Below are 461,373 nucleotides of genomic sequence, written 5' to 3'. Positions count from 1 at the left end.
TTTCAGTAAACGGTGGAATTGTCTATCACCCATCCGAATATTTTAACCTGAAATTCAATTACGCCAGAGTTTCAAGATCTCCAAATATCGCAGAGCTTTTTGCAGACGGGCTTCACCATTCTGCAGCGATCATTGAGAGAGGAAATATGAGAATGAAGAGTGAAACCGGAAATCAGTTTAATTTAGTGGCAGACATAAAAGCAAATGTCCTAAAAGGATTGAACATTTCTGTAAACCCCTATTTTTTTTATACTCAGAATTTCATCAATCAGATTCCCACTGGTTATCTGAATACACAATGGGGAGGAGCTTTTGTAGAATATAGTTATCAGCAGATCAATGCAAAAATGTATGGACTGGATATCGATGCTCAGCTTAAAATTACAGATAATCTGACTTATAAAGGAAGCGGTTCTTATGTATATGGTCAGGATACTACTCATGATGTACCGCTTATTCTTATGATGCCTCCGAACTTTAACAATTCATTGGAATTCAATAAAAAAGAATGGAAAAACTTCTATTTCACCGTAAGTAACAATACATATCTGAAACAGACGAGATTTCCTGTTTATAACGTTCCGATCAGATTATTTGACTCAGACGGAAATCCTTACAATGAAGAAGTGGATATTTCTACACCTCCAAACGGATATTCCCTTTGGAACCTTCAGACAGGGGTAAATCTGTCTAAAAATTTCGGAATGGATTTCTCAGTTCGAAATGTATTCAATACGTCTTACAGAGATTATCTGAACAGACTTCGTTTCTTTTCCAACGAAATGGGAAGAAACTTCATTTTAACTCTTAAATATCAATTTTAATTATTTAAAATCAAAAACATGAAAAATATTTTTAAAAATACAACACTTATCTTAGGACTTTTATTCTTAGCTGTTTCTTTAAGCTTAACATCGTGTAACAGAAGCGATGATGAAGCAGATGACCTTCCTCAGGAAGAATTGTCAGATGTCCTTTTAAGAGTAACAGATCAGGCTGACCCTAATAATCCTATTGTTTATGATTATCAGGTGAACAGTACTACTAATCCTAATGTTAAACTGATCAACGGACATACTTATAATGTAGAAGTTATTTTCAAAAACGGAGATGAAGATGCTACTCAGGAAATTAAAGACGCAAAGGATGAACATTTCCTTGTATATAATTTTCCTAACTCTGATATCACTTTAACCCGTACAGATGACGAAAAATCAACCAGAGATGATGGAAACCGTGTTGGGTTGAAAACAAAATGGGTAGTCAATACTGCGGTAAAAAATGCTTCTGCACCTAGTCAGCTGGTTCTTACATTGTTCCATGAGCCGGTAACGGTTTCTGAAGCTTCTGCCGTAAGCGGAAACGGAGTGATTTACGGAACTCATACAGGAGGAGAAACTGATGCACAGGCTAACTATAATATTGTTAATTAATATACCTTTAATCTTGTTTGGGCCACCGGAATTCTCCGGTGGTTTTTTATTTAACAATATTTGGCTTTATTAGTTGATTTTAAATGGGCTTTTTTCATAAAAAATTCCTATTTTTGCAACCTAAAATTTTAATCAATAATGAAGGTTACCGCACAAAACCATGATGACGTAAGTGCATTGCTTACAGTAACATTGGAAAAATCTGACTACAAAGAAAAAGTAGAGAAGCAGTTGATTAATTATGCTAAAAATGCGCAAGTTCCTGGATTCAGAAAAGGGAAAGTGCCTTTGAGTATGGTTAAAAAACAATATGAAGCAGGTATTGCATTTGAAGAAATCAACAGACAAGTTTCTGATGCTTTAAACAACTATGTTAATGAAAACAAATTAAGATTAGTTGGTCAGCCTGTTCCTCAGCCAGTAAACGAATTAAATTACAACGCTGATCAAATAGAAGTTGCTTTCGAAGTAGGATATGAGCCTGAATTCACTATAGATTTAGCTAAATATGAAGCTCCTCATTACAAAGTAGAAGCTTCTGATAAAGAAATCAGTAAGAGCATTGAAAACATGCAGAAGCGTTTCGCTGAGCAGGTTCCTCAAGATAAAATCACTAAAGATTCTTACATTGCTTTAGAAGTTTCTCAGGTTGTGGAAGAAGATGCTGAAGGAGAGCACCACCACCATCCAAAAAACCTTACTATTACTGCTGAAAACAAAGAAGCTTTCAAATTGGTAAAAGGTTTGAAAATGGAAGGTTCTGTAAAAGTAACGAAAGAAACTCTTGCAGGTGACGAAGAATTAGCTAAAGAATTAGGATTCAGCAAAGAAGAAGTTGAGCACCTACACCACAATGAAGTAGAAGTTAAAGTAAAAGATTTCTATTCATTAAGCTTAGCTGAACTTAACCAGGATCTATTCGACAAAGTATACGGAGAAGGAAACATTAAGTCTGAAGATGAGCTTAAAGATAAAGTGAAAACTGAATTAGACGAGTATTTCCAACAGAATGCTGATGTTCACTTCGTGAATAAAGTATTAGAGCAAGTAACAGAGAAAGAAGAAGTAAAACTACCTGAATCTTTCCTTGTGAAGTGGTTATTATTCTCTAACCAGAATATCCAGTCTGAAGAACAGGCTAAAGAAATTCTTGAAGCTGAGAAAAACCAATTGAAATATCAGATCATCGAAGGTAAATTGATGACTGAGAACGAAATCAACCTTGACTATGCTGATGTATTAGCTCAGGCTGAGCAGTTAGTGAAAAACCAATTGGCAATCTACGGAATCCACCACTTAGGGGATGAAGAAATCCAGAAATATGCTGTTGAAATGTTGAAAGACCAAGAGCAGGTAAGACAAATTTCTTCTGAAGTAGCAATGGCTAAATTGAAAGATGTAATTCTTGAAAAAGCTAGCAAAAAAGAAACTAAAATTTCTCACGACGAATTTTTAGAAGAGCTTAAGAAATAATTATATCCAGATATAAATATTTGAAAACCGTCAATTTTTTGGCGGTTTTTTTTATTATATATCCCACCTGAAAATCATTAATCATTAATCAATTATCAATCATTACTAATTGCTCATTATTTATTTGTATGTCCGCCAATATTCCTATATTTACTCTTTAAACTTTATTATAAATATGAAAAAGATCATCATTCCGTTTTTCTGCGCTGTACTTTTCTCAGTGCCTGCAGCAGCTCAGAAAAAAGGGGCTGCATCTGCTAAAACAGAAGCCGTACAATCAAAACTTACACCTAAAGAGGTTATTGATAATTATTTCAAAGCGTTAGGTGGAAAAGATAAACTGGACGCTGTAAAATCTACCATTACTGATAACACAGTGGCTGTACAGGGAATGGAAATCCAAATGACAACTAAGAAATTAGGAAATAAATTCAAATCTGTACAATCTTTCATGGGGAAAGAAATGGTACAGCTTTTTGATGGTGAAAAAGGATATTTTGATCAGATGGGAACCAAAACAGATATTCCTGCTGACAAAATTGCTGAACTTAAAAAAGGAAAGCCAATGGATGCTTTAGCATTTGATGCTTCTAATTTCCAGGCTGTATCTACAGAAAAACTTGACGGAAAAGATTATAATGTATTGTCTTCAGACAAAGGTAAATTCTATTTCGATGCCGGAACAGGACTTTTATATAAAACAGATGCCGGAGAAGGTAAAGCAACCATTAAAAGCTATATGGCGGTAGACGGAATACAGTTCCCTGCTGAAGTAGAAGCTGAAGGTGGAGGTCAGAAAATGACAATTAAAACCACAAAAGTGGTTATTAACTCCGGAGTTTCGGATGCTGATTTTAAATAAGAAAATACTTTTTAAGTAATCAAAACCGGGGATTCCCGGTTTTTTTTATGGTAGAAAATATGAACCGAATGCTGATAAGTTTTCTTAATATGCTATTGCAGCGTTTCAGAAACTGAATTTTTCAATCAAAACAATTAGGCTGTTGTATTTTATATCGGTTTTTTGGGTTTAAAAGAAGTATATATGGATCTGTTAACCGTAATTTCAAGAAAAATGAATCAGATGAGCTTATTTTTAATTAGTCTATTTTAAATAATTAATGAATGTTTTTAATTAAAAATCATTTTAAGCAATATAAAAGAAACAATTTATTTTCATTTTGTAATATTTAATTTTTTTAACTTCAATTTAACCCTGTGGTAAAAGGCTGATTGCATAGAGAATCGATATTTTTGAGGGTCAAAAATAATGTAGATGAAAAAAATATTATCTTCGTTTTCAGCCATCTTCCTGATGTCTCTAAATGTCTGTGGACAAAACATCCCTGTGGATCCGTCCTTAAGAATCGGTACTCTTTCCAACGGGATGAAGTATTACATCAAAAAAAATGTTTTACGTGAGAAAAAAGTAGAATTCCGTCTGGCAATCAATGCAGGATCTATTCTTGAAGACGAAAATCAAAGGGGACTGGCTCACTTTATGGAGCACATGAACTTCAACGGAACCAAAAATTTTCCGGATAATAAATTAGTCGACTTTTTACAATCTATCGGAGTAAAATTCGGACAGCACCTTAATGCTTATACCGGTTTTGACGAAACAGTTTATATGCTTCCAGTCCCATTAGATAAACCGGGAAATCTGGATGCCGGACTGAAAGTACTGGAAGACTGGGCATTTAATACAACACTTTCTGATGAGCAGATCAATAAAGAAAGAGGAGTCGTATTGGAAGAACTAAGGTTAGGTCTTGGGCCTGATAAGAGAATGATGGATAAATATCTTCCTAAGCTTTTATATAAATCTCAGTATGCAGAAAGACTACCAATCGGTAAAAAAGAAGTACTGGAAAACTTCAAACCCGATCTTATCCGAAAATTCCACCAGGACTGGTACAGACCGAATCTGATGGCAATTGTTGTTGTTGGAGATATCAATGTAGATGAAATAGAGAAAAAGATTAAGAATAACTTCAGTCAATATAAAAATCCTTCAAAACCAAGAGAAAGAAAATCTTTTGATCTTCCGAACCATCAAGAAGCACTGGTAGCTATTGAAACAGATCCTGATGCAACAGGTTCAGGAGTGCAGTTCATTATCAAAGATTCCGAAGTGTACCAACCGGATATAACAGTTCAGCAGTATGATCAAAGTGTCGCAGAAGGCCTTGTGAATATGATGCTCAACAGCAGATTGGCAGAGCTGGTTAACTCTGTAAATCCACCTTTTAGTTATGGTTCTGTTTATCACGGAGGAACTTTTGCAAGAAGTAAAGAAGCATTTCAGGGATCAGCTGCTACAAAAGACGGTGATCAGCTGAATGGGCTAAAAGTTCTTTTGGAAGAAGTGGAAAGAGCCAAAAGATTTGGATTTACCCAATCTGAGCTGGACAGAGCAAAAGATCAGATGCTTTCTTCTTATGAATGGGCTTACAACAACAAAGATAAAAACCAAAGTGGTGAGCTTATCGATGGTTATGTGAACAATTTCCTGAGACAGGAACCAATACCTGGAATTACCTGGGGATATGAACATATTAAAGAAATCCTTCCGACCATAGCACTGGAACAGACCAATAGAATTATCAAAAAGCTGGTAAAAGATGATAGCAGGGTTATAGTTATCACTGGTCCAAAAAAGGATAATATTACAATGCCAACAGAAGGGATGGTTCTGAAAACATTTGATGCCGTAAAAATGGCTGATCTTAAGCCTTATGAAGAAAAAACGAAAACCGAAAGTTTAATAAAGCCTTTTAAATCTGAAGGAAAAATTACTAAAACAGAAGCAGATGCTAAATTAGGAACTACCACATGGACTTTGAGCAACGGTGCTAAGGTCACTTTCAAGAAAACAGACTTTAAAGATGATGAAATTGTTTTTGCAGCAATAGGCCTGGGTGGAGTGTCTGTCATTCCCGATACTGATTACAATAAAACAAAATACGCATTTGATGCTTTGCTTGAAGCTGGACTAGCCGGGCTTTCCAAAACAGATCTTGCACACTATCTCGCAGGGAAACAGGTGAGTGCAAGCGCTTATGTGGGTGGCCTTACAGAAGGTGTTTCCGGAACAAGCTCGAAAAAGGATCTGAAGACCGCGATGGAGTTAATCTATGCTTGTTTTACAGATTTAAACTATAACTCTGAATCATTCAACGCCTACAAAACAAAAAAATCTGCAATGCTGGCGAATGTAGATTCGGATCCGGGATATTATTTTTCTAATGAATATTCCAAATTTATCAATCAGAAAAACCCACGGTTCACCGGCCTCGAACCTACGGAAAAAGATTGGGCAAATACAGATTATAAGAAAGCTTACGATATCTACAAACAAAAATTTGCTAATGCAGGTAATTTCCATTTCTATTTTGTAGGAAATATAGATGAAGTACAGCTTAAAAATGAAGTCCTGCAGTATATTGCTTCACTTCCTGCAACTGGAAAATCATCTACATTTAAAGATACAGGCTACAGACCGGTGAAAGGAGAATATACTAAGGTTTATAAAAAAGGAAAAGAACCGAAGAGCCTTGTAACAATTTCTTACAGTGGAGAAGCTCCTTACAATGAGAAAGAAGTGATGGCACTTTCGGCTCTTGGAGAAGTAGCTACCATTAAAGTTCTTGAAAAACTAAGAGAAGATGAAAGTGGCATTTATGGAGGAGGAGCAAGTGGAAGCTTCAGTAAAATACCATACAGTGCGTATGATTTTAGTGTTAATTTCCCCTGTGGCCCTGAAAATGTAGAAAAGCTTACCAAAAGTGCCATGGCAGAATTACAAAAATTGATAGATAAAGGACCAGAGCAAAAGGATCTTGATAAATACAAAGAAGGAGAATACAACGAATATAAAACAAGTCTTAAAGACAATGGATTCTGGCTGCAGGGTATCGCCCAGAATCAATTAGACGGAAGTGACAAATATGATATCTTAAATTATCAGGATAAAGTAAAAGCACTTACAGTAAAAGATCTTCAGGATGTTGCCAGAAAATACCTTACGAAAGAAAAAAATATAGCAACGTTAATGCCGGAAGATGGTTGGGAAAAGGCTAGAAAAGGGGAAGTTAAAAAAGCAGAAACCTCCAATTAACCTATTTTTTATAAGCTTTAATAAATAAGAAAACCGCAGGTCTCTCTGCGGTTTTTATTATTTCATTCAAATACATATCGGTTAAGAACCATATTCTTTTTTCCATTCTTCAGCAGCTTCGCTCAGAACGGTGTAAAATTCTTCACCATACTTTCTCGTCAGTGGAGTTTTTAAAAACTTATAAACAGGCACCTGAAGCTCTTTTCCAAGGGTACAGGCATCACTGCATACATTCCACTCGTGATAATTCAATGCGGTAAATGCCGAATATTCCGTAACACGGATTGGGTAAAGGTGGCAGGATATAGGTTTCTGCCAGTCCACGGCACCATCTTCGTACGCTTTTTCAATACCACATTTCGTAATTCCTTTTTCATCGAACGTTACATAAGCACATTCGCGGTTCTCCACCATTGGAGTAACATACATTCCGTCGTGCGGATCAGTAGTCCATGTTCCCTGTTCTTCAAGGGCTTTAATTCCTTCCTGAGTAAGGTAAGGTTTTATTTTGTCAAAAATACTGTCCAATATCTCAAGCTCGTTTTTATCCAACGGAGCTCCCACATCTCCTTCCACACAACATGCACCTTTACATTTTGTAAGGTTGCAAACAAATTCTTCGGAAAAAATTTCCTCTGAAATCAATTTATCGTCTATCTGAATCATAATTTTCTAAAATAAATCAAAAACTGTACCTGCTTTAAAGGTCAGTAAACTAATAATAATAACCCATACACTGGCTTCACGCATCCAGTATTTAGGTAAAAATCTCATCATTCTGCTCAGAATAATACTTGAGGGAAATGCCAGAAGAAGCAGATATTCATAGCTTTTATTCATGTATAAAATGATGGAAACAAGCTGTGCCACAGAAAAAACCAATAGGAAAGTGTATTTATACCTGCTTATCGGACTTTTCTTATTATAATTTTTAAAATGGTCATATACTGCATAAATAAGCATCAGAACCACAGGTATCAATGGCAGAAGTTCTGTGTAATCTGTTACCGGTTTCATTCTTCCAAACGGAAAATAATCAATATTCCATGATGTGAACTGAACAAAATACATGACAGAAAAATAGCTGAATGTAATCAAAACAATTCCCAATAGAAACCTGAAAAGGTTCAGGGTGATTTTGGCAGAAGTTGCAATCACGTGGATGATAACAAAAACAGCCATCGGCCATGTTGTAGGGAGAAAAATAAAGTTCAGAGCTACAATAGATCCCACCAATACATAAGACTTCTTCCTGATATCTTCATCTGCACTCGTCAGTAGCAGGATAAGAAAGGAATTGGTAAGCAGAGAAACCGCAATTCCTATATCCAGATTTCCGGGATACAGCCCGAAAATAAAAAAGGTGTATAAAAATAAGGGCAGATGGGTCTGATAATTAAGGGCAACACTGTGAAAACAAAAATATCCCAAAGCAATTCCCAGAAAAGTTATTCCGGCAACTATGGCTTCGTAAGTATTGAAATTCAGTATGTTAAATATTATGACTACTAAAAGAAGAAAACCAATATAAACAGGAATTGAAAAAATATTGCTTTCTTTTGAAAGTAATTTAAACATTTTTTATAAATTTGTACAAAGTTAATTTAAAAAAGGAAAATAATGACGTCTTTCTTTCTATTCTTAAGCAAAGTTTTCAAATGGTCTTTCGGTTTCTTTGATGCTTTCGGTAATGTTTTAAACTGGATTCTATTTATAGTTTGCTGTGTACTATTCACTTATTGGTGCTATGTACTGGTGGTTACACTAGGTGGCGATAAAGATAAAGACTATTATTCTCCAACGGAAGGTAAGCACCCTTACTACGATCCGAATATCTACAAAAAAGAAGGTTAATTAATTGGTTATATAGTAAAAAACCGATCAAACATTATGATTTGATCGGTTTTTTTATTACTAACGATTAAAATTTCTTTTGCTTAGTCGTGAATAGGAAGTACCAGCACAGGAATACTTGAACTTTTTGTAATCCCTTTTGTTAAGCTTCCCACAAATACATCATAGATTCCGCTTCTGCCATGTGATCCCATCACAATATAATCTGCATTTTTTGCCTTTGCATGTTCCAGAATAATATCTTTGGCAAGTCCCTGTTTTAAAAGGTGCTCACAATCGATATCATGACTGATGATTCTTTGCTCAATTTTATTAAGCTGCACCAGCTCTTCTCTGATTTCATTGGCTTCCACTTCAGGAAAATATTGAAATCCCATATCACCAATGGCAAAGCCGATATCTGATGGCGCTACGTGGATCAGGTAAATTCTGCCGTTAAGCTGTTTTGCAAATTTTATGGCACCGTCTACCAATTGGTCTGTCTTGTCCCCAAAATCTACGGGTAATACAATATTTATCATAACCTCTAATTTTGTTACCTAAAGATAGGAAAAATTTGTCAGACTTCATGTTAAAATCTAATAATATTGGATGTTTTTAATCTTAGACTTTTGGGATATTCCGAATTTTTTTTATTTGTAATATAAGAGCTGAAAAAAGTAATAATTTCATTTATGCTTTATAATTGTTTGTCACGTGTCCAGAAATATGAATAATTAATGTAGATTTTGCTTTTTAATTATATAAAAATAGAATAATTTTATTTTAAGCATGTCGTAAGGATTTATTACATTTACTGAATAAAATATACTCATTTGGGTTTTTATCATGTTGTTAATTTAATTAAATGAGTTAAATTTTGAAAATAAACTAATTTATTTTTATTAAATTGTTTTACTGTTGAAATTTTTACAAAAAATGTTTGAAGTTGGTATAAAAGCTTGGCACTACGCAAAAACAGCTTTCAGCACTGAAAAACCAAAATATTTACGTCGACAACAATATAAAAGTTTTATACTATCATTGTGGAATTATAGAACGTCACAGTATTGGTTTTCAATTTTAGATAATGACAGATACAGGGAAATTTTGGTATACAGACCCCGACTTTTTCTAAAACCTTTCAAAGCTTATCTTTCAACCCGGTACGGTATCAGAAGGAAAATCAAAATTATCTGTGATACTTATAACTTTATTTATGCTCATGGTATTGAAAAAGTTATCCAAAAGGACGATTCGGTTATTTGCGAATTTTCTTTAAAAAACAGTTTGCCTGGAAGGCTGGAAATAGGATATGATGACCGCTACAGAAAAGAGGGAGAATTGGTCTTTTCTTTAGTTATTGATCAGCTTCATGGCAAAATAGCTTCGGTTTCCTTTTCAATGGAAAAAAGTGAAAAGAATGAGTGGGTGTGCAGAATCGGCTGCCTGCAGGGGCGGCCAGCTATTAATGGGACCTATGTGACGAAAGAAGCTCAAAAATTCATGTATGGGATAAGACCAAAATCCTTTTTGATAGAGATGCTGCAGGGATTTTGTAAAGAATTTGACGTAAGGTTAATTATGGGGATTGGAGGAAAGTACCAGGCACAGAACAAGAAACATTTTGTTCATCTGCCGTTTATTCATACCATTTGTTTTTCTTATGATGATTTCTGGAAAGAAATTGGCGGAAGAGACCATGGAGGTGGCTGGTATCTATTGCCATTGGAGATTACCAGAAAAAGTATGGGTGAGATCAAATCTGAGAAAAGGTCATCCTATAAAAAAAGATATGCACTTATGGATTATGTGAAAGCAAGTTTGTCTGATTATCTTAAATAAATAGCTTATTTATTTTAAATTCATCTCATGAAAAATGTTAAGGATTTTCTTCTCAGGTTTACAGGGAATTACAAAATTATTTTTACTATATATGTTATAGTAGCTGCTGGTACGGCTTTAATCAATTATTTAAGCGGTCCTCAGTCTTACAACAACTATTTGCTATATAAATATGTATTTGTGCATACGCTGGAGCAGAAAAACCTTTTTCTGCAATATCCCGATATTTTTTTTGACAGTAATCATTACGGGGTCTTTTTCAGTGCTCTGATAGCGCCTTTTGCTATATTGCAGGATGGAGTAGGAATGATAGTCTGGAACATTGCCAATACCATTATATTCCTCTTCGCACTATATAAGCTGCCATTTTCTGATAAAAAGAAATCCTTTTTTGCATGGTTGTGTTTACAGGAATTTATAACTGCTTCCTTGTATTATCAGTTCAATGTTGCGTTAACAGGACTTTTGGTGCTGTCTGCAATTTATATTTATGAAAAAAAAGAAGTGAAATCTGTTACTGCTATTGTAATATTGTTTTTTGTTAAGATTTATGGAGTAGTAGGCCTTACTCAATTTCCTTTTATCAAAAATAAATTAAAGTTTGTCATTTCGGGGCTGGTTGTTGCTGGGATATGTTTTGTGATTCCTATGATTTATTCAAGTCCGGTATTTGTTTTTCAGAGTTATTACGACTGGTTTCATTCTCTTGTTGACAAAAATACAGAGAATCAGATACTGGGAAACAGACAGGATATTTCATTAATGGGGGTTTTCAGAAGAATTTCCGGGGATGCTTCCATTTCTAATCTTGCATTTTTGGCTTTCGGAATGCCACTCTTTGCGGCACCCTATATCAGAATCAGACAATATCAATATTATTCTTTCCGCCTGATGATCCTCGCTTCATCATTATTGTTTTTGGTTTTATTCAGTTCAAGTTCTGAATCACCTACCTATATTATTGCGGTAACAGGAGTGATGATTTGGTTTTTTCTTCAAAAAGAAAGGACTCCTTTCCTGATTGGATTATTGGTTTTCGTTATTATCTTTACCTGCTTTTCAACATCGGATTTGTTTCCGAAATTTATTAAAAAGAATTATATTATCAAATATTCCTTAAAAGCCGTACCATGCATTATTATTTGGTTCAAGGTAATATATGAACTTCTGACCAGGGATTTTAAAAATGATTACAATTTTTAAAAGAATGACTAAGATTTCAATATAATAAAAAAAGCAATAGCTCCCGGAACTATTGCTTTTTGTTTATAACTGATGGTTTTTTACATAATCCTGATATCCAATACTTTTTCCTCTTCAAGGTAAGCTTCCAGAATATCATTTTCATCTACTTTTCCAACCCCTTTTGGAGTTCCTGTGAAAATAAGGTCACCTACTCTTAATGTAAAATACTGAGATGCAAAAGCTATAATATCATCAAAGTTGAACATCATATCTTTTGTATTGCCATCCTGTACCTTCTCTTTATTCTTTAATAACGAAAACTGAAGGTTCTCAAGGCTGAAGCTCTCTTTTTTGAAAAAACTGCTTACCACAGCCGAACCGTCAAAACCTTTGGCAAGCTCCCACGGAAGACCTTTTGATTTCAGTTCACTCTGAAGATCTCTTGCCGTAAAATCTATTCCCAGGCCAATTTCTTCATAATGCTTGTGTGCTGTTTCTTTCTGAATATATTTTCCTCCTTTTGAAATTTTTAGTACCACTTCAAGTTCGTAGTGAATATCATTGGAGAATTCGGGAATGTAAAAATCATTTCCCTTTAAAACGGCTGTATCCGGTTTCATGAAGATAACAGGATTCTCAGGAATTTCATTTCCTAATTCTTTTGCATGCTCACTGTAATTTCTTCCTATGCAGATTATTTTCATAACTTAATTAATTTACTTTACCTTTAAAATATCCTTTACCTTCTTCTATATATTTTTCAGGACCATATCTTCTTTGAACTTTGAGTTCAGTATATCCGAAGATGCTATCTCCTTTTTTATAAGATTCTTTATCCAGAATAAGTTTACTGTCCAAAACTTTATAATATTCTCCTGTGTCCAAAAAATCAAAGAGTTTTACATTGTCAGTATATGAATAGGGAGAGATTTTATATCTGCTTTGAAAAATATCTATCTGAAAACCACCACCGCTGAAACCATCTCCAACAAAAAATGTAACATTTAGCATTGGATTTTCAGTAATAGAACAGCTATAATATGCTGGACTTATACTGTCTGACTTTGTCTTAAAATCATTGGTTTTAATATCTTCACTCTCTGAACCCCAAATACTTGTTTGCTTTTGCTGATCAAAAGATTTAAAAAGAGGTTTCTGGCTTAAACTATGATCAACTTCTACGCTGTTCCATACCAATATGAATTTTCCTATTATGAAAACAAGAAAGCCAAGAATAACAACGAGAAAAATCTTTCCAAATTTTTTGACCATATTAAACCTTAATGCGTAAACTCATTCCCACAATAATAACATTTGAATTTGTGACTCGTCAGGAAAGAAATACCAAAGAAACTGGTAGCACTGTCATCCCTGTAGATGTGGTTGGAACCACATTTCGGGCATACAAAATCAAACTCAGGATCTTCAATGGTATGTTCTACTTCCAGCGAATATTGCTCGTTGTCTTTATAGTCTTGCAGGATCTGCTGTGCTTTTTCCACATCTTCTTCAAACACCTGAAGCTGTATTCCTCCTACCGCCTGTGACAGAAGCCAATCCGACTGGATCAGCTGCTCATTCGCAATGAAACTGTTGATGCCGTTTTCAGCCAGTATCTGCTTGTCCCTGTTAGCTTCAAGGGCAGTTTCATAAAATTTAAAACGAACCAGGTCAGACATATTTAAAATCTACTTGATAATTGAATTTTTGTAAAAACCTTCTTAGTATATAATGGAAAGTCAGCATTCTGAAGCCATCCGAAATATCCTAAGTCTTTTTGGAATACCGCTTTCACGCCCTGTCCTTTATATTTTCCAAAGTTGAAAACCTCTTCCATTTTTTCATTATATCCGATAAATCCTGCAAGATCTGCATTCTTATTATGGAATGTGAATTCACTTAGTGGTGCTATTTCATTCGGGATATCATCATATTTTCCAACCTGGGCATCCAGAACTTCAAATGTTGCCCATACATCAGCTTCTGCAGAGTGTGCATTTTCCAATGTTTTTCCACAGTAGAACTGGTAAGCAGCACTTAAGTTTCTAGGCTCTTTTTTGTGGAAAATAGTCTGTGCATCTACCAGTCTGAATTTACTCAGATCAAAATCCATTCCTACTCTTAAAAGTTCTTCAGCCAAAAGGGGAACATCAAATCTGTTAGAATTAAATCCTCCCAAATCACTGCCGGTAATCATTTCCATTACTTTAGATGCAATGTCTCTGAAAGTAGGCGCGTCTTTTACATCTTCATCATAAATACCGTGGATCTCACTGCTTTCTTTAGGAATAAGCATTTCCGGGTTTACACGCCATGTTTTGCTTTCTCTGGAAGCGTCCGGATTTACTTTTAAAATACAGATTTCAACAATTCTGTCTTTTCCTATGTTGGTTCCTGTGGTTTCCAGGTCAAAAATACAAAGTGGTTTATGGAGTTTTAAATTCATGTTGACTATTAATAAATTGAAACGGGTTTTATTTAAATGAGTTTATTTTAATTGTGCCTGAAAAATAAGAGACACCAATATATAATAAATAACAAGCATTGGAATTCCAATAACATGGAATATCGCAAGAATAGCAATTCCTCCCACCAGTAATACAACTTTAGGGTAATTATCTTTTAATTGTTTTGATTTGAATTTCATCGCCATCATTTTGATCGGGCTGATCAGAAGCCATGAAGTGAGAAGAGTCAGCAGAACCAATAACAATTCATTATCAAACAAAAAGCTGAAAGTTCCGGTTTCTTTAAAGGCATAATAAAGACCAAACAGTAAAACGGTGTTGGTAGGCGTATTCAATCCTTTGAAATAATAGCGTTGTTCTTCATCAAGGTTAAAGATGGCAAGTCTCAGGCAGGAAAATACAGTGACAATTAATCCCAGATATTTGATCTCAAATGGAAAATGAATTCCAAGAAGTTCAGCTCCAAAAGGCTCAAGGGCTTTGTACATCGTCAGTCCCGGGATTACACCAAAGCTTACCATATCAGCAAGAGAATCCAACTGAAGCCCAAGATTAGAGTTTGATTTTAAAGCTCTGGCCACAAAGCCATCGAAAAAATCGAAGATAGAAGAGAGAATAAGACAGATTGCTGTTGTCTGATAATCTCCTGAAATTAAATGTATTGCACCTACACAGCCTGCAAATAAGTTAGCCAGAGTTAAGGCATTGGCCAGATTATTCTTTATAAAATCCATAAGCACAAAATTACAGTTTTTAAAAATTCTAACTCAAAATAATATGAACTAAAAAATGCATTAAAATGATTTTGATGTAAATTTGCTCCATGAAATTTTTAAAAGGATTTAGAAAACAGGAAGTTCTGGCATTGGTTTACAGGATTTTTTTAGCCTATGTTTTTTATCAAATTGCCAGACTTTTATTCTGGTATTTTAATAAAGATCTGATTAAAGTTGACTCGGTTTCTGATTACATAAAGCTGGCTTTCCATGGTACGGCTTTCGATACCACAGCTATTTTGTATGTCAACGCATTATTTATACTCCTGAGTTTATTGCCGCTGGTTATTAATACCAAGAAAATCTTTCAGAAAGTCCTATTCTGGCTGTATTTCATCACCAACGGTATTGCTTATGCCATGAATTTCGGGGATTTTATTTACTATAAATTCGCTCAGGCAAGGCTTACTTCGGCTGTATTTCAGGTGGCTGAACATGAATCCAATGTATCTAAAACACTGATGATCTCTGTGGGAGAACATCCTTTTGTATTGATTTGGTACGTCGTGTTGATGATCTTATGGGTTTTTCTATACAAAAAGGTGAAAGTAGAAGATACAAAACCTGCGAAACTACTTCCTTACTTTATTACATCTATTCTTACTTTGTGTATAACAGCGGTGCTGGTTGTGGGAGGAATCAGAGGAGATTTTAAGCATAGCACGAGACCTATTAATATGGTGGATGCTACTCGTTTTGTAACAAATCCGCTTCAGGGAAACATTGTACTCAATAGTACATTCTCCTTTTTCAGGACTTTAAATACCAATAATTTTAAGGAAGTTCATTTTGTAGATGAAAAATATATTGAAGACTATGTACAGCCTTATAAAGTATATGACAGAAAAGTGGAGAATCGTCCCAATATTGTTATTTTTATTGTAGAATCTTTCGGGAGAGAATATTCAGGAGCTTTCAATAAAGATAAAAAGATCAAAGATTACGTTTCTTACACTCCGTTTATGGATAGTCTGGCTACCCAAAGCCTTATTTTCCCGAATACTTTTGCAAACGGAAGACAGTCTATTCATGGGATGAGCAGTGTATTGGCCGGAATTCCGAGCCTGACGGATGCGTTTACAGGATCTCCTTATTCCAATCAGAAAATTCAGTCTATTGTTTCTGTATGTAATGATCTTGGGTATGATACTTCTTTTTATCATGGTGCCCCAAATGGTTCTATGGGATTTCTTGGATTCGGAAATATCTTAGGATTTAAACATTATTTCGGAAAAACAGAATATAATCATGATGAAGATTTTGACGGAATGTGGGCCATCTGGGATGAGCCTTTCCTTCAGTATTTCGCTAAGAATGTAGGGAAGAAACAACCTTTTATGACTACTGTATTTACCGCATCATCCCATCACCCTTTTAAAATCCCTGAAAAATATAACGGGAAATTTAAAAAAGGAAAAATAGAAATCCATGAGCCGATGCAGTATACGGATTATGCGATCAAACAATATTTTGAGACGGCTAAAAAGCAACCTTGGTACAACAATACCATTTTTGTTTTCACGGGAGACCATACCAATCAGGTTTATTATCCGGAATACGAAAGAGCCATGAACCGTTATGCAGTTCCATTAGTTTTCTATTCTCCGAATCCTGCGTATCAGCTAAAAGGTGTTAGCCAGGAAATCGCACAACAAGCAGATATTTATCCTACACTGGCAGATCTTATCGGGTATAACAAACCTATCCGAAGCTGGGGGAGAAGTTTGGTAAGTGATAAAAAATATCCTTTCATCGTAGTCAACTCGGATGGAAGTACAGATCAGTTTATGATCGGAAATTATATTTACCGCTTTGATGGAAAAGAAATCATCGGAGTCTATGATAAATCTGATCTGAGCCTTGAAAAAAATATCATGAATGAAGTTAAAAATCCTGAAATAGAACAAGGAAAGAAAACGGCAAAGGCCTGGTATCAGGATTATATGGATAGGGTGATTAACAGGAAGCTGTATTAGGCAGAAGACAAAAAATAGAATGGCGAAATAGTCAATAAACTGATTGGCAAATTAATTGTTTTAGTAATTATTGATTTTACTTTTCTTCACCTCTTTATGCTTTGTATAATAAAAATTTTTGTTCGTTGAAAATTAATTTATATTTTTATCAATACGTAGATAAGAATATTGTATAAAATTAAAACTATAAGAAATATGAAAAAAATATTGTTAACGTTCGCACTTTCTTTATGTGGTGTACTTACATTTGCACAGATAGAAGGTAAGTGGAAAACGATAGATGATGAGACAAAACAGGCAAAATCTATTGTTGAAGTATTCAAAAAATCAGACGGAAAATACTATGGAAAAGTTTCTCAGTTGTTGATAAAACCTGCTGATCCAAACTGTACAGTTTGTAAAGATGACAGAAAAGGAAAACCAATTTTAGGATTGGAGATTATCAGAGGACTGAAAAAAGACGGTGATGAGTTCACCGGAGGAACTATTACAGACCCTAAAACAGGAAAAACATACAAATGTACCATTACAAGAAGCGGTGATAAACTGAACGTAAGAGGGTACTTAGGATTATCTTTACTAGGAAGAACCCAGGTTTGGGAGAAAGCTAATTAATATAAGTTTAAATAGAATTTTAGATGACATCTCAGAAATGGGATGTCATTTTTTGTAGATAAAAATTCTGTGAAAATTCTTCGGAACATAAAAAAGGTACAAGAAGGACGTATTTAAGAAGGAAAATTAATTTTAAATACAGTTAATATTATGACTTCTCATGGAAATGAAGACCGTTTTTATGATGTGTATAATAAAAAAACACTATTTTTGTAGTCTAAATTTTTCGAATAAATATGGCAGAATATACTTTTCGTGAGGTAATTGCACAGGCAATGAGCGAGGAAATGCGTAAAGACGAATCCATCTTTTTAATGGGGGAGGAAGTAGCAGAATACAATGGTGCATATAAAGCTTCCAAAGGAATGTTGGATGAGTTTGGTCCTAAAAGAGTAATCGATACCCCAATTGCAGAACTTGGTTTTACAGGAATTGCTGTGGGTGCTGCGATGAATGGTAACAGACCCATCGTAGAGTATATGACATTCAATTTCTCATTGGTAGGAATTGATCAGATTATCAATAATGCTGCAAAAATCCGTCAGATGAGTGGTGGACAATGGAATTGTCCAATCGTTTTCCGTGGTCCTACAGCTTCTGCAGGTCAATTAGGTGCTACTCACTCTCAGGCTTTTGAAAACTGGTTTGCAAACATTCCTGGTCTTAAAGTAGTAGTTCCTTCAAATCCTTACGATGCGAAAGGGTTGTTGAAAACTGCAATTCAGGATAATGATCCGGTTATTTTCATGGAATCTGAGCAGATGTATGGAGATAAAATGGAAATTCCTGAAGAAGAATACTACTTACCGTTAGGAAAAGCAGATATCAAGAGAGAAGGTACAGATGTTACTTTAGTTTCTTTTGGTAAGATCATGAAACTGGCTTTACAGGCTGCTGAAGATATGGCGAAAGAAGGAATCTCTGTAGAAGTTATCGATCTTAGAACAGTTCGTCCTCTAGATTTTGATACTGTTTTAGCTTCCGTTAAGAAAACAAACAGATTGGTTATTTTAGAAGAAGCTTGGCCATTTGCTTCTATTTCTTCTGAAATCACTTATATGGTACAGCAAAAAGCATTTGATTATTTAGATGCTCCTATCAAGAGAATTACGACTCCTGATGCTCCTGCACCTTACTCTGCTGCATTATTTGCAGAATGGTTCCCTAAACTTGAAAAAGTAAAAGAGGAAATCAAAAAAGCGATGTACGTAAAATAGTTATAGAGAAAAACTTCCGAAAGGAAGTTTTTTCATTTATTATATTCATGAAGAAAAATTCTTGACGTCATAAAATTAGTATAAATTTGCGCCTTTAAAATAAATTAAGCTGATATGGCAGAAGTTACAGAAGATGGCTACCACTTCGACATAAAGAAACTTTCCTTCATAGGAGTTTTAGTGTCTCTAGGAATTGTTTTTGGAGATATTGGTACCTCTCCGCTTTACGTAATGAAAGCAATTGTGAATGCAAGATCCCAAGGGAGCAATATGCCTTTCAATGAATACATAGAAGGTGCTCTTTCCTGTATTATCTGGACCCTTACCCTGCAGACCACGATAAAATATGTGATCATTGCTTTGAGAGCAGATAACAAAGGTGAAGGGGGTATCCTTGCTTTGTTTTCACTGGTAAGAAACCTTAAAAAAGGATGGTTGTACCTCATTGCAATCATTGGTGCTGCAGCCCTTATTGCAGACGGAGTCATTACACCATCACTGACGGTAATGTCAGCTATTGAAGGTCTTGAAATTTATAACCCACATACTCCTGTCGTGCCTATCACCATTGGAATACTGATTGCCATTTTTGTGGTGCAGCAGTTTGGAACCAGTTTTATCGGAAAATTTTTTGGTCCTGTAATGGTGGTTTGGTTCCTGGTATTAGGAGGACTGGGAGTAATGCATTTGAGTGAAAATTTTGAGATTTTAAGATCTTTCAACCCTTATTACGCTTATAAACTTATTGCCAACTCTCCAAGTGCTATTGTTATTTTAGGAGCTGTTTTCCTTTGTACAACCGGAGCAGAAGCATTGTATTCTGATTTAGGACACTGTGGCGCAAAAAACATCAGAATAAGCTGGGCATTCGTTAAGATTATGCTTATTCTGAATTATCTTGGACAAGGAGCATGGCTTTTAACCAATTATAACAAACCTGGATTTTCTGTAGTGAATCCTTTCTTTGGAATCATGGAAGAATGGATGATCATCCCGGGAGTAATTTTAGCAACAGCAGCAGCAATTATTGCCAGTCAGGCGTTGATTACCGGTTCTTTCACCATATTTTCAGAAGCAATGTCTCTTAACCTTTGGCCTAATCAGAAAATTGATTATCCTTCCGGAGTAAAAGGACAGATGTATATCCCAAGAATCAACTGGGGACTTCTTATCCTGTGTATCATTGTTGTGCTTCACTTCAGAGAATCAGGAAAAATGGAAGCCGCTTACGGACTTTCCATTACAGTGACCATGCTGATGACAACCGTTCTGTTGGTCTTCTGGCTCCTGAAACACAGAGTAAGCAAAGTCTTGATTCTGGTTTTCGCAATGGTTTATATGGCAATCGAATTAGGTTTCTTCAGTGCCAACATTATCAAATTCATGGAAGGTGGATGGATCACCGTTGTTTTGGCTGGTTCTATCGGAATTTCTATGTATGCATGGTATAACGGAAGACTGATCAAAACAAGATTTATCCAGTTTGTGAAAATAGAAAAATATGTGTCTATTCTTAAAGACATGAAACTGGACGAAACTATTCCGAAATATGCTACCAATCTGGCTTATCTGAGCAGAGCTAAAAGAAATGATGAAGTGGAATCTAAAATTATTTATTCCATCATCAAAAAACAACCGAAAAGAGCAGATCATTACTTCATCCTGAGCATTGTAAACCAGGAAGATCCATATACTTTCAGATATACTGTAGACGAGATCCTTCCGGGAACCGTATATAAAATCAATTTCCTTTTAGGATTTAAAGTAGACCGAAGAATCAACGATTATTTCAATATGGTCCTTAAAGATCTAATGGCAGACGGAACCATTCCTTCAAGAAGCAGCCACCCATCTTTAAGAGCTCATGATATACCACCGGATCTTAAATATGTGATCATAGATAACACCTATATCAACGATATCCTTTTAACTGTTAAACAGAAGATTACTCTTAACATTTACAATTTTGTGAAGTATATCGGAAGTGACGACTTTAAGGCTTGGGGAGTCTCTTCGCATAACGTTGAAGTAGAATCTGCACCGATCACAGAATTAACAGTTTATGATAATAAGATCGAGCAGTCCGGGTATTTCCGTCACAACTCGTAGCCACTCGTATTTAACCATACTATCTATTTAAATAAAATTCAATAAATTTGTAGATAATTTTTTTAATGGATACAATACAAAAAGAAAAGAATATAGCTTTGATCAAGGATGTTTTGAGAAACTACTTATTAGAAAAAGGGTTCAGAAACACACCTGAAAGATATACAATATTGGAAGAGATTTATAATATGGATCATCACTTTAATGTTGATGATCTGTATCTTCTCATGATGCAGAAAAAATATCATGTTTCCAAAGCAACCATTTACAACACGATTGAAATTTTCCTTGATGCAGGTTTAATCCGTAAGCATCAGTTCGGAGAAAAGACATTAACTTCTTCGTCTTATGAAAAGTCTTATTTTGACAAACAGCATGACCACCTGGTGATCTACAAAAAAGACTCTGATAAAGAAATTGAAGAAATTATTGAATTCTGCGACCCAAGAATTCAAGGAATCAAAGAAGCCATCGAAGAAGCATTTGGCGTAAAAATTGATTCTCATTCGCTATATTTCTATGGCACTAAGAATGACTAATTAATGAGAATAGCCCTTTTTCTGTTACTCTTTATTTCTACGCTCAACTTTGCGCAGGATAAAACCCCTGTGAAGAGAGATCCTTATCTGCAGGCTCCTTCACCGGCTCAGCCCAAACAGGTGAGACCTGAAGATAAAGTAAAGATCATCCATGCGGACGAGATCAAGAAAAGTCCTGAAAAATACGACGGGAATCAATACTTTACCGGAAATGTTCAGATAGAACACCAAGGCTCCATTCTTACAGCAGATGAAGTTGTTCTGTATAATGAAGAGAACTTTGTAAAAGCAATAGGTAATACAAGGCTTCAAAATACCGACGGTTCTGTGATCACAGCAGGAGAAATGGAATATGATGCCAATACCCAGAAAGGTGTTGCCAGAAAAAATGTGGTTTTAACAGATCCGAAGCAAACCATTAAAACAGATATTCTGTATTATGACAGGCTGGCTAATCAGGCTTATTTTAACACAGGAGGGACAATTTCTGACGGGCAGAATGTAACCTACGCCAAAGTAGGAACCTATTTTCTCAATACAAGAGTGGTAGATCTTACTGGGAATGTAAAAATTGAAACCCCGCAGTATACTATAGAAGGACCCAACATCAAACAGAATCAGAACACAAAAATTGCTGATTTTCTAGGTCCTACAACCATTACCAGCAAAACCAATCCAAGAAACAGAATCTACACCGAAAAAGGAACTTATAAAATGGATTCCAAGGAGGCTTTTCTAACCAAAAACTCCAGAATCTATTATAATGAGAAAATTCTTACCGGTGATGATATGTACTATAATCAAATCTCAGGATTCGGTAAGGCAATAGGAAATGTAACTCTTGATGATCCTATAGAAAAAAGATATATAAAAGGAGGTTACGGAGAAATTTTTGAGAAAAAAGACTCTGCCATGATGACTAAAAGTCCGTATGCTGTAAAAGTGATGGAAAAAGACTCCATTTATTTCGCTGCAGAAAAAATTATCTCCTATCAAAGACCGGATACACTAGATATCAAAGTGAAGAAAAGCTATCTGAGAGCTTTTAAAAAAGCCCGTATATATAAATCCAATGCACAGGGAAGAGCAGATTCCATTGCTTTCAATGAAACAGACGGAATCATGCATATGTATACCAATCCGATTCTTTGGAGCGGTGAAAAGCAGGTTACCGGAGATAAAGTAGAAGCTTATTTCAATACTAAAACAGAAGATATTGACTCCTTAAAAGTAATCGGAAATGCCTTTGCCATCAGTAAAGTTGACTCACTTACCCTGAAAGATGAGTTCAATCAGGTGAAAGGAAAATTCATGACGGTATACTATGAGAAAAATGCGATTAAAGAAGCAAGAGTCGTTGGAAATGCCCAGTCTATTGTGTATGTTGATGATACTGATCAGGAAACCAAAAAACCGGAAAGAATAGGGATTACATTATCAACCTGCGGAATTATCGGAGCATTGTTTGAAGAAAGAGCACTTCAGATTATTTCATGCAGTATTGGAGCTGCTTCCGATACTTATCCTATGAGTATGATAGAACCTTCGAAAAGAAAATTCCCGGATTTTAACTGGAATACCAAAGACAGAATCAGGAAATGGCAGGATATCCTTGTAGATACTCCAAATAACGAAGAAATACAATATACAGCTGATAGTGAGCTATTCGATAAAGCGCAGAAAGCAATTGACGACGAAAAAGCTAAAGAAGAAGCTAAAAAACCAAAGAGAGTAAGAAAATAGAAAACAAGTAGGTATGAAAAAAATTCTGTTACTGTTATTATTTTTCCCATTGATGTTTTTTTCCCAAGATTTACAACCAGGTGAATTTGTATGGAGTAAAGAACGAAAATTACAGAAAGAGGATTATAAATTGATTACCCATGATGATCGTATTTCAATCAGATCAGCAATCAACTTTTCTTATCAGTTAAGGGGATTTAATGCACTAAGTAATAATTTTAATAAAAAGATTATCAATAAATTTTCCAGCAGTGCTTCATCAATAAATCCTGATTCTCGCAATATTCCGGCTATGATAGAATATCAGCAGGTCAATTTTGATTTAGCCGAAGTATATGCCCGAAAAATGCGTAAAGACCTTCTTATTCATAAAAATACGCTGTGGAAAGGTTTTACTTATGCCAATGAAATGTTTAATAATCTGACAGCTGAATATACAAAAGCTCAGGCCCTGATAGACAATGAAACCAATTATGGCCTCAATACTCAGAAGCTGCAGGACTGGAAACAGAAAATTCAGAATGAACTTGATGAACTTTCTGATTTTGATTACAACAATACATCTAAAATAAAAATAAAAAAAGATTCTAAAGAAGAGAACTGATTTAGACTTTCATAACATATTTATGGAAATGCATAAAGATTTTTTTATATATCAGGCTCAAACCACCAAATTTGCTGCCGGTTTTGAAGTTGAAAAAGCAGTAGGAAGCTACATTTATGGTACAGACGGAAAAAGATATCTTGACTTTGTAGCAGGAGTTTCTGCTAATACTTTGGGACACTCGCACCCTAAAATAGTGGATGCCATTAAAGAGCAGGCCGATAAATATCTTCACGTAATGGTTTACGGAGAATATGCACAGGAAAAACCGATCGCATTATGCAGACTGCTTGCAGAAGCCACTCCGGACCCTCTGGAGGTTACTTACCTTGTGAATAGCGGTGCAGAAGCTATCGATGGAAGCTTAAAACTGGCTAAAAGATATACAGGAAGAGAAGAAATAGTTTCCTTTAAAAATTCTTACCATGGAAATACTCATGGGGCTTTAAGTGTTTCCGGAAATGAAACTCACAAGAGAGAATTCCGTCCTTTACTACCAATGGTGTCTTTCATTGAGTTTAACAATGAAGATGACTTTGATAAAATTACGGAGAAGACTGCTTGTGTTATTCTTGAGACCATTCAGGGAGCAGCAGGCTTTCTGGTTCCAAATAACGACTATCTGATCAAATTAAAAAGAAGATGTGAAGAAGTAGGAGCACTTTTAATTCTGGACGAAATACAGCCCGGATTTGGAAGAACAGGGAAGTTATTCTCTTTTGAACATTTTGGAATTGTTCCGGATATTCTGGTGATGGGAAAAGGAATGGGTGGTGGAGTTCCTGTAGGAGCTTTTATGAGTTCCAGAGAAATTATGGAAACGCTTTCTCACTCACCAAAACTTGGGCATATTACTACTTTTGGAGGAAATCCATTAATTGCAGCATCAAGTTATGCCACATTAAAAGAAGTGTTGGATAGTGGTTTAATGAACGAAGTTGAGGAAAAAGAAAAGTTGTTCAGAGAACTTTTGGTTCATCCTAAAATTAAAAATATCAACGGTAAAGGGTTGATGCTTGCCGTGAACTTAGGAACTCCTGAATATACGCTGGAAGTAGCTAAAAAATGTATGGAAAAAGGGCTGATTGTTTTCTGGCAGCTGTACAGAAATGAATACCTGAGAATCTCTCCGCCGCTTACATTATCTCTGGACGAAATCCGGGAAGGATGCCAGATTATTCTTGATATACTGAATGAAAATTAAAGATAAAATCTCTCTGTAAATGAGAGATTTTTTTATGTTTTGCATGGTAATTTTTAGCTTTAAAACCTGACATCACAGAGATTTAAATCCAGTGATAAATATCATACAGATTCTATAAAAAAGTAATTGTTTTTTTGCGTAATAAAAAAATTAATTTATATATTGCGGGACGATAAAACAAAGATTATATGGCGAAACATAAAGTCCATTACGAATTTCCAATGCACTGTTTATCAGAGATTTTATATGAATATCTGGCGACTGCAGAGGGATTGTCTGAATGGTTTGCGGATGAGGTAACAGAGAAAGGCGATGATTTCTTTTTTAGCTGGGGTGGAGGACCTGCTGAGAAGGCCACTTTGATCAGATATAAGCCTGAAGGTTTCGTGCGTTTCAGATGGGAAGAAGATGAAGGAACAAAAAATTTCTTTGAAATGACTATCACTATCGATGATATTACAGAAGATCTTGCTTTAAATATTACAGATTTCTGTGAAGAAGGTGATGAAGAGGAAAATGCAATGTATTGGGAAAATCTTATCGAAAACCTGAGAATAAAACTAGGTGCGGCATAATACCGGGCTATATGAAATGATAAAACTGATGAACGATTTATCGTTCATTATTTTTTTGTAAATAAATCATATCAAAAATTGGAAAATCAATATTTTACATCAGACGAGTTAAGTGTAAAGAACAGAGCTTTTCTTTGGGGAGACTCAGTAAAAGTATCTTTCTTTGTAAGAAATGGTGGATTGATCATGGACGAAGAATGCTATTTTTTCCTGATGGCTTCCATGAGAAAGATGAGACTGAATATTCCTTTAACTTACACCCTGGAGTTTTTCCAGAACCTTTTTCAAAAAGAAATCATTGAAGGTAAAGGAGTCAAGAACGGAATTATCAATTTCCAGGTGTTCAGAAATAATGATGGAGTGACCTTGGCAAAATCTTCAGTTTCCTATTTTTACGAAGTAACGGAAATGGCGGATGTGCTTGCAGTTCATCAAAGACCTTTGGAATTGGATTTGATTAAAGAAATTAACGTTAATAACAATCTTTTGAGCAATATCAGGGTTCACTGTCCGGAAAATATTTACGGAGTGATCTATGCCCAGGAAAATGACCTTGATGACGTGATTCTTCTGAATCCAAACAAAAGAATAGCGCGCACCACTGCAGGAAATCTTCTCTTTTTGGAAGGTGACGTGATCAAAGTACCCAAACAGACAGAAGGAGCTTACATTTCTCCTTTGATGGAAAACTTTGTTACTTTTTTACATAAAAATAATCTTGCTGATATTCAGGAACACGAGATTATCGCATTTGAATCTCAGAAAGCTGAAGAAATTTTAATGATTTCAGACGAGAAAGGTATATTTTCTGTAGGTAAGATAAGAAACAAGACTTTTGAAACTTCCCGTTTCTCTGAACTGGTAGAAAGCTGGAAGAAAAGTTTTAATTCATAAAAATTGACAAACCCGGTAAACAACAAAGTTCCAGAAGTCCTTTACCGGGTTTTATTCTGAGTAAATCAGAAATTGTTTTTTTATTTAATATTCGTTGATAATCTCAACAAATTTTTGTGCGATTTCTTTCTGCCCTTTTTCACTGGTAATATAATTCCTGTTGTCAGAATTATTGATGAAGCCAAGTTCTACCAATACAGCAGGTGCTTTGGTTTCTCTCAGCATATGAAGATTGCTCTCCGATATTTTTCGGGCATTGAATTTCTTATAGATTTTTCCAGCTAATTCCTTTGAAACATCAGAATTTTGAACGTACACTTCAAATCCGTTGTCAGATCTTTCTTTTTCAGGAGAGCTGTTCACGTGAAGGGAAATAACCATTTCAGGGTTTAGCTTGTTGATCAGATCTGTTCTTTCTGCAAGAGTAGGATAACTGTCTGAATCCCTTGTTAAAATAACTTCATATTGATTCTGGCTTTCATTGATCTTCCGGATTTCCTTAGCAACGCTTAATGCAATATTTTTTTCCAGAATTTCACCATAAGTTGCTCCAAAATCATTTCCGCCATGTCCGGCATCGATGACAATATATTTTTTGTTGATAGGAGTAAATGATAAAAAAGCTGTAGAAAATATTGATAAAGCAAGTAATGTAATACCTTTCATATCAGTGATTTTAGTTTTTCAAAGAACGGAAAAACTTTCTTTAAAATTGGTTAAAAGAATCTTAAAGTTTGTTAATTATCAGAGTAATGCGAAAAATATACTTTTAGTTCAGTGAAATATCTTCTGGCGAATTGGCCCAGAGAAGAAATTCTCCTCCAAGATTCTGCATGATAGATTTCCAGAGTGTCTGATCGTTGGGAAGTGTATAATCAAGATTATAAACATCCACTACAGTCCACATTTTCCTCTGAACTTCACTATCCAGCTGATTAGGAGACCACCCGGAATATCCTGAAAATATTTTGATATGATTAATATCCAGTTCACTGCTTAAAACCGCATTAATAATACGTTCAATATCTTCTGTAAGATAGTATTCATCAGTGATGTCTGTATAGATCTCAGTAACTCTTTTACCTTTTACAATGAAGAATACTTTGTCGTTTTCTACAGGCCCTCCATCATAAACCTCAATTTTAAAGTCAAAAAAATCTTTGAATTTGCTACTCATCTGGCTATTCTTTTTATTCAATATCAAACCAAATGCACCACTTTCATTATGTTCAATAACCAATACTACCGATCTTGAAAAAATATCGCCGGAAATGTCAGGGGTCGAGATTAATATTTTACCTTTGTATGAGTGATTCATACTCAAATTTAATAAAAAATATTTATGGAAAACCTGCACGACAAAAGAAAAGTGTACGAGAAATCCCAACTTATTGAAAGTGAGATAAAACAAAATCCAATTGAGCAGTTCAGAGACTGGTTTTTGGAAGCCAATGAGAGTCCGATGATCTCAGAAGCTAATGCTATGGCGGTTTCTACTGTAGAAGAAGATGGGTGTCCAAGAACAAGAATGGTGCTTCTTAAAGCATATACCCATGAGGGGTTTGTTTTTTATACCAATTATAACAGCAGAAAAGGAAAAGCAATAGAAAGCAATCATAAAGCCTGCCTGCATTTTTTCTGGCCTAATCTTGAAAGGCAGATCATTATCAAGGCTGATCTTGAAAAGGTAGCAGAAAATCTTAGCGATGGTTATTTCCATTCCAGGCCAAAAGGAAGTCAGCTTGGCGCTGTGGTCTCTCCGCAAAGCCAGGAGATTCCTAATAGAGAATTTCTGGAAGATAAGTTAAAAGAGCTGGAAAAGGAGTTTGAACATACGGAAGTGCCAAGACCTGCCAATTGGGGCGGATATCTTGCCAGACCCTATGAAATTGAATTCTGGCAGGGAAGACCCAATCGTCTTCATGACAGGATTATTTATGAGCTTAAAGACCTTGACTGGAAAATTTCAAGATTGGCTCCGTAATGCAAAAATAAGAGGTTAAAAACTAGATGATGCGTTATATTTTAATGCATGTCATGATAGGTTTATCAATAGAAGCGGGCTTTAGCCCGCTTATTTTATTGTGTCTGATAATAGCGGCTTTAGTCAAAACATAATAATTATAAACCAGTTAAACCTTCTTAACGGTTGGATTTCCTATCACAATTTGACATAAAAAAAGCTGTTTCTAAGAAACAGCCTTGAATTTTTGTAATCTGAATGATTATTTTTTCTTAGCACCTGAAACTGCATTTGATAAATCAGCTCCAGCTTTGAATTTAGCAACTTTTTTAGCAGCAATTTTGATTGGTTTTTTAGTTGCAGGGTTAATACCTTGTCTAGCCGCTCTCTCAGCTACTGAGAAAGTACCGAAACCTACTAAAGAAACTTTTCCGTCTTTTTTCTTTAAAGTAGTTGTAACGTTACCAATGAAAGATTCTAAAGCAGCTTTTGCTGCAACTTTAGTGATACCTGCATCTTTTGCGATTGCGTCGATTAATTCAGACTTGTTCATAATTTTTAATATTAAAGTTAGTTCGTAATTATAGCAAATATAGTACTATTTTCTAATTGTGCAATTTTTTTATTAAAACTTGTAAAATTTTTTTGCTTTTCACTGAAATCAGTTAAAATATGATAATTCCACTTTTCACAGAAAATCTACGTTACAGGTTACTAAAATCATGCCAAATGCTTATGTGTATTGACTTTAGCAAAAAGTTAATATTATTTTTCGTATTTATTAAATCCTAAATTGTGTATAAACAATTAATTTTTTTGACCATATGATTGTTAAATCTATAAGTAATTTTTAAATTTCTTATGTTTTGTGAAATTAAACCCCTGTGTTTGTGGGAGTTTTAAAATGATAATAAAGACCTGTTTTATTAATTTTTATTAATAAATTTGCAGCATGTTAATAGAAGTTTTCAAGTCTAAGATTCATAGGGTGAGAGTAACTGCCTCTGACCTTAATTACATAGGGAGTATAACGATCGATGAAGATCTTATAGAAGCTGCCGGTCTGGTAGTGGGAGAAAGAGTCTATATCGTTAATGTGAACAACGGAGAACGCTTTGATACTTACGTGATCAAAGGGAAAAGAAAATCAGGGGAAGTATGTCTGAACGGTCCTGCAGCAAGAAAAGTACAGAAAGATGATATTATCATCATTATTGCTTATGCTCAGATGACTCCGGAGGAAGCAAAAGATTTCCAGCCAAAGATCGTTTTCCCGGATGAAAAAACAAATCTTCTTACGTAGTACATGGAGAAAACATCAAAAAGTCCGGTAAAATCAATACTTACAATAGTAATATCGCTTGCTTTTGCAGGCTTTTTTTTATGGCTTGCCTTAAGAGGTCTGGATTTTAAAGTCATTCAGAAATCACTGGCAAAAGCTAATTATATCTGGGTATTGTTTGCTTCCGTATTTGGTCTTCTGGCTTACTGGTTCAGGGCAATCCGCTGGAATCTGATGCTGGAGCCGATGGGACACAGAATTTCAAACTCCAATGCACTTTGGTCCATTTCATTTGGTTATCTGATGAACCTTACGATTCCCAGAAGTGGTGAAGTAGCAAGAGCAACCGCTTTATATGGGGTGGAAAAAGTACCTGTAGATAAATCTTTTGGAACTATTATTCTGGAAAGAGTAGTAGACCTGATCTGTATGCTTGGTTTCTTAGGACTGACATTATTGTTCAAATATGATGCAATTCTGTCATTCTATAAAAACTCAGGAGTCAATATCAATCCTACTAAAATAATATTCATCCTTTCCATTCTGGTAATAGGAACAGTCTTATTTTTTGTATTTAGAAAGAAACTGGCAGAAGTTCCGTTTTTAGGAAAAGTGGTTAGCTTTATTGACGGGATTTTTAAGGGGATAACTTCCGTCTTTAAATTAAAAGAAAAAGGGAAATTCATTCTTTATACATTAGGAATCTGGATTTGCTATTATTTAGCAGCTTATCTGGTATGCTTTGCCCTTCCTGAAACTTCAGCATTTACCTTTGCAGATGGATTTTTCATTATTGTAGTGGGAACACTGGGAATGATTATTCCTGCCAGCGGAGGAATTGGAGCGTATAACCTTGCCATGAAGTATGGTTTTATGGCTCTTTTCATCTCAGTAGGAAAAAGTGCAGATTTTGGAGGTGAAATGGGACTTACCTATTCCTTTATTTCTTTACCGTTGCAGATTGTGATTATGCTGGTGATGGGATTAATTTCCATTCCCATGTTGGCAAAAGCAAGAAATACTGCTGTTTCAGATAAAGAATTTGAAAATTAATTCAATACATTTTTTATATAATGCAAGGTTCAATTTTTTAATTGGACCTTTTTTTATGAGCATTTTTGTGATTTAAAGAGTTTAAAATTAAGCGGTATGGAACATTTTTTCGTCAATAAATTTGGTCAATTCGTAAATCACTTCTATCTTAATGCAAAAAATAATCATAATATAAAACACTATGGCAATTAATCTACAGAAAGGACAAAAGATCGAGATAGGATTGACGAAAATGACGATTGGATTAGGCTGGGATCCGAATGAAGGAACCGGCTACGATTTTGACCTGGATGCTTCTGCAATCATGATTGATTCTGACAGAAAATTAGTAAGCGAAGAATACTTCGTTTTTTACAATAACCTGAATTCTCCGGATGGAGCACTTACCCATACAGGAGATGATCCGAGTGGTAAAAACAGTGATGGTGACGATGATGAAGCGATCATTATAGACCTTGATAAAGTAGATTCAAGAGTAGAAGAGATCCTTTTTGTGGTCACCATAGAAGACTTTGAAAGAAGAAGACAGAATTTCGGACAGGTAAGAAACTCCTATATCAGAGTAGTAGATAACCATTCCAACCAGGAAATTGCAAAATACGAACTGGATGAGGATTTCTCTATCGAAACAGGAGTAGAGTTCGGAAGACTGTACAAAAGAAACGGAAGCTGGAAATTTGAAGCTTCAGGGATAGGATACAGAGCAGATTTAGGCTTCTTCCTTGAAAAATACTACAAAGGGCAAATCATCAAATAAATCATCAAATACACAAAAACTATAACTATGGCAATTAATTTACAGAAAGGACAAACGATAGATTTAAGAAAGAATGACCGCGGAGAAAGCGTTTATGATCTTTCAAAAGTAACCATCGGTCTAGGATGGGATGTAAGAAAACAAAGCAGTGGATTCTTCGGTAAACTGTTCAGCAAGGAAGCAGAATATGATCTTGATGCTGTAGCCTTTCTTTTGGATGGCAACGGAAAAGTAGCTAATCTTGGAAGAACGGTGCAGACCAATGACGGAAGACAGATAGGCCTTTATCAGGGAGATGTGGTTTTCTTCAATTCTATGCAGCACCCAAGCGGAAATGTATGGCTTACCGGAGATAACAGAACCGGAGCTGGAGATGGCGATGATGAGCAGATCATTGTAAGACTCGATCAGCTGGATCAGAGCTATCAGAAGATTGTGTTCATTGTTACCATTTATCAGGGAAGAACCAATAACCAGCACTTCGGAATGATCGAAAATGCATTTATCCGTGCGGTAGATGCTTCAGGAAAAGAAATTGCAAAATACAGCCTTTCCGGCGATTCAAGCATGAATGGTAAATGTGCAATGGTTTTTGCAGAAGCCTACCGTCACAATGGCGACTGGAAATTCCGCGCTGTAGGAGAGCCTCATAATACAGATAATTTTATCGATATTCTGAGACAGCAATACGCTTATTCGAACTAGATTTTCAATTTTTTTCAACTCATATAAAAGCCGGCTTGGAAGTCTCCGACTCCCTCCGCCGGCTTCAGAATTAATACTTGTCTATAATGAGCAGGAGATTATTAGCTTATTTTTTATTGGATACTTCAGGGTCTATGAACGGAGAACCTATTCAGGCACTGAACAATGGTTTCAACGGTCTTATCAGTATGCTTCGCGCGGATCCGCAGGCGATGGACAGCCTGCATTTAAGTGTCATTACCTTTGATAGAGAGGTTAAGAATATTATACCCTTAACAGATCTGGCAAGTTTTTATCCAATGGAGATTACTTGTCCGGATAGTGGCCCTACGCATACAGGAGCTGCTTTGGAAATGGTTTCTGAACTGGTTCAGAGAGAAATTGTAAAAGAATCTGCCGATGCAAAAGGAGACTGGCAGCCGTTACTGTTTATATTTACGGATGGAAAACCTTCGGATATTCAGAAGTACAGGCAGATGATCCCTGTGATCAGAGGGATGGAATTTGGGGCTATCGTAGGATGTGCAGCAGGCCCGAAAGCAGATGAGCAGTTTTTGAAAGAACTGACCGATCATGTGGTAAAACTGGATACTACAGACGCGATTACTCTTTCTTCCTTTTTCAAATGGGTGAGCTCTTCCATTACACAGGGAGGACAATCTCAGAATACGGGAGAAAATATCACATTACCTCCGCCACCATCGGAGCTTACTATTATTATTTAAAATATTGTCTTTACACCATGAGAAGACTGCCTATTTATTTTTTAGTAGATATCTCCGAATCTATGGTAGGAGAGCCTATTGAGCAGGTACAGGAAGGTATCGCCAATATCATCAGGGAATTAAAAAAAGATCCGTATTCACTGGAAACGGTTTACATTTCTGTGATAGGTTTTGCAGGAGAAGCGGAAGTGATTACTCCCATGCAGGATATTATCAGTTTTTATCCGCCAAAAATCCCAATCGGAAGTGGAACGTCGCTTTCCCAGGGATTAATCAAAGTAATGGATTGTATCGACAAGGATATTGTGAAAACAACGTATGAAAGAAAAGGCGACTGGAAACCTATAGTGTTCCTTTTTACAGACGGAGTTCCCACTGATGATGCCACCAAAGCCATTGAAAGATGGAATACCAAATACAATGGAAAATCTAACACTATTGCCGTTTCTATTGGAGAAAATACCAATTATAAACTTCTCGGTTCTCTGGCAGACCATGTTTTACTGTTCAATAATTCTGATGAGAATTCTTACAAAGAGTTTTTCAAATGGGTAACGGATTCTATTAAAACAACCAGCCAGAGTGTCACAGAAGCAAAAAAAGAAGGAATTAATTTGTCTAAAATTGATTCCATTATTCTGGAGAAAGTAGATCCTGAAATGGAACAGAGATTTCCTGATAATAATTTTGTAGTATTGAATGGAAAATGCCAGGAAACGGAAAAGCTTTATCTGATGAAATTCAAAAAAACATTTGCAGAATCAAGCATACCGGGAATGGCTACAAGATATTACAGACTGGACGGAGCATATAAAATTGATGAAAAAGCCTACTACAGACTTTCTTCCAATCAGAAAACTCATCTTAAAATCAATATCGAAGAACTGGACGGAGGAACTTCATGCCCTCACTGTGCCAATCCCATTGCGCTGGCTACCTGCTCGTGTGGAGGAATTCATTGCCTGAGGGGAGAAGGATACAGTAAATGTCCGTGGTGTGGAACTTCCGATTATTATGGATTTTCCGGAGGTGGATTTGATATTAACAGAACGTTGGGCTAATGATGGGGAAATTTTTCAGGAAATCAAGGGATGAATCCAAACCGAAAACTATGGAACAGGCTCTTATCTTTAAAGAAAAAGAAGAATTCAAAGACGTTCATTGGGTATTGAAAAATGCCAGTGCCAAACAGTTCTATGAGTTCAGTCTGCAGATGCAAGAGTTTCCCAACATCAGGATTCAGAATATCGGAAACCTGGAAGAAACTGGACTTAGTTTTGAAAATGATACTATTTCAGGAATTCCGTTAAAGAATAATATGTACCATCTGGATGTTCGGTTTTATCACACTCATGATCAGAATCAAATTGAAATAAAAAAAATCCAACTGTTTGTCAACGCAGATCCTAAAGACTTGTGGAGAAATATTCCAAGCGATACCAATGCTGCTTTTTATAAATCGGAAGAAGACTCATACAAAGGTTCTTTTTCAGACAAAAAAATTGTTGTAGTTTCCAAAAGAGGACGTTCTCACGCTCATGAAGGTAAATTTCGTGAAGACGATTTTGCCGTAAATACGCTTCCCAACGGCTGGAATATTATTTCTGTTTCAGATGGAGCGGGCTCTGCCTCAGCTGCCAGAGAAGGTTCAAGGCTGGCAACTACAACGATCAACCATTTTTTTAACTCACAGGAGATTTTAAACCAGATTGAAAATAACATCAATGTTTTATATATCAATCAGTTCCCTGATAAAGAACAATTGAAAGCCAAGCAGGATACCATCAATATCTTATCGGAAAGTGTCTTGCATGTTTATCACACATTAGAAAAAAAAGCGGCAGAAAATGCCCTTTCTGTGAATGATCTGCACACTACACTTATTTTTACTTTGCTTAAGAAATTCAGTTTCGGATATGTGATTCTGAGCTTTGGAGTGGGTGACTGTCCGATCAATCTGATTAATACAGACTTTTCTGAAGTAAAATTGTTAAACCGAATGGATGTGGGAGAGTTTGGTGGTGGCACTCGTTTTATCACCATGAAAGAAATTTTTAATGATAAAATGGCTTCCCGTTTCCAAATTACCTGTGTAGAAGATTTTTCCTATCTCGTGCTGATGACAGATGGTATTTATGATCCTAAATTTACTACAGAAAATAAACTGGAAGATGTAGAAAGCTGGAAAGCACTTTTTGAAGACCTTGCCGGAAATAATGATGACCGGACGAAAGCAGATTTTATTAACGATGAAAAAATCGATGAAGAGCTTTTAATTTGGAGCGATTTCTGGAGCAGAGGAAATCATGATGACCGTACATTGGCCATAATCTATTAATACCATGAAAAAAACTATTAAAGTTGTCTCTGTTCTGGATACAGCCAAATCTTATGAATACGTAGATGAAAACCCTATCCGGGGCGGAGTGAAAGATGTTTATTTTTCGCCTGATAAAGACTATGTAGTCGCTTTCTACCGAAATCCGCTGGATGAAGGACAGAAAGAAAGAATCATGAGGATTGTTTCTACCTATCTGCAAAGTATACAGAATGGAAATGCTTCTGAATATTTTCTGAATGAAATATTCAGATGGCCTTATGATATTGTTGAAAGAAATGACTAACGGGAATTGTAGTTCCTGTTTATCACGATAAATTTTATTTTGCCAAAGGCTATATTGGTTCAGATAATATCCAGGGACAGGATAAGGTGGGGAAATGGTTTACCGCTCCCATGTTCAGGAATCAGCAGTATCCGTTGAGACTTGATCAGTCAGAATTGGGAGATTGGCTGAGCTATTTCCAGATTGCTGTCAATATCAGCCGGGGAGTGAAAAAGCTGCATCAGATGGGACTGGCACACTCCGATTTGTCTTATAACAATATTCTGGTAGATCCCGTTACAAAATCTGCCTGTATTATCGATATTGACGGTCTTGTGGTTCCCAAACTCTTTCCACCGGAAGTCATAGGAACCGCCGACTTTATTGCACCCGAAGTTCTGAAAACACAACATTTAAAACTTCAGGATCCGAATAGGCATTTACCCAATCAAAAAACAGATCTGCATGCACTTGCCGTTCTGATTTATATGTATCTTTTGAGAAGACATCCGCTGCGTGGAGGAAAAATCTGGGATCTGGATTCCGAAAAGGACGAAATTTTATCCATGGGAGAAAAAGCTATGTTTATAGAACATCCGGAAAATAATTCCAACCATGTGAAGTCCGATCATCTCAGAAAGTGGGATGCATTCTGGGGAGATCCTCAAAAGATTCCGTACACCGTTACAGGTCCATATATTTCAGAATTGTTCAGAAAAACATTCATTGACGGTTTGCATGATCCTATCAGACGTCCCACGGCCAATGAATGGGAAGCCGCATTATTGAAAACCGTAGATTTGATCCAGCCTTGCCAGAATTCCGGCTGTACAGAAAAATGGTATGTCTTTGATAATACGAGTAATCCTAAATGTCCGTTCTGCGGAACACCTCATCAGGGAACATTACCCGTTTTAGACTTATATTTTAAATTTGATGATGAGGTATGGAAACCGGAAAATCACAGGCTCATGGTTTATCATAATCAGTATCTTTTCAAATGGCATGTTTCCAGGAAAGTGATACGTAACGAAAATCTTACGATACAGGATAAAATGCCGGTAGGATATTTTACGTTCCACCAGGGAAGATGGGTATTGGTCAACCAAAGCTTATCAGGAATGAAGGATGTCACAGAACAGAAAGAAATTCCACCAGGCTCTATGGTAGAACTCATTGATGGTAAAAAAATACTGCTTTCCTCAGAAGAAGGCGGAAGATTGATCTATGTAACGATGGCAAACCAGTAAAGACTAACGGATAATCAAGGCTTGTTTCCGGAGTGTCATTCTGAATGGAATGAAATGTAATGAAGAATCTCACAGATGATTGTGGCCATTTGTGTTAGTCTATTTGTTAGATTTGTGTTTAGATCATTTAAATCAAAAGAAACATTCAACGGCTATACCAAAACTTTTAAAAAAACATTTACTGTCTTTCCGTTTCCATAAAATAAGAATACTGATCCTCGTCCACAATTCTAAATCCAAGACTTTGATAAAGATACTGTGCTTTATTGGTTTTTAAAACACTTAATGAAACCGTTTTTCCAGTTAATGAAGCTTCTTCTAAAATATCTGACAAGATCTTTTTTCCAAGTCCTTTGCCCTGTTGGCTTGGATCAATCTGAAGCTGTAAAACCTCGATATTGGTAAACGTTCTGTCTACTTTTAATAGTCCAATGGGCTGATCATGTAAAAAAATAATATTAGCTTTTTCAAACTGATACAAAACTCTTTGCAGGGTTGTTTCTCTGTCAGTAGAAAGTCCTGAAGTTTCATAGTGCGGATTCATGGTTTTCATTCTGAGATTGAGAAGAAAATCAATGTCAGTTTCATCAGCTTGTTTATAATGCAGGTCAGGATTCATATTCAAAAATTAGAGTTCTTACTTTAATGCAATTTTTAGTCCCATTTCTTCTTTCATGTACAGCAAAACTTCGGCATTTCCTCTGGCGTCGTCTACCGGATTGTGCGTGTGTTCCGTTTTGCGGAGATGTTTCCATTGGGCAAAAGTATCTTTTTCCAGCCCGCAGTACAGATCAGAAAGTCTTCTGGAAGAAAAGCCAAAAGGATTTCTTCCGATAAAATGATGAAAATACCAGCAGATAAACATCCAGTCGAAACCATTATTGTCACTTATGAAAATAGGTCTGCCTTTGGAATGAGTGGTAATCCAGTCTTCAAAGGCCAGCATTACTTTCTCAGGATCATCAAAATTCATTGTTTCTTCCCTGCTGAAACCGGAAACTGCTAAAGCATCTGGGGTGAACTTCTCAGAAACAGGCTTTAATTTTCCATAAAAAGTAGTGTCCAGTTCTTCATTTACGAGTACCGCTCCGAAACAGACCATTGAAAAATCTCCGGGAATCGGACCGTCCGACTCTATGTCAACCATAATGTAGCTCATTGGAAATAGTTTTTAACAGGACGAAGATATTGAAATAAGCTGAGAGATGGAAGATGGAAGCGGAAGGAAAGGAAGCTGGAAGTTATTTTTGTGTAGTAAAGAACTCTTTTGTCTTTTAAATTAAAATACTCTTTTAAAAAATATCCCAATCAAAAACCTCCATAAGTTCATCGTCTTAAAGATCCTCCATTTCCTATCCTCCATCTTCCAGCCTTATACTATCTCAAAAAAGCCCCTTCTCCCAATTTTTATTTTAGTTTGAGGGGTGAGTTGCATTTCTTCATTTGAGTCTGTTATTCTAAGGGTATTGATCTGAACTCCTCCATTCTCTATTAATCTCCTGATCGCCGATTTGCTGAGGTCATTTTTAAGTTGATGACACAGTTCAACGAGAGAGATTCTGTTCCCCGTACTTTTCAGTGAATCAATAGCCACAGGTTCATACACTTTCTCTTCAAAATTTTTATTCTGAAATTGGTTGATAAAAAACTGTTCTGCATTTTCCGCTGAAGCAGGATCGTGGTATTGACTGATAATATTTTTAGCAATCAGCTTCTTGATATTCATTGGATTTTCCCCTTCTTGTATGCTGGAAAGAAGCATCGTTTTTTCTTCCATAGAAAAATCTGTAGTCAGATTGATAAATTCTTCAATCAAAGCATCCGGAATAGACATGGTTTTCCCAAACATTTCATTGGGTTCATCTGTCAGTCCGATAATATTATTCAGGGATTTGCTCATTTTTTCCTTTCCGTCAAGCCCTCTCAGCAATGGCATACACATGACAATCTGAGCAGGCATTTGATGTACTTCCTGAAGCTGTCTTCCCATGGTACAGTTGAAGAGCTGATCCGTGCCACCCATTTCAATATCACACTCTATTTTTACAGAATCAAAACCCTGAAGAATCGGGTAAACCAGTTCATGCATGGCAATAGGTGTATTTTCTGTGAATCTTTTATTAAAATCATTCCGGTGCATCAATTGAGCCACGGTCACTTTTGAAAGCAGTTGGATGACTTCAGAAAAATCAAGAGCATCCAGCCAGTCAGAATTGAAAACAATCTTTGTCTTCTGTACATCAATGACCTTGGAAAGCTGATTGATATAAGTCTGGGCATTATGCTGCACATCTTCAGCACTTAAAGGTTTTCTGGCTTTATTTTTTCCGGTGGGATCGCCAATTCTTGCCGTAAAGCTTCCAACGACAATAATGATATGATGGCCCAGATCCTGAAACTGTTTCAGTTTTTTTAAGACTACAGCGTGTCCCAGATGCAGATCCGGAGCGGTGGGATCAAATCCCAGTTTGATGGAAAGTTTTCTGTTTTCCTTTTCGGCTTGAGCCAGTTTTTCTTCCAAACCGTTTTCAGGCAGGATGATAGCCACATTTTCTTGTAATGGATGAATCATGTATGAATAGTTTTAAAATGAAAAAAGCCCGGACAGGTACTGTCCGGGCTTCTATATAAACGTTAGATTATTTTATTGGATTACAGATATAGAAAGTCTTCCCGAACGATAGCCCGGTGCATAATATTCACTGAAGAATGGAAGACGTAATATACTGTTCAGATGTTTCATTATAAGGTAAATATACAGGAATTTCCTGAAGATCCAATATTTAAACCATTAAGACGCATTGTAGGGTTATAACAAGATTTGTTTTAAAAGAAAAACTTAACCATCCATCAATCTTAATGGCTTAAAATAATGGTTCAAAACAATTTTACTTGCGATTTTTGAAGCTAATTTCATGCCATAAATTCCTTAAAAATAAAATACAAGATAAAGATGCAAAAACTGTATTTTATTATTTTCTTTGTTACCTGATAAGAAGTCTGTAAAATAGGGCTTATTCTCTGTTTTTCTATCGTTGTTTTCATGAAAAAAATTAATGGTTAAGAACATTTTTAGAGTATAAATTTTTAATCTGACCTTTCCAGATTTCCAGATTTTCAGGAGAAGCTTTATCTGCTTTATCAAAAAAGAAATGTCTGATAATTTCAAGCCCGGAATAGATAAAAATACCATTGTCAGAAGTTAAAGTAAGGGCTTTATCCATGCCTGTTTTTTCATATTCTTCATGAGATTTTCCATGGGTATTGATGATAACGGTTTTTTTGCCTTTCAGAAGACCTTTCTGTATGCCCTGGTCATATCGGTAAGCAAAACCATAACTGAACACACGGTCTATATATCCTTTCATCATCGCGGGAAGTCCTGTCCACCAGATAGGATAAATAAAAGTAATTTGTTCTGCCCACGAAATATGATCCTGTTCGGTTTTTACATCATCTGATACTTTTCCCATCCGTTGTCCCTGCATATCATTCAAAGAAAGAACAGGATTGAAACCGATGTCGTAAAGATCTCTCACAATAATATCCTCGTTGTGATATTGAAGGGTTTCAATAACAGTGTTTAGAAGATGATGATTTAAGCTGTTTTCATTAGGATGCGCGTAAATGATTAAATGTCTCATTGTTTTGATTGTTAAGATTAATGAGACAAAATTAGCGGAGTGCTCTTTTTAAAAATTGTAAGAAAACGAAACGGACTATTTAGATTTTGGATTACAGATTTCCTGTTGGAATTTTAAATACTGAGCCGGAGAAATGTTGATAAAATGCTTGAAATCATGGATGAGCTGGCTTTGATCATAATAACCGTATTCATCAATAATGGTAAACCATTTGACCTGATTTTGTTTTTCAGTCTCTTTTTCGATGAGTTGTATTGCTTTTAAAAAACGGTTGTAGCGGGCAAGCTCTTTTAAAGAATAGCCAAACTGTTCTTTTTGTTTCCGTTGGATATTTCTTTCCGTCTGATGGGTTTGCTCTGCAATGACTTTTATGGGATTTAAAAGATCGTTTTCAAAACTGCTCAAAAGCTGGCTGGTGATATCCTGATCCTGGAGATAAGGCTTACAGAATTCAAGAATATGATTCACCTGTTTGGTGACTGAATCTAATCTGGTAAGCTGATGCCAAAGGTCTGTAAAACAGTTTTCTTCCAGCAATTCATCCGGATGTCTTACCGATTGTTCAATGGATATTTTTCCGAAGAATCTGAAAAAAGCATCATCTTTAAAATTAACAACCATAATAGAGCAGCCAGCGGGAAGTGTATATTCAAAGGCTTGTCTTACAGGCCCTAAAACCATACATTTATCAACACTTATGATGGTCTTTTCCCGGGTGGACATCGTGGCATTTTCTCCAAAACAAAATAACAAAATCGTCTGATAAGTGGGTAAAAGCGTTTTGGTAATGGAGGATTCAGAAGTATTTGCAGCAAAGTAAAAATGAGTAAATATGTTTTCAAATTCCTTTGGAACTGAAATTCTATACTCGTTATATTCTGAACGTAATTCCATAATCCTGAAAGTTAAGAGATAAGATGTTTTACCATTTTATAGTTGGTCATAGCAATTCCTTTTACATGAACAGTCTGTTCCTGAACCACATGAAAACCTGTTTTTTCAAAAAAAGGTCTGGCCGTTTTACTGACATCAGCTGTAATTTTTTTTTCATTATTCAGCAAAGCTTCCTTTTCAATGTGACGATAAAGCAAGGTTGCAATTCCTCTATGCTGAAAATCTTTGTGTACAAAGAGCAGATCAATATAATTTCCCTGGTCGAGCGTACAGAAACCTGCTATTTTAGTCTCTGTAACAGCTACAACAACGTATTGATCTTTGATTACCTTCATCCATCTTTCTTCATTCTCGGCACCGGATTTCCAGGCTTCGAGCTGTTGTAGATCATAGTCTTTTTTGCACACCTCATCTATTGTTGCCGTAAACAGCTGCAGCATTGCCGGGAGATCATCGTAAACTCCTTTTCTAAGGATGATATGATTATCTGATGTATTGCTGTTCATAAAGTTTTTGCTGTTCTTTATTGAGAAGTGGGTAGAAAAGATTCATCTGCAGAAGGGTATAATGCTGAATAGCCTCATTCGGATTAAGTTTCAAAATAAGTCTGTTATGGGTAAGCCAGTTGTCGGCAATGATGAAAATCTGCTCAACAAGACCATCTATAATAAAATGAGGTACATCTTTCAAAAATATATTGTTCTTCTGAAGATCTGAAAAGATCAGTTGAAATTCCTCTTTTCTGCTGAAATTAATCCCTTCATAATTGGCTTTGATGTCAGGATTACGATTCAGAATATCTATAAAATTGATAAATATAAAGCGGTAAGAATAAAAAATTTCACAGGTAGAATAGGTAAACTGATAAAGATCTTCCAGACTTTTATTTTCCTTTTTTTTCATCTGGTTCAGTAGCTCATCCATTTCCAGGGTAAGCTCTGAGAATAGGATTGTAATGATGTCTTCAGAATGTTTGAAATGGTAGTGCAGATTTCCTGCACTGATGTGAAGTTCGGCAGCAATATGCCTTGTGGTAATATTGTTGTACCCTTTCTCATTAAATAATTCCAGTGCTTTAGACAGAATTTTATCCTTGGTCTTCATAACCCAAAGATAAGAATATCAGAGTGGATATAAATCATATTTTTAAAATTAGAACAATTGTTCTAATTTGATATCTTTGCAGTATCAAATCTTATGACAATGGAAGGTAAATCAAAATTCAATGATGAGTTGGCAGAAAGTACTGATCAAGAAACCCAAACAGATCCCGGGGAAGTTATATCAAAAATACTGCAGGTTATTCTTGGAGTAATAATGGCTGTTTTGCATATGTGATGAATAAACGAATTTCCTTTTGGTTCCTACTGGGACTGGCAACATGGGGAATTATTATTCTGCTGAGAACAAACAGAATTGTTATTCCCGTTATCAATGACCATTTTACAGATTGTATTACAATTCCCATGTATTGTTATCTGATAGAACATATCATGAATGGAATTCTCGGTTATCAATGGAAACCTGATTTGAAGTTTGTATTGACCTCAGTGCTGTATCTCTCTTTTTTGTTTGAAGTGATCTGTCCCAAACTATCAACTCATTTTACCGGAGATTTTTTTGATGTGCTGGCTTATGTTGCAGGAGGAGTAGGGTACTATCTTTTTGCAGTAAAGCAGATACATAAAAAAACCAGCAGTTCTGCATCGTAAAAGGAGACTGCCGGCTGTGTTATAGTTTTTATCCTGGTTCAATAATTATTTTTACTGCATTTGGAGTAGCAGTTTTCTTTCGGTTATGTATAAAAGACAATTATTGAATGCAAGATGTTACATGGATAGGTGACTATTTTTTAAACTTGTAATTATTGAAATTTTCTTTTGGTATTTTTGTATAGGATTAAAAATATTCACTTCAATGCACGACAAGCTTTTACAATATATGTGTTCTGGTCATGATTTTACCCTGGAAGAAACCGAAGCAGTCAGGAAATATTTTGAGCCTGTAACATTTTCAAAAAATACAATAATAGAAGAGGCCGGGAAAATCCCCGAATACCTTTACTATATCATTGAAGGTTATATTAGACTTTTTTATATGGATGAGAATGGAAATGAAGTGACTACGCATATCAATTGTCCACCGGGATTTTTTACATCTTATTCAGATTTTACCAACCAGACCATTTCTGAAAATACTATAGAATCCATCACTAATTCTGAGCTTTTAAGAATTTCCAAAGAAAACCTGGACCAGCTGATCAGCCAAAGCCAGGCTATGAAAGATTTCAGTATTTCGGTTTTTCAGCAGTCGATTACCTATAACGAAAAACGTTCCAGAGAACTATCTGTTTTGAATGCTGAACAACGATATTTGAAACTGATGAATGATTATCCCGAAATTATTCAGAATGTTCCTATTCAGTATATCGCCTCGTTTTTAGGAATGAAACCGGAAAGTCTAAGCAGAATCCGGAGAAAAATAATTAACTAACAAAAGTCAAGTGGTTCCGGTTTCTGGAAAATGAACTTTGCAAGATTAAAATTTATGCAATGACAAAAAATAATCTAAGCCTTGTTTCAGGAGCCAATGGACATCTGGGAAATAATTTAGTCAGATTCTTACTAAAACAAGGGCTTCCGGTACGGGCAGCTGTAAGAAATACAGAGAACAAAAAACCTTTTGAAGGATTGGATTGTGAGCTGGTGCAAGCCGATATTACTGATAAGACCTCTTTTTTAAAAGCACTTCAGGGAGTAGAAACATTTTACGCGGTAGGGGCTTCTTTTAAATTATGGGCTAAAGATCCTAAAAAAGAAATCTATGACGTGAATATCAAAGGTACCCGAAATACCATCGAAGCAGCGGCAGAAGCAGGTGTAAAAAAAATAGTGTACGTAAGTTCTATTGCAGCACTTAATTATACCCACTTGCCTACAAAAGAAAGTAAAGGTTATAATCCAGATCGTAGAGATATGTATTATAATTCTAAGAATGACGGGGAGAAGTTGGCTTTTGAGCTGGCTTCAAAACTGGGAATAGAACTGGTTTCAGTGATGCCTTCTGCGATGATTGGAAGTAAGGCATTTTTACCATTAAATGTTTCCTACGGAGTTCTCAAATTAATTTTGAATAGAAAAATTCCGGTAGATACTAAAATTACCCTGAACTGGATTGATGTAAAAGATGTTGCGGAAGGATGCTATCTGGCAGCTGAAAAAGGACGCTCCGGTGAAGGTTATATTCTTGCCAATGAAAAATGTATGACAATCACGGATACCACCATTCTTGCCAATACCCTTTATCCGGAGCTGAAACTGAGTATTCCACGTGCCGTTCCCAAAGGGATCCTGTTTACGATTGCTGGTATCATGGAATTGACCGCAAAGCTGAGCAGAAAGCCACCGGTACTTACCCGAAAAGATATTGCAATGTTTTCAGGATTACAGCAGGATTTTGATATTTCCAAAGCCAGAAATGAACTGGGATTCAATCCCAAAAGCCCTGAACAGGCTGTGAGGGAAGCATTAGATTACCTTACGAAAAACCCTGAAATGTTGATAGAGGCGTGAAAAGCCTCTTTTTTTTATTGATTTTCCAGTTTAATAATAGAACCTTTATAAAACTTGGTCAGATCATAGAGATCATTAAAATAGTGCTGAAGATCCGGAATGATGTTGGGATCAAAATCTTTCACCCCGCATTGGTCTTCTGCCAGAAGGTATAAAGACTGGTTATCCGGTTTCAGATATTCACAAAGGATATTATCAGGATGCTGTTTTCTGTTGACCATTTCTGTCAGAAAAATTCCGTAGATCAGAAACTGATTGAAATTTTTAGAATCCACAATATAATTCATGTCCTGTTTCAGCAGTTTTTCATAGTCCGAAAGAATCTGAAGAAAATTCTCAGCATGAACATTTGTTGGAATTTCATAAAAAAGATCTATACCATTGATGAAAAGCTGTGTTTTGGTCTCCTCATGATCTGAAGAATAGACTTTATGAAACCATTGAAAAATAAGCAGAAGTTCTTCCTGTGTAAGTTCTTCTACAGAATCCTTGATTTTTTCTTTAATGGTTTCAAGGGTGTTTTTCGCTTCAGGCTGAAGAAATTTCAGAATATTTTCTTCTTCACGGCTCAACTTATTGTACAAATTAATTTTGGCAATAGTTGGATTGGTCTTGATGAAATAAAGTTCTTCCGCCATAGTTCTTTACCCAGTTGGATTTCAAATGGTTGTTTAAATATACAAAATATGCAGTAATTCTGTTAAAAAAATAATATGCAATAAATGGTATGGCTATTTTACGGTTTCATGCAGTGCAATTCTGTTTCCTTCCGGGTCTTCAAACTCTGCTACAGCAAACCCATATTTTTCGTCAATTCTTTTAGGATAAAGAACCGAACCACCATGGTGAACGGCTTTCTCCAATTTTTGATCACTATTCTCTGTATGTTTTTTGTAATGATCTATATTCTTAAAGTTCCGGACGATGTTCTTCCGAATGAAAAACAGAAAATGATATTGTTTTTTTAGTATTTCTTACATCATCAGATAATAAGGGGAATGCATGCGGGAATTTCTGGTTGAAAATTATTTTTCAGCTGAAATGAGCAACATCATCGGTCTGCGGAGTTCCTCTTTCATCTCCGGAATTTCTTTCAACATCTCTTCGCCTGGTTGAGGTTCAATAACTTCTTTGATTTTAAAACCAGCTTTTAATAATATATTTAAATAAGAAGTTAAAGTACGGTGATATTTGATGACATGTTCACCCAGAAAAGTTGTATTCCTTTTTCCTTCTATAAAATAACGGTCTACCGGCCAGCAGATTTTTTCACCATTTTTATCATATATCCAGTCCTGACCACCTTCTGCAGTGAATACAGGATGTTCTACTGAAAATACAAAAGATCCGCCGGGTGTGAGCCATTTATAAATATTTTGAGCAATACTATCGAAGGATTCTACATAATGTAAGGTGAGAGAACTGAGTATGATATCAAATTTTTCAGCAGGATAATCCACTTCTTCCAGAGCTATTCTTTCATATTGAATTCCAGGCAGACTATTGATTTTCACAGCTTTTGCCAGCATTCTTTCTGAAAGATCAATTCCGGTAACCGTTTTTGCTCCGTTTTCTATAGCGAAACGACAATGCCATCCGAAACCACATCCTAAATCCAGAATGTTTTTTCCATGAAAATCCGGCAGCATATTTTTCAGAGTATGCCATTCTCCGGCTCCTTCCAATCCAATCTGAGAACGGAGCATTTTTTCATACTGGTCAAAAAATGATGGATGGTCGTATTTATTTTCTTTCATAGCTTTCCAAAAAATGTGGTTCTTTAATTAAAATCATTTTGATTTTTTCTGAATGATCCTCTATCCTTGTCAAGGTTCTAACCCTTGACTTATCACAATGATTAAAGAAGTTTGTAGTTTTTTACTATCAATCCTTCAGAGTTTGAAATGTAAATTTACAACAATATCAGATTTCAGAGATTTCTGATCCCAGAAAAATAAAAGCTGAATGTAAAACATCCAGCTTTATATCAATTTTTGATTGAAATATTTTTAATTGGCTTCCGCATACTTTTTGAAATTATCAAGAATTGCCTGCCAGCCTCCTTTCTGCATTTCTTCAGGATTCTGGTTTTCAGGATCAAAAGCTACATGTACATGGGTTTGGCCATTGTTTTCTTTAAAGTCAACATGTACCTGTCTTCCGTCCGGCATGGTATAGGTAAAGTTTTCACCATCTTTTATTTCATTGTAAACGGCTTCAAAGTCGAAACCGAAACTTCCGTCTTTGGCTTCCATTCTCGCTGCATATTTTCCACCTACTTTCATATCATTGGAAGCAGATGGGCATTGCCATGAAGGATCAGCAAAGTTCCATTGAGTGATGTGTTCAGGATGGGTGTAATAATTCCATACTTTTTCTGCATCTGCACTGATGATGGCAGAAACTGTGATTTTGTGGCTCATTTTTATGGGTTTAATGTTAATAATAATTCGTCAAGCTTTTCAAGAGTAGCCATCATTCCCTGTTCCATTCCCATTTCGATAATGGTTTCCAGATCTGCTAAGGATTGATAGGTCACAATAGTTTCTACAAGGGTATTCTCATTTTTATCCGTGAAAGATACTACCCATTCTGCCTGAGGAAGATCTGTATTGATTTCTCCCTTTTCATTGCAAAACGCATCACTTGAAGTATAAGAATCAATTGGATTGATCTTGTGATAGCCAACCCAGCTCCAGTATTCTTTTCCGTCAGGTTCTACCATTGCATAATGCCAGTGTCCACCTTCACGGAATTCCATAGATTTTGTTTTGGTAGTAAATGGTTTGGGGGCGAACCAACGATCAAGAAGGTCACTTTTCGTGTAGCAATCCCAGACCAATTGTCTGTTCGCCATAAACTCACGTCTGATGGTTAAGGTGTTCTTTTCCTTATCTGCAAGGAAATCGAACTGAAGAAGATGTTTCATATTAATATTTTTATAGTTTGGTTGTCGTATTAAACTTTATTTCTGCTGGCTTTTCAAAGTTGCCAGTAACGTGTCAAGCTGTTCGAAACGGCTTTCCCATATCTTTCTGAACTGTTCCAGCCAATGGTCTATTTCTTTCATTTTATCAATTTCTAGAAAGTAATAAATTTCTCTTCCCTGATGATTTTGAGTTACCAATTCACACTCTGTCAGAATTTTCAGATGTTTTGAAACGGCCTGTCTTGTCGTATCAAAATGCTCTGCTATGGCATTGGGCGTCATCGCCTGTACTGCGATCAGTGCAATAATAGCTCTTCGTGTAGGATCTGCTATAGCCTGAAAAATATCTCTTCTCATAGGTGATAATTTTTAAATGAAACTATATGGTTGCAAATATATGTGCAACTTTTCGGTTTCGCAATTTTTTTTGATGAAATTTATAAATCAGAAACTGAAAAACAATAGATAATGTTTATTAATTGATTTTAAATCAGGTGTTTGTGGTAGGCTTGGGTAAGTTTTATCTTTTATTTTCCCGCATGGCTTTGATCAATCGGTCATTTCTTTTGTCTGCTCTTTCATTATTTAAAGAAAGTACAGCCCAGATTGCCGCAGGAAGCCATCCGATCAGAGTGATCTGTAAGATAAGGCAGATAATTCCGGTGAAAACTTTTCCACGGACCATGAAAGATAAGAAGGGAAGTAAGATGGCTAATAACATGATTTTAAGTTTTTAATTAATTTGATTTTACCGGGACTGAGGATCAAAATACGCTTTAAAAGTGAGAGGATCTTCCGTTTTATCCTCTGCTTCTTCTAGATATTCCAAATACTCTTCCTGATGTTTCTCCATATAAACAAGCACAATAGCGAGATTTACAAAAAGATTTTTGTCTTTTGAACCCAAATCTAATGCCGTTTTTAAATACTCCAATGCCTTTTCATTTTCTCCCATATCCGAGTAAATAGCCCCAATATTGATTAAAGCCGAAGTGTTTTCAGGCTCAATCAATAAAATTTCATCTAATTCTTTAACCAACAGATCATTTAAAGTATCCCAATGGTCTTCATTTTCCCATCTTTTAGCCTGAAGTTTTTTTACGTTTTCTAATCTTGTTGTTATCGTACTCATTATTTAAAATTACAGAATGGATGTTTACTATAAGGTGCAAATTTAGCTTTTTACTCTTTAAGTCTATTCAGTATGGCAGCTTTCAGGATTTCAATGTTGATATCTTTCAACGCTTTGAATTTAATACAATATCCTGTTACACTGGCTTTCCCTATTTTATCTCCATATGTTTTGGCTAAATAGGCCTTATCACCGATATTCATAATGTAGATAGAAATTCCTGTGGTATTGGCACTCATTCCAATCTGATAAAAATCTCTGGTTTTTCCATCTGCATACTGCATGGTATATGATCCATATCCGATATTGGGATTGGAAACGGTTTTATTTTCACTGTTTTTACCATCCAGAAACCACAGCTGGCATTCCGGCATGAGCTCCAGAATAATGTTGTGGATTTCCTGCATATCATTACGCTTCAGTTCCGGCTGGCTGTTGATGTAGTCCTGGATTTGTTCTTGGGTGGTCATGGATCAGGAATTGATTTTGAAATTATCGAGCGACTAATTTAAAACAAAAAGAACAGCAATCGCTGTTCTTTATATTGTAATTTCTGATCTATGGGATCAATTCTTTCATTGTTTTCTCTGTTTTCATCAGTTCACCTTGTGGAATCTGATGATGAAGATAGGTGAAAAGCAAATTGGCGACCCAGCTGTTTTCAATCTGATGAATGTAGTAAGAGCAAATCAAACCAAAATCATCCGAAATATAAGCCGGAAGATCTGAAGAACCGGTACTTCTGAATGTGGAAACAAAAATCTCCTTTCGGATATCACTTATTTTGTCTTCCGTTTCCTCATCAAAAGGCTTTTCTTCAATCATCTGGTAAGCTTTCATCCATTCATCAGAAAACTCTGCAGAATCTCTGTTGTCAAGAATTTCATCAATCTTTTCCGGAGTAATATGGTCAAGAGCTGTTTTTAAAGATTGATTAAAAACAGCTTGCAGTATGTTAATTTTTTCTGTCGTCATCACAGTCTGTATTCTATCCAAATGCTCTTTTCAGTAAGCTTTCCACTTTTGGTTCACTGCCTCTGAAATTTTTGTAAAGCTCCATCGGATCTTTCGTTCCCCCTGAAGAAAGCAGTACTTTATATTTGGCTGCAATCTCAGGATTGAAGATTCCGTTTTCTTTGAAATACTGGAATGCATCGGCATCCAGAACTTCCGCCCATTTGTAAGAATAATATCCTGCGGAATATCCTCCCTGGAAAATGTGGGAGAAACTTGGACTCATTGCCGTTTCAGCGTTGGAAGGATAAAGAGTGGTTGCTTTGGTATATTTGTCTTCAAACTCTTTTACGCTTTCGTTCTCCAGTTCTGCCACTTTGGTGTGATAGTTCATATCCAGAAGTCCGAAACCTAGCTGTCTTAAAGTCTGATATCCTTCCATAAAGTTTTTAGACTGCTCAATTTTTTCAATTTTCTCGTCAGGAAGTACTTCTCCGGTTTTATAATGTTTTGCAAACGTTTTTAAGAATTCCGGCTCATAACAGAAGTTTTCCAGAAACTGTGACGGAAGTTCCACAAAATCCCATTTCACAGAAGTTCCGGAAAGAGTAGGATATTGAGTATCTGCCATCATGCCGTGAAGCGCATGTCCAAACTCGTGGAATAGAGTAGTCACCTCCTGGAAAGTCAGTAAGCTAGGGGTATCTTTTGTCGGTTTGCTGAAGTTGCAGACAATTGAAATATGCGGGCGGGAATTTTCACCGTTTTGTTTGTACTGATTTTTGTAGCTGGTCATCCATGCACCCGCTCTTTTCCCTTTTCTTGGAAAATAATCAACGTATAAAAGAGATTTATAAGTTCCGTTCTCTTTTACTTCGTATACTTTTACATCCTCGTGGTATTTTGGAATGTCATTTCTTTCCTCAAAAGTCAGTCCGAAAAGTTTCCCGGCCAGCCCGAATACAGCATCCTGTACCTGGTTTAATGGAAAATAAGGTTTCAGTTCTTCATCATTAAGATCGAATTTTGCCTTACGAAGTTTTTCAGCATAGAATGCATGGTCATAACCTTGCATTTCCTCAATTCCATCTGCTTTTGCTAAAGCTTTTAATTCTTCAATTTCCTGATCTGCGTAAGGTTTTGCTTTGGTCAGAAGTTCATTTAAAAAATCTAAAACTTTTACCGGAGACTTAGCCATTCTCTCTTCCAGAACAAAGTCTGCATAGTTTTTATATCCGATAAGTTCAGCTTTCTGTTGCTTTAAATTTAAAAGTTCCTTAATCAGATTCTGGTTGTCAAATTCTCCACCATCGAAAGACTTTTTACCATTGGCTAAAGCCAGTTCTTTTCTCAGTTCACGGTTTTCAGCATAGGTCATGAATGGAATATAGCTTGGATACTGTAAAGTGACTACCCAGCCTTCAAGATTCCTTTCTTTCGCTTCTTCCGCATATTGATCAATGATCGCCTCAGGAATTCCTGCAAGATCTTCTTTATTAATGATATGTTTAAAATAAGCATTCGTAGAAGCCAGTACATTCTGTCCGAACTGTAAAGATTTTACAGAAAGATCCATGCTGATTTTCTTTAGTTTTTCTTTGTCTTCCTCATTCAATAAGGCTCCGCTTCTTACAAAACCTTTGTAGGTTTCATTCAAAAGCATTTCCTGCTCTTCATTCAGATTATATTTTTCCTTTTCATCATATACTTTTTTGATTTTGTTGAAAAGGGCTTCGTTTTGAGAAATTTTTGAAGAATATTCCGTTAAAATTGGTGAAACCTCCTGTGCAATCTGTTGGATTTCGTCGCTGGTTTCTGCAGAATTTAAGTTGAAAAAAATATTGGAAACCACATCCAGCTGCTCTCCGGAATATGCCAATGCTTCAATGACATTTTCGAAAGTAGGAGTTTCAGGATTGTTGACAATAGCCTCAATTTCTGCTTCAGATTTTTGAATTAACTCTTTAAATGCAGGAAGATAATCTTCATTTTTAATAAGGTTAAACGGTGCTGAATGATATGGTGTGTTAAATTTTTCGGTTAAAATATTCATTTTTTGATCTTTTTATATAAGGTAAATGTAATGATTCATCAGGAATCACAGCTGAAATGCTCAAAAATAATGCCTTACTGGCAAGTTATGACAAAAATACCTTATCTTTAATTAATCTTGTCATATGGAAAGAAGGAGTGATGTAGGAATATTTAATTTTGAGAACAGATTTAAAAGTCATCATTAAAATAAATAACCTTAAATATATAGACTATGAAAACACTCTTAAAAATTATCGGTATCATCATCGTACTGATTCTTATCTATGCTGTCATTGCTGTGCTGGCTTTCAGTAAAGACTATCACTATGAAAAATCTGTTGTCATCAACGCACCTCAGGAAAAAGTATGGACTTATACGGGGAACTTAAAAGGATATAACCAATGGGATCCTTTCTCCAAAGCCGATAAAAATATTGTGATTACCTATTCAGGAGAAGGAGATAAATTAGGAGATTCTTATCACTGGAAGGGTGATAAAAATGTAGGGGAAGGTGAACAATCTATTACCGAACTGATCCCTAATCAGAAAATGGCGACAAAACTTCACTTTATAGAACCTTTTGAAGGAGATGCAAAAGCTAATATTGTGCTGACTCGTGAAGGGAATGGAACCAGAGTAACCTGGATGATAGATAATGAACTGAATAGTATGATGAAGATTATGAAGCCTATGATGGATAATAACATGGATAAAATGTTTGGCCAGGGTCTGGATAATCTTAAGAAATTAGCCGAAAAATAATAAGAAAGCCTTGTAAATTTTGCAGGGCTTTTTCTATGAGAACCTATTATTTGAATAAATCATATTTCTCTTTATTTTGTTATCGTTTTTGTATAAAGTCAAAGAAATATTATTCTAAAAATATTATCTTTATATAAAGAATAGATTGTATGGAGAAGATTGTATTTGAAAAAAGTGATATCAGAGACTTTGTGAAGACCACCATCGCAGAGAAAATTGAGAAGCTTAAAAACTTTATCGAATTTACCATGGAAGCCAGCCGTGACATCAAAAAAACTCCGAAATATGACAGCATGAGAGAAGAAATGCAGGAGGAAATTTATCAGATGCAGCGGCAACTCGGCGCATTGAATGATCTTAAGAGGAATATGGCAAAGGTTCTGAATACAGCTACAGAAAGGGTACAACTCGGTTCACTGGTGATTACCAATAAAGCCAGGTTCTATATTTCTGTGTCGCTGGGAGAGTTCTTTTTTGAGGGCGACAGATTCTACGCTATTTCTCCGGAAAGCCCCATGGCCAGAAAAATGATGGGAATGAGACCCGGAGACGAGTTTACCCTGAATAAAATCCATCAGAAGATTGTAGAGGTATTGTAAATAAGATTCTGCAGTATCATATAGTTATTCATCTTAATAAGATTAACTTCAGATTTATATTTGAAGTTTTATTTTTATTTAGTACCTTGCTATGCAAAATACTATACTATGAAATTTGAACAATTAAGAACAGGCAGAATTAATCAGTGGATCATTATTCACCTTCGTTATCTCGTAGGCTCTGCTTTTTTTCCATCAGGTTTAATAAAGCTTATGGGAGAGAGGTTTACCAGAATTTCAGCTGATAACCCAATCGGATACTTTTTTGAAGCTTTATATCAATCCGGATTTTATTGGAATTTTTTAGGACTGGCACAGGTGGCAGCCGGAATTTTACTGATGACACAGCGCTTTGCAACATTGGGTGCATTGATGTTTCTGGCTATCTTGAGTAATATCTGGGTTATTACCCTCAGCCTTTCCTTTTCGGGGACCTGGATAATCACCTCCTTAATGATGATTGCCGTACTGATATTGGTCATTTGGGATCAACATAAACTGCTTCCTGTTTTTAATTACAATAAAGCAAGTACCGTGAAGGAATATCCTGATCCCGATAACAGATGGATCATTGCCGGGGTAGTATATTCCATAAGTTTTATTGTGTTATTTATGCTAAACCCGGCAAAAGGGGAAGTCTATGAAAAATGGCTGAGTATTCTGATTGCTTTAATCATTGCCGCAACATTTATCTTAAGCAATTATCAGGCGTATAAAAATCGTAAACTGGCTATACATCCTTAACATTTTAAAATGAAGATTGAATTTCATGTTGTAAATTTGCAGGTATGAGTAAAGCAACCATTTTAAAAGAAATTATAGAGGAGAGAAGAAGTATTTTCCCGAAAGATTATACAGACACAGAAATATCTCAGGAAGTTTTGGAAGAGATTGTAAATTCTGCCACGTTTGCTCCCAATCACAAACGTACTAAGCCTTGGCGTTTCAAAATATTCAAAGGAGAAGAAAAAGCACAGCTGGCAGCAGAAATGCAGGCTATCTATAAGACCGTTACTCCAGAACAACTTTTTTTAGAAAAAAAATACAACGATATCGGTTTTAAAATCAATAAAGCCAATGTTGTGGTTTCTATTGTTGTCAACTTCAGCGGTATGGTTCCGGAATGGGAAGAAATAGCAGCGACTTCAATGGCGGTTCAGAATATGTATCTTAGCTGTACAGCAAATAATATCGGGTGTTACTGGAGTTCTCCTAAAATCGTGGACGAGCTGAAAGACTCTCTGACCATTGAGGAAAACCAGAAGTGCCTTGGACTTTTCTATATGGGAACGGTGTAGATGAAGAATATTTACAGAAATTATAATGAAGAAGATCTTCATGCTGCCTATCTTCATATGACTGATCATACTGGTAAAGTCAATGATGAACTGCGGGAAGCCATCAGTCAGCAATTCAATTATGATGAATTTGTAAAAGCAGCAGAATACAGGAAAGTTTTAGTCAAAGAAAAAGGGAGAATCTCATTTGAAGTACACAAAAGGGTACAAAAGGGAGAAAATATAGATGTTATCCTTGAAAATATTTCTTCAGAAATGATTAGCAGCAGCGATTTAAAGATTTTTATTCTGAATAAATTTGATCAGTTTTCAAAAGTCAAAGAAAATGATAAGATAGATGAGAAAATCATTTTTAAAAGTCTTTTAGGGCTTATCATAGCTTCTATAACCGGGAGTCTTTTTTTTAAGGCTGTGCTTACATCTACCGGGCAGTTTTCATTTTTTCTACTGGTGCCTGCGTATATCATCAACTATTTGGTGATCTATGGGATTACAGGAAAAACAAGAGATAATTTTGTTGTTTTTATGGCAGTTTTAATTTCTGTGATTATTTCAACAGTATTCTCTTTTGCACTGATTAGTTAAAAAATAATGAATTTTATAAAACTTTTTACTCAGAGCTCTTTACTTCAAACTTTTTTACTATCTTTGCACTCTTAAATATTTAACTGGGACGAGTTCCCGTAAAATTCAAACATTATGTCAGTAAAAATCAGATTACAAAGACACGGTAAAAAAGGAAAACCTTTTTTCCACATCGTGGTTGCAGATTCTAGAGCTAGAAGAGATGGTAGATTCATCGAAAAACTAGGTACTTACAACCCAATTACTAACCCGGCAACTATCGAATTGAACGTTGATTCTGCTGTAAAGTGGTTAAACAACGGTGCTCAGCCTACTGATACTGCTAGAGCTATTCTATCTTACAAAGGTGCTCTTTACAAAAAACACTTACAAGGTGGTGTAGCTAAAGGTGCTTTTGACGAAGCTGAAGCTGAAAAAAGATTCAATGCTTGGGTAGAAGCTAAAGATGCTAAAGTACAAGGTAAAGTAGAAGGTTTAGCTACTGCTAAAGCTGATGCTAAGAAAGCTGCTTTAGAAGCTGAAGTAAAAGTAAACGAAGCTAGAGTTGCTGCTGCTGCACAAGCTGAAGCTGATGCTAAAGCTGCTGAAGAAGCTGCTAATGCACCTGCTGAAGAAGTTGCTGCTGAAGCTACAGAAGGAGAAGCTCCTGCTGCTGAAACTGAAGAAAACACTGAAGCTTAAGAACAAAACCTGTTATGCGTAAAGAAGATTGCTATTTTTTAGGAAAAATCACACGCAGACATGGACTTGCGGGTAACGTGATCCTTAAATTGGATACCGATCAACCCGAGCTTTACAATAAATTGGAATCAATATTCGTTGAAATCAACGGATTATTGGTTCCATTTTTTATTGAAAAATCATCATGGAGCAAACTGGATGCTCTGAATCTTGCATTCAAAAACTCTTCTGAAGCGATGGTAGATCAGGTATTGGGTAAAAGTGTTTACCTTCCACTTGCTTCACTGCCTAAACTTTCAGGAAAACAATTTTACTACCACGAAATCATCGGATTTGAAATTTTTGACCAGAATGACAACAACTGTGGAGTGATCAGATCAGTAAACGATCAGACAGCACAGGTGTATTTCATTACCAATCTGGATGGAAAAGAAGTGGTAATTCCTATGATCAAAGACTGGATTCTTGCAGTTGACAGGGAAGAAAGAACAATCAAAATGGAACTTCCTGAAGGTCTTATTGATGTATTTCTGGTTCCTTCCAAAAAAGACGAATAGTATTGCAATAAGCAATAAGCAATAAGCTATTCTTTCTCACTTTTCTACATTACTCATTACTGATTATTCATTACTCATTTTTAAGGCGGGTAAAAGATAATCCTGTACTATTTTTTCAGATTGCTGGTGTGCGTAGGGCTTGTTGTAGGCTTGCGCTGTAATTACTATGACAACTGGTATCTGAGTGAAAATAATAATTTTATTTCCCCCATTTCCACTGGATTGGAAAGCTTCATAACTTTTGTTTCCCACAGTATAAACTTTTTTCCAGAATAAATATCCATATCCTTCAAAATCAGGATTGTCTGTGAAGTAATTGGTGAAAGATTTCTGAATCCATTCTTTACTCAATAGGATTTTTCCACTCCATACGCCATTATTTTGATATAATTGCCCGAATTTTGCAAAATCAAGTGCTTTCATGCGAAGTCCTCCTGCCAATGAAGGCTTTTGCTGGGGTGTAAACTGCCATTTGTAATTTGTAATTCCAAGAGGTTGAAACAACTTTTGATCGGCATAATTTTTTAATCCCTGTGGAACAGTTTTATCCAGAATATCTCCGGATACTACTACTCCTGCTGTGAAATAACTCCAATTTTTACCAATGGGATTTTCCGTCATAGGAAGATCCAGAGTAAACTTTACCCAATTTTCAGTAGGGTACATATTTTCTTCATTTCCGGGAGATTCGTAGTTCTCATCGTTTCCGTCAAACCCTGAACTCATTGTCAGTAAACTTTTGATAGTGACATTATCTTTTTGAGGAGAATAGTTTTTAAAGAGCTTCAGGTCATAAAATTCACTCAGTTTCTGGTTTTCACTTTTTAAATATCCTTCTTTAATAGCAATCCCCATTAAAGCTGAAGAAAAAGATTTTCCTACCGATCGTGTGTCCTGCAAAGAGTCTCTTCCGGATCCGTTGAAATATTCTTCCAGAAGAAGCTTTCCTTCTTTTATAATGACAATTCCGGTGATATTTTTGAACCTGTTCTCTGCAATTTTCTTATTCAGAGTTCTGATGCTTTCCATATTGATTCTTTCCTGTGAAATATTCCAACCACTATTGGACTGAATAGGTTGAATGGCGATTTGCTGCTCTGTAGTGTTTTGAGCAGGAACCGTAAGATTGATTTGTCCTTCTGCAATGACTGATCCCGTTTGGATCGTAGAAGTATTGATATAAGGTCTGATTTCAATTTTTAAAATATGATTTCCTGCTGTCAGCGCATCAATTCCGTTATGAGCCATATAAAAACGCATCCATAAATACCTTCCCCAGGAATCTTCATTTTTGCTGCTGAGAAGAGGAATTCGTAAGCTGGTTTTGAATTTTTTATGGTCGGAAGTTCCCGCTCCTGTATTGAGATTTTCCTGATAAATAAGTTTTCCGTCTACATAAAATGAGAACTGATAATTTCCTTTTTTCAGCAGTTCATCCACAGAAAGAAGGGGTTCAAGCTGATGCAGATAATTAACCAGAGAGTTATCAAAGAAGGCATGAATACCAAGATCACCATTTTCCTGAAATATTGCAGAATTAAGAATATCCGAATCTCTCAGATTTTCCGTGGCTATGTTTTGGCTTAGAAAAACAATTTTTCCGGAATATTTTTTCTGAATTGGATTCTCTGTTTTTTCAACATTGATTATATCTTTTTTACTTTGTCCCTGATAGAAATAAAATGTGAAAATAAAGATCAATAATAGGATTGGTTTCATCTTAAAGAAGTATTTAAACAAAAATAATGAACTTCCTTATCACAAAATAGAATGAAATTAACATTGCTATTTTATAATGATCATTTCAAAGCAGTGCTAATTGAAAAGCTTTCTGAATTCTCCTGGTGACTGATTTGTTTTTTGCTTAAAAAGTTTGCTGAAAGACTGCGGATGCTCAAATCCCAGCTCATAAGCAATTTCACTTACGGATAAACTTGTAGTGCTTAATCGTTCTTTGGCAGATTCAATTAATTTATTCTGAATATGCTGTTGTGTATTTTGTTGGGTGTGAAGACGTAAAAGTGTTCCCAGATAATTGGGAGAAATATTCATCTGTTCAGCAATACACTTCACTGATGGAATCCCGTTTTCAAGGAGACTTCCGCTTTCGAAATATTGAGAAAGAATGTCTTCAAATTTGTATAACAATTCATGACTTGATTTTTTTCTGGTGAAAAACTGCCTTTCATAAAAACGGTCAGAGTAAACCAGTAATAATTCAATCTGGGTAATAATCAGTTCCTGTGTGAATCTATCGGTATTGGTCTGATATTCACGTTCAATGTTTTTAAAAATATCAACCAGGATTTTCTCTTCTTTATCAGAGAGGAAAAGAGCTTCTTTTACCTGGTAGCTGAAGAAGTCATACGATTTTATTTTTTTGGTTAATGAAGTATTCCACAGAAAATCGGGATGAATCAACAATAAAAATCCTGTAGGCTCTACTTCTACGTCCGGGTTGATTTCAAGACTTAAATATTGCTGCGGTGAAACAAAACACAGTACTCCTGAATTAAAATCATATTGCTGCTGCCCGTAATTGAATTTTGGTGTGACATTTTTTTTCAAACCAATAGAATAAAAATTCTGAATCCACTTCAGTTCTTCATTTTCTACAACATAACGAACCTTGCTGTAATCGATCAAACTGATCAGCGGATGCTCAGGATTCGGAAGACTGCAGAAAGTATGAAAATCTGATATAGAATTAAAACGAACAGGTTGTTTCATAGAGCGAAGTTAGTTGTTTTTATAAAAAGTATAATACATTTCAAAAAGTCTTCGGCTCAGCTCAGACAGACTTCTCTAAAATTTTATATTTAATCCATGCATATAAATTAAAACATTCAGTATTAGAAATGTCATCCTGAGCGGAGTCGAAGGATATGATTATCATATTAAATTGCAGTAGAAACAGTAAGACTTTCCCATTGCTCAGCGTCTTTCTTTAAAATATCAATTTTGTTATTGAGAAATTCTATGGTTCCTACCCCTAATAATAAATGGACCGGAGGATTTTTCTCTTTACTGATCTGGATCAGAACATCGGCTGCTTTTTCAGGATCATTAGGCTGGTTTCCATTGATTTCGTTAAGGTGCGCCTGTTCCGAATTTCTTGCAGCTTCATAAGCCTGAATAGGATTTGAAGGCGTTTTCACAGAATCTTTGGTTAAGAAATCGGTACGGAAATATCCGGGATAAACAACCGTAGCATGAACTCCGAAGTCTTTTACTTCCTCTGCCAGCGCTTCCGTAAATCCTGCAACGGCAAATTTCGTAGAACAGTAGATTCCCCATCCTGGAAAATTAGCAGAGTATCCACCAACAGAAGAAATATTGAAGATGTTTCCTGATCTTTGCTCACGCAGATAAGGCATGGCATTTCTGATCACATTTAAGGTTCCGAAAACATTCACTGCATAATTTTCTCTTGCCTCTTCATCTGTCAGTTCTTCCAGCGTTCCGATTTGTCCATAGCCTGCATTGTTGACCACCACATCAATGCGTCCGAAATGATGAACTGTTTTTTCAATGGCAGATTTGATGTCATTATTGTCTGTGATGTTGGCGCTAAGCGGAAGAAAATTTTCTGAAGTTTCTCCGATGGTGGAGATCAGGGATTCAACAGTACGGCTAGTAGCTGCAACCTGAAACCCTTCGGATAGTAATTTTTTTACCAGCTCGAATCCTAATCCTTTTGAAGCTCCTGTCACGAACCATACTTTTTTTGTTTCCATTTTTAAATATTTTTTTGTTTAAATGATGGTACAAAGATGGAAACTTACGAAAAGGTAAATGTAGCCGAATCGGGGAATGATGTATCCAAATCGTGAATGGTGTTATTTAACGCGTGTCATTCTGAATGAAATATAATGAAGAATCTCAAACAATTGATGAATAAAAAGATTCCTACCTTTTTAGAAATCGCGGATTGACCGTAGTCTATGACAAAATCCAAACCCCTCTTTAATTTCAAACAACTTTCAATGATTTTTCAGAAGATTTCTGTATTTCAGCGGTGTAATTCCTATATTTTCTTTGAAGCAGCGTGTAAAATGGCTTTGATCTGAAAAACCGCACCCTAATGCAATATCCGTTAAAGAATGGGATGAAGTGAGAAGTTCAAGAGACTTATTGAGTTTTAATTTTCTGAGATATTCACCCAGATTACAGTGGAAATATTTGTGAAAATCTCTGCTGAGATGAATAGGATGGATGTTCAGGGTTTTGGAAAGTTCTTTGAGATTAAGGCTTTCCGTAAAGCTTTCATGTAGAATTTCATTAATCTGTCCTACCCATAAAGGTTTTCTTTCTGTGCTTTCTTTTTGATGGGTCAACTGGCTGAAAAGATGTAGCAATAGTTGATTAAAAGCCAGTTCAAGTGAAATATCATCACCTTTGGTTTCTTTGAACATCTGATAAACCAATAGTTTTAAAGCTGGATCTTTTATGTTAAAACTGCCTTCCACTTTACTTTTCTGAATATCAAACCGGTCAAACCAACTTTGTGAAAGCTCAATATGAAAGCCTCTTGTGAAAATATCCGGTTTAATATTATAATGCGGATCTTCCCAATGATGGTACAATAATGTTCCGGCAGAACAGTCGTAGGCTTCCTTTCTGTTTCCTTCCGTCATATTCCCCTGAAGAAGAAAAGTGAAATAAGCATTTTCATGATAATGCCAGTCTACATAAGAATGAGTATACTCCGTATCGGTGATGGTCAATCCTTCTAAATTGACCCTTTGATTGGTGTCTCCAAAATATTCGCCGTTACGAAGTGTATTCATGATAAATTTTGTTTTAATCGGTCAATCTGTTCATACATTTTATTAAAAAACATTTTCCTTTCTCTGTTTCCTGATTCATTAAGTGATCTGGAGTTATTGATCTGATGCTCAAAATAGCTAAGCGAATCTTCACACGTTATTTTATCATTGGTCATCATATATCCGAACATGCTGAAAGGTACAAAAAAGGAACATTGTTCTTCATTTTTGAATAGAATAGCGTTGTTTAAAATGACTAAATCATTCACATAGATCTGAAAATTACTTTTTTCCAGTGTTTTAATTTCCAGTCCTACCAGTAACTTTTTCAGGTCTTCCAGAATAAGATCTGCATCATTCTTTTTCAATAATCCCATTTCATAATAAAACGAAATTTGTCTCAATGCACTCATAATGGTGGTATCATTCCAGATTTCCGTTACGTTTTGTTTGTCGTAAAGATCTTTCAGCATTTCATTTTTTACAGAATGATATTTCATTGTGAACTCGTCAAAGGGACTTAAAAATTTATCCTGGTTCAACAAATTCATCCAGACATAAAACTTAAAACGGGACAGAACAGAATCTGAAATGGTATAGAAAAAAGGGATGTCTTTTGCGGAATAAAATACTTTGGAATTATTGATATTCTGAAAAACATTCAAAATCTTCAAGGAGTTCTCGAAATAGTTTAAAAGATCTTCGGTCGTTTTTACAGGTTGTGTTCTCTTAACGACTAATTGATTTTCCGTTCCCAGAAACTGATCCAGTGAGATCTGATAGTATTTGGCAAGCTCCAGAGCTTCCTCAAAACTGAACTTGGCTTTCAAAGAAGTCCTTCTGTGAGCCGCATCATAGCTGATATTAAGAATGTTGGCAATCTCGTCATTTAAAGATTTCTCCCCTATTTTTCTTCGGATTTCTTTCAGCAGAGCTTCCTGGTGCATAGTTTTGTGATTTTCACAAATGTAGTGTTTTTTGTAGAACCACTGAGAGTAACTTCCAGCCTCCTTCTTCAGGCTTTCAACCCGTATTTTGTGATTTTCGCAAACACGATGTTTTTTTTAATTTTTTTTCACATTCGGAACTGGAGCTTCTGCGGATAATTTTGAACTGTAATTTTAAAACAACGAGTTATGAAAACACGAATTATATTATTAACAGCAGTTCTTTTAGTCAATAGTCTGGTTTATGCATCAGATAATCTGAAAGTGGATTCTTTGAAACCAAGACTGATTGCAGCTTCACCTTCAAAGACTACCAGAAATGTCAACGGAATTTTATTTAAATATTTTGACGAGGAAGAATATTTTAAGCCTAAAAAAGTAAATGGCTTAGCCATGGGATTCAATTTTGTAGGAATTTTTCTTCCGCCATTAATGCTTTTCAATTTACAACCGCCAGTTAACGATGATTATGTAATTGTTCCCCGCGAAAAGATGAATACCATTAACGGACTTCAGCTGTCGCTTATTAACCTGGAACCCACTGTTACCAATGGTTTGGAGATTAATGTTTCAAGTAATGTCAATACGTATGCAGTGACTAACGGAATGTCTGTTTCTCCGTTTTTTAATCTGCATCATGAGATGAAAGGGGTTTCTGTATCGCCATTGGCGAATATCGGGCAGAAATGCCGGGGAATACAGATCGGTTTGTACAATCAATGTAAGGATTTCCGTGGAATACAGATTGGAGGATGGAATGAGAACGGAAGAAGGAAACTGCCTTTGATCAACTGGAATTTTAAGAAACAGAAAGTAATTAAAAAGTGATTATGAAACCCAAAATCAGATTTAAAAAAGCAACCTCTTCTTTCTACTCGGAATTGCGTAAAGAGGTGGATCTATTGCTGACGGATGAAGTGATGAAAAAGGCCGGAAGATTGATGATCATAAAATTCCTGTTGTATGCTCTGGCCTTTCTGCTTCTTTATGCTAATCTTTTCAATCCTTATATATCAGATAAGAACTGGCTGGTAACTTTGAATTATATTGCTTTAGGACTTACCGGAATATTGCTGGCTTTTAATTGTGCTCATGATTGTGTGCACAATACATTCTCAAAGTATAAACAACTCAACAGGATTATTTACTATATCACTTTTAATTTGCAGGGCGTAAATGCAAGACTGTGGAGGAAGAGGCATATTGCTTCTCATCATGTGTTTCCTAATGTGGATGGCTGTGATGCTGATATCGATGATAATATTTTTTTGCGCCTGTCTGTACATCATCCCAAAAGAAGAATCCATACCTACCAACATGTATATGCTACTGTGCTGTATTGTTTTTACACCTTGCATTGGATTATGATCAAAGATTTTATGTATGTAAGGAAGAAAGACCTGGCTAATCTCAGAAATCAGAAACATTCTATTCTATCTGTAGCAGAAGTTATCCTGCTAAAATTAGCTTACTTCGGCTATATGCTGATGTTGCCAGTGCTTTTTACAGATATTTCGGTCATGACAATTTTCATCTCTTTTATTATCATGCATGTGACCATTTCACTGTTTTTTGTTCTGACCCTGATTATTTCTCATCTGAGTCTTGAAACTGATTTCCCCCAGGCAGATGAAAATGGATATCTGCCATATGATTATTATGAGCATCAGTTAGACGTCTCCTTGGATTATCATCCAACCTGCAGTTTTGCCAACTGGATTTTCGGAGGGTTCAATTCCCATGCGGCGCATCATCTTTTTCCAGGTTTGCCACACACAGTCTATACCATTATTACTCCTGCAATCAAAAAAGCAGCTGCCAGAAACAATTTTCCATACCATGAGAAAAGTATTGTGAATGCCGTGGTTTCACACTATCAATACCTGAAACAATTAAGTAAATAATCAAGCCATGAAAAATTATCAACTAATAGTATTTTTATTCCTGTTTTCAGTACGTATTTTTTCACAAAATACAGCAAATGACACAGTAAATACCCAAACAGAAGAGCCTTTTGATTATAAAAAATATTATGACTGTGATTTCGGAGAAGGAAATGTTTTGATTGTTGTTAAAAAAGGAAAGGAATTTACAGATCTTACAGATTTGAGAAAATCCGGGAAAGGTTTTGCTATTAAAATGGAAGCCATATACAGTATGGAATTTGCGGATGGTCAGAGATATGAATCAAGTGTGGTGAAAACTATTACACAGGATAGTATTTCGATCACGAATTTTTTCAATGAGAATGCTGCAAAGCTTGCAGGGAAGCCTTTTCAATTGATTACTTATCCTCTTTCATCTTTGAAATATATTCGTTTTATTAATGATCGGATGTTATCTCTGTACAGTAAAAAAAATATTCAGAAGGATTTTAATCTTATTGTAAAGAAAATGGATCAGGCTAAAATGTGTCCTGCAGTTCTTCAGTTTAAAGACAGAAATGGTGAAATGAAGGTATGTCATTTTTATCTGACCTCTCAAGGATATGATCTTCTTTATGAGAGCAATGGAAGAGTGTACTATCTGGAAGGTAAAGTAGAATGGAAATGATATTAGAAAAAAGTATAATATTCAGAATGTATTCACTTTTTATTGAATTATTATCCCGAATTTTAATAAAAATATGGATGAATACATGGAAAAAAAGCAAAAGGAGTGGTGGATCTACTGAAGAAAAATAATATTTTTGTAATATAGCTAGGATGAATGATGAAAATAAAATCTTTACTACTGTTTTTGATTATAGGGGTTGTGTTTTATCATGCACAAACCCTGAATATTAGAAAAAATTCTCTGGAAGAACGGACTTATGAGGAATTGGAAAAAGAATTCTACAACAGTCCTGCGGGAGAAATAAACAGTAAAAGTATTGCCGATTATTATCTTAAAAAGGCAAAATCTGAAAAAAACACCACTCAGATTGCGGAAGGATATGTAATGCTTCATTTTGCAGAAGACTTACCCAACGCATTAAAATACTTAGACAGCTTACAGTACATCACAAAAAATTCCAAAGAAAATATTTATCCGGCGAGAATTTATTTGCTAAGAGGAAATTTATACTCTAAGAATGACAATCTTCAATCTGCATTCAATAATTATATCCTCGGACTGAAATATGCAAAAGAAAAAGGAAATAAGAGGCAGATTGCTATGGCCCATATCAGTATTGCCCATCTGAACAATTATATAGGAAAACATGCAGAGACAGCAAAAGTACTGAGACACTATGCTTATGATACAGATTATATGAATGAGGATGAGAAAAATTCTCTCAAACTGAATCTGGCAGATGCTTACATAGAGATCAATAAAATGGATTCTGCTTATGTACTGATAAAAGACGGGTTGCTGGATTCTAAAAAAAATAAAGATGTTTACCGATATCATCAGAATCTTGGGCTGCTTGGATATTATCATCTGCATTCCAGAAATTATCAGAAAGCCATTGATGGCTTATTGGAATGCGAAAAATATTTCTTTACAAATCATAATGGAAGTAAAAGAAACCAGAATTATACACTTTTGTATTTAGGAAAGTCCTATGCCGGACTTCAGGAAAAAGAAAAAGCAGTTGGCTTTTTCAGGAAAATAGATTCTCTGGTTCTTAAAACCAACTATATCTATCCTGAGCTGAGAGATGTATATACTTACCTTATTGATTATTATAAAGAAAACGGTGATAAGGAAAAGCAGCTGTATTATGTAGACCGTTTTTTAAAAGTAGATCAGGTGCTGGATATGCAGTTCAGGTATATTTCCAGAGAGCTTCCGAGAAGATATGATACTCCGGAACTTCAGCAGGAAAAAGAAAGCATAACCAATGAGCTTACGAAAAGAAAAAGTCTTTTCTATATTGTTTTAAGTCTTTTGCTGATTTCACATTTATTATTTATCAACGTTTATTTTAAATATAAAAAATCTGAAAAGAACTACAAGAAGATTGCCCAGGATCTTATTCAATCTGTTAATGAAAATAAAGGCGAAAAAAACAGAGGTCCGGAAATTAAGAATGAAATTTCAGCAGCGCCTGTTCAAACAGTCAGTACAGAAAATGTTGAGGACAAAATATCGAGAACTATTTCTGAAGATATTGCCCAGACTATTTTAAAAGAACTTGAAATATTTGAAAACAATGATCAGTTTTTGAATAAGGGTATCACCTTGGGAAGTCTTGCCAAAAAAATAAAAACAAACTCAAAATATCTGTCAGAAATTATCAATACTTACAAAGGGAAAAACTTTGCAACCTATCTCAATGATCTTCGTATTGATTATGCCATCAGCAGACTGGCCAATGACAAAAAATTCAGATCTTATAAAATTCCTTTTATCGCTGAAGAATTAGGATATAATAATGAACAGGCCTTCACTTTAGCCTTCAAAAAACGAACGGGAACACCACTTTCTATCTACTTGAAAGAAATTGAAAATATGTCTTTGGGTTAATATTAAGTTATTGATATTTAGTTTTTTATTGTTTATAAATTCATGTTTTTAGGTATATAAATTTATGAATCTATAAAGCATTCCCTTGTTTCATTCTTCCACATCCTGCATCTTTGCTTCAGGTAAAAACACAACCATTTATTTTGTATGTGCACAATACAAGATATCAGTTCCAAACTGTTGATCATAAAAAAAACAAGTCGGGAATTGTATCATAAAAACTAATAATGAAGGAGAGGATAAAAACTAATAACCAAGAAAACTAAAAAGTAAATCATGAAGTAATTGTTCAGAATTTAGAGATGTAAAGTGTAGTGATCATTTAAAAATCATTAAACAGTAAATCCGGTTAATCCGCCACACAGTTTAAAAGTATAGTATAGTCTAAAAATGGATGTATAACCCGGTAATTTACCACGAACTTATCACTTAAAAACTAATAACCATTTCAATAAAACTAATTCCATGAAAACTCAGAGTAAAATCATATTTTATTCTTTTTAAAAGTGATAGTGTAAGTGTGTTTATTCCGGAGGTATTCCGGATATTATTGAAGTTCAGGACAATATTGAGTGGAAATGTAACCCTGAAATGCAGAAGATTTTGCAGAAGAAAAAAGGTGAATTTACTGAACGGAGAGTTTAAATACCTGTTAAATGATTTTTAAAGACAGCGCAATCATCAAGTTGCGCTGTTTTTTTGTAACTTTGCAGACATTAATTTTTATATAAAAAATTTATCATCAACAAATGAAAAAGCAAACGATCAAAGAAATCCTAAAGGATTACAAGAAAGTATTACATCATGACATTACAGTTTACGGATGGGTAAGATCCTTCCGTGCTAATCGCTTTATTGCGCTTAATGATGGTTCTACGATTAATAATTTGCAGATAGTTGTTGATTTCGAAAATTTTGATGAGGCTATTCTTAAGAATATCAGTACAGCTTCTTCCCTGAAAGTAGTAGGAGAAGTGGTGGAAAGCCAGGGAGCAGGACAATCTGTGGAAATTATCGCTAAAAAGATCATTATTTTAGGAGATAACTTTACAGAAGAACTTCAGAGTACAATTCTTCAGCCTAAGAAACACAGCCTTGAGAAACTTCGTGAGCAGGCTCACTTAAGATTCAGAACAAACCTTTTCGGAGCGGTGTTCAGAGTGCGTCACGCAGTAAGTTTTGCAGTTCACTCATTCTTCAACCAGAACCAGTTTTTCTATATCAACACACCGGTAATTACAGGTGCAGATGCGGAAGGAGCGGGTGAAATGTTTGGGGTAACCAACTTTGATCTGAACAACATGCCAAAAACTGAGGAAGGTGAAATTGATTTTGCACAGGATTTCTTCGGTAAGAAAACAAACCTTACCGTTTCAGGACAGCTTGAAGGAGAAACTGCAGCAATGGGATTGGGAAGAATTTATACTTTCGGACCTACTTTCCGTGCTGAAAATTCTAACACAACAAGACACCTTGCCGAGTTCTGGATGATTGAGCCGGAAGTAGCATTCAACAACCTTGAAGATAACATCGACCTTGCGGAAGATTTCTTAAAATATGTGATCCAGTATGTATTGGATAACTGCAAAGATGATCTTGAGTTCCTGGACAACCGTTTTGCGGAAGAACAAAAGACAAAACCGGAAAAAGAAAGAGCAAAAGAAGGTCTTATCGAAAAACTTCAGAATGTAGTAGCGAAGCGTTTTAAGCGTGTAAGCTATACGGAAGCGATCGAAATTTTATTGAACTCTAAAGAAAATAAAAAAGGAAAATTTGTTTACCCTGTTGAAAAATGGGGAACAGACCTTCAGTCTGAGCATGAAAGATATCTTGTTGAAAAACACTTTGAAAGCCCGGTAGTATTATTTGACTATCCGAAAGAAATCAAAGCTTTCTATATGAAACTGAACGATGACAACAAAACCGTTGCTGCTATGGATGTCCTTTTCCCTGGTATCGGTGAAATCATCGGAGGATCTGAGAGAGAAGCAAGATTAGATGTTTTAAAACAGAAAATGGTAGATATGCACGTAGATGAGCACGAACTTTGGTGGTATCTTGATACCAGAAAATTCGGTTCTGTACCGCATGCAGGCTTTGGTTTAGGACTTGAAAGATTAGTTCTTTTCGTAACAGGGATGACGAATATCAGAGATGTAATTCCTTTTCCTAGAACACCAAAAAGCGCTGAATTCTAGAACAATAAAAAAAGCCTTAATCACAAGTTAAGGCTTTTTTTATTATTTAATTGTCATGTCCTGAAATAGCGATACAAAAAAAAGAATCGTTATTATGGAAGAAAAACCAAATTATGTAAAACGTACTCAATGCGATTACAGTATGTCATTTAAGCTTGGCGTTGTAAGGGAAATTGAGTCAGGTGAAGTTTCGACTGTTATGGTCTGTCGCAAATATGGCATTCAGTCAAGGAGCACGGTTGTAAACTGGCTCAGAAAATTTGGTAACTTTGATTGGGAAAACCAAACACCATCGAATATGCCAAAATCACCGGAACAAAAAGTCATGGAGCTGGAAGCGAAAGTAAAGCTTTTGGAAAAACAGAAAACACTACTTGAGAAACAATCTTATATAGCCGATAAGAAGGCCATCATCTTCGATATGATGATTGAACTTGCCGAGCAGGAATACCATATTGACATAAGAAAAAACTCACCACCCGAACTATCGAATCTTTCCGGAAACAACAAAAAGAAACCATAAGTTTCGCCTGTCAGTTGTTCGGGGTGGACCGACAGGTTTATTACCGCAATGTTAAACGCAAAAACAGCCGAAGGCAAATGGCACAGGACATTGTCTTTTGGGTAGAGCAATTACGAATGATTCACCCCAAAATGGGTGGCAAAAAACTGTATTTTCTTTTAAGAAACAAGCTTGAGAATCTGAGAATAGGCAGAGATAAATTCTTTGATATATTAAGGGCCAATCATTTGTTGGTCATTCCTAAAAGAAGTTATCATAAGACTACCAATTCGTATCACCGTTTTAAAAAGCACAAAAATCTGATCAAAGAATACAGCATTCAAAAGCCAAATGAGGTATGGGTATCAGACATTACTTACCTGGGAAATAGGGAAAACCCATCGTATTTAAGTCTGATAACCGATGCTTATTCCAGAAAAATTGTCGGTTATGATGTATCAGATTCTCTGGCAACAGAATCTGCTTTGAGAGCCTTGAAAACGGCTTTAAGAAAAGAAAAACCAACAAAGCTTATCCATCATTCAGACAGAGGTTTACAGTATTGCTCTAATGATTATCAAAAGATACTGAACAAAAGTAAGATCCTTTGCAGCATGACCCAGGAATCTGACCCTTATGAGAATGCCATAGCGGAAAGGGTCAACGGAATTTTAAAACAAGAGTATGATATTGATAAATTTAATGTAGATTTGAATACCCAAAAGATTTTGGTTGAACAGGTAGTTAAAATTTATAATGAGCTAAGACCTCACTTATCAAATCATTATTTAACACCTACACAGATGCATCAGCAGCAGGTTCTAATACCAAAATCTTATAAAAAGAAAAGCAGTGCAAATAAAAGTATCTGCACTGCTCAATAAATATTTTTTATTTGTTTAATCCTGTATCAGTTTTTCAGGACGTTACAAATAGTTTATTATATTAGGATAAGTAATGCAAAAATCATGCTAAATGTGTTTTTTATCAAATAAATTTATTAAATTCGTAGAATATGTTATGTTAAAACGCAAATAAGAATATGCTTAAACAACACTTACAACTCAAATTAGGACAGAAGCTGGCCCCTCAGCAGATCCAGTTGATGAAGCTTATTCAACTTCATACTCTTGAATTTGAAGAGGAGCTGGAGAGAGAGTTAGAAGAAAACCCGGCTTTGGAAATTGCAAAAGAGGATTCTAAGGAAGATGATTATTCTTCCCTGGAAGATGCTTATCAGGATGAGGGTACAGAAAGCATTGAAACAGATTTCGACGTCAATGAATATATCTATGACGATGAACCAAGCTATAAAACCGCATCCAGCAACTACTCTCCGGATGATGAGGAATTCGATAACGAGAGTCTTTTAACGGAAGGCCAGTCCTTATATGATTATCTTACAGAACAGATTCACCTGGTGAATATTGGTGATGAAGATCTGAAGATTGCAGAATACCTGATCGGGAATTTAGATACGGACGGATATCTGAGAAGAGAGATCAAATCTATTGTTGATGATCTTGCTTTCTCACAGGGAATTTATACTACTAAAGAAAGAGTAGAGGATATCCTTGAAAATTATGTTCAGAAACTGGATCCGCCAGGAGTAGGAGCAAGAGGTCTGCAGGAATGCCTTTTACTACAGATTGAAAAGAAAGTAAGCTCAGATAAAGCAGTTTCTCTTGCTGCCAATATCTTAAGACATCAGTTTGAAGCTTTAACAAACAAGCATTATAACAAGATCATTCAGAAATATGATATTGAAGAAGACGATCTGAAAGATGCTCTGGATGAGATCTCAAAACTTTCTCCAAAAGTAGGTGGAAACTTTGATACACAGACGATTACCATTAATCAGGAAATTATTCCGGACTTTGTCATTCAGGTGAAAGACGGGCAGGTAATCCCTATGCTGAACAGCAAGAATGCACCTACACTAAGAGTTTCTGAAGAATATAAAGATATTCTGACTACCTATTCCCATGATAAGAACTCGTCGGAACATAAGCAGGCTGCTTTATTTATCAAGCAAAAACTGGATGCAGCAAAATGGTATATTGATGCAATTAATCAGCGCCAGAATACCTTATTACAAACGATTACAGCCATTGTAAAATTTCAGAAGGATTATTTCATCACCGGTGACGAAAAGTCTCTGAAACCAATGATTCTGAAGGATGTTGCAGATATTACAGGTTTTGACATTTCTACCATTTCAAGGGTGGTAAAAAGTAAGTATGCAGATACACCTAATGGGATTGTATATCTTAAAGATCTGTTCTCGGACAGTTTAACAAATGACGATGGAGAAGAAGTTTCTACAAAGGAGATCAAAACCCATCTTCAGGAAGTTATCAGTAAAGAAAATAAGAGAAAACCACTTACAGATGATGCATTAGTAGTCATTCTGAAAGAGCAGGGTTACAATATTGCCAGAAGAACGATTGCAAAATATCGGGAACAGCTCAATATTCCTGTTGCGAGGTTAAGAAAAGAACTTTAACAATATAAAAAAGCATTTCAATTTGAAATGCTTTTTTTATCATAAGTAAAAATGGGATAGCTATTTATCATTTTACCTTTTTAAGTTAATCAGCTCAGTTTTACATTTTACAGCCCCAGCTCCTTCATAGAAATTTCCCGCATTTCAACCTTTCTTATTTTTCCGGAAATAGTCATTGGGAATTCATCTACGAATTTCCAGTATTTTGGAACTTTATAATGGGCAATTCTTCCTTTGCAGTATTCCTGTAGTTCTTCAGCAGTGATGGTAAATCCTTTTCTCACTTTTACCCATGCCATTACTTCTTCTCCGAATTTTTCACTGGGAACACCAATGATCTGGACATCAAGAATGTTGGTATACGTATATAAAAAATCTTCAATTTCCTTAGGTGAGATATTTTCTCCACCACGAATGATCAGATCTTTTATCCTTCCTGAAATGGTAATATAGCCGTCTTTATCCATTACTGCCATATCTCCGGTGTGCATCCAGCGGGCATCATCCAATACTTTCCTGGTGTTTTCAGGATCATTCCAGTACTTTAGCATGACGGAATAGCCTCTGGTACAAAGTTCCCCATGCTCCCCACGTTTTAAAGTTCTGCCACTTTCATCAATGATTTTTATCTCAAGGTGATCCTGAACCGTTCCTACGGTGCTGACCTGTTTTTCCAGCGGTGTTCCTATTAAAGTCTGAGTAGATACAGGTGAAGTTTCTGTCATTCCGTAGCAGATACTCATTTCTTTAATATTCATCAGATTTTCCACTTTTTTCATGATTTCGGGAGGGCATACAGAGCCCGCCATAACACCGGTTCTTAAGCTTGAAAAATCATAGGTGTCAAAATCTTTTACTGCCAGTTCGGCAATAAACATCGTAGGTACTCCATACAAAGAAGTACATTTTTCATCTGAAACAGCTTTTAAAGTAATCTCCGGATCAAAACTGTCATTCGGAATTACCATACAGGCTCCGTGAGCTGTGCAGCACATATTTCCGATGACCATCCCAAAGCAGTGGTAAAAAGGTACAGGAATGCAGACGCGGTCTTTCTCAGTATATTTTAGTCTGATCCCAATAAAATAACCGTTATTGAGAATATTATGATGGGAAAGAGTAACCCCTTTCGGAAAACCGGTAGTTCCGGAAGTATATTGAATATTAACAGGATCATCAAACTCTACATGCTCTTCAAAACTGTGAAGCACTTCATCCGAGATTTCCTGTCCGTTATTCACAAACTCTTCCCAGTTTTCATCAAAGAATATTTCGTGATCAAGGGTTGGGCATACTTCTTTCGCGTATTCAACCATCTCTTTATAATTGCTGGTTTTAAAGCTTAAAGAAGAAAAAATAAAACGAACTTCAGACTGATTGAGGACATAAGTCAGTTCATGAGTTCTATAGGCCGGATTGATATTCACTAAAATAGTTCCTATTCTTGCAGTTGCATACTGCAAAAGTACCCATTCATAGCGGTTAGATGACCAGACTCCGATTCTGTCGCCCGCTTTTGCTCCTAAAAATAATAAAGCTTTTGCAACAGCTGTTGTTTGATTGTAAAATTCCTGATAAGTAGCTCTGTAATCCTGATGAACGCAGACTAATGCTTCCTGATGGGGATATTTTTCGACAGTATTTTTAAGATTGGCTCCGATGGTCTGGCCTAATAATGGAACCTCAGAAGTTCCATACACATAAGATAAGGGCATAGTTTAAGATTTGGTGGAATAAAATTAACAATTATATCCCGAACTATGCCTATGTATATTAATTTTCCTGAGAATCTATTTCTTTAAGTTGTTTTAGATTTTTATCAAGTTTTTTAATAATAGTACCATATACCAGTCTGTAATATAACCAGATCATAGAAATCGCAAGCAATGTACTTACGGCAATTCCCACAATAATAATGGTAAGATTGGAACCACTTGGCTGGATATTCTGAGAATCTAATATGTAAAAGATAAAAGCAACCAATACAAAAGTGAATATCAGCAATAATACAATGCTGATGAGAATGAAAGCATTAACTGTTGTTTTGAACTTAATGATTCTGGTGATAAGTCCCTTCAGATTTTCCTCAATCTTGATTCTTCGGTAATTCTGATAGAATTTTAGTACGAAATATGCCGTGATCAATAAACTTAAGACTTTTATTGCTAAATAAGCATGCCCAAAGTTGTTTTCTACCTCCGGAGCTTCCTGGGCACCTAATCTTTCAAGCATTTTACGGAAGCTGTCTGATTCCTCTTCCGGAAAAAAGTAAAACAGTCCCAGTACTGAAAAGAAAAGTAATTCTACGACGCTGATCCAGAAAATATATTTCACATAGTTACGCGACTTTCTGTTCAACATCTGAAGAATCTCAGTGTTGTCATATTTATGCTGGACAGGTTGTTCCTGCCATGTTTTCTTAAAGCTATCTAAATCAAATTCAGGCATATTTTTCCATCTGTTCTTTAAGGGTTTTCTTTAATCTGTTCATTTTCACACGTGCATTAACTTCAGTGATTCCGAGGTTTTCTGCAATGTCCTTGTAAGGCAGATCGTCAAGATACATCATGACAATGGCTCTTTCTACATTAGGAAGAGTCTTGATTACCGTATACAAAAGGGATACCTGCTGCTGTTTTTCATCGTCATCTTCCACAAAATCCTTGTGGTTGATGTCCAGCTCATTTGTAGGAAGGCTTTTGCTTTTTTTTCTAAAGAGGGTAATGGCTGTATTGAGCGCTACACGGTACATCCATGTGGAAATTTTGGAGTTTCCTTTGAAAGAATCATAACTTCTCCAGAGCTGTAACACGATTTCCTGGAAAAGATCCTCTTCATCTTCCAGAGAATTGGTGTACAGACGCGATACTTTAATAATCAGTCCTTGATTATCTTTGATAAGCTGCGCAAATTCTTTTTCTCTGGAATCCATAGATATATAATGCCACGAAGATAATAATAAAGTAGTAATTGGTGAAAATTATAATTAAAAATCGTAAAACGGTAAAAAAAGGAAAATCGAAGAAGAGCTAAAGGTCCAGGCTTATATTTGAATAATACTTCATATTTTCATCAAAAAACATGGAAAGATATTTTCAATCAATATTGTTTACATGAGGCTAAAAACTCTTTAGTCCTGTTGCTCTTATCTTTTTACCACAAAATTTGTGTACCTTTGCCTCCGCGAGAAAATCGGCTTGTTGATTCTTGTTTCGGCAAGGGTAGGAAAGTCCGGACACCATAGAGCAGCAAAGCGGATAACATCCGTCACCCGTGAGGGTAGGACAAGTGCAACAGAAAGCAAGTACAGTTCGGCTGTAGTGAAACCAGGTAAACTCTTTGCGGTGCAATGGTAAGTATATCGGTTCTTTTCAGCAATGGAAATAGGGGCGGCTCGTCCTGAAAACCGAGGGGTAATCAGCTCAAGTATTGCAGCAATGTAATACGTAGATAAATAACAGGCACTTCTTCGGAAGTACAGAATCCGGCTTATAGATTTTCTCGTGATTTTTTTTAAAGCTGGAATTTAGAGGCTGGAAGAGTGAAATTTTTTAACGTAATGATTTTAAACCTCCATCTTCAAGCCTCTAAATTTTAACCCAATTTATTCATTTTCCAATAGTTTTTTAGATTCCTGTAATTCCTGTCTGTCTTTATCAGAAAGAGTAGGATATTTAAGATTCATTTTCTCCAGAGTATCAATAATGATCTGAATGGCCGCTACTCTTGCAAACCATTTACTGTCTGCAGGAAGCACATACCAGGGTGCATAATCTTTTGAGGTTTCATTGATGGCAGTTTCATACGCCTCCATATACTGGTCGAATAACGCTCTTTCAGGGAGATCTCCTGCTGAGAATTTCCAGTTTTTTTCCTGTTCATCAATTCTGTCCAGAAGCCTTTTTTTCTGTTCGTCCTTAGAGACATGTAAAAAAATCTTCACAACTGTTGTTCCGTTTTGAGAAAGGTGTTTTTCAAAATTACGGATACTTTCATATCTGTTTTCCCAGAATTTAGTATCAAAATCTTTTACGGAAGACCATGTTTTTTCGCTCAGATTATATTCAGGATGTACTTTGCACACCAGAACACTTTCATAATGGGATCGGTTAAAAATTCCTATCATTCCTTTCTGTGGCAGTGCCAGATAATGTCTCCATAAAAAATCATGAGAATATTCTTTGGAGCTTGGTGTTTTAAAACTGGTTACATTACATCCCTGAGGATTCACTCCCCCGAAAACATGCTCTATCATACTGTCTTTTCCTGCTGCATCCATAGCCTGCAATACAACCAGCAAAGACTGGCTTCCGTCAGCATATAATTTTTCCTGCAGTTCACGAAGTTTTTCTTTCTCCTGAATCAGCATTTGCTCTCCCTCTTCTTTAGTGAGCTTTCCATTATAAGACGTTGATGCTTTTTTTATCAAAAATTTTCCGCTTACCTTAAAGTTATCTGAGAAATCGGTGTCCATATTTTTTTTATTTAAAGATAAAAGTAAAAAGATAAAAGTAAAAAGATAAAAGTAAAAAGATAAAAGTAAAAAGATAAAAGTGAAGATGTTATTACAATTCAACAGGGGTGGACCTTTGCCCAGCCATTAAAAAAAAATCCGTCGAAACCTAAATAATAAATTTGATAAACGTCAATACATTTACTGCCATCTATTACCTATCATCTTCCACCTAATCAAACATAAATGTAATAAAAAAACCGCCTCAATGGAGACGGTTCTTTTATTTTTTTGAGTAGAGATTACTTCGCAGCAGCCTTTTTTGCAAGTTTCGCAGCTTTTTTCTCAGCTTTAGCAGCTTCTTTTTGTTCAGCAGGAGTCAATACTTTTGGCTCAGGAGCGTTAGCATCTACGTTACCTTTGATGTAGATTACACTTCTGCTGTTTGCAGGGTCATTAGAGAAAACCTCAATCATTTTGTTGAAAGGGCCAGGGATTGCTGTATTGTATCCAACCTTGATCTTTGCAGACTTTCCAGGCATGATAGGATCTTGGCTGAATTCAGGAGTCGTACATCCACAAGAAGGCTTTACATTTGAAAGAATCAAAGGCTTATCACCTGAATTCGTTACAGTAAAGAATCTTGTACCATCAGCGCTAGGCTTAATAGTTCCGTAATCGAAAGTTGTTTTATCAAATGTAATAGTTTGTGCAGATGCAAGAGCAAATGTCCCGAATAGTGCAATTCCTGCAATTAATTTTTTCATATTCTTGAATGTTAATACGTTTGTTAGATAAATTTTGTGAAACAAAGTTAAAAATTATTTTAATTCATGCTTAAAAATTTTTTTCTTTAGACTATTTTTGCAAATTGCAAGCCAAAGAAATAGAATTTATGCAGATTTCAGAAAAGTACAATCCACAGGAAACAGAACAAAAATGGTACAATTACTGGTTGGAAAACAAATTTTTCCACTCAGAACCTAATGACAAACCACCATATACCATAGTCATTCCTCCACCAAACGTGACGGGGATACTACACATGGGACATATGTTGAACAATACCATTCAAGATGTTCTGGTCCGCCGTGCAAGAATGCGCGGGTTTAATGCTTGTTGGATTCCGGGAACAGATCACGCTTCAATTGCTACTGAAGCTAAAGTTGTTGCTAAACTGAAGTCTGAAGGAGTCAATAAGTCAGATATTACCCGTGAGGAGTTTTTAACCCACGCATGGGACTGGACTAATAAATATGGAGGAACTATCCTTGAGCAGTTGAAAAAACTAGGATGTTCTTGCGACTGGGACAGAACCCGTTTCACCATGGAAGATAAACTTTCTCAACAAGTTATCAAAAGTTTCGTAGACCTTTATAATAAAGGATTGATCTACAGAGGCTATAGAATGGTCAACTGGGATCCGGAAGCGAAAACCAATATCTCTGATGAAGAAGTAATCTTTAAAGAGCAAAACGGAAAATTGTATTTCCTTAAATATAAGATTGAAGGTTCAGAAGAGTTTCTTTCAGTTGCTACTACGCGTCCTGAAACTATTTTTGGGGATACAGCAGTATGTATCAATCCGAATGATGAAAGATATGCACACCTGAAAGGTAAAAATGTAATCGTACCTATCGTTGACAGAGTGATTCCGATTATTGAAGATGAATATGTGGATATTGAATTCGGAACTGGAGCTTTGAAAATTACTCCTGCTCACGATATTAATGACTACGAAATCGGACAGAAACATCAATTAAAAATGATTGATGCGCTGGATGATGACGGAAATCTTAATGAGCATGGTTTACATTACGCAGGGAAAAACAGATTTGACGTAAGAAAGCAGATCGCTAAAGAACTTGAAGAGAAAGATCTTTTGCTGAAAGCTGAAGATTATGTAAATAAAGTAGGAACTTCTGAGAGAACAGGTGCTGTTATTGAACCTAAAGTGTCTGTACAATGGTTCCTTAAAATGTCTGAAATTGCCAAGCCAGCTTTGGATGTAGTAATGGATGACGAGGTTAAGTTCTATCCAGAGAAGTTTAAAAATACCTACAAACACTGGATGGAGAACATCCGTGACTGGAATATTTCCCGTCAGCTGTGGTGGGGACAGCAGATTCCTGCATATTACTATGGAGAAGAAGAGAATGATTTTGTAGTGGCAGAAACTAAAGATGAAGCTTTAGAACTGGCAAAACAAAAAACAGGAAATTCGGATCTGACAGCTGAAAACCTTAGACAGGACGATGATGCATTAGACACATGGTTCTCATCATGGCTATGGCCAATGTCTGTGTTTGACGGATTACTTGATCCTGAAAATAAAGATATCAATTATTATTATCCAACCTCTGATTTGGTTACAGGTCCGGATATTATTTTCTTCTGGGTAGCCAGAATGATTATGGCCGGATTGGAATACAGAAAAGAAGTTCCGTTTAAAAATGTTTATTTTACAGGAATTGTAAGAGATAAGCAGAGAAGAAAGATGTCAAAATCTTTAGGAAATTCTCCGGACCCTCTTGAATTAATGGACAAGTATGGAGCAGATGGAGTACGTGTAGGTATTCTATTGAGTTCCGCAGCGGGTAATGACCTTCTTTTTGATGAAGATTTAATGCTTCAGGGAAGAAACTTCATGACGAAGATCTGGAATGCATTCCGTCTGATCAATATGTGGAATCATGAAGATAAGCCAGCTATTGAAACCGATAACCAGGCAATTGAATGGTTTGAAAACAAGCTTAATAAAACAATTGCTGAAATTAATGATCAATTCGAAAAATTCAGAATTTCTGATGCATTGCATTTGATCTATAAATTAATTTGGGATGATTTTTGCGGTTGGTATCTTGAAGCGATCAAGCCTAACTATGGAGAGGGAATTTCTAAAGAAGTATATAATAAAACCATCTATTTCTTTGAAGAGCTGATGAAGCTGCTTCATCCGTTTATGCCATTCCAATCTGAAGAGATCTGGCAGTTGATTTCTGAAAGAAGCATTGATGAAGCGCTTGTTATTGCTCAGCAGAAGAAGGCGGATAGCTTTAATGAAGAAGTTATTAAAAACTTTGAAATCACAGCTGAATTGATTTCAGGAGTTAGAAACTACCGCCAGACAAAAGGAATATCACCACGAGAAGCAGTTGAGATTTATACCAATGCATCTGAATTTGCCAATGAAGCTGTAGTAAGAAAGCTTGCTAATGTTTCTGAAATCCACTTCGGACAGAAAACAGATAAACCGAGCTTTACATTCCTGGTAGGAGCAACTGAAGTTTCTATTCCTTTAAGTGAAAACTTAGATTTAGGAGAGGAAAAAGCTAAAACTGAGGAAGAACTGAAATATTTGAAGGGATTCCTGGTTTCAGTAGAGAAGAAGCTTTCCAATGAAAAATTTGTTGCGAATGCAAAACCAGAAATCGTAGAAGTAGAGCGTCAAAAGCAAAAAGATGCTCAGGATAAGATTGCGATCCTTGAAGAAAAACTGAAAAGTTTATAAAAATTATCTTATAAATAGGTTAATTTGTCGGAATGTCAGGCTGAGCGGAGTCGAAGCCTTTTTTGAAAGATGAAACAATATTTTGTATATATTTTAAAATGTTCCGATAATTCCTATTATACAGGAGTTACCAATGATATTGAGTTGAGATTCTCTCAACATCAGTCAGGGAAATTTCCTGAAAGCTATACTTATAAAAGAAGACCGGTTGAGCTGGTCTTCTTTTATCTGTTTAATGATATTATTCATGCAATTGCATTTGAAAAACAAGTGAAAGGCTGGAGTCGTAAGAAAAAGGAAGCTATTATAAATGATAATTGGGAGAAATTGAGAGAATTATCTATTTGCCAGAATGATAGTCATTCTGACAATTGTAAAGATAAAAACTCACAAGGCTTCGACTCCGCTCAGCCTGACACAGAAAACAAAGAATAAATACAATGACACATATAGAAAACATACAAAAACTATTCTCGAAAGACTTTGTAGAAAGCCCGTTACTTGAAAGTTTTGAAGTAGGAAAGATTTACCTTTCCAGTGGGAAACTGGTTGCCTGTGATCCCTTGATCACCAATGATATGCTACCTTTTACTACAGAATTTCCAAAAGGAGACTTTTCGGTAATGCTTCATAAAGAAAGAGAAAGTAACTGTGTGGCCTATGCAGAGATTATATTCAGTGATTCTGAAGTTAAAGAATGGAAACTGGCTACCACAGCAGGACAAAAATTAAAAGATCTTGAAGAAGGAGAAGTTTTCGGATATCCTGTAGAAAGCGGGATGGGATGTCTGATGGATGTTGATACCCAAAACAGCCTTAATGAACTGGAACAAAGATTATATCAAAATAAAGGAGGTGACTTTATGGGAATCTATGAAGAATTTTTCCATGACTATTTCTTTGATGAAAACGGGGCAATAGATCAATACGCCTTTCTTAAACCGGCAAAAGAACATCCGGGAACTATCTTTGCTTTTGAAACCGGATATGGAGAAGGATTTTATGCTAGCTATATAGCTTACAACAAGGATCAACAACCCGTGAAAATAATTACTGAATTTATTGAAATAAGTTAATTATAAATTAGTTATTTTTGAGACACAATTTTGTCAGTTATTAATATTAAAGCTAATACAAAACACAATGAATTTCTCATCAGAACAACCTCGTATTATTGTTGTGGGCAGCTCATCGATCGATTTGGTTCTTGAAACCGAAAAACTTCCTTTGCCTAATGAAACCGTCTTAGCTATCAAATCAGATAGTTACTTTGGTGGTAAAGGTGCTAACCAGTCAGTAGGTACGGCCAGGTTGGGTGCAAGTGTATACTTTATAGGATGCGTTGGGATGGATCCTCTTGGACAACAGATCATGAGGAATCTGGTAAGCGAAAATGTAAATGTAGGATTTGTTCATGAAACAGATAAAGAAGCTACAGGAACTGCTTATGTAACAACTTCTCATGGAAATGCTGCTATTGTGGTTGTACCCGCAGCCAACAAGCATCTTAGCAAATCACATATAGACGAAGCCGATAAATATTTTCATACCACCGATCTTGTGCTGGTTCAGCTTGAAGTTTCTATGGATGTTGTAGAACATACTGTTAGAAAAGCTAAGAAATATGGAAAGAAAGTAGGATTATATGCATCTCCGGCAATGAGAGTCAACGAAGAGATTTTGGAAATGGTTGATTTTATTGTGGCTAAAAGTAATGAACTGTATGTTATTTTTGGAGAAGAGAAAAGGGAAGAAGTTCTTAAAAAATATTTCAATAAAGTATTTGTAAGAGATGATACCAATTCTACCATTTATTTTGATGGTACCGAAATGAAATATTACAGAAACGATAAGGACGAAAAAGTATATAAAATGGGAATGGGTGATGCCTTTACATCAGGATTTGCCATTGCATTATGCCACGGGAACTCTATCGAAGAATGTGTGAAATTCGGAAATGAAGTTTCATCAAGAGTTTCAGGGGGTAAAGGATCTCAGACAGGACTTCCGAGAATCTCAGATTTCTTTTCTTAAAGCTATTTACAACATATCAAAAGTTTGAAACTTAACATAAAGATATAAGTAAAATGTCCACTTTTATAGTGGATTTTTTTCTTTTTTATATTATGGAAAAACTAATATTGACCACAGAAGACCATATTAATCTTGTTGCCCATTTATTTAAGCCGGAAAGAGATAATGGTAAACTATTACTGATTAACTCAGCAACAGGGGTAAAGCAGCAGGTCTATTTTTCTTTTGCCAGCTACTTTTGTGAACAGGGATTTACAGTTATTACCTATGATTACAGAGGAATAGGACTTTCCAAGCCGAAAAATATGAGAGGGTTTCAAGGTTCTATGAGGCTTTGGGGCTCAAAAGATTATAAAACGATAACTCAATATATCAAGTCAGCATTTAAAGAATACAAAAAGTATTGTTTAGGCCATTCTGTAGGTGCACTCATTCTGGGAATGAATGAAGATTCCAACATTTTTGAAGAATTTGTTTTTGTAGGAACACAAAATGCTTTTGTAGGAAACCTTAAAGGAAGAACAAAAGTTGAAGCGTATTTAGGTTTTGGAATTGCCCAGCCATTAACAACTTCATTGCTAGGATATTTCCCCGCACATTGGTTTGGATTGGGAGAAAGTCTTCCAAAAAATTGCGCATATGACTGGAGAACCTTAATTTTAAACAAGAAATCAACCAATAAGCTGTTGGAAAAAATTGATGACTTTTCTAAAAATTTAACCCAGAAAGTATTTGTAATCCGGGCTGAAGATGATATATGGCTTACAGAAAAAGGAGTATTAAGTTTATTAAATAATACCTATTCAAATCTCAAACCTACATACAGGCTGGTCGCTGCTTCAGAATCAGATAAAAATGAAATCGGGCATATCAATTTTTTTAGAAGTTACAACAGCAAACTATGGGATATTATTTTAAATGAACTGATAGATAAATGAAAAGTACGATTGACAACACAGTAGCATTTGTAAAAGAAAAATTAGAAGGAGCAGAAGCCGGGCATGACTGGTTCCATATTGAAAGAGTCTGGAAGCTGGCCGCTCAGATAGCAGAAACAGAGGATTGTGACAAAGAAGTAGTAGAATTGTCCGCACTTCTTCACGATATTGCCGATCCTAAATTTCATAACGGAGATGAAACCATTGCTCCCAAAATATCAAGAATCTTTCTTGAAGAACAGAACGTATCTGAAGAAATCATTCAGAAGGTCTTATTTGTCATTGAAAATATTTCGTTCAAGAACAGAGATCAGGCTCCGGTAAATCCACCCATTGAACTCCAGATTGTGCAGGATGCCGATCGTATTGATGCCATAGGCGCCATTGGAATTGCCAGAACATTCAATTTTGGAGGTTTTAAAAATAACCTGATGCATCATCCGGATATGAAACCCAAACTGGGAATGTCAAAAGAAGAATATAAAAAATCTAACGGGACAACTATTAATCATTTCTATGAAAAATTACTGCTTCTGAAAGATATGATGAATACTGAAAAAGGAAAAAAAATGGCCGAAGAAAGACATAATTATATGCTGAATTTCCTCGACCAGTTTTATAAAGAATGGAATGTAGATTAGAAAATGTTATATCCAAGAATTAGCGAAGCATACTTTAGGTTTGCTTCAGCTCCTTTTTCTTCAAAAAGATTCATGCCTGTATTATATCTTGCCTCTATAATGTACTTATTATTGTAATTATATCCTATTCCGAATAGAACACTTTTGAAGGCTTGGGAAGAAGATAGCTTTAATCTATCAAATACATATCCATCATAATCTATTGGAAAATCCTTCGCTGAACTGGTTTTCAGAGTTAGAACGTTAATACCGGCATTAATAAATATTTTTGATTTATCACTAATAAACATATAGTGTCTTATGCTCACAGGAATGTTAATAAATGAATAATTATCCACATGTATATTATACAAATTATCATTTGTTCTTATTGTTGACTTATTACTGTAAAGGGAGAATGTAGGTTCAACTACAACTGACCATTTGTTTCTATTAAAAGGTAATACAAGTTCTGCTTCAACACCTATCCTGAATCCAGTTTTTGAAGGAAGGCCGTCATTACTAAAGGTTTTTGTTATTTCCACTGGTGAGTAAAAATTAAGTCCAGGTCTGATAGCTAAGTTAAACTTTGAATTTCTTTTAATTTTGGAAGGAACTTCTTGGTTGGTAGTTCCTGAAATTTTATTATTATATGTCGAGAAAATTTTCTTCAGGTCATTATTTGTATATTTTGTTTTTAGTGCACTTGTCTGGGCTATATTGTCATCTGAAAATATAGCTTTCAATTGATCAATATATTCCTCATTTGTTGCAATTTGCAGATTGTTTCCGTTAAAAAAGTATTTTTTATAAATCAATGGCTGGATAGAAGTATTTGAATCAGAATCAGAATAAAAATATCTTGTTATATTTTGCCCCTGATAAGAGTATAGATTTTTATTACCTGTTACGATTTCCTTAAGGAATACAGGTCCCTTTTTAAATTCTGGTTCCTTGCTGGAAGAAAGTTCTCCCGTATTATCAGAAGAATAATCAATATTACCGTTGTAGGTAACATATTTTACATCATTATAAATCCCGAATTCTTTAATTGTAGAGGGATTTCCTGTGCTTTCTTCTGATTTTTCATCCGTTTTGTAAATGAAATTGTTCGGGTTGTTTGCCCATCCCTGATTTTTGATAAGTACTTCTTTTTTTACATCATTACTATTAATGATATAACCTTTTTCAAATTTTATCTGAGCGCAGATTAATGCAATACAGAAGGAAAATAGTACCGAGAATGTTTTTTTCATGGTTATCTAAAGTTAAAATATTGGCGCAAATATAGATAAAATAGAGATAAGAAGTATCTTTGTAAAATATGACACTCATTATTTTCATAATATTTTTAGCTTCTGTTCTTTCCTTGGTTCTCTTTAAGGTTAAATCAGGAAGCGTGGCCAGATGGGCAAAGCTGTTTCGTATTGTAACAGTTGTTTTTTCAATTTCTGTATTTACGTACTGGTTTATCAAGAAAAGTGCTGTGGCATTTGTTGATAATTCTGTGGGGCTTCAGGTGGTTAATAAACTTCCACAGGCATTGGATTTTTACTTAATCAAAGTAGATAAAACAGATCAGAATACAACCCTTGAGCCTAAACATATTGGAAAAATACGCCCGGAATATTACAGAATAGAATACCTGAAAATGGATAAGTCTGATGAATACTGGATTGCAGGCTATCTTGGAAAGAAAAACTTAGTCTATTTTTCTCAACATTCTGTACCTAATAAAAATATTGATCAGATTGTAGAAGTACAGAACTACATCAATCAAAGTATGAAGCTGTCTGATGCGGCCAAAAAGCAGGTAGACGCTTATAATTATGAGAATACCAAACTGGGAATCTGGATTACGCTGGACTTTCTGCTTCTGTTTCTCAATCTTGTGCTGCTGATTAGAAAAAATAAATAAAAAAGGTAATGAGTTTCCAATACTCATTACCTTTTTAGTTTCTGTCAAGGATAATCCAGAATCTGCATAATCCGTTCCTTGAATTCTTCAGGACAGGCTTTGATAAGTTTATCCTTATTTTGTTTACTGATTTCTTTAGGCTCAAGCCATTCGCTCTTATTGGAATTCAAACTGTGGCTGTCATATACTCTTTTTATGGTATGATTTTCATAAAAAATATATTCATCACCAAGCCAGTTGCTAGCAATGCTGATTGTACAAATTTCCTTTTCCATAATTTATGTTTTAAAGCATAATGTTTAGTGAAATACATTATACTCTAATATACAAATTTTTTTGTTACAGAGAGGAATGAATCGGGTGTAAGAAATTAACTGAATGTAGCCTATTTAATTTTATCTCAGCAATCCTTTGTGCTAAAAAAGTGTTCCGGTACTTTCTGTTGCCATTTGCGGAATATGAATATCAGTTTTCCATTCTTCATTCATCTTCCTGATAAAATAAGCGGATAATAAAGGAGAAGCTTTTTCAATATTCTGGTGTACGAAGAAATAAAGATTCTGAAGACCTGCTTTTTTCCATTGGGTAAGATGTTTCAACCAATCATCCAGTCTTTCGTAGTCACTTTCAGCATTGGCTCCTACATAGCGGATAAATGCATTAGGGGTAGTAAGTCGCATATGAAGCATATCTCTTCTTCCGGCGGTATCTACAATGATATTGGTGATATTATGGGCTTCAAAAAGTTCACAGGTTGTATTCAGAATTTCTTCATCGGCAAACCATTCCGTATTTCGGAGTTCTATGGCTAATGGAACTTCTTTAGGCCATTCTTTTACGAATTTTTCCAGCCTGTCATAGTCCTTAGGCTTAAAATTATCGTGAAGCTGAAGAAAAGCCATTCCCAGTTTCTCATCAAAATTGATAATAGCAGAAGCAAAATGAGTCACGGGATCCGTCACATCAATCAGCCTTCTGAAATGGGAAACCGTATTGGTGATCTTAGGGAAGAATTTAAAATTTTCCGGAGTTTTTTCTTTCCAGGTTTTTACCTGATCAGGAGTGGGCATTCCATAGAAAGTAGCATTCAATTCGATAGAGTTAAACTGAGTGGCATAATAAGTCAACTCATCCTTAGTTCCTTTAGGATAGAACCCTTTAAGATCCGTTTTATTCCATTTGGCACATCCGATAGAAATATTTTCAAGTCCTTTTGTATTGAGTGCCAGTATTTCTTTCGTTTTAGGGTGGTCTTTAGGTAATGTGAAATCTATTTTTGAAGGATCTTCTACTTGTCCGAATTTCATATCTGTAGTTTTGGTATTAAACAATATACACAAATATAAACCAAAAATATCAGAGGTTCTATAGTTTTCATAGAAAGTAATTCAATAGAAAATGACTGTCGATATTAAAATTTTAAGAAATTAAAACCTCTTGAAATGATTGGAAAATAGTACGGTTTTTACGTTTTCGGTAGTTTCTTAAAAGATTTTCACAATATTTCTATTAAGTTTTTTTTAAGGAAATGTTAAACATTCTGTTACGTAATGTTAATTCTATGTTACCATACTTCATCTTTACTAGGTCTAATTTTACACCAAGTTTATAGCGAATAAAATATGAAGAAAAAAATCATCTGTGCTTTTGCTTTGCTATCGTTTGGATTTGCATTTTCACAGGAAACCAGCTCTAAAATTTTTGGAAGATTAAAGGGAATTTCTTCTGAAGTCACAGTAAAGGTAATACACATTCCTACCAACAGTACCTTTGAAACGAAAAGTAACAGCAAAGGGCAGTTCAGTTTAGATAATCTTCAACCGGGAGGGCCTTACAAAATTGAAATTTCTGACGGATCACAGGTTATCTATGAAAACCCTAATCTGCAGCTTTCTTTAGGAAACAACGACTTACCTGTAGTAGAGGTAGGAAGTAAAGAAAAGACAATTGATGAGGTAAAAATTACATCTAAAAAAGCTACGGCAAAATATGGAGTAGGAATCAGCCAGGCACAGATTTCAGGCCTTCCGAATATCAACCGTGGAATTCAGGATGTTACCAAACTGGTTCCTCAGAGTGCCAACAACTCTTTCAACGGAACCAATTTCCGTTATAATAACGTAACAATTGATGGCTCTATCAACAATGACGCTATTGGCTTTAGTCCTTCATTGGGAGGGCAGACTGGTACATCAGGAATGCCGGGAAGCAGTACCCGTTCCAATTCAATAAGTCTGGATGCTATTCAGGATGTGCAGGTGTATATCGCACCTTACGATGTGAAATTGGGGAATTTTCTTGGAGGAAGTATTAATGCGGTAACCCGAAGTGGAAGTAATGATGTGACAGGTTCAATTTATGCATACGGAAGAAATGCAGCCATTACAGGAAGAAACAGGGTAGGGGATAATTCTAAAATGCCGAGTGATTTTGAAGATTTTATCTATGGAGGAAGAGTAGGATTGCCGGTGGTTAGAGATAAGGTGTTTCTGTTTACCAATCTTGAATATACCAAAAGAAAAGATCCTGTTTTCTATAATGCCAACGATCCGGGAGCACTGGTGAATGAACAGACTGCACAGCAGATTTCAGATTTTGTACGAAATAAATATGGATTCAATGTAGGAAGCTTTAATCAGTATAACAATTTCTCTGAAAGTTCTAAACTTTTCAATAAGTTAGACTGGAAAATTAATGATAAACATACTTTATCCATTAAAAACAATACAGTATTTTCACAGGCATCCAACCTGGAAAGAGACGGAGCAAACTTCAGATTTTCCAGTATGGATTTCGTTCAGAAAAATACAGCATCTACCACTACACTCGAATTGAAAAGTCGTTTTAATGATAAATGGAGCAATAATTTGGTGGTAGGATATTCTTCCATTCATGATTATAGAGATCCTACTTCCGGCAACGCTATGTTTCCACAGGTAGAAATAGCTTACAACGGCGGAACTATTCTTCTTGGAAATGATAGAGAGGCTACGGTTTTCAATATGAAGCAAAAGACTTTCGAAATTACTGATAATCTTACTTATAAAAAAGGAAATCATACTTTCTTATTAGGAACCCATAATGAGCTGTACAATATCAATTACGGTTTTGTGAATGCTTTGAACGGAAGAATTTCCTATAAAAACCTGACTGATTTTTATAATGGAACGCCTGCAAGAATAAGAGGTACCTACCCTTTCAATGGAGAAAGCAGAGAGACCCTTTTTGATAATCCTTATGCACAATATAAAGTAAATCTGCTTTCCATGTATCTTCAGGATGAAATCAACTGGGGAAGAGTGAGACTTTCACCTGGAGTAAGAGTAGATTATACGGATTTACCAAATAAACCACAATTGAGTCCACTGGTAACCAATTCACCTCAGGATCCAAACGCTGGAAATACCTATAATTACACCCCACTAAGCCAGCTTACCAACAATTACCTGAATAAACCGACATTCTCTCCAAGACTTGGGTTTACGATTGATCTTACAGAAAACAGATCTATGGTGCTACGAGGAGGATCAGGGATTTTTGTGGGAAGAATTCCTTTCGCGTGGTTGGGATATGCTTATTATAATGATGGAGTAGGTTTTGGAAGTTATGATTATAATGCACCGACACCAGCACAGCTTGCTACCAACGGAGATCCATTGAATAGTGCTAATTTCCCAAAATGGCAGAACTCTTCAAAAGTACAGGTTGATCTTATTGATAATAATTTTAAAATGCCAAGAGTGTGGAGGAGTTCATTAGCTTTCGATTATACTTTGGCAGGATATAAATTAACCTTAGAAGGAATCTATACAAAAGTACTTTATGATCTAAAATTCCAGCAGGTGAACAAGACGGATAATGTGACGTATTACAGCTATGATACGAACCATGAAATGCCCATCTATACCACAAATATCAACAGTAACTTCTCTAATGCTTATCTTTTATCTAATACAAAAGAAGGATATCGTTATAACCTGACAGCACAGCTTTCAAAATCGTATGATTTCGGATTTAATTTCTTTGTGGCCTATACTTACGGAGATGCTAAAGATATCACCAATGGTATCAGAAACTCGATGGAAAGTAATTGGCAGATGAACCAGTCTCTTACGCCTAATGATCCGAAGCTGACCACCTCCAATTTCGCTATCAAAAACAGAGTGGTAGCCAATCTTGGATATGCCTTTAACATTTCTGATATGAACAGGTTATCCACCAACGTATATTTCAATGCTCAGTCTGGAAATCCTTTTTCCTGGGGATTTGTAAACAGTACAATTGCCAATACGGGACAGGCTGCAGGACTTGCCTATGTTTTTAAAGATGCTGCAGAAGCTACAAAATATATCGTTCCTATCAAAGATGCCGCAGGAAATGTAGTGGTAACTGCTCAGCAGCAGATTGCTGACTACGAAAATTTTGTCAACAGTAATGACTATCTGAAATCCAGACGAGGGAAGTTCACAGAAAGAAACGGCGATGTGACTCCATGGAATATTCAGGCAGATATTAGAATCATGGATGAAATCAGGCTAAGCAAGAAATCCAAAAATAATATACAAATCTCATTAAGTATCATCAATTTTACCAACTTACTAAACAAAGACTGGGGTAAAGTATATTTTGTACCTAATACTTTCAACTCTACAGCAAGTGTGGGACTAACAAAGGTTGGAAATATAGCAACAGGACAACCTTCTGCTGGAGATCCTACGTACAATTTCAAAACACCGGGACTGCCTTATACTATTGATCAGTTTGCATCAAGGTTCCAGGCTCAGCTGGGAGTACGATACAATTTTTAATGACGCTTTTACATTTTACTTCATATAATTCTTTTTCCAAGGTTCGGATTTTCTTTCCGGACCTTTTTTATGAATTGTAAACTAAAAATTATGATTGATAAATGATGCCAACATAAGAAATGTATTTTATTCTTACTAAATCATTTTAAATACACGCAATCATCTGTGAGAATCTGTGGGAAACTAAACTATCAATCAAGGCCTATGAAAACGACAAAAGCACACCTTTCGGTATGCTTTTGTAAATATAGCGTGTTTATTACTTGGTTCTATGCCTCACAGCTTGAACATGATACGAAGTTAACCATCATTTCTTTTGAAACGGATGAACTTCGTTGGTAGTAAAGTGTTTTTACTCCTTTTTTCCAAGCTTCAATATAAAGGTAGTTGACATCTTTTACAGGCATTGTAGAAGGAATCTGAAGATTCAGTGACTGTGCCTGATCAATATATTGCTGTCTCTGTGCTGCCTGAGAGATAATCTCCATTGGAGAGATTTCTTTGAACGTTTTGAATACTGCCTTTTCTTCAGGAGTAAGCTCGTTCAGGTGCTGTACCGATCCGTGGTTCAGCATGATTGTTCTCCATGTTTCTTCGTTATCCAGTCCTTTTTCTTTCAATAGTTGTGCAAGGTATTTATTCTTACGCATAAAGTTTCCTTTCGCAAGACCTGCTTTATAATAGTTGGAAGAGAAAGGCTCAATTCCAGGAGAAGTCTGTCCTAAGATGGCAGAACTTGAAGTGGTAGGAGCAATAGCCATTGTTGTGGTATTTCTCAATCCGTATCCTTTCAATACTTCTGGTTCTCCATAGATGTTGGCAAGTTCTCTTGAAGCCTGCTCAGCCTGTTCTTTGATATGTCTGAATGCTCTTGCATTGAACTGAGTCGCCTCAAAGCTTTCAAACGGAATCATATTTTTCTGTAAATAAGAGTGGTATCCTAAAACGCCTAATCCAAGAGCTCTGTGACGCATCGCGAAGTTTCTTGCTCCCTGTAGGTAATAGTTTCCTTCAGTTTTGTCAATGAACTCTGATAATACAGCATCAAGGAAGTATACTGCCAGTTTTACAGCATCGGTATCTTTCCACTCATCATACAATTCCAGGTTCATGGAAGACAGACAGCAGATGAAAGATTCTTCCATTGTTGATGGAAGCATGATTTCAGAACAAAGGTTACTTGCATTCACTGTCATTCCCAGGTCTTTATAAACCTGAGGTTTATTTCTGTTCACGTTGTCTGTGAAGAAAATATACGGAAGACCTTTTTGCTGGCGGCTTTCCAATACTCTTGCCCAAACTTTACGTTTTTCCATATCACCGTCAATCATATCCTGCATCCAGTAATCCGGTACACATACTCCGGTAAACAGGTTCTGAATCGGGCTGCCGATATCTTTAATGGATAAAAATTCTTCAATATCCCCGTGGTCAATATCTAAGTAAGCAGCAAAAGCACCTCTTCTTACTCCTCCCTGAGAAACCACATCCATAGCCGTATCGAAAAGCTTCATGAATGAAACTGCTCCTGAAGATTTTCCGTTATCTGTTACAGCAGTTCCTCTGTTTCTCAATTCTCCAAAATATCCTGAAGTACCACCTCCGATTTTAGTCTGCATGATGACTTCACCCATTTTATGAGTAATTCCTTCAATGCTGTCCGGAATGTGAACGTTGAAACAGGAGATAGGAAGACCTCTTTCTGTTCCCATATTAGCCCATACAGGAGAAGAGAAGCTGATCCATCCTTTCGTGATCATTTCTTTGAATGCCGGTTGAAGTTCAGGCTTGTATAACCTTTTTGCAGCAGCAGTGGTAATTCTGTCGATAGCTCCGTCTACCGTTTCACCTTTCAACAGATATCCTCTGTTCAGCATTTGCTCAGACTCTTCATTGAGCCACCATATATTTGAATTTTGCTCTTCCATAGATGTTATATTTTCGAATTCCGGAATGAGAGAATCACTCCGGAATTTTGTTTTTTTATAATATTGATTGTAAAATTTCTACTTTGTGGGAACCGTTCAGCCCGCTTTCGTCTCTTAATCTCTGAAATTCTTTAAAAGACGGAACATTCAAAACCTCATGCTGAACTTCTTCATTGATGTAGTTTGAATAATGTACAAAAGTAACACCATCTTCCTTTACAAAAACTTTATATTCAAAGGTGGAAGGATCTAAATTTTTGAAATCTTCCAGAAACTTTTGGATATTCGTTTTATTGTTTGGAACAAATTCGGGGTTTACCGTATAGGTTACTATTACATTAATCATTTCTTTTGTATTTGTGCTTTACTGATGAACAACAATTTCACTTATTAATCAGAAAAGGGTAGTCCTGATACTGACCGCTTTGACGCTCGCTCGTCAATATTAGAACAAGTCGTTTGCTGTAATACTTTTATCGTGTTTTGTATAATCAACAGGTCTTTTAGCAAAGAAATCATCTAATGAATTGGCGAAAACTTCTTCCTCGAACCATACCATTGGTCTGTATTGTTCAGGAGTAATGTTGTATTTTGTTTTCATGTTGATTTTCTTCAAGCTGTCATCCACACGGTATTTCATGAAGTTTAACAGATCTTCTTTAGAAACGTTGTCGATTTCTCCCAGTTCAAAGATCCAGCTAAGAATGTCTCCTTCTCTTGCGATAGACTCATCTACCAAAGTGTAAATGTCTTCGATATCGCTGTCTGTTAACAAGTCAGGCTGCTCCTCACGGATTTTGTTGATCAGGTAGATTCCTGCATTAGCGTGAATCTGCTCATCTACGGAAGTCCATGCAATAATATTGGAAACGTTTTTCATGAATCCTTTGAATCTTGTGAAAGAAAGGATGATGGCAAACTGCGAGAAAAGAGAAACATTTTCTACTAAAATACTGAATAATAGTAAAGCAGAAACATACTCTTTAGGGGTTGCAGAATTAGCGTGTTTTAAAGCATTTCCCAGGAACTCGATTCTTCCTTTTACAGCAGGAATTTCGATAACATTAAGGAATTCGTCATTGTATCCTAATACCTCTAATAAACGGGAATATGCTTCAGAATGACGAAACTCGCATTCTGCAAAAGTAGATCCTAATCCATTGAATTCCGGCTTTGGTAGGTGGTTGTATAAATTCCCCCAGAATGTCTTTACAGACACCTCGATCTGTGCAATGGCTAACAGCGCATTTTTCACAGCATGTTTTTCATGTGGTTCCAACTGCGAATGAAAATCCTGAACATCTGCAGTAAAGTCCACTTCCAAATGTACCCAGAACGATTTGTTGATTGCCTCTACAAATTGAAGAACCTCCGGGTATTCAAATGGCTTATAACTTACTCTTTTATCAAAAATTCCCATATTAAATATCTTTATAATTAAATAATTTAGATCTCTGTGGACAACGTTCAGGAAATACTTAACTTTTTGTTTATCTGCAAGTTGTGGATTAAAGTTATTCACTTCCGCAAATTCATATTTCTTGTAAAGAACTAATAGCAAAGTTCGAAAAAAAGAACTGATTTTGAAAGAGGTAAATACTAATAGGCTGACTTTTAGCCTGAAAAGTTTTCCACATTTACATGAAACTGGCTCGGATAATAGGCTAGACAGCAATCTTGAGGATAAATAGATACAAATACAGAGTTACAGTTAAACAATATTTTGTAAAGTATTATAAATAAAGGTCTATTGTGTTAAACAAAAAAATATTTGAATAAATTTTTATTCTTGTAACAATTTGAAAATATCATCTACTTATTGGGTATAAAACATACATCACTTAATGTTAGTAATTCAGGATTTAAATAAGTCATACGATACAGGGAAAAGCAAACTTCATGTTCTCAAAGGAATTAATCTGAATATTTCTGAAGGGGAGTTTGTTTCTATTATGGGAAGTTCCGGTTCCGGAAAATCCACGCTTCTTAATATTATTGGGATTCTGGATGAAAAAGATTCAGGTATCTATGAATTGGATGGAGTTCCTATCGAACATTTATCTGAAGTAAAAGCTGCGGAATATAGAAGCAGGTTTTTAGGATTTATTTTCCAGTCTTTTAACCTTATCAATTATAAAACGGCTTTAGAAAATGTAGCACTTCCTCTGTACTATCAGAATGTACCGAGAAAAGAGCGAAATCAGAAAGCGATGGAATATCTGGAGAAAGTAGGATTGGCACAATGGGCCAACCACCTTCCGAGTGAACTTTCCGGAGGACAGAAACAAAGAGTCGCTATTGCAAGAGCTTTGATTACAGATCCAAAAGTAGTACTGGCAGATGAGCCTACAGGAGCATTGGATTCCAAAACTACTCATGATATTATGAAACTACTTCAGGATATCAATAATGAGGGGAAAACAATCATCGTTGTAACCCATGAACCTGATGTAGCTGCACAAACTAAAAGAAATGTAGTACTGAAGGACGGGATTATTGAAAGTGATGAGTTTATTAAGCAGATTGTATTATAAGTGAATCGTGAATGGTCAATTTTGCTTTACAAGTGAATTGATAATGAAGAGGGAAAATAATTAATAACACACACGAATGAATATGAGAAAAAATAAAAATGTTTTTAAATCTGAACCATTATAAGCTTGACGTATATCGGTCAGCCAGAGAATTAAGAATAGAATGTTATAAAATTTTATCTAAAATCCCTGATCATGAAAAGTTTAACATAATCGATCAGATACGAAGAGCTTCTACTTCAGTTGTACTAAATATTACTGAAGGATGTTCAAGAAAATCTGAACTGGAAAGAAAGAGGTATTTTGAAATTGCCAGAGGTTCGGTTATTGAGTTGGATTCTTGTTTTGATATCGTTATAGAATGTAATTATATTAAAATAGAGGAATTAACAAAAATTGGAAATTTAATAAAAACAGCATTTATCTTGTTAAGTAAAATGTTAAAAAAAGATTAGAAATGTGAAAATTAGTCAGGTTCGTAACTAAAGTTTTGCGAAGAATAAATTGACAACAAAGTTAATTGACTTCGAAGAAAATTGAGAGCGCAGCTAATTGACTTTTTTACAAAGTAAAAAAATAAAAACTATGTTTGACCTAGATCGTTGGCAGGAAATATTCAGTTCTATCCGGAGCAATGTGCTCAGGACGGTACTTTCAGGGTTTACGGTAGCCCTGGGGCTGTTTATTTTCATCGTACTTTTTGGAATTGGAAAAGGACTTCAGAATGCTTTCTCAGAAGGATTTGCCGGAGATGCTAAGAACCTTATTATTATTTCAACAGGGAAAGCCACTTTAGCGTATAAGGGATTACAGTCTGATAGAAATGTTTCAATGAATAACGCAGACTATGATTTTTTGATAAATGCAGATAAGAAAAAAGCGGGTCCTTCAAGTCCCAGGTATAGCGCCAATTTAATGGTGAAATATGGGAAAGAGAGTGGTCTCTATCAGATCAATGGTGCTGAGCCGGGAGAGCAGGTTATTGAGAATAGAAAAATTATTGATGGTCGTTATCTGACATCTATGGATTTGACAAGGAAATTAAATGTTGCCGTAATCGGAAGAATGGTTCAGCGGGATTTGATCAAAAATGGAAATCCTATTGGAAAAGAGCTGGATATTAATGGAACGATGTACAAGGTGATCGGAGTCTTTTCAGATGATGGAGGAGACCGGGATGAAAGACATATTACAGTGCCTATTACCACTTTACAGCAGATGAAAAAGGGTTCTGACACAGTGAATATAGCTTATATCACCTATAATGATAAGTTGACTCCGGATCAGGCCATAAAATATGGTGATGAGTTACAAGATAAACTGAAAGCCAGAAAAAATGTTTCTCCTGATGATGAAAATGGAGTTCGTGTCTGGAATAACGCCAAAAATATGAATGATACATTTACGTTTATGGCAGTTCTTACCGCTATTGTTGGATTTATTGGTCTGGGAACATTGCTTGCGGGAATTATCGGGATCAGTAATATCATGGTGTATATCGTGAAAGAAAGAACCAAAGAAATCGGAGTACGAAAAGCTATTGGGGCAAAACCAAGTGGAATCGTAGGACTGATTGTTCAGGAAAGCGTTGTGATTACAGTGGTATCCGGACTTGTAGGAGTAGGAGTAGGTGTTTTGACATTAAGCCTTATTGGTGACAGTCTTGAAGAATTTTTCATTAAAAGTCCAAGTGTAGGTTGGGGGGCTATTATTATGGCATTTATTGCCCTGATTTTTTCAGGATTGATTGCTGGATTTGTACCTGCGTACAGAGCTTCAAGAATCAAACCTATTGAAGCATTGAGAACAGAATAATATAAACTAAAAAACAAAAGCAAATTTTTAGTTAAAAGAATGAATGGAATTCATAACTCATATTTATAACTTATAATTCAAAAAGGTGAATATCATATTTAAAAAAGATACTTGGCAGGAAATTTATTATTCATTGAGGAATAATAAACTCCGAACATTTCTTACCATGATTGGCGTAGGATGGGGAATGTTTTTGTATGTAAGCCTTCTTGGAGCCGCAAAAGGGATGGAGAATGGTTTTGATAAATTATTTTCCGGTTTTGCCACCAATTCAATCTTCTTATGGGCACAGAAAACATCCATTCCATATGAGGGATTTCCTAAAGGAAGAGAAGTTCACTTGAACTTAACCGATATGGATATGCTGAAAAGGAAAGTAACAGCCATAGATTATATATCGCCACAAAATGCCAGAGGAAGCTTTACCGGAACACCGGGAGAATCAATGTCAAGAAACGGGAAAAACGGTACTTATTCATTAACGGGAGATTACTCTGTAGGAAATAAAATTTCAGAAAAGAAACTGATCTACGGACGCTATATCAATGATGCCGATGTTTCCGGAAATAAAAATGTAGTAGTTATTGGAGAAGAGATTTATAAAAACTTCTTTGATTCCAAGAAAAAAGAAAATCCAATAGGAAAATCAATCAATATTAAAGGTCTCTTCTTTAATGTCATCGGAGTTTTTCGTGTGAAAAAAGGAGGCGGCTTTGAAAATGATCAGACCGCTTTCATTCCACTTTCCACTTATACGAAAATGTATAATGCAGGAGACCAGATAGACCTGTTTGCGATTGTAAGTAAGCCTAATGCTAACGTTAATTCCGTGGAAGAAGATGTAAAACAGGTTTTAAAAACCAAAAATAAAGTTTCACCTGAAGACACCAATGCTTTCGGAAGTTTCAATCTTGGAAAAGAGTTTAAAAAACTAACCGGTTTTCTTACTGGGATGCAGCTACTGACCATTATTGTTGGTACACTGACGATTCTTGCAGGAGTAATCGCTATCTCCAATATTCTTTTGATTACAGTAAAAGAGAGAACCAAAGAAATCGGAATCAGAAGAGCATTGGGAGCAAAGCCTGCTGAAGTAAGAAATCAGATTTTGCTGGAAAGTGTTGTGATTACACTTTCCTCAGGATTAATAGGTTTTATGTCTGGAATTTTTGTACTCATGATTCTCAATGCGGCTACCCAGGGTCAGGATTCATTTCCTTTTTATAATCCGACAGTTAACTATGGAAACGTATTTGCGGCGATGGCTGTAATGGTGGTTTTAGGATTGATAATCGGGATGATTCCTGCGCAGAGAGCGGTAAAGATCAGACCTATTGAAGCATTAAGAACAGAATAATTAATTTTCACATCATTCAATTTAAAAAAAATAAACTATACATATGAAAAAGAAATTCACCTGGAAAAAAGCCATTTATATAGTCTTGGGGCTTTTATTTGCAGTGGCATTGTTCTCAGGGCTTGGCTATTTTATCAAATCAAACTCCAAAGAAAGTGAGGCTTTCCTTACCCGCAAACCTACTATCCAGAATATGGATGATAAAGTAATGGCTACAGGGAAAATCGTTCCCAAAGAAGAAATTGAAATCAAACCCAATATTGCTGGGATTATCGATAAGATTTTAGTAAAAGAAGGAGATAAAGTAGAAGTAGGACAGCTGATTGCTACCGTAAAAATTGTTCCAAGTATCTCCGAAGTAAACGCTGCTCAGCAGGAAGTTCAGAATGCGCAGATTCAGATCAGCAATGCTCAGATGAATGTAGGGAATATGCAGAAACAGTTTGAAATGCAGGATAAGCTATACAAACAAGGAGTCGCTTCTAAACAGGAGTATCTGAACGCCCAGCAGCAATTGTACTCTCAGCAACAGACTTTAAAAAATGCCCAGCAGCAATTGAATACCGCTCAAAAAAGATTACAGATTGCTAAAACAGGTGCCACTCCTGAACTTAAAGGACAAGGGTTAGCGACTACAGAAATTCGGTCCAAAGCTTCAGGTACTGTACTGGAAGTTCCTGTAAAAGCAGGAAGCCAGGTGATTGAAGCCAATAACTTTAATGCCGGAACTACAATCTGCTCAGTGGCTGATTTAAATGTTTTGATTTTTAAAGGTGAAATTGATGAAGCACAAGCAGGAAAGCTAAGTGAAGGGATGGATATGAACATCGTGATCGGTGCTCTTCAAAATAAAACTTTCCCTGGAAAACTAACGATGATTGCTCCAAAAGGAAAAGATAATGCAGGAACAATTAAATTTCCGGTAGAAGGAAACGTAACTAATCCTAATAATGAGTATATTAGAGCAGGTTTTTCTGCGAATGGTGAAATTGTATTGAGTTCTCAGAAAAATGCATTATTATTGGATGAGTCTTTAGTTCAGTACGAAAAGAAACAAGGAAAAGATGTACCTTTCGTAGAAGCAAAACAAAAAGATGGGAAATTCAAAAAAGTATATGTGAAACTGGGAGCTAGTGACGGGATCAACGTTCAGATTCTTCCGGGATCAAATATCACAAAAGATACCGAAGTGAAAGTTTGGAACCCTTCTGATAAAGACAAAGAAGAGCTTAAAGAAAAAGCAAATAAAAAATAATAAACTACACTATACACTTTTAAACTGTGAATCCCGGAGGAATTTTTTTCGTCCGGGATTCTTTTTTTAGATCAAAACTTTTGCAAGTGTAAATTCCTATATTTGAATTGGATAATCTATGAAAAATGTGCAGATACGCTGGGAAAACCTATAAATCACATTACGTATGCTTCAAATGCAGAAAATCATTTAAACAACAGAATGTATACGATATTATAAAAAGAGTAGAAAAAGAAAAAGTATACCATGAGCCTAATGGGAAGGTAATTCGTAAAGTGGGATATGTTTTCACAAAAAGAGAAACAGAAGAATTACAAAAAATTGTTTCAGAGATTGAAAACAGAACTATAAAATGTCCTGAGTGCAGCAACGTAATGGCTGATCTGGGGAAAGATTTCAAAGCTCCAAAAAAAACAGCAGTCAAAGAATGGAAAATTATAGAAAGTCTTTTAAAAACAGGAAAATGCTTTCATACATGCGGCTGTGATGGAATTGGATATATTCCCAAAAATCCTAATGACTATGAAATGTATTTAAAAACCATCTTGCAGTCTTATCAGGAATCATTGATTTCATGTCAGAATAAATCTATAGAAGAATTCCCGGATAAAAATGAGGAAATTAATTATTGGTCAGACAAGATTCAAAAAGTAAAAACTGAAATTGCTGATAATAAATTCGGAAAGGTGTAACAAAAAGTAATTTTAAAATGTCTTAATTTTAAATTCCAAACTATACCTCCATGAAAAAAGACTATTGGATTCTGTTACTTTTTATCATTGCAAAGTTTGCACTCCAATACTCGCTGATAAGCCCTGAGTATGAACTTCACAGAGATGAATACCTGCATCTTGATCAGGCTAATCACCTTGCCTGGGGATATCTCTCCGTTCCTCCCGTTAATTCCTGGTTGGCCTGGATAATTAAAATGTTGGGAAATTCCATCTTTTGGGTTAAATTCTTTCCAGCGCTGTTCGGAGCTTTGACGATAGTACTGACATGGAAAGTTGTGGAAGAGCTCAATGGAAACCTGTTTGCTAAAGTACTGGCTTCTTTAGGGCTATTATTTTCAGTACTTCTTCGGGTAAATATGTTATTCCAGCCAACCTCTCTGGAGATCTTTCTATGGTTGTTTATTTACTACAGTCTGATTAAATATTTCAATTCCCAACAAGTAAAATGGTTGTATATAGGTGCCATCATTGTCGGAATAGGAATATTAAACAAATACAATATTGCTTTTTCATTGTTAGGGCTTATTCCTGCATTATTGCTGACAGAGCAAAGGAAGATTTTTATGCTGCCTCATGTGTACTGGGCTGCACTTTTAGCTTTGATTATTATTTTTCCCAACCTTCTCTGGCAGTACCAGAACCAGTTCCCGGTTGTTCATCATATGAAAGAACTTTCTGAACGGCAGCTTGTACATGTAGACAGAATGGATTTTATGAAATCCCAGATTTTATTTTTTGCCGGAGTTATTTTTGTGATGATTGCAGGCTGGGGAGCATTGCTGTTATACAAACCTTTTGAAAAATACAGGTTTTTCTTTTGGAGCTATATCTTCACGATCATTCTGTTTTTGTTTTTTAAAGCAAAAGATTACTACGCAATCGGACTCTATCCTGTGTATATTGCTTTTGGTGCTGTTTTTCTCGGAAATTTATTTGAAAAAGGCCGGAAAAGATTTTTGAAGCCGGTTAGCATACTTATTCCAATACTTTTATTTCTGCCTTTGTATAATGTGGCTTTTCCAAATAAAAGTCCTGAATACATCGTGTCCCACCAAAGTCAATACAAAAAATTAGGGTTGCTTCGCTGGGAAGATGGAAAAGATCATCCGCTGCCACAGGATTTTGCTGATATGCAGGGTTGGAAAGAGCTGGCTCAAAAAGTAGATAAAGAATATTCCAGATTGTCAAAAACCGGAAAAACCATGGTACTGTGTGATAATTACGGACAGACCGGAGCTATTAATTATTACTCAAAAGCCGGAGTCGTGGCAGTGTCATTTAATGCAGATTATATCAATTGGATAGATGTAAACAAAAAATATAAAAATGTGATCAGGATTAAAGAGGCATCTGAAGCAGGAAAAGAACTTAAAGAATCCGGTTCCTTTTTTGAAATTGCAACATTAAAAGATTCCATTACCAATCCTTACGCGAGAGAAAGAGGAACTGCAATTTTCAGTTTGCAGGGAGCAAAAGTAAATATCAACAAGAGAATTCAGGATGAAATTATCGAAGTTAAAAATGAATGGAAATAGTTTTCAATAACGTTGGAAATGATGATTTGCAGATAGGATAAAGCTAATAGATAAATATTATTGCAACTTTATTGCGTTAATTGATTTTAGGTTAACTTTGTATTATCAATTATCAATTATCAATTATCAATTATCAATTATCAATTATCAACTAAACTATGGAAAACAAAAACTTTGATGTCATCATAACAGGAGGAAGCTATTCAGGATTATCTGCAGCAATGGCTTTGGGAAGATCATTAAGAAATGTCCTGGTTATCGATAACGGAAAACCTTGCAACAGACAAACTCCACATTCCCATAATTTTGTTACTCATGACGGAAAAACACCTGCGGAAATTGCAAAGCTGGCAAAACAAGATGTAGGAAAGTATGATACCGTACGATTTTATAATGGAACAGTGGTAAAAACTTCGAAAGCAAATGAAGGTTTTGTGATTGAAACTTCAACAGGTGAAAAATTTTACGCTAAAAAATTGATCCTTGCCTCAGGAGTGAAGGATATTATGCCGGATATTCCCGGATTTGCAGAATGTTGGGGAATTTCTGTTATTCATTGCCCATACTGTCATGGCTATGAAGTAAAAAATGAAATTACCGGAATTCTTTCCAACGGAGATATGGCCTACGAGTTTTCAAAACTGATTTTTAATCTGACTAAAAACCTCACTTTATTTACCAATGGAAAAGCCGTTCTTAGTGACGAACAACTTGAAAAACTAAAGAATAATAATATCATCCTTAACGAAGATGAAATCAAAGAAGTAAAACATGAAAATGGTTTCATTCAAAAAATAATTTTTAAAAACGGAAAGGAAGTTCCATTGCAGGCTTTGTATGCGAAAATTCCTTTTGAGCAAAATATCAATGTATCTGATGATCTGGGGTGTGAACTTACAGAACAGGGATTTATTAAAGTGGATATAATGCAGAAAACAACCGTTTCCGGACTTTTTGCCTGTGGAGATACTGTAACCATGATGCGTTCCGTAGCCAATGCAGTTGCCCAAGGGAATTTTGCCGGAGCTATGGTGAATAAAGAACTTTCTGATGATGAATTTTAAAGGCTTTTTGACACATTTAAAAGAACCATAATGTAGGATTTGTGGATATATATATTCATTTTTTAGTGTTTAAAAATCATTTTTTCAATAGAGAAATCTCGACGAAAATTCCGTACATTTGGGGTGAAAATTTCAAAAACTAAAAGTAAAATGGATATTATTTTCGACCTGATTGAAAAGGAAAGACAAAGACAAACCCATGGTTTAGAACTTATTGCATCAGAAAACTTTGTTTCTGAAAACGTGATGAAAGCAATGGGAAGTGTACTGACAAATAAATATGCTGAAGGATATCCCGGAAAAAGATATTACGGAGGATGTGAAGTAGTAGATGAGGTTGAAACTTTAGCGATTAACAGAGCTAAAGAACTTTTTGGAGTAGACTACGTGAATGTTCAGCCGCATTCCGGTTCTCAGGCGAATGCAGCCATTTATCTTGCAGTTTTGAAACCAGGTGACAAAATCATGGGGATGGACCTTTCAATGGGAGGACACCTTACTCACGGTTCTGCAGTGAATTTCTCAGGGATTCAATATAACGTAGTTTCTTACGGTGTTCAGCAGGAAACAGGTCTTATCGATTATGACCAAATGAGAGAAGTGGCATTGAGAGAAAAACCAAAAATGCTTATCGCAGGTTTCTCAGCGTATTCAAGAGATTTAGACTATGCTAAGTTCAGAGAAGTAGCAGACGAAGTTGGAGCAACGCTTTGGGCAGATATTGCTCACCCGGCAGGTCTAGTGGCAAAAGGATTGTTAAACTCTCCATTCGAACACTGTCATGTAGTAACGACTACTACTCACAAAACCCTTAGAGGACCAAGAGGAGGGATGATTATGATGGGGAAAGATTTTGAAAATACTTACGGTCACAAAACCCCAAAAGGAGAAATTAAAATGATGAGCCAGGTGCTGGACGGAGCTGTATTCCCAGGTATTCAGGGTGGTCCTCTTGAGCACGTAATTGCTGGTAAAGCGGTAGCGTTCGGTGAAGCATTGGACGTACAGTTCGAAACTTATGCAAAACAGGTTAAATCTAACGCTCAGGCATTATCAAAAGCAATGATCGACAGAGGTTTTGATATCGTAAGCGGTGGTACAGATAATCACCTGATGTTAGTAGATCTTAGAAATAAAGGAGTAAACGGTAAAGAAACAGAAAAAGCATTAGTACTTGCTGATATTACTTGTAATAAAAATATGGTTCCTTTTGATGATAAATCACCATTTACAACATCTGGTATCAGATTAGGAACTGCTGCTATTACTACCAGAGGACTTAAAGAAAATGATATGGATACTATTGCAGGGTTAATTTCTGAAGTGGTAGATAATATCAAGAATGAAGAAGTTCTTGGATCTGTAAGAAAGAAGGTTAACGAATTAATGGAAGGTAAAGCTCTGTTCAATTACTAACAGACATTCCAATATCATATAAAGAATGGGCAAACTGCTCATTCTTTTTTTATTACAATGGAAAAGAAATCTTATACTTTCGACGAAATTAAACAGAAGCTTGTTAACTATTGTGTTTACCAGGACCGCTGCCATGCGGAAGTGGAACAGAAGATGAGAGAGTTTCTGCTTATTGATGAAGCAAAAGAAGAAATTATTTTATTTCTGCTGAAAGAAAACTTTCTGAACGAAGAAAGATTTACCAGGAGCTATATCCGAGGGAAATTTTACATTAAACACTGGGGAAAGACCAAAATTAAGATCAATCTGAAACAAAAACAGATTTCAGAGAGGTTGATAAGCTCTTGTTTTGATGAGATTGATGACTCAGATTATGAGAAAACCATCAGAAAAATTTTTGATGATTATTATACCAAACAAACTGGCTTGAAAGAATATCAAAAAAAAACCAAAACTATAAAATATTTGATGAGTAAAGGTTTTGAGTATGAGAAAATAATTGATATTTTTGGCTAAATATTAATAAATAAAAAAAAACTTGACGTATGACTTTTAGGAAAAAAAACAATCAGTTCATTGAAAAAGATTGATATATAAAGATTTAATAATTCTTTTAAAGAAAAAACAGCTGAAATAAAAAATTTACATAGATAAATGTCGTAGTCATAAACAGTTTCTATGGTATGATTTTTGTCTGTGGGTTTAGCTGTACCACAATGAAATTGTTAGATTTTATAAATGTAACATCAAATTTATTTTTGATTTCAGCATATTGAAATAAATTTATTTTACTTTTGCATGATTGTATCAAAACTATCTTTGATTGGATAATTAGATATTATACCTTAATTAAATATGAACACCAATATAGACAATGTACAATTCTCTTAGAAAAACAATATTTGGAGGGGATAATGTTGTCAATCTCTCAGACGTAAGATATCTTCCTAGATGGATAATTCTTGTAATAGACATTATTATTCTGGTAATATCTTTATTTCTTTCTACCTACATTATCGCAAAAATTACAAAACAGGAATTCATATATCATGATGATAAAAGCCTAATTTTCGCTTTTATTATTCTGGTGAATGCTGCTTTTATGTATATCTTCAAGACCTATGCCGGGATAATCCGCCATTCCACCTTTATAGATTTATTTAAACTCCTGATCTCCTGCTTTTGCACAATGCTGGCTATCGGAACTGTAAATATCTGCTATTTCTGGATTACAGGAAGCAAATTTATCCTTACTCCTTATCTGATGCTTTATTTCGTAATTTCATTTATGGGATTATTTCTTTTCAGACTTTATGTGAAGGAATTTTTCCATATTGTGAGGGAATACAGAAGAAGCGCACTGAAAAAAAGAATTTTAGTATTGGGAATTGATGAGCAGTCTATTGCCATTGCACGTGCAATTCTTGATAACCCGAGTTTACCTTATCAGGTAGTAGGTTTCTTGACACAAAGAACAGATTCTAAAAGAGCGTCCCTGCTGGGAAAGCCCATTTATGAAAAAGAAAAAATAGAAGAAAATACCAAAGAAGATCTTATTATTGATGGCGTTCTTGTTGTTAAAGAAATGATGGCCAGAGATGAGATGAATTCATGGGTAAATCTATTTTTAGAGAAAGATCTTAACGTCTTTAAAGCGCCATCTGTACAAAAGCTTAGAGACAGTGATCTGGGTGGATCTATCAGAAATCTCCAGATTGAAGATTTATTAAATAGAAAGCCTATCAAAATTCAGAACGAAAAAGTTAAAAGCAGACATTTTGATAAAACAGTATTAGTAACCGGTGGAGCAGGTTCCATTGGAAGTGAGATCGTAAGACAGGTTGCTCTCTTTAATCCTTCATTGATTGTCGTTTTAGATCAGGCAGAAACACCGCTTTATGAAATTGAACTTGAAATGAGAGAGAAATTTCCTCATATTCCTTTCAAATTTGTTTTAGGAGATGTTTCCAATCATCATAGAATGGAATCTCTGTTCCAAACGTACAATTTCTCAATGGTATATCATGCAGCTGCTTATAAGCATGTACCTTTGGTAGAGGAAAATCCTCATGAAGCTATCTTCGTTAATATATTAGGTTCAAAAATTGTTGCGAAACTATCCAGCAAGTATAAAGTAAACAGGTTCGTAATGGTATCTACAGATAAAGCTGTAAATCCAACCAATGTAATGGGAGCTTCAAAACGTGCTGCCGAACTTTTTGTGCAGTCTCTTCAGAATGTAGAAGGAAACGTTACCAAATTTATTACAACAAGATTTGGAAATGTATTAGGATCCAACGGTTCTGTAATTCCTCATTTTAAAAAGCAGATTGAAGCTGGGGGACCGGTAACGATTACCCATCCGGAAATTGTAAGATATTTCATGACTATTCCTGAAGCTTGTGAACTGGTTCTTCAGGCAGGAACAATGGGAGAAGGAGGTGAGATCTTTGTCTTTGATATGGGTGAGCCTGTAAAAATTATTGATCTTGCGAAAAGAATGATAAAGTTATCAGGATTCGAACCTAATATAGATATCAAGATCATCTATACGGGATTGAGACCGGGAGAAAAATTGTATGAAGAACTCCTGAGTGATGATGCGAAAACACTTCCTACTCATAATGACAAAATTATGATTTCTAAAGATCCTTCAATGGGATTTGAAGATATAGATACACTTACCAAGCAAATTACTAAAGCTTCGCTGAGAAGAGATAAGGTGGAAGTTGTAAGGATTCTTAAAACAATAGTGCCGGAATTCCGAAGCAATAATTCAATTTATGAGGCTTTGGATAAATAGGAAAAAATATAAATGTATATTTGCACAATTTAACAAGATAATGAAAGGAAAAATATTAGCATTAGTATTGGTGTCCTCTTTAGCGATTTCCTGCAAAGTGAACCCCAATGCTAAGAATGATTTAAATTACATGCAGAATATAGAACAGGTTGCAATTAACGCATCTGCGAAAAATTCAGCAAATACAATCCAGGTTGGGGATCAGTTGGTTATTCTGATCACTGCAAAAGATATGGATGTTGTAAAACCTTTTAATCAGAATTATTCTTCCTCAGAACTTATCCAGACAAATGCAATGGCCGGCGGAAATACTCCTAATCAGGGATCAACAGTACTTTCAGGACCAACTTATATTGTAGATGCAAATGGAGATATTGACTTTCCTATATTAGGTAAACTGAATACATCGGATAAAAGTCTGACCGCTTTTAAAGACGAACTTAGAGAAAAAATGACGAGGTATGTTATTAACCCAACAATTAATATCAGGCTCTCGAATTTTAAAGTTACAGTACTTGGAGAAGTCAACAGACAAGGAGACTATACCATAGCAAACGGACAGGCAACTGTTTTAAATGCATTAGGAATGGCTGGTGACCTGACGCAATATGGGAAAAGAGAAGATATATTGGTGATCAGAACAGAAAATGGTATTGTTTCTCATGGGCGTATTAATCTTCAGGATGCTAATCTCATTAATTCTCCTTATTACAACCTGAAGCAAGGTGATGCTATTATTGTTTCCTCAAGCAATACCAAAGATGTTTTAGCAAAACAAAATCCCAATACGACTCTTTACCTTACGGCAGCTTCTATTGCTATTACAGCAGTAGCAGTAGTAATCAGTTTATTTAAGAAATAAAAAAATTAATGAACACCCAACAGTCTTCACCATCTTTAGAAGTAGAAAATAGTTCAAGTAATATTGATATTAATGAAATAGTAAAGCCCTATTTAAGAAAATGGCCATGGTTTGCTCTAAGCGCCTTTATTGCTTTAGTAATAGGTTATGTTGCATTGAAATTTATGACTCCCATTTACAATGTACAGACAACAGTACTTGTAAAAGATGCCAAAAACTCCTCGTCTCCTATAAATAATGATTTAGGTGTTTTACCAGATTTTTCGAATTTAGGCGGTCTGAAAACAAACAGTATTGCTAATGAAATCGAGATGTTGCAGTCAAAAAGACTAATGAAAGAAGTAGTCATTAATAAAAACCTTCAGACCGATATTTTTGCAAAGTCTAAACTTAGAAAAATTGAGCTCTATAAAGATACCTCACCGATTGAAGTAAGGGTAATTAATGAAAAACCGGGTGAAATTTCTACTCCTGTTCTTCTAAAAATAGAAGGAGAGAAACTTATAGTAAGTACAGATAAATCTAAAAAAGAAATTGTTACTGGTTATGGTAAGACAATAGGACTTCCCTTTGCCAATATTATCATCACTAAAAACGATAAATATAATCCGGCTGCTTTAAAAGAAGTAAATCTGAATGATCTTGAACTTTATATTTCAACAGTAGATACAAAAGTAGACATGCTGCAAAGTATGCTTGCGGTAAGCTTAGTTAATAAGGATGCTACCGTATTAAAACTGGATATGAGCTATCCACAAATTACAAAAGCGGAAGATGTACTTAATGCTTTGGTTGTAGCATATAACAATGACGCTATTTTAGATAAGAATTCTGAATCTAAAAAGACATTGGACTTTATTGAAGACAGAATTAAAAGACTTACTGGAGAGCTTGGGGATGTAGAAAGTCAAAAAGAAATATTTAAATCCAAAAATAACCTTACCGACCTTGAAACAGAGGCAAAAATAAGCCTGGAAAGTTCTGCCGCTGCAAGAGAAAAACAGCTTGATGTGGATGCACAGCTGGAACTTACTAATGCTTTGATCAGTTTTGTAAATAAACAGGGCCAGTATCAGGCTTTACCTTCCAATGTAGGATTGAAAAACCCTGAAGCTATTGCAGGAATTGCTACTTACAACCAGCTGGTTCTTCAGAGAAACAGGTTTTTAGAGTCTGCAACTGTAGAAAACCCTACAGTGGTAGATATTACCAAACAGATCAACACAATGCACCAGTCTATTGAGCAGAGTTTGCAGAGAAATAAAACAGGTCTTGAGCTGGCAAGAAATGAATATCTTGGTGAGCAGAATAAAGTTTCAGATAAAATATCTAAACTTCCTTCTATTGAAAAAATGTTCAGAAGTATTGAAAGACAGCAGCAGATTAAGGAGAATTTATACTTGTTATTACTTCAAAAGAGAGAAGAAACAGCAATTGCTGAGTCTATTACTGCTCCTAAAGCAAGAATAATAGATAAAGCGTACGCATCAGCAAGCCCTATTGCACCTAACAGAAAGATTGTCCTTATTTCAGCATTGTTTTTGGGACTTTTAATTCCATTTTTGATTATTTATTTATCTACTATTTTCAACAACAAGGTTGTTACAAAACACGATCTTGAAAAGCTGGTGCATGCACCTATTATTGCAGAACTGCCAAGTCTTGAAAAAGGAGATTCTGAGATTGTTAAAATGAATGATATTACTCCTATGGCGGAAGCATTCAGAATTCTTATTACCAATATGAATTTCATGCTTTCAAAAGAGAAAAAAGGAAAAATAGTATTCGTTACTTCGACGGTAAAAGGAGAAGGGAAAACATTCACATCTGTAAACTTGGCTTTAACATTGGCCAATCCTAAGAAAAAAGCAATTATCATAGGGTCTGATATCAGAAACCCCCAGCTCCAGAGATATAATCCTGCCAGAAAAGGACTTGCCGGGCTTACGGAGTATCTTTACAATGACGAGACTAAACTTGAAGACATTATTCATGTATCATCTTTTAATCCTTATCTGGATGTAATCTATTCAGGAATGATTCCACCGAACCCGACAGAATTGCTATCTAACGGCCGTTATGAAATTCTTCTGACGGAATTGAAAGAAAAATATGAATATATTATTCTTGATACTGCACCATTGCTTCTTGTAACAGATACTTTCCTTATTGCCGAACTTTCTGATGTAACCATTTATGTTTCCAGATCTAAATACACAGAAAAGGCATTATTGGAATTTGCCAATCGAAATATTGATCAGAAAAAAATCAGAAATGTAGGATTTGTTCTTAATGATGTAAGCAGAGAAAATTTAGGATACAGTAACAAATACGGTTATGGCTATAACCAGCATACAGAACAATCTTGGTTTCAAAAAATAAAAAATAAATTTAGTTAATGGCAACAACATATAAAATAGCGGTTATAGGCCAGGGTTATGTAGGTCTTCCTTTATCTCTTGAATTTGCAGATCATTATCCTGTCTTTGGATTTGATATCAATACACAGCGTGTTGATCAGCTTAATAACGGAAAGGATATAACGCTTGAAGCTGATGTTGATAAATTAAATAACGGACTGAAAAAATACAGGGAATCTAATGGCTCTTTAGGCTATAAAGCAACTAGTCAGTTATCTGATATTGCCGAAGCTAATGTATTTATTGTAACAGTTCCTACACCTATTGATAAATATAATGCTCCAGATTTGAATCCTTTAATTTCTGCTTCAAAAATGTTAGGAGAAATTATCAAAAAAGGAGATATTGTTATTTATGAATCTACAGTTTTCCCGGGGTGTACAGAAGAAGAATGCGTACCGGTTCTTGAAAAAAATTCAGGATTTAAGTTTAATGAAGACTTTTTTGTAGGCTACTCTCCGGAAAGAATTAATCCGGGAGATAAGGTAAATACGCTTACCAGTGTTAAAAAAGTAACTTCAGGTTCTACAGAAAAGATTGCCGAAGAAGTAGATAATCTATATAAGAAAATCATTACAGCCGGAACTCATAAAGCACCTAGCATTAAAGTTGCAGAAGCTTCAAAAGCTATCGAAAATGCACAGAGAGATGTTAATATTTCTTTTGTTAACGAATTAGCATTAATCTTTGATAGGGTAGGTATCGATACGAATGATGTATTGGAAGCTGCAGGAACAAAATATAATTTTCTTAAGTATAAACCAGGATTGGTGGGAGGACACTGTATCTCTGTAGATCCTTATTATCTTGCACACAAAGCGGAACAGCTGGGATATCACCCAGATGTTATCTTGTCTGGAAGACGTGTAAACGATTCTATTGCAAAGTTTGTTGCAGCTAAAGTAGTGAAACTTCTAATTGCAAAGGGAGGAGTGATCAAGAATTCGAATGCTCTAATTTTAGGAGTTACATTCAAAGAAAACTGTCCGGATGTTAGAAATACTAAAGTCGTAGATATCTACCGAGAACTTGCTGATTATGGAGTAAATGTTGATATTTATGATCCGTGGGCAAGCAAGGAAGAAGTGAAACATGAATATGGAATTGATATTCTGGATGCTCTTCAGGAAGGTAAAAAGTATGATTCTTTAGTGATTGCAGTATCTCATAATGAGTTTCTGGAAATGGATCTGGATCTGCTTAAAAAAGAAAATGCTGTGGTTTTTGATACCAAAGCATGTTTAGACAGAAATCTGGTTGATGCAAGATTATAATAGATCATGAACTATGATATCATAATCATTGGTGCGGGTTTGGTAGGATTGGCTACAGCCTATCAGACTCAACTGAAAAATCCTGATTCTAAGATTCTCATTTTGGAAAAAGAAAATGATGTGGCATTGCACCAATCGGGACATAACAGTGGAGTAATCCATAGCGGGATTTATTATAAACCGGGAAGCCTTAAAGCTAAAAATTGTATTGAAGGCTATAACTCGGTCATTAACTTTGCCGAGAAACATGGCATACAATATGATCTTTGCGGAAAAATAATTGTAGCCACCTCACAGAAAGAATTACCACTTTTAGATAATATTTATAAAAGAGGAGTTGAAAACGGACTTCAGAATTTAAAATATCTTTCCAGAGAAGAATTTCGTGAAATTGAACCCCACTGTGAAGGAATAAGAGCAATCAAAGTACCACAAACCGGAATTATTGATTATCCGGGAATCGCCAAAAAAATAAAAGAACTTTTTGAAGAAGCAGGTGGTGAAGTAAGATTTAATAATGAAGTAAAAAACATTATTGATAAAGGATCTGAAGTTATTGTAAACACTAATATTTCTGAATTTAAGACCCAAAAACTTATTTCCTGTGCAGGATTGTATTCTGATAAGATCACCAAAATGACCAACGAAAAAAATGATGTGGTCATTATTCCTTTCAGGGGAGAATATTTTAAAATCAAAGATGAAAAAAAATATCTGGTAAAACATCTCATTTACCCGGTACCAGACCCTAGTTTTCCATTTCTTGGAGTCCACTTTACCAGAATGATTGATGGTAATATTGAAGCCGGTCCTAATGCAGTGCTGGCTTTCAAAAAAGAAGGATACCATTTTTTCGATTTCAACTTCAATGAAGCTCTGCAGACGATGCTATGGCCGGGATTTAGAAAAATTGTAGCGAAATACGGAAAAACAGGAATGGGGGAAATGCACCGTTCACTATCCAAATCCGCCTTTACAAAAGCCCTTCAGAAACTTTTACCGGAAATACAGGAAAATGACCTTGTGCCAGGAGGTTCAGGAGTACGAGCACAGGCTTGCGACAGAAATGGAGGATTGATTGATGATTTTGATATCGTGAAAAATGGAAATATTATTCACGTTAGAAATGCTCCCTCTCCTGCAGCTACATCTTGCCTTTCGATAGGAAATAAAATCAGTGAACTTATCATAAGTTAAAAACGCACCCCTATACGCACTCAAAAAACTAAAATATGAAAATTCAAATGGTAGATCTTAAAGGTCAGTACCTGAAAATAAAGGAAGATATAGACGCCGGTATCCAGGAATGCATAGACAATACAGCATTCATTAATGGCCCTGCTGTAAAAGAATTTCAATACGATTTCGAAAAATATCTTGGAGTAAAACATGTTATTCCATGTGCCAATGGAACAGATGCTCTTCAAATAGCCATGATGGCCCTTAATCTGCAGCCTGGTGATGAGATAATCTGTCCTGCTTTCACTTACGTAGCAACTGCGGAAGTTATTGGTCTTTTAGGGTTAAAACCTGTAATGGTAGACGTAAACGAAGATACTTTTGATATACAGCTGGAAGGTCTTGAAAAATATCTTACCCCCAATACCAAAGCAATTGTTCCTGTTCATTTATATGGTCAAAGTGCTGATATGGAACAAATTCTTAAATTTGCAGAAAAACACAACCTTTTTGTTATAGAAGATAATGCTCAAGCAATCGGCTCTGATTATACATTTTCTGATGGAACTGTTAAAAAAACAGGAACTATCGGACATATTGGATGTACGTCATTTTTTCCGTCAAAAAATCTGGGATGTTATGGTGATGGAGGTGCTTTGATGACGAATGATGATGAACTGGCTTTCAAAATCAGAATGATTGCCAATCACGGCCAGGAAAAGAAATACTACCACAAAGTTTTAGGTTGTAACTCAAGATTGGATACCATACAGGCTGCTGTATTGAAAGTTAAGCTTAAGAATTTGGATGAGTATTCAGCTTCCAGAAACAGAATGGCGGATTATTATGATGCAAATCTTGCAGGTATATCAGAAATTCAAGCTCCTAAAAGAGCTGCGAATTCTACCCATGTATTTCATCAGTATACCCTTAGAGTGAAAAATGGAAAAAGAGATGGATTACAAAAATATCTGGCAGAAAAGAATATTCCAAGTATGATATATTATCCTTTGCCTCTTTACAAACAGGAAGCTTTTCTTCAATATGCGAAAGAAGGTTTTAGTCTTCCGGTTACAGAGCAGCTTTGCAAAGAAGTGATCTCTCTTCCTATACATACAGAATTTGACCAGGAAGTACTGGATATTATTATTACAGAAATTAAGAATTATTTTAATTAATATAAAGCAGATATGTCGGATTTTTTTGCACACGAAACGGCCGTTATTGACGATGGATGTCAAATAGGAAACGGAACCAAAATTTGGCACTTTTCACATCTTATGACAGGTTGCATTTTGGGCGAAAAATGCAATATTGGACAGAATGTTGTCATTTCACCTAAAGTCGTTTTGGGAAAGAATGTAAAAGTTCAGAATAATGTTTCGATCTATGAAGGAGTAACATGTGATGATGACGTTTTCTTAGGTCCTTCAATGGTTTTTACCAATGTAATCAATCCAAGAAGTGCTGTAAACAGAAAGAATGAATATCTGAAAACACATGTAGGAAAAGGAGCTTCCATAGGAGCTAATGCAACGATTGTTTGTGGCCATAATATTGGTCAGTATGCTTTTATCGGAGCAGGAGCTGTGGTTACAAAAGAAGTTCCGGATTATGCATTGGTAGTGGGAAACCCTGCCAGACAAATGGGATGGATGAGTGAATTTGGGCATAGACTTCAGTTTGACGCAGAAAATATGGCCATTTGTGAAGAAAGTGGAGAAAAATACAAATTAGAAAATAATAAAGTTTCAAAAATTTAAATATGCAAATGAGTGAAAAAATAAAATTTGCAGTAGTGGGCTGCGGGCATATCGGAAAGAGACATGCCGAAATGATCACAAGAAATTCTGAATGTGAGCTTGTAGCTCTAATAGACATAATGGATAAATCTGCTTTAGGAATTGAAAGCTATGATGTTCCTTTTTTTGAGTCATTAGATGAATTTTTGAAATCAGGAATAGAAGTAGATGTTATCAATATCGCTACTCCCAACGGATTCCACTTTGAACAATCTTATAAAGCAATTGATGCCGGAAAGCATATTGTTGTGGAAAAACCAATGACTTTAAACAAGCAAGATGCGGAAAAACTTATTTTTCAGGCTCTGCACAAACACAAACAGGTTTTTGCTGTAATGCAAAACCGATATTCTCCACCTTCTGCCTGGGTAAAAGAGATGGTAGAAAACGGAAAATTAGGTGAAATATACATGGTGCAGCTTAACTGCTACTGGAATCGTGATGACCGATATTACAAACCGGAATCATGGCACGGAAAGAAAAATCTGGATGGTGGAACATTATTTACCCAGTTTTCTCATTTTATAGATATTATGTACTGGTTGTTCGGCGACATTACTAATATACAGGCAAAATTTGCTGATTTTAATCACCAGACTCTTACAGATTTTGAAGACTCAGGATTTATTAGTTTCGATTTCGTAAACGGAGGTATGGGAGCATTAAATTATTCTACTTCCGTATGGAATCAGAATCTTGAAAGTTCTATGATTATCATTGCTGAAAACGGTTCTATTAAAATTGGTGGTCAGTATATGGATAAAGTAGAGTTATGCAATGTGAAAGATTATGTAATGCCGGAACTTCCTCCTACTAATCCCGGAAATGACTATGGCGCATATAAAGGTTCTGCAGCCAACCATCACTATATTATTGAAAATGTAGTGGACGTGTTAAAAGGACGAAATACTATTACAACCAATGCTTTGGAAGGGTTGAAAGTAGTAGATATTATTGAAAGGATTTATCAATTAAAAAAATAATTATGTTGTCAAATTTTGTTCCGCTGGCAAGTCCGGATATTAATGAAACAGATATTAACCGTGTTGTGGGGGTTTTAAAATCAGGAATGCTGGTGCAGGGAGAGAATGTAGGTTTATTAGAAACTTTCTTCTCTGATTATTTGGGAGCAGAATATGCTTCAGCTCTGAGTAACGGAACTTCTACTTTGCACCTGGCATTAATTACATTAGGAATTGGTGCTGGTGATGAAGTCATCGTACCTGCATTCAGTTATGTAGCTACAGCTAATGTAGTGGAACTGGTAGGTGCAAAATGTATTTTTGTGGATATTGATGAGAATACATTTAATATTGATGTCAATAAAATAAAGGAGGCTATTACTCCCAATACAAAGGCTATTATCCCGGTTCATGAGTTTGGTTTAGCCTGCAACATAGAAAGTGTAATGGATATTGCCCGCGAGCATAATCTGTATGTTATTGAAGATGCTGCATGTGCTTTGGGAGCAACTCAGAATAACAAAAAAGTAGGGACATTTGGTGATTTCGGTTCATTCTCATTACATCCACGTAAAAGTATTACCAGCGGTGAAGGAGGAATTCTGACAACGAATAATCTCGGGTATTCAGCTAAGGTAAGAATACTTAGAAATCATGGTATTGAAATGCAGGATGGCAGAATGGAATTTGTAGAAGCAGGATACAACTATAGAATGACGGACTTTCAGGCAGCACTGGCTCACAGCCAGATCCAGAGACTGGATAATATCCTTGCGATGAAACAAACTTTGGCAGAGGTGTATCTATCGGAAATTAATAACCCAAAGATCACATTACCTGTAGTGCCTGAAGGAAGAAACCATACATGGCAGACTTTTCACGTCTTAATCGACGACAGTTTACAGCAAAATGAAGTGCTTGAATTTTTAAGAAGTAATAAAATTGGGGCAAACTACGGAGCTCAATGTATTCCTGCTATGAAATACTATGCAGACAAATACAATCTGGATTATAGAGAAAAGTTCCCGAATGCTTACAGGGCATATTCTAAGGGAATTGCCTTACCATTGTATGAAAAACTGACAGAAGATACAGTCTTCAAAATTTCGCAAATAGTCAACAGAATATAACGATATAACGAATCAAAAAAAATTTATTTAAAATGATAACTAACAAAACGATTTTTATCACCGGAGGTGCAGGATTTATTGCCAATACTCTGATTAAACATTACATAGAGAATAATAAAATTGTGGTGTATGATAACTTTCACAGAGATACATTAAGTTCAAGCGGGTTAGCAAATCACCAGAATTTGACGGTCATCAAAGGAGATGTTTTAGACTTAGCATTTTTAACAGAAAGCATGAAAGGTGCTGACGTTGTTGTTCACGCAGCAGGTATTGCAGGTATTGATACTGTAATCAAAGATCCGGTAAGAACAATGAGCGTAAACATGATCGGAACTGCGAATGCGTTGGAAGCAGCAAAAATAAACGGAATAAAAGACAGATTTATAGACTTCAGTACTTCTGAAATTTTTGGTAGCCACGCTTTCAAAAGTAGAGAAGAAGACACTGCGGTTGCAGGAAGCGTAGGAGAAGCAAGATGGGTATATGCAGTAAGTAAGCTTGCCGGAGAACATTTGGCTCACGCGTATTACAAGCAGCATAAACTTCCGGTGGTTACTGTAAGACCTTTCAACGTATATGGTCCTGGACAAACCGGGGAAGGTGCTTTACAGATTTTCATCAAAAAAGCGCTTAAAAATGAAGATATCTATATCTATGGAGACGGTACGGCAATCAGAGCCTGGTGCTTTGTTGATGATTTTGTAGACTGCCTGATCAGATGTATTGAAGACCCGAAAGCTATCGGAGAAAGCTTCAATTTGGGTAACCAGAGAACGGTTATTACAACATTAGGTTTAGCTGAATCTGTATGCAGAGTACTGAAGAGCAACAGTAAAATCATCTTCAAAGATGCTCTTAGTGCAGACATTGAAATGAGAATCCCTAGTGTAGCAAAATCAAAAGAAATTTTAGGCTTTGAAGCAAAAGTAGATCTTGAAGAAGGTATTTTAAGAACAGCCGAATACTTTAAATCTATTGAAAACTAAAGAAGAAATATTAATATTTCCTTATAGCGGGACTGGTATTGAGGCATTAGACTGTCTGTCTGAAGAGCAGTGTTGTATAGGTTTTATTTCTGATAATCCTTCGATGATCGGAACGGAACAGTATGGCATTAAAATTTATAGCAGAGAGGCATTTCAGGAATTTCCTGAAGCTAAAGTCCTGGCTGTCAATGGCAGTCCTGATTCTTATAAAAAAAGAAAGCAAATAATTGATGGACTTGAAATAAAGACTGACAGATTTACAACACTTATCCATCCTAAAGCTGTTATCGGAAAGAATGTAAAGGTAGGAAAAAACGTCCTTATTATGGCCGGAGTTGTAGCTACTGCAAACGCAGAAATAGGAAATCATATTTGTATTCTCCCTAATACTGTTGTTCATCATGATTCTAAAATCGGGGATTATACCTTGGTTGCAGCGAATAATACTATTTGTGGAGATGTCATCATCGGAGAGAACTGCTATTTAGGAGCTTCTTCAAATTTCAGAAATGGAGTAAAGATAGGCAATGGAAGTCTTATTGGTATAGGAAGCAATGTGGTTGGTAACATTGGAGATAATAAAATGGTAAAAGGTAATCCTGCAAAGGAATATTCTGAGAAATCAGACTAAATAGGAGATTTATGAAACATAAAGTTAGAGCTTTCAAAAATATGCTGTTGATGTCTGCACCGGAGTATATTGCCGGATTTTCAGTTTTTGTTATCCTGATCTCTTTTTCCAAGAAAGCATCTCTAGCAGAAATTGGAGAACTTACATTTGCTAATACTGTGGGGCAGTTGGTTTCCAGTGTTTTAGCTGTTGCCTTGTTAACAACTATGCGGCGTGATTTTGTACTGAAGACAGCACTTAGGGATAAATATGCCATATCTTTATATATCATTAGAATCCTGATTTCATTATCTGTATTTATTATTTCATTTGTACTATTGGAACTAAACCTTTTCAGCGAAATAGTACTGTTAATGATAGTTTCCAGAGGAATCGATTCTTTGTCTGAAACTTATTATTATACATTGCTTTCTAAGGAGGAAATTTTAAAATTTTCAATATTAAAAAGCATGCACTATATAAGCCTTATATCCTTTGTCATTCTTGGGATTTATAAGGGGTTTGATCTCCATCAGATCAGCTATATATTTTTATTCAACAGTATAATCTGGTGTTTGGTCAATTTTATTCTTCTTTTTTTTGAAAAGGGAATTGTTAAAAAAATCATATTTCTTGATACTTATCAGACTGATCTTTTTAAAAGAACATTGCCCCTGTTAATGAGCAGCACCATATACTTATTATCTGCAAGGCTGAATTTATTTATTGTAAAAAAGATATGCAGCCCAGAGGATTTTGGTCTGTTTAGTATAATTATTACTATTCTGGGGATATTTTCTATTTTTACAAGTGCAATCAGTAGTTTTTTGATTAATAAGCAGGTAGAATGGTATAAAGTGTCACTTCAAAGGCTAAAAATAAATTCAATAAAACTTGCAGTTCCATTATTTGCTGCAGGACTTATTATTTTATTGATTTCTTATTTTGTTTCAGACTACATCAATTATCTCTTCAAGAATTTTGATATGAACCACTTGTGGTTATTGAAACTATCTTTAATTTCAATTTTGGTTTATTTCATCCAGATACCTTACAATTACCTATTTACAGTGATGGATAAAAATAAAGTGGCCTTGTATTTTTCAGTATTCATGATTGTTGTTGCAGCATTATTATATTATCCGTTTACGTTTTATTTTGGTCTTACGGGGTCTGTAATTGCTTTTTTGGGATATAATATACTTTGGTGTGGTAGCTTATTTGGTATTTCTATGTATATTATTAACAAACAAATTTTAAAAGGAAATGAATAACATATTGATTGTTTCTAATACACTGTGTTTTGGAGGGGCAGAAAGTTTTTCTGCACAGTTATTCGAAAATTTGGAGCAGCAGTATGATAATCTGCATTATGCTGTTTTTTCATGCAATATGGATTTACTGGAACGTTTCCCTGCTATTGATAGAAAAAAAATACATCAGTTTGATGATTCTGATAGAACCAATACTTTTAAAATGCTTTCAAAGATCTTTAAAGTAAAAAAATACCTTAAGGATCATAATATTGATACAATATACTGTAGCCAGCCTGATTCTGCACTGGTTTTTTGGTTATTAAAAATTTTTAATAAAAAAATTAAAATCATATATATAACCATGCATGTATATGAAAATGCAGATGCCAAAGAAAAATTTATCTGGAAAACTAAACTGCCTAATAGAAGTACGGACATTTTTATCGGGTTGAGTGAATACCTATCTTTACAGCTAAAGCAAAAAAATAAGGTAGATCCTTCGAAAGTAATAATCAACAGGCTCCCTGTAGATATTAATAAATTTAATGTTGCCGATAAAAAAGACAGAGAGCAGTTTAATTTACCTCTAAATAAGAGGATTGTTGGAATATGTTGCAGACTCTATCCTATAAAAAGGGTTGATCTTTTTGTAGAAGCCTTCAGGCATATTGAGGATGAAGATACAATAGGTGTTATCTATGGAGAAGGTCCTGAAAAAGAAAGACTACTGGGTATGATAAAAGATTTTCAATTATCGGATAAAGTCTTTTTGCGACCATTTATAGATAATGTTAATGAAATTATTCCAATGTTTGATCTTTACTTACAAACTGTGGACGGTCCCAACTTAGGACTGGTAACACTTGAAGCTTTCAGTTCAGGAGTCCCAGTCATTATGCTTGCTGATAATGAGGAAGAAAGATTTATGATCCTTGATACCTATTGTAACGAAAATGTAGGTGGAATATCTACTACAGATCCTAAAAATATAGCTTTAAAAGTGTTGGAAATATTAAATATTTCTGAAAAGGATGGAATGCCTGCAAGATGTAGAAAACTGGCAGCAGAAAAATATTCATGGCCCGCATTTCTTTCTATCAATGAGAAAATTCTAAAACAGCTTAGATGACTTTTTTTATAATATTATATATAATATTTCTTACTCTGGTATTTTTCTTTTTTAGGAAGAATTACAGATTTTTTGGGTATGAAAAGTACGATTTTCTTTTACCCATAAATATTATATTGTTTTTTTCGGTATTGGCTACTCCGTATATGTTCTATATAGTGAAGCATCCTGATATTATCTATACACCTGTTGATACTGATAATTTAAATAACTTGCTGTTCAAGTATATTCTTTTGCATGTAGGCTGTATTATTTTTTTTATTGTAGGGACTGTATCTTTTCTGAAAAAAATGTTAAGTTCTTTGATTAGTAAGCTGGATATTATTACGGTGGGACAAAGTAAGAATTTGTTATTTTTATTAAGTATTATATTTTACTTACTTTCTGTTTATAACTTTAAATCCTTACAGCTTGACAATCTTTTTCAAATTTTTATCAATAGAAATGAAAATATAAGTAAACTGGGATATATCTATTTCACTCAACAGATTATCGGATATTATATATTATATCTCTATCTTTTAAGAGACCGGTTAAACTTGGTACAAAAGATCAACCTGGGAGTGTTTTTTATTACCTTCCTGTTATCTTCCCTGCTTACCGGCGGACGTACTCAGATATTGTACATGCTTATATTCTGTTTTATTGTTATACAAATAAAAAGGCCAGCATCTATTAAACAATTCTTTAAGCCCAAGTACATCTTATTGATGGCACTTTTCTTGGGAGTAATGTATATCATCCCAAAATTCAGAGGCACCGCAGCATGGAATAATGAAGGATTGGTATCCGTGATGACAACTAAAGATGAAAACTCTTATCAGTCTTATCAGTTGCTTTCTGATATGAGTGGACTGGATAGGTATTTATTTATCATAGATATGTTTGACAGACATGGCTTCTGGTATGGAGAAGGATATGTAGATGTAGTAAAAATTTTACTGCATCCCATTATAAGAAGCGATGTAAGTAAGCTACCAAAAGGAGATGATGGACTTTACCTGGCAGTAATGTCAAACGAAAAACGGTTTATTGATAAACCTTACCGTGTAGATGATGATTATATGACTTCCTTTCCTGTAGGTAATTATGCAGCCTATATGAACTTTGGAATTATAGGACTGTTATTGGCTTACTTTTTTCTTGGAGGAATTGCTAATACTCTCTATCAGGGATGTAAAAAAGGAAGATTTAAATATATTTATTTTTATACGCTCTTTATTTCGGGATCTGTTGCCTTTTCGAATATTGGTCTTCTTAATATTATTATTAACTCTATTACCCTGGTAATTGTATTTGTTATTATCAGAATTTTTAGCCCGGGTAATATAAAACTACAAAGATGAAATTTGTTTTAATGGGAGTAAAATCCTCCCCTAAAAATATAAGTGGTCAGTCTATATGTTTTGATATGCTTTTGGACGAGTTGAAAAAGCAAATGATTCCGTTCAAGTATATCACAGTAAGCGTAGATACCGACAGTAATTTTCAGAAGATACTGGAATATCTTACAGCGTGCATCAAACTGATTTACTTTTATATAACGACAATAGGTAAGTCAAAGATGATCTACATTGCAGTAGCACAGTCCAGACTGGGCTTTTACAGAGATTTTATGTTTGTCTGGATTTCTGCATTATTCGGAAAGAAAATCGTAGCCCACCTGCATGGAGGCAATTTTAAAACATTCTATCTTGAACAGTCTCCTTTCCTTCAGAAAATAATCAAAAAAACATACGACCAATGTGACTGTATTATTGTTTTGTCCAGAGTATATACTGATCTTTTTGATTTTGTAGATAACTATAAAGAAAAAGTAAAGGTAGTTCCTAATGGAATTCCGGAATTTGATAACGACGAGTCAATAGAAAAAAAATATAATCCGACCAGACCGGTGATCCTGTATCTTTCTAATCTTATTGAGAGTAAAGGCTATTTGGATGTTTTACATTCGTCCCTGATCCTTAAAGAAAAATATAATATTTTTCCGCAGGTTTATTTCTGTGGAAACTTTTTAAGTAACTCGGATGATGTGACTTTTGACAGCGTTGAAAAAGCAAAAGATTACTTTCATAATTTTGTGAAAGAAAATAAGCTGGAAGACAATGTTGTCTATAAAGGATTGGTTCAGGGAGAAGCCAAAGATCAGATTTTAAAGAATGCTGACTTTTTGATTCTACCTACCAATTATAATGCAGAAGGGCAGCCTATATCTCTGATAGAAGGATTAAAGAATGGCTGTGTGTTGATTACAACCCAATACAGAGACATTCAGTATATGAATTTGGATAAAGAAACAGGTTTTTTTGTAAATTATAACGATCCTGAGGCTATTGCAGAAATGATCAGTAACGTGAATGAACAAGACTTTAAAAGAATGAGTCTGAATGCTCAGAAACATTTTAAGAACAGCTATTCTTTTATCAGTCATTATAATAATATAATAAAAATTTTCTATGAATATTCATAATAAAGTATTACTAATTACTGGAGGAACAGGTTCTTTCGGAACAGCCGTTCTAAGAAAATTTATCAATACCGATCATTTTAAAGAAATCCGTATTTTTTCCCGTGATGAAAAGAAACAGGACGATATGAGAAATCAATTTAAAAATGATAAACTGAAATTTTATATCGGAGATGTAAGAGATTACAGAAGTATTGAGCTGGCTATGAGAGGAGTAGACTATGTTTTTCATGCTGCAGCCCTGAAGCAGGTACCTTCGTGTGAGTTTTTCCCTATGCAGGCATTAAAAACCAATGTAGAAGGAACACAGAATGTAATTGATGCAGCTGAAGCAAATCATGTTCAGAAAATGATTTGTTTGAGTACGGATAAGGCAGCCTATCCTATCAATGCCATGGGGATTTCCAAAGCAATGATGGAAAAAGTAGTAGTAGCAGCCTCCAGAAATCTGAAAAATACAACAGTTTGTCTTACGAGATACGGAAACGTTATGGCATCCAGAGGTTCTGTGATTCCATTATTTGTTAAACAGATTAAAAACGGTGAACCTATTACTATTACAGATCCAAAGATGACGAGATTTTTAATGTCATTGGAGGAAGCTGTTGAACTTGTTTTATTTGCTTTCGAAAATGGAAATACTGGAGACCTGTTTGTCAATAAAGCACCGGCAGGAACTATCGGTGATCTGGCTCAGGCTCTTAAAGAATTGTTTAAAGCAGACAGTCCGATAAAAGTAATTGGAACAAGACATGGGGAAAAGCTTTATGAAACTCTTTGTACACGTGAAGAAATGCTGAAGGCAGAAGATATGGGAGATTTCTACAGAATTCCTGCAGATAACAGAGATCTTAATTATGATAAGTATTTTTCAGAGGGTATGAAAGACATTTCAAAAATAGAAGATTATCATTCTCATAATACGAATCAGCAGGATGTAGAAGGAATGAAAAAACTTCTTTTGAAGCTGCCTTTGATCAGAAAAGAAGTATTAGGAGAAGATGTAATGCAATATCCGGACTAAAAAATGAATAATCCGGAAATTATTGAGGGCGGAAAATCTGCTGATGAAAGAGGAAACCTTTTTTTCAATAATAATTATAATGCTTCTTCAATAAAAAGAATATATTGCATTGAGAATAATAATATAGACTATATAAGAGGATGGGCTGGACATAAGACAGAACAACGTTGGTTTACAGCCATCCAGGGAGCTTTTATTATTAAATTGGTGAAAATTGATCACTGGGGAGAACCCTCAAAAGATCTTCAGATTCTTACTTTTGAGTTGAATGACGAAAAATTGGATGTACTTCATATGCCGGCAGGGTATGCCTCAGCAATTCAGGCAAAAGAAAAGGGATCGAAACTTTTAGTAATGGTAAATTATTCTTTAGGTGAAATTGATGATGACCATCGTTTCCCTCTGGATTATTTTGAAAATATGTAATGATGATAAAAATAGGAATAACCGGACAAAACGGTTTTGTAGGATCACATCTGTACAATACACTGGGGCTAAAGCCTGAGCGGTATAAAAGGATTGAGTTTGACAGATCTTTTTTTGATCATCCGGATCAGCTGGATGCATTTGCAAAACAATGTGATGTCATTGTACATCTTGCAGCAATGAATCGTCATCCGGATCCTGAAGTGATTTTCAGTAACAATATTGAACTCGTAAGGAAATTAATAGATTCTTTGGAACGGACAGAATCAAAGGCTCATGTTTTATTTTCATCATCTTCTCAGGAAGAAAGAGATAATCTATATGGAAAATCGAAAAAAGAAGGAAGAATGCTTTTGGCAGACTGGGCAAAAAAAGCTGGCGGAAAATTTACAGGAATGATTATTCCTAATGTTTTTGGACCTTTTGGAAAGCCAAACTATAATTCTTTCGTTGCCACCTTCTGTTACAAGCTTACACATGGTGAAACCCCTGTTATTGATAATGACGGCGAAGTGAAGCTAATCTACGTAGGAGAGCTCGTACAGGAAATCATCGGCCAGATAGAAGCGTCAGATTCTAAAGAGTTTTACGAAGTAGAGCATACTTCAGTAAATAAAGTCTCTGAAGTATTGTTAAAACTTGAAAATTATAAAAAATTATATTTTGATAATGGTGAGGTTCCACAGCTTACATCAGCTTTTGATCTGAACCTGTTTAATACTTTCCGTTGTTATTTTGATATTAAAAACCATTATCCTGTCAAATTCACACAACATACAGATCCGAGAGGAGCTTTTGTAGAGGTAATCAGACTTGGAATAGGCGGTCAGTGTTCATTCTCTACAACAGTTCCCGGAATTACGAGAGGAGACCATTTTCATACCAGAAAAATTGAAAGGTTTGCAGTAATAAAAGGAGAAGCACTTATTCAGTTGCGAAAAATTGATACTGAAGAAGTCTTCGATTTTTATTTGAAAGGGGATGAGCCCGCTTATGTAGATATGCCTATCTGGTATACCCATAATATTAAGAATATAGGAAATGAAGATCTTTATACCATTTTTTGGATTAACGAAGCATTCAACCCGGAAGACCCTGATACATATTTCGTAAAAGTATAAATAAATGTATACACCGGTTGCTTTTTCAATTGTATTCTATCTGTTTACATCATTGCTGGTTACAGCAGTTGTGATAGATAGTTATTCAAAAAAACGGTTACTCAGTATAGATGGAAATACAGGCTATTTCTATCTTATTCCTCTGTTTTTAGTTATCCTTATTGGTTTCAGACCCGTAGGTATCACAGGTTTCACAGACTCCGAAATGTATAGGGAATTCTTTGATATAGCACGTGTAGAAGGAATTTCACCAATGCCGAATAAGGATTTGTTTTTCGGGTATTTTATTTTGTTTACCTCATATATTACCAATGAAAGAGGTTTTTTTATCTTATGTGGTTTAGTATCGGTAGCACTGTTGGTATTGGTATCAAAACATATTTCTAAAAAGCACTGGATATTATTTTTTATCTGTCATATAGCTTCCCTTTATTACTGGAATTATAATGTATATGGTATCAGACAAGGGATGGCATCTGTCATGTTTTTATATGCGGTTTTTATTAAAAACAAATGGTGGAAGTCTTTACTCATGTTACTAGCATTTGGATCTCATTTTTCTTTGGGACTTCCGGTATTGGTATATATCTTCTCAGGATTGATAAGCAAAGTTGATAGAAAATTCTATTGGATTTGGGGATTGGCAATTCCTGCTTCTTATTTTTTTGGAATTGAAATTGAACATACTGTTGCCAACTTAATCCCGGATGAAAGAGCACAATATTTTATAGAAAATATTGATGAGCAGGTATTCCGTTGGGATCTGATTGCCTATAGTTCGGTTATCATGGCAATTTCTTATTATTTTATATTCATTGAAAAGATAAAAGATGTCACTTATCATAGGATAGTGAATGTTTTTATTTTTACAAATACTATATTTTTATTTTTGGTAAGAGTAAATCACGCTCATAGATTTGCCTATTTATCCTGGTTTTTAGCTTCATTAATCATTTTTTATCCGTTTTTTATTAATAACGATGAAAAATTGAGAAACAAATACAGGTTGTTCTCGCAAACTTTACTCGCGTTTTTTACCTTTGTAGTTCTCCATTTTATAAGAATAACTTTTTTATAACCATATGATGAAATTAAAAGTAATGACAGTCGTGGGCACACGGCCGGAAATCATTAGATTATCAAGAGTGTTAGCCGCTTTAGATACTTCTGAAGCAATAGAACACATTGTAGTCCATACAGGACAAAATTACGACTATGAACTTAACCAGATCTTTTTCGACGATTTAGGCTTAAGAAAACCTGACCATTTCCTGGAAGCAGCAGGAAAAACTGCTGCAGAGACAATTGGAAACATTTTGGTTAAAATAGATCCGCTTCTCGAGGAAGTAAAACCAGATGCGTTTTTAGTACTGGGAGATACAAACTCGTGTTTATGCGCTATTCCCGCTAAAAAAAGACAGATTCCGATCTTCCACATGGAAGCTGGAAACAGGTGCTTTGATCAAAGAGTTCCCGAAGAAACGAACAGGAAAATTGTTGATCATATTTCAGATGTTAATTTAACATACTCTGATATTGCCAGAGAATATCTTTTAAGAGAAGGTCTTCCTGCCGACAGAATCATTAAAACCGGATCCCCGATGTACGAGGTTCTGAATCATTATCTTCCCAGAATTAAAAATTCCGATGTTCTTACTCGATTAAATCTTGAAGAAGGAAAGTATTTTGTAGTATCATCCCATAGAGAAGAAAATATTAATTCAGATAAAAATTTCAAGGGGCTCATAGACAGCCTTAATGCAATTGCAGAAGAATATCAATATCCAATCATTTTTTCAACTCATCCCAGAACAAGAAATATGATTGATAAAATGCAGGTTCAGGTGAGATCTGAAATTCAGTTTCTGAAACCTCTTGGTTTCCATGATTATAATGCTCTTCAAATGAGAAGTTATGCTGTATTGTCAGATTCCGGTACCATTTCAGAAGAATCCTCAATCCTTAATTTCAGAGCGCTTAACATTAGAGAAGCACATGAAAGACCTGAAGCTATGGAAGAAGCTTCTGTTATGATGGTGGGATTATCTCCTGAGAGAATTTTACAGGGGTTGGTACAGCTTAAGCAGCAGCAAACAGGAGAAAATAGAAACTACAGGCTTGTGGCAGATTATTCTATGCCCAATGTGTCTGAAAAAATGGTTAGAATTATTGTAAGCTATACCGATTACGTTAACAGAGTAGTCTGGAGTAAATTATGAATATAATGTTTCTTACCTTAGTGAAGATAAATACCTTAAAAGAACGTGGTATTTATCAAGATTTAATGCGGGAATTTTCCCAGCATGGGCACTATCTGTATATAGTTTCCCCTGTTGAAAGATGTGAAAATCAAGAAACAAAAGTGAAAAAAGAAGGGAATACTGTTTTTCTGAATGTAAAAACACTTAATATCCAGAAAACGAACTTTATTGAAAAGGGAATTTCTACCTTAACAATCGATAAACTCTTTCTGAGAGCCATCAATAAACACTTGTCAGATGTAAAATTTGATTTGGTTATTTATGCCACACCTCCTATTACTTTTACGAACCTTATTAAATATATCAAAAAAAGAGATCAGGCTAAAACATATCTGCTTCTAAAGGATATCTTTCCTCAAAATGCTGTGGATATGCAGCTGATGTCCAAAAAAGGATTACTGTACAACTACTTTAGAAATAAAGAAAAAGAATTATATTTGATTTCAGATAAAATTGGGTGTATGTCTGATGCCAATCTAAAATTTGTGATGGAGCATAATCCTTTTATTCCTAAAGAAAAACTGGAGGTAAATCCAAATGCTATTGAGCTCCTGCCTTTAAATAAAGAAATTGTATACCAATATAAAGAAATTCACGCCAGGTATGGCATCCCGGAAAACAGAAAAATATTTATCTATGGTGGAAACCTGGGCAAACCGCAGGGTATTGATTTTGTCATAGAAACCTTAAAGGCTAAAGCTGAAGATGACAGATTGTTTTTTGTGATAGTGGGTTCAGGAACAGAATTTGGCAGAATGAGGAAATGGTTTGATACTTTCCGCCCCAAAAACGCATTACTTTTATCTGCCATTCCAAAAACTGATTATGACCTGCTGGTACAGTCCTGTGATGTTGGACTGATTTTCCTGCATAAAGATTTTACCATCCCGAATTATCCATCACGTTTACTCTCATATCTTGAGTTTAAATTGCCGGTCCTTACTGCTACAGACTCTTGTACAGACATCGGAACAGATGTAGTTAAGAATAATTGTGGAATAGCTGTGGATTCAGCAAATCTTCAGGAGATGATAAAAGCAATAGATAAATTTGTAGAAATGGATACGAAAGATTTTGAAGAAATGAGGGAAAATAGCAGAAGATTTCTGGAAAGAGAATTTCAGGTACAACAATCCTATGACAAAATTATTAACGCTTAAAAATAAAGAGAAAAAAAAAGATGTATCGTGTTTTTGTAAAAAGAGTTTTTGATTTTATATTAGCTTTAACCGGTTTGCTTATAATTAGCCCTATATTTATAGTTTTTTTTGTTGCTTTGGCTATCGCAAATGAAGGGAAGCCCTTTTTCTTGCAGAGAAGACCAGGGAAAAACGGTAATATTTTTACCATTATAAAATTCAAAACGATGAATGACAAAACCGACTCTGAAGGTAATCTGTTATCAGATGCAGAAAGACTTACGGCAGTAGGATCATTTGTCCGTAAAACATCTATAGATGAAATTCCTCAGCTGATTAATGTTTTGATAGGAGATATGGCATTAATAGGCCCAAGGCCATTATTGGTACAGTATCTGCCCCTGTATGATGAACATCAGGCACGAAGACATGAAGTAAGACCCGGAATTACCGGCTGGGCACAGATTAACGGTAGAAATGCTATTTCCTGGGAAGAAAAGTTTAATTTAGATGTCTGGTATGTGGACCATGTATCCTTTATGCTGGATCTGAGAATAATATTTCTTACGATAAAGAAAGTATTTATAAGAGAAGGTATTTCAGCAGATGGACACGTTACCATAGAACCTTTTAAAGGAAAATAAAAATAATGTATTTATTCGGAGCAAGCGGACACGGTAAAGTAATAGCAGATATTGCTGCTGCTAATGACATAAAAATTAAGGCATTCATAGATCAGGATGTTACTAAAAATGAATGCTACGGATTTCCAGTCTTGAATAATTTACCAGACGATAAGGAAAAACTTATTATTTCAATTGGAAATAATCTTATCCGTAAAAAGATTGCAGAACAGATGAAGAGTGAGATGGGTACTTTAATACATCCAAAATCAATAATTTCTGCTTCTGTGAATATAGAAGAGGGAACAGTAATCATGGGCGGAGTCGTAATCAATGCTGATACTGCCATTGGAAAACACTGTATCATCAATACCAATGCATCTGTAGATCATGATTGTGTGGTTGAAGACTTTGTTCATATTTCACCCAATTCAGCACTTGCCGGAGGAGTAGAAGTAGGAGAAGGTTCTCAAATTGGAATAGGAGCTTCGGTAATCCAGGGAATAAAAATAGGAAAATGGTGTGTAATAGGTGCCGGAGCGGTCATCATTAACGATGTTCCTGATTATTCAGTGGTTGTAGGAAATCCGGGTAGAATTATCAAGAAAAATATTATATAAAAGTTACGAATCAAAAATATGAATACTAAAATCTGGCTGTCCTCGCCACATATGGGAGGGAATGAACAAAAATATATCAACGAAGCGTTTGAAGAAAATTGGGTAGCTCCGTTAGGTCCTAATGTTAACGGATTTGAAAATGATCTGGAGCAGTTTTTAGGTGGAAGTGCAAAAGTAGCTGCTCTTTCTGCGGGTACTGCAGCATTACACCTTGCTCTTATCGAGTGTGGAGTTGTACATGGTGATGAGGTAATCTGCCAATCCATGACTTTCTCTGCTTCAGCCAATCCCATCGCGTATTGTGGAGCAACACCTGTTTTTGTGGATAGTGAACCGGTTACATGGAATATGTGCCCGAAAGCACTAAGAGAAGCCATCGAAGACAGAATTCAGAAAGGAACAAAGCCTAAAGCAATCATTGTAGTACACCTGTATGGTATGCCGGCAAAAATGGACGAAATAACAGCCATTGCTCAGGAGTTCCAGATACCTGTGATTGAAGATGCTGCTGAAGCCCTTGGCTCAACTTACAAAGGGCAGGCTTGCGGAACATTCGGCCGTTTTGGAATCTTAAGTTTTAATGGAAATAAAATCATTACCACTTCAGGAGGTGGAGCTTTGGTTTGTCATACTCAGGAAGATAAAGATAAAGCGGTTTTCCTTTCTACACAAGCCAGAGACAATGCTCCTCACTATCAGCATTCGCACATTGGTTTCAACTATAGAATGAGCAATATTGTGGCAGGAATAGGAAGAGGACAGATGGAAGTGCTTAAGGACAGAGTGGCTGCCCGCAGAGCAATGCACAATTTCTATGTTGACCTTTTCAGCAATATTGAAGGGGTAACTGTATTTTCAGAGTCGAATGATGATTTTTATTCCAACCACTGGTTATCCGCAGTGATCGTTGATCCGGAAATTACAGGAAAGGACAGAGAAGGTCTGAGACATGCATTTTTAGAAGACAATATAGAATCAAGACCACTTTGGAAACCAATGCATTTACAGCCGGTCTTTGAAATTTCTCCTTACTATGGTGGGAATGTTTCAGAAAAACTTTTTGATAACGGATTATGTCTCCCTTCAGGTTCTAATCTGTCTGATGATGACAGAGAAAGAATAGCAAAGGTTGTTCATTCTTACTTTGGACTTTAATATTATTTAAATTTAATGAATCAGTATAAATATTGGAAAAAAGTTTTTGATTTTGCCTTAGCGGCAATATTGATCCTTTTTCTTATGCCTGTATTGATTATTTTATTTGTGATTGCAAGTTTGGATACATCTTCTAATGGGATTTTTTTTCAGACCCGAATAGGGCAATATGGAAAACCATTTACCATTTTTAAGATTAAAACAATTCATGAACATAAGAGAACATGTTCAAAAGTTGGGCAGGCTCTCAGAAAATTTAAGCTCGATGAATTTCCGCAATTGTTTAATATTGTAAAAGGTGATATGAGTTTTGTAGGTCCCAGACCTGATATTGAAGGATATTATGATAAACTTGTCGGAGAAGACAGGAAAGTTTTGGAACTCAAACCTGGGCTTACCTGTGAAGCAAGTATTAAATACAGAGATGAAGAATATCTTCTGAAAAATCAGGAAGATCCTTTAGCTTATAATGATGAAGTAGTATTTCCAAACAAAGTAAAAATGAATCTGGAGTATTTTGAAAGTATGTCTTTCAAAAACGATATAAAGATCTTGTTTAAAACATTAATAACCACATTGAAATAGAGTTTTTAACTATTATGAAAATTAAAGAAACCCCGCTTAAAGACTGCTACATCATAGAGCCTACCATATTTGAAGATGAAAGAGGCTACTTCTTTGAAAAGTTCAACGAAAAAAAATTTGAGGAACTTACCGGAATGAACGGGCACTTTGTGCAGGATAATATTTCTAAATCTTCCTATGGAGTATTGAGAGGACTGCATCTTCAGAAAGGAGAACATGCCCAGGCAAAATTGGTATCCTGCCTTGAAGGAAGCGTTTGGGATGTGGCTGTAGACCTTAGAGAGGATTCTCCTACATTCGGAAAATGGTTCGGAATAGAGCTTACTGCTGAAAATAAATTACAACTTTATGTACCGAGAGGTTTCGGACACGGTTTTTCTGTATTGAGTACCCATGCTGTATTTTCTTACAAGTGTGATAATTTTTATAACAAAGAGTCAGAAGGAAGTGTGAAATTCAATGATCCTGATCTTGATATCGATTGGAAAGTAGATGAAAAAGATGCCATACTTTCAGATAAAGACCAGAATGCCCCTGGATTTAAAGAAAAAAACTTTTAAAGTATATCCCTGAAAACCACTTTTATAAAGTGGTTTTTATTTTTTAATCCTAACTCTCCAATATTTTGTATCTTTGCAGACTCAAAATCAAAACGATGCGTACAAAATCTGTAGGGAAGAAGAAAATCAATGTAGTCACTCTTGGATGCTCCAAGAATGTATATGATTCTGAAGTATTAATGAGCCAGCTGAAGGCCAATGGCAAAGAAGTGGTTCACGAAGACCGTGGGGATATTGTGGTCATCAATACCTGCGGATTTATTGATAATGCGAAAGAAGAGTCTATCAATACCATCCTTGATTATGTTGATGCTAAAAACAGAGGTGAGGTCGAGAAAGTATTCGTTACAGGATGTTTATCTGAAAGATATAAACCGGATTTGATAAAAGAGATTCCGGATGTAGACCAATATTTTGGAACAAGAGATCTTCCGATACTTTTAAAGCATCTTGGAGCAGATTATAAACACGAACTGGTAGGAGAAAGATTAACAACAACTCCAAAACATTACGCATACCTTAAAATTTCCGAAGGCTGTGACAGACCTTGTTCTTTCTGTGCAATCCCATTGATGAGAGGAGGGCATATTTCAACACCCATCGAAAAACTGGTTTCAGAAGCTCAGAAACTGGCCAAAAAAGGGACAAAAGAGTTAATTCTTATTGCTCAGGATCTTACTTACTATGGTCTTGATCTTTATAAAAAGAGAGCATTGGGCGATCTTTTAAAAGAATTGGTAAAAGTAGAAGGAATAGAATGGATTCGTCTTCACTATGCTTTCCCTAGCGGTTTCCCTGAAGATGTTCTTGATATTATCCGCGAAGAACCTAAAGTATGTAACTATATCGATATTCCTCTTCAGCATATCAATTCAGACTTACTGAAATCTATGAAGAGAGGAACTACCCATGAGAAAACAGATGCCCTTTTAGGAAAATTCAGAGAGAAAGTTCCTGATATGGCGATCAGAACAACGCTTATCGTTGGATATCCTGGAGAAACAGAAGAGATATTTCAGGAGCTTAAAGACTGGGTAAGAGAGCAGAAGTTTGACAGATTAGGATGCTTTACCTATTCTCACGAAGAAAACACTACTGCCCATGTTTTGGAAGATAATATTCCACAGGAAGTAAAAGAAGCAAGAGTAGAAGAGATAATGGAGCTTCAGTCTCAGATTTCATGGGAAAAGAATCAGGAAAAAATAGGTAAAGTATTCAGATGTATTTTTGACCGTAAAGAAGGAAATTATTTCATCGGAAGAACAGAGTATGATTCTCCGGATGTTGATAATACTGTTTTGGTTTCAGCAGAAGATACTTATATTTCTATTGGTGAATTTGCAGATGTTAAAATTACCTCCGCCGAAGAATTTGACTTATACGGAGAATTGGTTTAGCTAAACGCTTATTAATCAGTTAAAAATAGCATTTTTCAAGCTGACTCATTAACGAAAATTAACATAGAATTTTCTCGGTAGTAGGTTTTTATTTAATTGATAATCAATTTGTTAATATTTTGTGTAATTAAGATTTTTTAATTTTCCATTATAATGTATTTAAAATCGAAAATTATGTCTTAAATTTGCGCAAGAAGCAATATTTTTAAATCATGTGATTTCAGCAAGTTAATCATTGAAATAAACCCTAAAATTAATTGAAATAGTTATTTGATTATTTTATTTTAATTCAGTGTTCACAAGTTGAGATGTATCTTCTTTTTTGGAAATATTGATGAAAAAAATGTAATTAAAAATCTTTAAAAACTTATGAAAAAATTTTTATTAACAGCAATTATGCTTGTTGGCCTTTCGGCCGTTTCTAAGGCTCAACAGGGGCGAGTGGGGATTAACACAACCACACCTGCCGCAACATTAGACGTAGTAGCAAATACTACAGACAATGCTAGACCTGATGCCTTACTAGTCCCTCGTATGACAGCAGCAGAATTATCCGCTAAGGATGATACTAGTGGAACATATGCTGCGCCTCAAAACGGAGCTATTGTTTACATTACTTCCGGAACAGGTACAGGTGCAAGAAAAGTTAAAATTACTGGCCCTGGATTCTATTATTTTGATAATTCAGTTCCTGAATGGAAGCCTATCGTTGGTGCTGTTACAGCTACTGGATATACTAACGTTTCACAATCGACTTCTATTAACAAGAATGAATCAATGTTGGTAACTACGAATGTAACTATTGCAGCTCCTCCAGTAGCAACTTCAGTTGCCGGAGATAAATTCAGAATTGTTGATGCTACAGGTGGTGCTGGATTTAGTGTTACTGGTGTTCACTCTAGTACAACTACTTCGCCGGCAGTATCAGGTTCGGCATTAGAGTATACTTTCATCAGTGGTGCATGGTATTGCACAAGTTTATAATTTAAAATAATAGTGAAATGAACACAAATAAAAAAATTTCTGCTCTTGTATTGTTAGCTGTGGGTATCTTTTCTAATGCACAGATCAAAACAAATAATACAATTAATGCAACCATAGGTGGAGAGTCAGTTTACTTAGATGCTTCAAGTTTCCCTTCATCCAACAACTTAGGAAAAGGTTTATCTGTTCCTAGAACAAACTTAACTACTTTTACATTTGTTACACAGGTAACCAATGCATTAAAGTTTCCTACAGCATATGATGGTATGATCGTATATAACTCTGTTGCGGGTACTACTCCTGCTACAGGTTCTGGTATTGGTAATCAACCTGTCAGTGTAGGTTTTTACTATTTCAGTAATCCTACTCCAACACCAGCATTCTCTTCTGCTTCCGGGCAATGGTTGCCATTAGGTGGTAGTGGTAAAGAAAATATCCTTACTACTGAAACTGTTACAAACAGACAAGTAAATAATGCACAGATTTATGGTATAAAAGGAACTTTTGCTGCAAACGGTACAACTACTGCAGTAACAATTCCTGCTCCTTCCGGAATTACTGCTATGTACGGAATTACTATTTATAAAGCAGGAACTAACACAGTATACTCCAGAGAATTGTATTCATATGATACATCTACCGGAGCTGCTGTTACAGGATCTCCAAGTATGTCTGTAGTGTATCCTAGTGGAACATATGATTATGTACTAGAATACTTAAAATAAAGAAATTTATTAATTACATAACAAAAAACCAATGAGAAATCATTGGTTTTTTACTTTTAAGAGATGAGAGGTTCTTTTATTTTTGATGATGATAAATGATATGGAGATAATTTTTTAAAATTTCCGGCTATTTTTTTTTAAGTAAGATCAAGCTTTGAAATTTTAACACTATCTATAGATGTTAAAATCTAATTCAGAAATTTGACAGGATAGGGCTTACCATCTTCTGATAGTCATTTTCTTCAAATCCTGGATTTAAGAATTTTAAATTTAAAATTATTTTATTGGATTAAAATCTTAACAATAGGTATTTTTTAATAAATTGATTTTCAGAGTGTTTTGTATTTTCAAATTTTAAATTATGTGTAAATTAGTTAATTATGTTAACTTTTTAACCATTTTTTTAACACTTTTTAACACGGTGATCTAAATGCCCTATCCATAAGGGGTTACAGTGATTTTTAACATTTTGTTGTATTTTTATTAACTATTTTTAACATATTGAATAGGGTTTTATAAAGATTCCTGATACATTTGCTCCGTCAAAACCAATAAAAGTTCAAAATGATGAAAAGATTCATTCTCGTAATCATAATGATGATTTCAACCCTAGGTGTTTACTCTTTTACAAGTAATGCCTTAGATGCGAAAAAAACAAGTTATGCATCGTACTACCACGATAAATTTAACGGTAGAAAAACTGCCAGCGGAGAAATCTTTGATAACTCAAAATTCACTGCGGCAAACAGAACGCTTCCATTTGGAACAAACGTTAAGGTAACCAACCTTAAAAATGGTAAAGAGGTAATAGTGAGAATTAATGACAGAGGGCCTTACCATTCATCAAGATCTTTAGACATGTCTAAAGCTGCGTTCGATGAGATCGGAGATATCAACCATGGTACTATTCCGGTCGAATATGAAATTGTCGATTAATTTTATGATTTAAATTAAAAAAAGCCAGCTGATTCAGCTGGCTTTTTGTATGGATAAATATAGCATTGATTATACATCTAATTCCAATAGAGCAGGACAATGGTCAGAATGTACAGCTTCCTTTAAAATAACAGCCCTTGTAAGCTTATCTTTTAAACTGTAGGAAGTGAAGTTATAATCTAACCTCCAGCCTTTATTTCTTTCCCTTGAATTTTGTCGGTAGCTCCACCATGTATAATTATCCGGTTCATTATTAAAGAATCTGAAACTGTCAATCAGTTCACACTCATTGATAAAACTGGTCATCCACTCTCTTTCCATGGGAAGAAATCCTGAAACATTTTTTAAACCGACAGGGTTGTGAATATCGATAGCTTCATGGCAAATATTAAAATCACCGGATATAACAAGGTTAGGAATTTCTTTTTTTAAATTCTTGATATACTCAAGGAAGTCATGGCAGAACTGCATTTTAAAATCCAGTCTTTCAATATTAGATGCAGAAGGAACGTATACGGATATTACAGAAAATCCGTCAAAATCGGCACGGATGATTCTTCCTTCATTATCATAGCTTTCTATACCACAACCATACTCTACATGATTAGGCTTTATTTTTGAAGCAATTCCGACTCCACTGTAACCTTTTCTTACTGCAGAATGCCAATAACTGTGATATCCTAATTTTTCAAGACTTTCGATATCTATCTGATCGTTTCCTGCTTTACTCTCCTGAATACAGATGATATCCGGATCTGCAATTTTCAGCCAGCCCAGAAAATCTTTTGTGAAAGCAGCTCTGATTCCGTTGACATTGTAAGTGATTAATCTCATAAACAAAATAAATTTTTTCAAATGTAGGGAAATAAAAAAGCCGGTCTTTAATTTCAAAGCCGACTTTTTATATTGTTAGTAAGGTTTTTATTTTTTGAAAACAGTTTTACCGTCTTTTGTCAATTCTATTTCCTCACCTTTACCTCTTAGCTCATAATGATCATTCTTATACCATATTCCTGATGCAGGCTTTTGTCCCTGTAGTTCAATTGTTTCATTGTTGAAAACCACCGTAGCTGTATTTTTGGTATTATTGAAAGTCATATCCAACGTTTTTCCATTGCTGTCTTTCGAAGTACTTTTTACAATTTCATCCTGAGTTCCTGAAACAGCTGCTGAATCAGATGGCTTGGATGCAACACTGTCTACAGAAGCGGGAGTGGAATCTGTTGTTTTCTTTTCTTTGTTACATGAAGTTAAAAATAATGCTGAGAATGCTGCTGCAATAAAAATGTGTTTTTTCATAAGATTATATTTATTTAAGGTTGTCTTCTAGTATGCAAAATGAATGCCTTAAAAAAAGAGGCGGAAAAAATCATTCGATTTTTTCCGCCTTTAACCCAAAATTAAATAAACTACTTGGGTTCTAATACGCTGATAGGGATAATACACTCTTCAAGTGAAATTCCTCCATGCTGGTAAGTTTCTTTATAGTAATTAACAAAATGATTGTAATTTTTAGGATACGCCAGGAATATATTGTTTTTAGCAAAAATATATTTCGAGCTTAGGTTTCCTTTTGGAAGGAAAAGCTTTTCCGGGTTGGTAATGGCCCATACATCACTGTCATCATACGTTAAGCTTTTACCTGTTTTATATCTGATATTCGTAGAAGTTTCTCTGTCTCCTACCACTTTACTTGGCTTTTTAACATATACAGTACCGTGATCTGTTGTGATCACCAGCTTATATCCGTTTTCTGCAGCTGCCTTAATGATCTTCAATAAAGAAGAGTTTTCAAACCAGTTGAAGGTAAGGGAACGGAAAGTCTTATCATCACGAATCAGCTGGTCTACAATATGATTATCTGTTTTCGCGTGTGACAGGATATCAATAAAGTTATAGACAATGACTAGAAGATCATTATTTTTATGCTGATTGAAATCATCATAAATCTTTCTTTCAAAATCAGCGTTCAGTACTTTAAGGTATTTCATAGATTTTGAACCGAGACCAATTCTCTTCATCTGATCTTCCAGAAAGTCACGTTCAAATTCATTTTTGTTTCCCTCTTCATTATCATTGAACCATTTATCAGGGAAGCGTTTCTCAATCTCAGACGGCATTAATCCTGCAAAGAAAGAGTTTCTCGCATACTGTGTTGCCGTAGGAAGAATACTGTAGTAATAATCTTCTGAAACTTTATTGTAGTATTTTGTAAATAAAGGTTCAATCACTTTCCACTGATCGTAACGAAGATTATCCACCATCAGTAAAAGAACTTTTTCTTTTTCCACTTCCGGTTTTACTTTTTCCTTAAAAAGTGTGTGACTCATCATCGGTTTATCTGAATCTGTAAGCCAGTTTTCATAATTTTTCTCAATAAACTTGGCAAACTGAATGTTAGCTTCCTCTTTCTGAGACTGCAGCAGATCCGCGAATTCATTGTCTGCTACTTTATCAAATTTGATTTCCCAGCTAAGGATCTTTTTATAATATTCAGCCCATTCCTGATACGTTCTCAGGTAAGAAAGTTCCATGGAAAGATTTCTGAATTCCTGCTGGTATTGTAGAATCGTTTTTTGTTCAACAAGATTATCCTGCTGAAGGTTTTTCTTTAGGGAAAGTAATATCTGATTAGGGTTTACAGGCTTTAATATATAATCGGCAATCTGGGAACCGATAGCCTCTTCCATAATGTGTTCCTCTTCGCTTTTGGTTACCATGACGATTTTTAAGGCGTTATCTTTTTCCTTGATCATTGGAATGGCCTCCAGACCGGAAATACCTGGCATATTTTCATCAATGAGGGTTAAAGCGAATTTCTCTGAATCCATAAGTTCCAAAGCCTCATTCACATTGTTAACAGGAGTTACCTGGTAACCCTTCTTTTCTAAAAATACGATATGAGGTTTAAGTAAATCTATTTCATCATCTATCCATAATATCTTTTCTGACATAATTTATTTTTTACATGGTTATTGTATCAAAATGTTGACCAAATCCTTTTAAAATCTCACAAATTCGAAAGATTAAAAGTTAAATATAAGTTAAATGAAAATAGCGTAGAATAATTCACATTTTCACTTCACTTAATCAGTCGTTTTTATATATTCCAAAGCCTTTTCCAATACTTCGTCTTTTCCGTTTTTTATCCCTTCTACACTTGGTTTTATGAAGATGTCAGGAATAATTCCGATTCTTTGGGTTTCTCTGCAATCCGGGTAATAAGCACCCAAACCTGTAAACCGTGTATCAAGGTTGGCAATTTTAAACATAATCACATCTCCGTTGGCTCCCGAAGTATTACTTCCGATAATTTTCGCTTTCGGATGCTGTTTGAACATCATGGTTGTAGTTTCTGCCTGGCTTTGCGTATTCTCATCTACTAAAACGATTACATTTCCTTTATAGTATTCAGGATTCTTTCTGCCGGTGACATTTTTTCTGCTGTAAAATTTCCCGGGATAGGTGGTGTCAGGAAAAGTAAATTGATAATAGATTGAGGGGCTGGGAAGAAGAAGGTAACTTAAGGGAATGATCGTTTGTTTTGGATAATCCCTGAGATCAAAGATAATGGATTTTGCGGATTTTAAACTACTGTACATTTCGTCAATATCTTCCTTTTCTATAATTCCCATATTCACATACCCGATTTTCTTTTCATCATCCATAAATTTCCATTTTTTTGAGACAGGTATTTTTTCGTGAATAATATCCTTAATGAGATACGTTCGGGTTTTTATTTCTATGTTTTGTCCATCCCTTTCAATCTTTATGGAAATAGAATCATTCTTGCTGAAGAGAAGTTTATCTTTTATTTTGCTAAACTTTCCCCATGAGTTGGAAGCGGGTGTGTATTTGGCTAAACTGTTGATCACTTGCGGGATGGTTTTTCCTTCAATATCATAAATGACATCTCCCGGATGCAGAGTACTTTTATGTCTGGATTGTGTGTCGTTAACTTTTGTAATCACTAGTTTTCCTTCAGCATAAGTATATTCTACTGGAACTTTTCTTTGACCATACAAACTAAGTTGAATTTCTTTTGACGAAATATAAGCGTGTGAGTCATCCGTTTTAGCCACCAGTTCTGCTAATGCCAGGTGAAAATTCTCGTCATTATCAATCATTAGGAATTTGGGAATCATTTCTGTAAGGACATCATTCCAGTTCTGATCAGTTTCATATTTATAAGGAAAGAAATATTCCACGTAATTCCAATATCTGAATAGCTCCAGTAAACCATTTCTTTTGGAAGTAAATTGAAAACCATAGGATTTTTCATTCCTGAAATATATTTTTCTTCCTCCTTTTCCAAAATAATGATTGTCTCCAAGATTTCTGTTTTTTTCAATGTAACGAAGTTTTTGAGATACATCATCGGAGAAAATTTGCGAATTGTCAATCCAGCGTAGGTCAAAGTTTTTGAGAAAATAAACTTTCTGATCTTGTACTGTACATTCATTACATTGTGGAATTTCTCCGAGACTTTCAATCCATTGAGAATAAAGAATATTGAGAGATTCCTTATCATTAATATTTTCAAGCTCATCGATTTTTTGAAAAAGCTGCTTGTCCCAGTTCAGATTTCCTTTTGCAACGTTAGGATGGTAATATTTTAAGAATCCCCAAACCCTGCACAGAGATTCCAGCTTTTGGGTCTCGGTGATTATTTGTGCGGAAAAGTTTAAACTTAAAAATAAAAATAGGAAAAGTGAGAAGCGTCTCATTAAAGGTTGTCGTGTTTTCTCTCAAAGATAATCCTTTAATATAACAGACGCAAAAGGTTTTCAAAAAATCTTGAATTGATAAAAAATAGATGCCGAGGAATTTCTAAAGTTGATATGATGATGTTTTTGGTGAAAAATATTCGGTAGGGCATCGTCTTATTCCAATATCTTAATAGTAATTTAATAAGAGGCTAAATTTTAAAATGCCTAACTTTGTTTACTAATACTGAAGTTTCAATGCAGAATAAGCTAAAAATCATCAACGATCCTGTTCACGGGTTTATCAAAATTCCACACGAAATTTTATTTGATATCATTGAGCATCCTTATTTTCAGAGATTAAGAAGAATCGGGCAGACCGGACTTTTGAATCTGATATTCCCGGGTGCTACCCATACAAGGTTTCACCATGCTCTTGGAGCAATGCATTTGATGTTTACAGCGTTAGAAACATTGAAGCAGAAAGGAGTGAAAATTTCTGAGGAAGAAGAAAAAGGAGCAATGCTGGCCATTTTGATGCATGATATCGGTCATGGTCCGTTTTCACACGCATTGGAAAGTATGCTGATGGATGACTGGCATCATGAGAATCTTTCTTTGCTGCTCATGAATAAGCTTAATGAGAAATTCCAGGGCCAACTATCCATGGCTATTGAAATGTTTCAGGGGAAGTATCACAGAAAGTTTTTTAACCAGCTGATCTCTTCCCAACTGGATGTTGACCGTTTGGACTACCTAAAAAGGGACAGTTTTTTTACAGGAGTTTCAGAAGGAAATATTAATACCCAGAGAATCATCTCTATGATGAATGTCTGTGAAGAAGGCGAACTGGTGATTGATGCAAAAGGGATTTATTCCATTGAAAATTTCCTGACAGCCAGAATGTTCATGTACTGGCAGGTGTACTATCATAAAACTTCAGCTTTGGCAGAGTTTCTTTTAGTTAAAATCCTTGAAAGGGCAAAATATCTGATTTCCCAGGGTGTAAAACTTCCGGCAACAGACAATCTGAAATATTTTTTATACCGTGAAAAGAGCGGTGCCACAGATGAAGATATAGAAAGATTTACTCAGCTTGATGATAATGATGTAATTCAGGCCATGAAAGAATGGCAGAATTCAGAAGATTTTGTATTGTCATACTGGTGCAAATGTGTAATTCAGAGAAATTTGCCTAAAACAATTATTTCATCACATCCTTTTGGCCAGGAAATAATTGAGGAAAAAATAAAAAAGAGTAATGAACTTTTCGGAATCAATAATGGTAATGAATTGGTTCATGAAATTAAAAGAAAATTATTGCCATATCATGCAGAGAAACAACCGATTTATTTACTGCATAAAAATGGGAGAAGAACAAGGCTGCATGAGTCGGAAGATCAGCTTTTATCGGGATTAATTGTGAATAAGACGACCCGCTATATCCTTATGTTTCCAAGAGATATATCCAAACTGGACTCTTAAAGAATATTAAAATTTACGATCTGAAACTAAAACATGTTTGCAAATTATAGAATTTCTTATCTTTGCAGAATATGGAATTTACAGCTTCGCAAATTGCAAGTTTTATTGACGGAAAAATAATAGGTGACGAGAATGCACTTATTACAGGAGTTTCACCAATTGAAAATGGGGAATCAGGACATCTTTCTTTTATAGCACAAGATAGATTTTCTCATTTTTTGGATAGCTCAAAATGCTCTGTTATCATCGTTTCGGAAAAACTTCTGGAGAAAAATCATTATAACCCTACCTTAATCGTTGTAAAAGATGCCTATCTTTCTTTTCAGATTCTGATGAATTTATATCAGGAAATGCAGGGAAGAAAAGAAGGTATTGAAAACGGTTCGTCTATTCATGATACTGCTGTCATAGGAGATAAAGCGTATATCGGAGCATTTACCTATGTTTCCGAGAAAGCTAAGATCGGGGAAGGATCACAAATCTATCCACATGTATATATAGGAAAAGGTGTAAAAATTGGTAAAAACTGTAAAATAGACAGTGGTGCCAGAATTTATGACTACTGTATTATTGGAGATAACTGCGTGATTCATTCCAATACGGTAATCGGAGGTGACGGTTTTGGTTTCCAGCCAACAGCTGACGGCTTCAAAAAAATACCACAGCTTGGAAATGTGATTATTGAAGACGATGTAGAAATTGGTTCAAACTGTAGTATCGACAGAGCTACAATAGGCTCTACAATAATAGGAAAAGGAACTAAGATTGATAACCTGATTCAGATTGCCCACAACGTGAAAATTGGTCAGAACAACGTAATTGCTGCACAGGCAGGAATTGCAGGTTCCACTACTATCGGAGACTGGAATCAGATTGGTGGCCAGGTAGGTGTCGTAGGACATATCAAAATAGGAAACCAAGTGAAAATTCAGGCTCAGAGTGGCGTGAATTCCAGTGTTAATGACAGAGAAACTTTGTACGGTTCACCAGCAATCAGTTACAATGACTATTTAAGGAGTTATGTTCATTTCAGGAACTTGCCTGGAATAGTAAATAGAATAAATAATCTTGAGAATAACTCAAAAGATAATACTAATGAGTGATATGCAAAAAACACTTCAGCAAGAGGTAACTCTTTCTGGAATTGGCCTTCATACTGGTAAAGAAGTAAAACTTACCATTAAACCTGCTAAAGAAAATACAGGTTTTGTATTTGTAAGAACAGACTTGGAGGGACATCCTCAGGTAGAAGCTGATGTAAATTATGTTGTAGCAACTGAAAGAGGAACTACATTAGAAAAGTTAGGGGTAAAGATTACCACTTGCGAACATCTTTTAGCAGCCCTTGTTGGTTGTGATATTGATAACGCAATTTTAGAAATGGACGCTTCAGAACCTCCTATTTTGGATGGGTCTTCAAAATATTTTGTGGAAGCCATCGAAAGTGTAGGAGTCGCAGAACAAACGGTTGCAAGAGAATATCTTGTGGTAAAAGAAGTTCTTACGTACAGTGACCCGGCTACAGGTTCGGAAATCACCATCATTCCATCAGATACTTATGAAGTAACTACTATGGTTGATTTTGGGACTAAAGTATTAGGTACTCAGAATGCTACTCTTAAAAATATTTCAGAATTTAAAGACGAAATCTCATCAGCAAGAACATTCAGCTTCCTGCATGAATTGGAAATGCTTTTAGATCACGGTTTGATCAAAGGTGGAGATATTTCCAATGCTATTGTATATGTAGATAAAGATCTTACTCCTGATACCACAGAAAAATTAAAGAAAGCCTTTGGAAAAGATAATGTATCTATCAGACCAAACGGTATTCTGGACAATCTTAATTTAAACTATCCTAACGAAGCAGCGAGACACAAATTACTGGATGTAATCGGTGACCTTGCTTTGGCAGGTGTAAAAATAAAAGGTAAAGTTATTGCTAACAAACCGGGACACTTTGTGAATACTCAGTTTGCGAAAAAACTAAACCGCCAGTGGAAATTGCAGAAAAAGAAAAACGTTCCGGATTTTGACCTGACAAAAGAACCGGTATTCGATATCAACGGAATTATGAAGCTTATGCCTCACAGACCTCCGTTCTTATTAATTGACAAAGTTCTTGAACTTTCGGACTCTCATGTAGTAGGGTTGAAAAATGTAACAATGAACGAACCTTTCTTCGTTGGACACTTCCCTAAAGAGCCTGTAATGCCTGGAGTTCTTCAGGTAGAAGCATTGGCACAGACAGGAGGAATTCTTGTATTAGCCAGCGTTCCGGATCCTGAAAACTATTCTACATATTTCATTAAAATTGATAAGGTGAAATTCAAAAGAAAAGTAATTCCGGGAGATACGCTTATATTCAAAATTGAATTGATAGAGCCTATCAGAAGAGGAATTGTTCATATGCAGGGATATGGATATGTGGGAGATACTGTAGCAGTAGAAGCAGAGCTTATGGCTCAAGTTGCAAAAAATAAAGTTGATTAAATGATTCATCAATTAGCAGCCGTAGATAAACGTGCGAAAATCAGCAAAAATGTAATTGTAGAACCTTTTACTACCATTGCAGGGGACGTAGAAATCGGAGAAGGAACATGGATTGGTCCTAATGTAACCATCATGGATGGAGCAAGAATAGGGAAGAATTGTAGGATTTTCCCTGGGACTGTAATCTCTGCAATTCCCCAGGATCTGAAATTTGATGGTGAAGATACCCAGGTAATTATCGGTGACGAAACGACAATCAGAGAGTGTGTTACCGTAAACAGAGGGACAAAGGCTTTAGGATATACTAAAATAGGTGCTCACTGTCTTATTATGGCTACTTCACACATTGCACATGATTGTGTTATCGGAGATCACGTTATCATCGTAAACGGTTGTGGTATTGCAGGACACGTCGAGATTGGTGATTATACAGTAATGGGAGGTTTATCAGCGGTTCACCAATTCGGTAAAATCGGAAAACATGTAATGATTTCCGGAGGTACTTTGGTAAGAAAAGATATTCCACCTTACGTAAAAGTAGCAAGAGAACCTATGTCTTATGCCGGTATTAATTCTGTTGGTTTAAGAAGAAGAGGATTTACGAATGAAAAGATCTTTGAAATTCAGAAAATCTACAGAGCCATCTTCCAAATGAAGATGAACGTTTCCCAGGCTATTTCCCATATTGAAAAAGAAATGCTTCCAACGGCTGAAAGAGATGAAATCTTACAATTTATTCAAAATTCACCAAGAGGTATCGTAAAAGGATACGGAACCGGTAAAGAGAGTAATTAAGAGAAATGCTAAAAAGCAAATTTGCAAATCTGCCTGTTTGCTTGCCAGCCAATACAATTTAAGTAAAAAAGATAATATATATTAATGGCAACAAGTAACGATATCAGAAAAGGGCTATGCATCGAATATAGCAATGATATTTATAAAGTAATTGAATTCCTTCACGTAAAACCGGGAAAAGGACCTGCTTTCGTAAGAACAAAATTAAAGTCAGTGACGAACGGTAAAGTAATTGATAATACTTTCTCTGCAGGACACAAAATTGATGAAGTAAAAGTAATCACCAGAAAATTCCAGTATCTGTATGATGATGAGAATGGATTCCACTTCATGAACAATGATGATTTCTCTCAGTTATACATCAACAAAGAAATGATTGAGAACTCTCAGTTTATGAAAGCGGGTGAAGAAGTGACTATCATTTTGAAAGAAGCTGATGAAACTCCACTTTCTGCTGAACTTCCGCAATCAGTATACCTTGATGTTATCGAAGCTGATCCGGGAGTAAAAGGAAACACTGCAACCAATGCTCTTAAAAACGCAATCGTTGAAACAGGAGCAAGAGTAATGGTTCCTTTGTTCATTGAACCGGGAGACAGAATTAAAGTAAGCACTGAAGACGGAAGCTACTTAGAAAGAGTAAAAGAATAAATAAAATTTACATAAATTCGGTTTGCATCAGCATTCCGAATTTTGTTTTATAAGAAAATCTATTGTTATGAGATTCCATTCTCCGCAAAAGCTTAAAACGATTGCAGATTTAATAGGCTCAGCATTTGTAGGGCCGGAAGATTTTGAAGTATTGGGAACTAACGAAATTCACATGGTAAAACCAGGTGACATCGTTTTTGTGAATCACCCTAAATATTATGACAAAGCATTAAACTCTGCAGCCACTATTATTTTAATTGATAAAGAAGTAGATTGCCCGGAAGGTAAAGCACTTTTGGTTTCTGATGATCCTTTCAGAGACTTTAATAAAATCAATACCCATTTTACCAGAATCTATAATTTCACGGAAGAACTTCACGATGTTGAAATAGGAGAGGGAACAAAAATCCATTCTTCGGCAGTAATCGGGAACAACGTGAAAATCGGGAAAAATACCTTAATCTTTCCTAATGTTGTCATTGGTGACCGTACGGAAATCGGAGATAACGTAATTATTCAGTCCAACACCGTTTTAGGAGGTGATGCATTTTATTACAGAAAATTAAATGGAAACTTTGACCGTTTGATCTCTGTTGGAAATGTTGTTATTGAAAACAATGTGGAGATTGGAAACGGATGTACCATTGACAGAGGAGTTACAGACTCTACCATTATTGGAGAAGGTTCCGTTTTGGATAACCAGATTCAGATCGGACATGATACCGTTATCGGAAAAAAATGTCTGATTGCTTCTCAGGTAGGAATTGCCGGATGCTGTATCATCGGAGATGAGGTGACATTATGGGGACAGGTTGGAATTGCTTCCGGAAACAAAATTGAGTCGGGATCTGTACTTTTGGGAAAAACCGGCGTCAACAGAGATCTTGAAAAAGGAACCTATATCGGGATGTTTGCAGAAGATTTTAAAACTTATCTTAAAAAAGAAGTAAAACTGAGAAATCTCAAATAAACAATTCCAAAGGTTTTATCCAAAATCAAAGAAATTTGAGTAAATTTGTGAGCATTAATAAAATAATAAATTAAAACAACAATAAAATGTCAATTTTAGTAAACAAAGATTCTAAAGTAATTGTACAAGGATTTACAGGGAACGAAGGAACTTTCCACGCTGGTCAGATGATTGAATACGGAACAAACGTAGTAGGTGGTGTTACTCCAGGAAAAGGAGGTAGCGAGCATTTAGGAAAGCCGGTATTTAACACTGTAGCTGATGCTGTTGAAAAAGCAGGAGCAAACGTAAGTATCATTTTCGTACCACCGGCATTCGCAGCAGACGCTATCATGGAAGCTGCTGAAGCAGGAATCAAAGTAATTGTATGTATTACTGAAGGTATTCCTGTAGCTGATATGGTAAAAGTAAAATCTTACATCGCTGACAGAGACTGCAGATTAATCGGACCAAACTGCCCTGGAATCATTACTTCTGAAGAAGCTAAAATTGGTATTATGCCAGGTTTCGTTTTCAAAAAAGGAAAAGTAGGTATCGTTTCAAAATCAGGAACTCTTACTTACGAAGCTGCTGACCAGGTAGTAAGAGCAGGTTACGGTATCTCTACTGCAATCGGTATCGGTGGTGATCCAATCATCGGAACAACTACAAGAGAAGCTTTAGAACTTTTCATCAACGATCCTGAAACTGAAGCTGTTGTAATGATCGGTGAAATTGGTGGAGGTCTTGAAGCTGAAGCTGCAAGATGGTACAAAGCTAGTGGATCTACTAAGCCAGTTGTAGGTTTCATCGCTGGACAGACTGCTCCAAAAGGAAGAACAATGGGACACGCAGGTGCTATCGTAGGTGGTGCTGAAGATACAGCTCAGGCTAAAATGGAAATCATGAGAGAAAACGGTATCAACGTTGTTGATTCTCCTGCTGATATTGGTGCTACTGTAGCTAAGATTCTAGGATAATATAAAACCCAACATATGAAAAAACTTTTATTAGCCTCAGCTTTAACTCTTTCGGCTTTTTCCTTTGCACAGGTGCAATGGAAAAATACAAGATTTGGAGTAACAGGAGGTTTAAACTACTCCAGAGTATCTAACGCCCACAACCCTTCAGGCCCAAGATATACTTTCCAAGCTGGAGCTTTGGCATTGATTCCCGTAGGAAAGGCAAACCAATTCTTTATTCAACCTGAAGTACTGTACTATGGTGCAGGAGAAACAGGAAAAGATAAAGATGCTAAAGGAGTAAGCGGTTATGACGCTTTATATGCTAATAACTACCTGAGTGTGCCTCTTTATTTCAAAGGATATTTTTCTGAAGCAGAATCAGAATTCTTTGGATTAATAGGCCCTAGATTTAATTTCTTGCTGAACCAGACCGTAAAAGACGCTCCTGTAAGCAGACCTTATTATGACCCGGATGTTACCGATCCTAACCAGCCGGCAGGTGTAAATGGTAAGGCGAAGAGCTTTAACTGGGGACTTGGACTGGGAGTAGGATATAGCTACAAAAGACAACTTGAAGTAGCATTAAAATACGACTTAGGTCTAAGTGATACCTATCCTGGTCTCGCTAAAGAAACTAAGGGTACTGATAAGAAAAAATCAGAACAGGTAATTGCTCTTACTTTAAGCTATATATTCAAATAGAATATTTCAGAATATAAAAAATCCCGGAAACTCAGTTTCCGGGATTTTTTTATTGATAGGCTTTTACTTCTTACCCTCTTATCCATTTCCAAAGCTCTTTTAATGTAGCTTTATTTCCGTACATCAAAATACCTACACGGTAGATTTTTCCGGCTAGGAAAATCATAAAAATAGTAGTTACCAGCAATAATGTAATAGACAATGCAATCTGCCATGCAGGAACTCCAAAAGGAATTCTGGCAATCATTGCAACTGGTGAAGTAAACGGGATGATGGATAGCCAGAAACCTAAAGGACCTTCCGGATTATTCATCAATGTGAAACTCCCATACATTCCTAATGTTAATGGTAAAATAGCAAATAAAGTAAATTGCTGTGTTTCTGTTTCGTTATCCACTGCTGAACCAATGGCTGCATAAATAGAACTATAGAAGATATATCCTAAAAGGAAAAATACGATGAATACAAAGATGATTAACGGAAAATTCAGCTCCAGTAGACTATGTGAAATCTGAGTAGCAAGCTGCCCCATATCCAGTTTGCTTGTAATCTCTTCATTACCTCCCGGAATATTTTTCTGAAGAGGAGAAAAGCCTGTATTGAGTACCAGTGCACCAATAACAGACATGGTAATCCAGATCAGAAACTGGGTCAGTGCAACCATGGTTACTCCCAGAATTTTACCCATCATCAGTTCAAAAGGTTTTACAGAAGAAATAATGATCTCTACAACACGATTATTTTTCTCTTCAAGAACACTTCTCATTACTCTTACCCCATAAATAATAATGAACATAAAAGTAACATACATCAGTACCATACTTAATCCGGATTTCACCCCAAAAGCAAGATCAGAATCCTCTTTATTATTATCCGTAACGTTGATGGTCTTTAAGGTAAAATTTTTATCAAGATTATTTAATTGTATTTCCTGAATACCCAGTTGCTTTATTTTTTCTTTTCGGACAACATTGCTGATATCAGATACAATTTGTTGTTTGGTATCAAATCCTATTTTACTGTTGATAATAAGTCTGGTTTCTTTTTCAAGCTCATCAAAATTCTCATTTTTCAACGGTGGAAGAATCAGGATGCCGTCCAGAGATTCATTTCCTTTTAAATTGTTAATCTTGGACTTCTCATCAGCCGCAGAAACAAAAACGTAATTTAATTTATCATTAGATCGAAGCTGATTGGTAAACAATCCACTCTTATCAACAACTTCTATAATACTATGTGACTCATTCGCCTTAAACATTAATCCTACAATTGCTCCGAAAGCAATAATCATAACAGGGGCAAGCAGCGTCAATATGATGAAAGACTTTTTCTTAACCTGGGTAAGAAACTCTCTCTTGGTAATTAAAAAAATATTATTCATAAAATTAAGAATGGTTACTTACAGCATTAATAAACACTTCATTCATACTTGGTATTCTTTCGTCAAACGATCTCACTTTACCTACCTGTACAAGATCCAGAAGAACATTATTCTGGCTCTCTTCGTTTTTTAGGTCAAAAGAAACAAGATTATTTTCATTGGATAGGTTGAAGATCTCATATTTATTTCTGAAATTTTCAAAGTGATCATTGCTTACTTCAGAAAGCGTAATTCCAAAAATATTTTTCTTAAATTTTTCTCTTACATCAAAAACTCTTCCGTCAATAATCTTCTTTGAATTGTTGATCAATGCAACATAATCACACATTTCCTCTACACTCTCCATTCTGTGGGTAGAAAGAATGATGGTTGTTCCGTTATTTTTAAGATCAATAATCTGATCTTTGATTAAATTGGCATTCACCGGATCAAAACCTGAAAACGGCTCATCAAGAATTAAAAGATGAGGTCTGTGAAGAACGGTTACCACAAACTGTATTTTTTGTGCCATTCCCTTAGAAAGTTCAGAAAGTTTTTTCTTCCACCATTGATCGATGTTCAGTTTTTCAAACCACTTTTTGGCTTCATTCAACGCATCACTTTTCTTCATTCCCTTCAGTTCCCCAAAATAGAGAATCTGGTCACCCACAGTCATATTTTTGTACAGTCCTCTTTCTTCAGGCATATAGCCAATATCTTTAATATGACCTGGATTAAGCTTTTGGCCATTGATATGGATTTCTCCAGAATCTGCCTTAGTAATTTGGTTAATGATACGGATAAAAGAAGTTTTTCCGGCTCCGTTAGGACCTAAAAGGCCATAAATACTGCCTTTTGGAACATGGATGCTGAAATCATCCAGGGCGACCTTTTTTCCTGCATTATAGGTCTTTTTAATATGTTCAGCTTTTAGCATTAAGTTGTTCTTTTTACTATTAGTATGAAAAAGTCCCGAAAGTTACGGAAATATTAAAACAGAATTAATGTAAAAAGAAAAAATCCTGATGATTATCAGGATTTTAATTTATTGTTTCACGATTTGAGTAACTTTCTGTGTGTTGTCACTTAAAATATACCGGATCATATATTTTCCGGGCTTTAATTTTTCAATATTAATCTCTCCGGAATTCATATTTACGGTATAACTAGCAACCTGCATACCCAAAATAGAATAAAAAGTCACACTTTTGATTCTTAAAGAAGAATCTTTTGCCTTAATGATAAGGAAATCCTTTGCAGGATTTGGATAGGCAAGCAATACACCATCATCTGCTTTTTGAGTGATGGAACCCGGCTCTCTAAGCTGAGCTTTAAAATTGTTGGAAAATCCAACAAAAGTGCCTACAAATAGAAATAAAAGTAAAAGTTTTTTCATCAAATTTATAATTTCTCGAATATATATAACAAATGTAATACATTCTGCAATCTCGTACAATAGTTTTTTACAGAACTTATATTAAATTTGTAGAAACTTATTCAAAAAGTATTCCAAAATGATACATTCAAGAAATAGAAGACTTAGAGTTAATGAATCTATCAGAAGTCTGGTAAGAGAAAATGTGCTTACAACTGATGATTTTGTAATGCCGATCTTCGTAATGGAGGGCGAAAACAAGCAGGAGGCAATCCCGTCTATGCCGGGAATTTTCAGGCGCAGTATAGATTTAACGGTGAAGGAATGTAAGGAATTATTTTCTTTGGGGGTAAAAGCTGTCAATTTGTATATGAAAGTGTCAGAACATCTGAAAGACAATACAGGAAAAGAAGCCTGGAACAAAGACGGATTGATGCAGAATACGATCAAAGCCATTAAAGATGCCGTTCCTGGAATGATTGTAATGCCGGATGTAGCCTTAGATCCTTATTCAATCTACGGACACGACGGGATCATTGAAAACGGAAAAGTTGTAAATGACGCTACCAATGATGCACTCGCAAGAATGTCAGTATCTCACGCAGAAGCAGGAGCCGATCTTGTGGCGCCAAGTGATATGATGGATGGCAGAGTAATGGTCATTCGTGAAGCTTTGGAAGAAAGCGGATTTACAGATGTAGGAATTGTAAGCTATGCTGCGAAATATGCAAGTTCTTTCTATGGCCCTTTCAGAAGTGCTTTAGACAGTGCTCCGAAAGATGATATGGAAATTCCGAAAGATAAAAAAACATATCAGATGGATTTCCACAACTCACGCGAAGCCTTGAATGAAGTATTTAAAGATATAGATGAAGGAGCAGATGTAATTATGATTAAACCGGGACTTCCTTACCTGGATATTGTTTCCAAAGTACGTGAAGCCATTGATCTTCCGATTGCAGTATACAATGTAAGTGGAGAATATGCCATGGTAAAAGCAGCTGCTCAAAACGGCTGGCTGGATAACGACAAAACGATCATTGAAAGTTTGACTTGTTTTAAAAGAGCAGGAGCAGATATGATCTTTACTTATTTTGCAAAAGAAGCAGCTATTCTTTTAAATAAATAATGATTAAATTCATTCAGATAAAAAAGAGACTACTCAATCGGTAGTCTCTTTTTATTTCTAACGAAGTAATAATAATTTTACAACCATCCTTTTTTCCCATACACATACGTATCATCGAATTGTTTATCGCTCATAAAAAGATATAAAATACCTTCGATAAAAGGAATAACAGAGGCAGCACCAAAAGTAACGACATTCAGAACCAGCTGAATAATTCCCTCCTTTGTATATCCAAGATAAAATTTATTTAAAGCCAGCCATCCCACAAGAATTCCCAATATAGCTGCAGGGATTTTCTTTTCTGAACGGTAGGGAACATTGCTTTGCTGGTTTTGCACATTTTCTGTTTTTGTATAACCGTAATTTTCCATTTCTTACTATTTATAATTGATTGATATGTTTTACGATGAGTAGATTAAAATGATGAAAAGTTACAATGGGTTGTAAATGAACAAGTTTGCATTTAACGTAAACAAGTTGATATTAACCTATAAGTGAAGTTTATATTTTTGATATATTTGCCCTATGATTTTACGAGGAGAAAACTTAATCAAGGAATATGGTCCTAAAAAAGTTGTAAAAGGCGTTTCTGTACAGGTTCAACAGGGAGAAATTGTTGGTTTGCTGGGTCCGAATGGAGCAGGGAAAACCACATCGTTTTATATGATTGTAGGGTTGGTTAAGCCCACTTCAGGAAAAATTTTTCTGGATAAGCAGGAGATTACCACCGATGCTATGTACCGAAGAGCCCAGAAGGGAATCGGGTATCTTGCTCAGGAAGCCTCGGTTTTCAGAAAACTATCTGTAGAGGAAAATATCATGGGCGTATTACAGCTGACGAAGCTTTCAAAACGTGAACAGCAGATCAAATGTGATGAACTGATTGAAGAGTTTTCTTTACAGCACGTTCGTAAAAACAGAGGAGACCTTCTTTCCGGGGGAGAAAGACGTAGAACCGAGATTGCACGCTGTCTTGCTACAAGCCCGAACTTCATTCTTCTGGATGAGCCTTTCGCAGGGGTAGACCCGATTGCCGTAGAAGATATTCAGAAAATCGTAAGAAGTCTTGTGGATAAAAATATCGGAATTCTGATTACCGACCACAACGTGCAGCAAACCCTGGCGATTACAAACAAAACCTATATTATGTTTGAAGGAAAGATCCTGAAAGAAGGACTTCCGGAAGATCTTGCCAATGATCCGCAGGTAAGAGAAGCCTATCTGGGTGAAAACTTCGTTTATCAGAGTATTTTAGATAAACCTAAAAAGAAGAAATATGCTTACAATATCTGGGCAGGTAACTTTGATTCCAAAGCACAGCTGCAGGGATTTGTCAATGAAAATTTCAGTCAGTTTGATGATCTTAGATTGTTACATGGCTTTGAAGAAGTCAGCTTTGCTACATTAGCAAATTCTGAAATTGAACATATTTTTAATGATGTAGTGGATAAAAATGCCAACAACTCATTTGTTTTGCAGAAAAAGGAAATCAATTCCCAATATTCTCTGGAACAGGCAGAAGCAGAGTCTAAAGAAGCCAGCAGAAAAGAGCTGCACTACCTTACAACTTATGTATTTGAAGGATAAAATATAAGCATTCACTTGCTGAACATGATAATAAAACGTACCTTTTTCTTTTGAAAGCGGTACGTTTTTCATTTAAAATGATTTCTATGGCTAAACCTTTTAACAGAACCGTTACCTTATTCGGAATCTATAAACAACTTGTTCCATTCATCAGACCTTATCGTCCCATGATTTACGGAACACTGTTTCTTACTTTTCTGGGAGCTCTTGCAGCACAGGTGAACCCGATTGTTTTGAAATATACCGTAGATGAGGTGACTAAACTTACACATCTTCCACATCCGATGTCGGAGGGGATTCATATTCTCATTATTATTTCCATTATTTTACTGGGAAAAGAACTGTTAAACATCTTTATCAACTTCGGCCAGAAATTTTATGGCGAAAAAATAAGGATTAATGTGAGCTCCGTGCTGGCACAATCAGCCATTGATAAGATTTTAACCTACAGAGTCGCTTATTTTAATGATGAAAACCATGAATCCGGAAAATTACAGATCAGAATAGACCGCGGAATAGAAAGTCTTACCAGATTGGTTCAGAACTTTTTTATTGATATCCTTCCTCTTTTTTCCAATGCCATTATTGCCCTCATCATTATGTATATGCAGAATGTGTATGTGGGACTGGTTTCTACGATTATTGTTCCGATCTATTTCTACATCAGCTCCCTGCAGGCCAAAAAACTGGGCGGAGTGAGACGCCAGCTTAGGAATCAGAGAGAAAAAAAGACATCAGGACTTTTGAACCTGATCAATTCTATTATGGTTATTAAAAGCTTCGTCCGTGAAAAATTTGAAGGGAAAAAACAATATGACCTTCAGATGGAGCTGATGGAAAGCCAGATGATCACAAGAAGAACCAATTTTATTTATGATGGTTTAAAAACTTTTATTGAGCAGTTCGGCGTTGTTTTGATTATCCTTTTAACCGTTTATCTTGTACTTGACCAGCAAATGACCATTGGAGCAATTATGCTTCATATTATGCTTTTCAACAATGTTTCGGCACCGATCCGGCAGCTTCACAGGATTTATGATGATATGAACGATGCCATGATCTATGCTGAAGGGTATTTCGATATTTTAAATGCAGATCATGAAACAGAATCCAACGGAAGCTTTGTAGAAAAAGAAATCAAAGGAACTTTTGAATTGAAAAATGTTGATTTCACCTATCCCAATGGTACGAAAGCTTTACATAATGTTTCCATGAAAATTGAAAACGGAAAGACGACAGCTTTGGTAGGGTTGAGCGGTGCAGGAAAATCAACGGTGATCAATCTTTTGTGTAAATTCTATCTTCCTGATTCCGGGGAGATTCTTTTGGATGGAGTCAACCTTAATGAATATGAAAATACTTTCCTGAGAAGTGATCTGGGGCTGGTACTTCAGAAAAATCATATCTTTCAGGGAAGCATAGAAGATAATATCCGTTACGGCGATATGAATGCCGGTTTTGAAAAAATTCAGGAGGCTGCAAAAAAAGCTTATCTGCACGATCAGATCATGGATCTTCCTGAAAAATACCAGCATGATGCCACCCAGCTTTCAGGAGGACAGCAGCAGAGAATTGCCATTGCCAGACTGTTCCTTAAAAATCCACCGATTATTTTTCTGGATGAACCAACAGCCAGTCTGGATGCCATTGCTACAGAACAGATCAAAAATTCTCTGGATGCTATTAAAGAAGGACGAACGGTGATCATTATTTCCCATTCTCTTTCACAGATCCTGGATTCCGATACCATTTATGTGATGAAAAAAGGCAGAGTGGTTGAAAATGGAACTCATGATGAATTGTACAATAAAGAAGGAACATACCGTGAGATTTTTGATGCCTCTGCCCGTAGTCTTAATCTCGATAAACTGGTGAATACTTTTAAAGAAAATTAAAATCAAAAAGTCATCCCATTTATAAGTAATACCTCAAAAAAGAATTTTAGCTTTGTTCCATCATGAACGATCACTATCTTAAAAAACTCGATAGGGTAACAGCTATCCTTACCCAGTTGCAGTCGAAACCTGTTGTACGCGCTCAGGATCTGGCTGAAAAGTTTGATGTAAGTATCAGAACTATTTACCGTGATGTAAAAACCCTGGAAAATGCCGGTATTCCTATTGTGGGAGAAGCTGGAAACGGCTATTCTTTAATGGAAGGCTATAAGCTTCCTCCGATTATGTTCACCAAAGAAGAAGTGTTAAGTTTCATTACCGCTGAAAAGCTGATGCAGAAATTTTCCCATCAAAGTCTGGGGAATCATTATCAGGCTGCGATGGAAAAAGTACGTTCTGTACTGAAATATTCTGATAAAAATCTGATTAAGAATATTGAAAAGCAAATAGATGTTTTCAGTTTTCATACAGATTCCGGAGATTCACTGAAAAACGTAATTCCTATTATCCTGGAAAGTATTGCGGAGAAAACCCAGCTCAATATCAGATATAAGACGGTAGATGGAAGAGTGAATAACAGAACCATTGAAACAGTCGGGATGTTTTTTGAATTTAATATCTGGTACATCATGGCATACTGTACCCTGAGGAAAGATTTCAGACAGTTTCGTATCGACAGAATTCTGGAAATCTCAAAAACACAGAATCCTTTCCTGCAGGAATACGGACAGGTAAATGATTACCGTAAAAAGTCAAATGGAAATAAAGTTAAAGCCAAACTTCTGGTTGACAAAAAGATCATGAATCATTTGGTAAATTCTAAAAAATACTATGGATTGATAGAAGAAGTAGAAACCGAACGGGGGATGGAACTCACTTTTGAAACAGAATGGATCAGTGATGGATTTCCCCGCTGGTTGATCACTTTTGCAGATTATGCTACAGTTCTGGAGCCGGAAAGTCTTCGCATCCGTTTGAATGAACTGCTTGTAAAAATGGTTGAAAGACATCAATAATAAAACCCCAACAAGACTGTTGAGGTTTAAAGACTTAATTGAGGCAAATAAATGAAATGGTTTAAGGAAAAGGCAGAATTGCAAAAAAGTCAATTTGTTGTGTCGCAAAAAAAGATATAAGTTTTGGTTACCCTTTCTGCAATTTTACCTTCTCAGTGCATTAAAATCTCTCCCAGAAGAAAGGGGGTTCAATTCCTAAAGCTCTCAGATAAACGTATCCTTGTCCACGGTGATGAACTTCATTATCTACAAAATAAAGAATGTTCTGATATACCGGAAATTCATATTGTCCGAATAAATTGAAAGTCTCCTGAAAACGTTCTTCAGAAATCTGATTGAAATAATGGTTGATCACTTCCGTTTCTTCATCCCATTTTTTCAAAATTTCTTCCTTGGTTTTCGGATTAAAAGCTTCTTCACTATAAGCTTCCATATTTCCTTCCACAATTCCTTTTAAAGCAGGCCCGCCAATGCTGATCAGTTCTACTGCCAGTTTTGCAAATGGTCTCATTCCGCCTACAGAAAATTCAAATAGCTCTTTTTCAGGAAAAGATTCAATCACTCTTCTTGTAAGATTTCTGTGTCCTTGCCAATCTTCTAATAGCTGTTCAGATGTCATGAATTGTTTCGTAGCTGTTGCTGTAGTTGTCATAATGTATTTGGTTTGTTTGTTGTTGATACAAAGGTAAGAGAGAGTTATGACAACAGTTTGTCAGTAGGATTTCGTATAATAAAAAAATATTTTTTTTTCTTAAAATATTGATCCCTACTTTTGCGTTAGAAGAAAAGTATATTAATAAAAAACCGCCATTATTAGAATTATGAAGAAGTATATTTTGCCTGTTATTACTGCTTTTTTATTAGTATCATGCAATAAGATAGAGGAAAAAATAGATCAGACCGTTCAGAAAACAACTGAAACTGTACAGCAAAAAACACAACAGGTGGTGGAAGAAACCGTAAAGAAGACGGTCAATGAATCTATCAATTCTTTAACCAACTCTGAGGATGTTAAGTTTAATACTGTTTTCCCAAGTACTGGAGCATCTATTGTTTCTGAAGAAAAAGGAAAGAAAATCAAAATTCCCGGAAGGCCTGAAGGATATATTTTTAAATATAAAGCTGATATTACAGTTTTACTTCCGTTTTTAGAAAGCCAGCCTACTTCTGATGAAAATAAATCTGATAAAACTGCCCGTAAGATCGATGGCCAGAATATCATTGATAAAATAAGTTTTATATCGAAATTTCTTCCTGACAATACTTTTGATACCCGTATTCTGGAAGATATTAAATCTGATAAAAACATTCAGTATTATAAACTGAAAAGATTTCCGAACAGTAGTACTATTATCTACAACCCAAAAAATCAGACCATCATACAATACGTAGAGGTAAATAAATAATTTGGATATGGCCGGTTTCTCCCGGCCATTTTTTATTTTCATTCATTTTTCAGTCATTGAGAGCTACAGCTAACCCATCTCAACCCATTGAAAATTACGTTTCAGAACGAATTAAATCATGTTTATTTCTGATGTTAGCTAATTAATTTTTTTATGCAAATGTGACATTAATGATTTATTTTTTTTCATGTTATTAATAAATCAATTTACGTTTCGTGTATTAATTTATGATTTAATGAAATGGCATAGTTTTCGCAAATATTAAATAAGATTGTTATTATATTTTTTATTTTTATGTTTAATGTTGATTTTTTCACTAGTTTTATTGAATAATTAACAATTAACATGAATGAAAATTTATTTAATAGAAAAATCTATGTCTTAGTATTAAGCGGAGCTGGTGTTATGGGATATGCTCAGGACAGCATAAAACAAAATAAAATAGATGAAGTGGTGGTTACCACGGGTAGAACAAAGCCCAGAACCATCATTACCTCAGCAATTCCTATTGATAATATTTCCGCCGTACAATTAAAATCCACAGGTCAGGTTACTTTTGACAAAGCTTTAACCTATGCTGTTCCCTCTTTTAATTCATCACAACAAACTGTTTCTGATGCGACAGCTCACTTTGATCCGGCAGATTTAAGAGGATTAGGACCTTCCAGAACCTTGGTTTTGGTGAATGGTAAAAGAAAAAATCAAAGTGCTTTAATTTATGTAAACGATACGCCGGGAAAAGGTGAAGTAGGTACAGATCTGAAAAGTATTCCTTCAGCAGCCTTACAAAACGTAGAGGTCCTGAGGGATGGAGCGTCTGCACAATACGGATCTGATGCTATTGCAGGGGTCATTAATATTATTCTTAAGAACAGTGTAGGGAAAAGCACTGTCAATGTTTTTTCAGGTATTACTTCAAAGGGAGACGGTTTTAATATCGGAGCAGATTTTAATACGGGAATCAAAGTAGCAAAAACAGGAAGTCTGAATCTTACATTCGGATTTTCCTCTCAAAATAAAACAAACCGCGCAGGTTCTGTTACAAAAGATGAACTTTTTGGCGTGGATAATGCCTGGACTCAGGCCAATCCCGGTTTAGGAATGATTATAGGGCAGCCGGAGACCAAAGTGGGCAATATGTTTGTGAATTTTGAATTGCCAACAGGTGAAACAGGCAAATTTTATGCTTTTGGGGGTACGACTTACAGAAATGGGACCAGTTTTGCTTTGTATAGAACACCTTATTGGGTAACTTCAGATTTTGGTTTATTAACTCCAAAAGGACAACCTTACAACGGATTTCAACCGGAATTTAAAACAGATGTTTATGATTATAATTTAACTTCCGGATGGAAAGGTATGTTTGGAAAATGGAGTTTTGATGGAAGTGCAACCTTTGGTTCTAATGCCGTAGATTATGCTGTAGCAAATACCATTAATACTTCTTTAGGAGCAAATTCACCAACTTATTTTAAAGCAGGTGGGCACCAGTTCAGTAACATTATAGGAAACGTAGATATCAGCCGGGATTTTGGTGCGCTTGTTTTAGGAGCCGGAGCTGAAGTACGTAATGAAAATTATCAGGCAAAAGCAGGAGAAGAAGCATCTTATATAGGAAGTGGTGCAGAATCTTTTCCAGGACTGCAGCCTCAAAATGAAGTCAATAAAAACCGTCAGAATATCGGAGCTTATTTGAATGCGGAATGGGATGTTACGAAAAACTTATTAGTTGGAGGAACGGTGAGGTATGAAAATTTCAGTGATTTCGGAAATAATGTTTCATGGAAAGGAAATGCAAGGTATAAATTACTAGATGATAAATTGGTTTTCCGTGGATCTGTTTCTACTGGATTCCGTGCTCCTTCATTACACCAGATTTATTATTCTAATGTTCAAACCAAAATTACAGGGAATACGGTTGCTAATCAGGGCACTTTTAATAACGACTCTCAAATTATAAGATCTGACCTTGGGGTACCTAAATTAAATGCTGAAAAAGCCTTTAACATTACAGGAGGATTGGCCGTAAAACCTTTTAAAAACCTTACTATTACAGCAGATTATTATAGAATAAAAATTAAAGACAGGGTACTTTTCTCTGGAGATATTGGGTACAAAACCGGTGCTCCGGGAAGTCCGGACCTAACAAACCCTGTAGAAGTAATATTAAACAATAATAAAATAACCTCTCTGAAGTTTTTCACCAATGCTGTGAATACGGTAACTGAAGGGGTAGATTTTGTAGCTAATTACTATACTTCTGCTATTGGCAAAGGAAAACTAGGAATTATTGCTGCTTTCAATTATAACGAAACTAAAATAGTAGATAATATTGCCGTTCCACCGATTTTGGCTCAAAATGGTTATTCAGAAAACTTTTTTGATAGAAAAGAACAATCCAGAATCATCTCTGCAAGACCAAAAACAAAAACGATTCTGAGTCTTTCGTATGACATTACCAAGTTTAATTTTAACCTTAATAATACATATTTTGGTTCGGTTACATGGCAGCATGCCACGGATCCTGCCAAAGATCAGACATTCTCTGGTAAAGTAGTTACAGACATCGTTTTAACCTATAAAATCACGAATGATCTTAAAGTTTCCGGAGTGGTAAATAATTTATTTAATATTTATCCGGATGTGATAGACAGCAAGGGAGATGTAGTGACAGATCTTGGAGGAAGATTCAAATATCCGTGGGAGGTCAACCAGTTTGGATTTAACGGAACCACTTTTCAGCTTAATGTTAATTACACTTTTTAATGTATAAATAAATAATTAGTGCTTTAATATAGGCAAAGTAACCCCAAAAGATATAAAAGCCATCTACGCAAATACTAACTGACATTAATTTCTAATGTCAGTTTTATTTTTTAAGATAGAACAGGAAGTTATTACTACATTTTACTTTTTACATTGTATAAAAAAAGGTATTTTAGTACTATGAAAATTTATACAAAGACAGGAGATAAAGGTCAGACTGCATTGTATGGCGGAACAAGAGTTTCCAAAGCCAGTGCAAGAGTAGACAGTTATGGAAATATAGATGAGCTGAATTCATTCATCGGAATTGCAAAAAGCCATATCGAAGATGAAGAAGTGTTGAGACAGCTGAAGAAAATCCAGTTTGATTTATTCACTGTAGGTTCAGAGGCTGCAACCCCTGTGGATAAGCTGATGCTTGCCAACGGGAAATCACGTCTTCCGATTATTATTTCAGAAACAGAAATTGAAGAGCTGGAACAATGGATGGATGCTTTTGATGAAAAGCTGGAACCGCTTCAGTATTTTATCCTGCCAGGTGGAGGAAAACCGGCAACTTTTTTACACGCAGCAAGAACCATCTGCAGAAGAGCAGAACGTTCATTGGTATTTCTGAATGAATCAGAAGAAGTGCGTCCCGAATTGATTAAATATTTAAACAGGCTTTCAGATTATCTTTTTGTATTGGCCAGATATATTTCAAAACTGAACAATGAACCGGAAGAATACTGGAATCCGAATGAGAGATAAGGCATTACTTTTCATCAACGGTAATGTTCCAAAATCATTACCCGATCCGGAAAATTATGGTTTGATTGCCTGTACAGACGGGGCTTTCCATTATTTAAAAAGAATGAGCTTTCCTTTGAATAAGCTGGATTTTATTTCCGGTGATTTTGATTCTCATTCCGGATCAGATGAAGATATGTATGAAGGGAAATTTATCCTTACGTTAGATCAGGAAAAAACAGATTTTCATAAAGCGTTGGAAATCATTCAGGAAAGAGGTTTTTCAGAAGTTGATGTTTTTGGAGGAAGTGGAGGCGAACAGGATCATTTTCTGGGAAATCTTACTGTTGCCTATGGATTCAAAGAGCAGATAAAAATAAAATTTTACGATGAATTTTCAGAGTATTATTTTATTCCCCATTATTTCACACTGAAAGGAGTTAAAAACAGAATGATCTCTCTTTATCCGTTTCCATCAGTAAATAATATCACAACAAAAGGTCTCAATTGGCCTTTGACCAATGAAAGTCTAAGCATCACTTCAAGAATAGGAACCCGGAATTTCGCTGTTGAAGATGAGGTTTCTATAGAGTATGAATCAGGGGATGTCTTGTTTTTTGTAGGGATCAAGGAGATTGAATATCCGGCAATTTATTAGAGTGATTATAATCAATAGAAATGGGCCTTACCCATTGTAAAAAAAGACTGTCGTTAAACAAAAATAACACCAATGTTTTTCACGAATGGAACTAATATCATATCCATAGGAATGGGCTTCAGCCCGTATAATAAAAATACAAGAATCCATTGGCTTCAGCCAAAATTTATTAAAAACCATTGAATAAACTAATCAAAATATCAGTTTTTACCATTTCATTATGCTGTATTTTCTCATGCAGAACACAGCATTTTGAAACACCCGAATATGGAAAAAATGAAACTGAAAAAGTAATTCATATCAAGAAAGTAATTAATTTCCGTACGGTAGGAAATATCAAAAATGCAGATGGAAGAACTTTAAATGAAGGAAAATTTTACCGGAGTGCCCATCTTCATAAGCTTAAAAAGAAATCTTTTGACGATTTTGAAAAACTCGGGATCAAAGAAATTATTGATCTTAGAAACTCAAAGGAAATTGCTGAAAAACCGGATCAGCTACCTTCAGAAACGGATTACAAAAAATATTCAGCGTTTGAAGATGAAGGAGATCAACTGGCTCAGGCCAAGAAGCTAGTTCTTAAAGGCAAAGTAAACGCTTCCGACGCAGATAAAAGAATGATTGATTTCTATCGTGAGTATGTGACAGAAAACCCGGAAACGATAAAAAAGATTATTACAGAAATTCTGGAGTCCAAAGATCCGATTCTTTACCACTGTACCGCAGGAAAAGACAGAACCGGAATTACCACCGCATTAATTCTTACCATTCTGAAATTTGATAAAGAGACTATTTACAACGAATATCTTTTATCCAATAATTACAGAAAAAATCTTGTTCAAAAAAGATTACGCCTTGCCAATACCTTACATTTCCTCTATCCTAAAATGGATTTACAGGTGCTGGAAAAATTGAGTTGGGTAGAAAAAAGATATCTTGATGCAGCTTTTGAGGAGATCAATAAAAAGTATGGTTCTACAGATGGCTATATTCAGCAGGTATTAGGGATTTCAGATGCCAAAAGGAATGAATATATTCAAAAGTTTACGTATTGATTATCAGAGATAAATTTCTACAAGATTCAATATTGGGTGTTTATTTAAAATTATAATAATTTTAACACCTAAAAATGAAAGTTTTTTAGCAATTTTGCATTTCTTAATTCACTTGTTTAGAAATGAAAATAAAGTACTCGGAACTTATTGATCAGACATTATATTTTCCTACGGAGGAATTTAATGTTTCTGAGAACAATTTGTTGTTTCACGACGTTCCACTCATGGACGTAGTTGAACAATTTGGCACTCCGCTAAAGATTAGCTATCTGCCGAGAATTTCTCAAAATATTCAGAAAGCAAAAAGCTGGTTTAAAGAAGCTTTTGAAAAAACCGAATATAGAAAGAATTATACCTACTGCTACTGCACAAAATCCAGTCATTTTAATTTTGTATTGGAAGAAGCATTGAAAAATGATATTTCAATAGAAACTTCTTCTGCTTATGATATGGATATTGTAAAGTCTCTTTATGAAAAAGAGAAAGTAGATAAAAATATTGAAGTTATCTGTAATGGTTTCAAAACTGATGATTATCTGGCAAAGATTTCAGATATGATCAACAGCGGTTTTGAAAATATTACTCCGATTCTTGATAATTACAGAGAATTGGATAAACTTACGGAAAGCATCGATTCTACCTTTAATATCGGAATCAGAATTGCATCAGAGGAAGAACCGAAGTTCGAATTCTATACCTCAAGACTAGGAATCGGATATAAAGATATCATTCCTTACTATAGTCAGAAGATCGCAGAACATCCGAATGCAAGATTGAAAATGCTTCACTTCTTCATCAATACCGGGATTAAAGATACTTCTTACTACTGGAATGAATTGTACAAATGTCTTCGTGTATATGCACGTTTGAAGAAAATCGCTCCTGAAGTAGATTCATTGAACATCGGAGGTGGTTTCCCAATCAAAACTTCTTTGAACTTTGATTATGACTATCAGTATATGGTAGAAGAAATCGTTTCTCAGATCAAAAAATTCTGTGAAGAAGAAGGGGTGGAAGAACCTAATATCTATACTGAGTTCGGAAGCTTTACCGTAGGGGAAAGTGGAGCAAATCTTTATAAAATTATTTCTCAGAAACGTCAGAACGACAGAGAAAAATGGAATATGATTGACTCTTCTTTCATGACCACTCTTCCTGATACATGGGCAATTTCAAGACACTTTATTATGCTTCCGCTTAACCGTTGGGAAGATACGTATGAAAGAGTATTCCTTGGAGGACTGACTTGTGACTCGGATGATTATTATAACTCAGAACAGCATACCAACGCAATTTATTTACCGGTCTTCAGTGATACAAAACCTCTGTATATCGGATTTTTCCACACTGGAGCGTATCAGGAAACCATCGGAGGATATGGTGGAGTACACCACTGTCTGATGCCTCAGCCAAGACACGTCCTGATTCAGAAAGATGAAAACGGTGAATTGCAATACGAAATTTTCCGTGAAAAACAGGAACCTGAAGATGTATTGAAACTTCTTGGTTATAAATAATTTTACAATCATAGAAAAGTCAATTGGCTTTAACCAAAACTTATAGAAAACAAAAGCTCTCAGATTCTGAGAGCTTTTTTATCTAAAAATATTTTGAAATTTTGTCCAGTTCCAGATCTTCATAATCAGAAACTACTGTATCTGCTAACGTGTAATCCTGATTTTTAGAATGTGGACTTCTGTATGCGGCACAGAAAATTTTTGCTCTGTGAGCTGCCAGAATTCCGTTGGTAGAATCCTCAATCACCATACAGTTTTCAACAGGTTCTCCGGCCATTTCTGCCGCCAGTAAGAAAACTTCAGGATGAGGTTTTGATTCTTTTAAATCGGCGCCGCTAATCTTTCCACTGAAATATTGCTCCAGTCCGAATTTTTCAAAAACCATATTGATGGTTACCATCGTTGCAGAAGAAGCCAGAATCAGCTTGACTCCATTTTCGTGGTAATGCTCGATCAGTTTTCTTACTCCCGGAATTAAGTCAAACTCATCATCATTATCAAAATAATCTTTGAAATGAGATCTTTTGATTCCTGCAATGGCTTCATAAGTCTGATCTAAATTAAATTCATTAATCAATGTCTCAGAGACTCTTTTGGTGGAAGCACCAGTAAAAGAGGTGTAAAGCTCCTCGGAAACTACAATTTCCAGTTCGTCAAAAGTTTTGAAATAAGCTTTTCTATGTAATGGTTCCGTATCTACAATGACTCCATCCATATCGAAAAGTACAGCTTTTAAAGGCATATAATGAGTTTTATACAAAAATAGCTATTTGAGTCGAGAGTGGAAAGGGAAGAGGTAACAGATGATAGGTTTTAGGTAGAAGATAATATACTATGAGTGGTAAATTCTGATCCTCATAAACTCTCCTACACTCTTACTCTCCAACTCATAAACTCTTTGTATCTTTGTGGTCAATATTTCAATTTTAAAACATTAAAATTTTTAAATAAAGCATGAGAACATACGCAGGAATTCCCGAGGAAAACGCAACGTTAGAGAATTCGAAAGTAATGTTGGTAACTGTTCCTTATGATGGAACTTCAACATGGGGGAAAGGAGCTGATAAAGGTCCGGAATTATTCTTAAACGCTTCCGAAAACATGGAGCTTTACGATATTGAAACTCAAACAGAACCTTACTTACAGGGAGTTTACTTAGCAGGAGAAGTTTCTGAAAATTCTTCACCGGAAGCAATGACGGAAGCGGTTTATCAGAAAACAAAAGAACTTTTGAACAATGATGGTAAATTATTTACTCTTTTTGGAGGAGAGCACTCTGTTTCTATCGGTTCTATCCGTGCGGTAGGAGAGAAGTTTGAAAACCTTACTGTTCTTCAGTTGGATGCTCACACAGATTTACGTCCTGAGTTCCACGGTTCTACTTCCAACCATGCTTGTGCAGTTTTTGAAGCAAATCAAAAGCATAATCTGGTACAGGTGGGAATCCGTTCTATGGATATTGAAGAAGCGCAATATTTACCTGAAGGAAGAGTATTCTTTGCTCACGAAATTGCCAACAACGAAAACTGGATCAATGATGTATTGGAGAAAGTATCAGGAAATGTGTATATCACAATAGATTTAGATGCTTTTGATCCTTCTATTGCTCCATCTACAGGAACTCCTGAGCCAGGTGGATTACAATGGTACCCAACTCTGGAATTATTAAGAAAAGTATTTGAAAAATGTAACGTAGTAGCATTTGACATTGTAGAATTGATGGATTCTCCAATGGCTAAGCCAACGGCTTTCCTTTCTGCGAAGTTATATTACAAAATGCTTGCTTACTACGATATTTATAACAACAACTAATATTCCGCAAGAATCGGATTTTTTCTGCCGTATATTCTTTGGAAATTTGTGAGGTAAAAACAATAATATGATGTCCACACAAAGTCAGATAGATTATAACAGAATTGCCAAGGCGATAGAATATATCCAGAGCAATTTCAGACTTCAGCCAAGTTTGGAGGAAGTGGCAGAGAATATTCACTTGAGCCCGGCTCATTTTCAGAAGATCTTTACAGATTGGGCAGGAACAAGTCCGAAAAAATTTTTACAGTTCATCAGTCTTGAACATGCTAAAAATTTATTGAAGGAAGAAAAAGCAAGTTTGTTTGATACCGCTTATGAGACGGGCCTTTCCAGTACCAGCAGGCTTCATGACCTGTTTGTAAAGATTGAAGGAATGTCTCCGGCAGAATATAAAAACGGAGGAAAAAGCCTCAGTATTCATTACAGTTTTTCCGAAAGTCCTTTCGGGAATTTATTAGTAGCTTCTACAGAAAAAGGAATTTGCTATATGGCTTTTGAAGACGATAAAGAAAAAGCATTCGGGGAACTGAAGCAAAAGTTTCCCAATGCTTCTTTTATTGAAAAACAGGATACTCTTCAAAAGAATGCACTGTCCATATTCGATAAAGACTGGACAAAACTCAGCACAATAAAACTACACTTAAAAGGAACCGATTTTCAGTTGAAAGTATGGGAAAGTCTATTGACCATTCCGATGGGAAAGCTGTCTACGTATGGCAGCCTGGCAGAAAAAATTGGGAATCCTAAAGCTTCCAGAGCTGTTGGAACGGCTATCGGAAGTAATCCGGTTGCATTTCTTATTCCATGTCACCGCGTGATTCAGTCTACAGGGCATCTGGGAGGTTACAGATGGGGAAGTGATAGGAAGCAGCTTATTGTAGGTTGGGAAGGATCCCATATTTACTCTTAAAATATTTTATCACAAAAGGCACAAAAGGAATCTACATTATTAAGTTTTGGCTAAAGCCAATGGATTAGATTTTTTTTAATGGGCTTAAGTTCTTTCCTATTGATATAGAATTCGTGTCATTTGTGAAAAACATTGGTGCCATTTGTGTTTAATGAAAGAATCTTTTGTGACTTTTGCGGTTGAAAAATATTAAATTTAAATTTCGACTAAAGTCTGTTTCTATTGATATAAAATTCGTGTCATTTGTGAAAAACATTGGTGCCATTTGTGTTTAATGAAAGAATCTTTTGTGACTTTTGCGGTTGAAAAATATTAAATTTAAATTTCGACTAAAGTCTGTTTCTATTGATATAAAATTCGTGTCATTTGTGAAAAACATTGGTGTAATTTGTGTTTAATAATAAAAACATTTAATTAGAAAACTATGATGAGTCTCTTCGAAGAAATATCAGATTATCCACTGAATATCCTTCCCCATGATGGAACTGTTCATTATTACGGTAAGGTTTTCTCCAAAGAACAATCAGATTTTTACTATGATTATCTGCTCAGCCAGATTCCGTGGGAAAATGATGAAGCACTGATTTTTGGAAAATTAATTTTAACTAAAAGGAAAGTAGCCTGGTTTGGAGAAAAAGCTTTTGAATATACCTATTCGAAACGAACAAAATATGCCCAATTCTGGACTCCCGAATTACTGGAACTGAAGAAAAAATGTGAAGAAGTTTCGGGCGAAACCTACAATTCATGTCTGCTCAATTTATATCACGACGGAAGCGAAGGTATGGCTTACCACAGCGATGGGGAAACAGATCTGAAGAAACATGGAGCTATTGCTTCTTTAACCTTTGGAGCGGAAAGAAAATTTTTATTCAAACATAAAACAACCAAAGAAAAGGCAGAAATATTCCTCGAAAACGGAAGCTTATTAATTATGAAAGGAACCACTCAGGACCACTGGCTTCATAGACTTCCTCCCACTACAAAAGTGAAAACACCCAGAGTAAACCTGACCTTCAGAACCATTGAAGAATAGTTTTTAAAAGAATATTTATCCACAATTTTTGTTTATTACCTTTATCAATAGAAGTGGGCTTTAGCCCACTTAAACAAAAAGAACAAAATCATCGGGCTTTAGCCAAAACCTAAAAACAAAAACTTCAACTCCTCAAAAATAAAAGAGCTGTTCAAACGAACAGCTCTTTCAATTTATTTTAAAACATCAGCTTCAATAGAGCTGTCGTTATATACTTTGATAAATGCCTTGGTGTAATCTTCTTTATTAGCAAAATTCGGGTTATCCATAAACTTTTGTGGATTGATGGCGAAAAGTGGGAACCACGTACTGCTGATCTGAATCTGGATTTTGTGTCCTTTTTTGAAGGTATGAACCACATCCTGAAGTCTGAAGTTTACAGCCGTCTTCTGGTTAGGAACCAAAGTTTCTCCCTTTTCTTTGGTATTTCTGAATCTTGCAGGCATGATCTCACTTCTTACCATCTGGTGATAGTTCCCATAGATAACACCTTCTTTCTTTTCTGCCGGCTTGAAATCTTCAGGATAAACATCAATTAATTTTACGGCAAAATCAGCATCTGTAGAAGTGGAAGCAATATTCAGTTTAGCCATAATCTCTCCGGCAAATGTAATATCATCAGTCAATACATCGGTAGTAAAAGTTAATACATCTGGTCTTCCTACAGCAAATCTCTGATCTTCTGACATATAATTTTTTGGAGTGAATCCATTAAAATCTTTTAAGTGATCTGAACTCAATACAGGATTATTAGGATCACTGTAATATTCAGAATAGCCTTGTCCTGATGATTTTTTCAAGGTTTTATCAGCCAGATAGAAATTCACTTTCTGAGCATTTCTCGGAGGGTAAGAAGCAAATTCTTTCCATTCTTTAGCACCGGTATCATACATCAGCGCTTCAGGAAGTCCTGCATCTTCTTTGGTATTGCCTTTCAGGTAATGATTGAAAAATTTTGTTTCAATATTTTTTTGGTAGTAAGTAGCAATACTATCTCCAAAATACGTTTCACTGTGGAAATGTTTTCCCTGCTCCTGAGACCAGCCGCCATGGGAAAAAGGTCCCATTACTATGGTGTTTTTAGCTTTAGGGCTTGTCTTTTCAATAGTTTTATAAATATTCAGAGGACCAGAAAGATCTTCTGCATCAAACCATCCTCCGACAGTCATTACAGCGTGGTTAATATTCTTCAGGTGAGGAAGAAGACCTCTTTTCTGCCAGAATTCATCGTAGTTGGTATGATTCATAATTTCTGTCATGAAGAAATTATTCTTGTAATATTTTTCATATCCATCTTTCAGCGTACCCATATCTCTGTAGAATTTCAAACCGTCTTCAGAAGTCTGTTTGATGAAAGAATCCATATACCATGCCTGCTTTTCCGGTTGTGTTTTCTGAACGCCAAAAACAGGAAATGTTCTGAAATAGCCTAGCATAAATCTTCCGTTGTGAAGGAAGTCGTCATTCCAGAAATCGGAAATCGGTGCCTGTGGCGAAGAGGCTACCAAAGCCGGATGCTGTGACAATGTTCCTACAGCAGTATAGAATCCCGGGTATGATGTTCCGAATTGGCCTACTTTACCATTGTTATCTTTCACATTTTTCAAAAGCCATTCGATGGTGTCATATGTATCCGTACTTTCATCAACATCTTTTTTGGTTTTGCGCTCTACCTGTGGAGTCATATTGGTAAAAGTACCTTCACTCATATATCTTCCGCGCACATCCTGATACACGAAAATATACTTGTCTTTCATAAGGTAAGTGTTGGGCCCTACTTTTGTTTTATATTCACTCTCTCCGTACGGGGCGATGCTGTAACAGGTTCTCTGCATCAGGAACGGATATTTGTTCTTGTTCGATATATCTTTAGGGATATATACCGCAGTAAAAAGTTTCACACCATCACGCATTGGAATATAAAATTCTTTCTTGGTGAAATTGTCTTTAACGAAGGTATCTTTCTGTTCCGTTTTCTGAGCTTTTCCAAGAATGAAAAAAAGAATACATAATACTGAAATATGGATTTTCATAAAAAAAATTTACCGCTAATTTAAAAATAAAAACATGTTTATTAATAATCTTGTTTAAAAGGTTGTTGTAAAAACCACCCCGTCAAAAATTCTTTGAATTTTCGCCACCCCTCCGGAGGAGGGGAATATTATATCTTCAGTTGTAACGGAGCTCAGGATTATATTTCAGGTTGCCCCATAGAAATAGCCGGAAAGATCCGGCCATTATCAAAATATATACAGAAGTATGATGTTGCTTTACTGCGTCTTTTTACCTGCAAATTTATTCAGTTTCATGCTGATGGAGAACATGATGTATCGTTTCAGGATAAGATCTTCACGGTCTTCAAAATAAGAATCGGTAATGGTTCTTCTCACGCTTTGATTTTGATTTAAAACGTCATACACCTTTACTTTTGCTGTAAACTGTTTTTTATAGAATGAATATCCAAGGCTGGTATTCCAGAAGTAGAAATCTTTTTTAAAGCCCGGAGCAATATTGGAATTGGTATTGTATTCAAAATCGTTTCCAAATACGAAATTGCCTTTCAGCATATAATTGGTCAGTTCAAGTTTTAATGACTGATTCGCTGTATTTACATTGGTTACATTATAATTGGTATAATTGGAGAAACTATATCCAAGTCTGTAAGAGGGCTTGATCGTCATTTTATCTTTAATTTCATAAGTAAGATTAAGACCTGGGTTTAGATTATAAGAATTGCTGGTGAAAGATTGTCCATCAATAAAACCGTTATTGTAAGCATAATTCATGGTGAATCTTGGATTGATAATTAGTTTATTATTCTTCCATTTCAATACTTTACTGAAACCTCCGCCGGCATTGATGCTTTTATTTCCGCTTACGTTGTCATAAGTGATCACCTGTTTTCCTGCATTATCATAGGTGGAAAAATTGATGATATCATTATTTCTGTACGTAAAACCAATATTGAAATAGTAGCTGAACTCTTTCACTTTATTATAATTATTGAAATATAAATAAAGATTGTTAGTCCAGGTATTTTTTAAGTCAGGGTTTCCCTGATAGGTAATCAAAGGATTGGATTCATCTTTATAAGGAGTCAGTTGTTCTGCTGTCGGAATGGTGAAGTTGGAATAGTTGTAAAAGCTTAAGGTTTTTCCTTCAGTCAGCTGATAGTAAAGGTTCACATTATATTGGGGCAGTACAAAATTTTTCTGAAGGTCATATTGCTGGCCGTTATAGTTTGAATTTACTTTCATATCTGAAATATCAAGATTCATGGAAGCCCAGAAATTCAGTTTCTTTTTGCTAATCTGGTAAGTCAACTCAGGAGATATCTGATTGATTCTTTGCTTCATATTGTTGGATAAAAGCTGATTGTATTTAGTATAATCTCCTGTTGTATTATCAAAATCATTTACATTTCTCAAATCTCTGGAAGATCGGGTTTCATATTTCAATTCAAAACTTACACTTGAAGAATCGGAAACAGGTTCTGTATATCCGGCAGTAAAATTGAAACTGCTGTTCTGATTTTTATTTTTGGCTAACTGATCCCTGTTGTCTTTTGTGGTTCCATTAGTTTGATAGAACGTATTTTGAGATTGGTTCAGGTTATCTCTTTTAGATTCAGAAATGGAACTGTTCATATTAGCGGAAACCGAACGTCCTTTTTTCCTGAACTTTCTTGAAAAATAGAGGTATGGATTGAATGAATTGCTTTCCGAGTCATTAGTTGAATAAGCATTACTTTCATTTACAAGTTTACCATTATTTAAAGTAGATGAACGTGAATTATTAAAATTGAAACTGCTGTTTTTCGTAAATCTTGGAGAAAGATAGATACTCGTCATAGAATCCAGCTTGATTTTAGCCGAAGTATCAAAGCTGTATTGTTTGGACTCATTTTCACCATTGCTTTCAGAATTGGTTTGAAGCGTGTAAGTAGGGAGAAGGGTAGATCTTGAAACTTTAGATCTTGTTTCCGTATTGGAATCGGAATGCATCAGGCTGAAGGAATCCAGATCGGCATCTTTTCCCAGCTTGTCACTGTAGTTTAACCCAATTGTTGTAGACCTTTGAATTCCTTTCGTACCGCCTCCCTGGTTATAGTAAGTCATATTTCCTACCGTTGAGACAGATCCTCCCTGCATCATCCAGGCATTCCGGCCATTTCCCATACTGTCAAAAACCTCATCTCTGGAGAATCCCTGAGAGTTGATATTATTGGAAGAAGCCAATAGGCTTATTTTGGTATCCCCTTTAAAATAACTCGCCAGTCCACTTGCTTCATACCGTTTATCTGATCCATAGCCAACCGTAAGTCTTGTCAGTAAACCTTTATTTTTCTTTTCATCAATATTAAAATTGATGGTGGTATTCTGAGATTTGGCTGCTTTTCCGCTGAGTTCTTCCTCCTTGGTTTTAGTGGTGGTGAACTGAATATTCTTAATAATATCTGCGGGTAAATTCTGAAGAGCAATTTTACCGTCTTTATCAAAGAAAGGCTTTCCATTGATCATGATCTGGTCTACTTCTTTGCCATTCACGGTAATCTTTCCTTCATTGCTGATTTCTACACCGGGGATTTGCTTCAGAAGCTCTTCAATTTTACTGTCTGGGCGTACTTTGATAGCAGCTGCATTAAATTCAATAGTGTCTTTTTTAATTTTTACGGGTGAAACGGTGATTTTTACTTCATCAATTTTATTTACAATACCTTGCTTCTCCAGCTGAATATCTCCCAGAGATAGCGACTGATCTATTTTTTCGAATTTTTTTGAATAGGAAGATAATTTATCAGCATCAATTTTGAGAATGGAAGGTTCTTTCATATCATCAATCTTCAGCGAGAATTTCCCTTCCCTATTGGTTGCCGTATAATTGATAATGGATGAATCTTTTTGTTTCAAAAGATATACGGTGGCATTTTCTATCGCTTTCTTTTCGGAATCGGATATTTTTCCGTCAATGTGTAACTTTTGGGCGTGCAGAATAATGACAGTGAACATCAAAGTCAATAGCAACAGAGTTTTCTTCATTAGTTTTTTTTTCAGAGCCGTAAAAATATAAAAACATCCCAAAGTTGGGATGTTTCTATGCTTTTTTTGTGAAAATTTATTATTTTTTAATAAAAATTATGCTCTTAAATATCTTGAGTAAGCATATCCTTCCTGGCCGTCAGCATTTTTTACTTTCCACCAGTCATCAGAAGTTTGCTCAATAAGAGTTACAGAAGAACCTTTTGCAGCTTTACCTACAACGGCAGCTTCAGTAGAAGGTTCCTGTCTGATGTTAAGATTAGATTCTTCAGTAGCCACTGTTAAAGAAGCACCTGAAGCCAAACCTGCAACCTGTACATCAATATTGATATCTGAAGCAGAATAAGTAGAATCAATAGCTCCCAGAGCATTCCATACAGCATCTTTAGCTGCAGTATTGGAAGCATTTCCGGAAACATAAAGAATTCCGTCCTGCTCCTGAACCTGAAGATTGGAGATCCCTGCAGACTGTGCCGCTGAAACTACACTTGAATATTTATCTTGTAATTGGCTCATCTTAAATTATTTTACGATTAGGTTGTTGTTATACTTTCCGATTTTCAAAGCATCTACAGATTCCTTGATTTTTCTGGCCTGTAAAGCAGAAACATTTCCTGTAAGAGTAAGCTGTCCGTTAACAACTTCCACTTTTACAGAAGGGAAATCCTTCACTGCATCCTGAACTTTTTTCTGAACAGCAGGATCTACAGCAGATGCCGTTTCAACTGGTGCTGCAGGTGCAGGAGCTGCTACGGTAGACATATCCATTACGTCTTTTACTCCGCTGATGGCTTTTAATTTAGCAATCATTGCGTCTTTAGACTGTTGATCTGCGAAAGTACCGCTTAAGTGAGCTACACCTTCTTTTACTTCAACAGAAGCATTGGGATTAGAAGTTACTATAGTTGTAGCCTGAGTCTGAAGGTCGGCATCAGAAACTTTCTTTTTACAAGAAATAGCACCGAAAGATACAGCTACAGCTAATGCAGCCATTGCAATAGTTTTTTTCATATTGTATATTTATTAATGTTGTTATACACTCAAATGTAATAATAAAATTTGTACCAAAAGAATAAAAAGTCAATAAATGTTTCTTAATTTTTTTACAATATTTTCTAAACCAGGGTTTTAATTTTTGGGGATTAAAAACTTAATGTAAAATTCAACTCTATAGAAGAAAATCGTCTGCCAATTGAAAAACCATTATATTTGCGCAAATTGAACTATATATATGAAAGGACAGAATAAACTTTTTATAGCAATTATCATTGCCCTTCTTCTGGGAGTAGGAATCGGAGGTATTGTACACGTGAGCTATCCGGATAGTGCAGAACCCTTTTCTAAAAACATAAAACTGTTGGGAACGGTTTTTATCAGATTGGTACAGATGATTATTGCTCCATTGGTTTTTACGACATTAGTAGTAGGGATTGCCAAAATGAGTGATATCAAAATGATTGGAAGAGTAGGTACAAAAGCCATGCTTTGGTTTATTTCAGCTTCTCTGATTTCCCTTTTTATCGGGTTGATCCTTGTTAACTGGCTGGAGCCGGGACATGTTACCAAATTACCAATTCAGGATGTCGCTTCTGCTGACGAACTTCTTAAAAGCAGCAAAAGTTTTTCCATGGAAGATTTCGTAAAACACATGATTCCTAAAAGTTTATTTGAAGCCTTCGCTACCAACGAAGTACTGCAAATTGTTGTATTTGCGGTAATGTTTGGAGTTGCTTTGGCTAATCTGGGAGAAGAATATGCTAAACCAGTTGTGAAACTATTTGATATTATTGCGCATGCTATTCTTAAAATGGTAGGCTATATCATGTGGTTTGCTCCTCTTGGAGTACTGGGAGCTATTGCAGCCGTAGTGGCCACCAATGGTTTTGAAATTTTTAAAGTATATGCTATTTATTTAAGAGACTTCTTCTTTGCTATAGGAGTTCTTTGGCTGGTCCTTTTACTGGTAGGATATTTCATCCTAGGAAACCGTCTTTTTGACCTTTTAAAAAGAATTAAAGAGCCTTTGCTAATTGCTTTCTCTACAACAAGTTCAGAAGCAGTATTCCCGAAATTGGTGGAAGAACTGGAGAAATTTGGGTGTAACAGTAGAGTAGTATCTTTTATTTTACCTTTAGGATATTCATTCAACCTGGACGGAAGTATGATGTACATGACATTTGCTTCAATCTTTATTGCTCAGATCTACGGAATCGAAATGACCCTTGGACAGCAGATCACTATGCTTTTGGTACTAATGCTTACGTCAAAAGGGATTGCAGGAGTTCCAAGAGCTTCTCTGGTAATTATTGTGGCAACATGTTCAATGTTTGGTATCCCGCCGGAAGGTATTGCTTTGATTTTACCAATTGACCATTTCTGTGATATGGGTAGAAGTATGACGAACGTACTTGGAAATACGCTGGCAACCACAGCAGTTTCAAAATGGGAAGGGCAGTTAACTGAACCATTAGACAAAATTTAAATATCAATGAGTTTAAACAACTTAGAAAATCATAAAAGCCATATTGAAAAATATGGCTTTGCTGTTATCAATGATGTGTTTTCGCAGAAAGAACTGGAAGACATCAATGTTGTTCTGCAAAATATAGACACTTCAAAAGAAAATTTTAGAAAGTCTGAAGACCTTTTTGCTATCAGACAGTTTTTAAAGGAAGTTCCGGAAATCAAAGATCTTGTGTTTAATGAAAACATCAGGAAAGTGATAAAGGAAATTTTTGGAGAAAAATATTTTGTGGTTAAAAGTATCTATTTTGATAAGCCTGAAACCTCCAACTGGTACGTGGCCTATCATCAGGATCTTACTATTTCTGTGGATAAGAAGTTGGAACTCGCTAATTTCGGACCTTGGACCACCAAACAAAATCAGTTTGCGGTACAGCCTCCACTTAATGTTTTGGAAAATATCTACACCATCAGAATCCATCTGGATGATACCGATGAAAACAACGGAGCGCTGAAAGTGGTTCCAAAGTCTCATGCAAAAGGCATTTACAGACCGGAAACCATCGACTGGACAGTTGAAACCGAAGAAATCTGCAACGTAGAAAAAGGGGGAATTATGCTGATGAAACCTTTAACGCTTCATGGTTCCAACCGAACCACCAACGGAAAGAAAAGAAGAGTCATCCACATCGAATTTTCTGATATGGAACTTCCGGAAGTCCTGCAATGGTCGGAAAGAATGAATTGAAAAATAAACCCTTCGTCAAAATTCTGAAGAAGGGTTTATTTTAGTATTAATCACAGGAGATGATTTCACCATACGGCTTGTCTATATTTTCTTTATGATAGGAGAGAAATAGCAGGCCTTCTTTAGGGTTGGGATCCCAGAAAGATGTTGGTGTGGAGACTTTCATCTTTGTTTTCAGTATATTTTCAATCATACTATCCTTACTTCCAAAAGTTGTAACAGGAGTAATTTCCTGAATTTTTGATGTATCATCTATTTTTACTTTATAGATAGCAAAAGACTGCTTAGGCTTGAATCCACTGATCTTTGATAAATCAGATCTATATTCGGTTCGGGTTTCATCATAGCAACGGGTAAACTGTAAGCCTATAAACCTGAATGTATTATTATTTAAATAAGTAAAGGCTTTTTCCAGATTTCTAAGCCACGATTTTTCATCTTTTGTTGGTTTATTTTCCAGTTTTGATTTTGGAGTACAGGATGAAATGGAATAGGTGTTATTGTATTGGTTTAAAAAGATCAGATATCTTTCATTGGGCAGGACATCAATTTCACAAGCTCCGGAATAGGAATTTCCAATGAGTCCTCTCACATTCATTGTTTTGAATGTTTTAGCTCCCTTATATACTTTTTCAATTTCAATATCTGCTTTATAGGATCTTTGCTCAGTATTTTCGTCATATACTTTCAAAATTTTGATAATACCTACAAATTCAGAATTTTGATAATTGTGTGCTAAGGTTTCATATACACATTTACAAGCTGAAACTTTTATAATACTTAAAAGTAAAAAGAGTAGTAATGATAATTTTTTCATAGGTGTTGTTTTTTGTTTTTTACTTCACAGCAATTTCATCAATAAAGATATAAGCATCACCGCCTGCTCCCTGATGCCATTCCGGAAGTTTTCCGAAGTAGTAAGCTTTTACTTTAATATATCGTGCTTCGGTAGGAAGAATTTCTGTTGAAAAGTCTTTGATCTGTACTTTTTCATCCTTAGGATCAATAGTATTGTCAACCGTTTTCAGCAGGACAAAATCTTTTCCGTTCATGGAGGCATAATATTCTACTTTTTTAGGCATCATAATCCATGCTTTGCTGTCCTGAAGGTAAGTGGAAGATAATGATTTTATGTTCTTAGGGGACTTAAAATCAATGACTGCCTCAAAATTTTGTCCCTGATATCCGTGCCATTCCCCTTTTCTCCAGTTAACATCCCCTCTGATACCGTCAATAAGAGCAAGGTTTCCGGTAGCGCTGTACTGTGGTGTCACTTTTGATAAAATATTAATATCCCAGTAATTAGGTCTTCTGTTGAAGTGAGCAGTGGTTACAGAACTTTTTTCCCCGTTTCTTTCAGCATAAGCCATTACCTGAGTGGTTTTGGTGATGGAGAATGGTCCTTTATAAGTAGAGAACGTCTTTCTTTTATTGCTGTCACTTTCATCTATCGTCATGTAGTACACTTTGTCATTGGCATTAAGTGGAGTGATTTCTACCTTGGTAGAAAAATCAAAAATTCTGTCTGCAGCAATTACTGGTGAAGCGGTTTGTTCAGCATATTTAAAATCTTTAGCCGATTTCACATTTTCGAATCCCAGTTTTTTAAGTTCAGCTCTGCCGGTAGTTTTGGTAATTGTTCTGGTAGTACCGTCTTCAAGATGAATTTTAATTTCGTCAAAATAAGGCGTTGTGGTTTCCCATTCCGGTAATCCCGGAGTGACAGAATAAATTCCCATTGAGCTTAAAACATACCATGCACTCATCTGGCCACAGTCTTCATTTCCGATAAGGCCGTCAGGTGTATTTTTATAAAAATTATCAAGGATGTATTTGATTTTTGCATCTGTTTTTTCTGGCTTATCAACGAAATTATATAAATAAGCAATGTGATGGCTTGGTTCATTTCCCTGGGCGTATTGTCCTATCAATCCTGTGATATCCACTTGTTCTCTTCCCATTGTTTTATCAGGTGCTGTAAAAATAGCATCAATGAACTGTTCAAATTTTTCTTTTCCGCCATGCGCTGCAATAAGCCCCGGAATATCCTGCTGTACAGAATATGAATAATGCCACGAGTTTCCTTCCGTATAATTGTTGTTAACTTCTCTCGGATCAAAAGGCTCATACCAGTTCCCGTTTTTTCTTGGCTGCATAAAACCTGTTTTTGGATTGTAAAGGTTTTTCCAGTTCTGAGAACGTTTCATGAAATACTGATAGTCTTCTTTCTTGCCTAAAATTTTCGCCATTTGAGCAATACACCAATCGTCATAGGCATATTCTACTGTTTTGGAAACACTTTCATGCTCATCATCTATGCTGATATAATGATTCTGTTTGTAAGCATTCAAACCAAAAATATCCTGCATGGCAGAACCTTTTGCAGCCTGAAATGCCTTTTCATAATCAAACCCCTGAATTCCCTTAGCCATAGCATCTGCAATGACGGAAACAGAGTGATAGCCAATCATACATTCTGTTTCGTTGGAAGCCAGTTCCCATACCGGAAGTTTTCCTCCCTGTTCGTATTGTTTAATGAAGGTATTGATAAAATCAGCAGTTCTTTTTCTGTCAATTAAAGTCATCAGCGGATGAGCGCCTCTGAAGGTGTCCCAAAGTGAAAATACAGTGTAATAATCAAAACCATTGGCGGTATAAAGCTTGTTATCTCTGCCTCGGTATTTTCCGTCAACATCCATATTGATGTTCGGTTGTGTGAAAACATGGTAGAGTGCAGTATAAAAAACAGCTAATTTGTTTTTATCATCAGATTTCACCTCAATTTTGGAAAGTTCTTTATCCCAATTCGTTTCTGCCTGTTTTTTTACTGCTTCAAAATCATTAGATGTTCCTTCTGCCAGCATATTTTTTACTGCTCCTTCATAGCCTGTAGGCGAAACAGAGACTTTTACATTGATCTTTTCTCCTTTTTTAACATTAGCTGAAAATGCCAGAGCAAGTTTTGTCCCCGTAAAAAGATTGTCTTCTTCTTTTCCATTGGTGTCTTTTTTTGAAATTTTCATAGGTTTTGAAAACTCAATTCTGGCATAGATGTACTGATTGGTAGCCCATGCTTCACTTCTTCTGAAAACTTCAATGGTTGTATCATCAATAATCTTTACTTCACCTTCCAGAAGCTTATCTCTGTGGTTGAGGTCTAAAATGATATTGGCATTTCCGGCATTGTTGAAAGTGTATTCATGATACCCGACTCTTTTTGTCGTTGTAAGGCGAACATCAATATTATTTTTATCTAATTTTACAGCATAGAATCCTGCTGTTGCTTTTTCATTTTTATGCGAAAATTTTGAAGAATAGTCTTTGCTGTTCAGGCTTGGATTTCCCATAGTAGGCATCAGCATAATGTCTCCATAATCAGAAACTCCTGTACCATTTAAATGCGTATGAGAAAAACCATAGATGACAGAATCCGAATAATGGTATCCGCTGCATCCGTCCCAGCTTCCGTCAATTCTGGTATCGGGAGAAAGCTGTACTATTCCAAAAGGAACAATTGCCCCTGGAAAAGTGTGGCCATGGCCTCCGGTTCCTATCATGGGATTGACATATTGGGAATAATTCTGTGCGGAAATAATTTGAGTAATACATATGGAAAATGCAATAAGCCCTTTTTTCATGTTTTGATTTTAAAGAACGAAGATATTGAAAAACAGTAAAAGAGATGTAATAAAAGAACATTACGGTTTGTCTTATTAAAAACGATATAATTCATGAAGAAGACACTACTTGCTGTAATTATGCTGTTGCCCTTAGCTGCATTGGCCCAAAGTATAACAGGGAAGATCACCCAAACCGGAAATGCTGTTCCCTACATTGAGGTGATTGCCGTAAAAGATCAGAAGCAGCAGACTGCTATTTCGGATGAAAACGGAAATTACTCTCTGAAACTTTTAGAAAACGGAAACTATACTATCAGACTTATCCAGGATGGTATTGAAATATCCCATAAAGATATTGCTATTAACGGACCAGTAAAACAGGACTTTTTTATTGAAAAAAAGAATGAAAAACAAATCGAAGGGGTTACGCTTACTGCCAGAAAAAAACTGATTGAGAGAAAAGCAGACAGATTGGTTTTCAATGTATCCAATTCTGTTGCCTCACAGGGGATGGATGCTGTGGATGCTCTTGCGACAACTCCTCTGGTTAAAGTAGATGATAACACCGGAGTTTCCATCGTTGGGAAAAGTGGGGTGGCAGTAATGATTAACGATAGAATTCTGAATTTGTCAGATGCTGAACTGGTTACCTATCTCAAAAGTCTCAGATCTGAAAATATAGAAAAAATTGAAGTCATCACAGCACCTCCTGCCAAATACGAAGCACAGGGAAACAGCGGATTGATCAATATTGTTTTAAAGAAAAATCAAAATCTGGGATGGAGTGGAAGTTTGACCTCCAGTCTTCAACAGCAGACTTATACCGGGAATTCAAACAGTGTAACCGTAAATTATCAGAACGAAAAACTGCGTTCTTCCTTAAAGTTGAGACAGAATAAAAATGAAAAGCATTCCTATGAAAACTATTGGATAGAAGGTACAGATGGTCTTAAAAGCAATGATGACAGAAGAGATTTCGGGGATGGACTGGGGGCCAATTTAAGTTTGGATTATCAGTTAAGTAAAAAGTCCAATGTCGGATTTATTTATGATTTCGGATTCGGACATTCCAATATGGATATCAGAAATACTTCAAACTATTTCCAGAATGGGATTTATACCAATACACTACTCACCGATGCAGAGCACAGAGCTACAGGAAGACAACATACGGCCAGCGCGTATTATGATCTGAAATTCGGGAAACAGGATAATAAACTGAGTATCACAGGAAATTATTTTTCCAATACTCCGGAAACAATTATTGATTTTACTACAACAGAGAGTTCGGGAGACAGATTTGTGGTAAAATCGCCTTCTATGGTGGATTATAAAATTTATTCCGGGCAGGCGGATCTTACATTGCCTTATCAGTTTGCAAAGACAGAAGCTGGAGTGAAATTCACCAATTTTGATAATAACTCCAGTATATTTTATCAGAACTTAACGAACGGACAATATATTACAGATCCTTTGAAAAGCAATGAATTTGAATATAACGAAAAAAATTATGCAGCTTATATAAGTTTTGAAAAGTCATTCAACGAAAAATGGTCGGCAAAAGCAGGTTTACGTTACGAATATTCGGTGGTCAACGGAAATTCTTTAACTTCCGGACAGCAGACTGAAAATTCGTATGGGAAATTTTTTCCAACGGCCTATATCAGCTATAAAAGCAATGAAAACCATACTTTCAACCTGAATTATTCCAAAAGAATCAATAGACCGGGATTCCGAGCGATCAATCCCTACCGCTGGTACATCAATATCAATTCTTATTTTACCGGAAATCCTTTCCTGAAGCCCTCTATCAATCATAATTTTGAACTTTCCTACGTGTACAAAGGAAAATTATCGGCATCAGCTTATTTTCAGAGAACCGTGGAAGCATTTAGTCAGCTTGCCACTCTGAAAGGAGAAAACAGGGTGAGTACTTTTGAAAATTATTACAACCAGAACAGCATGGGAGTTTCCCTTAACTATTCAGATACTTTTTTCAAAAAATGGGAAGCGAATTACTCGGCCAATTATTCTTATATGAATACGGATGTTTTTGCAACCGATGCTCTTGCCAGAAAAGGGAATAGTTATGATTTCGATTTTCAGAATAATATATCACTCAATCAAAGTAAAACAATACAGCTGATTCTGAATTACTGGTTCCGTCTGCCTTCCAATTCCGGAAATTCCTATATGAAGTTTGCTGGAAATCTTACTTCAGGGGTGAAGCTGAATCTTATGGAAAAGAACCTTCAGCTGAATATATTTGTTTCAGATATATTAAAGCAAGGCAAAAGTCTGGGAGAAATTTATTATACAACAGGAACACATTCTTACAATAATTACTACGACGCCAGAAGACTTACTTTATCAGCAACCTATACTTTTGGAAATAAAAAAGTAAAAGGAATGGATCGCAATGTAAGGTTTGATGAAAAGAACAGAGCCAATTAATACTCTGACTTTAAATTGTTTTTGATGCATGCCATTCTGAATGAAACGGAGTGGAATGAAGAATCTTTTACTTCATTCGTCAGAAATCGAAGATTCGATATAGTCAATGACAAAACAGAAAATTTCTACACTTCTCCCTCAAAGAAATCATTGAGATAGTCCTCTTTGTCTTTTTCTTCCCGTCCGGAACCCAGATGTTTTTTCCAGGACTGAGATTCATAATATACAATGCCCATTTCCCAGACACAGTAAGTTGGAAGATGGGTTTTGTTTCTTTCCCATACTTCAAATTTTCCGGAACCATCATAATATACGCTTTCCCACAATTCATTTTCACTGCGCCATGTGCAGACTAACAGGAGATAATTTTCTCCACAGCGATGCATGATGACGAATCCCAGATCATCGATGTTTTTAAAATTTTCTTCAGCATTTTCAATACACAATTGTGCATTATCAATGTCCTGCCGGGAAACTTCCGAAGGATCACTTGCGAGGTCATACCATTTGAATTTCGTCTTTCCAATGGTAAAAATTCCTTTTGGCTGTGCGTATTTGGAAGGATAGGTATTGGTTCTCATATCAATTGCTTTCTGAGGTTGGGTGTAATGTCAGGATAAAAATCACAAATAAGAAATTTTTAACGATCTGATTTATCACCTGATATTATAGATTTTATTGATTCTAAATTACCGAAAAAATCCGTAAATTTGTAAACAATTTATATTTATATGTTGACGAAAGAAAAGGTTCAGGAATTCCTTAAAGAAATAGAAGTAGACGATTTGGTGAATAATCTTCAGATTATGGGTAACGATGTTTATATTGACATGACTGCTCATTCACCTGCAATGCACGAAAAGAAAAAACTGGAGGCTGCCATGAAACAGGCTTTTGCCAGTGAGTTTGGAGAAGACATTCATTTAAAACTTAAAATCGTTTCTCCGGAGCCTAGTGAAATTCAGCAAAGTCAGATCAAAGGAAAACAAATTCCGGGAATTCAAAATATTATCGCTATTGCTTCCGGTAAAGGAGGAGTAGGGAAGTCTACCGTTTCTGCAAATATGGCAGTAACGTTAGCTAAAATGGGCTTTAAAGTAGGATTATTGGATGCAGATATCTACGGTCCTTCAGTTCCTACCATGTTTGATACAGAAGGACAGAAACCAATTTCTGTAGAAGTGAATGGTAAAAATCTGATGAAGCCTATCGAAAATTATGGAGTTAAAATGCTTTCAATAGGATATTTCTCCGGCGCTAATCAAGCTGTAGTGTGGAGAGGTCCTATGGCTTCAAAAGCTTTGAACCAGATGATCAGAGATGCTGCATGGGGAGAGCTGGATTTCTTATTAATTGACCTTCCTCCGGGAACAGGGGATATTCACTTGTCAATTATCCAGGAAGTGCCTGTAACAGGAGCGGTCATCGTAAGTACACCTCAGCATGTTGCATTAGCAGATGTAAGAAAAGGAATTGCGATGTTCCAGATGGAAAGTATTAACATTCCGGTTCTTGGATTGATCGAAAATATGGCATATTTTACACCGGAAGAACTTCCTGATAATAAATATTATATCTTTGGAAACCAGGGAGCACAATATTTAGCGGAAGATCTTGGAATTCCGGTATTAGGAGAGATTCCATTGATCCAAAGCATCAGAGAAGCAGGAGACGTTGGAAGACCAGCTGCGCTTCAGGAAGGATCTAAAATTGCAGATATCTACACAGAAACTGCCAGAAAAATGGTAGAAAGTTTAGTGGAAAGAAATAAAAATCTTCCTCCTACTGAAGCTGTGAAGATTTCTACGATGGCAGGATGCTCGCCAAAAGCAAAATAATAATAATTTCAATAAAATTTGAAAAAACCGAATTGAACTGAAAAAATATGGAAACAAACATAACGCACGAAGATACCGTAACAAGAGTAATGGAAGCTCTGGAAAGCATCAGACCATTTTTGAATAAAGACGGAGGTGATATTGAGCTTATTGATGTGAAAGATAATCAGGTGTTTGTGAAACTTTTAGGTAACTGTTCCGGGTGTTCATTGAATTTTTCAACCTTAAAACTGGGTGTTGAAAATACAATTAAACAACATGCTCCGGAAATCGAAAAGGTAATCAACGTAGAGTAAAATATATCTGAGATATTTTTAAAAAGACAGGCTTTTTTAAGGCCTGTCTTTTTATTTGCATATTGAGTCCACTAAGCCTACCAAACCCGTCAGGTTTATGATGAAATTTTTCAGACTCAAAAAAAATGTTTTTATTGTTTTACAACTTTGTTTCCTACCCCTTCTATAGAAACATCCGGCTTTCCTGATTTTGTTCCGGAAGTCCGGTAGTAGACCATATTACCGCCACCTTCCATGGAAATTTTATCCACTTTATCGATGTATACTTTATTACCTGTTCCTGAAACCGTAATTTTTTTAGCACTTCCTTTGACTGTTAATGTGTTGTCGCCACCTTCTACCTCAACAACGCATCCATTGAGAGCGTAATTGAGCTTGTGGCCCACACCTTCTATATGTACCACCTTATCGCTTTCTGTTTTTTCTACTCCTTTTGTAGATTCTACTTTTCTTGATTGTGAAAATGCAGTAACTGTTCCCAGCAGCAGGAAACAAAGAATTCCTGCAGTTTTAATATTTTTCATTGTGAATTGGGTTTTTGTTGAGGATAAATATAGATATAAAATGCTTTTTTCAAGAATTTTAAAAGTTAAATCATCATAAATAATCAGGTTGCTTCAGGAGACGGTTTTTGTAATAATTTCTTTAACTATCTTTAATACTTCAGTAGATTTTTCCCGGATGATTAATGCATTCTTTTTATTTTTGATCAGCTCAGTGAAGTTATTGTCTTCCATATTAATGTCTACGATAAAAGCTCCATACCTGAGTGCGGTTTCGGCAATGGCAATAGGAAGGCTCGTTGCTCCGGAAGTACCAACAATAAAAAGAACACCACTGTTTTTGGCAATTTTAAGTGCACTGAATTTTTTGTTCGTTTTTTCATCATAATATTCATCAAACCATAAAATATTCGGGCGCATCCAATGCCCGCAATGAGTACAGGTTAAAAGTTCTTTATCTTTTGCGGTAAGATCTTCATCCAGATCTTTGCTTTGTATGTCCACAGGCAGATCCATAATTTCTTTACATCCGTTTGAGCATTTAATCTCCCTGTTATTCCCATGGATTTCATAGATTCTTTGGCTTCCGGAACGGCGGTGAAGGTTGTCAATATTTTGGGTAAGCAGATGAAATCTGTCCTGAAGTTGAGTTTCAATATCTGCCAATGCAAAATGACTTTCGTTGGGAGAAGCATTTTCAAACATTTTTTTTCTGAAAAGAGAATACTGCAGAACTTCTTCCGGATGCTGTCTGAAATAACGTAACGTTCCAAATTCTTCAGGCTTGTGAAACTGAGTTCCTTTTACCCAAATTCCATCTATTCCACGATAAGTAGGAATACCACTGTCTGATGAAATTCCTGCACCGGTAAGAAATGTAAAGAGATTTCGTTTTTCTTTATGCCAGACTTGTTGAATAATATTCTCTAATTGATTTTCCATTGTGTTATTAAAAGTTTAAAACTAATGAATTTTCCAGTAACAAAAAAGCCCCGGAATCTCCGAAGCTTTTTCAATCAACTAAATATTATATTTTATCTTACAATGACTCTTTTGATCTGTCCTTCCAAAGTTTTTACAAGATAAACTCCCGTAGAAAGGTTAGCAGTGCTTATGGTTAAAGCATTCTTTTCTTTCCCGATCAATTTTCCGGACATATCGTATAATTCATAATCCTGTTTTCTGTTAAAATAAAGAGTATTTCCTTTGTTGACAGGATTTGGGAATATAGTAAAGGTGGCCTGTTCGGTTTTTATTTCACCTGTTCCTAGTGTTGCAGGCGTGGCCACTTCATATATGGATAAAGTTCCGCTGATTTCGTTGGCGATAATCACATAACCTTTATTGGTTGTAGTGTTTTCAGGAGCGATGTAGATAATTCCTTCAGGACCATTATCACCTCCGTATGCTGAAGTAGAACGGGAATTTTTGTAATCTGTAAACGTAGTGGTATTAGGATCTGTAATATTATAAACCATAACACCGCCAGTTCTTTCTAAAGTAATGAAAGCATACGTCTGGTCATTGATTTTTCCTAATGCTACTCCTTCCGGTTCCGGACCTTTGGCGCGGCTTCTGTTTTTAGTAGCGTTAGACTCATTATCCGCATTGAAAATCAAAGGATGATAAGCTGAAATATATCGTTCAAACTGATCTCCGCTGTCATATACAATCTGTTTAGTATCAGCATTGAAAATAGAGAATGAACGGGCCCCTAAAGCTGCCATTTCTTCAAACTCTGCATCTCCATCCATATTTCCTGTAGCAGATGAAATCCTGAATCTGCCGAGGTTATAAGAAGCTTTTAAAACATTGGCATTCGGAAACAATACAGGATCTAAAATATAAGTGCTTGCTCCCACAGTCGTTCTTTCGCTAAATCCTGAAAGATCCTTTTCATCACCTTCATTAGCGGTTACAATATAGTTGGTGTTTCCTACTTTGTAATTTTGTACTGCATCCGGTACATAATACGCTTTTACCGGCCAGTTGGCGATTAGAACCTCACCATTATTGTCTGAAGCATCAAATCCGTTACCCGGAAGACTCATGTCTTTTTTGCCCAATCCCCAGATACCTGTGATCGTTTTGGTAGCCAGATTTATTTCAGCAATGGCATTATTTTCCTGAAGGGTTACCCATGCTTTCTGACTGTCGGCACTGATGGTTACATATTCAGGTTCCAGATCCTGAGAAAGGGTATTATTTGTTCTTACTTTTCTTAAACCGGTAGCGGTTAATGCTGCTACCTGATTATCAAAACTATTAAAATTAAGTGTCGTTACATTACTTTGGGTAAGATTTCCAACACCTCCGGAAATGTCAATGATACTAATAGTTCCTTCAGGATCTACAGTATAAGCGTCATTAGGCTCTCCTTCGTTGGCAGTAACTACTTTTGTTCCGTCAGGGGAGAATGTTATCATATCCGGTAAAGCTCCTACAGTTACCTGCTTAAGGAAATTTCCATTGATGTCAAAAAATACCACAGATCCATTTTGCTGAGGATCAGTATTGGGAGAGGCGGCTGCAATAATTCCGTTTTTCACAGCGATACTTGTGATCCCACCGTAAGGAGCCATATTCACTGTTTTTATGACTGAGGGTATTGAAGGATTACTGAAATCAATAATATCAAAAACATCCGTAATGGAGCTGATCGTAAATAAACGTTGTGTTGACGGATCATGAACTACAATTTCCGTAGAGCTGCTATTATTTCCTGAAGGATCAAAACTTAGAAGATAATTCAGTTGGATCTGATGGGAAGGAACCGGAGCCGCTTTATCATTATCTACAATATAAACCGTTGCAGAATTGTCTCCTGAAATAGTAGCTCCAACAGGATTTTCAAGGCTTACCACAAAATATTCAGCCTGCTGTTCTGCCACTGTGTCATCAATAATCGGAATATTGACGGTATAACTCGTTGTAGATGGAGTGATATTAATAGTTTGATTAGTTAAAGTAAAATCATTACCGTCAGCTGTACTGAACGGTGCTGGCTTTACAACCAGATTCACTGTAGAGGTAGAAGGATTGGTAATATTGATTTTAAATGCAAGATTTCCTGAATTTTCATTGACTTTGATGAAATTCTTTTCTAAAGAAATTGCTGTTCCGGCAGTGGTAAAAGTACTGGAAGTAATGGCAGTAAGCCCATTATCATTGAAATCTTCTACCATATTGGGCTTGAGAGCCAGATAATAACTCTGCCCTGGCACTAGTCCGGAAGTTGGGATTACAGTGATGGTATTGTTGCTGAAAGTTGTAGTGAACGGAACTTGTGTACCTGTAGCATTTCCAAGACGGAATTCAATAAGATTTTGTGCATTGGAATTGTTGAGTGCAGAATTATCAGTTAATCTTACATTTTCATTGAAAGATAGGGTTGGATTTACAGTCGTTGAAGCGTTATTGGTATTATGGGCAGGCAGGTAAGTGACTGTTGGTGGAGTAGTATCAACATTTCCTGCAGGAGTGGCGTCCACCGTAAAGTTGTCAAAACGATTGTTTCCTCCTGTTCCGCCTCCCACTGCAGAAAATTCTACTTTTAATTTAAAATTTGGGTTGTTATTGGCTCCCTGTATAGTGGAAAAATCCAATGTAACCAATTGTGGATCGGCATCCTGAGGATTCACCGTCTGAAACTGCATAAAAGTGGTTCCGTCGGTGGAATAAGACCATGTCTGTGTTCCTGCTCCCTGACCGGATCTTCTGGTGGTGAACTTAACAACGATGTTATTATAGCCCGTTGTAGGAAGATTAAACTGTAAAGCCCCTCCAATCGGATTATTGAATCTTAAATGGGTTCCGGAAACATCACCGTTTCTTGCATTTAAATTTTGCAGACTAAAATTTTGTCCGGTACCTCCGGCAAAATCGATGACACTTGTTCCTCCTGCTATAGGTGCAAGAGAACCGTTCACCATCGTAGAAGCAGGGGTAGTAACTGTAGCTGCAGAAGTATTATCGTTAAAATTCCAGTAATGAATCAGTGTCTGTCCGAAAAGACCGCTCTGAAAGAAGAATGCGGCAATCACAGACCCTTTTAATAGGTAGTTGTTGATCATTTTTTATTTCAATTAGATAAATACAAAAATGAACTTTATACCTTGCAATTATTTTAATGGAACTTTAAGAAATGTTTAAAAAATAGGTTTATTTCCAATAAAAAATAAAAATTATGTGAATAAGAAACTTTATAGTGAAATTATTTTCCTGATTTTCCCGAAAAATTTAAAATCGTTCTTGATTTATTTCCTTCCAAAGGATGTTTCTGCATATAAAAATATCCTGAAACAGCAGTCACAAGCAAGAGTACAAAAATAACCAGAACAATTCTTTTTAACATGTCTCTCATAGCGCTAAATTTTTAATATCTCTAATTTCTAAAGTAGATGTAGGGTATCCTTTTTGTGTCACATTGATCATTGCTCTACCCACTTCGTGTAAAGTTAATGATTTTGACTGAAAAAAAATAGGAAAAATCCAAATAAAAGGTTTAAAAAACCACTTTACATTGGTTTGACCCTCAACAGGTTTCATGAATCCGGGACGGAAATTATAAGCTCCTCTGAAACCCATTCTTTTCAAATCATTTTCTGTTCTGCCTTTTACACGCGCCCACATCAGTTTTCCACTCTCCGTACTGTCTGTACTTGCCCCGGATACGTAGTTGAACACCATTTCAGGATTTTGGTTCAAAACAGCTTTGGCAAAGTGAAGCGTTGTATCGTAAGTGATTTTGGTATATTCTTCTTCCTTCATGCCAACGCTGCTGATTCCGGCACAGAAAAAACAGGCATCATAACCTTTCAGTTTTTCATCATGAAGATCTATCGAAAGGAAGTCAGAGACAAGGTATTCTTTCAGCTTGGGATGTGTTTTACCGGAGGGTTTTCGGCTTATACTCAGGATTTCAGAAACATTTGAATTTTCAAGACATTCCATTAAAACACCTTCGCCTACCATTCCCGTAGCTCCTGTAAGAATTATTTTGATTGGGTTCATTGCTTTGCTATTGATATGGGTATGACGGATGGGGATGGGGTTTTACTTTAAAATTTTAGATAAAAGATAAAAGATAAAAGATAAAAGATAAAAGATGTTGTCTTAAATGTCCGGATTCAATAATTCAATAGGGGTGGGCTTTAGCCCGCCTTAAAAAATGAGCTACCTTCTATTGGCTTTAGCCAAAACTTAATAATAGAAATTGCTTCGTCACATTGTTCCTCGCAATGACATGGAAATGTTTTTAAAATAGAAAGCCAGCTCAAAAATAGCTGGCTTTCAATCGTATTGTTTGTTGTTACTTTTTATGTTGCAGCTGACTGTAAATATTATGGATCAATCCGTCTGCTACGGAAATTTTAGGAACAAAGATCTTATTGATATCAGACCATGACATAACATTGTTAAAAATTCCCAGGGCATGTACCAGTACATCGGCACGGTCTTCTCTCAGGTTGTAGTTGGTCATTCTTTCTTCTACGGAAAGCTCATTGAATTCTTTGTAAACCTTTTTCAGATGAGACAAAGACATCGGTTTTCCGTCTTTGGTTTTACTCATAGAGAATACTTTGTTGATATTTCCTCCGGAACCGATAGCAACAATTGGCTTTTTGCTGACAATATTTTTTTTGATCTCATCCTTCATTTCTTTCCAGTTGTCCATAGTCACAAGATTATTGAGAAGACGGATCGTTCCGATATTGAAAGATTTTTCATAGACCATTTTACCATTTTCATAGAAGGTAAGCTCTGTAGAACCTCCACCAACGTCAATATATAGATAGGCAAATTCTTTATCAAGACCTTCTGCAACATGATTTTCATAAATCAGGGTAGCTTCCTCATCACCGGAAATAATTTCAATATTGATTCCTGATGTATCTTTTACCAGATTGATGATATCATTACCGTTGGCAGCATCACGCATGGCACTGGTAGCACAGGCTCTGTAATGATCTACTTTGTATATTTTCATCAGGTCACTAAAGATCTTCATGGAATCAATGACCATTTTCTCTCTCTCCGGACCAATTTTTCCGATGGTAAAAACATCCATTCCCAGTCTCAGAGGAATTCTGAGAAGGTTGAGCTTGATGAATTCAGGCTTTCTGTTGTTGATCTTTACTTCATTGATTAGAAGGCGGGCTGCATTACTCCCTATGTCTATCGCTGCTATCTTCATTTCTTGCTTGTTTTAGCTTTTAAATATTTATAGGTTTCTATTTGTGATCGGCATTCGTGTTTATCATTTCTTACGTATTCATTGCTCAGTTTTTTGTCTAAAATCCTTGCCTTTACGTTATCTTTAAGTTGGATGTCCAGAATGTCTTTTAATTCCTTCTTAAGGTTTTTATCAGTGATTTTAGCGGCTGCTTCAATTCTGTAATCCAGGTTTCTTGTCATCCAGTCTGCGGAAGAAATGTACATATCCTCGGCCCCTTTATTGTAAAAATACATGACTCTGGCATGTTCAAGATATTCGTCTACAATACTGATGGCTTTTATTTTTTCTCTGAATTCCTTTTGATTGACGGCACAATAGATCCCTCTTACGATCATTCTGGTCACCACTCCGGCTTTGGCAGCTTCATATATTTTTTCAATCAGAGCACGATCACTCATTGAGTTGACTTTAACGATGATTTCTGCTTTTCTTCCTGCCTTGGCCTCTTCGATTTCTTTATCAATATGGTGAACAATCTTTTCACGCATAAACTGAGGGCAAACTAATAAATTTTTACAAGTTTTCAAAATAGGAATAAAGTCATCTTTCGGTTTTTTCAATACATTGAATACTTTATTGATATCCGCCATGATGCCGCGGTCAGCGGTCAACAGCAGGTGATCACCATATATTCTGGCTGTTTTTTCGTTGAAATTTCCGGTACTTACAAAGCCATACTGAATGGTTTTATTGTGGGCTCTCTTTTTGATGACACAAAGTTTGGCGTGTACTTTTTTATTAGGAATTCCTACAAGAACAGTAATTCCTTCAGGCTCCAGCATGTCTTTCCATTCCAGGTTGGATTCTTCATCAAATCTTGCCTGAAGCTCCAGCATCACAGTCACTTCTTTACCATTTCTGGCAGCGTAAATCAGAGCATTGATGATTTTTGAGCTGCTTGCAAGACGGTAAGCGGTAATCTGTATTGATTTTACATCCGGATCCATCGCAGCCTCGCGAAGAAGATCAATCACCGGATTGTACTTGTGATAAGGGAAGGTAAGGAGTACATCTTCTTTTAAAATTACGTCAGTCACCCTTCCCCCATGTTCAAATGCCTGATGCGTAAAAGAAGTTCTTTCTACAGGTCTTTCATACTTTTCAAAAACATCAGGGAAATCCATGAAATGTTTGAAATTATGAATTTTTCCTCCAGGGATGATGCTGTCTTTCTTCGTTAAGTTCAGTTTCCTGATCAAAAGTTCCAGCAAAGCTTTATCCATATCTTTATCAAAAACAAAACGGGTGGGCTTCCCTTTTCTTCTGTTTTTAAGACCTTTTTCTATTTTTTCTGCAAAGTTGGTTCTGATATCATTATCCAGATCCAGTTCTGCATCTTTTGTTACTTTGAATGCATTGGCTGCAAATTCATCATATCCGAAATAAGAGAAAATATGCGGAAGGTTAAAGGTAATCACATCTTCCAGTAACATGACATTTTTTTCTTCCGGATCTTCCGTTGGCAGCAATACGAATCTTCCCACAAAGCGGGATGGAATTTCAATAATGGCATAATTGCTGGAATACTGCCAGTCTTTTTTTCTCATAGCCACTCCCAGATAAAGACTTTTGTCTCTCAGATAAGGCATAGGAGTATTTTCATGAAGAAGAATCGGAATCACATTGGATTCTACCACTTCATCGAAATATTGTCTGACAAACTCTTTTTGGTTGGCTGTCAGGTTTTTGGCGTTTTTAATGAAAACTTTATGATCAGCCATTTCGGTCTGGATTTTTTTCCAAGTTTTATCGAAATTCAGCTGTTGTCTCATCACAACTTCATTGATTCTTTGAAGGATCTTGGATGGCGGCTGATAAAAAGATTCGGCAATCACTTTTTCCTTAAAATCCATGGCGCGCTTTAATCCGGCAACACGCACTCTGAAAAATTCATCTAAATTGTTGGAGAAAATTCCGAGGAAACGTATTCTTAAATGTAAGGGAACTTTTTCATCCATAGCTTCCTGCAAAACTCTTTCATTAAAGGAAAGCCAAGTAATATCTCGGGGATTAAAGTGTATTGACATTCTAAATGTGTATATTTTATCAAAAATAATAATTCACAAAGATTCTGCCTCTATTTCTTAGGTTAAACTTTGATTAATTTTTAAAGGTTTGGTGAGTTGTTCTTTGTGATTTTCGATTTTCCTTATAAAGTAATTGGTTTTCAGTGGTTTTTGATATATTTATATCACGAACTATTTGCCATTAATCAGGATATATATTCATTGGAGAAAATGCTTTAAAGAATTATAAAAACTTGTAACCATGAAAAAAATTACGATTATACTTCTGCTACAGTTATTTGGTTGGGTATACAGTCAATATGTAGAGGTCTTGGAAAAAGGAAATTTGGAAAACCTGTCTCCTCAGAAATTTATGATTCCTTTACAGAATCAGGAAAACTATGAATCTGCTTTTTTAGGACGATATAAAGCTCATTATCCCGGTACCTACCTCGGACATTTGTTTACAGCTATTAGCGATGAAGCAAAGAATGCAGGGGCCAATGCCTATTATATTGTGAGTTTCAAAGAAGGAGATAAACAAAATGAGTCTGAACTGATATTGGATACTTATCATATCCGGGATTCTGATATCAAAGATCAAAGTCTGCTGATTGAAAAAAATAGAATTTATATTATTGGGGAACCCGTTTTAAATAGTGAAAATACGTCAAAGTTTAAAGTAAACGGAGCCAGAAAAGAAGTAAAAGACAATACATTTGCAACTGTAGTAATAAAGGAAAATGAAGAGGTTAAAATAGTAAAAGGAGGAATTACTGGAATGGCAGTATGGGTAAAATGGAAGCCGGAGCAGTTTAATAAATTCTACAGCTTTTCAGGCATCGGAATAGACGGTGCAGGTTTTGGAGCTAATGGAATGGGAGTTGGCATTAATACAGGAAGGATATATTCCGTAGATCCTGACCTTGGGTATTTTTTAATCCGGGTTTTAAAAGAAAGTAAATAGTATCTTTCACCTCATAGAGGAGAAGTTGACATATCTTCATACATAAAAAATGATTTTTTTTCCTGAATATAATTTCAAAACCTCGATTTTATCGGGGCTTTTATTTTTATTGTGTCATTTTGTCATAATTTTTTGAATGGTACAGATATTGAGAAATTGAGAGTGTAAATTAAATTAAAAATAGAAAAAATATAAAATATTATGAGTAAAATAATTGGAATTGACTTAGGAACAACCAACTCTTGTGTTGCTGTAATGGAGGGTAAAGACCCTGTTGTTATTCCTAACGCAGAAGGTAAGAGAACTACTCCTTCTATCGTAGCTTTTACGGAAGACGGAGAGAGAAAAGTAGGTGATCCTGCAAAAAGACAGGCTGTAACGAATCCAACAAAAACTGTTTACTCTATCAAAAGATTTATCGGAACCCACTTTAAAGATGATGCTTCTGAAATCACAAGAGTACCTTATAAAGTAGTTGCCGGACCAAACGATACAGTAAAAGTAAAAATCGACGATAGAGAATATACTCCACAGGAAATTTCTGCAATGACTCTTCAGAAAATGAAGAAGACTGCTGAAGATTATCTTGGACAGGAAGTAACAAGAGCGGTAATTACTGTTCCTGCATACTTCAACGATGCACAAAGACAAGCTACTAAAGAAGCAGGTGAAATTGCAGGTCTTAAAGTAGAAAGAATCATCAACGAACCTACCGCTGCAGCGTTAGCGTATGGTCTTGATAAAAACCATAAAGATCAGAAAATCGCAGTATATGACCTTGGTGGTGGTACTTTCGATATCTCTATCCTTGATTTGGGAGACGGTGTATTTGAAGTATTGTCTACAAACGGTGATACGCACTTAGGAGGTGATGACTTTGATGATGTGATTATCAACTGGATGGCTGATGAGTTCAAATCTGAAGAAGGTGTAGATTTAAAAGCTGATGCCATTGCTCTTCAAAGATTGAAAGAAGCTGCTGAAAAAGCGAAAATTGAATTATCTTCTTCTCCTCAGACTGAAATCAACTTACCATATATCACTGCTACTGCTACAGGTCCTAAACACTTAGTGAAGACTTTAACAAAAGCTAAATTCGAGCAATTATCTGCTGATCTTGTAAGAAGATCTATGGAGCCTGTGGCTAAAGCATTAAAAGATGCTGGTTTATCCACTTCTGATATCGACGAAGTGATCCTGGTAGGTGGTTCTACAAGAATCCCAATCATCCAGGAAGAAGTAGAAAAATTCTTCGGTAAAAAACCATCTAAAGGAGTAAACCCGGATGAAGTTGTAGCTATTGGTGCAGCAATCCAGGGAGGTGTATTGACAGGTGATGTAAAAGATGTATTATTACTTGACGTTACTCCACTTTCTTTAGGTATCGAAACAATGGGTTCTGTATTCACAAAATTAATTGAAGCGAATACTACGATCCCAACTAAAAAATCTGAAGTATTCTCTACCGCTTCTGACAACCAGCCGGCTGTAAGCATCAGAGTAGGACAGGGGGAAAGACCAATGTTCAACGATAACAAAGAAATCGGTAGATTTGATCTTCAGGATATCCCACCAGCACCAAGAGGAGTTCCTCAAATTGAAGTAACATTCGATATTGATGCTAACGGTATTCTAAGTGTATCTGCTAAAGATAAAGGGACTGGTAAAGAGCAGTCTATTAAAATCCAGGCTTCTTCAGGTCTTTCTGACGAAGAAATCGAAAGAATGAAGAAGGAAGCTCAGGAAAACTCTGCAGCGGATGCTAAGAGAAAAGAAGAAGTTGAAATCTTCAACAAGGCTGATGGATTGATTTTCCAGACTGAAAAACAATTGAAAGAATTCGGTGAGAAACTTTCTGCTGACAAAAAAGCAGCAATCGAAGCAGCTCATGCAGAATTAAAAACAGCTTTTGAAGCTAAAAATGCTGATGACGTAAAAGCTAAAACTGAAGCGTTAGATGCAGCTTGGATGGCCGCTTCTGAAGAATTATATGCAGCAGGTCAACAGCCAGGTGCTGATGCAGCAGGTGCTCAGAATGCAGGTGGAAACGCCGGAGCTGAGGATGTACAGGATGCTGACTTCGAAGAAGTAAAATAATTATTGATTTAATAAATAATAAATAATTTAAACCCGCTTTAAACTTTAAAGCGGGTTTTTTATGCATCTATTTTTCCATTCATCTTTTTGTACCCTTTCTAATAATTATATTATTTATAAATCTTCAGAAGATTTCTTAGTTTGAATTAGATATTATTTTACCGAATAGCAATTAAAAAGATGTAGATAAAAAGCAATATGCTTTAAGAAAAATATATGATATATAAAATATGTTTCCTATTTAATTAATTTAATGCTATTTTCTAAAATTATTTTTATTTTAGCATGTAATGAAATACTTTCAACACATATTTCAATTTTTATTTACAGTTGGGTTTCTTTTCTCATCTGGCCTCCTGTTTTCCCAAGATCTTAAATATAAAGAGTATGATTCAATTCTTTTGAATACGCCTAAAGAAATGGGGAAAAAAAATATTCCCAGAGAAAAAATTATTCTTTGGAATAAGGAGATGTTAGAAAAAATGAAAAAAGAAAATTATGTAAGAGGAATAATTTGGGCTCATATCAATATTGCCAATCAATGCTGGAATTTAGGAAATGGAGAAGAAAGTATAAAAAATCTGAATGCAGCAGAGAGCATATTACATAAAAACGAAAGCGAGATTGATTTTTTTACAATTGCTAAGCTTTATTAGGAATATTCGCAGGCCTATTATGTCATGAAGCTGTATGATACAGGTCTGAAGTATAATTCTAAAGGGGGATATTACGGAAATAAAATTGAAGATAAGGATAGAAGGGGTAAATTTTTATCTTACGTGTATACTACAAGAGCAAATTTTCTTTATGAAAAAAAAGATCTGGATTCTGCGCTCTATTATTTAAAACAATCCTCTCTGTTATATGAAAGTTTAAGTACAACCTCTCAAATTGCCAATCATTATATCGAATATCATCCCAGCCAGAATGCCGCTAAAATCTATCTGGAGCAGGGAATGGATATCATAAGCAAAAAGAAACATGAACCTAATAGTTATCAGATATCTGTCTTTTACTATTACTATGCACAATATTTTTTTAAAGAAAAAAATTATGAAAAGGCAATAGTATATTTAAATAAAGCTCTTGAATACAATAAAAAATTAACAAATATTGGGCATTCTGAAAATATATACAAGCTTTTAATATCATGTTATAAAAACTCCGGTAATTTAGAAAAGGAGAAAGAATATCTGGAATATTATATAAAATTAAAAGACAGTCTGGAAAACTCACAAGCCAAAGGTGTAGAATTATCTATAAAAACAATAGAAAAAGAAAAAACAGAAGAAAATAAAACACTCAAAAAAAAGATATTTATTTATAGCAGCATTATAATTTTTTTAATTTTGTTGGTATTGGCTTATTTATATTATCAGAATCATAAAAAAAAGAAAGTAATCTTAGAAAGCAAAGAAATAATTTCCAGAAAAGAAGATGAAACCAAAGTATTGGAGAGAAGAATTTCAGGAGTACATGAAGATTTAATTCAATTGGCTAAAAATAATGATATTAGTTTTTTGGAAAAGTTTCATGAAGTTTATCCTAATGTTTCTCAAAAGCTATTGGCGATCAATCCGGATTTAACTAAGGATAATCTGGCATTCTGTGCTTTAATCTGGTTAGGATTCTCTTCCAAAGACATTGCTGAGTTTACTTTTATGCAACACAGATCTGTACAGATAAAGAAAAGCAGATTGAGAAAAAAACTCAACCTCGGATCAGATGTGGATCTTTATCAATTCCTTAAGTCTCTGGTAGATAATTAACGAAATTTTATATCTGTTTTACATATTTTGTAATCAGTAATTCTTAAATCATCTCAATAAAAAAACTTTGTTAATCATTAATCTCGGGTATTAATTAAAAGGATTAGTTAATAAATTTAAAATCTGATATTTGTTTTATTGATTCAGGAAAATAAAAAAGGCCTCTTGAAGTTTCCTCCAAAAGGCCTTTATAGTAATTATTAATCTTTTTTTTGTATTAATTACCTTTAGCAAAAGCTGTCGCAGATATTGAGCCTACACCCCAGTTGAAGTTTTGTCCTGAAGCTGCCCACATATTAAACCTAACTGGATGATTTGTACTTTCAACATATCCATTTAAAGTGTAGGTTATTATAACAGGAGAAGCGCTGGTATTGTTATAGGTCTCAGCATATTTTCCAACGGTAGAAACCATTTGAGAACCATTATTACCTTCAGGAATAGTATATTTTCTCGAGCCTGCTGGCTCTTCTCCGCCGTTTCTGATAAAGCGTACACCATAATAGCCTAATTCATTTGAAGCTGTATTTGTGGTGCCGACCGGAACATTATAATCGACAACAATTTTAGCAGTGCTATTGGCAGGAACTGTAACGGAAACAGACAATCCCAGATCTAGATCATTTATAATAACACCATTTCCCGTTGCTAGCTGATCTACCGGAAAGGTTGCTGTATCAGTAAAAACCCCTAAAAGCTGATAATCAGTTGTCTGGGGAGCTAATTTACTCCAGCTAGGAGCTGTAGAAGTTCCAGAATTATAATAAACCCCCTCTCCATAAGGAGCTAATCCTGTGTTGGAATTATAAACCATAAGCGCTTTTGCAGGAGAAGGAATTGTAGATCCATCCGTCATAGATGTTAATGATACCCTGGGCAGTAAAAAACCTCTATTGGTTGTATTGAGCTCAAGTAAAGCTGAATTATCAGGAGCATTGGTGCCTACGCCAACATTTCCACCCACTGGATTGAGTACTAAAGGAAGACCTGCAGCAGAGGTTTTATTCTGGCTTGAAATATAAGATCCATAAGGAAAGTTTGCATAGGTTCCGAAATCAAGAGCATGATTACTGTTTCCATCAACCCGAAGCGTGGCATTGGTAGTTGCTGTTCCTAGTGCAGAAGGCTGGCCATTGCTCCCAGCTACCACCAGTTTATTAGTGGGGGTCACAGTCCCTACTCCAACATTTCCAGCTGAAGTTATCGTCATTTTTTGGGTATTGTTGGTTGTAAATCTCAAATCATTGGCCGTGGTGGTTCCCAAAGATACTACACCTCCTCCGATATAAGATTTCAGACTCACTGCGCCATTAGTTTGATGTAATCCGAAACTGTTATCAGGAGCAGTGATGGTAAGTTTAGCATCAGGTGTAGTAGTACCTATCCCTACATCTCCAGCTGGAGTGATTGTCATTTTTTGGGTATTGTTGGTAGTAAATCTCAGATCATTAGCTGTAGTGGTTCCTACAGATACTACACCTCCTCCGATATAGGATTTAAAATTAACGCTACCATTAGTGTGATTCAAACCGAAGCTATTATCAGGAGTACTGATGGTAAGTTTGGTATCAGGAGTAGTGGTACCTATTCCTACACGGCCATTGGCTGCATCCACGGATAAGGTAGTTCCATCTACAGAAAATGCATTAGTTTGTGTCCCTGTGAATGCCAAGGTATTGGCTCCCTGTGTTACCGTTCTATTTCCCGTAAGGGTGCCATCTGTGTTATAAATATTGACAGAAGAGCCTCCTCCGGAACTACCATCAATAGACTTCCAGGATGAATTGCTGAAAATAAATTCCTGTGCTTTACCATTAGGAACAGTAACGCCATTCAAAGTAGCCCCAAATCCACCTGTGGTATTATTGTAGACAATAAGGCGCTGACCTGCATTAGGAGCAACAGGTGCTGTAACAGTTATGTTTGTAGTAGCTGCTCCTGTAAGCTGTACCAAACTTACATTAGCTGGGATCGTAACGGCATTACCTGTGACAGCCAATGGCGTTTCACGGTTGGTAATTGCTCCGTTCACATCCAATGTGGTGCCGGGAGTGATAACACCCAGCCCCAGATTACCATTGGAAGTTGTCACCAGGTCATCTTTAGCCTGAGCAGCAGTAGGTGTCCCGGTTGTTGGATTATTTTTTAATCCATCAATATTAAATACTCCCTGAGGATTGGTTGTATTAATTCCAACCTGTGATTTTACCAATGAAAAAGTAGCAAGCATCCCCACTACGAATAAATTTTTTTTCATAATATATGTTAATTAATCATTTCTTATATCAACAATTATAATAGCAATGAAGATATTACTGAACTATCTACATGTTTACTTACTATTTATTTTGCAAAGGTAATGTTTGGTGAAGTTTGTAAAGCGTATTATATGCTTATCATAGATACAGCATTGGTATATCATAGGTACATCATTTGCGTGTTTTTATTGAAAAAATAAGTTATAAGAGGAAAAATTATTAATAAATTAAACCTCTTCGTAGTGAATTAAAAAAGAGGGTGCTATCTTTACTTTTTGTCTTGGTTGCTTTTTATCAGCTTACTAAAAGAGGTTGAAAATGAAGATTGGTTTATCAATATAATTTCAAATCACGGTTTATAGAGGAGAAATGAATGTGTTATTGATTTACATTAATAAAGAGACAGATAAATATGTTGATTCTGTACGGAATTTTTTTTGCTGCCAGGTGGAAATAGGTGCTTTTATAGCAGATGTCGTGAAGTTATATCATGTGTTATGAGTCTTTATTAATGGGTATTTAGATGTATGATGTATGTGTGATGTATGTTGTTTTTATGTATTTTTTATTACTTTTTTTAACCTTGTGAAAAATAAAATAGATACGTGTATAAGAAAAGTTACCCACTGATCTCCTCGTGAGATTCTGAATTTTGCATAAAAATTAATATCATCCGGAAAAGGGTGAATTTTATAATAACTGTATTACATGGAACGGAAAATTATGATGGATAGGGAAGTATTGCCCTGTTTTTTTCTGTAATGATTATGCCTTCCAAATTTGTAATTATTGATCTGAATAATAGTTCTATTAGGTCATTATCAGTAGTTTTTTATCTTCAATTAACTATTTATTATTATGTTCTTTTTAAAAAAAATCAATAAAATAATTTTGCTTTCCTTACTACTATGCTGTTCAGAATTATTGTCCCAACACTATACAGAAAGTAATATTGATACTTTATTGATAAAAACAAACGAAGTACTTCGGACAAGAATATCCGACGATGATCTTATCCGTTGGAATAAACGCATCATAAAAGAAGCAATCCGGATTGGCTACCGTGAAGGAGAGGCAATAGGGTATACCAATATTGCCAACCGGTTTATATTTGGAGGTGATGTAAAGAAGGGGCTGGAATATTTAAAGAAGGCTGAAGATATATCCAGGAAAAGCAATAATAATTTTCTTTTTGGTAAAATTAATCAGGAGTATGGCCAGGTTTATAGTAAAATGGATGTGAGCAGGTTGGCTTTGGAATACAATTCAAAAGCGATGAATTATGGTTTGAAGCTGCGAAAAGATAACCGGGACTGCCGCCTGTTTTTACGCTATGTCTATTCAACCAGATCTGTATACATGTATAAGATAAAACACCCTGATTCTGCCATTATTTATCTCCATAAATCTATGAAAATAGATGCAAATCCTCTCGATATAGCTAATATTGCACAACACTATACTTTATTTGAATCGAAGCCTGATTCTGCTTGGTATTACTTTCAAAAAGCTTTTACGATTTTAGAAACCAAGAACTTCAAACATAACAAATACCAGAGAGCTGTTGTTTTACAGAACTATGGGGTATTTCTGCACAGTCAGGGAAAAATCAGCGAGGCCATCGATTCAATTAAGAAGTCGATCGGGCTTGCAAAACAGGTCAACAGACCCAAGCTTATTCTTGACAATTATAAGGAATTGTCTGCACTTTATAAAAAAGAAGGTAATTCTGATAAAGAAAATGAATATCTGAACAAATCGATCTTATTGCAAGACAGCTTGGATGCCAACCAAAACCAAGCCATAGATCTTTCCATTAACATATTGAATAAAGAAAGGGAAAATGAAAAGGCTCAACTTAAAAATGAAAATAATACCGCTTTGTGGTATAGTGGTATCTCCATGTTTTTAGTCATTTTAATTGCTGTTTATTTTTATTTGCGTATAAGAAAAAAGAAAAAAAAGCTTGCGGAAAGCGAAAAAATAATTATTGAAATAGGAAAGGAAACAAAAGACTTAAAAAGAAAACTCAGTGAAAATTATGAGCATATTATTCAACTCGCCAAAGAAAAAAAGGTTGATTTTTTTCCAAAATTTCAGGAAACCTATCCGGAGCTATATAAGGAATTGTTAAAAATAAATTCTAATCTTTCCAAGTCGGATTTAGCTTTTTGTGCTTTGATATGGCTAGGCTTTTCTTCAAAGGAAATTGCACATTGTATCTCTATGGAGCACAGATCTGTACAGACAAAAAAATACAGGATACGGAAAAAACTGAATCTGGAAAGCGAGACAGATCTGTATCTTTTTTTCAGATCTATAACGGAGCCATAGAAATTTTGAATAGCATAATGAAACATTCAGCCTTGTATTATATAGATTTTCATTTTATATTTATTAATTTAATTAAGAAATGAGCTGTATACCAGCTTTAAGAAAATGTGTTTTTATTATGTCATAAATAATCTATTATCTGATTAAGGGGATAATGGGGTATAATGCTTTTTTTTCAGGTACTTGCGATTCTGTCATCATATTATTTCCTCTTCTGAGTTATCGTCAAGGAATTTAATACTTTTTCTTATGATATTAGAATTTTGAGTTTTTAATAAATTTATCATAAAAAGAATGGAGCTGCTGAGCTTTCCGGTTAGCTTTTTCATACCGATTAATAAGCAGCTTAAGGATAATTCTCTTAATTAATCAAAATGTTTCTTTTTTGAATGTTAATAGATGTTCAATATCATTTCGGAACTTTGCTGTCTACTTTTACTTCAGGCATATTAACCAGTTAATTTGATCATTTATTATTGGGGAGCAATACTCCTTATTTCTATGATTGAAAAAAATAAATAACTGTTTGTTATATTATTAACTCTGAATACAGACGTTTTCAATTTGCTTTTTGTTAAGTATAAACAAGTAATTTATTGTAATTTTTATAAAAATATAGCAGGTATATTAAATATATTGTTTTTGTGAATTAGTAATGCTTTTATATGAGTTTTATAGTATTTGAGATATGATGTACTATTGATGTATGCGAAATGCATGTGTGTTGTATGGTTCTATTTTGAGCTTCATTTTAAGTGTTCTAATATTGTTGATGTTATTTATAACATTATTCACACACAAATGATTTTTTTTAATATTAACTAATTTTTTAAAATTAATTCACAAATGATGAAAAAAAATTTATTACTAACAAGTATGTTTGTTATCTTTTCCCTGTTGGCCAAGTCACAAGTGGGGATTAATACAGCGAATCCTCAGGGAATACTTAGCGTTGATGGGCTAAAAAATAACCCACCCACAGGAGTACCTACCGCAGCTCAGGCTAAAGATGATTTGATGATGTCCCCCAATGGTAATCTGGGGATTGGTACAATTACTCCCGGTACAACATTGGATGTGAACGGAGCGATTACCAATCGTGAAACAACATTGGATGTTACAGGTAATTCTGTTACTATTCCAGCTAATGTAAGTCAGGTACAACTTACAGGGTCAGCTACCGCTGACGTAGCTGTTGTAGCCCCTGCAGCTCCTAATGCAGGTCAGCGCCTTATTGTCTACAATAATACCACAGGTGGGTTTGGAGCTATTTTGAATGGCGTTACTGTTCCCAATGGTAAAGCTTTAGAATATATATACAGTAACTCTGGATGGAGATCTATTGATGGTGGTTCAGGGGGAGTTTCTTCTGTCAATATCTATAATGCGGATGGAACTATTACTGGTCACAGAAAAGTAATACAGGGAGCTAATACCTTAACATTTACAGGTACAAAGACCAATGCCTTTTCTGTGGATGGAAGTACCTTTTCTGTGGATGCGGCTAATGACCGTGTAGGTCTCGGTACTACAACACCCGATACCAAACTTACCATCAGTACACCAGATAATAGCTTTGGATTGAATCATACCAATGGTACAGTTAATCTGAAAACATATATCGGAGGAGGTGTAGTTTCTGTGGGGACCACTACAGCTAATGATCTGAGATTTACTACCAATAATACTCAGAAAGTGAGTATTACCTCAGACGGAAATGTTGGAGTAGGCACTGTGACCCCCACTAATAAACTGGTGGTAGCTGGGAGCAATGCCCAGCCTTCTGCACTGGGTACAGCAACTACCAATGCCACACTTCGGGTTGATGGAAACAGTAATCATGCTCTTGATTTCGGAACCTATGCAAACTCTCCTTATGGATCTTATATTTCAAGCCAGAACAAAACAGCTGCTACAGGACTTCCTCTGGTGTTAAATCCAGCAGGGGGGAATGTAGGTGTTAACACAACCCCGGGTACAGCAATGGATGTGAATGGAGCGATTACCAATCGTGAAACTGTACTAACTGTTTCTGGTAATAATGTTACCGTTCCGCCTAACGTAAGCCAGGTACAGCTCACTGGTGCTGCTACAGCAAATGTGGCTATTTCGGCTCCAGCAGCTCCAAATGCGGGCCAGAGACTGATCGTTTATAATAATACTACAGGAGGATTTGGAGCTACACTGGATGGCGTTACCGTTCCCAATGGTAAAGCACTGGAATATGTTTTCAGTAATTCTTACTGGAGATCTACCGATGGGGGTACTGTTGGAGTAAGCTCAGCTAATATTGGAGATATTAAGGCAAGTTTTTCAGTTTCTGATCATAACGGATGGGTAAAACTAGATGGAAGACCAACAGGTGGTCTGACTACTACTCAAAGAGCTGCGGCAAATTCTTTAGGTTTTGCATCATATATTCCTAATGCCAGTAACTCTTACTTAGTACAGGATGGTACAAGATTGGGAAGTATTAACAGTAACAACTCCCGTATAATAGCAAGGAATCAATTGCCTGATTTTCAGTTATCCGGTACAACCAGTTCTGCTGAGCCTACTATAAAGTATGATATTATCAATAACAATGGTAGACCAGCAACTGATACTTATTCATATACCTTCTTAGCTGGAAAAATTGGTACAGGTACGAGAAATCTTGATCATGTTAATACTAATGTATTATACCAGAATCCGCACTCCCATTCATTTAACACAAATAGTGTAAACGGCGGTGTAGCGCAGCAGTCCATCAATATACAGCCTCAAAGCTTAAGTGTGAATATGTTTGTTTATTTAGGGAAATAAGTAGCATATCTTATCAATAAAATATAGAAATATAAGATCTGTAATTTAGTAAATAGAAAGATAAGGATTTCTTATTTATTGAAAATCTGCAATATAGGTTTTTGATATGAGACCATTTTCAAGATATAAAAATAAGCTATGCTTTTTGGTATAGCTTATTTTCATTACGAATATAATCTGCAATGGATCGTAGCCTAATTTTAAGGTACTTGAAATTAGGAATGAATAATTTAAAGATTATATGAAATATTATTAAGATAAAAATAAAAAATACTTCAATTAATTTATGTTTAATTACAATACAAGTTCTACAGAAAATCATCAAAATATGCAGCATCCTATGTTACGAAAATTAGGTCTTATCGGAGGTCTTTCCTGGCATTCAACGCTGGAATATTACATGTACCTGAATCAAACCATCAATGATCATTTCGGTAATAATACAAATCCTCCTCTTGTATTAGTAAATCTTGATCAGTATTGTATGCATCAGTTACAAAAGTCGGATCAATGGGATGCAATAGCAAGAATGCTGATTGAGGCTTGTGATCAGTTGTATAAAGCCAGAGCATCTGCCACAATGTTTTGTGCCAATACACCTCATAAAGTGTATCACGATGTGCAACGGCATAGCATGATTCCCATACTGCACATTGGAGATGCAATAGGCGCTGCAGTCCGGAAAAAAGGGCTCTGTAAGGTTGGGCTTATTGGAACAATATTTACCATGGAGGAGCCATTTATTGCAAAAATCCTAAAAGATAAATATGATATTGATATAATGGTACCCGACCAAGAGAAAGACCGAGAAAAGCTTCATACCATTATACAAAAAGAACTGTCTCTTGGTATTTTAAAGCCTGAAACAAAAAAATACATATTGGATCAGATTGCAATTCTGGAATCAAAGGGTGCGGAGGGTATTATATTAGGATGTACTGAATTTCCCCTTATTATAGGGCAAAATGATCTGAATATACCGATATTCAATACCACATTGCTACATGCTCAAATGGGAGTAGATTTTATCCTGAGATCTGATTTTTAATATTTGTTTAAAGAGTTTTGAATTGTTTAATTTAATTATATATATTATGGAGAAAAAAATTTCGTTATCTGCTATTGCGACATTTATTTTACTTGTCATGGTAAGTTTGTCCGCAAATTTGACAGCGCAAAAGGTAAGTCCGACTATTGATTTTTCAGCATATAAAAGACTCAAGGTGAAACCCAGTGAAGCTGACCCTTCAGTAAAGAATTGGGACAGTGCGCATCGTGTAATTTATGACAAGGCCATTAAAAACAATAAAGTGTTGTTATGGCTTACGGGAACCGGAGGATCAACTGATCATGTTCCTCAGAGCTTTTTTAAAACAGCATTGGACCAGGGATACAGAATTATTGCACTCTCTTTTATGAGTGCACCTGGAGTTTCGCAGGTCTGTAAAGGTGATTATTTGAGTCAAGATGTTGACTGTGCTGCTGAGTTTCGTAGGAAACGTATTTATGGTGATAATACTTTTCTGCCTATTCCGGATCAGTATCAGGATGCCATTATCCCTCGCCTGACAAAACTTTTACAGTATTTGTCGAAAAATGATAAAGAGGGTGTCTGGTCTCAATATCTGGATCAGAACACAGGTAAACCTCTTTGGAGCAAAATTGCCATCGCTGGTCAATCCCAGGGTGGAGGAATGGCTGAATTTATTGCCCAGCATGAGTCTGTAGCAAGAATTATCAGCTTTTCTGGTGGCTGGGATTACAGTGATTCTAAAACAAAAAAAATTGCAGGCTGGTACTCTCAAAAACTGGTGACATCACCCCAAAATGTTTTTGCAACCTACCATGTGAAAGAAGGTGCTTCAACAGAGCTAGCGAAAATTTGTAAAGAACTTCATATTCCTGCAGAGAATGTTTTTGCTTTAGATCAGCCTATTAGTCAGCAATCCAATAAGCCTGTTCATGGTAATCCCTATCATACGGAAGGTATTAAAAACCCGGAGTATAAACCGATCTGGATAAAAATGCTTGGTTCGGGCTATGATTTCTAAAAGATCACATTATGGTTCCGAGTTATAAGTTTAGATATGATAAGAACTCTTCCGGATGGAAGAGTTTTTTTATTAAAGGATAGTGAGTATTAACCGTTTCACTTTCGGACAATTCAAGGGAAAATTACATACTTGAACGTTGGAAATATTATTCTAATTAATAGTGGAGTAGGTATTTAAGTATTACTGTTTTATGAAAATTGATTCATGAATTATGAGAAGTGGTTTTAATTTGTATATTTGATTTTTTATTTAGAATAAATAAAGATATAATTTAAGAAAATCATTATTGAATACAATTTTGTCCATCTAATCCAAATTCTCATTAAAAACTATGGAATCACAAAACAAAAGAATCCTTACTCTGGATATAATAAAGGGTATAAGTGTCATCGGAATGATCATTATACATACTTTATTGGTGTATGCCAATGTAAAATCACAATATGAAACAGCTGTCGGCAGTTTTATTGTTTTTCTTGGAAGGGGAACTTCCATTTTTCTGATCTGTATGGGAATTACTTTCATGACTTCCAGCCATCAAAGTCTTAAAAGTGCTTTAAAACGAGGTGTTTTATTGGTGTTTGCTGGTCTTTTTATGAACTTTATGAACTTTATGATTCCTGTGATTTTTAATTTTGCTCCCGATAATTTTATGCAAAAATACGATGGCATGCGCCTATAGAGCAGCAGTATGTATATCTGGTGCAGTTGGGTGATATTTTACAGCTGGCAGGAATGTCTTTATTGTTTGTCGGATTTATCAGAGAATATGTGAAAAATAAATACATTATGCTGGCAATAGGTGTATTCGTTGCATTGATCTCCAGGGAGGTAAGCGGGCTTACTCTTGATTATCCTGTGATCAATTATGTCCTGGATCTTCTTTTCAATACCGATTATCCTGCCTATGTCTATTTTCCTGTTTTCCCATGGATGGCTTTTATCATCATCGGAATGTTTTTTGGAAAATGGTTTCAGGAATTGAACTACGATACGCAACAGATATTTAGAAATATGCTCTATATAGGCTTGTTATTCATTGCTATAGGGGCACCGCTGGTTTTTCTGTATGGAGATTATCATTACAATGGTTTTTATCATATGGGCCCTGGAGGTGTTATTTATTTTGCAGGCTGGACTTTACTGTTTTTATGGTTAATCAATACCATGACTACCAAAGTTAAAGAAAATCGTTTTATACGTGTCTTAAAATACTGCAGTAAAAATTTAACCTCAATGTATATGATCCAATGGATACTGATCTCATGGGGAAAAGGAATTTTCGGATACAGACAACATGAAATTGGATATGTATCAGTACTTATTCTATTCCATATCATGCTCACATTTTCAGTACAGACTTTGGTAGATATTATAAGAAAGAAAAAAACATTAATAGATTTCAATTCACTATCACCGGACAAAACAGCTTTGAAATAATAAATGCAACCCTATTTTTTTGAATTATAATAAACCACAGTAAAAAAGTTTTACTGTGGTTTTATCTGGCTATCAGCCTAAAGAATTTCCACTTCTTCCGGTATAATAAAAAGAATGATACAGCCCTGCTCTGACTTCACGGCATGTTTGAAATTTGGAGGAGTGTATAAATAATCACCACTTTCAAGCCGGGCTTCTGCAATAATTGCATCACCTTCCATGATAAACAATTCTTCTCCTGCAGGATGATTGTGATAAGGATAGCTGGCTCCTGGTTCAAATTTTAAAAGAATACTGGTAGAACGTTTTTTTTCAGGATCAAATTTCAAAGATTTTACAAAAATCCCTTCATAATGAATCCCTTTCTCAATTAAAGGCTGCCATTCTTTCTGTTCTGTTTTTACGATGTAATCGTGGATGTTGGTGTTCATAATATGTAAATTTTAATTGTTATTGATGTAAAAGTTGGTCTAAACTCCATACGTAACGGGGAAAAGTACGCAGAAGAAACGCTCCGGCACTGAATGCGAAGACTGAATAGTCCAGAGGCTCTTTAATTCCAAAAGAAATGCTCATGGCTATTGCGAAAAATAAAGAGAGAATAGAGGCGTACGTTGCTGTTCTTTTTATCTGAAAACCTAAAAGAAGCAGGATTCCGATTGACAGTTCAGCAATGGTAGATAATATTGCAATAATGGCTGCCCAAGATTGTGGTAAAAATGAATTGGTTTCCGCGGTATAATGAACAAAATTTTTCCAGCCGGAAGATTGTGCTCCCCAAAGATTCATTCTGCTTGCCACAGCAGATAAAAATCCGACAGCCAGAGCAATTCTTAATAAAAAAACGGCGGCATCCTGTTGCGTTTTCATACGTATAATTTTTAGGTTTTAATTACAGTACAAAGTTCAGCGAAAGCCGTTGCCTAAAGAATAGACAATTCTGGAAAAAGCATATAATATCTGAGGGAAGAGGGAAGTTAATAAGAGGCTGTTAATTTTTTTTCTTCAGACTGAAACTCCTTTTTTTACATTTCCTTTACCGCTTTCTGATACTCTTTTGGAGAACGTGAGGTATGTTTTTTAAAGAAGTTTGAAAAATAGAAAGGATCATTAAAGCCTAGCTGGTAGGCGATTTCTTTTACGGTAAGTTTTTTCGTAGAGTAAAAGTCTTTTGGCTTCGGAGATGGTAAGACTGTAGATCACATTCTGAGCCGTTTTGTTGGTATGAAGTTTTGAAATCTCATTCAGTTTGGCTTCAGTAGTTCCAAGAAGATTTGCAAAATGAGAGACCTGATAATTGTCTTGGAAATGATCTCTTACACTTTCAAGGAATTTTAAAAATAAAGCATCCGGTTTCCAGATTTCATCACCATTGGCAATTTTATTGCGGTTGATTTCCACCAATAGCAATTCAACCATAGAATGCGTAGAGATCAGATACTGGTAAGGCTGTTCCTGAATTTCTTTTTCAATAACATTCAGCGTTTCAGTAAAAAATGAAGGGTTTTGTATAGCAATCATTTCATTCATTCCAAAATGACAGAAAAGTCCGTTGTGGAAAATAAGCTCAATATCATTGTCGCTTTTACAGAAATAATCCAGCGTGAATTCCAGAGCAGTCACTTCTCCTTTCACCGATTTTAACTGATGAAACTGCCCTGAGGTAATCGTTACAACTTGCCCGGCTGTCATGATGAAAATATTTTCATCAATCAGAATTTCTGCATTTCCGGACTGGCACCAGAATAAGGTGTATCTGATGACTCTTCTTGGTTCAGAATGCCCGGACTGATGAGAATATTTTTTTATTTCAATCATTTTGCAGACCTGTTAGAGATTGGGGTACTTCTATTTTTATACTGTGAAAGAAATTTCTTTGTTAAAGACGAAATTACAAAATGTTTAACTAAAATGATTGAAAACTAGAATTATATTATTGATAAAAATACCTAAATTCGTTTAAGTTTTAAATAAAAATTCAAAATGAAATACTCTAAAATTATTATCGTTGCAACCTTGTTACTGTTCCAGTTGGGAGCAGCACAGGAAAATGCAGATGTTGTATTAAATAAAGCTTTCACAGAAGCTAAAGCAGGAAAGAAAAATGTTTTACTGGTGTTCCATGCTTCATGGTGCAAGTGGTGCAAAATGATGGAAAAGAATATGGATCTCCCTGAAACCAAACCTATTTTTGATAAAAGATTTGTCAACGCATATGTAGACGTTCAGGAAAGAGGTGATAAGAAGAGCCTTGAAAATCCAGGCGGGCAGGAGCTTATGAATAAATATAAAGGCGGAAACGCGGGGCTTCCTTTCTGGCTGATTCTAAATCCAAAAGGAGAAGTATTGGCAGATTCTTTTGATGCTAAAGGAGAAAATCTGGGATCACCTGCGACACCGGAAGAAGTAGCCACTTTCATTGCCAAGCTGGGGAAAGCCTCAAAACTAAGTAATGAAGAGTCACAGATTATAGAGAAAGTCTTTGTAAAGAAATAAAAATAAAATCCCGGGAATATTACCTGGGATTTATTTTTATAATGAAGGTACATGAAGTTTATTATCTTTCCATATTTCTTTGATGGAATCATTGGTTTCTATTCTTTCTGGAATAAATTTTTTGTCGATTTCATCAAATGCTTTTACATACAATTTAAAATCACCCACATTGAATTTTTCATAATATTCAATGTCTTCACTAGAAAATAGAAGTTCCCAATTTTTTTGTGTTTTCATATGCTTATACAGTTCATAATATTTAATTTTATTCATAATCTTTCCCCGTATACTGCTTAATGCCATATCCTGAGCCGTGACCACGCATCCCATTTTCTGATAATAGATTAAGGTAAACTTAGAATAATAACGGTATAAATCTACAATCCTTTTGTCATTTCTATCTATAAGAGAAGATATTGTATTGATTCTTATAAATGTACTTCCGTTAACCGCCAAATAAAACAGTTCATCATTGGTTGCTGTTTTATCAATTTCATTATACATTTCGGATAATTTGGAATACTTGTCTGTATCATAATCCTCTTTAATCGTTAAGTCAAAATATTCTTTATCTATAGGGTCGATAAGTTGTTTTAGCTGGTCGGAAATCTAGGCATTGAATAAGTATAATGAAAACAGAAAGAATAGTGAAAATTTTATTTTCATGGTATGGTTTATCAATAAACGATCTTTGACATATATTATTATAGAAGGTTTATCAATGAAAACTTCCTGGATCTTAATAAGACAGGAAGTTTTTTTAGTTTAATAATTAAGAAATGAGGGGTAACTACCATTCTTTATAAGAATATTCAATATTGCTCCATAAAACCTGATCTCCTGTTTTGATCATTTCAGAAGGAGTAGAAAATATATTGACAAAAATATTTTCGTATTGGGTGGTCCCAAAATGAGCGCTTTTAGTAATCAATAGGGCGTCATGATCATCTCGGGGGACTTTTTTAACATATCTGTACGTTCTTTTTAAAGTGAACGAAGAAGTGTCTTTATGGAAATCACCAATGTAAGTTGGCTTATTATTGTTATTCTCTTTGATCATTACAGAATCATTCACCATGGTAAAACTGTAAGTAAAATCTGTAGTTGAGTTTTCTGACAGCAACTTGATAGTCTTGTTTTTAAGATCAAGGCTTATTTTTTCCCAGGCGGGTTCCTGATACAGACTCCAATACTTGTTGAGATAAGATTCATCCGGAGTAGATTTTTCTCCTTTTGCCCCCTGGTACAACACGGTATTTTTTACAACATAGCTTTTAAATTGAAACTGGTAAACATTTTTATCAACAGGTCTCGGATCATCAATCGTATTGTCATTATTCTCACATGAGATCATCGATAACGACAGCATCGCAATGTAAAATGGGTATTTCATCGGTACTTTTTGCAAAAATAGGCCTTTTACACGGACTTGTGAAATAGAATAGGATGAAAATTCCCTGTAATAGGCACCAAAAGTAAAAAGACGAAAGAGCAAATGTATGGATTCGTCTTTTCGTCTTTTAATTTCATTTATTTTCCAAAATACATCTGATCCTGCTTCTGTTGTTCATTATAAATGATCTGAAAGCTTACAGGCATATATTGGTAAAGAAGTTTCCAATGTTGGATCTTTGCATGTTTTTTAAAACTTTCGAAAGATCTTACAAAAAGGTTTTCAATCATGGTTCTTACATAAGAATTCCCGTTTCTGTAGATCCAGTCCATCAGCTTGATGTGATGGGCAATGATATTGATCTTCGATTCTTGCAGCAGGTGCTTCAGATAATTCACGGTAGCCTGCATGATCCCGGCGAAATTGTCCTGTACAGACAGCTGGGTGATTTCATTGCGAAGTGGCGGATAGAAAAATTTTAAGTATTCAACAGCTATTTTTTGATTAATAGTTTGCATTTGTACTTTCATCATAATTAAGAATTTTTCAAACACTTTATATTGCAGCGAAATGTATACCAAAATTTAAAGACAGGCTGCAAAAATAAATACTCCGACGATCACAGCGATGTGAGTGAGTAATATTTCTGCATTGTGCCTGTTAGTAGTGGTTTTCCAGGTTTTCCAGTCTGAAATTCTTCTGATTTTATTTTTCATAATCTATTGATTGTGAGTTATTTTTATTTTTGTTTAATTTAAACACTTTGTAATGAAACGGATAAAAAATGTAACAAAACGGTTATATGCCGTGAGTGTAAATTTGTCTTGAATATACTTTCTGAAGGTTGGCAGAAATGTGACTAAAAATCACTTTTCTGTATTTTTCACTGCAGAAAGCGGTACAATTGTCCAGAGAATAAATAAAAGTAGTTTCAATAGCATTCTTCAGTACCGTGTCTCCGTCAGTATAAATTTTGTCCATTTTTTGTAAACTTCTGAACAGCAGATTTCTGTCATTCTGGCGGATCATATTTTTAATACGTTCCGTAAACGTCCGGATAATGCTGTATGAGTTTTGAATTTTAATTTCTTTTACTTCGTTTTCAAAATCGGGAACCACATCAGTGATTTCCTTTACGGCTTGTAAATAGTTCATCGTATTATATTTTAATGGTGATAGTGTTCGAGCATTTTGATGAAGGCTCCAAAAATGAAAATGGTTAAAAAAGCAAAAAAGAGCATATGATAGGGCTTAAGCCATTTTGGAGTTGCAGGTCCTTTGCTTTTTAACCTTCTGAGCTTGTCGATTCTGTTTAAAGTCTTTAAGTCCATTTTTCTATGTTTTCAAATCATGATGCCAATGGTATTCCGATGAAAATAGAATGTAATTAATATGTTGGTAATTAATAAATTATGATTTTATAGTTGAGTTTTTTAAACAAAAAAGCCTGTCAAAATGATAAGGGTTTTATCAATTTGGAAAAAATAAAAAGACAAAAATTGCTGCTATCACACCTTCTTATTAATCTGAGGATTGATAATTCCCATCCTTTGGAGGGGTGGCGAAAATTCAAAGAATTTTTGACGGGGTGGTTAAAAGAGAGTAGTATAAAATGACATTTTTTAAGTTTCGCAGTAAGGATAAGAATGAATATCTTTGCAGTCCAAATATTCAGAAAATGTTTTCAAAAATAATAGTACACAGAGTCGGAAATAAGATCAACGGAGATTCGCTGACACTTTCCCAGGAGGAATTGAAGCTGGAAGAAGGAATGGCAGAAATGCTTGAAGACTACTTTTTAGGTTCTTTTAAATCGGAAGAAACCTTCCATTTTTACAGTGACACTTATCTGGTGAATAATCCGGTTTACAGTGCAGTATCTGAAATTTTTGATGATAAATCCAAGTTTATCTGGGAATCTGAGAATATTGCCAAACATCTTTTCGAGGCTGCTGAGAACCCGAGAGTTCAGAGTGGAGAGCTTTTCATCGTACTTTTCGAAGATGAAAGCGACCGTCCGGACAGAGTGGATAAAATCGGGATTTTTAAAACGGAGAAGAGAGAATCTTTCCTGAAAATCAATCCTGCTGAAGAGACATTTGATATTGAAAAAGATCAGGGTATTGGTTTATCCAAAATTGATAAAGCAGCTTTGATCTACAACAACAATAAAGAAACAGGATATGTACTTTCTGTAGTTGATAACAACAAAAACGGGGATATGTACTACTGGTTCGAAGATTTCCTGAAAGTAAAACAGCGTGATGACGAATATTTCCACACGCAGGAAGCCCTGATGGTATATAAAGATTATATCACCAAACAACTTCCTCAGGAATTTGAAGTTTCCAAAGCAGACCAGGCAGATTTCCTGAATAAGTCTATCAATTTCTTCAAGGAAAAAGAAGAATTTAAGCTGGATGAATTTGCCAATGAAGTACTGGGTGATGAGCATGTAATTGAAAGTTTTGTGAACTTTAAAACAGATTACGAACAGGATATGCAGGTGAATATTGCCGAGGAATTTCCAATCAGTGAAGCTGCGGTGAAAAAGACACAGAGACACTTTAAAAGTATTATTAAATTAGATAAAAACTTCCATATCTACATCCACGGAGACCGACAAAAAATCGAGATGGGTGAGGATGATAAAGGAAAATATTACAGACTTTATTTCGAAAAAGAGGTATAAAAAGAAATCTCCGGTTCCATAATAATATCATAACTTTATTGCTGATTACAAAATAACAGTTATGAAATTTATGATCATTTTCTGGGGAATTTTTCTCTTTTTTTTCTGCGTTCCTTTTCCGATTTTCATTTATATGATGAGTGAAGAGCTGGCAACAGAACCGAGAAATTCATTAGCGGTGAGCTATGGGTATCTCGGTTTTTCTTTGTTAATATGGGGATATGTGATTATTTTCTTTATCAATAAGCTTTTCATTGCAACTTTTAAAGAGAAAAATACGATAAAGTCTATTCTTAGGAACGGAATACCAAGAGAAGCCAAAATCATTGATTATAAACTCCTCAAATACATTGCTAAGAAAAACATGAATCTCATTCAGGTTACGCTTTCATTTCCTAATCTCAGCAATACGGTGATAGAACATAAAACGATGTTTCATGATTCTAAACCATACGAAAAAAGATTTGACGCAGGAAACAAAGTAAAAGTACTGCTGAATCCTCAGGCATCAAAGGAGCCTTACTTTATTTTAAGCGATCAGAAAGTGGGATTCAATACATCAGGAATGATTTTAAGAATTGTGTTTCTTGTATTATTGATTGCTTATGTTATTGGCTTATACTCTTATTTCTATTGGAGAGAATCCTTTGATTTCGGCTGGAGGTTTCTGACATTCATGCACCCAATTATTTTCAGCGGGGTGATGACCATTATGTATGTCCTGGTTTTTCAGTTGATTTTTGGCAGGCTTTTAAAAAATACAAAAGAAGAACGTATTCTTTTTTCAGGAAGAAATGCTGAAGCCAATATCATCAGTGTAAGTGAGACAGGTCTTCTTGTTAATAATCAGCCACAAATCATGTTTCAGGTAAGTTTTAAAGATTTCAGAGGAACTGAACATATTGCGGTATATAAGAAAATTGTCAGCTTTCTAGAGCTCTCTTCCATTCCTAAACAGGGAACTATTGAGATTATGTATGATGAGGATGATCCGAAGAAGATTATAATTCCCAGAGGAGTTTAGGGAGTAAAAAGGCGAAATAGCAAAAAGGCAAAACCACTAAATCTGATAATATGACATCAGAACAATTACATATTTTCAGACTTTAGATGTAAAGTCTCTGTTTGACATTGACTATTTAACATATAAAAAAATATCCAAATGAATTTTTTTTAATGAATGCATTTTGTTTAAGTAACAGGATAAAAATCAATTTAATTTTATACGGAAATTTTTAAGTAAAAAATATGTATTTCTAAGATAAACAAATACTTAACATAATAAAAAAATGTCCTTCAGATGTGAATTAGTTGTATATATTTGATACTTACTAAAAACATATTTTATGAAAAAATTAAAAAAAATGACTCGTGAAGATCTTAAAACTGTAAAAGGAGGTGTTAAACAAGTTTGGATTGCAGAATTTTGTGGCCAGACTGCTACTACAACTCAAGATTGGACTGCAGAACAAGCAAATCAATGGCTTGCTAATCTTGAAGCAAATTACTGTAATTAATATTTGTTTCATATTAATTATTGCACTTATGGCTTTATTATGTTATAAGTGCATTTTTTTTGCAATCAAAAATAATTCTATGTATTACTATAAAAAATTATTTCAATTATTAGCCTTATTTTTTAGTGTCTTATTTTTTTCTCAATTACATAAAAAAGATAGTCTGCGTGGTGAATTTACCTATTTATTAAAAGCTAAATTGAATACATCAACTCCTGATTATAGACATGAAGAATTTTTTTCATTACAGATAGGCGATGAACGTGCTTTTTTTGCGAGTATTCAGTCACTGAAAAGAGATTCTGTATTCCAAGCACTTCCAATAAAAACTTTAGAAAATGGAGCAAAACTGTTAAGTTCGAAGGGAATGTCTATCCCAAAAACAAAATTTTCCTTTACTATAATACAATCAAATGAAAATATACAGTATTTTAACTTAGTTGGAATGTCAATACTTACCTATAAAGAACCGATCATTAAAAATTGGAATTTGAGTAATGATACAAAAATAATAAACACAATTAATTGTAAAAAAGCGGAAGTTACCTTTAAGGGGAGAAATTGGATCGCTTGGTACTCTCCCGAAATTCCATTACCCTATGGGCCATATAAATTTAGCGGATTGCCTGGATTGATTGTTAAAATAACAGATGATAAAGGAGAATATGATTTTGAGCTAGTAAAGTCTACACCTGCATTTAAATTAAAAGGTAAATTAATAAAGATAAACGAAAATAGATATAATGAAGCTTTTGAAACGACTCGACCGAAATTTGAAAAAGCGTTAAAAGATGCTAATGCAAATTTAATTGGTGTACTTCAAAGCTCTGAAACCACTATTATACAAGGTCAAGAAATGATAAGACAAAGACAAAAAGAACGAGAAGAAAACAAAAAATATGAAAACCCGATAGAATTAGAAAAAGATTAGTAATGGCTGATCTTTTTTCATTTGCTAATATCTATTCGTTTTTTTGCCTTATTCCTTATCTTTGTTTTCTTAGCTAAATCATATGAAAACAACACTTGTCGATCTGACAAAACCTATCCAATACAATGCAGGAGATCCGTGGTTCATGCGGGTGAAAATTAAACATAAAGCCCATAGAAAATCACATTGGCTGATTCGTCTGGCATTGAGGCTTCCATCAAGGCTTTTTCCTAAAAACTGGATAGGCTGGGCAGATGACACTATCAAAAATATGGGACTTCATGCAACAACACATATTGATGCTCCCTGGCATTATGGCCCTGTAGTGGAAGGGAAGCCTGCCAAAACCATAGACCAGATTCCGTTGGAATGGTGCTATGGAGACGGAATTGTGATTGATTGTACGCATAAAGAAGATTTTGTTGCTATCACTGTTGAGGATTTGAAAAAAGATCTCTATAAAAACGGAATTACCATTCAGGAAGGAAATATTGTTCTGATCAGAACGGATCGTGACAAAATGATGGGAACTCCAGATTTTGTGGAAAAAGGCACCGGAATGAGTAAAGAAGCTACAGAATGGCTGATTGATCAGGGCGTAAAAGTAATGGGAATCGACCAATGGGGCTGGGATCTTCCTTTGAAATATATGGCTCAGAAAGCCAAAGAACTCAATGATCCTGAATTTTTCTGGGAAGGCCACCGCGTAGGCATCGAAAAAGAATATTTACACATCGAACAGCTTACAAATCTGGGCGCACTACCTCCATCCGGATTTAAAATCTGTGTATTTCCCCTTAAAATTGTTGGCGGTTCTGCTGCTCCCGCCAGAGTAGTGGCGATGATAGAATAAGAAATAAAAGGACGAATTTGAATTTACAAATTCGACCTTTACTTATGATCATCTTTGCTTTCTCAGATTAATTTTTCTTTCTGAAAAACAAAGCTTTGTTGTATTCAAAATTCATTCTGGCAATATTCAAAACAGAAATTCCCTGAGGACATTCTACTTCACAGGCTTCCGTATTGGAGCAGTGCCCGAATAATTCCGTATCCATTTGAGCCACCATATCCAGCACTCTCTTGCTTCGTTCTTCTTTTCCCTGAGGAAGGAGTGCCATGTGAGTGATTTTTGCAGAGGTAAATAAAGCTGCACTTCCATTTTTACAAGTGGCAACACAGGCTCCACATCCGATACACGCAGCAGAATCAAAAGCTTCCTCAGCTGTTTGGTGAGTCACCGGAATTGCTGTAGCATCAGGAGCTTGGCCTGTATTCACAGATACAAAACCTCCTGAAGATATAATTCTGTCAAAAGCAGAACGGTCTACTTTTAAATCTTTCTTCACCGGAAATGCTTCAGCACGGAATGGCTCTATCAGAATCGTTTCCCCATCTTTAAAGGACCTTAAGTGAAGCTGACAGGTGGTTGTATTTTTCAAAGGACCATGGGCAATACCATTAATCATCATCCCGCATTGTCCGCAGATGCCTTCACGACAGTCATGATCAAACTCAACAGGTTCATCACCCTCAATAATCAGTTTTTCATTTAAAGTGTCCAGCATTTCTAAGAAAGACATGTGAGAATTCAATCCTTTCAGGTCGTAACCTACCAGTTTTCCTTCACTTTTTCTGTCTTTCTGTCTCCATATCTTAAGATGTAAATCCATAATTTTCTGTTTTTATTTGTAACTTCTTACCGTTGGCTGAATTTCTTCAAAGATTAAAGGTTCCTTAATAATTTCAGGTTCACCATTTTCCCCTTTCCATGCCCATGCAGAAATAAATTGGTATTCTGCATCATTTCTCATAGCTTCTCCGTCCGGAGTCTGATATTCTTCTCTGAAATGAGCTCCACAGGATTCGTTACGGGTTAAGGCATCGTAGCACATCAGTTCTCCGATTTCGAAATAATCGGCTACACGGCCTGCTTTTTCCAGTTCGGTATTCATTTTATCTCCCTGTCCGGAAACCCTTACGTCTTTGTAAAATTCCTGTTTCAGTTTTCGGATTTCCTGAATGGCATATTTCAACCCTTCTTCATTTCTGGCCAGTCCGCAATAATCATAGAGGAGCTTTCCTAAAGTTTTGTGGAAATAATCAACGGTTTTGGTTCCTTTAATATTAATGAAATTGTTGATCTGATCTTTAACAGCCTTTTCAGCCTGTTCAAATTCAGGAGTATCCGGTGAAATTTTTCCGGTGTGAATTTCATCTGCCAGATAATTGGCAATCGTGTAAGGCGCAATGAAATATCCGTCTACAGACGCCTGTAAAAGAGAGTTGGCTCCTAATCTGTTGGCTCCGTGATCGGCAAAATTAGCTTCACCTAAAGCAAACAGTCCGGGAACAGTAGTCATCAGTTCATAATCTACCCAAAGTCCACCCATTGAAAAGTGGGCAGAAGGAGAGATCATCATAGGTTCTTTATACGCATCATATCCTGTTATTTTAAGATACATATCGAATAAGTTTCCATATTTTTCTTTAATCTTATCTTTTCCCTGTTCCTGTATTGCTTTGGAAAAATCAAGATATACTGCATTTTTCAAAGGCCCGATTCCGAAACCGGCATCAATTCTTTCCTTGGCAGCACGGGAAGAAATATCCCTTGGAGCAAGGTTTCCGAAAGCCGGATATCTTCTTTCAAGATAATAATCCCTTTCATTTTCCGGAATGTCATTGGGTTGTCTTGTTTCCCCTTCTTTTAATGGAACCCAGATTCGGCCGTCATTACGTAATGATTCAGACATTAAAGTCAGTTTGGACTGATAATCTCCGGATTGCGGAAGGGAAGTAGGGTGTACCTGAATCCAGCTTGGGGAAGCCATTAAAGCTCCTTTTTTATGGGCTCTCCAGATGGCAGAACCGTTACATCCCATGGCAAGGGTTGACAGATAATAAATTTTTCCGTAACCTCCGGTTGCCAATATTACAGCGTGGGCGGCATGTCTTTCAATATTTCCTGTGTCTAAATTCCTTACGATAATTCCTCTGGCTTTCCCATCAACAGTAACCAGATCCAGCATTTCATGTCTTGAAAATAATTGCACGGAACCTTTTCCAACCTGTCGCATTAAAGCCTGATAAGCTCCCAGAAGAAGCTGCTGCCCCGTTTGTCCTCGCGCATAGAAAGTACGGCTTACCTGAACTCCTCCGAAGGATCGGTTGTTCAGATATCCGCCATATTCCCGCCCGAAAGGTACACCTTGTGCAACAGCCTGGTCGATGAGGTTCAAAGAACATTCTGCCATTCTGTAGACATTGGCTTCACGGGCTCTGAAGTCTCCTCCTTTTAAGGTATCTACAAACATTCTGTAGACACTATCACCATCATTTTTATAGTTTTTGGCGGCATTCACACCTCCCTGTGCTGCCACAGAGTGTGCTCTTCTCGGGCTGTCCTGAAAACAGAATGATTTGACATTATATCCCATTTCCCCTAAAGAAGCTGCAATTGAACTTCCCGCCAATCCTGTTCCTACAACAATCACATCCAGTTTTTTACGGTTGGCAGGGTTTACGAGTTTTGCTTTCTTTTTATAATTTTCCCATTTATGTTCCAATGGGCCTTGTGGTATTTTTGAATCTAAAATCATAATCGTTCCTTTTAATGATAAGTGAAGAATACATACACAGGCATCAATGCAAAACCTACACAGATAATGATTGAATACGCAATCCCGATAGTTTTGAACCATTGTACAAACTTAGGATGATATAATCCCAGAGTTCTTACAGCACTATGGATCCCATGAATCAGGTGATAGCATAAAGCGATCATTGATACAACATAAATGATAACGTACCACCATTCTTTAAAGACATTCACTACCAGAATGTAGAGGTCTTTATTTCCGTTTTCATCCAAAGGAGGATTTCCGAATTTATAGATATACCAGAAGTTCTGGAAATGGATCACCAGGAAAATCAGAATTAATGTTCCCAGGATTCCCATATTTCTGGAAGCCCATTTGCTAGCTCTTCCACGTCTGTCCGTTTGATAACCGCCTCCTGATTTTTTATTTTTTATAGTAATCATCAGTCCGTCTACTGCATGCAGAATAATACTGGCATATAAAACGTAAGAGACTATTTTGATAATGATATTTCCTGATAAAAAATGCGAATAAGCATTAAACTGCAGGTGCGCTTGTTCTTGTGGAAGAAAAAGCTGAAGATTTCCAAGGAAATGAATCAACAGGAAGAATCCCAAAAAGAGTCCTGTAAGGCACATCAGCATTTTTCTTGACAGTGTTGATAACATATTTTTGATTTATTGGTTAATAATATCCTAAGACTTTCATCCACAATCCTCCTACAACCATATAAATGATCAATAGAACGATTCCAATTTCAAGACCTCTGAGCCACCAGACTTTCAGGTCAACATATCCGCTTCCGAAGAATACCGGTGCCGGACCGTGGCCGTAATGAGTAAGTACCCCGTAAATTGAACCCATGAAACCAAGCATCATTGCCAGTAACATTGGTGGGATTCCTAAAGAAACACCGACACCCAGCAAGGCAGCATACATGGCCGCTACGTGAGCAGTAGCACTGGCAAAAATATAATGACTGAAGAAATATACTACAATAATAACCGGGAAAGCTACCTGCCAGCTCAAACCTCCAATCTGTACTTTGATAAGGTTACTGAACCATCCAATGAAACCTAATTCATTTAAAGAACTTGCCATCATCACCAGTACAGCGAACCAAACGATCGTATCCCAAGCTCCTTTTTCACCTTTTACATCTTCCCAGGTTAATACTGAGGTTAGTAGTAATAATGTTAATCCGATAAAGGCTGTAGTAGTAGCATCAATAGAGAGTGCTCCTCCAAATATCCAAAGGGCTAACAGAATGAAGAATGCCAGCAGCATCAGCCATTCATTTCTTGAGATAGGCCCCATTTCTTTTAATTTCTGAGCTGCCATTTTAGGAGCATCACCCGTTTTTTTCAATTCAGGCGGATATAATTTATACAATACCAAAGGAACGATAAAGAATGCTACTGCACCCGGAATAAAACCTGCTGCTGCCCATGACATCCAGGTAATATCAATACCAAGGTTGGCTGCAAACTTCTGACACATCGGGTTACTAGCTGTCCCGGTAAGGAACATAGAAGAAGCGATCAGGTTCATGTAATAACTGTTCAAAGTCAGGAATGACCCTAGCTTTCTATGGGTTTCCGGCTTTTCAGGAACAGAATCAAAGCTTATGGCCATAGACTTCATGATCGGGTAGATAATTCCACCTCCTCTTGCAGTGTTACTAGGAATAGCAGGAGCAAGACAAACATCGGCAAGTCCTAATCCGTAAGCCAATCCCAGTGAGCTTTTCCCAAAAACTCGGATGAATAAAAAGGCGATACGATTTCCCAATCCTGTTTTGATAAATCCTCTGGCAATAAAGAATGAAATCCCGATCAGCCAGATTACTTTATCTCCAAAACCGGAAAGCGCTTTGGTAATAGATTTCCCCGCATCTCCCGGAGCAACTACCTGCGTAAGGGCTGTAAATCCAATGGCCATCATACACATTGTTCCCATTGGAGCAGCTTTTAGAATAATTCCTAAAATAGTTGCCGCAAAGATGGCAAACAGATGCCAGGCATTCTCTGCAACACCTTCCGGAGCAGGAATGAACCATATGATCAACGCAACAACAAATGTGATCGCTACGTTTTTAATATTAATTTCTTTCATGATACTAACTATTTAATCGTTTAAAACCTACTCTGTACCTGTACAATGAATAGATTATTGTTGTATTGTGATGTGTTTTCCACCTGATGTTTGTAGCGGTCAAACTGTACTCCCAGCTGAATTCTTGCTCCATAATTTTTCAGGAATTCCAATCCGACCATCGGAGTGATTGTTTGTCTTGGGTTGGAAGCCATTCTGAAATTGGTATCAAGGTATTCGTAACGGCAGGATAATTCGAAGGCGCTGAGATTTTTGTGGTTGATCTCATATCTTAGATTCGGAAGAAAATAAGCACCGCGGATAAGATATTGGTCAGGATTATCAGGACGTAATTCAGGTGCAATGGAGTTGTATAGAACGTGATTGGTTGCCTGTTTGGCTTCCAGCTGCATATCAAGGCTCCATTTTGGATCAAACTGGATCAGTGAACTTAGATCTACGCCCAGCGCATATACTTTTTTGCTGAAAACTTCTCCGGTACCTCCATTCAGACCTACATTGAAGTGGTATTTTTTTGATAATCCGAAAACCAGACGGGTAGAATACTGTTTTCCGTTGTCATTATCATTGATCTGGTTTTTTCCATTTCCATTCACTACTGAAACAGCATATTGGAAAGGAATTTCTCCCAGTTGAAGTTGCCCTGTAGCAGACATCCCGATCTGGAAGCTTGTCCAGCCCAGTTTTCCGAATTCTGTGTATTGATTGGACCAGTCTAAAGACTTGATAATATCAATAGGATAGGTCTCTTCGATACCGAACCAAGGTCTGAACTGTCCTACAGTAATTGCTAATTTGGGATTGAAAGTATACTTCAGGTAAGCATTTTCAAGAACTCTGCTTTTGGGATCATTTTTAAAATCGGCAAGGTTGGCCAAAACAACAACTTCCGTACGTTTACTGATCTGTGCCCGAACCTGAACCCTCATGTATTTGAGCATGAAATTATTATCAGTTCCGGAACCGTCGGTGTGATGAAGTCCGTTAACATCTACATCTTTACTCATTCCTACAAGGTAACGTGCCTGAAAAAGGCCTTTGATCTGCAGTTGCGGATATTTTACATTGTCTTCTTCCTGTGGAGGAGGTGTGGTCTTCAGAGAATCCTGATTTTGTGCATAAGCTGATAACCCACAGGCCAGCATACACAGGATCAGGCTTTTCTTTTTAATCGAAAAAAAGGCCATATCTATTTTTGTTTTTTTATTGTGAACTCTATTTTAACACAACTGCTTACTTATCCCCTCAAATTTTTGATTTTTAGTATTTCGTCTAATCATAATGGGGCATACTTAGTTCAATATCTACTAAGCACGAGTATTTTTTGTGGTTAAAATCTATTTTAATCCTAAGAACGTGAACGGTGCAGACTCTTTAAATTCTGCATTGGATTTTCCGTTATAAGTGCGGTTATTGCTGAGGTCAAGTTTCATCACTTTTCCTTTAGGGCTTAGATCAAAATCTTTAAGATCTACCCAAAAAGTGTTGGGAGTGAAAACCGTTTCAAAATAATACACCAGGTTTTTCTGATCCGAAACAGAACGCCATCTTGTTGACGAAATATTAGGTTCTGTTGCAGAAGTGATTCCATAAGGAACAGAACAGTTTCTGATCACACTGAAAACACTGGCTACTGCTGTGCGGGTATCTGCAGTCTGAGGAATCGCATTGATATAATAAGAAGCTCTTACAAAGCGGTCTGCAGCACGGTTTGTTCCCGGAAGCATAACCGTTCCCGGGATGCCCTTCCAGTAATTGTTAAGAGCAAGCTGTTCTTCAAAAACCGGAGAGTTGGTCATTACCGTATAAGATGGATCATGATGAATAACCAATTTTCCGTCAATATATTCAAAAACAGCATTGTCTCCTGAAGCATCGGAAATGGAAAGGTGAACCGTTGTAAATCTTTCTGTTCCAGGAATATAATCACTTACAATAACGAAAGGTTCTTTTCGGGAGAATTCTACGGCCTCTTTTACTGTAGCAAAATTATCAAGATAATATTGTGCCCATAATGAAATGGCAATTCCCTTTTTACTTCCTTTTCCATCGAATTTTGGGTATTGGGATTCTCCTAGCCAAAGCAGGTTAGCTACCAGTCCCTTTTCATTCATTCCGTCTGCTGAAGCAATATCCCATGAAGAGCTGATGAGGCTGCCGTATTTGGCGGTCCATTTTACAGATTTTGGGCCTACAAGTCCGTTGCGGTCTATTCCTTTCGGGAGAACCCATAAGTTGGCGGGGATTTCGTCACGCCAGTCCATAGAACGAGCTGTAATAACAGTATTCTGGGGGCCTTTGTAAACTACCCTTGTACAGGCTTCTGAAGGATTCCATAATCCTATAGAGAGGATCAGAGAAAATAAAATTAATGGGAACTTTTTCATAATAGTATTATTTGAATTTAAATTTTATATAGAATTCATTGAGAATAATTCAATGGATTTTTATCATATTCATTATTTGGTGATATAAATTTAGCAAAATTTGTTTAAATAAAACAATTATTAAGGTTAATAATATGTAATCCATGTTATGAATCATGATTAAAGAGTACATAACCTGATTATTGGATTTTTTTTCGTATATTTTAGATATTTGACATGAAAAAGGGGGAAAAATGAAGAATGTTTGAATGTGTTTTTGATTCTTTTTTTGCTGTAAATTTCTCATAAATACTTGGTGGAGCAGACTTTAAATTTAGATACCACAAAGAAGAAAGCTGTTTGAAAAAAACAGTATATTTGATATATAGACTGAAAAGATATATGAATTTTATAGAGTGCCATGAAGAACCTATCCATATTCCGGGTTCTATTCAGAGTTTTGGTTATTTGATTGGCATTGATGCAGAATCCCATACCATTACTTTTTTTAGTAGGAATATTGCGGATTTATTTAAATTCGGAAGTTCAAAAGAGCTGTTCGGAAGAAAAATTACTGACTTTCCTGAAAGTTTTCAGAGCATTATTGATTCAGAAATCTATATGTCACTGGACAAGTTTACCAGACGTAAAAATGAAACCTATTTCGATAAAATTTTTATCAATGATAAAGAGTATCATTTTTCTGTTTTCAGAAGTGAACTTTATATCTTTCTGGAGTTTGAAGAAGTAATCATTAATCCCAATAAACGGATCTCCAATAAATATGATAACTTTTACATCATTGATAATGAAAAGGAACTCTGGAATCATCTTCTTGAAACGCTTTCGAAGGTGATCAACTATGATCGGATGATGGTCTATAAATTCATGATGGACGGTTCCGGAAAAGTAATTGCCGAAAAGAAGAATGAAAACATGGAAAGTTTCCTTGGGCTTCATTACCCGGAGTCTGATATTCCAAAACAGGCAAGAGATCTTTATCTTAAAAAAAGAAAAAGAATCTTCAGCAATGTGTATGCGGATACCGTTCCTATTTTAAGCAAAAGCGCAGAGAGCATTGATCTCACTTTTTCAGCATCAAGAGGGATGTCACCGGTCCACGGGCAGTATCTTAAAAATTCGGGAGCAGCTTCAAGCTTCAGTGTTTCCATTATTATCGATGACCATCTTTGGGGATTGGTTACCTGCCAGAATGTGGAACCCAAACATATTGATCTTGAAGACAGGGTGCAGGCCGGAATTTTTACAACACTTGCTGCCAATGCTTATTCATCTTTTAAATCAAAAAGCGAACTGAATTACCGTTTGGAGCTGAATGAGAAAATATCTCAGCTGAAAACGGAATTTTTGAAACATAATCATCTCTTTGATTCTCTTATTGAATGTAAAAAAGAGATCAGAAATTTACCTGAAGCAGACGGACTTGCTATTATTTCGGATGAAAATATAATTACAGACGGCAGCACACCTGATGTTGAAACATTAGGAAGAATTGCAGAATGGGCTCTTGGGAATACTGATGAGCGTATCTACGTGAGCAGAAGCTTTCTTAAAGATCACGGTAAAGAACTTGAATTGACGGATAATGCGGCAGGAATTGCCATCTATTTTATTGAAAGAGATAAGAATGAAATGCTGATCTGGTTCAGAAAAGAGTTTGATGAACATATCAACTGGGCTGGAAATCCGGAGAAAAAAATAGAAGTGTTTTCTCAGAATGGAGAGGAAAAACATATGATATCACCAAGAACTTCATTCCGGATTTTCACAGAAAATATCAAAGGGTATTCTAAAAGATGGAATTCCAGAAATGTAAGTGCTGTACAGGCCGTAAGGGATTTGATTTTAGAAACTTCCCATAAAAATTACAACGCCATCAAAAGGCTTAATGATGAGCTTAAAAAAGTAAATGAAGAACTTGACAGTTTTTCTTACACCATCTCACATGACCTTGGTACTCCTCTGACCGTAATGAAACTAAATGCACAGATGCTGTTGGGAAATCTTTCTGCTGATGCTGAAAAAAGTAAAACCAAGATCAATTCAATTATTGAGGAAATCGACAATATGGCGGAAATGATGCATGATGTGTTGCAGCTCAGCCGAGCCAAACACAGCGAAATACAGCTTGAAAGCCTGAAAACAGCTCATACAATTGAGAAAATTTCCGAAAATGCCAAGATGACCTATGGCAGCCCGAACAGTGAAATTATCATTAAAGAATGTCCTGATGTACTGGCTGATAAAACCATGCTTCATCAGGTATTTCTGAATATCATCAACAATGCTGTAAAATATTCTTCCCATAAAGAGCTTCCGAAAGTGGAAATTGAAGGGGCAGAGGACGGGCAGACCATTATTTACAGAATCTCAGACAACGGTATCGGTATCCCTGTGGAGGAGAAGCATAAAATGTTTAAAATCTTCAACCGGATGGATAATGCCAAAAAGTTTAAAGGAAACGGAGTAGGACTGTCTATAGTACACCGCATCATGAAAAGATTGGGAGGAGATGTAGATTTTGAAAGCAATAGTGAAGGGACTTCCTTTATTTTAACGTTCAAAAAGCCTTATATTTGAGAAACTTTTAAAACGTACTTATGGTATCAGAATATCTAAAACAGAATACAGCAGAGTATCACGATGCAGCAGAAAAACTTTTTAATTCTGAGAAGATTTTCAACAAAACCTTCACTTTAGAAGACTATAAAAAAATCATTCATACCAATTACCTGATGCTTCTTCACAGCGAAGATAAAATATTCAGAAGCCTTTCTGATAAGTATGCAGAAAGCCTTCAGCTTGATGCGAGAAAGAAGCTTTCGCTTATTGAAAAAGACCTGCAAAGTCTTTCTCTGAGAAATCAGGAAGTTTCTCATCCCCTAGAGTTCAATAACGAACATGAAGCACTTGGAGCGATGTATGTGATTGAAGGTTCTACGCTTGGTGGAAATGTAATTGCAAAGCAACTTTCCCAAACAGAGGGTTTTGATGAGGTAACTTTCAACTTTTTCGGATGCTATCAGGAAAATACGGGGCCAATGTGGAAAAACTTCAAGGAAGTTCTGGATACAGAAATCGCGGAAGAAAACTATAGTGAAGTGCTTTCCGGGGCGAAAAAACTATATATGTTTTTACTGAACGTTAACTAATTTATTTTAATTCTAATTAAATTCCTGAAAAATTGCTCAATTTTTCAGGAATTGTTAAATTTGGGGAGTTTCAAATTTAAACTTAACTAACAAAAAATAATTTTTAAAAAGTAACAATATGAAAGTAACTGTAGTAGGTGCAGGCGCTGTAGGAGCAAGCTGTGCAGAATACATCGCAATGAAGAACTTCTGTTCAGAAGTAGTTTTGGTAGACATTAAAGAAGGGTTTGCTGAAGGGAAGGCAATGGATTTGATGCAGACCGCATCTCTTAACGGATTTGATACGAAAATTACGGGTACAACAGGAGATTATAGCAAAACTGCAGGTTCTCATGTAGCAGTAATCACTTCAGGGATTCCAAGAAAACCTGGAATGACAAGAGAAGAATTGATCGGTATCAATGCTGGTATCGTGAAAGAAGTTACTGAAAACTTAGTAAAACATTCTCCGGAAGTAATCATCATCGTGGTTTCTAACCCAATGGATACTATGGCTTACCTTGTTCACAAAACTTCAGGTCTTCCTAAGCACAAAATCATCGGAATGGGTGGTGCTTTAGACTCTGCAAGATTCAAATACAGATTAGCTGAAGCATTAGAAGCTCCAATTTCTGATGTTGACGGAATGGTAATCGCTGCTCACAGTGATACAGGTATGCTTCCATTATTGAGCAAAGCGACAAGAAACGGTGTTCCTGTAACTGAATTCTTAAGTGATGAACAACAGAAATATGTCATCGAAGAAACTAAAGTAGGAGGAGCTACGCTTACGAAATTATTAGGAACTTCAGCTTGGTATGCTCCAGGTGCAGCAGTTTCTGTAATGGTTCAGGCGATTGCATGTGACCAGAAGAAAATGATCCCTTGTTCTTTAATGCTTGAAGGAGAATACGGACAAAACGATATCTGTCTTGGTGTTCCTGCTATTATCGGAGCAAACGGAGTAGAATCAATTGTAAACGTAACTTTGACTGCTGAAGAGCAATTGAAATTCGCTGAAGCTGCTAATGCAGTAAGAGAAGTGAATGGAGATTTGAAATTTTAATAAGTACCTGCTTTAAGCACGAATTAAAATAATAAACCCCGGCTGTTTCTTTGAAACAGCCGGGGTTGTTTTTATGAACATTTGAATGGTGGAAAGGTTTCGGCGCGGCCGGAGGCCGCGCCGAAACCCCTGATTACAAAAATAAATCTTGTTATCGCTTCTAGTTTACGTAAGGCGTTTAACAACCTTAAAATTCCTACGCTCGCGTCAGCGTCAGACTACTGTTGCTGTCAACTTACCTTAGGTATTGGTTATATGTCAGAAAATTATATTTTGAGAAGGGTTTTCCATAATGAAAATTATGATACGCTGTTCTTAGGAATTCTTACCAGAAGGATAATGACCCAGATTTGAAGAATGGTCTGTACTATACTAATGATTCCCAGTACAGGATTGACGAACAGATTTTTCAGAATAGAAGAAAATCCAAAAAGACCTAATATAAAAGTCACTATGAGAACGTATTTTGCCACTTCATTCCCTTTGCCTATCAGGTAGCCCATTCCAAAAATAAAAGCTAAAGTCGCTATCCCGACAAAAATAGATAATCCGGAATTGAAAGGATCATAAGTCCAGATAAATCCTGCAATGCCTAATGCCCCACACAAATACATAATATTAGAAGCTTTAGTGTGGTTGGGGTGTATTGTTATTTCCTGTTTTTTGCCAAGATCCGCCGTTCTGGAAGCAATGAGTGCTGATTCCTCATCAGTAAATTTTCTTCCTCTTGACTGCAATATTTCATAGGCATATTGTACTGCCTGTGGAACAAATTTACTATTAGGGTTAATGTATTTTTCAAGTTCCTGACTGGACATTTTTTCCAGCACATTTTTTTTAGTATCCATTATGGTAATTAGGTTTCTGCGAAATTAATGAAATTAATGAAATGATGGAGTAAAGATCATTGCCGTTATCAGCCTCTCTCGATATTTCAATTATTTATATCTTTCAGAGTCTGCAATCTTTCAAACAATTCAGGGTAGTTGGTGACTAATCCACCTTCATCCACCGAAATTTCAGCTTTAAAATCGGTTTCGATATTTTCATACAGGTATTTATTAACAGCTGTCCGGGTATAATGTTGTTGAACAGGTTTGATATTATGTTTTAACACGTCAATATATATAACATTAATCTTTTGAGAACCGCTCTCTGAAAGTTTTAAATTATTGATTGGTAGAGTGTTGGTGGAAGGAGTAAGAGAAATGTCTATGAACTTGAAATGATCAAATTCAGGATTTACAACACCATTAATTTCCCATTTGCCCTGATTTCTTTTACCCGAAGAAGTTCTTTTAATTGTATTGACCTCGGATTCGATCAGAAAATTCTGAACGATCCAGTTTTTATCAGTATGGATTTTATACTCTACATTGTATATTTTATCTTCGTGACAACCGATGATTTTTGATTCAACAGTGTAATTTTTATCATTGGATAATAGATTGAAATATTCAAGTGACTGATAATAGATTCCTTTCCAGATCAATGTTTTCATAATGATATTCTTTGATGTACTATTACAAGATGCAAATTAACGAATGTCAGGGCTGATTACAAAAAAGAGCGGTAAAAACCGCCCTCAACAAAATTTTATCTAACAAATATTTTTTACATATAAACACATCCGCATCCTGTTTCCCATTCCTGGCACAGGCGCATAGGTTCAGTACAGCCAGGGTCACCGCCGCCGCCCTCAGAAACTCTGTAGCATGTACCACCACTGCAATAGTATGAACCTATAGTTGGCGGACAATTGCCATCCATATCACACAATGCATAAGGAGTGTCTCCACCACTAATCAACACAAGCTGATTTCTCTTTAATTTTTTTAAATTTTTCATAGTAATCATTTTTAATTTGTTGATTACTAATGTAAAAAAAATTAACACACCAGCAAGTGTTTTAATGAATGTGGTAAAATTACTCTATATCTAAAGTCATGAAAAGTGCAATTTCCTCTGGATTTTCATACAATCTTGTATTCAGTCCGGTAATATTGAATCCCATTCTTCTATAAAATTGTATTGCAGGATAATTGGTATTCTGTGTTTCCAGTTCAATCACTCTGGAGTTCAATTTTCTGGCTTCTTTAATGGCACTTTTAATCAATTTAATTCCGATTCCCTGTCGTCTGTATTTTTCGTTGACCAGGATATTTTCAATATAAAAACTATTGTTCCATGTTCTTTGTTCACAGATAATCCAGCCTGCCAATTCTTCATTAACAAAAGCACCGAAAGAATTTCCCTGTTCAATGATGGTATTCAATTCTTCAAGATCTTCAGAAGTCGTTTCCCATATTTTGTGGTAAGGCAAAGACTTCTCTTTTAAAATAAACTCAAAAGAACCTCCAAACTCAATAGAGGAAACCACATATCTTACATCCGTTGTATACCCGTTATGTCCCCAATCCAGACTTTGATTAGAGGTTAGTTTTTGTAATTTTTTTATTTCCACCCTTCCATATTTTTATTTTAGTGAATTTCAGTACAGATTTCTATCAGGTAATTGTTGGGATCTTTAATATAAGCTGTTTTTTGTCCCCATGGTTTTAAAGCAATATCTTCATAAAGAACAGCGCCGTTTTGTATTGCTTTTTCTACCAAAGCCTCTACATTATCTGTCGTAAACCCAAGTTCCATTCCGAAAGGTTGGTCTTCAGTTTTTGCCGTTATAAATCCTTTTTTAATATTGGACTGAGCCAGGCTCACAGAAGCGAATGAGAGACTTGTTTCTCCGGTCAGGAGCTCACCATAATCTTTTTCGGGAGTGATGAATTTTATTTCAAAGCCAAAGGTGTTTTTATAAAAGCTCATAGACATTTCTACATCTTCTACATACAGAATGACATACTTGAATTTGATCATATGATTGAATTTAAATGTTTTTATTTCTTGTTGATAATATATTCTTCATCTATCATCAGTTTTATATGAGGCCCATGTAAAGGATACTCTTTAAAACTTCCAAAATGACCGAAATGAAGAGGGTATTTCTGGCTAAGCTGCCGCACTTTACGTCCAAATGAATTGATGTCAACCTTTTGAATGGTTTCTTTTTTCTGTCTGCCATTGGTGAAAAAGAGCATCAGGTTACAATGATCTTTAAAATCAAAATCATTATAATAAAATACATGAAGGTTTTCTTCTCTGGAAATCCGGGTCAAGTCATCAATCAATTCTTTTTTATGCTGCAAAGGCAGATTACAATCAATTCTGGCAGCATAATGTTCTGCATTACTTTTTTTGAAGTCAGAACCCACCATCTGAATGAAACGGTGCTCTATATTTTTGAATTCCTCTCTTTCCGGAGGATAGTTTTTGCTGGATTGAATGGTAAAAGGAAGACTTGCATCCAATAATACTGCATTTTCACGGATCAATAATTCTTCAACCTCTTTAGCAAACTGAAAATGAAAATCAAAAAGCATATGGTCTCCAATATTGATGGTGATTTGATTTCCATCGATATTCAGGTGTAAATATGTTTTCTTGAAATCTGATTTTAGTGCTTCCAGTTTAGGAATAAAATCATCTGTATTTTTAACCTGGATTCTTGCTGCCAGTTCAGCAGGATTATCGGCATGTCCTCCATATCCAGGATAAAAATTGAAAAATTGAAAGTCATATAATTGATCTGGAAATTTGAAATACCAGTATACACCTAAAATCATAGAAGATTATTGATAATTGTACAATAATCAAATTTAAATAAAATTTCACACTCCAAAACTTTCAAAACCCTTAAATTTGTTGTCAATAAAAATTTACTTGGATGCTTAGGAACATTTCAATTGCGGCAGCTACTTTATTGTCCGTAGTTACAATCAATGCACAGAAGAACAGAAATACTCAACTGGAAAGACCCAAATTAGTTGTTGGTCTGGTAGTAGACCAGATGCGTTGGGACTATTTGTACCGTTTCTACGGTAAGTATGGGAATGATGGTTTTAAAAGACTTTTGAATACAGGATATTCTTTGAATAATGTACATATTCCTTATGTTCCTACCATTACGGCTTTGGGGCATACATGTATCTATACAGGATCTGTACCGGCTATTCATGGTATTGCCGGAAACGACTGGACGGATAAGGAAACAGGTAAGGGAGTTTATTGTACCGCGGATGAGAGCGTTCAGCCGGTAGGAACTACCAATACAAAAACAGGAAGCCACTCTCCGAAAAACCTTTGGTCTACCACAGTAACTGACGAATTGAGACTGGCAACAAATTTCCAGGGAAAAGTGGTCGGTGTCTCTTTGAAAGACCGTGCTTCCATTCTTCCTGCAGGCCATACTCCAAACGGAGCTTTCTGGTTTGATGACAGCACAGGAAATTTCATTACCAGTACATGGTATATGAATGATCTTCCACAGTGGGTAAAATCATTCAACTCTCAGAATCTTCCTGAGAAATTAGTAGCGAATGGCTGGAATACTTTACTTCCAATCAACGAATATACAGAAAGCGCACCGGACAATTCTCCTTGGGAAGGTTTGTTGGGAAGTGCAAAAACACCTACTTTCCCTTACAGTAATCTAGCAAAAGACTACCAGACTAAAAAAGACAATATCCGTTATACACCTTTCGGAAATACTCTGACTTTAAAATTGGCTGAAGCTTCTGTAGAAGGTGAAAAACTAGGTGGAGATAATATCACAGACTTTTTAGCCATCAACCTCGCATCTACAGATTATGCAGGACATAAATTCGGACCGAATTCTATTGAAGTAGAAGATGTTTATATCAGACTAGATCAGGATTTGGCAGAATTCTTCAAATATCTTGATTCAAAGGTAGGAAAAGGAGAGTACACCGTTTTCCTTTCTGCTGACCATGGTGGAGCACATTCTGTAGGATTCCTTAAAGAACATAAAATCCCGACAGGTTTCTTTGGAGAAGATGCGGAAAAGAATCTGAACCAGAAACTGAAAGAAAAATTCGGAGCCGATAAACTGGTCAACGCCATTGATAACTATCAGGTTTATTTCGACAGAAAAGTATTGGCAGACAACAAGCTTGAATTGGATGATGTTAGAAACTTTGCTGTAAAAGAAATTGAGAAAGATCCTACTGTTTTATATGCTGTTTCTGTGGACAAAGTTCAGGAGTCAAGCATTCCGGAGCCAATTAAACAAAGAATTATTAACGGGATCAACAGACAGAGAAGTGGGGATATCCAGTTAATTTCTCATGATTCTATGCTTCCACCATATTCTAAAACAGGAACTACACACAGTGTATGGAATTCTTACGATTCTCACATTCCATTAATCTTTATGGGTTGGGGAGTGAAGCAGGGAGAAAGCAACAAAGAATATCACATGACAGATATTGCTCCTACGGTATCTTCCTTATTGAAAATCCAGTTTCCAAGTGGAAATGTAGGAAATCCGATTACCGAAGTTATTGGTAAATAAATTGAAAATTTCATATCATAAAAAAACATCCCAATTTGGGATGTTTTTTGCTTTCATAGCTTACGATGTTCTTATGATTTGCTGTATCTCTTTATGAAACTTCTTATTCTGTTTTCTGATTTTTATAATAGAATATAGAAGCAGAACGATCAAAATGCATCCCAGAAGAACTGAAGCCATTTTAATATAACGATAATGAGATTTCAGTTTCTCACTTTTCAAAGCTGTTTCCATGTTGTGGTTGTCGATCACCTGATTAATAGATTTCAGCTCATTCTGCTTTCTTTTAAATCTCATTTCCATGTGTTTTTTGTTAAACTGCTGATAGAGATTCTGTTGTCCCATAGCAAGATAATTCTCAGCCAATTCTTTATAAAGTCCTTCGTTCAGGATAATATCTCCGGTATTTTTAGAAAGATCCTCAGCTTTTAGTAAAAGGTTTATCGCTGTTTGATTTTCATGTCTTTGTTTGTGTATTTCAGCAATTCCTTTCAAAGCGAATGCTTCCAGACTTTTACCATAATTCTTCCGGGCATAGCTGACAGACTGTAAAAATGACTCTTGTGCTTTGTCAATCTCATTAAGGTTCAGATAACAGTACCCAATATTGTAGTATACCACACTCATATTGGAGTAAGTGGTTTTCTTTATGGGAACCTTTTCATAATTTCGTATAGAAATCAGGAATTTTTCCAGAGCAATTTCTGAATTAGACTGACTTTTATATACCATTCCTCTTATTGCGTAGCTTGCAGCCGTTTCAATATATTTCTCCGGATTTTTTTCAGGAATTTTTGCAATATACTGTTCTGCCTCATTCAGTGTTTCTAAGCATTTGTTGAAAAGTTCCATTTGCTGATATTGGATCGCCACTGAAATGAGAACACCTGCCTGGCTTCTGGCATCATTGGTTTTCTGAGACAGTTCTTTTGCTTTTAAAATATATTGTAAAGACTCTTCAAAATTTCTTTTAGCAATATTGGCTGTTGAAAGCAGCATATAAAGATTAATGGAAGTTTTGATATCATGAGATTTTTTTAATAATTGTTCTCCGATTTTGATGGTATTATCGGGGTTGTCGTAAATTTCAAGTTTGGCCTTTCTTAGTAAGATACTATCAGGTGTCTTTTGTGCCTTCATACCATTACAAAAGGCAACCAGCAACACTATTATTTTAAAAATTAATTTCATAAGACTTTTGTTTTACTGATTTCCTGAATATAGGCATTGGGAGACATTCCGGTAACGGATTTGAAAACAGTAGTGAATGCACTGTGTGATGAGAATCCTGAATATTCTGCCAGATAACTTACTTTATAATTAAGAAAAGTAGAATCAGTTCTTAATAACTGTACAATATGATTGATTCTAAGCTTGTTAATATATCCGTTGAAGTTTTTTTCCTTATTATTAATAATTTCTGAAAGGTATTTTGTATTGATTTCCATTTGAGAGGAAAGCAGAGACAGAGACATGTTTTTATTCAGAAACCGGTCGGATTTTTCAAATTCTTCCAGCTTTTGGAGAATTTCATCTTCTTTTTCCCTGGATATTTTTGTTGTGCCAGGATCTTTTGTCGCTGGAGTTGTTTTGTGTAAAATGATGGGTTGAGATTTTCGACTGATCTGTTTTTCAAAGAAATCAAACTGTTTTTTTAAGTCTTTATTTTTACTTTTTATGAGTAAAAAATAAGTAAGCAAAACCAGAATGATCAAAGATAAAATCAGGATTAGAAACCAGAAAGATCTTAGAAGCAGATGTTTCTGAAATTCAATATTTTTATTTTGATTGGTTTCCACAAGCTTCACAAGGTATCGTATTCCTTCTTTTGAGCTGGAATCTGTTTTTGTTTTTACATCATTGTAAAGTTTATTGTACTGATGGTATTTTGCATCATTATGTAGTGCGTAGTAATTACGGGAAAGTGATTCGTAGATTTTAATTTTTAAATTATTAAAAGGAAGATTTTCAATCAATTGAAGACCTGCTTCCAGTTTTTCAATAGCTGTTGCATAATCTTGTCTCAGAAAATAATATTGGGACAGGTTTTCATAGGCCAGAGCTAAAAGAAAAGGTTGGTTTTTCTGATGTTCAAGATCTGTAATAATACTGTCTATAAGGGTTTTATATTCAGGTAGTTTATTTAGTTTCAGCAGATAGGAAGATCTGAAAATTCTGTTTTCAATTGTTAAAATTCTATTCTCTTCATTATAATCGCCAAGGTATTGATTACTCTGATCTAGAATTTTTAAGGCTTCAGGATAGTTTCTGTTGATTCCCGAGTTCAATGCCTGAAGCTGATATAATTTTGAAGTGGTAATTCTTAATGCCGGACTATTGCTTTTAAGAAGCTTCTGATCAGACAAGAGATGAGAAATAATTCTTTTCGATTGATTGTACAAACCCAGATTCTGATACTGATCGGCAAGGTTATAATCACTGAAGACCTGCATACAATAAGAAAGATCGTTTTTCTGATCAGGCTCTTCTTTTTGAGCGAAAATATTGACAGATTGTACATATTCCCCCTTCATGGCAAAAGCTTGTGAAATAATATTTTGAAGTACAATTTTGTGTTCCGCGTTTTGATCACTCACAAGAATTCCCTGGGTATAACTTATGCATTCGTCAGGATTCTGATATAATTTCAGAAATGCTTTATCTGCTAACATATTGAAGTCCGGACCGGACTGCCCTTTGGTGGTAAGGGAGCAGAAAATAAAAATAAACAGTAAAGTTTGAAATAATTTTTGTCTCGTTAATTTGCTTTTTGTGTTTTTTTGAATAATTCTGGTAAAATCCATATTCAAAATATTGTTTTGTATCTGCTTGGTTATCAGTCTTGTAAAAAATAAGTTCTTTTAAAATTCACGAATTATGAAAGCCAATTTCTTTTGGCAAGGTGAATATTGTATTAATATTGTTTTCGCCAATTCGAAACGCTAAATATAATAAAATATGAAAAATTTTTACAAAGTATCAATGAAAATGTTGACAGCTTGTCTTTTTCTGAAATTTGGTTTTGCAGAAGCTCAGCTTACTGTAATAGGTTTGGGAAATTATAATGTAGGGGCAGTCTCTGACAATGGAGTGGTAAGCATGCATACAAGCGCAGGAGGAATATATAAATGGAATGCAGCAGGAGGACTTGTACAGATAGGTTCTATATCAAACGGTTATCCGGCAGCGGGTAGAACTGTTGTTTCGAATGACGGAACCAAAATTTCGTCCTCTATAACAAATGCAGCAACGGGATTTAATGAGATATCAACCTATGATGTAGCTACTTCGACCTGGGTAAACAGAGGCGGGCTTGTTCCTACAGGATGGGACGGTAGTGTAAGTTCAACCTGGGGGATGACTACCAATGGAAGCACGATTGTAGGTTTAGGTTTTCTTACTGCTGCAAACGCACATGCTGTGAAATGGGATGAAGCAAACGGAATGGTAGATCTGGGAAGTATCGTTGCAGGACGCAGCTCCAGAGCAAACGCAATCAATGCGGCAGGAACAGTAATTGTAGGTTGGCAGGATGAGCCAACCGGAACAAGAAGTGGGGCTAAATGGCAGGATGGAGTAGAAACTTTTATTACTGATAATAATGGAAATAATGTAGGGGAAGCAGGAGGAATTTCTGCAGATGGAAATACAATCATAGGCTCAGCAAATCCTAATCCCTATGTCTGGAATGCTGTGAGCGGACTTACTTATATAACGCATCCTAATGCTTCTTTCAGCTTCAAAGGAGGTGCCACCGGGATTTCTGCTGATGGGAAAAAAGTAATTGGATATTATAGAGCATTTGGAGCACCTCCTATGTCAGGGGAAGGTTTTATCTGGACTTCTGCTACCGGAAGGATCAATCTGAATGATTATGCAGCCTCTTTGGGAATTGCAACGAATGGAGTAACCATGGGGCTTCCTTTGGCCATTTCACAGGACGGAAAGAAAATTGCCGGATCAGGGACGAATGCTTCAGGGCAGATGATCGCTTTTTATCTGGATACTTCTCAATTTTTATCGGTGCATGATGCAGTGAAAGAGAAAAATAATATGGGTGTCTATCCTAATCCTGTGACTGATATTCTATATTTTAAAGGAACAGGAAAAATAGAGAAAGCCGAAATTTATAATATGGTGGGACAAAAGGTAAAATCATTTGATTCGGTAGAAGGGCAGATTGATGTTTCATCCCTGTCAAAAGGAGATTATATTTTGCAATACTCTATGAAGGGAGGAAAACAAGAGACTTATAAATTCATTAAAAAATAACATATATAAATAGTAAAGTAGTGGGATGAATGGCTGTTTTCAATATTGAAAGCGGCCGTTCTTTTTTGTGTATATAGCAAAAGGATAGCATGTTGTGTATAGAAAAGTCTGGTTTTTGGTGAATACATATAAAAAACTATCTTTGCAAAAATTTTGGTTTCCAGTATTTTGGAATGAAAAGGGAATCGGGTGTAACTCCCGGACTGTCCCCGCAACTGTAAATCGCAACTCAAGTTTCTGCAAAAAACCACTGTTTAATAACGGGAAGGTGCAGAATGCGAAAGTCAGGAGACCTGCCGGAATTATAATTAAAAAACATATTGCTTTCGGAGGAAAAGTAAAAAAGTATGGATATAAAAAGATCTTTAGTACTGCTTTTTTCATCTTATGGCTGTTTTCTTTTTGCACAAGAGAAAGCCATCGATACTGTTTATGTCTTCGATAATCAGATGATTAGGGTGAAACTTTTTCATCCCGTAAAAATAATTTCGGCAGAAGATGCTGAGAAAAACTCCAGTAATCTTTCTGAACTTCTGAGATTTCAGTCACAGGTTTTTATCAAAGAAAATGGCCGTGGTGCCGTTTCTTCACCTTCTTTCAGGGGAACTACCGCTCAGCAGACTGCTTTTGTGTGGAATGGAATTAATATCAATTCTAATTTTCTGGGACAGGGAGATATTAATAATATTGCTTTGTTCGGCTATGATCAGATTGGTATAAAAGCTGGTGGTGGAAGTGTAGTATATGGGAGTGGTGCCATCGGGGGAAGTATTCACCTGAATAATACCCTGGATTTTAATAAAGGCTTCCATGGTTCTTTATTTTCTGAAGTGGCTTCTTTTAATACCTATAATAACTTTATAAAAGGTTCTTACAGCAATGATAAGTTCAGTTTTAAGGCTTCTGGAAATTATTCTGTAAGTGAAAATGATTATAAGGTAAGTGACCTGAACTATATCAACAGAAACGGAAGTTATTACAATACAACGTTCAATGTAGGAGCATCCTATAAAATCACAAACGATCATAAAATTTCGTGGCAGAGCCAGTTTTTTGATTCTTCACAACGCTTTCCTGTATATGAAGAAACGGGAACAAAAACGAAATATAAAACTCAAAGTGTAAGAAGCCTTCTTTCCTGGGACTGGAACAAAACAAAGTTCAGTAATTCCCTTAAAGCAGCTTATACGGAAGAGAATTTTCAATTTTTTGGTTCGTTAAATCAGCCTAAATCAAGTAGTGGAACCGGGAAAAATTATATCTTTAAAAATGACTTTAATTATTTCCTGAATTCAAAGTGGAATTTTAATATCATAGGAGAGTTTCAGGTTAATAAAGGAGAAGGATATCAAAACGGAATATCCAGCGTCAGCAGAAATATTGGTTCTGTTTCAGGATTGTTAAGATATTTTGCAACAAAAGATCTGCGTTTTGAGGGTGGATTCAAGAAAGATTTTGTGGAAGATGTGAAGTCACCGTTGATGTATTCGTTCTCCGGAAAATGGAGTGCAGCAAAATGGTATGATGTAAGCCTTAATGTATCAAAAAACTTCAGATTTCCATCCTTTAATGATATTTATTATGAACCGGGAGGAAATAAAGACCTGAGACCGGAAACCTCTACCCAGCTCGATATGACGAATGTGTTTAAAGCAGGAGATTTCAGACTTACTTTGTCTCCATACTATATGAACATCACAGATCTTATTGCATGGCTTCCAACGGCTAAAGGATACTGGCAGGCATTCAATGTCAATAAAGTTGAATCCTATGGATTAGAATCCCAGCTGTCCTTTAGCAAACAATGGGGTAATCATAAAATCCGGGCCAATGCAGGATACTATTATGCAAAGTCTATTGATAAAGAAACGAAAATGCAGAGACCTTACGTTCCTATGCACAGAGGAAATGCCAATATAGATTACGAATATGGTTTCTTTAAACTTTTCGCACAGGGGCAGCTGAATGGCGTTACGTATACTACAAGTGACGAAAAAAGGTCAGATGCCATAGATCCTTATTTTCTTTTAAATATGGGAATCTCTGCAACTTTAGCCAAAAAATATACCTTAGGGTTCAAAGTGAATAATCTAACCAATACATACTACAAAACGGTTTCTTTCTATCCTTTACCCAAAAGAAATTATAGTGTGTATGCAGCAATAAATTTTTAAAAATTAAAATTGAGTAAATATGAAAATAACTAAACTTTTAACTGTATTATTTGCAGTAGTGTTATTGTTTAACATTTCTTCATGTTCAAGTAGTTCTGACGAGATTGAAGTTTCTCCAATCACTTATCAGAACGGATATTTTATCTCTAATGAAGGAAACTATAACAGTCAGGGAGCTAAGGTAACATTTGTGACAAGAAATTTAAGCCTGAAGCAAGACGATGTATATGGTTATAACAACAACAAAGAGATTCTTGGTGATGTTCTTCAGACGATTGGTCTTAACGAAAACAAAGCTTATCTTGTTTTGAATAACTCTAATAAAATTGTAGTAGTAGACCGTTATACATTCAAAAAGTTAGGAGTAATTACGGATCAGCTTGATAACCCAAGAGGAATTACTTTTGCTAACAACTTCATCTATGTTGCTAATACCAACTTTACTGCACATACTCAAAGTATAACGAAATATAAAGCTTCTGACTATTCATTTGTAAGTAAAATCAATATGACTGAAGTTTCTGATAAAACAGTAGAGGCAGGAGGAAATGTTTTTGTACAGAATGCTTCATCAGGGTACGGAAATAAGATTACTTATATCAATACTTCTAACGATGCTAAAACTGAAATTACCGTTCCAAATGGTCAGATTGGAAATACAGTATCATACAAATCTAATGTTTATACAATTTCTTCAACAGCTACAGATTCTTATATCTATAAAATTTCAAGTACCGGAGCGCTTACACCGGTAATTACGTTGACAGGAATTCCTAATGCTACGAACCTTCAGATTGATAACGATAAAATCTACTTCAGCTCTGCCAATAAAGTATATACAACGAGTTTGGCTATACCTGCAATTCCTGCAACTCCATTATTAACAGCTGCAGATGGCGGTCCTTACTTTACACTGTATGGATTTAATGTTATTGATGGAAGGATTTTTGCATCAGACGTTAAGCAGTTCACACAGGATAGTGAAATGGTAGTATATTCAGCAGTTACAGGTGCTCAGATCAGTTCTTTTAAAACAGGAGGTATCGGTGCTAGTGGAACATACCTGAATCCATAATGTGTGATAACAAATAAAGAAATAATTTTTTATTTTTTCATCATTTGTGTTTTTTTCCGGCCGGTTTCGAAGAAACCGGCCGGCTTTGTTTCCCTAGGGAAACAAAAAAACCTGCGGGATGGAACATCCCGCAGGTTTTATATTTTATATCAGTTGAATTATAGGGTTAACCCGAGTTTTTCAGCCTCAGCAATCACAAATTTTGTTGCTTCTTCTTTTTCATTAGGAATTTCACCCTCAAGAATAGCCTCTTTTACCTTCTCTTTTAGAATTCCGATTTCACGGCCTGGCTTAAGGTGAAACATTTCCATAATCTCTTCACCGGTAATAGGAGGTTGAAAGTTTCTTACCTGATCTTTTTCCTCTACTTCTTTGATCTTTACGGCTACATATTCAAAGTTTCTTTTGAATTTCTCCTGCTTTTTAGAGTTTTTAGTGGTAATGTCTGCCTTGCAAAGCGTGAAAAGATCTTCAAGATTTTCTCCGGCATCAAATAAAAGTCTTCTCAATGCAGAATCTGAAGCATCATCCGTGATCAGTGCGATAGGTCTTGACGAAAGTTTCACCATCTTCTGAACATATTTCATGTCACTTCCCAAAGGCAGTTTTAATCTTTGAAAAAGTGTTTTTACCATTTTTGAGCCCAAAAATTCATGTCCGTGAAATGTCCATCCTGTTCCTTCTACAAACTTTTTTGTTGGAGCTTTTCCAATGTCATGAAGAAGGGCAGACCAGCGAAGCCAAAGATTATCGGTATTCACCGAAATATTATCCACTACTTCCAGCGTATGATAAAAATTATCTTTGTGAGTTTGTCCTTCCACTTCTTCCACTCCTTTCAGTTCGATCAGCTCTGGAATAATCAGCTTCATAAGACCGGTTTGTTCCATTAGTCTTAATCCGATAGACGGTTTTTCAGACAACATTATTTTGTTGAACTCTACCATGATTCTTTCCATAGAAACGATCTTGATTCTTTCTGCTTCCTGCTGGATCGCTTTCAAAGAGTTTTCCTCAATTTTAAAATTTAAAGTTGAAGCAAAACGTACTGCCCTCATCATTCTTAATGGGTCATCAGAATAAGTTTGAGCAGGTTCTAACGGTGTTCTTAAAATTCCTTTTTCAAGATCTTCGATTCCATTGAACGGATCAATCAGTTCTCCGAAATTTTCTTTATTTAAAGAAATAGCCATCGCATTGATGGTAAAATCTCTTCTTTTCTGGTCATCTTCCAAGCTTCCGCCCTCCACTTCCGGCTTTCGGCTGTTTTCTGTATAGCTTTCCTTTCTTGCTCCCACAAATTCAAGTTCAAGTTCTTTGTACTTGATCATCGCGGTTCCATACGTTTTGAATACAGAAACCTTTAATTTAGGATCTATATCCTGAGCTACATTCTGAGCAAGCTCGATACCGCTTTGTTCCGTTACAAAATCTATATCTGTAGAAGCTTTTCTGTTCATCAGCAGATCTCGTACATAACCGCCCACAATGTATATGGACTGGTTATTCCTTTCTGCTGCTTCAGAAATGATTTTAAATAGTTTTAAATTCTTATTTTGATTAAGATTAATTTTCATCGTTGATAATAGTGACAATTTCTACGTATGTTACCCATTAGTCATAATGAGCATACATTCTACTAATTTTTCCCTCTTCATTAAAAAACATAACTTCAACAGCATGTTTATCCATAATCGACTTATAAAATAATGCTACAGAATCTACTCCTGCTGTGGAATGTTTCAGATCAAAATGAAGGTCCGGAAACTTATCCAATGCCTTTTTCCAGTATTCACGGACAGATTCTTTTCCCTTTAAAGAACTTTCTTTACCTTCAGTAGCCAGAGCGATCATAGGAGTGGTGATCTCAATATCATCCGAATAATGAGAAAGTATATCCTCCAGATCATGAGAATTCCACGCATTGATCCACATTTGAGCAAATTCGTGATGATTCATAGCAAATAGTTTATGAGTTGAGTTTGCAAAGATAGAATTAAAAAAAAGAAATCCTGCCGATATGAACTGACAAGACTCTAAAAAGTAAACATAAAAGTTCAGAATTCTTATTCTCTAAGAACTTTTATTCTGTTGTCATTCCATATTTTGATCACCGAAGAACCTGAGTATTTTGAAACTTTTTCTCTGTCTTCTTCCACTGCATAATCTACAAGGCTGATCATCTCCTCAGAAATATCAGAGAATTTCAATGGACTTTTTTCGCCACTGAAATTGGCAGAGGTAGATACCAGAGGTCTGTTCAGCTTTGTTATCAGTTTTTTACAGAAATCATTTTTTACAAGACGAATTCCGATACTTCCATCCTCGGCAAGAAGTTCTTTAGGTAAGCCTCTTGGGTTTTCATAAACAATGGTTACCGGTTTCTCACTAAGATCAATAATTTCCCATGCCATCTCAGGAACGTCCACAAGGTCCTGAAGTCTTTTTTCAGACTCTACAAGGATGATCATGGATTTGTTTTTTTCGCGCTTTTTAATGTCAAAAATCTTATTGACCGCTTCTATATTAGTGGCATCACAACCAATTCCCCAGATAGTATCAGTAGGGTAAAGAATTGTTCCGCCGGATTTTAATATTTCGATAATATGTTCCATAATTGTAGTGAATTCAAAAGAATGGATAAAGGTAGAAAATATAAGAATTTCAGGCAAAAAAATGGGATGTAAATGTGGTTTGTCAACTTGATTATTATGACAAGATGCAAAGATTATAATCCATGAAAAAATGAATTAAAATAAGTTGTACACTTAATAGGCTCAATATAATCAGGATGTAGTATTTTTTTGAAATCTTTTTTGGTAAGATGTTGTGAAATCAAGACAGGGAAATTTGATCTTGAACCTTCTTTAATTAAAGTATAAAGAATCGCATTGTTTTTAAAAAATACAATGGTTGTCTTTTCATAATCTTTACCCAAACTGTAGAGATCTGTCGGTTCATTAAGGAAAATCAGATTCCCGGAAATCTTTGAAATTCTATGATGATGTTTTTTCCATACTCAATGATTCTGCTTTTAGCTTCTTCTTTAGGAATTTCAAACTTAATTTCTTTCAAATGTTTTTCGGTGTATTTACAATACAGCACATATACGCTACAGATGAATAAACTTATAAGAATTGCACACTCGAAGCTGTTATTAAAAGAAAAATCTACTTCTTTTAATAACAGCAGAGAAGCTCCTGCCAATGCAGAAAATCCAAAATAGATCGAGATCGTATCAAACTTATCGTATGAACTTTCTTCAAAAACTAATTTTTCAGTTTGAATACTTTCAGTAATTTTTAAATTTTTTAGAGATCTCATTGAACATCAGGATGAGAATTTATGATTGATAAATTTAGATTTTATGGATAAATATAATGAGCCAGCTATTAAAAATGCAATAGAAGCTATCCATAAAAAATAACCTGTTTCCAAGCTGTATATTCTTCCCATTCTTCCATTTTCTGCAGCCAGAATTTCCTTCCAGAAAAAAAATGTTCCTGCAATTAAAAAAGCTATTGCAGCCAATATCATAGAAATTAAAAAATATTTTTTATAACAGAATACCACTGCAATAAAGAACCAAATATTAGCTGTCCATACCAGAAATTCAAATAGGCCCCCGCCTAAAAAGCTAATCGGACCTATAAGAAAAGTTTCAAATGATTTATAATCTTTAATCTCTCCCATATCTTCAACTTTAAAAGCTGTAAAACAAAAAGAAATTATGAAAATTAACAGGCTGGCAAGGGGAATTCGTTTTCTTACATCCATCCCAATTTCGGTAAATATCTTTCCTCAATAATATTCAGGTGGTGATAATTGTGGCCTATAATCAGTTTTCCGATAGTTTCTACAGAAATTTCATGGCCATTGGCTGTTCCTGTGTTTTGTAGAGCAGAAGGCTGAAGAGTTTCTAATAAAATCTGTGAAGATTTTCTCACCAGTTTGTATTCTTCCAAAAGAGATTCAAGGGTTCTTTCACCTGCAAAAGAATTTTCTGCATATTCATTTTCATCAAATCCGGGAAGATTGTTTTTTTCTCCTCTCGCAAAAGCTAATATTCTGTATTGGAAGACTCTTTCTGTATCAGATAAATGGAGTAGAAGACCTTTCAAAGTCCATTTTCCTTCTGCATAAGCAAAATTAGATTGTTCTTCGGTAAGGTTGGAATAAATTCCGATGGTTTTGTCTGCTGATATCTGCAGTTCATTGATCCAGTTTCCTGATGGAATCTGATCTAAATATCTTTGGATGTATTTTTGAAAGTCGGTCATATTATTTTTTGTTTGGGTTACGGGTTTTCGGGATTCGGGGTTTTGAGATTGGGGATGGTGAGTGTAATGTATCAATTGCTCATTGCTCATTACTCATGATTAGTCCACTCGTAGAAATTTACAGAGTCATAAAGCTCAAAACCGCAAGCTGGATACAATTGGTTTCCAATATCATTACTTTTTCCTGTTTCTAAAAGAATGCCGCATGCTTTTGAGGAACGGCAGTGTTCCTTAGATTCTTCAATCAGTTTTTTAGAGTATCCTTTTCCTCTGTGGCTTTCATTTACGTACAGGTCGTTCAGCAGCCAGTAACGCTGCATTCTTGTAGATGAAAATATAGGATATAGCTGTACAAAACCTGTCAGGTTACCATTTTCTTCCGTAACAAAAATTTCGGAATCTTTGTTTTCAAGTCTGTCCTGAAGAAAGGTTGTGGCAGCAGGAATATCTGATTCTTTGTGATAAAATATCCTGTACTGATCAAATAATTCTGCGAGTTGTGGTAAGTCGGAAATAGTTGCTTTCCTTGAGTTTTTCATAATATCAGTTGGTGTTATAATAAATGAGAAGGATTATCAAAACCCTTCTCATTTAATGTATTGTATGTTAAGAAAAAGCTTTCTCAAGATCTGCAATAAGATCTTCTGCATCCTCAATACCTACACTTAAACGAACAAGATCGTCAGTGATTCCCAATTCAGCACGTTTTTCTGCAGGAATTGAAGCGTGTGTCATCAAAGCAGGGTGGTTAGCCAAAGATTCTACTCCTCCTAAAGATTCTGCGAGCGTGAAAACTCTTACTTTTTCTAAGAATTTGATAGCATCTTCTTTCTTTCCGGATTTAAAGGTGAATGAAACCATTCCTCCCGATTCCTTCATCTGAGATTTTGCCAGTGCATATTGAGGGTGAGATTCCAATCCTGGATAAATTACTTTATCTACCGCCGGATGAGTTTCCAAATATTTTGCTACTGCAAGACCGTTATCAGAGTGTCTCTGCATTCTTAATGCCAATGTTTTGATTCCTCTCAATACCAGGTAAGAATCGTGTGGTCCTAAAATACCACCACTCGCAAACTGAATGAAGTGAAGCTTATCTCCTAACTCAGCATCTTTAGCAATAAGCGCTCCGGCAATCACATCAGAGTGTCCTCCTAAATATTTTGTAGCAGAGTGCATTACAATATCAGCTCCCAAATCAATGGGTCTCTGGATATAAGGTGTTGCAAAAGTATTGTCTACCGCCACTAGAATATCTTTCCCTTTAGCAATGTCTACAACAGCTTTGATATCAACTAACTTCATCAATGGGTTAGTTGGAGTTTCTACCCAGATCAGTTTTGTTTTATCCGTAATAACATCAGCAATTTTAGAAGCATCATCAAAATTCACGAAAGTAAACTTCAGTTGATATTTTTCGAAAAGTCTTGTAAACATTCTGTAAGTACCTCCGTAAAGATCATCTACAGCAATTACTTCATCACCTGGGTTTAATAATTTTAAAACACAGTCGATAGCAGCAAGACCAGAACCGAAAGCTAAACCTCTCGCTCCGTTTTCAATACTTGCCAAAGAATCCTCTAATGCCTGTCTTGTAGGGTTAGCGGCTCTTGAATATTCATATCCGGAATGTACTCCCGGGCTTTTCTGTGCAAATGTAGAGGTTAAAAATACAGGTACATTTACAGAACCTGTTGCAGACTCGTGGTGCTGCCCTCCGTGAATTACTTTTGTATTAAAATTCATAATTTTTTGCTTTAAGCTGGAACATTAAGCATATGAGTTTAATGTTCATTGTTTTTTATTAAAAGTTGCTCTAGCTGAGTACAAAAAGCTTACCGCTTACTGCCTTCAGCTTATTGCAATGGTATTTTTTTACTTAATAGCAGATTTTACCGCAAATTCTTCTGCAATTTCTTCCATCCACTGCGCTACATCCTCTTCACCTGTCGCTCTCTGGTATGTACTTCCTAAAGATATTAAAATCTGGTGGATAAACATCTTCATCTGGTCTACAGGCATTTCTTTGGTCCAAAGATCAATTCTTAACGCTTCTCTTGTCTTATCATCCCATACAGAAATCATGGTTGCTTTTGTATCTTGTTTGTCAATACCTCCATCCTGAGCGTTCCATGTAATATTTTCCGGTACGTGATTTTCATCAAGCTCTACATCTATCGTAATCTGAGTCTTTCTCATAACTTTCTTTTGTTTCTAATTTTGTGCAAAGTTAATACTTCTTCAGCTTATCTAAGGCTTCTACAAAATTATCTTCATCAGGAAATGGACTATTAAAGTTAAAAATTTTACCTTCAGGATCTATAATGATAAATCTTGGAATAGATTGTATTTTGTACTTATTCATAAACTGCTCTGCATTTTCAAGCCAGTATTGTGGAATATTGGATGGTTTTGTCTTGAGATAATTCAGCCATTTTGTTTTTTCCTGATCTAAGCTGATTGAAATAAACTGGATATTTTTATCATTTCTATATTGATAACTTCTTGTTTCAAATACAGGACGAATTTGCTTGCATGGACCACACCAACTTGCCCAAAAATCTATTACAATATATTTTCCTTTGTATTTTGAAAGATTTTGAGAACTTCCATTATCCTGCAGAAGTTTCAGCTCTGGGAAAGGTGATCCTTTCTGTGAAATATTGATCTGTTCAAGCTTTGAATAGAGCATTTTTTTATAATCAGTACCGTTTACTTTGCTAATCTCAGCTGCAAAAAGCTTGTTTCTGAATGCACTGTCTGTTTGTATTTCAATACTTTTTAATAGATGTTTTGATAATAGCTGATCTTTAGTTTTTCCTTGAGGAAGCAAATTGATTTTAGCAAATAAAATACTGTCCGTATTAGAACGTTGATCATCATCTGTAAGCATCTGATCCAGTTTATATTGCAGATAATCATCATTTTTACTTAAAAGCGGAGTGGGTTTCAAAATATTTTCATTGAGTTCATTCAGAAATAGTTTTGGAGGAGCAAATTTAGGATCAGACCATGAGGTCATTCTTCTGTAATTATTGATTTCATTAAGGTACTGAACTGCCATCAGCTGTTTTCTATATGCCTTATAATCTTCTGAAAGACCATTGTTTTCTGCATTTGCATAATGATCTAATTTTTTTTTATTGTCATCCCAGTCAGATAGGGCTAATTCATAAAATTTTTCAGGGTTATTATTTAAATTCTGATTTTCCAGTGCGAGCCAAAAGTCTATTCCGAAAGAACTCTCAGTTTTATTATAAACCTGATCAGATTTTCTGTTAGATTTTAAGTTAAATGTTATTTTGGTGTTATTTAATTTAATGTCAAAATCAAACCAGTCACCATTTCCCATCACAACCTCAAGTTTTTTATTGCCAATTTCAAGAATGTACTCATCTAAAGGAAGATTTTGAGAGGTAGACCAGTTGAAAGTATTATTTTTAACAGCAACCGCTCCAATTTTTTTATGAAATTCCTTTGAAACAATTTTCACAGAATCAATTTTAAGATCCGTTTCCAGTGTTCCTGAAATAGAAGTTTCTGATCCAACGCTTGTATAAGGTTTTGGTTTTTGTATAAAATAGAGTAGACCTGTTCCTGCAATTAACAGAACCGTTGAAATGACAATTTGTTTTTTATTTTTAAGAAAAGCATTTTTAAACCCTTTTTTACTGTACCAGAAATATCCGATAACCAGGAAAACAGCCATCCAGAAAAAGCTTATATACTCTGAGTGAGAAATAAAATAATTCAGATCCCTTATTTCAGGAGCATTCCAGAATGTATATAACGAACTGTATGGATTAAAGAAAAAACTCTTTTTTTCCACTATTGAATATATATTAGAGCCCAATCCTAATATACCAATAAGAAATGACCATATAAACCCCTGGAAAACTACAGAGAAGCATAACTGTAATGCCGCAATTCCCAGGATAGCAGCGAAAATTCTTATCCAGGTCTTAAGCGTCCATAATACATCAAAGGTTAATAACTTTGCAGGATTTGGATGAATATAATATTCTGCGAGTGATAAAATTATATTAAAAGTAAAATAGGAGAAAATACAAATGAAGCTCAGGGATAGTAAAATAATATATTTCGAAATATAAAGCTGAAATTTATTGACAGGCTGTGTCTCCATCAGTTGCCATCCGTTATTTTTATGATCCGTTTGAGCAATTCTGTTTGCTGCAATGATCAGAAATAAAAGCAGAATGAAAAATGTAAAATATTTCAAAGGGCTTCCACTTATGGATTCTTCAAAAATGGAATATTTAAGTGATTCTTTAGGAATGGGATCCGGACTTAACAAAGACGGAATAAAATTGATGAAAGGTATTAAAGCTCCTAAGATAATAGCCGTATAAATTAGCCCTAAACCTTTTATTTTTAGCCATTCTATATTGATAGCTGTGATTAATTTTTTCATTTGTGTAATTTAATTTTTTGTAATTTCCATAAACCATTCTTCCAAACCTGCGCTGCTTTTGATTTCAAAAATCTCGGCATGGTTTAAAACCAGTTTTTTCACAAGGTCAATAATATCCTCCTTTGATTTGGACGTAATTTCTATCGTATTCTCATCAATTAATTTTGGGGAATAATTCTTCGGAATTTCATTCATATGCTTATGGGCATGATTCAATCCGATTTTGATGTGATTGTATCGGTACAACTCATTCAATTCTTTTATGCTTCCTATAAATTTTATTTCTCCATGCGAAATAATAGCAAGATGAGTAATCATTTTTTCAATTTCCTGCAATAAATGGCTTGAGATCAATATCGTTACACCTTTTTCTTGGTTAAGCTTTATCAATAATTCACGGATTTCCAACATTCCATTAGGGTCCAGGCCATTTACCGGTTCATCCAGAATCAGGAGTTCTGGTTTCCCCAAAAGAGTCATTGCAATGGAAAGTCTTTGTTTCATTCCTAAAGAATATTTCTTCATTTTCATATTTCTGTTTTCCCATAAATCAACCAGATGCAATACCCTTTCACATTCTGTTTTCGGAAGATTTCTTAATTTAGAAATGATGATCAGATTTTCCCAGCCGGACAAATGGTCATAAAATGCTGCACTGTCAATAAGACTTCCGATTTTACCAAACCCATTCGGATAAAACCCGGAAAGGTTTTTACCAAAAATCTGTATACTGTTTGTTTCATCGGGTATCCCTCCAATAAGCAACTTCATTGTTGTGGATTTTCCTGCTCCGTTGGCACCCAGGAAACCAAAGATGCTACCCTTGGGTATAGAAATGCTGAGATTTTTCAGAATTTTCTTATCCTTTGAAAATCCATAGTTTAAGTTTCGAATTTCAATAATGTTTTTCATATGTGATTGTATTTGAAACAAAAGTATGCAATAAAATAGTAGTATGCAATACAAAGTAGTGTTGATGTTTAAATTCTACTTAAAAAAATCCTTTAGTGTAAGCTAAAGGATTTAAATATTTGATTTTATAGAATTATTTTAACTTTGGTTTATATCCTGATTGATTAAAAATCGTGGTAGCATCCATTTTCAGGAACTCCGTTAATTTTGTTTCAGGTTTTTCCTTAAGATATGCCTTGCAGATCTGCCATCCCGTAAAAATTCCGATTTGTGGGGAAGATTCATTGTCAATTTCTGTATAAAACTTTGAGAATGGTCCTGGTGAAATAAAACGTTCTCCCAATCTTGGATCATCTCCGAAGATCAGATTACTTTCTACAAAATAATTCCAGATATTGGCTTCATTACTTGTTGCCCAATCATACTGCTTTTGGGTATAATTCATTTTCAGATAATCGGGCGTATCCGGAAGAAAAGCATCCTGAAGAATCATTACTTTTCCGTTAAGAATAATCTGATCAATAAATTTCTGGTGATCAGGAGATTCGGTGACAATATTTTCTGCAAAAAGCTGTGATACTTTCGGAACAATATTCTGTGGGTTCATCGACTTTTGGAAATATAATTCCAATCCTTTATAATTAGCATTTCCGTCTCCCATAAAACCGGTAACATCTATGAATAAAAGATTACCCTTTTCATCATAAAATATGGGGTCCTGAACCATCTGTAAGGCAGATGAGAATAAATATACTTTGGGATTTTTAAACTGCGGAAAGTAATATTTAATATGCGAAAATAGGCTTTGTAGCTCCTTTTGCAGCTTTGCCTGATCTATTTTTCCAATAGCTTCCTTGTAGATTTTGATCTCTTCGGCATCAGCTCTTCTTTTTCCGAAATCGGCATCAGAAACACTTCCCTGAAACCATGGAAATTGAGTTTTAAACTGATCCAATGGAATATTCGGATTGTAGAATTCTTTGGAAATATCTGTGATGTCAACTTTTTCGGCAGTTTGTTTAACTTCTACCTTCCATTGATTTTCAGGTTCTTTTTTGCAGGAAATAATTCCGGCAGCCAGAAGAGAAGAAAGTGCAATATATCTAAAAATCTTCATTATTTTTACATGAAATTTAAGTTGACAAAAATAAGGATTAAATACACAATTCATGATGAAAATTAAAATATTTACAGTTATCTTTATTATTTTGGGACTTTCTCTTCTCTTCGGACAAAAGTTTGAGTTTAATGACAAAAACTTTGAAAAAGCAGTACTGGAAAATTTTGATCTGAATAAAAACGGAATACTTGAATCTCAGGAAGCCGTAATGGTCACCAATCTGTTCCTTGTTCAGAAAGGAATTACTTCCACGGAAGATCTGCGCCTTTTTAAAAATGTAAAAATGATTATTTTGGATGATAATACGATTTCTAATATTGTCATAAATGATCTAGATCAGCTAGAATTGTTTTCGTGTACAGGATGCAAAATCTCTTCATTCAAAGCAGAGAATCTTAAGAATTTAACGGCGTTATATCTGGATAATAATGTACTGCAAAACATTTCGCTGGCAGGAATTCCAAAAATTGACCAATTAACATTATCTTTAAATCAATTAAAAGAAATAAACCTGCTTCAGTTGAAAACATTAAGAAAACTGAATCTGGAACATAACAAGCTTCAAAAAATTGATATTTCCGGTAACCTGGCCTTACAAACCCTTAATATAATGGGAAATAAGATAAGAGAAACAGATATAAAGAAGGGTGCTAAAACTAACGTAACCATTTTTGGAGCTGAAGAATAAACTAATAATTATGATGATAGAAACAGAACGACTGGTTTTAAGAAAACTTGAAGAAACAGATTTTGAACGTATGTTTCTGATGGATTCCGATCCTGAAGTAATGAAATATCTGGGTGAACCTGTGGCAACAAAGGAAGAATCAAAAGAAGTAATTAAGATGATTCAGAAGCAGTATGAAGAAAATGGAGTTGGAAGGCTTGCTGTTATTGAAAAAGTAAGTGGCTTGCTGATAGGATGGTGTGGCTTAAAATTAATGACAAAACCTATCAATGGCTACATTAATATCCTTGATCTTGGATACCGTTTTATTCCCGAGTTCTGGGGAAAAGGATATGCCACTGAAGCAGCTAAAAGAATGCTGGAATATGGTTTTAATGAACTCAATGCCAATGTGATTTATGCTTATGCTGATTTCGGAAATACAGGCTCAAAGTATATTCTTGAAAAGCTCGGTTTTGAAAATACGGGAAAGTTTGAAGAAGATGGAATATTGTGCTCCTGGTACGAACTGAAGCGTGAAAAATACAGTAAAAAATGATAACAATACGGCAGGAAGAAAAAAAAGACCATCAACAGGTTTTTTAGCTTACGGAAGAGGCTTTCAGAGAAATGGAACACAATGATCATCAGGAACAGTTTCTGGTAGAAAAGCTAAGAGAGTCTAAAGCTTTTATCCCTGAATTATCTTTGGTGGCAGAAGATGAAAAGGGTACAATTGCCGGACATATTCTGTTTACTAAAATTAAAATTGTCAACGAAGAAAAATCGTTTGCTTCTCTTGCCTTGGCACCTGTTTCAGTAAAACCGGAGTTTCAGAATCAGGGAATCGGAGCGAAACTGATTCTTGAGGGACATCGTATTGCGGAAGAATTGGGATATGAATCGGTGATATTGATCGGGCACGAAAAATATTATCCTCGCTTTGGTTACAAAAAAACAAGTAATTTTGGAATTTCTTTTCCATTTGATATTCCGGAAGAAAACGGAATGGCTGTAGAATTGGTAAAAGACGGATTAAAAGATAGAAAAGGAGTGGTAAAATACCCTCATGAATTTGGAATAGACTAAAAAATATAAACAATGCAGACACAAAAAGTAATAGATCACATTGTAAGCTGGTTAAAGGATTATGCTACAAATGCTAAAGTAAACGGATATGTAATTGGAGTTTCCGGAGGAGTAGATTCCGGAGTAGTTTCTACTTTAGCAGCAATGACAGGCATGAAAACACTACTGATTGGAATGCCGATCCGCCAGAAAGCTGATCAGGTAGATCGTGCACAGGATCATATGAATGACCTTAAATCCAGATTTCCCAATGTAGAAACAATATCCGTCAATCTTACGCCGGCTTTTGAAGAGATCTATAAAACCTTCCATGTAAATGATGAGGTATATCCCAATGAGAATTTGACTTTTGCCAACACAAGAGCACGTCTTAGAATGCTTACACTTTATTATTACGGACAGCTGAACGGGCTTCTTGTTTGTGGAACAGGAAATAAAGTAGAAGATTTCGGAATTGGTTTTTATACGAAATATGGAGATGGCGGGGTAGATGTTTCACCTATTGCAGATCTTTATAAAACTGAAGTATACGAACTTGCTAAAGGATTGAATCTTATCAAAAGCATTCAGGAGGCTATTCCTACCGATGGCCTTTGGGATACGGAAAGAACAGATGAACAGCAGATTGGTGCTACGTATCCGGAACTGGAAAAAATCCAGAAAGAATATGGAACGAAAACAGCTGACGATTACGAAGGCAGAGATAAGGAAGTTTTCCAGATCTTCGACAGAATGCATAAGGCTGCGAAACATAAAATGGATCCTATTCCGGTTTGCGATATTCCTGAAGAATGGAGAGCATAGAATAGCATTACAATAAATAACAGGTATGAACGGTAAAATAAGATCTGTATTTTTTATATGTCTGGGGCTTCTTTTCGGAATGTCTGTGATGTACGTCTACAGGAACTTTATTGAAGATAAAAAAGAACAGTCAGGTTCTGCAAAAAAGGAAATGGTGAGTTATGGCAGTACTTCTTCGGATGGTAATTCCTCTGTCCAGGTTTCTATAGACCAGCTTACAGAAGAGAAAACGGTAATCAGCTATGTAAAGCAAAATCATAAGCTTCCGGATTATTATATCACTAAAAAGGAAGCAAGAAAAAAGGGTTGGAATCCTTCTCAAGGAAATCTTTGTGATGTACTTCCCGGAAAAGCTATTGGCGGAGATCATTTCGGAAACAGAGAAGGACGTTTGCCGGATGGAGAACGATACTTTGAAGCAGATGTAAACTATCATTGTGGTGGAAGAAATGCTGACCGTATCATCTACACTCAAAATGGTGACGTATATCTTACCAAAAACCATTATAAGAGCTTTGAAAAGCAATAACGTCATTGCGAGGAACGGAGTGACGAAGCAATCTCTATAAAAGAATCACAGATGAAAGCAGGTTTTGTCTACATTATGACGAATAAAAATCATACTACTCTTTACACAGGAGTGACTTCAAATCTGCCTAAACGTGTTCAACAGCATAAAGAATCATATTATTCTCAAAGCTTTACTTCAAGATATAATTTATATATATTGGTATACTGGGAATCCTTTCAGGAAATAGGTGATGCTATATATAGAGAAAAACAAATAAAAGCAGGTTCCAGGCAAAAGAAACTGGATTTAATCAATAGTATAAACCCTGATTGGAAAGATCTTGCGGAGGATGTTGAAGATATTATGGATGTTTTCTGAGATTGCTTCGTCGCTAAGCTTCTCGCAATGACTAGTGCATAATTTGTATTTAAGGGGTGATAAGTCGTAATTTTGAAAAATAAAGTATTGTATGAGCAGTCCCTAAAAATTCTGCAAAAAATGCAAAACTTTTTTAATCAATAAAAATTGGAAATTTAATTCAATATGAAGACAGTATATATAGATTTTACGGACATAGGTGACTATGAAGATTTTTACGCCCAGCTAAAGGAGAAAATTCAGCTTCCTGAGCAGTTTGGTGATAATCTTGATGCACTTTTTGATACGATCACCGGAGATATGGAAATGCCGCTCCATTTAGAATTCGTCAACATGACTGTAGATCAGCTTGAGATTTTTGAAGACTTGCTGACTACCTTGGAAGATGCTGAAGAAGAAGTGGAAGATTTTAGTTTCAGCTATTATCTGGAGCAGTACGAAGACGAAGATGACGATGTAGAATCTGAAGAATAAAAAAAGAAAGGCTGTTCCAATACAGGAGACAGTCTTTTTTATGCTGATTCTTATTTTATCAGCATTCAAATCTTTATTCTTTACCGTACAAACCTAACAGGTTTCCAAAACCTGTTAGGTTTATTATATCCTTTAACTGTAACGCTCATTTACGACTAATCAATGCGAAGTGTCAATGATTCAAACCTTGGCAAGGAGCTAAAAATCAGGTTTCACTTGGTTACAAAAACGTAGAATCAAAATAGAAAGGAAGAAGATCCTTCACTGCATGCACTTTTACAACCTCTTCATTCATACTCGAAAAATAAAGGTCGATATTTTCATTCTGCTTGGTCTCGTATTCAATCAGACTCTGACGGCATGCTCCACAAGGGGGAATTGGAGGGTTTTTCTCATGGAATTCTTTCGGTCCGCCCACAACGAAAATCTTTTTTATTTTCACATCCGGAAAATTGGCTGCTACCCAAAAAAGAGTAGTCCTTTCGGCACAGAGTCCGGATGGGTAGGCTGCGTTCTCCTGATTGTTTCCGGAATAGATCTCTCCGTTTTCCAGTAATACGGAACATCCTACCAAAAATTGAGAATACGGTGCATATGCATTCTCACGAGCCGCTTTGGCCCTTTCAAATAATGTATTTTCTATATCGCTCAGCTCACTGCTATTTTTAAAATATTCGTAACTGATCTGTATGTCTTTTTTCATATATTGTCAACTAAAAAAGGGGGGTAAAATTAGTTCTTTTTAATGAAGTGGGCAATATTTTATTCTCCTGGGGAAAAGTTCAATTTTTTTAAGACTAAAAATGTTATACACACCAATAAAATTTAGGAATATAGAGTTAAAAAACAGATGGGTAATGTCACCTATGTGTATGTATTCATGTGAAAACGGAGAAGCTAACGATTTCCATTTTGTACACTACGGAAGCAGATCGCAGGGCGGTACAGGTCTTTTGATGGTAGAAGCTACAGGAGTAGAACCCAAAGGAAGAATTACCAGTCACTGCATGGGAATCTGGAATGATGAACAGACGGACAAATTACAGAGAATTGTTGATTTTGTACACAAAAATTCAGAAAGTAAAATAGGAATTCAGCTGGCCCATGCCGGACGAAAAGGGTCAACATGGAATAATATACAGATTCCTGTGGAAGAAGGTTGGGAAACGGTGGCACCAAGCCCTATTCCTTATCACCCCACAGAAAGAATTCCGCATGTATTGAGTACGGATGAGGTGAAGGATATCATTCAAAATTTTAAGAAAGCAGCCCGAAGAGCTGTGAAAGCAGGTTTTGATATTATCGAAATTCATGGAGCTCACGGATATCTGATCCACCAGTTCTTATCACCGCTTTCCAATATCAGAACAGATGAATATGGGGGAAGCTTTGAAAACAGAATCAGGTTTCTGATCGAAATTGTAGATGCTGTTAACGAAGAGCTGGATGAAAATACAGCCCTTTTTGTAAGAATTTCAGGAACGGAATATGCTGAAAATGGCTGGGATATTCATAGCAGTGTAGAACTGGCGAAAATTCTAAAAGAACATTCCGTAGACCTTGTAGATGTATCCAGTGGTGGAAATATTCATGGAGCGAAAATTTCAGTTTTCGAAGGGTATCAGGTTCCTTTTTCTTCGCAGGTGAGAAATGAGGCTGAAGTGAAGACAGGAGCTGTAGGACTGATTACCAAGGTAGAACAAGCCGAAGAAATTCTTCAGAAAGGGGATGCCGATCTTATTTTCGTAGCAAGAGAGATTCTGAGAAATCCTTATATTGCTGTTCAGGGATCTTTTGAAATGAAAGAAGACTGCTTTTTCCCACACCAGTATACCAGAGCCAAAATCTCTACTTAAAGATCGTAATAGTCTGTAAAAACAACAGAAATGGATATCAATGATTTTATGCTTACCTGTCCCAGTAAGAAGTTTTTAGGGGTAGAATGTCTCGGTTGTGGTGCGCAGAGAGCAATCGTATTGGTATTTGAAGGAAAATTTTCAGAAGCTTTTCAAATGTATCCGGCGGTATACACCTTATTGTTATTCTTTTTGATCCTTGGCGTGAGTTTCATCGATAAAAAAAGAAAATATGGTAATATTTTAATGATTTTAGTGATCATTAATCTTATTATTATGGTAGTTGGGTATATATATAAACATTATTAACCATGAAAAGATAAGAGTTTAAGTGTTTGGTTGTGAGTGTTTTTTTTGTTTTGATCCTTCTGCCTTGTATTGATTAATGGGAGTTTGTGTAGAAAAATTTTAACATAAAGCATAATTTAATAGATTAGAATTCCTGTATTATTTTGTTGGATAGAATTTTAAAATGTCGTAGAACTACTACAATTTCTGAAACAGTGGCCTAAAAACTTTTTAAATTAGAACATGAACTCTATCTTTGTTATATAAATCCTATATCAGGGAAGAGTCGTTAATGATTAAAATTTAAGAATATGGCAGGAAATTCAAGAGGAATCTTAAAATTCAATGGAGGTGAAGGTCAGAAGTTGTTAAAGCTTAACTATAGCGTGTCAAGATCTACAGATGTTTCAGGACGTGTAGCATCTGATCCGTCAAACGCATTGATCAAAGTAACAATTGAAGCAACAGAAAAATCTGATGTGTTAGAAAGCTTATTAAACAGTAAATATAAACCAACAAGCGGAGAAATCAACTTTAATAAATCTCACGAAGAAGGAACATTGATCTCTTTGAAGTGGGAAAACGGATATGTAATCCAGCATGAAGTAGACTTCGATGCCATTGATAGTAATAATATGCTGATCAGCTTCGTAGTAAGTGCTGAAAGCATTACCTATGGAAATTCATCTTATGACGGACTTTGGCCAATGAGCTAAGTCTTTCATGAGCAAGAAATAAAAGACTGTCCTTATAAGACGGTCTTTTTTTACCTAAGACTATATTCTGCAGGATCTTTTGTTTTTATTTTTAAATTCTCTTTCTGTTGAATAATCGTTTAGAAAACTAATCAAATCACTAAAAATATGTCAAATACACCTGGAAACTCACAAGCGACGTCTTTTCGTCCGACGCAGAATGCAGATGGTATTTCCGAAAACCATCACACAGGTATCAACCGTCTGGTAAAACTTTCTCTTGTCATAGAAGGGAAAATTATCAAGTACTACAAGCATTTCAAGCTTAAGCAAAGTACCAGACGTCATCACGAATTTACGCTGACTTTGGCACACGATACTCTGGGAGACAGACAGACCCATTCATTGGAAGAAGCCAATAAATTCCTTGGAAAGCGACTTACAGCCGTTATTTCCTATAAAGATATTGACAACAGTCCGGAAAGAACCTTTGTAGGAGTAATTACCGGAGTGGGATTCAGTCAGGAACATATGAGTTTAGGAAATATTGTGCTTACAGGTTACAGCCCTACCATCCTTCTTGACGGTGCACCGCATATTCAGAGTTTTGGAGGAAACCAGCCTGTGAATGTAGGAATCATTGCTGAAGAGGTAATCAAGCAGGGAATTGATAAAAGCAGATTTGATGTCAGAGTAGATGCCAATAACTTCTCTCAGATTATCTATAGCAGCCAGTATGATGAAACCCATTATAACTATCTGGCAAGGATGGCAGAAGCTTATGGTGAACAGTTTTACTATGATGGTGAAGTTTTACATTTCGGAAAACTGCCTGCTCAGAATAAACCCATTACGCTTACCTATGGAAGCAGTGCCAATGAAATAAAAGTTGAGCTGAAAGCAGTACATACAAAACCTCAATTTTACGGTTACAACAGTAATAAAAATGAAAAGCTGACGTCCGGGTCTACACCCATTAAACATGTAAGTGATCTTGCAAAAACAGCATACAGTCATAACGAAACTATTTATAAGACTCCGGCTCTGCAGATAGCTCCCATCAAAGCAACTACACACTTAGACGTGGAGTATTCTCAGAAAAGTGCAGCTGGAAGCGAAGCGGTAAATGTTTTTTCTGTTTCAGGAAATACAACAGTTCCTTTCCTTCATCCGGGTTGCGTAGCAGATGTCCAGATGCGTAAACAGGATTCTAATGAAACCTCTTATTTCACAAGGATAATGATTACGGAATCAGAACATGAGATTGACACAATAGGTCATTACAAAGGAAGCTTCGTAGGAATAGCAGCAGATACAGGATTTCTTCCAAAACCTGAGTACACCATTCCGAAAGCTGAGCCACAAACTGCCACCGTAATTTCCAATACGGATCCCGAAGGACAGGGAAGAATACAGGTAAGATTTGACTGGCAGACCAATGATACCACTCATTTTATCCGTATGATGAGCCCAGATGCCGGAGGAACCGATCAAATTACCCAAAACCGTGGGTATGTAGCGATTCCGGAAGTGGGGGATCAGGTGATGGTCAACTTTGTGCACAGCCATCCGGACAGACCTTTCGTAATGGGAGGAATGTTCCATGGAGGCGTAGCGTTGGGAGGTGGCGTTAACAATCATCTTAAGTCTATACAGACCAGAAGTGGAATCAGGATTCTCATGAATGACGAAGAAGGAAGTGTAACCATTCTTGATCCGAGTGGTAATACCTATTACATGGACGGACAGGGTAATATCAGCATGAAAGCACCTAAAAACTTTACTTTGAATGCAGGCGACAATATTAATATCACTGCAGGAAAAGAAATTTCAATAGGAGCAGGAGCAAGTATTACCAGTACAGCAAACGATAATATTGTTTCCATCGCAGGAAAAGATATGAAATTAACCGCTTCGGGAGATATTACGGAAACCTCCGACACCAGAACGGAAATGATTGAAAAAGAATTCAAGAGACAATCTGAAACATCCAATGAAATAGCAGGGGAAATTTCCATGTTCAGCGAACTGGAAAATATGACCATGCAGAGCGGAAAGATTGTAGAGTTCAACAGTGCTGAAAAATCAAAACTTTTCTGATATGGCGATCATCAAAACAGCAACCAACCTGCGCATAACAGTTAAGGATTCTTACCATCTGAGTGTAGGAAAAAAGGTTGAGAAAATAGCAAAGAAAATCAATGTGGAAGCACACAGAGATAACCTGGTTTTAGCAAGTAACAAGAAGATTATGTCCCATGGCCATAAGTAAGTACAACCTGCTGATTCTTTTTATATGGTGTTTTTCATTAACGAATTGTCAGAATAAAAAAATGGAAGAAAAATACAGTTGGCTGGGAACCGTTTCTGCACCGCAGGAATACCCGATGGAAGTGTATGAAGGAGCTATTGTTGCCGATGATTTTACTTACGGCTTTGATGCCATCTGGGGAACACAGAATACAGGATGGGGAAAAGAAGGAGGCACCATGAACGTCAATACTGAAAGAATGGATGCGCCTCATGAACTGGAATTCACATGGTATTCTCTGGTAGAAAATAAATTCTACACCGGAAAATGGAATCTGGATAAAGAAAAGATTAAAAGCCTTTTTAATGAAGGATTTGTAGATCAGGATACGAAAAAGAAAGCTACCTACAACTCCTTTGTGGTGGGACTAGCTCCCCAGGGAAGAGTAGTGCTTTGGATGAAAGGCCCGGGAAACCAGAAAGAAGTAGGTGCTTTTCAGGCTCATGATACCATTATCACCAAAGAAAAAGCATACGATAATGCTCAGTATATGTTGAAGGAAGGCTTTGCAGAAAGAATGCTTAAAGATCCTTCTTACAAGACATTCAAGCCGGAAGTTCGTGAGAAAATTGAAAAAGAAGGCTATCCTGCAGCAGATATTTATAACGTATACAGAGAGAAATACAACTGGAAACCTGTTGTGATTCTTCCTGAAGGAGCCACATGGATCGATTTTGGTTTTACCAATTATAATGGAGAGCAGGAAAATCTTTTTGACCAAAGTTTAAAAGAGAATACTTACAAAAGCAGAGCTATACCAAAATTCTGTGGTTTTTACTGGAAAGATAAAAATAACAACAGGTATGCGGTATGGATAGACGCTTTTGATGACAAAGAAATATTTGATCTGTTTCAGAAATCAGGAAAAGACAAAAACATTGATCTGACCATTAAAGTCAACGAAGATAATACCAAAGTTTTAGTGTCTTTAGAATCTGAAAAAGAAAAGCTGGCCGTTACCAAAGCAAAAATCAGGGTATCCCGAAAGATAGAATAATAGCATTCAATCAGTCAATTTAAAAACAAGAACGATGCACAACAATCAATTTGGAAGTTACACACCATCTGTATCCAAAGAGGAAGTACTGGATATTACCATTGGGATTTTTTTTGACGGAACCCTGAATAATAAAACCAATACAGACGAAAGAAAAAAGGGAACAGATGCCCATAAAAAACATGGTGGAGGAGCTAAAGACAATACCAGTTATAACAATGACTGGAGTAATGTAGCCCGCATGTGGGATAACTATGATAAAAACTTTGGTATTTATATAGAAGGAATTGGTACAGAAGATAAGAAAGGAGATGCTACCTTGGGATATGCTTTCGGAACAGGGGAAACCGGAATCAGATCAAAAGTGAGAAAGGGCTGTGAAGAGATTGTAAAAAAGGTGAAAACCCTTAAAGCTGAAAAGAAAGCTGATAAAATTGCGGTACTTACTTTCGATGTATTCGGATTCAGCCGTGGAGCTGCTGCCGCACGTAATTTTGTATACGAAATAGGAAAGGCAAAATATAAAGCCAGTTCACGCACCGTCGCAAACGAAGCTGTTTCAGTAACCACCTATTCAGATGATGACGGGAAAAGTGTTGATTCTGAAGAACTTCCAAAATGGGGACACCTTGGTCTCAAGCTCGAAGAAGCAGGATTAAAGGTAGATGTCTTAAAAGTAAGATTTCTGGGAATTTACGATACTGTTTCTTCCTATTCAAAATATCTGTCACCGGTACCCAATTTCAGCAATGACGTAGAAGAATTAAGCCTGAATGAAATTGGAAAAGCCCAGACTGTAGTTCACTTCATTGCAGCCGATGAACACAGAGAAAACTTTGACCTGACAAGAGTACATATCGGAACTGAAAAAACATTCCCTGGTGTACACTGTGACGTAGGCGGAGCTTATGAAAACGGAAATGAAACATGGGAAGAAGTTGAAACATCATGGACTACCAGCAGCAAATTAGAAGCACTAAAGACAGAGCTTGAAAATGAAGGATGGTATCATAAAGGTGAGCTCACCATTACCCCCGGATTCTATTTGTCGTTAAGAGGTTCACGTGATCTTGTGAAGACTTTTAGTTATATCCCTTTGCATTTTATGGCAGAATACGGCATTGATAAAAATCTTCCTATCACCTTAAAAAAGATGACAGATGATAAATATTCCATTTTGAATGATCAGTTTTTAATAGGAATAAAAGACCGTCTTAGAACTTACGTCATGGGAGACGGTAAACCTTATTCTTTCAGACATTACAAAGAGCTTAGGGATGCCTATGGAGGAAATGAAATCCCGGAACACCGTCAGGCAGCGTATCAGAAAGAAGTAAAGGAACAGGACGATTTAAGAAAGCTTCGTCATGAGTACCTTCATTGGTCTGCAAGAAGAGAAAAAATAGGAATGGATCCGAGACCCAATAGAACAAGGGTTATCCATTAAACATTTAAATAAGAGTATTATACCAAAAAAGAATTTGAAGCAGGAACATTTTTATGCAGAAATATAATATACATACCGTTCAGAAAGATGAAACTTTAAAAAGTATAGCCTCACTGTACGGGCTTGATAAAGATGCATTAAAACTCTTCCATAATAACCACTGCGCTGTTAAGGATATGATCCTGATTAACCTTAACGGGCAGAAAGAGCTTTTTGTTCCGAGAACTGCTGTTGCAGATAAAAACATTTTAGTAAAATTCGGAAGAGGAAACAGCCTTACTCTTCAGCCGGAAACTTCAGTGCGAAGATATAGCGTAGTTATTACCATTGAAAAAGGAGAACATAAAAGTGAATTAAAATATGAAGTATCCGTTCGGTGGCTGAAAACAGAAAAAGGACATCATTTTTTTGAGATAGACAGAACATCAAAGCTTTATCTCAATGAAGAAGAAGTGAATGAAATTGCAGATCTGCTGGCTTACAGAACTTCTAAAGTTTTATACCCTTTACACATCAGTACAGATGAACATGGTCAATTTGAAGGAGTAGAAAATGCTGAGGCTTTTTCAAAAAGATGGCCAGCTATAAAAGAAGAGATCTATAAAGAATTTGAAGGCAAAACGGTAAGCGACTACTGTGAAAAGATTGAAAAAGTAATCAGCCAGCCTGAGGCGATCAGTCTTTACCTGAAAAATGATTACTTCGTCCGTGCTTTATTTTTTGGAATATATCAAAGTTTTGGAAAGGAATTTAAAACAGAGATGACAACAACCTTTCCTGTAGTAGACAATGCAATTGAACCCAGCTACAAATTGACACTGGAAACAGATCCGGTGAAAGGAGAAACAGGCCTGATTACCATAGAAGGGTCAGGAAAATTATATGAAGAAAGAAATATTGATGATTTTATAAGAAGATCACCTTTTTCATTGATTATAGAAGACGACCCTGTGATGAATGAAGAAGGACATTTCAGACTCATAAGCTATCTGAAAGGAGAAACTTCACTTCCGGAATCTCTTTACCTCGAATGCAGTATCATGCTGCAGGAAGAGAAAAAGATTTCAGTATCAGTTTCAGGAATTGATGAAAACTAAATTACCACTTCACTAAAGATAAAATTAATATGGCAGAAAAACATATTGTAGTACAGGGCGCCCTATGCAAATGCCAGTTCGGACAGGTTCCGGACAAGCTGAAAGTACTTACACATCAAAAAGAATATGCCAATGATAAAAGCGCTTCCAAAAAACTGATCGTCACCACGAAAGAAATAGGAGCCGCCACATTTGAAAAAAATACATTCGGAAACTGTACCAAAATGGGAGTGCCGCCGCCGCCGTGCAAAATTATGGTTACAGAATGGCAGAAATTTTATGATAAAGTACAACTCAGCAATGGCGGATATATCATTGTGGAAGACAGCAAAGCCGTATGTGCTGTTGCAGGAACGCCATGCATCGAGATTATAGACCACGGGCAAAGAGCGGAAGCCAGCCAGCAGAACTTTAAAAATGCCGACAAAGATGTTCAGCAGCAGATCAATCCGTTGGTAGATTCTGAAGAAATGTATAACGAACAGCCTTCAGGAGGAGGGCAGGATGGTGCAATCTAAATGATAAGAAAATGGCAAAAGGCGTAAAAAAAATAAAAGTTGTAAGCGGATTGTATTACCCAAAAATGTCTGTATTAGGGCAAAGAATTACCATAAAACCGGATCAGTGGGTGCAGTTCGGTGTGGACGAATGGCTGCCGGGCACTACAGATGCAGACAAAAAGAAACCGCTGACCTGGATGAGACAGAACAGCAGCAAAAAAATTATCATCAATCAGATCACCTCTGCTACCGGATATAAATTTTTAATTGGTAAGCAGTACTGCGGAAGCTATCAGTTTTATATTGAAGCCAGTCTTTCAGGAGTAAGAGATCCCAAAAATGATACAGGAATATATGTAAAAGGCTGGTGTGAACCTAAAATTGTAAGCAGCAAATGGTCTACGCAGAAAAACAGCAAAAGCATCAAAAACAATAAAAAAGTTGATTACATTTCCTATGGACATATTGTTCACCTGAACCTCGTGACAGAAGGGCTTAATGGAAATACAGTCAGTATCGAACTCTGGAATCAGCAGACAGCCAAGGCAGATAAACTGGTACATACCTACAACAATGTACAGGTAATAGATGGTGAAGTCAATCTGAAAATAGAAAACACCTTTGCGTGGATGGCCTTTGTAGACAATATCCAGAATGTAGAGGAATTCTATGTTAAAGTGAAAGATGTTGCTTCCAAACAATATATCAAAGATAAATTGGGTGATGATCTTCATGCCATCTATCTGAATGTTAAAAATAAAGTAGCCACTACCAATACCAACGGTGCTCAGAACCAGACACCAACCAAAGTATATAAGCCGGATGTAAACTCTGTCAGACTTGAGCCCTGCAAATTTGAAGTGATCAAGATTACTGAAAATGAAACTAAGGACGGAAAAGCCAGCAATACAACTGTTAAAGTTTTTGACAATGGGAATGGTGTTAAACTGATAAAATCTGCTGCATTACAGGAACATATTCAGAGAACAATCTATTATAAATTTGATTCCACAGTCATTGATAAAGATGGGGTTGCTATTCTTAATAATGTACTCAAATTCCTTTTGGAACATAAAGATGCCACCATGAATCTCAGCGGCTATGCCTGTGTGATAGGAAAAGAAAATTATAATAAAGGACTTTCCCAAAGAAGAGCAGACGTTGTCAAAAAATTCTTTGCTGATGGTGGATTAGATCCCAGAAGAATAATATCCGTAGGAAAAGGAGAAGTAGATCCTACCGATGATAAAATGGGAAGAGACAATATCAAATACAAAAATGAGAAAGACTATGAAAATAACCGCAGAGTAGATATCTCATTTGTTTTCAATGCTCATGATGCACAAACTATTCATTATGAAGTAACAGCACCAGATGTCTCTACAAAGAAAAACCTCATCATTGATGTCACAGGTTTTCAAACCAATGAGTGTTTCAGGGATAGTAAAGGAAAACATAAAAAACAGATTCAGGTTGTAGATGTAGGACAGGCAATCGATAAAGGAGATACGGTAAAAACATTTACCACACCTACCTTTACTTATGGAGTATATTCAGATTTATCTCAATTTAATGCTCTTCCTATACAATATATCTGGCCTGCAGGGACAAATCCGAATCAGTTTCATCTGCATGTTCATACCTGCAGATATTATAGCAATGAGAAAAGGACGACAGTATTGATAAAAGCCTATCCGGATATCAACTGGACATTGAGTTTTACGCTGAACCTTACCAATGATCTCAGTGTAAAGTGGATGAATATGGATCCCCATGAGCATAAAGAACTGCAGAAAAGAGCAGGTAAAATGGGAGCAGAAAAAAGATGGAAGCAAAAGGATGCCTCACTTGCATTCAGTTTAAAGGCAAAATGGAACAATGATAAGCAGGAAAAAGAATTAAAATATCAGTACGAAACCAAGTTTAAAAAAATATATGATACATTTGCTGCCATAGGAGCATTGTCAGATGGAGTTCTTAATCAGGCCAAAGGAAAAGTACGCTCCATTTCTCCTAAAGGGATTCCAGTAAGCTTTGCTGTGAAACCTCCTAATATGGAATTGTCAGGTAACTGGCTTTTAAAGCATCCTAAGGATAATAATGCCATTATTGGTACAGATGTAGCTATAGGTTTGAAAGCAAATCCGCTGATTGGTCTGGAAATGACAGTTGATCTTCTGGGAGCCCTGGTATTTGGTATTTCCGGAGCGGTAAGCGGAGGAACAGCTGCGCCGGGAGTCACAAGGCTGTATCAGGAAATTCAGGGAAAACTGAAATCCGGAATAGATGTAGGGAATGATAATGCAGGCTTCAAGGCATCTGTTGATATCTTTATGGATCTTATTATTTCCAGTACGATAGAAGTGGAATCCGAATTTAAATTTAATACGGCAGGAAAACTCAAAGATTCCGAATTTAAAGTCTCAAGTAAGAGTAAACTTAAATTGGAATTGAAAGTAGGAGTGAAAATTCAGGGAGAAGTTTCACTGGCTGTTATAAAAGCAGAAGCTTATTTTGAAGCATCAGCATCCGGAAGTGCTTCCATAACCTATGGACATGGTATCACCTATGATGAAAAAGGACTTTATTACCGTCCTGTTCTCGGATTTGACGGCCTTGATGCCCAATATGTAGTTACAATAAGTGTGGGTCTTGCTATTAAAATTGCAAAAAATAAACATAAAGTGGAGGAAAGCAGAAATGGAAAATATGAAATTGCCAAAGGGGATTTTAAAAATGTAATTCCTCCTTTTGATGTGATAAAAGAATTAGAGTCCTTATTTGGAATGAGTGCAAATATTCCGTTGATTAAAAATGATTAATATTCATACAATGAAAAATCTTATCTTATTATTTAGCTTTTTGGCTATTGTGTCCTGCAACGGACAAACCGATCTGGAATCTTTAAAATTTGATGAAAAAGTATCGGATAATATTACGAAGGGAGAAAAAGAAACAGAAGCCAATTACGGATTATTATCATATAAACAGGCCGATGTTAAAAACTATAAGCTGGGAACTGTATCATTTTCTGAATATACCGTACCCAAAGGATATGATTATTCCAACAACAACCTTGCGCTTTTTGTAAACTCTTACCAGAATAATCAATACCTCGGATTTATACTGAACCTTGCTAAAGAAGACGAAGGGAAAAAGCTGATTGATTATTTGACTAAAACATATGGTAACCCGGAAAAAAGATCCACTGATAAAACAGGAGCTGCTTACTTCTGGGATGCATCAGCTAAAAATAAATGGATATTTTTAACCCAAACTCAGGAACTGACACAGGACAATACAAAATATACCAATACCAAACTGATTGTAGTAAAGAAAGGAACCAGAGTGGAGAATTCTTCAGATGCCGGCACTTTCTCCATCTTAGACAGTTTTACCCTTGCTTATCCTAAAAAATAAAAAATGAAACCTTATTACGAAATAGATTTTAGTGCGGTAATGTGTTCATTTCAGATCAAAATTAATGATGTGGAATTAATTTCATTGAGTATTGAGGGACAGACCAGATCAGATTTTCCCATCAATCATCTTATTCTGGAAGGAGGTAAACAAACGATTGAAGTGAAAGGTCTTCCCATGGACGGGCATCAGGAGTTACACGAAGATTCTTACATAAGATACAGAGTGAATCTCTATGATATGGCTTCCGGAGAATATGCTTTTGTAAAACAGTTTGATGAATATTTTACCAAAAAGCCCGATAAAAACATACCTTTTATAGGACACGCAAGTACATTTGAAGCAGATGTACCTTATAAATTGGAGGCATGGCAGAACGGAATGAACCTTAAAGACGCTAAGTTCGACGTTAAACAAAAACTAATCAGAAAGTATAACGAAATTATAAAGCTGATTAATGGCGGCAATTACAGTTCGTTCATAGCACAATATCAAAAAAGAGAAAATAATAACGCTGTAGCCATGTATCTTAGCAAAAGCCAGGCAGAAGGCAGGATGCAGAGTATCATTTCGGATATGCAGAATGGATACAAAGCGCAGAGCCTTCCGGATGATATTCAGGTAGAATATTCAGCATTTGGAAAGTTGGCCGCGTTAAAATGTACAGATATGATGTCTGCATTACGCCTTGAAAATCCGGAAAGTGAGGAGGAATTAGTTCTGCCCATAACATTTTATATCCCAGAAGGGAAGGATGAGTTTGAGATTATATAGCAATATTTAAAAGAAAGAAATACTGAAGCAAAATTCAGATATTTCCACCAGATTTTAGAACAAAATAGATGGAAGTAAAAAAAGGAAAACCATACATTGCATATAGTATTTTAGGAATAATAGCTGCAGGCTTTATTTACTTTATTCTGTGGATTATTTTCAAAGATAGAATGCCGCTGCATGAATATGCTTCTGAAATTTCCAATAACTATGACAGTTACGCAGAGAAAGCAATCGTTTTTTTTCCTTTACTTTTTTTTGTTTTCATCTTTATTGTTTTAATGAAGCCTACTGCTTCAAAACGTTTTTTACGCCTGCAATCCTCACTGCCTACCTCTAAGATCCATTCTGTAGCAAAAGGACTGGCAGAGATTGAAGGAACTTTAAAGATGATGAATCCTTTATTTTCACCAGTAAATAATGAAGCCTGCATCGGATATTATTATACCATTGAAGATATTGACAGAGATTCAGACGGAAAAGAAAGTTACAGAACCATTCACAGGGAAACGAAATGCAATATCTTCCGGGTTAAAGATGACACAGGAATCATAGAAGTAGAACCGGAAGGAATAGAGCTGGTTTTATTAGAAGAAACCAATGTAAGCAGCTACGGCGGTAAAAGGTACAAAGAAACTCTTTTAAAAGATGGTCAGAAGATGCTGCTGGTAGGCTATGCCGATTCTAAAAACGGAGCACCTTTCATCAGAAAAGACGATTATTATAAAATACTCGGTATTACTTCTTCCTCAGGAATCACAGTCTGGAACAAATATCAGCCCTTGCTGAGGTCATTTATGTTTACCTGTTCCATCATCCTTTTAATAATTATTTATATACTTACACAATAATGAATCAGACGGTCGCTATCATATTACTTATCCTGCTTGGGGTAGTTGTTATAAGTTTTCTGATCAATCTGTACAACAAATTGGTCATGCTCAAATTTAACGTTGACAAAGCATACGGCAATATTGATGTGGTGCTGAAACAACGTGCGGATGAAATTCCCAATTTGGTCACCGTTGCCAAACACTTTATGAACTATGAAGAAAAGCTGCTTACCCGCCTTACAGAGCTCAGAACTTTTTACAATAACAGTACTGATGCCAATAAGAGAACCGAGATTGCCAATGAAACCTCAAAAGCGCTTTCTTCATTCTTTGCGGTTTCAGAAAACTATCCGGAACTGAAATCTAATAATAATTTTCTTGAACTGCAGAAAAGAATTTCTGATCTGGAGAACAAAATAGCAGACAGAAGAGAATTTTTCAATGACAGTGTAAACCTTTATAATATTGGAATTCATGAATTTCCCAATGTGATACTGGCAAAAATGTTAGGCTATAAAGACAAAACGTTACTGGAAATTACAAACGAAGAAAAACAGTATGACGGGGTTCAGTTTTAATACTTTTTTCGGATTAGAAGGCAAAATAGTTGCTTACCCGGAAGCAACCATTTTCGGAGCGATGTTAGTACCCATTTTGCTGCTTATTCCGATAGCAGTGATAGGATGGATCTTTAGAAAACTGAAATTCAATATGTACATCATTCATGTATTGATGTATACTTTGCTTTTTACATTTATAATAGGAACACTGACCATATTTATCCTTTTCTTTATTACCGATAAAAATGGAGTGAAACTGGTCTATTGCTGGCTTACGATACTTACGGGAATGTTTGTTTTCAGTTTAATCAATGCCAATACTATTACCAAAATGTTTAGTGATTGGTCTAAAATAATTAAGGAAAGACAAAGTCAGTAATTTTAGAAAAATATAGCATGATGAAAAAAGCAAGAGTGCTGGTATTGATTTTTGTAGTATTGATCAATATCTGTTGTGGAAATCAATCATTTGACCTGTCATCAGTTTCATTAGGGGAGGATGCAAAGAAGTATGATTTTGAAAACAAAGACTTATTTCTGAAAGATGGAGCAAAAGCTGATATCATTCAATATTATGCTGATGAAAACAAAGGAATAACCTACGGAAATATACCATTAGATAATAGCATGGGTACAAGGATTACAGTATACAAAGGAAAAGTAGGAGCTCTCGACACCAATGCTGCCGAAAAATCTTCTCTGGAATTTGTAGAAAAAATAGTAAAAAAGAATGGTAATCCTACTGCTTCTATTACAGATAAAGCCACGGTAGATCCCAAACTGGTAAAACCTATTTTTGAAAAGCTTAAAAAACTTTCTCCGGAAAAAGTGTCATGGAATCAAAATGAAAAAAATTCCTTTACATATCCTACTTCTTTCTTCTGGGATGACGGGAAAAATTATTCCATATTAAGTATCTCCATTGAAGATGATGGGAAAATAAGAAATAAGTACATTTCTGTGACAAAAGAAGCTTACCGTAATAACGCAGTTTTTGGGTTGAAATATCCAACACCTCCTGCGTCTCCATGGTATAAGTATATGAACTAGATATAGGGCTTAAAAATAGAAAGCAATAAATAAAAAAGCATCTCCGGATACTTCAATTACTTTTTTTCTGTTCTATTATTGATAACTGCATACTAACACTAACATTATGAAAAGATTGAAATATATAGTAATACCAATAGTCTGTTTGGCAATTGCTTCATGCGGACATCAGAAAAATAAAGAGACTGAGTCTTTTGTTGAAACACAGGGAAGTACTCAGACAGAGCCCTTCAATCTTGCTAAAATTGCTGTAGGACAAAATATCAATGAAATTTTAAAATCTGCCGGAGCAACGGCTAAGGATGCTGTACGTACCACTGACGTTACGCTGATCGGAAATGAAAAGCTGGCTTTTTCATCAAAAGAATTATTACATTTCAACGGGATAGATTTAGAAGGAAAAAATAATAAAAATACCAATAAAGTCCTTCTGCATTTTGGAAAAGTAGATCAGGAAATCGGCCCGCTTGCTAATGAAAAAGAAGATGAATTGGGAATGTATCAGCTTGATATCTATACAGAACACGAAAAAACAGCACTTCTGGATAATCTGAATAAAACACTTCAGAAACCTAGCTTTGATACCATCCGCGAAGGTTTTGAATCTGAAGTTAAAGACAATGAAATCATTCAGACTCATAATAAATTCAGACAGGAAGTTGCCATCTGGAGAAACAGAGATATGCTCTATTACTACTGTGAAACCAAAATAGATAATAAACCGGACGAATACCGTTGTAATCTCTTCGTATTCAAAAATAAAGAATGGAAAGACCTTCTGAAAGGGTCAGGATATCCGGACCTGGATAAAATCTCCCTGAACTAAAAGAATATAGCAAAGAAATTAAACCATTTGCTTAGCCAGATCAGCTTGCTGATTCCTCTTTGTCCTCTAAAATAAAACATTAGAAAAATAAAATCTCTGCGTTACAAAGATCTGCTCAATCAGTAAAATCTGCGAGAGTTAAAAAAAATAAATGCCGGTCCAAAAAGAACCGGCATTTTTATATCAAATCAGTATTTGAATTATTTTACTAAGAACTGCATCGTTACCTGATCCAGCTTCAAAATATAAACTCCCTGACCAAGATTTCTTGTTTTAATAGAGTTTCCATTTCTGAAAGGCTGATCAATCGTCTGAAGAGTTTTCCCCTGAAGGTTATAAATCTCCGCTTTTCTTACCTTCTGAAGATCTCCTTTTACAAAGATTTCCTGATTGGTGATAGGGTTAGGAGAGATTTTAAAACTGTTAGAAGTAGTTTCAGTAGCTTTACTTTGAGCCATTCTTGCACTTGATCCGGAATAACATGTCCATGCAAGATCATCAATAGCCACTCTGTTGCTTGATGAAGTATTAACCAGACTTACCACTACATTTCCTGAAATGTTGATATTGTTAATGGTCGTCGTTGTAACTGAAGTACTGTAAGGAATAGTTCCTACGGTAGTTCCGTTTACTTTTACATCAAAAGTACCGTTGGTTCCTGAGAATTTAAGCTGCGTAGTTACCGTTAAAGATCCAATACCGTTTGCAGAGCTTCCGGAAGTTAAAGAACCGTTTCTTACCGTAATCGCTTTATTGTTAATAGTTTGGTCTGTTCTTGCATCCGTTGCTGTCCAGGAAGTACCTCCGTTGCTCCACGTTCTCGTTGTATAGGTAGAGCTGGCTGCAGGAATGGTTTCAAAATTTTCATTGGCACAGCTGGTACCCGGAGTAGTACCGCCAGAATTAGTAGTGCCGGAAATTGTTGAGCTGTTTGATGATGAATTTCCTGCGGCATCCTTCGCTACTACATAAAAACTGTAAGTTGTAGAAGGAGTGAGCCCTGAAATGGTTGTTGAAGTCGAACTTGTCGTAGTTTGCAGACTTCCGTTCATATAAACATTATAAGCTGTTACGCCTACGTTATCGGTAGAAGCATTCCATGCAAGAGAAATACTGCTGGAAGTTGTTCCTGAAACATTCAGACCTGTTGCCGCAGTAGGTGCCTGAGTGTCACCTGAGGGCTGTTGAGAACCCCAGATAAGGTTAACATAATTTGGATTGTCGATAAACGGGTTTCTGTTTCCCTGGAAAGTATATGAAGCATTATTTCTTTTGATCTCAGCCTGAGAAACAGGATCCTGATTATGCCATGCCAGTAGAACATTAAGTTCCCAGGTCTGTAGTCCCGGAAAAGTAGAGCTTCCTAACATATTTCCTGATGAAAATGTTGAAAGTTTGCTTTGGTAACGGGTTACAAAATAGAAAATCATACGGGCCACATCTCCTTTAAACTCATCAATCGGTTCAAATACAGTTCCTGAATATCCTGAAGAAGCAGAAGTTCCAAGCTTGGAGCCATTCAGTGAAGTAAATGAAGCACTTCCCACCTTTCCGAAAGGATAATTACTTCTCATTCCATTTACTTTCCCGTCTGTAGCTCTGATAAAGTGAATATCCGCAACCATTGGCGAAGCTTGATTGAATAGGCTTTGAGGAACAATATGCTCTCTGTTATAACAATTTCCTTCAGTAGAATACGTTCCACACTGATCAGATCCCGGAGTATAAGTATAAGGATCACTACCTGCTGGTCTTTCAGAATAAATATCAAGGATGGTTCCGTCATTTTCGTAGTCCTTATCGATATCAGTGGTTTTATAAGCTGTCCAAAGCCCACTGTACCCTTTATCTATATGTCCGTTGGTGATAATGCTGCTTAATTCAGTTTTCAGTGCTGCACCACTCAGTCCGTTGGCAGAATTGTAGTATCCTGCAGGAGCCTGGGCGTGGGCAAGTCCTGCAAATACAGAAAATAAAATGATTTTTTTCATAATTAATATTTAGTATAAAGTTTCAGCAAGAATACCACAATTTTTGTGAATAAAAAATTACAAAATTGTTAATTTTAAATGCACTGTATGCTATACATAATGAGTGATGAATGATAAGTGATAAATGATGAATGATGAATGATGAATGATGAATGATGAATGATGAATGATGAATGATGAATGATGAATGATGAATGATGAATGATGAATGATGAATGATGTTGTGGTTAAATATCTGTATCTGTATTCAATAGAGGTGGGCTTTAGTCCGCCTTAACATTGTAATTCCATTCATCGGGCTTTAGCTAAAACTTAAAACTTAATAATTTTATCCATAAAAAAAGCCGATACAAAACGTACCGGCTATATAATGGATGACATTAATGTTATTTTCTTTGTGGCGGATAATTTTTCATAATCTCAGCCATAATCTCCGGGATTTGTCTCTGTTTCGCTTTTGGAGAATCTACAGAAATTCCGCTTCCGATACCCTGCCAAACCAATTTGTTGCTTTTTGCATCAATAAGGTCAACAATCAGTGCACCTTCATTATAATTGGTTGTCCATGTTCTGCTCATGCCGACACCCCATCCGAATGGTCCGCCCCATCCCCACATTCCGTAAGGAGAAGAGGAATTGATATCCGTGATTTTTTTATGATTTGCTTTTACGTTGATAATCAGATCAGGGTTTTCTCCGGACTGAAGTCCTTTGCTCTGAAGCTGTCTCGACAGTTCATTCAGTACTCTGTCTTTATCAATATCATTCAGTTTCAGATCATCAATTCTTATTTTATATGTTTTATAAGAATTGAAATTGGCGGTTTCAGCATAATCTGAACGTACCTGAAAAGGGCTACAAGAAGTTAAGCCTAATGTAGCAGATGCCAACAAAATAAAAATATATTTTTTCATTTTATTTATTTTTTTTATCACTTTTAATGAATGTATCAGTCTTTTTATCGTACCCGTAAGGACAGTGTCTGCAGCCGCTTTTACAGCAGTATCCTCTTTTCAGATGGAATTTTTCTGTAAAAACCTTGTACCCCTGTTCATTATAGTAGAAGTCTTCACCTTCTTTGATGTCATAATGGGCCATAAGTTAAATGCTAGTCAAAAAACTTTTTATATTTGTTACTATGATAATTGTATGCCAAAAGCCTTTAAAAAAATTAAAAATTAATGGCATCGCTCTCTTTCCCTTTATCTTCATTAGGAAACCCGAAGATAAGGAAAATAATGTATTGATCAATCACGAAAAAATTCATTTACGCCAGCAACTGGAAATGCTCATCATTTTCTTCTATATTTTCTATGGTATTGAATACTATTACTGGTTTTTTAAACTCAAAGACGGATATCTGGCCTACAGAAGGATCTCCTTTGAAAGAGAAGCCTATGCTAATGAAAACAACCTGAATTATCTCAAAAAAAGAAAATTCTGGAACTTTAGAAAATATCTTTAGAATAAGGGCATGATGCATTGGAGTTCCGGGTTACGAGATTCGGGTTCAGGCTTCTGGCTTCCGATTTATTCTTTGTAATGACAGAAGTATTAAGATCTTTCACATCAAGATAACCGGAATATTTTGGCATTGCAGTACTGTATAATTCAATAGGAATGGGCTTTAGCCCTTTTATCAAAAAAATCAAAATTCATCCGGCTTTAGCCAAAACTTAAAAAAGTATCAAACAACCATCTGTAGAAATCCGTGTAATCTGTGGTAAAAAAACGATAAACACAACAAATTGTCACAACACTAAATCTTTTCCTACTTTTGTAAAGAATAAACTCTGATTCGTAAAACTGAAATGCTATTAAAACTTCCCACAGAACCTGTTTCCATCAAGGAAATTCCAATTCATAAAAACGTAAAGCTTTTCATTAAAAGGGAAGATCAGATTCATCCGTTAATTTCAGGGAATAAATACTGGAAACTCTTTCACAATGTTAATCATTATCTGGGAAGAAATCCAGATAATCCTTATATCATCACTTTTGGAGGTGCTTTTTCCAATCACATTGCAGCGGTTTCCGCAGTAGGCAGTATGTCTGGCATTCCAACACTAGGAATCATCAGAGGAGAAGAACTGCAGCATAAATGGCGGGACAATCCAACTTTACTTTTTGCCAAAAGAAATGGAATGAACCTGAAATTTGTCACCCGCGAAGAATACCGTCACAAAGAAAAACTCACGGAATTCCTTCAGCAGGAGTTTCCTGAGGCATTGATAGTTCCTGAAGGAGGTACCAATAAAGAGGCTGTGGAAGGGGTAAAAATGATGCTCAACGAACAAACAAAAGATTTTGACTATCTTTGCACCGCAGTTGGAACCGGAGGTACCATTGCAGGAATTTCAAAATTTTGTGAAGAGAATCAGAAAGTTATAGGATTTAAAGCTGTTGACGATGCTTCTCTGGAAAATAAAATTTTTGAATTAACTTTGAGACAGAATTTTAATCTAATAAATTCATGTTTTGGAGGTTATGGTAAAATAAGTGATGGAAACGTCCGTTTTATCAATGATTTCAAGGAGAGATACGGTATTCCTCTGGAACCGATTTATACAGGGAAAATGATGGAGAAGATTTTTGAACTGATAGAAGAAGAATATTTTCCTGAAAACAGTAAGATTTTGTGCTTTCACACTGGTGGATTACAGGGAATTGAAGGAGCTAATCTGCTGTTGGAAAAACAGAATAGAAATTTAATTATATAAGTAAAATTGAAAAACATGAAACACTTAGTGTTCCATCTTTCATTTTAAAACAATAAAAAATATAAGATGAAAAGACTTTTTCTATCCATAAGCCTTTTAGTTTTATCAAAATTTTCAGCCCAGACTTGGGCAACCGAAGATCAGTATATTCAGAAGTTTGCTAAATATGCAGTAGAAGAAATGGAAAAATACAAAATTCCGGCTTCTATCACTCTTGCCCAGGGATTACTGGAAACCGGCGGTGGGCAGAGCAGACTGGCACAGGAAGGTAAAAACCACTTCGGTATAAAATGTAAAGAAGACTGGACCGGTAGAACGATGAAACATACCGATGACGCACCTAACGAATGCTTCCGTGTGTACGACGATCCAAGACAGTCTTATGAAGACCATTCTATATTTTTATCCACAAGAAAATATTACGCTAACCTTTTCAAATTGGATATGAAAGATTACAGAGCGTGGGCAACCGGCTTAAAAAAAGCAGGATATGCTACCAACCCGCGCTATGCTTCCATTCTTATCTCCAAAATTGAAAAGTATAAATTATATGAATACGACAATACCAATTCTAATGAAGTATTGTACGCTGTTCTTAAAATGTATCCGGATCTGAAAGACGACAGAACTTTCATGGCGCAGCTGGAACCTTCAAAAGCAACCAGAAAAGTGAAAGAACCAGTTACCGTTGAAGTTCCTTACAAACAGACTTCTTATGCACAACAGCAAAAAAGAGTAGAAAGAATCAAAACGAAAGCTGAAATTCTTAATTCTATTCTTATCAAAAGTCACCCGAATGACGGGCTGAAATATATTATCATTCCTGAAGATACCGATGTGAAATTCATTGCCAACAAATTCAAAGTAAGCGAAAGCAGACTAATGAAATGGAATGAGCTTGAAAATGAAACGTTGAAGAAAAATGACATCGTTTTCCTTGAGTCTAAAAATTCTACCGGAAATACAGCCACCTATAAAGCTGAATACGGAGAAGATATGCATGATATCGCACAAAAATTCGGAATCAAGTTAAATAAATTATATGCTAAAAACAGAATGGATGAAGGACAGCAGCCATCTGCTGGACAGCTTATTTATTTAATAGACAAAAAACCGCGAAACTAATAACGATTCCAAAGCCATGAGAATATTAAATGTGAAATCTAAATATCTGTCGATATTTCTGATATTCATGTCGTGTACAATATTTTCACAGGATCAAAATTATATTCCTTACAGAAAAGGAAAGTTGTGGGGATTGTGTGATGTTAATAAATTTATAGCTGTACAGCCGCAATATAGAAGTATAAGCAGCTATGATGAATCCATAGGAGGATTTCATGCAGAACAAAATGGAAGATTTGGTATCGTAGATCGAAATGCTGTTATCATCATGCCATTTATTTCCAATACACCCATATCTGTAGAACGAGATAAATATCTGGTTTTTGATGGATGGGATTATTATTACTATTCCATCAAGACCAAAATGCGTCTTGACAAATATATTAAGCAAGAAAGTTATCCTGTAAGAGACAGTGGTTGGGAAAATTATAGTCCGCTTAACAGAAATAACGCAAAATTGATATTAAGCAGGGAAGATCTTGATGATGATGATCTGGATATGCTGGAGTCATATGATAATGATGGTTATCAATGGAATTACAAAGCTGATTTTCTGGAGATCATGGACGGAAATACCTATGTCGGGATGTATGTCCCTAAACTTAAGAAAGTATTTCTCAATACACAGGATATAGCATACGTAGGATGGCAGTTTTATAAAGGTAAACCTTATATTTTGACAACCAACGTTTCAGGTTTTTTGGGGTTAGCAGATGAAAATTTGCGGGAGGTTTATCCTATACGATATGAAACAATCAATCTGATAGATGACAGCCATTTAGTTGTTCTTTCAGAACCTGATCCGAATAACAGAAATAATGTGATTTTTAAGACAATTCTTCCCAATAATAAGGTTTTATACGGAAAATTTGAGCCAGCTATGATCGTTTTGAAAAATGGCAATCCTTTTCAGATATATTACATGATAAGTAATGGGCAGAAAAATTATGCAGGAGAAGATGGAACCCTTTACTTTGAGGGTTAAATAATAAAATAAAAGAAAAATGAAGTATCAAAGAAGTTCGGCTTTATTTGATGAAGCCTACAAATACATTCCGGGAGGAGTAAACTCTCCGGTAAGAGCATTCAAATCCGTAGGAGGAGTGCCTATTTTCATGAAATCGGCAAAAGGATCTTACCTTACCGATGCAGATGATAATACTTATATCGATTATATCAACTCATGGGGGCCAGCCATTTTAGGACATACGCATCCTGAAGTATTGGAAGAACTGAAGATACAGGCAGAGAAAGGATTCTCTTTCGGTGCACCTACAGAGCTGGAAACAGAAATTGCAAAATTCATCATTGAAAATGTTCCTAATATTGACCAGATCAGAATGGTTTCTTCAGGAACAGAAGCATGTATGAGTGCCATCAGACTGGCAAGAGGATATACAGGAAGGGATAAGATTGTAAAATTTGAAGGCTGCTATCACGGACATTCAGATTCATTCCTGATCAAAGCGGGAAGTGGTGCAGCAACATTCGGAAACCCAAATTCTCCGGGAGTAACAGCGGGCACAGCTAAAGATACTTTATTAGCACGTTACAATGATTTCGAACAGGTTGAGGATTTATTCCGTCACAATCACGGAGAGATTGCTGCAGTGATTATAGAACCGGTTGCGGGGAATATGGGCTGCGTATTGCCAGAAAATGATTTCTTACAGAATCTGAGAAAAATCTGTGACGAAAACGGAACTTTATTAATCTTTGATGAAGTAATGACAGGTTTCAGATTAGCTTTCGGAGGAGCGCAGGAACTTTTTAATGTAAAAGCAGACCTGGTGACTTACGGAAAAGTAATCGGTGGAGGTCTTCCGGTAGGAGCTTTCGCTGGTAGAAATGAAATCATGGATCATCTTGCACCCAAAGGCGGTGTTTACCAGGCGGGAACATTAAGTGGAAATCCTTTAGCAATGAGAGCCGGATTAAAAACCCTTCAGCTTATTAAAAATGACCCTGAATTTTTCAGCAGGTTGGAGAAAACAACAGAAACATTGGATTTTGAAATCGGAAAAATTCTTAATGAAAAAGGAATCGCTCACAGAATCAACAGAAAAGGTTCTATGATGTCGGTATTCTTCCATATCAGCAGTGTTTCCAACTTTGATGAGGCTCAGGAAGCTAACCATTCATTGTTCAATAATTTCTTCCACCAGATGCTTCAGAATGGAGTATATCTTCCGCCAAGTGGTTATGAAACTTACTTCATCAGTGATGCGATCAAGGATAAAGAAATTGATATGACACTGGAAGCTGTGAGAAAATTTGAATATTCAAATAAATAAAAATAAATGAAACCGGATTTTAGATCCGGTTTTTTTATGGAAAAGAAAATTGATTTGATGAGTTTAGATTGAAAAAAATCAACGCAATCTTTGTCACTGCGGTAGAAGAGTAAAAACAGCATTATCTGGATTTTTATGGAATGACAAGCGTTGTGGGATACTCTTAGTTGTAGTGTAGAAAGATAAACTGAGTATTTCAGCAGGGAATTACCACAAAGTATAAATCATACAGATTTTGTAATAAACCATACACTTCGTTCAGAGTACTTCTTTTTAATTTTGTATTAAATAGATTGGAAATGAAGACCTCAGACAATAATATCTCCCGTAAAGATTTCATCCGAAACTCAGCGTTGGCTGTAGCGGGACTCACCTTAATACCCAATATCATGACTGCATCGCCTTTCGATGAGAAAAATCTTTCAGTAAAAGGAAAAATGAGCCTTAAGAATGTTCGTCTGGAAACAGGATTTGAATACCAGAATGGGGAAGTGTCTTCTACCCAAACGGATCTATTTTATGTTGAAGTTGAGAACGGAAAAATTATAAAGATTTCACCCAATCAACCTAGTGCTAAAGCGGTAGATGCAAAAGGACTGTTGATGCTTCCTGCATTTAAGGATATGCACATCCATTTGGATAAAACCTTTTATGGTGATCAATGGCAGGCTGTGAGAAAGAGAACCGGAGGGATAAAAGGAATGATAGAACTGGAGCAGAAAATGCTTCCTGAGATGCTGAAGAATTCAACTTTCAAAGCCGAAAAACTGATTGAGTTATTACAGTCTAAGGGAACTTCCTTTGCAAGAAGCCACGTGAATATTGAACCCACTTCAAAACTTCAGTCATTAAAAAATCTTCAGAAAGCTTTAGAAAACAAAAAGAAAGGCTTTGGAGCTGAGCTGGTGGCTTTTCCACAGCACGGTGTGTTCTATACGGATTCCGTACCTTATTTGAAAGAAGCGGCGAAGATGGATATTGATTTTATAGGAGGAGTGGACCCGTTCAACATAGACGGAGATATCGAAAAAGTGATAGACTTTACTGTTCAGCTGGCTTTGGATCATAAAAAAGGAATTGATATTCACCTGCATGAAACCGGAGACTCGGGATTGAGAACGGTAGAATATCTGATTAAAAAAGTGACTGAAAACCCTGCTCTGAAAGGGAAAACTTATTTAAGCCACTGTTTTGTTCTTGGAAAATTAGAAGCCGCAAAACAGGAAGAAATTGCTGAAAAATTGGGCGACGCACAGATCGGAATTGTCTCTACAATCCCTTTCGGAAGGTTGATTATGCCTATTCCAACGCTTTACAAACATAACGTAACTGTCCTTACCGGGAATGACAGCATTGTAGACCACTGGAATACTTTCGGAACCGGAAGTATCCTTCAGAAAGCCAATTTAATGGCTCAATTGTATGGATATTCAACAGAGTTTTTATTGTCAAGAAGTTTAAAACTGGCAACAGGAAATATTCTTCCGCTGGATGATAAAGGAACTCAGCAATGGCCAAAGTCAGGTGATAAAGCAAATTTTGTATTGATCAACGCAAGCTGTTCTGCAGAAGCAGTATCAAGAATTTCAGAGGTAGAGTCTTTAGTTCACGATGGAAACATTGTTTTTTAATTTAGAATAAAAGGATTAAATAAATTAATATATAATCTAGTTGTGTTTTTTCAACCATAAAGGGGATGCAAGTTTACGAAAGTCACGAACGAAGATGAAAAATGAAGATAGCGTGATACAATAAAGCTTTTGTTCCTTTTGTGGTTGTTTTAGTTTTTTCTCTCGTAAATTTTAGTAATTTTAGGAGAAAATCAGGCAGAGTGGCTTACCATACAGATCATTTTCCTATTTTGGGAATTCAGGAATTTAGTGATAATCAGTTGAAAAGCTGTAATCTGCTGTTCAATGAACTTTCCGGAGCGCGCTCCATTGATGATCCGCACAAACATGATTTTTTTATCATCAATCTTTTTGAGAAGGGAGTAGGTTCGCATACCATAGATTTTACAGAATATCAGGTTAAAGACCATCAGATTCATCTTGTTTTTCCCGATCAGGTACACCAATGGGTGATTGAAAAAGAAACCATCGGGTATCAGCTGATGATCAGCAGAGATTGGTTTGAAAGTTTTCTGCCCTCATTACGGTTTTCTGCCTCGTATTATCAGAATCATCCGGTGATCAATCTTTCCAAGGAAGTTTTTGAAACTTTTCTGTATGAATTTCAGGCTATCCAGAAAGAATTGAGTGGGGAAAAAGTCTTTTGGGAATTGATTCAAAAAAGAAGTGAATTGATTGGTTTGCTGGTGAGCCAATCTGTGGAGGGTGCTTTCAAAGATTTTGAAATTTACAATTCTAATCCTATTATTTCAAAGTTTCTCCATCTTATTGATGAATATTTCAAAACAGAAAGATCCGTTTCTTTTTATGCAGATAAACTGAATATTTCTGCCAATTATCTGAATATTGTCTGCAAGAAAAACCTCAATGCTTCAGCTTCATCCCTTATTCAGGACCGTATTTTACTGGAAGCCAAAAGACTGTTGAAAGTTTCCGAAATGTCTGTGAAAGACATTGTATATGATCTCGGGTTCTATGATCATGCCAGCTTTTCCAAATTCTTTAAAGCCCAAACGGGAATGACACCTTCCCAGTTTAAAGAATAATCTGTACAAAACAAGACATAATTGATACACCGGTTTTAGCTTGAACATGGGTTAATTTTGTATTGTTAAAATTTAAATCATGCAATTTCCCTATCAATTAACTGCAAAAGGAAACTATTCCCTTAAAAATGTCCGCCTGGAGACTGGCTTTGAATACGAAAATGAAGAGGTTAACGGAACAAAAACAGGCCTTTTCAGTATTGAAATTGTAGACGGAAAAATAAAAACAGTAAAAGCTAATGATCCTGCTTCCAAAGCAATTGATGCAAAAGGTTATCTGATGCTTCCTGCTTTCAGAGACATGCATATTCATCTCGATAAAACCCTGTATGGTCTTCCATGGCAGGCACTTTCTCCGAAAAGAAGAACCGTGAAGGATATGATTGCCTATGAACAGGAAATCATTCCTGAATTGCTGAAAACTTCGGTAAGCAGAGCAGAACAGCTGATCAGTTTGCAGCAGCATTACGGAACTCATTTTGCGAGAACCCATTTTAATATTGATCCTACCTCTGGATTGAAATCCCTGGAACATCTTGAGCAGGCTCTTGAAAATAAAAGAGATTCTTTCAAAGCCGAGCTGGTTGCTTTTCCACAGCATGGAGTGTATTATACGGAATCTGCTCCGTTGATGAAAGAAGCTGCACAGTTGAAAAGTGTAGAATTCATTGGTGGGCTGGATCCTTTAAGCATTGATGGAAGTATTGAGAAAGTAATGGATTTTACCGTTCAGCTGGCTTTAGATCACAACAAAGGAATTGATATTCACCTGCACGAAGCAGGAGAGTCTGGAATGAAAACCATCAGTTATCTGATTGATAAAGCGATGGAAAACCCTGCACTTCAGGGAAAAACGTTTGTAAGCCATGCATTTGCTTTAGCTCATCTTTCACCCAAAGAAACAGAGCAGATTGCAGAAAGACTGGCTGCCGGAAAAGTGGGAATTGCTTCTTCCGTACCTTTTAAAGGAAAAATAATGCCTATTCCAACGCTGAAAAAATATGGGGTTAATGTATTGATCGGAAATGATAATGTGCAGGACTACTGGAGTACCTTCGGATCCGGAAATATGCTGCAGAAAGCTAATCTTATTGCGGAGCTGTATGGTTATGCTACAGAATATGCTCTGTCGAGAGCTTTGCAGTTTGCTACTCAAAGTACTCTTCCTCTGGATGAAAAAGGAAAGCAACAATGGCCAAAAGCCGGTGATGAAGCAGCAATTGTTCTGACAGATGCTTCATGCTCTGCAGAAGCTGTTTCCAGAATGTCTGAAATAAAAGCCCTGATGAATGACGGGAATTTATTTTGGAGAAATTAATGTGAAGTATATATATTTTTATACACTTGTTTTTTGTAACTGCCATCGGAAGTTTTTCTGGTGGCTTTTTTTGAATGGGGTGCGGGTTTCGGGTTTTTGAGATTCGTGATTCGAGTTTTGAGTTTGGGGATTTAGATTGTGAACTTAGAACTTTTTGTATTCAATAGGAACGGGCTTTAGCCCGTTTGAATGGAAAAAAATATACCTCAGGCTTTAGCCAAAAATTATGAAAGAATATCTGTATTCAAACCCAAAATAACTGTTCATATTCCCTTTTTATATTTTACAATGTGAACATCTATTCATATTCAAAATTCCTAATATTTGTAATATCCCGTAATAACGATAAAAAAAGCCCCCGGAAATTACTTCCGGAGGCCTCTATTTGAAATTAAATCTAGGTACTTATATGATGATATGTTATAAGTTGAAGTTAGTCCATCCTGCATACCAAGTATCAGTGGCATCTTTTACAGCACCTCTGTAAGTAACCTGTGTAAACCAGGTTGCTAATTTAGGGTTTGTAAACGCTCCACCTGTTAACAATGGAGAACCTGCATTAGGAGTAAAGTTTGGTGTAGTTCCTGCAGGAGCCCATGCACCAGCAAGTTTTACATCAGCTGTAGAAGCAAGAATTGTATTTCCTTTAGCATTAAACCAAGTCGTAAGATCGTTTAATGTATATGTTGTCGGAGTAGATGTAGATGGTCCGAATTTTAAAGGAGTTGTATTTCCTGCTAAAACGTTGTTTTCAAAGAATAATTTGTTACCTACGATGTTGTTATCCGTTGGAGATCCTTTAGTAGCATCAATGAATAAACCAACCGGGAATCCTGTAAATACAGAGTTGAATACAGAGATAGAAGAGTTTCTTCTGATCTGTAATGCATTCTGGAACAACGCATTGATTGATCCCGGAGCAGCAGAGTTGATTGGCCCGATAATCGTCATGTTAGAGAATGTAGCTGAAGTCTGAGGCGTTAAAGTAGAACCGTTGGCATCATTATCAGATTCAAATGCGTTAGAACCGGAAACGTCAGCTACCTGAGAATCTCTTACTGCGATACCAAACTGTACATTTCCTGAATACCCGTTGTCAGTATCGAAATCGTCATCAAGACCTTTGTAAGAAATAAGGTGAGAACAGTTTACTGTTCCTCCGAACCACTCAAAACTGTCATCGTTAGCATAAGCAACTTCTACATAATCCACTGTAGTTCCGCTACCTACACCACCGAATGTAAGTCCGTTGATCTCTTTATCTGGTAAGAATGCATATCCTGCATATTCTATTCTTACATATTTTAATACTCCACTGTTGTCAGCAGCATTATTTCCTCCATAAAGTCCAAGACCTTCAGAGTTGTTAATACCTCCTTCAATTTCTCCAACGCCGTTTGTTCCTCCGAAAGATGCATTAGTAGGAGCATTTCCCAAAATTACTACACCTGCCCAGTCTCCTCTTTTAGGACTTGCTTTCTCTGAAGTGAAGATAATAGGATTGGCAGCAGTTCCTTCTGCCATTATTTTGCTTCCTCTTGTAATGATTAAAGCTCCGTTTTTATCAGCTTCACCTACAATCTTTGTACCTGGCTCGATCGTTAAAGTAGCTCCGTTAGTTACATATACCAGTCCTCTCAGCTTATAGATTTTATTGGCTTTAAGTGTAGTATTGGAAGTGATTTTTCCTGAAAGAATAAGGTTTTCAGTGTCTCCGTTTCCATTACCTCCATTTTGAATAATGGTAGGTCCATCTTCTTCTATATTTCTACATGCGGTAGTTGATACTAGAGCGCCAAGCATTAAAGAATATAAAACGAACTTTTTCATGTTATAAAGAATTAAATTATTTATTAGATTATTTGTTGAGTGAATTAAAAATTGTATCCCAGTGTTAAACTGATATTGGTTCCTGTAAGTCTTTCAATAGCAAGAGCATCTTTGCTGTCATACTTGCCATTGTCATTCAGGTCATGGTAGAATTTAGCACGACGGTTCAGGATATCTGAAACATTCAGCTTGATCTCTCCCTTGTTGCTCCATAGTTTTTTAGCAAGCTGGAAATCCAGAAGAGGTCTAGGTGCTTCCCAGATTGGTGGAACCTGATCGTTTCCTACGTAAAGGATTCTTCTTCCGATCATGTTGAATAATAGCGTTGAAGACCATCCTGATTTTTCAGTGTCATACTGAAGACTTAGGTTAACAGTATATGGAGATTGTCCCTGCATTGGTCTGTCAATATTGGTAGCTTCGTCTGTTACTCTGTTTTTGATTAATGCTACGTTTCCACCAAGGGTAAAGTTTTTAAGAGCACTTACAAAATCCAGTTTTTTTCTGGCTTCAACTTCCAATCCATAAGCATCCGCTTTATCTACGTTAAGGTAGTTGAAAGTGTTACTTGTTCCTACCCCTGATTGGTTGAAGTATAGTTCGATAGGCTTTTTGAAGTTTTTATAGAAACCTGCCACGGATATAATTTCCCCGTTTCTTGGGTAGAATTCCCAACGAAGATCGGCACTCGTTATTTTAGTTCTTTCGATAGATTTGTTACCGATTACAGTTGCTCCAAGGTCAAAATCATAATATGCCAAAGGAGAAACCTCTCTGAATTCCGGTCTTACAACAGTTTGTGAACCCGCAAGACGGATATTCATTTTAGGATTTACCTTGAATGTTAAATTCACAGCAGGTAAGAAATCTGTAACACGAGTGTTTACAAAACGGTCATCACTCTTTTTTGTGCTACCTACCAACTGGTCAAAGTTCTCCACTCTTAATCCCCAGACAGCTCTTAACCATGGTGTGAAGTTATTGTCAAACTGTAAGTATCCTGCGTTAAGGATGGTATTGGCAATATATCTGTACTGGTTTCCAGCAATTTCATCAAATGTAAATCCTCCGTTGGTTCCGAAGTTACCAGGATTGAAGATGGTTTCAAAAGGCTGGGAAAGTAATCCCTGATTGAAGTTTTCAAGTCTTACAGAGAATGGTCTTGAGTTGTATATTCTGTCTTTAACCTGGAATAAATAACCTCCTTTGATCGTTTGCTTTTGTCCGAACATCGTAAACGTCTTGGATACGTCACCTCCTGCATTATACAGATAGTCGCTCAGAGTAGAGTAGAATACACTTCCTGATTTTTGGGAAAGACCGTTGGAAATCAAAGCTAAATAAGGACTTCCCGGCATGTTTGTATATTGGTTATACTGTAAACGCTGCAGCAAAGGAATGTATTGATCAAGGATTCCGAAACTTCCGTACCAGTTTACGGTCAATCCGCCAAGAACATCAATTTTATGATTACCGGAAAGGGTAGAGTTATAGAAAGTTGTTTCTTTAAATCCAATTTCCCTTGCCATGATATTGGTACCGTTAATCGGATCAAATTCAAAGTCCTTTCCTGTTCTGAAGGACATGTGGTTTACTGTATTATTAGTAATGATATTCTTCAGGGAAATTTTGTTGTTGTTGTTCAGCTTTAAAGAAAGGTTCAACATCCCTCCTAAAATAATATCATTGCTGTATTTTTCTGTAAAATAATCGAAGTTGGTATCAGCAAGCTGGTTGTTGATGGTAAAGAAACGGTTGGTAGACTCCGTTCTTCTTTTGTTGTTACTATAGTTTAAAACAGCAATTACTCCTAAATCTTTTCCGAATAATTTCGTATTGAAACCTCCGTCAAGTTGTAAACTTAAGTTTTCAGGATAACCGATACTGTTGTATCCAAGATTCTTTGTATATCCTTTACCAATCTCTGTTTTCTGTGCTTCAGTCAGAATACTGAAAGCATTTTTTGCAGGCATATTGGTAGGAAGTTTTCTGTAACCGTCATCGATTCCTAAAAAGTCCCACTTTCCTCCTTTCTGCATATGGAATTCCTGTCCCATAGTAGCGGTGTTTCCACCTACACCTACCTGTACATTGAAGAAATTTTTATTAGGAATGTCTTTCGTATTTACCTGAATCAATGCACCGCCCCATTCACCTGTATATTCAGGAATGAACGTTTTGTTGATAACAAGGGTTTCGATAACATTCGCAGGGAAAAGGTCAAAAGAGAAAGTCTTTCTGTCAGGCTCCGTGCTGGATAACTGAATACCATTCAGCATCGCCTGGTTATAACGGTCTGATAAACCTCTTACTACAATATATTTTCCGTCAAATAAACTCACTCCGGAAACTCTTTTCAGAACTTCACCTGTGTTCCTGTCCGGACTTCTTTTGATCGCTTCAACACCAATAACCTGAGAAACTACACCTGCGTTCTTTTGTAAACCGATGGTAGAGGCTATGGTTTCTTTTCTTGCATTTGATTTTATGACAACTCCCTCAATTTCTTTTTCTTTGGTAGATGGCTTATCCAGAACGATATCAAGATGAGTAATACCTTCATTCTTTATAATAACCTCACTGATCTCTTTTCTGTTATATCCGTTGGAACTTACCGTTACGATGTAATTGGCTCCGGGAGAAAGGTTGATAGAGTAGTATCCGGAAATGTCAGTAGTTACTTCCTGGCCATTTACTTTTACTTTTACCCCTTCTATAGGAGAATTGTCTTTCTCGTCCAATACCCTACCTTCCAAAATCTGACTTTGTGCAAAAGCATAGCCAGCAGAAAACAAGGCAAGTAGCATGATGCTCTTGTGGAGTTGTTTTTTCATTATTACTTCTTTTACTTCTTTTTCAAGGGCAAAATAAAGGCTAAGTTTTTAAGAAAACTTTAGGAGAATCTTAATTAATTATGAAGTTTGTATTAACAGGACCGTGACTTTTATACTTATCGATGTTTAATTTATATAATTATAATTTTTGTTTTAATGTTAATTATTATTCCTTATATTTGATTTGTGTGTAATTATTTGTTAGTTTTTTTATTGATTTTGTAATTACTGTTTAAAATGTTGTTTTTTAATAATTAGTTAACATTTGGCAGATAGATGAAATCAATTGAAATAATTAATTTTGTGGGAATTCTTAAACTAGAAGATGAGCAAAAAAATTCTTTTAATAGACGATGAACTGGACATTTTAGAGATTCTGTCTTACAATTTGGAAAAGGAAGGGTATGATATCTATACCGCTACCAATGGTAACGAAGGTATAGAAAAAGCGAAGGAAATTGTTCCGGATCTTATCTTATTAGATGTCATGATGCCTGAAAAAGATGGTATAGAAACCTGTCAGGAACTTCGTAAAGTGAAAGAACTGCAAAAAACACTTATTGTGTTCCTTTCTGCAAGAAGCGAAGAGTTTTCTCAATTAGCAGGTTTTCAGGCAGGAGCCAATGATTACATTGTAAAACTGATCAAGCCGAAAATCCTTATTTCTAAAGTGAATGCATTATTACAGCTAACCTCTCAGGTGTCTGACAATGCAAAACTTATTGAAATCGGTGACCTTGTTATCGATAAAGATAACTTCAGAGTTTCCAAAAGCGGACAGCAATTTCTTCTTCCCAAAAAAGAATTTGATTTGCTTTACCTTTTGGCTTCCAATACTGAAAAAGTTTTCAAAAGAGAAGAGATTCTGGAGAAAGTTTGGGGTAATGATGTGATTGTAGGGGAAAGAACTATTGATGTTCACATCAGAAGACTAAGAGAAAAACTGGGAATCAATACGATTCAGACATTAAAAGGGATTGGATATAAACTGATCGTTTAATTATTTAAAAATCTTAACTTTACGTTCAATCATTAAAACGTTGTAAAATTGAAATTTTACAGACTTACCCTTGTTGCCTCGTGTCTGCTGACACTGGTAATGCTCCTTTTAGGTGTCGTATTCGATTCGCTGAAAGATATCTATTATGAGACCCCTTTGTTCAAAACGGGTCTTTTCATCTGTATTATTCTGATCTTCCTGATCAACTGTGTAGTACTGGAACTCCTTTTCAATTACTACAGCAGAAAACAGGTTAAAGGTCTTTCCGGATTTCTGCCGCAGGAAATAGTGCAGAATCACGACGAAAATATCACCATCAAAGAATTAGGCGAAAGATTCTCAGATCTGAATCAACAGCAGGTATCAGAAATTGATATGATGAAAGAGATGGAAAGTTACCGTAAAGAATACATCGGAAATGTTTCCCATGAGCTGAAGACTCCTCTTTTTTCTATCCAGGGATATGTAGAAACCCTAAGAGACGGCGGCGTGGATAATCTTACCATCCGCGACAAATATCTCGAAAGAATTGATAAATCGGTAGAAAGACTGATCGCTATTGTGACAGATCTTGATATGATCAACAGGCTGGAAGCTGGTGAAATCAATCTTACCGTTTCAAAATTTGATGTCAACCTTCTGATCAAGGAAATCTTCGACTTACTTGATCTTGAAGCCGAAAAAAGAAATACAACATTACAGATTCAGACTCTTCATCCACAGATCTTTGTAGAAGCCGATAAACAGAAAATTTCTCAGGTTTTTATTAATCTGATCTCCAATGCCATTCATTATGCCAACAGACAGGAAGCGAAAGTGATCGTAAAAACCAGCATTCTGAAAAATAAGGTGCTGATAGAGGTGATAGATAACGGAATGGGAATCAAATCTGAAATTCTTCCAAGAATCTTCGAAAGATTTTATCGTGTGGAAACCAGCAGAAGCAGAAGAGAAGGCGGTTCAGGACTTGGATTGGCCATTGTAAAGCACATCCTTGAAGCACACAATGAAAACATTACCGTAGAAAGTGTCTACCTTGAAGGGACGAAGTTCAGTTTTATGCTTGAAAAAAGTAAATAATTCCGGCAAAATGTAAGAAAAAAAAATATTTTAAAAAATCCTGAAATATTTTTTTGTCACATGTCATTTATTATATATTTGCAACAGAGATTTATCATAATTATAAAGGCAAAAAAGTAATTTAAGAAACTGATATGGTTTACAAAATCCGCGTAATATTAGATGCGAAAGAGGATATTTTCCGTGATGTCGAAGTTAAGGGAAAACAAACGTTATGGAACTTACATTTAGGAATTAAAAGTGCATTCAGTCTGCAGGGAGATGAGCTTTCTACTTTTAATCTGTTAGAAGATGACGGAACAATCGTAAAAAGTGTCCCATTGGAAGATATGAGTGATGATGGTGATGGTGAGATCATGTCAGATGTTTATATAGATGAAGCTTTTGAAAACGTAGGCGACAAAGCACAGTTCCAGTATGGGCTTCTTGATCTTTGGGAGTTCTTCTGCGAGCTTGTAGAAGTTATTGAAGAAACAAAAGGAGTTAATTATCCTATTACCGTATACAGATTCGGAAACGTTCCTTTAAAGGCTCCTAGCAAAAACGGAGGTACCGGAGGTGGCAAAAAGAAATCAGCAATGCCTTTGGTAGATGATGAATTTGGTTTTGATGACGATTTCGTAGCGGGTGGAAACTTTTCGGATGAAGATGATGACAGCTTTGATGATGAGGAAGAACAAGATTACAATGACGATGTCTTTGATGATGAGGATGACAATGATGATGAAAGATAATCATACAATATACTGGCCCTGGATTTAGATCCAGGGCTTTTTTATGCTAAATAAAGCAAATTACCATTCTGCTTTTAACGATTTTGCCTTTTTACCCTTTTACCCCAAAAACAATCCTTATTTTTGTTAAAAATAGTTTAATGAAAAAATTAATTTTGTTAGCTGTAATTGGTCTGGGAATTGTTTCCTGTACCACTCAAAAAAATATCAGGAAGATGACAGAACTGCCAAAAGATTGGAAACATACTACAAATATCTACGAAGTAAACATACGACAATATACTCAGGAAGGAACTTTCAAAGCATTTGCAAAAGAAATGCCCCGCCTGAAATCTATGGGAATAAAAACCCTTTGGTTTATGCCGATCACACCAATTGCCCAACAGAATAAAAAAGGAAGTATGGGCAGTCCTTATGCGGCTTCAGATTATACTTCCATTAATCCTGAATTCGGAACACTGCAGGATTTTAAAGATATGGTGAATGAGGCACACAGACTGGGATTCAAAGTAATCATTGACTGGGTAGCCAATCATACTGGCTGGGATCATGTTTGGACCAAAACACACCCTGAATTTTATCTTAAAGACCCCGACGGAAAATTCCATATTGCTTCCGGAATGGATGATATTATTGAATTGGATTATAAAAATCAGGAAATGCGTCTGGCCATGATAGATGCCATGAAATACTGGGTACAAGAAACCAATATTGATGGTTTCAGATGTGATCTTGCTTCATGGGTAGAAGTCGATTTCTGGGAACAGGCACGTCCTGAAGTGGAAAAAATAAAACCTCTTTTCTGGCTGGGAGAGTTCGATGAACTGGAAAGCCCGGAATATGGTAAAGTTTTCGACGCAAGTTATTCCTGGAAATGGATGCACAAATCTGCCGATTATTATAAAAAGAATGAACCTCTTCAGGAATTAAAAGATCTTTTGAGACAGTATTCTAATATCGGAGATACATCGATGAGAGCCTGGTTTACCACAAATCATGATGAAAACTCGTGGAACGGAACCGAATATGAAAAATATGGAGTGATTACAAAGCCTATGGCAGTATTCTCTGCGACATGGAATGGTGTGCCATTATTATATTCCGGACAGGAACTTCCGAACATGAAGAGACTGGAGTTTTTCGAGAAAGATGTTATTAAGTGGACCAATGCGTATCAGGTTGCTGATTTCTATAAAACACTATTGGATTTAAAAGCTGTCAACCCTGCTTTAAGAGGTGGAGATCCTAATGTAACTACCTACCTGCTGAATACCTCAGCCAACGATAAAATTCTCGCTTATGTAAGGAAAAATGGAAAAGATGAAGTACTGGTAGTTTTGAATATGTCAAAAGAACCTGTTAGCTTTTCTGTTGAAGACGAACACTTATCAGGAATATTCAGAAATGTTTTTGATAAAACGAAAAGAGATTTCAGTAATGGAAAAGACTTTAGTTTCAAAGTTTCTGATTATGCCGTATTTGAAAAGTAAGCAATAAAAACCTCTGAACTTTCGGTTGAAGCACTAATTATTAACAATTAGTCTTTTAGCGTACTCATTTCCCCTCCTCTGAAGGGGTGTCAAAATCACAGATTTTGACGGGGTGGTTTATCTGCCCTACAATAAAAATCCACCATTACAATGAACAAACAGGAAATAATCAATATCATCAAAGCAAAAGCTGCTGACAAAATTCAATACTTTGAAAACCTTATTGCAGAAACACGGGCTTCCAATAACGATACGAAAAGCTCAATGGGAGACAAATATGAAACTGGAAGAGAAATGCTTCAGCAGGAAATCAATAATTTGCAGAGACAGCTCAATGAAGTGCTGAATCAGCAGGCTGTTTTGCAGAAAATAACTTCTGATCCTTCGGAAAAAGTTCAGAACGGAGCTTTGGTAAAAACCGATAAAGGACTATTTTACGTAGCAGTTTCTATGGGAGAAATTGTTTTTGAAAATCAGAAAATCATGACGGTTTCTGCAGAATCTCCTTTGGTGAAAATCATGTATAATAAAAAAGCAGGAGAAAATTTCATTGTCAACACCATTTATCAGACTATTGAAAATATATGGTAAAATTACGATCTGTTAGATTGCAGATATACAGTTGTTTAATAGAAAATAATCATTATCTCTATAAAAAGCATTCATAAAAGTGGGTGCTTTTTTTATTGGTTTTTACTAAATTTGGAACTTAAAATCTCATTCAAAATGCAAAACTACCTGGATCTTTTACAGCATATTTTAGACAACGGAACGGATAAAACTGATAGAACCGGCACTGGAACAAGAAGTGTTTTCGGTTATCAGCTGAGATATGATCTGTCAAAAGGATTTCCTTTGGTAACCACAAAAAAAGTGCATTTGAAATCCATTATCTATGAGTTACTTTGGTTTCTGAAAGGAGATACCAATATTAAATATCTTAAAGATAACGGAGTAAGTATCTGGGATGAATGGGCCAATGAAAATGGAGATCTTGGACCTGTTTACGGGGCGCAGTGGAGAAGCTGGAGTGGTGCAGACGGGAAAGTGGTAGATCAGATTACAGAAGTAATTGACCAGATTAAAAAAAATCCGGATTCCAGAAGACTTATCGTATCAGCATGGAATGTTGCAGAAATTCCTAACATGGCTTTGGCTCCTTGTCATGCCTTGTTCCAGTTCTACGTAGCTGATGGTAAATTATCGCTGCAGCTTTATCAGAGAAGTGCCGATGTTTTCCTTGGTGTACCGTTCAATATTGCAAGTTATGCATTGCTGCTGATGATGGTAGCGCAGGTATGTGATCTTGAAGTAGGGGATTATGTTCACAGCTTTGGAGATGTTCATATTTATAACAATCATTTTGAACAGGTAAACAGACAACTTGGAAGAGAGCCAAAAGCACTTCCGACTATGAAATTGAATCCTGACGTTAAAAATATCTTTGATTTCGATTTCGAAGACTTTATTTTAGAAAATTATGATCCGCATCCGGGGATCAAAGCTCCTGTAGCCATTTAATATTCTTACATCACTTTATTTTTTTTATTTACGTCTATTATTTTAACATGAGTAGACGGCATTATCTGTATCCATAAGTTGGAAATCAGAATATAAATACTTTAGCACACTTTCTTTTGGTAATTGTTTCTTACATTTGAAAGAACAACTCCGCTTCTTTGAATTCCTTTTTATAGGGCCGTTCACTGGCTGGTAGTAAATCATAAATTTGAAATGCTTAAAAATAAATTATGAAGTATTTAAAAATTAATATTGAAGAAAATGCAGATATTGAAGCACTGAAGAATGCAGTACTTCAGCTGAAAGGTGTGGCATCCGCAGAAATAGTGGATGACGAAAACCCTGAAAGTGAACTCAAAAAAGCTTTTGCAAAAACGAAGGAACAGCTTAAAACGGGTGACTATGAAACCCTAGTTAATGACATTTTCGATATAATCATAAAAAAATAATAAAGCAGACCGATGAGAAAGGCCATTTTATCAATCGCTATACTTGGAATTTTATGTTCCGCCAATGTATCAGCACAAACCGAAACTTCAGGAAGAGAAAAAGTGTACAGAGCTACCCACACGAAAGTAACGGAGCTTAAGCACACAAAACTGAAAGTGAATTTTGATTATCAGAAAGAACAGATGAATGGGGAAGAATGGCTTACCGCTTCACCTTACTTCTATGCCACCAATGAGCTTACCCTTGATGCAAAAGGAATGCTGATTCATGAAGTGGCTCTTGATAACAACGGCAAAATGTCTCCTTTAAAATACGAATATAAAGACGATATTCTAAAAATTACACTGGATAAAACCTATCAGAGAAATCAGGATTATACAGTTTACATCAAATATACCTCCCGCCCGAATGAAGTGAAACAACAGGGGAGCATGGCAATCAATGATGAGAAAGGGCTGTATTTCATAAACGCTCAGGGAAAAGATCCCAACACACCAACACAAATCTGGACACAGGGAGAAACAGAATCTTCTTCAGCATGGTTTCCTACTATTGATAAACCCAACCAAAAGACAACACAGGAAATCTATATGACAGTTCCTGATAAATATGTAACGCTTTCAAACGGTCTTATGAAAGATTCTAAAAAAGAATCCAATGGACTTAGAACCGATCATTGGGTGATGGACAAGAGACATTCTACTTATCTTTTCTTTATGGGCGTAGGAGAATATGCTGTTGTAAAAGACAAATGGAAAAACATTCCTGTTGATTATTATATTGAAAAGGAATACGAGCCTTATGCTAAACAGATCTACGGAAATACTCCGGAAATGATCGACTTTTTCTCCAAAAAACTGAATTATGACTATCCATGGGCGAAATATGCCCAGATTTCCGGAAGAGATTATGTAAGTGGTGCAATGGAAAATACCACAGCCACTCTTCATGGAAGTGATATCCTGCAGAAACCGGGGCAGCTTATCGATGAAAATACATGGGAAGATACCATTGCCCATGAACTGTTCCATCATTGGTTTGGAGATCTTGTTACAGCAGAAAGCTGGAGTAATCTTACCGTCAATGAATCCTTTGCTAACTATTCCGAATACCTTTGGAATGAATACAAATACGGAAAAGATCAGGCAGATTATCACCTGATGACAGATGTGAATAATTATCTTCACAACCCAACCGACTTTAATAAGAATCTGGTTAGGTTCAATTATGAATCCCGTGAAGACGTTTTTGACCTGGTAACCTATCAGAAGGGAGGAGGTATTTTAAATATGCTGAGAAACTATCTTGGAGATGATGCCTTCTTTGCCGGAATGAATGATTATCTGAAAACTAACGAATATCAGAATGCAGAAGCTCATCAATTAAGGCTTTCTTTTGAAAAAGTATCCGGTAAAGACCTGAACTGGTTCTTTAATCAATGGTATTTCGGAAACGGAAATCCGAAGATCAATTACACCTCCACATTTGAGCCCGTGAAAAAGCAGGTTGTTGTTACAATTAATCAAACACAGGAAAAGCCATTTGAATTTCCTCTGGCGATTGATGTATATGACAACGGAAAACCTAAAAGATATAATGTTTGGGTAAATGCGGAATCAAAAAATACATTTAGTTTTGATGTTTCTAAAGCTCCTGATCTGGTAAATATTAATGCAGACGGTGTTTTATTAGCCGAAATCACCGATACTAAAACTCCGGAACAAAATCTGATGCAGTTTACCAATTCTAAAGAGTTCAAAAGCAGATATCTTGCTTTAAACGGAATTAAAGATCAGGCTGGGAAAAGTCCTGCTGTTGTAAAATTACTGGCTGCTGCATTAAAAGATCCTTTCTTCAGAGTAAGAATAAAAGCATTAAACTTAATAGACCTTACTAATCCTGAACAAATGAAAGCATTGGGTGCTGAAGTTGAAAAACTGGCTTCCAATGATCCGAAAACATTGACTCAAGCTGCAGCTATTACGGCTTTAGGAAAAACAAAAGATAAAAAATACCTTCCTTTATTTGAAAAAGGAGTGAATGCTGTTTCCAATGCAGTAAAAGGAAGTTCTTTGAGTGCGCTTCTTTCTATTGACCCGTCAAAAGCCAGCAATCTGGCTGATAAAATTGATATGAAAGGAGCATCAGACGAACTCAGAGCACAATTACTTCCGATTATTGTTAAAAACAAAATTACCTCTCAGATAGAAAATATTGCGCCTCTGGCTACTTTTTACCCCTTCATTAAATTCCAGAATCCGGAATTGGGAAAAGCGGCGGAAGACGGTTTCAACTGGATCATGACTTCCGATAACCTGAAAGCAACAGAAAGCATTACGAAAATAGCAGGATATGCCAAAAATCAGATGGCAGATAATCCACAAGCTAAAATGATGATGGTTCAGATGCTGAAAGATGGTTTGAGCAAAAAAATGGAACTGCTGAAACAGAATCCACAAAATGCAGCAAGTATCAACAAACAGATCGATGTCATCAATAAAGCCATTGAAAATTATAAATAGAAAGAAAGCCGGCAGATTTGCCGGCTTTCCTTTTATCGTTATGTGTACCTACATTGTCGGATTTTATTTTTAAATACATTGGTTTTTAATGATGTTGTAAAAATTAGCATTTTTTACGACTGTTTTTTGCATTATCTTTCATAAATTCGTTTAAAATTTGGACAATTATGAGTTTTGGAATTGAAGCAGCGGGTTATTATGTGCCTGGTTTATATTTGGAAATTAAGGATTTAGCAGAAAAAAGAGGAATAGAACCAGCAAAATTGGAAAAAGGCTTAGGTCTTCATAAAATGGGACTTTCTGATGTTCACGAAGATGCTGCCACCTTTGCAGCAGAAGCATTACTAAAGCTTATAAAAGACTATCAAATCAATCCTAAAGAAATAGCAAGAGTATACCTTGGAACAGAAAGCGCAGTGGACGCTGCAAAGCCTACAGCTTCCTATGCTGTACAAATGGTAGAAAAAGTATTGGAAGAAGAATTTGGAACAAGATGTTTCAGAAACTGTGACGTACTTGATATGACTTTTGCTTGTGTAGGAGGAGTAGATGCATTGCATAACGCGCTAGACTTTGTAAGAGTAAACCCTGACAAAAAAGCAGTGGTGATTGCCAGTGATTATGCAAAATATGAATTGGCTTCATCAGGAGAATATACACAAGGAGGTGGTGCTGTTACTCTTTTGATTTCCTCAAAACCAGATCTTCTTGTAATAGAAAATAATTGGGGAGTTGCTTCAGAAAGTGTCTTTGATTTTTTCAAACCGAGAAGATCATATAATAAAGAAGATTTGAGTGGAGCTCCGGAAGCCTATCCCGAAAAGATTGAAATTTTCACGGATGAACCTGTTTTTGACGGACAATATTCTAACCAGTGCTATCAGGATAGAATAAAAGAAGCATATTATCACTATAAAGAGCTAACAGGGCAGGATAAACCATATGAAAACTGGAAGTACATTATCTTTCATCTTCCTTATGCCTTCCATGGAAAAAGAGTTTTCACAGAAATATATAGTCTGGAGAATGGTCTTTCTTATGAAACTTCGGACGAACAGAAAGCAATTGTTAAGTCAGAAAATTATCTGAAACTAATTAATGATAAGATAGAAAAGACCCAGAGAGCTTCTTCTGAGATCGGAAATATGTACACGGCTTCTATTTTTATGGCATTTCTTTCCGCATTACAAACATCTTTTAATGAAAATGAAGAACTTACAGGAAAAGAAATTGGTTTTGTAGGTTATGGAAGTGGTTCAAAATCAAAGGTTTTTGCAGGAAAAGTGTCTGAAGGCTGGAGAAAAGTAGTAGAGAAATGGAATTTATTCGAAAAACTAAACCAAAGAACTTCTGTTGATTTTGATACCTATGAGAAACTTCACAGAAAACAATTGAAGGAATCTGTAAATAATCAATATAAAGGTTTTGGACTTGTTTCTATTGAGGCTGAAAATCCGGTTTTAATTGGAGCTAGGTATTATAGTTATCAGAAGTAAGATTATCTTCTATTAAATCATATAAAGCATCTCATATTTTGAGATGCTTTTCTTTTTTATCAATGGAAAAAAGCCTGTTGGTTTTCATGATTTTTATGCTTGGATTATTTTTAATTTTATGAGTGAAATGGTTAAAAAAATACAGGTAACATGTAGGTATACTTCTTATGTATTAACTAAATTCTGTAAATATTAAATTAACAGTTTTTAAATTTTAATCTCAGCGACCCTCTTTTAAAACGGGGTTCTGCGGATATAAAGGGGTGTTTTTTATATAAAATTTAAGAAAATAAGCCGTTTTTTTCTCTATTTTACTAAAAATTTAAAACTGATTTAATTTAAATTTTTAATCAAAAATTATTTTTAAGTTTATTTTTTTAATCTAATATTTATTCTTTTAGTAAATTGATTTTAATTTTCAAATTTATTAAAATTCCGTTAATATATAAATTGACTTATTTTTTGTTAATTTTTTAAATGTAATTAAAATAATTCTCCATCATTTTTTAAGTATGAGTGTGAATCTCTCCTTTCTGGAAGCCTGTTTTCAGTGTTTAATGAATTGATGGTATAGATATTTATCTACATATTTGTCCCTTGAATATATTAAAATCTGTTAATATGAATGTGAAGTTACATGTATTAAGTGCAGGAGCTTTGTTTTTTTTAGGACAAGCTGCTTTTGCGCAAAAATCTAAGAATGATTCTGTTCTGAAGGAGAATAAGATCGATGAGGTAATCGTTACTGGATACCAGAAGAAAAAAGCAGATGAAATTACCCAGGCTCAGGCTGTTGTTGGGGGTGACGAAATCAGAAGAAACTCTCCTACAACATCTATTGGTAACTCTTTACAGGGTAGAGCATCAGGGGTATTTGTACAAAGTACTACCGGACAGCCAGGTGCTGCTGCTACCATTCAGGTAAGAGGTATTGCCGGTGTTGGTGGTTCTTCAGAGCCTACTTATGTAGTAAATGGTATGTATATGACTGCAAGACAGTTCAGTGCAATCAACCCTGCAGACGTAGAATCTATTTCAATTCTTAAAGATGCTGCTGCTACAGCACAGTATGGTGCGAGAGGTGCAAATGGGGTGGTTGTAGTAACTACTAAAGCCGGAAAAGCTGGGAAAACTCACTATTCATTCGAGACTAAGTTTGGTTTCAGTGAAAAGTTGAGAGACAAGAACTATACCATGATGAATTCCAGGGAGTTGATGGATTTCCAGAATCAATTAGGGTACCTTGGATTTAAACCAAGGACTCAACAAGAAATGGATGCACTTGCTGCCTATGATCACAACTGGCAAAAAGATCTGTTAAAGCCTTCAAGCATTCAATCCTACTTATTCAGTGCCCAGGGAGGATCTAGAGAAAGTACTTTCTATTACTCTTTAGGATATGATTCTGATAACGGGATTATCAGAGATATCGACGGACTTAAGAGATATACAGGTAACTTTGGATTTACCAATAAACTGAGTGAAAAACTAAACGTAGGGATTAACCTAGGTGTTCAGTATCAGGAAACTCAGAATTTCAGAGACAGAAACAATACGCAGAACCCATTTGGAGCAATGTATAAATATGCTCCATATGAGCCGGTTTATAACGCCGATGGAAGTTATAATCAGACAATGAGAGCTGGTTCTAACGTTGTTGAGCAGATCCGTAACTATAGATTAGATGATCAGAGACTGAGAATTCCGGTTACTTTATTCGCAGAATATAAAATTATCGATGGTCTGAAGTTTAAAACAAACTTTAACGGACTTTTTGATTGGTACATGGGAACTCAGTGGTTGAAAAAAGGTTCGAACCTGGATATCACAGTGAACAAAGTTCCAACAGGTTCATTGAACAAAAATTCATTCTATACCTTTAACTACACTTGGAATAACTCCATTAACTATAAAAAATCATATGGAGGCCACAACTTTGATTTCTTAGGATTTATCGAATATAACGATAACTACAACGAAACAATGAATGGCGGGGCTTACGGATTGAAATCTCCGGTAATCAATGTTCCATCTATTACAACACCTTCTGACAGAAATACATTTACCGGAGTTAAGGTAAGAAATACTTTATTCAGTTTAGCAGGTTTACTAAACTATGATTATGAAGGAAGATATTTGGTAACAGGGTCATTGAGAAGAGATGCTTCATCAAGATTTGGTGCCAATAACCAAAGTGGTATTTTCTGGTCTGCAAGTGCTGCCTGGAATATCGCGAAGGAAGACTTCATGAAAGGTGGGTTTATTAATGATTTAAAGCTTAGAGGATCTTACGGTACAACAGGTAACGATGGTACTTTGCCTGATTACTATAATGTCAATAATATCAGCTACGGTTTATATGGTACTAACGGTACTTCATATCCTAGTACGCTTTCACAAGGTAATTTTATTATTGGGAACAGCAATCTTAAATGGGAATCTAATGCGATTACCAACTTAGGGGTTGATTTCACAATGTGGAACAGAAGAGTTCGTGGATCCGTAGAAGTATATCAGAACAAGAGAAAAGATTTCGTACAGCTTGTGCCTTTGGATAAACAGGAAGGTGGATACTACCAGTATATCAATGCAGGAGATATGTCTCAGAAAGGTCTTGAAGTTGAACTTAGTGTAGATGTAATCAAGCAGAAAGATTTCCAATGGAATCTACATGCTAATATTTCTTTCCAGAAGTCTGTTCTTGACAAGTTAGCAGATGGCCAGTCGGAAAGAAATTTAGGAGATACTTATCTTAAAGTGGGAGAAACTCCATATGTATTCTATAATGTTAGATTTGCCGGAGTAGATCCAAGCAATGGAAAAGCATTATATTATGATAAAGCAGGAAATATTACTGATGTTTACAGTGCTTCCAATGCAGTTCCTCTTACCGATAAATCTCCATTCCCAAAAAGTTTTGGTGGATTCGGAACTACAGTTCAATATAAAGGACTTGATTTTAGTGCTGATTTCGCATTTAAGCTAGGTGGATATACTTATAACAACATGTATGCTGCTGCTGTGGATCCAACGTTGGCTGTTGCAGGTAGAAATATGGCTCAGGCTGCTGCTCAGGTTTGGCAAAACCCTGGAGATACAGGAGTATTCCAGAAAGTTGACTCAAACGGTATGCGTGATTCTGATCAGTGGATTGAAAAATCAGATTACTTAAGATTAAGATCACTTACATTAGGATATACATTTGATAAAGCATTCCTTGGAGAAGGATCACCAATCAATAAGCTTAGAGCTTATGTACAGGGACAAAACTTATTTACAGTGACTAAATTCCACGGAGAACCTGAGGTTTCAGTAGGATCCGGTGAATCTACAGCATTGTTTGTTCCAGGAGCATATAACCTTTATACTTACCCTGCTGTAAGAACAATCTTGGTAGGACTGCAATTAGAATTTTAATATTGAATAGCTTTATGAAAAAGAATATAATAAAAATAAGTTTAGCTGCGTTAACCATGTTTGTTACGTTAACGTCTTGCGACAGAAATCTAGATCAAATCTCGTCAATCAATGAAGATCAGGAGCAGGCAATGACCAGACCTGAGACCTTCAGACAGGCTATGGATGGAGCCTATGCAGCTCTTAAAGGAGCTGGATATTATACCAGCGATACAGGAAACCAGCTTATCATGGGTGATCTTACCACTGATAATCTTGTTCGTACCACTACAGGAAGAAATACCAACTTTGCAGCATCAAACTTCGAATTCTCATCAGATAATTCACAGACAACAGGGTTGTATACTGCTGCTTATCTTGTGATCAGCAGAGCTAACTTTGTTTTGAAATACATCAATAACGGAGTATTATCTGGAACACAGAAAACAAATTTGGAAGCTGAAGCAAGAGCATTAAGAGCAATAGCTCATTTTGATATTGTAAGAGCATATTCTCAAATCCCAACTCAATCTGCAGGTGCTAAGAATACAATTGGAATTTATTATTCAGAAACCTATTCTCCTCTAAATAATACATCATCAAGAAATCTTACTGTTGATCAGGTATATGATAAAGTGATAGCAGATTTATTATTTGCGGCTGATAATATTACCCAAAATGATTTGGATAAAGGAAGATTGAGCAAAGCTGCCATCTACGGATTATTATCAAGAGTAAACCTTTACAGAGGAGACTATGCTAACACTATTAAATATGGTGAATTGGCATTAGGAATTTCTTCAAGTATTACTCTAAAATCTAATTTCTATAAGATTTGGAAAGAAAAAGAAGGAGATGTTAATGATGGAGTTTTATTCCAGGTATCAAATTCTGCAGCTGAGCAAAACACAGTAGGTGTTGCTTACAATCAAGCCGTTCCAGCTTTAAGATCAGAGTTTGTTGTAGATTATGACTTATATACTGCATATACAAATAATGATGTAAGAAAATCTGCTTATTTTACTACTGATGTATATAGTAAACAAAAGTATAATCATGTTACAAAATATGCAGGTATTACTGGTTTACCATCTAATATCGTTCCTGTAAGATATTTAAGAGGAGCAGAAGTGTTGCTAAACGTTGCTGAAGCATATTACAGAACAGGTAATGGAGCACAGGCTTTAGTTCTTTTAAATAAATTAAGAACTGAAAGATATACTGTATTTACTCCTGGTACAGAAACAGGACAGGCTCTTTTAGATGCGATCTTGAAAGAAAGAAGATTGGAGCTTGCATTTGAAAATGACAGATGGTATACATTGAAGAGATTAAACCTTCCTGTTCAGAGATCAGGTAAAGGAGATCTTTTTGACGGTACAGGTACTCCTGCTGTTGCACAAACTCTTGCAGCTGGAAGCTTCAAGTGGCAGTGGCCAATTCCTATTTCTGCTATTCAAGCAAACCCGAACATTAAGCAGAATGATCAGTATTAAAATTTAATTTTTAATAATATAGACGAAGAGCCCTATTCAATAGGGCTCTTTTTTATTGATATTTTATAAATAAGTTATCTCATGACCATACGATCCTGGTAACTTTTCGGAGTGACTCCTTCCAGTTGCTTAAATACCCTTGTAAAATAATTGGTATCGGAAAAACCTGTCTGAAAAGCGGTTTCCTTGATACTGGTCTGGCTGGCTAATAATTCCTTTGCTCTGGTAATTCTTTCCTGCAGAATAAAATCATTAGGAGAAGTACCCAGTTCGTCTTTGAACATTTTAAAGAAATTAGACTTGCTTACATAAGCCAGTTTGGCAATACTGTCAATAGACAATTTCTGGTGCAGATTTCTTTTAATATAATCTACCACAAATCCAATTCTCGATTTATTTTTAACAATATTCTTTTCCACCATGCCTCTTGCCTGAGTCTGCATCAATCTAATCAGAAGTTCTTTCAGTGCAAAATCTGCCATGATATCCTTTTGTGAGTTATCATCCATGGCAATTCTCATGATATTGTTGGTAGCAGAAGCCAGCGATTTATTATTAAACAGAAAATACTCATCCAGCTGAATATTCCATTGCGAAGTTTCATCCACCTTTGGAAGATGATAATTGAGATAATTAAGAGAATCCTCAATAAAATCAGGATTGAGACTTAAAGAAATACACTGTGTAGGGGTTTCATCCGCTTCCGGGAAATCAATGACCATCGTTTCTCCCGGTGCTACCAGAATACTTTCCCCCGGATAGTAATCAAAATAATTGGTCTTGTTATCCAGTTTCATATGTTTTTTACCTCTCAGCATCGCTGTAAATGCAATATTTTCAAAATGAAGTTTTACATTAAAAGCAGCCTTATGAGTCTCATAAATACTAAACTCACAATTATTTAGATTGAATTTCGTCTGGTTTTCAACAAGACTCAATAGTTGGTTTTCCTTACGTAATTCAGGAGTATTTAATAAAATCTTACTATTGTTATTCATTTCTAAATTTTTTTGAATCGGAGGTAACTCAAATATAGAAAATTTGAGAGTATGTTGCTGTTAATAAAATACTAAAATTGAACTCCTTGCACTATTTTCCACTTTTTTTATAGGATTGTGCTATACTCTTTTTGGCTTCTCAGTGTAATTTGGCGTTATCGAAAAAATAAAAACAATACTAATATGAGCACTATTACAGAACCAAGATCAACCACACTTTTACAGCGTCCGGAATTTAAAAACAGATACGATAACTATATTGATGGAAAATTCACTCCACCTGTTAAAGGACAATATTTTGACGTAGTTTCTCCGGTTGATGGGAAAAAATTTACTCAGGTAGCCCATTCGTCCAAAGAAGATTTGGAGCTAGCGGTAGATGCCGCTGAAAAAGCATTTCAGACATGGAAGAATACTTCCTCCACAGAAAGAAGCATCATTCTGAATAAAATTGCAGACAGAATAGAACAAAACTTAGAATATCTGGCTACAGTAGAAACAATAGATAACGGAAAAGCAGTAAGGGAAACATTGGCAGCGGATTTACCTTTAGCCATTGATCATTTCAGATACTTTGCTTCAGTAATCCGTGCTGATGAAGGATCGCATAACGAGCTGGACAAAGACACTGTTTCCTTAATTGTTCACGAACCTCTTGGAGTGATTGCTCAGATCATTCCATGGAACTTCCCGATACTGATGGCAGTATGGAAACTGGCTCCCGCATTGGCTGCAGGAAACTGCGTCGTGTTGAAACCGGCAGAAAGTACACCTGTTTCCATTATGGTTTTAATGGAATTGATCGGTGACCTTTTACCGGCAGGAGTTATTAATATTGTTAACGGATTTGGAGCAGAACTTGGAAGAGCTCTCGTTACTAATCCGAAAGTAGCAAAAGCAGCATTTACCGGTTCTACCGCTACAGGAAGACTTGTAATGCAATATGCTACAGAAAATATTATTCCGGTAACGTTGGAATTGGGAGGAAAATCCCCTAATGTTTTCTTCAATTCAGTAATGGATGCAGATGATGAATTTTTAGATAAAGCCATAGAAGGAGCCGTTCTTTTTGCCCTGAATCAGGGAGAGATCTGTACATGTCCTTCAAGACTTCTTGTTCAGGAAGGAATTGCAGATGCTTTTATCGAAAGAGTAATCGAAAGAGTAAAAGCCATCAAAGTAGGAAACCCACTGGATAAAACCGTGATGATGGGAGCACAGGCTTCACAGATTCAGAAAGATAAAATCCTCTCTTACATTCAATTGGGAATAGAAGAAGGAGCAGAAGTGCTTGTAGGAGGAGCTGTAAACAACCTGGGTGAAGATCTTGAAGGCGGATACTACATCCAGCCTACGATTTTCAAAGGAAACAACAAAATGAGAATCTTCCAGGAAGAAATTTTCGGCCCGGTGCTGGCTTTTACCACTTTCAAAGATGAAGAAGAAGCTGTAAAAATTGCCAATGATACCATCTACGGTCTTGGAGCCGGAGTCTGGACGAGAGATGCTCACCAGTTGTACAATATTCCACGCCAGATTGAAGCAGGAAGAGTATGGGTAAACCAATATCACTCTTATCCGGCCGGAGCACCTTTCGGGGGTTATAAACAATCAGGAATTGGAAGAGAAAACCATAAAATGATGCTCGATCACTACCGTCAAACCAAAAACATGCTGATTTCTTATAACAAGAATAAGCTAGGTTTCTTTTAATATTATTTAGGACGTGCCCGATTGCCTTGGCTTTACCCAGGGCAACACGGTCGGGCTATCCAGGCCTGCACTTCGTTTCGGTGCTTCATTGCATTCCACACCGGCTCGTTCCTCGCCGCCCTTCCTATCCCTCACGCAGGGAAATTACCTGTTCAGAAGTGGAGATAAAAACAAATAACCCCAAATAACTCAATCCAAAAAATAAGATATGATTCCAAAAACAATGAAAGCGGCAGTAGTTCAGGGCTATGGCCAACCTTTGAAAATAGAAGAAGTACCTGTAAGAGAACCCGGAAGATATGAAGTCCTTGTTAAAGTAATAGCCTGTGGAGTCTGCCATACAGATTTACATGCGGTAGATGGCGATTGGCCTGCAAAACCCAAAATGCCTCTTATTCCGGGACATGAAGGAGTTGGTATCGTAGTAGCCTGCGGACCGGAAGCTTTTGTGAAAGAAGGAGATGCTGTAGGTGTTCCATGGCTGTACAGTGCTTGCGGATGCTGTGATTATTGTATTACAGGGTGGGAAACCCTTTGTGAAGCACAGAAAAATGGCGGTTACAGTGTCGATGGAGGATTTGCAGAATACGTCATTGCAGACTCAAGATATGTGGGACATTTGAAATCTGATGTTAACTTTTTGGAAATTGCCCCTATTTTATGTGCCGGAGTCACAGTTTACAAAGGATTGAAAGAAACAGAAACAAAACCCGGAGAATGGGTAGCCATTTCAGGAATCGGAGGACTGGGGCATGTAGCCGTTCAGTACGCCAAAGCAATGGGAATGCACGTAGCCGCTATTGATGTAGCAGACGATAAGCTTGAGCTTGCAAAAAAATTAGGAGCAGACCTTGTAGTCAATGCAAAAAACACAGATCCCGGAGAATATTTGCATAAAGAAGTCGGTGGAATGCACGGTGCCTTAATTACTGCAGTTTCACCTATTGCTTTCAAGCAGGGAATCGATGTGTTGAGAAGAAAAGGAACCATTGCTCTCAATGGACTTCCTCCCGGATCTTTTGAACTTCCGATTTTCGAAACGGTTTTAAAAAGAATTACCGTAAGAGGTTCTATTGTAGGAACAAGAAAAGACCTGCAGGAAGCACTGGATTTTGCCAATGAAGGATTGGTAAAAGCTACCGTTACTGCAGCAAAGCTGGAAGATATCAATGATGTATTTGATAAAATGAAAAAAGGACAGATTGACGGCAGAATCGTTTTAGATATTGCCGGCTCAAATTAATTTGATGATGTGTTGCTGATCCCGGTTAGAATGTATTTTACCGGGATCTTTTATCAATATAAGGTTTGGATTAAACCAAAATAAAAACAATGGAAACAAAAATATCAAGACTTTCCGCAACAGAACAAGCGCTTGAAGTAATTGACAAGCTGGAAGAGCAATATGGCCCTCTGATGTTTTATCAGGCAGGCGGATGCTGTGAAGGAACCCAGCCACAATGCTTCGAAAAAGGAGGATTCTTTCCCAGAATGAATGATGCCATGATTGGTACTATTAACGGGCATGAGTTCTGGATAGACCGCGACCTTTTTGAATACTGGAAATATTCACATTTTACCCTTGATGTTACAGACGGTTTCGGACCCGGAGGATTCTCTCTGGAAACTCCTTTGGGTAAAACATTTAAAGTTCATTACAGGCTTTTCACTCCTGAAGAATATGAAAATCTGGAAACGGTAAAACGTAGTGAATAGTGTGATTTAACAAAAATAAGTCAGACTTTCACAAACCGGTTGACAAACATGGCAGCTACAATATCTCCTACAGCGTTCAGAACAGTAGCCAACGGATCCACTAAAGTTCCGATGATCATTACGGCAGGAATCGCTTCCTGAGGCAGTTTATAAACAGAAATCATCAGCATCTCACCAATGTACCCGCCGTTAGGAATTCCACCCGCTACAATACTCACAAAAACAGTAATCCCCAAAGCTAAAAGCAAATTGGCAGGATCAAAAAAATCCTTTCCAATAATTAAAAAGGCTACATAAATCTTGATAATAGATGACATGGAAGATCCGTTTTTATGCAGTGTAGTCCCGATAGGAATCACCAGATTGGCAATAGAATTCGGAATCCCGATTTTGGAAGCCGCCTGTAAATTAGCAGGCATTGTTGCAAAACTGCTGCATGTGCTTATGGCGGTCAAAGTAGGGTAGATCGCATTTGTCCAAAAGCTTTTCACTCCTTTTTGCCCATTCGCCATGAATGCATAGATAGAAAAGAACACAAGGAAATAAATAACTCCTGCAATATAATATAACCCTAAAGGTTTAGCATAAAATCCAAAAAGCTGTGGTCCTAAAGTCGCTACCTGATAAGCAAAATAGGCTCCCAGACCAATAGGTGCCAATTTCATCACCAGCAAAAGAAGTTCTTTCATCACTTCATATCCAGAAGCAATAAAAACTCTGAAAGGCTGTCCTTTTTCTCCTGTCTTTCGGGCTGCAAATCCTGTCAGAAAAGCAAATACCAAAAGTGCCAGCATATTTCTTCTTGAGAAAAGCTCCGTGAATTCTCCTACGGTAAAGAAACTTACAATCCTGTTACCCCATGTGTCTTCATTAGCTGCTTCTGCAATCATCTCAGAACTTCCTGAGACCCCGGAAACAGGGAAAAGATATACTGCACATATTGTAAACACTGCTGCCGTGAGAATAAAGAACAGAAAGGTAAGTGCCATCACAAGAATGATCTTACCGAATTTCGATTGCTGCTCCAGAGAAGCAATAGAATTGGAAACAGCAAAAAATACCAATGGTACTACACTCACAAAAAGAAGATTAAGGAAAATATCTCCCAAAGGTTTAATGTATTCCACAAAACCGGGAGCAACAATTCCTATGATGCTTCCAACAATGATTCCCAAAAGTAAAAATATGATTCCGGAGTAGTTTTTCAATACATCTTTCATGTATAGCTTTTTATCAAAGATAGGTTTATTTTTAACATTCTGTTATACAATTTTCAGACCTAAAATTCATAAATTTGGGTAAACCACATTTCTATGGCTTATATAGATTACTATAAAATTTTAGGCGTAGATAAAAACGCAACACAGGATGATATTAAAAAAGCCTATCGAAAACAGGCTAGAAAACATCATCCCGATCTCAACCCCGGAGACAAAGAAGCAGAAAAGAAATTCAAAGAACTGAATGAAGCGAATGAAGTGCTGAGTAATCCGGAAAACAGATCAAAATATGACAAGTACGGAGAACACTGGAAGCACGGCGAAGAATACGAAAAAGCCCAGCAGCAACAGCAAAGACAGTATCAACAGCAAAGTTATAACGGAGGATATTCCGGTGCAGATTTTGGTGGAGGTGAAGATTTCTCAGATTTCTTCCAGGATATGTTTGGCGGTGCAGGCGGTGGATTTGGCAGAAGTTCAAGAGGAAGAGCCTCCGGTAAATTCAAAGGACAGGATATCACTGCCGAATTGAATCTCAATTTAAGAGACGCCGCAACCACGCATCCGCAAACTTTTGAAATCAATGGAAAAAAAGTAAGAATCACTATTCCTGCAGGAGTGTATGACGGACAGCAGATTAAATTAAAAGGACATGGAAATCCCGGAGTAAACGGTGGGCCAAACGGAGATTTATATATCACCTTCAATATCCCTGCTGATCCGGATTTTGAAAGAATAGGTGATGACCTGAAAACCAAAGTAACCATTGATCTGTACACAGCCGTTTTAGGTGGCGAAGTAAAAGTACATACGCTGAATGGAAGTGTAAACCTTAAAGTAAAACCGGAAACCCAAACCGGAATGACAGTAAGGCTTAAAGGAAAAGGTTTCCCTGTCTATAAAAAAGAAGGAGAACACGGTGATCTTTTTGTAACCTATGAAGTGAAACTGCCAACCAACCTTACCGAAAAGCAGAAAGAACTTTTTGAACAACTAAAAAATTCCTAAGCTATGAGTGAAAGAATATCACGGGAAGAACTCGTAAAAATCTATAATATAGAAATCACTTTTTTTGATGATCTTGTAGACTATGGGCTGCTGAATATTCAGATTGAGAATAATATTCATTATCTGATGTATGAAGATCTGCCCGATCTGGAAAAATTTGCCAACTGGCATTATGATCTCGAAATTAACCTGCCCGGCCTTGAAGTGATTCATAATATGCTGAAAAAACTGGATGCCCTGAACCGCAGAAACAGAGAACTCATGAATAAACTTTCTGCCATAAGTGATCAATATGAAGATATTTAGTTTAGTTTTGTAGCTTTTTAAAGCAAACTCTATAATTATGAATGAAGAAAAGGTGATTACACTAAAGCCGGACAGGAAGATTTTTGAAGATATTTATTTTAGCGGTAATCAGGGAAGTCTGCTTTTTTCACCTACTACAAAAAGTAAAACTATCGTTACCATAGCTGCTGCAGTGATTGTTTTCATCGTTTTTCTATTAAAAGACTTTATGAGTAAAGAAAATGCAGGCGTTTTATACTTCCTGAGTTTTATATTTTTGCTTTGTGCTGTTTTTTTATCAGTCAGCGTTAATAAAGTTTCAAGATGGAAAAAACAGGTGAATCATTATCTGAGCACGCTTGAAAGATGTAAAGTATACGAAATAAGATTTGATAATAACTTTTTCACAGTCAATATTGATGGCGAAAAAGAGATCAGCGAATGGAAAGATTTTGAATACTTTGACAGCACTCATGAATTTATTTCTGTTGAAGGAAAATACAGTTACATGTTTCCCAGAAAATCAATGAATGAGAAAGAATACAGTTTTCTCAAGAATATATTGAAAGAGAAAATTAAAATCGATTAATAAAAACAAAAACGGAGCAAAATAATTTTGCTCCGTTTTTTTATTATATACAAGTTAGCTTATTTGTTCTCTTCCAACCAGCCCATTTCCTTCATCCACTCGTCATTGTAGATTTTTCCTACATATCTTGAGCCATGGTCATGAAGTAAAACAACAATGACATCATCTTTTGTGAACTGATCTTTCATCTGAATCAAAGATGCAATAGCACTTCCGGCAGAATATCCACAGAAAATACCTTCCTCTTTCGCCAGTTTTCTGGCATAGATAGCACCGTCTTTATCCGTTACTTTTTCAAAATGATCAATTACAGACATATCATAGTTTTCAGGAATGATATCTTCCCCGATTCCTTCTGTGATATAAGTGTAAGCGTGATCATAATGAAGCTCACCTGTTTCGTGGAATTCTTTCAGAATAGAGCCATAAGTATCCACTCCGATTACTTTGATGTCCGGATTTTTTTCTTTGAAAAATGTTCCGCACCCGGTGATTGTACCTCCTGTTCCGGCTCCTACTACAAAATGAGTCAGTTTTCCTTCTGTCTGTTCCCAGATCTCCGGAGCCGTGGATTCATAATGAGCGGCTCTGTTGGACAGGTTATCATATTGGTTGACATACCATCCGTTTTTCGTCTCTTTTGCCAGTCTTTTGGAAACTGAATAATAAGAACGTGGATCGGTAGGTTTTACGTCAGTAGGGCAAACAATTACTTCGGCTCCTACAGCACGAAGAATATCACATTTTTCTTTTGACTGTTTTGAATTGGTTACAAAGATACATTTGTACCCTTTGATGATGGCTGCCAAAGCCAGTCCCATTCCTGTATTTCCGGAAGTTCCTTCAATAATGGTTCCTCCAGGTTTTAATCTGCCATCTTTTTCGGCATCCTCTATCATTTTAAGAGCCATTCTGTCCTTTACGGAGTTTCCGGGATTGAAGGTCTCTACTTTTGCTAATACCAATGCCGGAAAATCTTCACCTAATACTTTGTTAAGCTTTACCAGCGGTGTGTTACCTATCGTTTCAAGGATATTTTTTGCGTATTTCATAAATGTTTTATAAGCGGCACAAAGATAAGGCTTTTAAAATTATCTGCGCTGTGGATAACGTGTGGATAAGTTGTGGATAACACTGAAATCAACTGATGCACAATCAATAACTTTCAATTATCAATTATCAATTATCAATTATCAATTATCAATTATCAATTATCAATTATCAATTATCAGGTTAGTTGTACTTAATCGCTTTCACCGGAGAAATCTTACTGATCAGGTAGCTCGGAATAATCAAGGCCAGCCCTGAGATAATAAGAATTCCTACTGAGATAGAAATAATGGCAATTGGGTTAAGATCAACCGGAACAGTACTTACGTAGTAATTTTCAGGATTAAGTTTGATGATTCCAAAGAATTTCTGGATTAAAATCAGTCCTAATCCGATAGCATTTCCGTACAAAAGCCCCGGGATCATAATAATCAGGGTATAATTGATGAAAGTAGCTCTTATCTGTGAATTGCTTGCTCCTAATGTTTTCAGAAGGCCAATAGAATTGGTTCGTTCGATAATAAGAATCAGAAGAACCATAATGATATTGATCACCACTACAATCAGCATGATGATAATGATTAAAGCAATATTGGTATCAAAAATACTGATCCAGTCAGTGATCTGCGGGAATTTTTCTGTCGCTTTTTCAGCATAGTTCTTATATCCGATCAGTTTTTCGATGTCAGGAAAATCTTTGTCGATATCATTCACATTCTTCAGGAAAATATCTATTCCGCCAATTTCATCTGGTTTCATATCCTGAATCTTTCTTGCATGATTGATTCCTCCGATAACAAATTGTTCGTCAATTAGTTTAATGTCAGTTCTGTAAATTCCGATAACTCTGAATTTACGGTAAAGCGGTTTTTGATCTGCTTTTAAAAATACAGTAACAATGCTGTCATTTACTTTAAGATGAAGATCATTGGCCACTTTCTGTGAAATCGCAACATCACTATTGAATCCTTTTTCTGTTACCTTCGGAGTTGTTCCGGCTATAAGGAATTTTTTAAATCTTAGACTGTCAAAATCCTTACCGATTCCCTTAAATATAATGCCTGCGAAATTGTGCTCATTACGCATAATTCCGGTAACCGTTACATATTTTTGGGTACTTTCCACATCGGGAAGTTCTTTTATCTTGGCAATATTGAGTCCCTGATTGTCCAGTACAGAAGTATTGTATGAAGAATTGGATCGTGTAGACCTTACGGTAATATGTCCGCTGAAATCAGCCAGCCTTTCTTTAATAGCTTTTTTTGAACCAAAACCAGTGGCTACGGTAATGAGGGAAACGATAATTCCCAATGCTACGGAAAGCCTGCCAATGAAGATGATAACCCTTGAAAGGTTATTTTTGTTATCTTTGGAAAATGCTATTTTTCTAGAGAAATATAAAGGAAATTTCAAGCTTATGAATTTAGATTTCAAAATTAAAAATTTACTTCTGATTTGCCTAATTTTTTTAGGAGTATTCAACCAATATTATTCTCAGACTCAAGTTCAACCGGATTTTAAAACGGGTGCCGACCAGCCTGAAATTTACCTGCCACTGTTAAAAAATAAAACGATCGGGGTGGTGACCAATCAGACAGGTTTAATGAGTGATAAAACCCATCTGGTTGATTTTCTTGTAAAAAACGGAATTAAAATCAAATCTATTTTCGCACCTGAACATGGCTTCAGAGGTGATGCTGATGCAGGGGCAAAAGTGAAAAACGGAGTAGATGTAAAGACCGGAATTCCCATTGTTTCACTATATGGAAATAATAAAAAGCCAAAGCCGGAGCAACTTTCAGGAATTGACATCGTTGTTTTTGATATTCAGGATGTAGGAGTAAGGTTTTACACCTATATTTCCACTTTGTCTTATCTGATGGAAGCCGGAGCTGAGAATAATGTGGAGATCATGGTTTTGGATCGTCCCAATCCACATGACGGATCCACTGACGGACCTGTCCTGAGAAAAAAATGGTCAAGTTTTGTTGGACTTCACGAAGTTCCCGTAGTATATGGGCTGACAATAGGAGAGTATGGAAAAATGGTGAACGGAGAGAAATGGCTGAAGAATCAAGTTCAGGCTAAATATACGCTTGTTCCGATGAAGAATTATCATAAAAAGCAGCGTTATCCGATACTTGATAAACCTTCTCCTAATTTACCCAATGATAAAGCAATTAATTTATATCCAAGCCTTTGCTTTTTTGAAGGTACTCAGGTTTCTGTAGGAAGAGGAACAGATCTTCCTTTCCAGATTTATGGTTCTCCATGGACGGAAAACCTTCCTTATCAGTTTACGCCCAAACCAAGCTACGGAGCTAAAGATCCATTCCTGAACGGGAAGCTGTGTTATGGTGAAAACCTTTCCAGTTATCCCAAGGATCTAAGAGAATTGAATCTTGAATGGGTAATAAGAGCCTATCAGCATTATAAAAACCCCCAGCAGGATTTCTTCCTGAAAAATCTGTGGTTTGATACTTTATCCGGAACTGATGAATTGAGAAAACAGATCATCGCAGGAAAATCAATTCCGGAAATTAAAGCTTCATGGAAAAAAGATCTGGAAAGTTTCGAAAAGATCAGAACCAGATATGTGATATACGAAGATTAATTAATCAAAATTTTGGGGCGGATTTTTATCATTTCTGCCCTTATTTAGTATAAAAAGTCCCACAGTCAGTCCAACAACTCCTGCAAAAGCCGTCATTAAGGCTCTCTGTAATTTATCTGGTAAATCATTTCCGATATAATTCATTAAAAAAAGAATCACAAAAGTGATGACTGAAATGATAATATGATTTCTTCCGAATGGTTTCATTGTATTATTTTAATTTATAAGAAATCATGACCCCTCCTCTGTATGGGATGATTTCACCGCTTTTATTAAATTCTTGTGCGGAATCATAGCGTCTTCCCGTAGTACGGTCATATCCTTTATAAAACCCCTGTGATGTTCCTACAGTAGCATACAGATCAAGATTCCATCGTTCGGATAATTGGAATTGATACCCTGCTGTTACTCCCAGCATAAAAGAAAACCCTCTCTGATACAGATTAGAGTTGGTAAGGATTTCCCCATTCCAGTTTTCAAAACTATCATCATTCCAGTAATTCCATTTTGAAGCATTGTAGGCCGCAAAACTAATGTTGGCTCCTATATACCAGTGTTTGAAAGCTTCAGTAAAATAGTATCTTCCTTCCGCAGATACGGAATAAAACTGTAGTTCATGTCCTGCGAAAGATTTCCATGGTGAAATGAAAACATCTCCCTGAAGGGTATATTTTGGACTAATCTGTTTTTCTATTCCTAAGTTTAAAATTCCTATCGGAGCAAATAAAGCGTTCCCTTTTATGTATAAACTTTTATCCTGTCCTCCTTGTTCCTGTTCCTGAGCGTTCAACATAGTTGCCGACAGGAAGGCTAATATGCCTGCTGCTAATAATTTATATTTCATCCGGTTTATAATGTTTATTTTATTTGCTTTAATAGTTCATCTGCCAGTTGAGAATCCTTATTGCCCTGAACTGCTAAATTTTTAGACATTTCAGCATAGTTTTTTGCCATCTCTTTATTTCCCGTAAGGTGATAAAGTTTGGCAAGAATATAAGTGTTTTCCGAAGTTTCGCTTCTCATAACAGATTTTTCTGCCCATTCTGTAGCTTTCTTTAATGAAGAAGGAGTTTTCACATGATCTGCAAATATCCATGCTGCTCTCAGGAGTTCATTCGGATCAAAAGCATCAGAATTTTTATAATAATCTAAAGCCGCTTTCTCATATTCAGAAAAATTACTGTTCTGTTCATAATAGCTGAGTTTAGTCTGATTCAGCTTTTTAACAGCAGCTTCTTTCCCTACCAATGGTTCGGCAGCTTTCATGAAGTAGTCGTCATTGATTTTTTTATTTTTATCATCAATAGACTGTTCTACTATTTTTCCTAACTTCAGCTGAGCATCAAATTCGGTATAAGTTTCTTCAGGAAGATATTTAATAATCTCTGCTTTTCTGGATGCAAAAACAGGATAGTTGGTATCTTCCGATGATTTTACGAAGTAAAGAAGAAATCCGATTTCATCCTTTGTAAGCTCTTCAGTTTTCTTTTTATTCTGGAAATATCTTTCGGAAGCTTTTTTGGCAAATTCATAATCTGAGTTAGCGTTAAGCTTCATAATGTTGATCAGGAATTCCGGGTCTTTTTCACCGCCGGCAAAACGGTCTTTAAGAGAGCCTTTTTTATTTCCGGGTGAATTGATGTCCTGTGCCATTGCCACAAACAGACTTTCTTCCATATACCCGGTATTTCTGGAAACAAGTTCTCCTTCACCGTTCAGGAAAAGATAAGTAGGATAGGAACGTACTCCGAATTTTGAAGCGATATCTCTGCCTTCTCCTTTTTCCATATCAAATCGCGCATTAATGAAGTTGGTATTGTAATAATCGCTCACGGACTTCTGGGTGAAGACATTTTTTTCCATCATTTTGCATGGGCCACACCAGGAAGCATAGGCATCAATAAAAACCAATTTCTTTTCCTTCTTGGCTTTTGCAATAATATCTTTGAATGGCAGCTCCTGAAACTGTATGGCTTCCTGAGCAGAGATCGCGATGGCACAAAAAATAGATAACCCGGAGATGATCTTCTTCATTTTCAAATAAGATTTGTAGGCGAAGATAATTAATTTTAAAAATATAGCATGCTGAATTGGTGGTATCAATGACGATATTAACGAACTTTAAGACTTCAGCTTATCTGGATTTTTGTTTTTTAATTTAAAATATGAAATCTAAATTTAATTCACTTTATGGTCCTGAAATCTTTGTTATATCTTTGCAAACGAATAATTTATACGTAGAGGAATCCATAATTTAGAGAATTTGATTATTAATTTTAAGCACGCCTTATCCAAAAAATCCATTTATATTACTGCTTTATCTGCCTGCCTGATCGCAGTGGCAGCATTTGCTGTTTTGAGTCTACTGATCACAGAAGACAGCCGTAAGAATACCGATGATTTTGCAAAGAAAACATTCTTCCGAAAGTATGAATCGATAGAACATGAGTTCAGGAATATTGAGGATTATCAGTATTTGCTTCGTGCTCTGATTCAGAAAGACGGACTGAAGAATTACAAGGATTATTCTTCGGTTTTAAATGATTTAAATAAAAAAAGAAATCTGCTGCCCTATAGCTGGTATTATTATGAAAACACCACTTCAGGAAAAACAGATAGTAATAATCCTTTATCCGGTATTTTCAGGAAGACAGATCGTAAAGAAAATTCTATTGTGATAAAGAATAACGGACCGGGACATTTTAAAGACCTTTTGCTTACCAAAAAGGACAGCATGTATTGGATTAGTTACGATTCTTTGATACTACCTGATAAAAACAAATTGTACTATGGCTCTACCGTAAGCCTGGATGATCTTCATCAATATTTTATTAATGTCGATAAAAGTTCCAATACCTACGCTTATGTCTTTACCAAAGAAGGAATCTGTATTACCCATCCTGAGAAGAAGTATATCGGAAAGAATATTTTTGACTTTACAGATATTAAAGCTAATGATACACTGACCAGCAAAACTGAAGCAGGATATACTAAAGGAACAGCCGTTTCAGAATATCTGGGAGTGGAGGTAACACGCTTTATAAAACCATTGAAGACTGATAATTTTGATGGATACACGGTAGTGAATCATGTGAATTTTATTATTGATGAGAATATCAGCAAGATAAAAACCTATACTGTTTATATTTTTCTGGCAGCGTTGTTTCTCATTGTAACGGTATTCATATTGTTTCAGAGAGCAACTAGCCTGGCTTATCAGGAAAAAGAAAAAATACAGTCTGAGAAGAATTTATTGTTGGTAGAAAACGAAAAGATGCACAAAGCAGAAGTGATCAATCAGCTTCAGCAGCTTAAAAATAATATCAATCCCCATTTTCTTTTCAACTCATTGAATTCCCTTTATATGCTGATCGGGATTAATAAAGAAAATGCACAGAAGTTTACCATGAATCTTTCCAGGATTTACAGGTATCTTATAGTACCTCCAAAAGATAATATTGTTCCGGTTTCGCAGGAAATTAAATTTATACAGCACTACATGGAACTTCTGAAAAGCAGGTTTGATGAAGAACTGAAGTTTGAATTGATTATTAATGCTCCTGAAAGTCTTGAAAAAAGAATTCCGTATTTATCCCTTCAGATAGTCACGGAAAATGCGACCAAACATAATATTGCAACGATGGATCAGCCTTTGGAAATTATCATTATCGTTGATGAGGACGGGATCACGGTAAAGAATACCTTGCAGCCTAAGAAGGAAACGGTACAGGGAGAGAAATTTGGAATTGAATATTTGAATCAGGTTTATGGATATTTTAAGAATAATCTTCTTCATATTTCTGTAGATAGTGAATATTTCGTATGTTTTTTGCCTTTAATGAAGTAAAATAAAAATCCATTCACTCCCGAATTAGCACCATTCACTCCCTAATATTATATATATGATTCATGATACCTATAGCTTTGCTGGCTGAAACTAAGATATTTACTATTTGGAATGAATCGGACTATTTTAATGAAGAATTACAGACTTGCACTGTATCTCGGTCTTTCTATGGCCTCACCAATGGCAATAGCACAGAAAAAAGATAAAGATACGGTAAAGGTTAACAAAGAAAAAACAGATAAGACAGAGGCCTCTTCCTCAAAGAAAACAAAAAAAATTGAAGACCTGATCAAAAAGGGAACCTATAAAAAAGGACTTTTTAATACCATTCAGGTAAAAACGGATATTTATTTTGAAATTCCGGACAGTTTGATGGGGCGTCAGTTTTTGGTGGTCAACAAGCTTTCTCAGGTACCCATGCAGGTCAATGAGGCAGGTTTAAACAAAGGGATGAACTATGAGAATAAGGTCATCTCTTTTTACCGTGATCCTGTAGCTAAAAAAGTATGGGTAAAAACGGTGGTTCCTAAAGTGTCATCCCCTAAAAATGACGCCATTACAAAATCTGTGAAAGATAACTTTTCAGAATCTGTGATTGAAGTCTTTGATATTGAAGCACAAAACAACGACTCTACGGCTGTAGCCATTAAAGTGAACAAAGTTTTTGACGGAAATCAGAAAAGTTTTAATGATGTGCTGGCCAATGTAGGATTGGGTGGATCTGTGAAATCAAGTCTTTCTTACATAGAAGGTGTGAAGACTTTTCCTAAAAACCTTGTGGTGAAGTCCCAATTGTCCACTTCTGTCAATGAAGGCGGGGTAGATCTTCCGGTAACTTTAGGCGTTACAACCAATCTGGTTCTGCTTTCTAAAATACCGATGAAACCAAGAGTAGCTGATTCAAGAGTTGGATTTTTCTCCGAAAAACACTGGTCGTTTAATGACAACCAGCAAAAAATGGATGAGAAATTCTTTATTACCAAATGGAATCTTGAACCGAAGGAAGAGGACAAAGAAAAATATTTAAAAGGTGAGCTGGTAGAGCCTAAGAAACCGATTGTTTATTATATCGATCCGGCAACACCGAAACAATGGCGTGAAAAGATTATCGCCGGAGTACATGACTGGCAGGCGGCGTTTGAGCAGGCAGGATTCAAAAATGCAGTGATTGCGAAAATGCCGGATGAGAAAGATGAAGATTTTGATATTGATGATGTAAGATATTCTGTAATTACTTACGCCGCGTCGCCAAAGTCAAATGCAATGGGGCCATCAGTAGTAGACCCGAGAAGTGGGGAAATTATCGAAGCAGATATCATCTGGTGGCATAATGTAATGACTTCTCTTCATGACTGGATGAGAATTCAAACAGGACCTATTGATCCTAAAGCAAGAGGAAATAAATTCAGTGATGAACATATGGGAGAAGCGATCCGTTTTGTTTCATCCCATGAGGTAGGGCACACTTTCGGACTGAAGCACAATATGGGAGCATCCTTTGCATTCCCGGTAGAGTCGCTTCGTTCCAAAGAATTTACAGACAAAATGGGTGGTACGGCACCTTCCATTATGGATTACGCACGTTACAATTATGTAGCTCAGCCGGAAGATGGAGTTACAGCAATCACTCCGAAAATCGGTATTTACGATAAATATGCCATCGAGTGGGGGTACCGTTGGTATCCGGATGAATTCGTAGAGAAAAAAGCGCTGAAAAACTTAATTGAAAAACATGCAGATGACCCGATGTACTTCTATGGAGAGCAGCAGAGCTACCTGGAAACCATTGATCCGCGTTCGCAGTCTGAAGATTTAGGTGATGATGCGATGAAAGCCAGCGAGTACGGAATCAAAAACCTGAAAGTGGTAATTAACAACCTACTGAAATGGACGTATGAAGATGGTAAAGAATATACAGATGCCGGGAAACTGTATCTGGGCGTGATCGGGCAGTGGGATTTGTATACAGGTCATGTGATGGCGAATGTAGGAGGAATCTACCTGAACAATACTGTTTTTGGTAACAAGAAGAAAGCCTATGAAGCTGTTCCTGCAGAAATTCAGAGAAGAGCAGTTGATTATCTTGTTAAAAATGCCATCAACCTTCCGGAATGGTTATTCTTTAATCCGATTACAGAAAAAACGTATCCGGTTAAGGATTCACCAATGGGACCGTTCGAGCAGACACCATATACCATGGCAAGAGGAATGCAGTATGCAAATATCTATTCTTTGTTTATGGATGACAGATTGTTGAGGTTACTTGAAAATGAGCTGAAACATCAGGTGTCTGGCTCTAAAGAAGAAATCTATACGGTTGAAAATTTATTTGATCAGGTTAGAACTGCCATTTTCAGTAAAAAAGGAAGCCTTACGATGCTTGAGAAAATGACTCAGAAAAATTATGTGGATGCTTTGATTGTCTCTGTGAACAAATTATTTGAAAAAACAGCAGTGAAAGGATTGAAAGTAGATGATACTTTGAATATGCCTACCATCTGTAATTTTCATGAAGATGATCATGGTTTGAGGAATATCAATTATTCATCCATGAAAAGAGTATCTGAAGTGACAACTTACAAGAGAGCAGAACTTCAGAAAGTTCTGGATTTACTGAACAGAACAAGGTACAGAGGTGATGACGCTTCCAGAGCACATTACACAGATTTAATCATTCGTATACAAGAGGCTTTAAACAAATAAACGGCAATGAAAAAAACTCTAATACTTTTACCTCTTTTGGCTGCTAATATAGCAATGGCCCAGCAAAAGAAAACCATCACCGGGAAAATAGAAGACGGAAATACGTCTCAGGTTATCACCGGTGCATCTATAAAAATCGAGACCCAATCGCTGTCTACAAAAACGGAGTTGGAAGGAATTATCGAAAGTGTATCAGTAGGTACGGTGACAGATAAGGACGGAAAATTTATATTGGAAATCCCTGCTGATACAAAAACGGTATTGGTAAGTTATCCGGGTTATGAGTCCAGAGTCATTCAGCTGAATGAAGGACAGACCAACTATACCATCAGACTGACTTCTGAGATTTCGGATAAAAATAAAATCCAGGAAGTTATTATCACAGGGTATCAGAAAATTGAAAAGCGTAAGCAGACCTCAGCGGTTTCTACCGTGAAAATGGACAACATCAGCCAGGCTGGTGTTGCCAGTGTAGACCAGATGCTGGCAGGGCAGATTGCCGGTGTGGCAGTAACTCCTGAAACGGGAGCTCCGGGAAGTCCGGCGAAGATCAGAATCAGAGGGACAGCTTCCCTTTCCGGTCCCCAGGATCCGCTATGGGTCATTGACGGTCTTCCGTTAGAAGGAAATGATGTTCCGAATTTTACGGATAAAGACAATATTGATCAGCTCCAGAACTTCTCTATCGCAGGCTTAAACCCTAACGATATTGAAGATATTACCATCCTTAAAGATGCAGCGGCAACAGCTATTTATGGAGCAAGAGCAGCCAACGGAGTTATCTCTATCACCACCAAAAAAGGAAAGAAAGGAAGTCTGAAACTGAACTTCTCAGCAGACACTTTCGTTACCTCTCGTCCTGATTTTGATAAATTAAATCTTTTAAATGCTTCTGAAAAAGTAGACCTCGAACTGATGCTTGCCAAGCGCGCAGATATTACGTACCGTGCCGATAAAGGAGAAGTAATGAGAATCCTGACTCAGAATAACCAGCTTGATGCTTTCAGAAACGGAGGGTTTGATGCTTTGAACTCATTCACACGCCAACAAATTAACGGTTTAAGAAATAACAATACAGACTGGGGCAAACTGTTATACAGAAATGCCATCAACAAACAATACGGATTAAGTGTTTCAGGAGGAAGTGATCGCGCAGATTACTATTTCTCCCTGGGATATTATGATGAAGAAGGAACAACTATCGGTACAGGTTTTAAGCGTTATAACCTTACTTTAAAAAACAATTATAAACTAAGCGATAAGTTAAATGCAGGAATCTCTATTTTCGGAACGCAGAGCGAACGTACATCTTTTGTAACAGATGCTGATGCTTCAATCAACCCCGTGAATTATTCAAGAAATGCCAATCCTTACATGAAGCCTTTCAATGCGGATGGAAGCTACAATTATGATAGAGATATGGATGGTTTTGAAGATCGTTATATTCCTTTCAACTTCCTTGAAGAAAGAGAAAATACCAACTATTCACTGAAAAATAACTCTTTGAAAGCAATTTTAGATTTAGAATATAAAGCTTCAAAAAGTTTAAGATTTACTTCTCAGTTGGGACTTCAGTATGATGCTAATAAAACAGAGAAATTTGCAGCGGAGAATACCTATTTTACCAGAAAAATGAAAGAAAATACCCGTTACTACAAAGACGGTAAATACAATTACTTTCTGCCGGCTGGTGCGGTAAAACAAAACTGGGATAATGATTTCTTCCAGTACAACTGGAAATTACAGGCGGCATATAGCACGAAGATCAATAAGCATGAAATTGATTTGATGGCAGGAACAGAAATCCGTAAAACAGAAGATAACACAACCATCACGAGGGCTTTCGGATACGATCCTGCGACAAGAAGAGCCACAGCAATCGTTTTCCCGAATTCAAGTTTTGCAGCTGATAAAAGATATGAAACCTACCGTGAAGCAGCTCCTATAGAGAATGCCTATGCATCTATGTTTGCTACAGCTTCTTATACGTATGATCAGAAATATACATTCTTTGGAAGTGTGAGATATGACGGTACTAACCTGTTTGGAGTTAACAAAAAGTATAAATACCTTCCGATATGGGCCGTTTCAGGATCATGGCTGGTAACGAAGGAAGACTTTATGAAAAATATTTCTGCTGTATCCAACCTTAGATTGAGAGCATCTTACGGTCTTCAGGGAAATATCGACAGAAACACCTCACCATTCTTTATCGGTGAATATAATGATGCCACCATTCTTCCTGGAGGAAAAGAATCGATTATCAATGTTCTCAGCCCTCCGAACGATAAACTGAGATGGGAAAAAACAACCAATACCAACTTAGGTCTTGATTTGGGATTGTTCAATAACCGTGTAAGCCTTACCGCTGATGTCTATAGCAGAAAAGGTACGGATATGATCAGTATGAAAGAAACTCCTTTGGAAACAGGATTCGAATATACGATGATGAACTGGGGAAGCCTGACCAACAAAGGGTTTGAACTGGCGATATCTACCAGAAATATCAATCATGATAATTTCAAATGGACGACTACCATTAACTTTGCACACAACAAGAGCAGAGTATTGAGTGAGCAGCCGCGTGATAATGCATTGCTTCCATCAAGAGAAGGACTTCCGGTAAATGCTGTCTTTGCTTTGAAAACTGCAGGAATGGATGAACAGGGAAACCCATTATTCTGGAAAGGAGATCAGAAGATTTCAGCAGCAGAATTCTTTAAGTTATATGATGTGTATGCAGATTTCCTGCCAGGGCAGCTTGTTGATACCAAACTTTCAAATGCTGAGCTGAGAAGCCTGTTTACTTATGTAGGAGACAGAGATCCGAAATTTACCGGAGGGATTATCAACACCTTTAAAGTAAGTAATTTTGACCTTACCATCTCTGCAACATTCAACCTGAAGCAGACAGTAATGAGAACGCCTTCTTACCGAGGTATGGAGTTAGACAGAGGAAGAAACTACACAAGAGATATTTATGAAGCTGGAGGTTCGCTTCCGGGAATTACAAGTCCTGATATGGAAGCTAACCCGGACGGATGGATGGCCAATAAATGGTTTACAGGAAACCGTTCCAATGCCTACAGCTTACTGGATGTATGGGCAAAAGAAATCAGCTATATCAGAATCAGCAGCATCCGTTTAGGGTATACACTTCCTAAAGAATTTACAAATCCGATGGGGATTTCGAGCCTGAGACTGAGCGTTGAAGGACGTAACCTGTTTGTATTCAGCAACGGATACAAAGGATATTTCGATCCGGAAACGTATGGTAATATTTATGCACAGCCTATCACCAAGTCGGTGACCGTAGGATTTAATGTTTCTTTTTAAAACTTGAGAAAAATGAGAAAAATTACAGCAATCATAGCTCTTGCAGCAATCAGCTTTATCAATATCGGATGTGACAGGTTTCTGGATATTCAGCCTGAGGGAAAAGTTATTCCTACCACAGTTGAAGATTACAGAAAAGTACTTACATCTGCCTATTCAAAATATCCTGTTCATAAATCTCTGGTAGCCCTTCGTACCGATGAGGTGAATATTGATGATAATTCAACGGATTTTATTTCCTATCGTGAAATTGCGATGTGGAAAGACGCTAATAATGATCAGGCATCTACAGAATTTCCATGGGTAAGCTTTTATTCCGTGAACTTTTATCTGAATCAGATTATCAATGAAGGAAGTACAACCATGCAGGATTCTCCTGAAAAGAATCAGATTTTAGCAGAGGCGTATGCTCTTCGTGCTTACCTGTATTTTGATATGGTGAATTTATATGGAAAACCGTACAATAGTGCTACAGCTTCTACCGACAGAGGCGTTCCGATCAGTCTTGAAATCGATCTTGAGCAGGTATTAAAACCATCTTCAGTACAGGAGGTGTACAATCAGGTTCATGCAGATCTTAAAAAAGCAGAAGATCTGATGGTAGAACAGAAACAAGCAACAGGATTGAACTACAGATTTTCAAAAGTTGCATTGCTGGCTTTTGAAGCAAGGGCAGCCCTATATGAAAGAGACTGGAATAAGGCTTTAAACTATGCAGATCAGGTATTGGCAGTAAAAGGAGATCTGAGCAATTTAAATACGGTAAACACACCACCTAACCATTATGCTTCCCCGGAATCGATCATGGCTTTGGATAATACATGGGATAATTCTATAAAAAACTTGTCTTTTGCATCTCCGGAATTGATTTCTTCATACAATACTACGGCAGATAAAAGGTTTGGCATGTATTTTGAAAAAAATGGTAGTAAGTATAAAGTCACCAAAGGAGGAAGTTTAGAATTCAAAGTGTCTTTCAGAACAGCAGAGCAATATTTTATAAAATCTGAAGCATTGTTAAAATTGAACAAGCTTGCAGAGGCTAAAGAAACACTTCTGAAAGTAATGAAAAACAGATATACTCCGGATGGGTATACTTCAGTACAAAATGCGGTGAACTCAATGGATTCCACAGCATTTATGAACTTTATCCTGGATGAGAGATTCAGAGAATTTGCTCTGGAAGGCCAAAGATGGTTCGACTTAAGAAGAGCAAATCAGAAAAAAATAAGCCACACCATTAGTGGTAACGAGTATATTCTTCAGCAGAATGATCCGCGATATACCATTGAATATCCAATGAGTGCGAAGAAGAATAACCCTAATTTATAGAACTTCATATCAAATTCAATACAGAGGAAACCGCTTGAACTTAATTGTTTCAGCGGTTTTTTTGTACTTTTGCATCGTTATGAAAATTGCCATTATAGAAGATGAACTGCTGGCTGTGAATTATCTGAAAAATCTTTTGGATACACAGAGCATAGTCCCTGTTACAGAGACGGTTATTCTTCGTTCCAAAAAACAGGCAATTGAGTTCTTTGAGAAAGATTCGGCTGATCTTATTTTTATGGATATTCATCTTGGAGATGGAATGAGCCTTGAAATTTTTGAACAGATAGAGCTTTTTAGCCCAATTATTTTCATTACCGCATTTGACGAATATGCCATGAGGGTTTTCAGGCATTTCACCATTGATTACCTTCTGAAGCCTTTCGAGGAAGAAGATTTGCATAAAGCTTTACAGAAATTTATTTCTATAAGAAATAATTTTGATCCTGAACCGGTTCTTAAATCTATTTCATCACTGCGACAGGCAGAAGATGAGGTAATGAAACGCTTTATGGTAAGAGAAGGAAATAAACTCAAATCAATAGACGAGCATAACACTGCCTACTTTTTTGCCTCCGGGAAGTACCTTTTCCTGACCACTAAAGACCATCAGACCTATATTTATGATGATACCATTAAAGATATTATTCAGAAGCTGAACCCTGAAATTTTCTTTAAGATCAACAGGAAATTTATCATTAATAAAGATGCGGTTTCCGAAATTATCAAGCATTCCAGCCAGAAAGTAGAGCTTAGACTTTCACCGGAACCGGAAGTGAATACTGAAATTTTTATCAGTAAAATGCAAATCGCTGAATGTTTAAGCTGGTTGAATAAGTAATTTTATCTTTCATTTACAGAAATAATCTATCATTTTATTAATGATTTTATCTTGAAGCCAAAAATTCCTCGAAAGATTCTTTTTTCATCATTTAATCTTTTTCTGAGCAATCATTTTCAAATGTGAAAATTATTAACCAAAATAATAAAAAAAATCTACTACACCGATACTACATGATTTGTTTTTGTTTTCAATATGTTGTTATTCAGTAATTTGTATAACATGTATTAATTGAATATAATACACTTGTTAATGAATTAATAATGATTTTGTAGTAAAATTTTTATTTGCAGCTTTCGCTCTTGTTTTTAAAATTTCACCCACTGTGAACAACCCATAACCTTAAATTAAACCTTATCACATCTTATTATTTTACAAAATTCTGTGATTTTCTAGTCATAAAGAATTGGAACAAATTCATTGTTATCATCATACTTATTTATTTTTATAATATTAAGTGATTGTAAATCAATTGTATATTGTTGTAGTGTATCTTTGTAGTACCTGTTCTTTTTGTTTTTTATTGAAAATATATAAGTTTTGTATAAGGTTTCATCTTATGAATTTGTAGTAATTTTTGTATGAAACTTAAAGTTTGCTTAGAAAATCCCCGAATGTAGATTATAATTTTCAAGATACTTATCCAAAATTTATTAAAGAAAATGAATACAAATCACCACCATCCTACACTTATCATTTTAGCAGCCGGAATGGGCAGCAGATATGGAGGTCTTAAACAGTTAGATATATTTACTCCACAGGGAGATACCATTATAGATTTTTCTTTATATGATGCATTGCAGGCTGGTTTTAAGAAGTTTGTTTTCATTATTCGTGAAAGTTTTGAAAATGAGTTTAAGTCATTAATAGAAAAAAAAATAAAAGGAAAAGCCGAAATAGAGTACGTGTATCAGGAGATTGATCGTGTCCCTCAGGAATATCTAAATGCAGAACGTACCAAACCCTGGGGAACAGGACATGCCTTACTGCTTACCAAAGATGTGGTACACGAAAACTTCGCCATTATTAATGCTGATGATTTTTATGGGAGAGATGCCTTTATGGTGATGTATGATTTTCTAAAAAAAACAGATATCAACTCTTATCATTTTAGTATGATAGGCTATTTACTGAAGAATACGGTTTCGGACCATGGCTATGTTTCCCGGGGTGTATGTGAGGTAGATTGTAATGGAAACTTATTAAATGTAACAGAAAGAACATATATAGAGAAAAGTGAAAACGGGCTAAGGTACAAAGAAGAAGATGAGAGTTTTACAACAATTGAAGAGGAGGTAACAGTATCTATGAATTTTTGGGGTTTCACACCCAGGTGTTTTGAGTTTGGCAATGATTCTTTTAAGCGTTTTTTAGAGAAAAACAAAGGGAGTTTGAAAGCAGAATACTATTTACCCACTTTGGTTGCCGACAGTATAGCATCCGGAAAAGTTAACGTAAAATTACTGAAATCTAATGACAGGCGGTTTGGAGTTACCTATTCTGAAGATAAAGAAATTGTACAAAAAAGGATTTCAGAACTAAGAATGAAGAAGCTGTATCCTGAGAATTTATGGGAATAAGCTGGCATTACAATTTTAATGTAAGCATTCAACAGCAGATTCTCACAGGTTTCAACAATTAGGTATAAATTTAATTTAGCACTTTCCAAAAACCAAATTAATATGTTAAAAAGCACAATAGATTCCTCTACAGGATTCGAGAAAAGATTTGAAAAGATAGAAACAGTTATTTTCACGGATTCGCTTTCAGCTTCAAAATCTGTAGCAAAAGAAATTTCTGATCTTATACGCGTCAAGCAGTCCCAGAAACAACCTTGTATTTTAGGGCTGGCTACAGGGTCTTCTCCCAAGAGCTTATACGCAGAATTGGTACGAATGCACAGAGAAGAAGGTCTGAGCTTCAAAAACGTAATTACTTTCAACCTTGACGAATATTATCCTATGGAACCAGATTCCGTACATAGTTATGTTCGTTTTATGAAAGAGTTATTGTTTGATAAAGTAGATATTCTTTCTGAAAATTATCACATTCCTGACGGAACATTATCCAAAGAAGAAATAGCAGATTATTGTACAGAATACGAACTTAAAATAGAAGCCTTAGGCGGGATAGATTTGCAGGTTCTGGGTATTGGTGGTAATGGTCATATCGGATTTAATGAATCGGGTTCCCTGCAAAATTCCAAAACCCGTCTTGTAGCTTTAGATCATATCACAAGAGTAGCAGCAAGCAATGAGTTTTTAGGACTGTCGAATACTCCCAGAACAGCTATTACATTGGGAGTGAAGAAAATAATGGAAGCGAAAAGAGTAATACTCCTGGCGTGGGGGGAATCTAAATCAAATATTATAAAAGAGTCTGTAGAAGGCCCTGTTACCAATCTAGTACCAGCCTCTTATCTGCAGGAACACAAAAATGCCACTTTTGTGTTAGATCAGGCAGCTGCTCATAAACTTACCCGAATTAATACTCCATGGCTGGTAGAAAAAATAGAATGGACTGATGCATTAATCCGAAAAGCAGTTTTGGGGTTAGCCCAAAAAATAAAAAAACCAATATTGATGCTTACCGATTCGGATTATATAGAAAACGGAATGAGCGATCTGTTGGCAGATAAAGGGCCAGCCTACAATATCAATATTCAAATTTTCAATAAATTACAGCACACCATAACGGGATGGCCGGGAGGTAAACCAGGAGCAGATGATAGTAATAGACCAGAAAGGAAAACTCCGGCCAAGAAAAGAGTTCTTATATTCAGTCCGCATCCGGATGATGATATTATTAGTATGGGTGGAACTTTCATAAGGCTACACCAGCAGGGGCATGAGGTTCACGTTGCTTATCAAACTTCCGGAAATATAGCCGTAGCAGATTCTGAAGCATTGCGGTTTGCCAATTTTGTTTGTGACTACAACGAAATGTTTGGTATAGAAAATAATGCGGCACAAAAGATTTTTGACAAAGCAACCAAATTTTTACAAAATAAAAAAAATAGTGATATAGACATTCCTGAGGTAAGGCATATCAAGGGCTTAATAAGGAAAGGAGAAGCAAAATCCACTTGCTATTACGTGGGAATACCAGACAGTCAGATTCATTTTTTAGAAATGCCTTTCTATGAGACAGGCAGAATAGAAAAAAAACCATTAAGTACAGAAGATATAAAAATTGTAACAGATATAATAGACAAAGTAAAACCACATCAGATATACGCAGCTGGTGACTTAGCAGATCCTCATGGAACACACAAAGTATGTTTAGATGCTGTTTTTGAATCTGTTAAGAATTTAAAATCGAAGGAATACATGAAAGATTGTTGGCTATGGCTATACAGAGGAGCATGGAAAGAATGGTCTATAGAAGAAATAGAAATGGCAGTTCCCCTAAGCCCGGACCAGATTTTGGAGAAACGCTATGGAATTTTCAAGCATCAATCTCAAAAAGATGGAGTCGTATTCCAGGGAACGGATATGAGAGAATTCTGGCAAAGAGCAGAAGAAAGAAACAGAGAAACAGCTGAAACCTATCATAAAATGGGGCTTGCTACTTATGCTGCCATGGAAGCCTTTGTAAGGTGGAGATTCTAAAAAATTAAAATTCAATAAACAGGGTAAACAAAAAATGCAAGCTCTGGTAAAGGCCGTAAATGATGTAGAACAAATTTTAAAGGTTAATTAAAGGGCATTATGCCTATATTTTAAGGATATATTGCAGAAATTTTAAAGAATTTGCAAAGTATTTGGGTAGTTGTACTCGAAATTCTTTACGCTTTATTCCATGCTTTGATATGAATTAATTCTTCACTAATGCAAAATCTTATCAATCTAATTTAGGTACACCTTATTGTACATCTTTTTGAATTAATTAATGATGGTTTGGGCAGCCTTTCTAAACTTATTCACAATTCTTTTTCTTTCAATCCAAAAAAAGTTGTAAAGCCAAAGATATTGAAGATATCTTTCAATGCTCTTTGGCTTATTATTCATTATTAAAAAAACACAAAACAGAAGCGGGTAAAACATACTTTTTGCGTGAGAAATGTTGCTATGGAACGGTAAAAAGGTTACCTGAAACATTTTGAAAATGAACTCTAAACTTGCTTACTGAAGATTTTTTTAACCTTTAAAAAACTAACCTTAATATTTAATTGTTGATCTATTGGAATAAAGTTAAAGCGCTGATATATTAAATGTTATCGGTGTTTTTGTGTTGTTCTTATTAAAAGTAAGAATTAAGTCTGTCAACCATTATCAATTTACAGGAGGCTTTTTAATAAGGCATATTCTAATCTTTTTCAAACTGGTGGTAAAGGGATAAAAACTGGTGGTTACCAGTATGCAGGTGTGAAGTAAAAATATACATTTGATTAACAAACAGTTAATGTTTTAGTAATAGCCAGTTCCCTCTCAGGCAAAGGAAAAAATAAGAAAAGAGATTAGTAAGAAAGCAACTACTCTTAGGTAAAATAATATCCAATAATAAAATTAATAAAAGCATGAAGAAAAAAAAGATTATTTTGAGTGCAGTTCTAATGTCCTCTATACCATTTGTGTATGCACAGGAAACTAAAAACAAACCTTCGGACACCCTCATGAAGAAAGTAAAAAATGTGGAAGAAATTGTTTTAGTAGGATACGGAAAACAGAAAAAAGGAACTGTTTCCGGATCTATAGCTTCTGTTGACAAAAGGATACTACAGGATCGCCCAACAACAAGTTTAACCGCCAGTATACAAGGTGCTTTACCCGGGGTTACAATTAAATCTTCTTTAAAAGATGTAGGTTCTGTACCTGATTTAAATATAAGGGGAAGGAGTGTTGCAGGTAATTCCCCACTTTATATTATTGATGGAATTCTCTCAAGTGCTGCAGATTTTTCCAGGCTAAGCCCAGCCGATGTTGAAAATATAAGTATATTAAAAGATGCTTCAGCAGCTATCTATGGTACAAGAGCTGGTTATGGTGTCATTCTTGTCGAGACCAAAAAAGGGGGTGGAGGTAAGATGAGTATCAATTATAATATGTATAATGCCTATCAGACGCCGACTTATTTGCCAAAATATGTAGATGCTGTTGAATATATGAAACTGAAAAATGAGGCATATTACAACGCTGATAATAGTGTTGGTCATTTTTCTCAATACAAGCAAGAACAAATAGATCTTACAGCTGCTGGGACAGATCCGGATAGATACCCTAACACAGACTGGTATAAAGCAACTTATAGGAAAATGGCTAATGTGCTTAATAATGAGATTAATGTATCAGGGGGAGATAAAACCCGTTATTTTGCAAGTTTAGGGTATTTGAAACAGGAGTCTCTATCACCCACAAAAGGGATGGACAGATATTCTTTCAGGACCAATACCTCCTCTAAATTAAGTGATAAACTTACCGTCAATTCTAATATATCGTTTATCAAACAGATGATCAATGATCAGGGAGACGATATTAATACTATAGAACTGGCAAGAATAACTCCTACTATGGCATTAAGGCAATCCAACGGATGGTGGGGATCTATGAATGCGGGTAAAGTAGATAATACATTTGCAAAAACCAATCCTGTAAGAAATAACATAGAGGGAGGAGATTCTAAGGTAAATGATCAGAAATTTATGGGGGCGTTATCCGCAAGCTATGCCCCTGTAAAAGGATTAAATATAGATGCCCAAATCAGCTATTCAAACTGGAACTATCGTTTGGGTGAATTTACAAATACACTCAACCCTGTATACAATTTTTTGACTCAAGCTCCTATTGGTGCAACTGCAAGAGCAGTTAATAACTATCATGAAAAATGGGAATCTGATGAATTGCTTAATACTCAGGTCTTTGTAAGTTATGAAAAGAAGATAGCATCACATTATTTTAAAGTGTTGGGAGGTGCTTCATATGAAAACTACACAGATAGAGTAATGGAGGGTAGAAAATCTAATATACCCAAAGATGGATTGCATTCTTTGAGTGCTCTTTCTACTCTTGACGGAACTTTAGATGAATTAAAGTCTAATACCCACCAATCTGCTGTCCAGTCTGCTTTTGCCCGTATTAATTATAATTACCAGGAAAAATATTTTTTAGAAGGTATTATAAGGGCAGATGCATCTTCACGTTTTGCTAAAGAAAACAGATGGGGCTATTTTCCTGCAATTATGGCTTCCTGGAGGCTGGATAAAGAGAATTTTATTAAAAACCTGAATTTTATCAATACCCTAAAGTTAAGAGGTTCTTATGGCAGCACGGGATCTGTCAATACCATTGGTTATTATGACAGCCAAACCTATATGGATAATAATTCTTCAGTTCTGGGGAATGCTATTGTTGGAGCAGTGGTGCCAGGTAAGCTTGGCTTTTCCGGTATTGGATGGGAAAAAATTATCACCAAAAATATAGGTTTGGATGGATCTTTATTCGGTAATACTTTCACATTCTCAGTAGATTTATATAACCGTCTTACTAAGGGTGCATTAATGAGCCATCAATTAGAATATGAAACAGGTGTAATCATGGACAGCGATCCAGTAAAAACCCAAACGCCGCCAATCAATGCTGGTGATGTCGAAAATAAAGGGATAGAAATTACTTTAGGATATAATAAAAATTTTAAAGATGGAGACTTTTATATCAATGCTAATTTTGCTAAAAACCAGAATAATATTCTTTCACTTATAAATAACAAGCCTTTATATGATAATAACTGGATAACACAGGTTGGAGGTTCAATTGGTGATTTCTATGGATACAAAACTGCCGGTCTCTTAACCCAGGAGGATATTAATAATAATTATCCTAAATTATATAACTCTTCTCAGCCTGGCGATATAAAGTATGTGGATATTAATGGGGATGGAGTTATTAATGAGAGCGATAGAACAGTCATAGGAAATGATGTCCCAAGTTTTACCTATGGTCTAAGCATGGGAGGTAGCTATAAAAATTTTGATCTTAGTGTAGTGGGGCAAGGGGTAGCTAATGTTCAGGTATATCTGGATAAAGAATCCTCTCAGGCATTCTTCAATGGTGCAGGGGTAAAACAATATGTTTTAGATAACAGATGGACTCCTGAAAACCCAAATCCAAACGCGTTATACCATAGGATGTTACCGTCTGGAGGAGGAACTCAGAATATAGAAGTTGCTTCAGATTTTTGGCTTTTTGATGCAAGTTACTTCAGAATTAAGTCTGTTACTTTGGGATATTCCCTTCCTCAGAAAACAATCAGTCATATAGGATTGAAAAAATTCAGAATATATGCAAATTTAGAAAATTACTTTACACTGAGAGGAGACAAAAGAGCGAAAGATTTTGATCCTGAAATGGCTAGCGCCCGTTCCACATATCCAAACTTAAAAACGATATCGTTTGGTATCAATGCAACTTTTTAACTTAAAATAAAAACATCTAAAAATGGAAAAAATAAAAATTATATTATTGTCAGTTTCCCTGGCTGTAGTTAATGGTTCTTGTAATTTAGATAGGTTTCCGGAAGACAAAATATCAGAAGAGACGTTTTGGAAAACTGAAAAAGACGCTACTTTAGCATTAAATGGTATTTATGCATACTTATCTGGTGCTGCGTATGAAAATATGTATAATGATAGTTATACCGATAATTCATATGCTCAGTATCCTTGGGAAACAAAAGCTGTAGCTGCTTCTACAGGGGACATACTTCCTTTTACAGATTTCGGATATGACTTTACTACAATTAGAAGGGTGAATACTTTTTTAGAGAATATTGATCAAATTCCCATGGACAAAAATCTTGCTAAAAGATATATAGCAGAAGCAAGATTTATTAGAGCTTTCAATTATTTTGATTTATCTCAGTACTTTGGAGCCCTTCCACTGGTGCAGAAATCAGGTAAATTAGATGAGACCTCTCTTACTCCTGTTTCTGAAGCTGAAATTGATAATTTTGTAACTAGTGAATTAAATGCTATAGAAAATGAATTACCAGCTTTCTACACCTCTGGTCAGGATAAAGGTAGAATAACAAAAGGAGCAGTATTGGCATTCAAAGCAAGGGTATATCTATACACAGGAAAATATAAAGAAGCTTATGAAGCTGCTCAATCCGTAATGAACTCTGGAATTTACGGGCTTTTCAATACAGCTTCGGTAGACACAAGTACAGACTATGACAGCTTTGTTACCTTTACTTCTGCCACAGATAAAGATAATTTTTACAAAGGCTTAAGTAATTATCAGGCGTTATTCTGGGCCAAAAATGAGGGCAGTACAGAATCAATTTTAGAAGCTCAATATGTACCGGATTCAAAAGGAATATACAGCAATTACATGACCCTTCTCCTATTGCCCAATGAAGAGAGTGGATAGAGCTCTATAACCCCAACCATTGATTTGGTAAATGCCTATTGGAAAAAAGATGGAACTGCATTTACACCCCCTTCTGATGCTACAAGAGCTTCAAACTATAATGACGGAAGTCCAAATGATACCTATCTGGACGAGTTTAAAAACAGAGATACCCGTTTATATGCAAGTATTATGCACCCCAATGGACCTTGGTCTTATCTGAAGGGTTTTGGAACAAGCCAGCTGTTCACATGGAGCAAAGGAGGAAACAATACATCGAAAATTGGCTATAACTACAAAAAAATGGCTGATTATAGTTCATTAGATGAAAACTTAATGGCAAGTAATAATTTTATGCTGATTCGCTATGCAGAGGTATTGCTTACTTATGCTGAAGCAAAAAATGAAATGTATGGGCCGGATGCCTCTATTTATGATGCACTAGACAAAATCAGAGGCAGAGTTGGGATGCCAGCAATCAGCAGAACACAGACAAAGGAAACTTTGAGGGATATTATTAGAAATGAAAGAAGAATAGAGTTAGCGAATGAAGGACACAGATTCTATGATATCAGAAGATGGAAAATTGCTCCCAATGTAATGAAAACAGTCTATGATATTACAAATACACAGGTTGCCAAAAGAGTATGGAATGATAAGTTTTACAGATTCCCTTACCCTCAGACTGCGGTGGATTTAAATCCAAAATTAAAAGAAGCCCAGGCAGCAAAAGGGTACTGATTTTTGAAAGTTTTAATATTACAAAAGATTATAGTTATTTTATCTGAAATATTTATCATATTTTCTTAGGGTAGTATAAAATGTAAATTAATAGATAAAGTCAACATACATGAATACAGTTTTAAATCCAAAAATTCAAAAGATTTTACTCCTGAGTTCTTTTCTTTTCCTCTCCATTGGAAAAGCCAAGGCTCAAAATATTGAGAATGTTTCTAAGAAAGGAGAAACTTCTGTAGAAGTTTTGCTTTCCGGCAACAAAAAAATGGTAATAGATTTTTATGGAGAAAATATTTTCAGATTATTTTTAGATCCCAAAGGTGGAGAAATAAGAAATCCGGAAGCGGTGCCTCCTGCTCAGATTTTGGCAGATCAGCCCAGAAAAAAAATAAAAGGAATTGCTATTAATAATCTATCACAGACTGTTTCTGTCTCCACCAATAAAATTAAAATAGAAATTGAAAAGGCTACTTCTTTATTTAAAGTATTTGACTTGAACCTTCACAAAGAGATCTTTACTTTTATAGCTCCCATTGAATTTAACTCTAAAGAAGTAGTACTGACTTTATCTCAGGGAAAAGATGAATATTTCTATGGAGGCGGTGTGCAGAATGGGAGATTCTCCCATAAAGGAAATACTATTTTTATTGTAAATCAAAATAACTGGACTGACGGTGGTGTAGCATCTCCCAATCCTTATTACTGGTCCACAAATGGATATGGTTTTATGTGGCATACTTTCAAAAAAGGATATTATGATTTTGGTAAACAAAATAAAAATGAAGTGAAACTGGCTCATGAGACTAATTATCTGGACGTTTTCTTTATGGTAGATGATCAGCCTAAATCTTTGTTGAATGATTTTTACCAGCTTACAGGAAACCCTGTACTTTTGCCCAAGTTCGGTTTTTATGAAGGACATCTTAATGCCTACAACAGAGATTATTGGAAGGAAGACGATAAAGGAATACCATTTGAAGACCGAAAAAGGTATAAAGAGAGCCAAAAAGACAATGGAGGAGTTAAAGAATCGTTAAATGGTGAAAAAAACAATTATCAGTTTTCAGCCAGAGCAGTTATAGACCGTTATAAAAATGCAGATATGCCATTAGGATGGATATTGCCCAATGATGGGTATGGAGCTGGATATGGACAAACTGAAACTTTGGAAGGCAACGTCGCCAATTTAAAATCATTTGGAGCATATGCCAGAAAAAATGGAGTAGAAATAGGATTGTGGACACAGTCAGATTTACATCCAAAAGAAGGAGTAGCTGCTCTTTTGCAGAGAGATATTATAAAAGAAGTGGGGGATGCAGGCGTAAGAGTTTTAAAAACGGATGTCGCCTGGGTAGGTCCTGGCTACTCATTCGGGCTGAATGGTATTTCAGATGTAGCTCAAATAATGCCACGCTATGGTAATGGAAGTCGCCCTTTTATTATTTCGCTGGACGGATGGGCGGGTTCACAACGATATGCAGGTATCTGGACCGGAGATCAAACTGGCGGAGAGTGGGAATACATCAGATTTCATATTCCTACGTACATAGGTTCAGGCTTGTCTGGCCAGCCTAATATTACTTCGGATATGGATGGTATTTTTGGTGGGCAAAATCCGGTTATCAATACCAGAGATTTCCAATGGAAAACCTTCACTCCCATGCAGCTTAATATGGATGGCTGGGGAGCCAATGAAAAGTATCCTCACGCCTTGGGTGAACCAGTTACTTCTATCAACAGAAATTATTTAAAATTAAAGTCGAGCTTACTTCCTTATACTTATAGTGTGGCTAAGGAAGCTGTAGATGGATTGCCAATCATCAGAGCAATGTTTTTACAACAGGCTAATGATTATACCCTCGGAAAATCTACTCAGTACCAGTATCTGTATGGTCCCTATTTTTTAGTGGCTCCCATATATCAAGCCACAAAAATGGATAAAGAAGGGAATGATATCAGAAATAATATTTACCTCCCAAAAGGAAATTGGATTGATTACTTCACAGGACAAACGTATGAAGGAGGAGTTATTTTAAATCATTTCGATGCACCCATTTGGAAGCTTCCTCTATTTGTGAAGCCAGGTGCTATTATTCCGATGGTAAATGCTAATAATAATGTTAGTCAAATCAATAAAAAATTAAGAATTTATGAAGCGTATCCTTCAGAAAAATCCAGTTTTACAGAATATGATGATGATGGCGTAACCGAAAATTATAAGAAAAACGAATCTGTAAGCACTCTTATAGAAAGTAATGTAGTTAAAAATACTGCGACAATAAGCATTTCTCCTGCTCAAGGTAATTTTAATGGTTTTGAAAAAGAAAAAGTAACAGAATTTAGAATTAATGTTACTAAAAAACCATCCGGTGTAAAACTTTCTATTGGAGGAAAAAATATAAAACTGAAAACAGTAAATACGTTAGATGAATTCAATAGTTCGACAAATGTATATTTTTACAATAGTCAACCGGAATTCAATAATTTCTCTACAAAAGATTCTGAATTTTCAAAGTTTTCAATTACCAGAAATCCACAACTTTGGATAAAATCAGAAATCACCGATATCAGCAAAAACAAAGTAGAGCTTGTCATTAAAGATTACCAATTTACCAATTCCAATCAATTGAAAAATAATTCCGGGGCATTGGCAGAAACTTTAAAACCAGTCACTTCCGAAAATATAAACACTGCCTATTCAATACTGCCATCGTGGAATAAAATACCTAATGCTGATTATTACGAAATACTATATAATAATATGGTATACAGTAATATAAAAGATAGTTCTTTCTTGTTTGAAGGATTAGCTCCTGAAACAAAATATGATTTCAAAGTAAGAGCTGTAAATAAAACCAATACTTCTGCTTGGGTTTCTTTTTCATCCCAAACCAATAAAAATCCTTACGAATTTGCGATTAAAGGGATAAAAGCAACTACCACAATTCCAAGTCAGGAAGGAGAAGGGATAGAAAATCTTTTTGATCAGGATGTGAGTACAGGCTGGCATTCAGATTATGAAAAGAGCAAGGTTCCTTTTGAAATGATTTTAGATTTAGGATCTGTGAATACAATAAGTAAATTGGAATACATCCCTAGGAGCAGCGGTTACAACGGAATATGGATGAAAGGTAAAGTTTCACATAGTGATAATAAAAAAGATTGGACAGAACTTGGCTCTTTTATCTGGGATAGAAATAACAAAACCAAATCTTTAGATTTTGCCACACATCCTACCACACGATTCATTAAAATTGAAGTCAGCAATGCCTTCAGAAACTTTAGTTCTGGAAATGAGCTATACGTTTTTAAAGTACCAGGTTCTGTAAGTTTGCTTCCTGGTGATATCAATAATGATCAGAAAATTGATAGGAATGACTTTACTTCATATATGAATTATACAGGTTTGAGAAAAGGAGATTCTGACTTTGAGGGATATATCAGTAATGGTGATATTAATAAGAACGGTTTCATTGATGCATTTGATATTTCTAACGTCGCTACAAAAATTGATGGAGGGATAAATGATGAAGAGTTGAAACCACTGCAAGGTAACATTACAGTCTCTGTCTCAAAACAGCAATATGCTAAGAATGATATTGTAGAAGTAGTGGTAAAAGGTAATAATCTGCAATCTGTAAATGCACTGAGTTTTGCCATTCCATATAACCAGCAGGAACTGGAATATATAGGTATTACACCATTACATATTAAACAAATGGAAAACCTCACTTATGATCGATTGCATACCAATAAAGAGAAAGTATTATATCCTACACTCGTTAATACAGGGCAAAAACAACCTTTAGAAGGCACAACAGATTTATTCATTCTTAAATTTAAAGCCAAGCGAAACGGATCATTTAATATAAAAGCTGTTAACGGATTACTGGTGGATAAAACACTGAATTCTATTGACTTTTAATCCAGAAGTTTAAAGCTAAAAAATAAAGGCTCGGATTTTATAATCTGAGCCTTTGTTCAAAATAATTATAGAGAATTTCTTATGATTAAATTAGAAGCATTTTCAATTCTTCCTTCTTTGGAATTAAGAACCATTTCCGCCAAAATCTTTCCCATTTGCCAAAAATCCGTAGAAATTGTAGTAATGCCATTTTCTACAATACCTTTAAGAGGCGTTTCGTTGTAGGAGATAATTCCAAAATCCTTTCTGATCTTTAGCTTCTGCTTTTTAGATTGCTTAATGACATTGACCAAATGCTTATCATCTACAATAATAAATACGTCTCCATTCAGGATTTCTCTATCAGTAAAATTACAGATGATCTCATGCTTCATTTTATACTGCTCACAAAAACTGGTAAATCCTTTTACCATACCTACAGGCTCTTTTTGCCCGGGAAAAATAAGAATTAATCTTTGATAGGCTTCAAGCTTAGTTTTTGCTTTTAATAACCCATTGTGCATATCTTTTGCAAAATTCTGATGTACTGATGAATATTCCCTTAAAAATATATTGGTTTGATCCAATATATATACGTCTTTCTTAGGAAGCATCTTAATAATGGGAGCTGTATCATTCATATTCCCGGGCATAATGATATATTTTGTGTAGCTTCCATTGTTTTCTTCTATTAATTTCTTGAAGACATCAATATTGAAATAATGGAAAAATACATGTACATTCGCTCTTTGCTGTATCTCTTCCAAAAAGGAATAATAAAGATTTTCCTTAAAAGCATTCAGTTCATCAAACAGTAAAAAAATGCGCTCTTCAAAATTCCAATCAGTACTTTTTATATAGTATCCTTTGCCCAAAATAGCATTTACTATTCCTTTCTTTTTCAGTATCTCGTAGGCATAAAGAACAGTGTCTCTGGAAATACCAAATTCCATACACACTTTATTGATGGAAGGTAATTTGTCATTTTTTTTTAGTAGTTGTTGGGCAAGAGCTTGTTCAATGGAATTTATAATCTGTTGGTATTTAGGAATAACTGAATCGGGGATTATTTTAATAAGCTTCATAACATTGCCAATTTTTTAAACTAGTAGTAAATATACAAAAACCGGTAGGAACAAGTATGGTTGTGTTTTTCAAATTTATACATTTGATAATAGAAGGTTTTCTTTTGTGTGATTTTAGTGTGAAAGATTCAGAATTGTTCTAAATGATCTATTAAGAGTGCTAAACTATTAAATACTTTATAGTACTTGAAAGTGCTGGAAAGTATAGAAATCTATGATAAACTTACTATAAAAATTTTTAAGCGTGGGAAAACTATCGACACTTGATTTTGTTATATTTCTAATGTATTTTTTTGTTGTAACAGTATATGGCCTATGGATATACAATCGGAAAAAATCAAAAACTACAGGAAGTAAAGATTATTTCCTTGCAGAGGGCTCATTGACATGGTGGGCAATTGGAGCGAGTTTGATTGCATCTAATATTTCAGCAGAACAATTTATTGGGATGAGTGGAGAAGGTTTTTTCACGGGAGTAGCTGTTGCTGCTTATGAATGGCTGGCTGCCATTGCACTGATAATTATTGCAGTATGGTTTATTCCTATTTACCTCAAAAATAAGATTTATACAATGCCTCAGTTTTTGGAAACACGATATAATAAGGCTGTTTCTCTTATTATGGCTGTTTTTTGGCTATTTTTATATGTAATTGTTAATCTTACTTCCATTCTTTATTTAGGAGCTGTAGCTATTGATTCATTGCTCGGGGGAGGGCATCTGCATATCATTATGGTTGCACTTTTACTAATGGCTTTGGTTATTGGATTGGGTGGAATGAAAGTCATTGGCTACACGGATGTTATTCAGGTGGCTGTTCTTATTATTGGTGGCTTTGCTACAGTTTATATGGCATTAAAGGTTGTGGATCAAAGAATTAATGGTGCTGCTGTTGGAAATGCTTTAATGGGTTTAAATACCCTTTTGAAAGAAGCTCCGGGACATTTCAAACTCATTCTTGATAAACCACAAATTACCACCACTACTTTATCAATGTCAGAAAATTTAGCGGTACGGAAATATATAGTTTTGCCGGGTTTAGCAATGTATCTTGCTGGACAATGGATTGTACAACTTAATTATTGGGGATGTAACCAATACATTACCCAAAGAGCATTAGGAGCAGATCTAAAAACAGCAAGAACGGGAATTTTATTTGCAGGATTTTTGAAACTTTTTATGCCTCTAATTGTTGTGCTTCCTGGTATTGCAGCTTATGTACTTTATACAAAAGGTCATTTGTCCAATTTTAATGGGGTGAAAGACAGTGCTTATTCTGCAATCCTGGGGCTGCTTCCATCCGGACTTAAAGGTCTTGCAGTGGCTGCTTTAACAGCTGCAATAGTAGCATCACTTGCCGGAAAAGTAAACAGTATATCCACCATTTTTACTTTAGATATTTATAAAAAATATTTAAAAACCAATACATCTGAATCGCAAATGGTAAGAACAGGACGTTTGACAATTATAGTGGCGATGCTTATTGCTTTGGTATTTACATGGACAGATATTTTGGGAATCGGTGGTGAAGGTGGTTTTACATTTATACAAAAATATACCGGTTTTATTAGTCCGGGTGTATTTGCTATGTTTATTTTAGGAATGTTTTGGAAAAGAACTACCGGAACTGCTGCTATAGTTGGAGTTATGCTCGGTTTTTTATTATCTATATTCTTTAACAGTTTTGCAGTTGAACTATTTGGAAAAGAAACATGGATGTATACAGCATTCACTTATGAAAAGTTGGAAAATGGCATGGTAAAATCCATTACAGAGATTCCTTTCCTGATCAATATGGGTTGGTCATTTTTCATTACTGTAGTGGTAATGGTACTCTTAAGTGTCTTTGGCCCAAAAATAAATCCAAAAGCTTTTGTTACAGACAAAAATATGTTCAATGTGGACAATAGAACATTATTCCTGATCGTCATTATTGTATTAATTCTCACTGCTATTTATGTTCGTTTTTGGTAACAGGAATAATTTTGAGTTTTGCATTTGAAGAATTTTAACAAGTTTCATAATATTTAAATATTTTTTCAACTGGTGGTAAAGCTGCAAAAACCGGTGGTAACCAGTATGGAAGCATCAGGTAAATTTATAAATTTGTTTTAATACATAATTAACTTTAATCGCTAATACAACATATACAATGAAGTTTATTAAAAACATAATTTTAGCCTTTTGTTTAGTGGGAGCAACTGTAATAAATGCCCAGCAAAAACCGATTAAATATGAATCTTTCAAAATTGAAGACGGAGAATTTAAATTGAACGGACAGTCAATTAAATTGCATTCTGGTGAGATTCATTACGCCAGAATTCCCCAGGCTTATTGGAGACATCGGTTACAAATGGTTAAAGCTATGGGTTTAAATACGATAGCTACTTATGTTTTTTGGAATTATCATGAAATAGCTCCTGGAAAATGGGATTTTCAAACCGGAAATCGAAACTTAGCTGAATTTTTAAAAATAGCAAAAGAAGAAGGTTTAATGGTAATCCTTCGCCCAGGTCCTTATGTATGTGCAGAATGGGAATTCGGTGGCTATCCCTGGTTTTTACAAAACGACAAGGATATGAAAATCAGAGAATATAATACTCCATTTTTAAATTCAACAAAAGCTTATTTTACAGAGCTTTACAAGGTGGTGAAACCTTATTTGATTGTTAATGGAGGTCCTATTGTTATGGTGCAGGGAGAAAATGAATTCGGATCTTTTGTTAGTCAACGGGAGGACATTAAGTTGGAAGATCATAAAAAATACAGTTCTTCAGTATTTGATCAATTAAAAGAAGTTGGTTTCAAAGGAATGGAGTTTTTTACCTCAGACGGAGACTGGTTATTTGAAGGAGGTGCTTTGCCTGGCGCTTTACCAACGGCAAATGGAGATGAAGACCCGGAAAATATTAAGAAAGAGGTGAAAAAATACCATAATGGGAAAGGCCCTTTTATGGTAGCGGAATACTATCCGGGCTGGTTAGACCATTGGGCAGAACCTTTTCCCCGTAAAGCAGCAGAAAGAGTAAAAGGTCACATTGAAAAATTCATGAATAATGATATTTCTTTTAATATTTATATGGTACATGGAGGAACTAACTTCGGATTTACCTCTGGAGCTAATTACGATAAAGATCATGCTATACAGCCAAGTATGACCAGTTATGATTATGATGCACCTATTACTGAGGCAGGTTGGGAAACCGAAAAGTATATGAAATTAAGAGAATTATTAAAAAATTCCTCTACCCCTCCTGTTCCTTCTAGAATTCCAGTTATTAAGATTGCGGGTATTCAACTATCTCAGGCAATTGATTTAGAAGATTTAAAAAAGAATATAAAACCTGTAATTAATGATAATCCTTTGACTTTTGAGCAGTTAAATCAAGGGCATGGCTATGTTTGGTATAGCAAAAATTTTAATCAGCCCATTAAAGGAACTTTAAAACTAGATGGATTAAGAGATTATGCGATTGTATATGTGAATGGGGAAAAAGTAGGAGAGCTTAACCGTTATTATAAAAAATATGAATGTAATGTTAATATACCCTTCAATGGAAAATTAGACATTATAGTAGAAAACATGGGGAGAATTAATTACGGGTCTGAGATTAATAAGAATACAAAAGGAATTATTTCCCCTGTATTTATTAATGACCGAAAAATAACAGGAGATTGGGAAATGTACGGACTTCCTTTTGAAAAGGCTCCGGTAATTGATGCAAAACAAAAATCTGATGTGAAAGAGAACAGACCAGTTATCTATAAAGGGAATTTTAATGTATCGCAGGTGGGAGACACTTTTTTAGATATGCGGCCTTTCGGAAAAGGGATTGTATTTGTCAATGGAATTAATCTGGGAAGATATTGGTCGGTAGGACCACAACAGACTCTGTATTTACCGGGATGTTACTTAAAAAAGGGGAATAATGAGATTGTTATTTTTGAACAGAAAAATAATAAACTTCAAAAAGAATTAAACACATTATCCGAACCTATTTTGGACAAATTAAACCCTGAAAACGGGTCAAACTGATATAAATAATAAACTCAGTATGAGTAATTCATTTAATAGCAAAAATCATCCACATAGAAGATATAATCCTTTATTGGATGAATGGGTTTTGGTATCACCTCAAAGGGCTAAACGCCCATGGCAGGGACAAGAGGAAAAGCCCTTAACAAGCATTCAAAATCAATATGATCCAAAATGTTATTTATGTCCCGGAAATTCAAGAGCTAATGAGACCCAAAACCCCCATTATGAAGGTGTATATGTATTCGATAATGATTTTGGAGCTTTATTGAAAGAAGAAGTAACCACAGATAAAGCGGATGATGAAGAGGATGAGTTATTTAAAATGAAACCTGAAAGAGGAATTAACCGGGTCATCTGCTTTTCACATGACCATTCATTGACTCTTCCTGAAATGTCTGTAGAAGCAATTACAAAGGTGGTGTCTGTCTGGAAAGAAGAATATCAGAGTCTGGGGAAACTGGATTATATTAATTATGTTCAGATTTTTGAAAACAAAGGGGCAGTGATGGGTTGTAGTAATCCTCATCCTCATGGTCAGATTTGGGCACAGGCATCCATTCCTTCTCAAGTGGTCAGAACACAGCAAAATTTGAAAAGCTATTATGATAAACATGGAACAACTCTTTTGTATGATTATCTTCAAAAAGAAATTGAAAGTAAGGAGCGAATTATTTTAGAAAATAAAGGTTTTGTGGCTCTGGTTCCATTTTGGGCAACCTGGCCCTATGAAACAATGATCATTAGTAAGATACCTTTAAATAGTCTATCGGATTTTTCACATGAGGACCAGGCTTTATTTGCTCAGATATTGAAAGATCTGACCACGAAATACGATAATATTTTCTCAATTTCTTTCCCTTATTCTGCAGGAATACATCAGGCACCTACAGACTTGGAATCACATGAAGAATGGCATTTTCATATGCATTTTTATCCTCCTTTGCTTCGTTCAGCTAGTGTGAAAAAATTCATGGTAGGATACGAAATGTTAGCAGAAGCCCAAAGAGATATTACTCCCGAACAAAGTGCTGAGATTCTTAAAAAAAGCTCAACAATTCATTATAAAAATAAATAGAATAGCTCTTCAGAAAAATAGACTGTTTTATAAATCAGATACCAATACATGTCAAATAATAAATATATTGATTCTTTAATTAGTGAAGGTGATATTCCTCAATTTAGAGAGTTGTACGGACAAAACTCAGAATTATTACATCAGCAAGCAATCCGGTATACCAAAACATTATCCCGTTTTAAAGAAATTTTTGGAGAAAAAGAGGTTTCTGTTTTTAGTTCACCGGGGCGAACCGAAATTGGAGGTAACCACACAGATCATAATCATGGTCGCGTATTAGCGAGTGCCATAAACTTAGATAATATAGCCGTTGCTGCTAAAAATAACTCCAATGTGATCCGGATTGAATCTTCAGGCTATCAGTTATTTGAAGTAGATTTGAACCACCTTATTCCCAATGAGAACGAATTTTTAACCTCTAATGCCCTTGTTCGTGGAATTAACGCCCGATTAAATGAATTGGGATATAAAATAGGAGGATTTGATGCTGTAATTGATGGATGCGTTCCTAAAGGTTCCGGATTAAGTTCATCAGCATCATTTGAGGTTTTAATTGGGGCAATTGTAAGTCATTTATTTAATGATGGTAACATAGATCCTATACTAAATGCCCGTATTGGACAATATGCAGAAAATGTTTTCTTTGGAAAACCTTGTGGATTAATGGATCAGGTAGCTTGTTCAGTGGGAGGATTGGTAATCATCGACTTTGCAGACGTAACCAATCCTGTTGTTAAAAAAGTAAATTTTGATTTTGAATCTACTGGTTTTTCTTTAGTGATCACAGATACCCAGGGCGATCACACTAATTTGAATGATGAATACGCTGTTTTACCTAAAGAAATGAAAGACGTTGCCGCCCATTTAGGATGTAGTGTGCTGAGAGAAACCACTCTGGAAAAAGTGATGGATATCGCCCCTTCTATCCGTAAGAAAGTAGGAGACCGGGCTATTTTAAGAGCCATTCATTTTGAATGTGAAAATGACCGGGTAGTAGACGAAGTGACTGCATTAGAGAATAATGATTTTAAAAAATTTTTACAATTGGTCATAGACTCGGGGCATAGTTCGTATATGTACAATCAAAATGTTTATGTAGCAAATAATATACGTGAACAAGCCGTGTCATTGGGATTAGCTTACAGCGAATTGGTACTAAAAGGTGCCGGAGCCTGGCGTGTGCATGGTGGAGGGTTTGCAGGAACAATACAGGCCTTTGTCCCTGAAAATTTGCTTGATAAATATACCACAACTTTAAATCATTTATTTGGAGCAGGTTCCTGTCATCCCTTATTCATCAGGCAAAAAGGAGTTGTTAAATTAGACTTTTAAAAATGGGTGTCATCAATGAAGTGACTTTTAATACAGTTCACAACCAACAAAAAGTCCGGTTATTTACTCTTAACAATCAAAATGGAATGATTGTACAGGTGACAAATTATGGGGCAATTATAGTGAGCATTAATGTGAAAGATAAAGACGGAAAACAGGCAGATGTGGTACAGGGATATGAAACAGCACAAGAATACATAGACAATAATGAATTTTATCAAGGTGCCATTTGTGGGAGATGCGCTAATCGTGTCAGGAAAGGAAAATTCATATTAAACAGAAAAGAATACTCATTAACAGTTAATAATGAAGATAATCATTTACATGGTGGTCTGAAGGGTTTTGATAAAAAATTATGGGATGTTAAAGAATCTTCTGCCTCGGAAGTGACTTTTCAATACACTTCTCCTGACGGGGAAGAGGGCTACCCTGGTACACTATCTGTAACGGTAACTTATTCCATTAATGAAAATAATGAATTAAGGTTAGATTATTCAGGGACAACAGACCAGGAAACCATACTCAATCTGGTAAACCATTCTTATTTTAATTTAGCAGGAGAGGGTAGTGGGACAATAAATAACCATCAATTGCAGATTGAGGCTGATTTTTATACTCCTCTTACAAAAAATCTTGAACCTACAGGCGAGATTTTAACAGTAAAAAATACTCCGTTTGATTTTACCTCCTTAACAGGTATTGGAGACAGAATTAATACGGATCATGATCAACTTAAGATTGGAAATGGATATGATCATAATTTTGTTTTAAAGCACCCTATTCATCGTTTAGATTTAGTAGCTACTGTTATAGAGCCACGGTCCGGTAGAAAAATGGAAGTCTTTACCACTATGCCGGGTTTGCAGTTATATACTGCCAATTGGATAAAAAATGTAAAAGGAAAAGAAGATCACATCTACCAGGAAAGAGAAGCTTTTTGTTTAGAAACGCAAAATTTTCCCGACGCTATTAATCACTCTCATTTTCCATCACCTATACTAACTCCTAAAAATGTATATAAACATTCAACTATATACAAATTTTCAGTTTATTAATATCCAATTAGACTTAACAATTGATTAATTTTTTGATGTGGCTCAACTTTAGAGACCGCTGAAAAGAAGTTCCATATAAAAAACAAAAAACCTCTAAAATAAATTAGAGGTTTTGAAGTGGTTTCTCCAGGAATCGAACCAGGGACACATGGATTTTCAATCCATTGCTCTACCAACTGAGCTAAGAAACCATTTATGTTTTCGTTTATTACTTCGTTGTTTTAAAGTGATGCAAAAGTATAACATTTTATAATACCGTACAAGTTTTTCGGTTAATTTTTTTGAATAAATATGCTGGTATAACTGAATTATAGCTTTAATGTATTGTTCATCAGTCTTTTGGTATGTTTTATTTTTTTTCTGTTTTTTGAATATAATTCTCAAAGAGCCTTATTAAAAGATTTTCAGACCTGATATCTAGCGATTTTTTCCAAAAATATTGTACTTACAAAGGATGGAGGAGAAGATTTTTTCTGCTGGACTATTTTTAGAGTTAAATTGTTGCTTCTCTAAACAATGTTAAGCAGGCCATAAAATAATCCGATTTTTAATTGTGAAAACAGCAAACACTTGATTTATAATACTTAATTCACCTAACAAGTGTTAGTCGTACTATTACTACATTTTTTTAAATTTAATAATAAACACTATTTGCTTTTTATAAATACATCTATATTTGGTGATATAGAAAGCAAACAATCACAATACATTAACCATTAAAATTTATAATCATGGCAGAAAGAAACTCAAGAGGAATTTTAAAATTCAACAACGGAGAAGGACAAAAGCTATTAAAACTTAATTATAGCGTATCAAGAGCTACAGATGTATCAGGACGTGTAGCATCAGATCCTTCCAATGCTCTTATCAAAATTACGGTGGAAGCTACGGATAAATCAGACATCCTGGAAAGTTTACTGAACGGAAAGTATAAGCCTACAGTAGGAGAGATTACTTTCAACAAATCTCACGAAGAAGGAACACTAACAACATTAAAGTGGAACAATGGTTATGTAATTCAGCATGAAGTAGATTTCGACGCTGTGGATGACAACAGTATGTATATTAGTTTTGTGGTAAGTGCAGAGCAGATAGATCTGGGGAATTCTTCGTACTTTGGAGCATGGCCTTCTTAAGCATATTCAGAATTTAATATCAGGCAGAATAGTACACCCGTTTCAAGGGACACTGTTCTGCCTTTTTTAACCTTATAGAACGACTGTTTATTCCAAATAAAGTTCTGAAAAAACACCTAATCACTATGAATAAAAATGCCTCAAATTCCGATAAGATTTCTGAGAATCATATTCCCGGAATCAACCGTGTGGTAAAACTGGATATTGTGATTGAAGGCAAAATAATCAAACACTTCAAGCATTTCCGCCTACAGCAGAGTGCGAGACGCCAGCACAATTTTGAACTTATTCTGGCCCATGATTCTCTTGGGAAAGCTCAATTGCAAGAACAGCCGAAGCTTACGGAGAACAGTTTTACTATGATGGTGAAGTACTTCATTTTGGCAAACTTCCGACTTCTGAAAACCGATCTCTCTTGTCTATGGAAGTAATGCGACAGATGTTCAGGTAGAATTGAATGCTGTTCATGCCAATCCTAAATTTTTGGGGTATAACAGCAGCAGTCATACTAAAATGGAAGGCTCAGTATGACAAAAGATTTGTTTAAGGATACGGAGAAAACTCTAAAATTGATGGGGAGGTTACGTTTCTTTTAGATCAGGAGGAAGTAAATATTTTACAGAAAAATAATTATTTTAACCTTCCTAAATTTAAAGAATGGTGGGACAATGCAGACCACGATGAATATTTTGCTGAAGAATGTGAGTATAACAGTACCTGCGGCCCAGATAACCAACCTATGAATATTACAGAATGGAGAAAACAGCATCCTAAAAAATAATATATAAAGCACATTTAAATCTAACTGTGCTTTTATTTAAAAAAATGGTAGCTTATCTTGCAAATACCTATGATTTTTTGTTCAATAAAAAATCATAGGAATAGGGTGGCTGGGAATCTAGATAGAATATTTTAGGAGCGTATTTTGAAGATGATTCAAAAAGTAAGGTAAATGGCCTAAGTTGAAAGAAGAAATGCAGAAAAACAATTAGTATGGGCTGTCTGATTTAAAAGCTAGTTTGGTACGAGTTCAGGGAATTATGGAACATGAATAGGAATAAATAGAAAACAAAAAAACCTCTGACTAATCAGAGGTTTTAAAGTGGTTTCTCCAGGAATCGAACCAGGGACACATGGATTTTCAATCCATTGCTCTACCAACTGAGCTAAGAAACCATTATATTTTTGTTTGACTTACTTCGTTGTTTTAAAGTGATGCAAAAGTAGTAAGTTTTAGTATACAAAGCAAGTATTCATCGTACTTTTTTTGAATAAAGTTAAAAACTTACTGATTATCAGCCGGATTATTTTCCTGCTCCTTTCTGATTTGCTCGCTCATCTCCTCCAATACCGGTTTGATCGTGTTTTCCGGAAGATCACTGATTCGGATGTACATCAATCCGTCAATGGCATCATTGAAGTTAGGGTCAACGTTGAAAGCAATTACTTTAGCATTTTGTTTGATGTATTTTTTGATCAAAACAGGAAGTCTCAATTCAGGTTCAAGATCATCAATAATCTTGTCCAGCTTATTCAAATCAGACTCCATTTCCTCAAAGAAAATGTTTTTATCTCTGTCACGAAGCTTTACTTTATATTCATTCCTTGGAGTGATATACTGAGCTACTGCGGAATCAAAATAATTGGAACGCATAAACTCAATCATCAGCGATTTTGAGAACTCAGAGAACTTGTTCGAAATACTCACGCCACCCATAAGGAATTTATGATCAGGATTTCTCAGACATACATGCACAATCCCTCTCCATAAAAGGAAGAGTGGAAGAGGTTTCTGCTGATATTCCTGGCAGATGTAAGCACGACCCATTTCAATCACTTTTTTGAAGAAAGGATGAATGTCCTGTTCAAACTCAAATAAAGAGCTTGTATAGAAGCCTTTGATGCCGTATTTCTTCATTACCTCTCTACCCAATGCCATTCTGTAAGCACCAGCCAGTTTTTTCTCACCGTTATCCCATAGGAAAAGATGGTGGTAATGTTTGTCATACTCATCAAGGTCAAATGGAAGATTACTTCCCTCACCTACTGCACGGAAAGTAAGCTCTCTCTGACGTCCGATTTCCCTCATAATAGAAGGGATTTCTTCGTAAGTCGTAAAGTAGATCTCATAATTTCCGTTACTGAAAAGCATTTTATCAGTTCCTCTCAGTTTATCAACATCTTTAATAATGTCTTCCAGAGGAGTTTCATCAATGATATTCTGAACAATGTTTTCTTCCTTCAATAAAGGAAACTTTACCGATAAATTCTGAAGATTGATGCTTTGAGCAAGAGATTTTCTCTTTTCATAGTAAGATTTCATCATATACACCTTACGTTTCAGAAACTCTCCCAATTCCTCAATCGTTTCCATATCATCCATTGCCTTTACGGTAATAGGACGTCCGATTCTGATTCTGATAGGTTTTTCCCTGTCATTCATCATTTCTGCTGGAAGCATCAGTGTCTGTAAATTCGGGTGAAGCTTAGCCACCTGATAAAAAAGTCGGCTGTTCTTAGCATGGAAATACATAGGAACTACCGGCACTTTAGCCATTCTGATCAGCTTAAGTGCCGTTTTTTCCCATTCCTTATCTAAAATTTCTCCATAAGGATTGTTTTTATTAGAAACTTCTCCTGCCGGGAATATACCTACACAGCCTCCGTTTTGCAAATGCTTGAGGGTTTCTCGCATTCCTGAAGAGCTGCTGTACGCTTCTTTTCTGTTTTCAAAAGGATTTACAGCGATTACATACGGTTCCATAGGTTTGATCTTTTCCAAAAGGAAATTCCCCATTACTTTGAAATCCGGACGAACCTCTGTCAGGACCTTGCACATCAGAATACCGTCAATAGCACCCAGCGGGTGATTGGAAACGAGAATAAACGGTCCCGTTTTCGGAATCTTTGCCAGATCCTCTTCAAAAGCTACATAGCTTAGGTTTCTTTCTCTCACAAATGAGTCGAAAAAGTCTTTGCCTTCCTTGTCTTTTAATTTATCGTATAATTTATTTACTTCGTTTATTTTAGCAATGCTCATCACAGCAGATGCTACCGGGTTCTTGAGAAACCCAATTTTATTTAAGCCGGAAGCTTTGATCAGATCGTTTTTCGAAATTAAACTCATGTGTGTTTAGTCGCAATTAATATTATTGTGTTACCATTTGAAGAGTATTCTTGGAGATTTGTTCCAATAATACATTTTTTTCATGGTAAAATTTATCAATGTGATCCTTCTTCGCATTTCTTACTGTGAATAAAGATACATTTTTAATTGCTTCGGTTTTAAAAATTTTTTGAAGCTCTTCGTTGAGCTCATCAATATGATTAAATTTATCCTCAAGGCACAGTGCCAGAGAGATTGCAGAATTCTGCATCAGGGAAACTTTAATTTTGTACTTAGACAAGTATCCAAAAATCAGGCTCATATGATCTTCTGCAATAAAAGAGAAGTCTCTGGTAGAGATTTTCAAAAGATCCTGGTTTTCTTTCAGAATATAAGATTCTTCCTGTTGGTTTTTGTCGGAAGCACCTACTTTTGTTCCTTCTTTGGCAGGGTCTAAGAAAGATTTTACATAAAAAGGAATGTTTTTTTGCTGTAGCGGCTGTAATGTTTTTGGGTGAATAACACTTGCTCCATAATAAGCCATTTCAATTGCTTCTTCATAAGAAATGTTGGAAAGAAGAGTTACATCGTTGAATTTTCTCGGATCTCCGGTCATTACTCCCGGTACATCTTTCCAGATCGTCATTGCTTCTGCATTTAAGCAGTATGCAAAAATAGCAGCAGAGTAGTCAGAACCCTCTCTTCCTAACGTTACCGTAAAATTATTGTCGTCAGATCCAATAAATCCTTGTGTTACATAGCAGATTTCAGGATTTAGATGGGAAATAAACTCTTCGGTTCTTGCCCAGTCTACCGTGCCTTCTCTGTAAGAATTATCCGTTTTTACATAATCTCTGGCATCCAGCCACTGATTCGTAAATTGAATTTCATTCAGATACTCACTCACAATTTTAGTAGAGATCATTTCTCCGCAACTTACCACCTGATCGTATACGAAGTTGTAGTTAGGAGATTTATTTCTTCTTAAAAAAGAATCAATATCATCAAAGAAGAGATTAATTTCAGCAAAAACCGCATGATTTTCAGGAAAAAGTCCTTCCGCAATCTCCATGTGTTTTCGTTTTATCTTTTCGATCTCAGTTTGATAGTTATCTTTTTTGAAATACAGTTCTACAACTTTTTCCAACTCATTTGTAGTCTTGCCCATTGCTGAAATTACCAGCAAGCATTTGGCAAATCCCTGGCTTTTTAGAACCATGGACACATTTTTTACACTGTCAGCATCTTTTACGGATGCTCCACCAAACTTGAAAATTTTCATTAAATTGTTAAAAATAAAATTGTTAGATAAAAAATTACATGAGTTTTTTACGGACGTCAAAATTATAAATTTACAACGAGATATGAAATAGCCTGGCGCAGAGATAGAATTAAGATTTCCTTAAAATCAACAAATAATGAAATAATTTATTTTTTTGTGGGTCTTAGCAAACAAATTTGGAGGTGTAATTTTTAATAATGACCAGGTGTTATGTTATGTTTTGTTTGTATTGTACTGAAATACAGTACCTAATCTCTTTTTTAATTAAATTTTCTTAATGCAATAAATTTTCCGAAATTTGGGCAAAACGTAAAAAGAAAAATATGTCAAATCAACCATTACAGACTTTAGGAGAATTTCTTATAGATAAACAGGACGATTTTCAGTATTCTACAGGTGAATTCTCTCGTCTTCTAAGTGCAATAAGATTGGCTTCGAAAGTGGTAAACAGAGAAGTAAATAAAGCCGGAATTGTAGATATTACAGGGGCTGCAGGAAACCAAAACGTTCAGGGAGAAGAGCAGCAGAAATTAGACGTTATCGCTAACGAAATTTTTATTACGGCTTTGTCTCAGAGAGAGGTTGTTTGTGGTATTGCTTCTGAAGAAAATGATGACTTTATTGATATTAAATGTGGTGAAAACGGACATTTGAGTAAATATGTTGTATTAATTGATCCTTTGGACGGATCTTCCAATATTGACGTAAATGTTTCCGTAGGAACTATTTTCTCGATCTACAGGAGAGTTACAGAACCTGGAACACCGGTACAGTTGGAAGACTTTTTACAGAAAGGAATCAACCAGATTGCTGCAGGATATGTTATTTACGGTTCATCTACCATGATTGTTTACACAACAGGAAATGGAGTAAATGGATTTACATTAGATCCATCTTTAGGAACATATTATCTTTCTCATCCTAACATGACTTTCCCAAAAACGGGTAAAATCTATTCTATTAACGAAGGTAACTATATCAAATTTCCTCAGGGAGTAAAAAACTACCTTAAATACTGCCAGATGGAAGAAGGTGACCGCCCATATACTTCAAGATATATCGGTTCTTTGGTAGCAGACTTCCACAGAAACATGCTGAAAGGAGGTATTTATATTTATCCTTCTTATTCACAAGCTCCGAATGGTAAATTAAGACTTTTATACGAATGTAATCCAATGGCCTTCCTGGCAGAGCAGGCAGGAGCAAAAGCAACTGATGGATTCAGAAGAATTCTTGAAATAGAGCCTACAGAACTTCACCAAAGAATTCCTTTCTTCTGCGGAAGTATTGAAATGGTAGAAAAAGCTGAAGAATTTATGCGTATCGACAGCGTGAAATAAATGGAAGCAACATACTTACAATATTTATTACAATTTAAACGCCCGAGTGGAACATCTCGCGGCGTTTTGCTTGATAAAGAGACTTTTATTCTGACCATTTCCGAAGATGGAAGAAAAGGAGTAGGGGAATGCGCTATCTTCAGAGGACTGAGTTTTGATGACAGACCCGATTATGAAGAAAAACTGAAGTGGCTTTGTGAGAATATCAATCAGGATACCGACTTTTTGAAAGGAGAACTGAAAGAATTTCCTTCCATCTGGTTTGGATATGAGCAGGCCATTCAGAATTTAAAATATGGAGGCAGCCTATATTTTCCAAGTGAGTTTACCGAAGGAAAGTCTGCCATTACCATCAACGGTCTGATATGGATGGGCGACGCAGCGTATATGAAAGAACAGATTCAGGAAAAACTGGAAAAAGGCTTTCACTGTATCAAATTAAAAATTGGTGTCGACTGGAAATCTGAGCATGTTATTCTTCAGAAATTAAGAGAAAAGTTCTCCAAAGAACAACTGGAACTTCGTGTGGATGCCAATGGGGGATTCAGTAAAGAGGAAGCGGTTACTGTTTTACAACAACTTGCTGATCTTCATATTCATTCCATTGAACAGCCTATCAAGGCTGGAAATTGGGATGATATGGCTGAGTTATGTGCAAAAACACCTACTCCGATTGCATTGGATGAAGAACTGATCGGAATTATTGATCCTGAAAAAAAGAAACAACTTTTAGAAAGGATAAATCCTCAATATATTATTCTGAAACCTGCCTTAGTAGGAGGATTTTCTGGTTCAGATGAATGGATTTCTCTGGCAGAAAATCAGAATATAGGTTGGTGGATTACTTCAGCTTTGGAAAGTAATATCGGCTTGAACGCCATTGCTCAGTATACATTTACCAAAAAAAATCCAATGCCTCAAGGTTTAGGCACTGGAGCTTTATTTGTCAATAATTTTGAATCCGATTTAGAACTCAGAAATGAGCTGCTGTGGTTCAAAATATAACTGTTAAAAATTAATTAGCATAATGGTGGAGGTGAATCCGGGCAGGTAGTTTGTCCACAATAGTCAGGAGCCCATGATCTGCAGCACATGGCAACCGGATTCCAACTGTTGCATCCAAGAGGTGGTCTTCCTCCTTTGATGGTTTTTAATTCTCCTCTTTTGATTTTCTTTAGATTTTTCATGTTATTGATTTTATTTGATTGGTAAGTAAATGTCGATAACTATTTTGAATTATACAACATGTGGGGAATTATTTAATATTATTTAACAATTTCCCTGAAATATTTAGATAGTGTTGAATATGAATTTGGTTGGTTTCAGTTTTTCACCTGCAATCCCTTCCTGTTCAGAATATTTGAATTTTTTTTAATCCGGTCTGTAGGAGGACCTGGCAGTTATAGATCGAATATTTTGTTGATTTAGAGGTTGTTACTCAATTAAATCACATCTTTTACGAAAATGGCTTTCTTTATATAGTTTAATATATCAGAAAACCTTTTTTTAATCTGTCCCATAATTAAAAATTGTAATTCCCTAACAAATGAATTAGCAATCATTGTGCCATACTGATATTTCTTAGCTGATTTTTAACTTATAATTCATTTTTTGGAGATTATTTTAATTATTTGTTAAGAAAAAATTGTGAAAATGTTTTCATTATCTTTGGATCTGTTGGAAATAAGATTTCTGTCAATTCCATATAAATTTTGGAAAATATCATGCTGTACCTGCGAGCTTGAAAGATATCCCCAATGATTTCCTACTTCATATTTAAGACTATTGAGAAGATCATCTTTTACAAAGGTACAGTCGATGACAGACACAATATCTTTATATTGATCAATACCGCTCGGACCATTTTTACCCAGCCTTGGAGTGAGAATATTTTTCGTGAACTGAGAAGCCGCCAGAATAATATCCTGTCTGTTTAAGTAAATAGAAATCCTGTTAGCCAGTAAGGGCAGCTTATTAAATGAATCCTCAGCATCTTCAAATACTTTATAGCTCACGTCAGCATTTAACAGGATGACCTGGTCGATAACACGAAGTATATTTTCCCTTTTAAGGCTGTATAGCATACTTTGAAGCACTCTGTTTCCCATAGAGTGAGCCACAAGATGTATTCTTTGATTGCAGGGAGCAAGATCCCGGTTGGAAAAAATATCTTTTAAAAACTGAGTATAGAAATAGAACAATCTCATCAAAGAGGTTCCCGAATTGATGCTGGAAGCTTTATCATCAAAATAACTCAATGGGATTATACTGCCGGAGGCGGGCCAGCTTACAAATAAAATATGCTCCACAGGAGAGGCTGGATTATCAATAAATATTTTTTTCAGATCAAGTATGGCTTTTAACTCATCATCAAAATCATATAAATAACCATGGATGAATATCATGACATCGCTTCTGTCTTTTGTAGAAGACATGTTTTTGTACAATTCATAAAACATTCTCTGGGTGCCACCAAGATTATTGGCTGTAAGAGGGGAGTTTTTAATTCCTTTTTCGCTCAACAGAACGTCTAAAACCTCTTCATACCCCTGTTTTTCAGGCTCAGAAAAAAGTTTGTAATCTAAAATGTTTCTGTTGGTATAGTCTTTTTTCTTTTTGGCCTGTGCAGTAGGTTCCTTATAATTGTCAAAATTGCATTTGGCGATCCTGAAATTGGGAATCGAGTATTCTTCATTGGAAAAAGAGTCTACTCTTTCACCTTTATGCCGGATAATTTTCCGGTTGCTTAAGATATAAACAGCCATAACGGTTAATGGTTAAAATGGTATTAGCTTTCCGAAATTAGTGAAAAATATTGAAATACAACAGGTAAGGCATTTAAATTACCACTTTTACAAAAGCTTATTTTTCCGTAACTTTGTGAAACTTTTTTTGCAAAAAAATAAAAGCTACTTTAATGGAAGAAGAAAAAAAATCACTCAATTTTATTGAGCAAATTATAGAAGATGATCTGGCAAACGGTTTAAGAAGAGATCAGATCCGTTTCCGTTTTCCACCTGAACCCAATGGTTATCTGCATGTAGGGCATACAAAAGCCATCTGCATCAACTTTGGGCTTGGTGAAAAATACAATGCTCCGGTAAACCTTCGTTTCGACGATACGAACCCTGAGAAAGAAGAACAGGAATTCGTAGATTCTATTATGAAAGATGTAGAATGGTTAGGTTTCAAATGGGATAAAGTTTTGTATGCATCCGATTACTTCCAGCAGCTTTATGATTGGGCAGTTCGGTTAATTAAAGAAGGAAAAGCTTACGTAGATGAGCAGCCGTCTGAAGTGATTACTGAGCAAAGAAAAAATCCTGCAGAGCCGGGAATTGAATCCCCATACAGAAATCGTCCTGTTGAAGAGTCTTTAGATTTATTCGAAAGGATGAAAAACGGAGAATTTGAAAGTGGTTCAATGTCTCTTCGTGCAAAAATTGACATGGTTTCACCCAACATGAATATGCGTGACCCTGTGATGTACAGAATTTTGAATAAACCTCACCACAGAACCGGTACAGCCTGGAAAATTTATCCGATGTACGACTGGGCTCATGGTGAATCCGATTATATAGAACAGGTTTCACATTCACTTTGTTCTTTGGAGTTTGAAAATCACAGACCTTTGTATAACTGGTATTTAGATCAGGTTTATGAAGAAGGAAATGTTAAAAACAAGCAGAGAGAATTTGCAAGGATGAATGTTTCCTATATGATTACTTCCAAAAGAAAGCTGCAAAGATTGGTAGCTGAAGGAGTAGTAACCGGATGGGATGATCCTAGAATGCCTACTATTTCAGGGATGAGAAGAAAAGGATTTACTCCTACTTCTATCAGAAACTTTATTGAAAAAGTAGGGGTAGCGAAAAGAGAAAACCTTATCGAAATTCAGTTACTGGATTTCTGCGTGCGTGAAGACCTGAATAAGGTTGCCAAGCGTGTAATGGCAGTAGTAGATCCAGTGAAATTAGTGATTGAAAACTATCCGGAAGATAAGGAAGAATGGTTAGAAACTGAGAATAATCCTGAACAGGAAAATGCAGGAACAAGAGAAGTTCCATTCTCAAGAGAAATCTATATTGAACGTGAAGATTTCAAAGAAGAAGCTAACAATAAATTCTTCAGACTCAAATTAGGAGGAGAAGTTCGTTTGAAGTCTGCTTACATCATCAAAGCCGAAAGGGTGGAGAAGGATGAAAATGGTGAGATTACAACGATCTACGCTACGTATGATGAGAAGAGTAAGTCAGGAAGCGGAACAGAGGAAAGTTTAAGAAAAGTAAAGGGAACTTTACATTGGGTATCTGCAAAACATGCTATTCCTGTAGAAGTAAGAATCTACAACCAACTGTTTACAGTGGAACAGCCTGATGCGGAAAAAGATGTAGATTTCTTAAACTTCATCAATCCTGAGTCTGTAACTACAGTGAAAGGATTTGCTGAACCGAGCCTGAAAGAAGTTGCTGTGGGAGAACCATTACAGTTTCAGAGAATCGGATATTTTACAAAAGATCAGGATTCTACTGAAAATACCTTGGTATTCAACAGAACAGTAACATTGAAAGATTCTTATAAACCTGAATAACTTTCAGGAATAGATCATAAAAACAAAAAGCAGGACTTCATACAAGTCCTGCTTTTATTATTTAATAGCTTAAAATATTGAATTGTAGGATTCTACTTCAGAAAATCCTTGTCCTGATAGGCGGGATTCGGATATTTATAAAATCCCTCCCCGGTCAATACTCCCAGTTTTCCTTTATCAATATATTCTTTTTTTAATTTTTCTACAGCTTTTATCTTTAACGGATCCTGAGTTTCTTCGGCTTCCATCTTATTGATATTATAAGCCGTCGTAATTCCTACAATATCCAGAATACCAAAAGGCCCTGCAGGTGCTCCTGTAGCTACCATCCATGTCTTATCAATTGTTTCTATATCTGATACTTCATCAACCCAGAGATTGACTGCAGCGCCAAGCAGCGGAACCAATAATGAATTGACAATATACCCGGGTTGTTCCTTCTGGATAGGTAGTGCTACCATTCCAATCGCTTTCGCAAATCTGATTACAGAATCAAATACCTCCTGAGAAGTTCCCGGATGCCGCATTACCTCTCCGGTATTGTGCTTCCAGATTTCATTGGCAAAATGGAGGGCTACAAATTTCTCCGGTCTTCCTGTATCCTCAGCAAACTGACTTGGAAGAAGAGTAGAAGAATTCGTTGCAAATACTGTTTTTTCCGGGGCAACCTTAGCCAGCTTATGGTAGAATTCTGTTTTAATTGCTGGATCTTCTGGAACAGCTTCTATCAGAAGATCGGCATCTTTAACTGCTTCAGCAAGGTCTGATGAATAATTGATATTTTTAAATGTGGCATCAAGTTGTTCCTTCGTTGCGCCCAGATCTTTTTTGTAAGCTTCACTTAAAGCGGTGAATTTACCTTTGGCTTTTTCCAATACTTCATCATTGATATCATATACGGTAACGTTGAAACCGTGATAGGCCGTCTGGAAAGCGATCTGATATCCTAATACGCCGCTTCCCGCTATCGTTATATTTTTAAAATCCATGAGATTTATTTTTAGTCTTTTACTCCTTTTACCCATTCCTGAAATCTGGTTAAGAAAGATTCATGTTCTTCTTTTTCTTCCGGACGGTTTACAAGGATGTGTTCAAAATAAGTTCCTTTTAATATTTTTCTTAAAATCCCTTCTCCTAAGAAAGGTTTATAGTCATTCAAAGCCTGGGTAGCTTTTAATAAATGTCGGATGTCATATTGTAACGGATTGATATCCGGCACTTGTTTGTTAAGATTAAGAAGGCTGTAAACAGCTATTCTCGCAGTTCTCACAGAGCTTTCCATAGTGAAGACAACATCGTTATTGGTTTCTACAAACTGTCCTACAAGACCTAAGTTGGTACATCCTTCAGGAACCACTCTCGGACGGTCTCCCATCGCTCTAGGCATAAACATAGACGTGATATATGGCATGAATGCGGTACGTACAATGGTATTTTCAGTGACATTATCCAGCTGATCTGCTATTCCAAGGTGGTAGCAAAGCTCAGCAAGAATCTCGTTTCCGGTACACTGAGGCATTGTTTTTTTGATATAATTACCTTCTTTATCCATCAGTAAAGCATATACCCAAACTACAAGGATGTCATCCGGCTGAGTAGGGAAGTGCGGTTGCCTGTTGCAGGTAAAACTCATTACCCAATTAGAATCTGTAATGGTAATAATACCTCCTGTGGCTGTTCTTCCTGAATAAGGATCATTTACACACAGTTCTTTGAGTTTCTCTGTGAAAGCAGAAGGACGGCAGGTTAAGGTAGCAGACTCCCATGAAGATTTTTCAATGTGGCTACAGAATTTTTCAGGTTTTCCGAATACTTCAGATTTTGCAGCAAGATTTTTCCAAAGCTTCCATCCTGCACTTTGTCCTGCACTGCTGTTGTCTATGGTAACCTCAGGAACGGTATTGTTGTCACCGTAGAATGTACTTTCTGTCATAGATCCGGTAGTTACAATAACGTAGTCGTCTTTACCAACCGGTATTCTTACTTCTTCGCCATTTTGTTCAGTGATAATTCCTTCTACAGTTTTTCCTTCCGTATTAATATGAATATCAAGATCTTTTACCAAAGTATTAAACTGGATCTGCACCCCTTTTTCCACCAGGAAGTTTTTTAATGGAGTTACATACGTGTCGTACTGGTTATATTTGGGGAATACCAGACATGAGAAGTCTTTCATTCCGTCAATGGCGTGAAGGAATCTGTGCATATACAGTTTCAGTTCCAGTAAGCTGTGCCAGTTTTCGAAGGCAAACATAGAACGCCAGAAGAACCAGAAATTACTGTTGAGGAAAGATTGAGAAAAATAATCTTCAATTGTAAGATCATCCAGTTCTTCTTTTTTCTTAAGCAATAGTTTTACAATCGCCAGCTGATCTTTTTTCTCAAGTCCGAATTTGCTAAAATCCTTGATCTGTCCTTGATTGTGGATCAATCTTGCTTTAGAGTAATTCGGGTCGTTGTCATTGATAAGACGGTATTCATCCAATACGCTGTAAGGTGCAGGCAGCTCCAAAGCAGGAATATCCTGGAACATATCCCATAGATTTTCATAAGTCATATCCATTTCTCTTCCTCCACGGATGATGTAACCGTCTTTTGCGTTACCGGCTCCATCCAAAGATCCGCCTTCTACATTTAGCTGATCAAGAAAAACAATATTTTTACCGGGAACACGGCCGTCACGGATAAAATAATACGCTGCCGACATGCCGGCAATTCCGCTTCCAACAATATAGATTTTACTGTTTTCGTAAGATTGTAAAGGGATGCCTTTATTACGCTGGTAGTTTCCGATCTGGTCGGAAAAAGGCATCGTCTTTTCAGGAGTGTTAATCTGAACTTCTTTGCTTGAATCCGGTTCGTGGTTTACATTTCCAAACTGCTCAGAGGCATTTAAAACTTTATCGAATTTTGAATTGATCGTACTCATCTTTTATTGTTTTTAATTAACAGTATAAAGGTACCTCTATTCAGAAAGCGATATATATCCCCAAGTTCAGAATTATTATCCCCAAATTCTCATGACTGAATATTTTCTTTAGTTCTGTACTCCGAAGGGGAAAGTGCCGTATGTTTTTTGAAAAAACGGCCGAAAGCTGATGCTGAGTTAAACTGAAGCTCAAAGGCGATCTCCGATATGGTGATCTCAGGGTTTCCAAGCATGACATACGCTTCCTTCAGTAATGCTTCATCAATCACTTCATGAGGTGTTTTTCCGCTTGACTTCTTAATGATTTCGATGAGGTATTTATTGGAAACATGAAGTTGATCCGCATAAAACTGAACCATTCGTTCTCTGGTTATGTTTTCTCTGATCAGTTTACTGAATTTCAGATAAAGATCTTTTTTTCCTTCTTCTTTTTCCGGATTTGCAGCATTTTCCTGTTCCATAATCTCAGCAGTCTCCAGCAGAAGATTGAAAATAATGGTACGGATAATCTCCTCTGTAAATTTTCCCTGCTTTTTCGATTTTTTATCGAGGTAATCCAGAAGATTTTGCAGAAGTGAAGAATTGGTTACCGTAGTTTTTACAATACTGTATGAGCCTTTGGAGAAAAGATTCATTTTCTCAATGATAAAAGGATTGGAAATATTTTTAATCAGAAAGTTCTTGTCGAAGAACAGCAGTTTCATCGTAAAATCATCACTGGTTTTTCCAAATTTCACAATGGTAGAAGGTGCTGCAATAAGAAAGCTGTCAGCATCTACTTTGTATTTCTGACGGTCTATTTCAATATTGATTTCTCCGGCAGTACAGATACATAGTGCATAATAATCCATTCTGAAAGGAGCTTTTGGAAATTTAAAAATGGGTTTTCCGGAAGAAATATAATAGGATTGGCAGCAGTCAATACTGTAAAAAGATAGCGTATCATGTAAATTTTCGTAGGTTATCATTCTTCAGTATTGGTTAAAATTTTATTATGTTTCTAAGGGAATTTAGTATAAAAGCATCTGTTGTTACTGCAATTTACGATTTTTATAAAAGTTTATTGTTTTTATATAGCAGATAAAACTGTTTTTTCAGATCAAAGTTGATTGTCTATTGAAGGTTATTGATAAAAATAGGGTTTAAACAAAGACTTTTGGGTTATTTTTATCTAATTTTGCACTGTCAAATTTCCCCAAAATATTATTGTGAGATTAATTAACGTATATACGAGTTCTTTCAAAGGACTCTCGCAGGAGAGTTGGATGCTGGCGTTGGTAATGCTCATCAACAGGGCCGGTTCTATGGTACTTCCGTTTCTGGGAGTTTATATGACGAATCATTTGCATTTCAGTATTGAAAATTCCGGAATTGTACTGAGCTTTTTTGGAATAGGTTCGGTTATCGGATCATGGCTTGGAGGTATGATTACGGATAAAATAGGAGAGTACAGGGTGCAGAGTCTGAGTTTGCTGCTCAGCGTTCCTTTATTCTGCTTGATTCCGCTTTTTACAACAGAAGCCGGATTGGCAGGAATTATTTTAGCCCAAAGTATTGTAAGTGAAACGTTCCGTCCCGCAAACTCGGTGGCGATTACCAAATATGCAAAACCTGAAAATATTACCCGTGCTTTCTCGCTCAATCGTATGGCCGTTAATCTTGGGTTTTCTATTGGTCCTGCACTAGGTGGTATTTTGTCGGCTATTTCTTATGAATTTCTGTTTTTCAGCAATGCATTGGCTGCTTTGCTGGCAGGATTGATGTATATCTGGTTCTTTAAAAACCGGGCGCGATTAGCTAAACTGAAAGCAAAAAAAGTAAAAAAAGCTATTATTATTAAAAAAGAAAGTTCCCCCTACCGAGACAGTAAATTCCTTATTTATTGTGTATTCTGTATGCTGTTTTCCATATGTTTCTTCCAGCTGTTCAGTACCCTGACGATATTTTATAAGGATACAGCTCATCTAAGCCAGCAGAATATCGGATATATTCTGGGATACAGTGGTTTTCTGATAGTTCTGCTTGAAATGGGGCTGGTACAGATTGCTGAGAAGTATTTTACTTTAGCCTTTACAATGCTGTTCGGGACTTTCCTGTGTGGGATTTCTTATGCCATGCTGGCTTTCGATTATAGTCTGATTACCCTTGTGCTGTCTATGACATTGCTTTGTGTGGGAGAAATATGGACACTTCCATTTATGTCTACCATTACAGCATTACGTTCGGGAGAAAACAATAAAGGGGCTTATATGGGACTGAACGGGATGTCGTTTTCTATCGCATTTATCATTACACCTTATATAGGAACACTGATTGCAGAAAAATTAGGATTCAATGTATTATGGATCGGAACCGGACTGCTTGCAGTATTTATTGCGATTGGTTTTTACTTTATCATTCCATGGATGCTTAAGGATAAAAATAAGGTAAAAAAAGAGATGATATAGCGCTTTTGATTAAATAAAAAGTTTCCGGGCAATTTCGTAGAAATTGCCCGGAAACTTTTACTATATATTAGTCGTTTACGATTAAGATTTTGAAAGAATCGAATTAATAATCATATTGGCATGAATCCTTGAATTTTCAATGAACCAAAGGTGAGTATCTTTTCCTCCGCATACCACACCTGCAAGATAGAGGCTGGAAATATTAGTTTCCATAGTTTCAGGATTGTAAAATGGATTCAGGCAGTCCCCGTTAAGTTCTATTCCTGAATTTTTCAGAAAATCAAAATCAGGAAGATAGCCTGTCATGGCCAGTACAAAATCATTGTCAATTTCATGAATAGCTCCGTTCTCATCTTTAAAAACAACAGAATTTTCTTTAATCTCGATCATTTCTGCATTAAAATGAGCTTTAATGCTGCCCTCTGCAATTCTGTTTTCAATATCGGGTTTTACCCAATATTTTACACTTTTTGAAATCTCGGCATGACGGACAATCATCGTCACTTAAGCTCCTTTTCTGTAGGTTTCCAGGGCTGCATCTACAGCAGAGTTACTTGATCCTACAACAACAATTTTCTGTCTTGCGTAAGGATAGGGTTCTGTATAATAATGTTTGACTTTCGGAAGATTTTCTCCTGAAATATTCATAAGATTGGGAATATCATAGAATCCCGTAGCAATAACTACATTTTTAGCCCGATAGATTGCTTTGGTAGTTTTGATTTCAAATATTTCATCCTTTTTCAAGACATTCAAAACCTTTTCATAAAGATTGATATTCAGATTTTTTTGTCTTGCAATGCCCTGATAGTATTCCAGAGCTTCCTGCCTCCCCGGCTTTGGAGCAGTAGAAATAAATGGCACTTCGTCAATTTCCAGTTTTTCTGCAGTAGAGAAGAAACGCATATATAAAGGATAATTGTACAATGAATTGACAATAGTTCCTTTTTCTATGATTATATGACTAAGATTGTTTTTTTGAGCTTCAAGGGCGCAGTTTAAACCGATTGGTCCGGCTCCGATAATCAGAATATCCAACATTTCCATCTAACAAATGTACGATGTAATTTTTAAAATGAGAAGCCCAAACCCATCAACTCTCATAGTCTTTATCTCTTTACATCATTTACCACTTGGCATCAGTTTTGGTGTTTTTTACCAATTTCAAAATGTAAAATATGAAAAAATTATTGATCGCGGTTTTCGCTCTTGGTATGATTGTAGCCTGCAAAAAAGAAGCCGGAAAACCTGTTCCCAGTGAAATAGATTCTATCGCACAAAATAAAACAGACAGTGCAGGTATTGTTCAGACTCATGCTGATAAAGAAGCCGCTTTAAAGCAGACTAATGATGAGGTTTTGAAAGCACTAAAGACAAAAAATTATACTACTTTTACCTCTTTGATTCATCCCGAAAAAGGAGTTCGTTTTTCAATGTACGCTTTTGTTAATCTGAAGGAAGATAAACATTTTTCTAAAGCAGATTTTGAAAAATATCAGCCTACCAAAACCTTGTTTACCTGGGGAGCACAGGATGGCTCGGGTGATCCTTATAAAGCAACTATCAATGATTATCTAGGAAAATGGGTGTTTTCTAAAGATTTTACAACATCACAATATTCGCTGAATAAATTTATCGGTGGAGGTAATTCCCTGAATAACTTAAAGGAAATTTATCCAAAAGCTGATTTTACAGAAAACTATATCAAAGGAACTGAAAAATCCGGTGAAATGGATTGGAAAACCGTTCGTTTTGTATTTGAAGAATTTCAGGGTAAATATTACCTGATTGCTGTTGTGAATGACCAGTGGACAATATAGAAGTTAGAAGTTAGAAGTTAGAAGTTAGCGACTGGAATAAACTTCCAGCCTCTAACTTCCTTTCTTTTTTATTTCAAAACTTCAGTCAGTTGCTGAGTAAGATTTTTTCTTGAAAACTGTTCAATATGCTGGGTGTTTTCAATAAGGCTGTCATTTTTCCACAGTTCATATTTTTCAAGAATAAACTTTTTAATGTTTTCTGTATCCTGATAACTGAAATGTTTTCCTGCCTGCGTCTCTTCCAGAATTTTTGACACATCAGCTTTGTCCGGACCGAAAGATAGAATCTGCTTTCCTGAAGCTAGATATTCAAATATTTTTCCGGGGATAATTCCTTTTGAAGCTTCGTTCGGGAAATTGGTAATAAGAAGGAGATTGGAATTCTGCATCTCTTCTACGGCTTTTCCATGAGAAAGATATCCAAGGTTCAGAATATGATTTTTCAGACTTGAATTTTCGATGGATTGTAGGATTTTATCATCTATTCTCCCTACAAATTTTAATTTAAAATCAGCAGCAAATTCAGCGTTTTCTTCGATAAGTTCATCAAGAGCTTTCCAAAGATTTTCGGGATTTCTGAGCTGTTCAAGAACCCCAATATAACTTAGAGTAAATGCTTGTCCATTTTGCAAATTTTGCCCTTTCGCTTTTTTACCAGAATCACTTTCATCATATCCATTCGTAATACAAACGGCATTGGCTCCTGCTTTTCTGAAGTTTTCCGCATCAGTGTAACTTGTAGCCAAAGTGATGTCTGCATTCTTAAATACAGCATTTTCCAGCTGGCGGTGTTTTTTATCCGAACTTTTAGTTAATTTCAGATGTTTGTAGTAAGAAATCTCTGTCCATGGATCACGGAAATCAGCAACCCATTTCAGATCCGGCATTTTATTTTTTAGCCCTAAACCAATCAAATGCAGAGAGTGTGGCGGACCGGAAGTAACGATGGTGTCTATTTTATTTTCTTTCAGGTATTTTTCCAGAAATGTAACGGATGGTTTTACCCAAAAAACTCTGGCATCAGGAATGAAAAAATTACCTCTTACCCAAATTGAAAGTTTAGATTTACAACTTTGGTTTTTGCCTACATCAAATTGTCCGGCTTTGAATTTTTTATTGCTCTTATTCAGTTTTTCAGCAAGCTGATAAGGTTCCCAGATTTTGGTTCTTACCATCTCGATATTTTCCGGAACATCTTTCATCAGTGTTTCGTCCAGCAATGGATAGCTTGGATTTTCCGGAGTATAGATGATAGGTTTCCAACCAAAATCAGGTAGATATTTTGCAAACTTCAGCCATCTTTGAACACCAGGACCTCCCGCAGGAGGCCAGTAATAGGTGATAATCAATATTTTCTTCTGTTCCATTTTTTACTTAATGGTCTTTGTCATTCTGAACCAAGCGTAGCGCAGTGAAGAATCTCATTGCGCAACACTATTTATATTGTTTAAGCATTCTGTTCAGCTACAATCTCTTTTTTCTTGTTCTTATTCATCCAGAAAAGTCCAAATGCAGCCAACAGGATAAATAATCCGAACGAAAGAAGAGAAAGCCATTTTCCTTTTTCAATCACTTCAGGTTCAAAAACCATTCTGATATGGTGGTTTCCTGCCGGAACATGTACGGCACGAAGCAAATAATCTGCTTTGATATAAGGAACTTCTTTCTCGTCTACTAACACTTTCCATCCATGAGGATAATAAACTTCAGAGAATACAGCCAATTGAGGTGTTTTCGACTGAGATTTAAATTCAAGTTCGTTAGGCTGATATTTCGTAAGAGTGATAAATGCTGTAGAATCTGCCTGAACAGGTTTGTTATCAAAATATGATTTGTCAGATGAAGCAATGACAGCTGTTTTCTTGTTGTCAATAGTCCCGATCGCTTTTATTTCCTGATTAGGAGTATCTACAAATTTTAAATCGCTTACAAACCATGCATTGCCATTAGCTTTAGGATTAGGAACAACCTGTGGCTGCTCAGGACCTCCGAAAACCATGTATTTAGCATTCAGTAAATTTAATACATTAGGTGTTTTTACACTGTCAATACTATTGATGTATTCATTCAGTACATCGTCATATCTTCTTAATTTTACAGCGTGATAACCGCCGATGGAAGCCTTAAAATAAGAGGTATTGGTTTCGCTGGTAACTCCTAATGTCTGGTTGTAAATTCTGTAGTGTGTTTTGTCTTTCTCAGCAATAGTTTCCAATGTTTTGTTGATGTTAACATTGGATAAAATAGATTCCAGGTTTGGATTTCCCTGTACTTTTTCAGCCAACAGGTCTGAACTTTCTGTCTGGAAAGGATTTTCAGCAAAGATTTTATCTACATAGTTTTCATCGTTTAAGTAACGCTTGTTTACCGTCCAAAGGTCAAATAAACTTACAAGCCCGATCACTACCAAAGCAATATTCTGATTAAGCTTTTTCTTTAAAGTTAAGAATAGAGCTGCCGCAGTAATCGCTACATAAATGAATGCTTTTATGGCATCTATTCTGAATAGTTTATATCTTTCATCTACAAGATAATCAAGCAGGAAAGGAGGGAAGTAGGTTTTTTCGTTTTCTGTAGCAAAACCTAACAATGATTTTCCAAAGATTAAAAGAATCAATAAAAATCCTAACGTTCCACCTCCTACATATATCAGAATTTTCTGCTTATACTCTTCAGTCAGTTTTTCATCTGTAAAGAATCTGTATAATCCCAAAATGGCAATTAATGGGAATAATAACTCTACTACCACTAAGATTGAAGAAGGAGCTCTGAATTTATTATAGAATGGTACATAATCGATAAAGAAATCCGATAATGGCATAAAGTTACTTCCCCAGGCCAGTAAAATGGTCAGGATGGAAGCTCCCAAAATCCAGTAACGGTATTTTTTTGAAGCAAAAAAGAATCCTAATAAGGCAAGGAAACATACGATAGCTCCCTGATAAGCAGGTCCTGATGTTCCCGGCTGGTCTCCCCAATAGGTTACTCCGCTGAAACCTTTGGAAATTCTATCCATTTCAGCCTGTGAACCTACATTTTCCTGAACCAGTTCCTGAACTCTGTTCATGATTTCTTTTCCTTCAGGTTCCTGGCTTCCTCCACCCATTAATCTTGGAATGAAAAGGTTTAAAGTTTCCAGCTGCCCATAGCTCCACATCAGCATACTCTCTTTGTCCATTCCGGATTTTCCTGAAGTATGGCTGTCGTTATTTAAAATCTGCTTTCCACGAACTGTTTCTTTTACATATTCAGAATTGGCCATGATTCTTTGTGAATTCATTCCAACCCCGATAACACATGACGCTGCAATAATTCCTGATGAAATAAGGAAGTGCTTCATCGGTGTCTTTTTCTGGATGGCTCTGATCAATTCAGAAAGGAATAAGAATCCTAACGCAATGAACAGATAATAGGTCATTTGTGGGTGGTTTGCAGCGATCTGAAGCCCCATAAAAAGGGTAGTGACGATGAATCCCCAGATGTATTGTTTCCTGATATACACCAGTAAAATTCCGGCTAACAGCGGTGCGAAATATTCAATGGTATTTACTTTACCATTATGTCCGGCTGCAATAATGATATAAAAATAAGTCGAAAGTCCGAAGAAAGTAGCTCCCAAAAGAGCATATTTCCAGTTTCTGACCACTATCATTCCCAAAAGGAAAAAACCTGCAAATAGCAGGAAGAGATAATTAACCGGCCTTGGCAGGAAATTCAGATTGCTGTCGATTTTTTTGATGATATCACCTTTAAACTGGCTTCCCATCTGATAAGTCGGCATTCCCCCAAACATGGAGTCACTCCAATAGGTTTCATTTCCGGTATTGGCTCTGTAGTCAAGCAGTTCTTTTGCTCCTCCTCTGTACTGTACAATATCATGCTGGAAAAGCTGTTTTCCTGAAAATACAGGAGTGGAATATAAAAATGCTAAAACTATAAATACTACTAATGAAATTGCAATATAAATTAAGTTTTTATTTTTTGCCATGCTGGTTATTATCTTTTATTTCTTGGAATTTTTACCTTTTGTCATTACTCTCTTTTACCTCTTCGTAGTCTACCGTTTCTGCATCCCACTTAAGGTTCTTTTTGTTATTCTTATTCGAGTTGTTGATGTCCTGCTGCCCGTTGTTTTGATTATTGTTATTAAAACGGTAACTATAGAATGTCTTAAAGAAAATTCTTTTCAGAATATTCCAGACAAAGAATATAATAATGGCAGTGAGTACTAACTCAAGAATGTACTTCATAATTTTTTTGTTTAAAGTTCAGGGTTTAACATGCAAACTTTAAACCCTGAATGTTTATTCAAGTTATTTAGCAGATGGGTTGACCATTACCGAAGAATTGGAAACGCTTTTCATAGATTGAGACTGTTTTCCATCTGAAATGGTTTCTATCTGAGTTGTTTTTACGTTGATATTCTGGTTGGTTATCCAGCCTGTGCTTTCATCAAACTTAATGGTTCCGTTCTGAACAAGCTCACTGCTCAGGCTGTGTGTGATAGGTCCCTGAGTTTTCTTTTCTGTTTTCTTGGGAATACCTCCGGTTACTGCAATTTCTGCAGCTCCGTTTCCTAAGCTTTTCATTACATAATTGGAGGTTACTTTAACAGCTCCGCTGGCGTCAGCATTTTCAGAAGTTGACCATTTTTCTCCGATTTTAACTCCTTTTTTAGGAATAATCATCAGGTTTTTATGGAACTGATCTTTCAGTACTTTTTCGTTGAATGACTGCTTAAGACTTGCTACTACGCTTGCTTTTTCATTGGCATCTTTGATAAGTGTACCAACTGCGTTACCTACTTTTGTGTAAACAGCATCAAATCCTGTAATAGAAATCACATTCCCTTTTGTATCCATCTTCATCTGAAGTTTGTTTCCGGTAAGCGCTTTGTTGACATTCCAGATCATTTTTAGATCATCTTCTTTTGGAAGTGGAAGTTTGGTGTCTACTACTACCGTTTTTCCCTGCGCAGATTGAGAGCTTCTCTTTGCTACAAGATTAAGAGTCATCTCATATACATTTCCTTTGATGTCATCCACTACAAAATTCATTTCATCTGTAGATTCGCTTGTTGCAGTGATAGATTTCCCTTGAGGATCTGTCATTGTTTTTACATCTCTCTGATAAGTGGTAAGAGGATATGTTTTACCTTTTTCCAGCTTGAAAGTCTGTGTAATAACTCCTGCAGAATCTTTGATAGCCGGGTTTTCTGCAACTTTCGCTACAGAATCAGCAGGAACTTCTACAGTTACTGTCTTTCCGGTTTTAGGATCTACTTTTGTTATTTTTGCCGTTTCTTTTTTACAAGACACAAGGGCTATTGATGATATAAGCGCAAGCGCTGCAATATTCTTCATTCGATTTTTTTAACTTTATTTTTTACTACTGTTTCTTAATATATTATCTGCAATATCATGTAGTTTCCCCTGGGATTCTCCATCCGATTCATTGGAAAGTACTACGACTCCCATGTTTTTTGATGGATATATCTGAAGAACACTTGAAAAACCAAATGTACCTCCTGTATGATAAACGGTTTGAGTTCCATCTTCATAGGTGTGCAATCTCCAATATAATCCAATAGCATCTCCTTCACTTTTTACAAAAGGAGTATGGGATGCTTTCACATGTTTATTGTTCTCATCTAGATGATACTGCATGTATTTCACAAGATCTCCCGTAGTAGAAATGATTCCTCCTGCGGGAGCAAAAATGGTTGTGAAATTTCTGGGCATTATCTTTCCTTTTTCGTTATAACGAGTCAATAGCTGTGCAGAATTCGTACCAATAATAGTATGATTCATTTTCAGAGGCTTTGTAATATACTCTGAAAGCAGGTTTTCATAGCTTGTATGATATACTTTTTCCAGGATATCCCCGGCAATCTGTGTTCCTACATTGGAATATTTATATTCTGTTCCGGGTACAAAATCCACTTTAGCCTGATGAAGATCCTCATAAAAATTCTTTTTTGAATAGTTTTTATAAAAATCCGACAATGCCAGGGCAACAGAGTCCATCGGTTTTTTGAACGTTTCAGACTGATTCGGTAAAAACTGAGGCAATCCTGATGAATGATTGGTTAGATTACCGATCGTTATCGGGTGCTTTTCAAATTCAAGATTAGGATAATTTCCTATATATTTCCGGATATCATCATCCAATTTGATTTTACCATCTACTAAAGCATGAGCAAGAAGTGTTCCGGTAAAGGTCTTTGTGATGGATGCAATCTCATATGGACTTTGGGAGGTTGGAAGCTCTGATTTCCCTATTTCCGTTGTCCCATAATTATAGAAATAACTTTTACCATCTTTAAAAATGCCTATTGAAATTCCTACACGTGCAGGATCCTGCATATAAGCAACAGCTTCTTTCTGAACCATCTTATCAAGATCAGTGGCAAGACGGTTGTCTGTTGCTATTTTTTTTATCTGCGCATTAAAAGCCAACGGGACAAAAAATAAAGGTAAAAGTGATTGTATTTTCATGGTTATGGATTAGGTATCACGGACATTTTCTGTCTTACCGCTTCATACAAAATCGCTCCACATGCTACAGAAACATTCAGGGACTGAGTTTTTCCTTCGATAGGAAGTTTTATTTTTTCATCAGCATGATGCAGTACTTCTTTAGAAATTCCGGTTTCCTCATTTCCCATAACGATAGCACATGGCTCAGTCATATTTACATCATAGATTAACTTCTGAGCTTTTTCGCTGGCTGCATATACGGAAATTCCGCTTTGCTGAAGGAAGTCTACCGTGTGGGCAAGATTGTTTTCCTTACATATTTTGATATTATAGATCGCTCCGGCAGAAGTTTTTATCGCATCGGAATTGATAGGAGCAGCTCCTTTTTCAGGAATAATAACTGCATCTATTCCTACGCATTCCGCTGTTCTGCAGATGGCTCCAAAGTTTCTTACATCGGTAAGTCTGTCCAGAATTAAAAGGAAAGGTGTTTTTCCCTGTTCGAATAATTGTGGAACAATATCCTCCACTTTATGAAACGGTACATCCGAAATAAAAGCTACCACACCCTGGTGGTTTTTTCTTGTAAAACGGTTCAGTTTTTCAACCGGAACATAATTGGGACGGATTTTATTTTTCGCTAAAATGGCTTTTAATTCAGCATAAATAGGACCCTGAAGTGCATTCTGCACAAAGATCTTGTCAATCGTTTTTCCCGCTTCAATTGCTTCAATCACGGGACGTAGCCCGAAAATAAAATCGTCTTTCATTGAAAATGTATTATATAGTTATAGAGTGAATGGTCAATCGTGAATTTTACTTTGTAAGTCAATTGGTTGGATGCCTATTCACTTCTGACCATTGACTTGCGTAGCAAGGTTCATTATCTCCCTTTCTCTCCTAAAATTGCTCTTTTCTGTGCCATCACGTACCCGTAATGAAGGCTTTCATGCATATTGTTGAAGATAATTGCATCCTGAATGCTTTTCAGATCCATGCCGAAACTTGTGGTGTAGGGTGTGTAATCTGAGAAGAAATCACTGTCATAATCCTTCATTAAAATCTTTGAAGTTTCTGTAAGTAAAAATTCTAAATCTTCCACTTCTGATTTCTGAACATTTAAGTTGGGTAAAGTTCCTTTTTTGTAGGTTTCAATCCAATACTTGTCAATACGGAAAGGATTTCCGCTCAGGTAATAGTGCAGTAGCTGTTGTGTAGCAACAGTATGTGCAATATTCCAGTAAATATTGTTGTTGAAACCATCCGGAATCAGGATCAGATCTTCATGAGATGTGTTCTGAAGGATATCTAAAAGGTTCTTTCTTACCTGTCTGTGTGCTTGAAAATGATAATTCATTTTGCAAAATTTTTAATCACCAAAAATAGTTTAATAAACTGGAAATGACAATTTTTTTGACTAGAGGATTAAAGTTAAAATTTTTTAACTATTTTGAAAAAGAGTGAAGTAAGGTTCATCTTTTGATTAGTTTTTATTGATATCAGAATGTTTTTTACAGTTAATTTTACATGATGATCAATAGAAAAACCCACTTGAGTGGAGTTTCAGAGAGGGTTTTGTTATTTTGTTTTTAAAAGATGTGTTAAAGTTACTTTTTTATGATTTTGTGTTTAAAGGCAGTTCCGTCTTTTAAAACAATATGTAAAAAATAAACTCCTGTGCTGTATGAGGAAAGATCTATTCTGTTCTCTTTATAAGTTTCGGAAAGTTTTCTTCCTTCTATATTGAAAAGGCTTATTGAGCTGACCTCTACTTTTGATTTTACATTCACAAAGTCAGCAGTAGGGTTGGGGTAAATATTCACATCTACTGTTTTGATCTCTTTTACATTCAAAGCTGTATTGCTTTTTCCCTGCATATAAACGGATAGCATGACATATCCCTGCTGTTGGTTGAAAACTGCAGTTGGAATTGTGTGTTTCAAAGTATGATTACCTGCAGTTAAGTTGGGTAATGTAAATTCTCTGATGGGAACAGAATTTCCGGGACACCAGTTATTCCATGAAGTCCAGTCAGCAAAAGTTTTAGGAGTAGAACCATAGATTCCGTTTCCTTGAGTATTGTATACACGGTACGGTTCACATGAAATACCTCCGGGAGTATAGGTGAGTACTTGTACGTCATCTATATAGGTGTAATTTTGTCTTCTGATATATTCTTCACCACCACTGTTAGCGCCATGAGGAGTTGATATTACGAAGAAGCGGGCATTGGTAACAGGGTCTGGAAGATTAAAAGTGACAATTCTAACGGTTTCCCCTGTAACATCAGTGTTGTTATAGTTATTAAGGGTGTTATAACTTAATATAGGTACAATGCTGTTGGTGTCTGTAGGGGTTGCTCCTGTATCCGTTGAGAAAAAGGTAAGAGTTCCTGAAAAAACATCAATTCTGTTTGCACAGCCTGAAACCTGCGTTTGTGCTGCATAGGGAACCCCGAAAACATCCAGTTCCATATAGAGATCATACATGCTGCGCAATGTTGTGTCATGGAATATGCTGTATAAATTGCTGACATCATAAGTGTAAGGAACTTCAGAAGGAGTCCTGTTTTTATTCATGAAAGGAGTAATATATCTGCCTATTTCAATTCTTTTGACATTAGTGTCATTGATTGTATAAGTAGCTTGATTTTTAGGAACCATTGCTAAGAAGACTTCTCCAAGACGGTCATAATTGTCACATAAAGGAGCAATGGTTACACGCATGGCAATTTTAGCTTTAAAAGCATCTAGTTCTACATCAGTAAGTTTTCTGGTATACCTGGCATTCGTCAGTCTTGTCAAACCGGCAGGTACAGGGTTGGATACCATAGTAGCATAGCCATCGTAGTATACTGCATCTGAAATTATATTGGTCATTGTCGTTTGGGCGAAAACGAGGTGGGTAATCAAAAAACTGGAAAAGAATAGCTTTTTATACATGTTATTGATGTTTAGTGTAAATATATGAAATATGTATTGAAATTACTTTTAATTTATTTTATTTTTATGTCTTGTTATTGTTTTGTTATTGAATGTGTATTGTTTTTAATATCGGATGTGTTTTTGTTTAAATTTTTTTTTGCGTTGAATTATATAATGAAATATTTTTTTTATTGCTATAATCATAGTATTTATTATTAAATTAGCATGGTATACCAGATTAATGTTATTAATAATGAAAAGATTTTTACTTTTAGCTTTGTTTTTTGTAGTGGTGGTGATTAACGCCCAAATCAATATCAATATTGGTAGTCCAAATGTTGGTGTTGCTCCTGTAAGCAGTTTTTTTTCCTATTCTTATGTACAGCAGATATATCCTAAGCAGGAAATTAACGCCAATGCTGCAGGCAATATTACAGGGCTTACATTTTATGTGGATCCTTCCTCTACAATTACTGAATCTTCAAACTGGACGGTATATCTCGGACATACGTCAAAAACTGCCTTTGCTTCCGGTACAGACTGGATTCCTGCAGCACAGTTGACTCAGGTGTTCACAGGAGCCGTAAGCAAGAATAATAATAAAGTTGAAGTTGTTTTTACAACACCATTTACTTATAATAATGTTGATAACCTGGTTGTTGCAGCAAAAGAGAATTCTCCGAATATCGATATCAATAATTTTGATGAAGCTTTTCATGTTTATTCACATATCCCTTACTCAACGTTGTATTATAAAGGAGATCGTGCAGTAGTGGATATTGCATCTCCTCCCGGAGGAATCAGGGCGGATTATAAATCGTCAGTTACCATTTCAGGCCTTATACCAAGTACCGGACCGGCATGTCCTTTTGTCGTTTATCCGGTAAATAATAGCCAGAATATTTCTTTAACTCCCAATTTCAGCTGGCTTCCGGCTTCAGGGGCTACATCCTACAAAGTTTCGTTAGGAACGAGTTCAGGAAGCTCTGATATTATTAATCAGCAAACAGTTTCAGGAAGTAGCTTTACCCCTTCCACAGCGCTTACAGCCGGAACAACTTATTATTTAAAAGTAACATCAGTGTCGGGGAATACAGAATCCTCAGGATGTTCTGAACTTGTTTTTAAGACTGTTCCTCCAATACCTGTAAACGATGCATGTACTGGAGCATTGCAGGCATTGGTATTTCCTTATTCTTATACTCAGAATGATGCTGTATCGACCACTAATAATGCCGGAAATATAAGCGTATGTACAAGTAATGGAGACACAGGAATGAACGATGGGACATGGTTTAAACTGACTGGTGATGGCAGTCAGTATACTATTAAAGTGACTATGCCTTCAGGCAGCAGCTATGATCCGCAGATAGGTGTATATAGTGGCAGCTGTAGTAATTTGTCATGTACAGGAACTGTAGACAATGGTGGCGGAGGTGCTGCTGAAACTCTTACGATTACCACAGTATCAGGAACAGAATATTTTGTAAATGTCGGAGCGTATGAAGATACTACTGATGCTCCTGAAAATATATTCACCATTACAATAAACAAGCTTTAAAACTAAATAATCAAGTTTCTGATTAAAAATAAAAATGTTGCAAAAGTGATTTTGTGACATTTTTTTATGGATAATGAGAAGAAAAAACGGGATGGTTTTATGAAGGGAATTTGAATTTCTGGATTTATTTATAGATAAGAAATTCAACATTATAGCATTAAATATCTCGTCAATGCCGGAATTTTTAACAAACTTTAACTCAAAAATGGCATTTATTATGTTGATTAATGCAAGTATTTATCAGAAATTTACCACTTATTTTAAATCAAGCTATGTCAGAGATATATCAAGCTGAAGATATCCGCCAATTGACGGAAAAAGTAAAAGAAAAAAACTACTTATTTTCTCTTCTGAGACAGGAAATCAACAAAGTTATTATTGGACAGGAATACATGGTAGACCGTCTTTTGGTAGGGCTTTTGGGAAATGGACACGTTCTTCTTGAAGGAGTTCCCGGTCTGGCTAAAACCTTAGCGATAAAAACACTGGCTGATGCTGTTCATGGAGATTTTTCAAGGATTCAGTTTACTCCGGATTTACTTCCTGCAGATGTAGTGGGAACCATGATTTATAATATCAAAGACAATGATTTCTCTATAAAAAAAGGACCTGTATTTGCGAACTTTGTTTTGGCAGATGAGATCAACCGTGCGCCGGCAAAAGTACAGTCAGCGCTTCTGGAAGTTATGCAGGAAAAACAGGTGACAATTGGTGACGAAACCATGAAGCTTCCAAAACCATTCCTGGTATTGGCAACACAAAACCCGATTGATCAGGAAGGAACTTACCTGCTTCCTGAAGCACAAAGCGACCGTTTTATGTTGAAGTGTACCATAGATTATCCTGCTTTTGAGGATGAAAGACAGGTGATGAGAATGGTTTCAACTTCACACCAACCAACGGTAAAACCTGTAATCTCCCTTCAGGATATTGTAGATGCAAAAGAACTGATCAATCAGATTTATCTCGACGAAAAAATTGAAAAATATATCCTGGATATGGTGTTTGCAACACGTTATCCGGAAAATTATGGGCTTTCTGAACTTAAAAATTATATCAGTTTCGGAGCTTCTCCAAGAGCATCCATTAATCTTGCTATCGCCTCAAGAGCTTACGCTTTCTTAAAAGGAAGAGCATTTGTCATTCCGGAAGATGTAAAAGCATTGGCAAAAGATGTATTGAGACACAGAATGGGATTGACCTTTGAAGCAGAAGCAGAAGAAATCACAACTGAGGAAATTATCAATAGAATTTTAGCAAAAATCCAGGCACCATAATGAGTGATGTAGTTGTAAGAAAAGCTGTTCTGGAAGACTGTTCTTCCATGCTTGATTTAATTAAAGAACTAGCGGAATATGAAAAAGCACTGCATGAAGTAACAGTGACTTTGGATGATTTTATTCAGGATGGTTTCGGAACTTCTCCTGTATGGGGAGCTTTCGTGGCAGAATATGAAGGAGAAATAGTTGGAATATCCCTGTATTATGACAGGTATTCAACCTGGAAAGGAAGAAGGCTGTATCTTGAAGATCTTGTAGTAACTGAAAAGCTAAGAGGAAAGCAGATTGGAAAAAAATTATTTGATGCAACACTGGAATATGGTCAAACCAATAATTACAGTGGAATGGTATTTCAGGTATTGAACTGGAATGAACCAGCCATCAATTTTTATAAAAAGTATAATACAAAGTTTGACAATGAGTGGTCGAACGTATCCATTGAGTTTATAGACTAACCCAAAACCCGGATCCCGACACCAACATTAAACTTTGAATGTTAAACCTTGAATTTTGAATTCGTCTATGCAGATAAAAGATATTGTAAAAAAAGTAAAGCAGATTGAAATCCGTACCAGAAAAAAGACGGAGGCTGCTTTAATGGGGCAATATCACAGCGCCTTTAAAGGGCAGGGGATGACTTTCTCGGAAGTTCGACCGTATCAGTTTGGAGATGAAATCAGAAGAATCGACTGGAATAAAACCGCACGTTTCCGTGAGCCATTTGTAAAAGTAATGGAAGAAGAAAGGGAATTGACAATGATGATTCTCGTAGACATTTCCGCTTCTATGGATTATGGAACAAAGGTTCAACTGAAAAGAGAATATGTAGCTGAAATTGCAGCCAGCTTAGGATTTTCAGCCGCTGGCAATAATGATAAAGTGGGCTTGATTTTGTTTGCAGATAAAGTATATAAAGTTATTCCTCCTCAAAAAGGAAGAAAACACATTCTTTCCATTATCAGTAATATTCTCACTGCAGATTATGTTCCGGCAGAATCTAAAATAGATAAGGCAATGGAATATATGATGGGGATTTTCAAAAGGAAATCTCTGGTATTTTTGTTTTCAGATTTTGAAGATGCCTATGATTCCAAAATGCTGAGAGTGGCCTCAAAGAAACATCAGTTGCTGGGAATGAGGATTTATGATGAAAAAGATAATGAGATTCCTGATGTAGGCTACGCCCGTTTACTTGATGTGGAAACCGGAAAAGAAATATGGGCCAATACTTCCAGTGCAAGATGGCGATATACCTTTGCGGAAGCTCAAAAACAAAAACTGAGAGCTCTGGAAGAAGATTTTGCCAACAGCTCTGCCAGTCTTATGAATATCAGTACCGGCTCAGATTATTCAAAATTATTGTATAATTACTTTCAGAAAAAATAACATCGGGCTTAGCTCGTAACTAAAAAACAGAAGGCATTTTGCCTTTATTATTTTAACATTGAGAAAAATACTTTTAATATTATCTTTTCTGATCTGTGCAAATGCTTTTTCACAGATATTATCCTCTAACGTAGAAAAGAAAACCCTTGCTCTGGGAGAAATCAATCATCTTACCATAAAGATTGACAATCTTAATGAGCAACAGGTTACTTCAGCAGCTAAGAATGAGCTGTTGCCTTTTCATTTTGAAGAAACCAAAGACAGTATCGGGCAAACGGCTAACACCTATGAAAGAAAGATCGAATTTGCTGTTTTTGAAGAAGGAAAATTTACCATTCCTGAACTGGAATTCAAAGTAGGAGATAAAATACTTAAAACAATCCCTTACGAAATAGATGTCATTAATACGGCTCAAAAAGCAGATCAGATCAATGACATCATGAATAATAAGCAGGTGAAACTTGAACCCAAAGATTATTGGGAGCTTTATAAGTTTTATATTCTTGCAGCATTGGCTGGTATTGCACTGGTTATTGCCATTATTATATTTGTAAAATGGGGAAGAAAATCAAAGAGCTCTCCTGTAGTGGCTACCAATCAGACCTTAAAAGAGCTTGATTCTCTTAAAAAGAAAAAATATATTGAAGGAGGAAACTTCCGTTCGTTTTATGTGGAACTGATTGATATTTCCAGAACCTTCATTACAAAACAATATCGCCTTCCGGCAGATGTACTTCTTACTGATGATCTTATAGATGTCATGAAAAAAAATAATACAATCTCGCAGGACAACGAAAAAATAATAGAAGATGTTTTCCTTAGGGGAGACCTGGTAAAATTTGCCAAAACCTTCCCGGACCAGGAAACAATGGAAAGAGATTTTGCCAATATCAGAGATTTTGTGAAAAGATCATCCAAAGATTTAGAATTCGAAAACTTAAGAAAGGATGTTTAATTTTGAGTTTTACAGCCCATGGTTTTTGCTGCTTTTTCTGCTGTTTATTCCACTTTTAATTAAAGATATTGGAAGAAGTAAAAGAAAAGGTATAAAAGTTCCTACCATAAAGAATATGGATCACAGCGGGAGTATCCAGGGTGTTCTTTTTTTACTGAAAATATCAAAATATATCATTCTTTCTGCGTTGATTATTGCGATGGCAAGGCCGAGAACGTTTACCATTTCTCAGGACAGAGATGATACAAAGGGAGTGGATATTATGTTATCTATTGATGTTTCTCTAAGTATGCTGGCGAAGGATTTGACCCCGGACCGAATTACTGCCCTAAAAGATATTGCCGTAAAATTTGTTCAGAAGCGTCCGAATGACAGGATAGGGGTGGTAGCATATGCTGCAGAAGCTTTTACTAAAGTTCCGGTTACCTCAGATCATCAAGTGGTTATTGATGAAATTAAAAATCTGAATTCTGCAGGTCTTGAACCTGGAACAGCCATTGGGGAAGGCCTTTCTGTAGCAGTGAATCATTTGATTAAAAGCAAGGCCAAAAGTAAAGTGGTCATACTGATGACGGATGGAGTAAGCAATATTCAGAATGCGATTCCTCCACAGCTTGCCGCTGAACTGGCAAAGAATAATAATATAAAAGTATATTCAATCGGAATCGGGACCAATGGTTATGCGCTGATGCCTACATCGCAGGACATTTTTGGAGAGCTTATCTTTACCGAAACAGAGGTTACTATTGATGAAAATACCTTGAGAGAAATAGCACAGACTACGGGAGGCAAATATTTCAGAGCTACCTCAAACAGTAGTCTGGAAGAAGTATACAATGAAATCAACCAACTGGAAAAATCTGATGTGAAGGTTTCCAAGCTGTACAATTATGAAGAATATTTCAAAATATTCCTTTGGATTGCACTGGCTATGTTGGTGTTGGATGCATTGTTGAGATGGGTGTTTTATAAAATTTTAAGCTGATGAGTTGGTCTTTAGGAAATTATTGGTATTTATTTTTACTGTTGCTTCTGCCGCTGTTAGCTACGTTTTTGATCCGTTTTCTACAATGGAGAAATAAAAAGAGAGAAATTTTTGCTGCGAGCCAGTTTCATGAGAATTTATTTGAAAAAAGATCAGGATTTACAAAGTTTTTTCCTGCATTATATTTATTGGGAACATTATTTCTGATATTCTCTATCATTGACCTTTTGAACGGTTCAGAAGAAGTGAAAAGTACCCAGAAGCTGAACAATGTAATCTTTATGCTGGATGTATCCAATTCTATGAATGCTGAGGATATAGAACCAAGCCGTCTGACGGAAGCCAAAAATCTGATGCTGGCTACCATGAAGAAAATGAATAATGATAAGGTAGGTATTGTGATTTTTGCAGGGAATGGAATGTCTATTATGCCTCTGACAACTGATTATAATTCTGCGGAAACTTATATCAGCGGTATTGAAACCAGTTCTATGCAGATTCAGGGAACGGATTTTCTGAAAGGAATGCAGGCTGCTGCTGAAAAATTTAAAAACGTAAGCAAAGGATCCAGAAAAGTGATTCTGCTGAGTGATGGTGAAGATAATGAAGGAAATGATAACGCTGCCATCAGATTAGCTAATAAAGAAGGAATAAGCATTACTTCCGTAGGAGTGGGTACAGATGAAGGTGCTCCGGTTCCGGAATATGTGTTCGGACAATTAATGGGATATAAAACCGATGCCAACGGTAGTACGGTGATTTCAAAAAGACAGACCGAAGCATTAAAGAAAATGGCTGAATCTACAGACGGAACTTATATTGATGGAAATAATATCAATGAAGCTCCGGACAGAATTGTAGATGCAGTTAATAAAAAATCGGCAGGTGCAGAGACAATGGTGAAATCGCAGAATGCCAATCATTATTATCAATATTTTCTTGCGGTATCTCTTCTGTTTTTCTTTTTAATTTATATTTTTAATCCTAAAAAAGATTTTAATGTGTAGAATTCCTTTATTTATAGAAGAAATTCTACAAGTACTTTAACCGAATTTTAACAAATAAAACTCTGTTTCTTAACATATAAAGGAATAATTTTGCAAGTGATGAATACTAAAATCATATTTTTATCGTTTATTGTTGCCATTTCATTCTCAGGCTTCATGTTTGGGCAGGAAAGCTATAGGAATTTAGTATATGAAGGCAATCAGAAATTTGACGGTAAAGATTATGATGGAGCCTCCTCCAAATATATGGAAGCGATAAAATCCAATGATAAAGATTTTACCGCTCATTACAATATGGGGAATGCGTTGTATAAAAGTAAAAAATACGAAGAGGCAAAAGCAGAGTTTGAAAAAGCAGAAAAACTTTCACAAACTCTTCCCGATAAAACGGCTGCTCTTCATAATTTAGGGAATGCTTACATGCAGATGAATCAGCCTGAAAAAGCTGCTGAATATTATAAGAAAGCTTTGAAGCAGGATCCCCACAGCGAGGTAACTCGAAAAAATTATGAGATTGCCAAACTGAAAGAGAAAGAAAAACAACAGCAAAAAAACGAACAGAATAATTCAGGAAAAGGTGGCGGCGGAAATGATCAGAACAAAGGGGATGATCAGAAAGGCGACAAAGACAAAAAACAGGATCAGGGTAACGGCCCGCAAAACGAAGGCAAAAGTGACCAGGGTGACAATCCTAAGCAGAATCAAAATAATGAAGGCAGAATGCCCAAAAATCTTGAAAATGCGATCTTAGATAAAATAAACGAAAAAGAAAAAGAAACCGCCAGAAGAATTTTAAACAAAAATTCTTATTCGATGCCTGAAAGCAACGAGAAAGATTGGTGATGCAGCACAAATTGATTTACATATTGCTTACTCTTGCATCCGTAATTACTTACGGACAGGTAAATCTGTCTATGGATGCAGATAAAACAGAGTATGCAGGTAAGGATATTATCAATCTGACCATTGTTCTTGAACTTAACGGAAGTGATCTTGTACAGCAGACAGGTTTTCAGCTTCCGGATCTTTCAAAATTTAATATCATAGGAAGTGGATCTGTAACCAATACCGTGATTGATCCTGCTACCAATACTTTAATTACCCAGAAAGTTTCCAGAATTGCCCTTGAGCCTAAGAAAAAAGGGAAAATAAAAATCGGTTCCGTTCTTGTTACCGTAAACAACAGAATCTATAAAACCGAACCTTTTGATGTCAATATCCGTGATATTGTCGACAGAAGATCATTGGCAGCGAATACCTCCAATGATGTTTATCTGAATATGGAAATTGATGATCGGGATGTCTATCAGGATCAGCCTACGGTAGCCGTTCTGAGAGTGTATTCAAGAAATATGGATAATCTGAGAAAGGTGAAAAATATTCATCTTCCGAAACAGGATAATATCAACGTACATCCTATCAATTTTGATAAGTCTGAGATAGATCCTTCAGGATACGGCAACATGCCTTCACAGGTTCTGGCTATGTTTATGGTTTTTCCGAATGAAGCAGGGTATGTGGAAGTTCCCGGAGTATCTGCTTCAGTAAGTACCTATTCAAATAAAACAAAAATTGTTTCCAATAAAGTTAAAATCAACGTAAGAAAGCTTCCTGAAGGAGCTCCTGAATGTTTTAAAAATGCTGTTGGGAACTTTAATGTCAACGTATATAATGCTTCCAAGGAAAAACCGGAAGCGAAAAAACCTCTGAATGTGGTAGTAAAAGTTTCAGGTGAAGGTAATTTACCGGATATGGAACTTCCTAAAATTGCCGCCTCTCCGGATTATGAAGTTTTTGCCCCGAAAATTACCTCTAAAGTAGCTCCTGGAACTTCAGGAATGAAAGGAGAGATCCTGGCTAATTATGTGATTATTCCTAAAAAATCGGGTGTCATTTCAATTAAAACAGAAGAATTCGCTTTCTTTGATCCTGCGAGTAAAGAATATGTAGATCTTGGACAGAAAACACTGGATCTGAATGCATTTTCTCACGATCAGATTCTTGAGGCACGCTCTACTGTAGAAAAAGTAAACGAATACACCAATAATCTTCTGGAGACGGTAAATACTCCCGTATTAAAAACCACTTCATTCAAAGTAAAAGAAAAAAACAAATTCCACTGGAATATTCTTTTGACCAATATAGCTATTCTGATAAGCTTATTTGTTGGATATCTGTTATTTAAAAATTGGCAAAAAAAACGTACATTAGTTAGGGAAACTATACCGTCAAAACCTTTAGGTTCAGTGGCCGAAACAGAAAAAGAGATAAGAGAATTGATGAAAACTGATATCAATGATTATTTCGGATATCTGGAAAATCTTAAAGATAACGGAGAGTATGAAAAGTTCTTTGCAACTCTTGAAGAATTGGATGAAGAAGTAAGAGGACAGTATTTTCAGGCGTCTATCCCGGAGTTTAAGGATTTTCTTGAAAAGCACAAAGGTTCTTCGGTTGCAGAAGAATACAGTAAACTGCAGCAAAAAGTTCAGATGGAAAAATACAATCCTGTGAAATCTGCCGAAGCTCTTGAAGAACTTTTGAAAACTATTGTTAATTTATATTCACAAATTAGCAAATAATCAGTTTATTTTCATATTTTTGCGAAATTTTTAATTACAAAGAGATGGAAATTTTTGATGGTTTTTCTTTTAAAGAGATTGTTACCAGCTTTATGGTTCTTTTTGCCGTGATCGATATCATTGGCTCAGTTCCTATTATCGTAAGCCTTCAGCAGAAGTTCGGACAGATTGAAGCTGGAAAGGCAGCCATTACTGCCGGAGCTATTATGATTGTTTTCCTGTTCGTAGGAAATAAGATTCTTAAGCTTATCGGAGTGGATGTAAATTCCTTTGCTATTGCCGGAGCTTTTGTGATTTTTGTCATAGCGCTGGAAATGATTTTAGGAATTGAAATTAATAAAACCACTGAGGCAAAGGCTGCATCCATTGTACCCATCGCATTTCCATTGGTTGCCGGAGCTGGAACGTTAACAACTGCACTCTCTCTTAGAGCTGAATTTCATGATATTAATATTATCTGCGGAATTATTCTTAATACAATTTTCGTATATTTGGTGCTGAAATCAGCGAAATGGCTGGAGAAGAAAATTGGGGATGCTACTTTGATGATCCTTCAGAAAGTTTTCGGAATTATCCTTTTGGCAATTTCAATTAAATTATTCACCGCAAATTTTGCCCAGTTGGTGCAGAATTATATTAATTTTTAAGAGTCATGAAGAAGTTTTATAAAGTATTTTTAGTACTGTTCATTGTATTCATCACCATTAATCTTTATGCTATTAACTGGCAGGCGACAGATATCTTAGGAGATGAAGATAACGTTAGATTTGCATTCTCAGCTGGAGCTGCTGCAATAGGTCTTATCCTGCTTTTCGTAATGGATACATGGAGTAGAATCGGTTTAAAGAAATAAATTGAATATTTCAATATAGATATAGCCTCTTTCTTTTTGAAGGAGGTTTTTTAATGGGGTTATAGATTGCAGCTTTCAGATAAAAGGTAGCATGAATCAGGGATTAGGTTTAGTATAAATATCCATATCTGCTTTTCCTATTCAATAGGGACGGGCTTTAGCCTGTTCAGGAAAAAGGATAAAGAGACCAATTGGTTTTAGCCTAAACCTATATAAGGCAAAGTCCGCAGAAGGACTATAAATCGTTCTCAAAGGCGTTTACTTAGCATAATACAGGTTTCTGTAGAATCTGTGGGCAAATCTAAAAATATTAGGAAACAATCAGGTTTTTCAATATCGCCTCAGACTTTAGTTCTGTTTCTCTCCATTCTTTTTCCGGATCACTTTGAGCTGTTATTCCGCCTCCTACAAAAACATGTACGGAGTCTTTATAAAGTCTTGCACAACGCAGATTGACAAAATACAGGATACTCTCATCCGTTTCAACCTTGATATAACCTGCATAAAATTCACGGGGGAATTTTTCATATTTACGGATATTCTCATTGCAAAAATCTTTTGGAATACCACAGACTGCAGGAGTAGGGTGCAGCTCCTGAATAATTTTATCAAGATCTTCAGGTTGTATACTGGTTTTAAAATCTGTTCGTAAATGTTTGATATTACCGGAAATATGGTCATAGGTTTCTGACTGATCTATATTGTCAGAATAATTTGCCAGAATATTCTGAATATAATTGGTAACCGGCTTTTGTTCTTCAATTTCTTTTTCGGACCACTCCTCAGATACCGGGAGAGTTCCGGCAAGGGCCATGGTTTCAAATTCGTGCGTAGTTTTATTAAACTTCCCTAATACTTCCGAGAAAGCTCCCATCCATGCATTTTTTCCATCATTAAAAAGATATCTGAAAGCATTGGGATATGATTTACATAAGTTTTTAAAACTCTCTGTATAATTGACTGTATGAAAATTTGTAAATATTTTCCTTCTTGAATAAACAAGTTTTGGCAAATTGTTTTCTTTGATGACTTTAATTACTTGCTGTAAAGTTTGGCAGTATTCTTCTTTGGTTTCAGCGTAATAATTTGTGGTATCATCATTCAAAACTTCATTGGTAATCAATTTTTGATCAACTTCATTGGGGGGTATTTCAAAAATATCTCCGCTGAAGCTAATCTGATCTAAGCCATTATAAGAAAAAAAGTTAACTGCATTTTTACTACTTTTTTCATCTGCAGACAATAATCTTTCGCCGAAGGGAAGTTTGAAATAAATCATGAGCTATGAAGGAATTTTGGAAACCAACAGCCGGAAATAATATAGGAAATTCCCAGCGTAACTTTTCTTTTTGCAAAGGTATTACTAGTCTAAAAGATGTCAAAATAAAAAGAGCTTAAATTTAGTTTAAGCTCCTTATTTTTTATGTTGCAGTAAGTATTACCTGTGAATAATATTATTCGTCATTGTGGTATGATTAATTAAAACTCCTTTTTCATCACGAATTTCAATTTCTGATACGTGCATGGTCTTACCTTTTCTGATAAAGCGTGCTGTAGCAGTTACAATACCATCTTTTTTGCTTCTTAAATGGTTAGAATTGATGTTGGTTCCTACTCCGTAATATTTTTCGCCATCGATAAAAATATTAGACAGGCTTGACCCTAAGGTTTCAGCTAAAACACAGCTTGCTCCTCCGTGCATGATTCCAAAAGGTTGGTGAGTTCTTGGCAGAACAGGCATGGTTGCAGTAAGGGTTTCATTTTCGAGATCAATATCAATGAATTTGATTTCAAGTGTTTTGGCAAGAGTTACATCTCCCCAGTTATTGATGAATGCTAATATTTCTTCTTTTGTCTGACCTTTCATTTTAATAATTGATAAATGGTAATTAATTTTGCTTCTAGCTTCTAGCTTCTAGCTTCTAGCTTCTAGCTTCTAGCTTCTAGCTTCTGACTCAGTTCCCATAATATTAGGATTCCAGTTTTCCGGTACTTTAGGAACAATATCATTTTTTACATAATAGTCCTGAATTTCCTGCATGATTTCTGAAAAGGATACGGAGGCTATTCTTTCATAAGGTATAGTGTAGCCCAGGTAAACAATTTTTCTTTTAAAATCACCTGCTGCCAGCACAATAGGAACTTTAGCTGCCAAAGCCATGTGATAGAATCCTTTTCTCCATTTCGGTACCCAGCTTCTGGTTCCTTCCGGAGTAATCACAAGACTGAAATCTTCTTTGGAAAACTGGTTGGCTACGAAATTTACAAGATCGTTTTTCTGGCTTCTGTCGATACCAATACCTCCAAGTCCTTTTACAATACTTCCATACCATGCTTTGGTGTGTGCATCTTTAATGATAATTTTTAAAGGTTTTTCCAAAGACCAATAGGCGAAATTTCCTAAAATGTACTCCATATTATGGGTATGTGGTGCTACCACTAGGATACACCTGTTCAGATTGTTGACATCGCCCTGAAGAACGACTTTCCAACCTAATACTTTTAACATTGCTTTGCCTAACAGCTTTTTCATAGATTTCTTGGATTAAAAACAAAAAAGTATAACCAAACTTTGGTTATACTTTACAAATATATTGAAATATTATTGCTCTTAAAACAAACCGCTAATTAAATCTACGATTTTCATTACGAATTCCATTGCAAATTGTATCATGATAAGGCTGTGTTTTTGATTGGTTGGTTATTAAATTTTAGCTTTACGAAATTAAAACTTTTTTTTCACATAAGAAACTAAATATGGTTTTATTTTTACTTTTCTGAGAGAAGAAGGGTGTGAATTTCAAACGGTTGCCATCCACCCACACCTTCTACCACTCTCTGAAGTTAATTATTTAGTTTGTATGGAAATTTCGTTTTTTCCGTCTTTGATTTTGATGTCCATATCTTTATTTGATTTTTTGATAGTAGACACTGCAGAATCAATAACTTTCTTTGCCTGGTTGTTAGGAACTTTTTTACCGTTTACAATGATGCTGTCTTTGTCATCAGAGTTGTATTCGATACTGGAACCGTTTACCGTTATTTTATTTTTTTCAATTCGGACATTGTTATGGTCTTCGTCTCTGTCCTGGTCTTCGTCATTGATACCGTCTCCGTCTAAATCTCCGTCCATGTGGATACGATTTTTATTCATGGATAAAACAACTGCTTTTTGCGGAACCACAAGTTCGTAATCAAGGCTGTAATCTCTGAATCTGTGTTCGTACGGATATTTGATGTAGTTAGGAAGTAATACTTTGTTGTTTACAATTTCTACAGGAACCGTCATCTGGATTGGGAAGTTATATCCTTTTCCTTCTTTTTTAATGATCAGATAAGGTGTTTTAATATCTGGTTTTCTGGTTACATCTACAGAAATATAATCTTCTTCATACACTGTTCTTTTATCAGAATAAATATCATTGTTATACCCTTTGAAATTCTGAGGAATGTTGATCTGTTTTACGTCTACATACACTGTATCTGAAGTAGTGTTGATGGCAACATTTTCTACATCTTCCTTGCTTCCTCTATAGATCATGTCTTTTTTAGCCATACTGATTCCAAAGTAAGTTCCAAGTCCGATCAAAAGAAGGAATAAACCACCTACAACCCATCCGATATTTCTCAGTTTTGTTTTCGGAGAGAAGATCTTGATGCTCAATAAGCTGAAAAGGATTGCCGGGATTAAACTTCCGATCACCATCATCGCAGCCAGTACTTTATCAAGTCCCTGATCGTCCATGTAGAATCTGATTTCATTAGCTCCAGGGAAGTCTGTATCCATTGCGAAAAGGGCAAATAATACAAATACTCCGATAATGCTGCTTACAGCCATTAGTACAAAGAAACCTCCTACAATATACTTGAACACATTCCAAACTCCGCTGCTTGCATTGTTGATATAAGGTTTGTTTTCGTTGTAGATTTCTCCGACCCTCTGAGTAGATTCATTGGCAAATTGTACCAATTTATTAGACTCATTCTTAAGATTGTCGAAGTTCATAGGCTTTCCCTGCATTTTCAGGAAATCTGCAGCTGTTTCAGCTTTTGGAAGTACGATCCAAAGGATTACATATAAAAGACCTATTAAAGAAGAGGAAATGGCTGCTGTAAAAATTCCTAGTATGAAGATTCCCAGCCAGATTGCTCTCATTGTAGTAATATCCATTCCTACATATTGAGCTAAACCTGCACAAACCCCTGCTACTTTTTGTTTTTCCGGATCACGGAACAGTTGTTTTTTATCGGTATAATTGGATCCGGAATATTCTTTTCTGGCAGATGTTTTTTCAGAAAAATAAGCTTCTTCCTGTTCTTCGATTTTTTCAGGGCTTCCGATTTGTGCGATTACCTTTTCTACATCGGTATCGTTAATCACTTCACGTTTTCCTAAAGAATCTTTGAAAATCTCCACCATTCTTATTTCTATGTCATGCATTACTTCATCAGCCTCAGAAGCATCCAGAGAGCTTCTCAGTGCATTCAGGTAATCGCTGAGCTTTATATATGCGTGTTCTTCTATGGTAAAAGAAAAACCTGCGAGTCCTATTGAGAGTGTCTTGTTCATAGCTTTTTTTTTTAATTTTGTTGGGTGATTTGGTTTACTGAGGCTGTCAGTTCATTCCATGTATTGAGTAGTTCATCCAGGAAAAGTTTTCCTTTTTCTGTGATCTGATAATATTTTCTGGGTGGTCCTCCAGTAGATTCTTCCCATCTGTAAGAGAGAAACTCTCCGTTTTTAAGTCTTGTAAGAAGAGGGTAGAGGGTCCCTTCCACTACATCCAGTTTTCCTTTTTTCAGTTCGTCAATAAGATCAGAAACATACATTTCACGTTTATTGATGAGACTTAGAATACAGAATTCCAGAATTCCTTTTCGCATTTGCGCTTTGGTATTTTCGGTATTCATCTTTGATAAGTTTTGTTAATTAGTTATATTTTTAGAAAAATGCCCCTAGCTAGTTGAGCCTATTCTAATTTTACATTACAAAGATATGTAAATAAAATGGTATTATGCAATACAAAGTAGTGAAATTTTTAAAATAAACTATTTAAAATATTGAAAATCAATTAAATAAATTTTGCCTTGAATTTTGCGTAAAATGAATTTTAACAGAAAATAGCTCAGAAATCTTTAATTTTTAAATAAAATTGATAGAAAAAATGATCTTTTATTAATTATTACCCATTACTCATTACAGATTACTCATGTCATAGCCCCGATAGCAGCGGTTACCCCACAGCAGCTATGGCTTTAGGCAGGAGCGAGGAGTATGAGCGGATAGCGGGAAACAGCTTCTTATCTATGAATACACTTTTATTGAAAGGGTAATTCTGACAGATAATGAGACCGGGATTTTGAGATCGCTATTATGATTCGTATTTTTGTTAGCAATAAAAACACCTAAATCATTTACTATTACCATGAATATTTTGAATAAGTACTGGCACTTATCGGCATTTCTTTTATTAGGTCCCTTATGTTTCGGGCAATATCAGTTTGAGGTTAAAAATGTATCAAAAAGTTATGATGCTGTCATCCATGTAGAAAATTGTTATGATGACAGATGCGGAGGAAAGGGAACGGTGGAATTGTTTGATCATAAAAACAGCAAAGTACAGACTTTTGTTTCAGAGGATCTGGTTTTGTATACAGAACAAGGTCAAAAACCGATCCAGGGGAAATTGATCCCCCTTTTAAAAGATCAGCGTGCCGTAATTATAGATGACTTTAATTTCGATGGAACGGAAGATGTTGCCATAAGGAACGGAAATATGGGAAATTATAGCGGGGCATCTTATGATGTATATGTCTTCAACAAGACAAGATTAGGGTTTGTAAAAAGTGATGAACTTACAGAGCTGGGTTCAAACGGTCTGGATATTTTTGATATTGATGCCAAGCGTAAACGTCTAATTTCTTACGGAAAGTCCGGCTGCTGTGATATTTTTACATCAGAATATGTTGTAATTCCGAATAAAGGACTTGATAAAGTCTTTGAAAAAGAAGAGGATATGAGCATTGAAGGTAGTGTAAAAGTGACCACTAAAGAAAAGATAAATAATAAATGGATTACCAAAACAAAGGTATATCCGTCTGATCAATATAACAGAAATAAGAAGTAAGATGAAAATTCAGAAAGAGATCGATTTTATTCTGGCAGTAGATGCACTTAAAAATGTACAGCGAAGAAATTATAATGCAGACGATTCCCGGAGAGAGAATACAGCGGAACACTCATGGCAGATTATTATTCTGGCTCAGATCCTTTATCCGTATGCTAAAAACCGTGCAGATATTGATTTGTTAAGAGTGATAAGAATGCTTTCCATTCATGATCTTGTAGAGATTGAAGCGGGAGACACTTTTATTTTTGATGAAAAGGCAATGGTAGGAAAGTTCGAAAGAGAGAAAGCTTCTGCTCAGAAAATCTTTGGAATTCTGGATGAACCTTTACGTACAGAATTCTTTAATTTATGGCTTGAGTTTGAAGATGAGAAAACTCCGGATGCTATCTTTGCATGTGGAATTGACAGAATCATGCCGTTTATCTTAAATTCTCATACTTCCGGAAAAAGCTGGACTGAAGCTGGAGTGACAGAAAGACAAATTCGAAATATGCTTGAAAATGCAATCAGCAGAGCATCTGATGAAATGGGAGAGGCTTTTGAGCTTTTGCTGAACAGAAGTCTGGAAACAGAAAAAGTACTGAAATAATTGAAAAAAGAAGACCCTGCCCGCTTATTGGGCAGGGTCTTCTTATAGATCATCTGAAATGTTTTAAGAGGCTAGTAATAAGTAATTGTCGGGATTTAATAAAATTCCCTTCTTTGAATAAAATCCAGCCATACTGTTATGTACATAAAATCCCAGTACAAAATTTTTATAAGAAGTATCCAGGCTGAATTTCACTTCTTTCCCGTCTTTAGACCAGACCGGATTTTTAACGATAATGATGGTATTGCGGGTTTCTTTTCCATCAATGTATTCATATAATTTGAGCTGAAGAGTCTTTGTTTTTTTCATAGGCTCTGTGAATTGTACCACGATATTATTGAGATCAGTTTTCTCAAAGTCTTTATTATTGGAATTGACAACGGAAGGCTGGGAAATTTTGTTTCCTGTTTTCTTCGTCCACTTTAATAATGGAATATATAATTTTTCCAGATTCTTTTCCTTTTTATAAAGCTCTATAAGCTTCTCCGAGAATAAATTCTGAGCAATAAAACCGCGTCGGATATTCACTTTATGATAAATCGCTGAAAGACTGTCTGTTTTTTCTTCTGGAAATTTTTCGTTGATGAACAAATCGTAAACAGCCCATGTCATATATTCATTGAATGAATTTATTCCCGGGTATCCTGATTTTTTATCCCAATTCGTAAGGTTGAAGCTTTCCGTTATCTCCTTTGAGTACTGATCTGAAATAGGATTTACATACCCATGATCGATTTCTGAAAATACGGTGTGATTATCAAGAATCCTTCTTGCGAGATTACCTTTTAAATTTCCAAGGATAAGATCTTCTCCGATATTTGGAAAGTCTACAGTTAAGGAGCTATTGATATCCCTGTGGCAATTCTGTCCGCCTACCAAAGGAGATATGGCAATAATGTATTTCTTATCTGTTTCATTGGCTGGTCTTTTTGCTATTTTATCCAAAAAAGTATAAGTATCATTGATGTAATAATACTCTTTGTAATTGGCAATTAAAGTATTGTAAAACGACTGATGATTTTTATAAAAGGTTCTGTAATTTGATTTCTTTACAAAATCATTGATGAGCTCCAGATTTTCATCTACTTCTTTAGGACCAAAGGAATTGAAAGGAAAATCTCTTTTAAGTAAGCCTTTTTCATCAAAAGAAAATGCATAGAAATCAGTTCGGAAGCCTAAGAATTTTTTCCAATCTTTTCTTGAATAATTTACTTTTTTTAGTAAAGGATGATCTTTTACAGGCTCAAAATACGTGATGATTTCATCATAATACGGTGGGATTTTCTGTACGTCATAAGGATCTGTTCTGCCATATTCAGTGAGGGCCAGAATAATATTTCCTAATTCGTAACTTTCTGAAAGTTCAATTTTAACGTCTTTTTGTGCTCTTAATGTAATGGATAGGATAAGGGTAATGATTACAATAATCTTTTTCATGAAATATCGGTTCTTCTATAGTTTTTAGTGACAGCAATGTAAAAATAATTTTTTTGCCATGCTAAAAGTAAATATAAAAACAAATGAACTCCAATTATTCTTTGGTTGAGATATACTATGTTGTGTTGAATGGAAAAGTTTCGGGCGGCCAGAGGCCGCCCGAAACTTTATTGTTTATAGTATTTGGATTGGTTTCTTGAATTCGTCAATCGCTACAAAAGTAAAATCACCAATAATTGCTTTTTCTCTTTCATAGGAATACATCTGCTCGGTGTAAATTTCAACGTTTACTTTCATACTGGTTTTTCCCACGTATGAAACTTTCCCGATCAGCTCAACGATGGTTCCGGCAGGAATAGGTTTTTTAAAATCGATCTTGTCACTGCTTACCGTTACCACTCTTTTTCTGGCAAAACGGGTTGCTGTGATAAAAGCTACCTCATCCATCAGCTGCATCGCTGTACCTCCAAAAAGGGTATCATAGTGATTGGTTGTGTTAGGGAAAACCGCTTTAAAGATTCTGGTTTCGGATGCTTCAATTCTTTCTTCTGTAGTCATATATCATTATTAATTAAAGCGATAGGAAATGATTGGAAACAACAGAATAATAACAGGAACTTATAGAATTCCTGAAACAATCCATCAGATCAATACAACTTCAAATCGCGAAAGTTACATGTTTAAGAAAAAGGCAGGTCTCCTGACTTGTAACATCATTTATCTCCTTCCCATGCCTCGCACAGTGGATCTTTGATAAAGACTTCAGTTACTTACAGTTGCGCGACAGTCCGTGATTTTCACACGGTTCCCTTTTAATCTGCAGTGATGCAGAACCAATTTCTGTGATGAATAAGCGTAAAAACTTTTCGAATGCAAAAATAATGAATTTATTCCGGATTATGGTAAATAATCTGGCTGATTACTCTTCCTTTCTTAATCGTCCAGAGAGTAGTGTATCTGTTTTCCCCTGAACCGTTTATCATATAAAGAAAAATATTATCGTTGTCAAGTGAGGTTACTCCAACGTTTTCAAAATCCATGGTAGGCTGGAACATATTTTTGATGGCTTCTCTTACAAAAACAGATCCTCTTCCGGGCTGCTGTACTCTGATGGATTTGATTTCGGTCATACCTTCCGGAAGGTCATTTCCAATTCCCCATGGTTTTACTTTATCAATCGTAAGAATTTTTCCTTCGGCATCTTTTTCCTTTTTACGGTATCCTGCATTGGAAGGATAAATATCAATCACCACTTTGCTTCTTTGGGCAGTAGGAATCTTAGGATCAGAATTGTCAGTAAAAATAAGAGATCTTCCGTTTTTAGATTTAGATGGAGTGTAGGCAGGAAGCTGGTCTACATAAGCAATACGCCCTTTATTTACCATTCCTTCTTTATCCAGAGTTTCATACCGTACAAAAGGTTTGTCGTCATCCTGTTTCTCCGGATATTTGATCCAGATCCATTCTGTTTCTCCGGGAGCAGGTTTTACATAAACAAATACATCTCCTTTACGCATACGGATCTTGTCTACAATTTTTCGGTAATCGTCTTTATGTACACGTACGTTGGCATATCCTTCTTCAGCTTTTACAACTCCAAAAGGAACTTTAGTCTGCCCTTTTACAAAAGCAATAGATAAAATACTGAAAGCGGATAAATAGAATGCTTTATTTATGAAAGTCATCATGAAAATTTTTTGATCCCTCAAATATATAAATTAAATGCTTTTCGGAAGATAATTATACCGCTGCAGTTCTTTTAAATCTTCTATTTGTTTTAGATAGCCTTCACGCAGAAGAAATATTTGGTGTGAAATATCAAGAACTTCCTGATAATTATGATCAGAAATAATGAATCCCTTATACGCAGACTGTTCAATGATTGCAGCTTTCAATGCTGCAGAAATTTTTGGAGAAAGGCTATGGAAGGGTTCGTCCAGTAAAACAAAATCAGCTTCAGAATAAATTATCATTAAAGCTTCAATGACTCTTTGCTCACCTCTGGAAAGATTTTTAGGTTTTTCCGACAAAAAAGGACGGATCAGATCTGAAGTCAATAATAGATCTGTATTTTTCTTATTGCAAAAAAGAGGAATTAAGGTTTTAATGGTATTGTACTTCGGTAAGAAAATATCCTGTGGCAGGTAAGCAATTCTGTTTTTTCTATCGGAAATGCTTTTCAGAACTTTGTCATTGTATCTTATGAACTGGGTATCACTACTGACAGTTCCAAAAATAATTTTTAATAATGTTGATTTGCCAACACCATTTCTGCCCAGAATTCCAATAATCTGCCCGGTTTCACATCCTAAATAAATATCCCGAAGGATATTATTATCTTTAAAAGACTTGGTTATGCTGTCAATATGAAGCTTGCTCATAAAATTCCTGTTATTATTTTGACAATCACACAGACAGCTACCGTGAAGCCCCAAAGGAAACTTCTGGAAAACCCTAAATTGGCATAAAAGTAATATTCATTTTTAAACCGGAGTTCATATATAAAATAATGAAGAACAGGAGATATTAAAAGAAAACTCAATCCAAAGTTCTCAATATTGAAAGAGGATAAACAAGAAGCTAATAAAGAAAATATCAAGGTGGGAATTATTATTTTTTTATAAAAAATCCAGAGAGTAGAAATACTTTTGAACATATATTAAAGCATAGAGTTTCTGTGTGTTTTACACTTTATTGTCAAAAATATTAAAAAATACAATGCTATATGGAGAAAGTATAAGCTATATTTGAAAAAATACCCTATTTTTCAAGGAAATTTTAAAACTGATAAACATGACCAAAAAACTACTTTTTGTATTCTCTTTTATGTTGGGAATTTCAAGCCTTCAGGCAACCCACAAAATAGAAGAAGAACCTCAATCTTTATTGTACTGTGATACCAATGCTCCAACAGGAGTTCAGATGTCGAATATAACACTTACTTCTGGAACAGTTACCTGGACTGCAGATCCTAATAGTCCGGATAATGTGATAAGATATAGAATACCAGGAACAACTTTCTGGATGACGGGTACACCCGTATCGGGTCAAAACTCTTTCACAATTACAGGTTTGCAACCTTGTACAACGTATGAAGTACAGGTAGTGAAAGTGTGTACAACACAGGGATTATGGTCTGATCCTATATTTTTTACCACTACCATTAATTATTGTGCAAGTGCTTCTACAGATACCACGATGATGCATATTTCCAATGTGACCGTAAATTCTACAGGAGTTACCTCTCCAATGGTAAGCGATTCCGGACCTTCCAATTATATAGATTACAGAAGTGACCTAAGCCGTAGAGTTAAGTTTTTTATAGGAACTACAGGAAATAAGCTTTCAGTAACCAATACCTGGACGGGAACTCCAGGCACAACAACAGTAACGGCGTGGATTGATCTTAATGCCAACGGAATTTTTGAATCCAACGAAAGAGTGATGGTGGCCAATAATGTTACTCAGGCTGCTCCGGCTGTATCTGTATTTACGATTCCAAGTTTGGCAGCAGTGACACTATGTGGCGTTACTATGAGAGTTATTTCCAGTCAAACAATACCTTTAGATGCCTGCAGTACATTTACCTATGGGGAAGTTGAAGATTATGGAGTAGATTTAATCAATCTCACCCTTGGATTGGAAGAATCAGGAAAGTCTGTAAAACCTGAAATTTATCCTAACCCTGCCTCTGATGTCTTAAATATTTCAGGGATTTCAGAAGCCGCCGATTATGAAATTTATAATATTGCAGGACAGAAAATTGACGAAGGAAAAGTTTCAAATCACCATGTAAACCTTAACCATTTATCAAAAGGAGTTTATTTTATCCAGTTGAAAGATAAAGAAAAAGTAACCCGATTAAAATTCATTAAGAAGTAAAAATAAAAAAGAGAGAGTACCTTCTGGTGCTCTCTCTTTATATTTGCGTTAATTTAATTTCTTATTCATTAAATTCTTTCAAGTTCATCCGCATCAATCGTGGTCTTGAAAGTTCCGTAATTGACGATCACTTTATTTCTGGAAATTTTTTCAATGGTTCCTACACTGGTGCTTCCGGTAATACGAACACGCTGTCCGATTTTCATCCACACAGCACGGTCGGTTTTACGTTTTTCTTCCAGTTTTTCATTGGTTTCAGCAATTTTTTCAATAACCTCTTCCTTTTTTAGCTGTTGAGTGATTTTTCTCTTAACAACCTGAAGGCGTTTGGTTTCATCCTTATCACTGCCCAGTTTTCTGAATTTCTCCTGTTCAAGAAGTTTTACAAAATCTTTTACCACATCCTTTCTGGATTTTCCTTTGGTATAGCTGTCAATGAATGTTTCAATCTTATTCCCGAACTGTAGTTTTCGGTGTTCCTCCTCATAAAGTTTCTGGAAATTGAACAGTTTCTGCTGAAGCTGCTCATTTAGTTTCTGAAGATTATCACGTTTATCTTCTACAGATTCTTTTCTTTCTGCAAGATCAGATTTCAGTTTTTCTACCTCAAATTTTTCCTGCTGCAGTTTTACAATCGTTTTGTCAAGATTCACAATATCATGTTCTACTTTTTTCTTCGCAGAATGGATAATGAATCTTGGAATCTTATTCTTTTCCGCAACTTCAAAAGTAAATGAACTTCCTGCCTGTCCCACTTCCAGCTTATACATCGGTTCCAATGTTTCTTCATTGAAAAGCATGGCTGCATTCTGGGCATTGGGAAGCTGTTCTATTACCAGTTTAATATTGGTATAGTGCGTCGTAATGATGGCGAAACTCTTTTTGTCATAGAAAAACTCCATGAAACTTTCTGCAAGCGCACCTCCAAGCTCCGGATCAGAACCTGTACCGAACTCATCAATAAGCAGAAGCGTATTGGCATCAGCCTCACGAATGATCCCGGACATTTTCTTCAACCTCGATGAATAGGTAGATAAATGGTTTTCAATGGACTGGTTGTCCCCAATATCAGTCATGATTTTCTCAAAGAAAAACATTTCAGACTTAGGATGAACCGGAACCAGGATGCCACTCTGAATCATCAGCTGCAATAATCCGACTGTTTTCAGGGTAATTGATTTTCCACCGGCATTAGGACCGGAAATACAGATGATCCTGTTATGTTCTGTTAAGGTAAGTGTTTGAGGGTGAATGGTTTTGTTTTCAACTCTGTTTCTTAACCATAAAAGAGGATGGTAAGCATCTTTTAGTCTCAGCGTTTTATGATGGTTGATTTTCGGAAGAACTCCGTTGATCACTTCACCAAATTTCGCTTTAGCTCTCGTAAGGTCAAGGTCAAAAATATACACCTGATATCTCCATAGCTGAGGTTGAAATTCGGCCAGTTCTGCAGTAAGTTTACGGAGAACTTTATCAATTTCTTTTTTCTCTTCCTCTTCATTTTCACGCAGTTTGAAATAGTGCTTTACCACACTGTCCGGCTGAATATACGTGATGGAACCTGTTTTGGAAATTCCTAATGTTCTTCCGGCAACCCTTTTTTTGAATCCTGATTTTACGGCCAGAACCCTTTGGTCGTCAATAATCGTTTCCCGGATATCATCCAGAAAGTCACTCTGTCCATACGTGGTAAGCGCACGGTTGAAGTTTTCCTGAATCGCCTTTTTAGCAAGCTGAATTTCAGTTCTTATCCCTTTCAGAGCTGGAGAAGCTTCATTTTTTACTTCACCAAAACGGTTAAAAACCTTATCTACCTTCTCAATAATCTCTTTTCTGAATTCCAGTACAGAAACCTCTTCTAACAAAGTAGGAAACGTTTCCGGCATGGTAGGGAAAAATTTCTGAAGTCTTCCTATTTGTTCCGTGATGGTTTTTATTTTGATGAAAGCAGCATTTTCCAGACGGTAGTTCTCAATCAGCATCAATTTCAGCTCACTTTCAATATCTTCATATTCATCAAACGGAATCGCGTTTGAACTTTCAAAACTCGACAGATATTCTGAGGTTTTTTTTAATGAAAGTTCCGCCTCGTCAATTTCCATCGGACGAAGTTGAAGAATTTTTTCTCTTGTTTTCGGAGAATACGCAAATGGGGAGATTTCCGCGAGCAATTGCGGAAACTCTAATTCGTCTAAATCTTCTTTATCTATATACACAATGCAAATTTAGTGAGAATTTTGATTATTACGTATATCTGAGAGATTTACAGAATAAATTAACGGCGAGTTTAATGATTATAGGGGTGCTTTTTTCTCGAAAATTTTAAAACTTCAAAAAAGATCAATTTTTTTACACGCAAAGTTTTTTATTACTAAACCTTATCTCTTTTAAGGATGCAAAGAGTGAAATCAATACATTGATTCTTTCTAAGCGATTCGCCCATTCTGCCACTTCATCAGCGATTTAGTCGTATTTCTTTGCTTACTTAAAATGAGTAATAGAATGCAATAACCTTTGCATTTATATAAATTGATGCTATTCTTTTTATTACATTTGAGATGTGAAACTAGAAACATCAAGATTGATTTTAAAAGGAATCAATGAAAATAATACAGAAGACATTTTAAAAATCCGAGGCAATCCGGAAGTCAATAAATTTGTGAAAAGAGTTTCACCAAAGACCAACTATGACGCGCTTCAGTTTATTTTAACAATTAAGCAAAGAACTCAAAATAATCAAACGGTCTATTGGGGAATTTCTTTAAAAGATCATTCCCATCTTATCGGAACCATTTGTCTTTGGAATTTTTCTGAAGACCGGAAGACAGCAGAAGTCGGCTATGAACTGTTGCCAGAGTACCACAGAAAAGGAATTATGTCTGAAGCTTTAAATGCGGTTGTAGAGTATGGATTTAACGAACTCCATTTACAGGAAATTTTGGCCATTACCAGTACATTCAATGAAAATTCAAAAGGACTTCTTTTAAAACATCATTTTATTTTGCAGGAAGGAAAAAAAGATGAAGGTTTTCCGGATAATATTATTTTTAGTTTGAAAAGGCTGTCGGGGGATCGTCTGTAAGAAATCTAACAGGTTTTTCTCTATCTTTATCACCGATTGAAATTACATATGAAAAATGAAATAAAATCTTTAACGGGACTTAGAGGGATTGTTGCATTATGGGTAGCGTTTTTTCATTTTAGTTTTTTTAGGAATGAATTCATTCAGGATATAGTAGGAAAAGGGTATGTAGCGGTTGATATCTTTTTTGTGCTGAGTGCTTTCTTACTGACAGTTTCTTACTCCGATAAATTTAAAAATCTGAGCTATAAAGCAATAGAGGTTTTTTATAAAAAGAGAGTTAACAGAATTTATCCTGTCTATATTATATCAGTTGTTTTTATTGCCTTGTTTTTAATGAAAACTTCTATAGCAGGATTTCTGATTAATGCAAGCTTATTACAGTGTTTTTTTAATCCTGATTATCTGCTGAATGTGGTCTATTGGTCACTCAGTACAGAATGGGTTTGTTATCTGATATTTCCTTTTATGCTATGGCTTGTTCTGCAATATAAAATACGCAGCGAAATTTTAATTATTGCCAGTCTGGTTTTGAGGTTTGCACTTCCATATATTCCCGATCATTTATATATAGGTTCTGAACATCCAATGCAAGTAGGGGAATCACCAAGATATCTTGATCTTCCTTACGGACTGGTTTCTTTGCTAAGAACGGTTTCTTCCTATTTTCTTGGAATTGGAATTGCCCTTCTGCCAACATTTAAAACGAAGAAGGAAAACCTGTTCCTTTATATCATTCTCCTATTGTTTGGGTTTATGCTTTTTGTGGAAAAAGGGCTCTTGTTTATCCCGTTATTATCAGCATTGATGATCAAATATCTTTATGAAGGAAACTCAAATTATCTGAAAGCATTTTTAGAAACTAAAGCGGTGTATTTTTTAGGAAATATTTCCTATTCGTTATACATTATCCATTACATGGTGAAGAAACAGAATTTCATTATTGTAAATTCTTATCATCTTAATAATCTGTTATTAATCTCCTTTTCATTATTGCTGTCCTATTTTTCGTATATGCTGATTGAAAGAAAAGTGAAGATATTTAAAGTATAATGGAGGCTCTTATTTTATTTTAATATTATTATTTTTGCACTATGACCTGGACAGAAATTTTAGCCCCGATAAAAAGTACGGAATACTTTACCACCCTTTGGGAGAAAGTGAAGAATGAATATGCAACAACTAAAGTTTTTCCACCCAAAAATCAGATTTTCAGAGCATTGGAACTTACAGCTTTTGATGATGTGGAAGTAGTGATTATTGGGCAGGATCCTTATCATAACGATTATCAGGCGAATGGATTGTGTTTCTCTGTTTCTGAGCAGGTTGCAGCACCGCCATCCCTGAAAAATATTTTTATAGAGCTAAAAGATGATCTGGGAGTGGTAAGAACTTCTAAAGAACTTGATGATTGGGGAAAACAAGGCGTTTTACTGTTGAATGCTACCTTAACGGTTCGTGCGCATTCACCCAATTCTCATAAAGATTTAGGCTGGGAAAAATTTACCAACTTTATTATTAAGGAAATTTCAGATAAAAAGGAGAATGTGGTTTTTGTTTTATGGGGCGCTTTTGCACAAAAAAAAGCCGAACTCATAGATCCGGCTAAACATTTTATTATTAAATCGGCACATCCTTCACCTTTTTCTGTGTACAGAGGTTTTTTTGGAAGCAAGCCTTTCTCAAAAATTAATGAATATCTTGTTTCCAAAGGGAAGAAGCCTATTTCCTGGTAGAATCAGCAGATTGATCTGCTTTTTTTATTGTAATTCCGATTTTATATTTTCCGGCTAATGCTTTTGTCCCATCCTGCGATTTTGGATGAGGAGCAATGTCTTGTAATGTGATAGTATATCCGTTAAATTCTGTCGACTGATGATAATTTCTTGCCGGGTAATCTGCGCTTGCAAGGTTCAGGGTCATCGGTCGGGTAGAAGTTCCCATTACTTCCACCTGAGCAAGAGCAACACCAGCCCATATACATTGAGCTCCTTCAGGACAACGGCTGTCTTCCGAAACTCCTTTGAATGTCACATTCATCTGATATTCTCGTAAAAACTTATTTTCTCCTTCAGTCAGATAAATAACACCGTCTTTCTGATGATCAGAACTTGTTGTTTTTGTACCTGTGGACATTTCAGTAGATTTTGTATTAATTCTGGATTTCTTTTGGGCATCGCATCCTGTTAATGCAAATATTCCCAGACTGAGTATGACAATTTTATGGAACATAGTTTCTTATATTTAATTAAATGACGTTAAACATATTAAGTAATACTACCAAAAACATTGCCACTCCTACCACAAAACTGAATCCGGTTCCATAAATGAATCCAATCAGCGCTCCTTTGGTTGATCGTAAGGCTTTATTCATATCCTTACTGTCGTGAAGTAACTCACCAATAAATACCCCTGCAAACATTCCTATCAGAAATCCCAACGGAATAGGAATAAATATCCCAACAATAGTTCCAATCACAGAGCCAATGCTTCCCCAGCGGGTACCGCCATATTTTCTGTTGGTCTTTGCCGGAATTACATAACTTAACACTACAGAAGCAAGTGTAAGAATTCCGAATGCCCAGATATAAATCATAGAAAGATCAGCATCCGTCCCGAATTTATAGATCAAAAGTCCGCAGATACTCAGCAAAAGACCAGGTAATACCGGAAGAAAAGTTCCCAATATTCCTATAAATAACAGAATAAGGCAGAAAATATTAATAATCGTTGTATCCATTCTTTTAAAAAATATACATGCAATATAAAAAAAGTGGCCTTATAAAAAGCCACTTTGAGAACTGAGTTATAAAATTTTATTACAAATTTAAGATTACGTATTCCAGAATCGGTCCTGCTTTGCCGATATTTCCACTTGCATGATTATGGAATGTGGTATAATAAATATTTCCACTGCTTGTCGTTCCTGAACATGATCCCATATAATCGCCATGCGCCTGATGAGCATTCCATGCATTCTGATTAATGGTAATGGTAACTGTGTTGCCGTTTGCCGTATGATGGCAGATCGTCATGTGATTATTGTTTAAAGACGTTCCCACAGTGGTTTTAGGAGCCGTTTTATCCACGTACTTATTGGTTCTTATCATCAGTGGTTCGTTATCTTTCTGTACCAATACTTCCCAGAATAAAGGATCATAATACTGGATTTTTTGCCACAGAGACATATCATACTGGATATCTAATGTACTAAACCCTAATGCTGAAGCCATAGCAGTATTGGAAACAGTACAGTTGTTATACATACTGGCATTTCCATTGATATTAAAACAGATCTTCGTAAAATCCAGAAAGCCTCCGGCTATACCGCAGGATTGCGCATTTTGATTTCCGCCTACCAGATACGCAGCAGCCCAGTCTGAGCTGTAAATGCTTCCGCCGTTTGTGATAAAAGTAGAGAGATTACTGAAAACGGAAAGGTCGTTACCAGGTGAGCTGGTTCCCGTCTGTGCAAGATTACGTGAACCGCAGTTCAGGAAAATAATATCATACTGAGAAATGGTGTTGAAGTTTTTTAAATCCTGATAGCTGATTTCTGTTGCGGTGTACCCAAGATTTGTAATAATAGCCTCTATTTCGTCATAACTGCCTTCTACATAAGCTATTTTTGCAATCTGGTTCAGTTTGGAATCTTTGCTGGGAACACTAGTTGTTTCATTTTTGTTAATGGTAACAGGAATCTCAGTTCTGAAATTAAGGCCATTACCGGTCTGAATGTGAAGAGTTGTTTTTCCTTCAGGTGCAGTCAGACTGAAGGAACCATCCGCATTGGAATACGTGTGATAAACCTGATTTTTGCTGTCAATAGTAAACACCGTGGCACCACCAATGGGTTTTGTTCCGTTTTTAGCAAATACTTTACCTTCTATAGTTCCAGTGGGTAAAGTTTTGGAATCTTCCGGATTCACTGAGTCATCACCTCCTTTACAGTTTACTAAGAGCACAAGGCTGCATAGTACGATGAACAAGTAATTTTGTCTCATATTTAATTGATTTTGATGGGTTTAGTTTTAGCCAAATTTAATAAATTTTTAATATTGAAACAATTAAATTGTAATTTATTTTAATATTTTTTACTTAAATAGGTTATTTGTAGTTAATTTTTCATTTATAATTAAAGGTTGTAGAGGATTTGATATTTTACAGCTGAGTTCACGGATTTTTTTATATCAAATTTTTGGATAATACTTTTTGGGATGAAAATTGATTATGAATAGTAAAATGATGATTCTTAATTTCATAAATTTGCTGTAATGAATGACCAGTTACAAGAAACCAAAAACTTTATACAGGAGCTGAGCGAACGGCTTTACATTTATATTACCCAGATATCACCCTCCGGGCTGGATTGGGTTTTTCATATTATTGTAAAACTGAGCTTACTTCTTGTCCTGTTTTTTATTACTGATTTTGTTTTTAAGTTCATTATCAATTTTGTATTCAGGTTATTTCATAATGAACAGAAGTTTCCCATTTTAAAATCTATTTATCAGTCGAAAATCACCAATTCTGTAGCGCATTTTGCTGCTCTGATTGCTGTAGCGGGTATTCAGGGTTCCATATTTCCGGAAAATGCACTGCCGAAGACCACCATTTTTATCATAAGATGTATCAATCTGGGATTAGTATTGATATTAGCAGGAATGCTCTACAGATCGCTGACAGCTTTCAGAAACTATTTTAGTATCAAACAGGATTTCTATAAAATAATGGCACTCAATGCCATTTCAGAAACTGTAAAAATTTTAGGGCTTTTTATATTTACTGTAGTAGGCCTTTGTGTGATTTTCGGAATCAAAGGAACAACAATTGTAGGAAGTCTGGGAGCTATTACAGCTGTTCTGGTATTGGTTTTCAGAGATACTATCCTGGGGTTTGTAACAGGTCTTCACGTGGCAACCTCCAAAAATCTGAAAGTAGGAGATTGGGTAAGTATTCCCAAATACAGCATCGAAGGTAATATTACAGAGATCAACCTTTTAACCACCAAAATTACCAATTTTGATAAAACAGTTTCAACGATTCCCACTTATGATCTGATGACCACCGAGATCAAGAATATGCAGGTGATGTCTGAGTCAAACACCCGAAGAATAAAAAAATCAATTTACTTTAACATTAATTCTTTCAAGTTTCTTAATGATGAAGATGTGGAGCGTTTAAAGGAAATTAACCTGATTTCGGATTATCTGGAAGAAAGAACTTCAGAGATCAAAAAAGAAAAGGAAAGCTTGGAGCATAAAGATAAAATTTTGAATGGAAGACAGCTTACCAATATTGGTGTTTTCAGATATTATGCACAGAAATATATTGAAAATGATCCCGATATAGATAAAAACGGAACCAGAATGGTTCGTCAGCTGGAGATTACCCCACAAGGATTACCCCTTGAAGTATATTGTTTTGCCAATGATTCCAAATGGGAACGTTTTGAGCAGATACAGGCAGATATTTTTGACCATTTATTAGTGGCTTCAAAAGAATTTGAACTTCAGGTAATGCAGGTAAGCGTGAAAGTGTAACAGCTGGAAAACAGAGAAGGGAAACTGTAAGTTTCAGCCTTTTCAAAAAAACTTTAAATTAAACTTTTAAAATGATCATGAATGTGGAAGCACCAATAGAAGTACAATGCCTGGATTTACCTCCAGCCCCAAGCCTCTGGCTTCTCACATCTCATATCTAACATCTAAAATAAAAATGACAAAACTAAGCGTAAACATTAATAAAATTGCGACGTTAAGAAATGCAAGAGGAGGTAAAACCCCAAGTGTTACAGAAGCTGCTGTAAAAATTCAGGAATTTGGCGGGCAGGGAATTACCATCCATCCAAGACCTGATGAAAGACATATCACAAGAAAAGATGTCTATGATCTGAAGCCGTTGGTTACGACTGAGTTTAATATTGAAGGAAATCCTCATCAGGATTTTATTGATATGGTATTGGAAGTAAAACCTGAGCAGGTAACGCTGGTGCCGGATGCTGATGATGCCATTACCTCCAATGCAGGCTGGGATACAAAAAAACATCTTGATTACCTTACAGAGATTATTGCAGAATTTAAAAAAGCTGGAATCCGTACTTCTGTTTTCCTGGATCCTTTACCGGAACTTGTAGAATATGCAGCAAAAACAGGAGCAGATAGAATTGAGCTGTACACAGAAGCTTACGCAAAAAATTATCTTATTAATAAAGAACAAGCCATAAAACCTTATTATGATACTGCGGTTGAAGCTACCAATTTCGGATTGGGAATCAATGCAGGTCATGATTTGAGCTTAGAAAATCTGAAATATTTTGCAGATACCATTCCGAATCTGTTGGAAGTATCTATCGGACATGCTTTGGTTTCAGAAGCTCTTTATATGGGATTGGAAAATACAGTTCAGGCTTATATGAAGAGACTTGCAAAATGGTAAATATAAGAAACCAGAAGTTAGAAATTAGAAGTTAGTACAACTTTCTTTTGATTTCTAACTTCTGATTTTTCACATCTAACTTCTAAAATATGGAAATTTTAAACTCAAAAATATTCGGCGAAAATGTGACCAATACGCCGCTTCTTGTATTTCACGGATTATTCGGAATGCTTGACAACTGGGGAAGTTTCGGAAAGGATCTGGGAGAATATCTTCCGGTACACCTGATCGATCTTAGAAACCATGGGAGAAGCTTTCATTCAGACAGCATGTCTCATGATGACCTTGCAGATGATATTGCCCGTTATATGGATCATTATGGAATTCAAAAAGCTCATGTTTTAGGGCATTCTCTGGGAGGAAAAGCGGTGATGCAGTTTGCCATAAAATACCCTGAACGTGTTGAAAAACTGATTGTTGTAGATATTTCACCTAAAGCATATCCACCGCATCATCAGGGAATTATCAAAGCACTGGAAACCGTTGATTTCAATACGGTAACTTCAAGAAATGAAGTGGAAGCTGTCCTGAATCAATATATTCCGGAAAGATCTACTGTACAGTTTCTGACGAAAAACCTGTATTGGGATGATAATAAAAAACTGGGCTGGAGATTCAATCTTAAGACATTATCTGAAAAATATACTGAATTTGTTTCCAATGCAATTAAATTTGGGGTTTTTGAAGGAGAAACTTTGTTTATAGCAGGGGCAAAATCCAATTATATCCTGCCACAGGACGAATTTGGAATCAAGCAGCAATTCCCTAAAGCTAAAATAGTGACGGTAAAGAATGCAGGACATTGGGTACAAGCGGAAAATCCTGTTGATTTTGCAAATGTTGTTAAGGAGTTTCTTGGTTTAAATTAATTTTATACTTTGATTTTCAATATTGTGTTAAAATTTTATTAAAAACATATATTATTTCTCCATGAGTTGAAATTTTTGTACTTTGGATTTTCAAAAAACAATAAAAATATTAACTTATGGAAAACAAAAATTCAAAAAAGAAGCCATTTTTTGCGTCATTCTTAGAAAAACAAGTTAAAGACCCTGAAACAGTAAAAGGAGGAGGTATTACTTCTGTACTTGCTGATCAGATTACATCAGTAATCAAAGATCATATCACGACTACAGCACTTGAAGACAGTGTTACAAAGCCTGACAATGACAATGTAACAATGAAATATCCTTCTGACGGTGATGAGGATGTTTTAGAAGCATAAGAAATATACTAAAGCTTAAGCTCAATTATATATCAAACCAAAACTAAAACATTATGAAAAGCAACAACTCAAAGAAGAAGCCGTTTTTCGCATCATTCTTGGAAAAACAGGTAAAAGATCCGGAAACGGTAAAAGGAGGAAGTGATATCACCCTTGCTGAAAGAGATTTGATCACAAAGCCAGCAATAGATACTGTAACTTCTCCAAAAGACGATATGATGCACACGCTGAAATATCCTTCTGACGGTGATGATGATACAATCACTCTTCCACTGTAAGATCAGAAAGAATATTAAATAAAATAGTAGGGGAAACTTAAATAATAAGTTTCCCTTTTTAATAAAACCGGCAAATGATTCTCTGCATCACCCATTCACAGGATTTTTATAATATTGATCTCTTTTTCGAATACCTGGCTTCCCAAAATATCCCTTATTTCAGACTGAATTCTGACCGCATGAATCACCTTCAGAAAATCAGTATTCATGAGGATTCATTTGAATTGACTGACGAATCAAGAAATACCATCCATTCTGATGATATCAAAGGCGTATGGCACAGAAAAGCATGGAAGATCAGCGCTCCCGAAGAACTGGATCAGGATTATGAAAAAATCTTTCTCAACGAATATGGAAGCCTGAGGTATAACCTGATGACTGCTTTAGAAAATATTCCCTGGATCAACCCTTATGAAAATGAAAAAAAAATAGATGGAAATAATATATTGCAGCTGAAAATAGCACAAAGAAATAACTTAACCATTCCCAAAACCATTTTTTCCAATGATGAAGAAAAAATAACGGCATTTTTCTATCAATACTGCCAGGGAAAAGCCATAGCGAAGCTTCACGGAGTTACCGCAAAAACAATGTCAGGGGAAAATATGATTTCCACTACCATTATTGAGGAAGAGTCTCTGGAACACCTTTCAGATATTTCATACTGTCCGATGATTTTTCAACCCTATATTGATAAAGAATATGAATTACGAATCGTCTATGTAGACGGTGAGTTTTTCACAGGAAAAATCAATAACAGTGAAAATGCAGACTGGAGAGTTGCCCGTGAAGGATATTTCTGGGAAGAATACGAATTACCTGATACCATTAAAACCAATCTCACTTCCATGATGAAAGAAATGGGACTTTATATAGGAGCGATCGATATGATCAAAGGAAGAGACGGTGCGTATTATTTCCTTGAAGTCAATCCACAGGGAGAATGGGGAATGCTTCAGAAAGAGCTGGGATTTCCCATCGCAGAAAGAATTGCCGACAACCTTATCAAAAGAATTAATTTCTATGAATAAAATTTTAATAATTACCCATACCGCAGATAACTTTTCCATTGAAAAAGTAACAGAATACATTGAAAAAAATAATTATGAAGTCATTCGCTTTGATGTGGACGTTTATCCATTACAAAACAAACTGTCCACTATTTTCCAGGATGGAGAATGGGTAAGCTATCTGGAAACGCCTGAAGCAAAACATCGTTTGGATGATATTTCAGCCATCTGGTACAGAAGAGCCTACAATATCGGAAAAGGATTAAAGGAAGAAATGGACTCTAAATTTTACGGAGCGGCTATGGGAGAAATCAGAAATACTCTTTTTGGTTTCTTTGAATCTGTGGATGCTTATTCTTTAGGAAAACCAAGTGTTTACAGAAGATTAGACAGCAAGGAAGAACAATTGAAAATTGCAGATAAATTAGGGCTGACCATTCCTGCAACCTGTCTTACCAATAATCCTGATGAAGCAAGGAAATTTATTATAAAGCATCAAAATGTGGTGGCTAAAATGCAAACCGGTTTTGCCATTTATGAAGATGGAGTAGAAAATGTAGTGTTTACGAACGTTGTGGGCGAAGATAAACTGGAAGAGCTGGATTCATTATTGTATTGCCCGATGCAGTTTCAGCAGATGATTCAGAAGAAAAAAGAACTTCGTATTACCATTGTGGGAAGAGATGTGTATGCATTCGAAATAGATTCCCAGCAGTCTGAAGATGCCAAAATAGACTGGAGAAAAGACGGAGTTAATCTGATTGATAAATGGAACAGAACAGAACTTCCGACAGATGTGGAAGCAAAACTGCTTGAACTGCTGGATATTTACAATGTAGATTACGGAGCAATAGACATGATTGTTTCTCCTGAAGACGATTATTATTTCATCGAAATTAATGCTGCGGGAGAATTCTTCTGGCTGGATAATCTTACAGAAGGAAATCTTATTTCCAAGAGTATTGCAGACGTTCTTTGCGACAAAGCTCCAAGAAGAAATAATAAAGTAATGGCGTAAGCAATAAAATATTTTAAATATAAAAAGTCCTGAAAGGTGTCAATTCTTTCAGGACTTTTATGTTGGATAATCTAATAGAGTTATAATTTTTCAGTTTGTTGTATTCAGAATGATAATATTGGTTAAATTAAGTTGAATTATGCTTTAAAAATCGCAAATTTGCAAAAACGGTTTTTCCAAATAATTTTTACCGATCCGGAAGCATTGCCGGATAGAAAATATTGTTATATTTTAGTCAGCAATCAAGTAAAATAATTAATGATTTTTGTAACGGGTGCTACCGGAATTCTGGGAAGAATAATTGTACTGGAACTTCTTAAAAGAGGGAAAAGTGTACGTGCTTCCAAAAGGCCGGGCAGCAATTTAAACGAAGTAAAGCATTCATACAGCTTTTATACGGAGAATCCTGACGATTTTTTCAATAAAATTGAATGGGTAAACGTAGATTTTGATGATCTCGATTCTTTAAAAACTGCACTGCAAGGCGTAGATGAGGTGTATCACTGTGCTGCCAAAGTAAGTTTTCATCCGAAAGATGAAAAAGAAATGTACCATACCAATATCAAGGGTACAGAAAATCTATTGTTTGCCTGTGAAGGATCGGAGGTTAAAAAATTTCTCCACGTAAGTTCTGTTGCCGTTCTTGATAACTTTAATGAAAAAGGAGAACTGGACGAAGATTCTGACTTTAATCCAAAACTGGAACATTCTGCCTACGCCATCTCTAAGCATTTATCCGAAATGGAGGCATGGAGAGCGTCAGCAGAAGGACTGAATGTGGTGATCATTAATCCCGGCATGATCGTAGGAAGCGGAAACTGGAACCAAAGCAGCGGTGAGCTTTTCTCAACCTTTGAAGACAATAGCTTTACCTTTTCAGGAGGTTCTGCGTATGTTGACGTAAGGGACGTAGCCAATACGGCTATAGGATTAATGGAAAATAACCTTTTCGGAGAACGTTTTATTATTGTCGCTGAAAACAACAGATATGCTGAACTTGCCAAACAGGTAAGATCACGTCTGGGGCTTAAAGAAGCAAAAATTCTTACCCAAACCCAGCTAAATATAGGAAGAATAGCCAACACCCTTTTCGGATGGCTGATTCCCAAACTAAGGATGGTGACCAAATCAAATATTGAGGCCATCTCTTCATTCAACACCATTTCCAATCACAAAGTCAAAGAAAAACTGAACTATCAGTTTATTCCTGTAAAAGAAAGTATAGACTTTCACCTGAATAATTATATAAACGACAAAAAGCTGAAGAAATGAATCTTGCAGAGGCAATTATCCTTAAAAATGTAGAAAAACATCCTATAAAAGCGGCCATCGGATTTAAAAAGAAAGATGCCTGGAAAGAGCTGAGCTGGAAAAAATTCAGTGAAATTATTTTTAAAACAGCCAATGCTTTAAAAGAATCCGGTGTTCAGGAGAATGACAGAGTGGCGATTTATTCAGACAATTCATCAGAATGGATGATTATGGATTTGGCTTCTCTGGCTATCGGTGCTGTCACAGTACCTGTTTATTCCACGAATAATGCTGAACAGGCAGAACATATCATCAGCGATTCCGGTGCTAAAGCCGTTTTGGTAGGAAACCAGATGCAGTACGATGCCTGCCTTGAGTTTTTACATAAAGAAGAAAACAATCTTGAAACCATTATTGTTTCTAAAAAATCAGTGTGGATCAAGAAAGAGTTCAATAGTTTTTATCTTGAAGATTTTATCGCAAAAGCCTCGCCGGAGCTGGAGATCTGTAAGAAAGAAAATGATGATACGGCCACATTGATCTATACTTCCGGAACTACCGGAATCCCGAAAGGAGTAATGCTTACCCATGGAAATTTCATCAAGGCATTCGATTCTCATTTTGAATTTTTTAAGTTTAAAAACTTTGAAGAAGAACTTTCACTGGCATTCTTACCTTTAAGCCATGTTTTTGAGAGAAGCTGGAGTTTACTTTGTTTATACGGTGGTGCCCGTGTGTATTTCCTTGAAGATCCGAAAAATGTTGCCAAAGCACTGGAAGAAGTAAAACCTACCGCCATGTGTGCAGTACCAAGATTTTTCCAGAAAGTATATGCCGGAGTTCTTGAAAAAGCGGAAGAAGGTTCAGCTCTGAAAAAGAAAATCTTTGACTGGGCGCTTAAAACCGGATGGGAAACCGCAGAATTAAGAAGAAATGAAAGACCGGTTCCTTTTGGATTAAAGTTCAAAGAATCTGTAGCTGATGTGCTGGTTTTCAGTAAAATTAAAAATAAAATGGGTGGCAGACTTTGGTTTTTACCTTGCGGTGGAGCTTCATTGTCACCCGAAGTTACCCGTTTCTTTGAATCGGTGGGCATTCACGTAACTGTTGGATACGGATTAACGGAAACTACTGCAACATTGACCCTTTTTCCTTTAACTCACTTTGAGCATGGAACCAGTGGAAAGCCTCTTCCTGGAGTAGAAATGCGTATCGGTGAAAATGATGAGATCCAGGCCAGAGGAAACGGAATCATGAAAGGATACTACAAGAAACCTGAAGAAACTCAGAAAGTATTCACAGAAGACGGATGGTTCAAAACCGGTGATGCCGGAAAATTTGATGATAAAGGAAACCTTATTATTACAGACAGAATCAAAGACCTGATGAAGACTTCCAACGGAAAATACATCGCTCCGCAACAGATAGAAAACCTTCTGACCAACAATAATTTTATCCAGCAGATCATGCTGATTGCGGAAGGAAGACAGTTTGTTTCAGCACTGATTGTTCCTAATTTCGAATTCTTACAGGATTATATTAAGAAAAATAATATTCCTTTTACCAAATGGGAAGATGCTGTAAAAAATGAGAAAGTAATCGATCTTTACAAAGAAAAAATCAAAGAATTACAGAGCCACCTGGCAGATTATGAAAAAGTGAAGAAATTCACGCTAATGCCGGCTGAATTTGACATCAACACAGGAGAAATTACTCCCACTCTGAAAGTCAAAAGAAATGTGGTGATCAAAAAATATGCGGATATTATAGAGAAGATGTATTAAAAATTTTAATCTCCTTTTTCACATCAATTACAACTGAAGACGTGAAAATTCCCCTCTTTTGGAGGGGTGGCAAAAATTCAAAGAATTTTTGTTGGGGTGATTCAAAATAACGACTTAAAGTAAACTATGACAACACAGGATTTTATAGGAAAAGAAAATTTCACCATTCATACCCAAACGGTTTCAGAAAGCTGCCCGTCTAATATTGCCCTGATTAAATACTGGGGAAAATATGCTGATCAGATTCCTGCTAACCCAAGCATCAGCTACACATTAAATCATTGTAAGACCAATACTTCAATGGAATTTACTGCGAATGAGCCTTTTTCAGTACAAACTTTTCTGGCTGGAAATGAAGAAGTGAAGTTTGCCGAAAAAATTGAAAAATATTTCAGAAATATAGAACAGTATCTTCCATGGATTCTGAAAGGAAAATATATCATCAGAACAGAGAATACATTCCCGCATAGTTCCGGGATTGCAAGTTCTGCTTCAGGATTTGGAGCGATTGCAAAATGTCTGATGGCATTGGATGTTTCATTTACAGGAAAAACTTCTGAAGAAGAATCTTTGAGAAAAGCTTCATTTTTAGCAAGACTAGGAAGTGGAAGTGCATGCCGAAGCCTATACAACGGACTTGTCGTGTGGGGTGAAACCGATGAGGTAAAAGGAAGTTCAGATTTGTTCGGAGTACAGTATCCCGATGCTGAAATTCATGAAGTATTCAAAAATTTTAATGATTGGGTTCTGTTAATCCATGAAGGGCAGAAAAGTGTTTCTTCAACAGTAGGTCACGGCCTGATGAGGACGAATCCTTATGCAGAAAGAAGATTTCAGGAAGCAAGGGAAAATTTTATTCCCATGAAAGACATCCTGAAAAAAGGAGATATGGAAAGCTTTATCAAATTGGTAGAACATGAAGCACTTACCCTGCATGCCATGATGATGATGAGTGATCCTGCTTTTATCCTGATGAAAACAGGAACTTTGGAAGTCATCAACAAAATCTGGGATTTCAGAAGAGAAACAGGACTTCCATTATTCTTTACACTGGATGCCGGAGCGAATGTTCACCTTCTGTTTCCAAATAATGGGTCTGAAGAACAGATTAAAACCTTTATTGAAGCTGAATTATTACAACATACTCAGAAAAATGGAGTAGTGAAGGATATAATGAAATTTTAAATAAGAATAAATATTCAATAGGAGTGGGCTTTAGCCCACTTTTTTTAATCCTCAGTAACAACAGCTTCGCGTTCTCCATCTTCTTTCTTTCCTTCCTCGATCATGATTTCAGCCTCAGCTTTCTCTTCAGCAGTTGCTGTTTCTATCAGTTCTTCCTGTTCATCGTTGTGATGATCTATGAAAAACTCGCAGTATACCGGAAGGTGGTCTGAACCAAAATTTTCCAAGGTCTTCAGCTGTTTAATAAAAATATCTTCACTGTGAAACATCAGATCGATAGGAAACCTTAAAAGACGGTATTTTGCATGGAAAGTAGAAACAAAAGAGTATCCGATTCTCGGATCTATCAGATGACTTGTTTTTCTGAAAAGAACAGATGACCGTGACCAGGCCACATTATTGAAGTCTCCCACCACGATAACCGGTTTTTGGATGTCTTTTACGCGCTTGGCAGTACTCAAAAGATCGCCATCTCTTTCCTTTGATGTTTCTTCTTCCGTAGGACTTGGCGGCGGCGGATGAACTCCAAAGAAAACAAAAGAAAAGCCATCAGCAGTTTTCATATGGATCTCTATGCTCGGAATATCATCAGCTACAAAATAATGGGTTTTCGCTTCTTTAATCTCAACTCTTGAATAAAAATGCATTCCATAGGTATTTTCAAGAGTTACTTTGTGTTGGTAGGAATATTCTTTTTCCAGAGGTCTCATTGCTTTCTCCCAGTCACTGTTGCTTTCCATCGTCATGAAAAAATCAGGGTTATGTTTTTTAACAAGCCCTATGAATTTCTCATACTCTTTATTAAACTGATATACATTGGCAGAAATAAAATGTAGTTTATCAGAAGATCTGTGACGCTGTCTGTGTTTTTTTACAGGATAGAAATGGGTGTATCTGATCAGTGTTTGGCCGTGATGAATAAACATAACCAGCAGAAGCCCCTGATAATACCAGAAATATTCTGTAGAGTCTGTGAAAAAGCCTAATAAAAAAGTAAAGAATATAAGGTAGGTAACCTGTATTTTGGCAAATTCAGGAACCCTAAATATCCAGTGAGAATGCTGTATTTTTGGCAGTATTGTCATGACCAGAAGAACTATGGCCAGAGTCAGGTAAATAATCCACATATAAAAAGCTCTGAAATAATTTTGACCACAATTTAAGGAAAATGAATTTTAAAATTTATTAATCAATTTAAATTTTATTTTATCTATTTTTAATTATCTAAATCTATACTATGAATAAAATAATGGCATTTCTTGTTCTGATCAGTATTTCATGCTTAGGCCAGCAGAATACAGATATTGAAAAACCTATCCGAAACCTGTTTCTTGGTATGAAAAATGCAGATCCTGAGTTGGTAAAATCCGCTTTTGCAGAGAGTGCAGTACTTCAAACCATCACCAAGGACGGTACTGTGAAAAGTGATAGTATTTCGGATTTCATTGCTTCGGTTTCCAAATTTACAAAAGGAGATCTGGATGAAAGAATTATAGTGGAAGCTATTCATACAGATGGCAATCTGGCAACTGTTTTTACCTCTTATTCTTTTTATTTAAAAGGAAAATTATCACACTGCGGGGCTAACAGTTTTCAGCTGGTAAAACAGAATAATGAATGGAAGATCCAGTATATTATTGATACGAGAAGAAAGGATAACTGTAAAGAAATACAATAATAAAGTTCAATTGAAAATCAGGTTAAAATAAAAATGAAGATTCACCATATTGCCATCATCTGTTCAGATTATGCCGTTTCAAAGAAGTTTTATACGGAAATTTTAGATCTGAATATCATCCGTGAAGTATACCGCGAAGAAAGACAGTCTTATAAACTTGATCTTGCTATAGGAGACCACTATGTGATCGAACTGTTTTCCTTTCCCGATCCTCCCCAACGTCCGTCACGTCCCGAAGCATGTGGTTTAAGGCATCTCGCTTTCTCGGTAGAAAATGTTATGGAAAAGAGGAATGAACTGATCAGAAAAGGATTAAACTGTGAAGAAATTCGCATAGACGAATTCACAGGAAAAGAATTTTTCTTTACCCAGGATCCCGACCAGCTGCCGTTAGAGTTTTATGAAATGTAAAAATTAGTGCGCGTAACCTGCAAAGAAACTCACCGCCATAATGGCTAAAACAATAGAAGAAATCACTACATATACGTAGTCTTTTTCTTTTAAATAACCTATTAAAGCAAAAACGATTCTCATCAGAGGAGTGAAGATCAGCAAAAGAATACCCAGCTGAATAATAGCTGTACCTTCTCCTTTACATAGAGAGTCCCAGAAATGTCCCCAGACCTTTTCAGAAGAAGTACCTACGACAAGGCTGGTATATTTTTCGGGCATTTTAAAGCCTTCAAAAAATAACTTGATAAAACCGATCAATGATGTAGCCACAGACAGAATAACACCCAGTCTCAGAAGATTTCCTACCGAACGGTTCAGATCTACATCTGTAAAATTCTTTTTCATTATCTGAAACTTTTGTTGATACCGTTATACATCATATAAATGGAAAGAATGGTAATCACAATGGCAAAAAATACTTTTAATTTTTTGGTCTTAGATACCATCAGCGTTTTTGAACCGATAAAACTTCCGATCACAACTCCGATCAGTACAGGAGCTACAATCACAGGAATAATTTCACCTCTCTGGAAATAGATCAGGGCACTGGCTACTGCCGTTACTCCGATCATGAAATTACTGGTAGTGGTAGATACTTTGAAAGGAAGCTTCATCATATTGTCCATCGCCAATACTTTTAAAGCACCGGAACCTATTCCTAAAAGCCCGGACATTGCCCCTGCAAACATCATCATCAAAAATCCGGGAACTGTATTTCTTGCAGAATAGCTTTTCAATACTCCTTTATCGGGAAATGTTCCGTACAGTTTCAGCTTTTCCTCCAGACTTCCTTTTACCAAAGGTTCCTGGTGATCAGGTTTCCCTTTAAGATTTAAAATAACGGTTAAAAGAAGGATACTTGCGAAAATAATTCCGATTGTATTTGGGTTAAGCATTCCTGAAACAAGGGCTCCAATAATAGCGCCTGCGGTGGTTGCTATTTCGAGAAACATCCCGATTCTCATATTGGTAAAACCTTCTTTTACGAAAGCTACAGCCGCACCGGAAGAGGTTCCGATCACAGAAATGAGTGAAGCACCGATAGCATAATGCATTGGAACGCCAAAACCGAGCGTTAATAAAGGAATGATGATAACTCCCCCTCCTAAACCCGTAAGTGAACCTAAAAGACCCGCGGAAATTGCGCCAAGGAAGAGTATGATGATTTCTGACATACTACAAATAATGTTACAAATATAAAATTATTGTAGTAGTCTGCCAAACATTTGAAAAAGATAAATTTAACGTATTTTTGTATGCATGAAAAATGAATTGAAATTATTTTATGTCATCCTCGGGGCAACACCCAAAGGCAGAAATATAGAGCAGCACGATGTTTTCTTCGGAATTGCGGAGAATCTGAAAGATCTGATTCCTGATATGAAAGAATTTTGGAAGGAAGCAGAAGGAAAAATTCACCTGGATTGTTACCAGGAAGTGAAATTTGCAGACGGTTACAAGGTGAAAATTGTAGAAAAGGGAGAGAAGACATCAGAAAACCAGTTGTTTTTTCTGAATCTGGGAGGTTATAAGCCAGGTTTCTTTGAAGAATTTCATGAGCAGCACTTAATGGTAGGGCAGTCTATGGGGGAGATTGTTAAAAGAGCAAAAGCTACAGAATTCTATCAGACCATGGGATTTGAAGGTGCAGTAAGCCATATTGATGATAAGCATGGAGTGGATATTGATGATATTTTCAATGTGAGCGATATTCTTCCTGCGTATATGAAAGAAAAATATGCAATCATTCTTCAAAAGTCTGATGAAGAAAATCAAGAGAACCCAATGGGGCTAGGCTATTTAAAAATTGATAAAATTCAATAAGAGTAAATCTAATAAAAATAAAAAATGAAAATAGGAATTCTGGGAGGCGGACAGCTGGGAAGAATGTTGATACAAAGTGCACTGAAGTATGATGATGAGTTTTATACTCTGGATCCGGCCTCTGATGCACCATGTCATAATATCTCGTATTTTACACAGGGAAATTTCAATGACTATGAAACAGTTTTGAATTTCGGAAAAGATAAAGATGTTGTAACCATTGAAATAGAACACGTAAATGCTGATGCACTGGCAGAACTTGAAAAGCAGGGAATAAAAGTGGTTCCTAATGCCAATATCATCAAAACAATTCAGCAAAAAATCCTTCAGAAAGAATTTTATAAAGCTCATGATATTCCAAGCCCGGAATTTCAGGTGGTATGGAACAGTGATGAGAAAATCATCATGCCATTGCCGTTTGTTCAGAAGATGAATACCGGAGGCTATGATGGAAAAGGAGTACAGGTGATCAAAACGGAAGAAGACTATCAGCAACTATGGACTGAACCTTCTGTCATTGAAAGTCTTGTTGATATTGAAAAAGAACTTTCTGTCATTGTAGCAAGAAACGAAAAAGGAGAAACCAATATTTTCCCGGTAACGGAAATGGTTGCCGATCCAAAACTGAATCTATTGGATTTCAATGTATGTCCGGTTCTGCTGACGGAAGATGTTCAGAACCAGATTGATTCCATTACTGAAAAATTTCTGGCTGCAGTGAACTCTCCGGGGTTGTTTGCCATCGAATTATTCCTTGATAAAGAAGGAAAAGTATGGGTAAATGAAACTGCTCCAAGGCTTCACAATTCAGGACATCAGAGTCAGGAAGGAAATACTAATTCCCAATTTGAGCAAATGTACCGCGTGGTTAAAAATTTACCATTAGCGGATACTGACGCCATCACTTACAGCGGAATGCTGAATCTTGTAGGAGCAGAAGGATATTCCGGAAAAGTAGTCTATGAAGGAATGGAAGATGTTCTTAAGCTTCCCGAAACATACATCCACTTATACGGAAAAACTGAAACCAAGCCGGGAAGAAAAATGGGACATATCAACGTTCTTGCAGATTCCAGAGAAGAGCTTATGGAAAAGCTTGTACAGGTAAAAGGAATGGTAAGAGTAATTGCTGAGTAATATCGATTTAAGATAGATAAAAGGGAGCTGTTTTAACTTTAAAAACAGCTCCCTTTTATTTTTGAACTCATTCAATAGGAATGGGCTTTAGCCCGTTTAAAAATAATTGTCAACTCAATTGGCTTTAGCCGAAGCTTAATTTTAGGTTTCGGCTAAAGCCAATTTTATTTTGATTGTTCACATCGGGCTAAAGCCCGATCCTATTGATAATGTAATGCTTTCATGATTAAGGATTTTTAACCACCTCAATATTATCCTTTTTATAATTGTATTTAATATAACTTCCTAAAGCGGTTGATAAAACAGAAAATTCTTCCAGCTTTGTAAGCGGTGCATAGAGTTTAAACGTACAAATGTCCGTTGCAGAAATAAAAGGATTGGTTACTAAATGGCTGTGGGTAGACATAGTTACCGTTCCTCCATTTTCTAAGGCTGTAGAGGTTGGAATAAGTCTTGAGTGAAATTTTTTATGGGAAATAATATTCCCTTTTTTATCCGAAACAAAAAGATAATCATTTCCGAAAGGAATTATACCAGACTGGACAGTACCAGGTATCAAATACACCTTATAGTTTTCATTAAACGGAATAATAATCATATTAAGACTATATCCCTGTGGTACCGTTACGGAATACTTTGGATCGGATAACTGCGGAATAATTGCAGAACGGATATTTTTTAAAATACTTTCAGTTTCATTAAGTCCCCTTTCTTTAAAATTTTCTTTGACAGGTTTTGTCTGGTTATTTTTGAAAGACAGTTCTGCAATAATCATATTACCTGCTTTATTAAGAAAGGAGGTTTTGATGGTATCGTTTTTCTGGTACGTGATATAGCTTCCTGTATTTTCAGCAAGTCTTTTATTGCTGCCTACAAGATCTCCTGCATGCCATGACGCATTTTCGTAAGAATAGAGTAGATTTCCTTCAGTTTTGATAGAATCCAGTTTTTGTTTCAGTTCTTTATCCGAAAGAGTAAGGTTTTGTGCAGAAAGAATGATGGACACGAAAAAGAAGAGAAATCCGATAATTTGTTTCATAGGTTATTTTTTTGCGAAAATACAAAATTCAATAGGAACGGGCTTTAGCCCGTTTAAAAATAATTATCATCTCAATTGGCTTTAGCCGAAACTTAATTTTAGGTTTCGGTAAAGCTAATTTTTTCCTATGGTTCACATCGGGCTAAAGCTCGGAAGCTATTGAAGATTTAATTGTTTAATCATAACGAAAAATTAATTATTCGCAGAGAAGAAACTTCCCGCACCCTTCTTCCTTCTTGCAGCCTTTTTATTTAAATATCTTCTGAATCACATTTCCAATCTCCACAAAATCCCCGTGATTTCCTACAGAACGTATTTCAGGGCTGTTTTTGTCATACTCCGAGAAAGGGAAAATCAGAAGGTAATTATTGTCTTTCAGATTTCTGTTCAGAAGTTCCGGAATCAGTCTCATTCTTGGAATGTAAGATTTCATGCCGCGTTTTGCCATCAGAATAATTAATGCTTCATCATCTTTCAGCTGTGCTGCGGTTCTTTCTCCGTCCTGCCATGTGCTCATGATAATGAATTCAGCTTCTATATTGGCTTTTTTAATGATTTTCTGAAGAATATCAATAATGTTTTCAGGAGCATAAAAAACAACTGTAGCTCCGGAATTTCTGGCAATGTTCCATACTCTCAGCAATGCATGGAAGAACCCTGCTTCCTGATGAGCATTTTCAGGAATCATCACTGCATATTTCTTAATGGTGGAAAGCGGTTGTGCAGCATGGTAAACCAGCACATTCACATCATCATTCTGCAGATAACCATTGTAAAGGTTATACACAAAAGAAGGGGAGAACCCTTTTTCATCTTCCAATCCGATGATAAGATCCGTTATTTTCTGTTCTTTAATCACATTATTGACCCCGTTGATGACATCATTGTCATATCTTTTTAAAGCCTGTAATTTCACATCTGCAGCTGCGGCTGCATCTGCTGCCTGGTGAAGAAGTTTCTCCGCATTCTTTACCGAAGATTCATTTTTATCTTCATTGATAACATTTAAAGCAAAGAGATCTTCTGTATTGGAATGTGCTTTGATCAGAATTCCTAAGTTGACCATTCTCTCAACGGTTGCCTCATGGTTGATGGCTAAGAGAATATTTTCTTCCTCATGGGTGTTTCCGGAAACGGTATCTTCATTATCACTCTCCGCAATTTTCTGAGCGCTCGCCATGGAAATAAAAGAAGAAATGGTACAGGAAATCAGGATAAGGAGAATACTTCCGTTCAGTACGTGTTCGTTTAATAATCTTACAGGTTCTCCGGTTTCGGTTTCAGAAAGGATGATGTTATATCCTACCATTACGGAAGCCAGTGTTGCTGCTGCAGAAGCAGAACTTAATCCGAAGATCAGTTTTCCTTCCTCTTTGGTTAGTCTGAATGTTTTTTGAGTGGCCACCGCAGAAAGATATTTTCCTCCGATAGAGGCAACCAGCATAATTGCGGCAACTTCAAGTGTTTCCCAGCTTTTGAAGAAAACTTTAAAATCAATCAGCATTCCTACACTGATCAAAAAGAACGGGATAAATATGGCATTTCCTACAAACTCAACTCTGTTCATCAGAGAAGAAGTATGAGGGATAAGTCTGTTTAACGCCAGTCCGGCAAAGAATGCTCCGATGATAGCTTCTACACCAGCCAGTTCAGCCAGCATAGCAGCCAGATAAATCATAACCAGTACAAAAATATACTGCGAAATTTTATCATCCACTCTTTTGAAAAACCAACGGCCTATAATAGGGAATACAATAAGTACAATGAGGGCAAAAACGACAAAAGAGACCGATAATTTAACCCAGAATTCTGTTCCCACGTCGCCCTGAGACATTCCCACAATCACTGCAAGTACCAATAAGGCAAGAATATCTGTGATCATTGTACCTCCAACGGTGATATTAACTGCCTTGTTTTTCGCAATTCCCAACTTACTCACCAATGGATAAGCGATAAGCGTGTGAGATGAAAAAAGACTGGCAAACAGAATGGAAGTCAGCATTGAAAAGTGAAGAAGGTAATATCCACCCAGATATCCTAATACAAAAGGAACTGTAAAGGTATAGATACCAAAGGTGAGACTTTTCCATTTGTTCTTTTTAAAGTCGCCCATATCAATCTCAAGCCCGGCCAGAAACATAATGTAAAGAAGTCCGGTGGTTCCGGTTACTACAATACTGCTGTCTCTGGACAATACATTGAATCCGTTCGGGCCAATAATCGCTCCGGCAATAATAAGTCCCAAAAGGTGGGGAACTTTAATTTTATTAAGCAGCAATGGTGCTGCAAGGATGATGACCAGTACCAACAGAAATTTCAGTACCGGATCTTCTATGGGAAGACTCAGGTTGTGTATACTCAGTAAAATCATATGTGTTTATTTTGTGGAACGTACTAATTCAACAGAGAACTTGGCGGTACAGCCATCAGAAGTAATGGTTCTGGTTCCTTTGATCTTGTTGTCTGAAATATCATTAAGAAGAACGCTCATTTCTACATTCTTTTTAGCTGTAGAATCGGTTTTGAAAGACAGTCTTATTTCATTGTTTTCAAACTTGCCTGTATACAGCCTTACCAGATTATTGTTATTGATGATTTTGGTAATGGGCTGGGTAGAATCATTATCGAATTCCCAGATGTCAGTACGTTGGTCGCCTACAGCATATTCGCTGCAGTTGGATTCTGTACAGATTACTTTACCATTCCATGGGCCGGAAATTTCCGTAGGCCATACAGCAGCAATTACTACAGAATCTTTTTTGGAAAAAATACTGTCTCTCATTTTCAGAAGTGACTGATATTCGGATTCTTTCTTCGCGAATAATTTCTCTTTGTCTAAAAGTTGTTTTTCCCTGTCTGTCAGGTTCTTTTCCTTCTCTTTGTAATCACAGCTTACCAATAGAAAAGAGGCAGCCAGCAATAAAAAAAATGTGTTTTTCAGCATATTGTATCGGTTGGAGTATACAATATAAGAAAAAATGAAGGAAATAGAAAATCCCCATATAACGGATCTGCTTTTAATTCTATTTAATACATTAAAAAACAGCGGGATCTAGGGTTGGAATAATGAATATTATTTTCTGATTTACGACTCGATTCTCTGTTTTTTAAACATGGCCGGATTGTAATTGATCACAAATACCCCAACAATAATAAGTATGGCAGCAATGATGAATTTGGCAGAAATTTTTTCATCAAGAATCAGCCAGCTTAAAAAAATGGAAATTACCGTATTAATATAGGCCAGGATGGATACCTGAACCGGAGAAACTTTGGTCAATGCATAATGAAAAGCAAAAAATGCCGCTACAGAGCCAAAACAGGATAAATAAAGCATCGCAGAAATACTTTTCAGACTCCAGTTTCCGAAGTTGTAGTTTTCTGAAAAAAGGAAGGCAAAAATTATCTGGATAATTCCTGCAAAGGCAAACTGATAAAATAGATTAAGTGAGATATTTCCGCTTTGAATGTTCAGTTTTTTGGTGAAAATAGTTCCTGAAGCCCATCCCGCAATGGCAATGAATAAAAATAATATTCCCAGCGCATAATCCGGGTTTTTCAGATCATTAATGCCGTCCCAGAAAATAAAAAGGATGCCGCTGAAACACAGAACAACTCCTGTAAAAGCCCGCCAGCTGAATTTCTGCAGGCCTAAAGCCATACTTCCGAAAAACACCAGGATAGGAGAGCAGGCACTTATCAGTGAAGTAAGGCTGCTGGTAACTTCCTCTTCCGCTACTGTAGTCATTCCGTTTGCAATCACAAGCATTAATAAAGAGAAGATAAACTGGTATTTCAGGCTTGTCCAGCCTATCCATTTGAATTCTTTTCTATAGGTAAGAATAAGGAACATGATAATCGCTGCAAGAAATTGACGTATTCCTGCGACAAACCAGGCAGGAATAGTTTCTACCGCAACCCTTATTGATAAAAACGTAGTACCCCAGACAATAGCAACGGTACATACAGCCAGTGTAAGTTTATAATCTTTCAATTTTAATGTGGTGTAACAGCAAATATATCTATTTCTCCAGCGATTTTTATGGATACAGATCCTGTAATTTATGGGAGTACAGATGAAAAATCTGAGCCAAAAATAACTTTATTAATTCTTTACATTTTAAATGGAAGATCTATTGAAAGATTAAATTATTTTAGGAATTATAATCATAAATCGTGTCCCGGATTTTTTGTACTCTTTCCTCTTTACATTTTTATTTTTTATCTTTGAACATCTAATAAAATTGAAGATGGTAGGAATTATTATGGGCAGTCAGAGTGATCTGCCGATTATGGAACAGGCTGCAAATTTTCTTAAAAGCCTTGATATCCCTTATGAATTGACAGTAGTTTCAGCGCACAGAACACCGGAAAGAATGTTCGATTATGCAAAAACTGCTAAGGAAAGAGGGCTGAAGGTCATTGTAGCCGGAGCAGGTGGAGCAGCACATCTTCCGGGGATGGTGGCGAGTTGTACTACACTTCCGGTAATCGGGGTTCCTATTTTGTCCAGTAATTCTATAGACGGATGGGATTCTGTTTTATCTATCCTTCAGATGCCCGGTGGGATTCCGGTAGCTACCGTAGCTTTGAACGGAGCTTTGAATGCTGGGATTTTAGCTGCAAAAATTTTAGGAAGCGGTAATGAAGAAGTCGCTGCAAAACTTCAGAAATATCAGGATTCTTTAAAAGATAAAGTACTGGGAACGGTAGATGATATCAAAGCCCAGCATCCTAATTATTTTGACCAATAGATTATTTTTCAACTCAAAATAAAAGCCTCACTTTTCAGCGAGGCTTTTTACTTTATTTTTTAATGAATTTTGAAGAGATGGTCTGATCTTTCAAAATGAGCTGTAAAATATAATTTCCTTTCGGTAATGATCCTACATTGATCATTTCTTTATTAGGATTTCCTTCCAGTACAAGCCTTCCACTTGCATCAAAAATTCTGTACTTTTTAATGTCACTTAGTCCTTCAATATGAATATCATCCACAGCGGGATTGGGATATAGTGAAAGTTTTTTATTCAGCCTGACTTCTGATGAGGACAGTAAACAGTTTCCTACCGTATCACCCGACATCGTCCATCCTTTGCTGATGAGAATATTTCTTTTATCTGCGGCATTGGAAGCATAAGTCAAAGGGGTTACAATATCTAAATCAACATTATTGGCAGTATCAGGATTATCTGCCCATGCTGCAAGTGTTTTACTGAAATTTTCACAATCTATTCCTGTCTGCATCAAAGCCTGGGCTCCGTTATTAACGCTGGCAAGATTCCAGCTTGCAAGGGAATGATTAAAATTGGGTGTTTCCTTAAGAATCTGGTCTATTCTGGTAACCTTGGTCATATCCCAGTTTTCCAGGGAATGACTATAGGCCGTGCAGCCATGAATAGCATGGGCCATATTGGTAATTTTAGACGTATTCCAATTATTTAAGGATTGATTGAAACTGGAATCAAAATGGAACATAAAACGGATGTCTTCAAGGCTTGAGGTATCCCAGTTATCCATAGGCTGATTATAGTTTGGACAAAGAGCAAACATCCATTTCATATCAGTGACATTAGAAACGTTCCAGTTGTTTAAGGTCTGATTAAAGATTCCCCTTCCTCCAAACATAAAACTGAGATCAGTTGCTGACGACATATTCCAGCTATTAAAATAAGGAGGGTTGAACTGATCAGGAAGTGAGTTATTGATACTGTCAAAGATAATCGCAAACATAAATCTGAAATTCTTAATCTTAGAAGTATTCCAGTTTTGCATGGAGCTTGCACCTGTAAAGGTTTTTGCGCCATAAAACATATAAGAAGCATCTTCAACATTACTAAGATTTGGGATATCTGTAGCAGTAAGCTGAACAAGTTTACATTGGCTGAAAGCACTGTTCATCGTTGTCCATGCAATATTTCCCCATTGTTCTATTTCCAGTATCTTATCTGCACTTCCGTTGATCTGCCACACCGGGAAAATCTGATCCTGAAGCTGAACCTCTTGTACATCTCCAAATTTTATGTGTTGAAAAACTCCATTCCCGTTACTCACTTTTACCCTATATTTTGCATCATTCTTTTCTGCGATTGATGTACCAAAATCAATAAGAACCTGTTTTGTAGAGGTTATATTGGTAAGAGAACCGTTGTGCTGGGGATAGTCTACCTCTTCCCAATAAATATCATAGTTTTCACCAATTCCGGGAAACCATATTTGCTGAGAACTTGCCTGGTAGGGAGCACTTACAGTGACAGGCTGTATTACCGTAGAAGCAGGCTTCCAGATCGTGATAAACTCATTCTGGGCTTTTACTATACACAACAGGAAAATAAAAAGTCCTGTCGAAAATTTTTTCAATACCATATTGAGGTTTTATAGTTATTTCTTAATGAATTTTGAAGAAATTGTTTTTTCTTTCATGATCAGTTGTATCATATAATTTCCTTTAGGTAAGGAACTTACATTGATGATATCATTATTGGGATTTCCTTCCTTTACCAGTCTTCCGCTCGCATCATAAATCTTGTAATTTTTTATATCACTTAATCCTTCAATATGAATATCATCTACAGCAGGATTAGGGTAAAGCAGAGTTTTTTTATTTAGCTTTATATCCGATGAAGATAGTAAACAGCTTCCCACCACATCACCTACTATTGACCAGCCTTTATTGACGAGAATATCCCTTTTGTCTGATACGTTGGACGCATATTTTAATCCTTGTACAGAACCTAATGAAACATTGTTGGCTGTATTGGGATTGTCTGCCCATCCCATAAGGGTTTTGCTGTAATTTTCACAGTTAAGACCAGACATTGTTAAAGCAGCATTACCATTGTTAAGAGAAACTAAGTTCCAGTTTCCTAATGACTGATTGAAACCTGAAGCAAAATTAAGGATCTGGTCTATTCTGGTCACTTTTGTCATATCCCAATGGTCTAAAGGCTGATTAAAGGTTGTACAGCCATGAAATATATGCGCCATATTGGTCACTTTGGAAGTATTCCAGTTTAATGGCTGATTGAAAACAGGAATCATATGAAACATAAAATGCATGTCCTCAAGGCTTGAAGTATCCCAGTTATCCAGTCGCTGATTGAAACTTAAGCACTGGCCAAACATCCAGCTCATATCGGTCACCTTTGAGACATCCCAGCTATTGAGAGTCTGGTTAAAAACTGTTCTGTTTCCAAACATATAGCTGAGGTTGGTGGCTGAAGACATATTCCAGCTGTCCAGATAAGGTGAGTTGAACTGTTCTATTAATGTAGCAGAAGGATTCACATCAAATAAAAGAGAAAGCATAAAACTAAAATTCTTAATTTTGGAAGTATCCCAGTTTTGCATAGAGCTGGCGCCCGTAAAGCTGGTTGTGCCATAAAACATGAAAGAAGCATCCTCTACATTATTAAGATTGGGAGTATCTGTTGCTGTAAGCTGCATAAGCCTGCACAGACTGAAGGCACTCTCCATGGTGGTCCAAGAAATATTACCCCATTGTTCTATTTCTAATATTTTATCTGAACTTCCATTGATCTGCCAGATAGGAAAAACTTGCTCAGGACCAGGAAATAGTTGAGGCGTTCCGAATTTTATCTGCCTGAAAGTTCCATTTCCATTTGTAACTTTTACCCTGTATTTGGCATCATTTTTTTCTGCGATTGACGTCCCGAAGTCTATAAGAACCTGTTTTGTGGAAGTTACATCGAGAAGAGAACCATTGTGTTGCGGATAGCCTACTTCCTCCCAGTAAATATCATAATTATCACCAATTCCGGGAAACCATATTTGCTGTGTAGTTGCCTGATAAGGAGCATCTACATTTACAGCTGGTAATACTGTAGAGGCCGGCTTCCAGATAGTGATAAATTCATTTTGTGCCTTTGCCAGAAATAGTAACAAAAGAAAAATGAGTGTTGGAATTTTCTTTAGAATCATGGTTATCGTTTTATGATTAGTTTATTGTTTGATGAACGGAAGTGAATGAATTGTATCCTTTGTCAAAATTTGTAGAATATAATTTCCTGGAGTCAAAAGTCCGATAGCAATCTTTTCATGTTCAAGATTGTCTTTGGCGACAGTTCTTCCGCTCATATCGGTGATGATAAAACTTACCGGATGCTGAATATTTTTAAGATAAATCACATCCTTTGCAGGATTTGGGTAAATAGCAGGTTTATTACTGATCTCCTTTTCAGACGTTGAAAGTGTCTGGTTGCAGAGTCCGTTGTAAGCATCACCTGATATAATCCAGCCTTTAGAATTAATTAAATAATTTCTGGCAGTTACGGCATCGGCATGAGAATAGATTAATGGCGAAGCACTGGATAAGTTAATATTACTGGGTGTTGATGAACTCTGGCTCCATCCAAAAAGCGTTTTATCATAATTCACACAGCTCATGGCAGAATTGAGAAACATTCCGGTGGCTGTTGTTAATGAACTTAAATTCCATCTTCCGATATTTTGATTAAAAGCAGTGCCAGAGAACATTTCACTCATATCAGTAACATTGGAGGTATTCCAGTTTTGAAGGTCCTGGTTAAAATTTCCAGAATCATGAAACATATGTCTCATGGTGGTCACCTTCGCTGTGTTCCACTTACTCAAAGATTGGTTGAATCCGGTATAGTCAAACATATATGACATATCCGTAACATTCGAAGTATCCCAGTTTCCCAGTGGCTGGTTGAAGAGATAATTGTCACCAAACATATAATACATATCTGTGATGGTAGAGGTGTTCCAGGTATCAAAAGAAGGATTGCCGATGAGTGACATACACAAATAAAACATCTGACGCATACTGGTGGCCATGCTGAGGTCCGGTGCATCAGTAGCTGTAACATCCATGTTGTCGCAGTATACAAAAGCATTGTCAAAGCTTTTCCATTTTATATTTCCCCACTGGGCAATCTGGGCTATTTTTGAGCGGTCTGGAGCATTGTAAGTGGGAGTTAATGTATTGTCGAAGAATCTTACCTGATCAAAACTTCCAGTGCCGTCACTGATTTTAATTCTGTAACTTGCTTGAGATGATACAGGATTAAAAGGTACACCCAAGTTGATTATGAATTCGGTCGTGGAAGTTACATTACTCATTGTGCCATTATGCTGAGGATATCCTACTTCTTCCCAATATACTTTGAAATTGGTTCCTCTGCCGGGAAATTTAATGAGTTGTGAGTTTTGCGTTTTCCAGATCGTTATAAACTCATTTTGTGCTTTTGAAAGTTGGAATGCTGCTATAAACAGAGCAGAAATTATTAGTTTTTTGTACATGTCATTAGTTTGTGAAATAAGCACAGCTAAAATAGCAAAAAACTTAACATATTTTTAACTTAAATGTAAAGTTTGTAGTAATTTATAAATTTCAATGAAATTATTTAAATAAAAAACTCTCCGTTTTGGAGAGTTTACTTTATTCCTGAAGCATATTATCAAGGGTGTTTTTCTGAACTGCAATAGCTCCGAAGAGTGCCAGTAGAAAGGCAAAGGCATAAAAACCTTTTTCACTTGGAAGGATGGTGGCATTCCAAAGTCCGATGGCCAGTAATACAATGGATGATAATGTAGCAAACCAGCAGATTCCATAATAAATATCTGTTACCTGAATGTTTTCTAATCTGTCACGTACTGCTTTCTGTAAAGAAACCACAGCGAATAAACCATAAAGAAGGATGGTGAAATAATATCCCTTCTCATTCAGCAGCATTTCTGCTCTTGCAAGACCGACAATAAAGCCAATCATTCCTGCTCCCAATGCTACCCACGACGCAGCTACAAATGCATTCGATACTCTTTGTTTTTTCATAGTTTAATGTTTTGTTTAAGAGGGCTAAGATATTCATTTTTTATAAATAGAGCTCTGACAAAGGGAAAATATGGGAAAAATACTGGATAGAATGATGAAGTAGGTGTATGTTTCAGGCTCCCTTCGTCTAAACTCAGGATATAACCCGTTACCATTGAATAATATAAATCTATTCATCATTCATCACTCATCATTTATCAATTATAATTCATCATCTTCTCCTAGCCCCGATAGCAGCGTTTACCCCGGAGTATGAGAGGGAGAGTTGGTGGGTAAGAGGCTGGGGTAGGTTGGGGCGAGGAGTATGAGTGGATAGCGGGAATCAGCTCATAAAAAAACTCTCCAAAATGGAGAGCCTTGTTTTACTGAGTGATATATTCGTAAGTATATTTTGCATAATCATTATTATCCAGTTTTACCATGACCTGAGTTGGCAGTTGATTACTATTATATTCTATCTGATAGGTAAAATTCATAATTTGACTCCAGTTTCCAGTGCCATCTTTGCCACTTATTTTTACTGTGGTGTAATTATTTTGACTTAAAAACTCTGCTCCTCCCATAATCATTCTAAAATATTTGCCCATCAAAGAATAGGGATTTACCTTATTATCATATGAAAATTCTTTTTTATTAGTATGTGGACCGCCGATACCATCACTAACCGAAATTTCTTCCGAAACATTATCACCACTATAAGTATATGACATGGTAGACGGAATGGGACAACTGGAAGACTCACAAGTAGAAGTTCCAGTAACTTTACCATTGGTATACGTCATTGTTGTATTATAGTGAGTATCTGGATCTATTTTCTTAATCATCGTAAGCTGATCACCATTATAAGTAAACGTTTTATAATAAGCTACGGTACCATCTGCTTTATGGTAAGTAATTTTTGAAGGTTTTCCGGCATCGTCATATTCAAGAACGGAGGTTGTAGTTTCTGATGTAATTTTAAGTAATTGTTTCTGACTGTTATAATCTAATTTTGTAATACTGGTGTGCGGTCCGGAGGGACTTGTATAATAAACTGTAGTGACTTTACTTAATAATATTTGAGAATCAGAAGGATTGGGTTCATTATTTTCGTCATTATTGCTACTGCAGTTGAGGAATAAAAATGAGCTCATCAACCCGATAAATAATTGGTTTTTCATGTATTTAAAAGTTTTATTAAATAAGGATTAAATATATTCATTATTTATAAAAACAGGCTTAATTGATGACGAATATATCAGATAAAAAAACTCTCCAAATTTTGAAGAGTTAAAGCCTTATTATTGAGTGATATATTCGTAAGTATACTTCGCTGAAAGATTTCCGTTGGCTTCTTTTGAAATCACCTCAGTAGGATAACCAGTGCTGTTGTATTGAATGGTGGAAGTTCGGGTTTGATTTTGTGTCCAGACTCCATTACTTTTATAGCTGATTTTTTCCGTCAGATAATTATTTTGACTTACAGCGTAGGCTCTTCCCATCATAATTTTTAAATATTTGTTGATATTGATGTATGGGTTCTGTTTATCATCATATGAGTAAACAATTTTTGTGCTGTAGCTGGATCCTCCACCTTCTGAAATTTCTGTTGAAATATTGTTTCCATCATAAGTATAAGTATCCACGATGGGGTTGGAACAGGCTGGTGACTGGCAAAGAGATGAAGAAATTACCTGTCCGTTGGTATTATAATTATAAGTAATGGTTCTGTTATAATCCGGATTAGTAGTATAAATGGCTTTAACCGTCGTAAGCAGATCTCCATTGTAACTATATGCTGAGTAATAGTCTACCGTACCATCTGGTTTATAATATGTGGTTTTAGTTGGTTTTCCATTACTATATTCGAACTTGGAAGTTCCTAAAGCTGATGTTGTTTTGATAAGCTCACCCTGATTATTGTATTCCAGAGTTTGTATGCTTGTCTGCGGCTGCGATGGGTTGTCATAATAAACTATTGTGACTTTGCTTAACAATACTTTAGAAGAGGTATTGTTTCCCTCATTATCATCATTACTGCTGCAGCTGTTAAAGAATACCACAGAACTCATGAGTCCCAGAAATAAGAATTTTTTCATGTTATTTTTTTAGGGGACAAAAATAACGAATGGATTATTTCTCTTCATAAAAAAATCCCACTATCTTAGAAATAGTGGGATCATATCATGTTTTGTTAAGATCTAGTATCTGTAGTACTCAGGCTTGAATGGCCCTTTTACGTCTACTCCGATATACTCAGCCTGCTCAGGAGAAAGAGTTTCAAGCTCTACGCTTAATTTCTTAAGGTGTAAAGCAGCTACTTTTTCATCCAGGTGCTTAGGAAGCATATATACTTCGTTTTTGTAAGCTGCAGAGTTATTCCATAGCTCAATCTGTGCCAACGTCTGGTTTGAGAAAGAGTTAGACATTACGAAACTTGGGTGGCCTGTAGCACATCCTAAGTTAACCAATCTACCTTCTGCAAGGATGATTACCTCTTTTCCTTCAATAGTGTAGATATCTACCTGAGGCTTCACTTCAGATTTAGTCTGACCGTAGTTTTTGTTCAACCATGCCATATCGATTTCATTATCGAAGTGACCGATGTTACAAACGATCGCTTTATCTTTCATTTTAAGGAAATGTTCTCCTCTTACGATATTGAAGTTACCTGTTGTAGTGATGATGATATCAGCATTGTCTACCACAGTGTCTAATCTTTTTACTTCGTAACCGTCCATAGCAGCCTGAAGTGCACAGATCGGGTCAATTTCAGTAACAGTAACGATAGAACCAGCTCCTCTGAATGAAGCAGCAGTACCTTTACCTACGTCTCCGTATCCGCAAACTACCACTCTTTTTCCAGCAAGCATTACGTCTGTAGCTCTTCTTACTGCATCTACAGCAGATTCTTTACATCCGTATTTGTTGTCGAATTTAGATTTAGTAACCGAATCATTTACATTGATGGCAGGCATTACTAAAGTTCCATTCTTCATTCTTTCGTAAAGTCTGTGAACACCGGTAGTGGTTTCTTCAGAAAGACCTTTGATATCTTTTGTGAACTCAGGATATTTATCAAAAACCATGTTTGTTAAATCTCCACCATCATCCAAAATCATGTTTAATGGCTTTCTGTCTTCACCAAAGAATAAAGTCTGCTCAATACACCAGTCAAATTCCTCTTCATTTAATCCTTTCCATGCATACACCGGAATTCCAGCAGCAGCAATAGCAGCAGCAGCGTGATCCTGTGTAGAGAAAATATTACAAGATGACCATGTAACTTCAGCTCCTAAAGCTACAAGAGTCTCGATAAGCACAGCCGTTTGGATAGTCATGTGAAGACATCCTGCGATTCTTGCTCCTTTCAGCGGCTGAGACGGTCCGTATTCTTCACGGATAGCCATCAGACCTGGCATTTCTGCTTCTGCAAGGGTAATTTCTTTTCTACCCCATTCTGCAAGGGAGATATCCTTAACTTTATAAGGAACGTATTGTGTTGTAGTACTCATATGTAATGAATAGTTTTAAAATTCAATTGATAACGAAAGGCAAAATTACGATTTATAATTAAGATATAAAAACAACCGAGCAAGTTCAGGTTTATGAGATTAAACATAGTTTAATATTATTTAGTCTTAATATAAATAACTAATTTTAGCTGATAAACAAATATATTATGAATCAAACCCATACAGAAAAGAGAATCAAACCTGTTGCTCCCAGAGTACAGGAACTGATCAATGCTTCAAAAAGTGTAATTCTTGCTACTGTTGATGCCGAAGGAAATCCTAATTCAAGCTATGCACCTTTTGTACAGGTAGATCAGACATTCTATATTCTGGTATCTTTCATGGCAAAACATACTAAAAACCTTGCAGACGGAAGAAAGACATCCATTATGTTTATTGAAGATGAATCTGCCACCAAACAGATCTATGCCCGCGAGCGCCTTACTATTGATGCAACTACTTCTCAGATTGAAAGAGATTCTGAAGTATGGAATGCTGTTGTTGCGAAACTTAGAGAAACTCACGGCAAAGTTGTAGAGGTAATTTCCGAAATGGGAGATTTTATTTTAATTGCCCTTCAGCCTGTAAAAGGATCTTATGTCAACGGATTTGGAAGTGCTTATTTTGTGGATGCCAATCTGGAAATTATAGAGCATAGAAATGATGCGAATCATCAGTCTAAATAATTAGCTGGAAGCTGGAAGAATGATGCTGGAAGTTATAAAGATTAAGGAAACAAAGAGTTTGTTTTTTCCTCAACAGATTTTTCGGTCTGAAATTTTTTTTTACCACGAATGGTAGCATCCGGCATCCATCTTCCGTTCCTTTCAACTTCCGCATCTTTTCACTATTTTTGCCTAATAAAAAAAGAATGCCCCTCTACAGAGATTTTTCAGATGATAATGCCACAATTCTGGTTTGGAAGTACGATGAAAGTGAAGAACTTGATATCAACCAACTTCTGGAGCCTGAAAATGCTGAGAAGGTAAAAGATTATCATCCTAAAAAATTGCTGGAAGTCCTGATGGTTCGCAAGCTCCTGAAAGGATTAAAGCCTAATTCTAAAATTTTATATAAAGAAAGAGAACCTTTTCTTTCTCCCAATGATGCGGAAATTTCCATTACGCATTCTTTTCCCTTTGCAGCCATTGCTATTTCTAAAAATAAAATAGGAATTGACGTAGAGAAATTCAATCCTAAAATTTTAAGGGTAATTGATAAATTCACCTATGAAAATGAACGTGGATTTATTCCGGAAGACAAAGCGGATACTTTCTATACCATTATTTGGAGTGTGAAGGAAAGTATGTACAAAATCCATCATTCAAAATACTGGTCTTTAAAAAAGAATTATGAAGTAAAGCCTTTTGAGCTGAAGCATCTTCATAAAATAAGCTGCCGGGTATATGATGATGTGTTTTCAGATGAGTTCAAAGCTAGGGTAGAGTTTTTTGATGACTACTGCTTTACGATTGTGGAGGAGTAGGCTCAGTTTCATTTTTATATTTTTCGATCACTTTTCTCTGTTCCTTTGCGACATCATAGATCAGCTCCAGGATATCGTGGATATTTTTAAGCTCGGTTAAATGTGAAATTTTATCAGGATCTCTTCGGTCCACAATTTCATTTTCTTCAATCTCTGTTTTTCTTTTCAGGAGCATATCTTCAATGGAAGAATCTTCCGGCTCAAGGCGGCTTTCCATTTTCAACGTTTCGTTGATATCATTTCCGCTGAGAAGGGTAGAGGTCTGCTGCATTTCTGCCTCAATCTTTCTGCTCCAGCTTTCAGCATCTATTTCAGGATACTGCTCATTACTTTTGGAATATTGAGACAGAGAAGCGGTATAGGCCGTAATCAAATGTGATGTAGCTACAAACTGGTGTACAACTTCCAGCTTTTTCTGTTGATTTTTAGGATCGGAAATCATTCTCTGGAAATTATCAGAAAGATTGGCCAGTGAAATAATAGCATTTTTTCGCTTTACCTTATAATCTTCAAGATCAAACTTTCCCTCTAAGAATTTAGAAATCACACTCTGGAAATAAATAAGGTTGTCTGCGGCAGACTTTTTCATCAGATCCAGATTTTGGGTGTGTTCCCAAACAGGCAATACGATATAAGACACTGCAAAAGCAATGATTCCCGCAATAGCAGTATCCAGGATTCTGTCTTTAAAAATAATATTAACCTTCCCCGGATTTAAAAAATTAAAGCTGAGGAAAACATAAATCGTCATGAATAATACCGCCCAGAAATACCGTCCTTTCAAAAAGCTGAAACACATGATCATACTAATGAGCAGAATAGCAAATAAAACGCCGTTAATATGTACAAAATACAGAATGGCATAAGCAATACTTGCTCCGGCAATGGTTCCATAGAGACGGAGAAGGTTTCTCTGTTTAGTGATGGAATAAGCGGGTTTTAAGATCGCTGTAATGGTAATTAATATCCAATACGTGTGTCCCAGTCCCAGAAAATCGAACATAGAGAAAACGTATCCCAATAGCAGAGCTGTTGTAATTCTAATAGCATGGCGGAAATGGGAAGATGATAAGGAAATATTATTTCTTAGAACCTTGGCATTAAGTTTAGGTTCATTAGGCATGAATTTTTTAAGGTCTAGCCCTGTAGATAAACTTTTCGCCAGTTTGATATCCTGTGAAAATACTTTATAGATCTCATTAATTTCTTTCGTAATTTCATAGATACGCATCAGGATCTGGCGCAGGATCATGAAATTTTCCAGATTCTCCGGCGAAAGCTGCTTATTTCTGAGTTCGAAATAATTATAATTTAAGCTTTTTAATTCCTGTTCCAGGTTAAACATTGGCTTTGCTCTGGTACCACTTTGAAGAGCAATTCCGATATTGGTGATCTCCTCAGCCAGAAGATTAAGATAATCATGGATATTCACCAGTATCATACTTTCTTCAAAACTCTGTTGCAGTTTCTGATAGTCACTTTCAGAGGTCATCAGTTTTTCATGAAGGTCCATCGAGTTCAGGAACATCAGCATTAATAGACGGCTGGTGGTCGTAGATTCATTGACGATAGTTCTTGTTTTGAAAACGGTTTCTCTGGTATCTTCCTGAAGGTTTTTTATTTCAATCTGCTTGGCAATAACCTGAGTGGTCAGCTTATTAAAATCCGGATTTTTCTGATAATAATTGGCTTTGATCTTTAAAAACTCTGCCAGCTGAAGATAATTTTCGCCAATCATCTGGCTTGCCAGTTTATAAGGACGAATGGTAGTTACAATAAGGAATATCAACAGAAACCAGATACAGCCTGAAGCAAATATCAGCAGACTTTTAAAGATATTGCTTCCTGTAAGATGCCCGTCAATAAAGATGGCCAGTACTACCAAAGATAATGAGCCTACTGCAGCCAATCTCTGGCCATAAACGCCAATCAGGGAGAAAAACATCCCGAAAACAATGACCTCCAGAATGACCAGGACTTTTATATTCATCACAAGACTGGCAATAAGTGCTACAAAGACAAAACAGCAGATCGCAAAAGTAAGAGCATTTCTTCTTCGGATAAAAGGACCGGGCTGGTCGGTAAGAGCCACAAAGCTGGTTCCGAGAGGGAAAAGGAAGTATTCTTTCAAAATTCCGAAGTGGGCGAGGACTAAACATGGCAGAACAGTAGCTAATGTAATTCTGATCGCAGAATATACATACTGACTGGTTACAAATTTTTTTAGTTCCGCCGAATAGTTCATATTACAAAAATAGCTATTGAATTTAAGAAAATCGCCATAAATAAGAGACTTTTATTCACTTAAATATTATATTTTTTTTAATTAAGATGTAGTATTATTTAAAATAAATTGACAGATGAAACATATGGATGATTCGCCACTTACAATTCGTCATTTTTTAACACAACAGCTAACAAATCCTGTTCCACGAATTCCTATCTTAGCTTATCTCAAGCGTAAATTATCATTTTATGAATTTCATCAGTAAAAATATATTGGTCATTTTGTTTTCTTTGATCATGTTAAGCTGTAGTACACAGAGCAAAAACAGTTTTAAAGCAAAGAAAATATATGAATCAAAAACCCTGATCATTACTCAGATTTCAGAGAATTCTTTTATTCATACCTCCTTTAAACAGACCAATGATTTCGGGAATGTACCCTGTAATGGATTGATTGTAAAAGATTATCACGAAACCGTTGTTTTTGATACACCTACCAATGATAAAAGTTCAGAAGAGCTGATACAATGGATTAATGAAAATCTTGATTCGAAAATTAAGGCCATTGTTCCAACCCATTTTCATGATGATAGCTTGGGAGGATTAATGGCTTTCCATAAAAAGAATATTCCATCCTATTCCTATGTGAAAACAATTGAGCTGGCCAGAGAAAATAATTTTGTTATTCCTGAAAACAGTTTTAATGATTCTGTTATTTTAAAAGTCGGGAATAAAGATGTCATTGCAAAATTTTTTGGTGAAGGGCATACAAAAGATAATGCTGTGGGATATTTTCCAAACGAGAATATTTTATTTGGAGGCTGTTTATTAAAAGAGCTGGAGGCAGGTAAAGGATATTTGGGTGATGCCAATGTTTCTGCCTGGTCCAATACCGTTGAAAAAGTAAAAAAAGAATATCCGGATGTGAAAATTGTAGTTCCCGGCCATGGCGACTACGGTGATGGAAAACTTCTTGACTATACGATTACATTATTTAAAGGTCAATAGTGAATTTTTGCTTCGCAAAGTGAATGGTAAATGGTTTAGTGTGAAAAATAAATTGACAAGCGGAGCGGATTGACGATTGACTATTCACGAATCAATAGTGAATTTTTGCTTCGCAAAGTGAATGGTGAATGGTTGCAGCATATAAAAAATTGACAAGCGAAGCAGATTGACGATTGACAATTGACATAAAAAAAGCCTCCATACAAAAATGTATGAGGCTTTTTTTATAGAGCTGTTGCTTTTATTAACGATCGTTGTTGGATGTTTCTTCTCCGATGTTCCAGGTTAGACCGAAACGAAGCGTGTTATCCAAAGCACTGTTGATCTTAGACATATTGATCAGGTAAGAAAGATCAAGTCCGAAAGAACGGTATCTTAGCCCAACCCCTGCAGTTGCAAACTGTCTTGCTCCCTGCTCTTCACTTTCATGGAAGTAACCTCCTCTTACAGAAAATGCATTGTCATAAGAATATTCCAGAGCACCACTATACATGATACTGTTTTTATTTTTGAAAGATTTTCCGATACCAGCCATTGGTCCTACATTCGGGATCTGGTAGATAGGCTGTCTTGTATTCGGGTCTATTCCTGCATACTCAGATCCAGGAACTAATAGTTTTGAACCTTCCACAGAGATTCCAACTCTGTTCATATCATCCAGGTACATATCGTATCCAACCCCTAATCTTGCCATAGTAGGCAGATAAGATCTTGATTCTTCATTTCCTGTATAATCCAGTTTTGGACCTAAGTTCTGAATAGCTAAACCTGCATTGATTTTACCATCATATCCGCCAATACTGGAGAATCTTGGAGAGGTATAGTATCCTGAAACGTCTACTGCAAAACTGTTCGCAGCCTTAAGTGTTGTATCTGTGTTGAATCCTCCGGCTAAGTCTGAACGGATAAATCTACCGGTAACAGCTCCGGAGAATGAATCAGAAAGTTTCAAAGCGTAGGCAACGTCAATGGAGAATTCGTTTGGTTTTGATGTACCCATAGAAGCAATTTCTGTACCCACCAATTGAGTCAGGTCTACCTGTCCCATATTGAAATAATAGATACTCGCGGAGATTGTAGATCTTTCTTCCTGTCCTAAAAACTTATGGAACGAAGCATATAATAAGAATACATCATTGGTAAGTTTTCCCATGTAAGGCGTATAGTTAAGACCTACGGAAGAACTTGTCCTGCTGAAAGGGTATTTAGCCGCATTCCAGAATTGTGAAAATGCATCCGGAGAGGTTACCACCCCCTGATCTCCCATACCTCCCGATCTTGCATCAGGTGCAATTCTTAAGAAAGGAGCTCCGGTAAGAACTGGGTTTACTTTACCTAAATCTTGCGAATAGCCTAAAAAACCAGCACTCAAACCAAATCCTAATAGCAGTTTAGTAGTTAAATTCATATGTTGTCTTTTATATATTATCAGTTTTTTATTAATATTATTATCTATTGTTCTGTTTAATTATTTCAAAAGTACCATTTTTTCTACAGCTGTAGCACTTCCTTTGCATTTTTCTTGATTTTGACTTTTTGCAAATATCTTAAAAATATACGTACCTTTTGCTACTGTAGCTCCAAAATCATCTCTTCCGTCCCATTCTATGGCCTGGCGAGGGGTTCTAAAGCCCTGTAGGAACGGTTCTGCAACCACTGGCTGCGATAAAGTTCTTACCAATCTTCCGGTTATTGTATAAATTTGCACGTTCACATCCAGAATATCATCACAGTTGTGTTCAAACTGAATATACGTTTTATTGGTAAATGGATTTGGCCAGTTCAACGGACGGTTGATTGTCAGGTGTTGATCGGACTCATCTTTAACTTCAAAATTTAACGTAGCAGTTGTAGAATTATTGTTTATATCCCAAACTTTAAATGTTAATTGATGTTGTCCTATTGCCAGATTTCTGAAGGGGTAAGTTACATTTCCTTTCTGATATTCAGCAAGACTTGGGTTTAAGCATCCGTTTCCTTCTCCCGGAGCATAAAAATCATTTAAAACAACAGTATTGATAATCTGTCCGTCAAGATATACTGTTATATCATGTCCCACACCGGATCCTGTTGAGTTGATTCCTGTATCATCGGTAAGACAGGCAAGAAGCATTGGATTCTGATTGGTAATTCCACCATCTGCAAAGTTGGTGTTGTTCATATACAGTTTTACTTTTGGAGGTTGATTATCATTGATTCCATTAGGATTGATATCACCTACCTGTACAGCCTGGTTGTTGAAAACATCTGTTGCTTTGTTGTCAGCATAGGCTAGTATTCTTCCTTGTCCTACAGCATAGTTAATATCTTTAGGAACATAGAATTCGGCAGTGAATACTCCGTTTACCGCAGTTCCGGCAGATTTTACAATCGCACTTCCTTCTTCAGTATATTCTAAAACCGGAGTTAAAATTCCACTGTTATTGAGTGTTTTTTTGTTTAATCTTTTATCAAAAATATTGATGCTGACTTTTCCGTTGAAGGTATTGTTCAGTGTTCCGTTCGGATTATTAATGTGTCCTTTAATTTTCACAAAATCCAAACCTCTGATCAATCCTGGAACCGGAGTTTCAATATTATCAATAACCAAAAGTCTTTGAGGTCTGCTTAATTTCATGGCAGGATCACCCAGTAAGTTTACTTTTAAGTGGTTACTGTTTGGTCCTTTTTGTTTTTTTGCAATTAAGTGGGCATTCCCCAGCGTATTAAAGTCGTCATTGGTTAATTTAAAAATATTCTGAGTAAAGGTATTGGTAAAATCACGTCCATAATCTACCCCGATAGCACGGCTGGAAGTAATCATGGTAGAAACACCTCCCTGCTTCATCTTAATAAACTGTTCCCCTACAGAGTTGGTTGATGGTTCGTCCCATAATGTAAACTCACAGGTAATGGTAGATACAAACGGGAATCTGCTGTATACATTAGAGAAATTGTTGGCATTCTGAACTTCTGTGCTGGTAAGTACTCTTTCCTGTGCCCAACCATTGATACCTCCGTGTCCGAAATAAAACAGGTACAAACTGTTTCCTATAGCGTTGGAAATGGCCTGATTTACCTGCGGATATCTTCGCCCTCCGGATGTACTCTGAGCGGTAAAGGCATCCATGTATAATTTTTTAACATTATACTCTTTAAGTTCCTGCTGACCCGGTTGTTCAAATATGCCGGCAAGGGAGTTGTTCATGACATTGTGGAAAGGGCTTCCTCCTTCGTTATTATCATCCACTACAAAGTCAAGTCGCATACGCCAGTCTCCAAACGGGCTCGACTGTCCCTGAAGGGAATTATAGTAAGCCAGTGTTTTATTGATCATATCTCCGGCCTCACTGGCATTGGCTGCCGGAATTCTGCCAACCGGAAGATCCGGAAGGTTGTTTTCAATTAATAATGTATTCTGCGGCTTGGTCATTACGATATAATCATCCGTCACAAAAGAGGATACATAATCGGAAGACTGCTCACTCTGATAGCTGGCAACAACATTTGAATTATTTGGAACCCTGTTTTTATAATCGTAAGAAGCATCCCCAAGGATAAATACATATTGAAGTCTCCCCAGAGGAGTGTTGAGTTTGCTTACGAAATCTCTTATCGCGGTAAGGTCTTTACTTCCGCTGCCATATTCCTCGTAGATTTTATTGATGTCAACAATTTCTACTTTATAGTTATTCTTGGTTTGATGGTAGCTGGCAATTCTCTGTGCCTGGCCCATCATTTCGGGTACGGTAAGCATAAGATAATCCACATTTTGTATTGCGGAAAGATTCTGATTGGAAATTCTTCCTACAAACTGTGGAGTGTAAGCAGCATCCGCACGGAAAGCTACAAATTCATTATTGAAATTCTGATCAGCAGCAGTGTAGGCAAAGTTGAAAGAACCGCCTCCTGCTTTATTCACTCTTCTGTTAGCGTTGGTAATATCCGTTACATCCCATACCTGTTCTACATTAGCTGCATTCGTGATGCTGAAACCGTAGTCTGTATTGCTTCCACTTACAATTGAATAATCCCTGAAGTTCATTTGTGAACCATTGAATGCAAGGTTTTCCTTATACTGAACCTCTACATAATCAAAATAGAAAGTTCCATTCGGATTCTTGGAGATATCAGGATTATAAACCAGTGTAAACTGATTTCCGGTAAGATTGGTTAATGTTCCAGTATAAGTTACCGGATAGAAAGTATACTGATACGAAGAGGTGTCTGTAGGAATTACCTGCAGCGGGTGCGGATTTAAATTATTGATTTTAAAATCTATCGTATTCTGCTGGGAATTGTACGCTACCACCTGGGTTCTGTATCGTATTACATCATTCGCCTGTATGGGGGAATTGGTAGTAAATGTTACAGTTTTTTCATTGGTGAAAGGAGTATCTTCTACCCATGTTCTTCCTACTTTTAACAGGTTTTTCTGATCCTTGTTGATCACCTGGTAACTGTCATACCTTGTAATCAGCTGGGCTGGAAGGTTTCCGTCTACAGTCGCAACCCTTTTTCCCGCACCTTTATCAAAGTTGATATAATAATAGGAGAAATCCTCATAGATGTTTTTGACATTATTACTTCTTTCACTGAATCGGGTATCGTGTCTTTTAAAACCATTTCCATTGCCCGTGTCATAGAGGTTATACCCATCAGGTCCCTGCGCATAGAAAAGCGCATAGTCATTATCATTCCATACTCCATCATCTTCACCTACTACCTGAATGGAATTTTCCTGTAAAGCTCCGTATCTTGGATCCTGATTGTATTCGGGAAGCATGATTCCCCCGTTTCCATAAATTCTGAAATTTTTAGGATTTACAGAACTCGGATTGATTCCGTTGTCTTTTAGAAACTGGGAAGTGATTTTGAATATTCCGGACTTGTCTACTTTTATCTTGTAAAAATTTCCACTTGATAAAGGATTACCGGTGGTTCCTATTTTATTAACAGTTCCTGTCGTATTGATAAAAGAAGAAGCTTCTGAAACATTAAATGAAGATAATCTCTGAACGCGTCCTTTTACATTTTTAAATAAAGCAATACTAATGCTGGCATAGCTTTCACCCTCTAAAGTATAATAGGAAACATCTGCTACATCATAATCCGGAAGTCTGCCTTTATCCAGTTCAAACAATTCTTGGTTAGAAACGTTTTCCCAAACAAGGTCTGAGATTTTTAATTGCTTTTCTCCAATTTTTTGCTTGCTTACGATAAAAACATTATTTTGGCTGTAAGAAAAACCTTCATTTTTAAAATTGGGAAGATTTAATTTTGTGTCACCAAAATCCTGAATTTTAGAACCATTCCATTCAATGGTGTTTCTTTGAGCGTAAAGTGTTGATGCAAAAGCGATTAAAGATAAAATCGTAATTTTTCGTTTCATGTTTACTATTGAAATTGCTAAATTACAAAATAAATGAAAATTTTAGAATTAAATTGTGATACAATAAAATTAATTTGTTAACGTTTTTCAAAAAAATCAAATGTTTACTTGATTTATTGAATAATTTATTTTTTCTTTGTACTTTGAAAATATTTATATCGACTATGAAAAAACTAAAGTTGTTTTCATTAATAGCATTAAGTTCTACACTTGCATTAACCAGCTGTGGCGGATCAGGAACCAGCAAAGGTGGCGGTACCAAAAAATTTGTCAGCAAAACAGGTTGGAAACCAAACGAAAAACAGGGTTGGTTTTTTGCAGGAAAGCAACAGAAGCAGAAGGGTTGGCCTGGGATGGTATATGTAGAAGGTGGAACTTTTACAATGGGATTAGTGAAAGATGATGTTATGCACGATTGGAATAACACACCTCGCAGAATGCAGGTAAGTTCATTCTTTATCGGTGAAACTGAAATTACTAACTACGAATACCGCGAATACCTTACATGGTTGAAGTATGTATTCCCACCAAGTGACCCGAGTTTTAAGGAGATCTATAACGGTGCTTTACCGGATACCTTATTATGGGACAACAAATTAGCAAGAAACGATTATAACGAAACGTATTTACGTTCTCCGGAATTTGATTACTATCCGGTAGTAGGAGTTTCCTGGACTCAGGCAAACAGATACTGTGAATGGCTGTCAGACAGAGCGAACGAAAAAGCTTTAATGCAGGCTGGTATTATTGCTAAAGATTTGTATATCAACGAATCCAATAACCAGGGAGGTACTGCTTTCAACATGGATAAATTCAAAGCGAATGATCCTGAAATGCAAGGATACATCAATGAGAAAAGAATGCAGCAAAAAACTGGTATGAAAACAACCAACCAGAGATTGCTGGCTGCTAACAGAGCTCCAAATTCTGCAATGGTACAGAAGTTCAGACTTCCTACTGAAGTAGAATGGGAATATGCTGCTCTTGGTATGGCTAAAAACAGAGAATATAACCAATATCTTGGTAAAAAACCTGAAATCGAAAGATTAAGAGGTACTAAAGGAAGAAATAGAGGAATGTTCCTTGAAAACTTCAAAATGGGTAAAGGGGACTATTCTGGTATCGCTGGATGGAAGAATGACGGATCTGCTCAGACTTCTGACGTAAGACAATATCCATCTAACGATTTAGGAATCTATGGAATGTACGGAAACGTTTCTGAATGGACGGCTGATGTTTACAGACCTATTATCGATGAAGATTACAACGATTTCAACTACTATAGAGGAAATATGCCTCAGGCGATTGTAAGAAACGGTGACGGTACTTACAAAATGATCGACGAAGGTACTATCAAATACGATACTTTAGCTGACGGAAGATTAGTTTACAGAGGGCTTCCCGGACAATTTGAAAGACAAACTATCGCTGACTACAGAAACTACAGAGATGGTGACAGACAGTCTTCTTTAGAATATTACAGAGCTTCTGATTCTGCTGCAGGATTCGATATGTACAATGCTCCTAAGAAAAGCTTTGTGGTAGATGCAACGGGTAGAGTGAAGTTACAGAAAGATACTAAAGAAAGAACTTCCGGAATTTCTAACGAGGTCAGAGTGGTAAAAGGTGGTTCTTGGCAGGATACAGCTTACTGGCTGGATCCGGGACAAAGAAGATATAAAAATCAAAACAGAGCTTATGGTTGGGTAGGATTCCGTGTTGCACAGGATGCTAAAGCCAGCGATAAGAGTAGAACTAGAAGATAATATTTATCAAAAAATACTTATAAAAAACCTTCCGAACTCTCGGAAGGTTTTTTTATTTTTGAACCATGAAACCGCTTGGGCTGAAAAGCCTGAAATATTCGTGTAGATTTGGCGGTTGCATGTCACTTCTTAAAAAAATATATATATTTCCACATGAATATAGAACAGTTTTATCCTTTATTTCTGCAGGCGGCAAAAGTAACCATTGACAGCAGAAAAATAGCAGAGAATGATATTTTCTTTGCCTTTTCCGGTGAGAATTTCAATGCAGCTACGCTGGCGGAAAAAGCCATTGATGACGGAGCTTTGGCAGTGATTGTTGAACTTCCGGAATTTGAAAACAGAGATAAAAATATTTTCTATGTTCCATCTACTCTTGAGTTTTTACAACAGCTGGCAATCTATCATAGAAGTAAGCTTGCTATTCCTTTTATAGGACTTACGGGAAGTAATGGAAAGACCACTACCAAAGAGTTGATTCACGCTGTTCTATCTGAAAAATTTAATGTTCAGTATACTGCTGGAAATCTGAATAACCATATCGGAGTTCCCCTGACTATCCTTTCCATTAAACCGGAGCATGAAATGGCCGTAATTGAAATGGGGGCCAATCATCAGAAAGAAATTGAATTTCTGTGTACTATTTCACAACCTGATTTCGGATATATTACCAATTTTGGAAAAGCTCATCTGGAAGGATTCGGAGGCTTTGAGGGAGTGATCAAAGGAAAGTCTGAGCTCTATGATTATCTTAAAAACAATAACAGAACTATTGTCGTTAATGAAAACGATCCTATTCAGGTAGAGAAAACTGAAAACTATTCTCCTAAAATTACTTTTGGAGCAGAAACCTCTAATTATCATTTTGAATCTTTTTCAGAAGAGCATTTTGTAGGATTGATCTATCAGGGAGTAAAAGCGGTTTCAAAACTGACAGGAGAGTACAATTTTACCAATCTTTGTGCTGCTGCCAGTTTAGGACTTCACTTTGGAATCAGCTTTGAAAAAATAAAACATGCGTTGGAACTCTACACTCCAACGAATATGAGATCTCAGGTGGTGAAAAAAGAGGGGAGGACTTTGGTTCTGGATACGTATAATGCCAATCCAAGTTCTATGACCGCTTCTCTGAATAATTTTATCAGTTTTGAAGGCAGTAAAACCATTATTATCGGTGATATGCTGGAATTGGGTGATGAAAGTGAGAAAGAGCATCAGAACATCTTAAAATTAGCTCAGGACCTTCATTTCAATGAGATTATTACTGTTGGAAAACATTTTAAAGCTGTGAATGCTTCAGGCCTTGCTTTTGAAAATACAGCGGAATTAACAGACTATTTAAAACAGAATATAATTCAGTCGGAAAACATATTGTTGAAAGGATCCCGAGGAATTGCGCTGGAGAAAGTGATCGACTTTATTTAAAGTAAGGAAGCTGGGCGCTGGTGGAGGAGAGCTCATGAAGGAAATTGAAGACCGTTCTCTTATTTCTTCAGCTTTATAAAATTTCATTGATCAATAACACTTAAAGAAGTAATTGGCCGGATAGTAACTTCCGGCTTCATTCTTCGCTTCCGGCTTTTAAGATTTCTTCAAATTCCAGAATTCTTTTACGATCAGTTTGATATTTTTAAAAGTACTTGGGAACACTTCATTTTCAATTTCTGAGGTCGTTTTCCATGCAACTTCGGTGATACCTTCTTCTATTTGCGGTTTGGAAGTATCTTCGCCGTCAAAGTTCATTTCAAACCAATGCGTACATTTTAAGATTTTCTCCCCATTTCTTTCTACATAGATATGGTAAGTAGTATTGATGAATTGTACAAGTTCAACATCACTCAAACCTGTTTCTTCTTCTATTTCCCTTACTGCAGACTCTTCTCTGGATTCTCCTTTTTCCATCTTACCCTTAGGAAGGTCCCATTTGCCGAGTCTTTTGATGAAAAGAATTTTACCTTCAGGATTATTAACAAGACCTCCTGCAGCTTCTATAATTCTGAAAAGCTTCTGAAACTCCTGCCAGATTTCTTCCAAATTCTCTCCATACACATTCAGTTCCTGTACAGAAGTATTCTCCAGAAGATCCAAAGCGATTTCTAAAGTGGTATAATTTTCATACCCAAGCTTTTTTTCAAGTTCTTCAGGATGCTTAGATAGTAATAATTTTTTTTCGTTGACAAAAACTTTATACATTTGTAATAGTTAAGAATTTAATACAAAAATAAAAAATGAATTTAGAAGGACGAAAGATTATTGTCAATAAATCATCTAAAGAACTTACCGAGTTGTTGAAATCACCTGAAAATTATAAAGATTTTATGCCGGACGGTCTTCAGAAATTTGAAACAAGAGATAATGGATTTAAATTTGGATTACAGGGAATGCCTGAAATCGCTTTAAAAATAGATGAAGTGGATGATCAGAAAGCTGTTTTAAGATCTGCAAGTTCAAGTCTGGACTTCTCATTAACAGCTACATTGAACCCGATCAGTGAAAACCAGACTGAAGTTCAGATGTTATTTGAAGGGAAATTCAATCCATTCATCAAAATGATGGTAGAAAAGCCTCTACAGAACTTTATCAATACGCTTACGGATAAAATCGAAGCTTATAAATAATAAAAACCTTCATTTCTGAAGGTTTTTTTATTTTACAGGAAAGTTGGCGAAAATAAAACAGGTAACCAATAAATACCTGTTTTTTAAATTATTAACCTATCTCTGTCAATAATAACGGCTTCGACAGGCTCAGCCAGACAACGCTTAAAATTTACGGATGGTTTGCGACCTGTCACCCTGAGCCTGTCGAAGGGTTCCCAATAACAAACCTTTGTTAATCATCAATCTCCAGTATTAATTAAAAGGATAATTCAATTATTATAATTTCTTTGTCAATGTCCTTTAATAATGGAAAATAACCTTTTGAAACATGCTTGAGCATTACTCTTCCTCATCTCTACATATTTCAACATTTCCGTTTTTCATAATAAATCTGTATCCGAAAGGTATTGCCAGATATTGTAAAATATCAGGTCGGGCAAAAGCAACATGATAAAAGTGAACCATCTTCAATGATTTAATATCATCATTATAGTCGTCTGTAATAAGATACCAGCCACTTTCGTCCTGAGACGAATCATATCTGATTCCTTCAATATCTTTTCCTTCATAAACACCACCTGATATAACCACTGACTGATTGAAGTTTGGAAATAGAGGAATAAGATCATATTGTAAACACATTTCACTTTGCTGTCTAACAACTGAAATTGCCGTGTCACAACCTTTATTAAAACCGCTACCATCAGCGTTTGCTTCATATAGATCATAGCAGTTATCTTCATCCAGCCTGAATTGTAAAAGCCATGAATAATAGCCAATATTTTGACTGTCCATAATCACAGGACTAGTATCTACACAGTAGTTAATAAGATATTTGAGTACTTCTAAGTAATCTTCAGTTTTTTGATTGTCTGTCTGTAACTTCAATTCTTTCCCGATAATCAAATAAAGCCCTTCAGTACATAAATTCTTATCATCTGACCTTATTGTGATATTCCTAAAGTGATAAAGAATACTGCTTTTATTCTCCATGCGTATATTTAACCACTTTTTTTGATTTTATATTTACTTCGGCATAGGCAACTCCACCTATTCCCGGTGGTGATGGAAGATTTCCCTGTACAATCCAAATGCTGTCATTTTCTTTTCTGCAACAAATGGTTTTTGTTTATTTATTGCTGATTTACCATAAACTTGCTCCCATTTCCTTTCAGCTATGGAAATGGCAATTTCTTTATCTGTTAGAGCCTTTTCTCCTTTATATGTATTACTCTTTTTACAACTTGTTACTGAAATTAATGCTATAAGAATACAATATTTCATTGAATAATTTATTTAACAAAAGATAGGAAAAAACCACTGTAGTTGAACAATGGTTTATGTAATAAGTTCTTTTGACAAATTAAGTATAGCCCAAGGGATACCAAATACCTCTAAAATTGGGAGACAGAATATTTTGATAATATAAGCTTGTCAAATCCCTTGCTACCGCACAAATCCTTTCGTGTAATTTAGTTTAAAACTATAGATCAAAACATCAGATTGAATTCCTAAAAACTTTTGTTTTTAATGATCTTATATTTTTAAAAGAAGCTCTTTATTATTCTGAATTCATCAAATAATAAATACTGAATTAGCAGGATAAGTTCCACACAAAGGGATTCGTGCGGGAGCGAGGATCGGTAACATACAAGTATGAAAATGTCTAAGCAATAACTCCCGAACAATGATCCGCTGTACTTCCAGTCGCAGAAGACAACACATTGATCTCGTTATTCATTTTTAAAACACCCATAAAGGCAAAAATCAGGGCTTCTTTATAATTGATGATCTCTTTTTCAGGGATGATGACTTCGGCTTTTGTTTTCGCTCTTATTTTTTCAATTAAAAACGTGTTGTAGGCGCCTCCTCCGGTGATAAGAATATCTTTTATACTATATTGATTGATGACATTGGTAATCTGCTGGGCAGCATGTTCCGTAAAAGTAGCCAGTGCATCCAGTGTTTCAATATTTTCAAGAAGTGGAAATATATGTTGATGGCACCATTCTATTCCCAAAGATTTTGGATGTGAAGTTTGATAGAAGTCCAGGGCGTTAAGTTGATTCAGTAGGGTTTCATCTATTTTTCCCTTTGCTGCCAATGCTCCGTTTTCATCAAAATTTTTATGCAGCTGCTGGGCCAGATGGTTCAAAACAATATTTACCGGGGCGATATCAAAGGCAATTCTTTTTCCTTCCGAACGTAAAGAAATATTGGAGAATCCGCCCAGGTTCAGGCAAGCACTGTATGCAGAGAAAAGCAATTCATCACCTATAGGAACCAAAGGTGCTCCATTTCCTTTCATAAGCACGTCCTGACTTCTGAAATCATAGATAACAGGAAGTCCGGTTTCCAGTTTTATAGCTCTGCCGTCGCCGATTTGTAATGTGAATTTTTTTTGAGGCTGATGAAAAACAGTATGGCCATGAGAGGCAATCAGGTCAATATTTTCAAGCTGATGTTGATGAATAAACTTTTTAACCTGTTGTCCAAGATAAAAACCATAGTCTGAATGCAGTTCCAATAAATCTTCAGAAGAAAGATGAATAGAGTTTCTAAGTTGAGTTTCCCAATCCTCAGAATAGGAGAGTGTCTCAGCTTTAAGGATTTGAAAGGTCCATGTGTCCTGCTTTTCAAATTCAGCGAGACAGATATCCAAACCATCCAGGCTTGTCCCGGACATCAACCCAATAGCCAGCGCTTTCATTATTTTTTGGATTTATTTTTTATTTTCAGAAATTCTTTTGGAACTGAAATCTCCGGAGTTGTTATAGAATGTGTATTCGGAAAAGTCATCCTTGGCGGTCATTCCGTTGGCACCTACCAGTGTAGAACCGTCTTCCATGGTAACATAAACCGTATCTTTGGTATAGATTCTGTTTTTTTTCTGGTCCCAATAAATACTCTGCATGGCAAATCTCTGTCCTTCATTGGTTTTTATCCTTACATCACCTTTAGCTTCATAGAATTTTTTGTATTCAAAAATACGGGCATATTTAGCGGTAATTCTTCCTGGAACTTTAGGTTTCTTTTTATCAAAAAACTCAATGTCAATTCCTTTTCTGGCTACTACATATGGACTGTCAATCAGTTCGTATTTTTCAATGATGGGTGCTTTGGCTTTTAACGTAATAAAGCCGGAATCACGCTGTATAATATTGGCGTTGTTGATGATCTGTGAAGGAAAGTTTTTGCTTTGACTGCCGTTTCTTTTGGTAAGATCTTCCTCACAGGATGTCAATATAAAAAATATAGCACAACTAAAAAGGCATGCTATATTTTTATATGATATTTTTTTTGAAAAGTTCATTTTAGTTATAAAGAGTCTTTCTGAACCACTTATCAGCAAAATTAAAGCCGATTCTCAGGTTGATGAAATTCTGGTTGATCAGGTTGTTCTTAAGAGTTCCTCTCTTACCAACTTCTAATCCGATTTCAAGACCACTCATTCTGGTGATACTACTGTTTTTGAATGGTAACATTACTCCGGCAGAAATACCGAATTTGTTAATACTGTTCCCTTCCAGATTCAGATTTCCTCTTTCATAAAATGCTCCATATCTGTAGATCACTCTTGAGAAGTAGCTTCTGAAGTTGTTATAGTTGGGAAGGTACCATCCCCCTGCAGAAATTCTGTACGTATCCTGGAAACTGAAATCTTTACCAAAGTAAGAAATATCTTCTCCTTTTTTATAATCTACCTGTCCTGATACAAACCAATGGTTCTCACTTCCGTATCCAACCCCTAAGGATGCCTGTAATGGAAGAAGATTTTTGGACTTCATTTCTTTTTGTTCGATGATTGTTTCTGATCCGCTAACTTTAGTCGTTTCCTGAGCATCAGAATATCTGTACGTACTATTGGTGTATTGAGTAGTCATATTACTTGTATTACCAAAAGTAGCGGTAGCTCCTACCGTGAACTTTTTATCAGTACGTGTATTTAAAGTCTGGTAACTTGTTCCCAGTGTAAAATTAAAGTTTCTGATTCTGTTTTTAGTCTCATATCCATTAACGTATTCACCTGCATACGTACCAAGGTTGCTGTTGTAAGCTCGGAATTCATTTAGGTCATTAAGATCTCCAAAATAAAGGTTTGCTTTTGCTCCTACTGATAATTCCTGATTGATTTTATAAGAAACTGCAAGCTGTGCTGTGTTCAAAGTTCCACTTCCTTTGAAATTATTTCTGTAAAGAGGAGTTGTGTTATCACTGGCAAGCTGTTCTGTTACGATGTCGTAGCTTTTAGAACTGTAAGGCTGATAAGAGATCCCCATTTTCACTTTTGAAGATAATGGAAATGCAATCGAAATATTGGAAAGATACGTAGAATGCTTTGTAGATTTCATATCGTTATAGTTCGATTTGAAATAATTGTTTTCGTTGGTAGCTTCCAGTCTGATACTCGTAAGTTCAAAATTGGCGTTGTTTGCCGGGTTGGCAAAATTGAAACTACTGGTAAAATCACTAATAAAAGCAGTAGATATACCTCCCATAGAAGTAGTTTCGATCGTATTATCATATTTCACATCTCCAATTCCATAAGTTGCATAAGGAGAGTTGCTTAGACTCTGCGCATTCAGAAAATATCCAACTGATATGAATGATACTACAAAGATTTTTTTCATTCTTTATTTTTAAAACAATGCGCAAATATCTTAAATATTAATGAATTGTAAAAATTATATGTGGTTAAAGTTTGTTAAGGGCTTGTCTTTAAAAGAAAAATGCAATTTTTCCGCCATAAAAATATCAATTCTGTTTTGCAAAAAAAGACTGTTCTATGATGAACAGTCCCGGTTTATATGAATAAGCATTTATACTATTATTTTACCTGGAGAACAGAACGGCTGTGGCTGAAACATTCAAAACTGAATTTTCCGTGATATTTTCCCATTCCCGAAGTTCCTACACCTCCAAAAGGTAAGTAATGTGACCCAACATGGATAATAGCGCTGTTAATCTCAGCATCCCCACTTGTGGTGTGGTGTAAAACATAATTGGCAAATTCCTGATCCTCTGTGAAAACATATAATGCCAATGGTTTAGGGCGGCTATTGATTTCCTCCAACGCTTCCTCAATATCATTATAGGTCATCATAGGAAGAATAGGGCCGAAAATCTCTTGCTGCATCACCTGATCATCCCAGTTCACATTATCCATTAAAGTGGCTTCAAAGTGACGGGTCTCAAGATCATAATGTCCTCCATAAATTACTTTTTCCGGCGCTGCTTCAAGGTAATCTGCAAGATGTTTAATTTGGTTCTGGCTTACAATCTTCCCGATTTTTCCCAAAGAATTCCCTTCATAAGCAGCATTTAAATGAGCTTTAAATTTTTCAATAAATGCATCTTTTACAGATTTATGGATATAAATATAGTCAGGAGCCACACAGGTTTGTCCGCAATTAATCCATTTTCCGTAAGATATTCTGGCTACAGCTTTATCAAGATCAGCATCTTTGTGAACGATGGTAGGAGATTTTCCTCCAAGTTCCAAGGTAACCGGAATTAATTGTTCTGCAGCGGCTTTCATCACAATTTTCCCGACATTCGGGCTTCCTGTAAAGAAAATATAATCAAAAGGTAAGCTGAGTAAAAGAGTATTTTCCTCAATAGCTCCCTGAATAACGGCTACATAAGATTCATCAAAAGATGCTTTCACAATATCTTCAAGCACCTGCGCGACATGTGGTGTATTTTCGGATGGTTTTATGATTGCTGTATTTCCGGAGATCAAAGCTCCGATAAGCGGACTGAACGTCAATTGAACTGGATAGTTGAAAGGTCCGATAATATAGGTAACCCCATAAGGCTGATAGGTTATTATGCTCTCAACTTCAGCGCCTGAAGGATGTGGTTTTGAGGGGACGGAAGTAGGTTTTGCCCATTCATCAATATTTTCAAGCAAATAATCAAGTTCGCTGATCACTATTTGAATCTCCACATATTCCGCTTCTTTTCTGCTTTTTCCCAAATCTGTATTCAAAGCCTCACAAAGTGCATCGGTATGCTGAAGAAAAACATCCCGGAATTTTTTTAGTTGTGCTTTTCTGAATTCAATATTTTTTGTCTGATTGGTTTTGAAAAAGGCTTTCTGCTGTTGAAATATGCCTTTGATTTTTTGTTCCAGGTTAGTATCCATTGGTTTACAATTTTAATATTTGAAATTGGTGTGAAATTGTAATAAATTTACGAATAATTTCACTGAACAAATGTATTGCTTAAAATTAAATTGCGTAAAATTTAATTTTATATTTTATTCTAATCCTGTTATTGATATTACCTATAATGTATTTCTTTATAAACTTTTATTTTGAGTTATTGAGATTGTATGAAGATATTAAGATAAGCTTCGCTTAAGTTTAAAATCAGAATAATTCATCTTAATAATTCTTTATTTCTTCAATTCTTCTTAATGGTTTGACTGCATCCTTCATTTTTATAGATTTAAAGAAACTCAAAATGTAGGATCTGCATTTTTATCCATTTTAAGCTGACTTAATTTTATGAAATGAAATAAGATTTTTTATCTTTGAAACATGAATTGGGAGAACATCGCCGGACAGACGAATCTGAAAAAACTTCTTAGAGAAAGCATTGCTGAAAACAGAGTGAGCCATGCCCAACTTTTTGTAGGAAAAGAGGGATACGGAACACTGCCTATGGTACTGGCCTATGCAAGGGAAATTTTCAGTCAGGAAAACGAACATGCTGCTGCGAAGGTTGAGCATCTCAATCATCTGGATCTGCATTTCAGCTTTCCGGTTTTTACAGACAATAAAAACTCATTAAGCAAGAATAAATTTGATGAATTCAGAGAAATGATCCTGGCTTCACCCTATGCAAG

At 35.9% G+C, this 461,373-nt stretch carries 426 protein-coding genes, 2 tRNA genes, 1 other RNA gene, 3 pseudogenes and 2 riboswitches (2 of these 434 cut by a window edge); of the genes and pseudogenes, 257 read left to right on the top strand and 175 right to left on the bottom strand.

Translation table 11 applies throughout. The features are described 5' to 3' along the window. From RHP76_RS10055 to RHP76_RS10035, 5 genes are all read left to right on the top strand, one after another. On the top strand, positions 1-824 hold the end of the coding sequence (locus tag RHP76_RS10055; protein WP_311230087.1) for a TonB-dependent receptor. It extends 1,570 nt beyond the left edge of the window; only the last 824 of its 2,394 coding nucleotides appear in the window; the start codon falls outside the window, past its left edge; it ends in the stop codon at positions 822-824. Positions 825-842: 18 nt separating this feature from the next. Beyond that, positions 843-1,433: a hypothetical protein gene (locus RHP76_RS10050; protein ID WP_062676129.1), complete on the top strand. Its 591-nt coding sequence runs from the start codon at positions 843-845 to the stop codon at positions 1,431-1,433. Between the two features lie 138 nt (positions 1,434-1,571). Further along, complete coding sequence (locus tag RHP76_RS10045) at positions 1,572-2,906, top strand: trigger factor (protein ID WP_311230086.1); 1,335 nt, start codon at positions 1,572-1,574, stop codon at positions 2,904-2,906. 175 nt (positions 2,907-3,081) lie between these two features. Further along, positions 3,082-3,768 carry a hypothetical protein gene (locus tag RHP76_RS10040; RefSeq protein ID WP_062673827.1) on the top strand — a complete coding sequence of 229 codons (687 nt, stop codon included), beginning with the start codon at positions 3,082-3,084 and terminating at the stop codon, positions 3,766-3,768. 414 nt (positions 3,769-4,182) lie between these two features. Beyond that, a complete protein-coding gene (locus tag RHP76_RS10035) occupies positions 4,183-7,026 on the top strand; it encodes a M16 family metallopeptidase (RefSeq protein ID WP_311230085.1) in 2,844 nt (947 codons plus the stop codon). An 81-nt stretch (positions 7,027-7,107) separates the two neighbouring features. Here the strand turns inward: RHP76_RS10035 and RHP76_RS10030 are convergent, their stop codons facing one another. Together RHP76_RS10030 and RHP76_RS10025 are read right to left on the bottom strand one after the other, a co-directional pair. Beyond that, positions 7,108-7,692, bottom strand: a complete 585-nt coding sequence (locus tag RHP76_RS10030) for a DUF3109 family protein (RefSeq protein ID WP_034696856.1) — start codon at positions 7,690-7,692, stop codon at positions 7,108-7,110. Positions 7,693-7,698: 6 nt separating this feature from the next. Beyond that, positions 7,699-8,604 carry a DUF6427 family protein gene (locus RHP76_RS10025; protein ID WP_062673830.1) on the bottom strand — a complete coding sequence of 302 codons (906 nt, stop codon included), beginning with the start codon at positions 8,602-8,604 and terminating at the stop codon, positions 7,699-7,701. 42 nt (positions 8,605-8,646) lie between these two features. Here RHP76_RS10025 and RHP76_RS10020 point away from each other — a divergent pair, with 42 nt between their 5' ends. Then, positions 8,647-8,880, top strand: a complete 234-nt coding sequence (locus RHP76_RS10020; RefSeq protein ID WP_002976854.1) for a DUF6341 family protein — start codon at positions 8,647-8,649, stop codon at positions 8,878-8,880. 83 nt (positions 8,881-8,963) lie between these two features. Here RHP76_RS10020 and RHP76_RS10015 read toward each other — a convergent pair whose 3' ends face one another. Then, positions 8,964-9,401: a universal stress protein gene (locus tag RHP76_RS10015; protein ID WP_062673831.1), complete on the bottom strand. Its 438-nt coding sequence runs from the start codon at positions 9,399-9,401 to the stop codon at positions 8,964-8,966. A 397-nt stretch (positions 9,402-9,798) separates the two neighbouring features. On the opposite strand from RHP76_RS10015, the gene RHP76_RS10010 reads away from it, so the two are divergent. Both RHP76_RS10010 and RHP76_RS10005 read left to right on the top strand, forming a co-directional pair. Continuing rightward, entirely contained in the window at positions 9,799-10,704 is a 906-nt protein-coding gene (locus RHP76_RS10010) for a DUF535 family protein (protein ID WP_311230084.1), read from the top strand. Positions 10,705-10,731: 27 nt separating this feature from the next. After that, entirely contained in the window at positions 10,732-11,907 is a 1,176-nt protein-coding gene (locus RHP76_RS10005) for a glycosyltransferase family 87 protein (protein WP_288443469.1), read from the top strand. Between the two features lie 80 nt (positions 11,908-11,987). Here the strand turns inward: RHP76_RS10005 and RHP76_RS10000 are convergent, their stop codons facing one another. The 5 genes from RHP76_RS10000 to RHP76_RS09980 are packed head-to-tail and all read right to left on the bottom strand — an operon-like array spanning position 11,988 to position 15,091. Beyond that, on the bottom strand, positions 11,988-12,593 hold the full coding sequence (locus tag RHP76_RS10000) for a fumarylacetoacetate hydrolase family protein (protein ID WP_288443468.1): 606 nt from the start codon (positions 12,591-12,593) through the stop codon (positions 11,988-11,990). Positions 12,594-12,600: 7 nt separating this feature from the next. Continuing rightward, positions 12,601-13,161 carry a hypothetical protein gene (locus tag RHP76_RS09995; protein ID WP_288443466.1) on the bottom strand — a complete coding sequence of 187 codons (561 nt, stop codon included), beginning with the start codon at positions 13,159-13,161 and terminating at the stop codon, positions 12,601-12,603. Between the two features lie 8 nt (positions 13,162-13,169). Further along, complete coding sequence (locus tag RHP76_RS09990; RefSeq protein ID WP_277695449.1) at positions 13,170-13,568, bottom strand: putative signal transducing protein; 399 nt, start codon at positions 13,566-13,568, stop codon at positions 13,170-13,172. A 2-nt stretch (positions 13,569-13,570) separates the two neighbouring features. Next, positions 13,571-14,335: a 3'-5' exonuclease gene (locus tag RHP76_RS09985; protein ID WP_062673838.1), complete on the bottom strand. Its 765-nt coding sequence runs from the start codon at positions 14,333-14,335 to the stop codon at positions 13,571-13,573. Positions 14,336-14,377: 42 nt separating this feature from the next. After that, positions 14,378-15,091, bottom strand: a complete 714-nt coding sequence (locus tag RHP76_RS09980; RefSeq protein ID WP_288443463.1) for a CDP-alcohol phosphatidyltransferase family protein — start codon at positions 15,089-15,091, stop codon at positions 14,378-14,380. Positions 15,092-15,180: 89 nt separating this feature from the next. On the opposite strand from RHP76_RS09980, the gene RHP76_RS09975 reads away from it, so the two are divergent. From RHP76_RS09975 to RHP76_RS09930, 10 genes are all read left to right on the top strand, one after another. Beyond that, positions 15,181-17,109 carry an LTA synthase family protein gene (locus RHP76_RS09975; protein ID WP_120232119.1) on the top strand — a complete coding sequence of 643 codons (1,929 nt, stop codon included), beginning with the start codon at positions 15,181-15,183 and terminating at the stop codon, positions 17,107-17,109. Between the two features lie 195 nt (positions 17,110-17,304). After that, complete coding sequence (locus tag RHP76_RS09970) at positions 17,305-17,724, top strand: DUF2147 domain-containing protein (protein ID WP_062673843.1); 420 nt, start codon at positions 17,305-17,307, stop codon at positions 17,722-17,724. A gap of 236 nt (positions 17,725-17,960) precedes the next feature. After that, positions 17,961-18,941, top strand: a complete 981-nt coding sequence (locus RHP76_RS09965) for a pyruvate dehydrogenase complex E1 component subunit beta (RefSeq protein ID WP_034696867.1) — start codon at positions 17,961-17,963, stop codon at positions 18,939-18,941. Between the two features lie 114 nt (positions 18,942-19,055). After that, positions 19,056-21,050: a KUP/HAK/KT family potassium transporter gene (locus RHP76_RS09960; RefSeq protein ID WP_062673845.1), complete on the top strand. Its 1,995-nt coding sequence runs from the start codon at positions 19,056-19,058 to the stop codon at positions 21,048-21,050. 65 nt (positions 21,051-21,115) lie between these two features. Continuing rightward, a complete protein-coding gene (locus tag RHP76_RS09955; protein WP_002976876.1) occupies positions 21,116-21,589 on the top strand; it encodes a Fur family transcriptional regulator in 474 nt (157 codons plus the stop codon). Positions 21,590-21,592: 3 nt separating this feature from the next. Continuing rightward, on the top strand, positions 21,593-23,332 hold the full coding sequence (locus tag RHP76_RS09950) for an OstA-like protein (RefSeq protein WP_311230083.1): 1,740 nt from the start codon (positions 21,593-21,595) through the stop codon (positions 23,330-23,332). Between the two features lie 13 nt (positions 23,333-23,345). Beyond that, the gene (locus RHP76_RS09945; RefSeq protein ID WP_131797507.1) at positions 23,346-23,936 is read left to right on the top strand and encodes a hypothetical protein; all 591 of its coding nucleotides are present in this window, start codon (positions 23,346-23,348) and stop codon (positions 23,934-23,936) included. Between the two features lie 28 nt (positions 23,937-23,964). Beyond that, positions 23,965-25,140: an aspartate aminotransferase family protein gene (locus RHP76_RS09940; protein ID WP_062674773.1), complete on the top strand. Its 1,176-nt coding sequence runs from the start codon at positions 23,965-23,967 to the stop codon at positions 25,138-25,140. 188 nt (positions 25,141-25,328) lie between these two features. Beyond that, positions 25,329-25,715, top strand: coding sequence for an START-like domain-containing protein (locus tag RHP76_RS09935; protein ID WP_034696870.1), 387 nt, complete (start codon positions 25,329-25,331; stop codon positions 25,713-25,715). 78 nt (positions 25,716-25,793) lie between these two features. Continuing rightward, complete coding sequence (locus tag RHP76_RS09930; RefSeq protein WP_216443953.1) at positions 25,794-26,609, top strand: aminotransferase class IV; 816 nt, start codon at positions 25,794-25,796, stop codon at positions 26,607-26,609. An 84-nt stretch (positions 26,610-26,693) separates the two neighbouring features. Here the strand turns inward: RHP76_RS09930 and RHP76_RS09925 are convergent, their stop codons facing one another. Next, positions 26,694-27,275, bottom strand: coding sequence for an N-acetylmuramoyl-L-alanine amidase family protein (locus tag RHP76_RS09925; protein ID WP_062673854.1), 582 nt, complete (start codon positions 27,273-27,275; stop codon positions 26,694-26,696). Positions 27,276-27,378: 103 nt separating this feature from the next. After that, positions 27,379-27,927: a YqgE/AlgH family protein gene (locus tag RHP76_RS09920; RefSeq protein ID WP_062673856.1), complete on the bottom strand. Its 549-nt coding sequence runs from the start codon at positions 27,925-27,927 to the stop codon at positions 27,379-27,381. 24 nt (positions 27,928-27,951) lie between these two features. Here RHP76_RS09920 and pdxH point away from each other — a divergent pair, with 24 nt between their 5' ends. After that, the gene (pdxH, locus tag RHP76_RS09915; protein WP_311230082.1) at positions 27,952-28,593 is read left to right on the top strand and encodes a pyridoxamine 5'-phosphate oxidase; all 642 of its coding nucleotides are present in this window, start codon (positions 27,952-27,954) and stop codon (positions 28,591-28,593) included. Between the two features lie 241 nt (positions 28,594-28,834). Here pdxH and RHP76_RS09910 read toward each other — a convergent pair whose 3' ends face one another. Further along, the gene (locus RHP76_RS09910; RefSeq protein ID WP_002976900.1) at positions 28,835-29,125 is read right to left on the bottom strand and encodes an HU family DNA-binding protein; all 291 of its coding nucleotides are present in this window, start codon (positions 29,123-29,125) and stop codon (positions 28,835-28,837) included. Between the two features lie 399 nt (positions 29,126-29,524). Here RHP76_RS09910 and panD point away from each other — a divergent pair, with 399 nt between their 5' ends. The 9 genes from panD (at position 29,525) to RHP76_RS09865 (ending at position 36,947) form a co-directional block, all read left to right on the top strand. Beyond that, on the top strand, positions 29,525-29,875 hold the full coding sequence (gene panD, locus RHP76_RS09905; RefSeq protein ID WP_002976902.1) for an aspartate 1-decarboxylase: 351 nt from the start codon (positions 29,525-29,527) through the stop codon (positions 29,873-29,875). Positions 29,876-29,878: 3 nt separating this feature from the next. Further along, on the top strand, positions 29,879-30,907 hold the full coding sequence (locus RHP76_RS09900) for a lysylphosphatidylglycerol synthase transmembrane domain-containing protein (protein WP_311230081.1): 1,029 nt from the start codon (positions 29,879-29,881) through the stop codon (positions 30,905-30,907). 181 nt (positions 30,908-31,088) lie between these two features. Then, positions 31,089-31,664: a TerD family protein gene (locus tag RHP76_RS09895; protein ID WP_034698933.1), complete on the top strand. Its 576-nt coding sequence runs from the start codon at positions 31,089-31,091 to the stop codon at positions 31,662-31,664. Positions 31,665-31,691: 27 nt separating this feature from the next. After that, positions 31,692-32,369: a TerD family protein gene (locus tag RHP76_RS09890; protein WP_311230080.1), complete on the top strand. Its 678-nt coding sequence runs from the start codon at positions 31,692-31,694 to the stop codon at positions 32,367-32,369. 86 nt (positions 32,370-32,455) lie between these two features. Then, positions 32,456-33,094 (top strand): vWA domain-containing protein, encoded by a 639-nt coding sequence (locus tag RHP76_RS09885; RefSeq protein ID WP_288443442.1) that lies wholly within the window; start codon positions 32,456-32,458, stop codon positions 33,092-33,094. Positions 33,095-33,111: 17 nt separating this feature from the next. Beyond that, entirely contained in the window at positions 33,112-34,155 is a 1,044-nt protein-coding gene (locus tag RHP76_RS09880; RefSeq protein ID WP_120232115.1) for a TerY-C metal binding domain-containing protein, read from the top strand. Further along, a complete protein-coding gene (locus RHP76_RS09875; protein WP_120232114.1) occupies positions 34,155-35,432 on the top strand; it encodes a PP2C family serine/threonine-protein phosphatase in 1,278 nt (425 codons plus the stop codon). The genes RHP76_RS09880 and RHP76_RS09875 overlap by 1 nt, the downstream gene beginning before the upstream one ends. 4 nt (positions 35,433-35,436) lie before the next feature. Continuing rightward, entirely contained in the window at positions 35,437-35,718 is a 282-nt protein-coding gene (locus tag RHP76_RS09870; protein ID WP_311230079.1) for a hypothetical protein, read from the top strand. A gap of 110 nt (positions 35,719-35,828) precedes the next feature. Then, entirely contained in the window at positions 35,829-36,947 is a 1,119-nt protein-coding gene (locus RHP76_RS09865; protein WP_311230078.1) for a helix-hairpin-helix domain-containing protein, read from the top strand. Positions 36,948-37,125: 178 nt separating this feature from the next. Here RHP76_RS09865 and RHP76_RS09860 read toward each other — a convergent pair whose 3' ends face one another. From RHP76_RS09860 to RHP76_RS09830, 7 genes are all read right to left on the bottom strand, one after another. Further along, positions 37,126-37,566 carry a GNAT family N-acetyltransferase gene (locus RHP76_RS09860; protein ID WP_311230077.1) on the bottom strand — a complete coding sequence of 147 codons (441 nt, stop codon included), beginning with the start codon at positions 37,564-37,566 and terminating at the stop codon, positions 37,126-37,128. Between the two features lie 18 nt (positions 37,567-37,584). Next, positions 37,585-38,106: a 3'-5' exoribonuclease domain-containing protein gene (locus RHP76_RS09855; RefSeq protein ID WP_277695442.1), complete on the bottom strand. Its 522-nt coding sequence runs from the start codon at positions 38,104-38,106 to the stop codon at positions 37,585-37,587. 213 nt (positions 38,107-38,319) lie between these two features. Continuing rightward, positions 38,320-39,519, bottom strand: a complete 1,200-nt coding sequence (gene tyrS, locus RHP76_RS09850) for a tyrosine--tRNA ligase (protein WP_311230076.1) — start codon at positions 39,517-39,519, stop codon at positions 38,320-38,322. Between the two features lie 481 nt (positions 39,520-40,000). After that, positions 40,001-40,591 (bottom strand): NAD(P)H-dependent oxidoreductase, encoded by a 591-nt coding sequence (locus RHP76_RS09845; RefSeq protein ID WP_311230075.1) that lies wholly within the window; start codon positions 40,589-40,591, stop codon positions 40,001-40,003. 75 nt (positions 40,592-40,666) lie between these two features. Further along, positions 40,667-41,485, bottom strand: a complete 819-nt coding sequence (locus RHP76_RS09840; protein WP_311230074.1) for a helix-turn-helix domain-containing protein — start codon at positions 41,483-41,485, stop codon at positions 40,667-40,669. A gap of 11 nt (positions 41,486-41,496) precedes the next feature. Beyond that, entirely contained in the window at positions 41,497-41,991 is a 495-nt protein-coding gene (locus RHP76_RS09835; RefSeq protein WP_120232107.1) for a GNAT family N-acetyltransferase, read from the bottom strand. Then, positions 41,969-42,589, bottom strand: coding sequence for a TetR/AcrR family transcriptional regulator (locus RHP76_RS09830; protein ID WP_062673882.1), 621 nt, complete (start codon positions 42,587-42,589; stop codon positions 41,969-41,971). The genes RHP76_RS09835 and RHP76_RS09830 overlap by 23 nt, the downstream gene beginning before the upstream one ends. 99 nt (positions 42,590-42,688) lie before the next feature. Here RHP76_RS09830 and RHP76_RS09825 point away from each other — a divergent pair, with 99 nt between their 5' ends. From RHP76_RS09825 to RHP76_RS09810, 4 genes are all read left to right on the top strand, one after another. After that, positions 42,689-42,823, top strand: coding sequence for a hypothetical protein (locus tag RHP76_RS09825; protein WP_262486814.1), 135 nt, complete (start codon positions 42,689-42,691; stop codon positions 42,821-42,823). Beyond that, complete coding sequence (locus RHP76_RS09820; protein WP_062673884.1) at positions 42,823-43,197, top strand: hypothetical protein; 375 nt, start codon at positions 42,823-42,825, stop codon at positions 43,195-43,197. The genes RHP76_RS09825 and RHP76_RS09820 overlap by 1 nt, the downstream gene beginning before the upstream one ends. A 205-nt stretch (positions 43,198-43,402) precedes the next feature. Then, on the top strand, positions 43,403-43,978 hold the full coding sequence (locus RHP76_RS09815) for a Crp/Fnr family transcriptional regulator (protein WP_311230073.1): 576 nt from the start codon (positions 43,403-43,405) through the stop codon (positions 43,976-43,978). A 59-nt stretch (positions 43,979-44,037) separates the two neighbouring features. Further along, entirely contained in the window at positions 44,038-45,057 is a 1,020-nt protein-coding gene (locus RHP76_RS09810) for an NAD-dependent epimerase/dehydratase family protein (protein WP_311230072.1), read from the top strand. A gap of 14 nt (positions 45,058-45,071) precedes the next feature. Here the strand turns inward: RHP76_RS09810 and RHP76_RS09805 are convergent, their stop codons facing one another. From RHP76_RS09805 to RHP76_RS09755, 11 genes are all read right to left on the bottom strand, one after another. Next, positions 45,072-45,695: a hypothetical protein gene (locus tag RHP76_RS09805; RefSeq protein ID WP_216443967.1), complete on the bottom strand. Its 624-nt coding sequence runs from the start codon at positions 45,693-45,695 to the stop codon at positions 45,072-45,074. A gap of 93 nt (positions 45,696-45,788) precedes the next feature. Continuing rightward, entirely contained in the window at positions 45,789-45,920 is a 132-nt protein-coding gene (locus RHP76_RS09800; RefSeq protein WP_262706566.1) for a VOC family protein, read from the bottom strand. Between the two features lie 162 nt (positions 45,921-46,082). After that, complete coding sequence (locus tag RHP76_RS09795) at positions 46,083-46,814, bottom strand: class I SAM-dependent methyltransferase (protein ID WP_311230071.1); 732 nt, start codon at positions 46,812-46,814, stop codon at positions 46,083-46,085. Positions 46,815-47,066: 252 nt separating this feature from the next. After that, complete coding sequence (locus RHP76_RS09790) at positions 47,067-47,480, bottom strand: SRPBCC family protein (RefSeq protein WP_311230070.1); 414 nt, start codon at positions 47,478-47,480, stop codon at positions 47,067-47,069. A gap of 2 nt (positions 47,481-47,482) precedes the next feature. Then, a complete protein-coding gene (locus RHP76_RS09785; protein ID WP_123279260.1) occupies positions 47,483-47,986 on the bottom strand; it encodes an SRPBCC family protein in 504 nt (167 codons plus the stop codon). Positions 47,987-48,022: 36 nt separating this feature from the next. Next, the gene (locus RHP76_RS09780) at positions 48,023-48,343 is read right to left on the bottom strand and encodes an ArsR/SmtB family transcription factor (protein ID WP_047378845.1); all 321 of its coding nucleotides are present in this window, start codon (positions 48,341-48,343) and stop codon (positions 48,023-48,025) included. Positions 48,344-48,506: 163 nt separating this feature from the next. Beyond that, on the bottom strand, positions 48,507-48,707 hold the full coding sequence (locus RHP76_RS09775; protein WP_202967943.1) for a YqaE/Pmp3 family membrane protein: 201 nt from the start codon (positions 48,705-48,707) through the stop codon (positions 48,507-48,509). 27 nt (positions 48,708-48,734) lie between these two features. Continuing rightward, entirely contained in the window at positions 48,735-49,118 is a 384-nt protein-coding gene (locus RHP76_RS09770; RefSeq protein WP_120232102.1) for a tetratricopeptide repeat protein, read from the bottom strand. 50 nt (positions 49,119-49,168) lie between these two features. Further along, entirely contained in the window at positions 49,169-49,588 is a 420-nt protein-coding gene (locus tag RHP76_RS09765; RefSeq protein WP_123279261.1) for a DUF1801 domain-containing protein, read from the bottom strand. Positions 49,589-49,676: 88 nt separating this feature from the next. Further along, complete coding sequence (locus RHP76_RS09760; RefSeq protein WP_311230069.1) at positions 49,677-50,093, bottom strand: immunity protein PIM1 family protein; 417 nt, start codon at positions 50,091-50,093, stop codon at positions 49,677-49,679. A 13-nt stretch (positions 50,094-50,106) separates the two neighbouring features. Next, positions 50,107-52,125, bottom strand: coding sequence for a M3 family metallopeptidase (locus RHP76_RS09755; RefSeq protein ID WP_311230068.1), 2,019 nt, complete (start codon positions 52,123-52,125; stop codon positions 50,107-50,109). Between the two features lie 213 nt (positions 52,126-52,338). Between RHP76_RS09755 and RHP76_RS09750 the strand changes: the two genes are divergently transcribed. The 7 genes from RHP76_RS09750 (at position 52,339) to rimM (ending at position 56,589) form a co-directional block, all read left to right on the top strand. Then, complete coding sequence (locus RHP76_RS09750) at positions 52,339-52,869, top strand: SRPBCC family protein (protein WP_062673913.1); 531 nt, start codon at positions 52,339-52,341, stop codon at positions 52,867-52,869. Positions 52,870-53,018: 149 nt separating this feature from the next. Then, on the top strand, positions 53,019-53,468 hold the full coding sequence (locus RHP76_RS09745; protein WP_120232098.1) for a hypothetical protein: 450 nt from the start codon (positions 53,019-53,021) through the stop codon (positions 53,466-53,468). A gap of 108 nt (positions 53,469-53,576) precedes the next feature. Then, positions 53,577-54,212, top strand: coding sequence for a DoxX family membrane protein (locus RHP76_RS09740; protein ID WP_311230067.1), 636 nt, complete (start codon positions 53,577-53,579; stop codon positions 54,210-54,212). 44 nt (positions 54,213-54,256) lie between these two features. Beyond that, positions 54,257-54,766 (top strand): nitroreductase family protein, encoded by a 510-nt coding sequence (locus tag RHP76_RS09735; protein ID WP_120232096.1) that lies wholly within the window; start codon positions 54,257-54,259, stop codon positions 54,764-54,766. Then, positions 54,767-55,351, top strand: coding sequence for a hypothetical protein (locus RHP76_RS09730; protein ID WP_311230066.1), 585 nt, complete (start codon positions 54,767-54,769; stop codon positions 55,349-55,351). A 114-nt stretch (positions 55,352-55,465) separates the two neighbouring features. Beyond that, positions 55,466-56,032 carry a 30S ribosomal protein S16 gene (locus tag RHP76_RS09725; RefSeq protein WP_288436437.1) on the top strand — a complete coding sequence of 189 codons (567 nt, stop codon included), beginning with the start codon at positions 55,466-55,468 and terminating at the stop codon, positions 56,030-56,032. A 14-nt stretch (positions 56,033-56,046) separates the two neighbouring features. After that, positions 56,047-56,589: a ribosome maturation factor RimM gene (gene rimM / locus RHP76_RS09720; protein ID WP_062673923.1), complete on the top strand. Its 543-nt coding sequence runs from the start codon at positions 56,047-56,049 to the stop codon at positions 56,587-56,589. A 63-nt stretch (positions 56,590-56,652) separates the two neighbouring features. On the opposite strand, the gene RHP76_RS09715 is transcribed toward rimM, so the two are convergent. From RHP76_RS09715 to RHP76_RS09695, 5 genes are all read right to left on the bottom strand, one after another. After that, positions 56,653-58,308, bottom strand: a complete 1,656-nt coding sequence (locus RHP76_RS09715) for a serine hydrolase domain-containing protein (RefSeq protein ID WP_311230065.1) — start codon at positions 58,306-58,308, stop codon at positions 56,653-56,655. A 96-nt stretch (positions 58,309-58,404) separates the two neighbouring features. Next, positions 58,405-59,319 (bottom strand): helix-turn-helix domain-containing protein, encoded by a 915-nt coding sequence (locus RHP76_RS09710; protein WP_311230064.1) that lies wholly within the window; start codon positions 59,317-59,319, stop codon positions 58,405-58,407. A gap of 167 nt (positions 59,320-59,486) precedes the next feature. Next, positions 59,487-60,326: an SDR family NAD(P)-dependent oxidoreductase gene (locus RHP76_RS09705; protein WP_120232091.1), complete on the bottom strand. Its 840-nt coding sequence runs from the start codon at positions 60,324-60,326 to the stop codon at positions 59,487-59,489. 246 nt (positions 60,327-60,572) lie between these two features. Then, positions 60,573-61,379 (bottom strand): helix-turn-helix domain-containing protein, encoded by an 807-nt coding sequence (locus RHP76_RS09700; RefSeq protein ID WP_062673930.1) that lies wholly within the window; start codon positions 61,377-61,379, stop codon positions 60,573-60,575. Beyond that, positions 61,376-62,305, bottom strand: coding sequence for a helix-turn-helix domain-containing protein (locus RHP76_RS09695; protein WP_311230063.1), 930 nt, complete (start codon positions 62,303-62,305; stop codon positions 61,376-61,378). The genes RHP76_RS09700 and RHP76_RS09695 overlap by 4 nt, the downstream gene beginning before the upstream one ends. Before the next feature lie 189 nt (positions 62,306-62,494). Here RHP76_RS09695 and RHP76_RS09690 point away from each other — a divergent pair, with 189 nt between their 5' ends. The 8 genes from RHP76_RS09690 (at position 62,495) to rpoN (ending at position 71,963) form a co-directional block, all read left to right on the top strand. Continuing rightward, positions 62,495-63,133, top strand: a complete 639-nt coding sequence (locus RHP76_RS09690) for a hypothetical protein (protein ID WP_311230062.1) — start codon at positions 62,495-62,497, stop codon at positions 63,131-63,133. A gap of 2 nt (positions 63,134-63,135) precedes the next feature. Next, the gene (locus tag RHP76_RS09685) at positions 63,136-64,209 is read left to right on the top strand and encodes a fatty acid desaturase family protein (RefSeq protein WP_311230061.1); all 1,074 of its coding nucleotides are present in this window, start codon (positions 63,136-63,138) and stop codon (positions 64,207-64,209) included. A gap of 7 nt (positions 64,210-64,216) precedes the next feature. Further along, on the top strand, positions 64,217-64,858 hold the full coding sequence (locus tag RHP76_RS09680) for a hypothetical protein (protein WP_062673939.1): 642 nt from the start codon (positions 64,217-64,219) through the stop codon (positions 64,856-64,858). 156 nt (positions 64,859-65,014) lie between these two features. After that, the gene (locus tag RHP76_RS09675) at positions 65,015-66,757 is read left to right on the top strand and encodes a helix-turn-helix domain-containing protein (RefSeq protein ID WP_288443397.1); all 1,743 of its coding nucleotides are present in this window, start codon (positions 65,015-65,017) and stop codon (positions 66,755-66,757) included. Positions 66,758-67,506: 749 nt separating this feature from the next. Beyond that, positions 67,507-68,955: an asparagine--tRNA ligase gene (gene asnS / locus RHP76_RS09670; protein WP_311230060.1), complete on the top strand. Its 1,449-nt coding sequence runs from the start codon at positions 67,507-67,509 to the stop codon at positions 68,953-68,955. 94 nt (positions 68,956-69,049) lie between these two features. Continuing rightward, positions 69,050-69,478, top strand: coding sequence for a transposase (locus RHP76_RS09665; protein ID WP_311228300.1), 429 nt, complete (start codon positions 69,050-69,052; stop codon positions 69,476-69,478). Between the two features lie 23 nt (positions 69,479-69,501). Beyond that, the gene (locus RHP76_RS09660; RefSeq protein WP_311228301.1) at positions 69,502-70,341 is read left to right on the top strand and encodes an IS3 family transposase; all 840 of its coding nucleotides are present in this window, start codon (positions 69,502-69,504) and stop codon (positions 70,339-70,341) included. A 158-nt stretch (positions 70,342-70,499) separates the two neighbouring features. Beyond that, positions 70,500-71,963, top strand: coding sequence for an RNA polymerase factor sigma-54 (gene rpoN, locus RHP76_RS09655; RefSeq protein ID WP_062673944.1), 1,464 nt, complete (start codon positions 70,500-70,502; stop codon positions 71,961-71,963). A gap of 107 nt (positions 71,964-72,070) precedes the next feature. Here rpoN and RHP76_RS09650 read toward each other — a convergent pair whose 3' ends face one another. From RHP76_RS09650 to RHP76_RS09640, 3 genes are read right to left on the bottom strand one after another with little or no spacing between them, the layout of a single operon-like run. Next, positions 72,071-73,678 carry an AMP-binding protein gene (locus RHP76_RS09650; RefSeq protein ID WP_311230059.1) on the bottom strand — a complete coding sequence of 536 codons (1,608 nt, stop codon included), beginning with the start codon at positions 73,676-73,678 and terminating at the stop codon, positions 72,071-72,073. Positions 73,679-73,736: 58 nt separating this feature from the next. Beyond that, positions 73,737-74,411, bottom strand: coding sequence for a DUF8845 family protein (locus RHP76_RS09645; RefSeq protein WP_120232084.1), 675 nt, complete (start codon positions 74,409-74,411; stop codon positions 73,737-73,739). Next, positions 74,404-74,895, bottom strand: coding sequence for an RNA polymerase sigma factor (locus RHP76_RS09640; protein WP_062673949.1), 492 nt, complete (start codon positions 74,893-74,895; stop codon positions 74,404-74,406). Before RHP76_RS09640 ends, RHP76_RS09645 begins: the two co-directional genes overlap by 8 nt. A gap of 252 nt (positions 74,896-75,147) precedes the next feature. Here RHP76_RS09640 and rnpB point away from each other — a divergent pair. Beyond that, positions 75,148-75,471: RNase P RNA component class A (rnpB, locus tag RHP76_RS09635), an RNA gene on the top strand. A gap of 96 nt (positions 75,472-75,567) precedes the next feature. Here rnpB and RHP76_RS09630 read toward each other — a convergent pair. Both RHP76_RS09630 and RHP76_RS09625 read right to left on the bottom strand, forming a co-directional pair. Continuing rightward, entirely contained in the window at positions 75,568-76,437 is an 870-nt protein-coding gene (locus RHP76_RS09630; RefSeq protein ID WP_311230058.1) for a polyphosphate kinase 2 family protein, read from the bottom strand. Positions 76,438-76,718: 281 nt separating this feature from the next. Continuing rightward, positions 76,719-77,183, bottom strand: a complete 465-nt coding sequence (locus tag RHP76_RS09625) for a DUF1573 domain-containing protein (RefSeq protein WP_034699021.1) — start codon at positions 77,181-77,183, stop codon at positions 76,719-76,721. A gap of 128 nt (positions 77,184-77,311) precedes the next feature. On the opposite strand from RHP76_RS09625, the gene RHP76_RS09620 reads away from it, so the two are divergent. The 6 genes from RHP76_RS09620 to RHP76_RS09595 all read left to right on the top strand — a co-directional run bounded on the left by RHP76_RS09620 (position 77,312) and on the right by RHP76_RS09595 (position 83,540). After that, positions 77,312-79,927, top strand: a complete 2,616-nt coding sequence (locus RHP76_RS09620; RefSeq protein WP_311230057.1) for a valine--tRNA ligase — start codon at positions 77,312-77,314, stop codon at positions 79,925-79,927. A gap of 69 nt (positions 79,928-79,996) precedes the next feature. Beyond that, complete coding sequence (locus tag RHP76_RS09615; protein ID WP_311230056.1) at positions 79,997-80,362, top strand: GIY-YIG nuclease family protein; 366 nt, start codon at positions 79,997-79,999, stop codon at positions 80,360-80,362. A gap of 5 nt (positions 80,363-80,367) precedes the next feature. After that, entirely contained in the window at positions 80,368-81,003 is a 636-nt protein-coding gene (locus tag RHP76_RS09610; RefSeq protein ID WP_123279272.1) for a DUF4241 domain-containing protein, read from the top strand. Positions 81,004-81,070: 67 nt separating this feature from the next. Continuing rightward, positions 81,071-81,961: a ribokinase gene (locus tag RHP76_RS09605; RefSeq protein WP_034699029.1), complete on the top strand. Its 891-nt coding sequence runs from the start codon at positions 81,071-81,073 to the stop codon at positions 81,959-81,961. Positions 81,962-82,053: 92 nt separating this feature from the next. Further along, on the top strand, positions 82,054-82,899 hold the full coding sequence (locus RHP76_RS09600) for an alpha/beta hydrolase family protein (protein WP_311230055.1): 846 nt from the start codon (positions 82,054-82,056) through the stop codon (positions 82,897-82,899). Next, on the top strand, positions 82,896-83,540 hold the full coding sequence (locus RHP76_RS09595; protein WP_311230054.1) for an HD domain-containing protein: 645 nt from the start codon (positions 82,896-82,898) through the stop codon (positions 83,538-83,540). The genes RHP76_RS09600 and RHP76_RS09595 overlap by 4 nt, the downstream gene beginning before the upstream one ends. Here RHP76_RS09595 and RHP76_RS09590 read toward each other — a convergent pair. After that, complete coding sequence (locus RHP76_RS09590) at positions 83,537-84,775, bottom strand: porin family protein (RefSeq protein ID WP_311230053.1); 1,239 nt, start codon at positions 84,773-84,775, stop codon at positions 83,537-83,539. The genes RHP76_RS09595 and RHP76_RS09590 overlap by 4 nt on opposite strands. A gap of 68 nt (positions 84,776-84,843) precedes the next feature. Here RHP76_RS09590 and RHP76_RS09585 point away from each other — a divergent pair, with 68 nt between their 5' ends. Next, positions 84,844-85,437, top strand: coding sequence for a hypothetical protein (locus RHP76_RS09585; RefSeq protein WP_311230052.1), 594 nt, complete (start codon positions 84,844-84,846; stop codon positions 85,435-85,437). A gap of 44 nt (positions 85,438-85,481) precedes the next feature. On the opposite strand, the gene RHP76_RS09580 is transcribed toward RHP76_RS09585, so the two are convergent. Then, positions 85,482-85,712, bottom strand: coding sequence for a hypothetical protein (locus RHP76_RS09580; protein ID WP_062673962.1), 231 nt, complete (start codon positions 85,710-85,712; stop codon positions 85,482-85,484). A 141-nt stretch (positions 85,713-85,853) separates the two neighbouring features. Continuing rightward, complete coding sequence (locus RHP76_RS09575) at positions 85,854-86,744, bottom strand: DUF72 domain-containing protein (protein WP_311230051.1); 891 nt, start codon at positions 86,742-86,744, stop codon at positions 85,854-85,856. 315 nt (positions 86,745-87,059) lie between these two features. Between RHP76_RS09575 and RHP76_RS09570 the strand changes: the two genes are divergently transcribed. After that, positions 87,060-90,245, top strand: coding sequence for a TonB-dependent receptor (locus tag RHP76_RS09570; protein WP_311230050.1), 3,186 nt, complete (start codon positions 87,060-87,062; stop codon positions 90,243-90,245). A gap of 269 nt (positions 90,246-90,514) precedes the next feature. On the opposite strand, the gene RHP76_RS09565 is transcribed toward RHP76_RS09570, so the two are convergent. The 3 genes from RHP76_RS09565 to RHP76_RS09555 all read right to left on the bottom strand — a co-directional run bounded on the left by RHP76_RS09565 (position 90,515) and on the right by RHP76_RS09555 (position 93,593). Next, the gene (locus tag RHP76_RS09565; RefSeq protein ID WP_062673967.1) at positions 90,515-92,173 is read right to left on the bottom strand and encodes a ribonucleoside-diphosphate reductase subunit alpha; all 1,659 of its coding nucleotides are present in this window, start codon (positions 92,171-92,173) and stop codon (positions 90,515-90,517) included. 55 nt (positions 92,174-92,228) lie between these two features. Then, the gene (locus tag RHP76_RS09560) at positions 92,229-92,519 is read right to left on the bottom strand and encodes a hypothetical protein (protein WP_062673969.1); all 291 of its coding nucleotides are present in this window, start codon (positions 92,517-92,519) and stop codon (positions 92,229-92,231) included. A 99-nt stretch (positions 92,520-92,618) separates the two neighbouring features. Then, positions 92,619-93,593 carry a ribonucleotide-diphosphate reductase subunit beta gene (locus RHP76_RS09555; protein ID WP_311230049.1) on the bottom strand — a complete coding sequence of 325 codons (975 nt, stop codon included), beginning with the start codon at positions 93,591-93,593 and terminating at the stop codon, positions 92,619-92,621. A gap of 424 nt (positions 93,594-94,017) precedes the next feature. Here RHP76_RS09555 and RHP76_RS09550 point away from each other — a divergent pair, with 424 nt between their 5' ends. The 40 genes from RHP76_RS09550 (at position 94,018) to RHP76_RS09355 (ending at position 136,322) form a co-directional block, all read left to right on the top strand. Continuing rightward, complete coding sequence (locus tag RHP76_RS09550) at positions 94,018-94,707, top strand: ABC transporter ATP-binding protein (RefSeq protein WP_062673972.1); 690 nt, start codon at positions 94,018-94,020, stop codon at positions 94,705-94,707. Between the two features lie 98 nt (positions 94,708-94,805). Beyond that, positions 94,806-95,162, top strand: a complete 357-nt coding sequence (locus tag RHP76_RS09545) for a four helix bundle protein (RefSeq protein WP_277695422.1) — start codon at positions 94,806-94,808, stop codon at positions 95,160-95,162. Between the two features lie 130 nt (positions 95,163-95,292). Further along, positions 95,293-96,522, top strand: a complete 1,230-nt coding sequence (locus RHP76_RS09540; RefSeq protein WP_120232078.1) for an ABC transporter permease — start codon at positions 95,293-95,295, stop codon at positions 96,520-96,522. Between the two features lie 85 nt (positions 96,523-96,607). Beyond that, a complete protein-coding gene (locus RHP76_RS09535; RefSeq protein ID WP_062673979.1) occupies positions 96,608-97,879 on the top strand; it encodes an ABC transporter permease in 1,272 nt (423 codons plus the stop codon). Positions 97,880-97,922: 43 nt separating this feature from the next. Then, on the top strand, positions 97,923-99,134 hold the full coding sequence (locus tag RHP76_RS09530; RefSeq protein WP_062673981.1) for an efflux RND transporter periplasmic adaptor subunit: 1,212 nt from the start codon (positions 97,923-97,925) through the stop codon (positions 99,132-99,134). A gap of 125 nt (positions 99,135-99,259) precedes the next feature. Beyond that, positions 99,260-99,826 carry a hypothetical protein gene (locus RHP76_RS09525; protein WP_120232077.1) on the top strand — a complete coding sequence of 189 codons (567 nt, stop codon included), beginning with the start codon at positions 99,260-99,262 and terminating at the stop codon, positions 99,824-99,826. Between the two features lie 50 nt (positions 99,827-99,876). After that, positions 99,877-101,403 (top strand): glycosyltransferase family 39 protein, encoded by a 1,527-nt coding sequence (locus RHP76_RS09520; protein ID WP_311230048.1) that lies wholly within the window; start codon positions 99,877-99,879, stop codon positions 101,401-101,403. Between the two features lie 158 nt (positions 101,404-101,561). Continuing rightward, positions 101,562-102,467 carry an NAD(P)/FAD-dependent oxidoreductase gene (locus RHP76_RS09515; protein ID WP_216443993.1) on the top strand — a complete coding sequence of 302 codons (906 nt, stop codon included), beginning with the start codon at positions 101,562-101,564 and terminating at the stop codon, positions 102,465-102,467. Between the two features lie 150 nt (positions 102,468-102,617). Further along, positions 102,618-103,883, top strand: a complete 1,266-nt coding sequence (glyA, locus tag RHP76_RS09510; protein ID WP_034699074.1) for a serine hydroxymethyltransferase — start codon at positions 102,618-102,620, stop codon at positions 103,881-103,883. A 57-nt stretch (positions 103,884-103,940) separates the two neighbouring features. Next, positions 103,941-104,399: a regulatory protein RecX gene (locus RHP76_RS09505; protein WP_062673988.1), complete on the top strand. Its 459-nt coding sequence runs from the start codon at positions 103,941-103,943 to the stop codon at positions 104,397-104,399. A gap of 358 nt (positions 104,400-104,757) precedes the next feature. Beyond that, positions 104,758-106,686: a polysaccharide biosynthesis protein gene (locus RHP76_RS09500; protein WP_288443360.1), complete on the top strand. Its 1,929-nt coding sequence runs from the start codon at positions 104,758-104,760 to the stop codon at positions 106,684-106,686. Positions 106,687-106,726: 40 nt separating this feature from the next. Continuing rightward, on the top strand, positions 106,727-107,548 hold the full coding sequence (locus RHP76_RS09495; protein ID WP_120232073.1) for a polysaccharide biosynthesis/export family protein: 822 nt from the start codon (positions 106,727-106,729) through the stop codon (positions 107,546-107,548). A gap of 8 nt (positions 107,549-107,556) precedes the next feature. Beyond that, positions 107,557-109,947, top strand: a complete 2,391-nt coding sequence (locus RHP76_RS09490; protein WP_311230047.1) for a GumC family protein — start codon at positions 107,557-107,559, stop codon at positions 109,945-109,947. Then, on the top strand, positions 109,947-111,242 hold the full coding sequence (locus RHP76_RS09485; protein WP_120232071.1) for a nucleotide sugar dehydrogenase: 1,296 nt from the start codon (positions 109,947-109,949) through the stop codon (positions 111,240-111,242). Before RHP76_RS09490 ends, RHP76_RS09485 begins: the two co-directional genes overlap by 1 nt. Before the next feature lie 6 nt (positions 111,243-111,248). Further along, entirely contained in the window at positions 111,249-112,439 is a 1,191-nt protein-coding gene (lhgO, locus tag RHP76_RS09480) for an L-2-hydroxyglutarate dehydrogenase (protein WP_311230046.1), read from the top strand. Between the two features lie 35 nt (positions 112,440-112,474). Further along, a complete protein-coding gene (locus RHP76_RS09475) occupies positions 112,475-113,599 on the top strand; it encodes a DegT/DnrJ/EryC1/StrS family aminotransferase (RefSeq protein ID WP_311230045.1) in 1,125 nt (374 codons plus the stop codon). Between the two features lie 12 nt (positions 113,600-113,611). Then, positions 113,612-114,184, top strand: a complete 573-nt coding sequence (locus RHP76_RS09470) for an acyltransferase (RefSeq protein ID WP_311230044.1) — start codon at positions 113,612-113,614, stop codon at positions 114,182-114,184. An 8-nt stretch (positions 114,185-114,192) separates the two neighbouring features. Continuing rightward, positions 114,193-115,206 (top strand): Gfo/Idh/MocA family protein, encoded by a 1,014-nt coding sequence (locus RHP76_RS09465; RefSeq protein ID WP_311230043.1) that lies wholly within the window; start codon positions 114,193-114,195, stop codon positions 115,204-115,206. Between the two features lie 2 nt (positions 115,207-115,208). After that, on the top strand, positions 115,209-116,315 hold the full coding sequence (locus tag RHP76_RS09460) for a DegT/DnrJ/EryC1/StrS family aminotransferase (protein WP_311230042.1): 1,107 nt from the start codon (positions 115,209-115,211) through the stop codon (positions 116,313-116,315). A gap of 32 nt (positions 116,316-116,347) precedes the next feature. After that, positions 116,348-117,304 carry an NAD-dependent epimerase/dehydratase family protein gene (locus RHP76_RS09455; protein ID WP_311230041.1) on the top strand — a complete coding sequence of 319 codons (957 nt, stop codon included), beginning with the start codon at positions 116,348-116,350 and terminating at the stop codon, positions 117,302-117,304. Next, on the top strand, positions 117,294-117,935 hold the full coding sequence (locus RHP76_RS09450; protein WP_120232065.1) for an LbetaH domain-containing protein: 642 nt from the start codon (positions 117,294-117,296) through the stop codon (positions 117,933-117,935). The genes RHP76_RS09455 and RHP76_RS09450 overlap by 11 nt, the downstream gene beginning before the upstream one ends. Positions 117,936-117,946: 11 nt before the next feature. Then, positions 117,947-119,188, top strand: coding sequence for an MATE family efflux transporter (locus RHP76_RS09445; RefSeq protein WP_120232064.1), 1,242 nt, complete (start codon positions 117,947-117,949; stop codon positions 119,186-119,188). Next, positions 119,181-120,299, top strand: a complete 1,119-nt coding sequence (locus tag RHP76_RS09440) for a glycosyltransferase family 4 protein (RefSeq protein ID WP_288443351.1) — start codon at positions 119,181-119,183, stop codon at positions 120,297-120,299. The genes RHP76_RS09445 and RHP76_RS09440 overlap by 8 nt, the downstream gene beginning before the upstream one ends. Positions 120,300-121,009: 710 nt before the next feature. Next, positions 121,010-121,645, top strand: a complete 636-nt coding sequence (locus RHP76_RS09435) for a hypothetical protein (RefSeq protein ID WP_311230040.1) — start codon at positions 121,010-121,012, stop codon at positions 121,643-121,645. Beyond that, positions 121,642-122,769, top strand: a complete 1,128-nt coding sequence (locus tag RHP76_RS09430) for a glycosyltransferase family 4 protein (protein WP_120232061.1) — start codon at positions 121,642-121,644, stop codon at positions 122,767-122,769. The genes RHP76_RS09435 and RHP76_RS09430 overlap by 4 nt, the downstream gene beginning before the upstream one ends. Continuing rightward, positions 122,756-123,790: a polysaccharide biosynthesis protein gene (locus RHP76_RS09425; RefSeq protein ID WP_120232060.1), complete on the top strand. Its 1,035-nt coding sequence runs from the start codon at positions 122,756-122,758 to the stop codon at positions 123,788-123,790. The genes RHP76_RS09430 and RHP76_RS09425 overlap by 14 nt, the downstream gene beginning before the upstream one ends. A 3-nt stretch (positions 123,791-123,793) precedes the next feature. Next, positions 123,794-124,216 (top strand): WxcM-like domain-containing protein, encoded by a 423-nt coding sequence (locus RHP76_RS09420; RefSeq protein ID WP_311230039.1) that lies wholly within the window; start codon positions 123,794-123,796, stop codon positions 124,214-124,216. 2 nt (positions 124,217-124,218) lie between these two features. Then, the gene (locus RHP76_RS09415; protein ID WP_311230258.1) at positions 124,219-125,337 is read left to right on the top strand and encodes a polysaccharide biosynthesis C-terminal domain-containing protein; all 1,119 of its coding nucleotides are present in this window, start codon (positions 124,219-124,221) and stop codon (positions 125,335-125,337) included. A gap of 4 nt (positions 125,338-125,341) precedes the next feature. Next, on the top strand, positions 125,342-126,415 hold the full coding sequence (locus tag RHP76_RS09410) for an EpsG family protein (RefSeq protein WP_311230038.1): 1,074 nt from the start codon (positions 125,342-125,344) through the stop codon (positions 126,413-126,415). A gap of 4 nt (positions 126,416-126,419) precedes the next feature. Beyond that, complete coding sequence (gene wecB, locus RHP76_RS09405) at positions 126,420-127,556, top strand: non-hydrolyzing UDP-N-acetylglucosamine 2-epimerase (RefSeq protein ID WP_311230037.1); 1,137 nt, start codon at positions 126,420-126,422, stop codon at positions 127,554-127,556. Further along, a complete protein-coding gene (locus tag RHP76_RS09400; protein WP_311230036.1) occupies positions 127,553-128,758 on the top strand; it encodes a glycosyltransferase family 4 protein in 1,206 nt (401 codons plus the stop codon). The genes wecB and RHP76_RS09400 overlap by 4 nt, the downstream gene beginning before the upstream one ends. Before the next feature lie 20 nt (positions 128,759-128,778). Then, positions 128,779-129,381: a sugar transferase gene (locus tag RHP76_RS09395; RefSeq protein ID WP_311230035.1), complete on the top strand. Its 603-nt coding sequence runs from the start codon at positions 128,779-128,781 to the stop codon at positions 129,379-129,381. A gap of 5 nt (positions 129,382-129,386) precedes the next feature. Beyond that, entirely contained in the window at positions 129,387-129,980 is a 594-nt protein-coding gene (locus tag RHP76_RS09390; protein ID WP_311230034.1) for an acetyltransferase, read from the top strand. An 18-nt stretch (positions 129,981-129,998) separates the two neighbouring features. Then, the gene (locus RHP76_RS09385) at positions 129,999-131,135 is read left to right on the top strand and encodes a DegT/DnrJ/EryC1/StrS family aminotransferase (RefSeq protein WP_311230033.1); all 1,137 of its coding nucleotides are present in this window, start codon (positions 129,999-130,001) and stop codon (positions 131,133-131,135) included. 15 nt (positions 131,136-131,150) lie between these two features. After that, positions 131,151-131,720 carry a sugar transferase gene (locus RHP76_RS09380; RefSeq protein WP_062674036.1) on the top strand — a complete coding sequence of 190 codons (570 nt, stop codon included), beginning with the start codon at positions 131,151-131,153 and terminating at the stop codon, positions 131,718-131,720. A gap of 14 nt (positions 131,721-131,734) precedes the next feature. Then, positions 131,735-132,280: a dTDP-4-dehydrorhamnose 3,5-epimerase gene (gene rfbC, locus RHP76_RS09375; RefSeq protein WP_034699135.1), complete on the top strand. Its 546-nt coding sequence runs from the start codon at positions 131,735-131,737 to the stop codon at positions 132,278-132,280. 95 nt (positions 132,281-132,375) lie between these two features. Beyond that, on the top strand, positions 132,376-133,677 hold the full coding sequence (rimO, locus tag RHP76_RS09370; protein ID WP_062674038.1) for a 30S ribosomal protein S12 methylthiotransferase RimO: 1,302 nt from the start codon (positions 132,376-132,378) through the stop codon (positions 133,675-133,677). 441 nt (positions 133,678-134,118) lie between these two features. After that, on the top strand, positions 134,119-134,661 hold the full coding sequence (locus tag RHP76_RS09365; RefSeq protein ID WP_311230032.1) for a phage tail-like protein: 543 nt from the start codon (positions 134,119-134,121) through the stop codon (positions 134,659-134,661). 17 nt (positions 134,662-134,678) lie between these two features. Beyond that, positions 134,679-135,386, top strand: a complete 708-nt coding sequence (locus RHP76_RS09360) for a hypothetical protein (protein ID WP_062674042.1) — start codon at positions 134,679-134,681, stop codon at positions 135,384-135,386. A gap of 564 nt (positions 135,387-135,950) precedes the next feature. Then, on the top strand, positions 135,951-136,322 hold the full coding sequence (locus RHP76_RS09355) for a septal ring lytic transglycosylase RlpA family protein (RefSeq protein ID WP_062674044.1): 372 nt from the start codon (positions 135,951-135,953) through the stop codon (positions 136,320-136,322). 69 nt (positions 136,323-136,391) lie between these two features. Here the strand turns inward: RHP76_RS09355 and RHP76_RS09350 are convergent, their stop codons facing one another. The 4 genes from RHP76_RS09350 to RHP76_RS09335 form a co-directional block, all read right to left on the bottom strand. Then, positions 136,392-137,156 carry an exodeoxyribonuclease III gene (locus tag RHP76_RS09350; protein WP_120232051.1) on the bottom strand — a complete coding sequence of 255 codons (765 nt, stop codon included), beginning with the start codon at positions 137,154-137,156 and terminating at the stop codon, positions 136,392-136,394. 87 nt (positions 137,157-137,243) lie between these two features. After that, a complete protein-coding gene (locus RHP76_RS09345) occupies positions 137,244-137,621 on the bottom strand; it encodes an MliC family protein (RefSeq protein ID WP_062674048.1) in 378 nt (125 codons plus the stop codon). Between the two features lie 110 nt (positions 137,622-137,731). Beyond that, on the bottom strand, positions 137,732-139,276 hold the full coding sequence (locus tag RHP76_RS09340; RefSeq protein ID WP_062674050.1) for a T9SS response regulator signal transducer PorX: 1,545 nt from the start codon (positions 139,274-139,276) through the stop codon (positions 137,732-137,734). Between the two features lie 132 nt (positions 139,277-139,408). Then, positions 139,409-141,049, bottom strand: a complete 1,641-nt coding sequence (locus RHP76_RS09335; RefSeq protein WP_311230031.1) for a S41 family peptidase — start codon at positions 141,047-141,049, stop codon at positions 139,409-139,411. A gap of 237 nt (positions 141,050-141,286) precedes the next feature. Between RHP76_RS09335 and RHP76_RS09330 the strand changes: the two genes are divergently transcribed. The 8 genes from RHP76_RS09330 to RHP76_RS09295 all read left to right on the top strand — a co-directional run bounded on the left by RHP76_RS09330 (position 141,287) and on the right by RHP76_RS09295 (position 149,068). Continuing rightward, positions 141,287-142,513, top strand: coding sequence for an HD domain-containing protein (locus RHP76_RS09330; protein ID WP_062674054.1), 1,227 nt, complete (start codon positions 141,287-141,289; stop codon positions 142,511-142,513). Between the two features lie 71 nt (positions 142,514-142,584). Continuing rightward, positions 142,585-143,616: a UDP-3-O-(3-hydroxymyristoyl)glucosamine N-acyltransferase gene (lpxD, locus tag RHP76_RS09325; RefSeq protein WP_062674056.1), complete on the top strand. Its 1,032-nt coding sequence runs from the start codon at positions 142,585-142,587 to the stop codon at positions 143,614-143,616. Then, positions 143,609-145,006: a bifunctional UDP-3-O-[3-hydroxymyristoyl] N-acetylglucosamine deacetylase/3-hydroxyacyl-ACP dehydratase gene (locus RHP76_RS09320; protein ID WP_034699159.1), complete on the top strand. Its 1,398-nt coding sequence runs from the start codon at positions 143,609-143,611 to the stop codon at positions 145,004-145,006. Before lpxD ends, RHP76_RS09320 begins: the two co-directional genes overlap by 8 nt. Beyond that, positions 145,007-145,801: an acyl-ACP--UDP-N-acetylglucosamine O-acyltransferase gene (gene lpxA / locus RHP76_RS09315; RefSeq protein WP_062674059.1), complete on the top strand. Its 795-nt coding sequence runs from the start codon at positions 145,007-145,009 to the stop codon at positions 145,799-145,801. 84 nt (positions 145,802-145,885) lie between these two features. Continuing rightward, complete coding sequence (efp, locus tag RHP76_RS09310) at positions 145,886-146,452, top strand: elongation factor P (protein ID WP_002977139.1); 567 nt, start codon at positions 145,886-145,888, stop codon at positions 146,450-146,452. 67 nt (positions 146,453-146,519) lie between these two features. Further along, positions 146,520-147,422, top strand: a complete 903-nt coding sequence (locus RHP76_RS09305) for a UDP-3-O-(3-hydroxymyristoyl)glucosamine N-acyltransferase (protein WP_062674061.1) — start codon at positions 146,520-146,522, stop codon at positions 147,420-147,422. Between the two features lie 86 nt (positions 147,423-147,508). Continuing rightward, positions 147,509-148,381, top strand: a complete 873-nt coding sequence (gene sucD / locus RHP76_RS09300) for a succinate--CoA ligase subunit alpha (protein WP_002977143.1) — start codon at positions 147,509-147,511, stop codon at positions 148,379-148,381. Positions 148,382-148,396: 15 nt separating this feature from the next. After that, complete coding sequence (locus RHP76_RS09295) at positions 148,397-149,068, top strand: porin family protein (protein ID WP_311230030.1); 672 nt, start codon at positions 148,397-148,399, stop codon at positions 149,066-149,068. Between the two features lie 70 nt (positions 149,069-149,138). On the opposite strand, the gene RHP76_RS09290 is transcribed toward RHP76_RS09295, so the two are convergent. The 3 genes from RHP76_RS09290 to RHP76_RS09280 all read right to left on the bottom strand — a co-directional run bounded on the left by RHP76_RS09290 (position 149,139) and on the right by RHP76_RS09280 (position 151,824). Then, positions 149,139-150,449, bottom strand: a complete 1,311-nt coding sequence (locus tag RHP76_RS09290; protein WP_120232047.1) for an ABC transporter permease — start codon at positions 150,447-150,449, stop codon at positions 149,139-149,141. Positions 150,450-150,453: 4 nt separating this feature from the next. Next, complete coding sequence (locus RHP76_RS09285; protein ID WP_120232046.1) at positions 150,454-151,365, bottom strand: ABC transporter ATP-binding protein; 912 nt, start codon at positions 151,363-151,365, stop codon at positions 150,454-150,456. A 108-nt stretch (positions 151,366-151,473) separates the two neighbouring features. Beyond that, complete coding sequence (locus RHP76_RS09280) at positions 151,474-151,824, bottom strand: T9SS type A sorting domain-containing protein (protein ID WP_034699180.1); 351 nt, start codon at positions 151,822-151,824, stop codon at positions 151,474-151,476. Positions 151,825-151,942: 118 nt separating this feature from the next. Between RHP76_RS09280 and hemB the strand changes: the two genes are divergently transcribed. After that, the gene (gene hemB / locus RHP76_RS09275; protein WP_062674069.1) at positions 151,943-152,932 is read left to right on the top strand and encodes a porphobilinogen synthase; all 990 of its coding nucleotides are present in this window, start codon (positions 151,943-151,945) and stop codon (positions 152,930-152,932) included. A 77-nt stretch (positions 152,933-153,009) separates the two neighbouring features. Here hemB and RHP76_RS09270 read toward each other — a convergent pair whose 3' ends face one another. Further along, on the bottom strand, positions 153,010-153,303 hold the full coding sequence (locus RHP76_RS09270) for a TM2 domain-containing protein (protein WP_120232045.1): 294 nt from the start codon (positions 153,301-153,303) through the stop codon (positions 153,010-153,012). 154 nt (positions 153,304-153,457) lie between these two features. On the opposite strand from RHP76_RS09270, the pseudogene lptB reads away from it, so the two are divergent. The 3 genes and pseudogenes from lptB to RHP76_RS09255 all read left to right on the top strand — a co-directional run. Beyond that, positions 153,458-154,183: pseudogene (gene lptB / locus RHP76_RS09265) on the top strand (LPS export ABC transporter ATP-binding protein); the annotation flags it as partial. Between the two features lie 503 nt (positions 154,184-154,686). Beyond that, on the top strand, positions 154,687-156,414 hold the full coding sequence (locus RHP76_RS09260) for an ABC transporter ATP-binding protein (protein WP_062674780.1): 1,728 nt from the start codon (positions 154,687-154,689) through the stop codon (positions 156,412-156,414). Positions 156,415-156,476: 62 nt separating this feature from the next. Beyond that, entirely contained in the window at positions 156,477-157,430 is a 954-nt protein-coding gene (locus tag RHP76_RS09255; RefSeq protein ID WP_062674073.1) for a helix-turn-helix transcriptional regulator, read from the top strand. Positions 157,431-157,590: 160 nt separating this feature from the next. On the opposite strand, the gene RHP76_RS09250 is transcribed toward RHP76_RS09255, so the two are convergent. Further along, positions 157,591-158,082 (bottom strand): DinB family protein, encoded by a 492-nt coding sequence (locus RHP76_RS09250; RefSeq protein WP_062674075.1) that lies wholly within the window; start codon positions 158,080-158,082, stop codon positions 157,591-157,593. Between the two features lie 169 nt (positions 158,083-158,251). On the opposite strand from RHP76_RS09250, the gene RHP76_RS09245 reads away from it, so the two are divergent. The 6 genes from RHP76_RS09245 to RHP76_RS09220 all read left to right on the top strand — a co-directional run bounded on the left by RHP76_RS09245 (position 158,252) and on the right by RHP76_RS09220 (position 165,561). Next, positions 158,252-158,836 (top strand): hypothetical protein, encoded by a 585-nt coding sequence (locus RHP76_RS09245; RefSeq protein WP_216444011.1) that lies wholly within the window; start codon positions 158,252-158,254, stop codon positions 158,834-158,836. Between the two features lie 345 nt (positions 158,837-159,181). Beyond that, positions 159,182-161,602 (top strand): TonB-dependent receptor plug domain-containing protein, encoded by a 2,421-nt coding sequence (locus tag RHP76_RS09240; protein WP_311230029.1) that lies wholly within the window; start codon positions 159,182-159,184, stop codon positions 161,600-161,602. A 180-nt stretch (positions 161,603-161,782) separates the two neighbouring features. Further along, positions 161,783-162,352, top strand: a complete 570-nt coding sequence (locus RHP76_RS09235) for a cob(I)yrinic acid a,c-diamide adenosyltransferase (RefSeq protein WP_041461407.1) — start codon at positions 161,783-161,785, stop codon at positions 162,350-162,352. Continuing rightward, positions 162,342-162,989, top strand: a complete 648-nt coding sequence (locus RHP76_RS09230) for a thiamine diphosphokinase (protein WP_311230257.1) — start codon at positions 162,342-162,344, stop codon at positions 162,987-162,989. Before RHP76_RS09235 ends, RHP76_RS09230 begins: the two co-directional genes overlap by 11 nt. Positions 162,990-163,168: 179 nt before the next feature. Next, entirely contained in the window at positions 163,169-164,044 is an 876-nt protein-coding gene (locus tag RHP76_RS09225) for a tyrosine-protein phosphatase (RefSeq protein ID WP_288443329.1), read from the top strand. Between the two features lie 122 nt (positions 164,045-164,166). After that, the gene (locus RHP76_RS09220) at positions 164,167-165,561 is read left to right on the top strand and encodes a type III PLP-dependent enzyme domain-containing protein (RefSeq protein WP_062674083.1); all 1,395 of its coding nucleotides are present in this window, start codon (positions 164,167-164,169) and stop codon (positions 165,559-165,561) included. Between the two features lie 82 nt (positions 165,562-165,643). On the opposite strand, the gene RHP76_RS09215 is transcribed toward RHP76_RS09220, so the two are convergent. Continuing rightward, the gene (locus RHP76_RS09215; protein ID WP_120232041.1) at positions 165,644-166,303 is read right to left on the bottom strand and encodes an HAD family hydrolase; all 660 of its coding nucleotides are present in this window, start codon (positions 166,301-166,303) and stop codon (positions 165,644-165,646) included. 212 nt (positions 166,304-166,515) lie between these two features. On the opposite strand from RHP76_RS09215, the gene speB reads away from it, so the two are divergent. From speB to RHP76_RS09200, 3 genes are all read left to right on the top strand, one after another. Beyond that, entirely contained in the window at positions 166,516-167,373 is an 858-nt protein-coding gene (gene speB, locus RHP76_RS09210; RefSeq protein ID WP_062674087.1) for an agmatinase, read from the top strand. Between the two features lie 70 nt (positions 167,374-167,443). Next, on the top strand, positions 167,444-168,286 hold the full coding sequence (locus tag RHP76_RS09205; RefSeq protein ID WP_288443567.1) for a bifunctional helix-turn-helix domain-containing protein/methylated-DNA--[protein]-cysteine S-methyltransferase: 843 nt from the start codon (positions 167,444-167,446) through the stop codon (positions 168,284-168,286). Positions 168,287-168,713: 427 nt separating this feature from the next. Next, a complete protein-coding gene (locus RHP76_RS09200) occupies positions 168,714-169,322 on the top strand; it encodes an alpha-ketoglutarate-dependent dioxygenase AlkB family protein (protein WP_062674782.1) in 609 nt (202 codons plus the stop codon). A gap of 173 nt (positions 169,323-169,495) precedes the next feature. Here RHP76_RS09200 and RHP76_RS09195 read toward each other — a convergent pair whose 3' ends face one another. The 4 genes from RHP76_RS09195 to RHP76_RS09180 all read right to left on the bottom strand — a co-directional run bounded on the left by RHP76_RS09195 (position 169,496) and on the right by RHP76_RS09180 (position 175,372). Continuing rightward, positions 169,496-171,355 carry a CocE/NonD family hydrolase gene (locus RHP76_RS09195; protein ID WP_311230028.1) on the bottom strand — a complete coding sequence of 620 codons (1,860 nt, stop codon included), beginning with the start codon at positions 171,353-171,355 and terminating at the stop codon, positions 169,496-169,498. A 237-nt stretch (positions 171,356-171,592) separates the two neighbouring features. Continuing rightward, positions 171,593-174,361: an outer membrane beta-barrel protein gene (locus RHP76_RS09190; RefSeq protein ID WP_311230027.1), complete on the bottom strand. Its 2,769-nt coding sequence runs from the start codon at positions 174,359-174,361 to the stop codon at positions 171,593-171,595. Between the two features lie 96 nt (positions 174,362-174,457). Beyond that, a complete protein-coding gene (locus RHP76_RS09185) occupies positions 174,458-174,877 on the bottom strand; it encodes an SH3 domain-containing protein (protein ID WP_062674092.1) in 420 nt (139 codons plus the stop codon). A 6-nt stretch (positions 174,878-174,883) separates the two neighbouring features. After that, the gene (locus RHP76_RS09180) at positions 174,884-175,372 is read right to left on the bottom strand and encodes a BON domain-containing protein (RefSeq protein WP_062674094.1); all 489 of its coding nucleotides are present in this window, start codon (positions 175,370-175,372) and stop codon (positions 174,884-174,886) included. 220 nt (positions 175,373-175,592) lie between these two features. On the opposite strand from RHP76_RS09180, the gene RHP76_RS09175 reads away from it, so the two are divergent. Both RHP76_RS09175 and RHP76_RS09170 read left to right on the top strand, forming a co-directional pair. Continuing rightward, complete coding sequence (locus tag RHP76_RS09175) at positions 175,593-176,843, top strand: dicarboxylate/amino acid:cation symporter (protein WP_047434424.1); 1,251 nt, start codon at positions 175,593-175,595, stop codon at positions 176,841-176,843. Positions 176,844-176,849: 6 nt separating this feature from the next. Further along, positions 176,850-177,572: a phytanoyl-CoA dioxygenase family protein gene (locus RHP76_RS09170; RefSeq protein ID WP_062674096.1), complete on the top strand. Its 723-nt coding sequence runs from the start codon at positions 176,850-176,852 to the stop codon at positions 177,570-177,572. Between the two features lie 46 nt (positions 177,573-177,618). Here the strand turns inward: RHP76_RS09170 and RHP76_RS09165 are convergent, their stop codons facing one another. Both RHP76_RS09165 and RHP76_RS09160 read right to left on the bottom strand, forming a co-directional pair. Further along, the gene (locus tag RHP76_RS09165) at positions 177,619-178,389 is read right to left on the bottom strand and encodes a netrin-like domain-containing protein (protein ID WP_311230026.1); all 771 of its coding nucleotides are present in this window, start codon (positions 178,387-178,389) and stop codon (positions 177,619-177,621) included. Positions 178,390-178,408: 19 nt separating this feature from the next. Next, complete coding sequence (locus RHP76_RS09160; protein ID WP_311230025.1) at positions 178,409-181,210, bottom strand: GH92 family glycosyl hydrolase; 2,802 nt, start codon at positions 181,208-181,210, stop codon at positions 178,409-178,411. Positions 181,211-181,303: 93 nt separating this feature from the next. Here RHP76_RS09160 and RHP76_RS09155 point away from each other — a divergent pair, with 93 nt between their 5' ends. Beyond that, on the top strand, positions 181,304-183,646 hold the full coding sequence (locus RHP76_RS09155) for a TonB-dependent receptor domain-containing protein (RefSeq protein ID WP_311230024.1): 2,343 nt from the start codon (positions 181,304-181,306) through the stop codon (positions 183,644-183,646). 125 nt (positions 183,647-183,771) lie between these two features. On the opposite strand, the gene RHP76_RS09150 is transcribed toward RHP76_RS09155, so the two are convergent. Next, complete coding sequence (locus tag RHP76_RS09150) at positions 183,772-184,227, bottom strand: hypothetical protein (RefSeq protein ID WP_311230023.1); 456 nt, start codon at positions 184,225-184,227, stop codon at positions 183,772-183,774. Between the two features lie 150 nt (positions 184,228-184,377). Here RHP76_RS09150 and RHP76_RS09145 point away from each other — a divergent pair, with 150 nt between their 5' ends. After that, entirely contained in the window at positions 184,378-185,484 is a 1,107-nt protein-coding gene (locus RHP76_RS09145) for an Mrp/NBP35 family ATP-binding protein (RefSeq protein WP_062674106.1), read from the top strand. Positions 185,485-185,531: 47 nt separating this feature from the next. Then, positions 185,532-185,780 (top strand): NifU family protein, encoded by a 249-nt coding sequence (locus tag RHP76_RS09140; RefSeq protein ID WP_002977212.1) that lies wholly within the window; start codon positions 185,532-185,534, stop codon positions 185,778-185,780. Positions 185,781-185,911: 131 nt separating this feature from the next. Here RHP76_RS09140 and RHP76_RS09135 read toward each other — a convergent pair whose 3' ends face one another. From RHP76_RS09135 to ppk1, 7 genes are all read right to left on the bottom strand, one after another. Then, a complete protein-coding gene (locus tag RHP76_RS09135) occupies positions 185,912-186,304 on the bottom strand; it encodes a DUF3060 domain-containing protein (protein ID WP_311230022.1) in 393 nt (130 codons plus the stop codon). 93 nt (positions 186,305-186,397) lie between these two features. Then, on the bottom strand, positions 186,398-187,225 hold the full coding sequence (locus tag RHP76_RS09130; protein WP_120232032.1) for an SIR2 family NAD-dependent protein deacylase: 828 nt from the start codon (positions 187,223-187,225) through the stop codon (positions 186,398-186,400). Positions 187,226-187,317: 92 nt separating this feature from the next. Further along, positions 187,318-190,356 (bottom strand): choice-of-anchor I family protein, encoded by a 3,039-nt coding sequence (locus RHP76_RS09125; protein ID WP_311230021.1) that lies wholly within the window; start codon positions 190,354-190,356, stop codon positions 187,318-187,320. Positions 190,357-190,496: 140 nt separating this feature from the next. Beyond that, positions 190,497-190,646, bottom strand: coding sequence for a hypothetical protein (locus RHP76_RS09120; RefSeq protein WP_157885769.1), 150 nt, complete (start codon positions 190,644-190,646; stop codon positions 190,497-190,499). After that, positions 190,643-191,296 carry an NAD-dependent epimerase/dehydratase family protein gene (locus tag RHP76_RS09115; RefSeq protein ID WP_311230020.1) on the bottom strand — a complete coding sequence of 218 codons (654 nt, stop codon included), beginning with the start codon at positions 191,294-191,296 and terminating at the stop codon, positions 190,643-190,645. The genes RHP76_RS09120 and RHP76_RS09115 overlap by 4 nt, the downstream gene beginning before the upstream one ends. A gap of 298 nt (positions 191,297-191,594) precedes the next feature. Continuing rightward, complete coding sequence (locus tag RHP76_RS09110) at positions 191,595-192,479, bottom strand: Ppx/GppA phosphatase family protein (protein ID WP_288443306.1); 885 nt, start codon at positions 192,477-192,479, stop codon at positions 191,595-191,597. Continuing rightward, positions 192,476-194,548, bottom strand: coding sequence for a polyphosphate kinase 1 (ppk1, locus tag RHP76_RS09105; protein ID WP_311230019.1), 2,073 nt, complete (start codon positions 194,546-194,548; stop codon positions 192,476-192,478). The genes RHP76_RS09110 and ppk1 overlap by 4 nt, the downstream gene beginning before the upstream one ends. 241 nt (positions 194,549-194,789) lie before the next feature. Here ppk1 and RHP76_RS09100 point away from each other — a divergent pair, with 241 nt between their 5' ends. The 4 genes from RHP76_RS09100 to RHP76_RS09085 all read left to right on the top strand — a co-directional run bounded on the left by RHP76_RS09100 (position 194,790) and on the right by RHP76_RS09085 (position 199,360). Then, entirely contained in the window at positions 194,790-195,494 is a 705-nt protein-coding gene (locus RHP76_RS09100) for a hypothetical protein (RefSeq protein WP_311230018.1), read from the top strand. Positions 195,495-195,695: 201 nt separating this feature from the next. Continuing rightward, the gene (gene dnaK / locus RHP76_RS09095; protein WP_216444021.1) at positions 195,696-197,591 is read left to right on the top strand and encodes a molecular chaperone DnaK; all 1,896 of its coding nucleotides are present in this window, start codon (positions 195,696-195,698) and stop codon (positions 197,589-197,591) included. Positions 197,592-197,881: 290 nt separating this feature from the next. Next, complete coding sequence (locus RHP76_RS09090) at positions 197,882-198,247, top strand: hypothetical protein (RefSeq protein WP_311230017.1); 366 nt, start codon at positions 197,882-197,884, stop codon at positions 198,245-198,247. Between the two features lie 24 nt (positions 198,248-198,271). After that, positions 198,272-199,360 carry a helix-turn-helix transcriptional regulator gene (locus RHP76_RS09085; RefSeq protein WP_311230016.1) on the top strand — a complete coding sequence of 363 codons (1,089 nt, stop codon included), beginning with the start codon at positions 198,272-198,274 and terminating at the stop codon, positions 199,358-199,360. A gap of 217 nt (positions 199,361-199,577) precedes the next feature. On the opposite strand, the gene RHP76_RS09080 is transcribed toward RHP76_RS09085, so the two are convergent. Beyond that, a complete protein-coding gene (locus RHP76_RS09080; RefSeq protein ID WP_288443300.1) occupies positions 199,578-201,617 on the bottom strand; it encodes a beta strand repeat-containing protein in 2,040 nt (679 codons plus the stop codon). Between the two features lie 892 nt (positions 201,618-202,509). Between RHP76_RS09080 and RHP76_RS09075 the strand changes: the two genes are divergently transcribed. The 6 genes from RHP76_RS09075 to RHP76_RS09050 all read left to right on the top strand — a co-directional run bounded on the left by RHP76_RS09075 (position 202,510) and on the right by RHP76_RS09050 (position 210,251). Further along, complete coding sequence (locus tag RHP76_RS09075) at positions 202,510-203,952, top strand: helix-turn-helix transcriptional regulator (protein WP_311230015.1); 1,443 nt, start codon at positions 202,510-202,512, stop codon at positions 203,950-203,952. An 846-nt stretch (positions 203,953-204,798) separates the two neighbouring features. Beyond that, complete coding sequence (locus RHP76_RS09070; RefSeq protein ID WP_311230014.1) at positions 204,799-206,757, top strand: beta strand repeat-containing protein; 1,959 nt, start codon at positions 204,799-204,801, stop codon at positions 206,755-206,757. A 340-nt stretch (positions 206,758-207,097) separates the two neighbouring features. Continuing rightward, a complete protein-coding gene (locus RHP76_RS09065) occupies positions 207,098-207,805 on the top strand; it encodes an aspartate/glutamate racemase family protein (RefSeq protein ID WP_311230013.1) in 708 nt (235 codons plus the stop codon). A gap of 46 nt (positions 207,806-207,851) precedes the next feature. After that, positions 207,852-208,808, top strand: a complete 957-nt coding sequence (locus RHP76_RS09060; RefSeq protein ID WP_288443292.1) for a BPSS1187 family protein — start codon at positions 207,852-207,854, stop codon at positions 208,806-208,808. A 334-nt stretch (positions 208,809-209,142) separates the two neighbouring features. Then, positions 209,143-209,493 (top strand): heparan-alpha-glucosaminide N-acetyltransferase domain-containing protein, encoded by a 351-nt coding sequence (locus tag RHP76_RS09055; protein WP_311230012.1) that lies wholly within the window; start codon positions 209,143-209,145, stop codon positions 209,491-209,493. A gap of 26 nt (positions 209,494-209,519) precedes the next feature. Further along, on the top strand, positions 209,520-210,251 hold the full coding sequence (locus RHP76_RS09050; protein WP_311230011.1) for a heparan-alpha-glucosaminide N-acetyltransferase domain-containing protein: 732 nt from the start codon (positions 209,520-209,522) through the stop codon (positions 210,249-210,251). Positions 210,252-210,328: 77 nt separating this feature from the next. On the opposite strand, the gene RHP76_RS09045 is transcribed toward RHP76_RS09050, so the two are convergent. The 4 genes from RHP76_RS09045 to RHP76_RS09030 form a co-directional block, all read right to left on the bottom strand. Then, positions 210,329-210,682, bottom strand: a complete 354-nt coding sequence (locus RHP76_RS09045; protein ID WP_311230010.1) for a dimethylsulfonioproprionate lyase family protein — start codon at positions 210,680-210,682, stop codon at positions 210,329-210,331. Positions 210,683-210,701: 19 nt separating this feature from the next. Continuing rightward, on the bottom strand, positions 210,702-211,121 hold the full coding sequence (locus tag RHP76_RS09040; RefSeq protein ID WP_120232020.1) for a DoxX family membrane protein: 420 nt from the start codon (positions 211,119-211,121) through the stop codon (positions 210,702-210,704). 155 nt (positions 211,122-211,276) lie between these two features. Continuing rightward, on the bottom strand, positions 211,277-211,384 hold the full coding sequence (locus RHP76_RS09035) for a helix-turn-helix domain-containing protein (protein WP_311230256.1): 108 nt from the start codon (positions 211,382-211,384) through the stop codon (positions 211,277-211,279). Beyond that, positions 211,362-212,069 carry an AraC family transcriptional regulator gene (locus RHP76_RS09030; protein ID WP_311230009.1) on the bottom strand — a complete coding sequence of 236 codons (708 nt, stop codon included), beginning with the start codon at positions 212,067-212,069 and terminating at the stop codon, positions 211,362-211,364. The genes RHP76_RS09035 and RHP76_RS09030 overlap by 23 nt, the downstream gene beginning before the upstream one ends. Positions 212,070-212,234: 165 nt before the next feature. Here RHP76_RS09030 and RHP76_RS09025 point away from each other — a divergent pair, with 165 nt between their 5' ends. Continuing rightward, the gene (locus RHP76_RS09025; protein WP_311230008.1) at positions 212,235-212,747 is read left to right on the top strand and encodes a thioredoxin family protein; all 513 of its coding nucleotides are present in this window, start codon (positions 212,235-212,237) and stop codon (positions 212,745-212,747) included. A gap of 36 nt (positions 212,748-212,783) precedes the next feature. Here RHP76_RS09025 and RHP76_RS09020 read toward each other — a convergent pair whose 3' ends face one another. The 5 genes from RHP76_RS09020 to RHP76_RS09000 all read right to left on the bottom strand — a co-directional run bounded on the left by RHP76_RS09020 (position 212,784) and on the right by RHP76_RS09000 (position 215,295). Beyond that, complete coding sequence (locus tag RHP76_RS09020) at positions 212,784-213,251, bottom strand: hypothetical protein (RefSeq protein ID WP_311230007.1); 468 nt, start codon at positions 213,249-213,251, stop codon at positions 212,784-212,786. 286 nt (positions 213,252-213,537) lie between these two features. After that, on the bottom strand, positions 213,538-214,140 hold the full coding sequence (locus RHP76_RS09015) for a hypothetical protein (RefSeq protein WP_311230006.1): 603 nt from the start codon (positions 214,138-214,140) through the stop codon (positions 213,538-213,540). Positions 214,141-214,277: 137 nt separating this feature from the next. Further along, positions 214,278-214,673, bottom strand: a complete 396-nt coding sequence (locus RHP76_RS09010; RefSeq protein ID WP_062674152.1) for a DUF7674 family protein — start codon at positions 214,671-214,673, stop codon at positions 214,278-214,280. A 51-nt stretch (positions 214,674-214,724) separates the two neighbouring features. Next, positions 214,725-214,856, bottom strand: a complete 132-nt coding sequence (locus RHP76_RS09005) for a hypothetical protein (protein ID WP_262486817.1) — start codon at positions 214,854-214,856, stop codon at positions 214,725-214,727. 82 nt (positions 214,857-214,938) lie between these two features. Beyond that, entirely contained in the window at positions 214,939-215,295 is a 357-nt protein-coding gene (locus tag RHP76_RS09000; RefSeq protein ID WP_311230005.1) for a DUF7674 family protein, read from the bottom strand. A 523-nt stretch (positions 215,296-215,818) separates the two neighbouring features. Here RHP76_RS09000 and RHP76_RS08995 point away from each other — a divergent pair. The 5 genes from RHP76_RS08995 to RHP76_RS08975 all read left to right on the top strand — a co-directional run bounded on the left by RHP76_RS08995 (position 215,819) and on the right by RHP76_RS08975 (position 220,133). Then, complete coding sequence (locus tag RHP76_RS08995; RefSeq protein ID WP_062674158.1) at positions 215,819-216,832, top strand: nucleoid-associated protein; 1,014 nt, start codon at positions 215,819-215,821, stop codon at positions 216,830-216,832. A 61-nt stretch (positions 216,833-216,893) separates the two neighbouring features. After that, positions 216,894-217,856 (top strand): hypothetical protein, encoded by a 963-nt coding sequence (locus tag RHP76_RS08990; protein ID WP_311230004.1) that lies wholly within the window; start codon positions 216,894-216,896, stop codon positions 217,854-217,856. Between the two features lie 322 nt (positions 217,857-218,178). Further along, complete coding sequence (locus RHP76_RS08985) at positions 218,179-218,349, top strand: bacteriocin-like protein (protein ID WP_157885772.1); 171 nt, start codon at positions 218,179-218,181, stop codon at positions 218,347-218,349. A gap of 79 nt (positions 218,350-218,428) precedes the next feature. Further along, positions 218,429-219,280 carry a GLPGLI family protein gene (locus RHP76_RS08980; protein WP_120232012.1) on the top strand — a complete coding sequence of 284 codons (852 nt, stop codon included), beginning with the start codon at positions 218,429-218,431 and terminating at the stop codon, positions 219,278-219,280. An 82-nt stretch (positions 219,281-219,362) separates the two neighbouring features. Beyond that, a complete protein-coding gene (locus tag RHP76_RS08975) occupies positions 219,363-220,133 on the top strand; it encodes a cyclase family protein (RefSeq protein WP_120232011.1) in 771 nt (256 codons plus the stop codon). A 67-nt stretch (positions 220,134-220,200) separates the two neighbouring features. On the opposite strand, the gene RHP76_RS08970 is transcribed toward RHP76_RS08975, so the two are convergent. The 6 genes from RHP76_RS08970 to RHP76_RS08945 all read right to left on the bottom strand — a co-directional run bounded on the left by RHP76_RS08970 (position 220,201) and on the right by RHP76_RS08945 (position 227,384). After that, positions 220,201-220,953: a succinate dehydrogenase/fumarate reductase iron-sulfur subunit gene (locus tag RHP76_RS08970; protein ID WP_311230003.1), complete on the bottom strand. Its 753-nt coding sequence runs from the start codon at positions 220,951-220,953 to the stop codon at positions 220,201-220,203. A gap of 12 nt (positions 220,954-220,965) precedes the next feature. Further along, the gene (locus RHP76_RS08965) at positions 220,966-222,882 is read right to left on the bottom strand and encodes a fumarate reductase/succinate dehydrogenase flavoprotein subunit (protein ID WP_311230002.1); all 1,917 of its coding nucleotides are present in this window, start codon (positions 222,880-222,882) and stop codon (positions 220,966-220,968) included. An 11-nt stretch (positions 222,883-222,893) separates the two neighbouring features. Beyond that, positions 222,894-223,550, bottom strand: a complete 657-nt coding sequence (locus RHP76_RS08960; protein WP_311230001.1) for a succinate dehydrogenase cytochrome b subunit — start codon at positions 223,548-223,550, stop codon at positions 222,894-222,896. A 16-nt stretch (positions 223,551-223,566) separates the two neighbouring features. Further along, the gene (locus RHP76_RS08955; RefSeq protein ID WP_062674169.1) at positions 223,567-224,997 is read right to left on the bottom strand and encodes an anion permease; all 1,431 of its coding nucleotides are present in this window, start codon (positions 224,995-224,997) and stop codon (positions 223,567-223,569) included. 20 nt (positions 224,998-225,017) lie between these two features. After that, positions 225,018-226,184: a porin gene (locus RHP76_RS08950; RefSeq protein WP_062674171.1), complete on the bottom strand. Its 1,167-nt coding sequence runs from the start codon at positions 226,182-226,184 to the stop codon at positions 225,018-225,020. Between the two features lie 150 nt (positions 226,185-226,334). Beyond that, positions 226,335-227,384, bottom strand: coding sequence for a linear amide C-N hydrolase (locus RHP76_RS08945; RefSeq protein ID WP_062674173.1), 1,050 nt, complete (start codon positions 227,382-227,384; stop codon positions 226,335-226,337). A gap of 381 nt (positions 227,385-227,765) precedes the next feature. On the opposite strand from RHP76_RS08945, the gene RHP76_RS08940 reads away from it, so the two are divergent. The 3 genes from RHP76_RS08940 (at position 227,766) to RHP76_RS08930 (ending at position 231,581) form a co-directional block, all read left to right on the top strand. Then, complete coding sequence (locus RHP76_RS08940) at positions 227,766-229,964, top strand: ATP-binding protein (RefSeq protein WP_311230000.1); 2,199 nt, start codon at positions 227,766-227,768, stop codon at positions 229,962-229,964. A 20-nt stretch (positions 229,965-229,984) separates the two neighbouring features. Next, positions 229,985-230,536: a biliverdin-producing heme oxygenase gene (locus RHP76_RS08935; protein WP_311229999.1), complete on the top strand. Its 552-nt coding sequence runs from the start codon at positions 229,985-229,987 to the stop codon at positions 230,534-230,536. A gap of 118 nt (positions 230,537-230,654) precedes the next feature. Further along, entirely contained in the window at positions 230,655-231,581 is a 927-nt protein-coding gene (locus RHP76_RS08930) for a malate dehydrogenase (protein ID WP_034699354.1), read from the top strand. Between the two features lie 299 nt (positions 231,582-231,880). On the opposite strand, the gene RHP76_RS08925 is transcribed toward RHP76_RS08930, so the two are convergent. From RHP76_RS08925 to RHP76_RS08900, 6 genes are all read right to left on the bottom strand, one after another. After that, complete coding sequence (locus tag RHP76_RS08925; protein WP_311229998.1) at positions 231,881-232,429, bottom strand: hypothetical protein; 549 nt, start codon at positions 232,427-232,429, stop codon at positions 231,881-231,883. A gap of 86 nt (positions 232,430-232,515) precedes the next feature. Further along, positions 232,516-233,082: a putative glycolipid-binding domain-containing protein gene (locus RHP76_RS08920; RefSeq protein ID WP_311229997.1), complete on the bottom strand. Its 567-nt coding sequence runs from the start codon at positions 233,080-233,082 to the stop codon at positions 232,516-232,518. 113 nt (positions 233,083-233,195) lie between these two features. Next, a complete protein-coding gene (locus tag RHP76_RS08915) occupies positions 233,196-233,438 on the bottom strand; it encodes a hypothetical protein (RefSeq protein ID WP_228432430.1) in 243 nt (80 codons plus the stop codon). Positions 233,439-233,508: 70 nt separating this feature from the next. Further along, positions 233,509-234,045, bottom strand: a complete 537-nt coding sequence (locus RHP76_RS08910; RefSeq protein WP_062674183.1) for a GNAT family N-acetyltransferase — start codon at positions 234,043-234,045, stop codon at positions 233,509-233,511. A gap of 17 nt (positions 234,046-234,062) precedes the next feature. After that, positions 234,063-234,455 carry a VOC family protein gene (locus RHP76_RS08905; protein WP_062674185.1) on the bottom strand — a complete coding sequence of 131 codons (393 nt, stop codon included), beginning with the start codon at positions 234,453-234,455 and terminating at the stop codon, positions 234,063-234,065. 20 nt (positions 234,456-234,475) lie between these two features. Further along, complete coding sequence (locus tag RHP76_RS08900) at positions 234,476-235,261, bottom strand: hypothetical protein (protein WP_311229996.1); 786 nt, start codon at positions 235,259-235,261, stop codon at positions 234,476-234,478. A 101-nt stretch (positions 235,262-235,362) separates the two neighbouring features. On the opposite strand from RHP76_RS08900, the gene pafA reads away from it, so the two are divergent. After that, complete coding sequence (pafA, locus tag RHP76_RS08895) at positions 235,363-237,009, top strand: alkaline phosphatase PafA (RefSeq protein ID WP_120232002.1); 1,647 nt, start codon at positions 235,363-235,365, stop codon at positions 237,007-237,009. Between the two features lie 60 nt (positions 237,010-237,069). On the opposite strand, the gene RHP76_RS08890 is transcribed toward pafA, so the two are convergent. Further along, positions 237,070-238,200, bottom strand: a complete 1,131-nt coding sequence (locus RHP76_RS08890; protein ID WP_311229995.1) for a tetratricopeptide repeat protein — start codon at positions 238,198-238,200, stop codon at positions 237,070-237,072. Further along, a complete protein-coding gene (locus RHP76_RS08885; RefSeq protein ID WP_120232000.1) occupies positions 238,197-239,813 on the bottom strand; it encodes a helix-turn-helix domain-containing protein in 1,617 nt (538 codons plus the stop codon). The genes RHP76_RS08890 and RHP76_RS08885 overlap by 4 nt, the downstream gene beginning before the upstream one ends. Before the next feature lie 154 nt (positions 239,814-239,967). On the opposite strand from RHP76_RS08885, the gene RHP76_RS08880 reads away from it, so the two are divergent. The 3 genes from RHP76_RS08880 to RHP76_RS08870 all read left to right on the top strand — a co-directional run bounded on the left by RHP76_RS08880 (position 239,968) and on the right by RHP76_RS08870 (position 244,530). Further along, entirely contained in the window at positions 239,968-241,281 is a 1,314-nt protein-coding gene (locus RHP76_RS08880; protein ID WP_311229994.1) for a T9SS type A sorting domain-containing protein, read from the top strand. Between the two features lie 137 nt (positions 241,282-241,418). Beyond that, a riboswitch (cobalamin riboswitch) is annotated at positions 241,419-241,597 on the top strand. A 31-nt stretch (positions 241,598-241,628) separates the two neighbouring features. Then, positions 241,629-243,455 carry a TonB-dependent receptor plug domain-containing protein gene (locus tag RHP76_RS08875; RefSeq protein ID WP_120231998.1) on the top strand — a complete coding sequence of 609 codons (1,827 nt, stop codon included), beginning with the start codon at positions 241,629-241,631 and terminating at the stop codon, positions 243,453-243,455. 19 nt (positions 243,456-243,474) lie between these two features. Then, a complete protein-coding gene (locus tag RHP76_RS08870) occupies positions 243,475-244,530 on the top strand; it encodes a DUF5074 domain-containing protein (RefSeq protein WP_062674200.1) in 1,056 nt (351 codons plus the stop codon). Between the two features lie 158 nt (positions 244,531-244,688). Here RHP76_RS08870 and RHP76_RS08865 read toward each other — a convergent pair whose 3' ends face one another. The 12 genes from RHP76_RS08865 to RHP76_RS08810 form a co-directional block, all read right to left on the bottom strand. Next, entirely contained in the window at positions 244,689-246,107 is a 1,419-nt protein-coding gene (locus RHP76_RS08865) for a CCA tRNA nucleotidyltransferase (protein ID WP_120231997.1), read from the bottom strand. Positions 246,108-246,144: 37 nt separating this feature from the next. Then, positions 246,145-246,489, bottom strand: coding sequence for a nuclear transport factor 2 family protein (locus RHP76_RS08860; RefSeq protein ID WP_277695369.1), 345 nt, complete (start codon positions 246,487-246,489; stop codon positions 246,145-246,147). A 107-nt stretch (positions 246,490-246,596) separates the two neighbouring features. Further along, positions 246,597-247,145: an L-threonylcarbamoyladenylate synthase gene (locus RHP76_RS08855; protein WP_047378653.1), complete on the bottom strand. Its 549-nt coding sequence runs from the start codon at positions 247,143-247,145 to the stop codon at positions 246,597-246,599. Between the two features lie 355 nt (positions 247,146-247,500). Beyond that, positions 247,501-247,854, bottom strand: a complete 354-nt coding sequence (locus tag RHP76_RS08850) for a hypothetical protein (protein WP_311229993.1) — start codon at positions 247,852-247,854, stop codon at positions 247,501-247,503. Positions 247,855-247,860: 6 nt separating this feature from the next. Further along, complete coding sequence (locus RHP76_RS08845) at positions 247,861-248,307, bottom strand: hypothetical protein (RefSeq protein ID WP_227943103.1); 447 nt, start codon at positions 248,305-248,307, stop codon at positions 247,861-247,863. Then, on the bottom strand, positions 248,298-248,810 hold the full coding sequence (locus RHP76_RS08840; protein WP_311229992.1) for a DinB family protein: 513 nt from the start codon (positions 248,808-248,810) through the stop codon (positions 248,298-248,300). Before RHP76_RS08840 ends, RHP76_RS08845 begins: the two co-directional genes overlap by 10 nt. Before the next feature lie 89 nt (positions 248,811-248,899). Then, complete coding sequence (locus RHP76_RS08835) at positions 248,900-249,349, bottom strand: GNAT family N-acetyltransferase (RefSeq protein ID WP_311229991.1); 450 nt, start codon at positions 249,347-249,349, stop codon at positions 248,900-248,902. A 67-nt stretch (positions 249,350-249,416) separates the two neighbouring features. Beyond that, positions 249,417-250,556 (bottom strand): cystathionine gamma-synthase, encoded by a 1,140-nt coding sequence (locus RHP76_RS08830; protein ID WP_062674213.1) that lies wholly within the window; start codon positions 250,554-250,556, stop codon positions 249,417-249,419. A 129-nt stretch (positions 250,557-250,685) separates the two neighbouring features. Further along, positions 250,686-251,009, bottom strand: coding sequence for a gliding motility protein GldC (gldC, locus tag RHP76_RS08825; RefSeq protein WP_034695059.1), 324 nt, complete (start codon positions 251,007-251,009; stop codon positions 250,686-250,688). Between the two features lie 31 nt (positions 251,010-251,040). Beyond that, positions 251,041-253,242, bottom strand: a complete 2,202-nt coding sequence (locus RHP76_RS08820) for a thioredoxin-like domain-containing protein (protein ID WP_311229990.1) — start codon at positions 253,240-253,242, stop codon at positions 251,041-251,043. A gap of 9 nt (positions 253,243-253,251) precedes the next feature. After that, positions 253,252-254,154: an ABC transporter ATP-binding protein gene (locus RHP76_RS08815; protein WP_311229989.1), complete on the bottom strand. Its 903-nt coding sequence runs from the start codon at positions 254,152-254,154 to the stop codon at positions 253,252-253,254. 133 nt (positions 254,155-254,287) lie between these two features. Continuing rightward, on the bottom strand, positions 254,288-255,271 hold the full coding sequence (locus RHP76_RS08810; RefSeq protein WP_311229988.1) for a gliding motility lipoprotein GldB: 984 nt from the start codon (positions 255,269-255,271) through the stop codon (positions 254,288-254,290). 52 nt (positions 255,272-255,323) lie between these two features. Here RHP76_RS08810 and RHP76_RS08805 point away from each other — a divergent pair, with 52 nt between their 5' ends. The 7 genes from RHP76_RS08805 (at position 255,324) to RHP76_RS08775 (ending at position 259,197) form a co-directional block, all read left to right on the top strand. Next, a complete protein-coding gene (locus RHP76_RS08805) occupies positions 255,324-255,962 on the top strand; it encodes a leucine-rich repeat domain-containing protein (protein WP_311229987.1) in 639 nt (212 codons plus the stop codon). Positions 255,963-255,972: 10 nt separating this feature from the next. After that, positions 255,973-256,500, top strand: a complete 528-nt coding sequence (locus tag RHP76_RS08800; protein ID WP_311229986.1) for a GNAT family N-acetyltransferase — start codon at positions 255,973-255,975, stop codon at positions 256,498-256,500. A 71-nt stretch (positions 256,501-256,571) separates the two neighbouring features. Further along, positions 256,572-257,030, top strand: a complete 459-nt coding sequence (locus RHP76_RS08795) for a GNAT family N-acetyltransferase (protein WP_311229985.1) — start codon at positions 256,572-256,574, stop codon at positions 257,028-257,030. A gap of 12 nt (positions 257,031-257,042) precedes the next feature. Beyond that, positions 257,043-257,834, top strand: a complete 792-nt coding sequence (gene nadE, locus RHP76_RS08790) for an NAD(+) synthase (protein ID WP_062674224.1) — start codon at positions 257,043-257,045, stop codon at positions 257,832-257,834. 25 nt (positions 257,835-257,859) lie between these two features. After that, positions 257,860-258,363 (top strand): ribonuclease domain-containing protein, encoded by a 504-nt coding sequence (locus tag RHP76_RS08785; RefSeq protein WP_311229984.1) that lies wholly within the window; start codon positions 257,860-257,862, stop codon positions 258,361-258,363. A gap of 51 nt (positions 258,364-258,414) precedes the next feature. Next, positions 258,415-258,723: a GIY-YIG nuclease family protein gene (locus RHP76_RS08780; RefSeq protein WP_288443229.1), complete on the top strand. Its 309-nt coding sequence runs from the start codon at positions 258,415-258,417 to the stop codon at positions 258,721-258,723. Positions 258,724-258,888: 165 nt separating this feature from the next. Next, on the top strand, positions 258,889-259,197 hold the full coding sequence (locus RHP76_RS08775) for a barstar family protein (protein ID WP_062674228.1): 309 nt from the start codon (positions 258,889-258,891) through the stop codon (positions 259,195-259,197). Positions 259,198-259,417: 220 nt separating this feature from the next. Here RHP76_RS08775 and RHP76_RS08770 read toward each other — a convergent pair whose 3' ends face one another. Continuing rightward, positions 259,418-259,900, bottom strand: coding sequence for a cytidine deaminase (locus RHP76_RS08770; protein WP_062674230.1), 483 nt, complete (start codon positions 259,898-259,900; stop codon positions 259,418-259,420). A 100-nt stretch (positions 259,901-260,000) separates the two neighbouring features. On the opposite strand from RHP76_RS08770, the gene namA reads away from it, so the two are divergent. The 17 genes from namA (at position 260,001) to RHP76_RS08685 (ending at position 275,851) form a co-directional block, all read left to right on the top strand. Beyond that, positions 260,001-261,053: an NADPH dehydrogenase NamA gene (gene namA, locus RHP76_RS08765; protein ID WP_311229983.1), complete on the top strand. Its 1,053-nt coding sequence runs from the start codon at positions 260,001-260,003 to the stop codon at positions 261,051-261,053. A 30-nt stretch (positions 261,054-261,083) separates the two neighbouring features. Beyond that, on the top strand, positions 261,084-261,362 hold the full coding sequence (locus RHP76_RS08760) for a DUF2752 domain-containing protein (protein ID WP_062674234.1): 279 nt from the start codon (positions 261,084-261,086) through the stop codon (positions 261,360-261,362). 290 nt (positions 261,363-261,652) lie between these two features. Further along, the gene (gene tssD, locus RHP76_RS08755; protein WP_002977458.1) at positions 261,653-262,057 is read left to right on the top strand and encodes a type VI secretion system tube protein TssD; all 405 of its coding nucleotides are present in this window, start codon (positions 261,653-261,655) and stop codon (positions 262,055-262,057) included. Positions 262,058-262,204: 147 nt separating this feature from the next. After that, complete coding sequence (locus RHP76_RS08750) at positions 262,205-264,136, top strand: type VI secretion system Vgr family protein (protein ID WP_120231988.1); 1,932 nt, start codon at positions 262,205-262,207, stop codon at positions 264,134-264,136. Position 264,137: 1 nt separating this feature from the next. After that, positions 264,138-264,308: a hypothetical protein gene (locus tag RHP76_RS08745; RefSeq protein ID WP_156106421.1), complete on the top strand. Its 171-nt coding sequence runs from the start codon at positions 264,138-264,140 to the stop codon at positions 264,306-264,308. Between the two features lie 61 nt (positions 264,309-264,369). After that, the gene (locus RHP76_RS08740; RefSeq protein WP_228432434.1) at positions 264,370-265,344 is read left to right on the top strand and encodes a DUF2931 family protein; all 975 of its coding nucleotides are present in this window, start codon (positions 264,370-264,372) and stop codon (positions 265,342-265,344) included. Positions 265,345-265,378: 34 nt separating this feature from the next. Further along, complete coding sequence (locus RHP76_RS08735) at positions 265,379-266,791, top strand: phospholipase effector Tle1 domain-containing protein (protein WP_062674240.1); 1,413 nt, start codon at positions 265,379-265,381, stop codon at positions 266,789-266,791. Between the two features lie 53 nt (positions 266,792-266,844). Next, on the top strand, positions 266,845-267,888 hold the full coding sequence (locus RHP76_RS08730; RefSeq protein WP_311229982.1) for a hypothetical protein: 1,044 nt from the start codon (positions 266,845-266,847) through the stop codon (positions 267,886-267,888). Between the two features lie 29 nt (positions 267,889-267,917). Next, positions 267,918-268,406: a DUF4280 domain-containing protein gene (locus tag RHP76_RS08725; protein ID WP_062674244.1), complete on the top strand. Its 489-nt coding sequence runs from the start codon at positions 267,918-267,920 to the stop codon at positions 268,404-268,406. An 11-nt stretch (positions 268,407-268,417) separates the two neighbouring features. After that, complete coding sequence (locus RHP76_RS08720; RefSeq protein ID WP_311229981.1) at positions 268,418-271,210, top strand: OmpA family protein; 2,793 nt, start codon at positions 268,418-268,420, stop codon at positions 271,208-271,210. A 10-nt stretch (positions 271,211-271,220) separates the two neighbouring features. Continuing rightward, positions 271,221-271,808: a hypothetical protein gene (locus RHP76_RS08715; RefSeq protein ID WP_131797511.1), complete on the top strand. Its 588-nt coding sequence runs from the start codon at positions 271,221-271,223 to the stop codon at positions 271,806-271,808. A 3-nt stretch (positions 271,809-271,811) separates the two neighbouring features. Beyond that, entirely contained in the window at positions 271,812-272,582 is a 771-nt protein-coding gene (locus tag RHP76_RS08710; protein WP_062674251.1) for a hypothetical protein, read from the top strand. Positions 272,583-272,650: 68 nt separating this feature from the next. Continuing rightward, entirely contained in the window at positions 272,651-273,433 is a 783-nt protein-coding gene (locus RHP76_RS08705) for a hypothetical protein (protein ID WP_311229980.1), read from the top strand. Further along, positions 273,433-273,993 carry a LemA family protein gene (locus RHP76_RS08700; protein WP_062674255.1) on the top strand — a complete coding sequence of 187 codons (561 nt, stop codon included), beginning with the start codon at positions 273,433-273,435 and terminating at the stop codon, positions 273,991-273,993. The genes RHP76_RS08705 and RHP76_RS08700 overlap by 1 nt, the downstream gene beginning before the upstream one ends. Next, entirely contained in the window at positions 273,974-274,354 is a 381-nt protein-coding gene (locus tag RHP76_RS08695; RefSeq protein ID WP_311229979.1) for a hypothetical protein, read from the top strand. Before RHP76_RS08700 ends, RHP76_RS08695 begins: the two co-directional genes overlap by 20 nt. A 17-nt stretch (positions 274,355-274,371) precedes the next feature. Further along, on the top strand, positions 274,372-275,025 hold the full coding sequence (locus tag RHP76_RS08690; RefSeq protein ID WP_311229978.1) for a hypothetical protein: 654 nt from the start codon (positions 274,372-274,374) through the stop codon (positions 275,023-275,025). Between the two features lie 106 nt (positions 275,026-275,131). Continuing rightward, a complete protein-coding gene (locus RHP76_RS08685) occupies positions 275,132-275,851 on the top strand; it encodes a hypothetical protein (RefSeq protein WP_123279365.1) in 720 nt (239 codons plus the stop codon). Between the two features lie 200 nt (positions 275,852-276,051). Here RHP76_RS08685 and RHP76_RS08680 read toward each other — a convergent pair whose 3' ends face one another. The 3 genes from RHP76_RS08680 to RHP76_RS08670 form a co-directional block, all read right to left on the bottom strand. Further along, positions 276,052-277,842 carry an endonuclease gene (locus RHP76_RS08680; protein ID WP_311229977.1) on the bottom strand — a complete coding sequence of 597 codons (1,791 nt, stop codon included), beginning with the start codon at positions 277,840-277,842 and terminating at the stop codon, positions 276,052-276,054. A 386-nt stretch (positions 277,843-278,228) separates the two neighbouring features. Beyond that, positions 278,229-278,756, bottom strand: coding sequence for a DUF4136 domain-containing protein (locus tag RHP76_RS08675; protein ID WP_047434230.1), 528 nt, complete (start codon positions 278,754-278,756; stop codon positions 278,229-278,231). 1 nt (position 278,757) lies between these two features. After that, positions 278,758-278,940, bottom strand: coding sequence for a C1orf53 family protein (locus tag RHP76_RS08670; RefSeq protein ID WP_047434227.1), 183 nt, complete (start codon positions 278,938-278,940; stop codon positions 278,758-278,760). A gap of 40 nt (positions 278,941-278,980) precedes the next feature. Between RHP76_RS08670 and RHP76_RS08665 the strand changes: the two genes are divergently transcribed. After that, on the top strand, positions 278,981-279,307 hold the full coding sequence (locus tag RHP76_RS08665; protein ID WP_120231980.1) for a hypothetical protein: 327 nt from the start codon (positions 278,981-278,983) through the stop codon (positions 279,305-279,307). On the opposite strand, the gene RHP76_RS08660 is transcribed toward RHP76_RS08665, so the two are convergent. Further along, on the bottom strand, positions 279,291-279,485 hold the full coding sequence (locus tag RHP76_RS08660; protein WP_311229976.1) for a hypothetical protein: 195 nt from the start codon (positions 279,483-279,485) through the stop codon (positions 279,291-279,293). The two genes, RHP76_RS08665 and RHP76_RS08660, sit on opposite strands and share 17 nt — an antisense overlap. A gap of 168 nt (positions 279,486-279,653) precedes the next feature. On the opposite strand from RHP76_RS08660, the gene RHP76_RS08655 reads away from it, so the two are divergent. From RHP76_RS08655 to RHP76_RS08625, 7 genes are all read left to right on the top strand, one after another. Beyond that, positions 279,654-280,562 carry a 1-aminocyclopropane-1-carboxylate deaminase/D-cysteine desulfhydrase gene (locus tag RHP76_RS08655; RefSeq protein WP_311229975.1) on the top strand — a complete coding sequence of 303 codons (909 nt, stop codon included), beginning with the start codon at positions 279,654-279,656 and terminating at the stop codon, positions 280,560-280,562. Between the two features lie 66 nt (positions 280,563-280,628). Next, the gene (locus tag RHP76_RS08650) at positions 280,629-281,687 is read left to right on the top strand and encodes a glucosaminidase domain-containing protein (protein ID WP_062674272.1); all 1,059 of its coding nucleotides are present in this window, start codon (positions 280,629-280,631) and stop codon (positions 281,685-281,687) included. 16 nt (positions 281,688-281,703) lie between these two features. After that, positions 281,704-282,672, top strand: coding sequence for a hypothetical protein (locus RHP76_RS08645; RefSeq protein ID WP_311229974.1), 969 nt, complete (start codon positions 281,704-281,706; stop codon positions 282,670-282,672). Between the two features lie 19 nt (positions 282,673-282,691). Further along, on the top strand, positions 282,692-283,981 hold the full coding sequence (gene hemL / locus RHP76_RS08640) for a glutamate-1-semialdehyde 2,1-aminomutase (RefSeq protein WP_311229973.1): 1,290 nt from the start codon (positions 282,692-282,694) through the stop codon (positions 283,979-283,981). A 299-nt stretch (positions 283,982-284,280) separates the two neighbouring features. After that, the gene (locus tag RHP76_RS08635) at positions 284,281-285,612 is read left to right on the top strand and encodes an amidohydrolase (protein WP_311229972.1); all 1,332 of its coding nucleotides are present in this window, start codon (positions 284,281-284,283) and stop codon (positions 285,610-285,612) included. A gap of 200 nt (positions 285,613-285,812) precedes the next feature. Further along, entirely contained in the window at positions 285,813-286,658 is an 846-nt protein-coding gene (locus RHP76_RS08630) for an AraC family transcriptional regulator (protein ID WP_062674278.1), read from the top strand. Positions 286,659-286,737: 79 nt separating this feature from the next. Beyond that, positions 286,738-287,976 (top strand): amidohydrolase, encoded by a 1,239-nt coding sequence (locus tag RHP76_RS08625; protein ID WP_311229971.1) that lies wholly within the window; start codon positions 286,738-286,740, stop codon positions 287,974-287,976. A 420-nt stretch (positions 287,977-288,396) separates the two neighbouring features. Here RHP76_RS08625 and RHP76_RS08620 read toward each other — a convergent pair whose 3' ends face one another. Then, positions 288,397-289,806, bottom strand: coding sequence for a beta-helix domain-containing protein (locus RHP76_RS08620; protein WP_062674285.1), 1,410 nt, complete (start codon positions 289,804-289,806; stop codon positions 288,397-288,399). 44 nt (positions 289,807-289,850) lie between these two features. Then, on the bottom strand, positions 289,851-292,640 hold the full coding sequence (locus tag RHP76_RS08615; RefSeq protein WP_311229970.1) for a TonB-dependent receptor domain-containing protein: 2,790 nt from the start codon (positions 292,638-292,640) through the stop codon (positions 289,851-289,853). 325 nt (positions 292,641-292,965) lie between these two features. Between RHP76_RS08615 and RHP76_RS08610 the strand changes: the two genes are divergently transcribed. The 11 genes from RHP76_RS08610 to RHP76_RS08560 all read left to right on the top strand — a co-directional run bounded on the left by RHP76_RS08610 (position 292,966) and on the right by RHP76_RS08560 (position 307,825). Further along, positions 292,966-293,640: a response regulator gene (locus RHP76_RS08610; protein WP_002977493.1), complete on the top strand. Its 675-nt coding sequence runs from the start codon at positions 292,966-292,968 to the stop codon at positions 293,638-293,640. Between the two features lie 48 nt (positions 293,641-293,688). After that, on the top strand, positions 293,689-294,720 hold the full coding sequence (locus tag RHP76_RS08605) for a sensor histidine kinase (RefSeq protein ID WP_047434197.1): 1,032 nt from the start codon (positions 293,689-293,691) through the stop codon (positions 294,718-294,720). Positions 294,721-294,854: 134 nt separating this feature from the next. Then, positions 294,855-295,454 (top strand): IS1096 element passenger TnpR family protein, encoded by a 600-nt coding sequence (locus RHP76_RS08600; protein WP_311229969.1) that lies wholly within the window; start codon positions 294,855-294,857, stop codon positions 295,452-295,454. Between the two features lie 140 nt (positions 295,455-295,594). Beyond that, entirely contained in the window at positions 295,595-296,944 is a 1,350-nt protein-coding gene (locus RHP76_RS08595; RefSeq protein ID WP_311229968.1) for an alpha-amylase family glycosyl hydrolase, read from the top strand. 150 nt (positions 296,945-297,094) lie between these two features. Further along, positions 297,095-297,535, top strand: a complete 441-nt coding sequence (locus RHP76_RS08590; RefSeq protein ID WP_311229967.1) for a hypothetical protein — start codon at positions 297,095-297,097, stop codon at positions 297,533-297,535. Between the two features lie 135 nt (positions 297,536-297,670). After that, on the top strand, positions 297,671-298,465 hold the full coding sequence (locus RHP76_RS08585) for a thymidylate synthase (RefSeq protein ID WP_062674291.1): 795 nt from the start codon (positions 297,671-297,673) through the stop codon (positions 298,463-298,465). 230 nt (positions 298,466-298,695) lie between these two features. Further along, on the top strand, positions 298,696-298,914 hold the full coding sequence (locus tag RHP76_RS08580) for a hypothetical protein (RefSeq protein WP_062674294.1): 219 nt from the start codon (positions 298,696-298,698) through the stop codon (positions 298,912-298,914). Positions 298,915-298,926: 12 nt separating this feature from the next. After that, on the top strand, positions 298,927-301,437 hold the full coding sequence (locus RHP76_RS08575; protein WP_311229966.1) for a M1 family metallopeptidase: 2,511 nt from the start codon (positions 298,927-298,929) through the stop codon (positions 301,435-301,437). Positions 301,438-301,604: 167 nt separating this feature from the next. After that, positions 301,605-302,933, top strand: coding sequence for a hydroxymethylglutaryl-CoA synthase family protein (locus RHP76_RS08570; protein ID WP_311229965.1), 1,329 nt, complete (start codon positions 301,605-301,607; stop codon positions 302,931-302,933). Between the two features lie 621 nt (positions 302,934-303,554). Continuing rightward, complete coding sequence (locus RHP76_RS08565; RefSeq protein WP_123279376.1) at positions 303,555-306,350, top strand: SusC/RagA family TonB-linked outer membrane protein; 2,796 nt, start codon at positions 303,555-303,557, stop codon at positions 306,348-306,350. A 14-nt stretch (positions 306,351-306,364) separates the two neighbouring features. Beyond that, positions 306,365-307,825, top strand: coding sequence for a RagB/SusD family nutrient uptake outer membrane protein (locus tag RHP76_RS08560; protein WP_311229964.1), 1,461 nt, complete (start codon positions 306,365-306,367; stop codon positions 307,823-307,825). Positions 307,826-307,899: 74 nt separating this feature from the next. Here RHP76_RS08560 and RHP76_RS08555 read toward each other — a convergent pair whose 3' ends face one another. Next, complete coding sequence (locus tag RHP76_RS08555; RefSeq protein WP_123279377.1) at positions 307,900-308,823, bottom strand: AraC family transcriptional regulator; 924 nt, start codon at positions 308,821-308,823, stop codon at positions 307,900-307,902. A 183-nt stretch (positions 308,824-309,006) separates the two neighbouring features. On the opposite strand from RHP76_RS08555, the gene RHP76_RS08550 reads away from it, so the two are divergent. The 3 genes from RHP76_RS08550 (at position 309,007) to RHP76_RS08540 (ending at position 312,252) form a co-directional block, all read left to right on the top strand. Then, positions 309,007-310,536 carry an aldehyde dehydrogenase family protein gene (locus RHP76_RS08550; protein ID WP_062674306.1) on the top strand — a complete coding sequence of 510 codons (1,530 nt, stop codon included), beginning with the start codon at positions 309,007-309,009 and terminating at the stop codon, positions 310,534-310,536. 208 nt (positions 310,537-310,744) lie between these two features. Further along, positions 310,745-311,779 carry an alcohol dehydrogenase AdhP gene (gene adhP / locus RHP76_RS08545; RefSeq protein WP_076596100.1) on the top strand — a complete coding sequence of 345 codons (1,035 nt, stop codon included), beginning with the start codon at positions 310,745-310,747 and terminating at the stop codon, positions 311,777-311,779. Between the two features lie 89 nt (positions 311,780-311,868). Continuing rightward, positions 311,869-312,252 (top strand): DUF779 domain-containing protein, encoded by a 384-nt coding sequence (locus tag RHP76_RS08540; RefSeq protein WP_120231968.1) that lies wholly within the window; start codon positions 311,869-311,871, stop codon positions 312,250-312,252. A gap of 20 nt (positions 312,253-312,272) precedes the next feature. On the opposite strand, the gene RHP76_RS08535 is transcribed toward RHP76_RS08540, so the two are convergent. Further along, the gene (locus RHP76_RS08535; protein WP_311229963.1) at positions 312,273-313,472 is read right to left on the bottom strand and encodes a dicarboxylate/amino acid:cation symporter; all 1,200 of its coding nucleotides are present in this window, start codon (positions 313,470-313,472) and stop codon (positions 312,273-312,275) included. A gap of 93 nt (positions 313,473-313,565) precedes the next feature. Here RHP76_RS08535 and RHP76_RS08530 point away from each other — a divergent pair, with 93 nt between their 5' ends. From RHP76_RS08530 to RHP76_RS08520, 3 genes are read left to right on the top strand one after another with little or no spacing between them, the layout of a single operon-like run. Next, a complete protein-coding gene (locus RHP76_RS08530) occupies positions 313,566-314,480 on the top strand; it encodes a DnaJ C-terminal domain-containing protein (protein WP_120231966.1) in 915 nt (304 codons plus the stop codon). A 3-nt stretch (positions 314,481-314,483) separates the two neighbouring features. Then, on the top strand, positions 314,484-314,786 hold the full coding sequence (locus RHP76_RS08525) for a chaperone modulator CbpM (protein WP_120231965.1): 303 nt from the start codon (positions 314,484-314,486) through the stop codon (positions 314,784-314,786). Between the two features lie 37 nt (positions 314,787-314,823). After that, positions 314,824-315,354: a hypothetical protein gene (locus tag RHP76_RS08520; RefSeq protein WP_288443192.1), complete on the top strand. Its 531-nt coding sequence runs from the start codon at positions 314,824-314,826 to the stop codon at positions 315,352-315,354. A gap of 59 nt (positions 315,355-315,413) precedes the next feature. On the opposite strand, the gene RHP76_RS08515 is transcribed toward RHP76_RS08520, so the two are convergent. After that, positions 315,414-316,406, bottom strand: a complete 993-nt coding sequence (locus RHP76_RS08515) for a PLP-dependent cysteine synthase family protein (protein WP_311229962.1) — start codon at positions 316,404-316,406, stop codon at positions 315,414-315,416. 181 nt (positions 316,407-316,587) lie between these two features. Continuing rightward, the gene (locus RHP76_RS08510; RefSeq protein WP_062674322.1) at positions 316,588-317,817 is read right to left on the bottom strand and encodes an ABC transporter permease; all 1,230 of its coding nucleotides are present in this window, start codon (positions 317,815-317,817) and stop codon (positions 316,588-316,590) included. 4 nt (positions 317,818-317,821) lie between these two features. Here RHP76_RS08510 and RHP76_RS08505 point away from each other — a divergent pair, with 4 nt between their 5' ends. Further along, positions 317,822-319,018, top strand: a complete 1,197-nt coding sequence (locus tag RHP76_RS08505) for an exo-beta-N-acetylmuramidase NamZ family protein (RefSeq protein ID WP_311229961.1) — start codon at positions 317,822-317,824, stop codon at positions 319,016-319,018. On the opposite strand, the gene RHP76_RS08500 is transcribed toward RHP76_RS08505, so the two are convergent. Genes RHP76_RS08500 through RHP76_RS08490 form a run of 3 tightly spaced genes read right to left on the bottom strand, consistent with a single transcriptional unit; the run spans position 319,019 to position 321,052 of the window. Next, entirely contained in the window at positions 319,019-319,225 is a 207-nt protein-coding gene (locus RHP76_RS08500) for a hypothetical protein (protein WP_062674325.1), read from the bottom strand. It lies immediately after the preceding gene. Between the two features lie 4 nt (positions 319,226-319,229). Continuing rightward, entirely contained in the window at positions 319,230-319,862 is a 633-nt protein-coding gene (locus RHP76_RS08495; protein WP_120231964.1) for a DUF3575 domain-containing protein, read from the bottom strand. 14 nt (positions 319,863-319,876) lie between these two features. Continuing rightward, entirely contained in the window at positions 319,877-321,052 is a 1,176-nt protein-coding gene (locus tag RHP76_RS08490; protein WP_311229960.1) for a thioredoxin family protein, read from the bottom strand. Positions 321,053-321,281: 229 nt separating this feature from the next. Between RHP76_RS08490 and RHP76_RS08485 the strand changes: the two genes are divergently transcribed. The 11 genes from RHP76_RS08485 to RHP76_RS08435 all read left to right on the top strand — a co-directional run bounded on the left by RHP76_RS08485 (position 321,282) and on the right by RHP76_RS08435 (position 344,085). Then, entirely contained in the window at positions 321,282-322,865 is a 1,584-nt protein-coding gene (locus tag RHP76_RS08485; RefSeq protein WP_311229959.1) for a sensor histidine kinase, read from the top strand. Positions 322,866-322,994: 129 nt separating this feature from the next. Beyond that, positions 322,995-325,568, top strand: a complete 2,574-nt coding sequence (locus RHP76_RS08480; RefSeq protein ID WP_311229958.1) for a zinc-dependent metalloprotease — start codon at positions 322,995-322,997, stop codon at positions 325,566-325,568. Positions 325,569-325,574: 6 nt separating this feature from the next. Further along, a complete protein-coding gene (locus RHP76_RS08475; protein WP_311229957.1) occupies positions 325,575-328,904 on the top strand; it encodes a SusC/RagA family TonB-linked outer membrane protein in 3,330 nt (1,109 codons plus the stop codon). A gap of 12 nt (positions 328,905-328,916) precedes the next feature. Beyond that, on the top strand, positions 328,917-330,236 hold the full coding sequence (locus RHP76_RS08470; protein ID WP_311229956.1) for a RagB/SusD family nutrient uptake outer membrane protein: 1,320 nt from the start codon (positions 328,917-328,919) through the stop codon (positions 330,234-330,236). Positions 330,237-330,315: 79 nt separating this feature from the next. Beyond that, entirely contained in the window at positions 330,316-331,077 is a 762-nt protein-coding gene (locus tag RHP76_RS08465) for a LytR/AlgR family response regulator transcription factor (RefSeq protein ID WP_062674338.1), read from the top strand. A 662-nt stretch (positions 331,078-331,739) separates the two neighbouring features. Continuing rightward, the gene (locus RHP76_RS08460; protein WP_311229955.1) at positions 331,740-332,657 is read left to right on the top strand and encodes a sugar phosphate nucleotidyltransferase; all 918 of its coding nucleotides are present in this window, start codon (positions 331,740-331,742) and stop codon (positions 332,655-332,657) included. A gap of 102 nt (positions 332,658-332,759) precedes the next feature. Then, entirely contained in the window at positions 332,760-334,688 is a 1,929-nt protein-coding gene (nagB, locus tag RHP76_RS08455) for a glucosamine-6-phosphate deaminase (protein ID WP_120231958.1), read from the top strand. A 908-nt stretch (positions 334,689-335,596) separates the two neighbouring features. Next, positions 335,597-338,488, top strand: a complete 2,892-nt coding sequence (locus RHP76_RS08450; protein ID WP_120231957.1) for a SusC/RagA family TonB-linked outer membrane protein — start codon at positions 335,597-335,599, stop codon at positions 338,486-338,488. A gap of 22 nt (positions 338,489-338,510) precedes the next feature. Further along, positions 338,511-339,443: a RagB/SusD family nutrient uptake outer membrane protein gene (locus tag RHP76_RS08445; RefSeq protein WP_311229954.1), complete on the top strand. Its 933-nt coding sequence runs from the start codon at positions 338,511-338,513 to the stop codon at positions 339,441-339,443. 24 nt (positions 339,444-339,467) lie between these two features. After that, positions 339,468-340,163 carry a RagB/SusD family nutrient uptake outer membrane protein gene (locus tag RHP76_RS08440; protein WP_311229953.1) on the top strand — a complete coding sequence of 232 codons (696 nt, stop codon included), beginning with the start codon at positions 339,468-339,470 and terminating at the stop codon, positions 340,161-340,163. Positions 340,164-340,272: 109 nt separating this feature from the next. Further along, on the top strand, positions 340,273-344,085 hold the full coding sequence (locus RHP76_RS08435; protein WP_311229952.1) for a TIM-barrel domain-containing protein: 3,813 nt from the start codon (positions 340,273-340,275) through the stop codon (positions 344,083-344,085). A 65-nt stretch (positions 344,086-344,150) separates the two neighbouring features. Here the strand turns inward: RHP76_RS08435 and RHP76_RS08430 are convergent, their stop codons facing one another. Beyond that, the gene (locus tag RHP76_RS08430; RefSeq protein WP_288443170.1) at positions 344,151-345,149 is read right to left on the bottom strand and encodes a GntR family transcriptional regulator; all 999 of its coding nucleotides are present in this window, start codon (positions 345,147-345,149) and stop codon (positions 344,151-344,153) included. Between the two features lie 244 nt (positions 345,150-345,393). Between RHP76_RS08430 and RHP76_RS08425 the strand changes: the two genes are divergently transcribed. From RHP76_RS08425 to RHP76_RS08405, 5 genes are all read left to right on the top strand, one after another. After that, positions 345,394-347,121 (top strand): sodium:solute symporter family transporter, encoded by a 1,728-nt coding sequence (locus tag RHP76_RS08425; protein ID WP_288443167.1) that lies wholly within the window; start codon positions 345,394-345,396, stop codon positions 347,119-347,121. Positions 347,122-347,299: 178 nt separating this feature from the next. Next, positions 347,300-349,183: a beta-galactosidase gene (locus RHP76_RS08420; protein ID WP_311229951.1), complete on the top strand. Its 1,884-nt coding sequence runs from the start codon at positions 347,300-347,302 to the stop codon at positions 349,181-349,183. Between the two features lie 19 nt (positions 349,184-349,202). Further along, positions 349,203-350,261 carry a UDP-glucose--hexose-1-phosphate uridylyltransferase gene (locus RHP76_RS08415; RefSeq protein ID WP_062674359.1) on the top strand — a complete coding sequence of 353 codons (1,059 nt, stop codon included), beginning with the start codon at positions 349,203-349,205 and terminating at the stop codon, positions 350,259-350,261. 48 nt (positions 350,262-350,309) lie between these two features. Further along, positions 350,310-351,593, top strand: coding sequence for a galactokinase (locus RHP76_RS08410; protein WP_311229950.1), 1,284 nt, complete (start codon positions 350,310-350,312; stop codon positions 351,591-351,593). Positions 351,594-351,595: 2 nt separating this feature from the next. Next, positions 351,596-352,648 carry an aldose epimerase family protein gene (locus RHP76_RS08405; protein ID WP_311229949.1) on the top strand — a complete coding sequence of 351 codons (1,053 nt, stop codon included), beginning with the start codon at positions 351,596-351,598 and terminating at the stop codon, positions 352,646-352,648. Between the two features lie 118 nt (positions 352,649-352,766). Here RHP76_RS08405 and RHP76_RS08400 read toward each other — a convergent pair. Continuing rightward, positions 352,767-352,839, bottom strand: a tRNA-Phe gene (locus RHP76_RS08400). Between the two features lie 540 nt (positions 352,840-353,379). On the opposite strand from RHP76_RS08400, the gene tssD (RHP76_RS08395) reads away from it, so the two are divergent. Further along, a complete protein-coding gene (tssD, locus tag RHP76_RS08395; RefSeq protein WP_034695169.1) occupies positions 353,380-353,784 on the top strand; it encodes a type VI secretion system tube protein TssD in 405 nt (134 codons plus the stop codon). Between the two features lie 125 nt (positions 353,785-353,909). Beyond that, positions 353,910-354,300, top strand: a pseudogene (locus RHP76_RS08390) (hypothetical protein); the annotation flags it as partial. A gap of 587 nt (positions 354,301-354,887) precedes the next feature. Here RHP76_RS08390 and RHP76_RS08385 read toward each other — a convergent pair. The 3 genes from RHP76_RS08385 to RHP76_RS08375 all read right to left on the bottom strand — a co-directional run bounded on the left by RHP76_RS08385 (position 354,888) and on the right by RHP76_RS08375 (position 358,172). Then, positions 354,888-354,960: transfer RNA gene (locus RHP76_RS08385), tRNA-Phe, on the bottom strand. A 109-nt stretch (positions 354,961-355,069) separates the two neighbouring features. Beyond that, a complete protein-coding gene (locus tag RHP76_RS08380) occupies positions 355,070-356,911 on the bottom strand; it encodes a bifunctional lysophospholipid acyltransferase family protein/GNAT family N-acetyltransferase (RefSeq protein ID WP_062674365.1) in 1,842 nt (613 codons plus the stop codon). A gap of 22 nt (positions 356,912-356,933) precedes the next feature. Further along, a complete protein-coding gene (locus RHP76_RS08375) occupies positions 356,934-358,172 on the bottom strand; it encodes an aspartate kinase (RefSeq protein WP_311229948.1) in 1,239 nt (412 codons plus the stop codon). A 323-nt stretch (positions 358,173-358,495) separates the two neighbouring features. Between RHP76_RS08375 and fbp the strand changes: the two genes are divergently transcribed. Then, positions 358,496-359,512: a class 1 fructose-bisphosphatase gene (fbp, locus tag RHP76_RS08370; RefSeq protein ID WP_034695188.1), complete on the top strand. Its 1,017-nt coding sequence runs from the start codon at positions 358,496-358,498 to the stop codon at positions 359,510-359,512. Next, positions 359,513-360,517, top strand: coding sequence for an o-succinylbenzoate synthase (gene menC / locus RHP76_RS08365; protein ID WP_311229947.1), 1,005 nt, complete (start codon positions 359,513-359,515; stop codon positions 360,515-360,517). It abuts the gene before it with no gap. A 14-nt stretch (positions 360,518-360,531) separates the two neighbouring features. On the opposite strand, the gene RHP76_RS08360 is transcribed toward menC, so the two are convergent. Further along, the gene (locus tag RHP76_RS08360) at positions 360,532-360,699 is read right to left on the bottom strand and encodes a bacteriocin-like protein (protein ID WP_156121559.1); all 168 of its coding nucleotides are present in this window, start codon (positions 360,697-360,699) and stop codon (positions 360,532-360,534) included. A 447-nt stretch (positions 360,700-361,146) separates the two neighbouring features. Further along, positions 361,147-362,277, bottom strand: a complete 1,131-nt coding sequence (locus RHP76_RS08355; RefSeq protein WP_311229946.1) for an alpha/beta hydrolase — start codon at positions 362,275-362,277, stop codon at positions 361,147-361,149. Between the two features lie 152 nt (positions 362,278-362,429). On the opposite strand from RHP76_RS08355, the gene RHP76_RS08350 reads away from it, so the two are divergent. Next, entirely contained in the window at positions 362,430-364,103 is a 1,674-nt protein-coding gene (locus RHP76_RS08350) for a glutamine--tRNA ligase/YqeY domain fusion protein (RefSeq protein ID WP_311229945.1), read from the top strand. A gap of 92 nt (positions 364,104-364,195) precedes the next feature. Here the strand turns inward: RHP76_RS08350 and RHP76_RS08345 are convergent, their stop codons facing one another. The 3 genes from RHP76_RS08345 to RHP76_RS08335 form a co-directional block, all read right to left on the bottom strand. Then, positions 364,196-365,092 carry a 3-hydroxyacyl-CoA dehydrogenase gene (locus tag RHP76_RS08345; protein ID WP_062674810.1) on the bottom strand — a complete coding sequence of 299 codons (897 nt, stop codon included), beginning with the start codon at positions 365,090-365,092 and terminating at the stop codon, positions 364,196-364,198. Positions 365,093-365,103: 11 nt separating this feature from the next. After that, positions 365,104-367,032 carry an oleate hydratase gene (locus RHP76_RS08340; RefSeq protein WP_311229944.1) on the bottom strand — a complete coding sequence of 643 codons (1,929 nt, stop codon included), beginning with the start codon at positions 367,030-367,032 and terminating at the stop codon, positions 365,104-365,106. A gap of 89 nt (positions 367,033-367,121) precedes the next feature. Then, positions 367,122-368,000: an AraC family transcriptional regulator gene (locus RHP76_RS08335; protein WP_311229943.1), complete on the bottom strand. Its 879-nt coding sequence runs from the start codon at positions 367,998-368,000 to the stop codon at positions 367,122-367,124. Between the two features lie 297 nt (positions 368,001-368,297). Here RHP76_RS08335 and RHP76_RS08330 point away from each other — a divergent pair, with 297 nt between their 5' ends. Beyond that, positions 368,298-369,479: an MFS transporter gene (locus tag RHP76_RS08330; RefSeq protein ID WP_311230255.1), complete on the top strand. Its 1,182-nt coding sequence runs from the start codon at positions 368,298-368,300 to the stop codon at positions 369,477-369,479. A gap of 81 nt (positions 369,480-369,560) precedes the next feature. Here the strand turns inward: RHP76_RS08330 and RHP76_RS08325 are convergent. Next, a pseudogene (locus RHP76_RS08325) lies at positions 369,561-370,526 on the bottom strand (YpdA family putative bacillithiol disulfide reductase). A 131-nt stretch (positions 370,527-370,657) separates the two neighbouring features. On the opposite strand from RHP76_RS08325, the gene RHP76_RS08320 reads away from it, so the two are divergent. Beyond that, complete coding sequence (locus tag RHP76_RS08320; RefSeq protein ID WP_311229942.1) at positions 370,658-371,299, top strand: hypothetical protein; 642 nt, start codon at positions 370,658-370,660, stop codon at positions 371,297-371,299. Between the two features lie 68 nt (positions 371,300-371,367). Here RHP76_RS08320 and RHP76_RS08315 read toward each other — a convergent pair whose 3' ends face one another. The 8 genes from RHP76_RS08315 to RHP76_RS08280 form a co-directional block, all read right to left on the bottom strand. Further along, positions 371,368-372,666, bottom strand: a complete 1,299-nt coding sequence (locus RHP76_RS08315) for a glycosyltransferase family protein (RefSeq protein WP_311229941.1) — start codon at positions 372,664-372,666, stop codon at positions 371,368-371,370. An 80-nt stretch (positions 372,667-372,746) separates the two neighbouring features. Then, positions 372,747-375,287 carry a YfhO family protein gene (locus RHP76_RS08310; protein ID WP_311229940.1) on the bottom strand — a complete coding sequence of 847 codons (2,541 nt, stop codon included), beginning with the start codon at positions 375,285-375,287 and terminating at the stop codon, positions 372,747-372,749. Between the two features lie 31 nt (positions 375,288-375,318). After that, complete coding sequence (locus RHP76_RS08305) at positions 375,319-375,549, bottom strand: hypothetical protein (RefSeq protein WP_110010142.1); 231 nt, start codon at positions 375,547-375,549, stop codon at positions 375,319-375,321. Positions 375,550-375,612: 63 nt separating this feature from the next. Continuing rightward, positions 375,613-376,662 (bottom strand): DUF6263 family protein, encoded by a 1,050-nt coding sequence (locus RHP76_RS08300; protein WP_062674392.1) that lies wholly within the window; start codon positions 376,660-376,662, stop codon positions 375,613-375,615. A gap of 15 nt (positions 376,663-376,677) precedes the next feature. Further along, entirely contained in the window at positions 376,678-377,796 is a 1,119-nt protein-coding gene (locus RHP76_RS08295) for a serine hydrolase domain-containing protein (protein ID WP_311229939.1), read from the bottom strand. Between the two features lie 2 nt (positions 377,797-377,798). Then, on the bottom strand, positions 377,799-378,548 hold the full coding sequence (gene rlmB, locus RHP76_RS08290) for a 23S rRNA (guanosine(2251)-2'-O)-methyltransferase RlmB (RefSeq protein ID WP_062674398.1): 750 nt from the start codon (positions 378,546-378,548) through the stop codon (positions 377,799-377,801). Between the two features lie 113 nt (positions 378,549-378,661). Continuing rightward, complete coding sequence (locus RHP76_RS08285) at positions 378,662-379,135, bottom strand: DinB family protein (protein WP_047434092.1); 474 nt, start codon at positions 379,133-379,135, stop codon at positions 378,662-378,664. A gap of 250 nt (positions 379,136-379,385) precedes the next feature. After that, positions 379,386-380,720 carry a peptide-N-glycosidase F-related protein gene (locus tag RHP76_RS08280; protein ID WP_311229938.1) on the bottom strand — a complete coding sequence of 445 codons (1,335 nt, stop codon included), beginning with the start codon at positions 380,718-380,720 and terminating at the stop codon, positions 379,386-379,388. Positions 380,721-380,955: 235 nt separating this feature from the next. Here RHP76_RS08280 and RHP76_RS08275 point away from each other — a divergent pair, with 235 nt between their 5' ends. The 11 genes from RHP76_RS08275 to RHP76_RS08225 all read left to right on the top strand — a co-directional run bounded on the left by RHP76_RS08275 (position 380,956) and on the right by RHP76_RS08225 (position 391,311). Then, positions 380,956-382,263, top strand: coding sequence for an Ig-like domain-containing protein (locus RHP76_RS08275; RefSeq protein ID WP_311229937.1), 1,308 nt, complete (start codon positions 380,956-380,958; stop codon positions 382,261-382,263). 272 nt (positions 382,264-382,535) lie between these two features. Continuing rightward, on the top strand, positions 382,536-383,540 hold the full coding sequence (locus tag RHP76_RS08270; RefSeq protein ID WP_034695238.1) for an AAA family ATPase: 1,005 nt from the start codon (positions 382,536-382,538) through the stop codon (positions 383,538-383,540). Next, on the top strand, positions 383,540-383,998 hold the full coding sequence (locus tag RHP76_RS08265; RefSeq protein WP_062674402.1) for a GNAT family N-acetyltransferase: 459 nt from the start codon (positions 383,540-383,542) through the stop codon (positions 383,996-383,998). The genes RHP76_RS08270 and RHP76_RS08265 overlap by 1 nt, the downstream gene beginning before the upstream one ends. Before the next feature lie 67 nt (positions 383,999-384,065). Next, positions 384,066-384,929, top strand: coding sequence for a DUF58 domain-containing protein (locus RHP76_RS08260; RefSeq protein WP_062674404.1), 864 nt, complete (start codon positions 384,066-384,068; stop codon positions 384,927-384,929). A gap of 58 nt (positions 384,930-384,987) precedes the next feature. Then, the gene (locus tag RHP76_RS08255; RefSeq protein ID WP_311229936.1) at positions 384,988-385,884 is read left to right on the top strand and encodes a BatD family protein; all 897 of its coding nucleotides are present in this window, start codon (positions 384,988-384,990) and stop codon (positions 385,882-385,884) included. Then, positions 385,877-386,869: a VWA domain-containing protein gene (locus RHP76_RS08250; protein ID WP_062674408.1), complete on the top strand. Its 993-nt coding sequence runs from the start codon at positions 385,877-385,879 to the stop codon at positions 386,867-386,869. The genes RHP76_RS08255 and RHP76_RS08250 overlap by 8 nt, the downstream gene beginning before the upstream one ends. Next, the gene (locus RHP76_RS08245; RefSeq protein WP_062674410.1) at positions 386,869-387,876 is read left to right on the top strand and encodes a vWA domain-containing protein; all 1,008 of its coding nucleotides are present in this window, start codon (positions 386,869-386,871) and stop codon (positions 387,874-387,876) included. Before RHP76_RS08250 ends, RHP76_RS08245 begins: the two co-directional genes overlap by 1 nt. Positions 387,877-387,975: 99 nt before the next feature. Continuing rightward, positions 387,976-388,719: a TPR repeat aerotolerance protein BatC gene (locus RHP76_RS08240; protein WP_120231935.1), complete on the top strand. Its 744-nt coding sequence runs from the start codon at positions 387,976-387,978 to the stop codon at positions 388,717-388,719. Next, positions 388,719-390,458, top strand: a complete 1,740-nt coding sequence (locus tag RHP76_RS08235; RefSeq protein ID WP_311229935.1) for a BatD family protein — start codon at positions 388,719-388,721, stop codon at positions 390,456-390,458. Before RHP76_RS08240 ends, RHP76_RS08235 begins: the two co-directional genes overlap by 1 nt. Before the next feature lie 44 nt (positions 390,459-390,502). Beyond that, a complete protein-coding gene (locus RHP76_RS08230) occupies positions 390,503-391,105 on the top strand; it encodes a MarC family protein (protein WP_062674416.1) in 603 nt (200 codons plus the stop codon). Between the two features lie 5 nt (positions 391,106-391,110). After that, on the top strand, positions 391,111-391,311 hold the full coding sequence (locus tag RHP76_RS08225) for a hypothetical protein (protein ID WP_047378522.1): 201 nt from the start codon (positions 391,111-391,113) through the stop codon (positions 391,309-391,311). Positions 391,312-391,621: 310 nt separating this feature from the next. Here RHP76_RS08225 and RHP76_RS08220 read toward each other — a convergent pair whose 3' ends face one another. The 5 genes from RHP76_RS08220 to RHP76_RS08200 form a co-directional block, all read right to left on the bottom strand. Continuing rightward, positions 391,622-392,590 carry a chorismate-binding protein gene (locus tag RHP76_RS08220; RefSeq protein WP_311229934.1) on the bottom strand — a complete coding sequence of 323 codons (969 nt, stop codon included), beginning with the start codon at positions 392,588-392,590 and terminating at the stop codon, positions 391,622-391,624. A gap of 159 nt (positions 392,591-392,749) precedes the next feature. After that, a complete protein-coding gene (locus tag RHP76_RS08215) occupies positions 392,750-393,178 on the bottom strand; it encodes a PaaI family thioesterase (RefSeq protein ID WP_002977570.1) in 429 nt (142 codons plus the stop codon). Positions 393,179-393,247: 69 nt separating this feature from the next. Beyond that, positions 393,248-393,844, bottom strand: a complete 597-nt coding sequence (locus RHP76_RS08210) for a 1-acyl-sn-glycerol-3-phosphate acyltransferase (RefSeq protein ID WP_120231932.1) — start codon at positions 393,842-393,844, stop codon at positions 393,248-393,250. A 315-nt stretch (positions 393,845-394,159) separates the two neighbouring features. Further along, positions 394,160-395,881: a PspC domain-containing protein gene (locus RHP76_RS08205; protein ID WP_062674422.1), complete on the bottom strand. Its 1,722-nt coding sequence runs from the start codon at positions 395,879-395,881 to the stop codon at positions 394,160-394,162. 11 nt (positions 395,882-395,892) lie between these two features. Next, positions 395,893-396,222 carry a PadR family transcriptional regulator gene (locus RHP76_RS08200; RefSeq protein ID WP_311229933.1) on the bottom strand — a complete coding sequence of 110 codons (330 nt, stop codon included), beginning with the start codon at positions 396,220-396,222 and terminating at the stop codon, positions 395,893-395,895. 515 nt (positions 396,223-396,737) lie between these two features. Between RHP76_RS08200 and RHP76_RS08195 the strand changes: the two genes are divergently transcribed. Both RHP76_RS08195 and RHP76_RS08190 read left to right on the top strand, forming a co-directional pair. After that, a complete protein-coding gene (locus RHP76_RS08195) occupies positions 396,738-397,439 on the top strand; it encodes an XAC2610-related protein (protein WP_311229932.1) in 702 nt (233 codons plus the stop codon). Position 397,440: 1 nt separating this feature from the next. Then, entirely contained in the window at positions 397,441-398,031 is a 591-nt protein-coding gene (locus RHP76_RS08190) for an HD domain-containing protein (protein WP_123279408.1), read from the top strand. Between the two features lie 63 nt (positions 398,032-398,094). On the opposite strand, the gene RHP76_RS08185 is transcribed toward RHP76_RS08190, so the two are convergent. From RHP76_RS08185 to RHP76_RS08170, 4 genes are all read right to left on the bottom strand, one after another. After that, a complete protein-coding gene (locus RHP76_RS08185) occupies positions 398,095-399,468 on the bottom strand; it encodes a DUF4932 domain-containing protein (protein ID WP_062674427.1) in 1,374 nt (457 codons plus the stop codon). A 174-nt stretch (positions 399,469-399,642) separates the two neighbouring features. Further along, on the bottom strand, positions 399,643-400,026 hold the full coding sequence (locus tag RHP76_RS08180) for an acyl-CoA thioesterase (protein WP_034699813.1): 384 nt from the start codon (positions 400,024-400,026) through the stop codon (positions 399,643-399,645). Positions 400,027-400,140: 114 nt separating this feature from the next. Beyond that, positions 400,141-400,321, bottom strand: a riboswitch (cobalamin riboswitch). 34 nt (positions 400,322-400,355) lie between these two features. Then, complete coding sequence (locus tag RHP76_RS08175) at positions 400,356-401,156, bottom strand: hypothetical protein (RefSeq protein ID WP_123279410.1); 801 nt, start codon at positions 401,154-401,156, stop codon at positions 400,356-400,358. A 30-nt stretch (positions 401,157-401,186) separates the two neighbouring features. Continuing rightward, positions 401,187-401,849 carry an ATP-binding cassette domain-containing protein gene (locus tag RHP76_RS08170; RefSeq protein WP_311229931.1) on the bottom strand — a complete coding sequence of 221 codons (663 nt, stop codon included), beginning with the start codon at positions 401,847-401,849 and terminating at the stop codon, positions 401,187-401,189. Between the two features lie 412 nt (positions 401,850-402,261). Here RHP76_RS08170 and RHP76_RS08165 point away from each other — a divergent pair, with 412 nt between their 5' ends. Next, positions 402,262-403,350 (top strand): GEVED domain-containing protein, encoded by a 1,089-nt coding sequence (locus tag RHP76_RS08165; protein ID WP_311229930.1) that lies wholly within the window; start codon positions 402,262-402,264, stop codon positions 403,348-403,350. 68 nt (positions 403,351-403,418) lie between these two features. Here RHP76_RS08165 and RHP76_RS08160 read toward each other — a convergent pair whose 3' ends face one another. Beyond that, positions 403,419-405,566, bottom strand: a complete 2,148-nt coding sequence (locus RHP76_RS08160) for an endonuclease MutS2 (protein WP_062674442.1) — start codon at positions 405,564-405,566, stop codon at positions 403,419-403,421. A 344-nt stretch (positions 405,567-405,910) separates the two neighbouring features. On the opposite strand from RHP76_RS08160, the gene RHP76_RS08155 reads away from it, so the two are divergent. From RHP76_RS08155 to RHP76_RS08145, 3 genes are read left to right on the top strand one after another with little or no spacing between them, the layout of a single operon-like run. Then, positions 405,911-406,432, top strand: a complete 522-nt coding sequence (locus RHP76_RS08155) for a GNAT family N-acetyltransferase (RefSeq protein WP_062674444.1) — start codon at positions 405,911-405,913, stop codon at positions 406,430-406,432. A gap of 48 nt (positions 406,433-406,480) precedes the next feature. Next, positions 406,481-407,485 (top strand): acyltransferase family protein, encoded by a 1,005-nt coding sequence (locus RHP76_RS08150; protein WP_311229929.1) that lies wholly within the window; start codon positions 406,481-406,483, stop codon positions 407,483-407,485. Positions 407,486-407,526: 41 nt separating this feature from the next. Next, positions 407,527-408,168, top strand: coding sequence for a uracil-DNA glycosylase (locus RHP76_RS08145; RefSeq protein WP_123279415.1), 642 nt, complete (start codon positions 407,527-407,529; stop codon positions 408,166-408,168). Here the strand turns inward: RHP76_RS08145 and RHP76_RS08140 are convergent. The 3 genes from RHP76_RS08140 to RHP76_RS08130 form a co-directional block, all read right to left on the bottom strand. Next, positions 408,155-408,664, bottom strand: coding sequence for a hypothetical protein (locus RHP76_RS08140; RefSeq protein ID WP_062674450.1), 510 nt, complete (start codon positions 408,662-408,664; stop codon positions 408,155-408,157). The two genes, RHP76_RS08145 and RHP76_RS08140, sit on opposite strands and share 14 nt — an antisense overlap. 16 nt (positions 408,665-408,680) lie before the next feature. Then, positions 408,681-409,172 carry a DUF456 domain-containing protein gene (locus RHP76_RS08135; RefSeq protein ID WP_062674452.1) on the bottom strand — a complete coding sequence of 164 codons (492 nt, stop codon included), beginning with the start codon at positions 409,170-409,172 and terminating at the stop codon, positions 408,681-408,683. A 79-nt stretch (positions 409,173-409,251) separates the two neighbouring features. Next, on the bottom strand, positions 409,252-410,436 hold the full coding sequence (locus RHP76_RS08130) for a carboxypeptidase-like regulatory domain-containing protein (RefSeq protein ID WP_062674457.1): 1,185 nt from the start codon (positions 410,434-410,436) through the stop codon (positions 409,252-409,254). A 270-nt stretch (positions 410,437-410,706) separates the two neighbouring features. Between RHP76_RS08130 and RHP76_RS08125 the strand changes: the two genes are divergently transcribed. The 10 genes from RHP76_RS08125 (at position 410,707) to RHP76_RS08080 (ending at position 420,621) form a co-directional block, all read left to right on the top strand. Further along, the gene (locus RHP76_RS08125) at positions 410,707-411,975 is read left to right on the top strand and encodes a mechanosensitive ion channel family protein (RefSeq protein ID WP_311229928.1); all 1,269 of its coding nucleotides are present in this window, start codon (positions 410,707-410,709) and stop codon (positions 411,973-411,975) included. Positions 411,976-412,150: 175 nt separating this feature from the next. Beyond that, positions 412,151-412,870 carry a pyridoxine 5'-phosphate synthase gene (locus tag RHP76_RS08120; protein ID WP_311229927.1) on the top strand — a complete coding sequence of 240 codons (720 nt, stop codon included), beginning with the start codon at positions 412,151-412,153 and terminating at the stop codon, positions 412,868-412,870. Between the two features lie 89 nt (positions 412,871-412,959). Then, positions 412,960-413,739 carry an alpha/beta fold hydrolase gene (locus tag RHP76_RS08115; protein ID WP_216444124.1) on the top strand — a complete coding sequence of 260 codons (780 nt, stop codon included), beginning with the start codon at positions 412,960-412,962 and terminating at the stop codon, positions 413,737-413,739. A gap of 116 nt (positions 413,740-413,855) precedes the next feature. After that, positions 413,856-414,095 carry a microviridin/marinostatin family tricyclic proteinase inhibitor gene (locus RHP76_RS08110; protein WP_062674464.1) on the top strand — a complete coding sequence of 80 codons (240 nt, stop codon included), beginning with the start codon at positions 413,856-413,858 and terminating at the stop codon, positions 414,093-414,095. Between the two features lie 53 nt (positions 414,096-414,148). Then, a complete protein-coding gene (locus RHP76_RS08105) occupies positions 414,149-414,373 on the top strand; it encodes a microviridin/marinostatin family tricyclic proteinase inhibitor (RefSeq protein WP_062674467.1) in 225 nt (74 codons plus the stop codon). A 74-nt stretch (positions 414,374-414,447) separates the two neighbouring features. Next, positions 414,448-415,404, top strand: a complete 957-nt coding sequence (locus RHP76_RS08100; RefSeq protein ID WP_311229926.1) for an MvdC family ATP-grasp ribosomal peptide maturase — start codon at positions 414,448-414,450, stop codon at positions 415,402-415,404. After that, complete coding sequence (locus RHP76_RS08095) at positions 415,397-416,401, top strand: MvdD family ATP-grasp ribosomal peptide maturase (protein WP_120231921.1); 1,005 nt, start codon at positions 415,397-415,399, stop codon at positions 416,399-416,401. The genes RHP76_RS08100 and RHP76_RS08095 overlap by 8 nt, the downstream gene beginning before the upstream one ends. A gap of 258 nt (positions 416,402-416,659) precedes the next feature. Then, positions 416,660-417,673 carry an NAD-dependent epimerase/dehydratase family protein gene (locus RHP76_RS08090; protein WP_062674473.1) on the top strand — a complete coding sequence of 338 codons (1,014 nt, stop codon included), beginning with the start codon at positions 416,660-416,662 and terminating at the stop codon, positions 417,671-417,673. Continuing rightward, complete coding sequence (locus RHP76_RS08085; RefSeq protein ID WP_311229925.1) at positions 417,670-419,436, top strand: AMP-dependent synthetase/ligase; 1,767 nt, start codon at positions 417,670-417,672, stop codon at positions 419,434-419,436. Before RHP76_RS08090 ends, RHP76_RS08085 begins: the two co-directional genes overlap by 4 nt. Positions 419,437-419,562: 126 nt before the next feature. Beyond that, positions 419,563-420,621, top strand: a complete 1,059-nt coding sequence (locus RHP76_RS08080; RefSeq protein WP_311229924.1) for a diphosphomevalonate decarboxylase — start codon at positions 419,563-419,565, stop codon at positions 420,619-420,621. 44 nt (positions 420,622-420,665) lie between these two features. Here RHP76_RS08080 and RHP76_RS08075 read toward each other — a convergent pair whose 3' ends face one another. Beyond that, positions 420,666-421,748, bottom strand: coding sequence for an endonuclease/exonuclease/phosphatase family protein (locus tag RHP76_RS08075; RefSeq protein WP_120231917.1), 1,083 nt, complete (start codon positions 421,746-421,748; stop codon positions 420,666-420,668). Positions 421,749-421,858: 110 nt separating this feature from the next. Here RHP76_RS08075 and RHP76_RS08070 point away from each other — a divergent pair, with 110 nt between their 5' ends. Both RHP76_RS08070 and RHP76_RS08065 read left to right on the top strand, forming a co-directional pair. Beyond that, the gene (locus RHP76_RS08070) at positions 421,859-422,299 is read left to right on the top strand and encodes a nuclear transport factor 2 family protein (protein WP_311229923.1); all 441 of its coding nucleotides are present in this window, start codon (positions 421,859-421,861) and stop codon (positions 422,297-422,299) included. Between the two features lie 33 nt (positions 422,300-422,332). Continuing rightward, entirely contained in the window at positions 422,333-422,710 is a 378-nt protein-coding gene (locus RHP76_RS08065) for an SMU1112c/YaeR family gloxylase I-like metalloprotein (RefSeq protein ID WP_120231915.1), read from the top strand. 3 nt (positions 422,711-422,713) lie between these two features. Here RHP76_RS08065 and RHP76_RS08060 read toward each other — a convergent pair whose 3' ends face one another. Beyond that, positions 422,714-423,097 (bottom strand): DUF1634 domain-containing protein, encoded by a 384-nt coding sequence (locus tag RHP76_RS08060; protein WP_034699869.1) that lies wholly within the window; start codon positions 423,095-423,097, stop codon positions 422,714-422,716. Then, entirely contained in the window at positions 423,097-423,927 is an 831-nt protein-coding gene (locus RHP76_RS08055; RefSeq protein ID WP_076597404.1) for a sulfite exporter TauE/SafE family protein, read from the bottom strand. Before RHP76_RS08055 ends, RHP76_RS08060 begins: the two co-directional genes overlap by 1 nt. Before the next feature lie 85 nt (positions 423,928-424,012). On the opposite strand from RHP76_RS08055, the gene RHP76_RS08050 reads away from it, so the two are divergent. Both RHP76_RS08050 and RHP76_RS08045 read left to right on the top strand, forming a co-directional pair. Continuing rightward, positions 424,013-424,576 carry a DUF1543 domain-containing protein gene (locus RHP76_RS08050; RefSeq protein WP_228432438.1) on the top strand — a complete coding sequence of 188 codons (564 nt, stop codon included), beginning with the start codon at positions 424,013-424,015 and terminating at the stop codon, positions 424,574-424,576. 24 nt (positions 424,577-424,600) lie between these two features. Next, positions 424,601-425,713: a 5-(carboxyamino)imidazole ribonucleotide synthase gene (locus RHP76_RS08045; protein ID WP_123279428.1), complete on the top strand. Its 1,113-nt coding sequence runs from the start codon at positions 424,601-424,603 to the stop codon at positions 425,711-425,713. Positions 425,714-425,939: 226 nt separating this feature from the next. Here RHP76_RS08045 and RHP76_RS08040 read toward each other — a convergent pair whose 3' ends face one another. From RHP76_RS08040 to RHP76_RS08025, 4 genes are all read right to left on the bottom strand, one after another. Continuing rightward, entirely contained in the window at positions 425,940-426,752 is an 813-nt protein-coding gene (locus tag RHP76_RS08040; RefSeq protein ID WP_120231912.1) for a hypothetical protein, read from the bottom strand. A gap of 247 nt (positions 426,753-426,999) precedes the next feature. Further along, positions 427,000-429,123: a cation:proton antiporter gene (locus RHP76_RS08035; protein WP_120231911.1), complete on the bottom strand. Its 2,124-nt coding sequence runs from the start codon at positions 429,121-429,123 to the stop codon at positions 427,000-427,002. Positions 429,124-429,129: 6 nt separating this feature from the next. Beyond that, positions 429,130-429,696: a hypothetical protein gene (locus RHP76_RS08030; RefSeq protein WP_062674493.1), complete on the bottom strand. Its 567-nt coding sequence runs from the start codon at positions 429,694-429,696 to the stop codon at positions 429,130-429,132. 141 nt (positions 429,697-429,837) lie between these two features. Beyond that, positions 429,838-430,746: a DMT family transporter gene (locus RHP76_RS08025; protein WP_277695299.1), complete on the bottom strand. Its 909-nt coding sequence runs from the start codon at positions 430,744-430,746 to the stop codon at positions 429,838-429,840. 256 nt (positions 430,747-431,002) lie between these two features. Between RHP76_RS08025 and purE the strand changes: the two genes are divergently transcribed. Beyond that, positions 431,003-431,506, top strand: a complete 504-nt coding sequence (gene purE, locus RHP76_RS08020) for a 5-(carboxyamino)imidazole ribonucleotide mutase (RefSeq protein ID WP_123279431.1) — start codon at positions 431,003-431,005, stop codon at positions 431,504-431,506. Positions 431,507-431,558: 52 nt separating this feature from the next. Here purE and RHP76_RS08015 read toward each other — a convergent pair whose 3' ends face one another. The 7 genes from RHP76_RS08015 to ahcY all read right to left on the bottom strand — a co-directional run bounded on the left by RHP76_RS08015 (position 431,559) and on the right by ahcY (position 440,063). Beyond that, complete coding sequence (locus RHP76_RS08015) at positions 431,559-433,118, bottom strand: BspA family leucine-rich repeat surface protein (RefSeq protein ID WP_123279432.1); 1,560 nt, start codon at positions 433,116-433,118, stop codon at positions 431,559-431,561. A 15-nt stretch (positions 433,119-433,133) separates the two neighbouring features. Further along, positions 433,134-434,693 (bottom strand): BspA family leucine-rich repeat surface protein, encoded by a 1,560-nt coding sequence (locus RHP76_RS08010; RefSeq protein ID WP_120231907.1) that lies wholly within the window; start codon positions 434,691-434,693, stop codon positions 433,134-433,136. Between the two features lie 21 nt (positions 434,694-434,714). Next, positions 434,715-436,037, bottom strand: coding sequence for a BspA family leucine-rich repeat surface protein (locus tag RHP76_RS08005; RefSeq protein WP_311229922.1), 1,323 nt, complete (start codon positions 436,035-436,037; stop codon positions 434,715-434,717). A gap of 139 nt (positions 436,038-436,176) precedes the next feature. Continuing rightward, entirely contained in the window at positions 436,177-436,569 is a 393-nt protein-coding gene (yiaA, locus tag RHP76_RS08000; protein ID WP_311229921.1) for an inner membrane protein YiaA, read from the bottom strand. Positions 436,570-436,931: 362 nt separating this feature from the next. After that, a complete protein-coding gene (locus RHP76_RS07995; protein ID WP_311229920.1) occupies positions 436,932-437,729 on the bottom strand; it encodes a hypothetical protein in 798 nt (265 codons plus the stop codon). 120 nt (positions 437,730-437,849) lie between these two features. Beyond that, positions 437,850-438,647, bottom strand: coding sequence for a hypothetical protein (locus RHP76_RS07990; RefSeq protein ID WP_311229919.1), 798 nt, complete (start codon positions 438,645-438,647; stop codon positions 437,850-437,852). 102 nt (positions 438,648-438,749) lie between these two features. Beyond that, positions 438,750-440,063, bottom strand: coding sequence for an adenosylhomocysteinase (gene ahcY / locus RHP76_RS07985; RefSeq protein WP_047433999.1), 1,314 nt, complete (start codon positions 440,061-440,063; stop codon positions 438,750-438,752). 167 nt (positions 440,064-440,230) lie between these two features. Between ahcY and RHP76_RS07980 the strand changes: the two genes are divergently transcribed. Then, positions 440,231-440,749, top strand: a complete 519-nt coding sequence (locus RHP76_RS07980) for a pyridoxamine 5'-phosphate oxidase family protein (RefSeq protein ID WP_311229918.1) — start codon at positions 440,231-440,233, stop codon at positions 440,747-440,749. Between the two features lie 185 nt (positions 440,750-440,934). After that, positions 440,935-441,549 (top strand): 4'-phosphopantetheinyl transferase superfamily protein, encoded by a 615-nt coding sequence (locus tag RHP76_RS07975; protein ID WP_311229917.1) that lies wholly within the window; start codon positions 440,935-440,937, stop codon positions 441,547-441,549. Here the strand turns inward: RHP76_RS07975 and RHP76_RS07970 are convergent. Then, the gene (locus RHP76_RS07970) at positions 441,530-443,794 is read right to left on the bottom strand and encodes an FUSC family protein (RefSeq protein WP_311229916.1); all 2,265 of its coding nucleotides are present in this window, start codon (positions 443,792-443,794) and stop codon (positions 441,530-441,532) included. The two genes, RHP76_RS07975 and RHP76_RS07970, sit on opposite strands and share 20 nt — an antisense overlap. Positions 443,795-444,024: 230 nt before the next feature. Here RHP76_RS07970 and blaCHM point away from each other — a divergent pair, with 230 nt between their 5' ends. Beyond that, a complete protein-coding gene (blaCHM, locus tag RHP76_RS07965) occupies positions 444,025-444,783 on the top strand; it encodes a CHM family subclass B1 metallo-beta-lactamase (protein WP_311229915.1) in 759 nt (252 codons plus the stop codon). 244 nt (positions 444,784-445,027) lie between these two features. Here the strand turns inward: blaCHM and porV are convergent, their stop codons facing one another. Both porV and porU read right to left on the bottom strand, forming a co-directional pair. Further along, on the bottom strand, positions 445,028-446,191 hold the full coding sequence (gene porV, locus RHP76_RS07960) for a type IX secretion system outer membrane channel protein PorV (RefSeq protein WP_062674515.1): 1,164 nt from the start codon (positions 446,189-446,191) through the stop codon (positions 445,028-445,030). Between the two features lie 60 nt (positions 446,192-446,251). Continuing rightward, on the bottom strand, positions 446,252-450,154 hold the full coding sequence (gene porU, locus RHP76_RS07955) for a type IX secretion system sortase PorU (protein ID WP_311229914.1): 3,903 nt from the start codon (positions 450,152-450,154) through the stop codon (positions 446,252-446,254). A gap of 164 nt (positions 450,155-450,318) precedes the next feature. Here porU and gldJ point away from each other — a divergent pair, with 164 nt between their 5' ends. After that, positions 450,319-451,920 carry a gliding motility lipoprotein GldJ gene (gldJ, locus tag RHP76_RS07950; protein WP_062674519.1) on the top strand — a complete coding sequence of 534 codons (1,602 nt, stop codon included), beginning with the start codon at positions 450,319-450,321 and terminating at the stop codon, positions 451,918-451,920. A gap of 153 nt (positions 451,921-452,073) precedes the next feature. After that, positions 452,074-453,345, top strand: a complete 1,272-nt coding sequence (gene murF / locus RHP76_RS07945; RefSeq protein ID WP_062674521.1) for a UDP-N-acetylmuramoyl-tripeptide--D-alanyl-D-alanine ligase — start codon at positions 452,074-452,076, stop codon at positions 453,343-453,345. A gap of 156 nt (positions 453,346-453,501) precedes the next feature. On the opposite strand, the gene RHP76_RS07940 is transcribed toward murF, so the two are convergent. Further along, positions 453,502-454,113, bottom strand: a complete 612-nt coding sequence (locus RHP76_RS07940) for an NUDIX hydrolase (protein ID WP_123279441.1) — start codon at positions 454,111-454,113, stop codon at positions 453,502-453,504. 35 nt (positions 454,114-454,148) lie between these two features. On the opposite strand from RHP76_RS07940, the gene RHP76_RS07935 reads away from it, so the two are divergent. Continuing rightward, positions 454,149-454,538, top strand: a complete 390-nt coding sequence (locus tag RHP76_RS07935) for a hypothetical protein (protein WP_034699917.1) — start codon at positions 454,149-454,151, stop codon at positions 454,536-454,538. Positions 454,539-454,859: 321 nt separating this feature from the next. Here the strand turns inward: RHP76_RS07935 and RHP76_RS07930 are convergent, their stop codons facing one another. The 6 genes from RHP76_RS07930 to mdlD form a co-directional block, all read right to left on the bottom strand. Further along, complete coding sequence (locus RHP76_RS07930; RefSeq protein WP_311229913.1) at positions 454,860-455,513, bottom strand: immunity protein Imm33 domain-containing protein; 654 nt, start codon at positions 455,511-455,513, stop codon at positions 454,860-454,862. A gap of 57 nt (positions 455,514-455,570) precedes the next feature. Beyond that, positions 455,571-455,804, bottom strand: coding sequence for an NTF2 fold immunity protein (locus RHP76_RS07925; protein WP_311229912.1), 234 nt, complete (start codon positions 455,802-455,804; stop codon positions 455,571-455,573). Between the two features lie 382 nt (positions 455,805-456,186). Beyond that, on the bottom strand, positions 456,187-457,230 hold the full coding sequence (locus RHP76_RS07920) for an anhydro-N-acetylmuramic acid kinase (protein ID WP_120231896.1): 1,044 nt from the start codon (positions 457,228-457,230) through the stop codon (positions 456,187-456,189). A gap of 12 nt (positions 457,231-457,242) precedes the next feature. Further along, entirely contained in the window at positions 457,243-457,833 is a 591-nt protein-coding gene (gene lptC, locus RHP76_RS07915; RefSeq protein ID WP_079242560.1) for an LPS export ABC transporter periplasmic protein LptC, read from the bottom strand. A gap of 1 nt (position 457,834) precedes the next feature. Beyond that, the gene (locus tag RHP76_RS07910) at positions 457,835-459,151 is read right to left on the bottom strand and encodes a BamG family beta-barrel-assembly machinery protein (protein WP_120231895.1); all 1,317 of its coding nucleotides are present in this window, start codon (positions 459,149-459,151) and stop codon (positions 457,835-457,837) included. 197 nt (positions 459,152-459,348) lie between these two features. Next, on the bottom strand, positions 459,349-460,668 hold the full coding sequence (gene mdlD / locus RHP76_RS07905) for an NAD(P)-dependent benzaldehyde dehydrogenase MdlD (protein WP_311229911.1): 1,320 nt from the start codon (positions 460,666-460,668) through the stop codon (positions 459,349-459,351). A 397-nt stretch (positions 460,669-461,065) separates the two neighbouring features. On the opposite strand from mdlD, the gene RHP76_RS07900 reads away from it, so the two are divergent. Then, positions 461,066-461,373: the beginning of a DNA polymerase III subunit gene (locus RHP76_RS07900; protein ID WP_311229910.1), read on the top strand. Its footprint extends 811 nt past the window's final position; only the first 308 of its 1,119 coding nucleotides appear in the window; its start codon is at positions 461,066-461,068; its stop codon lies beyond the right edge, outside the window.

The sequence above is a fragment of the Chryseobacterium sp. SG20098 genome, from assembly GCF_031844745.1.
GTDB classification, from domain to species: domain Bacteria; phylum Bacteroidota; class Bacteroidia; order Flavobacteriales; family Weeksellaceae; genus Chryseobacterium; species Chryseobacterium cucumeris.
The sequence above is the reverse complement of the archived record's forward strand: the minus strand, read 5'-3'. Positions and strand labels throughout refer to the sequence as shown.

Coding starts and splice junctions, on each gene's coding strand:
- RHP76_RS09810 (WP_311230072.1), top strand. CDS start 44,038: ATGACAAAAAATAATCTAAGCCTTGTTTCAGGAGCCAATGGACATCTG.
- RHP76_RS09250 (WP_062674075.1), bottom strand. CDS start 158,082: ATGACAACTACAGCAACAGCTACGAAACAATTCATGACATCTGAACAG.
- RHP76_RS09495 (WP_120232073.1), top strand. CDS start 106,727: ATGAAAGGAAAAATATTAGCATTAGTATTGGTGTCCTCTTTAGCGATT.
- RHP76_RS09070 (WP_311230014.1), top strand. CDS start 204,799: ATGATGAAAAAAAATTTATTACTAACAAGTATGTTTGTTATCTTTTCC.
- RHP76_RS08955 (WP_062674169.1), bottom strand. CDS start 224,997: ATGAAAGAAATTAATATTAAAAACGTAGCGATCACATTTGTTGTTGCG.
- RHP76_RS09505 (WP_062673988.1), top strand. CDS start 103,941: ATGGAAAAGAAATCTTATACTTTCGACGAAATTAAACAGAAGCTTGTT.
- RHP76_RS08110 (WP_062674464.1), top strand. CDS start 413,856: ATGGAAAACAAAAATTCAAAAAAGAAGCCATTTTTTGCGTCATTCTTA.
- RHP76_RS09355 (WP_062674044.1), top strand. CDS start 135,951: ATGATGAAAAGATTCATTCTCGTAATCATAATGATGATTTCAACCCTA.
- panD (WP_002976902.1), top strand. CDS start 29,525: ATGTTAATAGAAGTTTTCAAGTCTAAGATTCATAGGGTGAGAGTAACT.
- RHP76_RS09675 (WP_288443397.1), top strand. CDS start 65,015: ATGATGAAAATAAAATCTTTACTACTGTTTTTGATTATAGGGGTTGTG.
- mdlD (WP_311229911.1), bottom strand. CDS start 460,668: ATGGATACTAACCTGGAACAAAAAATCAAAGGCATATTTCAACAGCAG.
- RHP76_RS09710 (WP_311230064.1), bottom strand. CDS start 59,319: ATGAAACAACCTGTTCGTTTTAATTCTATATCAGATTTTCATACTTTC.
- RHP76_RS08645 (WP_311229974.1), top strand. CDS start 281,704: ATGAGAATATTAAATGTGAAATCTAAATATCTGTCGATATTTCTGATA.
- RHP76_RS08410 (WP_311229950.1), top strand. CDS start 350,310: ATGTCAAATAATAAATATATTGATTCTTTAATTAGTGAAGGTGATATT.
- RHP76_RS09195 (WP_311230028.1), bottom strand. CDS start 171,355: ATGAAAATCCATATTTCAGTATTATGTATTCTTTTTTTCATTCTTGGA.
- RHP76_RS09490 (WP_311230047.1), top strand. CDS start 107,557: ATGAACACCCAACAGTCTTCACCATCTTTAGAAGTAGAAAATAGTTCA.
- RHP76_RS09750 (WP_062673913.1), top strand. CDS start 52,339: ATGAAAACACTCTTAAAAATTATCGGTATCATCATCGTACTGATTCTT.
- RHP76_RS08705 (WP_311229980.1), top strand. CDS start 272,651: ATGGAAGTAAAAAAAGGAAAACCATACATTGCATATAGTATTTTAGGA.
- RHP76_RS08590 (WP_311229967.1), top strand. CDS start 297,095: ATGAACAAACAGGAAATAATCAATATCATCAAAGCAAAAGCTGCTGAC.
- RHP76_RS09440 (WP_288443351.1), top strand. CDS start 119,181: ATGAATAACATATTGATTGTTTCTAATACACTGTGTTTTGGAGGGGCA.
- RHP76_RS08270 (WP_034695238.1), top strand. CDS start 382,536: ATGTCAGAGATATATCAAGCTGAAGATATCCGCCAATTGACGGAAAAA.
- RHP76_RS08350 (WP_311229945.1), top strand. CDS start 362,430: ATGGAAGAAGAAAAAAAATCACTCAATTTTATTGAGCAAATTATAGAA.
- RHP76_RS09470 (WP_311230044.1), top strand. CDS start 113,612: ATGTCGGATTTTTTTGCACACGAAACGGCCGTTATTGACGATGGATGT.
- RHP76_RS09595 (WP_311230054.1), top strand. CDS start 82,896: ATGAAAAGTACGATTGACAACACAGTAGCATTTGTAAAAGAAAAATTA.
- RHP76_RS09580 (WP_062673962.1), bottom strand. CDS start 85,712: ATGGAAAAGGAAATTTGTACAATCAGCATTGCTAGCAACTGGCTTGGT.
- RHP76_RS08865 (WP_120231997.1), bottom strand. CDS start 246,107: ATGAAAATTAATCTTAATCAAAATAAGAATTTAAAACTATTTAAAATC.
- RHP76_RS09465 (WP_311230043.1), top strand. CDS start 114,193: ATGAGTGAAAAAATAAAATTTGCAGTAGTGGGCTGCGGGCATATCGGA.
- RHP76_RS09840 (WP_311230074.1), bottom strand. CDS start 41,485: ATGGAATTACGTTCAGAATATAACGAGTATAGAATTTCAGTTCCAAAG.
- RHP76_RS09555 (WP_311230049.1), bottom strand. CDS start 93,593: ATGGGAATTTTTGATAAAAGAGTAAGTTATAAGCCATTTGAATACCCG.
- RHP76_RS09935 (WP_034696870.1), top strand. CDS start 25,329: ATGGCGAAACATAAAGTCCATTACGAATTTCCAATGCACTGTTTATCA.
- RHP76_RS10045 (WP_311230086.1), top strand. CDS start 1,572: ATGAAGGTTACCGCACAAAACCATGATGACGTAAGTGCATTGCTTACA.
- RHP76_RS09625 (WP_034699021.1), bottom strand. CDS start 77,183: ATGAAAAAATTAATTGCAGGAATTGCACTATTCGGGACATTTGCTCTT.
- RHP76_RS08355 (WP_311229946.1), bottom strand. CDS start 362,277: ATGGCTGTTTATATCTTAAGCAACCGGAAAATTATCCGGCATAAAGGT.
- RHP76_RS09795 (WP_311230071.1), bottom strand. CDS start 46,814: ATGAAAGAAAATAAATACGACCATCCATCATTTTTTGACCAGTATGAA.
- RHP76_RS09295 (WP_311230030.1), top strand. CDS start 148,397: ATGAAAAAACTTTTATTAGCCTCAGCTTTAACTCTTTCGGCTTTTTCC.
- rfbC (WP_034699135.1), top strand. CDS start 131,735: ATGAAAATTAAAGAAACCCCGCTTAAAGACTGCTACATCATAGAGCCT.
- RHP76_RS08210 (WP_120231932.1), bottom strand. CDS start 393,844: ATGAAAAAGCTGTTAGGCAAAGCAATGTTAAAAGTATTAGGTTGGAAA.
- RHP76_RS08700 (WP_062674255.1), top strand. CDS start 273,433: ATGAATCAGACGGTCGCTATCATATTACTTATCCTGCTTGGGGTAGTT.
- RHP76_RS08750 (WP_120231988.1), top strand. CDS start 262,205: ATGTCAAATACACCTGGAAACTCACAAGCGACGTCTTTTCGTCCGACG.
- RHP76_RS09920 (WP_062673856.1), bottom strand. CDS start 27,927: ATGAATCACTCATACAAAGGTAAAATATTAATCTCGACCCCTGACATT.
- RHP76_RS09765 (WP_123279261.1), bottom strand. CDS start 49,588: ATGACCACCCAAGAACAAATCCAGGACTACATCAACAGCCAGCCGGAA.
- RHP76_RS08205 (WP_062674422.1), bottom strand. CDS start 395,881: ATGAACAAGACACTCTCAATAGGACTCGCAGGTTTTTCTTTTACCATA.
- RHP76_RS09775 (WP_202967943.1), bottom strand. CDS start 48,707: ATGTTATTAGCCATCTTACTTCCCTTCTTATCTTTCATGGTCCGTGGA.
- RHP76_RS08075 (WP_120231917.1), bottom strand. CDS start 421,748: ATGTGGATTATTTACCTGACTCTGGCCATAGTTCTTCTGGTCATGACA.
- RHP76_RS09280 (WP_034699180.1), bottom strand. CDS start 151,824: ATGAAAAAACTTTTACTTTTATTTCTATTTGTAGGCACTTTTGTTGGA.
- RHP76_RS09740 (WP_311230067.1), top strand. CDS start 53,577: ATGAAATTTGAACAATTAAGAACAGGCAGAATTAATCAGTGGATCATT.
- RHP76_RS08525 (WP_120231965.1), top strand. CDS start 314,484: ATGAGTGAAAGAATATCACGGGAAGAACTCGTAAAAATCTATAATATA.
- RHP76_RS10010 (WP_311230084.1), top strand. CDS start 9,799: ATGTTTGAAGTTGGTATAAAAGCTTGGCACTACGCAAAAACAGCTTTC.
- RHP76_RS09650 (WP_311230059.1), bottom strand. CDS start 73,678: ATGCCCTTATCTTATGTGTATGGAACTTCTGAGGTTCCATTATTAGGC.
- nagB (WP_120231958.1), top strand. CDS start 332,760: ATGTTAAAAAGCACAATAGATTCCTCTACAGGATTCGAGAAAAGATTT.
- RHP76_RS08475 (WP_311229957.1), top strand. CDS start 325,575: ATGAAAAAAACTCTAATACTTTTACCTCTTTTGGCTGCTAATATAGCA.
- RHP76_RS08040 (WP_120231912.1), bottom strand. CDS start 426,752: ATGAAACAAATTATCGGATTTCTCTTCTTTTTCGTGTCCATCATTCTT.
- RHP76_RS09980 (WP_288443463.1), bottom strand. CDS start 15,091: ATGGATTTTATAAAGAATAATCTGGCCAATGCCTTAACTCTGGCTAAC.
- RHP76_RS08180 (WP_034699813.1), bottom strand. CDS start 400,026: ATGACTACAGAAGAAAGAATTGAAGCATCCGAAACCAGAATCTTTAAA.
- RHP76_RS08505 (WP_311229961.1), top strand. CDS start 317,822: ATGAATTTAGATTTCAAAATTAAAAATTTACTTCTGATTTGCCTAATT.
- RHP76_RS08090 (WP_062674473.1), top strand. CDS start 416,660: ATGATTTTTGTAACGGGTGCTACCGGAATTCTGGGAAGAATAATTGTA.
- dnaK (WP_216444021.1), top strand. CDS start 195,696: ATGAGTAAAATAATTGGAATTGACTTAGGAACAACCAACTCTTGTGTT.
- RHP76_RS08445 (WP_311229954.1), top strand. CDS start 338,511: ATGGAAAAAATAAAAATTATATTATTGTCAGTTTCCCTGGCTGTAGTT.
- RHP76_RS08585 (WP_062674291.1), top strand. CDS start 297,671: ATGCAAAACTACCTGGATCTTTTACAGCATATTTTAGACAACGGAACG.
- RHP76_RS10050 (WP_062676129.1), top strand. CDS start 843: ATGAAAAATATTTTTAAAAATACAACACTTATCTTAGGACTTTTATTC.
- porV (WP_062674515.1), bottom strand. CDS start 446,191: ATGAATTTAACTACTAAACTGCTATTAGGATTTGGTTTGAGTGCTGGT.
- RHP76_RS08780 (WP_288443229.1), top strand. CDS start 258,415: ATGAAAGCAGGTTTTGTCTACATTATGACGAATAAAAATCATACTACT.
- RHP76_RS08275 (WP_311229937.1), top strand. CDS start 380,956: ATGAAAAGATTTTTACTTTTAGCTTTGTTTTTTGTAGTGGTGGTGATT.
- RHP76_RS09085 (WP_311230016.1), top strand. CDS start 198,272: ATGAAGCTGTATGATACAGGTCTGAAGTATAATTCTAAAGGGGGATAT.
- RHP76_RS08965 (WP_311230002.1), bottom strand. CDS start 222,882: ATGATTTTAGATTCAAAAATACCACAAGGCCCATTGGAACATAAATGG.
- RHP76_RS10020 (WP_002976854.1), top strand. CDS start 8,647: ATGACGTCTTTCTTTCTATTCTTAAGCAAAGTTTTCAAATGGTCTTTC.
- RHP76_RS08675 (WP_047434230.1), bottom strand. CDS start 278,756: ATGAAAAAATATATTTTTATTTTGTTGGCATCTGCTACATTAGGCTTA.
- RHP76_RS08140 (WP_062674450.1), bottom strand. CDS start 408,664: ATGTTCCATAAAATTGTCATACTCAGTCTGGGAATATTTGCATTAACA.
- RHP76_RS08130 (WP_062674457.1), bottom strand. CDS start 410,436: ATGAGACAAAATTACTTGTTCATCGTACTATGCAGCCTTGTGCTCTTA.
- RHP76_RS09565 (WP_062673967.1), bottom strand. CDS start 92,173: ATGGAAGAGCAAAATTCAAATATATGGTGGCTCAATGAAGAGTCTGAG.
- efp (WP_002977139.1), top strand. CDS start 145,886: ATGGCAACAAGTAACGATATCAGAAAAGGGCTATGCATCGAATATAGC.
- RHP76_RS09690 (WP_311230062.1), top strand. CDS start 62,495: ATGAAAACACGAATTATATTATTAACAGCAGTTCTTTTAGTCAATAGT.
- RHP76_RS08405 (WP_311229949.1), top strand. CDS start 351,596: ATGGGTGTCATCAATGAAGTGACTTTTAATACAGTTCACAACCAACAA.
- RHP76_RS08050 (WP_228432438.1), top strand. CDS start 424,013: ATGAAAAATGAATTGAAATTATTTTATGTCATCCTCGGGGCAACACCC.
- RHP76_RS08760 (WP_062674234.1), top strand. CDS start 261,084: ATGGATATCAATGATTTTATGCTTACCTGTCCCAGTAAGAAGTTTTTA.
- RHP76_RS08470 (WP_311229956.1), top strand. CDS start 328,917: ATGAGAAAAATTACAGCAATCATAGCTCTTGCAGCAATCAGCTTTATC.
- menC (WP_311229947.1), top strand. CDS start 359,513: ATGGAAGCAACATACTTACAATATTTATTACAATTTAAACGCCCGAGT.
- tyrS (WP_311230076.1), bottom strand. CDS start 39,519: ATGATTCATCCATTACAAGAAAATGTGGCTATCATCCTGCCTGAAAAC.
- RHP76_RS08125 (WP_311229928.1), top strand. CDS start 410,707: ATGAATGACCAGTTACAAGAAACCAAAAACTTTATACAGGAGCTGAGC.
- RHP76_RS09435 (WP_311230040.1), top strand. CDS start 121,010: ATGGCACTTTTCTTGGGAGTAATGTATATCATCCCAAAATTCAGAGGC.
- RHP76_RS08580 (WP_062674294.1), top strand. CDS start 298,696: ATGAAGTATTTAAAAATTAATATTGAAGAAAATGCAGATATTGAAGCA.
- RHP76_RS09570 (WP_311230050.1), top strand. CDS start 87,060: ATGAAGAAAAAAATCATCTGTGCTTTTGCTTTGCTATCGTTTGGATTT.
- RHP76_RS09865 (WP_311230078.1), top strand. CDS start 35,829: ATGTTCAGGAATCAGCAGTATCCGTTGAGACTTGATCAGTCAGAATTG.
- RHP76_RS09150 (WP_311230023.1), bottom strand. CDS start 184,227: ATGAGAACCAATACCTATCCTTCCAAATACGCACAGCCAAAAGGAATT.
- RHP76_RS08495 (WP_120231964.1), bottom strand. CDS start 319,862: ATGAAATATAAATTATTAGCAGCAGGCATATTAGCCTTCCTGTCGGCA.
- RHP76_RS09875 (WP_120232114.1), top strand. CDS start 34,155: ATGATGGGGAAATTTTTCAGGAAATCAAGGGATGAATCCAAACCGAAA.
- RHP76_RS09215 (WP_120232041.1), bottom strand. CDS start 166,303: ATGCCTTTAAAAGCTGTACTTTTCGATATGGATGGAGTCATTGTAGAT.
- RHP76_RS08795 (WP_311229985.1), top strand. CDS start 256,572: ATGGAACACAATGATCATCAGGAACAGTTTCTGGTAGAAAAGCTAAGA.
- murF (WP_062674521.1), top strand. CDS start 452,074: ATGAATATAGAACAGTTTTATCCTTTATTTCTGCAGGCGGCAAAAGTA.
- RHP76_RS09055 (WP_311230012.1), top strand. CDS start 209,143: ATGGAATCACAAAACAAAAGAATCCTTACTCTGGATATAATAAAGGGT.
- RHP76_RS07930 (WP_311229913.1), bottom strand. CDS start 455,513: ATGGAGAATAAAAGCAGTATTCTTTATCACTTTAGGAATATCACAATA.
- hemB (WP_062674069.1), top strand. CDS start 151,943: ATGATACATTCAAGAAATAGAAGACTTAGAGTTAATGAATCTATCAGA.
- RHP76_RS08770 (WP_062674230.1), bottom strand. CDS start 259,900: ATGAAAAAAGACATACAGATCAGTTACGAATATTTTAAAAATAGCAGT.
- RHP76_RS08830 (WP_062674213.1), bottom strand. CDS start 250,556: ATGAATTTTAATACAAAAGTAATTCACGGAGGGCAGCACCACGAGTCT.
- RHP76_RS08420 (WP_311229951.1), top strand. CDS start 347,300: ATGAAGTTTATTAAAAACATAATTTTAGCCTTTTGTTTAGTGGGAGCA.
- RHP76_RS09545 (WP_277695422.1), top strand. CDS start 94,806: ATGTTTTTAAATCTGAACCATTATAAGCTTGACGTATATCGGTCAGCC.
- RHP76_RS07995 (WP_311229920.1), bottom strand. CDS start 437,729: ATGAAAAACCAATTATTTATCGGGTTGATGAGCTCATTTTTATTCCTC.
- RHP76_RS08515 (WP_311229962.1), bottom strand. CDS start 316,406: ATGAAATACGCAAAAAATATCCTTGAAACGATAGGTAACACACCGCTG.
- RHP76_RS09245 (WP_216444011.1), top strand. CDS start 158,252: ATGAAGAAGTATATTTTGCCTGTTATTACTGCTTTTTTATTAGTATCA.
- RHP76_RS09685 (WP_311230061.1), top strand. CDS start 63,136: ATGAAACCCAAAATCAGATTTAAAAAAGCAACCTCTTCTTTCTACTCG.
- RHP76_RS07935 (WP_034699917.1), top strand. CDS start 454,149: ATGAATTTAGAAGGACGAAAGATTATTGTCAATAAATCATCTAAAGAA.
- RHP76_RS09080 (WP_288443300.1), bottom strand. CDS start 201,617: ATGAAAAAAAATTTATTCGTAGTGGGGATGCTTGCTACTTTTTCATTG.
- RHP76_RS09520 (WP_311230048.1), top strand. CDS start 99,877: ATGAAAAAAGACTATTGGATTCTGTTACTTTTTATCATTGCAAAGTTT.
- RHP76_RS08450 (WP_120231957.1), top strand. CDS start 335,597: ATGAAGAAAAAAAAGATTATTTTGAGTGCAGTTCTAATGTCCTCTATA.
- RHP76_RS08345 (WP_062674810.1), bottom strand. CDS start 365,092: ATGGATTTTAAAAATATAACGATAGCGGGAAGCGGCGTATTAGGATAT.
- RHP76_RS09885 (WP_288443442.1), top strand. CDS start 32,456: ATGAGCAGGAGATTATTAGCTTATTTTTTATTGGATACTTCAGGGTCT.
- RHP76_RS09390 (WP_311230034.1), top strand. CDS start 129,387: ATGTATTTATTCGGAGCAAGCGGACACGGTAAAGTAATAGCAGATATT.
- nadE (WP_062674224.1), top strand. CDS start 257,043: ATGCAGACACAAAAAGTAATAGATCACATTGTAAGCTGGTTAAAGGAT.
- RHP76_RS08175 (WP_123279410.1), bottom strand. CDS start 401,156: ATGATGACTTTCATAAATAAAGCATTCTATTTATCCGCTTTCAGTATT.
- RHP76_RS08595 (WP_311229968.1), top strand. CDS start 295,595: ATGAAAAAATTAATTTTGTTAGCTGTAATTGGTCTGGGAATTGTTTCC.
- RHP76_RS09605 (WP_034699029.1), top strand. CDS start 81,071: ATGAATTTCTCATCAGAACAACCTCGTATTATTGTTGTGGGCAGCTCA.
- RHP76_RS09620 (WP_311230057.1), top strand. CDS start 77,312: ATGCAGATTTCAGAAAAGTACAATCCACAGGAAACAGAACAAAAATGG.
- RHP76_RS09835 (WP_120232107.1), bottom strand. CDS start 41,991: ATGAACAGCAATACATCAGATAATCATATCATCCTTAGAAAAGGAGTT.
- RHP76_RS08995 (WP_062674158.1), top strand. CDS start 215,819: ATGTTTTCAAAAATAATAGTACACAGAGTCGGAAATAAGATCAACGGA.
- RHP76_RS08570 (WP_311229965.1), top strand. CDS start 301,605: ATGAGTTTTGGAATTGAAGCAGCGGGTTATTATGTGCCTGGTTTATAT.
- RHP76_RS08220 (WP_311229934.1), bottom strand. CDS start 392,590: ATGATTTATTTCAAACTTCCCTTCGGCGAAAGATTATTGTCTGCAGAT.
- RHP76_RS08015 (WP_123279432.1), bottom strand. CDS start 433,118: ATGGTATTGAAAAAATTTTCGACAGGACTTTTTATTTTCCTGTTGTGT.
- RHP76_RS08695 (WP_311229979.1), top strand. CDS start 273,974: ATGACGGGGTTCAGTTTTAATACTTTTTTCGGATTAGAAGGCAAAATA.
- RHP76_RS08820 (WP_311229990.1), bottom strand. CDS start 253,242: ATGAAAAAATTAATCACAGCTATCAATATAGAATGGCTAAAAATAAAA.
- RHP76_RS09945 (WP_131797507.1), top strand. CDS start 23,346: ATGAAAAAAATTCTGTTACTGTTATTATTTTTCCCATTGATGTTTTTT.
- rpoN (WP_062673944.1), top strand. CDS start 70,500: ATGCTTAAACAACACTTACAACTCAAATTAGGACAGAAGCTGGCCCCT.
- RHP76_RS08990 (WP_311230004.1), top strand. CDS start 216,894: ATGAAATTTATGATCATTTTCTGGGGAATTTTTCTCTTTTTTTTCTGC.
- RHP76_RS09705 (WP_120232091.1), bottom strand. CDS start 60,326: ATGGAAACAAAAAAAGTATGGTTCGTGACAGGAGCTTCAAAAGGATTA.
- RHP76_RS09120 (WP_157885769.1), bottom strand. CDS start 190,646: ATGAGAGACATGTTAAAAAGAATTGTTCTGGTTATTTTTGTACTCTTG.
- RHP76_RS09845 (WP_311230075.1), bottom strand. CDS start 40,591: ATGAGACATTTAATCATTTACGCGCATCCTAATGAAAACAGCTTAAAT.
- RHP76_RS09950 (WP_311230083.1), top strand. CDS start 21,593: ATGAGAATAGCCCTTTTTCTGTTACTCTTTATTTCTACGCTCAACTTT.
- RHP76_RS08725 (WP_062674244.1), top strand. CDS start 267,918: ATGGCAGAAAAACATATTGTAGTACAGGGCGCCCTATGCAAATGCCAG.
- RHP76_RS09445 (WP_120232064.1), top strand. CDS start 117,947: ATGAAACATAAAGTTAGAGCTTTCAAAAATATGCTGTTGATGTCTGCA.
- RHP76_RS09575 (WP_311230051.1), bottom strand. CDS start 86,744: ATGAAATTCGGACAAGTAGAAGATCCTTCAAAAATAGATTTCACATTA.
- RHP76_RS08330 (WP_311230255.1), top strand. CDS start 368,298: ATGCTGGCGTTGGTAATGCTCATCAACAGGGCCGGTTCTATGGTACTT.
- RHP76_RS09285 (WP_120232046.1), bottom strand. CDS start 151,365: ATGCTAAAAGCTGAACATATTAAAAAGACCTATAATGCAGGAAAAAAG.
- RHP76_RS08115 (WP_216444124.1), top strand. CDS start 412,960: ATGGAAATTTTAAACTCAAAAATATTCGGCGAAAATGTGACCAATACG.
- RHP76_RS09745 (WP_120232098.1), top strand. CDS start 53,019: ATGGAGAAGATTGTATTTGAAAAAAGTGATATCAGAGACTTTGTGAAG.
- RHP76_RS08460 (WP_311229955.1), top strand. CDS start 331,740: ATGAATACAAATCACCACCATCCTACACTTATCATTTTAGCAGCCGGA.
- RHP76_RS09955 (WP_002976876.1), top strand. CDS start 21,116: ATGGATACAATACAAAAAGAAAAGAATATAGCTTTGATCAAGGATGTT.
- RHP76_RS08915 (WP_228432430.1), bottom strand. CDS start 233,438: ATGATTACTATGAAAAATTTAAAAAAATTAAAGAGAAATCAGCTTGTG.
- RHP76_RS09600 (WP_311230055.1), top strand. CDS start 82,054: ATGGAAAAACTAATATTGACCACAGAAGACCATATTAATCTTGTTGCC.
- RHP76_RS09290 (WP_120232047.1), bottom strand. CDS start 150,449: ATGAATAATATTTTTTTAATTACCAAGAGAGAGTTTCTTACCCAGGTT.
- RHP76_RS09420 (WP_311230039.1), top strand. CDS start 123,794: ATGAATAATCCGGAAATTATTGAGGGCGGAAAATCTGCTGATGAAAGA.
- RHP76_RS09060 (WP_288443292.1), top strand. CDS start 207,852: ATGGAGAAAAAAATTTCGTTATCTGCTATTGCGACATTTATTTTACTT.
- RHP76_RS08735 (WP_062674240.1), top strand. CDS start 265,379: ATGCACAACAATCAATTTGGAAGTTACACACCATCTGTATCCAAAGAG.
- RHP76_RS09130 (WP_120232032.1), bottom strand. CDS start 187,225: ATGGAAAATCAATTAGAGAATATTATTCAACAAGTCTGGCATAAAGAA.
- RHP76_RS08855 (WP_047378653.1), bottom strand. CDS start 247,145: ATGGAACATATTATCGAAATATTAAAATCCGGCGGAACAATTCTTTAC.
- RHP76_RS10030 (WP_034696856.1), bottom strand. CDS start 7,692: ATGATTCAGATAGACGATAAATTGATTTCAGAGGAAATTTTTTCCGAA.
- RHP76_RS09525 (WP_120232077.1), top strand. CDS start 99,260: ATGTGCAGATACGCTGGGAAAACCTATAAATCACATTACGTATGCTTC.
- RHP76_RS08235 (WP_311229935.1), top strand. CDS start 388,719: ATGCAGCACAAATTGATTTACATATTGCTTACTCTTGCATCCGTAATT.
- RHP76_RS09700 (WP_062673930.1), bottom strand. CDS start 61,379: ATGAATACACTTCGTAACGGCGAATATTTTGGAGACACCAATCAAAGG.
- RHP76_RS08610 (WP_002977493.1), top strand. CDS start 292,966: ATGAGCAAAAAAATTCTTTTAATAGACGATGAACTGGACATTTTAGAG.
- RHP76_RS09735 (WP_120232096.1), top strand. CDS start 54,257: ATGAGTAAAGCAACCATTTTAAAAGAAATTATAGAGGAGAGAAGAAGT.
- RHP76_RS08840 (WP_311229992.1), bottom strand. CDS start 248,810: ATGACCGACTTTCAAAAATACATCCAAAGATATTTAGATCAGATTCCA.
- RHP76_RS08095 (WP_120231921.1), top strand. CDS start 415,397: ATGAATAAAATTTTAATAATTACCCATACCGCAGATAACTTTTCCATT.
- RHP76_RS08360 (WP_156121559.1), bottom strand. CDS start 360,699: ATGAAAAATCTAAAGAAAATCAAAAGAGGAGAATTAAAAACCATCAAA.
- RHP76_RS08740 (WP_228432434.1), top strand. CDS start 264,370: ATGGAAGAAAAATACAGTTGGCTGGGAACCGTTTCTGCACCGCAGGAA.
- RHP76_RS08430 (WP_288443170.1), bottom strand. CDS start 345,149: ATGAAGCTTATTAAAATAATCCCCGATTCAGTTATTCCTAAATACCAA.
- RHP76_RS08565 (WP_123279376.1), top strand. CDS start 303,555: ATGAATGTGAAGTTACATGTATTAAGTGCAGGAGCTTTGTTTTTTTTA.
- RHP76_RS09805 (WP_216443967.1), bottom strand. CDS start 45,695: ATGGCGGAAGAACTTTATTTCATCAAGACCAATCCAACTATTGCCAAA.
- RHP76_RS08165 (WP_311229930.1), top strand. CDS start 402,262: ATGACCAAAAAACTACTTTTTGTATTCTCTTTTATGTTGGGAATTTCA.
- speB (WP_062674087.1), top strand. CDS start 166,516: ATGAGAACATACGCAGGAATTCCCGAGGAAAACGCAACGTTAGAGAAT.
- RHP76_RS08710 (WP_062674251.1), top strand. CDS start 271,812: ATGAAACCTTATTACGAAATAGATTTTAGTGCGGTAATGTGTTCATTT.
- RHP76_RS09910 (WP_002976900.1), bottom strand. CDS start 29,125: ATGAACAAGTCTGAATTAATCGACGCAATCGCAAAAGATGCAGGTATC.
- RHP76_RS09395 (WP_311230035.1), top strand. CDS start 128,779: ATGTATCGTGTTTTTGTAAAAAGAGTTTTTGATTTTATATTAGCTTTA.
- RHP76_RS08055 (WP_076597404.1), bottom strand. CDS start 423,927: ATGTCAGAAATCATCATACTCTTCCTTGGCGCAATTTCCGCGGGTCTT.
- RHP76_RS08655 (WP_311229975.1), top strand. CDS start 279,654: ATGCTATTAAAACTTCCCACAGAACCTGTTTCCATCAAGGAAATTCCA.
- RHP76_RS08975 (WP_120232011.1), top strand. CDS start 219,363: ATGAAAACAACACTTGTCGATCTGACAAAACCTATCCAATACAATGCA.
- RHP76_RS09610 (WP_123279272.1), top strand. CDS start 80,368: ATGACACATATAGAAAACATACAAAAACTATTCTCGAAAGACTTTGTA.
- RHP76_RS09780 (WP_047378845.1), bottom strand. CDS start 48,343: ATGAGAAGAGATATTTTTCAGGCTATAGCAGATCCTACACGAAGAGCT.
- RHP76_RS09305 (WP_062674061.1), top strand. CDS start 146,520: ATGAGATTCCATTCTCCGCAAAAGCTTAAAACGATTGCAGATTTAATA.
- RHP76_RS08920 (WP_311229997.1), bottom strand. CDS start 233,082: ATGAAAACATTGATCTGGAAAGGAATCTATTATCAGTCACTTGAATAT.
- RHP76_RS08315 (WP_311229941.1), bottom strand. CDS start 372,666: ATGGAACAGAAGAAAATATTGATTATCACCTATTACTGGCCTCCTGCG.
- RHP76_RS08380 (WP_062674365.1), bottom strand. CDS start 356,911: ATGAGTTTAATTTCGAAAAACGATCTGATCAAAGCTTCCGGCTTAAAT.
- pdxH (WP_311230082.1), top strand. CDS start 27,952: ATGGAAAACCTGCACGACAAAAGAAAAGTGTACGAGAAATCCCAACTT.
- RHP76_RS08805 (WP_311229987.1), top strand. CDS start 255,324: ATGATGAAAATTAAAATATTTACAGTTATCTTTATTATTTTGGGACTT.
- RHP76_RS09380 (WP_062674036.1), top strand. CDS start 131,151: ATGAATCAGTATAAATATTGGAAAAAAGTTTTTGATTTTGCCTTAGCG.
- RHP76_RS09755 (WP_311230068.1), bottom strand. CDS start 52,125: ATGAATATTTTAACCGAAAAATTTAACACACCATATCATTCAGCACCG.
- RHP76_RS09200 (WP_062674782.1), top strand. CDS start 168,714: ATGAGTCTCTTCGAAGAAATATCAGATTATCCACTGAATATCCTTCCC.
- RHP76_RS09030 (WP_311230009.1), bottom strand. CDS start 212,069: ATGATTGAAATAAAAAAATATTCTCATCAGTCCGGGCATTCTGAACCA.
- RHP76_RS08715 (WP_131797511.1), top strand. CDS start 271,221: ATGAAAAATCTTATCTTATTATTTAGCTTTTTGGCTATTGTGTCCTGC.
- RHP76_RS09530 (WP_062673981.1), top strand. CDS start 97,923: ATGAAAAAGAAATTCACCTGGAAAAAAGCCATTTATATAGTCTTGGGG.
- RHP76_RS09770 (WP_120232102.1), bottom strand. CDS start 49,118: ATGAGTACGATAACAACAAGATTAGAAAACGTAAAAAAACTTCAGGCT.
- RHP76_RS10005 (WP_288443469.1), top strand. CDS start 10,732: ATGAAAAATGTTAAGGATTTTCTTCTCAGGTTTACAGGGAATTACAAA.
- RHP76_RS08875 (WP_120231998.1), top strand. CDS start 241,629: ATGGATATAAAAAGATCTTTAGTACTGCTTTTTTCATCTTATGGCTGT.
- RHP76_RS08540 (WP_120231968.1), top strand. CDS start 311,869: ATGGAAACAAAAATATCAAGACTTTCCGCAACAGAACAAGCGCTTGAA.
- RHP76_RS09515 (WP_216443993.1), top strand. CDS start 101,562: ATGGAAAACAAAAACTTTGATGTCATCATAACAGGAGGAAGCTATTCA.
- sucD (WP_002977143.1), top strand. CDS start 147,509: ATGTCAATTTTAGTAAACAAAGATTCTAAAGTAATTGTACAAGGATTT.
- RHP76_RS09790 (WP_311230070.1), bottom strand. CDS start 47,480: ATGAGCCACAAAATCACAGTTTCTGCCATCATCAGTGCAGATGCAGAA.
- RHP76_RS09020 (WP_311230007.1), bottom strand. CDS start 213,251: ATGTATAATGAAATTGATAAAACAGCAACCAATGATGAACTGTTTTAT.
- RHP76_RS09330 (WP_062674054.1), top strand. CDS start 141,287: ATGCAGAATAAGCTAAAAATCATCAACGATCCTGTTCACGGGTTTATC.
- RHP76_RS09455 (WP_311230041.1), top strand. CDS start 116,348: ATGATAACTAACAAAACGATTTTTATCACCGGAGGTGCAGGATTTATT.
- RHP76_RS09680 (WP_062673939.1), top strand. CDS start 64,217: ATGAAAAATTATCAACTAATAGTATTTTTATTCCTGTTTTCAGTACGT.
- RHP76_RS08320 (WP_311229942.1), top strand. CDS start 370,658: ATGAAAAAATTATTGATCGCGGTTTTCGCTCTTGGTATGATTGTAGCC.
- RHP76_RS09880 (WP_120232115.1), top strand. CDS start 33,112: ATGAGAAGACTGCCTATTTATTTTTTAGTAGATATCTCCGAATCTATG.
- RHP76_RS09820 (WP_062673884.1), top strand. CDS start 42,823: ATGAATAAACGAATTTCCTTTTGGTTCCTACTGGGACTGGCAACATGG.
- RHP76_RS09925 (WP_062673854.1), bottom strand. CDS start 27,275: ATGAAAGGTATTACATTACTTGCTTTATCAATATTTTCTACAGCTTTT.
- RHP76_RS08080 (WP_311229924.1), top strand. CDS start 419,563: ATGACAACACAGGATTTTATAGGAAAAGAAAATTTCACCATTCATACC.
- RHP76_RS08665 (WP_120231980.1), top strand. CDS start 278,981: ATGATAATTGTATGCCAAAAGCCTTTAAAAAAATTAAAAATTAATGGC.
- RHP76_RS08240 (WP_120231935.1), top strand. CDS start 387,976: ATGAATACTAAAATCATATTTTTATCGTTTATTGTTGCCATTTCATTC.
- RHP76_RS08530 (WP_120231966.1), top strand. CDS start 313,566: ATGGCTTATATAGATTACTATAAAATTTTAGGCGTAGATAAAAACGCA.
- RHP76_RS08880 (WP_311229994.1), top strand. CDS start 239,968: ATGAAAAATTTTTACAAAGTATCAATGAAAATGTTGACAGCTTGTCTT.
- RHP76_RS10015 (WP_062673831.1), bottom strand. CDS start 9,401: ATGATAAATATTGTATTACCCGTAGATTTTGGGGACAAGACAGACCAA.
- RHP76_RS09270 (WP_120232045.1), bottom strand. CDS start 153,303: ATGGAAAATTACGGTTATACAAAAACAGAAAATGTGCAAAACCAGCAA.
- porU (WP_311229914.1), bottom strand. CDS start 450,154: ATGAAACGAAAAATTACGATTTTATCTTTAATCGCTTTTGCATCAACA.
- RHP76_RS08720 (WP_311229981.1), top strand. CDS start 268,418: ATGGCAAAAGGCGTAAAAAAAATAAAAGTTGTAAGCGGATTGTATTAC.
- RHP76_RS09900 (WP_311230081.1), top strand. CDS start 29,879: ATGGAGAAAACATCAAAAAGTCCGGTAAAATCAATACTTACAATAGTA.
- RHP76_RS08085 (WP_311229925.1), top strand. CDS start 417,670: ATGAATCTTGCAGAGGCAATTATCCTTAAAAATGTAGAAAAACATCCT.
- RHP76_RS09475 (WP_311230045.1), top strand. CDS start 112,475: ATGAAAATTCAAATGGTAGATCTTAAAGGTCAGTACCTGAAAATAAAG.
- RHP76_RS08850 (WP_311229993.1), bottom strand. CDS start 247,854: ATGAGATCTCTAAAAAATTTAAAAATTACTGAAAGTATTCAAACTGAA.
- RHP76_RS08730 (WP_311229982.1), top strand. CDS start 266,845: ATGCAGAAATATAATATACATACCGTTCAGAAAGATGAAACTTTAAAA.
- RHP76_RS08105 (WP_062674467.1), top strand. CDS start 414,149: ATGAAAAGCAACAACTCAAAGAAGAAGCCGTTTTTCGCATCATTCTTG.
- tssD (WP_002977458.1), top strand. CDS start 261,653: ATGGCAGGAAATTCAAGAGGAATCTTAAAATTCAATGGAGGTGAAGGT.
- RHP76_RS08885 (WP_120232000.1), bottom strand. CDS start 239,813: ATGGATTTTACCAGAATTATTCAAAAAAACACAAAAAGCAAATTAACG.
- RHP76_RS08285 (WP_047434092.1), bottom strand. CDS start 379,135: ATGAATTATCATTTTCAAGCACACAGACAGGTAAGAAAGAACCTTTTA.
- RHP76_RS09410 (WP_311230038.1), top strand. CDS start 125,342: ATGTATACACCGGTTGCTTTTTCAATTGTATTCTATCTGTTTACATCA.
- ppk1 (WP_311230019.1), bottom strand. CDS start 194,548: ATGTCAATACACTTTAATCCCCGAGATATTACTTGGCTTTCCTTTAAT.
- RHP76_RS08045 (WP_123279428.1), top strand. CDS start 424,601: ATGAAAATAGGAATTCTGGGAGGCGGACAGCTGGGAAGAATGTTGATA.
- RHP76_RS08845 (WP_227943103.1), bottom strand. CDS start 248,307: ATGGATGTAAGAAAACGAATTCCCCTTGCCAGCCTGTTAATTTTCATA.
- RHP76_RS08335 (WP_311229943.1), bottom strand. CDS start 368,000: ATGATAACCTACGAAAATTTACATGATACGCTATCTTTTTACAGTATT.
- RHP76_RS08925 (WP_311229998.1), bottom strand. CDS start 232,429: ATGGATACTAAAAAAAATGTGCTGGAAAAAATGTCCAGTCAGGAACTT.
- RHP76_RS07970 (WP_311229916.1), bottom strand. CDS start 443,794: ATGAACTATTCGGCGGAACTAAAAAAATTTGTAACCAGTCAGTATGTA.
- RHP76_RS10000 (WP_288443468.1), bottom strand. CDS start 12,593: ATGAAAATAATCTGCATAGGAAGAAATTACAGTGAGCATGCAAAAGAA.
- RHP76_RS07920 (WP_120231896.1), bottom strand. CDS start 457,230: ATGAAAGCGCTGGCTATTGGGTTGATGTCCGGGACAAGCCTGGATGGT.
- RHP76_RS08340 (WP_311229944.1), bottom strand. CDS start 367,032: ATGAGTACGATCAATTCAAAATTCGATAAAGTTTTAAATGCCTCTGAG.
- RHP76_RS08860 (WP_277695369.1), bottom strand. CDS start 246,489: ATGAATCATCACGAATTTGCTCAAATGTGGATCAATGCGTGGAATTCT.
- RHP76_RS09460 (WP_311230042.1), top strand. CDS start 115,209: ATGTTGTCAAATTTTGTTCCGCTGGCAAGTCCGGATATTAATGAAACA.
- RHP76_RS09825 (WP_262486814.1), top strand. CDS start 42,689: ATGGAAGGTAAATCAAAATTCAATGATGAGTTGGCAGAAAGTACTGAT.
- RHP76_RS09615 (WP_311230056.1), top strand. CDS start 79,997: ATGAAACAATATTTTGTATATATTTTAAAATGTTCCGATAATTCCTAT.
- RHP76_RS08560 (WP_311229964.1), top strand. CDS start 306,365: ATGAAAAAGAATATAATAAAAATAAGTTTAGCTGCGTTAACCATGTTT.
- RHP76_RS09985 (WP_062673838.1), bottom strand. CDS start 14,335: ATGAATTTAAAACTCCATAAACCACTTTGTATTTTTGACCTGGAAACC.
- RHP76_RS09005 (WP_262486817.1), bottom strand. CDS start 214,856: ATGAAAAATAAAATCAGAAGAATTTCAGACTGGAAAACCTGGAAAACC.
- RHP76_RS08295 (WP_311229939.1), bottom strand. CDS start 377,796: ATGAAAATACAATCACTTTTACCTTTATTTTTTGTCCCGTTGGCTTTT.
- RHP76_RS09335 (WP_311230031.1), bottom strand. CDS start 141,049: ATGAGACGCTTCTCACTTTTCCTATTTTTATTTTTAAGTTTAAACTTT.
- RHP76_RS09340 (WP_062674050.1), bottom strand. CDS start 139,276: ATGTCAGAAAAGATATTATGGATAGATGATGAAATAGATTTACTTAAA.
- RHP76_RS09000 (WP_311230005.1), bottom strand. CDS start 215,295: ATGAACTATTTACAAGCCGTAAAGGAAATCACTGATGTGGTTCCCGAT.
- namA (WP_311229983.1), top strand. CDS start 260,001: ATGTTATACACACCAATAAAATTTAGGAATATAGAGTTAAAAAACAGA.
- RHP76_RS09430 (WP_120232061.1), top strand. CDS start 121,642: ATGAAATTTGTTTTAATGGGAGTAAAATCCTCCCCTAAAAATATAAGT.
- lpxD (WP_062674056.1), top strand. CDS start 142,585: ATGGAATTTACAGCTTCGCAAATTGCAAGTTTTATTGACGGAAAAATA.
- RHP76_RS07980 (WP_311229918.1), top strand. CDS start 440,231: ATGAATCAAACCCATACAGAAAAGAGAATCAAACCTGTTGCTCCCAGA.
- RHP76_RS07990 (WP_311229919.1), bottom strand. CDS start 438,647: ATGAAAAAATTCTTATTTCTGGGACTCATGAGTTCTGTGGTATTCTTT.
- RHP76_RS09785 (WP_123279260.1), bottom strand. CDS start 47,986: ATGAAACATCTTCTTCAGTTCGATTTCCTTGCAGATAAGGAAAAGAAC.
- RHP76_RS09890 (WP_311230080.1), top strand. CDS start 31,692: ATGGCAATTAATTTACAGAAAGGACAAACGATAGATTTAAGAAAGAAT.
- RHP76_RS08575 (WP_311229966.1), top strand. CDS start 298,927: ATGAGAAAGGCCATTTTATCAATCGCTATACTTGGAATTTTATGTTCC.
- RHP76_RS07940 (WP_123279441.1), bottom strand. CDS start 454,113: ATGTATAAAGTTTTTGTCAACGAAAAAAAATTATTACTATCTAAGCAT.
- RHP76_RS08150 (WP_311229929.1), top strand. CDS start 406,481: ATGAAAAATGAAATAAAATCTTTAACGGGACTTAGAGGGATTGTTGCA.
- RHP76_RS09485 (WP_120232071.1), top strand. CDS start 109,947: ATGGCAACAACATATAAAATAGCGGTTATAGGCCAGGGTTATGTAGGT.
- RHP76_RS09725 (WP_288436437.1), top strand. CDS start 55,466: ATGTCAGTAAAAATCAGATTACAAAGACACGGTAAAAAAGGAAAACCT.
- RHP76_RS09590 (WP_311230053.1), bottom strand. CDS start 84,775: ATGAAAAAAACATTCTCGGTACTATTTTCCTTCTGTATTGCATTAATC.
- RHP76_RS08465 (WP_062674338.1), top strand. CDS start 330,316: ATGAAAATTGCCATTATAGAAGATGAACTGCTGGCTGTGAATTATCTG.
- RHP76_RS08260 (WP_062674404.1), top strand. CDS start 384,066: ATGCAGATAAAAGATATTGTAAAAAAAGTAAAGCAGATTGAAATCCGT.
- RHP76_RS08980 (WP_120232012.1), top strand. CDS start 218,429: ATGTATTACTATAAAAAATTATTTCAATTATTAGCCTTATTTTTTAGT.
- RHP76_RS10040 (WP_062673827.1), top strand. CDS start 3,082: ATGAAAAAGATCATCATTCCGTTTTTCTGCGCTGTACTTTTCTCAGTG.
- RHP76_RS09045 (WP_311230010.1), bottom strand. CDS start 210,682: ATGAACACCAACATCCACGATTACATCGTAAAAACAGAACAGAAAGAA.
- RHP76_RS09360 (WP_062674042.1), top strand. CDS start 134,679: ATGAACACAAATAAAAAAATTTCTGCTCTTGTATTGTTAGCTGTGGGT.
- RHP76_RS09645 (WP_120232084.1), bottom strand. CDS start 74,411: ATGCCTGAATTTGATTTAGATAGCTTTAAGAAAACATGGCAGGAACAA.
- pafA (WP_120232002.1), top strand. CDS start 235,363: ATGCTTAGGAACATTTCAATTGCGGCAGCTACTTTATTGTCCGTAGTT.
- hemL (WP_311229973.1), top strand. CDS start 282,692: ATGAAGTATCAAAGAAGTTCGGCTTTATTTGATGAAGCCTACAAATAC.
- RHP76_RS08600 (WP_311229969.1), top strand. CDS start 294,855: ATGGTTTACAAAATCCGCGTAATATTAGATGCGAAAGAGGATATTTTC.
- RHP76_RS07925 (WP_311229912.1), bottom strand. CDS start 455,804: ATGAAATATTGTATTCTTATAGCATTAATTTCAGTAACAAGTTGTAAA.
- RHP76_RS08145 (WP_123279415.1), top strand. CDS start 407,527: ATGACCTGGACAGAAATTTTAGCCCCGATAAAAAGTACGGAATACTTT.
- RHP76_RS09965 (WP_034696867.1), top strand. CDS start 17,961: ATGGCAGAATATACTTTTCGTGAGGTAATTGCACAGGCAATGAGCGAG.
- RHP76_RS08305 (WP_110010142.1), bottom strand. CDS start 375,549: ATGAAGTACATTCTTGAGTTAGTACTCACTGCCATTATTATATTCTTT.
- RHP76_RS09110 (WP_288443306.1), bottom strand. CDS start 192,479: ATGAAGATAGCAGCGATAGACATAGGGAGTAATGCAGCCCGCCTTCTA.
- RHP76_RS08415 (WP_062674359.1), top strand. CDS start 349,203: ATGAGTAATTCATTTAATAGCAAAAATCATCCACATAGAAGATATAAT.
- RHP76_RS08935 (WP_311229999.1), top strand. CDS start 229,985: ATGGTATCAGAATATCTAAAACAGAATACAGCAGAGTATCACGATGCA.
- adhP (WP_076596100.1), top strand. CDS start 310,745: ATGATTCCAAAAACAATGAAAGCGGCAGTAGTTCAGGGCTATGGCCAA.
- RHP76_RS09145 (WP_062674106.1), top strand. CDS start 184,378: ATGTTGACGAAAGAAAAGGTTCAGGAATTCCTTAAAGAAATAGAAGTA.
- RHP76_RS09855 (WP_277695442.1), bottom strand. CDS start 38,106: ATGAGCTACATTATGGTTGACATAGAGTCGGACGGTCCGATTCCCGGA.
- RHP76_RS08890 (WP_311229995.1), bottom strand. CDS start 238,200: ATGAAATTAATTTTTAAAATAATAGTGTTGCTGGTTGCCTTTTGTAAT.
- RHP76_RS08230 (WP_062674416.1), top strand. CDS start 390,503: ATGGAAATTTTTGATGGTTTTTCTTTTAAAGAGATTGTTACCAGCTTT.
- RHP76_RS09190 (WP_311230027.1), bottom strand. CDS start 174,361: ATGAAGAAAACTCTGTTGCTATTGACTTTGATGTTCACTGTCATTATT.
- RHP76_RS09400 (WP_311230036.1), top strand. CDS start 127,553: ATGAATATAATGTTTCTTACCTTAGTGAAGATAAATACCTTAAAAGAA.
- RHP76_RS08250 (WP_062674408.1), top strand. CDS start 385,877: ATGTTTAATTTTGAGTTTTACAGCCCATGGTTTTTGCTGCTTTTTCTG.
- RHP76_RS08490 (WP_311229960.1), bottom strand. CDS start 321,052: ATGAAGAAGATCATCTCCGGGTTATCTATTTTTTGTGCCATCGCGATC.
- RHP76_RS08030 (WP_062674493.1), bottom strand. CDS start 429,696: ATGCTGAAAAACACATTTTTTTTATTGCTGGCTGCCTCTTTTCTATTG.
- RHP76_RS08835 (WP_311229991.1), bottom strand. CDS start 249,349: ATGAAAAACTCAAGGAAAGCAACTATTTCCGACTTACCACAACTCGCA.
- RHP76_RS08615 (WP_311229970.1), bottom strand. CDS start 292,640: ATGAAAAAACAACTCCACAAGAGCATCATGCTACTTGCCTTGTTTTCT.
- RHP76_RS09115 (WP_311230020.1), bottom strand. CDS start 191,296: ATGAACCCAATCAAAATAATTCTTACAGGAGCTACGGGAATGGTAGGC.
- rimM (WP_062673923.1), top strand. CDS start 56,047: ATGCGTAAAGAAGATTGCTATTTTTTAGGAAAAATCACACGCAGACAT.
- RHP76_RS09220 (WP_062674083.1), top strand. CDS start 164,167: ATGAAAATAAAGTACTCGGAACTTATTGATCAGACATTATATTTTCCT.
- gldC (WP_034695059.1), bottom strand. CDS start 251,009: ATGAGAAAGACTCAGATTACGATAGATGTAGAGCTTGATGAAAATCAC.
- lpxA (WP_062674059.1), top strand. CDS start 145,007: ATGATTCATCAATTAGCAGCCGTAGATAAACGTGCGAAAATCAGCAAA.
- RHP76_RS09640 (WP_062673949.1), bottom strand. CDS start 74,895: ATGGATTCCAGAGAAAAAGAATTTGCGCAGCTTATCAAAGATAATCAA.
- RHP76_RS08905 (WP_062674185.1), bottom strand. CDS start 234,455: ATGATCAAATTCAAGTATGTCATTCTGTATGTAGAAGATGTAGAAATG.
- RHP76_RS08870 (WP_062674200.1), top strand. CDS start 243,475: ATGAAAATAACTAAACTTTTAACTGTATTATTTGCAGTAGTGTTATTG.
- glyA (WP_034699074.1), top strand. CDS start 102,618: ATGGATATTATTTTCGACCTGATTGAAAAGGAAAGACAAAGACAAACC.
- RHP76_RS08985 (WP_157885772.1), top strand. CDS start 218,179: ATGAAAAAATTAAAAAAAATGACTCGTGAAGATCTTAAAACTGTAAAA.
- RHP76_RS09165 (WP_311230026.1), bottom strand. CDS start 178,389: ATGAAAAAATTATCATTACTACTCTTTTTACTTTTAAGTATTATAAAA.
- RHP76_RS09695 (WP_311230063.1), bottom strand. CDS start 62,305: ATGCACCAGGAAGCTCTGCTGAAAGAAATCCGAAGAAAAATAGGGGAG.
- RHP76_RS09715 (WP_311230065.1), bottom strand. CDS start 58,308: ATGAAACCAATCCTATTATTGATCTTTATTTTCACATTTTATTTCTAT.
- RHP76_RS08900 (WP_311229996.1), bottom strand. CDS start 235,261: ATGATTTTAGGTGTATACTGGTATTTCAAATTTCCAGATCAATTATAT.
- RHP76_RS08200 (WP_311229933.1), bottom strand. CDS start 396,222: ATGAATACCGAAAATACCAAAGCGCAAATGCGAAAAGGAATTCTGGAA.
- RHP76_RS09860 (WP_311230077.1), bottom strand. CDS start 37,566: ATGAATCCTGACCTGCATTATAAACAAGCTGATGAAACTGACATTGAT.
- RHP76_RS09815 (WP_311230073.1), top strand. CDS start 43,403: ATGCACGACAAGCTTTTACAATATATGTGTTCTGGTCATGATTTTACC.
- purE (WP_123279431.1), top strand. CDS start 431,003: ATGGTAGGAATTATTATGGGCAGTCAGAGTGATCTGCCGATTATGGAA.
- RHP76_RS09255 (WP_062674073.1), top strand. CDS start 156,477: ATGAACGATCACTATCTTAAAAAACTCGATAGGGTAACAGCTATCCTT.
- RHP76_RS08480 (WP_311229958.1), top strand. CDS start 322,995: ATGAAGAATTACAGACTTGCACTGTATCTCGGTCTTTCTATGGCCTCA.
- RHP76_RS09235 (WP_041461407.1), top strand. CDS start 161,783: ATGAAAATTTATACAAAGACAGGAGATAAAGGTCAGACTGCATTGTAT.
- RHP76_RS09970 (WP_062673843.1), top strand. CDS start 17,305: ATGAAAAAAATATTGTTAACGTTCGCACTTTCTTTATGTGGTGTACTT.
- RHP76_RS08535 (WP_311229963.1), bottom strand. CDS start 313,472: ATGAAAGATGTATTGAAAAACTACTCCGGAATCATATTTTTACTTTTG.
- RHP76_RS09895 (WP_034698933.1), top strand. CDS start 31,089: ATGGCAATTAATCTACAGAAAGGACAAAAGATCGAGATAGGATTGACG.
- RHP76_RS08670 (WP_047434227.1), bottom strand. CDS start 278,940: ATGGCCCATTATGACATCAAAGAAGGTGAAGACTTCTACTATAATGAA.
- RHP76_RS09155 (WP_311230024.1), top strand. CDS start 181,304: ATGAAGAAGACACTACTTGCTGTAATTATGCTGTTGCCCTTAGCTGCA.
- RHP76_RS09730 (WP_311230066.1), top strand. CDS start 54,767: ATGAAGAATATTTACAGAAATTATAATGAAGAAGATCTTCATGCTGCC.
- RHP76_RS08070 (WP_311229923.1), top strand. CDS start 421,859: ATGAATAAAATAATGGCATTTCTTGTTCTGATCAGTATTTCATGCTTA.
- rlmB (WP_062674398.1), bottom strand. CDS start 378,548: ATGAAAGACGATTTTATTTTCGGGCTACGTCCCGTGATTGAAGCAATT.
- RHP76_RS09500 (WP_288443360.1), top strand. CDS start 104,758: ATGTACAATTCTCTTAGAAAAACAATATTTGGAGGGGATAATGTTGTC.
- RHP76_RS09205 (WP_288443567.1), top strand. CDS start 167,444: ATGTCCACACAAAGTCAGATAGATTATAACAGAATTGCCAAGGCGATA.
- RHP76_RS09010 (WP_062674152.1), bottom strand. CDS start 214,673: ATGATGAAAGTACAAATGCAAACTATTAATCAAAAAATAGCTGTTGAA.
- RHP76_RS09425 (WP_120232060.1), top strand. CDS start 122,756: ATGAATATTCATAATAAAGTATTACTAATTACTGGAGGAACAGGTTCT.
- RHP76_RS08265 (WP_062674402.1), top strand. CDS start 383,540: ATGAGTGATGTAGTTGTAAGAAAAGCTGTTCTGGAAGACTGTTCTTCC.
- RHP76_RS08215 (WP_002977570.1), bottom strand. CDS start 393,178: ATGAAAGGTCAGACAAAAGAAGAAATATTAGCATTCATCAATAACTGG.
- RHP76_RS08785 (WP_311229984.1), top strand. CDS start 257,860: ATGAACGGTAAAATAAGATCTGTATTTTTTATATGTCTGGGGCTTCTT.
- lptC (WP_079242560.1), bottom strand. CDS start 457,833: ATGAACTTTTCAAAAAAAATATCATATAAAAATATAGCATGCCTTTTT.
- RHP76_RS08195 (WP_311229932.1), top strand. CDS start 396,738: ATGAATATTTTGAATAAGTACTGGCACTTATCGGCATTTCTTTTATTA.
- RHP76_RS08120 (WP_311229927.1), top strand. CDS start 412,151: ATGACAAAACTAAGCGTAAACATTAATAAAATTGCGACGTTAAGAAAT.
- RHP76_RS09260 (WP_062674780.1), top strand. CDS start 154,687: ATGATTTACGGAACACTGTTTCTTACTTTTCTGGGAGCTCTTGCAGCA.
- tssD (WP_034695169.1), top strand. CDS start 353,380: ATGGCAGAAAGAAACTCAAGAGGAATTTTAAAATTCAACAACGGAGAA.
- wecB (WP_311230037.1), top strand. CDS start 126,420: ATGATGAAATTAAAAGTAATGACAGTCGTGGGCACACGGCCGGAAATC.
- RHP76_RS08010 (WP_120231907.1), bottom strand. CDS start 434,693: ATGATTCTAAAGAAAATTCCAACACTCATTTTTCTTTTGTTACTATTT.
- RHP76_RS09170 (WP_062674096.1), top strand. CDS start 176,850: ATGAGTTTAAACAACTTAGAAAATCATAAAAGCCATATTGAAAAATAT.
- RHP76_RS09230 (WP_311230257.1), top strand. CDS start 162,342: ATGAGAGATAAGGCATTACTTTTCATCAACGGTAATGTTCCAAAATCA.
- RHP76_RS09025 (WP_311230008.1), top strand. CDS start 212,235: ATGAAATACTCTAAAATTATTATCGTTGCAACCTTGTTACTGTTCCAG.
- RHP76_RS09990 (WP_277695449.1), bottom strand. CDS start 13,568: ATGTCTGACCTGGTTCGTTTTAAATTTTATGAAACTGCCCTTGAAGCT.
- RHP76_RS09040 (WP_120232020.1), bottom strand. CDS start 211,121: ATGAAAACGCAACAGGATGCCGCCGTTTTTTTATTAAGAATTGCTCTG.
- ahcY (WP_047433999.1), bottom strand. CDS start 440,063: ATGAGTACTACAACACAATACGTTCCTTATAAAGTTAAGGATATCTCC.
- RHP76_RS09560 (WP_062673969.1), bottom strand. CDS start 92,519: ATGATTAATGTAATAGTAACCTATACGGTAAACCCCGAATTTGTTCCA.
- RHP76_RS08745 (WP_156106421.1), top strand. CDS start 264,138: ATGGCGATCATCAAAACAGCAACCAACCTGCGCATAACAGTTAAGGAT.
- RHP76_RS08170 (WP_311229931.1), bottom strand. CDS start 401,849: ATGAGCAAGCTTCATATTGACAGCATAACCAAGTCTTTTAAAGATAAT.
- RHP76_RS08960 (WP_311230001.1), bottom strand. CDS start 223,550: ATGTTATCAACACTGTCAAGAAAAATGCTGATGTGCCTTACAGGACTC.
- RHP76_RS08100 (WP_311229926.1), top strand. CDS start 414,448: ATGATTCTCTGCATCACCCATTCACAGGATTTTTATAATATTGATCTC.
- RHP76_RS08550 (WP_062674306.1), top strand. CDS start 309,007: ATGAGCACTATTACAGAACCAAGATCAACCACACTTTTACAGCGTCCG.
- RHP76_RS08635 (WP_311229972.1), top strand. CDS start 284,281: ATGAAGACCTCAGACAATAATATCTCCCGTAAAGATTTCATCCGAAAC.
- RHP76_RS08500 (WP_062674325.1), bottom strand. CDS start 319,225: ATGAAACCATTCGGAAGAAATCATATTATCATTTCAGTCATCACTTTT.
- RHP76_RS09185 (WP_062674092.1), bottom strand. CDS start 174,877: ATGAGCCAATTACAAGATAAATATTCAAGTGTAGTTTCAGCGGCACAG.
- RHP76_RS09540 (WP_120232078.1), top strand. CDS start 95,293: ATGTTTGACCTAGATCGTTGGCAGGAAATATTCAGTTCTATCCGGAGC.
- RHP76_RS08435 (WP_311229952.1), top strand. CDS start 340,273: ATGAATACAGTTTTAAATCCAAAAATTCAAAAGATTTTACTCCTGAGT.
- rimO (WP_062674038.1), top strand. CDS start 132,376: ATGCGTACAAAATCTGTAGGGAAGAAGAAAATCAATGTAGTCACTCTT.
- RHP76_RS09995 (WP_288443466.1), bottom strand. CDS start 13,161: ATGGTCAAAAAATTTGGAAAGATTTTTCTCGTTGTTATTCTTGGCTTT.
- RHP76_RS08520 (WP_288443192.1), top strand. CDS start 314,824: ATGAATGAAGAAAAGGTGATTACACTAAAGCCGGACAGGAAGATTTTT.
- RHP76_RS08810 (WP_311229988.1), bottom strand. CDS start 255,271: ATGAAGATTTTTAGATATATTGCACTTTCTTCTCTTCTGGCTGCCGGA.
- RHP76_RS09160 (WP_311230025.1), bottom strand. CDS start 181,210: ATGAAAAAAGGGCTTATTGCATTTTCCATATGTATTACTCAAATTATT.
- RHP76_RS08930 (WP_034699354.1), top strand. CDS start 230,655: ATGAAAGTAACTGTAGTAGGTGCAGGCGCTGTAGGAGCAAGCTGTGCA.
- RHP76_RS09550 (WP_062673972.1), top strand. CDS start 94,018: ATGTTAGTAATTCAGGATTTAAATAAGTCATACGATACAGGGAAAAGC.
- RHP76_RS08650 (WP_062674272.1), top strand. CDS start 280,629: ATGAAAAGACTTTTTCTATCCATAAGCCTTTTAGTTTTATCAAAATTT.
- RHP76_RS08950 (WP_062674171.1), bottom strand. CDS start 226,184: ATGGCCTTTTTTTCGATTAAAAAGAAAAGCCTGATCCTGTGTATGCTG.
- RHP76_RS08135 (WP_062674452.1), bottom strand. CDS start 409,172: ATGGATACAACGATTATTAATATTTTCTGCCTTATTCTGTTATTTATA.
- RHP76_RS09345 (WP_062674048.1), bottom strand. CDS start 137,621: ATGAAAAAACACATTTTTATTGCAGCAGCATTCTCAGCATTATTTTTA.
- lhgO (WP_311230046.1), top strand. CDS start 111,249: ATGAACTATGATATCATAATCATTGGTGCGGGTTTGGTAGGATTGGCT.
- gldJ (WP_062674519.1), top strand. CDS start 450,319: ATGAAAAAACTAAAGTTGTTTTCATTAATAGCATTAAGTTCTACACTT.
- RHP76_RS09015 (WP_311230006.1), bottom strand. CDS start 214,140: ATGAAATACCCATTTTACATTGCGATGCTGTCGTTATCGATGATCTCA.
- RHP76_RS09240 (WP_311230029.1), top strand. CDS start 159,182: ATGAATGAAAATTTATTTAATAGAAAAATCTATGTCTTAGTATTAAGC.
- RHP76_RS09320 (WP_034699159.1), top strand. CDS start 143,609: ATGAGTGATATGCAAAAAACACTTCAGCAAGAGGTAACTCTTTCTGGA.
- RHP76_RS10025 (WP_062673830.1), bottom strand. CDS start 8,604: ATGTTTAAATTACTTTCAAAAGAAAGCAATATTTTTTCAATTCCTGTT.
- RHP76_RS09385 (WP_311230033.1), top strand. CDS start 129,999: ATGAATACTAAAATCTGGCTGTCCTCGCCACATATGGGAGGGAATGAA.
- RHP76_RS08690 (WP_311229978.1), top strand. CDS start 274,372: ATGATGAAAAAAGCAAGAGTGCTGGTATTGATTTTTGTAGTATTGATC.
- RHP76_RS08625 (WP_311229971.1), top strand. CDS start 286,738: ATGCAATTTCCCTATCAATTAACTGCAAAAGGAAACTATTCCCTTAAA.
- RHP76_RS09665 (WP_311228300.1), top strand. CDS start 69,050: ATGGAAGAAAAACCAAATTATGTAAAACGTACTCAATGCGATTACAGT.
- RHP76_RS08555 (WP_123279377.1), bottom strand. CDS start 308,823: ATGAATAACAATAGTAAGATTTTATTAAATACTCCTGAATTACGTAAG.
- RHP76_RS09180 (WP_062674094.1), bottom strand. CDS start 175,372: ATGAAAAAAACTATTGCAATGGCTGCATTAGCTGTAGCTGTATCTTTC.
- RHP76_RS09870 (WP_311230079.1), top strand. CDS start 35,437: ATGAAAAAAACTATTAAAGTTGTCTCTGTTCTGGATACAGCCAAATCT.
- RHP76_RS09630 (WP_311230058.1), bottom strand. CDS start 76,437: ATGGACACCGATTTCTCAGATAACTTTAAGGTAAGCGGAAAATTTTTG.
- RHP76_RS08375 (WP_311229948.1), bottom strand. CDS start 358,172: ATGAAAATTTTCAAGTTTGGTGGAGCATCCGTAAAAGATGCTGACAGT.
- RHP76_RS08280 (WP_311229938.1), bottom strand. CDS start 380,720: ATGTATAAAAAGCTATTCTTTTCCAGTTTTTTGATTACCCACCTCGTT.
- RHP76_RS09175 (WP_047434424.1), top strand. CDS start 175,593: ATGAAAGGACAGAATAAACTTTTTATAGCAATTATCATTGCCCTTCTT.
- RHP76_RS09100 (WP_311230018.1), top strand. CDS start 194,790: ATGAAAAAAATTACGATTATACTTCTGCTACAGTTATTTGGTTGGGTA.
- RHP76_RS08970 (WP_311230003.1), bottom strand. CDS start 220,953: ATGGATTTACATCTTAAGATATGGAGACAGAAAGACAGAAAAAGTGAA.
- RHP76_RS09135 (WP_311230022.1), bottom strand. CDS start 186,304: ATGAAAAATATTAAAACTGCAGGAATTCTTTGTTTCCTGCTGCTGGGA.
- RHP76_RS09415 (WP_311230258.1), top strand. CDS start 124,219: ATGATAAAAATAGGAATAACCGGACAAAACGGTTTTGTAGGATCACAT.
- RHP76_RS07975 (WP_311229917.1), top strand. CDS start 440,935: ATGCCCCTCTACAGAGATTTTTCAGATGATAATGCCACAATTCTGGTT.
- RHP76_RS08300 (WP_062674392.1), bottom strand. CDS start 376,662: ATGAAGAATATTGCAGCGCTTGCGCTTATATCATCAATAGCCCTTGTG.
- asnS (WP_311230060.1), top strand. CDS start 67,507: ATGAAAAAGCAAACGATCAAAGAAATCCTAAAGGATTACAAGAAAGTA.
- RHP76_RS08815 (WP_311229989.1), bottom strand. CDS start 254,154: ATGAAAAACATTATTGAAATTCGAAACTTAAACTATGGATTTTCAAAG.
- RHP76_RS08775 (WP_062674228.1), top strand. CDS start 258,889: ATGAAGACAGTATATATAGATTTTACGGACATAGGTGACTATGAAGAT.
- RHP76_RS08685 (WP_123279365.1), top strand. CDS start 275,132: ATGAAAAGATTGAAATATATAGTAATACCAATAGTCTGTTTGGCAATT.
- RHP76_RS08620 (WP_062674285.1), bottom strand. CDS start 289,806: ATGAAAAAGTTCGTTTTATATTCTTTAATGCTTGGCGCTCTAGTATCA.
- RHP76_RS08035 (WP_120231911.1), bottom strand. CDS start 429,123: ATGATTTTACTGAGTATACACAACCTGAGTCTTCCCATAGAAGATCCG.
- RHP76_RS08245 (WP_062674410.1), top strand. CDS start 386,869: ATGAGTTGGTCTTTAGGAAATTATTGGTATTTATTTTTACTGTTGCTT.
- RHP76_RS09830 (WP_062673882.1), bottom strand. CDS start 42,589: ATGAAGACCAAGGATAAAATTCTGTCTAAAGCACTGGAATTATTTAAT.
- RHP76_RS08800 (WP_311229986.1), top strand. CDS start 255,973: ATGATGATAGAAACAGAACGACTGGTTTTAAGAAAACTTGAAGAAACA.
- RHP76_RS08190 (WP_123279408.1), top strand. CDS start 397,441: ATGAAAATTCAGAAAGAGATCGATTTTATTCTGGCAGTAGATGCACTT.
- RHP76_RS08225 (WP_047378522.1), top strand. CDS start 391,111: ATGAAGAAGTTTTATAAAGTATTTTTAGTACTGTTCATTGTATTCATC.
- RHP76_RS09960 (WP_062673845.1), top strand. CDS start 19,056: ATGGCAGAAGTTACAGAAGATGGCTACCACTTCGACATAAAGAAACTT.
- RHP76_RS08680 (WP_311229977.1), bottom strand. CDS start 277,842: ATGAAAAAAATCATTTTATTTTCTGTATTTGCAGGACTTGCCCACGCC.
- yiaA (WP_311229921.1), bottom strand. CDS start 436,569: ATGAAAAAACAAAGAGTATCGAATGCATTTGTAGCTGCGTCGTGGGTA.
- RHP76_RS09940 (WP_062674773.1), top strand. CDS start 23,965: ATGCATAAAGATTTTTTTATATATCAGGCTCAAACCACCAAATTTGCT.
- RHP76_RS09140 (WP_002977212.1), top strand. CDS start 185,532: ATGGAAACAAACATAACGCACGAAGATACCGTAACAAGAGTAATGGAA.
- RHP76_RS08185 (WP_062674427.1), bottom strand. CDS start 399,468: ATGAAAAAGATTATTGTAATCATTACCCTTATCCTATCCATTACATTA.
- RHP76_RS09760 (WP_311230069.1), bottom strand. CDS start 50,093: ATGACGACAGAAAAAATTAACATACTGCAAGCTGTTTTTAATCAATCT.
- RHP76_RS09350 (WP_120232051.1), bottom strand. CDS start 137,156: ATGAGATTAATCACTTACAATGTCAACGGAATCAGAGCTGCTTTCACA.
- RHP76_RS08940 (WP_311230000.1), top strand. CDS start 227,766: ATGAATTTTATAGAGTGCCATGAAGAACCTATCCATATTCCGGGTTCT.
- RHP76_RS09065 (WP_311230013.1), top strand. CDS start 207,098: ATGTTACGAAAATTAGGTCTTATCGGAGGTCTTTCCTGGCATTCAACG.
- RHP76_RS08945 (WP_062674173.1), bottom strand. CDS start 227,384: ATGAAAAAGTTCCCATTAATTTTATTTTCTCTGATCCTCTCTATAGGA.
- RHP76_RS09975 (WP_120232119.1), top strand. CDS start 15,181: ATGAAATTTTTAAAAGGATTTAGAAAACAGGAAGTTCTGGCATTGGTT.
- RHP76_RS08310 (WP_311229940.1), bottom strand. CDS start 375,287: ATGGCAAAAAATAAAAACTTAATTTATATTGCAATTTCATTAGTAGTA.
- blaCHM (WP_311229915.1), top strand. CDS start 444,025: ATGAATTTCATCAGTAAAAATATATTGGTCATTTTGTTTTCTTTGATC.
- RHP76_RS08065 (WP_120231915.1), top strand. CDS start 422,333: ATGAAGATTCACCATATTGCCATCATCTGTTCAGATTATGCCGTTTCA.
- RHP76_RS08005 (WP_311229922.1), bottom strand. CDS start 436,037: ATGTACAAAAAACTAATAATTTCTGCTCTGTTTATAGCAGCATTCCAA.
- RHP76_RS08060 (WP_034699869.1), bottom strand. CDS start 423,097: ATGAAAAAGAATTTTACAGATGTAGATCTGAACCGTTCGGTAGGAAAT.
- RHP76_RS10035 (WP_311230085.1), top strand. CDS start 4,183: ATGAAAAAAATATTATCTTCGTTTTCAGCCATCTTCCTGATGTCTCTA.
- RHP76_RS09090 (WP_311230017.1), top strand. CDS start 197,882: ATGAAATACTTTCAACACATATTTCAATTTTTATTTACAGTTGGGTTT.
- fbp (WP_034695188.1), top strand. CDS start 358,496: ATGTCAAATCAACCATTACAGACTTTAGGAGAATTTCTTATAGATAAA.
- RHP76_RS09125 (WP_311230021.1), bottom strand. CDS start 190,356: ATGATCAACAACTACCTATTAAAAGGGTCTGTGATTGCCGCATTCTTC.
- RHP76_RS07910 (WP_120231895.1), bottom strand. CDS start 459,151: ATGAAAAAAATCTTTGTAGTATCATTCATATCAGTTGGATATTTTCTG.
- RHP76_RS09585 (WP_311230052.1), top strand. CDS start 84,844: ATGACACTCATTATTTTCATAATATTTTTAGCTTCTGTTCTTTCCTTG.